The organism is Acidovorax temperans, assembly GCF_028596105.1.
GTDB lineage: Bacteria > Pseudomonadota > Gammaproteobacteria > Burkholderiales > Burkholderiaceae_C > Acidovorax > Acidovorax temperans.
The window spans coordinates 2,937,899-3,385,247 of record NZ_CP117193.1 but is presented as its reverse complement, the minus strand read 5'-3'; the positions used below and the strand labels follow the sequence as shown (position 1 = coordinate 3,385,247).

The window sequence follows — 447,349 nt, the reverse complement described above, 5'->3', positions numbered from 1 at the left end:
GTGCTCAAGGCTGCGGGTGCCAAGCGTGCGTTGCCACTGCCGGTGTCTGCGCCATTCCACTCCAGCCTGATGAAGCCGGCCGCTGAAAAGCTGCGCGTGGCTCTGGAATCTGTTGTGCTGGCTGAGCCGCAAATTCCTGTTGTCAACAACATCGACGTGGCGGTTCGCACAGATGCGGCACAAATTCGCGACGCTCTCTATCGCCAGGCGTTCGGGCCTGTGCGCTGGGTCGAGTGTGTGCAGGCCTTGAAGGCGCGTGGCATCACCCATGTGGTGGAAGCGGGGCCGGGCAAGGTATTGGCAGGGCTGACGAAGCGGATTGACGCTGAACTCACAGGCCTGCCTTTGTTCGACCCTGCCACGTTGGCTGAAGTGATGGAGGCATTGAAATGACGGATTCGACAAAGACATCCCAGGTGGCTCTGGTAACCGGTGCCTCGCGCGGTATCGGTGCCGCCATCGCCCTGGAATTGGCCGTGCGCGGCTACCAGGTGGTAGGCACCGCGACCACTGACGAAGGCGCTGCGCGCATCGGTCAGGCACTGGCCGCTTACCCTGGTTGCCGGGGTGCCAATCTCAATGTGAACGATGCCGCCGCGGTGGAAGCCCTGATCGACGGCATCGTCAAGCAGCAAGGCGGCCTGCATGTGCTCGTGAACAACGCGGGTATCACCCGTGACACGCTGGCCATGCGCATGAAGGATGAGGACTGGGATGCGGTGCTGGATACCAATCTCAAGGCCGTATTCCGAGTAAGCCGTGCTGCCATTCGCCCCATGATGAAACAGCGCTTTGGTCGCATCATCAGCATCACCAGCGTGGTGGGCGCCTCGGGCAACCCAGGGCAAGCCAACTATGCGGCCGCCAAGGCAGGTGTGGCGGGCATGACCCGTGCGCTGGCTCGCGAACTGGGGAGCCGCAACATCACCGTCAACTGCGTGGCGCCCGGTTTTATTGAGACCGATATGACCTCTGTGCTGCCCGAAGACCAGCAAAAAGCCCTCAATGCGCAGATCCCATTGGGCCATATGGGCAAGCCGCAGGACATCGCGCATGCGGTGGCCTACCTGGCTTCCAATGAGGCTGGCTATGTGACGGGGCAGGAATTGCACGTCAATGGCGGCATGTACATGTAATTGAGACAAGTTAACGCCGGTTCATCCGGACGGCGGGCTGCTAAGGGGGAATCTCCTTAGCGGCTAGAATCGCGGATTCATTCACAACCCCCAGAGGGAAACCATGAGCGATATCGAAGCACGCGTCAAAAAAATCATTGCCGAACAACTCGGTGTGGAAGAGTCCCAAGTTACCAACGAGAAGTCCTTCGTGGCTGACCTCGGCGCTGACTCCCTCGACACCGTGGAACTGGTGATGGCACTGGAAGACGAGTTCGGCATCGAGATCCCCGACGAAGACGCGGAAAAGATCACCACGGTGCAAAACGCCATCGACTACGCCAACAATCACCAGAAGGCCTGAGCGGCGCCCTGCGCCTGACTCGAGCGATCAGTAGAAGGTTTTCACGCATGAGCCGTCGTCGCGTTGTCGTGACCGGCCTGGGTTGCGTCAGCCCCGTGGGTAACACGGTGGCTGATGCCTGGGCCAACATCCTCGCCGGAAAATCCGGCATTGACCTCATCACCAAGTTCGATGCGTCGAACTTCGCCTGCAGGATTGCGGGTGAGGTCAAGGGATTTGACCTGGAGTCGTACATCAGCGCAAAAGATGCGCGTGCGATGGACTCCTTCATTCATTTTGGGATCGCTGCGGCAGCGCAGGCTGTGCAGGATGCGGGCTTGCCCACAGGCGAGGCGCTCGACGCTGAGTTGGCCACCCGCATCGCCTGCGTTATCGGTTCTGGAATCGGCGGGCTTCCGCTGATCGAGAACACCCATATCGAGTATGCCGCCCGGGGCCCCCGGCGCATTACCCCATTTTTTGTGCCAGCCTCCATCATCAATATGGTGGCTGGTCATGTTTCCATGCGTTTCGGCTTCAAGGGGCCGAATCTGTCCGTCGTGACTGCGTGCACCACCGGTTTGCACTGCATTGGCGAGGGTGGACGCATGATCGAGTACGGCGATGCCGACATCGTCGTTGCTGGCGGTACTGAATCCACTGTTTCTCCGCTGGGCATTGGCGGCTTTGCGGCCATGCGTGCGCTTTCAACGCGCAATGATGACCCGCAGACGGCCTCTCGCCCCTGGGACAAAGACCGTGACGGTTTTGTGCTCGGCGAAGGCGCTGGTGTCATGGTGCTGGAGGAGTACGAACACGCCAAGGCGCGCGGTGCCAAGATTTACGCTGAACTCGGTGGCTTTGGCATGAGTGCTGACGCAGGGCACATGACCGCTCCCAATATGGATGGTCCTCGCAGAGCCATGATCAGTGCGATGCGCAATGCAGGTGTCAACGCTGATCAGATCGATTACCTCAATGCCCACGGCACTTCAACGCCCCTGGGTGATTTGAACGAAACCAACGCCATCAAAGCTGCGCTGGGCGATCACGCCAAACGTACGGTGGTGAGTTCGACCAAGTCGATGACCGGTCACTTGCTCGGCGGGGCCGGCGGCATCGAAAGCGTCTTCACAGTGCTGGCTTTGCATCACCAGAAGGCGCCCCCAACGATCAACCTCTTCAACCAGGATCCAGAGTGCGATCTGGACTACTGCGCCAACACGGCGCGTGATATGAAGATTGATGTGGCCCTCAAAAACAATTTTGGTTTTGGTGGCACCAATGGCTCTTTGGTATTCAAGCGGATCTGCACGAGCTAGCGCGGCGTTTACATTGCCGTACTGGCTTTGTTAGATTGCTAGTCTTTACGGGCTTCGGTGTGCGCAGGGTAATGCTTGATGACAAAGTGGTCAGCATTCCCGGTGCTCCCCAGCAAGTTCCAAGTCACATAGTGCCCCCGATAGCAGCCTTGATCGCTGAATTTTCTCGGTGCAGGTTAGCTTTGGCTTCCCAAATCCTGCAGCTCTATCCTTTCTGTCGATGACAGGCTTCGTCAGATATACCGCTCCTGCGGTGCGCTATTCATTCGCGCGCAGCGTGGTACTTGCCATCTTGGTTTTGCTGATATCGGCTGCTTCTGGTGCTGGTGTGTTTGCCTTTGCGGTAGCGCAGGGAAGGGCTGGCGCAGGGCTCCAATGGACTGGCGTGTTGGCACTCGCTGCCTGGGTGATAGCTTCTCTCTGTGCACTGCGGTACTGGTGGTGTGCCCCTTCGGGTGAGTTGGTGTGGGATGGTCAGGGTTGGGCAATTCATTTTGTCGCCGACGAAGAGCCTCTCGCTTTGAGGCGCGCGCCTCAGGTCCTGGTGGATATGCAAGCTTGGCTCTGGGTCATGGTGCTGCATGGCGACTTGCGCCGCTCTTGGATCTGGCTTGAGCGTTCTCGTCAAACCGAGCGCTGGGGTGATTTACGGCGTGCGGTATATTCGCCCGCCATGCAGGCAGCCGCCCCGGCTTCCCTATTCCATCCGGCCCAAGGCCGGGAACCCTGAGGCGTGATTCCTGAGTGTCCATGACTGCAACCCCGCCTTCTTCCTCTACTGACAGCGATCTCCAACTGGTGGAGCGCACAGTTGCAGGCGATCAGCGAGCATATGAGCTGTTGGTCATCAAATACCAACGGCGCATTGAGCGCCTGATCGGACGGATGGTGCGTGATGTTGACTTGGTGCAGGACATTGCCCAGGAAACCTTCATTCGCGCCTATCGCGCCCTTCACCAGTTTCGGGGTGATGCCCAGTTCTACACCTGGCTTTATCGGATCGCTGTCAACACGGCCAAAAAGGCGTTGATGGACATGAAGCGCAATCCGGTCGTCTCTGAGAACGCTCTGCGCGGTGGTGACGAAGAAGATGAAACTTCCCGCGTGGATCATGAACTAACCACACAGGAAACCCCGGAAACCGTTTTGGCGGCCCAGGAGATTGCCCATGTGGTGAACGCGGCCATGGAAGCTTTGCCTGAGGATTTGCGACAGGCGGTCACTCTTCGTGAAATCGAAGGCCTCAGTTACGAAGAAATCGCCAGTGCCATGAATTGCCCTATCGGAACCGTACGATCCCGCATCTTTCGGGCGCGAGAGGCAATCTCGGCGAAGGTACGCCCCTTGCTGGAGAATCAATCTGGCAAGCGGTGGTAGTGCTCGTGAGTGAGCAGGCCCTAGAACGTATTTTGTGTGGTTGCTGGTTGTTTGACAGGTGAAATCATGGACAGAGATTTGACGCAGGATGAACAGTTGTCGGCGCTGATGGACGGAGAGCTTGACGATGCTTCGTTGGCGGAGGCGCTGTCTTTCGCTGCAGACAAAGGGCAAGCTACTTGGGAGCTTTACCATTTGGTTGGTGATGTCTTGCGCTCGCCTGAACTGGCTGCCCACGCCACCAGCCCGTTGCTCGGCCGTCTGCGTGAGCAAATAGCGCAAGAACCCCGGTTCCCGGTGCAAAAACCTGAAGAAGCAGTGGTTGTAACGCACAGCGCTGTCGTCAACACGGAGCGTCCCGCAGCCAATTCCTCCGTATTTCGTTGGAAGATGGTCGCCGGTTTCGCGTCATTGGCTGCAGTGGCAGCCATTGGCTGGAACTCTCTCAGCACTCTGCAAGGGCAGGGCAAGCAGCTTGCGGCAGCCCCGGTGCCGCAACCGACGGAGGTGTTGGCAGTGTCCGAGGGGGCAGGTCAGCCTGTGATGTTGCGTGATCCCCGTCTGGATGAGTTGCTGCAGGCTCATAAGCAGTTCGGCAGCACCTCCGCTTTGCAGATGCCTGCAGGCTTCCTGCGCAATGCCACCTTTGAAGAGCCTTCCCGATAAGTTTCTCATGGTATTCGGCCAGCAAAAACGTTTGGTCGCAGACCGCCCATCGGCCAGTTTTTCACCCACCTTAGCCTCTCGCATCCGAGGCTTGGTGCTGGTAGCGGGTGTGGTCATCGGAGCTCATGCCCACGCCTCCAGTGAGGGAGCATCTGCCCCTGCGCAGCCCAACCGCGATGTGTCTCAATGGGTCGAGCACATGCGAGGGGCGGTGTGTCAAAGCCCTTACTCTGGGACTTTCGTGGTGATGTCTGCCTCAGGGGCCATGTCCAGTTCGCGCATCACCCAGGCTTGCGATGGCGGTGTGCAAATTGAGAAGGTAGAGAGTCTGACGGGCGCACCGCGAACGGTGTACCGGCGCAATGGCGAGATGCGAACCTTTTTTGGCTCCACCCGCACCGTGCGTACCGACCGTGCAGATACCCTGGCGGTCTTTCCTCAGCCTTCCGTAGTGCCTGGGGCTCAGCTATCGCAGTATTACTCTGCCAAGCGGCTCGGCTCAGAGCGGGTGGCGGGCCGGATGGCTGATGTACTCTGGTTCAAACCGCAGGATGACTTGCGCCTGGGCTATCGCATCTGGTCTGATCAAGCCACGGGCTTGGTGATGAAGCTGCAAACTCTGGCGGTTGATGGCCGAGTGGTGGAGCAGGCGGCATTTTCTGAGATCGACTGGAATGCACCAGTGCGGGCCGAGGATCTTTCTCGCTCCATGGATGCGATTGCCGGCTTCCAAGTAGTGTCCGTCGATGTGCGAAAAACCTCTGCACAGTCTGAGGGATGGGGGCTACGCCAGCCGGTCGAAGGATTTGTGCCTGTGCAGTGTTATCGCCGCACTTTGGCGACTCAGGCCGATACGCGAAGTGTTTTGCAGTGCTCATACTCTGACGGGCTGGCTTCCGTTTCGCTGTTTCTGGAACCGCTCGATGTGGTTCGGCATGCCGACCTGCAATCGCAGGAAGTGAGCATGGGGGCGACCCAGTTGCTTGGCCGCAAAGTGGGTGAGGATACCTGGCTCACCGTGGTCGGCGAAGTGCCCCGTAAAACGCTGTACAGGTTCTCTCACGCTTGGGTAAGGTTGCGCTGACGAGCGGGGCAGCGGCTGTTCCATACAGGTGCTCACTTTTTGAGCGAGACGGTGGTGCGCCAAACGTCGCCGCCACCTGGGTTTACGCGAAAACTTGCGTACATCAAGGGAACCAATCGCTGCTCATGCCTTTCACAGCATCATTCGTATAACGCCCTGTCACCTTTTTTTGAAAGGCCAATGATGTCCGTTTTGGATTGGAAATTGCTCCGTTCTGTCGCTCTGGCGGGAGTGTTCACCAGCATTGCGGGATGGATCGCTGTCTCTCCCTCGGTGGCCCTGGCGCAAACTGCGGTGGTTAGAAATCTGCCTGACTTCACCGATTTGGTGGAGCAGGTTGGCCCTTCGGTGGTCAATATTCGTACCACTGAGAAGTCACTGGGCCGCGCAGGTGGTGCAGCCATGGACGAAGAGATGGCTGACTTCTTTCGTCGCTTTGGTGTTCCCATCCCGAACATGCCTCGTCAGCAGCGGCCTCAGCAACAACCAGAAGATCAGCCCCGAGGGGTGGGATCCGGGTTCATTCTTACACCCGATGGTTTGGTGATGACCAATGCGCACGTGGTGGAAGGCGCTGATGAGGTGATTGTCACCCTGACCGACAAGCGCGAGTTCAAGGCCAAAATTGTGGGCTCCGATAAGCGAACCGATGTGGCGCTGGTGAAAATCGACGCTACGGGTTTGCCGGCTGTCAAAGTGGGTGATGTCAGCCGCCTCAAGGCAGGTGAGTGGGTGATGGCGATTGGCTCGCCCTTCGGTCTGGAGAACACCGTCACTGCAGGGATCGTCAGTGCCAAACAGCGTGATACGGGGGACTACCTTCCGTTCATCCAGACTGATGTGGCCATCAACCCTGGAAACTCAGGAGGACCACTGATCAACATGCGTGGCGAGGTGGTCGGGATCAATAGCCAGATCTACTCCCGCTCAGGTGGGTTCATGGGAATTTCATTCGCCATTCCGATGGACGAAGCCATGCGCGTGAGCGAACAGCTGAGGACTGCCGGGCGCGTGACACGTGGGCGGATCGGCGTGCAGATCGGCCCGGTGACCAAGGATGTTGCGGAGTCTCTGGGGTTGGGCAAAGCCCAGGGGGCGCTGGTGACTGGGGTGGAGTCTGGCTCGCCCGCTGAAAAGGCAGGGGTGGAGGCCGGTGACATCATCACCAAGTTTGAAGGCAAGCCCATCGAAAAGGTGGCCGATCTGCCTCGGTTGGTAGGGAATGCCAAGCCTGGCAGCAAGAGCAGCTTGACGGTGTTCCGTCGTGGTCAAAGTAAGGATCTGGCTGTCACCATCGCCGAGATTGAGCCTGACAAGGTCGCGACGAAAACGGCTGACAAAGAAGAGCGCGCCAAGTCATCCAATGCGGGGCAACATGTGGGCTTGGCGGTGAGGGATCTGACCGATGCGCAAAAGCGTGAGCTCAAGCTCAAGGGGGGCGTGGTGGTCACGGCTGCGTCGGAAGGTGCTGCGCGCGCGGGTTTGCGCGAGGGAGACATCATTCTGGCTTTGGCGAACTCTGAAGTGCTGAGCGTTAAAGACTTTGAAGCGGTGTTGGGCAAGGTGGATAAAAGCAAAACCCTGAGCGTGCTGTTCCGCCGCGGGGAATGGGCCCAGTACGCCTTGATTCGTCCAGCTCGCTGAAGCTGGGATATCCAAGTCACTGCAAGGTCACGGGGCCTTGTGGTGGCTTGGAAGTTAGTGTGTGCACACCTGTAATTTATGCATCGGCCGATTTCGATAGAATACAGACCGACCACCGGCTACTGCAATCATCGAGTTGGGTAGCCGGTTTTGTGCGCAGCAGCTCCAAGTTCCACCACATCTTGTCCACTCAGGCAGTCTTGCTCTGTGAATAAGTTGTGCATAAGCGATCTGTTGCACTGCGGCAACGACCCCAGAGTGCATTGGTGCGGAGTCTGTAACGAAGGCTTTTTGCCTACAATGCAGATCCAGCCATCGCAGTTGCCAATGATTGTTGGTTCAGGGCGCGTCGCCATTCGACGCGCCCTTTTTTCTTGTCCGGGCCGTTCTCCTTCAATTAATTGACGCTTTTCGTTGATGAATCACATCAGAAATTTCTCCATCATTGCGCACATCGACCACGGTAAGTCGACATTGGCAGACCGACTCATCCAGCGTTGTGGTGGCCTTGCTGACCGCGATATGGAAGCCCAAGTGCTTGACTCGATGGACATCGAGAAAGAGCGGGGTATCACCATCAAGGCACAAACAGCGGCGCTGCAATACAAGGCCAAGGATGGTCAGGTCTACAACCTCAACCTCATCGATACGCCCGGGCATGTGGACTTCTCATATGAAGTGAGTCGCTCGTTGTCTGCGTGCGAAGGTGCATTGCTGGTGGTGGATGCATCCCAGGGTGTGGAAGCCCAGACGGTGGCCAACTGCTACACCGCGCTGGACTTGGGCGTCGAGGTTTTGCCCGTGCTCAACAAGATGGATCTGCCCAATGCTGATCCTGATAACGCCAAGGCAGAGATCGAGGATGTGATCGGCATCGATGCTGCTGATGCGATTCCTTGCTCAGCCAAAACCGGCATGGGTATTGACGACATCCTTGAACTGATCGTGGCCAAGGTGCCGGCGCCCAAGGGCAATCCCGAAGCGCCGCTGCGAGCGATGATCATTGACAGCTGGTTCGACACCTACGTGGGTGTGGTGATGCTGGTGCGTGTCGTGGATGGGCGCCTGGCCAAGGGCGAGCGGTTCAAGATGATGGCAACCAACGCCACTTACAACGCCGATAACCTGGGTGTTTTTACACCGGCCAACCTGCCACGCGAATCGCTGGAAGCGGGCGAGGTGGGTTACATCATTGCAGGCATCAAGGAGTTGCAGGCTGCCAAGGTGGGCGACACCATCACCCTGGAAAAGAAGCTGCCCAACAATCTCGGCCCTGCCAGTGAGCCGTTGCCTGGCTTCAAGGAAATACAACCCCAGGTGTTTGCAGGCCTGTACCCCACAGAGGCAAATCAATACGACTCATTGCGTGATGCACTGGAAAAACTCAAGCTCAACGATGCAGCGCTGCATTACGAGCCGGAGGTGTCTCAAGCGCTGGGCTTTGGCTTCCGCTGCGGCTTCCTGGGTCTGCTGCACATGGAGATCGTGCAGGAGCGCCTGGAGCGGGAGTTTGACCAGGACCTGATCACCACCGCGCCGAGCGTGGTGTATGAAGTGGTCAAGGGCGATGGCGAAGTCATCATGGTGGAGAACCCCTCCAAGATGCCCGATCAGGGCAAGATGCAGGAGATTCGCGAGCCCATCGTCACCGTTCACCTGTACATGCCCCAGGACTATGTGGGCCCAGTGATGACACTGGCCAACCAGAAGCGGGGCGTGCAGATCAATATGGCCTACCACGGTCGCCAGGTGATGCTCACTTACGAGTTGCCCCTGGGCGAAATCGTTCTCGACTTCTTTGACAAGCTCAAATCTGTATCGCGTGGCTATGCCTCCATGGACTATGAGTTCAAGGAATACCGCGCCTCGGACGTGGTGAAGGTGGACATCCTGCTCAACGGCGAAAAGGTGGACGCGCTCTCCATCATCGTTCACCGCACCCAGGCTGCCTACCGCGGGCGTGCCGTGGCGGCGAAGATGCGCGAGATCATCTCTCGCCAGATGTTCGACGTGGCGATTCAGGCTGCGATTGGTGCCAACATCATTGCGCGTGAGACCATCAAGGCGCTGCGCAAAAACGTGCTCGCCAAGTGCTACGGCGGTGACATCACCCGCAAACGCAAGCTGCTCGAAAAGCAGAAGGCCGGCAAGAAGCGGATGAAGCAGATTGGCTCGGTGGAAGTGCCGCAAGAAGCGTTTCTTGCGATTTTGCAGGTGGAAGATTGATGCAGTTCATGCAAGTGATCACGTCGTTGCTGCTGGCGGCGTTTGCCGGGTACATCGGTGCCTGGTACTTTGGTGCTCTGGAGGGCAATTTCGCACTCCTGCTGTTCCTTGCCACCGTGGTGACTGGGGTTTATTGGCTGGGTGAGCGTTTTTACTTCCTGCCGCAGCGGCGCAAAGCTGCCCAGGCACTGGAAGACGCCGCTGTCCAGCGGCGTGCCGAACTGGACCGCATGGGCATCCAAAAAGTGGATGTGGATGCCCAGGAAGCCAAAAGCCGCATACTTATGCAGCCCTGGTGGCTGGATTGGACGGCGGGCCTCTTCCCCGTGATTGCGGCCGTGTTTGTGCTGCGCTCGTTCCTCTTTGAGCCCTTCAAGATTCCTTCGGGTTCGATGGTTCCGACGCTGCGTGTCGGTGACTTGATCCTGGTGAACAAGTTCACCTATGGTGTGCGCCTGCCCGTCATCCACACCAAAATCATCGAAGGCAACAAGCCTGCGCGCGGGGATGTGTTGGTGTTTCGCTACCCACCACAGCCGAGCCTGGACTACATCAAGCGGGTGGTGGGTGTGCCGGGGGATGAAGTGGCGTACCTGAACAAGCGCCTCATCATCAATGGCAAGCCGGTGCCAATCTCTGCGCAGCCCGACTTTCTGGAACAAGAAAGTATGCGGTACTTCAAGCAATTTGAAGAAACCCTGGGTGAGCATTCCCACCGGCTGCTGAACAACGCTGACGCCCCCGCATTTGTCCAGGGCGTGACCAATTTTCCCTACCGGGAAAACTGTCGCTACAGTGTCGAAGGGGTCGTTTGCAAAGTGCCCGAAGGCCACTATTTCATGATGGGCGATAACCGGGACAATTCCCTCGATTCTCGTTACTGGGGCTTTGTGCCCGAAGGGAATATCGTGGGCAAGGCTTTCTTTGTCTGGATGAACTTTGGCGATTTCAAACGCATTGGGCCATTCAACTGAATGGCCAGTAGCAATCTATAAAACAGGAGGGTGCGAACCATGAAGTTGCAACGCACAACATTTCGCTCGCGGCAGCGTGGCCTGTCGTTTATCAGCTTGATTTTTGTTGGTTTTCTGGCGGTGGCTACCTTTGCCATTGGCGGGCAATCGATTCCGATCTTTCTGGAATACCAGGCCATTCGCAAGGCGGCGCTGAAGGCTTCCAAAGATGGCTCTACCGTGGGTGAAATTCAAGCGGCTTTTGATCGCGCAGGTGCTATCGACAACATCAGTTCCATTTCTGGCAAGGACCTGGAGATCACCAAACGCGGAGATAAAACCATTGTGAGTCTGAAGTACTCTCGCGAGATTGAATTGGCAGGGCCAGCCTTCCTTGTTTACCGTTTCCAATACCAGACCAATTAATTAGTGCATCCCAGTCTCTCTTCGCTGCAAACCCGTCTGCAGCATGTCTTTTCGAATCCCGCTCTCTTGCAGCGGGCTGTGACCCACCGCAGTTTTTCAGCCGACCACAACGAGCGGCTGGAATTCCTGGGGGATTCTGTGTTGAACCTGGCGGTGGCCAGTCTGCTGTACGAGCGGCTGGCGCAGTTGCCAGAGGGTGATTTGTCACGCGTGCGGGCCAATCTGGTCAAGCAAGACACCTTGCACCAGCTGGCGCTGCGTTTGAAGGTGTCGGAAGTTTTGCGCTTGGGCGAGGGTGAGTCCAAGTCCGGGGGGCAGCAGCGTCCGTCCATCCTGGCCGATGCCCTGGAAGCCTTGATCGGCGCTGTGTACCTCGATGCCGGTTACGAACAGGCTGAGGCGCTGGTGCACCGGCTGTTCCAGGAAGTGGAGATCAACCCCCACATGCAGGCTGTGGCCAAGGATCCCAAGACGGCTTTGCAGGAATGGTTGCAGGGCCGCAAAATGAAGCTGCCGCAGTACCGCGTGGTGGGCACCGTGGGCGAAGCCCACCGCCAGACTTTTGACGTGGAATGCGACATTGCCGAACTGGGGCTGACCGAGCGTGGCATCGGTGGGTCCCGCAGGGCGGGTGAACAGGCCGCCGCTGCTGCCATGCTGGCCACACTGAAAGCGAAAAAACTATGAATGATGCTACCAAAAATGTAGCTGGTAGCGCTGATTCAGCAAGCGCTCAAGGCCAAAATGATCTGGATGCCATGCTGGCTGCAGCACGCACGGCAGGTGCGGTCAAAGCAGCAGGTGCCAACCCCTCGGTGCCGGTTGACGGCCAGCGCTGCGGCGTGATCGCCATCGTGGGCAAGCCCAACGTGGGCAAGTCCACGCTGATGAATGCACTGGTGGGCCAGAAGATCAGCATCACCTCGCGCAAGGCGCAGACCACGCGCCACCGCATCACCGGCATCCGCACGCTGGGAGCCACGCAGTTTGTGTTTGTGGATACGCCTGGTTTCCAGACCAAGCACAGCACCGCACTGAACAAGTCGCTCAACAAGACCGTGATGGGCGCTATTGGTGATGTGGACCTGATCCTGTTCGTGGTGGAAGCAGGCAGCTTCACCCTGGCCGATGCCAAGGTGCTGTCGCTGTTCAAACCCGGCATTCCCACGCTGCTGGTGGCCAACAAGCTCGACATGGTCAACCGCCGTGCCGAGCTGGCCCCCTGGCTCAAGAGCATGCAGGAGCGCCACCCGTTTGCCGAATTCGTACCCATGTCGGCCAAGAACAAGGGCGATATCGAGCGCCTGTTTGGCATCTGCGAAAAATACCTGCCCGAGCAGCCCTGGTGGTACTCGGAGGACGAGTTGACCGACCGCAGCGAGAAATTCCTGGCCGGTGAAACCGTGCGTGAAAAGCTGTTCCGCTTCACCGGCGACGAATTGCCCTACACCTCCACCGTCGTCATCGACAAGTTTGACGAAGAGCCCAGCAAGACCCACAAGCGCTTTGTGCGCGTGGCCGCCACCATCGTGGTGGAGCGCGATGGCCACAAGGCCATGGTGATTGGCGAAAAGGGCGAGCGCCTCAAGCGCATCAGCACCGATGCGCGGCAAGAGCTGGAAAAGCTGCTGGATGCCAAGGTCTTCCTCGAAGTGTGGGTGAAGGTGCGCTCTGGCTGGGCCGACGACGAAGCCCGTGTGCGCTCCTTCGGCTATGAATAAGGCCCAACCCCCTGAGCGGCTGTGCCGCTTCCCCCTTCTCTCGCAACGCTGCGCGCTGCGGGAAGGGGGACGACGCCTGTGGCCGGGCCCAGCCCGCTCCACGGCGTCTGCTGGCATGGCCTGCTCCGCGGCCTTCTGACGGGCGGGTGTAACGCGCTTCCATGCCCGTACGTCGCATCTCCGACGAACCCGCCTACGTGCTGCACAGCTACGACTGGAGCGAGTCCAGTCTGATCCTGGAGGTGTTTTGCCGCCGCCAGGGCCGTGTAGCGTTGGTGGCCAAGGGGGCAAAAAAACCCAGTTCCAACTTCAGGCCCGTGCTGCTGCCCCTGCAGCCGCTGCTGCTCACCTACACCCTGGCGGGCGATGGGGAGGGCGATATCCACACCCTCAAAGGCGCCGAGTGGGTGGGCGGGCATGTGATGCCCACGGGCGACGCGCTGCTGTCGGGCCTGTACCTCAACGAACTGCTACTGCGCCTGCTGGCCCGCGCCGATGCGCACACGGGCCTGTTTGAAGTGTATGCGGGCGTGGTGCGCGTGCTGGCCAGCGAGCATGGCGATGCCCTGGAGCCCGTGCTGCGCAGCTTTGAACTGCTATTGCTGCGCGACCTGGGCCTGCTGCCCACGCTGGATGCCGAAACCGCCACGCTGGCCAATCTGCGCCCCGAGGGCCGCTACACGCTGGTGGCTGAAGGTGGTTTGCGCATGGCCTCGCAGGCCGACCGTGCCAGCCTGTCGGGCAGCCAATGGCGTGCGCTGCAAAAGGCGCTGGACGAAGCCGCCAGCTACACCGCCACGCTGCGTGCCTGCGCCCCTGTGGCAGCCGAACTCAAACCCCAGTTGCGGGCAGTGCTGCAATACCATTGCGGCAGCCCGGTGCTGCGCACCCGCCAGCTCATGATGGACTTGCAAAGCCTATGACCACCCGACTCCATTCCCGTACCGCCCTGTCCGTCAACGTCAACAAGGTCGCCCTGGTACGCAACACGCGCCACCTGGGCATTCCCAGCGTGACCCGCGCCGCCACCCTGTGCCTGCAGGCCGGTGCGCAGGGCATTACCGTGCACCCCCGGCCTGATGAACGCCACATCCGCGCGCACGATGTGTACGAGCTGGCCGAACTGATGAAGGCTTGGCCCGGCCGTGAATTCAACATCGAGGGCAACCCCTCGCAGAACCTGATGGAGTTCATCCGCACGGTTCGTCCTCACCAGGCGACGTTTGTGCCCGACAGCGAAGACCAGTTCACCAGCGACCATGGCTGGAGCTTTCCGCAAGACACCGAGCGCCTGGCCCCGCTGGTGGCCGAGTGCAAGGCCCTGGGCGTGCGCGTGAGCCTGTTTATGGACCCCGTGCCCGAGCAGATGGCCGCGGCCAAGGCTGTGGGCGCTGACCGCGTGGAGCTGTACACCGAGCCGTACGCCGCTGCCTGGGGCACGCCCCAGCAGGCCGAACAACTGGCCCGCTACGCTGCAGCCGCTCAGGCTGCGCTGGATGCAGGCTTGGGCGTGAACGCTGGGCATGACCTGAACCGCGACAACCTGGCCGCCTTTGTGCGCGAGGTGCCCGGTGTGCTCGAAGTCTCCATCGGCCACGCGCTGATTGCCGACGCGCTGGAACTGGGCTATGCCGCCACGGTGCAGGCCTACCAGGCGTGCATCGATGCAGGCTTTGCAGGCAATCGGTAACTCCTGATTTGATAGCTGCTTGCGCTGATCCATCAAGCGCTAGGGGCATATTTCCCTCATAACCATGATCTACGGCATTGGCACCGACATCTGCGATGTGCGCCGCATCCGCGAAAGCCTGGAGCGACACGGCGACCGCTTTGCCGAAAAGGTGCTGGCCGCGGGTGAGCTGGCCGTGTGGCGCGAGCGCACCGAGCGCTGGCCCGACCGCGGCCTGCGCTACCTGGCCACTCGCTTCTCTGCCAAAGAGGCCTTCAGCAAGGCCGTAGGGCTGGGCATGCGCATGCCCATGACCTGGCGGCACTGTGAGGTAGCCAAGCTGCCCAGTGGCCAGCCCGTCATCGTGCTGCACGGGGCCCTGAAAGCCTGGTTTGAAGAACGCAGCCTGCGCGCCCACCTGAGCGTGACCGACGAAACCGACTACGCCGCCAGCTTCTGCGTGGTGGAGCGTTTGGAGGCAAATCAGCCTCCAGCGCTTACCCCATAAGCGCAAGCAGCTCTTGATTTGATAGCAATTTATCCCCTCCGATCTTCCATGACCGAACACGCCCCCCTCATCATTGACATCGCTGGCACCGAACTCACCGCCACCGACCGCCGCCGCCTGGTCCACCCACTGGTGGGCGGCATCATCCTGTTTGCCCGCAACTGGGTGGACCGCGCCCAGTTGCTGCAGCTCACCAGCAGCATCAAGGCGGTGCGTGACGACCTGCTGATCTGCGTGGACCACGAAGGCGGCCGCGTGCAGCGTTTTCGCACCGATGGCTTCACCCATCTACCGCCCATGCGCGCGCTGGGCGAGATGTGGATGGATGACGGCAAGGGCTCCAAAGCCGTGCCCGGTAGCGGTGCATTGCGCGCCACCAATGCGGCCACCGCAGCAGGCTATGTGCTGGGCAGCGAGCTGCGTGCGTGCGGGGTGGATTTCAGCTTCACCCCTGTGCTTGATTTGGATTGGGGCGAAAGTGGCGTGATTGGCGACCGCGCCTTTCACCGCGACCCGCGCGTGGTGGCCCTGCTGGCCAAGAGCCTGATGCACGGCCTGTTGCAAGCGGGCATGGCCAACTGCGGCAAACACTTTCCAGGCCACGGTTTCGTCAAGGCCGATTCGCACACCGAAGTGCCGGTGGACAAGCGCAGCCTCAAAGCCATCCTGGCCGACGACGCGGCGCCGTACCCCTGGCTCAGCACCACGCTCACCAGCGTGATGCCCGCCCACGTCATCTACCCCAAGGTAGACAGCCGCCCAGCAGGCTTTTCGCAGCGCTGGCTGCAAGACATCCTGCGCTGCCAGATGCGCTTTGATGGCGCGATCTTCAGCGACGACCTGAGCATGGAAGGCGCGCGGCGCATTGACGGCCAGGTGGTGAGCTACACCGACGCGGCGTTGGCCGCGCTGGAGGCAGGCTGCGATCTGGTGCTGCTGTGCAACCAGAGCCTGGGCGAAGGCAAAGCGGTGGACGAGCTGATCGATGGGCTGGCCGCCGCGCTGGCAAAAGGCCGCTGGCACCCGAACGTGGACAGCGAATCGCGCCGCCTGGCGCTGCTGCCCGAAACACTGCCCCAGCCCTGGGATGAATTGATGCTGCAACCTGCCTACATGCAGGCGCTCGACCTTTTGCCCTGATGGGGGAGTCTCGCGCCGTGTAGACCCGAGAGGGTCAAGGCATGGGCGAGACCGTGGCCTTTGTAGCCGCTGATTGGGCTTCTGGCTCCGCCGTGAGGGGCGTTGGGGCAGGGGGCTCTCCGCTCCAGCGCCGCACCACGCGCTGGAAAATCAGTGCGTTCGGGATCTGTATCCACGCACTACCGGGCGGGGTGTTGAACTCTTCCAGTGTGGTGTAGAGCAGGTTCACGTCCACCACGCGGCCTTTGGCGCCCGGCTTTTCGGCTGTGTCCAGAATCTCCACATGGTCACCAATGCGGAATGGTCGCGCGGTGAAGATGAGCAGAGCGCAGAACAGGTTGGACAGCACGCTCCATGCCGCGAAGAACGCCACGGCGCCCACCGTGGCGAACCCGGTGAATGCCGTCCACAGCACAGCGGCAGAAACGCCCAGCCGTTCCAGCGACAACAGCAGTGCGCTGGCCATGATGGTCCAGCGGATGAGCCCGTTGATGGGCACCACCAGTTCCCCTGGCAACTGATAGCGCACGGCCGCCTTGCGCACCAGGCGCCGCAGCAGGCGCTGCAACAGGTACGCGGCCAGCAAGATGCCCAGAATCTGGCTGCCGGGCACGATCACGTCCAGCCAGTCCTGCACCCATTCCGGCAGGCGGTGTTTGGGAATCGCCATGGATTGCGTGGGCGGTCGGTCAGCCTTCGCGGCGCAGCGCCGGGAACAGGATCACGTCGCGGATGCTGGGGCTGTCGGTCAGCAGCATCATGAAGCGGTCGATACCGATGCCGCAGCCGCCGGCGGGGGGCATGCCGTATTCCAGGGCGCGCACGAAGTCGTGGTCGTAGTACATGGCTTCGTCGTCGCCACCGTCCTTGGCCGCCACCTGGGCGTGGAAGCGTGCGGCCTGGTCTTCGGCGTCGTTCAGTTCGCTGAAGCCGTTGCCGAACTCGCGACCGGTGATGTAGAGCTCAAAGCGCTCGGTCACTTCAGGGCGGGCGTCGTTGGCGCGCGCCAGCGGGCTGATTTCGGTGGGATGCTCCATGATGAAGGTGGGCTGCCACAGCTTGTCTTCCACCGTCTCTTCAAAGTACAGCACCTGCAGACCGGCCAGGCTGCGGGTAGAGAGCTTGTTCTTGGCTTCCGACATGCCCAGCTGCTTGAGGGCGCTGATCAGCCACTCGGCATCGTCCACATGGGCACCGGCTTCGGTGTACTGGAAGATGGCTTCGCGAATGGTCAGGCGGGCAAACGGCTGACTCAGGTCCACCTCGCGGCCCTGGTAAGTCAGTTGCAGGGTGCCCACGGCCTTCATCGCAGCGTCGCGGACGAGGGCTTCGGTGAAGGTCATCAGGTCCTGGTAGTTCCAGTACGCTGCATAGAACTCCATCATCGTGAACTCGGGGTTGTGGCGCACCGAGATGCCTTCGTTGCGGAAGTTGCGGTTGATCTCAAACACGCGCTCGAAGCCGCCCACCAGCAGGCGCTTGAGGTACAGCTCGGGCGCGATGCGCAAGAACATTTCCTGCTCCAGCGCGTTGTGGTGGGTGATGAAGGGCCGCGCGTTGGCACCGCCAGGAATGGGGTGCAGCATGGGCGTTTCCACTTCCAGGAAGCCGTGGTGCACCATGAATTCGCGAATGCCGCTCACAGCCTTGCTGCGTGCTGCAAAGCGCTTGCGGGCGGCTTCGTCGGTCATCAAATCCACATAGCGCTGGCGGTACTTCACTTCCTGGTCGTGAATGCCATGGAACTTGTCTGGCATGGGGCGCAGGCTCTTGGTGAGCAGGCGCAGCGCTGTGACCTTGATCGACAGCTCGCCGGTCTTGGTTTTCATGAGCGTGCCTTCAGCGCCCACGATGTCGCCCAGATCCCAGTGCTTGAAGGCAGCGTACAACTCTTCGCCCACTGCGTCGCGCGTGATGTAGAGCTGGATGCGGCCACCCGTTTCACCCAGCGAACCGTCCTGCACGGTCGCAAAGCTGGCCTTGCCCATCACGCGCTTGAGCATCATGCGGCCTGCCACACTCACGCTGACGTGGTGGGTCTCCAGCACGCTGGCTTCTACATGGCTGTGGGTGGTGTGCAGGTCGGCGGCCTTGTGGGCTGGTTTGAAGTTGTTGGGGAACGCCACGCCTCCACCCTGGGCCTGGGCTTCACGCAGAGCGCGGAGTTTTTCCCGGCGTTCGGCGATGAGTTGGTTGTCGTCCTGGGGGGACAAGGGGGCTGCGGCGGCGTTGACTGCGTCAGACATAGAGCGGGACCAGGGTTGGTGGGGAGAAACCTTCTATTTTAGGTTTAACGCAGCCCGGCGCTGATTTCGCGGCCCTTTGGGCGCCGGAAAAGGTGCGTACCCAGCGCATTTAGGCCAAAAATGAGTGGGTTGAGCCCACGAAAGGCGGCTCAGCGCCGTGGCAGTGCCAGCATCCAGGCAGACAGCACCAGCAAGCCGATGGCGGAGGTGCCCGCCAGCCACCAAAGGTGGACTTCAGCGCTCCATCCCTGAGCCGCCCACAACGGGGCCACCAACACCACCAGTTGCAAAGCCTGCAGCGCGATGGCCAGCCACGAGTACTGGCGCTCTCGGGCGTGCTGGAATGGCCGGTGGCTGAGTGCAGCGGAAATACAGGCACTTCCTTGCCACAGCACCAGAGGCAAGAGGTAGGGGCGCATGCCCTGCCACGCGGTGGCAAGCGAAGTAGCGTCCAGAACCAAAAAGCCCACCCATCCTGCCAAAGCTGCGGCAGCGGCGGCGCCCAGGCCCACCGCCAGTGATCGCCACTGTGCGGTTTCCACCCGGGCAAGGAGCACCTGCGCCCAGGCGGTGTGAACGACGGCGGGGATGAACCCCATCAATCGCAGCAGCATGGCCAGGTAACTGGCGTCGGCCAGCCCGTGCAAGCGTTGCCACACCAAAAGCAATGCCGTACCTGCGATGGCGTCTATCGCGGTGTGGGCCAGGCGCAGGCTGGTGCTGCGGCGGTCTGCCTGCGCGGTGGCGGCGGGGGGCTCTGGGGAATGCTGCTGTGGGGGCTGCGTAGTGCGGCCCTCAAGGCGTGCTGACCGCAGCCACAAGGCACCCACCGCGTAGCCGCAGGCGGCAGCCAATAAAAGACCGTGCGCGCTTTCTGCTGGCCAAGCCCGTGCTGCGGTCACGGTCAGCACCAGCGCCACCACGGGTGGGCCTGCGCGAACCAGCGCAGCCGACAGGGGCGATGCCGTCCTCAACGTCCAGGGCTGGGCCAGGTACCAGGCGAGTTGCAACAGAGCCAGCAAGGCGGCCCAGCCCATCACGGTGAATGGGGTCGCCATGGCAGACCACCACACGGCCAGCGCTACCAGCGGCGCAAGCCCCAACCAGCGCCAAAGGCTGGAGCGCAAAACCGCCAGCAGCGCCGCGCGGGGAGGATGGTGGGCGTCTGCCAGGAACTGCAAAGGCCCTTGCGCGAGCGACAGGGACACCCAGAAAAATGCCACCTGCGCCGTGATGGCAAAACCACCGGCGGCCTGGGGGGTAAAAAAATGCAGCATGGCCACGCCCACCAGGGCCTGGGCTGCCAGCGACACCATGCTGCCCAAAGCCATGATGACCGAGGTGGATGCAAAGCGGTATGGCTGCTTCACGGGGCCAGTCCTGCGGCTTTCCAGATGTTCAGTCGCGCCAGGGTGTGTGGCCAGGCCCAGCCTCCCATGTCTAGGGATGGCATGCTCGCCATGTCTCTCGTTTTACGAAAGAAATCTGCATAAGCGCTGACGCTGGCCTGGGCTGGCAAATACGCGATGGCGGCCGGGTTGGACGATGCAAAGTTGCGCACCCAGCGGTAGTCCGTGCTGATCACCGGCAGACCGATGGCGCAGTATTCGAGCAGCTTGGTCGAGGTCTGCTCACTGTAAGGAAGCCGGTCGGGCACCAGGTTGAGCGCACAGCGCGCCCGTCGCAATTGGGCGGGAACCTCATGGTGTGGCACCTTGCCCGTCACGGTGATGTGGTTGAAGGCTTGAAACTGGCGCTGCAATAGGGCGGGCATGTTTCCGATCAGCAAGGTGCGCATGCCCGCCTGCTCCAGCCCTTCAAAGACGGGGAGAAAGTGCTGCAGCCGCACCATGTCGCCCAGGTACACCATGTCAAATTCTGCTGCACCCTGGATGGTGGGCGGTGTCAGAAAAGTGGATGAGACGCCCATCTCTCTGAATTCCCACGGGACATCGTCGGCAAATCCCAGGCGCTGTCGGACCCACTCGTTCTGGAAGAGTCGGTAATCGGGCTTGGGCTGGCTCCAGCGCTTGATCTGGTCCTTGGCCCAGGCGAATGGGGGGACGGAGGCTGAGGCATATTCATGCACCTGAAAGGCCTGGGCAAAGCGCTGGTGGTCCGTTGCGTGCACCCGGCCGCACATCCACCACACGACGCGCGCATCTGCGGGCACCGTGCTGGCATTTTGGTGCGTGCAGACCTCATGCCCCCACGGCCGCAAGTGGGCGGCGTAGGCCTCCAGCTCCGGAAGGTAGGAGTGACCGGGATGGATGAAATGCACTTGCATCAGGCAGTCACCTGTTCAATGAGGTGAGCCCAGGCGCTGGCAAATCGCTGGGGCGTGTATTGCGCAAGCACCTGAGTCATATCCCGCTGGAGAACATCTGTCGGCGTGGACATCACGCGAAGCACTGCCTGGGCCAGTGCGCTACCGCCTTGGTCTTCCGCCAAGGCGTAGGGCATGTGGCTGCCCAGCATTTCGCGCAGCGCAGGGATCGGCACACCAACGCAGGGCACGCCGGCCGCCAGCGATTCCAGTACAGCCATGGGGCAGCCTTCATAGGCAGACGTCAGCAGCGTCACATGGTGGGCCTGGTACAGCGCCGGTGTTGCGGGCTGGAAGTCTTGCCACTGAACCCGTCCCGGTGCTCGGGCTGCGGCGTCAATTTGCAGAGTGCTTTTCAAGGAACCCTCACCAGTGATCTGCAACGCGTAGTGCTGCGGCAACTGGGTCAACGTGTCGATCAGCAGCTCGGGGCGCTTTTCTGGTGACAGGCGGCCCACATAGCCACATCGCACCGTGTGCGGCGCAGCCGGTGGGGGCGCGGGGCGCGCAGTGGGCCAGGCAGGGTGCGGGTTGGGAATGACCTGCAGACACTGGTGTGCTGACGCGTCGCCACCCATGAATTGCATGAAGGAATCGCGCCCATGGTTGGAAACGAACACCAGCCAAGGCAGCCGCCGATACAGCCAGCGTAACCAGCGGCGTTTGGCGGCGGAAGCATGGGCTGTGTCCAGCACCTCCAGCAGCGGGCCATGAAACCAGGTGATCACCGGTTTTCGGTGCCATTGGCCCAGAAGCCAGGCGACATAGGCTGGCAGGAAGTTGTGCGTGGCAATGATCACATCAGCCTGGCTGGCAGCTTTCCACAGGCGGGCGAGGGGTGTGGCGCGAATCACCTGGGTGTCACAGCGGTGTCCTGCCGCTTCCAGCGCGTGCGCGAGCGCATCGGAAACAGTGTGTACTCCTCCCGTTTCGAGATTTTCCTTCAGCAGCAGAATGCGGCGGTGCGTGTGGGGAGGCAGCATCGAAAAGATCACACCATGGGCCACAGGGCGGGATGGAAGGGCGAGTGCGTCACCGTGCACCAAATCCGGTGAACAGGATACGTGCGGTCTTGTAGGCGATCAGCAGATCCAACGCCAGCGAATAGTGGGCCACGTAATACAGGTCGTAGCTCAGTTTCACTGCCGTCTGCTCCTCACCTTCCGCGTAACCCTGCTGCACCTGTGCCCAACCCGTCAAACCGGGGCGCACCAGATGGCGATAAGGGTAGGCGGGAATCCGATGGGCAAACACCCGAACAAACTCGGCCTGTTCCGGTCGGGGGCCGATCAGGCTCATCTCACCCTTGAGCACATTCCAGAGTTGAGGCAGTTCGTCCAGGCGGGTTCTGCGGATGATTTTGCCCACGGAAGTCACCCGGTCATCGTTGGGTTGGGCGAATCGCGCAGTGGTGGCTTCTTCGTGCCGCATGCTGCGCAGTTTCCAGATGCGGAACTCGCGGCCGTTGCGACCGATGCGAATTTGGGAAAACAGCATCGGCCCTGGCGTGTTCAGCTTCACGGCCAGGCCAGCTGCCAAACACAGCGGAAGCCACAGGGGCAACGCAGCCAGCGTCAAGCCAATGTCGGTCAGGCGCTTGACGGTGTCGTATGCCGGATTGCCGTCCAGCGCCCATAAGTCCTGGGCTTGCAGGTTGGACAACATTTTTCGGCCGCTGATCAGTTCTGCCACGGCTTCCACGCTGTAGAGCCTCACATGCTGCAGGCGCAAGTCGCTGATCAAGCGTTCGCGAACCGCGTCGGTGGGCGCTTGCGGGTCGATGACCACGCCAGCCAGGGCAGATGTGTCGTCCGTGACTTGGGGGGCTGCACCCGATGCGGCTGGAATGGCCAAGGGCTGCAGCTTGATGTCTTGCTGGCTGAGTTCCGAGGCATCTCCCAGCAGTTCTTTCAGCCGCATGGGTACAGAGGAATCCAGATAGGCGAGTGACAGCGCATAGCGCCCTCGCTCACGCCAGTGCCCCAAAGTAAACCAGGCGGCAGACAGCAGGTAGACCAGCAGCACAGCGCCGCGCGAATAGGGTTGTTGCAGCAGTGCAAACCCCAGCGGGGCCGCCAGGTACGGTGCCGCTGTGGCCACCAGAAGAAAGCGCCGTTCTTCGAACTGGGGCAGGTACGCTCCGTTGTACAGCCAGTAAGCGGTGATGGTGTAAGGCACGCTGCACCACAAGACCGTCTGAGGGAACTGGTACGTTGCCCACTGGTATTGCTCCAGCACCCATCCGATGGCGTAGCTCAATAGCAGCACCAAGATGCCTTTCAACGCCCAGCGCAGCACGGCACTTTGGCGGTGTGCTGTGGAAGAGTCGAGGGGGCTGTGAGAGGTGCTCTTCATGGATGGCTTGGAGAAGGGGAGAGGGCGCTTTGGTAGGTTGCCATCACCTCCATGCCCATGCGTTGTGCGGTGTAGTGCTGCTCGTAGCGTTGTCTTGCTGCGCGGCCAAGGCTGGTGCGTAGCGCGGGCGACTCTACCAGTTGTCGCAGGGCCAGTGCCAATGCTGTTGCGTCATTGGGAACCAGGCGGGCTTGGGTGGCATCTGGCAACAACTCGCGCATGCCGGGCAGGTCGCTGGCCACGATGGCCAGCCCGCCGCGCATCGCCTCGATCACGGAAATGGGTAAGCCTTCGTGGTCCGAGGTCAGCACAAAAATGCTGTGCTTCATCAGCTGTGCAGAAATATCGTCCACATCTCCGGCGAACACAACGGATTGCAGTCCCAGCTGCCTGGCCATGGCCTGGTGGCTGGCAAGTTGAGGGCCTCCGCCAAAAAACGTGGCTGGCACCTCACACCCCAAATCATCACGCAAATGTGCGAGCGCTTGCAGTAGCAGGTCTGGGCGCTTTGGTGGGGCCATGCGTGCCACCATGGCGATGCGGGGTGGGGCGGCCGCCAGCTCGGTGGTGAGGTGTGTGGATGCGGGCACCTCTTCAATACCGTTGTGAACGACCACCACCCGCCTGGATGGAAGTGGCAGTGCGCGTGCCAGCCTGCGCTCGTGTTCTGACACACACACCATGCGCCGTGCCAGGGGGGCGAGCAGCCATTCGACGGCAAACGCGGCCACGCGCCGCTTCCAGGGGGTTCCTGCCTTGAACGCAAATCCGTGCACGGTGTAAATCACCGGCTTGCGGGTTCGCGCTCCCGCCAGTCGTGCCGCCACACCCGCCATCGCGCTGTGGGCGTGCACAAGGTCTGGAGACTGCTCTCGCACGATGTCTTGAAGGCGCCCTACGGCTTGCGCCAAGCCAGCGACGCCTGCAGTGTTGCCCAGTGAAGGAATGGAATGCACCCGAATGCCCGCAGCGTTCAGCGCGCACGCCAGAGGGGTCTGCAGGCCGTCGTCACCGCCGATGGCCACCTGCACGTCGATGCCTTGTCGGTCACGCAATTCGCGGCACAGCGTCAGTACGTGGCTTTGGGCGCCTCCCACCTCTCCTTTGGTGATGACCTGAAGCACTTTCATGGCGCCGGGGCTGCGGGCAAGGCCGTTGCCCTGCGTGCGGTCACTGTGCAATTCCTGTGCGCTCCAGCACATCGCCCACCAGCTCCAGCCGTACCAGCGGGTTGTCCAGTTCCATCAGCCGCTGCTTCAACTCCATGGGCACGGGCAGCAGTTCACACCAGCGGTTGGCCACCCAGCCACAGTCGTCGAGTTGTTCCGGGGTGGGCAGGGCGGCTGCGGGGTTCAGCGCATCACGCGCATGCAGGGTGTGCAAAACCTGGGTCAGGGCCGTGGCAGTTTTTTTCAGGTCTTCAGGGATGGGGATGGACAAATCCCTGTCCAGTTGCGACACGCTGGCAATCCACAGGCCGTGAACCAGGTGGTTGCGCTGGGTGATCCGAAACCGCTCCGCGCCTTTGCACACCAGGGTGATCAACCCTGGCTGGGGGCTTGCGAGTTGCTCAATGACCGCCAGTGTGCCCACGTCGTGAAATTGCTCATCCGGGGCCCCAGCCCGGCGCACTTCGCTGCCTTGGGTTAAGGACACCACGCCAAATGGGGCGCCCGTCTGGTGGCATTTGCGCACCATGTCGAGGTAACGCACCTCAAACACGCGCAAGGCCAGCACCCCGTCGGGGAACAGCACCGATGCCAGGGGAAACAAGGGCAGGGATGAAAGGGTCAGGGTCTGGGTCATGGGCCGGGGTGGAACGCCTGGTCAAGATCTGCCGGGCCTGGCTGGGTTGCTGGCCCTGGTCTGCCCAGCGGTCAGAATGGGGTGGGGCCGATGGCCCAATCCCCCAGGCGGTCTGGCGCTGAATCTTGGGCCGCTATCATCCCACGGCGCAGCCGGTTTTCCGCCGGGGCACCCCTTCATTTGTGGATTCCCATGTTGTATCAAATCGCTACTTTGCTGCTCGATGTCATTGGTGGGCTGTTGACCGGTGCTTGCCTGTTGCGCCTGTACATGCAGTGGCAGCGTGTGCCCTTTTCCAATCCGGTGGGGGCTCTGGTGTTTGCGTTGACCGACTGGTTCATCATGCCGCTGCGCCGGCTGATTCCGCCCACAGGCCAGTGGGACGTCTCCAGCCTGGTGGGGGGCTTGCTGGTGCAGCAGGTGCAATATGGCCTGCTGTGGCTGATTGCGGGCGGCGCCATCTCTGGCGCAGTGGTGCCTTTGCTGGCAGCCTTCGGTCTGGTGCGGGTCGCGATTTCGGGCTTGATCGGCCTGCTGATCGTTCACGCGATCCTGTCCTGGGTGCAGACGCGCTCTCCCATGTCGGATGTGATTGGACGGCTGTGCGCACCGCTGCTCAGGCCGGTGCAGCGGGTCGTTCCGCTGGTGGGCGGTTTGGACCTGTCACCCCTGGTGTTGCTGGTGCTGCTGCAGATCGCCATGATCGTGCTGGGCCACTTGCAAGCAGCGGTGTTGACGGGGGCTTTGCAGGGCTGAGGCTGGGCAGGGGCCAAGCTGCCCTGCTGCTGCTTCACCCGTGTGTGGCCATCGGTTGCTGGGTCGCAAAGGCGCTTGGTTGACGCTTTGCGACTCCTTCCCCTGAATATCAAAAAAAAATAGCTGCCAGCGCTTACTGGATAAGCGCTAGCAGCTATTAATTTTATAGCGTTTGCGGTAGAGCGATCTCTCACAATCGCCCCGCACCGCAGTAGCGTGGGCTTACACCACCGCGTCGGCTGGCAGACGCTGCAGCATAGCCAAGCTGCTGGCTACGGTGCTGCGCAGTTCACGGCGGTCGCAAATGAAGTCCACGGCACCCTTGGTCTGCAGGAATTCAGCACGCTGGAAGCCCTCGGGCAGGGTCACGCGCACGGTGGATTCGATCACGCGGGGACCCGCAAAGCCGATCAGGGCTTTAGGCTCTGCAATCACGATGTCGCCCACGAAGGCAAAACCTGCGCTCACGCCGCCCATGGTCGGGTCGGTCAGCACGCTGATGTAGGGCAGGCCCTTCTTGGCCAGGCGGGTCAGCGCTGCGTTGGTCTTGGCCATTTGCATGAGCGACAGCAGGCCCTCTTGCATGCGGGCACCGCCGGTGGCGGTAAAGCAGATGAAAGGCACTTTTTGCTCGATGGCGGTTTCGACACCGCGCACAAAGCGCTCGCCCACCACAGAGCCCATGGAGCCGCCCATGAAGTCGAACTCGAAGCACGCAGCGACCACATTGATGCTCTTGACGGCACCACCCATCACGATGAGCGCATCGGTCTCGCCCGTGTTCTCCAGCGCTTCTTTCAGGCGCTCGGGGTACTTGCGGCTGTCCTTGAACTTGAGGGCGTCCACCGGCAGCACTTCCTGGCCGATTTCATAGCGGCCTTCGGCGTCCAGAAAGGCGTCCAGCCGTGCGCGGGCGCCAATGCGGTGATGGTGGCTGCACTTGGGGCAGACATTCTGGTTTTGCTCCAGGTCAGCCTTGTAGAGCACGGTTTCGCAGCTCGGGCACTTGATCCACAGCCCTTCGGGTACCTGGCGGCGCTCGGTGGGGTTGGTTTGCTGGATCTTGGAGGGCAGGAGTTTTTCGAGCCAGGACATGGTTTCCTCTGTATGAATGAGCCTGTGGCGGCGCGGCCTTAACGCTAGCGCTGCCCATCAATCAGGGCTCCCGCGCAAGGGCCGCCCCGCCGCGCTGGGAGCGTCCCCCTTCCTGTGCGCAGCACAAGGAGAAGGGGGAAGCGGCAAAGCCGCTCAGGGGGATGCCCTCTATTATGCGTCGAGCGCCTTGCGCACGCCGCGCAGGAAATCCATGGTCATGGGGACGACCTTGGCGTGTTCCTGGTCTTCAATCAGCTGGATGATGCGGCTGCCGATCACTACGGCATCAGCCACCTTGCCAATCGCCTGGGCAGTGGCTGCGTCGCGGATGCCGAAACCCACGCCCACCGGAATGTGAACGTGCTGGCGAATGCGGGGCAGCATCTGTTCGACAGCCGCTGTGTCCAGCGCGCCCGAACCTGTGACGCCCTTGAGCGACACGTAGTACACGTAGCCGCTGGCCACGCGCGCCACCTGGGCCATGCGTTCGGAGGTAGAAGTGGGAGCCAGCAAAAAGATCAGATCCATGCCGTGGGCGCGCAGGTCGGCGGCAAAGGCTTCGCATTCCTCGGGCGGGTAGTCCACGATGAGCACGCCATCCACACCGGCTGCGGCTGCGTCGCGCACAAAGGCGCTGCCAGTTGTGCCTGGGGTGCCGTGCTTCTGGTCGTAGCGTTCGACGGGGTTGGCGTAGCCCATCAGCACCACAGGGGTGGTGTTGTTGCGCTTGCGGAATTCGCGCACCTGATCCAGCACCTGAACCATGCCAATGCCCAGGCTCAAAGCCTTCTCGCCCGCCTTCTGGATCACCGGGCCATCGGCCATGGGGTCTGAAAAAGGCACACCCAGTTCGATCACGTCAGCGCCCGCTTCCACCATGCCGTGCATGAGGGCGGGCGTGATGTCGGCGAACGGAAAGCCGGCGGTCACATAGGGAATCAGCGCCTTGCGGCCTTGGGCCTTGAGGGCGGAAAAGGTTGCTTCGATACGGCTCATTTGACCACCTTGACGGGTTGCTCGCCGCCCTTGACGGACTGCCCCTGGCAGCTGGGGCGGCAGTAGAAATCGGCACCACTGAGGTCGGCCACGGTGCCAATGTCCTTGTCACCGCGCCCGGAGAGGTTGACCAGGATGGATTGGTCAGGGCGCATGGTCTTGGCCAGCTTCATGGCGTAGGCCACGGCGTGGCTGGATTCGAGCGCGGGAATGATGCCCTCGGTGCGGCACAGGTAGTGGAAGGCGTCCAGCGCCTCTTTGTCGGTGATGCCCACGTATTCGGCACGGCCGATTTCCTGCAGCCACGCATGTTCTGGCCCCACACCGGGGTAATCCAGACCCGCGCTGATGCTGTGGGTTTCGGTGATCTGGCCGTTGTCATCCTGCAGGATGAAGGTGCGGTTGCCGTGCAGCACGCCGGCGCTGCCTTTTTGCAGCGATGCGGAGTGGCGGCCAGAGTCCAGCCCCTCGCCCGCAGCCTCCACACCAATCAGTCGGGTTTTCTCGAACGGAATGTAGGGGTGGAAAATGCCCATGGCATTGCTGCCGCCGCCGACGCAGGCGATCACGGCATCAGGTTGTTCGCCCAGCACTTTCTGTTCGGCCAGCATGGCGGGCATCTGCTCAATGCATTCCTTGCCAATCACGCTCTGGAAATCGCGCACCATCATCGGGTACGGGTGCGGGCCCGCCACGGTGCCGATGATGTAGAAGGTGTTGTCCACATTGGCCACCCAGTCGCGCATGGCGTCGTTCAGGGCATCCTTCAGGGTCTTGCTGCCAGATTCGACGGGCACCACGGTGGCACCCAGCAGCTTCATGCGGTACACGTTGGGGCTCTGGCGCTTCACGTCCTCGGCGCCCATGTACACCACACATTCCAGGCCATAACGTGCGCAGATGGTGGCAGTGGCCACGCCGTGCTGGCCTGCGCCGGTTTCGGCAATCACGCGGGGCTTGCCCATGCGCTTGGCCAGCATGGCTTGGCCAATCACGTTGTTGATCTTGTGCGCGCCGGTGTGGTTCAGGTCTTCGCGCTTGAGGTAAATCTGCGCACCGCCCATTTCACGGCTGGTGCGGGCCGCGTGGTAGATGGGCGAGGGGCGGCCCACGAAATGCTTGAGTTCGTACTGAAATTCTGCCAGGAACTCTGGGTCGTTCTGGTAGCGCGCATATGCCTCGCGCAGTTCCTGGATGGCGTGGGTCAGGGTTTCGCTGACGAAGCTGCCACCGTAGGGGCCAAAGTGCCCGGAGGCGTCAGGTTGCTGATAAGAGCTCATGGGGATTCTTTGCAAGTTGGGCATCGGCCGCACGCACGGCGGCAACGAAGCGTTGGATTTTTTCGGCGTCCTTGATGCCCTTGATGGGTTTGCCATCGGGGCCATCGGCTTCAACGCCGGAACTGACATCAACCGCCAGCGAGAGGCCTCGCGGGCGGACTTGCAAAATGCCATCGGTCACGTTTGCAGGCGTGAGTCCACCAGACAAAACGAGGTGAGAGCTGACGCTTGGTGGAAGGAGTGACCAATTGAATGCCTTGCCGCCGCCGCCATAGCCGTCGACATGTGCGTCGAGCAGGATGGCCTGGGCGTGTGAAAAATCCTGCGCGTATTTTACGAGGTCGAAGCGTTCAGCCCCATCGCCTAGGGGTATGCGTGCAGCCCGCAAAAATGGACGCAACCCGTGGCCTGTGGCTTGCAGACAATCGGCCGGCGTTTCATCACCATGAAATTGCACGATAGCGCCCGCCACCATTGCGCTGGCAGCTGCAATATTAATAGCACTCTCGTTCACGAACAGCAGCACGGGGGTGACGAATGGCGGGAGTCTGCGTGCCAATTGCGCAGCGCGCTCAGGGGTGACTGCGCGGGGGCTGGGCGCATACAGCACGAAACCCACAGCGTCGGCACCCGCCGCCACGGCGGCATCCACATCCTGTTCCCGGGTCAGGCCGCAGATTTTGATTCGCGTGCGCTCGCTGGTCATGGCACGGGGTTTCGTTGCGAAGCCATGCGGGTGGGGTGTGGAGGCGGTTTCAGCAGAGTGGTGGGTGGTCATGGCAGCCAGGCAAAGGGAGGGGTGCTTTGAGGAAGCTTCCACTGCGCATCGTAGACCGGGCCCAGAAAATACAGCCCGTCTGGGGAAAAGGTGGGTGCTGCCGCATCGCGCGACCGCGCATTGAGCACGCTCTGCATCCAGCTTACTGGCTGCTTGCCACTTCCGACGGCGATCAGGCAGCCCATGATGTTGCGGATCATGTGGTGCAAAAAGGCGTTGGCTTCGAACTCGAAACGCCAATAGCAGGGGCTCCAGCCCAGTTCGGGGTGCGGCGCTGCGGCACGGCGGTCAGTGATCTCTATGCGTTTGATCGTTTTGACCGGCGTCTTGGCCTGGCAGGCAGATGCCCTGAACGATGTGAAATCGTGCTCACCGAGCAAGATGCTGGCGGCCTGCCGCATCGCATCCCCATCGAGTGGGTTGTGTACCCAGCCCACGCGACCAGACTCGACACTGGGGCGCACGGGTGACTGCAGCAGCACGTAAGCGTAGCGCCTGGCCGTTGCACTGGCGCGCGCGTGAAAGCTGTCAGGCACCTGCTGCGCCCATTGCACCGCAATGTCGTGTGGCAAAAAGGTGTTGGTGCCCCGAACCCAGGAGGCATTGGGGCGATTCAGGGGCGTGTCGAAGTGCACGACCTGCATCAGCCCATGCACCCCACTGTCGGTGCGGCCCGCACACAGGGTGCTCACTGTATGCGTAGCAAAGCGGCCCAGGGCTGCTTCGAGCTTGTCTTGAACAGTGTTGCCAGATAACTGGCTCTGCCAGCCGTTGTAGCCTTGCCCGTTGTAGCTGACGCCCAACGCCATCCTCACGGTGGCGTTGGAGGAGGAGGCGTTGGTCGGGCTCTCGGGTGTCAGCTCTGGCGGCATCAGCCCAGATCAGCCAGCAAGCGCTGGGCGCGGGTTTTGAGTGCGCCTGTCGCCTCTGCCACCACTTCCTCGATCAGGGTGCGGGCACCATCGGTGTCGCCGATCGCGTTGAACTCTTCCGCCAGCGCCAGTTTGGTCGCCAGAGGATCGTCATGAGCAGCAGCCTCGCCATCATCGTCATCGTCACCCATTGGTGCAGATGCCGTGGTGATTTCTTCGCTGACCGATGGTGTACTCGGCGTGGGCGTGCTGAGGGTGGAAGGCGCTGTCAGGTCGAGCGAGAGATCTCCCAGATCGAATTCCAGCGTGTTGTTGTCTGGGGTGTCAGACGACAAAGGCGCGAGGCCCGAGGGTGCAATGCTCAGATCATCTGCGGCGCCCAGTGGGTCGAGTGTCGGAGCTGCTTCCACCATAGGGGCACGGGCCGTTTCTGGCTCGTCATCCAGCGAAGGCAGTTCCATTTCTGGAGCCAGGCCGGAGGCCGCGGCCGCTGCGGCGAACCCACCGGCGGCGGGGGCATCCGTCAGGGCATCATCTGGCAGGTCGAGATCCAGGTCCAGGTCGAGATCAGAAGGCAGTGCAGCAGCCGCAACGGCACCCATCGCGGCGGGCATCGTGCTCGCAAAGCCGCCTGCGGGGGCGGGCTGAGCGACTTCACCGCCGGGGCGTCCACCGGGTTGGTACAGGGCATTTTCCGGGTCCAGGCCGCGGCCCAGTTCGGTGATGCGGGCCCAGTCGGGGCCCTCACCCTGGGTGAGCTTGAACACGTCGCCTGCCACTGCTTCCAGGGCCTTGCGGTCCTGGCGTTTGGCGTAAATTTCGCCCAGCTTGACGTGGACGGAAACCCGTGCGGGGTTGTGGCGAATCGCCTCTTTCAGAATCTCTTCCGCTTGCAGGTCGCGGCCATAGGCCAGGTAGACGTCGGCTTCTGCAACAGGGTCCACATCGCCGCCAGCATCCAGCTGGCTGGGCGAGTAGGCCATGGAAGAGCCGCCCGTGGTCATTTCGCTGTTGGCGGTGTCGATGCGTTGGCCACCGCTGGCGCCGAAGAACGAGTCAGGCTGAATGCGGCTTTCCATGAAGGAGCTGTCTACGCCGCCAGCGCCACGGCGGCGCTGCACGACACGGTAAGCGCCATAACCGATCAACAGAGCCAGCAGGCCGCCACCGGCCAATGGAATCATGGGGTCTTCCATCAGCCCATCAAGGAAGCTGGGCTCTTCGATGGGTGGTGGAGGAGGCACGACCACCTTGGGTGCGGGCGCTGCAGGTGCAGATGCCTCGGCGGCAGGTGCAGACGCAGTGGTATCAGGAGCGGACGCAGCATCCTCAGGGGTGCTGGCCGCTTCGGCTGGCACCTCGGGTGTCGAAGCAGGTGCTTGCGGGGCTGTCGGGGTGGCGGGAACGCCGGGCACTTCTGCCTTGATCGCCGCAGGCGTACTGGCCGCTGGGGCGGTGGCTGGAGCCGCGCCTGCAGCAGAGGCCGCGCTGACCTTGTTCAGGTCGCTGATGTTCTTGGACAGCTCGGCCATACGGGCATTGGCCTCGCTGGCTTGCTTGTCTTTCGCCAACTGGTCTTCAGCAGCCTTTTGGCCCTTGAGCGAACCCTTCGAGAGGGTCAGCTTGTCTGGGGCAGCTGTTGCGGGCTTGCGGTCTTCCACCTGGGCCTGCACCTTGCCACTGGCCGAGCGCTCGGCCGAGGCCACTGTTGCGCTCGGTGCGGCATCAGCCAACTTGCGGCGGAAGGTGTTGAAGTCGCGGCTTTGGGCTGCCAGGATTTGGCGAGCCTCGGTGTTGGACACCGACTTGGCGGTGGCTTCATCCGGAATCTGCAGCACAGAGCCGGCACGCACACGGTTCACATTACCCTGGATGAATGCATCGGGGTTGGCGCGCATCAGGGCCACCAGCATCTGGTCCAGAGAAACATCTGCAGGGCGGTGGGCATTTGCAATGCGACCGGCCGTGTCGCCAGGCTTGACGGTCACGCCCTCGGCGGGGGCGGGGCGCGATGCTGCAGGTGCACGCACGGCGGGTGCGGCTGGAGTCGCTACACGCGCAGGGGCGGGGCGTTGCTGTGCCACGGCTGGCGCAGTGATCTGGGGCGCTGCTGTGGCTGTAGGTGCGGCGCTGCGCAATGCTGGTGGGTCAAACAGCAGGGTGTAGCTGCGAACAATCTTGCCTGTGCCCCAGGTGGTGTCCAGGACCAGATCGAGAAACGGATCGTTGACTGGGCGGTCGCTGGTGACCCGCAGCACGGCGCTGCCATCCGCACGGCGTTGCAGCTGGATCTGCAAGGCGTTCATCAGCGGATTGAACTCCATGCCTTGGGATCGGAACACCTCGGGTGATGCCGCTGTTGCACGCAGGGTCTCAGCTTCCGCCTGAGTGATTTGAGGTACGTCGATCTCGGCGCGTAAGGGCTCACCCAGCGCTGATTGCACCGTGATTCGCCCCAGGGCCAAAGCAGACGCCTCGCCTGCGTGCAGGCCGACGCAAAGCACGGCAGCAGCCGCCAGAGCTGAAAATTTCCAACGATGCATGTTTGCCATCAACTGATTAGGTGGTGCGGCTCGGTCGAGCGGTGTTGTTTTTCTCATGTGCTGTTCCCGCCCCGGAGCGTGAAAATATGTAAAAAGCACCATAGCAGCAATGTTTTGCAGTGACAAGCTGAGGTGGCGTCGAAGCTTTGGTGGGCAACCATGGGCTCTCATTTGAGGCGTAAACCTGTTGCCATTCGACAACGTGGCGTAACTGGTTGTTTCTGCGCTCGAGAATGAAAAAAGCGCGCAAAACGTCGGTTTTGCGCGCTGGGTGCAGGCCTTTGAAATCAGGCGGACAACAAAATCCGCAGCATGCGGCGCAGGGGTTCCGCAGCGCCCCACAGCAATTGGTCGCCAATAGTGAAGGCACCCACATACTCGGGGCCCATGGCCAGCTTGCGGATGCGGCCTACAGGGATGGTCATGGTGCCGGTCACGGCCACGGGGGTCAGATCCTTGATGGTGGCCTCGCGTGTGTTGGGCACCACTTTCACCCACTCGTTGTCGGCCGCAATCATGGCTTCGATATCGGCCACGGGCACGTCCTTCTTGAGCTTGAAGGTCAGAGCCTGGCTGTGGCAGCGCATGGCGCCCACACGCACGCAAAAACCGTCCACCGGGATGGCGGCCGAGCCAAAGCCCTCGCCCATGCCGAGGATCTTGTTGGTTTCGGCCATGCCCTTCCACTCTTCCTTGGACTGGCCGTTGCCCAGGTCCTTGTCGATCCAGGGGATCAGCGAGCCGCCCAGGGGCACGCCAAAGTTGGCGGTTTCAGCGGCAGACAGGCTGCGCTGCTTGGCGATGACCTTGCGGTCGATTTCCAGGATGGCGCTCTTGGGGTCATCCAGCAGAGACTTCACTTCGGCATTCAACGTGCCGTATTGCGTGAGCAGCTCACGCATGTGCTGCGCGCCACCGCCCGATGCGGCTTGGTAGGTCTGGGTGCTCATCCATTCGACCAGACCCGCCTTGTACAGGGCGCCCACGCCCATCAGCATGCAGCTCACGGTGCAGTTGCCGCCCACCCAGTTCTTGCCACCATTGGCCAGCGCATCTTTGATGACGGGCATGTTGACGGGGTCGAGGATGATGACGGCGTCCTTTTCCATGCGCAGCGTCGATGCAGCGTCGATCCAGTGGCCGTTCCAGCCTGCGGCGCGCAGCTTGGGGAAGACTTGCGTGGTGTAGTCGCCGCCTTGAGCCGTGATGATGATGTCGCAGCGCTTCAAGGCGTCGATGTTGTACGCGTCTTGCAGGGTGGTTTCGTTCTTGGCTTGTGCGGGGGCCTTGCCGCCTGCGTTGGATGTGGAGAAGAACAATGGCTCGATCAAGTCGAAGTCTTTTTCTTCGATCATGCGGTCCATCAACACCGAGCCGACCATGCCGCGCCAGCCGACCAAACCTACCAACTTGCTCATTTCAACGCCCTTTCAGATTAAGAAACAGTGCCAGACCAGACTGTTTGCCCCGGCTCGTCTGGCCAGGGAGGGCGCACGACGGTACCGGAGCTGGATCAGCCCTTAATAATGGTCGTGGTTTTGGTGGTGATTGCGCGCACAGCCACGCCTGCCAGGGCGGCAGTAGCGGTGTTCAGGACGAACGGGCGGGCGGCAAACATGCGCAGATTCTAGCCGATTGCGTGCATGGGCCAATGCGGGAATTGCATACGACGATTGTGCAAAGAAAAAGGGCGGCCACAGCCGCCCTTGAAATGTCATGGCAAACCTGGGATCAGGCGAGCGCCTTCACCACGGCATCGCCCATCTGCGCGGTGCCCACCTTGGTGGTGCCTTCGCTGTAGATATCGGGCGTGCGCAGGCCTTGCGCCAGCACCTTTTGCACAGCGGCTTCGATGCGCTGAGCGGCTTCTTCCTGATTCAGGCTGAAGCGCAGCATCATCGCGGCGCTCAGGATGGTGGCCAGGGGGTTGGCCACGCCTTTGCCGGCGATGTCGGGGGCGCTGCCGTGGCTGGGTTCGTACAGGCCCTGGTTGCTGCTGTTCAGGCTGGCCGAGGGCAGCATGCCGATGGAGCCGGTGAGCATGGAGGCCTCGTCGCTCAGGATGTCGCCAAACATGTTGCCGGTCACCACCACATCAAACGCCTTGGGGGCTTTGACTAACTGCATGGCTGCGTTGTCCACGTACATGTGCTGCAGCTCGATGTCGGGGTATTCCTTGTGCACGTCGGTCACCACGTCCTTCCAGAACTGGAAGGTTTCAAGCACGTTGGCCTTGTCCACGCTGGTGACCTTCTTGTTGCGCTTGCGGGCGGCCTGGAAGGCGACGTGGGCGATGCGCTCGATCTCGGGGCGGCTGTAGCGCATGGTGTCGAAGGCTTCTTCCGCACCGGGGAAGTGCCCGTCCACCGCTGTACGGCGGCCACGGGGTTGGCCGAAGTAGATGTCGCCCGTCAGTTCGCGGATGATGAGGATATCGAGGCCCGCGATCAGTTCGGGCTTGAGGCTCGAGGCGCCGACGAGCTGCTCGTAGCAGATGGCAGGGCGGAAGTTGGCGAAGAGGCCCAGGTTCTTGCGCAGGCCCAGAATGGCTTGCTCCGGGCGCAGGGGGCGGTCGAGCTTGTCGTATTTCCAGTCGCCCACGGCACCAAACAGCACGGCATCCGCCTCTTTGGCCAGCTTGAGGGTGGCTTCGGGCAGGGGGTGGCCATGGGCGTCGAATGCGGCGCCGCCCACCAGAGCGGATTCCATTTCAAACTTCAGGTCAAGTGCCTTCAAGACCTTGACGGCCTCGGCCACGATTTCGGTACCGATGCCGTCACCCGGCAGAACTGCGATTTTCATTGTTTGGTGCTTTACTTTTGATAGCTGCCAGCGCTTATCAGATAAGCGCTGGAGGCCATTTTTGCTTAATGTCTGATCAGGAAACCATCGAGTGCGCGAGCCATGGCTTGGTGGCCAGGCGCTGGGCTTCAAAGGCCTTGATCTTGTCGGACTGGCGCAGGGTCAGGCCGATGTCGTCAAAGCCGTTGAGCAGGCAGTACTTGCGGAAAGCCTGCACCTCGAACGGGATCTCTTCACCCTGTGGGCGCACGATGACCTGGCGCTCCAGATCGATGGTGAGCTGGTAGCCGGGGAAGGCGGCCACTTCGTCAAACAGCTGGGCCACGGTGGCCTCGGGCAGCACGATGGGTAGCAAGCCGTTTTTGAAGCAGTTGTTGAAGAAGATGTCGGCAAAGCTGGGCGCAATGATGGCGCGAAAGCCGTACTGATCCAGCGCCCAGGGCGCGTGCTCGCGGCTGGAGCCGCAGCCGAAGTTCTTGCGGGCCAGCAGGATGCTGGCGCCCTGGTAGCGCGGCTGGTTCAGCACGAAGTCGGGGTTGGGCTTGCGCTGGCTCTCGGGGATGCCGGGCTCACCCTTGTCCAGATAGCGCCACTCGTCAAACAGGTTGGGGCCAAAGCCCGTCTTCTTGATCGACTTGAGGAACTGCTTGGGGATGATGGCGTCGGTGTCGACGTTCTCGCGGTCCATGGGGGCGACGAGGCCCTTGAGCAAGGTGAATTTCTGCATGGATGGCCTTGTGTTACTTGGCGGCGCGCTCAATGGCGTTGCCTGCGCGTTCAATGTCTTTGCCCACACCCTGCACGGTGTTGCAGCCCGCCAGCACAAAGGCCAGCGCGAGGGTGATGAAGGCGACAGTCTTGTTCATGGTGTGCTCCTTGGTTGAGGGTCAGGCAAATTGACGGATGTCCACAAAGTGGCCATGCACGGCGGCGGCGGCTGCCATGGCGGGGCTCACCAGATGGGTGCGGCCACCATTGCCCTGGCGGCCTTCAAAGTTGCGGTTGCTGGTGGATGCGCAGCGCTCGCCGGGCTCCAGGCGGTCAGCGTTCATGGCCAGGCACATGCTGCAGCCGGGCTCGCGCCATTCAAAGCCTGCGGCCTTGAAGATCTGGTCCAGGCCTTCGCGCTCGGCCTGTTCTTTGACCAGGCCCGAGCCGGGCACCACCATGGCAAGCTTCACATTGCTGGCCACCTTGCGGCCCAGGCTTTTCACCACGGCAGCGGCTTCGCGCATGTCTTCGATGCGGCTGTTGGTGCAAGAGCCGATGAACACCTTGTCGATGGTGATGTCGTTGATCGGCCTGCCAGGCTGCAGGCCCATGTACGTCAAGGCACGCTCAATGGCGCCGCGCTTGGTGGCGTCCTTTTCCTTGTCAGGGTCGGGCACGCGGGCGTCCACGCCCAGCACCATCTCGGGGCTGGTGCCCCAGGTGACTTGCGGCACGATTTCAGAGGCGTCGAGCTTGACCACGGCGTCAAACTTCGCGTCGGCGTCCGAGTGCAGCGTTTTCCAGTACGCCACGGCCTGGTCCCATTCCACGCCGGTGGGCGACAGGGGGCGGCCCTTCACGTATTCAATGGTTTTGTCGTCCACGGCCACCAGGCCGGCGCGGGCACCGGCTTCGATGGCCATGTTGCACACCGTCATGCGGCCTTCCATGCTCATGGCGCGGAAGACAGAGCCTGCAAATTCAATGGTGTAGCCGGTGCCGCCAGCGGTGCCGATCTTGCCGATGATGGCCAGCACCACGTCCTTGGGCGTGACACCCTTGGCCAGCGTGCCATCGACCTGCACCAGCATGTTCTTGGCCTTCTTGGCCAGCAGGGTTTGCGTGGCCATGACGTGCTCGACTTCCGAAGTGCCAATGCCGTGGGCCAGTGCGCCAAACGCACCGTGCGTGCTGGTGTGGCTGTCGCCGCACACCACCGTCATGCCGGGCAGGGTGGCGCCGTTTTCAGGGCCAATCACGTGCACGATGCCCTGGCGCTTGTGCATGAAGGGGAAGAACGCGGCGGGCGTGATCTGCGCCATGTTCTTGTCCAGCGTGGTGATCTGCTCTTTGCTGATCGGATCGGTGATGCCGTCGTAGCCCTTTTCCCAGCCGGTGGTGGGCGTGTTGTGGTCGGCGGTGGCCACGATGGAGCTGGTGCGCCAGACCTTGCGGCCGGCTTCGCGCAGGCCTTCAAACGCCTGGGGGCTGGTCACCTCGTGCACCAGGTGCCGGTCGATGTAGAGGATGGACGTGCCATCTTCTTCGGTGTGGACAACGTGCTCGTCCCAGATCTTGTCGTAGAGGGTGCGTCCCATAGCGTGGTCTTCTTTCAGGTGGGTCAATGATTCTAGTGTTGCGGTGCCAATTCCGGGGTGGCTATCGTGGCTTGTGCCGCGGCCTGGCGCGGGGCTGTGAGGTGTTCTACCAGCAGGCGTGATGTGACCGGCAGGGCGTCAAAGTCGCGGGCCACCACGCGCAGTTCGCGGCGGGCCCAGGCATCCGTCAGGGGCACGGCCGTGAGGCGGCCCACGCTGCGCATCAGCGCAAAGGCGCGGTCGGGCAGCAGGCCCACGCCCAGGCCGTTGTCGATCATGCGGCACATGGCATCGAGCCCCGTGACCTGGATGCGCTGGCGCAGCGGGCGACCGGCGGCAGCCGCTGCTGCGCGCATGGCCAGGCTGATGCTGCTGTTGGCATGCAGGCCCACGATGTCCCAGTCCAGAACCGCTTCAAAATCAATAGCATCCAGCGCCGCCAGCTCGTGCCCTGCGGGCACTACAAGCATCAATCGATCAGAGCGGTAAGGGCGGCTGGGCAGCTCTTGCGTGCCGCCACTGCCCATGCCCACGTTGCAAATGCCCAGGTCAGCGGCGCCTTCCTGCACGGCGTGCAGCACGGCGGTGCTCAGGTGTTCCTGCAGGTCGATCTTGATCTGGCTGTGCTGGCGTGCAAACGCGCCCAGGTCTTCGGGCAGAAACTGGAAGATGGCCGAGATGTTGGCGTGCACGCGCACATGGCCGCGCACGCCTTCGGCGTATTCGCTCAATTCGCCCTGCATGCGCTCCAGCCCGAAAAGCACGGTGCGCGCATGGTGCAGCAGGCTTTCGCCCGCGGGGGTGAGGGTGACGCCGCGGCTGTGTCGGTAGAGCAGGGCGGTGTCTACCGCCGCTTCCAGATCGGACAGGCGCTTGCTCACGGCCGATGCGGCGATGAATTCTCGCTCCGCCGCACGGCCAATGCTGCCGAGCTCACACACTGCCACAAACAGTTGCAGCGAGGTGAGGTCAATGCGGCGCGCAAAGTTGCGCTCTGAGCTTTTCATGGCGGGCGTTGAAAGGGCTTGCCTTCTTGTTCGGAGAAGGCTTTCTATTTTCTATCCAATTTTCACTCAAAGCCATCGCCAAACACGATGACTTGCATCGTTATCGGGTTTTGGCAAGGAAGCCAGGGCGAGAGGCAAATTTCTAATGAAATATGCCCCCAAGCCTTGCTGGATAAGCGCCAGGCGCTCTCTTTTTTGAAAATTTAGGCTGTGGGGTGCGATGTTGCCGCACCCAACGCAGGCCAAGCCCCAGCCTACAGCTCGACGGTGCAGCCGTGCTCGGGCACCTGGGCTTGCCAGTGCAGCTCGTGCGAGATGCGTTGTCGCAACTGGTCTGATGCGCTCATTTCGCCATGCACGACAAACACCCGGTCGGGTGCGTGCTCCATGCTGCGCAGCCAGGCGATGAGCTGGTGGCTGTCTGCATGGGCAGAAGCGGAGTTGAGCTTGACTACTTCCGCCCGTACGGCAACGTCTTGCCCGTGAATGCGTATGGATCGCTCGCCGTCGGCAAGGCGTGCGCCACGGGTTCCGGGGGCCTGGTGGCCTGTCAGGATGATCATGTTGCGGTGGTCGCCAGAGTGCAGCGCCAGGTGGTGCAGCACACGGCCGCCCGTGGCCATGCCGCTGGCTGCCAGGATGACCATGGGGCCATGCAAGCGCGCCAAGCCTTTGGATTGTTCTGGGGTTTGAACCATCGTCGCGCCATGCTCCAGCGCGTTCACTTCCCGGGCATTGAGGCGGTGTTCGCCCAGGTGGTGTTGGTACAGCCCCGTGGTGCTGACGGCCATGGGGCTGTCGAGAAACACCTTGAGTGAGGCTGGAATTACGCCTTGCGCTTTAAGTAAGCCGATGGCATGCAGCACCACCTGCGCGCGCCCCACGGCAAACACCGGCACCACGGCCACGCCCCCGCGTGCAGCCAGACGCGCCAGCGCGGGGCCGAGTTCGCTCAACAAGTCTTCGGCCGGGTGTTCCCGGTCGCCGTAGGTGGATTCCACCAGCACCGTGTCGGCCTTGGGTGGCGCGTCGGGCGGGTTCATCAGCATGTCATCGGGCCGCCCGAGGTCGCCCGAGAACAGAATCCGGCGCCCGCCCACTTCCAGCAGAACGCTGGCCGCGCCCAGGATGTGCCCGGCGTTTGAAAACGTGGCGTACCAGCCGGGCAGGGGCTCAAAGCGTTGGTGCAGGCCATGGGGCTTGAATTGCTTGAGGCAGTGCAGGGCATCCAGCCGGGTGTACAGCGGCAGCGCAGGGCTGTGGCTGCTGAGTTTGTGGCGGTTCAGGAAGGCTGCGTCTTCCTCTTGCAGGTGGCCGCTGTCAGGCAGCAGGATGGCGCACAGGTCGCGGGTGCCGCGCGTGGCGTGGATGTCGCGGTGATAGCCGTCGCGGGCGAGCGGGGGCAGGTAGCCGCTGTGGTCCAGGTGGGCGTGGGTGAGAACCACCGAATCGATCTCGTGGGGCGACAAGGGCAGTGGCTGCCAGTTGCGAAGGCGCAGTTGCTTGTAGCCCTGGAACAGCCCGCAATCAATCAGCATGCTTTTGCCGTTGTGGCGCACCAGGTACTTCGACCCGGTCACGGTGCCGGATCCGCCCAGAAAGGTGATGCCCACGCTCATGTGTTTTTCTCCCGTTGCTGCAGGCCTCCATGGTATGCGCTGCGTAGCTGGCGCTCAGCGGGGGCGCTGCTCAGTCCATGGGGAGTCTTGATGGTCATCAACGATGGGACTTGGGATTGGCGGTTCGTTCTTGCGGGCGATGCATGAAAAAAAAGCGACCCGGCGTAAACCGGGTCGCTTTTTTTGTGGAGGCTACAGCGCTGCCGCCTGGCTGTGCGCTGGTGCAGCGCACGAAAACCGGTCAGCTGAAGAAGTTCTTCAGACGGTCTGTCCAGCTCTCGCCGCTGGGCGAATGGCGTGAGCCGCCTTTTTTCAGGGACTCTTCCAGTTCGCGCAACAGCTTGCGCTGGTGCTCGGTGAGCTTGACCGGCGTTTCCACCGCGATGTGGCAGTACAGGTCGCCAGGGTAGCTGGAGCGCACGCCCTTGATGCCCTTGCCGCGCAGGCGGAACTGCTTGCCAGCCTGCGTGCCTTCAGGGATGTCAATAGCCGCTTTGCCGGCCAGCGTGGGCACTTCGATCTCGCCACCCAGTGCTGCCGTGATGAAACTCACGGGCACCTGGCAGTGCAGGTCATCGCCATCGCGCTCGAAGATGTCGTGCTTCTTGATGCGGATTTCGATGTACAGATCGCCGGGTGGCCCGCCGTTGGTGCCTGGCTCGCCGTTGCCGGTGCTGCGGATGCGCATGCCATCGTCGATGCCCGCAGGAATCTTTACTTCCAGCGTCTTCTGCTTCTTGATCTTGCCCTGGCCGCTGCATGCAGTGCAGGGCTCGGGGATGATCTTGCCCGTGCCACGGCAATGCGGGCAGGTTTGCTGCACGCTGAAGAAGCCCTGGCGCATTTGCACCGTGCCAGAGCCCTGGCAGGTGCCGCAGGTCTTGGCGCTGGTGCCTGGCTTGGCACCGCTGCCGTGGCAGGTGTCGCACGAATCCCAGGACGGGATACGGATTTGCGCATCCTTGCCGCGCGCTGCTTCTTCCAGCGTGATCTCCATGGCGTAGCTGAGATCGCTGCCACGGTACACCTGGCGGCCACCTGCGCCCCGGCGCCCGCCCTGCTGGCCGAACATGTCGCCGAAGATGTCGCCAAACGCCTCGGCAAAGCCGCCAAACCCTTCTGCTCCACCCCCGGGGCCGCGCATGTTGGGGTCTACCCCCGCGTGGCCGTATTGGTCGTAGGCGGCCCGCTTTTGCGGGTCGGAGAGCATCTCGTAGGCCTCTTTGGCCTCCTTGAATTTCTCCTCGGCGGGCTTGGCTGCATCACCCTGGTTGCGGTCGGGGTGGTGCTTCATCGCCAGCTTGCGATAAGCCTTCTTGATTTCTTCGTCCGAAGCGTTTTTGGCAACGCCCAGGACTTCGTAAAAGTCTCTTTTCGACATGGTGATCTCTGGCCCGGTTGGAACAGGAACGCCGCGCAAGCCTGAGAGCCTGTGTGTGCAGGCTCTTTCGGCCCCGCGCGGCGGCTGGGGTCAACGCGAGGGGCGATTAGCCCTTCTTGACTTCCTTGACCTCTGCGTCGACCACGTTGTCGTCGTCAGCGGGCTTGGCAGAGGCACCGGCCGAAGCGCCTGCGCCTTCTGCGCCGCCTGCCGCCTGGGCTGCTTGCGCGGCCTGCGACTCGGCGTACATCTTCTCGCCCAGCTTCTGGCTGGCAGCCATCAGTGCCGTGGTCTTCTCGTCGATGGCGGCCTTGTCCTCGCCCTTCAGAGCTTCTTCCAAAGCCTTGACAGCCTCGGTGATTGCGTCCTTTTCGGCGGCTTCCAGCTTGTCGCCATGCTCGGCCAGGCTCTTGTTCACGCTGTGCACGGCAGCTTCACCCTGGTTGCGGGCTTGCACCAGCTCCAGCTTCTTCTTGTCGTCGGCAGCGTTCAGCTCGGCATCCTTCACCATCTTCTGGATTTCTTCCTCCGACAGGCCCGAGTTGGCCTTGATGGTGATCTTGTTTTCCTTGCCGGTGCCCTTGTCTTTGGCGCCCACGTGCAAGATGCCGTTGGCGTCGATGTCGAACGACACTTCGATCTGTGGAACACCACGGGCTGCCGGTGGAATGCCTTCCAGGTTGAACTCGCCCAGCAGCTTGTTGCCCGAAGCCATTTCACGTTCACCTTGGTAAACCTTGATGGTCACGGCAGGCTGGTTGTCATCGGCCGTCGAGAAGGTCTGTGCGAACTTCGTGGGGATGGTCGTGTTCTTGGTGATCATCTTGGTCATGACGCCGCCCAGGGTTTCGATGCCCAGGGACAGGGGAGTCACGTCCAGCAGCAGCACGTCCTTGCGGTCGCCCGACAGCACTTGGCCTTGAATGGCGGCGCCCACGGCCACGGCTTCGTCAGGGTTCACGTCCTTGCGGGGGTCCTTGCCGAAGAATTCCTTGACCTTCTCTTGCACCTTGGGCATGCGGGTCATACCGCCGACCAAGATCACGTCGTTGATGTCCGACACGCTGATACCGGCATCCTTGATGGCCGTGCGGCAAGGGGCGATGGTGCGCTCGATCAGTTCTTCCACCAGCTGCTCCAGCTTGGCGCGGGTCAGCTTGATATTCAGGTGCTTGGGTCCCGAGGCGTCAGCGGTGATGTAAGGCAGGTTGATGTCGGTCGATGCGGAGTTCGACAGCTCGATCTTGGCCTTTTCAGCGGCTTCCTTCAGGCGTTGCAAGGCCAGTACGTCCTTGGACAGGTCAACGCCTTGTTCTTTCTTGAACTCGCCAATGATGTAGTCGATGATGCGCTGGTCGAAGTCTTCGCCGCCCAGGAAGGTGTCGCCGTTGGTCGACAGCACTTCGAACTGCTTTTCGCCATCCACATCGGCGATTTCAATGATGGACACGTCAAATGTGCCGCCGCCCAGGTCATACACGGCAATCTTGCGGTCGCCCTTTTCCTGCTTGTCCAGGCCAAAGGCCAGGGCTGCGGCAGTGGGTTCGTTGATGATGCGCTTGACTTCCAGGCCGGCAATGCGGCCAGCGTCCTTGGTGGCCTGGCGTTGTGCGTCGTTGAAGTACGCAGGCACGGTGATCACGGCCTCGGTCACGGGCTCGCCCAGGTAGTCCTCGGCGGTCTTCTTCATCTTGCGCAGGATGTCGGCCGACACTTGCTGGGGCGACAGCTTCTTGCCGCGCACTTCCACCCAGGCGTCACCGTTATCGGCGGCCACGATGGAGTAAGGCATCAGGTCGATGTCCTTTTGCACTTCTTTTTCGGTGAACTTGCGGCCGATCAGGCGCTTGATGGCGAACAACGTGTTCTTGGGGTTGGTCACGGCCTGGCGCTTGGCCGATGCGCCGACGAGGATCTCGCCGTCTTCCTGGTAGGCGACGATGGAAGGCGTGGTGCGTGCACCTTCGCTGTTTTCGATCACGCGGGTGGTGTTGCCCTCCATGATGGCGACGCAGCTGTTCGTGGTGCCCAGGTCAATACCGATGATTTTTCCCATGATTTTTCTCCGAATGCTTGAATAGTTTGGATGACTAGTAACTTGTGGATAACTTGCGTTGCTTCAAGTCGTCCCTCTCGATTTATCTTGAAAAATTTACTTGGGGGCGCTGACAGTGACCAGTGCAGGGCGCAGCACACGCTCCGCAATCACATACCCCTTTTGCAGCACAGCCACGATGGTGTTGGGCTCTTGCTCAGAAGCCACGACGCTGATCGCCTGATGCTGGTGTGGGTCGAACTTGGAGCCCGCTGCGGGATTGATGGCCAGCACCTTGTTGCGTTCCAGAGCTGAGGTGAGTTGGCGCAGGGTCGCGTCTGCTCCTTCGCGAAGTTGCTGGGGCGTGGCTTCCTTGATGGCCAAGGCTGCATCCAGGCTGTCTGCCACGGGCAGAAGGCTTTCGGCAAAGCTCTCGATCCCGAACTTGCGGGCTTTGGCTACTTCGTCTTCGGCGCGGCGGCGGGCGTTTTCGGCCTCTGCCTTGGCGCGCAGGAACTGGTCTGCCAATTCAGCGCTCTTGGCCTTGAGCTCAGCCAACTCGCCTTGCAGGCGCGCCAGCTCGTCGGAGGCATTGGCGGCCATGGCGGCTTCCACTTCCTCGGGGGACGGGGCGGCTGATGAAGATGTGTTCTGGCTGTTGTCGGACATGTCGTAGTCTTTGTAAATAAAACAGTACGCGCGAGAGCTTGGGGGCTTTCGCTGAATTTCAAGTCGTGGGGGCAAAAGAACCTTGGTTTGGCCCTTGGAGCGGCTGTTTTTCCAGGAGCTTGCCCAGTATGGGAAAGGCAAAAAGCAGCCAGAGTGTACAAGTGTGCTGCCAAAGGCTATAATTTCCGGCTTTGCCTTGCCACACCGCACAATCTCGAAAAGATTGGGACGCAGCGGGCGGCTTCATCCAAAAGGAGTATGCATGCGTCATTACGAAATCATTTTGTTGATCCATCCGGATCAAAGCGAACAAGTTCCAGCCATGCTGGAGCGCTACAAGGGCATGATCACCGCCGGCGGCGGTAAGGTGCACCGCGTGGAAGACTGGGGCCGTCGTCAACTGGCGTACCTGATCAACAAGCTGGCCAAGGCCCACTACCTGTGCGTGAACATCGAAGCCGACCAGGCTGTGATGGCTGAGCTGGAGCATGCCTTCAAGTTCAACGACGCCGTGCTGCGCCACCTGACTGTCCAGAAGAAGAAGGCTGAAACTGGCCCATCTTCCATGATGAAGACTGTTGAGCGCGAAGAGGCCCGCAAGGCCAGCCAGGCCGAGTACGCAGCGGCTGGCGAGCGCTGATCCATCCACTTTGGAGTGGAGAACCGTGTCGTCTTGACAGCATGTATCGCAGAGGCTGAGGCCCTGCGCTACACCCCCGCCGGTTTGCCTGCCATCAACCTGCGGCTCGAACATGAGTCGCAACAGATAGAGGCAGGTCACCCCCGGGCCGTCAAGGCTGCCATCAAGGCCGTTGCCTTTGGTGCAATGGCCGAGCGGCTGGCGAGGCAGAACATCGGAAGTCTCTGGACTTTTTCGGGTTTTCTGGCCACCCCGCGCAACGGCAAGAACGCAGTGCTCCACATCCAGGATATTCAACAAAATTAATTTTTAAGGGGTCCGCAATGGCCACGTTCAAGAAGTTCAACAAAGACAAGCGCCCAAAGCGCAACACCCAGTCCCTGCTGTTCAAGCGCAAGCGTTTCTGCCGCTTTACAGTGACCGGCGTGGAAGAAATCGACTACAAGGATGTCGACACTCTGCGTGATTTCATCGCCGAAAACGGCAAGATCATCCCCGCACGCCTGACCGGCACGCGAGCCATCTACCAGCGTCAGCTGAACACCGCCATCAAGCGCGCCCGCTTCCTGGCCCTGGTGCCTTACAGCGACCAGCACAAGATCTAAGGAGCACAACCCATGCAAATCATTCTGCTCGACAAGGTTGTGAACCTCGGCAACCTCGGCGAAATCGTCAAGGTGAAAGACGGCTACGCCCGTAACTTCCTGATTCCTTCGGGCCGTGCTCGTCGCGCCACCGAAGCTGCCAAGGCGGAGTTCGAAGCCAAGCGCGCTGAACTCGAAAAAGCTGCTGCCGCCAAGCTGGCAGAAGCCCAAGCCCAAGGCGAAAAGCTGGCTGGCACCACCATCAAGCTGACACAAAAAGCTGGTGTGGACGGCCGTCTGTTTGGTTCTGTGACCAACCATGACATCGCTGAAGAGCTGAACAAGCAAGGCTACAAGGTTGCCAAGTCTCAGATCCGCCTGCCCAACGGCCCTATCAAGGTCGTGAGCGAAAGCACTGTGAGCGTTGCTCTGCACACCGACGTGGTGGTGGAAGTGACGGTTTCGGTCTACGGCGAAACTGCCTGATCTTCTTCAGGCAATCCAAGCAAAGCCGCCCTCGGGCGGCTTTTGTCATTGGGTCGGCCTGATTTGTACAGGATTGCCCACCTGCAGTCCACAGATTGCCCACAGGCTTATCCCCGCAGGTAATGTGCCTGTGAGAGGAATAGCATCCAGACATCGTTCGGAGAATTTCCTATGTCCGCAGTCTTTCCTCCCCTAGATGACCAAGGCTTTGCTGTACCCAATGTTCAGGACAGTGAGGTGGCTCGTTTGCGCATTCCGCCCCATTCGGTGGAAGCTGAGTCCAGTGTGCTGGGTGGGTTGCTGCTCGACAACAATGCCTGGGACCGCGTGGGAGATTTGCTGACCGAAAGCAACTTCTATCGCCATGAACATCAACTGATCTTCACCGCGATTGCGAGCCTGGTGAATGCCAGCAAGCCCGCCGATGTGATCACGGTGTTCGAACACCTGCGCAGCCTGGGCAAGGCGGAAGAGGTGGGAGGGCTGGCGTACCTGAATAATCTGGCGCAGTACGTCCCCAGTGCCAGCAACATCCGTCGCTATGCCGAAATCGTGCGGGAGCGATCCATCCTGCGCAAGCTGGTCACCGCCAGCGATGAGATTTCCACGAACGCGTTTGATCCGCAGGGCAAGACCGTCGAGCGCATCCTGGATGAAGCGGAAGCCAAGATCTTCGCCATTGGCGAGGAAGGCTCGCGCAACAAGCAGGGGTTTCAGTCGCTCGATACGCTGGTGATTGACCTGCTCGACAAAGTGCAGGAGATGGCTGACAACCCGGCGGACGTGACGGGGGTGCCCACAGGCTTTGCTGATCTGGACCGGATGACTTCGGGGCTGCAGGCGGGCGACATGATCGTGCTGGCAGCTCGTCCTTCGATGGGGAAGACCTCGTTTGCGGTGAACATTGCCGAGCATGTGGCACTTAACGAAGGCCTGCCTGTCGCCATCTTCTCCATGGAAATGGGCGCTGCTCAGCTGGCCGTGCGTATCGTGGGTTCGATTGGACGTGTGAACCAGGGCAACTTGCGAACCGGCAAGCTCACGGACGACGAGTGGCCGCGCCTGACCGAGGCGATTGAAAAGCTGCGCACGGTGTCGCTGCACATTGACGAAACCCCTGGCCTCACCCCGGGCGAGTTGCGCGCCAACGCCCGGCGCTTGGCACGCCAGTGCGGCAAGCTCGGGCTCATCGTGGTGGACTACCTGCAGCTCATGAGCGGCTCGGGCGCGGGCAGCGCTGACAACCGTGCGACCGAACTGGGGGAAATATCCCGGGGTTTGAAGATGCTGGCCAAGGAACTGCAATGCCCGGTGATTGCACTCTCGCAGCTGAACCGTTCAGTGGAACAGCGCACCGACAAGCGTCCAATGATGTCCGACCTGCGTGAATCGGGCGCCATCGAGCAGGATGCGGACATCATCATGTTCATCTACCGCGACGACTACTACAACAAGGACAGCAAGGAGCCGAACGTGGCCGAGGTCATCATCGGCAAGCAGCGTAACGGCCCTACCGGCACCGTGAAACTGTTCTTCCAGAAGAACCAGACCCGCTTCGAGAATCTGGCCATGGGTTCGGGTGACGACTATTGATAAAAATCGCCGCTCGCGGCTGTTGAATAAGCGCTAGTAGCTATAAAAATTATAGCTAGCGGAATCGAGGTTGGGGGCGTAGCCCGTTCGCCTCTACTGCTTGAGCGCCCACACCAGTAGCCCCGCACAGGCGCATGCCACGATGGTAAGGGCCCAGGTCAAGCGGCGGTTGTGCTGGCGCAAGTCTTCCACCGCCTGGATCACCTGGGCATTTTGCTGAGCGAGGGACTGGATCAGCGCAGCCCCGTCCAGTTGTTCCTGCTCCAGCTGCAGCACGCGTTCACGCAAATGCTGCAGCTGCACATCGGTGGGCAAGGTGGCTTCCGTCCCGGCGTCTGCGATAGAGCCCGCTGCTGTGGCCTCTGCTTTGCCCTTGCGGGTGGCGCCCAGCAGCTTTTTGGCGGCTTGCAGGATCTGGGGTGTGGCCTCAATGACATCGCCCCAGGGCACCAGTTTGAGTGCAGTCACCCAGCCGACCATGGTCAAAGCACCTCGCTGGCGAAGTCTGCCAAGCGCGAACGTTCGCCGCGTGCGAGCGTGATATGCCCGCTGTGAGGCCAGCCTTTGAAGCGGTCCACCGCATAGGTCAGGCCGGACGAGCCTTCGGTAAGGTACGGGGTATCGATTTGCGCCAGGTTGCCCATGCAGATGATCTTGGTGCCAGGGCCTGCGCGGGTGATGAGCGTCTTCATCTGCTTGGGCGTCAGGTTCTGTGCCTCATCGATGATCACGTACTTGTTCAGGAACGTGCGCCCGCGCATGAAGTTCATGCTCTTGATCTTGATGCGGCTGCGGATCAGTTCGTTGGTGGCGGCGCGGCCCCATTCGCCTGCATTGCCGCCGTCTCCCTTGGCCAGGAACTCCAGGTTGTCGTCCAGAGCGCCCATCCAGGGACCCATCTTTTCTTCTTCGGTGCCTGGCAAGAAGCCGATATCCTCTCCCACGCTTACGGTGGCGCGGGTCATGATGATCTCGGTGTAGCGGCGGTCGTCCAGCACCTGGGTCAGGCCTGCGGCCAGGGCCAGCAGGGTTTTGCCGGTGCCGGCCGTGCCGGTCAGCGTCACGAAGTCGATCTCAGGATCCATGAGCAGGTTCATCGCAAAGTTCTGCTCGCGGTTGCGGGTGGTCACGCCCCACACGGCATTCTTGGCTGAGCCGAAGTCTTTGAGGGTCTGTAGTACAGCGGTCTTTTCGCGGATCTCGCTCACCCGGGCGAACAGGCTGGGCGCGCCGGGTGCTTCAAAGTACACAAACTGATTGATCATCAGTTGCGGCACGATCGGGCCACCGATGCGGTAGTACGTGTGTGCACCGCTTTGCCAGCTTTCGACGTTCTTGCCGCTCTTGGACCAGAAGTCCTGCGGCAGTGCGAGCACGCCCGCATACAGCAGGTCGCCATCGTCCAGGGTCTTGTCGTTCTGGTAGTCCTCAGCGTTCAGCCCCAACGCACGCGCCTTAACGCGCATGTTGATGTCTTTGGAAACCAGCACCACTTCGCGCGGTGCGTACTCCTTGGACAAGGCCGCCACAACGCCCAGAATCTGGTTGTCGGCCTTGCCGGCTGGGAGGCTGGTGGGCAGGCTGTAGTCCAGCGGTGCGGTCTGGAAGTACAGGCATCCACCGGCAGCACGCTGCCCTGTGGAATCCAGCTTGAGCCCGCGCCCGATGTCTGCGCCCTCGGCTCCTGCGAGCGCATCCAGTGTCCGGCTGGTTTGGCGGCCGTTGCGCGCCACTTCGGTCATGCCCTTCTTGTGGGCATCCAGCTCTTCCAGCACGATCATCGGCAAGAAGATGTCGTGCTCTTCAAAGCGGAACAGGCTGGTGGGATCGTGCAGAAGGACGTTGGTGTCGAGCACAAACAGCTTGGCTGGGCCTTGCGTTTTTTTGCTGCGTGGCAGGCTCTTGCCCTGGCTGCCGTTGCTTGCGGTCACTGGGGTATTGCTGATGGTTTTCTTCGCAGCAGCCTGGCGCGTAGAAGTCGTAGATTTGGGCGTCGCCACGGCAGGGGCTGCGGCCTTGGTGGCAGCCTCCGCAGTGTTGCGCGTGCGTCGGCGCACCGGTGCAGCAGCAGTGGGCGCCTCCGGTGCAATGGTCTCATTGACTTCTTCAGGCTCTGCAGCGACTGTGCGAGAGCTTGCTCGGGCCGGGTTTACCTTGTTTTCATAGGCTTCGGGCGAGAGACGGGCGGCGCGGCGGCCAGGGGCGGGTGGCAATGGCATGGTGTGCGAAGGCCTCAAGCAAAAGTGTTCAGAAAGCAAAAAGCCGCCTGGAGGCCAAGGCGGCTTTTAAAGAGGGAATGGGTCGTTGCAAGGTGCAAAGGCATCAACCCATTATGCCCATCTCGTGTGACGGAGCGCTGTGCGCGCCAGCACTCCGTAGGGTGTTGCCAATACAAGTGCCGATCAGGCGGCTTTTTTGAGGGCCTTGATGGATTTCACGGCCTTGAGCACTTCGTCCACATGCCCAGGCACTTTCAGGCCGCGCCACTCTTGCAGCAGCAGGCCATCAGGGCCGATGAGGAAGGTGCTGCGCTCAATGCCCTTGACCTTCTTGCCATACATGATCTTGTTCTTGACCACGCCGAACATGTGGCACATTTTTTCTTCGGTGTCTGCGATCAGTTCGAAGGGCAGTTCCAGCTTTTCCTTGAAGTCGTCGTGGGACTTCATGTTGTCGCGAGAAACGCCAAACACTGCGGCGCCAGCCTTGGCAAAATCTTTGTACTTGTCGCGGAACTGCATGGCTTCAGTGGTGCAGCCGGGCGTGTTGTCCTTGGGATAGAAGTACAGAATCAGAATCTGGCCCGTGTGAGACGTGTTGGAGACTTTGATCCCGCCGGTCGCGTTGGCTTCAAATTCAGGGAGGGGTTTGTTGACAACGATCGCCATATCACTTCAATCTCTCAGGATGTAGTCGTTGATAAGCCGGGGGAGCAGGTGTGTTATTGTTTTTGGTGGTGCCCCCGACCGCAACCCGCGATTTTACTCTGAAAATGCTACAAGACCAAATGCAGGGCCTGTATGTATGTACATGCCTGCATATGCATGTCCGCTGGCGAAAGGGCATGCGGCGGTGTTTTTGGGCTGCGCGCCCAGCGCTCAGGCGCCGGTTTCAAGAATAAGTGCCGCCACTACATTGCGGCCCTCGCCAGCCAGGATGTTGTAGGTTCGGCAGGCGGCTGCGGTATCCATCGTCTCCAACCCCAGCCTTCTCGCCATCAGAGGCTGCAGCCATGCGGGGTTGGGAAAGCGGTTGCGGTTGCCACTTCCGAAGATGATCAGTTCGGTGTCGAGTGTGGCCAAGTGTTCGAAGTGAGCGGGTGTCAACTCTTCAAAGCGCGAGCAGTTCCACGGCTGCAGGAGCCCGCTCGAGCCCACGATCAAGCTCTGGGTGTGCTTTTCGCCATCCACGCCAATCCAGTCGGGGCCATATCCGTGGATGGTTTGGGCGTCGGAACGGTCGGGCTGGAATTTCATGGTGTGCCTGAGTGCGAGGTGCGTCGTGTGCCTTGGCTGGCGGGACACCCGGGGAGTGGGTAGGTTCTGAACTGTGGTCAAATTATAGGTTTCGCCAAGGCACGCCGTGCCTGGGTTGGCCTTTGTCCCCGTCATTCCCGCCCGCCATGAAAACCGTTCACAAATCCGCCAAGCTTGCCAATGTTTGTTACGACATCCGGGGTCCCATCATGGACGCGGCCAAGCAGATGGAGGAAGACGGTCACAAGATCATCAAGCTCAATATTGGCAATCTGGCGGTCTTTGGTTTTGATGCCCCCGAGGAAATCCAGCAGGACATGATTCGTAACCTGCCCAACTCGGCGGGCTATTCGGACAGCAAGGGGATTTTTGCCGCGCGCAAAGCCGTGATGCATGAAACCCAGAAGCAGGGCATCAAGGGCGTCACGCTGGATGACATCTACCTGGGCAATGGGGCCAGCGAACTGATCGTGATGGCCACCAACGCCTTGCTGGACAACGGCGACGAATTGCTCCTGCCTTCGCCCGACTATCCGCTGTGGACGGCCGCCGCCAGCCTGTCGGGGGGCACCCCGGTGCACTACTTGTGCGATGAAGCCAATGGCTGGATGCCGGATCTGGACGACATCCGCGCCAAGGTGACGCCCCGCACCAAGGGCATTGTGGTCATCAACCCCAACAACCCCACCGGTGCTTTGTACTCAGAAGAACTGCTGCGAGGCATTCTGGCCATCGCACGTGAGCATGGCCTGGTGGTGTTTGCGGACGAGGTGTACGACAAGGTGCTGTACGACGGTGCCAAGCACACCGCGCTGGGCTCGCTCAGTGAAGACGTGCTCACGCTCACCTTCAACTCGCTGTCGAAAAGCTACCGCTCGTGCGGCTACCGCGCTGGCTGGCTGGTCGTCTCCGGCGACAAGAAACCTGCCAAGGACTACATCGACGGTTTGAACATGCTGTCGAACATGCGCCTGTGCGCCAACGTGCCGGGGCAGTGGGCCATCCAGACCGCGCTGGGCGGTTACCAAAGCATCAACGACCTGGTGTGCGAAGGCGGTCGCCTGCGCAAGCAGCGCGATCTGGCGTATGAGCTGATCACTGCCATCCCGGGCGTTACCTGCGTGAAGCCGCGCGCCGCGCTGTACATGTTCCCCCGCCTCGATCCTGCGGTGTATCCGATCAAGGACGACCAGCAGTTTTTCCTGGAGCTGTTGCAGGAGACCAAGGTCATGCTGGTGCAGGGCACCGGCTTCAACTGGGGCGCGCCAGACCACTTCCGCATCGTGTTTCTGCCCCATGAGGACGATCTGCGTGAGGCCATTGGCCGCGTGGCCAAGTTCCTGGAACAGTACCGCAAGCGCAGCCAATTGGCCGCTGCGTAATGTGAACGGGCCGCAGACGGGCAGACGGGCCCGCTGGAACGCCTGCCCATGGCGCTGATGAAGAGCGCCGAGTGAATTACCGATTAAGAGCAAAAGAGTTATGACCATGAAACCCATCCAAGTAGGCCTGCTGGGCATCGGCACCGTCGGCAGCGGCGTGTTCAACGTATTGCAACGCAACCAGGACGAAATCAGCCGCCGCGCTGGCCGGGGCATTGAGATTGCCATGGTGGCCGATCTGGATGTGGAGCGCGCCAAGAGCGTGGTGGGTTCGAAGGTTCAGGTGGTCAACGACGCCCGTGCTGTCATTGCTAATCCTGACATCGACATCGTGATCGAGCTGATCGGCGGCTATGGCGTGGCCAAGGCGCTGGTGCTGGAGGCAATCGCCGCCGGCAAGCATGTGGTCACTGCCAACAAGGCCTTGCTGGCCGTGCACGGCACTGAGATTTTTGCTGCGGCATCTGCCAAGGGCGTGATGGTGGCGTTTGAAGCTGCCGTGGCTGGTGGCATTCCCATCATCAAGGCGCTGCGCGAAGGTCTTACGGCCAACCGCATCCAGTGGATTGCCGGCATCATCAACGGCACCACCAACTTCATCCTGTCCGAGATGCGCGACAAGGGCCTGGACTTTGACGTGGTGCTCAAGGAAGCCCAGCGCCTGGGCTACGCCGAGGCCGACCCGACCTTCGACATCGAAGGCGTGGACGCCGCGCACAAGGCCACCATCATGTCGGCCATCGCTTTCGGCATTCCGGTGCAGTTCGACAAGGCCTACGTGGAAGGCATCACCAAACTCGGTGCGGCCGACATCAAGTACGCCGAGCAACTGGGTTACCGCATCAAGCTGCTGGGCATCACCAAGCGCGCCGAGAAGGGCATCGAGCTGCGCGTGCACCCCAGCCTGGTGCCTTCCAAGCGCCTGATTGCCAATGTGGAAGGCGCGATGAACGCCGTGGTGGTGCAGGGCGATGCCGTGGGCACCACGCTGTACTACGGCAAGGGTGCGGGCTCTGAGCCCACCGCCAGTGCCGTGATCGCCGACCTGGTGGACATTGCCCGCCTGCACACCGCCGACCCCGAGCACCGCGTGCCGCACCTGGCCTTCCAGCCCCACACGCTGACCGATGCCATGGGCGCCCTGCCCGTGCTGCCCATGAGTGAAGTGGTGACCAGCTACTACCTGCGCCTGCGCGTGGCCGATCAGGCTGGCGTGCTGGCCAAGGTCACTGGTCTGCTGGCTGAAGCCGGTGTCAGTATCGACGCCGTGCTGCAGCGCGAGGCGGACGAAGTGGGCGGCGAAGGCTCCACCCAGACGGACTTGATCATCCTCACGCACGACACCCGCGAAGGCACCATGGATGCCGTCATCGCCCAGATGCAGGCGCTGCCCACCGTGCTGGCCTCCATCACCCGCATCCGTAAGGAAGAGCTGAACTGATTCCACCCCGTGGCAAGGCCGCGCACAGCGGCTGACCCGCGGGCATTGACGGCAATCTCCATGCGCACCCGCCATGCCCACCCTGGTTGCAGTTCTCACCTTGGTCGCTTTGCTCAAGCTGTCCAACGTGGACATGCCGCGCTGGCATCTGGCCTTCTGGTTCGGCGTGCTGGTGGGTGCGGCGCTCATGGGTGCCATGCCCCGGCACCACGCGGTGGGGCATGGCCTGCTGAGCTTTGTGCAGGCCTGGGTGTACTTTGTGTTGCTGGACCGCACCGACAACCGTCTGGACCGCGTGTGGCATTGGCTCATCCTCATCGGGGGCTTCGGTCTCATCATCATGGCGCGCATGCTCATCGACATCCGCGCCTACGGCATCAGTTTTTGAACCCTCACGGGACCCTCTCATGAAATACCTCAGTACGCGCGGCCACGCAGACCGCAAACAGTTCTGCGACATCCTGCTCGAAGGCCTGGCACCCGATGGTGGCCTGTACCTGCCAGAGCACTACCCGCAGGTGGACGACGCCATGCTCACGCGCCTGCGCAAGGCTTACCACGAGCAAGGCTACGCCGAACTGGCCTTCCAGATCCTGTCGCTGTACATCGACGACATCCCGGCTGCAGATCTGAAGGCCCTGTGCGCCAAGACGTACACCGCTGAAGTATTCGGCACGGGCGAGATCGTGCCCCTGCGCCACCTCGAAAACAGCCTGTGGCTCGAAGCCCTGTCCAACGGCCCCACGCTGGCCTTCAAGGACATGGCCATGCAGCTCTTGGGCAACCTGTTCGAATACGAACTGGGCCGCCGTGGTGCCGAATTGAACATTCTGGGCGCCACCAGCGGCGACACCGGCAGCGCGGCCGAATACGCCATGCGCGGCAAGAAGGGCATCCGCGTGTTCATGACCAGCCCGCACGGCCGCATGAGCCCCTTCCAGCAGGCACAGATGTTCAGCCTGCAGGACGAGAACATCCACAACATCGCCATCGAAGGGGTGTTCGATGACTGCCAGGACATCGTCAAGGCGGTGAGCAACGACCTGGAGTTCAAGCGCAAGTACAAGATCGGCACTGTCAACTCCATCAACTGGGCGCGCCTCTTGGCGCAGGTGGTGTACTACTTTGCGGGTTACATCCAGGCCACCGAGACCAACGACCAGAAGGTCAGCTTCACCGTGCCCTCGGGCAACTTTGGCAACGTCTGCGCAGGCCATGTGGCGCGCATGATGGGCTTGCCCATTGCCAAGCTGGTGGTGGCTACGAACGAGAACGACGTGCTCGACGAGTTCTTCCGCACCGGCGTGTATCGCGTGCGCGGCAGTGCGGACACGCACGAAACCTCCAGCCCGTCCATGGACATCAGCAAGGCCAGCAACTTCGAGCGCTTTGTGTTCGACCTGCTCGGCCGCGACGGTGCCAAGACCAAAGCGCTGTTTGGCGATGCGCTGTCGCAATCGGGCCAGTTCGACCTGAGCCAGGACCCCCGCTTTGCCGACGCCGCCGCCAAATACGGCTTTGAAAGCGGCAAGAGCACCCACGCGGATCGCCTCGCCACCATCAAGGACAACTACCAGCGCCACGGCGTCACCATCGACACCCACACCGCCGACGGCGTGAAGGTGGCGCTGGAACACCACAGCGACGCGAGCGTGCCGATGATCGTGCTGGAGACGGCGCTGCCCATCAAGTTCGCGGCCACCATCGAGGAAGCCCTGGGTCATTCGCCCGAGCGGCCCGCGAAGTTTGAAGGCATTGAAGCCCTGCCCAAGCGCGTGCAGGTGATGCCTGCTGATGTCACCCTGATCAAGGCCTACATCGAGCGACACTGCGCCCCGGCCGTGTTGGGCTGAAGGCGGTTTTTCAGAGTGCCCCCGCCTTCAGCCCCAGCAGGGTTGCAGGCGTGTGGGGTTGGGATATGAATCAAAAATGCCCCTGGCGCTTACTGGATAAGCGCTAGCAGCTATAAATAGCATAGCGGTGTCTGTTTGCGTTGCGGTGCCACTGGTTGCCCGTACGGACAGGTACCCACCAAGGAGCATGGGATGAAGGTTGTAGGCTTTGCCGGGTTCTCCGGCAGTGGCAAAACCACGTTGGTAGAGCAATTGATTCCCGAGCTGCGCCTGCGCGGCCTGCGGGTGTCGGTGGTCAAGCATGCCCACCACAGCTTCGATATGGACCACCCCGGCAAGGACACCTACCGCCACCGTGAGGCCGGTGCGTTTGAGGTGGTGGCCGCGTCAGACAAGCGCCTGATGCTGGTGCGCGAGTTTGAACAGCCCGCCGTGCTCAGCGTGCACCACCTGCTGGCAGAGTTGTACCAGGGGGTGGACTGGGTGCTGGTGGAAGGCTTCAAGGAAAGCGACCTGCTCAAGATCGAAGTCTGGCGCGCGCCAGAGCCCGGCAAATCTGAGCGGCCCGTTCGCTACCCGGAAGACGGCTTTGTCGTGGCCATTGCCACCGACGCTCCTGACCAATTGCCCGAGCCCACCTTGCGGCCGGTGCTCGATTTGAACGCTCCCGCTGAAGTGGTGGACTGGATGCTGCAGAACGCCGACCGCTTTGAATACGACTGGGAAATGCACGGAGAAGCCCTGCGATGAACGCCCCCCAGAAACCCCGCTCGCCCCTCAAGCCCCTGGATGATGCGCTGGCTGACCTGCTGGCCCACGCGCAGCCGCTGCCGGGGGTGGAGACTGTAGACACCTTCAACGCCGACGGGCGTGTGCTGGCGCAAGACTGCGTGTCGGCCCTGCACGTGCCGCCGCAAGACAACAGCTCGATGGACGGCTACGCCGTGCGCCTTGCCGATGTGGTCGCTGTTGGCGTGGTGCTGCCCGTGTCGCAACGCATTGCTGCGGGCAGCGCTGGCGAGCCGCTGGCTGCTGGCACGGCCGCCCGCATCTTCACCGGCGCGCCGGTGCCCGAGGGGGCCGACGCCATCCTGATGCAGGAAGACTGCGAAGCCCTGGCTGCCGCTGAAGGCCTGGGCCAGGTGCGCATCAATGCCGTGCCGGCCGCCGGGCAGTGGATTCGCCGCGCGGGCGAAGACATCACCCAGGGCGCGGTGGTGCTGCAGGCCGGCACGCGCCTGTCGCCCGCCGAACTGGGCCTGGCCGCCAGCATTGGCATGCACCAGCTGCAGGTGGCGCGCCGCCCGCGCGTGGCCTTGTTCTCCACCGGCGATGAACTCGTCATGCCCGGTGAAGTGCCGCCCGAGCAAATGCGCCCCGGCGCCATCTACAACAGCAACCGCTTCTTCTTGCGCGCCATGCTGCTGCGCCTGGGTTGCGAAGTGACGGACTTCGGCATCGTGCCCGACCGGCGCGAGGCCACCATCGAAGCCCTGCGCCAGGCAAGTTGCGACCACGACCTGATCCTGACCAGCGGCGGCGTGAGCGTGGGCGAGGAAGACCACATCAAGCCCGCCGTGGAATCGCTGGGCCGCCTGGACTTGTGGCAAATCGCCATGAAGCCCGGTAAACCCTTCGCTTACGGCACTGTGGGCAAGGCGCATTTCATGGGGCTGCCGGGCAACCCGGTGTCCAGCTTCGTGACCTTTGCCGTGCTGGTGCGGCCCTTCGTGCTGCGCCAGCAAGGCGTGCGCGATATTGCTCCTAAAAAAATAGCTGCCACCGCCCGATTTGATTGGCCCAAGGCCGATAAACGCCGTGAATTTCTACGGGTGCGCCAGCACCCCGATGGCGGGCTGGAGCTGTTCCACAACCAAAGCTCGGGCGTGCTCACCTCGGCGGCCTGGGGCGATGGCCTGGTGGACAATCCCGCAGGCCAGACCATCGCGGCGGGCGACACCGTGCAATACCTCGCTTTTTCGGAGCTGCTGCAATGAAGATCACCGTCCGCTACTTCGCCTCCATCCGCGAGGCCATCGGCCACGGCAGTGAGTCGGTGGATACCACAGCTGCCACCCTGGGCGCGCTGCGCGATGAACTCATCGCCCGGGGCGGCGCCCACGCCAGCAGCCTGGCCCGCGGCCGCGCGGTGCGCATGGCCCTGAACCAGAACCTGAGCGACGAAGCCGCCGCGCTGGCCGATGGCGCCGAGGTGGCTTTTTTCCCGCCCGTGACGGGCGGGTGATTCGCCCCCCGGGCAGGGTCAGAAGACTCAAACTCTCTGACCTTGCCCCGGCTCAGCGGGCTTGCAGCCAGCTCTTGAGCGGCTGGCTGGCCCAGGCCTTGGCTTCGTCCCCCACAAACATCTTGGGCGCCGAAGCTGCCAGGCGCTTGCGCTTTTCCTGCGCCTGGATGGACTTCTGGGCTGCGCCCATCCACTGCGTGATCGATAACTGCTCGGCGCCTGCCTGGTTGAACAGCGCGTCGGCAAAGAAGGTGTATTCGCCGGTGTACTGGCATTTGAAAGAGGCCTTGTGCACGTCGGTGGCCGTCAGCACCACGCGGTTGGGCGCGCGCAGGGGCTCCAGAAAGGCGCCGCTGTAGCAGGCAGACAGCACGACCAGCGTGGGCGTCTTGGCCAGCGGGGCCAGCGCATCGCTCAAGCCCCGGGCGGTGATGGGTGCAGCGTTTTTTCCTGCGATGTTGATGTTCAGCGTGCCGGGGTTGGAGTGGGTGGAGATCAGCAGCATCACCCGGTCTTGCGGCCGGGCCACTTCGGCCATCTTGGTCATCACCAGTTCAAAGTTTTCCAGCGTGGCCTGGGGCCAGTCACTGGGCTGGTCGCGCGCGGGGTTGGCCAGCTTCAGGATGAGGGCGTTGGGGTCCATCTGTCTGGCCAGTTTTTCGGCGGCCAGCACATCGTTGCGGAAGGCCTTGGCCTGCGAGTGCAGGGCAAAGCCCGCGAAGATCAGCCGGGGTGGGGGCGCGGGGGCGGGCGCTTCGGCCACAGGCACTGGTGGCGGCGGTGCCACGGGCTCTGGCGCAGGTTCGGGGGCGGTGGCGCAGCCCGCAGCCAGCACGGCGGCCCACAAGGCTCCGGCAGAAAGAAGGCCCCGCCGGGAGGTGCTGTGGCAGTGGAGAACATGGTGGTGGTTTTGCGAAAAATGGTGGATGGAGGCCGGGCCTGCAGGGTTGCCGGTGCGGTGGCATTCGGTTGATCTGGCCCGGCGTCACGCTGAGCCCTGTAGGGCTGGCCGCGGTGGCCGGTGGCAGGCGCTGCTGGCTGTCGGGGCCGTATCGTAAGTGACGGCCATAAGGCTCCCAGGCCCTGTCACAGTACGTTTGCCACATGCCTTTTCGGCCTCTGAGGCAGGCAGGGAAAGCGCAGGAAGCTATCAAAAAAATAGCGAAAAACAAAAAAGCCGGCGCTTGCGCCGGCTTCAAGAATGTGTGGCATTTGTCACAAAAGCCCCCCAGGGAAGGTAAGCGAGGGGGCCCGCTTCTGGCCTTTGTCAGGCCATGGCCGCTGTCGGGGCCAGGGTCGGCCCCGGCTGCGCCAGCCTTTGGGCATGGCGCCAGGCCCGGCGCAACACGGGGGGCGACCACGCCTCTTCGGGAATGAGCAAGAAGCGCTGCGCCCGCATCGACCGGCCCAGAGCGATCTGGCTGGTGATGACGGCCATGGGAATGGCCAGGGCCAGCGGCACCCCCACGGGCGCCAGCCACAGCAGGGCGCCGCTGTCGATGGCGCCAATGCCCGCCGCCAGCAAGGCAATCACGCCGGTCATGGGGGCCAGTTGCGCCATGGCGTGGCGCCATGGAACGGCTTGCGCTTCGCGGGGCGGAGACTTCCAGTCCAGCGCAATGCCCGTCAGCGCCACCAGCACAAACAGCGAATGGGCCAGCATGCGCACGGGGGCCTGCAGCAGGGCCAGCATGCTTTCGAGCAGAGCGCTTTTCAGCAGGCTCCAGCCGCCGCCATACTGCTGCTGCTCACGTCGCATGAAGACGGCCAGCACCCCCAGCACGCGGGGCAGGAACAGCATGCTCAGCGTCCAGGCCCACAGGGCCAGCAGTTCGGTGGGCAGGATGTGCCAGTCGGTCAGCACTGGCGCACCAGACACCCACAGGGCAGTGCCCAGCGTCATGAAGGCCAGCCACAGCGGGGCCGACAGGTAGGCCATGGCACCCGTCACGAACATGGAGCGGTGCACGGGGTGGATGCCGGGCTCGGCCATCAGGCGCGCATTCTGCAGGTTGCCCTGGCACCAGCGGCGGTCGCGCTGCAGTTCGGCCAGCAGGTCGGGCGGTTGCTGCTCGTAGCTGCCCACCAGGTCGGCCACCAGCCACACGTGGTAGCCCGCGCGGCGCATCAGTGCGGCTTCCACGAAGTCGTGGCTCATGATGCCGCCTGCCAAGCCACCCTTGCCAGGGATGGGCGCGAGCGCGCAGTGCTGCATGAAGGGCTCCACGCGGATGATGGCGTTGTGCCCCCAGTAGTGCGATTCACCCAGTTGCCAGAACTGCATGCCCAGCGTGAACAGGCGGCCGGTGACGCGTGAGGCGAACTGCTGCGCACGCGCGTGCAGCGTGACGTGGCCGATGGCTTGCGTAGCCGTCTGGATGATGCCTGCCGTAGGGTTGGCTTCCATGAGCTTGGCCATGGAGACGATGCAGTCGCCGCTCATCACGCTGTCGGCGTCCAGCACCACCATGTACTTGTAATCCTTGCCCCAGCGGCGGCAGAAGTCGGCCACATTGCCGGCCTTGCGGTGAGTGCGGCGCTTGCGCAGGCGGTAGTACACCTGCACCTGCGGCTGCTGCGGGTTGGCGGCCAGTGCCATGCGCAGGTCTTCCCAGGCGGCGCGTTCTGCGCGGGCAATGTCGCTGTCGTAGCTGTCGGACAGCACGAACACGTCAAACGTCTGTCCGTGGCCGGTGGCTGCCACCGATTCGCAGGTGGCGCGCAGCCCGGCAAACACGGTGGCCACGTCTTCGTTGCAGATGGGCATGATGATGGCAGTGCGCGCCTCGGGCGACAGCGTGTGCCCCGCCACGCTGCGGGCCGAGAGCGAATGCCTGTCGCCGCGCAGCATGACCCAAAAGCCCATCATCCCGGTCATGAAGCCAGACACCACCCAGGCAGAGAGCAGGGCAAACAGGGCGATTTGCCCCCAGCCCAGCCACGCACTTTCATACGCGGGCTGCACCTGGGCAAACAGCACGCTGGCCAGCACCGTGCTGCACAGCACCAGCAGGGCAAAGGTCCAGCGGCGGCGCTGGGCGGCGGCCTGCCAGGGCTGGGCCGGGGCGGCGGATTCTGCGCCTTCTACTCGGGGCGCGCGGCCCGTCAGCGCGCGTGCCACGCTTTTCCAGAAACCCTGCCACGGCAGCGCAGGCATCGATCCGCGGTGCACAGGTGGGGCTGTCACGCTGTTGGGATGGCGCACTTCGCGCACGGGGCTGCGCGCAGCGGTGGCCTGCAGGTCAAGGCTGCGGGGAGCTGTGTGGGGGTGATGCATCGGCGGCTCCTGTGTCTGCAAACGGGGTGCGCTCGGGCCTACTCGGGAAGAATGACGTGGGTCCATGTTTCGCTCACAGCGTGTTGGAGGTGTTGAAGAAAGGCTCGCAATTCAATGGGCTGGTCTTTGCGCAGGCGCTCCACGCGCAGCGTCATGCGCCACTGGCCGGTGGCCGGGTTGCGGTACACGCCGCTTTCCAGCACGCGGCCGTTGGCATCGCTGGTCACCACTGCTTTGACGGGTGCGTCGGCCTTCAGGTCGTGCAGTGCCGGGCCGGTGAAATCGATCACGTACTGCACCTGCGTGCGCAGCGCTTCGGCGCTTTGCTGTGTGTAGCCCACGCCTTTGCGCGACTGCGTGGCCCAGGCGCCGGGTGGGCGTTGCTGCCCAGCCCCTTGGTCGCCCTGCCATGCCAGCTCGTAGCTGACTTCCAGCGGTGTGCCGGGGGCGGGCAACTGCTGGGGCACCCAGTAGGCAACCACGTTGTCGTGGGTTTCGTCGGGCGTGGGCAGTTGCACCAGTTCCACACGGCCGGGGCCCCAGGGGTGCAAGGGGCGCACCCAGGCGCTGGGGCGGCGTTCGTAGCGGGCTTCCACGTCTTCGTAGCTGCTCCACTGCCGGTCGCGCTGCATCAGCCCGAAACCCTTGGGGTTGGTGGTGGCGAACGACGTGACCAGCACCTGCCGGGGGTTTTGCAGCGGGCGCCACAGCCATTCGCCTTCGCCCGTGGCCACCATCAGGCCGTCGGAGTCATGCACCTCGGGGCGGAAGTCGTCCTTGCGCGGCTGGTTTTCACCAGACAGGAACATGCTCGTCAGCGGCGCAATGCCCAGCGTCTTGATGGGGCCTGCGCTGCCGCCGCGCACAAAGATGCGCGCGCGCACGGTGGTCACCGTCTGCACGCCCGGCTGAATGTCGAAGCGGTAGGCCCCGGTGGCGCGGGGCGAATCCATGAGCGCATAGACGGTGGCCTGCGTGTCGCCTGGTTGCGGGCGCACCAGCCAGAATTCGGTAAAGCGCGGAAATTCCTCGCCCTTGCCGCCCACGGTGTCAATGGCCAGGCCCCGTGCCGACAGGCCGTACTGCTGGCCCGCGCCCAGTGCCCGAAAGTAGCTGGCGCCCTGGAAGACCACCAGCTCGTCCTTGTACGCGGGCGAATTCAGGTGGTGGTGCAGCCGAAAGCCTGCAAACCCCAGGTCGCCCCAAGCTTGGGGCTGCACCTTGTTTTTGCCATAGTCAAAGTCGGCCGTGCGGTAGGGGATGTGGCGCGTGCCTTGGGGCGACACCTCGTTGATGAGCACCGGCTCGCGCTGGTACAGACCGAGGTGGAAGAACATGGCCTCAAACGGCAACTGCTCGGCACGCCACAAGGCACGTTCGGGGCGCCAGCGAATGTCGCGCACCTGGTCGTAGTTCAGCGCGGCGAGCGCAGGAGGTAGGCGCCCATGGGCAGCGCTGTAGGGTTGCGCTGCGCGCTGCTTGGCCAGCTGGGTGATGTGCTCCAGGTCCACCGTCTGCGCGTGGACACCCGAGGCCATGAGCGCGGCACACAATGCCACGGCACGCAGCCCCACCCGGTGCGGGCGCGAAATAAAGGAGGAAAAAACAGCTTGCATGCCAGTACTAGGGCAAACCCTGTGCCAGCTTGAGAAAATGCTTTTAAATCAACGGTTTGAATGCACTGAAACGTGTAAAAAATTGTGCAGGTACGTGCCAAGGGCCCTGAAGGCGGCTGGATGCCGCGTTTTTGTCGCCTGCAGGCGACGCTTTGCCCCGTGCGGGGCGCAAAATCTTTGCAAATCAGGTACTTACTCTTGTCGCTCATCGGCGACATCGTCGCCAATGGCGCCGTCCGCCTTGAACTGGCCGGGCGTGAGTGCGTGTTTTTGCAGCAGCCGATAAAACTCGGTGCGGTTGCGCTGGGCCAGCCGTGCGGCGTCGGCCACGTTGCCGTCGGTCATCTTGAGCAGGCCCACCAGGTATTCGCGCTCAAACCGTTGCCGGGCTTCGGCAAAGCTCAGCACCTGGGCCGACGGAATGCGCAGGGCCCGCTGCACCAGCGACAGCGGCACCAGCGGCGAGGTGGACAGCGCGCACACCTGCTCGACCACGTTGTAAAGCTGGCGCACATTGCCGGGCCAAGCCGCGGTGGTCAGGGCCTTGAGGGCTTCAGGCGCAAAGCCAGACAGGCGCTTGTCGTATTTGTGGGCCAGCTTGTCCAGAAAGTGGTTGGCCAGCAGCGCGATGTCTTCGCGCCGCTCTGCCAGGGTGGGCAGCAGCAGCGTGACGACGTTGAGCCGGTAGTACAGGTCTTCGCGGAACTGGCCTGCGGCCATGGCGGCTTCCAGATTGCGGTGCGTGGCCGAGATGATGCGCACGTTGATCTGGATGGACTGGCTCGCGCCCACGGGCCGAACGGCCCGCTCCTGCAGCACCCGCAGCAGCTTGACCTGCAGCGCGGGCGGCATGTCGCCAATTTCGTCCAGCAGCAGCGTGCCGCCATCGGCCGCCTGGAACAGGCCCTTGTGGTTGCTCACGGCGTCGGTGAACGCCCCTTTGACGTGGCCGAACAGTTCGGATTCGAGCAGCGCTTCGGGAATCGCGCCGCAGTTCACCGCCACAAAGGGCTTGGAGGCGCGAGGGCTTGCGCGGTGGATGGCCTGGGCCAGCAATTCCTTGCCCGAGCCGCTGTCGCCCAGCAGCAGCACGCTCGCATCGGATTGCGCCACCATGAACGCTTCGGACAGCACATCGGTCATGCGGGCCGAGCGGCTCACGATATCGGCACGCCACGCCTGGTTGTCATGCGCCTGGTGCACTGCAGGGGCGCTCAGGGCCAGGGCCTCGGCCACTTTTTCCAGCAGTTCCTTGCCGTCATAGGGCTTGGTGAGGTAGGTGAACACACCGCGCGCGGTGGCCTGCACTGCATCAGGAATGGTGCCGTGCGCAGTGAGCAGGATGACGGGCAGCGAGGGGTGGCGCGCGTGCACTTCGTCAAACAGCGCCAGGCCATCCTTGCCGGGCAGGCGTACGTCGCTCAGCACCAGCTGCGGCCGGGCAATGTCGAGCTGGGCCAGGGCCGCCTCGGCCGAGCCCACAGCCACCACTTCGTGCCCCGCCGCCTTCAGGCGCAGCGAGAGCAGGCGCAGCATGTCGGCATCGTCGTCCACCACCAGGATGCGGTGCTGGGCCGGGCGTGATGGGGGCGTGGAGGAAGGCATGGCGTGGGGGTCAGGGTTTGGTGCCGTTGCCCGGGCTGCTGGCGCCCGCAGCGGGAGCGGAAGGCGATGCAGTCGCAGGCGCTGGGCGTGTTTGCAGGCTGCGTTCGATGGCGCGCACGGCTTCGAGCCGCTCGCTCAGCTGGTCGTTGCGGCGCTGGGCATCGCGCAGTTGCTGGCCTTGTCGCTCCAGTTGTTCCTCCAGCCGCCGCTGGTGCGTCAGCCGCGCTTCCAGCAGCCTTGCCAGGGGGTGCAGGTCCTGCGCGTTGGCGTCGGCCAAGGTGCGCTGCACCAGGCCCAGCGCGCGGGTCGTGTCTGCGGGCTGTCGGGTCTGGGCCAGCAGCAGTGCCAGCCGCAGGTGGCGGGCGGGCTTGGTGTCGTCGGGCACCGAGAGGCGGGCCATCTCGCGCGCCAGGGTGGTGGCGCTGGCGTCAAGCGCGCGGTCGGCATAGGCCAGCGTGTCGCGCAGCAGGTCTTTGGCGGGGGATGCGGGCTCTTCCAGCTCGGGCAGGGCCGGCTCTGGCGGCGTGGGCGCTGGCGTCCGGTTGGCCTCTGCCGTGGCCGCTGGTGGTGCCACCTCGATCGCTTCGGCCGCTTGCGGCTGCGGAGCTGAGGTGGCGCAGCCGGCCAGCACCGCCACGCACAAGGCCACCCCCCACAGCAGAGGGTGGCGCGGCGTGTGGCGGGGGTGGGTGGCTTCAGGATGCATCAGGGAGTTCGATTCGGAAAAAAGAGTGGGGCGCTTCGCCCAGCAGGTGCACGCGCCCGCCGTGGGCATGGATGTATTCCTGCACGATGGACAGCCCGATCCCGGTGCCGCGCACCGCGTTTTCTGGCTGGCGTTCACCACGGAAGAAGGGCTCGAACACATGGGCCTTGTCTGCCGGGGCCACGCCGGGCCCCTGGTCGGACACGTCAATCAGCACCGCACCGGGCGCGCGCGAAACGGCCAAGCGTACCCTACCCTGTTCAGGCGAAAAGCGAATGGCGTTGGACAGCAGGTTGCCCACGGCCGAGGCGATTTTTTCGGGGTCCAGCTGCAAGGTAGTGCGCTCGCCGCTCACCTCCACCCGCAGCTGGCGGGCCTGCCACTGCAGGCGTTGGCTTTCCACCAGGTCTTCCAGCAGGCCGATGAGTTCGGTTTCGCGCCGCTGCAGCTGGCGGGCTTCAAACGCCGCCGCGTTGAAACGCAGCAGCGCTTCGATCTCGCTTTGCAGCACCAGCGTGTTCTGGTGCAGGATCTGCGCCACTTCCTTCTGGCCCTCGGTCAGCTCCCCGGTCACACCGTCTTGCAGCAGGGCCACGCCTTCGCGCAGCGCGGCCAGCGGGGTTTTGAGTTCGTGCGACACATGGCGCAAAAAGCGCGCCTTGTCGGCATCCAGCTCCAGCAGCCGCAGGCGCAGCCATTCCAGCTGCTGGCCCACGCGGCGCACGTCGGCCGGGCCGGTGATGGCCACGGGCCGCTCCAGCTGGTTCTCGCCCAGGCGGCGAATGGCGCGTTCCAGCCGCTTGAAGGGCCGCGCCAGCCACACGCCCAGAGACAGTGCCAGCACCAGGGCCAGCACGATGGCGCCCAGCAGCTGGTGCGTGACGGCTTCGCGGCTGGCCTGCACCATGGCGTCGAGTTCGCTGCTCTTGCGCGCGTTGAGTTCCTGCACCGCCTGGCTGATGGCCGCGTGCAGGTTGTCCAGCGCCACAAATTCATCGGCCACGCTGCGTTCGTGCTCCAGCGACAAGCCGGGCGGCGCGCGCAGCAGCTCGTGCACGGTGTCCATATGGCAGCGCCACTGCCGGGCGTGCTCGGGCGGCAGCCCCGCGTCTTCCAGCTGCTGCACCAGGCGCCGCGCATCGGCCGCCATGTCGTCAAAGCTCTGGCGCAGTTGTGCATCGCCCAGCACCAGTGACTGGCGCGCTGCACGCTCCAGCGCCTGGCCCCGCTGGTTCAGGGTTTGCGCGGCCACGTTCAGGGCCGCTGCCTGTGCGGCGCTGGCCTGGCTTTCGGTCATCAGCGCTTCCAGCGTGAACAGCGTGCGCAGCGCACTGGTGCCCAGCAAGCCCGCGATCAGCAAGAACGCGAGCAGCAGCAGTTGCTGGAAGGACGGGCCGTAGTGCCGGGCCTTGGCGGGGCTGGTGGCTTCCTGGGCCATGGCCGTGAGGGGCAGGCGGTGAAAGTCAGGCGGTGAGGGCTGCGCCCTCGCGCACCAGCACCTCGCCGCGCAGGGTGTAGGCCTTGGCCTCGGTGATGGTCACATCCACCATCTGCCCCACCAAGCGGGGCTGGCCGGCAAAGTTGACCACGCGGTTGCATTCGGTGCGGCCCATCAGCTCGCCTGCATCGCGCTTGGAAGCGCCTTCCACCAGAATGCGCTGCACCGTGCCCACACGGCTTTCGCTGATGGACTTGATGTTGGCGTTGATGACGCTCTGCAGATGCTGCAGCCGGCGCAGCTTCACGTCGTGCGGCGTGTCGTCGTGCAGGCCTGCGGCGGGCGTGCCAGGGCGGGGGCTGAAGATGAAGCTGAAGCTGTTGTCGAAGTGAATGTCGTCGATCAGCTTCATCATCTTGTTGAAGTCGTCTTCGGTCTCGCCGGGGAAGCCCACGATGAAGTCGCTGCTCATGGCCAGGTCGGGGCGAATGGCGCGCAGCTTGCGCACCGTGCTCTTGTATTCCATGGCGGTGTAGCCGCGCTTCATGGCCATCAAAATGCGGTCGCTGCCGTGCTGCACCGGCAGGTGCAGGTGGCTGGCCAGCTTGGGCAGCTTGGCGTAGGCCTCGATCAGCCGGGGTGTGAACTCGTTGGGGTGGCTGGTGGTGTAGCGGATGCGTTCGATGCCGGGGATTTCCGACACATATTCCAGCAGCAGCGCAAAGTCGGCAATCTCGGCCGTGCCACCCATCTTGCCCAGGTAGGCGTTCACGTTCTGGCCCAGCAGGGTGATTTCTTTCACGCCCTGGTCGGCCAGTCCGGCCACTTCCACCAGCACATCGTCAAACGGGCGGCTTACTTCCTCGCCACGGGTGTAGGGCACCACGCAGTAGCTGCAGTATTTGCTGCAGCCTTCCATGATCGACACAAAGGCCGAGGCACCTTCGACGCGCGCGGGCGGCAGGTGGTCGAATTTTTCGATTTCGGGGAAGCTGATGTCCACCTGGGGTTTGTCGAGTTGCTCGCGCTGGTTCAACATCTCGGGCAGGCGGTGGAGGGTTTGCGGGCCGAACACCACGTCCACATAGGGGGCGCGCTTGATGATTTCGGCGCCTTCCTGGCTGGCCACGCAACCGCCCACGCCAATCTTCACGCCGCGTGCCTTCAGGTGCTTGATGCGGCCCAGGTCGCTGAAGACCTTTTCTTGCGCTTTTTCGCGCACCGAGCAGGTGTTGAAAAGGATGAGGTCGGCCTCGTCCACGTTCTGGGTGGGCTCGTAGCCTTGGGCGGCATTGAGCACGTCGGCCATCTTGTCCGAGTCGTACTCGTTCATCTGGCAGCCGAAGGTTTTGATAAAGACTTTTTTGGCCATGGCAATTTCACAAATAGCAAGCAAACACCGCTGCCCACGGGGCGCGGTGACTGAGGGTGGGGTAGCCCCAAGGATCCTGAGGGGCCGAAACGCTGCCGCAGGTGCGGCGGCCGGACGCGTTACTTCAGAACGTTGTCCGTGGTGATGTTGGTGGGCGCAGGGTTCTTGCCCTTGAGCGGCTTGGCCGCCTCGGCTTCGCTCAGGATCCAGGCCGCGTGCAGCATGCCGGTGCTGGCTTCAAGCACGTAGTTGACCTTGTACGTCTGGCCGATCACGGTGTGGCGTGGCACCAGTGTGTTTTGCGGGCTGAACAGGCGCATGCCGGGGGCCATGCGGATGTCGCGGCTGTTGAGCCGCGCCTCTTGCACCCCCAGGATGGTCAGCGTGCCGCGCTCTGCAGCGTCAGGAAAGTTGCGCACGGCGCCCAGCGGGTTGACCACCTGCGCCTGGGCGGGGGTCAGTGCAGCGATGCTTGCGGCGGCTATCAGCGCTGCGGCCGCCAGCGGGGTACGCCAGCGGCGGCGCAGGGCCCCGCGTGCCGCGGGTTCGGCAACTGCGTGGGAGGGAGGGCAAAAAGGTGTGTTCATGGGGGTCAGCAATTCGTGGTGTACATCCAGGGGCTGGGTGCGCGATTTTACGGCCTGGCCCCGTTCATACCCGCCAGGCGGGCAGCTCCCAGTTGCGCCACAGCGCCAAACCCCGCAGACCGGCCGTGATCAGCACACACGCCAGCAAGGGGCTGACCACGGTGCCCTCCACCTGCCGCAGTGCCACATCGGCCCAGCCGCCGGCAAAGGCGCACAGCGCGTAGGGGCGGTGGTCGCTGAATGCCTGGGGCACCTCGTTGCACAGCACATCGCGCAGCACGCCGCCAAAAACGCCGGTGGTCACGCCCATCATCACGGCAATCAGCGCGGGCATGCCCACAGCGGTGGCAATGTCCACGCCCACGGCAGCGAACAGCCCCAGGCCGATGGCGTCGGGCAGCAGCATGGCGCGCTCGGTGGGTTGAAAGTGCCGCTGGCGCATGAACAGCATGGCGGCCAGGCTGAGCAGCAGGATGCCCCACACAAACTCGGTGTGCCGCACCCAGAAAAAGGGCCGCTGGTCCAGCAGCAAGTCGCGCAGCGTGCCGCCGCCGAAGGCCGACACAAACGCCACCACGCACACACCCACCGCGTCAAACCGCTTGCGCGCCGCCATCATCACGCCTGATAAGGCAAAGGCCACGGTGGCCGCCACTTCCAGGGCGATGCGCAGCAGTTCAATCCAGGGGGCGTCGATCCATTTCATGGGCGCGATTGTGCCGCGCCTGGGCATGAGGGGTGAGGTTGCTATGAAATAAATAGCTGCTTACGCTTGATGGGTAAGCGCTAGAGGCCATTTTGATGGGTATCTTTGTTTGGGTGGGCTTCGGGAGCGTCATCGGGCAAGTCTGCTCCGCCATACCCTGGGTAGACCTGGGCCTTGGCTTCGCGCTCGGTATGTTCCTGGCGTTCCTTGGCCATTTGCTCGGCCAACTGAGCACGGCCTTCGCGGGCCACGGCGATGTATTTGGCCTGGTCTTTGTGGTGCGGGTACATGCGGTCGGCCAGGGCGATGTTGTGTTTGCGGAAGCGGTCGGTGAAGGTGCTGGCCTCGGCGGTTGACAGGCCCATCAGCTCCAGCACGGTGCGGGCGCTGGCCAGGCTGGATTCGAACAGTTCGCGCTGCACCAGCGTCACGCCCAGGTCGCGCAGCTTGTTCCAGTGGGTCAGGTCGCGTGCGCGGGCCACCACCTGCAATTGGGGGAAGTGTTTGCGCGCCAGGGTGACGATCTTGAGGGATTGCTCGGGGTCGTCCACCGCCACCACCAGCACGCGGGCGTGCTCGGCCCCGGCGATGCGCAGCAGGTCCAGCCGGGTGGCGTCGCCATAAAACACGCGGTAGCCAAAGGCGCGGGCGATTTCGAGGATCTCCACGCTGTGGTCCAGCACGGTGGTGGGGATGTCCTGGCTCAGCATGACGCGCGCCACGATCTGCCCGTAGCGGCCGAAGCCGGCGATGATGACCGGAGCCTCTTGTGGTTCCGAGATCTCTTGCGCGGGCGGGGTGGCGGTCTTGAGCTGGGCGTAGCGGCGCAGCAGGGCGCGGTCTATCAGCACCAGCAGCAGCGGGCTGATGAGCATGGAAAGCGCCACCGCGCCGATGAGCAGCGAGGCCGTTTCGGCCGAAAACACCTGCGCCCCTGCGGCGGCCTGGAAGACCACGAAGGCAAACTCGCCCCCTTGCGCCAGCAGCAGGGTGAACACGGGCCGCTCCTGGTAGGGCACGCCTGCCACTTTGGCCAGGGTGTAGATCACCACTGCCTTCAGGGCCAGAAAGCCCAGCAGGATGCCCGCCATGAGCCAGGGAGAGCGCATGAGCACGCCAAAGTCAATGCTCATGCCCACCGCGATGAAGAACAGGCCCAGCAGCAGGCCCTTGAAGGGCTCGATGTCGGCTTCCAGCTCGCTGCGGTATTCGCTGTCGGCCAGCAGCACCCCGGCCAGAAAGGCGCCCAGCGCCATCGACAGGCCCACCATCACCATCAAATACGCAATGCTCACCACCAGCAGCAGCGAGGCGGCGGTGAAGATTTCAGGCGTGCGGCTCTTGGCAATCCAGCGCAGCAGGGGGCGCAGCAGCAGGCGGCCGCCGAGCACGATGGCTCCGATCACGCCGACGATCTTCAGGGCCTCCAGCAGCACCTCGCCTGCCGAATGCTCATCGCCAGCCCCAGCGGCCGCGCCCAGCAGGGGCAGCAGCGCCAGGATGGGGATGGCCGCCACGTCCTGGAACAGCAGGATCGAAAAGCCCGCCCGCCCGCTGCTGGTGCGCATGAGGTTGCGTTCGGCCAGCACCTGCAGCGCAATGGCGGTGGACGACAGCGCCAACCCCAGCGCCGCCACCAGGCTGATGCGCCAGGGCAGCCCGGCAAGCCAGCCTGCCGCAAACAGCACGGCCGCGCAGCCCAGCACCTGCGCGCTGCCGGTGCCGAAGATGGGGCGGCGCATGGCCCAAAGGCGGCTGGGTTGCAGCTCCAGCCCCACCAAGAAGAGCATGAGCACCACGCCAAACTCGGCAAAGTGCAGGATGTCTTGCACATTGCTCACCAGCCCCAGGCCCCACGGCCCAATGGCAATGCCTGCCGCCAGGTAGCCAATGATGGAGCCCAGCCCCAGCGCCTTGGCCAGGGGCACTGCCAGCACGGCGGCGCTCAGGTACATCAGTCCGTAGGTGAGCCAGGTGGGTGCGTGTTCCATGAGGACTAAAAGAGGTGAAGGCTGGAGGGGAGGGGCTGCAGGATTTTGGCACCGCCGCCCAGTGCGGAATTATCGCTATTTTTTTAATAGCATTCTGCGCTTGTCTGGCTTGCCGCAAGGCCACTTTCTTTGCAAAGAAGGCGCTATGATGCTGTCCCCCCCCTCGGCTCCTCATCGCGGTGTTTGCTATGGATTTCCAGACCTGGTTGGCGTTTTTTGCGGCGTCTTGCCTGATTGCGGTGTCACCCGGCTCGGGCGCCGTGCTGTCGATGAGCCACGGGCTCTCGTACGGCGTGCGCAAGGCCAGCGCCACCATTTTGGGCTTGCAACTCGGGCTGCTACTCATCCTGGTGATTGCCGGGGCGGGCGTGGGATCGCTGCTGCTGGCGTCTGAAGTGGCCTTCAGCGTGGTGAAGGTGGCGGGCGCCTGCTACCTGATTTACGTGGGTTTCAGCCAGTGGCGGGCGGGCGACAACTCCCCCCTTCACGGCGACGAAGCGGCACCCGCTGGCCCGTGGACCAAGCGCTGCCTGGCCGGTTTTTTGACCAACGCCACCAACCCCAAGGGCATCATCTTCATGGTGGCGGTGCTGCCCCAGTTCATGACCGACACGCGCCCGCTGTGGACGCAGCTGCTGGTCATGGCCGCGACCACCGTGGCGGTGGACGTGGTGGTGATGCACGGCTACGCTGCCGGTGCCAGCGCCCTGCGCCGCCTCATGCGCAGCGCCCGCGCCATGCGCATGCAAAATCGCGTTTTTGGCGGGTTGCTGATGGCGGTGGGTGCGGGCCTGTTCTTCGTCAAGCGCGGCGGCCAGCACGCCTGAGGTGTTTGCCCAGCCCTGCGCTGCGTGTGTGCAAGGTGGGTGGTTTGCTATGGATTTGGTAGCTGGTAGCGCTTGCTGAATAAGCGCTAGCACCTGTTTTTGTTTGTTATTTTCTTTGCCAGGAGGTCAACATGCCAGTGGTTGTTGTTGCCAATCCCAAGGGGGGTGTGGGCAAGTCCACCCTTTCGACAAACGTGGCGGGTTACTACGCCAGCCAGGGGCATCCGGTCATCCTGGGCGATGTGGACCCCCAAAAATCTGCCCACCTGTGGCTGAGCCTGCGCCCCGCCACCGTGGCCCCCATCGGCCGGTGGGACACCGATGTGGATGCCCTGGCCAAGCCGCCCAAGGGCACCACGCACGCGGTGCTCGACACGCCCGCAGGCCTGCACGGCAGCGCCCTGAAAGACGTGCTCAAGATGGCCGACAAGGTCATCGTGCCGCTGCAGCCCAGCATCTTCGACATCTACGCCACCCAGGCGTTTCTCGACAAGCTGCGCGAACACCGCCACGCCGCTGGCGTGCAAGTGGGCATTGTGGGCATGCGCATTGACGAGCGCACCCGCTCGGCCGAACAGCTGCACCACTTTGTGGAAGGCCTGGGCCTGCCCGTGCTGGGCTATGTGCGCGACACGCAAAACTATGTGCATCTGGCGGCCCAGGGGCTCTCGGTGTTTGACGTGGGAGCCACCACCCGCGTGGCGCGCGACCTGGAGCAGTGGCAAAGCATTTGTCAGTGGCTGGACGCCTGATGGGGTGTCTGACCGCCTGAGCTTCACCCGCGCCCCAAGGGTGGCCCGTCCTGTCACGTGCCGGACAAGCCCGCTCCCCGGCGCGGCGCTACATTGGGGCGATGAAAACCTTCCGCTCTTACACCGAAGTCAGCGCTTGCGTGGGCCAGGAAGTGGCCGTGACCGACTGGATCACCATCACGCAAGAGCAAGTCAACCTGTTTGCCGACGCCACGGGCGACCACCAGTGGATCCACGTGGACCCTGAACGTGCCAAGACCGGGCCCTTCGGAGCGCCTATCGCGCACGGCTTTCTCACGCTGTCGTTGATTCCCAAGTTCTTTGACCAAGGCATCGCCATCGAGGGTGCCCGCATGGGCGTGAACTATGGGCTCAACCGCGTGCGCTTTACAGCCCCCGTGCCGGTGGGCAGCCGTCTGCGCGCCCGGTTGCTGCTGCAGGCTGCCGAGCGCATTGAGCCCGATGGCATGCAAATGACCTGGCTGGTGACGGTGGAGCGCGAAGGCAGCGACAAGCCCGTGTGCGTGGCCGAATCGCTGGCGCGCAACTATGGCGCTGCGGCCTGACTATCTCTTTTCTCTTCACACCAGCAAAAAGGCCTGCCGGGGTTTCTCCCGGCAGGCCTTTTTTGATGGTGGCGCCTGGCTTATTTATTCAGCAGCAGTGCTGCGGCCCGACTGGGAGGCGGCTACCGAATTCTTGCCTGCATCGGTGCCGGCCGTGGCTGTGACGCCTTGGATGTTCAAAGGAGCGGGCACGTTGTACCACTCACCGTCACGGGGCAGGGTGCCTGCGGCGCGTGAGGCCACCAAGTCGGCCACCACGGCTTCACGGGTCAGGGAAGAGTGGGTCTGGCTGGTCAGCGGGTAGCTGTTCCAGTCGCCATCGCGGGGCACGGCGGAGTCAGCCTGGGCGGCGAAGGCGCTGAAAGCGAGGGCGGCAACGGCGAGTGTGCGGTACGAGTTCATGAAAATTCCCTTTCAAAATTGAGCTTTTCTCAAGGCCTGCCCCGGTACACCATGTGCCGGTGGGCCCCTGCCTCGGTGAGTGTCCCTGGCGGCATCGCTCATCGATGGGGTGAACTTTATCTAGGGTTTTCCCTTTGAAAAATAGCATGCACGGCAATTAATCATTCCGAAAAAAGAAACAATCAAAAAGAATGCTGATGAATAATTGCCCAAATGGATAGACTTTTGACCATGCGGGTGTTCCAGACCGTTGTTGATGAGGGTGGTTTTGCAGCGGCCGCCCGTTTGCTGGAACTCTCGCCCCCGGTGGTGACCCGGCTGGTGGCCGACCTGGAGCAGCACCTGGGCACGCGCTTGCTACAGCGCACCACGCGCAAGCTGGCGTTGACCGAAGCGGGAGATGCCTATCTGGCCCGCGTGCGGGCCATCCTGCACGAGATCGAGGACGCTGAAGCCGCCGCTGCCGCCAGTACCCGCGACTTGCGTGGCACCGTTCGTGTGGTGGCGCCGCCCGTGGTCGCCACGAATTTTCTTGCCCCCATGCTGAGCCATTGGCACGCGCAGCAGCCGCTGCTCATGCTGGACATCGACATTGATCCCTACGCTTCAGCGCGCGTGGACGAATTCGATGTGACCTTCATGGTGGCCGCCGAGGGGTTTGATGCCAACATCGTGGCCCGGCCGTTGATGCAGGGTGAGTCGATCGTGGTGGCGTCACCCGCCTACCTGGAGCGAAAAGGCCTGCCCCTGCAACCGCAAGACCTGGAGCACCACGACTACCTGCGCGATTCCAGCGTGGCCCGCGTGCATTCTGTGGGGGGGCGCAAGCTGCGGCTGTTGAGCGACGACGGACAGCGCCCCGCGCAAGATGTGGATGTGCCGTCGGTGGTGTTGCAATCCATCAGCACCGAGGTGCTCATGCGCGCCGCGCTGGATGGCATGGGCGTGGCCGTGGTGCCCCGCTTGCTGGCGCAGGAGCACCTGGCGCGCTCTGAGCTGGTGCATTTGCTGCCAGGGTGGATCTTCGCCCGCTACACGGTGTATGCGGCGCTGCCATCAGGGCGCATGCTGCCCGCCCGGACCAAGATGTTTCTCGACTTTCTGAGCGAACGGGTGCAGGAACTGGTGCAGCAACGCAAGCTGGAGCAGTGCTGCCCTGGCATCGATGCCGTGAGCTGATGCCCGTTAGGCTGGGGTCTTTCCAGAAGAGGGATCGGGCATGGCAAAGTGGTTTTGCCGCCAGGCCTCAAACACCGTGACCGCCACGGCGTTGGAGAGGTTGAGGCTGCGCTGCCCTGGCACCATCGTCAGGCGCAGGCGTTGGCCAGGGGCGAAGCTGTCACGCAGCTCAGGCGCCAGCCCGCGCGTTTCAGAGCCAAACACCAGCCAGTCGCCCGGCTGAAACGCCGTGTCGTGCACGCCGCGCGTGCCGCGCGTGGTCAGGGCAAACATGCGGGTGGGGTCGGGCTGGGCCTCGCTCAAAAACGCAGCCCAGTTGCGGTGTTTGATGACCTGGGCGTACTCGTGGTAGTCCAGCCCCGCGCGGCGCATGAGCCGGTCTTCCATGGAGAAACCCAGTGGCTCCACGAGATGCAGCGTGCAGCCAGTGTTGGCTGCCAGCCGGATCACGTTGCCGGTGTTGGGGGGGATTTCGGGCTCGACAAGAACAATGTGGAACATCCCGCTATTGTCGTTGCCGCAGCGCCGGTTGCCGGCTTTATGCGGTGAACTGCAGCTGCGCCAGGCGCGCGTACACGCCCTGGGCAGCCATCAGGGTGGCGTGGGTGCCTTGCTCGACGATGCGGCCATGCTCCAGCACCACGATGCGGTCGGCGTTTTGCACCGTGGCCAGCCGGTGGGCAATGACCAGGGTGGTGCGCTGCCCGGTGTGGCGCTGCATGGCGGTGTCCAGCGCGGCCTGCACCATGCGTTCGCTCTCGGCGTCCAGCGCGCTGGTGGCTTCGTCCAGCAACAGCAGCGGCGGGTTCTTCAAGATGGCGCGGGCGATGGCAATGCGCTGCTTTTGCCCGCCAGACAACCGCACGCCGCGCTCGCCCAGGAAGGTGTCGTACCCCTGGGGCAGGGCCATGATGAAGTCGTGGGCAAATGCCGCCTGGGCGGCCGCGTGGACTTGTTCTGCCGTCGCGCCAGGGTTGCCATAGCGGATGTTTTCGAGCGCGGAAGTGCCAAAAATCACCGCGTCCTGGGGAACGGTGGCAATGTGGCTGCGCAGCGTGGTGAGGGCGATGTCCCGAATGTCCACCCCATTGAAGAAGATGCCGGAGCGCTGGGCGTGCCCGGCAGGTCGCTCAATGTCATAAAAGCGTTGCAGCAGCTGGAAAACGGTGGTCTTGCCGGCGCCACTGGCACCCACCAAGGCCACGGTCTCTCCGGGGGCCAGGGTGAGTGAGAAATCCTCCAGTGCGGGCCTGTCAGGCCGTGAGGGGTAGCGAAACTGCACCGAAGCAAACTCTACCGCCAGCCCCTGGCCCGTGGCCGGCAGTGGCACGGGGGCGGCGGGTTCTGCCACCGGGGATTCACTGGCCAGCAGTTCCATCAGCCGCTCGGTAGCGCCTGCGGCGCGCAGCAGGTCGCCATACACCTCGCCCAGCACGGCTACCGCGCCAGCCAGCAGCATCACGTACACCACGGTTTGCCCCAGGTGCCCGGCGGTCATCTCGCCTGCCAGCACGGCCTGCGTGCCGCGGTACAGCCCCCAGAGCAGCAAGGCGGCGTTGGCGATGATGATGAAAGCCACCAGCACGGAGCGTGCGCGGGTGCGCTGCACGGCGGTGGAGAACGCACTTTCGGCTGCCGTGGCAAAGCGCGAGGCTTCGCGCTGCTCGGCCGTGTAGCTTTGCACCACCGGAATGGCGTTGAGCACTTCGGCTGCGATGGCGCTGGAGTCGGCCACGCGGTCCTGGCTGTCGCGCGAGAGCCGCCGCACGCGCCGCCCGATCCACATGGCGGGCAGCACCACCAGCAGCACGGCCAGCAACACCACCGACATGACATAGGGGTTGGTCCACACCAGCATGCCCAAGGCGCCGATGCCCATGACGGCATTGCGCAGCCCCATCGACAGCGACGAGCCCACCACGGTCTGCACGAGGGTGGTGTCTGCGGTCAGCCGTGAAAGCACCTCGCCGGTTTGCGTGCTCTCGAAGAACTGGGGGCTTTGGCGCAGCACATGGCTGTAAACCGCCTGGCGCAGATCGGCCGTGACCCGCTCGCCGAGCCAGCTCACGGCATAGAAGCGGGCGGCGGAAAACACGCCCAGCGCCACCGCTACCAGGAACAGTGCACCAAAGTGCTCCCGCAGCGCCACGGCCTGGTCAGCGCGATCTGCCGAGACCAGCCCGGTGTCAATCAGATTGCGCAGTGCCAGCGGAAACGCCAGCGTGGCCAGTGCCGCCATCACCAGGCAGAGCAGAGCCCATGCAATGCGCGCTCTGTAGGGATGAAGGAAGGGCAGGAGCCCGGTCAGTGAGCGGGGTTTGCCACGCGGGCTGGGGGTGTCGGGGCGGGGTGAAGACATGGTGTGAGAGGCTTTTGAAGGCAGGGGTCACAGGCCCGCAATACCCCCATGGTAGGGCTTGGAGCGCCTGGTGTTGGTGGTTGTTTGTCAGTGGACACATTGCGGCTTGGCATGGGCATTACTACATAGGCGTTAGTACATAGGCGTTACTACATAGGCATTAGTACCAGTACCTGCGAAGGTCTGTCCAGACATACGATGCATGCCAATAGACCGGTAGATCGCCTGCGTGAGTGCAGGCGAATTTTCTTCCCGCACCACGGAGTGAACCAGGCCCAATGAGTGACGTGATCCTTAAAACACAAAGCCTGACCAAAGAGTTCAAAGGCTTCACTGCTGTCAGCAACGTGGACCTGGCTGTCCGCCGGGGCTCCATTCACGCGTTGATCGGACCCAACGGAGCGGGCAAGACGACCTGCTTCAATCTGCTCACCAAATTTCTGGTGCCCACATCGGGCTCGATCCAGTTCAACGGGCACGACATCACGGCGGAGGCGCCCGCGCAGATTGCGCGCCGTGGGGTCATCCGATCCTTCCAGATTTCGGCGGTTTTCCCCCACCTCACGTTGATCGAAAACGTGCGGCTGGGCTTGCAGCGCAAGCTGGGCACCTCCTTCCACTTCTGGCGCAGCGAACGCAGCCTGCGCCAGCTGGACGACCGCGCCATGCAGTTGCTCACCGAGGTGGGGCTGGACGACCTGGCGGATGAAGTCACCGTCAACCTGCCTTACGGCCGCAAGCGTGCCCTGGAAATTGCCACCACGCTGGCGATGGAGCCCGAGCTGATGCTGCTGGACGAGCCCACCCAGGGCATGGGCCACGAAGACGTGGACCGCGTCACTCAGCTGATCAAAAAAGTGTCTGCCGGACGCACCATCCTGATGGTGGAGCACAACATGAAAGTTGTCTCCACGATTGCCGACTGCATCACGGTGCTGCAGCGCGGAGCGGTACTGGCCGAAGGGCCTTATGCCGAGGTATCAAGCAACCCCCAAGTGATGGAAGCCTACATGGGTACGACTGACGGTCAACTGCAGGGAGCGCACTGAGATGGTCTCTCCCACATCGAAAACGCCAGCGCTGGAAATTCGTGGCCTGCAGGCTTGGTACGGTGAATCGCATGTGCTGCATGGCGTGGATATCGTCGTGCAGCCCGGTGAAGTGGTGACCTTGCTGGGCCGCAATGGCGCTGGCCGTACCACCACCATGCGCGCTGTCATGGGGTTGACGGGCGCCCGCAAAGGCTCGGTCAAGATCAATGGCGTGGAAACCGTGGGTTTGCCAACCCACCGCATTGCCCACCTGGGCGTGGGCTACTGCCCCGAAGAGCGCGGCATTTTCTCCAGCTTGTCTTGCGAAGAAAACCTGCTGCTGCCGCCTGCGCTCAAGACGGGCACACCGGGTATGTCGGTGCAAGAGATTTATGCCATGTTCCCCAATCTGGCGGAGCGTCGCGACAGCCAGGGCACCCGGCTTTCGGGCGGTGAGCAGCAGATGCTGGCAGTGGCGCGCATTCTGCGCACCGGCGCCAACTTGCTGCTACTCGATGAAATCTCCGAGGGCCTGGCTCCGGTCATCGTCCAGGCGCTGGCCCGAATGATCACGACGTTGCGCCAAAAAGGCTACACCGTGGTGATGGTGGAGCAGAACTTCCGTTTTGCGGCACCGTTGGCCGATCGCTTCTATGTCATGGAGCATGGTCGCATCGTTGAGCAGTTTGGCGCTGCTGAGCTGGAGCAAAAGATGCCTGTGCTCACCGAGCTGCTGGGCGTTTGAGCTCTTAGCAACCCTCCGTTCGTTTTCGTTTCATCACACCCACAGGAGACAGATCCATGAAGAACAAACTCACAGTGCTGGCCCTCATGCTCGGCGCCGCGGGCCTGGCCACCTCGGCCGCGCACGCTCAGGAAAAGGTCAAGATCGGTTTCATCACAGACATGTCCAGTCTGTACTCCGACGTGGAAGGCAAGAACGGCGCTCTGGCCATCCAGATGGCCATCGACGACTTCGGCGGTAAGGTGCTGGGCCAGCCCATCGAGGTGATCTCGGCGGACCACCAGAACAAGGCCGACATTGCTGCCTCGAAGGCGCGTGAGTGGGTGGACACCCAAGGCGTGACGATGCTGTTTGGCGGCACCAACTCTGGCACGGCCCTGGCCATTGCCAAGGTCGCAGAAGAGAAGAAACGCGTTTACTTCAACAATGGCGCTGGCTCGTCGGCCCTGACCAACGAGCAGTGCACCCCCTACACGGTGCACTATGCCTACGACACCGTGGCGCTGGCCAAAGGCACGGGCTCTGCGATTGTGGACGGAGGCGGCAAGAGCTGGTACTTCCTGACGGCTGACTACGCGTTCGGCCAGGCACTGGAAGCCGATACGACAGCAGTGGTTAAGGCCAAGGGTGGTAGCGTGGTCGGTTCGGTGCGCCATCCTCTGAACGCCTCTGACTTCTCGTCCTTCCTGCTGCAAGCGCAAAACTCCAAGGCCCAAATCTTGGGTCTGGCCAATGCGGGTGGTGACACCATCAACGCCATCAAGGCGGCCAAGGAATTTGGCATCACCAAGAACATGAAGCTGGCCGGTTTGCTGATTTTCATCAGCGACATCCACAGTATGGGTCTGCGCAACACCGAAGGTCTGCAGTTCACCACCAGCTGGTATTGGGACCTGAATGACGATACCCGCAAGTTTGCGGCGCGCTACTTCGAAAAGACCAAGCGCATGCCCGGCGAAATTCAAGCGGCTGATTACTCCGCCACCATGACCTACCTGAAGGCCGTGGCTGCCGCGAAGACCACCGATGCGGACAAGGTGATGGCCGAGCTCAAGAAGATGAAGATTGACGACTTCTTCGGCAAGGGCCAGATCCGTGCTGATGGCCGTTACGTGCACGATATGTACCTGATGGAAGTGAAGAAGCCATCTGAGTCGACCAAGCCCTGGGACTACTACAAGATGGTCAAGAAGCTGCCCGGCGAAGCGGTGTTCACCACCAAGGCCGAGAGCAAGTGCCAGCACTGGAAATAACCGCTCGGCTGTAACGCTTTACACGCCCTTGACCTGATCTCTACTTATCACCAGCGCAGCATCCCATGGAAATTTTCGGTGTCTCACTGCCAGGCCTGCTTAGCCAGCTCCTATTGGGGCTGGTCAACGGGTCTTTCTATGCCATCCTAAGCTTGGGCCTCGCGGTCATCTTCGGGCTGCTCAACGTGATCAATTTTGCGCACGGCGCGCTGTTCATGATGGGGGCGCTCATTACCTGGATGGCCATGACCTACCTGGGTATTGGGTACTGGTGGATGCTGCTGCTGGCGCCGCTGGTGGTCGGGATCTTTGGCATCGTGATCGAGCGCACGCTGCTGCGCTGGATCTACAAGCTAGACCATCTCTACGGCCTGCTTCTGACGCTGGGGATCACCTTGCTGATCGAAGGCGTGTTTCGTTCCATCTACGGGGTGTCTGGCCTCGGCTATGACACGCCCGAGCTGCTGGAAGGCGCTACCAATCTCGGCTTCATGATCATGCCCAACTACCGTGCTTGGGTGGTGGTGGCGTCGGTGGTGGTCTGCATTGCGACTTGGTACGTGATCGAGAAGACCAAGCTGGGCGCATACCTGCGTGCTGGTACCGAGAACCCTCGCCTGGTGGAAGCCTTTGGTGTGAATGTGCCAGTGATGGTGACCTTGACCTATGCATTCGGTGCCGCATTGGCTGCGTTTGCAGGTGTGCTGGCCGCTCCGGTTTATCAGGTGTCGCCGCTCATGGGGCAAAACCTCATCATCGTGGTGTTCGCCGTGGTGGTGATTGGCGGCATGGGCTCCATCATGGGTTCGATCCTGACCGGGCTCGGCTTGGGTGTGATGGAGGGCTTTACCAAAGTGTTCTATCCCGAAGCATCGTCCACTGTGGTGTTCGTCATCATGGTGATTGTTCTGCTCATTCGCCCCGCCGGCCTGTTCGGCAAAGAGAAATAAGGGGCCACACCATGAACTCAAAAAGAATCACCAATGTGGGATACGGCCTGCTGTTGCTGGGCCTGGTTGCAGCACCTTTTGTTGGTGCGTATCCCGTGTTCGTCATGAAGCTCATGTGCTTCGCCCTGTTTGCCTGTGCATTCAACCTGCTGCTGGGCTACACCGGGCTTCTCTCCTTCGGCCACGCGGCCTTCTTCGGCGGCGCAGCGTACGTGGCTGGTCACGCGATGAAAGTCTGGGGTCTGACCCCTGAAGTCGGCCTGTTGCTAGGCACCTTCGGTGGTGCCTTGCTGGGGCTGATCTTCGGCTGGCTTGCCATTCGGCGCCAGGGCATTTACTTCTCGATGATCACCCTGGCCCTGGCGCAGATGCTGTTCTTCGTCTGTCTGCAGGCGCCCTTCACTGGTGGTGAAGATGGTCTGCAGGGCGTGCCACGCGGCAAGCTGCTCGGCCTGATTGATCTGCAAAACGATGTGACCATGTATTACGTGGCCCTGGTGATCGTGGTGGCGGCTTTTTGTCTGATCGTGCGTACCATCCATTCACCCTTCGGCCAAGTGCTCAAAGGCATCAAGGAAAACGAACCTCGTGCCATCTCTCTGGGGTACGACACCCATCGCTACAAGCTGCTGGCGTTTGTGTTGTCGGCAGCGATTGCCGGCCTGGCAGGCTCTTTGAAGACGCTGGTCTTGGGCTTTGCCACACTGTCTGATGTGCACTGGACGGCATCCGGGCAGGTGATCTTGATGAACCTGGTGGGCGGCCTGGGCACCCTGTCGGGACCTCTGGTGGGATCGGCCGTGGTCGTCTTGCTGGAGAACAAGATTGGTGAGCTGGGCAACTTGCTGGCCATGATGACCAGCGTGGAATGGTTCAAGACCCTGGGCGAGTCGGTCACCGTGGTCACAGGTCTGATCTTCGTGGTGTGCGTGCTCGCATTCCGCCGAGGCATCATGGGAGAGATCATTGCCCTGCAGGCTCGGTGGCGCAAAGGAGCCTGAGGCAAGTGCGGCTCCCCGCGCTAGAGCGCGGGGCGTGCTCAGTCTCTTTCGGTGCGCGCAATCACCATCGCAGTGATGTGCTCGACACCCGCAGCGCGCAAGGTGGCGGCTATGGCGTTGAGCGTGGCACCCGTAGTCATCACATCGTCCACCACGATCACCCGCTTGCCCTTCAGTTGCGAAGTGATGTTGGGTTCCACCATGAACGCGTTGCGCAGGTTGTTCAAACGCTGCGATCGATTCAAGCCGCTTTGCGCGGCAGTGTCATGCAGGCGCAGCAATGCATGGGAGTTGGCTTTTTCTGGAGCCAGCGCATGCGCGATCAGCGCAGATTGGTTGAACCCCCGTTCGCGAAGCCGTTGCCGAGACAGCGGAACGCAGAGCACTTCATCGGCCTGAGCGATAGCTACTTGCGCCGCTGGGGCTCGGTGCAGCAAAGTCGCCAAGGTGGCAGCCCAACCAGGATCTTCCTGAAACTTCAGAGCCTTGATGGCTTGTGCCCAGGGGTACCCATAAGACACGGCAGCCACACAGGCATCCAGATCCGGGGGGCGAAGCAGGCAATCACCGCACACTTCCATTGGCTCAGGCACCTCCAGTGCGCAGCGTTTGCAGCGATTGGCGGGTTGGGCAAACCGTGCCACACACGAACTGCATACCCTTTGCGCAGGCCACGCATGACACACCGCGCATTGGCTGGGTATGTGCGCAACCCAGCGGGATGCGGCACGAAAGAGACCTGACATGCGCCCGAAATGCATGCAATCAATATACTCGCCTGCCCTTTGATCAGGTCTGCGAAGCCCCATGCCTACCGAGCGTCCACCCACCATCGACCCCACCGCCGCAGCCCGCTGGCACGAGAGCGCCCCCGCCTTGTCCCCATGGCTGCATGAGGAGGTGGCGCGGCGTATGGAGGATCGGCTTCAGTGGATACGCCAGGCGCCAGCAGCGTGGTGCCACTGGGAGGCGGTTAGAGGTGGCCTTGAAGGGCACGCCCTGGTAAGCGCACGCTATCCCAAGGCCCGCTGCTGTGTAGTGGAGACCACCCGCAAGGCGCGCGAAGCTGCCTCCCAAGCCCTCAGCAAACCGTGGTGGTCGCGCTGGACGGGTGAGCAGGTGCGTCTGGAGATGCCAGACGAAGGCGCGGTACAAATGTTGTGGGCCAATATGGTCTTGCATATGGTGGCTGACCCCCAGGCGTTGATGGCGCAGTGGCACCGTGCGCTCGCTGTGGATGGCTACCTCATGTTTTCCTGTCTTGGACCCGACACTGCCAAAGAGTTGCGGGCGGTTTACGCAGACATGGGTTGGCCGCCCGCAGGGCACGCCTTTACCGATATGCACGATTGGGGTGATATGTTGGTTCAGGCGGGTTTCGCTGAGCCCGTGATGGACATGGAGCGCATCACGCTCACGTTTGCCACGCCCCAACGCCTTGTGGAGGAGTTGCGTGAGCTGGGGTGTAACCTGCACCCGGACCGTTTTGCCGCATTGCGCGGGCGGGCGTGGCGCGAACAACTGTACAAGGCCCTTGAGCAGCGCCTGATAGACCGAAGTGGCTCGGGGCAGCTTTCCTTGACCTTTGAAATCATTTACGGCCACGCATTCAAGCCTGCGCCACGGGTACGCGTTAGCTCCAGCAGCGCAGTTTCTTTGAGTGACATGCGCGCCATGTTGCGTAATGGCCCTGCTCGTGGATAACTCCTAGCTTTCGTGTCAATGATATAGCGCAAGGCGCGCTACAATTCTGGGTGCTGTGATGTGGAATTTTGGGCGTTTCTTCGCACACCCCAGAGGCGCAAACTTCGGGTTGGTTACGTAGTAGCGATGCAGTTGGTGGCTTGGTATTGGTCCCGGTGCTTCGCTGGTATGCGGGCTTAAGCGCCTTTGTGTGATGGTCCGGGCAGATGCTGAAACTCTCGAAGGTGATGCAGCTCGACGTGCAAATGATTTCTTCGGCCAGCGAGCTTGAGTGCGACGTTTCGCTAGTCCATCCGCATCTCAGGAAAGTGCTGTTGTCGGAATCGCGTTTGCCATGTACGGTCTTCGTCTGGCTGGCGATATAAAAATTTGCCGCAAGGTTCGTTGTTGCGGTGTAGCTGGAGACGGCGGGTGGTTATCAGCAGGCTGGGTTTATCGGGTGACGGTTCATTCCATCACCTGATTCGGTGCGCAGCCTCTTGTGATCTTTTCGGCGCGAGGTAGTTTAGTGGGTTTGGTTGTTTTTTACTTCCAAGCTCACGCAACGGACGGTCTCGTTGTTCGAAGCCTGCACGGCCTCGCGCGTCGCCTGACCCCATGCAGGCACTGCGGGGATTGGTTAATTTGAGGCTTAGAAGTAAATGAGAACTATGAAGAGCATTTCCAATAAGTTGGCTTCTCTGCTGCTGATGGCCGGTGCATGGCTTGGGAGCGTCGCCCATGCCGTTCAGGACTTGCCCGGAGGCCCTGCGGTCAACCAACTGAACCTGGCCCCGCCAGTCACCAAAATTGCGGAAGAGCAGCACTTTCTGCATTGGATGATGCTGATCATCTGCACGGTGATCTTCATTGCTGTGTTCTCTGTGATGTTCTATTCCATCTGGAAGCATCGCAAATCCAAGGGCGCAAAGTCTGCCAACTTCCATGAGTCTGTGACGGTGGAAGTCGTCTGGACCATCGTCCCCTTCATCATCGTCATCTTGATGGCATTGCCCGCCACCAAGGTGTTGGTAGCCCAAAAAGACACCACCAATGCCGATCTGACCATCAAGGCCACTGGCTACCAGTGGAAGTGGGGCTACGACTATCTCAACGGAGAGGGTGAGGGGTTGGCCTTCATCTCCACCTTGGACAGCAACCATCGCTCCATGTCGGACAGCGGTGATGTGTCCCAAGCCCCTGTCGATTACCTGCTCAAGGTAGACAACCCGATGGTTGTGCCCGTGGGTAAGAAGGTTCGCATCATTACTACCGCTAACGATGTGATCCATGCCTTCATGGTGCCTGCTTTTGGTATCAAGCAAGACGCGATTCCCGGCTTTGTTCGTGACACCTGGTTCCGTGCGGAGAAGGTGGGTGATTACTACGGCCAGTGCGCTGAGCTGTGCGGCAAGGAGCACGCCTATATGCCTATCCATGTGAAGGTGGTTTCGGCGCAAGACTATTCCGCATGGGTTGAAGACCAGAAGAAGAAGGCTGCGGCCAAGCTCGACGATCCTGCGAAGGTCTGGACTCTTGCAGACATGCTCAAGCGCGGGGAAAAGGTGTACGCAGCCAACTGCGCGGCCTGCCATCAAGCCAACGGCAAGGGCGCTGGTCCCATCAAGCCTCTGGACGGTTCCGCCATCGTGTTGGACGCAGACCATGCCAAGCAAATTCAGATTTTGCTCAATGGAGCAGCCAACGGCGCCATGCCAGCATGGAAACAACTGAGCGATACGGACATTGCAGCCGTGACCACTTACACGAAAAACACGTGGTCTAACAAGACGGGTCAACTGGTGCAGCCCGCAGAAGTCGTGGCCCAGCGCAGCAAGTAAACATCGCCCAATCGCATTGAGGAATTCACTATGAGCGCAGTACTCGACAACCACGGGCACGCTGGCGACCACGCACACGACGGCCACGATCACCACCATGCACCTACCGGCTGGCGCCGCTGGGTGTTCGCCACCAACCACAAAGACATCGGCACGCTTTATCTGCTGTTCTCGTTCACCATGCTGATGGTGGGCGGGGTGCTGGCTTTGCTGATTCGTGCAGAACTGTTTCAGCCTGGTTTGCAACTGGTGAACCCTGAGCTGTTCAACCAGCTCACCACCATGCACGGTCTCATCATGGTGTTTGGCGCGATCATGCCGGCCTTTGTGGGCTTCGCGAACTGGATGCTGCCACTGCAAATTGGCGCTTCCGACATGGCCTTCGCTCGCATGAACAACTTCAGTTTCTGGCTGATGATTCCTGCTGCCATCATGCTGGTTGCATCGTTCTTCATGCCTGGTGGCGCCCCCGCTGCCGGCTGGACCTTGTATGCACCGCTGACGCTGCAGATGGGCCCTTCCATGGACGCCGGCATCTTTGCGATGCACATCCTGGGTGCTTCGTCCATCATGGGCTCGATCAACATCATCGTGACCATCCTGAACATGCGCGCTCCCGGCATGACGCTGATGAAGATGCCCATGTTCGCCTGGACCTGGCTCATCACTGCCTATCTGCTGATCGCTGTGATGCCCGTGCTGGCTGGCGCGATCACCATGACGCTGACTGACCGTCACTTCGGCACCAGCTTCTTCAACCCCGCTGGCGGCGGTGACCCCGTCATGTACCAGCACATCTTCTGGTTCTTCGGTCACCCCGAGGTGTACATCATGATCTTGCCGGCCTTCGGCATCATCAGCCAGATCGTTCCCGCCTTCGCTCGCAAGAAGCTGTTTGGTTACGCCTCCATGGTGTACGCCACTTCGTCGATCGCCATCCTTTCGTTCATTGTGTGGGCCCACCACATGTTCACGACTGGCATGCCTGTGACTGGCCAGCTGTTCTTCATGTACGCCACCATGTTGATTTCCGTGCCCACGGCCGTGAAGATCTTCAACTGGATTGCCACCATGTGGCGTGGTTCGATGACGTTTGAAACTCCCATGCTGTTTGCCGTGGGCTTCATCTTCGTGTTCACCATGGGTGGTTTCACGGGCCTGATTTTGGCCATGGCTCCCATCGATATTCAGCTGCAAGATACCTACTACGTAGTGGCCCACTTCCACTACGTGCTGGTGGCCGGTTCGCTGTTCTCGATGTTCGCAGCCTACTATTACTGGGCTCCCAAGTGGACCGGTGTGATGTTCAGTGAAACCCGCGGCCAGATCCATTTCTGGGGCTCGCTCATCACCTTCAACATCACCTTCTTCCCGATGCACTTCTTGGGTCTGGCCGGTATGCCTCGCCGCTACGCCGACTACCCCATGCAGTTTGCTGACTTCAATGCCATCGCATCGGTGGGTGCGCTGGGCTTTGGCCTGATGCAGGTTTACTTCTTCCTGTTTGTGGTGTTGCCCGCCATGCGCGGCAAGGGTGCCAAGGCTCCACAAAAGCCATGGGACGGCGCCGAAGGCCTGGAATGGGAAGTACCTTCGCCTGCTCCATTCCATACGTTTGAGAACCCACCCAAGCTTGACGCGACCGCAACTCGCGTGATCGGTTGAGGAGCCTGCCATGACCCCCGAGCAAAAGAAGAACAACCTGCGCCTGGCGTTGATCCTTGCGTCAGTCGTTGCGGTGTTTTTCATCGGGTTCATGGTCAAGGTGACCTTGCTGTCGCGCTGAGCAACCTGCCATGAGCCTGCGCCGCGAAAACGCCAAGATGGTCGGCAAGCTGGTCGTGATTGCGGCCGGTATGTTCGCCTTCGGCTACGCTTTGATCCCCATCTACAAGCACATCTGCGAAATGACGGGGATCAACATCCTTTCGCTGTCAGAGCGCCAGGTTCCAGGCAACGGCGTAGCCGGCAAGGATGCAAAGCTGCCTGCGAACAGTCAGGTGGACAAGTCCCGCACCATCACGGTGGAGTTCGACGCCAACGCGCGCGGACCTTGGGACTTCAAGCCTGCACAGCGCTCTGTCAAAGTGCATCCCGGCGAGTTGACGACAGTGATGTACGAATTCCAGAACGTGCAAAACCGGCGCATGGCAGCACAGGCCATTCCCAGTTACGCACCGCGTCAGGCCGCTGCACATTTCACCAAGCTGGAATGCTTTTGCTTCAACCAGTACACGCTGGAGCCCGGTGAAAAGAAGGAATGGCCGGTGGCTTTCGTGATTGATCCGAAGCTGTCGAAAGACGTGACCACCATCACGCTGTCGTACACATTTTTCGAGGTGGGTGGGAAAACTCCTGCAGCGCCACAGTCGGTTTCAGTGAACGGTTTCCCTTCGGAAGGCCAAGGCTCATGAGCCGAGACACCACTTCACCGCTGCAACGCAAAGGTTCCCTGTTGCGTACTGTGCGTGCGGTTGCATGGTCCCTGATTGGATTGCGTAAAGGCAGTGAATACGCGCAAGATTTGGAGAAGATCAACCCCATCCACATCATCGTGGTGGGACTGATCGCAATTTTTTCTCTGGTGCTGGCACTCATCGTGCTGGTCAACTGGATTGTGTGACGCAGCGGATTTGCCCCCGGTACAGATAACAACGATTGAGAGAGTCAGGAGCTGAAATGAGTGCATCAACACACGGCACAACACCGTACTACTACGTGCCTGCAGAGTCCCGTCACCCCGTGATGGCTGCTGCTGGGCTGTTCTTCGTGATCCTGGGCGCAGGCCAGTGGATCAACGGACACGAATGGGGCAAGTACTCGCTGGCCCTGGGCTTGGTGTGGTGGCTGTTTGTGCTGTACCAATGGTTCCGTGATGCAGCCCGTGAGAGCGAAGCGGGCTTGTACGGCCGCAAGATTGACCTGTCGTACCGCTGGAGCATGAGCTGGTTCATCTTCTCGGAAGTGATGTTTTTCGGCGCATTCTTCACCGCCTTGTGGTGGGCGCGCGAGCATTCTGTTCCGGCATTGGGCAGCCTCGAAAACTCGCTGCTCTGGCCTGACTTCAAGGCGGTGTGGCCTAGTGTGGCTGCTGGTGCGACGGCCTCTCCTGCAGGCATTGTGGAGCCGTTCCAGACCGTGGGCCCCTTCTGGCTGCCCACGATCAACACCGCATTGCTGCTGACATCGGGCGTGACACTGACGATTGCCCACCACGCATTGCGCGAGAACCAACGCGGCAAGACCATCGCCTTCATGTGGGCTACGGTGTTGCTGGGCATTGTGTTCCTGTTCGTTCAGGGCTACGAGTACTACCACCTTTACACAGACTTGAACCTGAAGTTGTCTTCTGGTGTGTTCGGCTCCACCTTCTTCATGCTGACCGGCTTTCACGGTTTTCACGTGTTCATCGGTATGTTGATGTTGCTATTCATCACGCTGCGTCTGCAAAAAGGCCACTTCACGGCAGACAAGCACTTTGGCTTTGAAGGCGCCGCTTGGTACTGGCACTTTGTGGACGTGGTCTGGCTCGGTTTGTACATCCTCGTGTATTGGATGTAAGCGCAGACAGTCAACAAAAAAGCGCCGCAAGGCGCTTTTTTTGTGGCTTGGCTACTTGGCCTGTCTCGATAAGCGCCAATCCGGGTGGCGTATTCTGATGAGGGTGAGGCGTTCAACGTGTGGTCGGCAGGCCGGTGGGCTGAATGTAGCCCAGCTGCCATGCGGCCAGCAGACACACAAAGAGCAAGATCGACAGCCCCACCCGCACTGCCAATGCCCTGGCCATGCGGTTACCCTTCAGGCCATCGTTGTTGCCATTGCGCATCATGAAAAAGAGCGCAGACCCCAGGCTGACCACAATGCCCACAAATGCCGCAACAACTAGATATTTCATGGAGCTGATTATCCTGTGACGCCCCGTCCTCACGCATCTGGTGTGCTTTTTGTTGTCGTCACCTTGGCCGCACTGGTGGGCGTGGCCATTACTGCGTCACTCGGGCGGTGGCAGTTGGGCCGTGCCGCAGAAAAGCTGGCATACGAGCAAACGTTGACTTCTCGCGCTGCGCTGCCGGCCTTGGATGGGGCGAGCTTGGCAAAGGCTGAAGCGGCGGGCGTTACGGAGGATCTGCGGCATCGCACGGTGGAACTGGAAGGCCTCTGGTTACCCGACCACACCGTGTACCTCGACAACCGGCAAATGCAGGGGCGCCCCGGCTTTTTCGTCATCACCCCCCTGCAACTGCGAGGGACCAGCGCCGTAGTGCTGGTACAGCGCGGCTGGGTGCCACGCAATTTTCAGGACCGAACCCAGGTGCCTGATGTCGTGACGCCGGCTGGGACCGTACAGGTCAAAGGCCGGGTGGCTGCGCCGCCATCGCGGCTCTACGAATTCAGCGCAGGGGACAGTGCACAGGGGTCTTCCCGCATCCGGCAAAATCTCGACCTGGCTGCATTTCGCTCCGCCACGCAACTGCCGCTGCTGGACTTGTCAGTGGTTCAGTTGGGTGAGCCTGGTGAAGGCATGCAGCGCGACTGGCCTGTCGTCTCCTCGGGCGTTGATAAACACTATGGTTACGCATTTCAATGGTTCGGGCTTTGCGGCCTGATTGCACTCCTTTATGTCTGGTTCCAAATCGTCCGACGCTTCATTCGCCCACGCCGCGAGCGTTCCTCCTGAAGTGGCGTCAGAGCACCCCCTGGGTTTGACGGTGCATACCCTGCCCGAGGCCGGAGGGGCGATGGATGCTGCCCAGCGCACCCGACATGGCCGCCTGAAGATGCTGGGGGTGCTGCTGGTCTGTGCTGCACCCGTCATTGCGTCCTACTTCACCTATTACGTGATTCGCCCAGAGGGACGCAGGAACTACGGCGAGTTGATTGAGCCACAACGGCCCATGCCCGCCATGGCTGCCACCACGTTGGAGGGTGGCGACGGTGCGCTGGTGGATCTTAAGGGGCAGTGGCTTCTCGTGAGTGTGGCGGATAGCCAGTGCGATACCGATTGCCAGAAGCATCTGTACCTGCAGCGCCAGCTGCGTGAAAGCGTGGGGCGTGAGAAAGACCGCGTGGACTGGGTGTGGCTGGTGACGGATGACAAAGCCCCTCCGGCAGCCTTGGAGCCTGCCCTCAAACAGGCCCAGGTGCGGCGTGTGGATGAAGCAGCGTTGGCGCAGTGGCTGGCGCCTGCTGCAGGTCAGGCGCTGCGGGATCACATCTATGTGGTGGACCCCATGGGCCACTGGATGATGCGTTTCCCCGCCCGCATGGATGCTGCGGGCGCAGCCAAGGCCAAGAAGGATCTGGAACGCCTGTTGCGCGCCTCTGCATCCTGGGATGAAGCGGGCCGACCCCGGAAGCCCTGACATGGACGCGCAACCTCTGTACGACCTCGCTCCGCTCACCCGGCTCATGCTCCTGGGGCTGCTGATTGCCCTGGGCCCGCTGGCATGGGTGCGCTGGCGCAACCGTGGGGCTTCTCCGCTGCGGCGCCTGCAAGCGCTCACGGTGCTGACTCTGTTCCTTACCTTCGATCTGGTGCTGTTTGGTGCTTTCACGCGCCTGACCGATTCCGGTCTGGGTTGCCCCGACTGGCCTGGCTGCTACGGCAGCGCGAGCCCCGTGGGTGCCCGTGAAGAAATTTCTGCAGCGCAAAGCGCCATGCCCACGGGGCCTGTCACGCACGGCAAAGCCTGGGTGGAGATGATCCACCGCTATCTGGCCACCGGGGTGGGGGTGCTCATCATTGTCATGACGATCTCTGCCTGGGTGCAGTACCGCGCGTGGAAGCGCCAAACTGTGGCGAAAGGGCAGGGCGTTGGGGCTGGACAGCCACCTGCCGGTAGCCCGTGGTGGCCCACGCTGACCTTGGTATGGGTCTGTCTGCAGGGCGCGTTTGGTGCGCTCACGGTCACTATGAAGCTGTTCCCCGCCATTGTGACTCTGCATTTGATCGGCGGGTTGGTGTTACTGGCGCTGCTGTGCGTTCAGGCGGTGCAGCACACCCGGGCGGCCAGTGATCTGCCGCCTGTCGGTTTGAGCCAAGGGATGCGCTGGGCTTTGTGGGGCACGATGGCCTTGCTGGCTGCGCAAGTGATTTTGGGCGGCTGGGTCAGTACCAACTATGCGGTGTTGGCATGCACCACCTTCCCTAAGTGCCAGGGTAGCTGGTGGCCCGCCATGGACTTTGCGCAGGGCTTCCAGATTTGGCGTGAACTGGGCATGTTGCAAGACGGCAGTCACATCAGCTTTGCGGGTTTGACGGCCATTCACTACGTTCATCGCTTGATGGCCTATGTCGTCCTTGCAGCCATGGTGTGGCTCGCGCTTCAACTGCGTCCCTATCTGAAAGCGCAAGCGCATTGGCTGTTGGCGCTGGCTGCGCTGCAGCTGGCCACGGGCTTGTCTAACGTGATTCTGGATTGGCCCCTGCTGGCGGCGGTGCTCCACACCGGGGGTGCTGCCGCATTGGTGGTGGTGTTGACCTGGGCCTTGGCGGCCAGCCGCACCAGCGCCGCCCCAAACGAGATTTCTGCGCCAGCGCGCGCACCGAGAGTGATTGCATGAGTGTTGCCGCCGTTTCCCCTCCGTCGCGATTCGCGCAGTTCTACGCTTTGACCAAGCCGCGCGTCGTCCAGTTGATTGTGTTCTGTGCCTTGATCGGCATGGTGCTGGCTGTGCCGGGCTTGCCCAGTGGGGCGCAAGTGGGCCAGATGGCGCTGGCCAGCCTGGGCATCTGGCTGGTGGCTGGTGCCGCCGCTGCCTTCAACTGCATCGTGGAGCAGGGCATTGATGCCAAGATGAAGCGCACTGCCTGGCGCCCGACCGCCAAGGGTGAGTTGTCTAACCAGGAGACCCTGGTGTTCTCTGCGGTGCTGTGCGCTGCAGGGTCTGCATTGCTATACGTATGGATCAACCCGCTGACCATGTGGCTGACGTTTGCCACCTTTGTGGGCTATGCGGTGATCTACACCGTCATCCTCAAGCCGCTCACGCCCCAGAACATCGTCATTGGCGGTGCCTCGGGGGCCATGCCGCCTGTGCTGGGCTGGTCTTCCATGACGGGGGATGTCGGGCCCGAAGCGCTGATTCTGTTTCTCATCATCTTCCTGTGGACCCCGCCGCACTTCTGGGCGCTGGCGCTGTACCGGGTGGAGGACTACCGCAAGTCAGGCCTGCCCATGCTGCCTGTCACCCACGGCAACGAGTTCACGCGCCTGCAGGTCTTTTTGTACACGCTGATTCTTTTTGCGGGATGCCTCATGCCCTTCGTGTATGGCATGAGTTCGTGGCTCTACCTCGCCTTTGCCGTTGTGCTGAGCCTGGGATTTTGCGGCTATGGATTTGCCTTGTGGCGCAATTACTCCGACGCCCTGGCCCGCAAGACTTTCCGCTTTTCCCTGATTCACCTGAGCGTGCTGTTTGCTGCGCTGTTGGTGGATCACTACGTGATGTGAACATGAACAAACGAAATGCTATTAAATCTGTAGCTGCCTGCGCTTTACTGGCGGGCGCTACAGTGCTTTTTTCTGCTTGCTCTGAGAAGAAGGTGGAATTTCGGGGCGTTGATGTCACTGGCGCCGAATACGCCCGTGATCTGCCATTGACGGACCACAACGGCCAGCAGCGCAGCTTGAAAGACTTCGCGGGCAAGGTGGTGGTGGTGTTTTTCGGGTTCACACAGTGCCCCGACGTATGTCCCACCTCCATGCAGGAACTGGCCGAAGTCAAGCGTTCCCTCGGCGCAGATGGCGATCGCCTGCAAGGCATCTTCGTGACCGTGGACCCTGAGCGGGACACTGCCGAGGTGCTGAAGGCTTATATGGGCAACTTCGACCCCAGCTTCCTGGCTCTGCGCGGCAGCCCCGAGCAACTGGCCGCCGTCGCCAAGGACTTCAAGATCTATTACAAAAAGGTCGAAGGCAAAACAGACACCAGCTACACGATGGACCACTCTGCCGGCAGCTACGTCTACGACCCCGCCGGACGGTTGCGCGTGTACCACCGCTACGGCAGCGGCGCACAGGCCCTGGCCGCTGATGTGGCCACGTTGCTCAAAGAGGCGAAATAAGTTGCAGCGCCCACTGGGGGCGCCCAATCTCAGGGGTTACCTTGGCGTGCAACCCGCAGCGCCCTTATTCCCTTACTCGGCCTTGATGCCCCGCTGCGTAATGATTTGCCCCAGCGCTGCGGTATCTGCCTTGATCCGGTTGGCCAGTCCTTCAGGCGATGTGCCAGCCACTTGCCAGCCTTGCTGGAACATCTTGGCGCGCACCTCTGGCGTGCGGGCAATGTCGGCCAACACCGTGGCCAGCCGCACCTGCAAGGCCTTGGGCATGGTCGCGGGGGCTGCAAAGGCGTTCCAGATCTCCAGTTCAAAATTCTGAATCCCGGCTTCGGCCAAGCTTGGTACATCTGGCGCCAGCGCGCTGCGGCCGGCCGATGTCACGCCAATGGCCCGCAGCTTGCCTGCCTTCACTTGCGCCTGCGCTAGCGCAGGCGGCAGCAGCGCCAGCTGCAACTGGCCGCCCAGCATGGCCGTCGCGACTTGCGGGTAGCCTGCATACGGCACGTGCACGGGGTTGATCCCGCTGCGTGACTTCAGCAGTTCGGTGCCGATATGGCCTACCGTGCCTACCCCAGGGGTGCCATAGCTCCATTGGTCCCCAGCGCTGCGTGCCATTGCCAGAAATTCGCGGGCGCTCGCTGTGGCAGCCACGCCGGGCTGGCTCACTGGTGCAGTCAATACCAGCGGGGATGTGCCCACCAGCGTCAGCGGCGCCAAATCCTTCAGCGGGTCATACGGCACCGCTGGGTTGATCAGCTTGGCAATCGTCATGTTGCCGTTGATCATCAGCCCAATGGTGTGGTCGTCCCGTGCCTTGGCCACGGCATCAGCGCCAATGTTGCCGCCCGCACCCACCTTGTTTTCGACGATGACCGGTTGTCCCAGCGCTTTGGCCAGGGGCTCCGAGAAGGTGCGCGCCGTCAGGTCAGGCGACGAGCCGGGTGGGAAGCCCACGATGATCTTCAGCGGTTTCGTGGGCCAGGGGGCGGCGGCGCTGGGGGCCTTCTGGGCTGCGGCCCATGGTGCCGCCAGAGCCGTCAAGGCCAGAGCAAGGGCAGTGCGACGCGAAAACAGGGATTGCATGGGAGTCTTTCAGCAACAAGAAATACGGTACCCGCCCGGGCCATGGAAAAAGCCCGCCAGTCCGCTGATTTATCTGCTGAAGCAAACCTTTGGGTTCGCCGGGGCAGGATTCAACGGCCTATGAGCGGGCCTAGGGGGCGGCGCAGTGGCAAATGGTAACGTTTGTCCCATCTGCCACCGGGCGAATCAAGCTGCTTCTGTCAGCGCTTTCTTCATCTTCTTCATGGCGGCCACTTCGATCTGGCGAATACGCTCTGCGCTCACGCCATACACGGCAGCCAGCTCATGCAGCGTCATGCCACCCGAACCATCGTCGTTCACCTTAAGCCAACGCTCTTCCACGATGCGGCGGCTGCGCTCGTCCAGGCCTGCCAAGGCATTGGCGATGCCGTCAGAGGCCAGCAGGTCACGCTGGTGCGATTCGATAACGGCCGTGGGCTCGTGCGATACGTCCGACAGGTAAGCGATGGGGCCAAAGGCCTGTTCGCTGTCGTCCGAAGGTGTGGGATCCAGCAGCACATCGCCGCCAGACATGCGCGTTTCCATCTCAATGACTTCTTCGCGCTTCACGTTCAGCTGGGCGGCCACCACATCAATTTCGTGGTCAGACAACGTGTCGCGGTGGGTGGCAGCATCTGCGGCGCTGGCATCCGCCTTGAAACCCTGCTTCATCGAGCGCAGATTGAAGAACAGCTTGCGCTGAGCCTTAGTGGTGGCCACCTTGACCATGCGCCAGTTTTTCAGGATGTATTCGTGGATTTCGGCCTTGATCCAGTGCATGGCGTAGCTCACCAGCCGCACGCCCTGGTCGGGGTCAAAACGCTTGACCGCCTTCATCAGGCCCACGTTGCCCTCCTGGATCAGGTCGCCATGCGGCAGACCGTAGCCGAGGTACTGGCGGGAAATGGAAACCACCAGCCGCAAGTGCGACATCACCAAGCGTCCCGCAGCGTCCACATCGTTGTGTTCCTTGAGCTGGCGAGCGTATTTCTGCTCCTCTTCCTGGGTCAGCAAAGGAAGACGGTTGACGGCGGAGATGTACGCGTCGAGGTTGCCCAACGCAGGCACCAGCGCCCAGGGGTTGGTGGGTGTCAGAGCGGTTGCAGTGGTTCCAGATGAAAGTGTCATGCCGGGAATCCTTTCCTCAAGGGCATTATGTTAGCACTCGATTTGAGAGAGTGCTAAACCCAAAGTTCCCGTCTGGCTTATCTTTTCATCGGTACGTTGTCAGATGGATGCTCGTTTCTGTGCTGCGAATGCCGGAGATGAGGCGGATGCGTTCCAGCACTTGCGACAGCTCACTCATGGAGCGTGCTTCAAGTTCCGCCAGAAGGTCCCAGCGGCCATTGGTGTCGTGCAAGGCCGAGACCCCTGGTTCGCCCAGCAAGCTGGCAATGACCTGTCGCGTCTGGTTGCCTTCAACCAAGACACCCATCCATGCACGGATGCGTTCAGGTTCTGCTTCGGGTTTGAGCCGCACTGTGTAGCCCACGATCACCTGTGTGTCTTCCAGCTTTCGCAGACGGTTGGTCACGGTTCCGCGGGATACGCCGAGCTTGTGGGCCAGGTCGGCGATGTTCATCCGCGCGTTGGCACGCAAGAGGCTGATGAGGGAGTGGTCCAGTTCGTCCATGTATTCAAAATGGTATTGGTTTCTGACATTTTGGCAAAAACGTCTGCAATGCGGTACAAGATTGCCGATTCACTTTGCCATCCGTGCGCGAGACACTTGGCCATCACAACAACGGAGACTGGCCATGACTTTTACCCCTTTGACTTCGCGCACCTCAGAAACGCTGTACCTCAGCGCTCCAGTAGTCGTTGAACTGGTGCGTCGCCAGGGTCTTCGCACCTGTTTGCAGGGTATTGCAGACAACATCCAGGCCGACTTTCTGCGTTGGGCCGACTTTGACAAAACAGCCCGGGTGGCCACCCATTCGCGCCAAGGGGTCATTGAACTGATGCCGATTGCCGATGAGGTGACTTACTCGTTCAAATACGTGAATGGCCACCCGGGCAACACGCGCCTGGGCTTATCTACCGTGATGGCCTTTGGTGTGCTGGCCGATGTGGCCACGGGAATGCCCCTGCTGCTGTCTGAACTCACCCTCACCACCGCATTGCGAACTGCCGCCATGTCTGCCGTGGCAGCGCGCACACTGGCCCGCCCCGGCAGCCGCAGCATGGCGTTGATCGGCAACGGCGCGCAAAGCGAATTCCAGGCCCTGGCTTTCCACCACCTGCTGGGCATCACCGAACTGCGTCTTTTTGATACAGACGATGAGGCCACCCGCAAATTGGTTGCCAATCTGAGCGACCTGGCCGTGGCGGTGCGTGTTTGCACCAGCGTGGCAGAGGCTGTGCGTGGTGCCGATATCGTGACCACTGTCACGGCCGACAAGGCCAAGGCCACCATCATTACGCCCGACATGGTGGAGCCCGGCATGCACATCAACGCGGTGGGTGGTGACTGCCCCGGCAAGACCGAGCTGCACCCAGATGTACTGCGTGGCGCCGCCGTGTTTGTGGAATATGCCCCGCAGACACGTGTGGAGGGCGATATCCAGCAAATGCCTTCCGACTTTGCGGTGACGGAGTTGTGGGAGGTCCTCTCTCAGCGCCAGGCAGGCCGCACCAGCGCCGCCCAGGTCACCGTGTTCGACTCGGTCGGTTTTGCTTTGGAGGATTTTTCTGCGCTGCGCTACATGCGCGACACGGCCCTGGCGTTGGGAATGGGCGAGCGCATGGCGCTGGTTCCGGCGCTGGACGATCCCAAGGACCTGTTTTCACTCCTGCGGCAACCCACACTGGCCGGGCGCTTGCAGCACTTGCCCGAGATGGCTGAGGCCTGAGGAAAGAGCGGGGGCGTGCTGGTGCTGATACCGGCGGCCTAGGGATCCTCTGCACAAATCACCGCGCAGTGTGCGTCTGCGGCCTCGGGCGGTCTGCTGCGTTGCAAATCCTCGCAATAGCTACAGCTATTGCTGCGTTTTGCGCCTGGCAGCCCATCCCGATCCGTAGCGCACACTTTCCGCTCGATTGGTGCAGACGATCCCTAGCGGCTCAGCATGGCCCGCTCGAAATCTGTGTGAGGCACCGGGCGACCAAAAAAATAGCCCTGGAAGGCCCGGCAGCCGTGTTGGAGCAGGAAGTGGTGGTGCTCTTCGGTCTCCACCCCCTCGGCAATCACGTCCAGCCCCAGGCTGTTGGCCAAGGCGATGATGGAACGTGCAATGGCCGCATCGTTAGGGTCCACCAGTGCATCGCGCACGAAGCCTTGGTCGATTTTGATCTGGTCTAGCGGCAGCCGCTTGAGGTAGCTCAGCGATGAGTACCCGGTACCAAAGTCGTCCAGCGAGAAGCCCAGGCCCAGCTCGCGCAGCGCCAGCATGGAGGTGATCACGCCTTCCACATTTTTCAGCAGCAGGCTCTCGGTCAGCTCTAGCTTGATGTGTGTAGGGTCGGCCCCCGTGAGCTGAAGCAGGCGGACCACCTGGCTCACGAAGTCATCCTGGTGAAACTGGCGCGCACTGACGTTGATCGACAGCGTGAGGTGGGCGAGTTGGGGGTGCTGGCGCCACTGTGCTTGCTGCCGCAGGGCGGTTTCCAACACCCAATGCCCCAGCGGTACGATCAGGCCGGTGTCTTCCGCTAAGGCAATGAATTCACTCGGGGACACCATGCCGTGCTCCGGGTGTTGCCAGCGCACAAGGGCTTCTGCCCCTGCGATACGGCCGGTTTCGTCCACCTGGGCCTGGTAGAGCAGCAGAAACTGGTTTTGCCGCAGACCGTTGTGCAGTTCTGCTTCCAGAGTGGCCCGGCGGTTCACGGCCTGCTGCATGTCCGGGTCGAAAAAGCGCAGCGTGTTGCGCCCCGCGTCTTTCGCGCGGTACATCGCCATATCGGCCTGTTTAAGGATTTCGTCCACGCTGGTGCGCTGCCCGTGCAACAGCGTGATGCCGATGCTGGCTGAGCAATGGTGTTCGTGCCCAGCCAAGTCGTAGGGCTGCGCCAGGTGCGCGCGCAGCATTTCGCCCAACATGCGGGCCTGGCCTGCGGCCTCGGTGGGGTCGGTGCCCAGGTTTTGCAGCACCACCACGAACTCGTCCCCACCCAGGCGCGCCACGGTATCGAGTTCGCGCACATGGCTCTTGAGGCGGCGCGCCACTTCCGTCAGCAGCATGTCGCCCACCTCATGCCCGCGTGTGTCGTTCAGGGTCTTGAACTTGTCCAGGTCTACAAACAGTACGGCAGATGCCATTCCCGTGCGGCTGCTGCTGGCCAGCACCTGCTGCAGCCGGTCTACCAGCAGGCGGCGGTTGGGTAACTCGGTCAGGGCATCGTAAAAAGCAAGGTAGCGGGCTTCTTCTTCAGCCGCCTTGCGGCCCGAAATGTCGATGTCGATGCAGAACATCTCTGGCGGCTGGCCCGGTATGTGGATGTAGGCGTGGCTGGAAAACACATCGACCAGGCTGCCGTCCTTGCGCTGCAGTTGCAGTTCGCCTGCCGGAATCACCTCGCCGGTGGCAAACATGTGTTCCACGTTGCTGCGCACGGTGTCGCGCATCACGGGCGGGATGATCAGATCAAACAGGTTGCTGCCCATGGCTTCATCGGCGGTGTAGCCATACAGCGCTTCTGACGCCTTGTTCCAGTAACTGGTGGTGCCGTCTTCCAGATAACCCTGCACCGAGATGGACGGTATGTTCAGCAACAGGGAGCGAAAGCGCAGCTCCGACTCGCGCAGGGCCGCTTCGGCACGCTTGCGGTCGGTGATGTCGCGTGCCAGCAGCACCACGGCTTCCTGGCCCTGCACGGGCACGCCCAGCGGCTGGGTGCGCCCCTCGAATTGACGCACGCCATCCAGGGTGCAGATTTCATATTCAAGGGTTTGGGTGCGGCCGGTGCGCAGGGTTTCGTGGATGAGTTCCAGGAAGCGCTGTGCCTGGTCGGCAGGCAGCACATCGCTCAGGTGCTTGCCCAGCAGGTCGCTGGCGTTGGCGACCAAGGCGGCCTTGTCGCTAGAGAGCACTTCCTGGTAGCGCCCGTTGCGGTCCAGCACCAGCAGCACGTCAGGAATGGCTTGCGTGATGGCGCGCAGCCGGGCTGAGCTGTCGCTCAGCGCCCGGTCGGTTTTCAGCCGCTCCTCCAGGTCTTTCAGCGCGGTGCCCAGCAGCAAGGTGGCCACCGTGAAAATGGCGATGAAAGGCAGGGCCACCATCTCATTGATGCGCTGCACAACCGGCGCAGGCAAAAGCTGAAACGCCCCCACCACCGCCACATGCACCACCAGTCCGAAAAGCAGCAAGGTGCGGGGCCCCACGTCCAGCTTGCCGCGCTGGCGCGCATAGCGGTACAGCAGCCCCAGCGACACGCAAATCACCACCACCAGCAAACCGACCCCCATGCCAGCGCCGCCCAGCCAAAGGCGCCATGCCATGGTCAGGGTGCCGGCAATGATGGCCACCAACGGCCCGCCAAACAGGCCCGCCATGCTGAGCACGACCGAGCGAGCGTCAAAAATCACGCCAGGCATCAAGACCAGGGGCATCAACATGCCCACGACGCAGATGCCGCCGAACAGCACGCCCGAAACGATTTGCCCGACCAGGGGCTTTTGCCGCCAGAGCCGGATGTTGACGCCGTGCAAAAAGCACAGCGCCAGCAACAGTGCAACGCCTTTGATCAGTTCAAGGAACATGGGCTTCGGGCTGGGTGGGATACAAGCCCATCATCCGGGGGAAGCCACATTTTGTAAACGGAATTCGTGCGCGCGCCGTGGCGTTGTGGCGGCGTGCACCCGTGGCGTCAGCCGGGGCGCCACGGTAGCTGCTCAATAGATCAGGACAGCAGGGCCTGCGCGAACTCGCGCGCGTTGAAGGTTTCCAGGTCTTCCAGCTTCTCGCCCACACCGATGAAATACACGGGGATGGGGCGTTCCTGCGCAAGCGCGGCCAGCACGCCCCCCTTGGCGGTGCCGTCCAGCTTGGTGACGACCAGGCCGGTGAGCTGCAGTGCATCGTCAAAAGCGCGCACCTGTGCCAGCGCGTTCTGGCCGGTGTTGCCGTCAATCACCAGCAGCACCTCGTGCGGGGCGGTGGCGTCGGCTTTGGTCACCACGCGGCGGATCTTTTTCAGCTCCTCCATCAGGTGCAGCTGGGTGGGCAGGCGCCCTGCGGTGTCTACCAGCACCACGTCCTTGCCACGGGCCCTGCCGGCGGTCACGGCGTCAAAGCTCACGGCAGCGGGGTCGCCGCCTTCCTGGCTCACGATCTCGACGGTATTGCGGTCGGCCCACACGCCCAGCTGTTCGCGCGCTGCGGCGCGGAAGGTGTCGGCTGCGGCCAGCAGCACGCTGGCCCCTTCATTGGCCAGGTGCTTGGTGAGCTTGCCAATCGACGTGGTTTTGCCTGCACCGTTGACACCAGCCACCATGATGACGGTGGGCGTGTGCTCGCCAATCACCAGGGCTTTTTCCAGGGGACGCAGCAAGTCTGCCAGCGCGTCGGCCAGCAGGCCCTTCACGGCGGCGGGGTCGGTGGTCTTGGTTTCCTTCACGCGGCGCTTGAGGTCTTCCAGCAGGTGCTGGGTGGCCTTCACGCCCGTGTCGGCCATCAGCAGGGCTTCTTCCAGCTCTTCGTACAGCGCATCGTCGATTTGCGTGCCGGTGAACACGGTGGCGATGCTGGAGCCGGTCTTGCGCAAGCCCGCTTTCAGGCGGTCAAGCCAACCTTTGCGTTCCGCTACCACGGGGGCTGGGGCAGCAACGGGTTCTGGTGCCGGTGAGGGCGCTGGCGCAAAGACAGGCGCTGGCACCACAGGAGGGGCGACCGGGGCGGGCGCCGGGGCGGCTTCCTTCGCCACGGTAACCGCCGGCTGCACAGGGGGCGCAACGGGCGGGGCGACCGGGGCTGGCTCCACGGGCGCGGCATCCACGGCAGGCGTGGGTGTGGGCGCAGGGGCGCTGGCGGGGGGCTTGGCGGAAAACGGGTTGCGCAGCCAGCCAAAGCTGCCTGTGGCCGGGGCGGCGGCGGGGGGCGCGGCGGCTTCAATGGGGGCGGGCGTGGCTGGCGGGGGCGTCACGGGCGCGGGCGCGGGTGCCGGGGCATCAGCGACTGCGGGCGGGGGGGCGGGCTTTTTCTTAAAAAAACTGAACATTGGCGGGTTCTTAGAATCACTGCATTCTATGAAACGCGCTTTCACCCTACTCGGCCTGTTGGCCAGCATCAGCGCCGGGGCCGCCACCAATGTGGCTGCACCGGGTTCTTCACCCCTTGTGGCCCAGGCCGCAGCTACCGCGCCAGTGCGTGCGGCAGCGGCCGACAGCCCGCGCACCAACGCGGCAGGCGCCCAGCTTTTCACCCTGGCCAATGGCATGCAGCTCATCGTGCAGCCGGACCACCGCGCACCCACGGCCGTGCACATGGTGTGGCTGCGCGTGGGCTCGATGGACGAGGTGGATGGCACCTCGGGCGTGGCCCATGTGCTGGAGCACATGATGTTCAAGGGCTCCAAAACCGTGGCTCCGGGCGATTTTTCACGCCGTGTGGCGGCCCTGGGCGGGCGAGAAAATGCCTTCACCAGCCGCGACTACACCGGTTATTACCAGCAGATTCCCGCCCAGAAGCTGGAAGACGTGATGCGGCTGGAGTCTGACCGCTTTGCCAACATGCACTGGCCTGACGAAGAGTTCAAGAAAGAGATCGAAGTCGTCAAGGAAGAGCGCCGCCTGCGCACCGAAGACCAGCCCCGTGCCCTGCTGGCCGAGCAGCTCTTTGCCACCACCTTCAACGCGTCGCCCTACCGCCGCCCCGTGGTCGGATGGATGAGCGACCTGGACGCCATGACGCCTGCCGACGTGCGCGCCTTCCACCGCCAGTGGTACACGCCCACCAATGCGGTGGTGGTGGTGGCCGGTGATGTGCAGGTAGACAAGGTGCGCGCCCTGGCGGAGAAATACTACGGCTCCTTGCCCGCACACGCGGTGCCCGAGCGCAAGCCCCGCACCGAGCCCGAGCAGCGCGGCCTGCGCCGCATTGCCGTGAAGGCACCTGCCGAGCAAGCCTATGTGGCCCTGGCGTTCCGCGTGCCATCCCTCACCCGCGTGCAGGATTTGCAGGCCAGCGACCGCGACGCGCTGGCGCTGCTGGTGCTGTCGGCCGTGTTCAGCGGCTACGACGGCGCCCGGCTGGAGCGCGCGCTGACCCAGGGCGAGCAGCCCGTGGCCGACAGCGCAGGCAGCTCCGCCATGATCACCGGGCGTGGGCCCGCGCTGTTTTTGATGACCGGTGTGCCCGCGGGTGGCAAGACCGCCCAGCAGGTGGAAGACGCACTGCGCGCCGAGCTGGCCCGCGTGGCCCGCGAGGGCATCAGCGAGGCCGAGCTGGCCCGCGTCAAGACGCAGTGGATCGCTTCCACCGTGTACGAGCGCGATTCCGTGCAGAACCAGGCGCAGGAATTGGGCAGTAACTGGGTGCAGGGCTTTCCGCTGGATGCCGAAGAGCGCCTGCTGACCCTGCTGCGCACCATCACCGCCGAAGAAGTCCAGGCCGTGGCCGCCAAGTATTTTGGCGACGACCAGCTCACCATTGCCACGCTGCTGCCCCAGCCGCTGGAAGGTGCCCGCAAGCGCCCCGCGCCCGCTGCTGGCGCCCGCCATTGAACCGGACCAGGATTTGTCACATGATTGCTATTAAAAAAGTAGCTGCTAGCGCTTTATGTGCTTGCGCTGGGGCCATTTTTTATGCTCCATCTGCCTGGGCGCTGCTGCCCATCCAGCACTGGACGGAGCCCAACGGCGCCAAGGTGTGGCTGGTCGAAAGCCCCGTCATCCCCATGGTGGATGTGCAGGTGGACTTCGATGGCGGCAGCCGCCGCGACCCCGCCGAAAAATCTGGCCTGGCCAGCGCCGTGGCGCTGATGGCCTCCAAGGGCGTCAAGGGCGGTAAAGAAGGGCAGGGCGCCGAGCCCGCGCTGGACGAGAACGCCCTGGGCGAAGCCTGGGCCGACCTGGGCGCTGGCTTTGAAGCCGGGGCCGACAACGACGCGCTGCGCTATTCGCTGCGCTCATTGACCGACGCGCCCCTGCTGGACCGCGCCGCCCGCCTGGCCGCCCGCCAGATGGCCGAGCCCAGCTGGCCCGCCGACATCTGGGCGCGGGAGCGTGCCCGTTGGTCCGCCAGCCTGCGCGAAGCCGCCACCCGCCCATCTACCGTGGCGGGCGAGGCCTTCGCCGCCGCCGTGTACGGCAATCACCCCTACGGCCAGCGCACCACGCCCGAAACGCTGGCGCGCATTTCCGTGGACGACATGCAGCGCTTTCACGCCCAAACGGTGGCCGCTTGCCGCGCCCGCGTGAGCATCGTGGGGGCGGTGAACCGCACGCAGGCACAAGAGCTGGTAGCCAAGCTGCTGGGCCGTCTGCCCGCTAGCAGCGGCAACTGCGCGCCCCTGCCTGCCGTGCCTGAGGTGGAACCCCTCAAAGCCCCAGCCGAGCAGGCCATTCCCTTTGCCTCGGCCCAGGCCCATGTGCTCATCGGTCAGCCCGGCTTTCCTCGCCGCGACCCGGACTTTCTGGCACTGCTGGTGGGCAACCACATCCTGGGCGGCGGCGGTTTCGTTTCGCGCCTGACGGAAGAGGTTCGCGAAAAGCGCGGCCTGAGCTACAGCGTCTACAGCTACTTTGCGGGCGGCCTGCACGCTGGTGCCTTCACCATCGGCCTGCAAACCCGGCCCGACCAGGCCGCCCAGGCCGTGAAGGTGGCACGCGATGTGGTGCAGCGCTTTGTGGCCGAAGGCCCCACCGAGGCCGAGCTGCGCGCCGCCAAAGACAACCTGATCGGCGGCTTCGCACTGCGCATCGACAGCAACAAGAAGCTGCTGGGCAACGTGGCCAACATCGCCTGGAACGACCTGCCGCTCGACTACCTGGATCACTGGACGCAAAAGGTCGAAGCCCTCACTGTGGCCGATGTGCGCGCCGCCATGGCCCGCAAGCTGCAGCCCGAGCGCATGGTCACCGTGGTGGTGGGGGGCAAGCCATGAGCCGTTCCACCCTCAAAACCAGCGCCATCAACGCCGAAATCCGCAAGGCCCAGGCCGCTGCCGCCGCGCCCGCTGCCCCGGCGGGCAAAAAGGCCACGGGCAAAGACAAGCCCGCTGCCGCAGCACCCAAAGGCGCGGGCGAGATCCGCATCATCGGCGGTGCCTGGAAGCGCACCCGCCTGCCCGTGGCCCAGCGCCCGGGCCTGCGCCCCACGCCCGACCGCGTGCGCGAAACCCTGTTCAACTGGCTAGGCCAGGACCTGAGCGGCTGGCGCTGCCTGGACGCCTTTGCCGGCACCGGCGCGCTGGGGTTTGAAGCCGCCTCGCGCGGCGCCGCCAGCGTGCAACTGGTGGAAAGCGATGCCGCCCTGGTTGCCCAGCTGCACACCCTGCAGCAGCGCCTGCAGGCCACCGCCATGCGCGTGCAGCGCGGCGATGGCGTGGCGGCCCTGAAGCAAGCCGCGCCCGCCAGCCTGGACCTGGTGCTGCTCGACCCGCCTTTTGACAGCAATTTCTTCACCCCCGCCCTGCAGGCTGCTGCCCAGGCGGTGGCCGCCGATGGCTTCGTCTACCTGGAAGCCCCCCGCGCCTGGGCCGACGAAGAGCTGGCAGTCTGGGGCCTGGCGGTGCACCGCCACCTCAAGGCCGGTGCGGTGCATGCCCACCTGCTGCGCCGGGTGGGGTCGCTGTAATTGCTCTTGTTTTGATAGCTGCTTGCGCTTACCCATCAAGCGCTAGCGGCTGTTTTCTTTGCATTGCAGCGCCCATGTTGCAGTGCACTGCATAATGCGCCCCAGCGGCCGGGAATGCCCGGCCAACGCCCCATTTCGCCAGACAGGAGACAACCCGCCATGGCCAACAACGTTCTCGCCGTGTACCCCGGAACCTTCGACCCCATCACCCTGGGCCATGAAGACGTGGTGCGCAGAGCCACCCAATTGTTCGGCCAGGTCATCGTGGCCGTGGCCGCGGGCCACCACAAGAAAACCCTGTTCAGCCTGGAAGAGCGCATCGAGATGGTGCGCGAGGCTACGCGCCAATATCCGCAGGTGCAGGTTGAGAGCTTTTCGGGTTTGCTGCGTGACTTTGTGGTGGCGCGTGGTGGCAAGGCCATGGTGCGCGGCTTGCGTGCCGTGACCGACTTTGACTACGAGTTCCAGCTCGCCGGCATGAACCGCAGCCTGATGCCCGAGGTGGAAACCGTCTTCCTCACCCCCAGCGACAAGTACCAGTTCATCAGCAGCACCTTTGTGCGCGAAATCGCCGTATTGGGCGGCGAGGTGGACAAATTCGTCTCGCCCGCCGTGCAGCAGCGCCTGGCTGCCAAAGTCCAGGGAATGGCCGCAGGGTGAGTGTGCCCCGCGCATCACCGGCGGCCGCTGAGTCGGGTGGTGCACGCCGCGCCGCACGGGCGGGAGGACGGCGTTTTAAAACTTTAGAGAATATTGGCTGGACTTTTTATGTTTACAGCCATATACTCCACCCCATTGCAGTGACGTTGCGCGGGTTCCGCGCAGTTCTTGCAACGCCAGCCCGGTGGTTTCAGCCGCCCGCACTGGCCGCCTTTTGCGACATCCTTGTCGCCCAGTTGGACTGTAGAGCTGCAGCCAGCTGTGATCCCTTGATGCTCACGCAACCCGGCCCGGGCTTGCGTTTCCCCTGAATGCACCCAATTTCCAAGACAGCCATCTCCATGGGCCAGTACGTCGTTTCGCCCGCGACACACCCGACCGATTGCGGCCGCTTCCGCGCCTCGTTCTCCGTCCAGCGCTCCCAAAGCAACGGTGGTTATTGCCGCGTGTTTCGCTTTGACAAGACCTTTGCCTCCCCCGAAATCGCCCGGCTGTTTGCCGTCACCCAGGGTTGGTTGCAGGCGTGCATGTCCCGCCCACCCGTGTGCTGACCAGCCCCTTCGCTGCGTGCCTGCCGGGCCATCGCAGCGCAGTCCCCGATTCGCATCCCATTTCTTCCCTGCGTGCCCTTCGTTGCGCGCTTCTCCATAGAAAGACATTTCCATGAGCACCAAAATTTATGTGGGCAACCTGCCTTACTCTGTGACCGATTCCAGCCTGCAAAGCAACTTCGCCGAATTCGGCGGCGTTTCTTCTGCCAAGGTCATGACAGACCGCGAAACCGGCCGTTCCAAGGGCTTTGGCTTTGTGGAAATGGCTTCCGCAGAGGTCGCCCAGGCCGCCATTGATGCGCTGCACGGCATGTCCGTAGATGGCCGCACGATTGTGGTGAACCTGGCCCGCCCCCGTGAAGCCGGTGGCGGCGCTGGCGGTTACAACGCTGGCGGTTTCACTGCCAGCAAGCGTGCCGATGTGGGCTACGGCAATGGCGGCTACGGCGGCGGCCGGTACTGATCCCTGCGCGGGGTGTCCCGCGCTGCCTGCACACACCGGCCCTGGAGGCCGGTTTTTTTATGTCTGCGAACAGCGTGGATGGGGCATTGGGCCCTGTGCGTCCAGGAATAAGTTTGCTATCAAAATAGTAGCTGCTTGCGCTTTCTCAATAAGCGCTAGAAGCACTTTTTGTTAAAAATTTTCGGCGCGTCAATTCGCAGGCTGGCTCAGCAAACGCTGCAGTGCGGCGGTCACTTCCTGCGCTTGGGCCTCTAGGGACTGCAGCAGCGGCTGCGCTTCGGGCAAGGCTGGGCGGTACAGCGGCAGCAAAGCGTTGATGCTGAACGGCACGGAAAACCCCAGCCTGCGCACCACCAGCCCCGACCCCGCCATGGCCAGCGCCGTGAGCGGGTTGACGATGGCCAGCCCCAGGCCTTGCTGCACCATGGCGCACACGGCCACGGCGCTGTGGGTTTGCAGGTGCAGCTGGCGCGCCACGCCAGCCTCGGCAAAGCGCGCGTCGATCTGGCGGCGGTAGGGGTCGTCGGCAGACAGGCTCACAAACGGCTGGTTTGCAAAGTCCTGCACCTGCAGCACGGCCTGGGCTGCCAGCGCGTGCCCGGCGGGCAGCACGGCCACCTCGTCCAGCGTCAGCAGCGGCACCGCCTGCACACCGGGGGGCGTGGCGGCCTGTTCGCTCAGGCCCAGGTCAAAGCGCTGGGCACTCATCCATTCTTCCAGCAGCGGTGATTCTTGTGGGGTGATGGATACGCGCAACTGGGGCTGCGCCTTCAGCATCCGCGCAATGGCACCGGGCAGCAGGGCGTGGGCGAGGGCGGGAAGGCACAGCACCGAAAGCTGCGCCTCGTGCGACTGGCCCAGGGCCACGGCCCGCTCCACCACGCGCTCCAGCCCCTGCCACGATCGCTGCACCTCGTCCCACAGCGCCAGCGCACGGGCGTTGGGGCGCAGGCGGCCTTGCAGGCGTTCAAACAGCGGGTAGCCCAGCAATTGCTCCAGCCGGGCCAGCTCGCGGCTCACGGTGGGTTGCGAGCTGTGCAGCAAGGCGGCCGCGCTGGTCACGCTGCCCGCCGTCATCACGGCGCGAAACACCTCGATGTGCCGGTGGGATACCAGGGCGGCCTGCGCATCGGTGGCGTTATGGGCTGGCGTGGGTGGGGGGGCGGAGTTCATGCGAAAAGCATATCCGCAATGAATGGGTTCTGGAATTATTGGTATTGGACTGAATGAATAGGGGCAGGCATGATCGCACCCATTCACTGCACACCCAGCGTGGTGCGTTGTCCTTCAGATTTCAGCGTTTTTCGGAGTTTTCGCCATGTCCAACCCCTTCACCCCCGCCCAGTTGTGGTCCCTGGCCGACCAGTTCGGCACGCCCCTTTGGGTGTACGACGCGGCCACCATTCGCCAGCGCATTGCGCAGGTGTCCAACTTCGACACGGTGCGCTTTGCGCAAAAGGCCTGCTCCAACATCCACATCCTCCAACTGATGCGCGAGCAGGGCGTCAAGGTGGATGCCGTCTCGCGCGGCGAAATTCTGCGTGCGCTGGCAGCGGGCTTCAAGGCCGGTGGCGAACCGTCTGAGATTGTGTTCACCGCCGACCTGTTCGACGCGGCCACGCTCGACTGCGTGGTGGAGCACGGCGTTCCTGTCAACGCAGGCTCCATCGACATGCTGCGCCAGTTGGGCCCCCGATCCAAGGGCCATGCGGTGTGGCTGCGCATCAACCCCGGCTTTGGCCACGGCCACAGCAACAAGACCAACACGGGTGGCGAGCACAGCAAACACGGCATCTGGCACACCGATTTGCCGCTGGCACTGCAGACCATCCGCGAGCAGGGCCTGACGCTGGCGGGCCTGCACATGCACATTGGCTCGGGCGTGGACTATGGCCACCTGGCCGAGGTGTGCGGCGCTATGGTGGAGCTGGTACGCACGGCGCACGCGGCGGGGCATGACCTGCATGCCATCTCGGCTGGCGGCGGCCTGTCCATCCCGTACCGCGCGGGCGATCCCGTCATCGACACGCAGCATTACTTTGGACTGTGGAATACCGCACGCCAGCAGGCCGAGGCCATCGTGGGCCACAAGCTGGGGCTGGAGATTGAACCCGGCCGCTTCCTGGTGGCCGAATCGGGCGTGCTGCTGGGCGAGGTGCGTGCCACCAAGAATGCGGGCAACAACCACTTTGTGCTGGTCGATACCGGCTTCAATGAGCTGATGCGCCCCTCGATGTACGGCAGCTTCCACGCCATGAGCGTGCTACGCCGCGATGGCAGCCAGGGCGCGAGCCAGCCCACGGTGGTGGCGGGGCCGCTGTGTGAATCGGGCGACGTGTTCACCCAGGGCGACGGTGGCGTGGTGCTGCCGCGCGACCTGCCTGCGGCGCAGGTGGGGGATCTGCTGGTGATCCACGACACGGGGGCCTACGGCGCTTCGATGTCCTCCAACTACAACACCCGCCCGCTGGTGGCCGAGGTGCTGGTGGATGGCGCGGAGCACCGCCTGATCCGCCGCCGCCAGACGGTGGAGGAGTTGCTGTCGCTGGAGCTGGGGCTGTAACGATCGCGGCGCGGTAGGCACCCGCCTACGCGAAGGCGCTGCCCCGGCGCACAAGGCGGCGCTCGGTGGGCGAATAAGGTGGAGGCACTGATTTCAGTGACCGTTCTTTTTACAGGAGACCCACCATGCCTATCGTTCTTTGGTTGCTTGGCGTACCGCTTTCCGTCGTGCTCTTGCTCATGCTTTTTGGCGTGTTCTGAGCACAGTCCCCGAAGGGGCCCGCCCAATGAAAAAGCCGCACCGTCTGCTCGCGCAGGCCATGCGGCTTTTTTGTGTGTGCGAGGAGCAGGGTGGGGTTCAGCCGCGGTTCGCAAACTCGGTAGCGGGGTCGCGCCCCATCAGCGTGGCCACGGCTTCAGGCGGGCTCAACCGGCCATCCAGCAAAGCCACCACGGCGCGGGTGATGGGCATGTCCACCCCCAGCGCTTGTGCGCGCTGCGCCACGGTGCGCGCGCAGTAGACCCCTTCGGCCACATGGCCCAGAGATTCCACTGCTTGCGCCAGAGTGTGGCCCTGGGCCAGCAGCATGCCCACCCGCCGGTTGCGCGAAAGGTCCCCCGTGGCGGTCAGCACCAGGTCGCCCAGGCCTGACAGCCCCATGAACGTATCGGGCCGCGCGCCCAGGGCCAGGCCCAGGCGGGTCATCTCGGCCAAGCCGCGGGTGATCAGGGCTGCCCGGGCGTTCAGACCCAGCGCCAGCCCATCGCACAGGCCGGTGGCTATCGCCAGCACGTTCTTCACCGCGCCGCCCACTTCCACGCCTACGATGTCTTCGTTGGCGTACACGCGCACGCTGGGGCTGTGGAAGGCGGCGACCAGTGCTTCGCGCACGCTGGCATGTTCGCTTGCGGCGACGAGTGCCGTGGGCTGGTTGCGGGCTACTTCCTGCGCAAAGCTGGGGCCGCTGAGCACGCCCGAGCGCAAGGTGGGTGCCACTTGCGCGCACACTTCGTGGGCCAGCAGGCCTGCGTCAGCGGCCTGTGCGCCGGCGGACGATTCAAAGCCCTTGCACAGCCAGGCCACGGGCATGCTTAGGCCTTGCAGTGCCTTCAACATGCCGCGCAGCGCAGCCATGGGGGTGGCCACGATGGCCAGGTCGGCGGCGTGGCACGCGGCCACCGGGTCGCCGCTGGCCACCTGCAAGGCGGGCGGCAAGGCCATGCCCGGCAGGTAGTGCACGTTTTCGTATTGCGTTTGCATGGCGCTGGCCTGCGCCGGGTTGCGTGCCCACAGCGTGACCTGGTGGCCCGCCGGGTGCTGTGCCGCGCTCATGGCCACGGCCGTGCCCCATGCGCCTGCGCCGAGTACTACGATTTTCATAGCTGCTTACGCTCTTGTATCAAGCAAAAGGGGCCCGAAGGCCCCTCATTCCAATGCAATTGCCAGGATGCGTGCAGCTTACTGGGCCACAGCGGTGTCGGCCGCTGCGGCTTGTTGCTGCTGTTCGTACATGGCCTGGAAGTTGATTTCGGCCAGGTGCACGGGTGGGAAGCCAGCGCGGTTGATCACGTCGGCCACGTTGCCACGCAGGTAGGGGTACACGATCTGGGGGCAAGCGATGCCCATGATGGCGCCCATCTGGTCTTCAGGGATGTTGCGCACTTCAAAAATGCCGGCTTGCTTGGCTTCGACCAGGAAGACGGTCTTTTCCTTGATCTTGGTCTGCACGGTGGCAGTGACGCAGATTTCGTAGATGCCATCGGCCACAGGTGCGGCTTCCACGCCGAGCTGGATGTCCACGCTGGGCTGCTCTTGTTCGAGCAGGATGGCGGGGGAGTTCGGCTGCTCGAGCGACAGATCCTTCAGGTACACGCGCTGGATCTGGAAAACGGGAGTGTTGTCTTGGTCGGCCATGGTCAAAGTCTCTCTACTTACGATTTACGTTTGCTCAAACAAACTTGCTGCAAAACAAAACCCGCCGGGGAGCAGCTCCCGCAGCGGGCACATGGACTGCATTATGCAGCGCTGGCAGGCCGGGTGGCCGGAATCAATCGGCACCCAGCAGTGGCATCAGGCCACCGCGCCCGTCCAGGGCCACCAGGTCGTCGTGGCCACCCACATGGGTGGTGCCGATGAAAATCTGCGGCACCGTGCGGCGGCCGGTGATTTCCATCATGTGGGTGCGGGCCTCAGGGTCGAGGTCTACGCGAATTTCTTCGATCTGCTCCACGCCCTTGGACTTGAGAATCTGCTTGGCGCGAACGCAGTAGGGGCAGACGGCGGTGGTGTACATCTTCACGGGTTGCATGGGGCTCTCCTGCGTTAGGGGTGAAGGTCAGGCTTTTTCAATCGGCAGGCTGGCTTCGCGCCAGGCCTTCAGGCCACCGGCCAGGGCCTCTGCCTTGTCGTAGCCCAGCTTTTTGGCCACGGCCACGGCGCGGTTGGCGCGGGCGCCAGAAGCGCACACCAGCACCACAGGCACGGCCTTGTTCTTCACCAGGGTGGGCAAACGCTCTTCGAGTTGACTCAGGGGCACATTCTTGGCGCCGCCCACGTGGCCAGCGGCGAACTCTTCGGCTTCGCACACGTCAATGACGACCGCCTTCTCACGGTTGATAAGCTGCACCGCCCGGTTGGGGGTGAGCGAGCCAGCACCTGCGCTGCGCAGCGACGGCCACAGCAGCATGCTGCCCGATGCGAGGGCCACGACGAGCAAATACCAGTTGTCGATGATGAATTTCACGAAGATTCCTTGGGTTGGCGAACACAGCAATTTTAGAATGTAAGGTTTTGACCCGCTCTTTCTAGGGAAACCATGCACAAACTCGTTCTGATCCGCCACGGCGAATCCACCTGGAACCTTGAAAACCGCTTTACTGGATGGACCGATGTGGACCTGACGCCCACCGGTGTTTCCCAGGCCATGTCGGCCGGCAAGCTGCTCAAGGCCGAGGGCTACGAGTTCGACTTGGCCTTCACCAGCGTGCTCAAGCGCGCCATCCACACCCTGTGGTACGCCCTGGACGAGATGGATTGCACCTGGCTGCCCGTGGTCAAGGACTGGCGCCTGAACGAGCGCCACTATGGCGCGCTGCAGGGCCTGAACAAAGCCGACATGGCCAAGCAGTATGGCGACGAGCAGGTGCTGGTATGGCGCCGCAGCTACGACACCCCCCCGCCTGCGCTGGAAGCCACCGACCCCCGCAGCGAGCGCGGCGACCGCCGCTACGCCGGTGTGGCGGCCGAGAACGTGCCCCTGACCGAGTGCCTGAAAGACACCGTAGCCCGCGTGCTGCCGTTCTGGAACGAGTCCATGGCGCCCGCCATCCGTTCGGGCAAGCGCGTGGTGGTGGCTGCGCACGGCAACTCCATCCGGGCGCTGGTCAAGTACCTGGACAACATCTCCGACAACGACATCGTGGGCCTGAACATTCCCAACGGGATTCCGCTGGTTTACGAGCTGGACGACAACCTCAAGCCCATCCGCCACTACTATCTGGGCGACGCTGAAGCGGCTGCCAAGGCCGCCGCCGCAGTGGCTTCGCAGGGAACAGCGTAAAGACGGTGTAAATCTGCTGGGAAAACCCTCCAGATTCTGCGAAAGTGAGCGCCCGCGCGGAACTGCAGCGGGCGCGGCCCTTCCAAGGTGTATATTGAATCGGTTAAAGGTGTTGTATGGGCCAGAAACTCAAAATTGCGGGCTGGGTGTCGGTTGGTGTGGTGGCCGGTGCGCTCACCACGGTGTCTTTGCAAACCGTTGCGCGCGGGGCGATGACACCGCTGCCGCTGGAGGAAATCCAGCAGCTGTCAGCAGTGTTCGGTCTGGTCAAGACAGACTACGTGGAGCCGGTGGATGACAAAAAGCTCATCACCGATGCCATCTCTGGCATGGTTTCCAGCCTCGACCCGCATTCCCAGTATTTCGACAAGAAGTCTTTCAAGGAATTCCGCGAAGGCACCACGGGCCGATTTGTGGGCGTGGGCATTGAAATCACCCAGGAAGATGGACTGATCAAGATCGTCTCGCCCATCGAAGGTTCGCCCGCGTTTCGCGCCGGGCTCAAGACCAACGACCTGATCACCAAGATTGACGAGACCGCCGTCAAGGGCCTGTCGCTGAGCGACTCCGTCAAGCGCATGCGCGGTGAGCCCAACACCAAGGTCACCCTCACCATCTTCCGCAAGGACGAAAACCGCTCGTTCCCTGTCACCATCGTCCGCGAGGAAATCAAGACCCAGTCCGTCAAGGGCAAGGTCATGGAGCCCGGATATGCCTGGATTCGCCTATCGCAGTTCCAGGAGCGGACGGTGGAAGACTTCGTGCGCAAGGTGGAAGACGTCTACAAGCAGGAACCCAATCTCAAGGGCTTGGTGCTGGACCTGCGCAACGACCCCGGTGGCTTGCTGGATGCAGCCGTCGCGATTTCGGCAGCCTTCCTGCCCGAGAACGTGACCGTGGTCAGCACCAACGGCCAGCTGGCCGAAAGCAAGGCCACCTACAAGGCATCACCCGAGTTTTACATGCGCCGCAACGGCAGCGACCCGCTGCGCCGGTTGCCTGCGGCCCTCAAAACCGTACCTCTGGTGGTGCTGGTGAACGAAGGCTCTGCATCGGCCAGCGAAATCGTGGCCGGCGCCTTGCAAGACCACAAGCGCGCCACCATCATGGGCAGCCAGACCTTTGGTAAGGGGTCAGTGCAAACCGTACGGCCCTTGGGGCCCGATACAGGCATCAAGCTGACCACCGCCCGCTACTACACCCCCAGCGGCAAGTCCATCCAGGCCAAGGGTATCGTGCCTGATGTGATGATCGACGAGTCTGAAGAGGGCAACGTGTTTGCCGCGCTGCGTATGCGCGAGGCTGATCTGGACAAACACCTGGGCAGCGGCCAGGGCGAAGAGCAAAAAGACGAGGCCCGTGAAAAGGCCCGTGAAGAAGCCCGCAAGCGCCTGGAAGAAGAAGCCAAGAAGCCTGCGGCCGAGCGCAAGTTGCCTGAGTTTGGTACCGACAAGGATTTCCAGCTGACCCAGGCGCTCAACAAGCTCAAGGGTCGGGCGGTGCTGGTGAGCAAGACGCAAACCGAGCGCAAGGAAGAAAAGAAGGAAAACTGAGCCCTGCTTGGTTTTCTGTGCGAACAAGGCCGGGCTCCCGCAAGGAGCCCGGCCTTTTTAACGTGGTGGATGAGAGAACGATGAACGATGAACAGTTGCTGCGCTATTCGCGCCACATCCTGCTCGATGAAGTAGGCATTGAAGGGCAAGAGCGGGTCTTGGCCTCGCATGCACTGGTGATTGGCGCCGGGGGGCTGGGGTCACCCGTGGCGCTGTACCTGGGCTCGGCGGGCGTCGGGCGGATCACGCTGGTGGATCACGATGTGGTGGACCTCACCAACTTGCAGCGGCAAGTGGCACACACCACCGACCGCGTGGGGCAGCCCAAGGTGGAATCTGCCGCGCAGGCGGTGCGTGCCATCAACCCCGGCGTGGAGGTCACCTGCTTGCAGCAGCGCGCAGACACCGCCTTGCTCGATGAGTGGGTGCCCCAGGCGACGGTGGTTCTGGATTGCAGCGACAACTACGCTACGCGCCACGCCGTCAATGCTGCCTGTATTCGCCACGGCAAACCTTTGGTGGCCGGTGCCGTCATCCGCTTTGATGGGCAGGTGATGGTGTTTGATCCGCGTGATCCTGCGTCGCCCTGCTATGCCTGCATGTTCACGCCCGAGGCCGAGTTTGAGGAAGTGCAGTGCTCCACCATGGGTGTCTTCGCCCCGCTGGTCGGTGTCATCGGCGCCATGCAGGCAGCCGAAGCCTTGAAGCTCATCTCTGGCGCCGCGCCAGCCATTACCGGGCGCCTGCTTATGCTCGATGGCCGCACCATGGAGTGGAATACGATGAAAGTGCCACGCGATCCCGCCTGCGTTGTCTGTGGCAAACAGTAGGAGAAGTCCTACGCAACCAGCGAGTGCTGGCTGGCAGAACGATAAAAACATCCGGCTTAAAGTACGTCTTCGGCCATGGCGTATGGGTTCTGGCCGGACTCTTGGATCAGGCTGTGAAACTCCGCACTTACATTGTTGAAGACAACGCAACCATCAGAGAAAACCTGATCGGGACTCTGGAAGAGTTGGCGTCGGTAGAGCCGGTGGGGTTCGCTGAAACAGAAGACGAAGGCAAGGTCTGGCTCAAGGAGCGCGCCGGTCAGTGGGACTTGGCCATCGTTGATCTTTTCCTGCGTCAAGGCAGTGGCCTGGGGGTGCTGGAGGCATGCCGCGAGCGCAGCCCCGGGCAGAAAATGGTCGTCCTCAGCAACTACGCCACCCCCGATATACGCATGCGTTGCGCGCAACTCGGGGTAGACGCCGTCTTTGACAAATCTAATGAAATCGATGCGCTTGTGGACTACTGCGTGGCGCACAGCCGGGGCTGATTAGGCGGCACGGCGCCTGTCTCTCGTTGGGTGAGCCAGCACCATTGCAGTGCTCCCATCGTCTCTCACTCACTCCATACAGATTGAAAATTTTGCAGGGTTGAACGCCTCCTGGCGGCGTTCGCACTGGCCAGGAGGGTGCACACCATATCAGTCGATGAGCTGGTTCTTGAGCGCGTAGTACGTCAGATCGCTGTTGGAAGATAGGCCCATTTTTTCCATGAGACGCGTGCGGTAGGTGCTCACGGTTTTCACGCTCAGTGAAAGGTCCTTGGCGATGTCGCCTGCGGTCTCGCCTTTGGCCAGCTTCAGGAACACCTGGAACTCGCGCTCGGACAACTGCTCGTGTGGGGGTGCATCGTCTTTGCGGTTGAGTTGCTGGGCGAGCAGCTCGGCAACGGTGGGGGTGAGGTAACGCTTGCCCAGCGCGATCACACGGATGGCTTCAACTATTTCGGAGGGCTCGCATTCCTTGTTGAGATAACCACTGGCCCCCTGGCGAATCAGATTGATGGCGTAATGCTCTTCGGGGTAGCCGCTCAAAATCAGAATGCCCATGTCGGGTGCCTTGGCACGCAGCATGGCCAAGGCATCCAGACCACTTTGGCCGGGCATCGAAAGGTCCATCAGCAGTACGTCGATTTCGTGATTGCGCACCAGATCAATCGCCTCGCGGCCATTCGAGGCTTCGCCTTCTACGCGTAAATCGACATGCTCTGACAGAAACTGGCGCAAGCCGGAGCGAACAATAGCGTGGTCATCCACTATGCCGATTTTGATCATTGTGTTTTCCTTCGGGAGGGTGCGCATGCAGCCCTCAATGAGTTGTAGATAAACCGCGTTCGGGTGTTGCTGATGCATTGCATCCAACACCGCAAGCGCCAAACTTTATCCTGATTCCAAACTATGAACCTACAAGCATCTTTGCGGCCGTGGTTACCAAAAGTTCGTCGCATGGCGCTGAGCCTGCCCATGGCTCTGCTGGCCGCCTTGGTTTTGGTGGGCATCAACGAAGTCGGGCACATGCGCTCGCAAGACGCGGTGCGCCAGATGAGCCAGTGGCAGGCCACCCGCGGTACGGTCAACAGCCTGCTGCAGAGCATGCTCGATGCCGAGACCGGCCAGCGCGGTTACCTGCTGACGGGCAACGACATCTACCTGCAGCCCTACGACAAAGCCATGACCGCGCTGCAAAGCCACATGGACACCTTGCGCAACCAGTTTGTGGACTCTAAGGAGGACATGCTGATGGTGGCACTGCTGTCGCGCCAGATCTCGCGCAAGCTCGCAGAGATGGAGTTGAGCCTGCGATTGCGCAGGCAGGGCAATGAAGACGCCTGGAAGTTCATCCTGCACACCGACATGGGGCGGGAGAACATGGATGAAATCCGCAAGCACGCCCATGCGCTCATCGAGCGCGCCACGGCCAAGATCCAGATCGGCCAGGCGCAAATCGTGCAGTCGCTCATGCTCTCGCGCATTGGCATTGCCGTGGTCACGGCGATTGGCCTGCTGGCGTTCTTCATGTACCTGCGCCAGGCCAACGCCCTGCAGGTGGTGAGCCAGCGCGAACAGGCCTTGCTTGAGCACGAGCGCGACCGCCTGGAAGGCCTGGTGCGCGAGCGCACGGCGTCCCTGTCGGAGCTGGCAAGCCACTTGCAGCAAGTGCGGGAAGACGAGCGCGGCCACCTGGCCCGCGAGCTGCACGACGAACTGGGTGCACTGCTCACCGCCGCCAAGCTGGATGTGGCGCGGTTGAAATCCAAGCTGGATGTGAATGCGCCGGATGTGACAGAGCGCCTCAAGCACCTCACCGACACGCTCAACAGCGGCATCGCCCTCAAGCGGCGCATCATCGAGGACTTGCGACCTTCCTCCTTGTCGCACCTGGGGCTTACGGCTGCGCTCGAGATTCTCACCCGCGAGTTTGCACAGCATGCCGGTATCGAGGTGGAGACCAACCTGGAGACGGTTGACTTACCCAGCGCCACGCAGCTCACGGTGTACCGCATGGTGCAAGAGGCACTGACCAACATCGGCAAGTACGCCAACGCGCACAAGGTGCTGGTGTCTGTGCACGCACATCCCAACCACGTGGCGGTACAGGTGCACGATGACGGTGCGGGCTTTGACCCAGCCGGCGTGCAAGTGTCTTCGCACGGCCTGGCGGGCATGCGGCACCGGGTAGAGGCGGCAGGGGGGCGCCTGAGTGTGCACTCCAGCCCCGGCAAGGGCACCTTGCTTTCGGCGGTGTTGCCCCTGCTGCGCTAACACCCTCCAGGCCGTGGCCGCGACAGACCACAGCGCAGAGGCGGGTATCCACTTTGAAGCTGTTTTTGTTCGTTCGCTGCGGTCGTTAGGGGGAGCTTCCTGCCTGGATTGCCCAGCCTGCCGTGCGTAGCGCCAGGTGCAGACAGTCCCCGTATGAGCAGGGGCAGGCGCTGTCCTACAGCGCAGGTGTGCAGGAGCCGACACGCCTGCGCGCCTGCCACCGTCACCGCCGGTTGCCGTGCTTGCTTACAGTGAAGTCCAGCGAGTCGTTTCATAGCTCTCTGCGTATTTCAGGCACCTGGCAACCCGCTCTGTTCCTTGTGCGCAGTGAACTGCAAAACGACCTTTCTGGCACCGATCCAAGGTGTCGCCCACTGCTGGCAATGCGCCGGCGCATTTTTGGGGGATGGTCATGTTGCACTACGCAGTCGTTTTTCTGGTGATCGCTCTGGTCGCCGCAGTCTTCGGTTTTGGTGGCATTGCTGCCGGCGCCGTCGGCATCGCCAAGATCTTGTTCTTCGTCTTTGTGGTTATGGCAGTTGTCACGTTCGTGGTTGGCCTGCTCAAAAGGGGTTGACGTCTTAGTCACCTGAGTGGTCTGCGCCTCTCGCCCTTTGTACCCATCTCAAAACAGGAGTGATCCATGAGTAAAGAAAACATGACAGACACCGCCCCCACCAAGCTTCGCAACCTGTCGGACAACGTGCTGCAAAGCGCGGAAGAGGCTGTGAAAGCAACGCACGACAAGGCCGACCAGTTGTTTGATGCCGCCGAAGGTGGCGTGCGCCAACTGCGCGCCGATGCCAGCCCCGTCATTCAGGACCTGGCCGCACGGGCCCAGGACATCGCCACACGCAGCATTGACCGCTGCGCCCAGGCCAGCGACCGCGCTCGTCGCCAGTTGCACGAGGTGTCTGAAGCCACTACTCGCTACGTGGCCCAGCAGCCTGCCAAGTCGATGGCCATTGCGGTGGCCTCGGGCGCAGCCATCGGTGCCCTGGCACTGTGGCTCTCGCGCCGCCCGTCAGCTCGCTGACACAGGTTCCCCCAGGATTCGGCGGTTTAGCGATCGTTCGGATTCGTCTCAGTCCCGTGGTTGCGGAGGGTGCCATGGTGCCCGGGATTGATTTTTTTGCCAGCACCCGCGTTCGACTCACTTTAAAGAAGGAAATACCATGAAATACGCACGTGCACTTGCTTTTGCCGCGATGGCTGGCGCCACCATCCTGACAGCCACTGGCTGCTCGGTGGCCCGCGAACAGCAAACCGTCGGCGCCTATATGGACGACGCCGGTATCACCACCGCCGTGAAGGCGAAAATGGCTGAAGATAAGACAGTCTCTGCCACCGCCATCAGCGTGGAAACCTTGAACGGCACGGTTCAGTTGTCGGGCTTTGCCAAGTCGCAAGCCGAAAAGAACCAGGCTGAAAACATTGCACGCAACACCAAGCATGTGCGTGAAGTGCGCAACAGCATTGTGGTGCGCCCCTGATGTCTTGACGAGCGGGGTGTGACGGGTGGACAGCCCACCATCACGCCCCAGCTCTCGCAAACCCAAACCTCCGCCTGCCCAGCAGCCGGAGGTTTTGTTTTTGGGGTCCACCCCCGCCTGCGCTCCGCAAGGGGTAAGCTCTGTCTCATGCGCGTCTTCAATTGCGACCACTGCGGTCATCTGGTTTTTTTTGACAGCGTGCAATGCCTGCATTGCGGCAATACGCTGGCTTTTGCGCCTGACCAGCTCACCATGGCCACGCTGGCGCCTGCGCCGCAGGACGGGGCTGGGCTGTGGCGCCGCATGGGCGAGCGGGGTGGCAGTGCTCCCACAGGCAAGCTCTATCGCATGTGCTCCAACCGCGCGGCCTACGGGGCCTGCAACTTTGCAGTGCCTGCGAATGACTATTCGCCGCTGTGCGTGTCCTGCCGCCAGACCAGGGTGTTGCCGGATTTGTCCGAGCCCGCCAACCTGGGGCGCTGGCAACAGGTGGAGTCTGCCAAGCGGCAGTTGTTCTACACCCTGGCCCGGTTGGGGCTGGAGCCCGTGCCGGGCAGAGCAGGGCCGGTGTTTGAGTTCCTGGCCGACTGGCCGGGTGGCCCGCAGGTGCTGACGGGGCACCAGGGCGGCACCATCACCCTGAATGTGGCCGAGGCCGACGACGACGAGCGCGCCCGCCGCCGCATCGCGCTGGGCGAGCCCTACCGCACCCTCATCGGCCATCTGCGGCATGAGTCAGGCCATTTCTATTGGGACCAGCTGGTGCAAGGCGGTGCCCGCCTGGAGGAGTTCCGCCGCGTGTTTGGCGACGAGCGCGCTGACTATGCCGCGGCGCTGCAGGCGCATTACGCCAAGGGGGGGGATGTGGGGCCGTGGGCTGAGCGGCATGTCAGCGCCTATGCCTCTGCCCACCCCTGGGAAGACTGGGCCGAAACCTGGGCCCATTACCTGCATATGGTGGATTTGCTGGAGACGGCTGCCAGCTACCAGCTGGGCGTGACGGTGCCCACGCCGCCATCTGGCGCCCGGCCCGCCATGCGCCACACCGTGTCAGACCCCTTTGGCAGCCCCGCCCCCAGTTTTGATGACATGGTGGGTCAGTGGGTGCCAGTCACCTTGCTGCTCAATAGCCTGAACCGCAGCCTGGGCCAGAGCGATGCCTACCCCTTTGCCCTGTCTGCCGGGGCCATGGTCAAACTGCGGTTTGTGCACGACTTGGTGCAAGCAGTGCGGCAGCCGCCAGTACAGGCTGCCTGAAGATTTTATGCTATTAAAAATATAGCTGCTTGCGCTTACTGAATAAGCGCTAGAAGCCTTTTTTGCTCAAAACCCCTGCATCCACACCCAGTGGTTGTCCACGCGGGCCGCTTGCAGCTTGCCTTCATGCGCTACGCGCAGCGGGGTCGTAGTGGAGGCGTTCACCATCCATGCCCACCAGCCCCCTCAAATCGGTCAGTACTTGGCCGTTGAAAGTGTGATCCGGCTAGCGGTGATCTGCCGCTTGCCAACGCCAGTGTGGTGTGGGCTGGATATCAGTGCACCAACCAATCGCACGGACGAGAGGCTGCGGCCACGGCAGGCCATCGACCCAAGTAGCGCCATGTCCGGCGTGGCTTTGATGAAAGGTTTTGTGCTGATGGGGCTGCCCCAAGTGTGCTCGGGGCGAGGGGTAGCAAGAAGGTACGCGCGGCATACGAGCCAAAGCGGAAGGCGGTGCGGCTGTGGGTGCTGGGTATGGTGATGCCATGTACGCCAGTAAAAAAGCCAGCAGGGCTATGCAGACCGGCTGGCTTTTTGTTGCGCCTTTTGGCGTGCCCCTTGGGTCGGGGCAAGTCCTGAGCTTCAGACCATTTTCATCTGGCTGGGGGTGCCGGTGATGTAGCCTACGGCCGCACCCGACTTGTTCTTGTAGTTGGCGCGGATCATCGGGTCCAGCGTGTCTTTGACGACGTTATGGATGCTGCCCCAGTCACCCGCGTGCTGGAAGTTACTCATGATGTAGGTCCAGCCATTGATTTCGTCCACGGCGTGCAGGCCGGTGGACTCGCTGCCCGAGGGGATCGACATCACGCGCGACAGCTGCTTGGTGTCCACGTTGTAGGCCCACAGGAAGTTGTTGACGTGCTGGCTGCTGTCTTCGCCGATGAACAGGGTGCGCATCTTTTCGGAGAACTTGAGGTTGTCCGGGTTGGCGATGTTGTTGGGGTTGGCGGTGTTGCCCAGGGCGTCGGCGGTGATGTCCTCACCGGCCAGCAGCACCTTGGTGTCCACGGGCATCCATTCGCTGTTGATGGTGCCGCCGGCGGTGTCCTTCTGGCCACCCTTGAGGTTCAGCGCCATCACGGCGCCGGCCACCAGTTGCTTGGGCACCGAGATGCCGTTGCCCGGCACGTTGGCGGCATTGCCTGCCACCATGGACGACTGGACGTTCTGCAGCGCAGAGTAGGCAATCTTGTCCTTGGCGTTGACCGTGGTGCCTTCCATCTTGGTGAAGCCCAGGCTGGCGCCGAGGTAGGCGGCGTAGCGGTGGGTTTCCAGGAAGGCAGCGGCCTTTTCCATGCCAGGGTTCAGCTTGATCCACTCGGTCTTGCCGTTGGCCACGATCTTGGTGTAGCTGGCATCGGCTGGGTCGGTGGTCTTCACGGTCATGATGTCCGTGGGCTTGAGCGTGTTGGCCAGGTTCTCGATCTCGGCGCTGGTGGCCGAGCCCATCTTGATCCAGGTGAGGGGCGCGGCCGTGCCCACCTTGGGGTCGATGGAGAAGCCGCTGCCCACCTTGGCCACGTACAGAGTGCCGGACGACAGGTCTTTTTCCTTGTCGGCCACGAACACGAAGTAGCCGCTGTTGGTGGCGTCGTCGCCCATCAGCGCCGTGCGGTTGTCAGGCATTACCTGCACCAGTTCATGCGAGATGCGGCCCATGCAGAAGTGCTTCTTGATGCTGGCGGTGCCGTCAGGGTTCACCGTCACCTCGGGCATGTGTCCGTAGTGGTAGGGGTTGGCCTTGGTTTCGTCGCCAAGCAGGTTCTTGCTGTAAGCCTTGAACATGGCGTTGCTGGCGATGCTGAACGCATCGGGTTCGTATTCTTCGCTCGACAGGTGGGTGCCCCAGGGCGACAGGCTCGCGCCGCAGGTGATCCACAGGCCGTGCACCTTGGAGGTGTCCACGTTGTGGTACTTCACCAGGCTCAGCTTGCCGGTGGTCTGGTCCTGGTCCAGCGTCAGCACGGCAATGGGCGAGGGCAGCTTGCCGTACATGTCGGTCTTGCCGTCTTGTGCCCAGGTGGTGTATTCAAACTGCACCACGGCAAACACGGCCTTGCCCTTGAGGCCGGTCACGGTGGGGTTGGCCACGGTCAGCAGCGAGGTGCCGTCGGGCGAGTCCGAGAAGTACTGGCGTTCCTTGCCAGCCACCGTGGCGTCGATGATGGGCTTGTTGTTGATGTCGTAGTAGCCACCCGACAGGATGGTGCCGCCCTTGCCGTCGGACACCATGTCGCCCGTCACGAAGAACGGCTGGTAAGCCAGCTGGTACGAGCGTACCGAGTCGTCGCTGAGCTTGATGTTGAGCGTGGAGCCCACGGTGGTGGTGGCCATGGCAGCGGCGTTGGCCAGGGTGGGGGCTGCCATCGAAGTAAAGCTGGCGGAAACGAAGCTGGCAGTGGTGCCGTCGTCACCACCGCCGCAGGCTGTCAAAAAGGAGGTGGCAGCCGTTGCGCCCAGAGGGAGCATGGGAACCCCTGCCAGAAATTGCAGTGCTTTGCGGCGGGTGGTCAGCGAGGATTGGGACATGTCTTGATATTTCCAGTGGGGTATTGCGTTGCTGCAGACCACGCCACATCGGACCCAGTGGGCCAGGCACTGCGGTCGGTGGTCATGATCACCAGCCCGCGTTGCTAGAAATTTGTTGTGACAGTTCGTTGATGCTTTTGTGACGTTTGCGTGAAAGGTATGGGCCGTTCATGGCAGCGCGTATGCACACGCGGTACCCTGGCAAGCCGCCTTGAGGGGGATAACAAATTTCGCCTGATACCAAGGTCGGTGCCTTTCGCCCCTCAAACTACCGCAGATGCACTGGCTGCTGGTGCTGGAGTGCTCCGTAAGAACTGTGGGCAACGTGAGCTGGCGAAACGGGGCACGCCGGTGATATTTCTGTGCAGCTAGGCCTGCGCAGCCAGCCTGCCGCCTGCACTTGCCGAAGGCTGCGATGTCGGTGCCAGCGCAGTTCGTTTTCAGTTCAGCCCAGCCGTTGGTGGCGTGGGCGGGGTGGTGTCAGGGTGCAGCAGGCTCTCGGGCGGCTCAAAGCAATCCCGGAAGATGAATACCGCGCAGCTCAGGATCATCGTCGCCATCATCATGGCAGCGCCCATCAGCAGACTGCCCACGCCTTCACCCCCCAGGCCCAGCAGCAGCGAGATGATGCTGATCACCAGCGCGCCCAGCACGCCAATGCCCAGCCAGCTGAACAAGAACACCAGGCACGCCCCCACGTTGCGCACGCAGGCCATCAGGCTGAAGAACAGGGCCTTCACCGGCGGCACACCATGCCAGTGCACCAGGCCGGGCGCGTGCCAGAACAGCAGCGACAGGGGCAGCGACAGCACGGTGGCGGTCCACATGGCTTTCTGGAAGCTGGGGTCGGACGCCATTTGTGCCGTCACGGGCGTGCCGTCCATGTAGACCTGGGCGAAGCGCCCGCCGTCCACCAGGGCAGAAAGGGCCATGATGCCCAGAAAGCCTGCGGCATACAGCGCACCCAGCAGCAGCATGTGGCGCAGGTGCTGGCGGCCTTTGCGGAATGTGACCAGCAGCAGGGCCGGGGTGGGTGTGTGCCCCTGGATCGACTCGCCCGTGGCCACCATCATTGCCAGCGTGACGGAGGGCAGCAGCACCAGCGAGGCGATATTGCCCAGCACGGGCACGCTGGCCAGCAGCGACATGGCCACAAAAGAGAGAAAGAACAGCGCTGCCAGGGCCAGCGGCTGGCGCCGGAAGGCCTGGATGCCCAGCTTGACCCAGGTGAATCCGGTCTGGGCAGGAACGATGTGGAGTTTCATGGAATGGGTGGTGGTGGGTTCTGGCGGGCCAGGGCGGCTCAGCGCACGCCAGGGCGTGAATTTACCCCAGGGGCGTGCGCCGGGTCAGGGCGAAGGGCTATGGGCGGTACGCCATGCACCCACCCCAGGCCGCCCGACAAACCCCTGGCTTGCAAAGTTGCCTGCCCAGGCAGGTGCAGAGCCTCAGACGTGCAGAGGGTTGGCAATGCGGCCCTGCAGCACCCGCTCGAAATGCGTGGGGTCGTGCGGCTTGAGCATCGACGCCTCGCGCGGCAGGTAAAAGTCCCACAGGCGCGATATCCAAAAGCGCAGGGCGCCCGCGCGCAGCATGGCGGGCAGCAGCTCGCGCTCGGCCGCCGTGAGCGGGCGCACCGACTGGTAGGCGGTGAGCATGGCGGCGGCGCGCTCAGCGTGGTGGGCGCCCGTGGGCAGGTCAATGCACCAGTCGTTCAGGCACACGGCCAAGTCGAACAGCCAGGTGTCCACGCCCGCAAAGTAAAAGTCGAAGAAGCCGGTGAGGGTGTCTTCGGCAAACATCACGTTGTCGCGGAACAGGTCGGCGTGCACCGGGCCACGGGGCAGGGCGGCATAGGTGGACGAGGCCGCCACATGGTTTTGATAAGCCAGTTCCGACTGCAGCAGCGCAGCCTGGGCGGCGTCCAGGTGCGGCAGCACCACAGGCACGGTTTCGTTCCACCAGGGCAGGCCGCGCAGATTGGGCTGGTGGCGGTCAAAGTCGCGCCCCACCAGGTGCATGCGGGCCAGCATGGCGCCCACGGCCGCGCAGTGCACGGGCTCGGGGGCCAACTGGCTCTTGCCGCGCAGCTTGCTCACCACCGCCGCAGGCTTGCCCGCCACGGTGTGCAGGATTTCGCCGTACTTGTCACCACGCGGCTCGGGCACGGGGATGCCGCCGTGCGCCAGGTGCTTCATCAGGTGCAGGTAAAACGGCAGTTGCTCGGCCGTCAGGCGCTCGAACAGTGTGAGCACGAATTCACCCTGCGTGCTGGTGAGGAAGTAGTTGGTGTTTTCAATCCCGCCCTCAATGCCGCGCAGTTCGACCAGCTCGCCAATTTGCAGGCGGCGCAGCACTTCGCGTGCATCTTTTTTGGAGACTTCGGTAAAAACAGCCATGGTTCGGTTCGGCAGGAAAGCGGTCTAAAAGCCCCGTACGGGTGTGAAATTGGTCGGGGCCATTCGGTAAAAAAGCCAGCCACCGGGCCGGTGCCCGATGCTGGCAACTTGTGTATTTGGGATGAGCGTTGGGGCCTTGGCTCAGAACTTCATCACGTTCCACACCCGAGGTGCGGTGTTGGTTTCGGCACCGCTGTTGCTGCCAGCGCGGCTGCGGGCGCCGTCGGGTGATTTGACCTCGTAGGCGGGCATGTCGCTGTTCTTGGGCTGCACGTTGATGCTTTGCGTCTGGCCGCCCACGCGCAGCTCGTCCACACGGCTGCCGCCGTCTTCGACGCGAATGCGCTCGGTGCGCTGGTTGGTGCGGCCTTCCATTTGCTCTGGATTTGATAGCTGCTCGCGCTTATCCACTGTGCCCTGGGTGGCATTTTGGTTAGTATTTTGGGCCAGCAGGGGGCTGGACGCCAAGCCCAGCAGAAGAAAGAGGTGGAGTGCGCGCATGGGGCCGATTGTAGAGCGCGGGCCGCAGGCACCGTGCCCGTGCACAATCCGTTCATGACTGACAAAAAGACCTTGGTGCTGGTGGATGGCTCCAGCTACCTCTACCGCGCCTTCCATGCCATGCCCGACCTGCGGGCCGTGCCGGGCGACCCCACAAGCCCTGCCACAGGCGCCATTCGCGGCATGATCAACATGATGCAGGCCCTGCGCAAAGAGGTGACTGCCGACTACGCCGTGTGCGTGTTCGACGCCAGCGGCCCCACCTTCCGCGATGCGCTGTACACCGAATACAAGGCCACCCGCTCGCCCATGCCTGACGACCTGCGCAGCCAGATCGAGCCCATCCACCAGGTGGTGGACCTTCTGGGCTGGAAGGTGGTGGCCGTGCCCGGCGTGGAGGCCGACGACGTGATTGCCACCCTGGCGAACATGGCCGCTGCGCAGGGCATCGAGGTCATCGTCTCCAGCGGCGACAAAGACTTGAGCCAGCTGGTCAACGAGCACATCACCATCATCGACACCATGAGCGGCAAGCGCCGCGATGTGGCGGGCGTGACGGCCGAGTTTGGCGTGCCCCCCGCGCTGATGGTGGACTACCAGGCCCTGGTGGGCGACACCGTGGACAACGTGCCCGGCGTTGCCAAGGTGGGCCCCAAGACGGCCGCCAAGTGGCTGGAAGAATATGGCTCGCTCGACAACCTGATTGCCAACGCCGACGCCATCAAGGGCGTGGCAGGCAACAACCTGCGCGAGGCCATTGCCAGCGGCCAACTGGCCTTGAGCCGCCAGCTCGTCACCATGAAGACCGACTGCGCGCTGGCCGACTACATCCCCGGCCTGCCCGCGTTTGATGACATCACGCTCGATGCGCCCGACAACGAGGGCTTGCTGCCGTTCTACGAAAAATACGGCTTCAAGGGCCTGGCCGCTGCCATCAAAGGTGCAGCCGCCCCCGCCGCTGCAGCCCCCACCGTCGCCATGCCCGGCCAAAGCGGTGACTTGTTTGCGGATCACTCCGCCAGCACCGTGGCCGAAGAAGCCCAGCACCGCACGGTGGTGTACGACACCATCCTCAACTGGGCCGACTTTGACCAGTGGATGGAGCGCCTGCACAAAGCCCCGCTCACGGCGATCGACACCGAGACCGATTCGCTGGACGAGATGCGCGCCCAAATCGTCGGCATCAGCTTCAGTGTGCAGCCCGGCGAAGCCGCCTACATCCCCCTGCGCCACGAAGGCCCCGACGCGCCCGCGCAACTGCCGCTGGATGAAGTGCTGGCCCGCCTCAAGCCCTGGCTGGAGGACCCCAAGCACCACAAGCTGGGCCAGCACATCAAATACGACCGCCACGTGTTCGCCAACCACGGCATCGAAGTGCAGGGCTACGCGCACGACACCATGCTGCAAAGCTATGTGCTCGAAGTGCACAAGCCCCACAACCTGACCAGCCTGGCCGAGCGCCACACCGGCCGCAAAGGCATCACTTACGAAGACCTGTGCGGCAAAGGCGCGCACCAGATCCCGTTCGCGCAGGTGCCTGTGGATAAGGCCGCCGCCTACTCGTGCGAAGACTCCGACCAGACCCTGGACGTGCACAACGCCCTGTGGCCCCTGCTGCAGGCGGACGACAAACTGCGCTTCATCTACGAGCTGGAGATTGCCAGCAGTGAGGCCCTGTACCGCATCGAACGCAATGGCGTGCTGATTGACGCACCCACGCTGGCCGCCCAAAGCCATGAACTGGGCCAGCGCATCCTGCAGCTGGAAACCGAGGCGTATGAGATTGCAGGCCAGCCCTTCAACCTGAGCAGCCCCAAGCAGTTGGGCGAAATCTTCTTCGACAAGCTGGGCATGCCCGTGATCAAGAAGACCGCCACCGGCGCCCGCAGCACCGACGAAGAGGTGCTGGAAAAGCTGGCCGAAGACTACCCCTTGCCCGCCAAGCTGCTGGAGCACCGCAGCCTCGTCAAGCTCAAGGGCACCTACACCGACAAGCTCGCCCAGCTGGCCCTGCCGCGCACAGGCCGCGTGCACACGCACTACGCGCAGGCCGTGGCCGTCACAGGCCGCTTGTCCAGCAACGACCCCAACCTGCAGAACATCCCCATCCGCACCCCCGAAGGCCGCCGCGTGCGCGAGGCCTTTGTGGCCCCCGCAGGCCGCGTGATTGCCAGCGCCGACTACTCCCAGATCGAGCTGCGCATCATGGCCCACCTGAGCGGCGACCACTCGCTGCTGCACGCCTTCCACGCCGGGCTGGACGTGCACCGCGCCACCGCTGCCGAGGTGTTTGGGGTGGAGGTCGATCAGGTCACCAGCGAACAGCGCCGCTACGCCAAGGTCATCAACTTCGGCCTCATCTACGGCATGAGCAGCTTCGGCCTGGCCAAAAACTTAGGCATCGAAACCAAGGCCGCCGCCGCCTACATCGACAAATACTTCCAGCGCTACCCCGGCGTGAAGCAGTACATGGACGACACCAAGGCCGCCGCCAAATCCATGGGCTATGTCGAAACCGTGTTTGGCCGCCGCCTGTACCTGCCCGAGATCAACTCCCCCAACGGCCCCCGCCGCGCCGGGGCCGAACGCGCCGCCATCAACGCGCCCATGCAGGGCACGGCGGCAGACCTCATCAAGCTGGCCATGGTTGCGGTGCAGAAAGAGCTGGACGCCCACAAGCCAGAAATCAAGATGATCATGCAGGTGCACGACGAACTGGTGTTCGAACTGCCCGAGAGCGAGGTGGACTGGCTCAAGACCCACATCCCGCGCCTGATGGCGGAAGTGGCGGCGCTGAAGGTGCCGTTATTGGCGGAAGTGGGGGTGGGGGCTAATTGGGATAAGGCGCATTGAGCGCGATGGCCGCTGTAAAAGATAGGCATTTAGAGCGTTTTGGCCTCTTGAGCCTGTCTTTTAAGCGCTGGTAGCTATCAAATATGAAGTGATTCGTTGCGGTCTGTCGTCCTTTGTGTGAGAAAAAATGTGGGCAGACCGCGCGGTGCGAGCGGAAATAGATGTCCATATGAGGCATCGATAAAACAAGAGGAGAGAGCTTGTGAAAAAGGGAAGCGCACGTTTTCAAGTCAGTTCGCGGCTTGCCAGTCTTTTGAGTCAGGAGTATTCGTCGACTGAAAAGGCGCTTAAGGAATTGGTAGATAACGCGTGGGATGCTGATGCTGAGAGCGTGAGCATCAAACTACCGTCCCCAATGAGTGATGAGCCCATCGTGATTGAGGACGACGGAACTGGCATGACCGCAGAGGAAGTTAGTCGCCACTATTTGGCAATCGCTGCTGACCGGCGGGTACTGCGGGGCCTGCGCACTGCGGGAAAGAACAGGCGCGTAAAAGGACGCAAAGGTATTGGCAAATTCGCCGGACTTATGGCGGCGGCTGAGATGACCGTAGAGACCCGGACTCGTTCACGACTGAGTACGTTCACTGTCCGCCTATCGGACTTGGCCCAGATTGAGGATATTGAACAGCTTCCTATCGAGCTTCGAAGTACGGACTGTGGTGTATCCGAGCACGGGACCAAAATCACCTTATCCGGCTTACATCAAGGTCTCGCGTTTCCTGATCCTGGGAAGCTCCGCCAAGTTCTTCTGCAGGAATATGGTCGCGAGGAGGGAGTGTCCATTAGCGTCAATGGCAAGAGACTTGGTGTTGATGATGTACAGGGCACATACCGTGATGAAACGCTAGCTGTCGACGGTATGTCGAATGTCCGGTTGAGGATCACAGTTGGCGAAAATAAATCGGTAACCCGTCAGCCGGGAATCCAGATTCGAGTAGATGGCAAAGCTGTGGGGCGGCCTACTTTTTTTGGACTCGATGAGTCAGATGATTTTCCGCCCAAGTTGCTGAAGAGGCTCTACGGAGAGCTTGATGCAGATGATCTGCGGGATCACGTGACTGCCGGATGGGACGCGGTGCTAGAGAACAGCGAGTTGCTGGCAAAAGTCCGTGAAGCAGTGCAACCACTTATTCGTAATGCCTACAGCCTCCAGTACGGCCAAGAAATGCAATTGGCTCAAGCTCGTTTGAGTCGCAAGGTTCACGATCGATTGGCAACACTTCCTGAGTATCGGCGTGAGTACGCAGATCGGGCCATTAAGCGAGTGTTAGATCGGTTCTTCGGGGAGCCGGTGGAGAAAATTGAGCCCTATGTGTTCGTTCTGCTGGAAGCGATTGAGAGAACCGATTACGGCACTTTGTTGGAGCACATCGCCGATTCTTCCCGAAAAGATATAGCTGCAATTGCAGAGGCACTTGACGAGTTTGGCTTGGCTGAAATGGCTTATTTGGTGGAACAAGCTACTGCTCGGCAGGCGTATTTGGACAACTTGGAAACACTTCTTGCGAGCCCGTCAACCCTGGAATCAACGATGCACAAGGCACTAGAAAAGAACTTGTGGGTGCTTGGAAATCAGTTTTCTTTGTTCAGCTCCAACAAGACGCTGCGCAGTATGGTCGAGCAGACTATCGGCAAGAAGTATGTGGGTGAAAAAGCAGATCTTCGACCAGACCTTCTGCTCAGTGAAGATCACGCTGCTGAGTATTTGCTCATTGAATTTAAGAGACCGAGTCATGCGCTTAAGCGCGAAGACTACACGCAGGCTCTTGACTATCGTCATGAGCTTGCAAAGTCCACAACCAAGCGCATCCGTGTCCTCGTAATTGGTGGAAGTCGGTCGGCTGATTACCCCATGAACAATCTAGAGCCAGATGTTGGAGTACTTGTGTTCTCTGAAGTGATAGCGACCGCTCGGAGAATGCTTGAATGGCAACTTAAGCGGGCTGCTGGTGGTGTAGTCGGTTGATTTGTTGAGAAATGCTATGCGTCACTGTTGCAGTGTGACGCTATTTCTATACGGTTATTTAGGAACGCTCAGTTTGTCTCACGCCGCGGCCGAATAAAGCAGCCGCAACGGTTGATTTTCAATTTTGGAAATCATGCATGCGTGTTGAAGGACATTGGTTCTTGCGCCGGAGTTACTAAACCCCATCGCTAAACTCATTCAGCAGCCACTGGCAACCTTCCTCTCTTCCTTCCAATTTTTTGGAGCCCATATGTCCACCTCCTACACCCCTCCCGCCATCTGGCAATGGAACAAAGAAAACGGCGGCCAGTTCGCCAGCATCAACCGGCCCGTTGCCGGGGCTACGCACGATAAAGAGCTGCCCGTGGGCAAGCACCCGCTGCAGCTGTATTCGCTGGGCACGCCCAATGGCGTGAAGGTCACGATCATGCTGGAAGAGCTGCTGGCGCTGGGCCACAGCGGGGCGGAGTACGACGCGTGGTTGATCCGCATCAACGAGGGCGAGCAGTTTGGCAGCGGGTTTGTGTCTGTGAACCCCAATTCCAAGATCCCCGCGCTGCTGGACCGCACTGACCCCGCCAACCCGGTGCGGGTGTTCGAGTCTGGGGCCATCCTGATGTATCTGGCCGAGAAGTTTGGTGCCTTTTTGCCCAAGGACGGCGCGGCGCGGGCCGAGTGCCTGTCGTGGCTGTTCTGGCAGATGGGCAGTGCGCCGTTCGTGGGGGGAGGGTTTGGGCATTTTTATGCCTACGCGCCGGTCAAGATCGAGTACGCGATTGACCGCTATGCCATGGAAACCAAGCGACAGCTCGACGTGCTGAACCAGCGTCTGGCCGTGACGGAATACGTGGCGGGCAACGAGTACACCGTGGCCGACATGGCGATCTGGCCCTGGTATGGGCTGATGGTGAAGGGCGAAGCCTACGACGCGGGCGAGTTTTTGCAGGTGCACGAATACACCCACGTGCTGCGCTGGGCCGAGCAGGTGGGCCAGCGCCGCGCTGTGCAGCGCGGCCGCATGGTGAACCGGGTGCGTGGTGACCTGGCGAGCCAGTTGCACGAGCGGCACGACGCCAGCGACTTTGAGACGAAGACGCAGGACAAGCTGGCGGCCAAACAGGCGGCTTGAAGCGGGCGGCCTGAAGCGGGCGGCCCGCCTGGGCTGGGTGGGTCTGCCGAATTTGCTTTGTGCATGAAAACGGCTGCTGGCGCTTGATAATCAAGCGCCAGCAGCTATTTTTTTGATAGCGGTGGAGTGGGTTGCGATGGCGCCGCTGCCACATGTGGCGTGCCGCAATACCCATCGCGCACCCGCCTTGGGCTGCATTGCGCGGGCTTTGCCACGGAGAAGGGCGGCACACTGTCTGCTAAAAAAGTGTTGAAAAAGTTCTGCGGGGCCTATTGACACGATTGCTAAGATGAAATCAGCCCTCGCCAGCGGCTTTGCTGCAGCCAAGGTTTCCTAGTTTGTGGTGCCCCCAAACGCTGCGCACTTTTTACGCCAACCTCCGCACCTGCCGCTGCAACGGCGCAGCGGAATGCGGCTTACAGTGCGTGCCGGCCTGGTTCAAAACAGATGGCGCAGTTCACGCTTCACCAGTGGTTTGCCAAGGGCTGCCCTGGCGTGGTCAGCGAAGTTGGCTGGGGGTGTGCAGATGTTTGATAAAAAATGCCTCTAGGGCAATACTGATAAGCGCTAATAGCTATGACATTGATAGCAATCTTGATCGCCACGCTGGCTGCGGGCATTGGCAGCGTGTGGGCTGCAGCACTGCTGATGCGTATGGGCCTGGGTGGGCGCCACGATGGCGTGGGCCCGCCGCACCTGCTCAGCCTGGCGGCAGGGGCCTTGCTGGCCACAGCCTTCATGCACTTGCTGCCCGAGGCGTTTGAGAGCCAGGCGGGCGCGCACGACCTGTTCGCCACCTTGCTGGTGGGCGTGGTGTTTTTCTTTCTGCTGGACAAGGCCGAGCTGTGGCACCACGGGCACGAGCACAGCCATGCAGAGCCAGCCGCGCACGACGCCCACCATGACCACCACCACGGCCATCACCATGGGCACAACCATGGGCACAACCATGGGCACAACCATGGCCATGCGCACCATCACGGGCCGCGTGCGGGGGGCTGGGCGCTGCTCACGGGCGACAGCGTGCATTGCTTTGGCGACGGCATTCTGATCGCATCGGCCTTCATGGCCGACATGCGCCTGGGGGTGATTGCCGCCGTGTCGGTGATGGCGCACGAGGTGCCACACCACATGGGCGACCTGGTGGTGCTGCGCCAGACCAGCGCCAACCGGCGCATGGCGCTGCTGAAGGTGTCGCTGGCCGGGGCCGTGACCGCGCTGGGCGGGGCGGTGGGTTACTTCCTGGTGGGGCAGTTGCAAGACTTTTTGCCGTACTTCCTGGCCGTGGCGTCGAGCAGCTTTGTGTATGTGGCGCTGGCCGATTTGATCCCTCAGCTGCAAAAGCGGCTCACGGCGCGCGAAACCATCGCGCAGATTGCCTGGCTGATCGCCGGGATGGTCGTGGTGATGATGGTGAGCGGGTTAGCGCACAACCACTGATCGCAGGCGTGGGGTAACGGCGGGCCCGCTGCAGCAGGGCTGCTGCGATTTTTGACGCAAGCCAATTGGCAGCAGTTTGGAGGCCCCCAGGTGGCGCGGAGTGCGAGACAAATTCACAGGCTTGTGCCATGCTGGTGTGATGAGCGTCGCTGCTGCTTCCTACTCTTCCGCCGCCCTGGGCCTGCTGGCCCAACCCACCCGTTTTCTGTTCTTCACCGGCAAGGGGGGTGTGGGTAAAACCTCCTTGTCGACCGCCACTGCCATCGCGTTGGCAGACGCCGGGCGGCGCGTGCTGCTGGTGAGCACTGACGCAGCCTCCAACCTCGATGAAATGCTGGGTGTGCCGCTGTCCAACCAGCCGGTGCCCGTGCCCGGTGTGCCGGGGCTGAGCATGCTCAACATCGACCCCGATAACGCCGCCGAGGCCTACCGCCAGCGCGTGTTGGCGCAACTGGAGGCCACGGCCACCGAAGACGAGCGCGCCACGGTGCGCGAGCAGCTCTCGGGCGCCTGCACCACCGAAATCGCCGCGTTCGATGAATTTGCCGCCCTGCTGGCCGGAGAGGGGGCGGACGCGGCCCACACCTTCGACCATGTGGTGTTCGACACCGCGCCCACGGGGCACACGCTGCGCCTGCTGAGCTTGCCCAAGGCCTGGACGGGATTTTTGGCGGGCAACGACCGAGGCGCTTCCTGCCTGGGGCCGCACTCGGGGCTGAAGATGCAGGAGGCCCGCTTCAACGCGGCCCTGGCGGCACTGAGCAACCCTGCGCTGACCACCGTGGTGCTCGTCGCCCGCCCCGACCCCCGCCCTATGCAAGAGGCCGCCCGCACCGCCGTGGAACTGCGCGCCCTGGGGCTTGCCAACCAGCGCCTGGCCATCAATGGCGTGTTCCGCGCCAGCCAGCCGGGGCAAGTCCCGGTGGCCGACGCCATCGAGCGCCTGGGCCGCGAGGCCATGGGCCAGATGCCTGATGCCCTGGCGCAACTGCCGCGCGACGAAGTGCCCCTGCGTGCCTTCGACACCGTGGGCCTGCCAGCCCTGCGCGCCTTGCTGGGTGGGGGTGCCGTACCCCCCGCTACGCCAGCGGCGGCGACCGGCGCCGCTTTGCAGGCCGAACCGCTGGCCGCCATGGCCGACGCACTGGCTGCCAAGGGCCACGGGCTCATCATGGTGATGGGCAAGGGCGGCGTTGGCAAAACCACCATTGCCGCTGCCCTGGCCGTGGGCCTGGTGCAGCGGGGCCACAGCGTGCACCTCACCATCACCGACCCGGCGGCCCATGTGCAAAGCCAGCTCGACGGCAGCCTGCCCGGGCTGAAAGTGGGGCGCATCGACCCCCGGGCCGAAACGCAGGCCTACATCGACAAGATCATGGCCACGCGCGGCAAGGCTCTGGATGACGCAGGCCGCGCGCTGCTGCTGGAAGACCTGCAGTCGCCCTGCACTGAAGAGGTGGCCGTGTTCCACGCCTTCAGCCGCGTGGTGAACGAAGCCCGCACGGCCTTTGCGGTGCTGGACACCGCCCCCACCGGCCACAGCCTGCTGCTGATGGACGCCACCGGGGCCTACCACCGGCAGATGACCCAGCAATACCAGGGCAGCGCCGGGGGCGCGATGGCCAAGCACATCACCACTCCGCTGATGCGCCTGCAAGACGCCGACATGACCCATGTGGTCATCGTGACGCTGCCCGAGGTGACGCCCGTCAGCCAGGCCGCAGCGCTGCAGGAAGACTTGCGCCGCGCCCACATCGAGCCCTGGGCATGGGTCATCAACAAAAGCGTGGCTGCCACGGGCACGTCTGATCCGCTGCTGCAAGCCCGCCTGGCGGGTGAGCAAAAGCAGTGCGAGCGCATAGCGCAGGGCCTGGCCCAGCGCACCTTTGTGCTGCCCTGGCTGACCGAGCCGCCCGTGGGGGTGGAAGCCCTGGGTGGGCTGGTTACTTCGGATGGATTGCTATCTCATTGATAGCTGCTAGCGCTTTCCATGTCTGGCTTGGAGACCAAAAATGCTTGAAAAACTAGGCAGGCCTCTGAGCCTGCCAAGGGACGCAGCCGCACATTGCTACGCAGTGCCTGCGCCGGGGCCTGCCGCCGAAAATTGGGCCATAAACAAAAAACCCTGCATGGCGAACCATGCAGGGTTTTTGATTTGGTGGTGGTACCGGGACTTGAACCTGGGACATCAGCATTATGAATGCTGCGCTCTAACCAACTGAGCTATACCACCGAAGCCTCAAATTATAGACCAAAAAAATCACTGGTGCACAAAATTGGCTTTGCGTTTGCCCAGGAAGGCGTCCATGCCTTCTTTTTGGTCTTGCGTGGCAAACAGCGCGTGGAACAGGCGGCGCTCAAACATCACGCCATCGGCCAGCGTGCCTTCAAAGGCGCGGTTCACCGATTCCTTGGCTGCCATCACGGCGATCTGCGAGAAGTCCGCAATGATCAGCGCGGCGCCCAGGGCCTCGTCCATCATCTTGTCGAACGGCACCACACGGCTCACCAGCCCAGCGCGCTCGGCTTCGGTGGCGTCCATCATGCGGCCAGTGAGGGCCATGTCCATCGCCTTGGACTTGCCCACGGCGCGTGGCAGGCGCTGCGTCCCGCCCGCGCCGGGGATCACGCCCAGCTTGATTTCGGGCTGGCCAAACTTGGCGTTGTCGGCGGCGATGATGAAGTCGCACATCATGGCCAGTTCGCAGCCGCCACCCAGCGCAAAGCCGCTCACAGCAGCAATCACGGGCTTGCGGATGCTGCGAATGGCTTCCCAGTTGCGGGTGATGTAGTCGCCCTTGTAAGCATCGGCAAAGCTGTACTTGGCCATGGCGCCAATGTCGGCCCCTGCGGCAAAGGCCTTTTCGCTGCCGGTGATGATCATGCAGCCGATCTTTTCGTCGGCATCAAACGCCTTCAGGGCTTCGCCCAGCTCGTTCATGAGCTGGTCGTTCAGTGCGTTGAGTTGCTTGGGGCGGTTGAGCGTGATGATGCCAACCTTCTCGCCTTCGGTGCGCACTTCAATGGTTTCGTAGGCCATGTTGTCTCCTGGTTTGGGTTTTTGAAATGGGGGCTGGTTCAGTCCAGCAGGGCAGCCGTTGACTATATCCAAGCAGCTTGCACCTTGCTGTCACGCAGCGCCGCCAAGCCAGCGGCTGGCGGCGGCAGTGTCTGTGGCGGTCAGGTTCACGGTATCCGGCTGGGGCTGGCGGCGGGCTTTGCCTTGGGCGGCGCTGCCTGGCGGCACCGCAGCAGGCAGGGTCAGGGGCAGTTCCAGCAAACGGCCGTCGCGCGCCACCACGGCCACCAGTTTGGTTTGGGGGCCGGCGTAAAACGCCACGTCGTCGAGCTTGCTGATGCGCCAGGCCTGGGTTTTCACCCGCAGGCCCAGCCATTCGTCGCCCGCAGCAAAACCGGCCTGTTCCGCAGCGCTGCCGCGCAGCACGGTCTTGATCTGCACACTGTGGTTTTCGGCCACCCGAATGCCCAGGCGCTGCGCGAGCTGGGCAGTGTCGGGCTTGAGGGTCACGCCGTGTGCGGCCAGCAAGGCGGCCAGCGGCAGCTCGTCGGTGCTGTGCACCCACTGCGCAATTTCGGTGGCGTAGCTGCGCCCGGTCAGCTCCTCCAGCACGGTCAGCAAATCTGCTTCGCTCATGGGGCCTGCCTTGCAGCGGCTCCACAGGCCACGCATCACGTCGTCCAGCGTGGCCTTGCCGTGCTGGCGCAGGTGCAGGTCCAGGCACAGCGCCACCAGCGAGCCTTTGGTGTAGTAGCTCACCGTGGCGTTGGGGGTGTTTTCGTCCTGGCGGTAGTACTTCACCCAGGCATCAAAGCTGGCTTGTGCCACCGTTTGCACCTGGCGGCCAGGCGTTTGCAGCACCTGGTTGATGGTCTTGGTGATGAGCTTGAGGTAGGTGGTGTCGTCAATCAGGCCCGCACGGCGCAGCAGCAGGTCGTCGTAATAGCTGGTAAAGCCCTCGAAAAACCACAGCAGCTGCGTGTAGTTTTCCTGGTCGTAGTCGTAGCCGGCAAACTCGGCGGGGCGCAGCCGCTTCACGTTCCAGGTGTGGAAATATTCGTGGCTGATGAGGCCAAGCAGTGTGGTGTAGCCCTCGCTCTGGCGCGCCTCGCCCTGGCGGGGAAGGTCGCGGCGACCGCAGATCAAGGCAGTGGAGTTGCGGTGTTCCAGCCCGCCGTAGCCGTCGTTCACGGCGTTAAGCATGAACAGGTAGCTGGTGAACGGGGCTTTGCCCTGGCCGTGCCAGAAGCGAATGGCGGTTTCGCAAATCTTCTGCGTGTCGGCCAACAGGCGCTGGCCGTCAAACGATGGCGCGGCCCCGGCCACCACGAAGCGGTGGGGCACACCGCATGCGGTGAACTTGCCCACCCAGAAGTCGCCCATTTCTACAGGGCAGTCCACCAGTTCGTCGTAGTGGGCTGCGGCGTACAGGCCAAAGCCTTTCTTATCGACCTTCAGCGCAGCCAGCCCGGTGGCCAGGGTCCAGGTGGGCGCTGCCGGGGCGGACACCTCCAGGGTGTGAGGTTGCTGCTCTTGCCCATGCACCCGCAGGCACAGGCTGGTGCCGTTGAAAAAGCCGCGCGATGCATCGAGCCATGCCGTGCGCACCGAGTTGTCGTAGGCGCACACTTCGTAGGTCAACACCAGGGGCGCCTTGCCGTGGCAATCGGCCACCCAAGTGTGCTTGTCGGTCTGCTGCAGACTGACTTCGCGCTTGCCCTGGCGGGCGCGCAGGTTTTGCAGGTTTTTGGCAAATTCGCGCACCAGGTAGCTGCCGGGAATCCACACAGGCAGCGACACCGTTTGCTGTGCCTGGGGCTGGGCAATGGTCAGGGTCACCTGAAACAGATGCGCTTGCAGGTGGGCAGCAAGCACGTCGTAATGGACGCCCGCGCGGGCGGCGGCTGGGGGCTTGGGCATGAAAGCTCCTTGGTCGGGGCAGGGGCTGAAACGGCGTGCTAGCGGCCATGCGCCAGCGCCCAGCCCTCAGGTTCAGTTGGCGCTGGGGGCTTCGCCGGCCACTTCGGCCAGGCGTTTTTCCACTTCTTGGGCGCTGATGGCGCCGGGCACACGCGAGCCATTGGCAAAAATCAACGTCGGGGTGCCGGTGATCTTGTGCTTGCGGCCAAAGGCCAGGTTGCGCTGGATGGCGGCGGTGTCGCAGCTGGCGGCGGCGGGTACCTTCTCGCGCACCATCATGTCTTGCCAGGCGGCCACGCGGTCTTTGGCACACCAGACGTTGCGGGACTTTTCGGCCGAGTCGGGGCTCAGGATCGGGTACAGGAACAGGTACACCGTGATGTTGTCCACGTTCTGCAGGTCGCGTTCAAAGCGCTTGCAATAGCCGCAGTTGGGGTCTTCAAACACAGCCACCTTGCGCTTGCCGTCGCCGCGCACGATGGTGAAGGCATCCTTCAGGGGCAGCTCCGAAAAGTCCACGGCTGTAAGCTTGTTGATGCGGTCTTCGGTCAGGTTGCGCCGGGCCTTGGTGTCGATAAGCTCGCCCTGAATGACGTAGTTGCCCTTGGCGTCGGTATAGAACACGTCCGTGCCAATGCGCACTTCGTACAGGCCCTGCATGGCGGTGGGCCGCACTTCGTCGATCTTGCCCATTTGCGGGATGCGTTCGCCCAGCGTTTTGCGGATGGTGGATTCTTGTGCCTGGGCCGACAGACCAAAGGCCAAAGTGGCCGCAGCCAGCAGGGTAGGGATGAGTTTCATAACAGATGGAGTCAAAAGTTGGCTGGCTGCCGCCCTGTGCGTTGTGCGATGGCGCGGCGTCGGTTGCTGTCGGAGTGCGCGGGCGTCAATGGGTTCCCATGGCCTGGCGGACGATCCAGTTTTTGAGAAGGCCATTGCGTTCAAAGCCGCGCATGCCCCAGTTGCGCAGGGTTTGCAGCGGGTTCTCAGTGCGAGAAAACAGCTGCTGCAGCCCGTCGGTGGCCAGGCTCATGGGCAGCATGGCGGCCTTGCGCTCGCGTTCGTAGCTGCGCAGCAGGCGCATGTCGGCCACGCTGCGCCAGTAGTCGCGGCCATGCAGCACACGGGCCAGGGTCTGGGCATCGGCCAGCCCCAGGTTCAGGCCCTGGCCTGCCAGGGGGTGGATGTTGTGGGCCGCGTCGCCCGCCAGCACCCAGCTGTGCGGGGTTTTGCCAGGGCTGGGCAGCGGGCCGCACCAGCGGGACGCCTGCGCCTGCTGCAGCGGCCACGAAGAGCGGGCGGAGGTGAGTTCGAGCCGCCCCAGCGCACCCTGGCTGGCGGTTTCGAGCTGCTCGGCAAACGCTTCGGGCTCCAGCGCCAGCAGCGGGGCGACTTGCTCGCGGTCTACCGACCAGACCACGGCCACCGACCGACCCTCTGGGCCATCCAGCGGCAAGAAGGCGAGGATGCCATCGGGCAAAAACCACTGCCGGGCCACCTGGCCGTGCGGGTGTTCACATTCCAGCCGGGTGGCGATGGCGTGTTGGGTGTAAGGGGTGACTTCGAAATCCACGCCGAACTCTGCCCGGGTGCTGCTGGCGCGCCCTTCACACACCACCGTCAGGGCAGCGTTCACGGGGGCTTGCACCACCTCTACCTGGGGCTGGTAGCGCACGGCTTCGGCCAGACGTTGCTCCAGAGCAGGCACGTCCACAATCCAGGCCAGCGCCTCGGCGCCCTGGGCGGCTGCGTCGAAGTGCACCGCGCCATCCTTGTCGCCAAACACGTCCATGCGGGCTACGGCCGTGGCGTGCTGTGGGTCGGGCCAGCTGCGCAACGATTCAAGCAGGGTGCGGGATGCGGTGTTCAGTGCGTACGCGCGCACATCGGGTGCGGCGGCAGCCTGCGGTGTGGGGTTGGCCACCAGTGCCACACGCAAGCGCTCGCGTGCCAGCAACAGGGCCAGGGTGCGGCCGACGATGCCGGCCCCACGGATACAAATGTCAAAGGTGTGCGCCATGCGGGCATTGTAGGAGGGCACTGACGACCACAGGCGCGGTGCAGAATCTCCGACTTTGCCGTGTGCCGCAGGCAACCAGCCTGACCAGATGGCACGAACGAATCAATCAATGGGAGTGTGGGACCGTGTCTATAGAAACAGAATTCGATGTGACGGGAACCATTGCGCGGCTGTTTATCTACCCCGTGAAATCGTGCGCCGGTATCGAGGTGCAGGAGGCTGTGCTGACCGAAACAGGCCTCGGCCTGGACCGCGCCTGGATGGTGGTGGATGCGCAGGGGCATTTTCTGACCCAGCGCACCTTGCCGCGCATGGCCTTGATCCGCCCGCAGCTCAAATCCTCTGAAATGGTGCTGCGGGCACCGGGCACGCTGGCGTTGCATGTGGCGCTGGATGTGGTGGAAGGCCCGGCCACGGTCACTGTGTGGGATGACACGGTGCCCGCGTGGGACATGGGCGCCCTGGCGGCCCAGTGGTTCAGCGATTTTCTGGGGCAGCCGTGCCGCCTGGTGCGTTTTGACCCGGACCACCTGCGCCTGTCCAGCAAAAAGTGGACAGGTGAACTGGATGCGCACACCCAGTTTGCCGACGGGTTTGCGGTGCTGGTGACGAGCGAGGCCTCCATTGACGACCTGAATGAGCGACTTGTGGCCAAAGGGCACGAGGCGGTGGGCGTGGAACGTTTTCGGCCCAATGTGGTGCTGGGCGGTGTGGACGCCCATGACGAGGACCGCATCGACGGTGTGCACATTGCCGTGGGGCAGGGTGACGAAGCCGACACCGCAGAGCTGCGCCACGTCAAGCCCTGTGCCCGCTGCCCGATTCCCAACATCGACCCGGCCACCGCGCAAAGCAGCCCTGCCGTGAGCGATACGCTGAGCACCTACCGCAGCGACAAGCGCCTGGACGGGGCCATTACCTTCGGCATGAATGCCGTGGTGGCCCGTGGGGCAGGCCAGGTGCTGCGGGTGGGCCAGCGTTTTGGCGCCCATTACTGTTTTGACTGAGGGCATGCTGTGCCGCACCCGCTGAGCGAGGGGTGGGCAGGGCGCGGCGGTCCAAGGCCTCTGTGCCCCCTTTCTGCGCCCGGGAAGCCGCTGGCATAAAATCACGCCCCCGAGGCTCACGGGCGCGTGGCGCCCACCCCAGGTTTAGAGCGTGTTATGCATTTTTACGTACCCACGTTGGACCCTGAGGTTAGTGATCGCAAGGCACGGACTGCTGGCAAGGCTCAAGCCTTGGCAAGGTCTGCAACGCCGCGAGCGCTAACCTCAGGGCCCAACCCTCCGGGAAAGCCGGAGACAGGCCCGGCCACTTTGTTGCACGCCGCTGACGGTACACGTACCGCTGCGCGTCTTGCGCCTCGTTGCCGGGCCTTTCTCCGGTTTTCGTGGGCACGTAAAAGTACATAACACGCTCTAACCCATGAATGTTCCGATCGCGTTGGCTGCCTTGCAGACGCAGGCCGCCGAGCCTGCCCGTCTGCGTGAAATTCCGTACAACTACACCTCGTTCTCTGACCGGGAGATCGTGATCCGTTTGCTGGGTTCCTCCGCCTGGGACCTGTTGGACCAGCTGCGCAAAGAGCGTCGCACCGGCCGGTCGGCCCGCATGCTGTATGAAGTGCTGGGCGACATCTGGGTGGTGCAGCGCAACCCCTATTTGCAGGACGACCTGCTGGACAACCCCGACCGCCGCAAGCTGCTGGTCGATGCGCTGAACCACCGCCTGGGCGAAATTGAAAAGCGCCGCACCCCCGCCGACGACGCCGAGCGCGACCGCCTGGTGGGCGAATTGGTGGTGGCTGCACGCCGCGCGGTGGTCGAATTCAACGCCACCTTCGAGCAGGCCGCGCAGCTACGCCGCCAGGTCCGCAAGACGCTGGGGCGCCTGACGGCCAAAGACAACATCAAGTTCGACGGCCTCTCTCGCGTGAGCCACGTGACCGACGCGACCGACTGGCGCGTGGAATACCCCTTTGTCGTGCTGACGCCGGACACCGAGGCCGAGATGGCCGCGCTGGTCAAGGGCTGTATCGAGCTGGACCTGACCATCATCCCGCGTGGGGGCGGCACCGGCTACACCGGCGGCGCGATTCCGCTGACCTGGAAGAGCGTGGTGATCAACACCGAAAAGCTCGAAGCCATGACCGAGGTAGAGATGCGCCGCCTGCCGGGTCTGGACCGGGAGGTGGGCACCATCTGGACGGAAGCCGGTGTGGTCACCCAGCGCGTGGCCGATGCGGCCGAGCGCGCAGGCTTTGTGTTTGCGGTGGACCCGACCAGCGCCGAAGCATCGTGCATTGGCGGCAACATCGCCATGAACGCAGGTGGCAAGAAGGCCGTGCTGTGGGGCACGGCGCTGGACAATCTGGCCAGCTGGCGCATGGTGACGCCGGACGCCCAGTGGTTGGAGGTGACGCGCCTGGACCACAACATGGGCAAGATCCATGATGTGGAAACTGCCACCTTCGAGCTGCAGTATTTCGAGGCCGACGGCAAGACGCCCGTGCGCACCGAGCGCCTGCAGATTCCGGGCCGCACCTTCCGCAAGGAAGGCCTGGGCAAGGACGTGACGGACAAGTTCCTGGCCGGCCTGCCCGGCATTCAGAAGGAAGGCTGCGACGGCCTCATCACCAGCGCCCGCTGGGTGGTGCACCGCATGCCTGAGCACACCCGCACCGTGTGCCTGGAGTTCTTCGGCAACGCCAAGGACGCTGTGCCCAGCATCGTGGACATCAAGGACTACATGTTTTCCCTGCAAAAGCGCAGTGGCGAAGGAGGGAATGAACAGGGCCCCTCCCCCGTTCTTCTGGCGGGTCTGGAGCACCTGGACGACCGGTATCTGAAGGCTGTGGGCTACGCCACCAAGAGCAAGAAAGGCAACGGCGGCCTGCCCAAGATGGTGCTGATTGGCGACATTGCGGGCGACGACGCCGACGAAGTGGCCCGCGTGACCAGCGAAGTGGTGCGCCTGGCCAACACCCGCAGCGGCGAGGGCTTTATTGCCATCAGCGCCGATGCGCGCAAGAAGTTCTGGGCCGACCGCAAGAAGACGGCCGCCATCAGCCGCCACACCAACGCCTTCAAGATCAATGAAGACGTGGTGATCCCGCTGCCGCGCATGGCCGAGTACACCGACGGCATCGAGCGCATCAACATCGAGCTGAGCCTGCGCAACAAGCTCAAGCTGTGCGACACCCTGACTGAGTTTTTTGAGCGTGGCAATCTTCCGCTGGGCAAACAGGATGCGGCCGATGACGTGCCCGCTGCCGAGCTGCTGGAAGAGCGCGTAGCCCAAGCCATTGCCCTGGTGGCCGAAGTGCGTGCGCTGTGGCAAGGCTGGCTCGACAACGTCGAGACCCTGTTCCCCCAGTTGCAGGATCACACCCTGCGCGCCAGCTGGAAGACACAGCTGCGCACGCCGCTGCAAGGCATCTTCACGGGTGCGGCATTCAAGCCCATCCTGGACGAGGCCGTGGCTATCCACAAGCGCGTGCTCAAGGGCCGCGTGTGGGTGGCGCTGCACATGCACGCGGGCGACGGGAATGTGCACACCAACATTCCCGTCAACAGCGACGACTACGAGATGCTGCAGACCGCGCACGAGGCGGTGGCCCGCATCATGGTGCTGGCCCGCAGCCTGGACGGCGTGATCTCGGGCGAACACGGCATCGGCATCACCAAGCTGGAGTTCTTGACCGACGCGGAGCTGCAGCCCTTTGCCGACTACAAGCGCAAGGTGGACCCGGAAGGCCGCTTCAACAAGGGCAAGCTGCTACGAAATCAGGAGCTGCCCGCGCTTGCTGGACAAGCGCCAGAGGCCAAAAACGCTTCAAACGCTGCACTCATGCATGCCGATTTGACCAATGCCTACACGCCCAGCTTCGGGCTGATGGGGCACGAGTCGCTCATCATGCAGCAAAGCGACATTGGCGCCATTGCCGATTCGGTGAAGGACTGCCTGCGTTGCGGCAAGTGCAAGCCCGTGTGTTCCACCCATGTGCCACGCGCCAGTCTGCTGTACAGCCCTCGCAACAAGATTCTGGCTACTTCGCTGCTGGTCGAAGCCTTCCTGTACGAAGAGCAGACGCGCCGCGGTGTGTCCATCAAGCACTGGCAAGAGTTTGAAGACGTGGCAGACCACTGCACGGTGTGCCACAAGTGCTACACGCCTTGCCCGGTCAAGATCGACTTTGGCGATGTGACCATGAACATGCGCAACCTGTTGCGCAAGATGGGCAAGAAGAGCTTCCGCCCCGGCAACAAGATGGCCATGGCCATGCTGAACGCCACCAACCCCGACACCATCAAGCTGCTGCGTTCGGGCATGGTCAACGTGGGCTTCAAGGCCCAGCGCATGGCGGTGGATTTGCTGCGCAAGGTGGGCCGCAAGCAGACGGCCAAGCCTCCAGCCACGGTGGGCACCGCTCCGATCAAGGAGCAGGTGATCCATTTCATCAACAAGAAGCTGCCCGGCGGCCTGCCCAAGAAGACGGCACGCGCGCTGCTCGATATCGAGGACAAGGACTACGTCCCGATCATCCGCGACCCGCAGACCACCACGGCCGAGACCGAGGCGGTGTTCTACTTCCCCGGCTGCGGGTCCGAACGCCTGTTCAGTCAGGTGGGCCTGGCCACGCAGGCCATGCTGTGGCACGCGGGCGTGCAGACCGTGCTGCCTCCGGGCTACCTGTGCTGCGGCTACCCGCAGCGCGGCAGCGGCCAGTTCGACAAGGCCGAGAAGATGATCACGGACAACCGGGTGCTCTTCCACCGCGTGGCGAACACGCTGAACTACCTGGACATCAAGACGGTGGTGGTGAGCTGCGGCACCTGCTACGACCAGCTGCAGGGCTACCAGTTCGACAAGATCTTCCCCGGTTGCCGCATCATCGACATCCACGAGTACCTGCTGGAAAAGGGCATCACCCTGCAAGGCAAGGGCGCCTACCTGTACCACGAGCCCTGCCACAACCCGATGAAGCAGCAGGACTCGATGAAGACGGTGAAGGCGCTGGTGGGCGAGCAGGTGCTCAAGAGCGACCGCTGCTGCGGCGAATCCGGCACCCTGGGCGTGACCCGGCCCGATGTGTCCACCCAGGTGCGCTTCCGCAAGGAAGAAGAAATCCGCAAGGGCGAAGCCCTGCTGCGTGCCAGCGGTGCCGTGGGCGAGAAGGAAAACGTCAAGATCCTGACCAGCTGCCCCAGCTGCCTGCAGGGCCTGAACCGCTACCAGGACGACTTGCAAAACGGCCTGCTCGAAGCCGATTACATCGTGATCGAAATGGCCCGCGAGATCCTGGGCGAGAACTGGATGCCCGAATACGTGCACCGTGCCAACCAGGGCGGTATCGAGCGGGTGCTCGTCTGATGGCTGCGGACCGCGCCCCTGCCTGCCCTTTGTGCGCCGAAGACGGTGGTGCGCTGGTGTGGCGCGGCGCGCGGTTGCGCGTGATCCGTGCCAACGAGGCGGGCTTTCCGGCCTTCTACCGGGTGGTGTGGAATGCGCACGTTGCCGAATTTTCTGACCTCTCGGCCGAGGATCGGGTGCACTGCATGGACGCAGTGACCGTGGTGGAGCAGGCCTTGCGCCAGCACCTGGCCCCCACCAAGGTCAATATTGCAGCCCTGGGTAACATGGTGCCGCACCTGCACTGGCATGTGATTGCCCGGTTTGACTGGGACAGCCACTTCCCCGCGCCCGTGTGGGCAGCCGCCCAGCGGCTCAGCCCTGCGGCACAGGAAGGCGCTGTGCGCGACCGGCTGCCAGCGCTGGAGGCTGATCTGCGCACCCATTTACAGGCGGCATTGGTCGCTGGCTGAATGCGCCACGCACAGTCGGAGTAGGGCAGTCGTTTTAAATTTTTGAACAGGTGAACGCATGGCAGGTTTGAAATCGGGCGCACCCGCGCCCACCGCACTGACGGTGCACGAGGCTTCCCGCGTGCTGGAGGTGGCTTTTTCGGACGGCGCTTCTTTCCGCATTCCGTTCGAGCTGATGCGCGTGTACTCGCCGTCTGCCGAAGTGCAGGGCCACGGCCCGGGGCAGGAAGTGCTGCAAACCGGCAAGCGCGACGTCACGCTGGTCAACCTGGAGCCCGTGGGCAACTACGCGGTCAAGCCGACTTTTTCGGATGGGCACGACAGCGGCATCTTCAGCTGGGATTACCTCTACGAGCTGGGTCAGCAGCAGGATGCGTTGTGGAAGCAATACGCCGAGCGCCTGGCCGCAGCGGGGGTGGACCGTGACGCACCGATGGCCGCCAAGGGTGGGCATGCCTGCGGCAGCCATTGATGGCTGGGCCGCGTGCTGGATGACGATGTGCACAATCGGTTGCTATTGAAAAGATAGCTGCCTGCGCTTGTATATCAAGCGCTAGAACCCATTTTTATATCAATTTTGCGACGGATGCCCCAGATGAGCACGGGGTTGTCGCTGTACGGCAGGTGCGCAGGCGCCTAGCATGACCCTATGAGCACCACCCATTTTGGATTCCAGTCGGTAGACGAAAAAGAAAAAGCACAGCGCGTACGCGGCGTGTTTGACTCGGTCGCGTCCAAGTACGACGTGATGAACGACCTGATGTCCGGCGGCTTGCACCGTGCCTGGAAGGCCTACACCGTGATGGTGGCCAACCTGCGCGAAGGCAGCCAGGTGCTGGACATTGCAGGCGGCACGGGTGACCTCTCTTTGGCATTTGCCAAAAAGGTGGGCACCACCGGGCGCGTGGTGCACACCGACATCAACGAAGCCATGCTGCGCACGGGTCGCAACCGGCTCATTGATGCCGGCGTGATCTTGCCCACCCTGGTGTGTGACGCCGAACAGTTGCCTTTTCCCGACGCGCATTTCGATGTGGTGAGCGTGGCGTTTGGTTTGCGCAACATGACGCACAAGGACCGCGCGCTGACCGAAATGTGCCGTGTGCTCAAACCCGGCGGCAAACTGCTGGTGCTGGAATTCTCCAAAGTGGCCAAGCCGCTGGAGAAGTTTTACGACTGGTATTCCTTCAAAATCCTGCCCCAGCTGGGCAAGCTGGTGGCCGGCGACGACGCTAGCTACCGTTACCTGGCCGAGTCCATCCGGATGCACCCTGGGCAGGAAGAATTGAAAACCCTCATGCAACAAAGCGGCTTTGGGCATGTGGACTATCACAACATGACTGGCGGAGTAGTGGCTTTGCATGTTGGAATCAAGTGCTGAGAGCAATGATTGCGCTCAACGCTGACGAATGACACAACGGAGATGACATGATGAAACTATGGTCTGTGGTTTTGGTCGCGCTGATGGCGGTGGTCCATGTGGACGCTGAAGCCAAGCGCATGGGTGGCGGTAAATCCGTTGGGCAGCAATCGAGCAACGTCACCCAACGCGAATCCGCCGGAGGTGCTCCTTCGCAAGGTGGCGCCGCCACGAACAGCGCAGCCGCTGCCAAACCGGCAACGCCTGCTGCAGCTCCTGCCGCTGCTGCGCCCAAGCGCCCCTGGGGTGCCATGCTGGGTGGCTTGGCCGCTGGCCTGGGCCTGGCCTGGCTGGCCAGCTCGCTGGGCCTGGGCGCCGGGTTCGCTCAGTTCCTGTTGATTGCTCTGGTGGCCTTGGCCGTGGTGGCGGTCATCGGCATGGTGATGCGCGCTCGCCGCTCTGGCGCCGCCAGCCAGTCGGGCGCTTCGCCTTTCGCCTTCCAGGGCGCTGGTGCTTCCACCCCTGCGGCAGCGCAGGTGCCTCACACCTATCGCCCTGAAAACGTCGGCAACGACGCATCGGCCCGTCCTTGGGAGCGCAGCAGCATGGCGTTTGACGCTTCGCGCCAAGCCCAGGGTTCGGGCGTGGTGATTGGCTCTGGCCTGGCAGGCTCGCAAAACTGGGGCATTCCAGCGGGCTTCGACGCAGAGGGCTTTGTGTCTGCCGCCAAGCGCAACTTCGTGACCTTGCAGGCCGCCTGGGATCGCTCGGACATCGCCACCCTGCGTTCCATGATGACCGACGGCATGCTCGAAGAAATCCGCGCACAGCTGGCCGAGCGGGAGTCTCACCGAGGCGCCGAGCCTAACCACACCGATGTGGTGATGATCGAGGCGCAGCTGCTGGGCATTGAAGAGATGGACGATCGCTACATGGCCAGCGTGGAGTTCTCCGGCATGATCCGCGAAGAACTGTCTGCAGGCCCCAGCCCCTTCCGCGAAGTGTGGAACATGACCAAGAGCAAGTCGGGTAACAGCGGCTGGCTGGTGGCAGGCGTGCAAGCCTTGCAGTAAATACCGAAGGGCTTTCCCAGTTCAGGGAATAATCGGGGACTATGGCAACACAGTCCCCTTTTTCATTTCTGGACAGCATTTTTGATCGCGTCACCTCTGGGCCGCAGCCGCCTCAATGGCTTGTCCATGAAGTGCACCAGCGCGCCGTGCTGTTCATCAACCATGTCTTGATGCAAGAGCCCGAGGCCATGGAGCGCATGCGCCGCCAAAAAGGCCGCGTTGCCCTGGTGCAATGGCGCGCCTATTCGATGGCGCTGCTGGTGACTCCTGCGGGCCTGTTCAACGTGGCGCCCGAAGGCGTTTCGCCCGACTTGCGCCTGGAGGTGACCGAGCTGTCGCCCCTGGCCCTGGCGCAGAGTGCCTTGCGTGGTGACAAGCCCGCCATTCGCATCGAGGGCGATGTGCAGTTGGCGGCAGAGATCAACTGGCTGGTAGACCATGTCCGCTGGGATGTGGAAGAAGATCTGGCCCGCTTGATGGGTGACGCACCTGCGCACCAGGTGGCCCAGGTGGCCCGCCGCGCAGCGCAGGCCCTGCGGCAGTTTGTGGGCGCGCGCATGCCCACCGGCAGCGTGGTTCCTGCGCCTGTGACCAGCACGGAGCGGACGGCGGCATGAAGCGCTTTTTGCGCGGCTGCACCATTCTGTGGGTGGTGTTCCGATATGGGCTGGATGCCCTGGTGCTGGACAGCTTTCAAAAGCCCTGGTTGCGCACGTTCTCTCGCATCCTGTCCGTCGGGCGCAATCTGGACGCCCCGCGGGGCCAGCGCTTGCGCGAGGCGCTGGAGCAGTTGGGCCCGATTTTCGTGAAGTTTGGCCAGGTGCTGTCCACGCGTCGCGACCTGTTGCCGCCCGACATCGCCAACGAACTGGCGCTTCTGCAAGACCGGGTGCCACCTTTCGACCCTGGTGTGGCCATTGCCACCATCGAGCGCGCCTTTCAGAAGCCGGTGGATTCGGTATTTCTGTCGTTTGAGCGCACGCCGGTCGCCAGTGCATCCATTGCCCAGGTGCACTTCGCCACCCTGCTCGACAGGGACGGTGTGGAGCGTGAAGTCGCAGTGAAGGTCTTGCGGCCGGGCATGCTGCCCGTGATTGAAAAAGACCTGAGCCTCATGCGCATGATGGCCGGGTGGGTCGAGAGCCTGTCGGCCGACGGCAAGCGCCTCAAGCCCCGTGAGGTGGTGGCCGAGTTTGACAATTACCTGCATGATGAACTGGACCTGATCCGCGAAGCATCGAATGCTGCGCAGCTGCGCCGCAACATGGATGGCCTCGATCTGGTGCTCATTCCCGAGATTTTTTGGGACTTTTGCCGCCCCGAGGTGATGGTCATGCAGCGCATGACTGGCGTGCCGATCAGCCAGGTCGAGCGGCTGAAGGATGCTGGCGTAGACATCCCCAAGCTGGCCCGTGATGGCGTCACCATATTCTTCACCCAGGTGTTCCGCGATGGTTTTTTCCATGCCGATATGCACCCGGGCAACATCCAGGTCAGCCTGGAGCCTGAAACCTTCGGGCGCTATATCTCGCTGGACTTCGGCATTGTGGGCACCCTCACCGAGTCTGACAAAGAGTATCTGGCGCAGAACTTCGTGGCGTTTTTCCGCCGCGATTACAAGCGAGTGGCTGAGCTGCACATCGAAAGCGGCTGGGTGCCGCCTGAAACCCGCGTCAACGACCTGGAGTCGGCAATCCGTGCGGTGTGCGAGCCGTACTTTGATCGTCCGCTCAAGGAGATCTCTCTGGGCATGGTGCTGATGCGCCTATTCCAGACCTCCAGGCGCTTCAATGTCGAGATCCAGCCCCAACTGGTGTTGCTGCAAAAAACCCTGCTCAACATCGAAGGCCTGGGCCGCGAGCTGGACCCGGACCTGGACCTGTGGAGCACAGCCAAGCCCTTCCTCGAAAAATGGATGCTGGAGCAGATGGGCCCGCAGCGCTTTTGGCGTGAGTTGCGCGCCGAGGCGCCACATTACGCCAAGCTGCTGCCAGAGCTGCCACGCCTGCTCTATGACGCTCTGCGTCAGCGGCCTGCGGACCAGCAACATCTGATCAAGGACCTGCTGGAAACCCAGAAGCGCACCAATCGGTTGCTGCAGTCCATCCTCTATGGCGGTGCCGGGTTTGTGCTGGGCCTGCTGGCCATGCAGCTTTTCATACGGATCCGGGTGTTCTGAGGCGCGAAACTTGCCCTCATAATCCGCACCGACTTTTGTCACACATTTGAAAAGGGGGGTGAACCCCTTGGTTTCCCTGGTGCAGTAGCGCGGCTCGCTGCGCGCCCTGTTTTTTCGCAACCCCCTTGGAGCTCCGGAGCGGCCCATGCTGTTGTCATTCATTGTTCTGTATCTGCTGGTCTCGATTGGTGTGGGGCTTTACGCCGCAACCCGCGTGCACAACACGGCGGACTATGCAGTGGCTGGGCGCAGTCTGCCCCTGGCTGTGGTGATTGCCACCACGTTTGCGACCTGGTTCGGCTCAGAGACGGTGCTTGGGGTGTCTGCCCGCTTCATTGATGGAAATCTCGGCGCCGTGGTCGAGGACCCCTTCGGGGCGTCGATGTGCCTGGTGCTGGTGGGCCTTTTCTTTGCCTACAAGCTCTACCAGAAGAACCTGATCACGCTGGGCGATTACTACCGCCAGCGCTATGGGCGGGTGATTGAGGTGTCCTGTTCGGCCATCATCATGTTCAGCTACCTGGGCTGGGTGGCTGCCCAGATCACGGCCCTGGGCTTGGTCTTCAATCTGCTCACCCAAGGGGCTGTATCGGTCACCATGGGCATGGTCATTGGCACGCTGGTGGTGCTGATTTACACCTTGTACGGCGGCATGTGGTCTGTGGCCATGACCGATTTCGTGCAGATGATCGTGATTGGCGTGGGCTTGCTGGCGATTGCCTGGTTTGCTGCAGACCTGGCAGGCGGCGCGGGTAAGGTGGTGGAATTCGCCGCGCGCGAGGGCAAGTTCCAGTTCTTCCCCAGCGGCGGAGTCAAAGAATGGACGTTCTTCATCGCTGCCGCTATCACGATGATGCTGGGATCGATCCCGCAGCAGGATGTGTTTCAGCGAGTGATGTCGTCCAACAGCGCTGCGACGGCCCGCAAGGGCCCCGTCATCGGCGGTGTGCTGTATCTGCTGTTTGCCTTCATTCCCATGTTTGTCGTGACGGCTGCCGTGCTGGTGATGCCTGAAACCGCTCAGACTCTGCTCAAGGAAGACCCGCAGAAAGTGCTCCCGACCTTGGTAATGGAGCGCATGCCGATCATGTTGCAGGTGGCTTTCTTTGGTGCGCTGCTGTCGGCCATCATGTCCACGGCTTCTGCCACCTTGCTGGCACCCTCCACGACGTTTGTCGAGAACATCCTGCACAACCTGCGTCCCGGCATGACAGACCAGCAGACCCTCAAGGCCATGCGGATCTCTGTGCTGGTGTTCACGGCCTGCGTGCTGACCTACGCGATCACCATGCAGGGCACCTCGATCTATGAACTGGTGTCTGGCGCCTACCAGGTGCCGTTGGTGGGAGCGTTCGTGCCTCTGGTGTTTGGCTTGTACTGGAAGCGTGCCACCACCCAGGGCGCGTTGCTCGCGGTGACCATGGGCTTGGGGGTCTGGTTGCTGTTTGTGGCCAGCCCCATGCTCTCGGAGGCCTTCCCGCAGCAACTCGCTGGGGTGCCGGCTGCACTGGTGGGTATGCTGGGCGGCTCGCTGGCGCCGCAGTGGATTGACGATCACAAGGGCCACGTTACCCACTACGAAGGCAGCGCCCGTTAACTACCCCGCCTCTGCGCCCATGGCGCAGGGGTTGATAGGTGGATGGGCCGCCTATAATTGAGGGTTTTGCACTTTCCCTCAACACACTGACATGCCTATTTACGCCTACAAATGCGGCACCTGCGGCCATGCCAAGGATGTGCTGCAAAAAATCTCCGACGCCCCGCTCACCACATGCCCCGCCTGCGGTGCAGAGGCTTTCTCCAAGCAGGTGACTGCAGCGGGCTTCCAGCTCAAGGGTTCCGGCTGGTATGTCACGGATTTCCGTGGCGGCAGCGGGGGTAGCTCCGCTCCAGCCACCGAAGCCAAGTCTGAATCTGCTGCGCCTGCCGCTGCACCGGCTGCGGCCCCCGCGCCAGCAGCCCCCAGCAGCACGCCATCGTCTTCTTCTACCTGACAGGTTGTAATGTCCGCTTTGCGCAAATGGCTGTTCACGGGTTTGCTGGTCATCGTGCCCGGCGTCATCACCGCCTGGGTGTTGAACTGGATTGTCAGCACGCTGGACCAGACCTTGCAAATCCTGCCGGGCGCATGGCACCCCGACAAGTTGCTGGGTATCCATATCCCCGGCTTCGGGGTGCTTCTCACCCTGCTCATCTTGCTGGTGGTGGGCGCCGTGGCCAGCAATTTTGCGGGTCGCAAATTGGTGCAGTGGGGCGACGCCCTGGTGCACCGCATCCCTGTGGTGCGTTCCATCTACTCCAGCGTCAAGCAGGTTTCCGATACCTTGTTTTCTGAAAGCGGCAACGCTTTCCGTACCGCGGTACTGGTGCAGTGGCCGCGTGAAGGGGTCTGGACGGTGGCGTTCGTCACCGGGGCCCCGAACGGCGAAATTGCCGCGTACCTGCGTGACGAGTTTGTGAGCGTGTACGTGCCGACGACGCCCAACCCCACGGGCGGGTATTTTGTGATGGTGCGCAAAAGCGATTGCGTTGAGCTCGACATGAGTGTGGACTCAGCGCTGAAGTACATCGTCTCGATGGGGGTGGTGGCTCCTGCCGCCCCGACCCAGTTACCTCTCAAGTAATTTTCTTTTCATTCATTGCGCCACAGCGGCGCCGGAAGTAATGCCATGGCCATGCGCTCTCACTATTGCGGTCTTGTGACCGAAGCCCTGATGGGCCAAACCGTGACCCTGTCGGGTTGGGTGAATCGTCGCCGTGACCACGGCGGTGTGATCTTCATCGACTTGCGTGACCGCGAAGGCTACGTGCAGGTGGTGTGCGACCCAGATCGCGCCGAGATGTTCAAGACCGCCGAAGGCGTGCGCAATGAGTTCTGCGTGCAGGTCAAGGGCCTGGTGCGTGCCCGCCCTGAGGGCACCACCAACGACAGCCTCAAGAGCGGCAAGATCGAAGTGCTGTGCCACGAGCTGAATGTGCTCAACCCCTCGGTTACGCCTCCCTTCCAGATGGATGACGACAACCTGTCGGAAACCACACGCCTGACCCATCGCGTGATGGACCTGCGCCGCCCGCACATGCAGCGCAACATGATGCTGCGCTACAAAACGGCCATCCAGGTGCGCAACTTCCTGGACAAGGAAGGCTTCATCGACATCGAAACCCCCATGCTGGGCAAGAGCACGCCTGAAGGCGCGCGTGACTACCTGGTGCCCAGCCGCGTGCACGACGGCCAGTTCTTCGCGCTGCCCCAGTCGCCCCAGCTCTACAAGCAGATGCTGATGGTGGCTGGCTACGACCGTTACTACCAGATCACCAAGTGCTTCCGCGACGAAGACCTGCGCGCTGACCGCCAGCCCGAGTTCACGCAGATCGACTGCGAAACCTCGTTCCTGGACGAGGAAGAAATCCGCGCCATCTTCCAGCGCATGATCACCGAGGTGTTCCAGACCCAACTGGGTGTGGACCTGGGTGAGTTCCCGATCATGACGTATCAGGAAGCCGCTCACCGTTTTGGCTCCGACAAGCCTGACCTGCGCGTGAAGCTCGAATTCACCGAGCTGACCGATGTGATGAAGGACGTGGACTTCAAGGTGTTCTCTGGCGCCGCGAACATGAAGGGCGGCCGCGTGGTGGCCCTGCGCGTGCCCGGTGGCTCGGCCGAAAACGGCGGCATCAGCCGTGGCGAGATCGATGCCTACACCGAGTTCGTCAAGATCTACGGTGCCAAGGGTCTGGCTTACATCCGTGTCAATGAACTGGCCAAGGGCCGTGACGGCTTGCAGTCGCCTATCGTGAAGAACATTCACGACGCTGCGCTGGCTGAAGTGCTCAAGCGCTCTGGCGCGCAGGATGGCGATTTGCTGTTCTTCGGTGCCGACAAGGAAAAGATCGTCAACGACGCCATCGGTGCACTGCGCATCAAGATCGGCCACAGCGAATTCGGCAAGAAGAATGGCCTGTTCGAAAACCGTTGGGCTCCCCTGTGGGTGGTGGACTTCCCCATGTTCGAGCACGACGAGGAAGAAGACCGCTGGACGGCTGTGCACCACCCCTTCACCAGCCCCAAGGATGGTCACGAAGACCTCATGGACACCGATCCTGGTAAGTGCCTTGCCAAGGCCTACGACATGGTGCTCAACGGCTGGGAGCTGGGCGGCGGTTCGGTGCGTATCCACCGTGCTGATGTGCAAAGCAAGGTGTTCACAGCACTCAAGATCACGCCTGAAGACGCGCAGGCCAAGTTCGGCTACCTGCTCGACGCCCTGCAGTACGGCGCGCCTCCGCACGGTGGTTTGGCCTTTGGCTTGGACCGCCTCATCACGCTGATGACAGGTGCCGAGTCGATCCGCGACGTGATCGCCTTCCCCAAGACCCAGCGTGCCCAGGACCTGTTGACCCAGGCTCCCTCGCCAGTGGACGAGAAGCAACTGCGCGAGCTGCACATTCGTTTGCGCAACCCAGACGCTGTCAAAGCCAGCTGATCGGGCGCAAAGCACCCCTGTTGCATGACGTAGCAGGAGACAAAGCGGCACAGACTTCAGGTCTGGGCCGCTTTTTTGTTGGAGCGTTCAAAAGAATACAGGGAGTAAAAAAATGAAGAATTCCGTGAATGGCACACCCCAAAGGCTGAGTGCAGTGGCTTTGCTGGTGGCGGCCTTGGTGGTAGCGGGTTGCGGTGAGAAAAAGACCGAGTTGGGTGAGGGCGGCTCGGTCGTCTCAGGTTCTGCCGGCCCCGCGGGCGCGCAAGGTGCCGACAAATCCCTTACCCGATGCGACGCTCCGGTGGCCACGCTGGCGCTGGCAGAGAACCCGAACGGCTACACCGTCTCCAGCGCCTACCACCTGCCGGCGTCTCCTGTGCCGCTGATTCGACTGATAGCCCAGCAAAGCGGTTGTTTTCGGGTGGTAGACCGATCTGCTGGGTTGCGTGCCACCGTCCGAGAGCAAGATCTCAAGGAGGCCGGGGTGCTGCGGCAGAAATCTACGGTGGCCAAGGGGCAGGGCTATGAGGCGCAGTACACCTTGGTGCCCAGCCTCACCTTCAGCGAACAAGATGCCGGGCGCAGCATTGCGGGGGTGATTGCGATGATTCCTGTACTGCGTGACATTGCGGGGCTGATTGGCTTGGCGGAGCAGGTCAAGCTCAAGGAGGCGCAAACCGCGCTGCTGTTGACCGACAACGAAACCACCGAGCAGGTGGCGGCCGCTACTGGCTCGGCACGCACCACCGACCTGGGTGCGGCGGGCGCACTGTTTGGGCGCCTGGGCGGTGGAGCGGGTGCGGGCTGGAGCAATACCAATGAGGGAAAAGTGATTGCGGCGGCATTTCTTGATTCCCACAACAAACTGGTAGCCCAGGTGCGCATGTTGCAGGCGAAGGAGCTTCCACCACCCGTGGCCACTCAAGGTCGGCCCTGAGGCGGGGCCTGCCTCTTTCTTCACGTTGGAACGACGGCGCCGCTACACATGGTTCACAAGCCTTTCAAGATTCCGGAGTCGGTGCTGGTGGTGATCCATACACCAGCGTTAGAGGTGTTGTTGATCCAGCGTGCGGACACGGCGCAGGGGGTGGAGCATTGGCAATCGGTCACGGGTAGCAAAGACCACTGGGATGAGCCGTGGGAGGCGACAGCTGCCCGCGAGGTGCAGGAAGAAACCGGGATTGATGTGCAGGCGCCCGGTTGCAGGCTCACGGATTGGGGGCTGGAGAACCATTACGACATCTGGCCCCAGTGGCGCCACCGCTATGCGCCTGACGTGTCGCGCAACTGCGAGCGGGTGTTTGGCTTGTGCGTCCCTGCTGCGGTGCCTGTGGTGCTCAATCCACGCGAACACGTGCGCTTTCAGTGGCTGCCGTGGCTCGATGCTGCCGACCTGTGTTTTTCTGCCTCCAATGCCGAAGCCTGCCTCTGGTTGCCGCGTTTGTCGGTGGTGGATGGAGGCTAACTGCTCTGGCTACACACCAGCGATTCCTGGGGGGAACCGCTGTGTCAGTTGGGGCGCAGACGAAGTTTGTCGAGGGGATCTGCCGGGTCGGGTGGCGGCTGTTTGCTGTCTGCGCCTGCGGTCTGCACTGTGCCTGCACGCCCGGCGCGCAAACGTTGCTGGGCGGCGATGTCGCTGTCGGCAGAGCGGGCGCGGGTTCGAATGACAACCCCACCAGGGTGCCGTTCACTGTCTTGCCCCAGGACGGCCTTGGTGGGGGCTACGCCGCAGCGTTCACGCAGCGCGTCAATTTCCTGCTGAAGGGCGTCTGATTCTTCAATGCGGTCGCGGTGGCGCAGCAGCACTTGCTGCGACAAGTCCACCAGCTTCGTGTTCAGCGTTTGTGCGCCATGGCGGAGCAAGCTGCGCACGGCGCCGGTTGCGTCGCCCGAGAGGCTGCGCGCCATGGCTTTTTCGGCCGTTTTGTTGATTTCCAGCAGGCATTCCCGGATGGACTCCGAGTACGGCGGGAAGATGTTGCACGCGTTGGCCATCAGCTCACACAGCCCGCGCGTGTTGGCGTAGCGCATGCCCAGCGACCTGATCCATACCGCGCCTTCGCTCAAATCAATCGACGTTGTGGTCAGCACGGCCAGCAGGCTGCCAAGGTTGCAGGCCGCCTCAAAATCAAAGCTGCGGGCATTGATTTCGTTGGCCATGGTTTTGACCGCTTCCACCGCTTGTGAAAACTGGCGCTGCTGGATGAGCTGCAGCGTACGCGATACCTCCACAAAGCGCAGGATGCGGGGGCTGTCGGTGTTCTCGTGTCGTTCCAGCAGCCGCGCAAAGTCGGCCATGCAGCGCTCAATGCCCTTGCGATCGTTGTCGGCAAAGTACGCGAAAGTGAGCAGCACCAGCGACTGGCAGTCAAACAGCTTGGAGTCCAGCCCCAGCATCGCGGCGCGCGACAAGACACGGGTGGCGGTGGCCCGCTCTCCCATGTAATACGACATCATCCCCAGCTTTTGCAGGCGCACCACTGAGTCGGGCGTGAGTTCGCTGGCGGTGCGGTAGGTCTCGATGGCTTCCGCAAACTGCCCCAGTTCCACCTGTGCGCGGCCCAGCACATCGTAGGCGTCGGCAAACGAGGCGTCTTCACCCAGCAGGCCCTGCAGGGTGGAGATGGCGCGCGCCGCCTGGCCGGATTCGATTTGTGCGCGGGCGACGCCCAGCTTGGCCCAGGGCAGGGCGCGTGCGGCAATCACGGCTTCAAACAGCGTGCGAGCTTGCGCGTGGCGGCCCAGCCGCAGCAGCAGTTCGGTGCCAATGCGCGCGGCATACAGCCAATACGGCTGGCGTGCTTCAAAGCGCTCAGTGCACAGGGCGGCGGCCGTTTCAAAGTCTTCCTGCTCAATGGCATCGAAGATCGGCTTGAGGTGGACTTTGCGCAGCCTGGCCAGGCTCAGCCGCTCGAACAGCGTGCTGGGGGTGAAGGGCTTGAGTAAATAGCCGTCCAGCGCCGACTCGGCGGCTTCCGCCACTGCGGCATACGATGCTTCGGCGGTGACCATGAAAAACACGGTGGAAAAGGGCAGCAACTGCGCGCGGCGCAGGTCGTCCAGCAGGGTTTGGCCAGAGTGGTTGGACTCGGTGAAATACTGCTCGCACAGCACGTAGTCGAACACCGTGTGCTCCAGCCGGCTTCGGGCGTCGCGCACCCTGCTGCACTGAACCACCTTGGTCACCCCGTATTCACGCAGTTGGGCCACCAAAATGCTGCGTGAAGTGGCGTTGCTGTCAATGACCAACGCCTGGACTTCTTGGGGTTCCGAATCTTTGCCTGTGGCCATTGACGGCTGCGGTGTCCTGTAGGCACACGAATGTGGGGTGAATTCGCGCTAGTGTAGGCCCATTGGAGCCCTGCGGCGGATGCGGGAAAGCCCGTTGTCCCGGGTTGCGACACAATCGGTGGCATGGAGCACACCGATATTTTGCGCGTCGCCACATACAACATCCACAAGGGTGTGCAGGGCCTGGGCCCTGCGCGCAGGCTGGAGATCCATAACCTGGGCCTCGCCGTGGAGCAGCTGGACGCTGACCTGGTCTGCCTGCAAGAGGTGCGCAAGCTGCACCGGCGCGAACAGCGCTACTTTCACCATTGGCCAGAGCTGCCCCAGGCCGACTTTCTGGCCCCGGAGGGCTACGAAGCCGTCTACCGCACCAATGCCATCACCAAGCATGGTGAACATGGCAATGCGCTGCTGACCCGCTGGCCGGTGGTGGGGCACCAGCACGAAGACATCTCGGACCACCGTTTCGAGCAGCGCGGCCTGCTGCATGTGCAGGTGCAGATACAAAGCCGCCTGGTGCACGCCATCGTGGTGCATCTGGGCTTGATCCCGGGCAGCCGGGTGCGGCAGGTGCAGCGCCTGCAGCAATTCATCGAGCGCGAGGTGCCCCCGGGCGAGCCCGTGGTGGTGGCCGGAGATTTCAACGACTGGGGCCCCCAGCTCAAGCGCATTCTGGGGGGGTATGGGCTGGTGGAATTTGAGGCGCCCAGGGCCTACACCTACCCGGCCCGGTTGCCGCTGGCGCAGCTGGACCATGTGTACGCGCGGGGCCTCACGCCTGTGAGCCTGCATGTGCCGCGCGGGCGCATCTGGTGGCGCATGTCCGACCATTTGCCGCTGATTGCCGAATTCCGGCTCTGATGTGTGCGCGTTGATCCCCTGGGGCGATTTGCACGGCCATGAGTCCCACGCCTGAGTTTGCGCACGACCACGATGTGCGCCTGTACCAGGGCGCGCAGGAGCTGTTCCCGGCGCTGGTCGAGGCCATGGATGCAGCCCTGTCTGACATTCAATTTGAAACCTACATCTTCGACTTCACCGGCGCGGGCAGTAGCGTGGGTGAAGCGCTGGCCCGTGCGGCGCAGCGCGGCGTGCGCACGCATCTGGTGGTGGACGGCGTAGGCACCGGCCGCCTGCCTGCCCTCTGGGCTGCCCGCCTCACTGCGGCCGGTGTGCAGTGGCGGGTGTACTCCCCGCTGGGCCGGTTGGGCCTGTTGCTGCCCAGCCGCTGGCGGCGCCTGCACCGCAAGCTGTGCGTGGTGGACGGGCGGGTGCTGTTTTGCGGCGGCATCAACGTGCTCGATGATTTTTACGACCCCAACCACGGTGCGCTGGACGCCCCCCGCTTTGACTTTGCGGTGCGCGCCACCGGCAGCCTGGTGGTGCAGGCCAGCGATGCCATGGAGCAACTGTGGTGGCGCATGCAAGCCGTGCGCGATGTGCGCAAGCGCCGCCTGCCCGAAGCCCTGCAGGCGCTGCGCACTGCCAGCGCCCAGCGCCATGCCGAGCAGCAAATCGGACAGCTGCGCGGCAGCGGTGCCAAAGTGCGCGCCGCCCTGGTGCTGCGCGACAACGTTCGCAACCGCGCTCGCATTGAAAAAACCTACCTGCGTGCCATTGGCTCCGCGCGGCAGGAGGTCATCATCGCCAACGCCTACTTCGTGCCGGGCCGCAAGCTGCGCAAGGCCTTGCTGATGGCGGCCCGCCGGGGCGTGCGGGTGCGCCTGCTGCTGCAGGGGCGTTATGAGTACTTCATGCAGTACCACGCGGCGCGCCCGGTGTATGGGGCGCTGCTGGAGGCGGGGGTGGAGATCCACGAATACGCGCCGAGCTTTTTGCACGCCAAGGTGGCGGTGGTGGATGCGATGGGCGATCGGCCCTGGGCCACGGTGGGCTCGTCCAACCTGGACCCCTTGAGCCTGCTGCTGGCCCGCGAAGCCAACGTGGTGGTGGAAGACACGGCCTTTGCCCGCGACCTGCGCCAGCGCCTGGTGCACGCCATGCAGCACGCCGGCCACCGCATGGACCCCGCCCGCTACGCCGGTCGCCCGCTGCGCCAGCGCGTGCTCGACCGGCTGGCCTTTGGCCTGATGCGGCTGGCCCTGTGGCTCACCGGCCACCGGTACTGATCGGTCCAAAAATCCGGTTGCTATTGATTTGATAGCTGCTGGCGCTTGTTGGTAAAGCGCTAGAGGCCTAAAACCCTTGCAACGTCTGCCCATCCGTTCGCTGTTACGATCTGCCCATGTCCAGTCAACCCGCCGCCGTTATGACGACCACCTTGCCGGATGAAGAAGGCACCCCCGTTTCCGTGAAGATCCGTGAGCGGATCAACGCCGCACGCAAACGCTTCAACGCCAACGACAACATCGCTGAATTCATCGAGCCCGGCGAGCTGGAAAAGCTGCTGGACGAGGTGGAAGAAAAGATGCAGGGCGTGCTCGACAGCATGGTGATCGACACCGCTGGCGACCACAACACCAACAACACCGCGCGCCGCGTGGCCAAGATGTACCTCAATGAGGTGTTCCGCGGCCGTTATGTGGCGCAGCCGCCCATCACCGAATTCCCGAACGCCGAGCACCTCAACGAGCTGATGATCGTGGGCCCGCTCACCGTGCGCAGCGCCTGCAGCCACCACTTCTGCCCCGTGATCGGCAAGATCTGGATCGGCGTGATGCCCAACGAGCACACGAACGTGATCGGCCTGTCCAAGTACGCCCGCCTGGTGGACTGGATCATGGGCCGCCCGCAGATCCAGGAAGAAGCCGTGGTGCAACTGGCCGACCTCATCATGGAAAAGACCCAGCCCGATGGCCTGGCCATCGTGATGGAGGCTAGCCACTTCTGCATGTCCTGGCGCGGCGTGCGCGACATGGACAGCAAGATGATCAACTCTGTCATGCGTGGCGTGTTCCTCAAGGACAGCGCCTTGCGCCGCGAATTCCTCTCCCTCATCCCTGGAAAGAACTGAACATGTTGGTACGCCTGCTTTACGCCAGCCGCGCGGTGGACACCTCGGCCCAGGCCATCGAAGCCATCCTCACGCAGTCTCGCCAGCACAACCCCGGCTCGGGCATCACCGGCGTGCTCTGCTACGGCGGCGGCGTGTTCCTGCAAGCCATTGAAGGCGGCCGCTCTGCGGTGAGCGAGCTGTACGGCCACATTCAGCGCGATCCACGCCACAAGAATGTGGAACTGCTGCATTACGAAGAAATTGCCGAGCGCCGCTTTGGTGGCTGGACCATGGGGCAGGTCAACCTCTCCAAGATCAACCACTCCATCTTGCTCAAATACTCTGAAAAGCCCGAGCTGGACCCGTACACCGTGTCGGGCAAGGTGTCGTTTGCGTTGCTCGAAGAGTTGATGGCCACGGCCTCCATCATCGGAAGAGCCTGAAAAGCGGGGTGCTTTGCTACTGCGCGGTCTGATCCCGGGCCTGCGGTACTCGCCGCACGGGAGTGCGGCTGCGTTCCTCAACCCAGGCTGAGGCCGCTCGTGACGCAAATCGCCCCACTTTTCGCCACTGCTTCAAAGACATAGCTCCAGCCGCAGCCCACAGGCGCTGCGGCTTTTTGCATTCAAGCTGCGCTTTTTTCACCCGTGAGTCTCAACGCCTTCGCCCTCATCATCCTCGCCGGGCTCATCCATGCCTGCTGGAACATTGCTGCCAAAAAGGCGGGGGGTGACTCGCGGTTTGCGTTTTTCACCTCGGTGCTCATGATGTTCTTCTGGGCACCGCTGGGCTGGTGGCTGGGGCGCGATGCCGTGCCGATGTGGGGTGCGGTGGAGTGGGGCTTTGTGGTGGCCAGCGGCGTGCTGCATGTGGTGTATTACGTCATCTTGCTGCGTGGCTACCGCAAGGCAGACCTCACGGTGGTGTACCCGCTGGCGCGGGGCTCGGGGCCGCTGCTGTCGTCGCTGGTAGCCATCACGCTGCTGGGTGAGCAGATTTCAGCGCTGGGGGCTTTGGGCATTGCCGGCGTGGTGGGCGGGGTGTTTCTGATTGCCGGGGGCCCTGGGCTGCTGCGCGCGGCGCACGACCCTGCCGCGCGCCAGCGGGTGCACAAGGGCATCGCCTACGGGCTGCTCACCGGGGCTTTCATCGCCAGCTACACGGTGGTGGACGGCTATGCCGTCAAGGTGCTGCTGATGTCGCCCATCCTCATCGACTACATGGGCAACTTCGTGCGCGTGGGCCTGCTGGCCCCCGTGGTGCTGCGCGACCTGCCCACGGCCCGCACGCTGTGGCTGGCGCAGTGGCGGTTTGCCTTGCTGGTGGCTGTGGTCAGCCCGGTGGCCTACGTACTGGTGCTGTATGCCATGCAGCAGGCACCCATGTCGCACGTGGCCCCGGCACGTGAGGTGTCCATGCTGTTTGCCGCGCTGATTGGCGGGCATTTGCTGGGCGAGGGCGACCGGCTGGCGCGCGTGTGCGGGGCGGTGTGCATTGCCGCAGGCGTCACGGCGCTGGCCTTAGGATGAGCGCTGCCATGTCTTCCGCCGTTGTTTTTGATTTGATCGGCTGCGATTTCTCCAGCAGCCCCAGCCGCCGCAAACCCATCGTGCTGGCACTGGGCCGCCGCGATGGTGCGCGCGTGCAATTGCTGGGGCTGGAGCGTATCGAGACCTTGCCAGCTTTCACCGCCTGGTTGTGCCAGCCACGCCCCTGGGTGGGCGGGTTTGACTTGCCCTTTGGCCTGCCGCGCGAACTGGTCACCACGCTGGGCTGGCCCACCGGTTGGCGTGCATGCATCCAGCACTACCGCAGCCTCACGCGCGAGCAGATCCGCGAGGCCTTTGCAGGGTTTTGCGATGCCCGCCCCGTGGGCGGCAAGTTTGCCCACCGCGCCACGGATGGCCCCGCGGGTTCCAGCCCCTCGATGAAATGGGTGAACCCGCCCGTGGCCTACATGCTGCACGCCGGCCTGCCCTTGTTGCTGGATGCCGGGGTGTACCTGCCGGGCCTGATGCCGCCCGGCACAGGCGATGCACAGCGCGTGGCGCTGGAAGCCTACCCCGGCCTGCTGGCGCGCGAGGTGCTGCAGCGGCGCAGCTACAAAAGCGATGAACGCGCCAAGCAGACCCCTGATCGCTTCATTGCCCGCAAGGACCTGGTGAACGCGCTGGAGCTGGGCCAGACCCGGCTTGGCCTGCGCCTCAAACTCAGCCATGCCCAGCGTGATGCGCTGGTTCAGGACGCCAGCGGCGACAGCCTGGACGCCGTGCTGTGCCTGCTGCAAGCCGCCTGGGCCCAGCAGCAGCACGATCAAGGCGACGCCTTGTACGGCCTGCCCCCGGGGCTGGATACGCTGGAAGGCTGGATCGTGACCGCGCCCTGGGGCGCATCCGGCGCATGAACTCCGCCAAACGTCTTGGCTGCCATGCGGCCCGTTCTGGAGGCAAGGCCAGCCACTCGCCCGCAGCCCTGCTGGTGTTGGCCGCGTGGTTGCTGTGGCTGGCGCTGCCTTTGCACGCCGGCCCAGCGCCTTGGTATTACTGGCGCAGCAAGGTCGATGGGGCACGCGTGTGCGCCCAAACCTCGCCCGGCCCCGGCTGGGAGCGCGACAGCCCGCCTTACGAGGGGCCTGGCTGCCAGCCGCGCACCAAGGTCATCGTGGTTCCCATGCGCTAAGTGCCTGTTGACGATCTCGCTGGAGATCGCAAACACGCTCTCAACCCCTCCGCAGCCTCCCGCGTTTGCCCGTTGCCGCATGGCACCGCACACCCGGCACAATGGGTGTCTGTTTGTGTCACCTGCTTTTGCCAACCTTCGCCATGCCTTCTGCCGATACCCTGATTGCCTTTTTGGGCGTGTCTATCCTGCTGGGCCTCACCCCCGGGCCCGATAACATTTTTGTGCTGCTGCAGTCTGCCCAGCGCGGTTGGCGCGCCGGCATGGCCGTGGTGGTGGGGCTGTGCTGCGGGCTGGTGGTGCACACGGGGGCGGTGGCGCTGGGCCTGGCAGCGGTGTTTGCGGCGTCGGCCGCGGCGTTCACTGTGCTCAAGCTGCTGGGGGCGGCCTACCTGGCGTACCTGGCGTGGCAGGCCTTGCGGGCACCGTTGTCGTCTGCCGGGCCTGATGCTGGCGCGCAGGGCGCTGCGCCCACGGCTGCGCCCAGCCTGTGGCGCATGGTGGGCCGCGGCATGGTGATGAACCTGAGCAACCCCAAGGTGCTGGTGTTCTTCCTGGCCTTCCTGCCCCAGTTTGCTGACCCCGCGCGCGGTGCCATGGGCGGCCAGCTCATGGTGCTGGGCTTGGTGTTCATCGTGGCCACCTTGCTGGTGTTTGGGGCCATCGCCTGTTTTTCGGGCGTGTTCGGGTCTTTGCTGCTGCGCTCGCCGCGCGCGCAGCAGTGGCTCAACCGGGTGGCGGGGGTGGTGTTCCTGGGGCTGGCTGTGCGTCTGGCCACATCGCAACGCTGAGGGTCTCTTTTGCTATGAAAAGCATAGCTTCTGGCGCTTTTTCCAATTGCGCTAGAGCCGTTTTTTTCTTGTACTAAGCGCACAGCATCATTCCACCATGACCGAACTCATCCTCATCCGCCACGGCGAGACCGACTGGAACCGCGAGCTGCGCTTTCAAGGCCAGGTGGATGTGCCGCTGAACGCCACGGGCCTGGAGCAAGCCCGCCGCGTGGCGCAGCGGTTGCTGGCTGAGCGGTTTGGAGTTGAGCACCTGGTGTGCAGCGACCTGCTGCGCACGCGGCAGACGGCCGAGCCTGCGGCGCAGGCGCTGCTGCCCCACCTGTCGCTGGACGCCGTGGCAGACCCCGGGCTGCGCGAGCAAAACTTTGGCGTTGTGGACGGGCTGCGTGTGCAAGACGTGAAAACCGATTACGCCGAGGCCTGGGAGCGCTGGGTGCGCTTTGAAGCCGACTACGGCATGCCCGGTGGCGAAACCACCCGCCAGTTCCACACCCGCGTGATGGACGCAGTGCAGCGCATTGCGCAGCAGTACGCGGGCAAGACGGTGCTGGTGGTCACGCACGGCGGCGTGCTCGATATGGTGTGGCGCACCGCCCAGGGCCTGGGGCTGGACGGGCCCCGCCAAAGCGATATTCCCAACGCGGGCCTGAACCGCGTGCGCGTGCAGGGCGGTGCCATCGAAGTGCTGCACTGGGCCGACACACGCCACCTGCAGGATTTACCTGCGCAGCCGGTGTACGACCAGACCAAGCTGGTGGTGCGTTAGCCGTGCCTACCCCCGCAGGCGTGCAGACCAATCTTCAGCCTGCCCCTGATCGCGTCGCCGGGTGAACAGCTTGTGCCAGGAGGGTGGCAGCGGCAGCGCCAGCACATCGTTGAGCACGGCAGGGTGGCATTCACGGTCGCGGATCAGGGCCAGCAGGCGCTGTACCGTCCAGCCGGGGTGGGGCCGCTCCAGCAGTTCCAGCGCATCGCCCGCCTGCACCACGCCCGCTTGCAGGGTGCGGCAGTACCAGCCCGCGCGCAGCGTGTTTTGCACGCGGGCCGACATGTCGGGCACGCCAAAGCGCAGGTTCAGCTTCCAGCAGGGCTGGCGGCCCTGGGTGACTTCCAGCACCGCGCTCCCTGCGCGCCAGTGGTCGCCAATGCAAACGCCCGCTTCGTCCAGCCCTGTCACCGCCAGGTTCTCGCCAAACGCGCCCGGCGCTTGCAGCACCGGGGCAGCGCCCAGTTCTGCGCGCCATGCTGCGTAATGTGCCCAGGCGTACAGGTGCACCGCCTTGTCGGGCCCGCCGTGCACGCGCAGGTCGGCCTGTGCATCGCCCCGCAGCCCCAGCGGGCCGATCGCTACCGGGCCAGCCACTGGCTGCTTGGCAATGGCACAGGACTTGCCAGCGGCGCCCAGCGGGGCCACGGTGCCGGTGAGTACTTGCAGGATGTGGGGGGAGGCGGGGGTCATGCAGCGTCCAATGTCATCAGGGTTCTGCGGCAAGTATCGGCGGTGCCAGCGTCGCGCTCGGGCCCGGCACCACCATGGCTGGTGAGTCGGGGTTGGGTCAGTGAACGCCTGAGGTGATTTTGCTATTGAATCAATAGCTGGTGGCGCTTATCCCGTAAGCGCCAGGTGCCAAAATCATTCAAAGTCTTGGTGCGCTGGATCAGGCAAGCCCAGCGCCTGGTTCACCCGCCGCGCCTGCCTTGCCAGGCGTGCGGATTGTGGTTGCGCGTTGCACAGCGGCTGCAGCAGGTTCTGCACCGCCGCCCACTGGCCGTTGCGCTGCAGCGCATCCAGCCAGATCTGGTGGAACAGGTCGCGCTGCGCATGGCTGCCGCCAATCTCTACCAGCCGGGGCAGGGCGGTGCCCAGTTGCTCCACCGCTGTCGCACAGTCGCCCTGCGCATGGGCCATCAGGCCGTGGGCGGTCGGTACGCACACCTGCCGCCACACGGTGCATTCGTGCGCCTCGGTGCGGGTGGCGGCGTGCGTGGTGATGTTGTGAAGCAGCGCGCGTGCTGCCTCTGTGCGCCCGGCGCGGGCCAGGCCGTAGAGGTATTGCAGGTCTAAAAAGGGCAGCACATGGTCTGCCAGGCGCAGGGCCAGGTGGTCGGCCACGTCGGCCCAGCGTGGACCCACATCCGCGCCCGCCAGCTCCAGCCGGGCCAGGAGCGAGATGGCATTGATCTGGTCTTGCGTGTATTCCTTGACCACGCCCCAGACCTGCTGGTCGTACAGCGCCAGCACCTCGGCGTGGCGGTCCTGCTCCAGCAAAAACAGCGCCTGGTGCCACCAGTTGTGCGTGACCATGAAGGAGTTCAGGCCCGTCCAGGTGTCGCTCACGCTGGCCATGAAGTCGATGCCTTCCGCAATGCGGCCCTGGGTCAGCATGACGTGGGCCAGTGCGTGGTGGGCCCACGGCTCTTTGCGGCACCGGTGGATGGCGTGGCGGGCGGCGGCTTCTGCTTCTTTGAGCCGGTGGCATTGCTCCCAGCCAAAGGCCAGCATGCCGTGCAGGTAGGGTACATCGGCGGCGGCGTGCTGCGCTTGCAGGGCCAGCCGCAGCATGGCGGGCGAGTCGCCGCGGTTGAAGCAGTGGTATTGCCCGAGCTTGAGCGAGGCCAGGTCGCGCGGGTGCAGGCGGGCCTGTTCTTCGTGCAGGGCGATGGCGCGGGGCAGGTCGCCATCGACCCACGCGGCCACAGCAGCCACCCAGCGCTGCTCGCGTTCGCTGGCCTGGTGCGCGTGGGCCCGGGCTTGTTGGATGAAGGGACGGGCGTTGCGGGGTGCGTCGGCCGATTCGGCAAACATGTGCAGCGCCGCACAATAGGCATGCACCAGCGGGCTGGCATCGGCCTGTGCTTGCAGCACATTCACGGCCCGGGCTTCGCAGGCGATGAAGCCCTCCACAAAGTCGTTGATGGCCGCGAGGCTGCTTTCATCCCGCAGCGTGACGGGGTTGCCCAGGCTGTCGGTGAGGGGTGCGGTCATGTTGCAACCGGTGGGGCTTTGGCGCCTTAGTGGCCCTGGATGAGCGCCAAGTAGGCCTTGCGCGTGGGCTCGGACACCGAGTTGACCAGTTGTTCGTGCGGCGTCTGGTGGCGGGCCATCATGCGGGCCGAGGCGATGGTCTTGGACTTGCAGTACCAGTGGCAGGTGTGCTGCATCAGGAACAGTTCGGCCGTCATCATGTAGGCCCGGTCTTTGGCGCTGAGGTGGCCGGTGTTCTGCATCACGTGGGTGATGCCTTTGGCATGGATGGCCAGCGCCTTGCGCATGTCAAACGTGGCGGCAGGAAACAGCTTGTCGGCAAAGGGCAGGGCGATGGGCAGGCGGCTCACGCGTGCATCTTCGTCGCTTACTTTGGCAAAGTCGGCGGCAAAGCGGTTGAATTGCTCGCTGAGCTGCTGCTCGGTGGTGCTCAGCAGGGCCCATACCTGCTCGCGCCGCTCCGGGGTGTTTTCGCCCAGCGCGCGCAGGTAGCCCTCGGTCAGCGCCTCCATGAGCTTTTCGATTTGGTATTGGCTCAGGTGCATCCCCAGAATGGCGATGCGCTTGCGTTGCTCTTTGGCATTGAGCATGTAGGTGCCAGAGGCGATGAGGATCGCCATGAGAAGAAGGTCCATGGGGTGGCTGGATGGGTGCGTGAAAGGGGGAGACGAGTCGCCCGGTTATGCCGGGCTGCTGGCCCAAAGATAGCGGATATTGCCACCGAGTCAACGCAAGCCGTTTCAAAGAAGCCCCAGCGCGTTAAGTGGGGCTCTGCCCATGGGGCTGCGCTGCGCGGCCGGATTTTGGCAGCGGAATGCCTACAAATGCACATCTGCTTGCACAAGTTTGCAGGGGCAGAGGTGTGGGAATGGGAGGCGCTGGTATTCTCCCGCGCACCATCCGAGGGGGGTGGGGTTAACTACATCAAGCAATCCAATGAATAAGAAAACAGCTTTGGGCGCCGCTGTGGCGCTGGCAGTGGTGGCCTATGGGGGAGCCACCTGGTACCTGGGACAACGGGCACAGGCCAGTTACCAGGAAGCCCTGGAGGAAGTGCGCAAGGTGCTGGGCGCCGAGACCGTGGTGTCTCAGGACTATCAAAAGGGATTTTTCACATCGCAGGCCAAGGTGGTTTTGCAGTGGACGCCGCCTGCCTCGGCCGATGCCGGCGAGCCCGCACCCCAGCCTTTGCGCGTGGTGGTGAACAGCGCGGTGCGCCACGGCCCCCTGGCGGGTGGCACGTTGGCGGCCGCCGTGGTGGAGTCGCGCTTTGCGCTGGAAGGCCTGGACGCCAAGGCGGGCACCCTGCTGGCCAAGGCGCAGGCCCCCACGCTGACCACCGTGCACGGCCTCACGGGCAGCCACCACATGAAGCTGATCGTGCCTGCGGGCGAACTGGGTGACGAAGAAGTGACGATGCGCTGGCAGGAGATGAAGACCGAGTTCTCCGTCAGCGGTGACCGCACGCAGGTCAAAGGCAACTTTCAGTGGCCTGAGCTGGCCTTCTCGGGCGTGAAGAAGGCGTCGGACGAGGAAGATGCACAGGGCGAAGCGCCCAGCCGCTTCGCCATGTCGTTCAAGGGCATGAACGGCGATTTCGAGAGCCAGATCATCGACGACCTGTGGATGATGGCGCCCGGCAAGGGGACTATCCGTTTTGCGCAGATTGATGCCAGCAACACCCCTCAGGGCGGCACGGCCAGCACCCTGCTGGCCCTCAAGGATTTGCTGGGCACCACCACCATCGAGCGCAGCGGCAAGTTGTTGAGCATGGCCTCCTCGCTCAAGGGCAAGGGCCTGGTGGGGCCGGTGGATTTTGAGTCGATCGGCTTTGAAGAAAAGTTCCAGCGCATTGATGCCGACGTGGTCAAGACCCTGCAGGTGGCGATGGTGGAGAGCTACCGCAAAGACGGCCTCAAGGCCATGGCGAGCGAAGAAGACAGCGGCAAGTTGTTCGGCCTGCTGGCGGACAACGCCCAGCGCCTGGCGGCTGCGCTGCCCGCGTATTCCATGAAGTTTGTGGCCACGCTGGGCGGGCAGCAGGGCGAGGTGTCCTACGGCGGCGAAATCACCCGTGCTCCTTCCGCAGAAGAAGTGACCCAGGCCGGCTGGGGACCGGTGCTGCTCAAGAACGCGACCTTCCATGCCGACGTGCGCCTGCCCAAGGCCTGGCTGCCCCAGTTGGCCAAGGCCGCAGGCCAGGAGGAGTTCAAGAGCGAAGACGTGGACGGCATGATCGGCATGGCCCAGGCGGCAGGCTATGTGCGCCAGGAGGGCGACAACCTGACCAGCTCACTGAAGATGGAAGGCGGCCAGGCCAAGCTCAACGGCCGGGTGATGGACTTGCCCAACTTCATGCGTTGATCTGATGCGATGAACCTGCGCGAGGGGCGCTGAATACGCCCCTTGCCCCACAAAAAAGCCCCGGTGGTCATGCAGGCCACCGGGGCTTTTTGCTGCCTTGCGCAAAGAGGTTTTCAGCCCTGGGGCGGCTGCGGCCAGGGGCGTTGCGGGCCGCGGATCTGCTCGAAGGCGTGCGCCACCTGCAGCACGCCCAGGTCGTCAAAGCGCGCGCCGGCAATCTGCAGCCCGATGGGCAGGCCGCTGGCGGTGTAGCCGCAGTTGACCGAAGCGGCAGGTTGCTCAGACATGTTGAACGGGACCGTGAAGCCAATGTGCTCCAGCGGGCGCAGCGGGTCGTTGGTGGGGGAGGGCAGCTCGGCCGCGAATGCGGGCATGGGGGCCACGGGCGAGAGCACGTAATCAAACCCGCTGCACGCTTTGACGGTGGCCACGCGCGTGGTGTGGAACTGCTGGCTGGCCTGGAAGACCTGGGGGCCGGTCATGCCCGCAGCACTCTCGGCCCAGGCGCGGATGTAGGGCAGCACCTTGGCGCGCTGCGCTTCGGGCAAGGCCTGCAGGTCGGTGTACGAGCGCATGCGCCAGAAATGGTCCATGCCGTCGAGCATGGCCTGGGTCATGAAGGGCTGCATCAACGTCACGCGTGCCCCTGCCTGCTCGAACAAGCGGGCGGCGTGTTCTACCGCTGCGCGCACTTCGGCTTCGACCGGCAGGCCGCAGCCGGCGTCCAACAGCAGGCCCAGGTGCAGGCCCCGCAGGCGTTGCACGCCCTGGTCGCATTCGCCCCAGGCAATGGGCTGGTAGGGCAGGCTCATGCTGTCGCGCGCGTCGGGCTGGCTCAGCACCTGCATCATCAGCGCGGCGTCTTGCACGGTGCGGGTCATGGGGCCTGCCGCACGGCCGGTGTAGGGTGGGTCGATAGGAATGCGGCCCAGGCTGGGCTTCAGGCTGAAGATGCCGCACCAGCTGGCGGGCAGGCGGAGTGATCCGCCAATGTCGGTGCCAATGTGCAGCGGGCCGTAGCCCGCAGCGGCGGCGGCGCCACCGCCAGCGCTGGAGCCACCGGGGCCTTTGCTCACATCCCACGGGTTGCGCGACAGGGGGTGAAAGCTCGACAAACCCGAAGACAGCATGCCGTAGTCGGGCATGGTGGTCTTGGCCACCATCACTGCACCGGCCTCGCGCAGGCGGGCGGCGGGGGGCGCATCGGCCAGCGCAGGCACCAGCGGCACGGCGGCGGTGCCCAGCGGCGTGGGGTCGCCCTGGGTGGCGATGTTTTCTTTGATGGTGACGGGCACGCCGTCCAGCAGGCCTTGGGGTTCGCCACGCTGCCACCGGGCTTCGCTCTGGCGGGCCTGCGCCAGAGCGTGCTCAGGCCGCAGCAGGTAGGTGGCGCGGATGTGGGGCTCCCAGCGCTCCATGTGCGCCAGCACGGCCTGCGTGACCTCCACGGGGGACAGCGTGCGCTGGCGGTAGGCGGCCAGCAGGTCTGGGGCGGGCAGGTCGTGCAGTGCGGTCATGGCGGGGTCTTACAAGTAAAAATGGCTGTTAGCGCTTATCCAGAAAGCGCTAGTAGCTATCTATTTGGGAGCTAATGGCTCCGTGCATTTCAGGTATCCAACGCGCTGGCACTGCTCGTAGCCTTGGATACTGGCGCGGCCCAGTCGCAGGCAGCCGAGCAAGGGCCGCCCCGCAGCGATGGCTGCGTCCCCCTGCCCGCATGGCGCAGCCATGCGAGAGCGGGGGGAAGGCGCGAAGCGACTCAGGGGGGTGCCCGATCTCAACTCCAGGAGAGGGCCGAGAGGTCGTTCACGAACACGGGCATGTCCTTCCACAAGCCCTTGAGGTTCTTGTTCGCCACGGTGATCCATTGCGGCTGGTACAAGAAGGCGTGCACGGCGTCGTCGGCCAACAGTTTCTGCGCATCGCCCAGCAGGCGGGCGCGGTCTTGCGGGCGCGCTGCGTTCTTGATCTGGTTGAACAGGTCGTTGAACTTGGCCGACTGGTAGCCCCAGTAATAGTCGGGCTTGGCAAAGTTGGCCAGGTCAAACGGCTCGACGTGCGAGATGAGCGTGAGGTCGTAGTTCTTGTTGCCATACGTGCCGCTGAGCCACTGCGCCCATTCCACGTTCTGCGTCTTGGCCACGATGCCCACCTTGGCCAGTTGCGCCACGATGACTTCGCCACCCTGGCGCGCGTACGGTGTGGGCGGCAGGGTCAGCGTCAGCTCCAGCGGGGTTTTGATGCCTGCTTCGGCCAGCAGCTTCTTGGACTTTTCAATGTCGAACGGATTGACGCTGGTGGTGTCCACATAGCCAAACGCACCTGGCACGTAGTGGCTGCCGATGGGGGCGCCGTAGCCGTCGCCCGCTCCCTCGATCACGGCCTTGCGGTCAATGGCGGCGGCAATGGCGCGGCGCACGCGCACGTCGTCTAGTGGCTTGCGAGCGTTGTTGATGGCCAGGATGGTCTTGGCGCGCGAGCCGCTGACCAGCACCTGAAAGCGCGGGTTGGTCTTGAACTGCGGCACGCTGCGGGGCGTGACGCGGGGGAACAGGTCCACATCTCCCGCCAGCAGGGCGGCGACTTGCGCAGCCGGGTCGGAGATGAAGCGGAAGGTGGCGCGGCGCAGCTTGATGGCGCTTGCTGCCCGGAAACCATCCCAGGCTGTCAGCACCACCGAGGAGCCTTTGTTCCACGCGCCCAGCTGGTAAGGGCCGGTGCCCACGGGCTTGGTGGCGTTGGTATCGGCGCTCTTGGGCTCCACGATGATGGCCGTGGCCTGGCCCAGGGCGAACAGCAGGTCGGGGTCGATGTCTTTGTTCAGCACCACCAGGGTGTGTTCGTCCACCACCTGCGTGGTCAGGTTGGCAAAGGTGCGCTTGTCTTTGTTGGTGCTTTTCTCGCCGCCAGCGCGGTCGTAGGAAAACTTGACCGCAGCGGCGTTGAAGGGCTCGCCGTTCTGGAACTTGACGCCCTTGCGCAGCTTGAAGGTGTAGGTCTTGAGGTCGGGCGAGACCTCCCAGCTCTCGGCCAGCAGGGGCGAGACCGAGCCGTCGGGGTTGATCTTGGTGAGCGTTTCAAAAATGTTGTACTGCACGATCTCGGCAATGGACGAGGCCGCACCTGCCGTGGGGTCCAGGCCTGGGGGTTCCAGGGTCATGGCCAGCACCACCGCATCCTTGCGGTTTTGCGCCAGGGCACCGACGGGCGCAGCCAGAGGAATGGCAGCCAGCGCGCCAGTGGCAAGAACGGATCGGCGATTCAGCATGTTCAACGACTCCTGACAAAGAGCAGACTTGGAATTCAGTCAACACCTGCGCGCATCTGGGCAGAAGGCTGCAGGCAATGTGCGAAAGCGCTTTGTACACCATTGGTTGCGCACAGCGCGCGGTATCGCATGGCGTACTGACTGCTATGCGACTTCAGCGGCCGCCTTGGCAAGCCCTACGGGTTGCCCGATGCCATCGCTGCTGCAGCCATGCGCCGCGCACGGGCCCGCCCTGGCTGCACATGGGGCACCGCAGCCACCAGGGCCTGGGTGTAGGGGTGCTGCGCGTGGTGGAACAGATCGGACGGTGCCCCTCGCTCCACGATTTGCCCTTGGTACAGCACCACGACCTCGTCGCACAGGTGGTTCACCACGGCCAAATCGTGGCTGATGAGCAGGAAGCTCACGCCAAATTTCTGCTGCAGGTCTTGCAGCAGGTTGAGCACCTGGGCCTGGACCGACACGTCCAGCGCGCTCACGGGCTCGTCGGCCACGATGAGCCGGGGCCGGGTGATCAGGGCGCGGGCAATGGCAATGCGCTGGCGCTGGCCGCCGGAGAATTCGTGTGGGTATTTGTCCAGGTCTTGGGGTCGCAGGCCCACCTGGGCGAGCAGTTCAGCGGCTTGCTCACGCTGCTGTGCCCGCGTGGTGTGGCCCTGGGCTTGCAGCGGTTCGCTCACGATCCGCGCCACGGTCTGGCGTGGGTCCAGCGAGCCGTACGGGTCCTGGAACACCATCTGAAAGTCGCGCCGGGCCTCGCGCAGCGCGGCCGCAGGCAACTGGTGCAAATCACGCCCCAGCAGCCGCACGCTGCCGGAGGTGGGCGTGTCCAGCGCCATCACGGTGCGTGCCAGGGTGGATTTGCCCGAGCCCGATTCACCCACCACGCCCAGGCTGCGTCCGCTGTGCAGCGTGAAGCTCACGCCCTTGAGTGCCTGCACTTTGGCGGGCGGGCGCAGCAGGTGCTCGCGCGGCAACGTGTATTCGCGAACCAGGTCGGTCACTTCCAGCAGCGGGGCTGTGGGCGCTTGCGAGGCTGGGGTGTGCGGGAGCGAAGTCATGAACGGGAATGCACGGGCAGTGCGCTCTCTACAACGTGGGCAGGGTTTGCGGCGGGCAACATGGCCTCGGGGCGCAGGCAGCGCACCAGGTGGTCGCCATCGGCGTCCTGGGCGACCAGCGTGGCCTCAGGCCGGGTGTGGTGGCAGGCCTGTGCGGTGAAGGCGCACCGCCCGGCAAACGGGCAGCCAGCGGGCAGGTCCACCAGCTCGGGCACCGTGCCTGCAATGGTCGATAGCCGCACGGGCTGCGCCGTTCGGGGTGCCAGCTGCGGCCGCGCCGCCAGCAGGCCCCGGGTGTAAGGGTGGGCCATGGCGGCAAAGACCGATGCGGTGGGCCCGCTTTCGACCACGCTGCCGCCGTACATCACCAGCATGCGGTCCACGTTTTGAGAGATCACCCCCAGGTCGTGCGAGATGAGGATGAGCGCCATGTTGCGCTCGGCTACCAGGTCGCTGATGAGGTCGAGGATCTGCTGCTGGATGGTCACATCCAGCGCCGTGGTGGGTTCGTCGGCAATCAACAGATCGGGCCCGCAGGCCAGTGCCATGGCAATGGTGATGCGCTGGCGTTGCCCGCCGGAGAACTGGTGGGGGTAGGCATCAAAGCGCTGCGCGGCCTGGGGAATGCCCACGCGGTCCAGCAGTGCAATGGCGCGCTGCCGCGCGGTGGCCTTGTCCAGGCCCAGGTGCAGCCGCAGGGGCTCTGCCACCTGGCGGCCAATGGTGTGCACGGGGTTGAGGGCCGTCATGGGCTCCTGGAACACCATGCCGATGCGGTGGCCGCGCAGCCGGCACATCTCGGTGTCGCTGGTGCCCACCAGTTCCTGCCCGTCAAAGCGAATGCTGCCGGAGACTTCTGCGCTTTCAGGCAGCAAGCCCATGAGCGCCATGGCGGTGAGTGACTTGCCGCAGCCCGATTCGCCAATCAGGCCCAGGGTTTCGCCGCATTCCAGCGCAAAGCTCACGCCGCGCACCGCATCGGCCGGGCCGCGGTGGGTCTGCAGGCGCACGCGCAGGTTGGATACGTCTAACAGGGGCATGGGTTTTTGGTGGTCTTCTGGGCTGGTTCAACGCTTGCGAGCAAGGCGAGGGTCGAGCAGATCGCGCAGGCCGTCCCCCAACAGGTTCAGCCCCAGCACGGCCAGCGCAATCGCCACGCCGGGCCATACCGCCAGCAGGGGGGCCTGGAACATGAGGGTCTGCGCCTCGCTCAGCATGCGGCCCCACGAGGGCTCTGGCGGCTGCGTGCCCAGCCCCAGGTACGACAGCGCTGCTTCGGCCAGGATGGCCAGCGCAAACTGGATGGTGGCCTGCACGATCAGCACCGAGAGGATGTTGGGCAGCACATGCTCCAGCGTGATGCGCCAGGGTCCTTTGCCGCAGGCACGGGCGGCCAGGATGTATTCGCGCGCCCACACGGCGTTGGCCGACGCCCGCGTGACCCGCGCAAACGTCGGGATGTAGAAGATGCCAATGGCGATGATGGAGTTGACGATGCCCGCCCCAAACACCGCAGTGAGCATGATCGCCAGCAGCAGGGCAGGGAAGGCAAAAGTGAAGTCGGCCAGGCGCATGATGGCTTCTTCCACCCAGCCCTTGCGTGCCGCCGCCAGCAGCCCCAGCGCCGTGCCCACGCCCATGCCGATGCCCACGGCGATCACACCCACCAGAATGGAATTGCGCGCACCGACCATGAGGAGCGAGAGGATGTCGCGCCCAAACGCATCGGTGCCCAGCCAGTGGGCGGCCAAAGGGGGCTGCAATTTGGCGGCCAAGTCCACCTCGTAGGGCGACCAGGGCGTCCATACTAAGGAGATGGCGGCCATGCCCAGCATGAGCATCGTGAGCACGGCACCCAGCACAAAGCTGCGGTGGCGCAGGGCCCGATGCCAGCCTTGCTGCCCACGTGGACCCGCACCCGCCGAAGGCACCTGCCCCCCTGCGGAGGCGGTGGAGGCAGAGGCGGGTGCTATCGGAGAGGAGTCTTTCAACAGGCTCATGGCTCAGATATCGCTGGCTTTGACGCGTGGATCGATCACCGCGTACAGCACGTCCACCACAAAATTCACCACGATCACCATGGCGGCCAGCAGCATGACGCAGTTGCGCACCACGATGAGATCGCGATTGGAGATGGACTGGAAGATCAACCGGCCCAGGCCCGGCAGGTAGAACACGTTTTCCACCACGATGGTGCCTGCCAGCAGCGATGCAAACTGCAGCCCCATCACCGTGACCACCGGGATCATGGCATTGCGCAGCACATGCCCCCACAGTGCCGCGCGCTGCGACAGACCTTTGGCACGCGCAGTGCGCACAAAGTCTTCACGCAGCACTTCCAGCACGGCAGAGCGTGTGATGCGCGCCAAGATAGCTGCCTGCACGACCGCCAGGGCAATGGCCGGCAGCAGCAGGGCCTTGAGCGCTTCGAGCGGGCTGCCGCCACTGGCTTGCGTCCAGCCCGGAAAACCACCGGCGGAAAACCATTGCAGCTTCACCGAAAACAGCAGGATCAGCAAAATGGCAAACCAGAAGTTGGGGATGGCAATGCCGATCTGCGCCAGGGCCATCACGCCCACATCCCCCCAGCGGTTGTGGCGCGATGCGGCATACACGCCCGCGAGCAGGGCCAGCACTGCGGTGATGACCATGGCCAGCAGCGCCAGCGGGATGGTGAGCGCTAACCGCTCCAGCACCAGGTCCAGCACCGGGGTGCTGTAGGCGTAGCTCTCACCCATATTGCCCACCAGCAGCCCGCCAATCCAGTCACCGTAGCGCTGCAGTGCCGGTTGGTCCAGGCCCAGTTTGGTGGCCAGGGCCGCCACGGCCTCGGGCGATGCATCGGGGCCCATCAGCATCTGCGCCGCATTGCCCGGAAGAATTTCCAGCACCAGGAACACCACCGCCGAGGCTCCCAGCAAGGTGGCCATGAGGGTCAACAGGCGTTTGAGGAGAAACAGGCCCATAGAGAAGTGAAGTGGTCGTTGGCGGGGGAGGCGCTAGTTCGTGTGCATGCGCAGCATACCGGCAAAGCACCCCTGCTGCGGTCACTGGGTTGCAGGGGCGGTTTGGCTGTGGGCGCGGGTGCGCGGGATAATCGGGGGCATGAAGTCCGTACTGACCCTGCTGGAGACCTGCGCATGGCGTTGATGATCACCGATGAATGCATCAACTGCGATGTCTGCGAGCCCGAGTGCCCCAACGATGCGATTTATCTGGGGCAGGAGATCTATGAGATCGACCCCAGCAAGTGCACCGAATGCGTAGGGCACTTTGACGAGCCGCAGTGCGTGCAGATTTGCCCTGTGGCCTGCATACCGGTGAACCCCCAGCATGTCGAAAGCCGGGAAACCCTTTGGCAGAAGTTTCAGCGACTGCAAGCAGCGAAGTCGTGAATGGCCGGGTGCCAGTAGTTCACAGTGTTTTAGGGCTCTAGCGCTTATACAGAAAGCGCTAGCAGCTATCAAAAAAATAGCAAATCAATCGTCAAGCTGCCGCAGCGGGGCGCGGTGGCTTCGGCCGCGGCGGCTTGGTGGTGTGCACCAGCAAGGTGGCCTTGTCCATTTCACCTGCGAGCATGGCCGTCTGTGCCTTGAGCGAATGGGCAATGCTGTCTTCAATCAGCGTGCGCTGGTCGGGCGCGGGTTTTTTGAGCACCCAGTTGGCAACTTCCGACTTTTCGCCGGGGTGGCCAATGCCAATGCGCAGGCGCCAGTAATCGGGCGAACCCAGTTGGGCGTGGATATCACGCAGCCCGTTGTGCCCCGCATGGCTGCCGCCACGCTTGAGCTTCACCTGCCCTGGGGGCAAGTCCAACTCGTCGTGCACCACCAGAATCTCTTCCGGCTGGATCTTGAAGAAGCGTGCCAGCGAGGCCACCGACTTGCCCGACAGGTTCATGAAGGTCTGCGGCTGGAGCAGCCACACGCTTTGGCCATTCACGCTGGTGCGGCCCGCCAGCCCGTAATAGCTGCGCTCGGGTACCAGGCTCACCTTCAACTCGCGTGCCAGCGCATCAATCCACCAGAACCCGGCGTTGTGGCGCGTGGCCTCGTAATCTGACCCAGGATTGCCCAGGCCCACAAACAGCTTGATCATGCGAACAATTATCGGTGGTGGTGCTCAAAAAAAACGGCCCACCGAGGTGGACCGTTTTGGTGGCCAACCCCGCGAAGAGGTTGGCATAGGAGGATTCAAGCAGAAGCCGAGGCTTACTTCTTGCCCTTGCCCTTGCCCTTGGCATCGGCTGCAGGAGCGGCGTCAGCAGGGGTTTCCACCACAACCACTGGAGCCACCACGGACACCAGCACAGGGTTTTGCTTGTTGCCGCGGATCACAGCGCTCACGCCCTTGGGCAGCTTGATGTCCTTCAGGTGCAGGGAAGTGCCCTTTTCCAGCTTGGACAGGTCCACAGCGATGAACTCTGGCAGGTCGGAAGGCATGCAGGTCACGTCGAGTTCGTTCACGACGGGGTTGACCATGCACTTGTCCACCTTCACGGCTGGGGACTCTTCAGCGCCGCTGAAGTGCAGTGGCACCTTCATGTGCAGCTTGGTCTTTTCGTCCACGCGCTGGAAGTCGATGTGCAGCACCAGTTGCTTGAAGGGGTGGTATTGCACGTCGCGCAGCAGAACCTTGGAGGTCTTGCCGTTCACTTCCATGTCCAGCACGCTGGAGTGGAACGCTTCCTTCTTGAGGGCGTGCCACAGAGCGTTGTGGTCCACTTCGATCAGTTGGGGTTCGGCGGAACCACCGTAGACGATACCAGGCGTGCGGCCCGAAATACGCAGACGGCGGCTCGCACCCGTACCCTGCTTGGCGCGCTCAAAAGCGACGAAGTTCATAGTTAGCTCCTGAAAAGGGTCGACCGCGACCAGTCGTTCCCTGTTTAAAAAAGGCTTGTTGGCGTATGGACGCTGTACAAGCCAGGGGTTGTTCCCGAACAGACAAGCCTCCCGAAGGAGGCTTGGTGCAACACCGATGCTGCGTGCCGCCCGCCATGGGGAAGCACCACAGTGTCAACTGTCGTCTTGCTCGGAGAACAGGCTCATCACCGACTCGCCCTTGGCGATGCGCTGGATTGTTTCTGCAATCAGCGGTGCCACAGACAATTGGCGAATTTTGGTACATCCCTTGGCAGACTCGCTCAGGGGAATGGTGTTGGTCACCACGATTTCATCCAGGGCAGAACCCTTGGAGATGCGTTCGATGGCAGGACCCGAGAAAATGGGGTGCGTGCAGTAGGCGTACACCTTCTTAGCGCCACGCTCCTTGAGCACTTCAGCGGCTTTGACCAGTGTGCCCGCCGTGTCAATCATGTCGTCCATGATGACGCAGTTGCGACCTTCAATCTCACCGATCACATGCATCACTTCGGAGACGTTGGCCTTGGGGCGACGCTTGTCGATGATGGCCAGATCGCAACCCAGTTGCTTGGCCAAAGCGCGTGCGCGTACCACGCCGCCAACGTCAGGCGACACAACGATCAGGTCTTCGTAATTCTTTTGGCGCAGATCGCCCAGCAAGACGGGCGAAGCGTAGATGTTGTCGACCGGAATGTCGAAAAAGCCTTGAATCTGGTCAGCGTGCAGATCCATGGTCAACACACGCGCCACACCCACAGCTTGCAGCATGTTGGCCACCACCTTGGCGGTGATTGGCACACGTGTAGAGCGAGGGCGACGGTCTTGGCGAGCGTAGCCAAAGTAGGGGATCACGGCGCTGATGCGCTCGGCCGATGCACGCTTGAGCGCATCAACCATGATCAGCAGTTCCATGAGATTGTCGTTCGTAGGAGCGCAAGTGGATTGCACTACGAAGACATCGCGAGCACGGACGTTTTGTTTGATTTCGACGGTGACTTCACCGTCAGAGAAGCGACCCACATCGGCTGCGCCCAGTTGGGTGCCTAGGTGTTTGGCGATTTCAGCTGCCATGCCAGGATTGGCATTGCCGGTGAAAACCATGAAGTCGGGTTGGTTGGCTTGCATGAGCGTCCCAGCAGTCTGAAAAAAAAGCCCGTACGCGGAAGAAATTTGGCAGGGGAAGAAGGATTCGAACCTTCGCATGCCGGAATCAAAATCCGGTGCCTTAACCAGCTTGGCGACTCCCCTACACAGGTCAACTGTCGATGACAGTCAGCCTTAATTCGACTCTGCAACCCACCCTGCCAGAGGATGAATCATCAGATTGCCGCACGTTTTAATTTTCCATGCGCTTGGCGCATCTTGAAAATTAACTTTGTTTGGCATTTGTACAAACACTGCACTACCCGAGCCCGTCATTCTAGCATGTAATCCTTTGGATTTAAGCCAGTTGATGACTTTTTTTACCTCAGGACACAGACTTTCTGCGACTGGCTGCAAGTCGTTACGACCGAAATCGTAGTGTGCTGCAGCAAAGCCTAAGATTGTAGCATGTTCAGAATCACGTTTTAGAAGCTTGGAAGAAAAAATTGCTTTTGTCTCCAATCCCGCTTCTGGCTTGATCACCACAAACTGGCTGCTGGGCGGCTGTTCACGCTTTTCAAGCGGGCGTATTGTCTCACCAATTCCTTCCACCCAGGCGTTCTGGCCTCGCAGAAAGAACGGTACGTCGGCGCCCAGCGTGAGGCCAATACGTTCAAGCTCCGACCCCGTTAGTTTCAACTTCCACAAACGATTCAGTGCGATCAGGGTAGACGCCGCATCGGACGAGCCGCCACCCATGCCTGCTTGGGCGGGGATGCTTTTGTAGACTCCGATGTGCGCGCCAGCCCGGCAGCCTGTGGCTTCCTTGAGCGCGTGGGCGGCACGCAGCACGAGATCAAGGGGCGGCAGTGGCGTATTGATGTCTTCCCGGCTGAGTTGCCCGTCGGCGCGGATCTCAAAGTGCAGCGTGTCGCACCAATCAATCAGCATGAAGACAGATTGCAGCAGATGGTACCCATCGTCTCTGCGGCCCGTGATGTGCAGGAACAAATTCAGTTTGGCGGGGGCTGGTACGTCGTAAAGCGCAAGCATGAGAAAAGACTAATGGGAAAAGGCGATGCGCAAGATAGCCTTGGGCTTGGGGTCTGAACGTTGCGCGGTGATGCGCCCTTGCGAGAGTGCGCTCAGATCGGCTACCCAACCAGCTGCATTTGTCTCGATACCGCGTAGCCAATCAAAAATCGCCTTGATTGGGATGGCTTCTCCCGTGACCTGGGCGAGCAGTGCATCGAGTGAGTGCGAGGTCTGTTGCTGTTGGCCTGTCTGTAGCGTTGCGCCTTCGGAGCTCCACTTCAATTTGCCAAGGGTGTTGCCGAGGGGACTCAGCAAGATCAATTCGCCTTGATCTTCGGAGCCCTCAAGCTCAAACAAGGCGGAAAAAGACTGCGCGCTTTCCTCCTCCATCTGCAGTGCTAGGCGCCCAGACCAATAGGGCCGCTCGGGCTTCGCGACCAAGCTCGCAGAGGTGCAGCCGAATAGACTGAGCCCCAGCAGACCGGCCGTGCCTGCTGCGAGGAGCGTACGCCGTTGCTGGGCTGAAGACCGCTTGCCGTGTTCGGTGGCGTGAGAGGGGGTCAAAGCGACACTCCGAGGCGCTTGAGCGTGTCCTTCAGTGTTGAATTGTTTGGGTTGAGTCGTAAACCTTCTTGCCAGATGGCTTTTGCTTCGCTCGTGTTTCCTTGGCTCCAGAGAACTTCGCCCAGGTGTGCAGCGATCTCTGAATCAGGTTTTTTCGCAAAAGCGAAGCGCAAAAGGCGTACTGCCTCGCCCTTGTTTCCCAGTCTGAACTCGACCCAGGCCAGACTGTCGGTGATGAAGGGGTCCTCCGGCGCAAATTCCAATGCTTTTTGAATCAGTCTCTTGGCCTCTTCCAGTCTTACTCCTCGGTCGGCAAAGGAATATCCCAGGGCGTTGTATGCATGATGGTAGTCAGGCTGGCGCGCGATCACTTGCCGTAAGAGCGTCTCCATCTCGTCCAGCCGGCCAGTCTTTTCCGCAAGCATGGCTTGGTCGTAGACCAAATCGTTGTCCTCAGGGGTGAGGGCAATCGCTTCGCTTTGCAGTCTGTAGGCTTGCTCATTCTCCCCGCTGTCCTTGAGCAGTTGCACTTCCGCCAAAAGTTTCAGGCGACGTTCGTCTGCCGTACTGCCAGGTAGATTGCGCAAAAGCGTCCGTGCTTCAGCGAGTTGGCCCTGTTTGGCAAGCAGGGAAGCGCGCTGCCGTTGCACGCTGAAAATCTCTCCAGCGTTTTCAATCCGATCCAGCCAGCTGCGGGCGGCCTCCAAATCGCCTTGCTTTTCAGAAATTTGCGCTGCAAGCACATAGGCTTGTGTCATCAGCCGTTGGTTGCGTTGGGCCTCTCCAGCGGCATCTGTTAGCTCAAAAAAATGTCGCAATGATCCTTGTGCACGTTGGATTTCCTGGTTCTGGGTCTGCAGGCTTGCGAGCAGGAGCCAGGCTTCCGGCATATCGGGCTTTTCCTGCGTCACCCTGGTGAGCTGGTCGGATGCTGCAGAGAAGTTTGAACGGCTCAGTAGTACCCTCGCATACAGCATGCGAACCTCTGTATTGGAGTGTTTCTCCAAATAATCTTGTACGAAAGGCTCGGACGCGCTGATTCCTTCGTCCATGAGTTCCAGCGCGAGTCTTGCCTGACCCTCATAAGTCGGATCCATGGCTTTTGCTTTGGCAAGACTCTGCAGGGATGCGGCTTTGTCATCGGCGGCAAGTTGCAGGCGTCCTAGTGAGATCCATGCTGCGGCTCCTGTAGAACGGTTTTCCAGTTCACCTTTCAACGCTTCTTTCACAGCGCTCACTGCGGCAGCCTTGTCGGCAATACGTCCGTACATTTGCGGTACGGCACTCAGAATGCCCACTCTGTTCGGAAGCGGTGCTTGTTCAATGAACTGGCGCAGAGGGCCTGCTGTTTCTCCCACCTTGTTGAGTGCAATCAGTATCTGTAGTACGTAGCGGTTGGCCTCTCGCGACTGAGGATGGTCCTCCTGCCATGCTTTTGCTGCTGCCAGGGCGTATTCGCCAGAGCGTGACTGCAGAGCAATGTCCGCAGCTCTTTGGTAGAGTTGTTCGCTTCTAGAGCGCCGTGCCGCGTCCAGAATCAGAGCATAGCCAGCCCCCGGGTCTCCGGTTCGTGTGGTTACTTCACCCAGCAAAATTTCGTAGAAAAGATTGCCATCCAGTTTGGCGTTAGGTGGTGGCGGATTGGATCCGTTTGAAGTAGGTGAGGCGGGCGGTTTTGCCTGTGCTCCGCCGAAGGCTGTCGCGAAGGATAGGGCAATAACCACGGGGATCATTCGAAAGCGATGAATATGCTCCATCGAACCATAATAATCCACATGCTTGTCTCTTTGCTCGTTGGGGGGCACCTATGCCTGAGCTGCCCGAGGTAGAGGTGACGCGCCGCAGTTTCGCCGAGGCGATTGCGGGTGCACGTATCCTGGCTGTTCGTTTGGGGAAGCCGCTTCGTTGGCCCTTGGGCTGCGCGGCAGAGTCATTGGTGGGCTTGCATGTCGTGGGGGTTCGCCGCCGCGGTAAGTATCTGTTGATTGATCTTGATCGGGGGCTTTTGCTCGTTCACTTGGGGATGTCTGGGAGCTTGCGATTTTCCGGTAGTCAGCCAGAGCCGGGTAAACACGATCACTGGGATCTACAGACCTCGGCGGGCACGCTTCGCTTGCACGACCCGCGCCGTTTCGGAGCTGTTGTTTATGCCCAGGGAGAAGAAGCCCCTGTGGCTAAAAAGCTTTTGGGTGGGCTGGGTATGGAGCCTCTTGGGCCTTCGTTCTCCCCGCTGGCTTTTCATCAAGGCGTCAAAGCCAGTCGCCTACCCGTCAAGCAATTATTGTTGGCGGGGAAGTTGGTGGTAGGCGTTGGCAATATTTATGCATCCGAGGCGCTTTATCTTGCGGGAATACGTCCCACGGTTCGGGCATCCTCTCTGGGCCCTGTGCGCATCCATCGGTTGTATCAAGCCATAGGGCAGGTCTTGGGCAAGGCGATAGAACTGGGGGGAAGCAGTTTGAAAGATTTTTCAAGTGCCGACGGCTCTTCGGGGCATTTCCAGAACGCTGTTCAGGTGTACGGCCGGGCGGGATTACCGTGTTACGTTTGCGGCACCCCCGTGAAAATGATCAGGCAAGGGCAGCGCAGCAGTTTTTATTGCCCGAGTTGCCAACGTTAGTTGCGCCTCTGTCCTAGGTTGCCAGTCCAAGAGTGAGCTTGTGGACGGTCGGTGCTATATTTTGTTCATGTCTGCTTGCAGACCGACCATTGCATTCCGGGAGCAAAGTGGGACCCTCATTCAACGAACAGTTCGACCAGCATGGCGCTTGGCGTCGCGCATTTGCACAGCAGCTCAAGCAACTTGCAGAGTGGATGTCGAACCATGACCTTATGGACGCAGCAGTCCAAGAGCGACTGCAGCGCCTTGAAGGACAGGTGCGCACAGACAAAGTCATGGTTGCGTTTGTCGCTGAGTTTTCTCGAGGTAAGTCGGAGCTCATCAACGCGATTTTCTTCGCCGATTATGGGCGGCGCATCATGCCTGCCAGTGCTGGACGCACGACGATGTGTCCAACCGAGCTGGGTTACGACTCAGCACTGCCTCCGAGCCTTCGGCTGCTTCCCATTGAAACGCGCCTTCAAATGCAAGGTTTGGCAGATTGGCGTCTGAAGCCTGAGCGTTGGGTGGAGATCGCATTGGACGTGAACAACGCGGACCAAATTGCGAAAGCCTTAGAAAAGGTATCTGAAATTCGGCGGGTTTCCATTGAGGATGCCCGTGCTTTGGGTTTCTGGCATGACGATCTGACGGACGAGAACCCAGTTCCAGATGTTGACGGTTTGGTTGAAGTGCCCATGTGGCGCCATGCGCTGATCAATATTCCACATCCCCTGCTCAAGCAGGGTTTGGTGATACTGGATACGCCTGGATTGAACGCCGTGGGTGCAGAGCCAGAACTTACGGTGAACCTCATTCCGCAGGCCCATGCGGTAGTGTTTATTTTGAGTGCAGATACGGGCGTCACTCGCTCGGATCTCTCAATATGGCGAGAACACCTGGCGACCTCCACGGACAGCATGGATGCGCGGTTGGTGGTTCTCAACAAGATTGATACGCTCTGGGACTCGCTGAACTCGCCTGAGCAGGTTCAAGCCCAATTGGGCAGGCAGTGCCGGACCTCTGCAGAGATGTTGGGCATCCCTTTGGAGCAGGTGGTACCTGTTTCGGCTCAGAAGGGCTTGGTCGCAAAAATTGCCTGTGACGATGTGTTGCTGGAGTCCAGTGGCCTGCCAGCGTTTGAGGAAGTCCTGGCACAGGGTGTGATGGGACGCCGCCAAGCGATCTTGCGGGCCGCCGTTGCTACCGGTGTTGCCAATCTGCGAGCCGAAACATCCCGTGTCATCAACATCCGGCGTCGCGATCTCGATGACCAGATGGCTGAGTTGCGGAGTCTGCGTGGGAAGAATGCTTCTGTCATCGAGAGCATGCGCCATCGGATTGAGCAAGAGCAGGAGGAGTTTGACCGCAGTGCCGCGAAGATTCAGGCAGTTCGTGCGGTTCACCTCAAACTGTTGCGCGAAGTCTTTCAGCAGCTGGGCTCCAAAGCGCTCAAGACTGAACTTACGGAACTGTCCAAATTGCTGCAGCAAAAGGGCTTGAAGCTCGGAGTGCGAAAAATCTACCTGGAGACCTTTGACAAGCTCAAAGGCACTGTCGATAAGGCTCAAGCTTCTGGCGTGGAGATCCAGGCCATGCTCGCTGGCACCTTTCGTCAGTTGAACGCAGAGTTTGGATTTTCTCTACAGGTTCCACCAGCGCCACAGTTGGAGCATTTTTTGCAGGATTTGGCTCATATTGAGCAGAGCCACCTGCAATATCTGGGCGTCAGCAATGCACTGAAACTCGCTCAGCCAGAGTTCTCTGAGCGCCTGGTGCGTGCTTTGGGAACCCGCCTGCGTACCGTCTACGAGTCTGCTGCCAATGATCTGGAGCTGTGGAGTAAGTCTGCAACGGCGCAGCTGGATGCGCAATTGAGGGAGCGTCGTCGTAGTTTTTCGCGACGCATTGAGGCGGTAGACCGCATTCAACAGGCTGCAAGCGGCCTGGTCGAGCGTATTGCCGAAATTGAGGCGGGTGAAGATGAACTGATTCAACTGGAGCAGCGGTTGCAAGAGCTGACTTCGCAGTTGATCGAGCTACCAGAACAAGAGTCTTCCCAAAAAGATACGCCCGTGGACTTTCTGTTGGCATGAGCGAGTCTTTGGAGTCCGTAGCCACTCGGGTTGTGCGGTGGCAGGCGAGTCATGGACGCAGTCATCTCCCCTGGCAGCAGACCCGCGACCCCTACAGGGTTTGGCTGTCGGAAATCATGCTGCAGCAAACCCAGGTGAGCACCGTGTTGGGTTACTACGCACGTTTTCTGGAACGATTCCCGGATGTGCACGCACTTGCCAGCGCTTCACAGGATGAGGTGCTGGGTCTGTGGAGCGGCCTGGGTTATTACAGTCGTGCCCGAAATTTGCATCGGTGCGCGCAGCTGGTTGTTGCTGAGCACGGCGGGGTTTTCCCTTCGTCCGCTGAACTCTTGGCGAAGTTGCCGGGAATCGGTCGCTCCACCGCAGGAGCGATTGCCGCATTTTGTTTCTCCCAGCGAGTACCGATTCTCGATGCCAATGTACGTCGTGTATTGACCCGAGTGGTCGGATTCGATGGTGATGTGGCGGTAGCCAAGAATGAACGAGCGCTTTGGGAGCATGCAGAGGCCTTGCTTCCCGTCTCTGACCTTGCTGCAGCAATGCCACGCTACACCCAGGGGATGATGGACTTGGGTGCGGGGGTGTGCACCCCTAAAACTCCACAATGTCTGATTTGCCCTTTGATGGGCGTGTGCGTGGCACAGAAGGAAGGCGCTCCAGAGCGGTACCCCGTCAAAACACGAAAGCTAGTCCGCAGGTCGGAGTCTTGGTGGTTGCTCTTGCTCATACGGTTGGATGGAGCCGTTTGGCTTGAAACTCGCCCATCCACTGGCATATGGGCGGGCTTGCAATGCGCGCCGATTTTTCCTGATCGTGAGACCGCAGCCAATGCAGCTGCCGCAATCGCACCTTTGGCTTCGCTGCGTGAGCACGCTGCTTTTTTACATGTGTTAACCCATCGCGACTTGCATCTTCATCCTCTGGCAATAGCGGTGGATCATGAGTGCCGGCCTAGCGAAACTGGGCGGTGGTTCCAGACAACTGAATGGCCACAAGCCGGGCTACCCGCGCCTATGCGCAAGATCCTTGAGGACTGGGCATAAGGCTGCTGCAGCATTTAACGGCGCCTGAGACGGGAGCCTAGGGTACGGTAGTGCCTGTCTATCGACCATACATCTCTCTATGGCGCCTGAGGACTTTCCAGCGTTGCTCGAAACGACGTGCCAATTGTTCTACCAAGTAGACGGATCGGTGTTGTCCACCAGTGCAACCGATGGCCACAGTGACGTAGCTTCGGTGGTTTTGCTCAAGCACATCCAGCCAATAGGCCATGAATTGCTCAATGTGCTGTTCCATGGTGACTACCTCTGGCTGTTGTGCCAAAAACTCTGCCACAGGCGCATCCAAGCCCGTCAAATCTCTCAGAGAACTCTCGTAGTGTGGGTTGGGTAGCATCCGCACGTCGAACACGTAATCGGCATCCACGGGAATTCCCCGCTTGAACGCAAAAGACTGGAACACCAGCGTCATTCCCCCTGCGGCTACCGACAGCAGTCCTTTCACATAGCTTTGAAGTTGTGACGATCTGATGTGGCTGGTGTCGATCACGTGAGACTGCTCGCGAAGGTCTGCAAGAAGTTCTCGTTCGAGTTCAATGATTTGAACCAAGGCTTGGCGTCCTTGTAGTAATTCGTCGTTGGATAGCGGATGACGCCGTCTCGTTTCCGAAAATCGACGAATCAATGTGCCTGTAGTGGCATCCAGAAAAAGTGACTGGACGACGATGCCTTGCGACTTGAGCCGGTCGAGTTCTTTGGGGACCTGGGGTAATGAGGTAGCACTGCGCACATCCATGGCAATCGCTACGCGGTTGCCATGGTGCTTGTGTTCAAGAGCCACGAACGCCGTAAGTAACTCTGGTGGGAGGTTGTCCACACAGTAGTAACCAGCATCTTCCATTGCATGCAGGGCGACCGACTTGCCTGAGCCTGACATACCCGTGATCAATACGATTTCAAGTGCCATTGCTGTCCCCGCGTTCAGACCCGGCAACCTCCAGCATTTCCTTTGCATGGGCCAGGCTCGTTTGTGTTGGGCGTTCTCCGCCTAGCATTCTTGCAATCTCAGCGACCCGAGCGCTGCCGGTCATGCTTTGCACGGTGCTGGTCGTACCTGCTTTGGACCGAAGTTTGGACACTTGCAAGTGGTGGTGTGCACAGGATGCAACTTGAGGTAGGTGGGTGACGGCTAGAACCTGCCGATCTGCACCAAGCTGTTGCATTAACCGCCCGACCGTTTCTGCAACGGCGCCGCCCACCCCGGAGTCCACTTCATCAAATATCAGGGTAGGGGCACGTCCCAGCTCGCTCGTTGTGACTGCAATCGCCAGGGATATGCGAGACAACTCCCCCCCCGAAGCCACCTTGCCTATTGGCTTAGGCGTTGCACCGGGATGCCCTGAGACCAAGAAGGAGATTTCATCCAGCCCATGCGATGCAGGTTCAGTCAATTTTTTGATCTCAACCTCAAACTTTCCTCCTTGCATTCCAAGGCCGTGCATGGCTTTGGTGATGGATGAGGACAATCGTGGTGCTGCTTTTGACCGTTGCACCGACAAGGCTCTTGCTGCAGCGTGGTAAGCGCGTTCGCTCGAATCGGCCTTTGCAGTCAATGCTTCAATATCCCTTGAAGCATCGAGTTGCTGCAGTGACTGTTTCCACTCCTGCAGCAGCAGCGGCAAGTCGGCAGGTGGACGCTTGTATTTACGCGCCAAGTTCAGCCACAGGGAAATTCGAGTGTCCAACTCTGCTAGTCGTTCTGGGTCTACTTCTGTTCTGCGTAAATAGCTGTGCAGGGAGTGAGCGACGTCACCGGCTTGCGCCAGGCAAGACGACAGTACATCCGACATCGCGCTGAAATCCGCTTCAACATGTTCCTGGTTCTGTAGCGCCGTATGGGCTTGAGACAACTGGTCCAAGGCGCCGTTGTCTTCGTCTTCCAATATTCGAAGGACACGTTGTGCCGCCTCAATCAGTGCATTGGCGTTGGATAACCGCCTATGGGCCGAGTCCAGCTCCTCCCACTCATCTCTTTGTGGTGCCAGCTTTTCCAGTTCGGCAATTTGCCACTGAAGTCGGTCACGTTCTTGCTGCAGAGTCGCCTGTGCCTCGCGAGCTTGCTGTAGAGCCTTTTGCGCTTGTCGCCATTGGGTCCAACGTGCCATGGTGTCGGTTGGATTGGTTCCTGCGTATGCATCCAGCAGGTTGCGTACTGATTCTGGGCGAGTCAAGCTCTGCCAAGCATGCTGACCATGGATGTCCAACAACTGCTCGCCCAGAGATCTCAACTGAGTTGCTGTCACTGGCACTCCGTTGATCCAGGCACGGCTTTTACCTTGGTTGTCTACGGTACGCCGCAAAAGTATCGCAGCTTCCGCATCAATGCCTGCTTCTTCCAACCATGGTGTAACGTGGTCAGGAACATCGAACTCCGCGCAGATATCGGCTTTGGCTGCGCCCTCCCGTACAACGCTGGTGTCAGCCCGTGCGCCCAGCACGATCTGAAGTGCATCGATCAAAATGGATTTACCTGCCCCTGTTTCTCCTGTCAGAACGGTAAAGCCAGGTTGTAATTCGAGGTCTAGTGACTCCACGATCACGAAATCGCGTAGCACCATGCGCTTGAGCGCCATGCTCAGGACCCCCCCTCATTCCAGCGGAGCTTTCGCCGCAAGGTCGCAAAGTAATTCCAACCAGCAGGGTGGAGGAAGCGCACACAGTGCTCTGAGCGTCGCACCAAGATTCGGTCGCCATGCTGAAGTGACGCTAAAGATTGCATGTCAAAGTTGGCACTGACGTCCCGCCCACTGACCACCTCCACGGCGACTTCTGTCGCGTCCGAAAGAACGATCGGGCGGTTGGATAGTGTGTGCGGTGCGATGGGAACCAAAACCCAACCTGGAATAGCGGGGTGCAGCATGGGTCCCCCTGCGGACAGTGAATATGCAGTGGACCCTGTCGGCGAGGCGATGATCAATCCGTCCGCTCTCTGGTTCGAGACAAATCTGCCCCCCACTTCAACACGCAACTCCACCATCCCCGATGTTCCGCCGCGATTGACCACCACATCATTCATGGCGAACGCTTCGAATACCACCTCTTCGCCTCTCATCACGCGTGCATGCATGAGGGGTCTTGAGTCTTCCTCATATTCGCCACGCAACATGGGGCCCAAGGTAGTCTGGTACGCTTCAAAAGGGATGTCGGTGATGAAGCCCAATCTGCCTTGATTGATGCCAATGAGCGGTACCCCATGGCGTGCCAGCCTACGTGCGATGCCCAGCATCGTGCCGTCCCCGCCGACCACCAGCCCCACGTCGCAAGTGGCCATTTCCTCCACTTGAATTGATGGAAATTCTGTAAGCCCAGTGTTCTGCGCTGTCTCTGCTTCCAGCATTACCTCGCAGCCCAAGTTCGTCATGAAGTCAGCAATCTTCTCAAGGGCCAGCAAGCTGCTCTCGGACATGCCTGGAGCCGCAGAGGGTTGGTATTTGCCGATGAGCGCGACACGACGGAATTTCAGAGTCATTTGGAAATTACATCATTAAAATCAAACCATGCTCGATGACCGTGCCAAGTTGTTGCTCAAAGCGCTGGTCGAGCGCTACATCGCAGACGGCCAGCCCGTAGGCTCACGCACGCTTTCTCGGGCCTCCGGGCTGGATTTGTCTCCTGCCACCATCCGCAATGTGATGGCGGACTTGGAAGAGTTGGGGCTTATTGCAAGTCCCCACACCTCGGCAGGGCGTGTACCTACAGCCCGAGGCTACCGCTTGTTCGTGGACACCATGTTGACGGTGCAGCGGGACGGGCTGGAGGCTCCGCAATTGATGCCCGAGCAGCCGCAAAAAGTGATCGCGAATGCGGCTCATCTTCTGTCCAGTCTGTCTCAGTTTGTCGGTGTGGTCATGGCACCCCGCCGCAGTTCGGTATTTCGTCACATAGAGTTCTTGAGACTGTCAGAACGCCGGTTTTTGGTGATCATCGTTTCGCCTGAGGGCGATGTTCAAAATCGGGTCATCTTCACTGATTCCGACTATTCGCAATCCCAGCTTGTCGAAGCTGCCAACTTTCTCAACGCGCACTATGCAGGTTTGGAAATGGAGCAGGTCAGGGAGCGCTTGAAGTCGGAGGTGGATTTGTTGAGAGGCGAGATCGCCTCTTTGATGCAGGCTGCGGTCAACGTGAGTTCTGAGGCGTTATCGCAAGCCCAGGATGAGGTCGTGATTTCAGGGGAGCGGAATCTGTTGTCAGTGAGCGATTTTTCCAGTGACATGGGGAACCTTCGCCGGGCGTTTGATCTCTTTGAGCAAAAGACGCAAATCCTGCGCTTGCTCGATATCTCGAGCCAGGCCGAAGGCGTGCGCATCTACATTGGGGGCGAGAGTCAGGTGGTTCCTTTCGAGGAGCTGTCAGTGGTCAGCGCTCCTTATGAGGTCGATGGCAAAGTTGTCGGAACGTTGGGGGTGATCGGCCCGACGCGCATGCCGTACGACAAGATGATCCAGATCGTGGACATCACTTCCAAGCTGGTTTCCAACGCGCTCAGTTACCGCAAATAAACGCCTTACAATCCGTCGTCCTGAGAAGCAGGCTGGTTTGGGGCGTTAGCTCAGTTGGTTAGAGCAGAGGACTCATAATCCTTTGGTCGCGGGTTCAAGTCCCTCACGCCCTACCAAAAGGCCTGCTGCGAATGCAGCCCACTTTTTCATAAAAAGTGGCATTTTTCAAAAAATGCAGTCTGGCGTGTATTACAATCTCAGTCATGCGATGAAGCTGATGTCTTCGCTAAGAAGACAAAAGCAAGTTGCATAAATTTTTAAAGTTCTAAAAATTTATGCTATAATTCAAAGCTTAGCGGCTGTAGCTCAGCTGGATAGAGTACTTGGCTACGAACCAAGGGGTCGTGGGTTCGATTCCTGCCAGCCGCACCAATGTTTAAAGCCTGCAACTGAAAAGTTGCAGGCTTTTTCATTTGTCCAATCGCTTTATTCTTTTCGGAGATGAATGCGCCATGAGCAAAGCCTTCACCAAAGAGACGGATGGTGATGAAGATGACGAGGTGTCGTTGCCTCCCTTGGCCAAAGGTGCCAAGAACTACATCACTCCTGCAGGATACGCACGCCTTCGTGCGGAGTTGCTGGACCTGATTGACAACGAGCGTCCTAAAGTCGTCGAGGCAGTGCACTGGGCTGCCAGCAACGGAGATCGTTCCGAGAATGGCGATTACCTTTACGGCAAAAAGCGGCTGCGGGAGATTGATCGTCGCATCCGCTTTTTGACAAAGCGTCTAGAGATCGCTGAGGTGGTTGACCCTAGCCTTCACGCGGGTAGCGATCAGGTGTTTTTTGGCGCCACCGTGACCTATTGTGATGATGAGGGAGTGGATCGAACCATCACCATCATGGGCATTGATGAGGCGGACAGTCACGCGGGGCAGGTGAGTTGGATTGCGCCCGTAGCCCGGGCATTGCTCAAAGCCAGGGTGGGGGATGAGGTGGCGCTTCCGACTCCAGCAGGCACCCGCATGCTGGAGGTGAGATCCGTCTGCTATCCCGACCCTGTAAAGTCTTGAGTTGTGGCTCTCCTGCCATCGCTGCTCTGGATGGCAGGGCAGAGTCACGTCGCTTGCGGCGTGATTCTGTTGGCACGAATCACCGCCTGGGTGCGGCGCAAATTCCGCAGAGCCGCCTCCAGATGTGCCTGGTCACGTACCGCAACAACGAACCTAAGGTCAGTGGTGTCCAGGGCGGCCTCGTCATCCATGTCCACATGGGTGATGTCCGCTTCGGAGTTGGCCAACTCCTGGGCGATCCGTGCGAGTACGCCCTTGCCGTTGATGACGGTCACAACCACCCCGGTTTCGAACAGGCGTGTCGGTTCGTCTGCCCAGTCCACGGCAATGAAGCGTTCGCTGTCTTTGTGCTGCAAGCGCTTGGCCACACTGCAATCCGCGTTGTGTACGACCAGCCCCTCGCCGCGGCCCAGGTAGCCGACGATGCGATCACCCGGCACCGGGCGGCAGCAAGGTGCATATTGTACGGAAGCGTTTTCACTACCATCCAGAGTGACTGCGCCCTGGGAGAGGGTCTCGTGTGAGGTGTACCGCTCGCGCGTGAGCAGCAGTGCATCGGGACGATGGCCGTGCTCGCCCAGCAGTACCACCAGCCGTTTTGCCACGATGCTGGCGATACGTTTGCCCAGTCCCAAATCCGTCAGCAATTCACTGCGGTTGCGGTTGCCTGTGAAGCGCAACAGCTTTTCCCAAAGAGCATGCGTTTCGCCTTCGTCGGGCGGGAGCTGTTCCAGGCCTTCCGCGCGAATTGCCTGGATGAGCAGTTTTTCGCCCAGGCTTTCGGACTCGGTGTGGGCCAGCGTTTTGAGGTAGTGCCGTATCTTGGAACGAGCACGTCCGGTGCGCACGAACCCCAGCCAGGCGGGGTTCGGTGTGGAAACAGGCGTGGTAATGATCTCGACCACATCCCCATTTTTCAGCTCGGTGCGCAAGGGCACTTGCTCGTTGTTGATTTTGGCTGCCGTGGTTCGATCGCCCACATTGCTGTGGATGGCGTACGCGAAATCCACCACTGTGGCTCCGCGCGGCAATGCCATGATCTGGCTCTTGGGTGTGAAAACATAGACCGCGTCCGGGAAAAGATCCACCTTGACATGGTCCCAGAACTCCGCGGCATCCCGGGTTTCGTTCTGGATGTCCAAAAGCGACTGCAGCCATTTGGTACCCAGTCGCTCTGCTGATGAGCCGTCAGAGTCTTGCGCCTTGTAGAGCCAGTGCGCTGCTACGCCGGCTTCCGCAATCACATGCATCTCGTCCGTGCGTATCTGGAATTCGATGTTGATTCCAGATGGCCCCACCAGCGTGGTGTGCAGAGACTGGTAGCCATTGAGTTTGGCAATGGCGATGTGATCCTTGAACTTGCCTGGGACAGGCTTGTACATCTGGTGCAAAACACCGAGTGCGGTATAACAGTCCGTGATGGTGGGTACGATGACGCGAAAGCCGTAGATGTCCGTCACCTGGGCAAAGCTCAGGTGCTTGAGGTGCATTTTTTGATAAATCGCGTACAGCGTTTTCTCGCGCCCCGCCAGGCGGACTTTCATGCCTATGCGATTGAAGGCTGCGTCTACCTCGGCTTGTACCTTTTGCACCAGATCCCGCCGCCGGTTGCGCGACTTGTTGACCGCCTTTGAGAGGGTGGCGTAGCGCCAGGGGTGCAGATGCCGAAACGCAAGGTCTTGCAATTCGCGGTAGGTCTGGTTCAGCCCAAGGCGGTGAGCAATAGGGGCGTAAATCTCAAGCGTTTCGGAGGAAATGCGCCCCCACTTGCTGCGGGGCATGTCCGACAGTGTGCGCATGTTGTGCGTACGGTCGGCCAGCTTGATGAGGATGACCCGCACATCCCGCGCCATCGCCAGCAGCATCTTGCGAAAAGACTCTGCCTGGTTTTCTTCGCGGGTGTTGAACTGGAGCTTGTCCAGCTTGGTCAGTCCGTCCACCAGCTCTGCCACCGGGGCGCCGAACCGGTCAATCAGATCGGCCTTGGTCACGCCGCAGTCTTCCATGGCGTCGTGGAGCAGGGCGGCCATCAGGGCCTGTGCATCTAGCTTCCAGGCGGCGCATTGCGCCGCCACGGCAATGGGGTGGGTGATGTAAGGCTCACCGCTGTTGCGCAGTTGCCCCAGGTGCGCTTCGTCAGCGAAGCGATAGGCCTGCCTTACCTGTTCAATGCTGGCGGCGTCCAGGTAGCTGAGGTTTTCCGTCAGCGCAGCAAAGCTGGCCGCTGCGGCGTTGGCTGCGGCGGCGGTCGGGCTGGCTGTAGGCTGGGCATCGCCAGGTCGGGTCTGCGTTGCAGAATGTAAGTTGAGCACCGCGGTCATGCCTTAAATGTAGCGCGGGAGTTGGAGGGGTGGCGGAGAAGCAAAAAAAAGCACCGCATAGCGGTGCTCATTTGGGGGCATTGCCCGACAAAAATCAACCTGGAACTTTTTTCAGCATTTCCAGACCGACCTTGCCTTCGGCGATTTCGCGCAAGGCAGTCACGGCGGGCTTGTTGCGGCTTTCGATGCGGGGGGCGTGGCCCTGGCTCAGCATGCGAGCGCGGTACGTGGCGGCCAACACGAGCTGGAAGCGGTTGGGGATCTTTTCCAGACAGTCTTCTACGGTGATGCGTGCCATCGTTTTACTCCGGGATTCAGGTGATATTGAGCGACTTGAAGGTGTCTGCACGGGCGCGGCGTTGCGCGGCGTACTTGAGTCGCTGGGCGTGAACGACCGCTTTCAGATCAAAAAGGGCGCTCTCGAACAACTCGTTGATTATAACGAAGTCAAATTTATCGACCTGTGCCATCTCGATCGCGGCGTTCTTGAGGCGCAGCTCGATGGTTTCGGCCGAATCCTCGCCCCGGCGTTCCAGGCGCGAGCGGAGTTCCTCCCAGCTGGGGGGGAGGATAAAAACCAGCACTGCGTTGCTGAAGGCCTGCTTCACCTGCAATGCGCCCTGGAAGTCGATCTCCAGAATCACATCGGCGCCTTGGGCAATGCGTTCTTCAATCGCCTTCTTGGAAGTGCCGTAACGGTTGCCATGCACATGCGCCCATTCCACGAAGGCATTGGCCTGCACCATGGCGTCGAATTCGGACTGAGATGCGAAGTAGTAATTGCGACCGTGCTTTTCCTGTCCGCGGGGCGCGCGGGTGGTGTGGGAGATCGACAGGTGGACGTGAGAGTCCAGCTCCAGCAGGGCCTTGACGAGGCTGGATTTGCCAGCACCGCTGGGGGCCGCAACTACAAAGAGATTTCCGGGGTAGTCCATAGCAGATAAGCGCAAGGCGCTATCAAAAAATGAGTGTTATTCGATATTTTGCACTTGCTCGCGCATTTGCTCGATCAGGACCTTCATGTCCACGCTGATGCGGGTGAGGTCCAGGGCGGCAGATTTGGAGCCCAGGGTGTTGGCTTCCCGGTGCAACTCCTGGATGAGGAAGTCCAGGCGTTTGCCGACTTCGCCGCCCTTTTTCAGCAGGCGTTCGATTTCATCCAGATGCGACTCCAGGCGCGTGATTTCTTCCGCCACGTCGATGCGAATGGCAAAAGCGGTGGCTTCGGTCAGTGCGCGGTCGCGGGCGGCCTCGGGCAGGATGGCGCCATCGGTGAGGGCCATGGCTTCCTTCCAGCGCTCCATGAAGCGCTGGCGTTGCTGCTCGACCAGTTGCGGCACCAGCGGCACCGCTTGCTGGGCCAGCGCGCGCAGTTGCTTGGCGCGGTCCAGCACCATGGCGGCCAGGCGCTTGCCTTCGCGTTCGCGGGCGGACAGCAGCGCTGTGAGGGCTTCTTCGGCCAGCGCAGGCACGGCTTCGCTCCAGTCGTGCGAGCTGGTATTGGCGTTGGCGCACAGGCGCAGCGCATCGGCCACGCTCAGCGGTGCAGCGCCGGGCAGCCAAGCCTTGACGGAGTCTTGCAAGGTGTTGAGGCGTTGCAGCAAGCGCGCTGGTGGGTCTTGCAGGGTGTTGCTGTCTTCGTTTTCGATGGCGGCACGCACCTCCACCTTGCCACGCTTGAGGCGGGCTGTGAGCAGGCTGCGCAGCGTGGGTTCCAGCGCTCGCAGGTCGTCAGGAAGGCGGAAGGACAGGTCCAGAAAGCGGCTGTTGACCGAACGGATTTCCAGGCCCAGCCTGCGATTTTGGGGGGCGCGGCCCTCGGCTTCAGCGCCAGTGGCAGACGCGCCTTGCTGCGCGCTGGCGTATCCGGTCATGCTGTAAACTGGCATTGGACTTTTTGATGGTTGCTTGCGATCCGGCGATTATCCGGGTTCCGCCTAACCCCCGAGTCATCTTCGCAAAATATGTCAAAAATCAAGCCCGCACCATTGCCACCAGATACGTTGCTCGGTGGCTATCGCGTGGTGCGCAGGGTCTCTTCCGGCGGCTTCGGCGTGGTGTACCTCGCTGTGGATTCCGAGGGCCAGCAGGTTGCCATCAAGGAATACCTCCCTTCATCATTGGCCACGCGCGCGCCAGGCGAGTTGCTGCCCAAGGTGCCGCCTGAAAAACTCTCGCTGTACCGCCTGGGCCTCAAGAGCTTTTTTGAAGAAGGGCGTTCGCTCGCGCAGATTTCGCACGCCTCGGTGGTCAGCGTGCTCAACTTCTTCCGCGAGAACGAAACCGTCTACATGGTGATGAACTACCTGGAGGGCGCGACCCTGCAGGATTTCATCATCACCGCGCGCGACCTGAAGACGCAGAAGGTCTTCCGCGAATCCACCATCCGCTCATTGTTCGATGAAGTGCTGCGCGGCCTGCGCATCGTGCACCAGCACAAGATGCTGCACTTGGACATCAAGCCCGCCAACATCTTCATCACCGATGACAACAAGGCTGTGCTGATTGACTTTGGCGCGGCGCGCGAGGTGCTGAGCAAGGAAGGCAACTTCATCCGCCCCATGTACACCCCCGGTTTTGCTGCGCCCGAGATGTACCGGCGTGATTCACAGATGGGGCCGTGGACCGACATCTACGCCATAGGTGCCTGCATCTATGCCTGCATGCAAGGCTTTCCGCCCAATGAAGCGCCTCAGCGCATCGAAAAAGACCGCCTTTCGCTGGCATTGACCAAGCTGCGCGGTGTGTACTCGGACAACCTGATCGAAGTGGTGGAATGGTGCATGGCGCTGGACCCGCTCTCGCGCCCGCAATCGGTGTTTGCTTTGCAAAAGGAACTGAGCCGGGAAGGTGAGCGCCGCTACACCAAGCTCTCGGTGGCTGAAAAAATGCGGCTGCAGCTGGACACCCTGGTGTCTGACACCAAGAAGAACGTGCAAAAGGTGGGTGAAGCCACCGGCATCGGAGCCAAGCCCAAATGAACGCGATCTACGCCAAGCGGGTCAGCGGGGCAAACGGCCTATTCATTGACGATGCCTGTGCGCATCCCTGTTTGCGTGAACCACTATGAAATTCTCGGTTTTCCAGATCAGCCGCCGCGGCGGCCGCGAAAAGAACGAAGACCGCATGGGGTACTGCTACACCCGCGAGTCGGGGCTCTTTGTGCTGGCCGACGGCATGGGCGGGCACCCTGAGGGCGAGGTGGCCGCGCAAATCGCGCTGCAAACCGTCTCGGCACTGTTCCAGCGCCAGGCCAAGCCCCAGATCCAGGATGTGCAGGAATTCCTTTCGGGCGCACTGCTGGCAGCCCACCACCAGATTCTGCGATACGCGTCTGAGAAGGGAATGATCGACACACCGCGCACCACGCTGGTGGCGGCAGTGTTGCAGGGCGGAGCCGCCTCGTGGGTGCACTGCGGTGATTCGCGGCTGTACATGGTGCGCGACGGAGATTTGCTGACCCGCACGCGCGACCACTCGTACCTGGAACTGCGCAACGCGCCCCCACTGGGCATGGACCGGGTGAACCGCAACGTGTTGTTTACCTGCCTGGGCTCGCCCACCAAGCCCATCTACGACATCACCGGGCCTGTGTACCTGGAGCAGGGAGACCGCCTGTTGCTGTGCTCAGACGGCCTGTGGGGCACCTTGAGCGATGAAGAAATCACCAAGCAGCTGGCCCGTCAGCCCGTTTCTCATGCAGTGCCTGAACTGGTAGAAGAAGCCTTGCGCAAGGCGGGCGACAGCAGCGACAACGTGACCGTGGTGGCCCTGGAGTGGGAGACGCCCGATGCATTCGAGTCCACCCAGGGCGTGTCCACCGACAGCATCAGCGACGATGTGTTTGCCTCCACCATCCAGGCCGGCCCGCTCGATGGCCTGGCCGACGATCTGGACGATGCGGCCATTGAGCGCTCGATCGCCGAAATCAACGAAGCCATTCGCCGGTCGGCCGCCCGCCGCGGCTGAGGCGCTGGCCCCGAACCCTGTGAGCACGGGCCCTTCAGGGGCCCGTCTGTTTTGTAACTCTTTTAGCGATGTGATCGCTGCTGACATGACCACCTTCCAACGCTCTGGCCAACGCGCCGCTGACCAGTTACGCCCTGTGCGCATCACGCGCCACTACACCATGCACGCCGAGGGCTCGGTGCTGATCGAGTTTGGCAACACCAAGGTGCTGTGCACCGCCTCGGTAGAAGAGCGCGTGCCGCCCCACAAGCGCGGCAGTGGCGAAGGCTGGGTGACGGCCGAATACGGCATGCTGCCCCGCGCCACCCACACCCGCAGCGACCGCGAAGCTGCACGCGGCAAGCAAAACGGCCGCACACAAGAGATCCAGCGCCTCATCGGCCGCTCACTGCGTGCGGTGTTTGATTTGAAGCTGCTGGGCGAGCGCACCATCCAGCTTGACTGCGACGTGATCCAGGCCGATGGCGGCACCCGCACTGCCGCCATCACCGGCGCGTGGGTGGCCGCGCAAGACGCGGTGAACACACTCATCGCCGCAGGCAAGATCACCCAGTCGCCCCTGCGCGAGCCCGTGGCCGCCATCTCGGTGGGCATCGTGCAAGGCACGCCGCTGCTCGACCTGGAATACGTGGAAGACGTGGACTGCGACACCGACATGAACGTGGTGATGACCGGTGCGGGCCACTACGTGGAAGTGCAGGGCACGGCCGAAGGCGTGGCCTTTACCCGCAAAGAAATGGACCAATTGCTGGCGCTGGCCGAAAAAGGCATTGCCGAGCTGATCCTGTTGCAGCAGCAGGCCCTGACAGCCTGATTTTTTACTATTGATTTGATAGCTGCTGGCGCTTGATCAATAAGCGCTGGAGCCTGATTTGAGGCTCTTCTAGCGAATAGTAGTGATGGAAATCGCCGCACGTCTGTAAACGACGATTTCGACGTACGACATTTATCGAGTGCATCACTAGCATTCGCTAGAAGAGCATGATTTGACTATGAAACTCGTATTGGCATCCAACAACCAGGGCAAGCTCGCCGAGCTGCAGGCCATGTTTGCCCCGCTGGGCGTGGAACTGGTGCGCCAGGGCGACCTGGGCGTGGGTGAGGCCGAAGAGCCCTTCCGTACCTTTGTCGAGAACGCGCTGACCAAGGCCCGCTTTGCGTCGCAACACACCGGCCTGCCCGCGCTGGCCGACGATGCGGGTATGTGCGTGGACGCGTTTGGCGGCCTGCCGGGCGTGGACACGGCCTACTACTGCACCCAGTTCGGCTACGAAAAAAGCGACGCGAACAACGTGCGTGCGCTGCTGGAACAGATGCAGTGCGTGACCAACCGCCGCGCCGCCATGGTCAGCACCCTGGTGGCCGTGCGCAGCCCGCAGGACCCCGAGCCGCTGATTGCCGTAGGCCGCGTGGTGGGCGAGATCACCACCGAGCCGCGCGGCAGCAACGGTTTTGGTTTCGACCCGGTCATGTTCATTCCCGAATTTGGCAAGACCTTTGCCGAGCTGCCCGAGGAGGTGAAGAACGCGCACAGCCACCGGGGCCGCTCCGCCGCACAAATGCTGGCCCTGATGCGTGAGCGCTGGTTTGGATGAAGTCCCCCCTGAGTCGCTTCGCGCCTTCCCCCCAAGGGGGGACACCGCCAGCGCACGCAAGTGAAACGCAGCTGCGCTGCCGCGGCGGCCCTTGCGCGGCGGTCGCTCGCATGGCAGTGCCTCTTGCTAGCCACCGCTGCGATGGAAGCGCTCCTATTTTTTTGAGCTTTGAATGGCTATTCCCATAATTCCTGCTAGTGCCGATGACGCGCCCGCCGTGGTGCGCGACATCCAGCACTACATGCGCCCCGGTCTGCTGCAGCTGGCCAGCCTGCCGCCTCTGTCGCTGTACGTGCATCTGCCCTGGTGCCTGAAGAAGTGCCCCTACTGCGACTTCAACTCGCACGAAGCGCGCGGCGGCAGCGCGGCGGGTGAGGTGCCCGAGCAGCGTTACATAGACGCGCTCATGGCCGACCTGGAAGCCGCGCTGCCGCTGATCTGGGGCCGTTCGGTGCACAGCATCTTCATTGGTGGCGGCACGCCCAGCCTGTTTGCACCACAGGCCATAGACCGCCTGCTCAGCGACATCCGCGCCCGCCTGCGGCTGGAGGCTGACTGCGAAATCACCATGGAGGCCAACCCCGGCACCTTTGAGAAGGACCGGTTTCGCGCCTACCGCAGCGCGGGCGTCACGCGCCTGTCCATTGGGGTGCAGAGCTTCAACGATGCGCACCTCAAGGCCCTGGGCCGCGTGCACGACCGCGCCCAAGCCCTGGCGGCGGTGGCGGAGGCTGCCAGCGCGTTCGACACCTTCAACCTCGACATCATGTACGCCCTGCCAGGCCAGACCCTGGCGCAGATGGAGCAGGACATGCAGCAGGCGCTGCAACTGGCGCCGCCCCACATCTCCATCTACCACCTCACCATCGAGCCCAACACCTACTTCGCCAAGTACCCGCCCGCCATTCCTGAGGACGACCTGGCCTATGCCATGCTTGACCGCATCACCGAGATGACGGGCGCGGCCGGGTTGGCGCGGTACGAGATTTCCGCCTACGCCCGCGCGGGCCACCAGTGCTTTCACAACACCAACTACTGGCAGTTTGGCGATTACCTGGGCATTGGTGCGGGCGCGCACAGCAAGCTGAGCTTTGCGCACCGCGTGGTGCGGCAGGTACGCTTTCGCGACCCGGCCCGCTACATGGACAACGCCCTGGCAGGCCATGCCGTGGCGCAGGACGACGATGTGCGCCGGGCTGATTTGCCGTTTGAATACATGCTCAACGCGCTGCGCTTGCGCGGCGGCTTTGCGTTGACCGACTTCACCGAACGCACGGGCTTGCCGATCAGCGCCATTGCCAAAGCGCTGGATGCCGCGCAAAGCAAAGGCCTGATCGTGCGCGAGGGCGGGCATGTGCGCCCCACTGAGCGGGGCTTTGACTTCTTGAGCGATCTGCAAGAGCTGTTTCTGGCCGACTAAGCCCAGCCCCTGCAGGGCCGCGCGTCAGCCGCAGCGCACGGCCGTGATGCGGCCGTTGTCGTCCACCACCAGGTTCAGGCGCTGTGCGTTGTATTCCTTCGTGATCATCTGGCCGGGGCGCAACACCCGCGCCATGTGGGCACCCGACTGCACCCGCGCCGCCTCGATCACGCTGGCGGTGCTGTCTTTGCCCACAAACGACTGCGCTGGCGCAGCATTGCATTGGCCACCCACGGGGGGCTGGCCTGCTGGGGTGTTTGACGCGCCAGCACCTGGGTTGGGCGCAGCGCAGCCCGCCAGGATTCCTGCAGCTACGGAAGTGCCTGCCAGGGTCCAGAGAGAGTTTTTCATGCAAAGGCTCCTTGAGTGATTCAGTGGATGGAAAGGCTGCGTACAGAGCCCATGCCTGCACGATAACCCAGCCCGTGGCGGCTGACCGTGTCCGTGCGTAACGCGCGGGCGGTGGCCCCGCAAAGATCTTGAAAAGGCTCTCAAGCCTCTGTCGCATGCACGACGCCGGGCAGCGTGTGCCACACACCCGTCACACCGCTGTCAAACGCGGTTCCCACACTCGCGGTTTTGTTTTTCTTGGGTTGCCCATGTTGATCAAGACCTCTGTTTTCCGCTCCGCAGGCTCCGGCATGCTGGGGCATGTGTCGCGCCGCACTGCCACGCTGGGCGTGGTGGTGCTGGCTGCATCCCTGGCCGCTTGCGGCGGCAGCGATGGCGACAGCAATACCAATGCGGGGGCCACAGCCACGCTGGCGGTGCTGGAGACGACCGATCTGCACTTCAACGTGCGCAGCTACGACTACTTCAAGCTCGCTGAAGACAAGACCTACGGCTTTGAGCGCACCGCCACGCTGGTGCGCGCGGCGCGCAAAGAATTTGCCAACACCCTGCTGGTGGACAACGGCGACACCATCCAGGGCACCGCGCTGGCCGACTACGAAGCCACCATCAGCCCCATCCCCTGCACGCAGCAGTTGTCCATGTACAAGGCCATGGGCGCTCTGGGTTTTGACGCGGGCACGCTGGGCAACCACGAGTTCAACTACGGCCTGCCCTTCCTGAACCAGGTGCTGGGCGGTGGGCTGGACGTGGACGGTGTGGACCCCACCAAGAAATGCGCGGGCGCAGGTTACCCCGCCGTACTGGCCAACGTGTACAGCAGCAAGACCAAGAAGCCGCTGGTGCAGCCCTACACGCTGCTGGAGCGCACGGTGGTGGCCAAGGGCACCGATGGCAAGGAAGTGAAGCTGCCCATCAAGATCGGCGTGATCGGCTTCACCACCCCCGGCATCATGAACTGGGACAAGCGCTACCTCGAAGGCAAGGTCTACACCGAAGGCGCGGTCGAGTCGGCCACCAAGTACGTGCCCGAGCTGCGCGCCAAGGGCGCCGACATTGTGGTGGCGCTGCTGCACGGCGGGCTCGATAGCGCGGCGTACTCGCCCACCATGGAAAACCCCGGCCTGCACCTGTCGAAGGTGGCGGGCATCGACGCGATGGTGATGGGCCACCAGCACGGCGTGTTCCCAGACACTGCCGCCACCCCCAGCTTCAACCTGCCCGGCGTGGACCACAAGGCGGGCACCATCAACGGTGTGCCCGCCGTGATGGCCAGTTCGTGGGGCAAGGCCCTGGGCGTGGTGCAGCTGGCGCTGCAGTGGGACGGCAGCAAGTGGGTGGTCAACAAGACTGCCAGCAAGAGCGAACTGCGCAACATCCAGAGCAAGAACGCAGCGGGTGCGAACGTGTACGTGGAACCCGACGCCACCATCGCTGCGATGATCGAGACGCAGCACCAGGCCGCGATCAAGTACGTGAAGACGCCCATCGGCCAGACCGACTTCCGCATGAGCACGCTGTTTGCCGATGTGGGCGACCCCGGCGCGATCCAGATCGTGAACCAGGCCCAGCAAGCCTATGTGGCGGCCTACATCAAGGCCAACCTGCCGCAATACGCAGCGCTGCCGGTGCTGTCGGTGAGCGCGCCGTTCAAGAGCGGCTTCCAGGGTGGTGCCGACTACACCGACGTGGCCGTGGGCCCGCTGGCCATCAACAACGCGGCCGACCTGTACCTGTACCCCAACACCGTGTACGCGGTGAAGGTGAACGGTGCGGACATCAAGAACTGGCTCGAAGCCGCTGCCAAGCGTTTCAACCAGATCGACCCCGCCAAGACCACGGAGCAGCAGCTCATCAGCACCTTCCCTGGGTACAACTTCGACATGTTCACCACGGCAGACGTGCAGTACGAAATTGACGTGACCCAGCCCGTGGGCAGCCGCATCAAGAACCTGACGTACCTGGGCAAGCCCATCGATGTGGCGCAGGAGTTCGTGATCGCCACCAACAACTACCGCGCCACCAGTGGCAAGAGCTTCATCGACAAGCTCGACGGCTCGGGCACCATCTGGGCCTCGCCCGATGCCAACCGCGATGTGGTGATCGACTACATCCGCAAGAACCCCGCCGTGAGCCGCACCGCCAACGGCGCTGCCAAGAGCTGGCGCTTTGCCAAGGCCACCGTGGCCGGGCCTGTGGTGTTCACCTCGGGTGCCAACGCGCTCAGCGTGGCGCAGGCTGCGGGCCTGGCCAATGTGAGCCTGGTAGCTGCTGACGACGGATCGGGCAAGGGCACGTCGAAGTACAGCGTCGATTTGTCGAAGTAATTTCGCCACGCGCACCGGCAGCCCACGGCAGGTGGGCGCGGCCGGGGCCATGAAAAAAAGCGCGCCTGGGGTGAAGCAGGCGGGCTTTGCTATTTAAAAGATAGCTGGTGGCGCTTATTGGATAAGCGCTAGAGGCACTTTTTGCTTAAAAGGTGCAGTGCCGGGTTGAAAGGCTCAACGCTCCAGCTTCTCGCGCACCACCTTGCCGGTGCTGGGCTCGATGCGCAGCTCAACGTATTGGTTGGCGCTGTTCAGGGCTTCGGCTTCCCAGTAGCCATCGTCAAACTCCAGGTCGCGCACACGGGTGTAGCCCGCTTGCTGCAGCGTCAGCAAAATCTGGTCGGCCGACAGCACGGGCTGGCCGTTGATGGTGCCGCCATTGCGGCCCACCTGGCTCAGCACTTCCAGGGTGGTGGGGTGCAGCACCAGTTCCACCTTGTCGCGGCTGGTCAGCGAGGTGCGCACTTCAGCCTCCCAAAAGCCGTCGCCCAGCTCCACGTCCGACACATAGGCAAAGCCACTGGCCTTGAGGTGTTGCACCACGCGCTCCACGCTGGGCAGCGTGGTGCCCACGTCACCCTTGCGGATGGCCGTGAGGCCGCCGGTGGCATCGTTGACCAGCACGGTGGCGCGGCTGCCTTCGGCCGTGCTGCGCGTGGGGCAGCTGGAGTACGACGTGGTGCATGGCCGCTTCAACCTGCAAGGCCAGGGTCTGCAGCTCACGGCGCAGGAGCACAAGATACTGGCCTTTTTCATGCACCACGCCGGCAAGCTGCTCACCCGCTCGGAAATCAGCGAAAACGTCTACGCCCGTGACCTGGACCCTGACTCGAACACGCTGGATGTACTGATTGGCCGCATCCGCCGCACGCTGGGCGGCGCAGCGCAGTTGGTGACCGAGCGAGGGCAGGGCTTTCGCTTGCTGACGAGCGATGAGGCCAGCAGTGATGCCGCCGTGCCTGCAGCCGATGTGCAGTGGCAGGTGCAGGCCATGGCGCAGGTGATTGACCGCTACCAGGCGCGCACTTTCAGCGACGCCCTGCACATGCAGGCGGCCATGCACCCCGCAACGGCTGCCCAGCCCGTGGACGTTGCCCAGTGCGTGGCCGAGGTGGTGCGCATGATGGAGCGGCTGCACGCTGATCAGGCGCTGGAGTGGACGCTGCAGGTGCAGGACGGCGCCCCCCCGCTGTGGCGCGGTGAGCGCACGGATCTGGAAGAGGTGCTGGGCAATCTGCTGGACAACGCGGGCAAATGGGCCGCCTCGGCCGTGCACATTGGTCTGGCGATGGAAGAGGGCGATGCAGCCCAGCCGCCGCAAGTGGTGCTGCAGATTGAAGATGATGGGCCGGGCATGGCGCCCCACCAGTTGCGGGCCGCAGGCCAGCGCGGTTTGCGGTTTGATGATTCGGTGCAGGGCTCGGGGCTGGGGCTGCACATTGCCACGCAGATGGTGCAGGCCTACGGCGGTGAGTTGTCGCTGGGCAAGAGCGCCTTGCTCAAAGGGCTTTCGGTGCGCGTTGTGCTGCCCGGGTTGCAGGCCGCGCAGCGCCCGCGCAAGGCCTAGCGAGCCGCAGTCCGCGCCCCGTTGGAGGCTGGGTCAGGCGCTGCGGGCAGGCTGCAGCAGCACCAGCAATGCCCCCGCGCCGCCGTCGATGGGGCGGGCTTGCACAAAAGCCAGCACCTCCTTTTTTTGCACCAGCCAGCTCTGCACACGGCCTTTGAGCACCGGGCTTTTGCCGGGCGAACCCAGGCCCTTGCCGTGCACCACGCGCACGCAGCGCACGCCCAGCTTGTGCGCGTGGCGGATGAATTCGCCCAGCGCCTCGCGCGCCTCATCCACGCGCAGGCCGTGCAGGTCCAGCTGGCGCTGAATGCTCCAGTGGCCAGATCGCAGGCGGCGGGTGATCTCCACCCCGATGCCGGGGCGGCGAAAGCTCAGCTGGTCGTCGGTGTCGAGCAGGCTGCTCACGTCAAAGTCGTCGCTGATGGATTCCATCAACACCCGTTCTTCGTCCAGCCAGTGCTGTAGCGGCAGGGGCTCGGGTGGGGTGGTGGGCAGTTCTGCCAAATTGCGGTCGGTCAGCGGATGTACCTGCCCCACGGCGCGGCTGAACAACTGGCGCTCTGCCTCCAGCCGTGCAGCGGCTTCGCGCCGGGCTTTTTCTTCGGCTTCGGCGCGCTCGCGCTGCTCACGCAACTGGCGGGTGATGGTGGCCAGGTCTTGCAGGCCGTCCACACGTATGCTGGGGCGGCGCGGTTTGGGCGCTTTGCGTAGCCTGGGGGGCGGTGCGGGCGTGCCTTCTGCCCGGGGCGTGGGTGCAGTGCGGGGTTTGGGGGCTTGCCACGCAATGGCAGGCACGCGGCGTGCGGCGCGGGGAGGCGGTGGTGCCGCGGGTGCTGGGGGCTGGGGGGGGCGCAAGGTGCGAGCCAAGGCCGCTGCCAGCGCGCCGGTCAGCTCTTGCCTCGGTTTGTCTGATGGCTGGCCGCTTGGTGTGTCGCCGGGCAGCGGCGCCCCTGCGGATGGATGGCGGCGGTTCATTCGGGGGCTCCAGGGGGCGGCGTAGCACAGGTGGGGCTGTCCTGTGGTGGAGCGCTCTCAGCGGGCGGATAGGCCAGCGCCAGCCACTGCGTGCTTTGCGCGGCATTGAAGTTGTCGTCAGACACCAGCACCAGCACCCGTTCGCCACTGGGCAGCGGCGCCGCCCACGTCATGCCTTCGAGGTTGTCCACGGTGGCGAGGCCCAGCGTTGCAGAGTCGAGCAGCAAGGTCTTTTGCAGCGGGGTGTGGTTGCCTGGCTGCAGGGCTGGCAATCCCAAAGTGTTGCTGCCGCTGCGCAGGTCGGCGCGGTACAGGCGGGCACCAAAGCCTGCGCCCGCGCTGTAGTCGCGTTCCAGCACCAGCAGGTGGTGTGGGCCATCGGCCAGAATTTCGCTCACTCCGTTGACCTCAGGGCCCCACGGCAGTCGGCGGGCGCGGGGAACGGCGTCCGGGGTGTAGGCCCGCTGCTGCTGTGCCTGGCCCGTGGCCACGTCCAGTGCGGTGATGCGCAAGGGGCCGCCAGCGGTCTGCACGGTGGGGCGGGGGCCATCTTGTACCCACGCCATTTCCATTGCCAGCCAGGCGGTGCAGCCGTCGTCAGAAAAGGCCAGTCCTTCCAGGCTGGCGTTGGGGCGCGGGCCGGTGCGCTGGGGCTGCAACGTGGGGGTGAAGGCCGCTGGCAGCGGAATATCGCTGGCCCATTGCCCGGTGGCCAAGGATTCGCGCAGGCGGGGGATGCCGCCGCGTGCCCAGTCGCCCTCGCTCGTCCACCACAGGCGCTGGTGGCCTGCGTGCCAGCGAATGGCTTCTGCGTCGGGCACCTCGGCTTTTGAAATGGTGCGTTGCGGGGACGATGGAAACGGCTGGCCTTGCGCGGTGAGCAGCGTGAAGACGCCCGTGATGTGGGGCGGCTGCGTGGGCTGCTGCGCGGGCGACCAGCGCGCGGTGTAGATGCGCGCAGGTGCTTGGGCAGAGCGGTCGTCGCTGATGAGCCAGAACTGGCCGGATTGCGCGTCATAGTCAATGCCAGAGATGCCACCCCATGGGGTGCCCAGTACCTCGGTGCCTGCGGCGATGTGGGCCTGCGCCAGCAGCCGGACAGGTGCATCCGCATTCCCTGCAGAGGGTTGCCTGGGCGCTGCGCAGCCCCCCAGCACCAGGGCGGCTGTCAGTGTGGCAACCAGCGCCCGTGAATGGCGCAGCAGGCGCATCACAGCAACCCCTCTTCTGCCATTGACAGCGCCTGGCCGGGCGCGACGATGACATGGTCGAGCACGCGCACATCGACCAGCGCCAGGGTGGTTTTCAGGGTCTGCGTGAGGGCTTCGTCTGCCCGGCTGGGTTGCACGCTGCCGCTGGGGTGGTTGTGCGCCAGCACCACACCGGCGGCCTGGTGGTGCAGGGCGCGCAGCACCACCTCGCGCGGGTAAACGCTGGTCTGCGTGAGCGTGCCGCGAAACAGCTCTTCCATGCCCAGCAGGCGGTTTTGCGCATCGAGAAACAGCACGGCAAACACCTCGTGCCTCTTGGCGGCCAGGTGCAGCTGCAGGTAGTGCTTGACGGCATTGGGCGAGTCAAACACCTCGCGTTCACGCAGCTGCTGGGCCAAGGCGCGGCGCGCCAGTTCCAGCACGGCCACCAGTTCCGCGCGCTTGGCGGGGCCCAGGCCTTTGATGCGTTCCAGGTCGCTGGTGCTGGCATGCAGCAGCCCGGCGATGCCGCCAAATCCGCCGCTGACCTTGCCGCTGGCAGGGTCCAGCACGGGCGGGTCCAGCAGCTCTTGCGCCATCTGCAACACGCCTTTGCCCACGATGCCAGTGCGCAGCAAGATGGCCAGCAGCTCTGCATCGGCCAGGGCTGCGGGGCCACGGGCCAGCAGTTTTTCGCGGGGCTGGGCTTCGGTGGGCAGGTTCTTGATGGCCATGGGGCAGGGGCTTTGCAGTCAGGTGGGCTGCCGGGTCGGCACGGGGCAGCCAGGGTGGCGGGGCGTACACCCCAGTAGGGGTTTGCCCGGTTTTCTACAATCGCGGCAGTTTATCGGGACTTACATGACCACTACCGCTGCCCCACTTCCCACCGTCCAGCCCGGCTCTTTCCTCACTTTGCACTACCGCCTGGCCGGGCCTGCAGGTGACGTGATCAACACCTTCAATGACAAGCCCGCCACGCTGTCGCTGGGCACGGGCGAGTTGTCGCCCGCCATGGAGCAGCGCCTGCTGGGCCTGGCCGAAGGCACGCGCACCAGCTTTGAGCTGGCGGCGGGCGAGGCGTTTGGCGAGCGCAATGCCGACATGCAGCAATGGGTGGCCCGCAAGCTGCTCAACGAACTGGGCGACCCTGACGAAAAGTACAACGTGGGCGATGTGGTGCAGTTCCCCACACCCGACGGCCTGGGCAGTTACGCGGGCGCTGTGCAGCAGGTGCGTGATGACGGAGCCGTGCTGTTCGACTTCAACCACCCGCTGGCGGGCCAGCCGGTCACGTTTGAAGTGCACGTTATCGGTATTCTGTGATGAACGCACCCCAGGAAATCCTGCTGGCTGAACCCCGGGGCTTTTGCGCAGGGGTGGACCGCGCGATCGAGATCGTCGAGCGCGCCATTCAGAAATTTGGCGCGCCCATCTATGTGCGCCATGAAATCGTGCACAACACCTACGTGGTCAACGACCTCAAGGCCAAGGGCGCGGTATTCATTGAAGAACTCTCGGATGTGCCCCCTGGCGCCACTTTGGTGTTCAGCGCCCACGGCGTGAGCCGCGCCGTGCAGCAAGAGGCCGCGCAACGCGGTTTCAGCATCTTTGACGCCACTTGCCCCCTGGTCACCAAGGTGCATGTGGAAGTGGCCAAGCTCGCCAAAGAGGGCTACGAGTTCATCATGATCGGCCACAAGGGCCACCCCGAGGTGGAAGGCACCATGGGGCAGCTGGACCACGGCATTCACCTGGTGGAAGACGTTGCCGATGTGGCCCGCGTGCAGCCCAGCCAGACCGAAAAGCTGGCCGTGGTGACCCAGACCACGCTGAGCGTGGACGATGCCGCCGAGATCACGGCCGCCGTGCGGGCGCGCTTTCCATCGGTGCGTGAGCCCAAGCAGCAAGACATCTGCTACGCCACGCAAAACCGCCAGGACGCCGTGAAGGTGCTCAGCCCGCAGGTGGATGTGCTGGTGGTGGTGGGCAGCCCCACCAGCTCCAACAGCAACCGCCTGCGCGAACTGGCAGCGCGCCTGGGCACCGCCGCCTACATGGTGGACAGTGCCGACGAGTTGCGCACCGAATGGTTTGACGGCGCCGTGCGGGTGGGGTTGACGGCGGGAGCCTCTGCGCCAGAAATTCTGGTGCAACAGGTCATTGATCGCATCAAGGCGCTGGGCGCTGTGTCGGTGCGCACCATGTCGGGCATTGAGGAGACCATCAAGTTCCCGCTGCCCAAGGGCCTCAAGATCGACGCGGCCACGGGGCTGGAGATCACCCAGCGCACCCCGGAAACGGGCCCTGGCGCCCACTGATTCGGTATCTGCTATCGAATGGATAGCTGCTTGCGCTTATGTGTAGGGCGCTGGAGCCCTATTTGGTGTTAAATTTTGCAGTGACGCGATGTTCATGCCTGCGGTGCAGGCCCGCTCCACAAGTCCAGCGGCGGGTCGGCCGCCACGGCGCGCAGGATGTCGGTGCGGGAGATGAACCCGATCAGCACCCCCGCCTCATCCGTCACCGGCAGGCCTGGCAGGCCCGTGTCCAGCAGCACCCCGGCCACGCGGCGCAGGGCCGTGTCGGGGGCTACGGCAGCCACGGGGCTGTACATCACTTCTGACACCGGCCTGCGGGCCAGCTCAATCGCTTCTTTCACGGCTCCCGGCTCGGGCAGCAAGTCCAGCGGTGCCATGTCGGCGCGCAGCAGCAACCCGATGACGCGGCCCCGCTCATCCACCACAGGGGCCTGGGCCACCCGGCTCTCGGCCAGGGTTTGCCACGCATCGTTGACCCGCATGTCGGGGGGCACGCTCAGCGCGTCGTTGCTCATCACATCCCGCACCAGGGTCAGGGGCTCACGTCGCTTCTGGGGGCCTTGCCCGGTCTGGAGGTAGGCGGCCACGGCATCCTGCAGCCGCAGGTTGACCACCGGAGCACGTTCGCGAGACAGAGGCGCTGGGGTGGTGGCAGTGTCCTGGTCTAGATCAAGAGTGCGCGTGCGCAGCGCCTGTGGGCGGTCCACGCGACGCACGGCAGCGATCTGGCTCAGGTTCTCCGGCCCGCCTCGGTACATCTGGCCTGAAGGGCCGAACACAAAAAACATCACCACCTCCTGTGGGCTGCGCACAGGCGCCACCCCTGTTTCCATGGTATCGGCATGCGGGCGTGGGGCTGAAGCCAGCGAGGCCGGCGCAAGCCCTTTGCACGGGATGACACGCTCTACACTGCAAGGCCATTTTGCAACGGAGCCTTTTGCATGATCGACCGCGCCGCCATCTCTGCTGCCCGCCAGCGCCTGGCCTCTCAGCCCCATTTTTTGCGCAGCACGCCGCTGCTGCATTTGCCCGGCGCCGCCCTGGGGGTGGACTGTGCAGAGGTCTGGCTGAAGCTGGAGCATTTGCAGGTGGGCGGCAGCTTCAAGGCGCGCGGCATGCTGTACCGCTTGCTGGCCAACCCGGTGCCCGACAGCGGCGTGATCATCGCCTCGGGCGGCAACGCCGGTATTGCCGTGGCGGCTGCGGCCCAGGCTCTGGGCGTGCGCTGCGAGGTGTTTGTGCCCGAGGTGTCGCCCGAAGCCAAGCGCGCCCGCCTGCGCGCATTGGGGGCCGAGGTGGTCGTGACCGGCGCGGCCTACGCCCAGGCTTATGAGGCGTGCGTGGCCCGCCAGCAAGCCACTGGCGCCTTGCAGGCCCACGCCTATGACCAGCCCGAGGTGTTGGCAGGGGCGGGCACCCTGGCATTGGAGCTGGAAGAGCAAGCGGGCCGCTTGCCCGACACCTTGCTGGTCAGCGTGGGCGGCGGTGGCCTGATCGGCGGCGTGGCAGCCTGGGTGGAAAGCCGCGCCCATGTGGTGTCGCTGGAGCCGGAGCGCGCGCCCACGCTGCACGCCGCGCGTGCGGCGGGCCAGCCGGTGGATGTGGATGTCAGTGGCATCGCGGCCGATTCCCTGGGGGCCAAGCGCATCGGCGCCATCGCCTGGCAGGTGAGCCAGCGCCACGTGCACGATGCCCTGCTGCTGCCCGATGACGCCATCCGCGCCGCCCAGCTATGGCTATGGCGCGAGCTGAAACTGGCGGTGGAACCGGCCGCAGCGCTGGGCTTGGCGGCCCTGCAAACGGGGGTGTACCGCCCCCAGCCGCAGGAAACCGTGGGCCTGGTGCTGTGCGGTGCCAACTTCGACCCGGCCAGCCTGGGCTGAGCAGGCGGTGGTCGTCCCTCTAAAATCACGCCATGCTTGACATTCTTCTTCTCCGCAAAGACCTCGACACCGCGATCGCGCGTCTGGAAACCCGCAAAAAGCCCCAGGCCTTCCTGAACGTGGAAGCGTTTCAGACCCTGGAATCCGAGCGCAAGACGCTGCAAACCCGCACGGAGGAGTTGCAAGCCCAGCGCAACCAGCTGTCCAAGCAAATTGGCATGCTGATGGGCAAGGGCGACAAGGAAGGCGCCGAAGCCGCCAAAGCCCAGGTGGCCGCATCCAAGGTCGAGCTGGAGCAATCCGCCGCCCGCCTGGAGCAGATTCAGGCCGAACTGCAGGCCATGCTGGTCGCTGTGCCCAACCTGCCGCACGAATCGGTGCCTGTGGGCAGCGACGAATCGGGCAACGTGGAAGTGCGCCGCTGGGGCACGCCCGCCAGCTTCGCCTTCGAGGTGAAAGACCATGTGGACGTGGGCACGCCGCTGGGGCTGGACTTCGACATGGGTGTGAAGCTCTCGGGCTCACGCTTCACGGTGATGAAGGGCCAGATCGCCCGCCTGCACCGTGCGCTCAGCCAGTTCATGCTGGATGTGCAGACGCAGGAGCACGGCTACACCGAGTGCTATGTGCCCTACGCCGTGAACGCCGATTCGCTCAAGGGCACTGGCCAGCTCCCCAAGTTTGAAGGCGACCTGTTTGCCGCGAAGAAGGGTGGCCAGGACGGCGAGCCCGTGCCAGACAACGCGGCGCTGTACCTCATCCCCACCAGCGAAGTGCCGCTGACCAACTTTGTGCGCGATGTGGTGGTGGCTGAGGCGGATCTGCCCATCAAGCTGACCGCGCACACCCCCTGCTTCCGTTCCGAAGCCGGTAGCTACGGCCGCGACACGCGCGGCATGATCCGCCAGCACCAGTTCGACAAGGTCGAAATGGTGCAGATCGTGCACCCCGACAAGAGCTACGAAGCACTGGAAGAAATGACGCGCCACGCCGAAGCCGTGCTGCAAAAGCTGGGCTTGCCTTACCGCGTGATGAGCCTGTGCACCGGCGACATGGGTTTTGGCGCCGCCAAAACGTATGACCTGGAAGTGTGGCTGCCCGCCCAGAACACCTACCGCGAAATCAGTTCAGTGAGCAACTGCGAAGCCTTCCAGGCCCGCCGTCTGCAAGCCCGTTTCAAGAATGCCCAGGGCAAGAACGAGCTGCTGCACACCTTGAATGGTTCCGGCCTGGCCGTGGGCCGCACGCTGGTGGCGGTGCTGGAAAACTACCAGCAGGCCGACGGCAGCGTGGTGGTGCCCGAAGTGCTGCGCCCCTACTTGGGTGGTGTGTCCGTACTGGCACCTGCGGCCTGATCGTCACCGCTGTACCCTGCGCCCCACCAGGGGCGCTCCGCCAGGGCCTGCACATGATCGAAAGAATCGTGTGCAGGCCCTGGTGTTTTGTGCATCTGCTATGGCAGCAACCTGCCAAACCGGGACAATGCAGCCATGACCTCTCCCAACTCCACCCCTGAATCCTCCGCAGGCGTGCCTATTCGCCTCACCCAGTACAGCCATGGCGCAGGCTGCGGCTGCAAGATCAGCCCCAAGGTGCTGGATGTGATCCTGGCGGGCAGTGGGGCACAGCACCTGGATCCACGTCTGTGGGTCAGCACTACTACGACCCCATGTACGCCTACCAGCGGCAAAGCCGTGCCCCGCGCATTGTCTTTGAAGGCGCGCGCAGCGAAGTCATGGCCTATTGGCGCGAGTGTGGTTCCTGCACTGCCGCGAAGTAAGTCAAGTGCGAATGCGCTGTTGAAATCTGGTTATAATCTTAGGCTTCGACACACAGGAGAGGTGGCAGAGTGGTCGAATGTACCTGACTCGAAATCAGGCGTGGTAGCAATATCACCGTGGGTTCGAATCCCACCCTCTCCGCCAAAATGGAAAAAGCCTTGTAAATCAACGATTTACGAGGCTTTTTGCTTTGGGGGTGGTAGCAGAACTGGTAGCAATCCATGTCTTTGCCCCTCCCCATCTACAAGCTCGGTTCCAGCTACTACCTACACACGCGAATCAACGGCAAGCAGGTCAAGCGTTCGCTCAGAACCAGCTACCAACGGGTAGCTATCATCAGAGCCATAACTCTGCTGGATAGCTTGATGCGCAAAGACCTCCCTCAAAAGTATGAGCTAGACCTCTCCCGAGGCATCCTCAAAGCCGATGGCGACGAAGACCACGCCCGGCTAATGCAAGCCCTGCAAGCCATGCAGCAGATGCAACAGGCCCAGCCCCAAGCACTCGCGCCAATTGCTGCACAAGCCCCAACAGACGACCCCACCGCCCTAAAACTGGCGGAATTGCTAGAAAAATTCTTGTCGCTTAAACAGGTGAAGCAGGCCACGGCAATCGCGTACAAAAATTGCATCGACGAATTAGCCAAATTTTTAAAAAATCCCCCAATTACTCGCATCACCGCTAGCGACATAACGCGGTATCAAGAATTTCTAGCGAAAAAGGAAAATGGAGCAAAAAAAGGCAACAGCATCCGCACAATTGACAATAAAATTTCAATTATTCGAGCCCTTTTTAATTTCGCAATGAAACAAAGCTATACCCGAAATGGCAACCCAGCCGAAAACCGCGCACTACTGACAAAAAAACAACGCCTTAGCGGAGGCTATGCTATTTTTGAAAAAGAAGAAATAGAACAGTTTTTCAATAGTGAATTCTTCAAAGAGCAAGAAGAAAAAGACCCCGACTATACAACCGCTGTTCTCTTCGGGTTATTTACGGGTTGTCGGATTGGTGAAATTACAAGTCTCAAAAAGGATAATTTCAAAAAAAGCTCAGCCGGGGTAAGTTATCTTGCTATCCGTGATAGCAAAACACAGGCCGGAATTCGTGAGATTCCATTGCACCCTTGCCTAATTGAGAAGGTGTCCGATTTTTTAGAGAAAAAGACGGACAAAATTTTCAAATATGTGGAAAAAGAAGGCAAGGGCACTGGCAACGCAGTAGGTAAGAAATTCGCCCGAAATTTAGAAAGTGCAAAAATTGAGCGAGAGAAGCTAGTTTTTCACAGCCTAAGAAAATTCGTGAATAACGAATTGATGAAAAGTGGAGTTAGTTTAGAAAATCGCTGTCAATTTATAGGGCATGAAATAGAGAATGTGAATGTCTCGATATACACAAATAAAATTAACATTGACGCACTCGCCGCCGCAATTTTTCCGACCTTGGAAAAATTCCGCGACCTGATAGAAACAAAAAAAGCCCCGTGGGAGGGTTTGGTTACGGATTTTTCGGAGCTTGTTGACCCGATGTAATCTCTTTAAATAGCACTTTATCGCGCTCTCCGAGCGTGTTCAAAAGGCCTACAACGTAATTTTGTAGGCCTTTATTTTTTTCTAATTCTTTTAGAATGAGTGCGCCTAGGATAATTTTTCTTCTGGTATCCTCATTCTTTTTCTTCTTGTTCATGAGTGCTTCAAGATTCCGTTGACGTTTGTCTAGCTGATTTTTCTCAACTTTTAGCTTTTCTATCCTGTTTTTTATATCGTCTGCCTTCATTTTAATTGCCCCTAATAAAATTAGGGTAGCATAAAATTAATTCAAATTCTAATTAAATTCGCATATCGTGATTTTTTCTGCTATTCTGAAATTAGCAGCGAAGATATATGTTAGCGGATAAATTAAATAGTCATCATCTATTAGCCCCCTGCAAGGGCTCACTTATGCAAACTCCCCAAGGGGAGATTTGCGTTCGCCCTGCCGGGGGCGTTGCTTCGCAACCTATGAAGGATTTAGCCCATGTCTAAATCCCTCGCTACGTGGTTCACTCCGTCTCTACAAACGATATCGCGTAGCGCTGGGCGCAGTGCTGTGGCTGCTGCGGCTTATCGTGCTTGTGTAAAGCTAATTGACCAAACCACAGGGTTAATTCATGACTACACCCGCAAGGGCGGGCACGTTGAAACTATCCTAATTGGTGCTGACGACATTTCGGAGCTTTGGAACAAAGCCGAATTAGCAGAGACTCGAAAAAATTCTACGGTGGCCCGTGAATTGATGCTCCCATTGCCTGACCAATGGACGGACAACGAGCGGCGCGAATGCGTCCGCGACATCGCGCAACATTTGCGCGATACATACGGCGTAGCCGTATCTGGTTCAATTCACGCCCCAAATCGCCACGATAGAAACAATCATGTTCATATGATGTTTACAACCCGTACCGTAGACATTGATGGCACTTTTGGGAAAAAAACCCGAATTCTTGATGATATGAAAACGGGCGAAGTCTCAAAACTTCGGGAAGCTATTTGCAAAATTGTCAATGCCCACGCCGAAAAATTAGATTCTGATTTTTATGTCTACGCCGGGAAATTTTCCGATATAGATAAAAATCATATCCCGACAAAGCACATTCCAATTAATGCAGGTGGCGGATACCGGAACGCCATCACCGCACAAAACGCGCAAATAACAATACATCGCGCCAATTTGGCTACCCATGAAAAAAAAGCGGAGCTGTTGAAAGCGGAGCTTTCTAACGCTTCAATTTTGACAACCCCAGAAAGCACGCCCGCGCCAGATGCCCCTAGAAGCGTCGATGTTGAAAAGGTTGAGGCTACCCCACCAGCCGAATTAGAAAGCCCGTTTAAACGTAAAAAAATACCTCATGCCTGCGAAATCGCCTATCAGAAGCATCAAGAAACACTTAAAAAACGTGAGCAGTTAGAGCAACTATCCAAACAATGGCATAAAAAATATGATGAGCTTTTAGCCCATGAGCCGACCCGAACTCAAAGAATTTTTGCAAAAATTGGCTTAGGTACAGAAAAGATTGAGCGCTACGACTTGGAGCTAGTACGAGCTAAAAAAGCTTTATCCGACATAGAGCACAATAAAACCGTCTATCAAAAAATCCTAGGCGACAAAAATTCATTGGCGCTTATTGAGCAGTACAACGCCATTGTTAGCCACAATGCCAAACTTTGGGAAGCCGAAGCGCAAGCACTATTAGCGCACTCTCAAAAATTAGAACGTGAACGCGAATTAAAAGAAGAACAGGAGCGTGAACAAGCCACGCCCGCCGTAGATTGGACGGTCGGTTTAGACCCGACTGAGGATAGAAAATCCTACCCCAAAGATATTGAATTGGGTCGTTAATTCAGTAACATAAGCATTAAGAAACACATTTTTAAAGGCTTATGTTATGACTACCAACACACTACCAACTCGAATTTTCGTTTTATGCAATGCAGGTTATGACGATGATTTTATATTTTCAAAGTCTCGGGCGGCACGTTTCAGAATACCTCTGCAATCTGAACCAATTGGTTATATAAATAATCATTACAACAGTAGGAGCTATTACGTTTATTTACCTATTCCAAACAGTCCACAACTTTTGAATTACGTTAGAAAAATTAACGAACCCCGCGTTAAAGGCATTTATCCGAGCTGGAAAATGATGGGTTTTAGTGACGGCCCAGAGGGTGGACCAATTCCACCAGAAAAATTAGAGTGTATTAAAAAATATGCAGAACACCGACTAGAAGAGGTTAAAAAAGGAATAATTAACCCCATGTACCCTTTTCCCGATGAATAAAGTTTGCGAAGCAATAAAAAAGCGGCTCTTAGGCCGCTTTTCTGCTTTGTGGGGTAATGCTCCCCCATGCTGGGGCATGGGGGCGGGGGGCATCCAGCCTAACAACCCCATACATAAAAACGTATAAAACCTAGCGGGGGGCCACGGCCCGGAGGGCTGGGGGGGCGCCGCCCCTAGGGAATAATTGTATTAGCCATACACAAATCCAATCAATTCCAATAAACATGAGGAATTCAGAAGATTTTTTTGTGCAAAGTTTAATTTACTTTTGATATCACAATACTAGCCAAGAATTGAGGGCTTACACAGCCAGAAAAGAAAAAACCGGATGTATTTCTACACCCGGCCTATTCTTGATTTTAAGATTGAAAAATGATAACTTAAATGGAGCAAATCAAGTTGGCGCTTGATTTGCCCAAGACTGACGGTAAACGCACTACGCATCAATCTCTTTATATATATTTTAACCTAGCAAGGTTAAATGTCAAGTGTAAGTGAGGAGTAATTCATAGGGTTTTATTTCAGTTTTGAAAAATTAACTGAAATGGACGCACCTATGAAATTTAATGCCACAGCAATTAGACAGCATCAAGCATCGCGCTTACTAACCCGCGAATTTTTAGAAACGGGCAAGAATATTTTGGGCGACGGTTTAAAACTTTGCCAACGTGCAAAAGCACACAATAGCCACAATCCAGACACCGCAATAATTGCAGTTGAGAAAAAAGCCGTAAAGGAAAAAATTAACGGCAAATGGCAAACAAACATTTATACAGTTGCCCGTATGCACGACGCCGCACAATGCGGTAACGCGCATTTGTGCCCCCATTGTGCAGGCTATAAAGCCGCACACATGCGCAATTGGATTGACCTAGCACTTTTGCCCGCCGCAAAGGCTCATGATTTGCATGTTGGCTTGATGACGCTAACAGCACAACACCGCCGCGCCGATGACTGGGCCGCACATGTAAAAAAATACTATTTAGCCCTTTCTGATTTTAATATCGCAATGCGCCGCGATTTCCTTAAAATTGGCAGTCTAGGCAAGCTGCGGGCGATGGAATCCCCCGTAGGCTCTAATGGGCTACATTTACATATCCATGATTTATTTACCTACAAGCCAGGCACAAAAATTAAATCATTTCAAAAAATTGTTTTTAAATATTGGAAGGCGGCATTGAAGAAACATGGGCTTAGCTGCAACTCTCACGGAGTTGACATTAAGGCACAAGGAAAATTTGACCCGCTATATGTCGCAAAAGAACTGGCCGCTTATGACACGAAAGACAAAAGCAAAAGCGATTTAAAAAACCTGTTCCAATTGCTGGACGCAAGCGCCAAAGGCGACAAACAAGCCTCAGCCGATTGGGTACGCGCAGCCCGAGCAATTCAGGGCCGCGACCGCTGGAATGTTGGGCAACTAGCGCAAAAACTCGGAATTCCATGTCCCTCAGACTGGAAAAAACCGGAAGGCATCGCAAAGATAGACCCTCAACGGCTGGTTATTTCGTACCCACAACCACAACACATGATTGCAACCAGCCCCGCAAATCCTCGGGCGGGCCTTGCTTTCATCCTTCGCGCCGCACGCAACGAAGCAGCCCGACCCGGTACAACGCAAAGAATGGTTTTGCGCATGTGCGATGAAACCATCAAAGCCGATGTTGAGCAAATTAAATTCAGGCACGCTAAAACACTTGGAAAGCTAATTAAATCAAGCTTTACCACCGATGAAAAAGAAAAACTCTGCGCAAAAATTCACAGTCATTGCACATTTGCAATTGCAGAGTACCGCACAACGACTTATAGCTACATGTACCCAGCGCCTAAGCCTGCGCCACAAGTAAAAGAAGACTATTCCGACCTAATTCCGGGACAAGAATTGGACTTTTCCTAATTGCAATTGTGTGCTACATTGATTGCCTCAATTTGGAGGCATCATGGCGGACACTAGCACGGCACAACTGGAAAAATTGGAAGCGGAACACGCTAAGCGCATTGCAGCGCTACAAGACATTGAAGCGCAATTGTCCGCATTGCGTGTCGCAAATCGCGACGCAAAGCGCGCAGAGCTCAAAAAACAAATTGCTGACTACGGCTTTACCGCCGCTGACTTGTTCGAGCAGACAAAGCCCAAGCGCAAGCCACGCACAGCCAACAAAGCCAAAGAGGGTGAAGCAGCAAAGCCCACGGCAGAAGCCAAATACCGCAATCCCACGACCGGGGAGACCTGGGCAGGTGGTAGAGGGCGTAAGCCCTTGTGGGTCATCGCTGCGGGCGCTGACATTGAGAAGTTTCGAATCCCTGCCGCTCCTTCGAATGTAGCCGCCGAAACACCCCCAAAAGGTCTAAAAACCGTGGTATAAGAGCCTATCCGCGCTACTGGTAGCAATGCTAGTAGCAAAATTTTAGACCTCGCTATCATCTAAACCGTTGATTTATAAGGGTTTTGGCGGTTGGGCACATTTGTCCCACCCTCTCCGCCATGTATCAAGGCCCGGTAGCTATTCAAACCATAGCACCGGGCCTTTTTCTTTGTGCGCGGGTGGGTAAATTTTCGGCTGCAACCCAGTTGGCTCAGCGCGTAGGCCAAGGGGCGATTGCAGGCCTCGCGGGGGTGCGCTGAAAAAAGGTCTGTGAGTGATTGGGTGTGCCGTTCGGTGTGGCCTCAAAATATACGGACGGGTAGGCCTGCTGCTCAGCGCACTCTCACAGCCCTTGAACCCCCTGCCATCCCATGAGTCTCATTCAATCGCTTCCCGAAGGACCGCTGGATATCGTCGGTGATATCCATGGCGAGTTCGATGCGCTGCTCGCGCTGTTGAGCCATTTGGGCTACGACCCGCGAGGGCACCATCCACAGGGCCGTAGGCTGGTGTTTGTGGGCGATTTTTGCGACCGTGGGCCCGACAGCCCGGCGGTCTTGGCGTTGGTGCAAAAGCTGGTGCAGTCGGGCCGCGCAGCTGCGGTTCTGGGCAACCACGAAATCAATCTTTTGCGTGAGGATGCCAAGGACGGCTCTGGTTGGTTTTTTGATGCGCGTGTGGTGCGTGACCATGAAAAATACGCGCCGTTTCAGCGGCCCACCCCGCAAGAGCGCCAAGACATCATCCAGTTTTTATCGGTTCTGCCCATCGGTCTGGAACGCGCCGACTTGCGCGTGATTCACGCAGCGTGGCAGGACGAACAGATCGAAGCCGCCAGGCGCCTGCCACTGGGCTCGGTGCGAGCAGAGTACGACCAGTGGGAGCACATTGCCCAGCAGCAGGCGCGTGAGACCGCGCTGGCCGAGCGCATGGCCCGCGAATTGGAGCAATGGGAGCACGGGCTGGAAAACAGCCAGCGCCAGCCGCCGTTTTTGCACGCCCATGCTGAGTACGAATCCAGCAAGCAGATGCTGAACCCGCTGAAGGTGCTGACCTCGGGTGTGGAGCAAAAGGGCTCGGTGCCGTTTTTCTCGGGCGGCAAGTGGCGCTTTGCACAGCGCATGCCGTGGTGGGATGCCTACACAGAAGCAACGCCGGTGGTCGTTGGCCACTACTGGCGGCGGGTCCACAAGATCGACCGGGGGGCGGTGGGTAAGGGCGACTCGGACCTGTTTGCCAGCACCCATCCGTTCGCTTGGCACGGCCAGCGGGGCAATGTGTTCTGCGTGGATTTTTCAGCGGGCGGGCGCTGGTTGGAGCGCAAGTCGGGAACTGTGGTGGGCCACGATTTCAAGCTGGCTGCACTGCGCTGGCCTGAGCGGGTGTTGCAGTTTGACGATGGGCACGTTCAGACCACGACGGGCTTTGGCGTATAGCCGCGCCTTGTGCTCAATCGCTGGCAGAGGCAGGCAGCACCAGTCTGAATTCAGCGCCCTGGCCCACTGCACTTTCCACCTCCAGTGAGCCGCCGTGGCGTTTGACCACGGTGTGTACCAACGCGAGGCCCAGGCCCACTCCAGAAATGTTGGGGTGGGTCAGGTCATGAAGGCGAGAGAAGGGTTTGAACAGTCGGTCTTGCTGAGCGGGGTCGATACCTGGGCCTTCGTCGCGAACGCTGATGATCCAGTTGGGGCCTCTCGCGCACAGGCTGCACTGCACCGTACTTTGGGCGGGACTGTATTTGATGGCGTTGTTGAGCACGTTGGCCAGGGCCCGCGCCACCAAGGGGCGGTCGCCCAGACAGGGTGCTGAGCCAGGAGTTTGGAAGATAGTGACGCTCAGCCCCTGATTGCGGGCCTGTGTACATGCGTCGCCCACGGCATCCTGCAGCACGGATGCCGGGTCCAGCGGCCCCACGCGGTATTCGTGGCTTTGGGCGCTGGCCAGCCGCACAAAGCTCTCGGCCATACTGAGCGATGCTTGTGCATATTTTTCGATGCGCTTGAGGAGCTCGTCACCCTGCGGAGGCTCGATGCTGTTGCGTTGCATCTGCAGCAGCGTGAGGATCGAGGTCACGAACAGAATGGGCATTTCCGGCCCCACATGTTGTCGCACCCAGCACCACCTCCGGCCCTGTGGTGTCCTGCAGGTGCCAGTCCACGATGAGCAGGTCGAAGCACTCGCTCTGCAAGCTGTACAGCAACTGCGCTCCGGTCAGGTAGGTGTGGCAGCTGTGGCCCATGGCGTGCAGGGCCTGTTTGAAAAGATCGAGCTGAAGCGCATCGTCGTCTAACGCGGCTATGCGCATGCTTCACCCTACGGCTTTGTCCATGAACCAATATTTCCAAGGGATGCCCGGTTTGGGTGTGAGCCTGAGCCCGTTGGCAGGTCTAGTTGATGTTTTGATGCTGGGGTTGGCTTGGTGAAGCGTGAACCCAACCGGGCGCAATTCAGGGCTCAGTCTGGCGTTGCTGCTGCTGGGCTCCACTCGCGCAGCAGGCGCATGCCCACCAGCGTGTAGCGGGTTTGGGGGCTGTTCCAGTTGCGGTAGCTGCAGCGTGCATAAAAGGCCCAGGTGTGCCACGAGCCGCCACGGCGCACGCGCACGGAGCCTGTTTCGGGCCCTTGCGGATCGGTAGTGGGGGATTGGGCGTAATAGCCCTCGTCGTGCCAGTCGGACACCCATTCCCACACATTGCCCTGCATGTCGTGCAGGCCCCAAGTATTGGGCGGGTAGCTGCCCACGGGTGCGGTGAACACGTAGCCGTCGTTGCCAGGCAGGGCATGTTGCTTCCACTTGGGCCACAGCGGCGCTGTGGATTGGTCGAACACATTGGCGTACTGCGCGAGTGCGGCGGGGTCGTCCCCGTGGGGGTAGCGGGTTCGTGTTTGGGCCCGGCAGGCGTATTCCCATTCGGCCTCGGTGGGCAGGCGGTAGCGCACGCCTTCGCGCTGGCTCAGCCACTGCGCCAGGGCCTGGGCGTCGTTCCAGGTGACGTTGACCACGGGGTGGTCGTCAGCCTGTGCAAAGCCTGGGTTGCGCCATGAATAGCGAGGGTCGCGCCCTTCAAAGGCATCGCCTCGCTGGGTGGTGGCCGGGTCGTATTGCGGGCTGTAGCCATAGCCGCCAGTGCCATCAGACACCGATTCCGGCTGGTAGCCCGACTGGGCAAGAAACATTCGGAACTGCCCCACGGTGACTTCGTGTTGGCCCAGGTAAAACGGGCGGCTGATATGCACCTCATGCACGGGTGCTTCATCGCTGAGGGCGGCAAAGCGCTCAGCCTCCAGCAGGGGGTACGCTTTGGCCAGTTCTTGCGCGGACTCGGCGCTGCCCATCCAGAAACGGCCAGCGGGGATTGGCACAAACCGCATGCCCAGTGAGTTGACCACAACCTGAGATGGGTTGTCGGGCGGGGCGGGGCGTGAGGGGGGCGAGGTGATGGTGCTGCAACCGGCCAACAGGGTGGTTACAGCCAACAAAACAGCAGCGGAGCGGGGTGCTTGCATGGGCGCCTCAGAGCAGTGGGCCCAGTGTACGGCAAGGTTACAAAGGCTTGCCTTGGCGCAGAGGCATGCTCAGCAAACCTGCATGTCAGTGATGAGTGATTTCTAATGAAAATAGGCTCTTCTAGGACGTGTTGAGAATCAGCGAGAGTTGATAACCCCAGCTGCGAGATAGATCATCGCTGCGAAGCTGCTATCCGTCTTGTCGCTGCGCATTGCGATACGTTTGAACTCCTTGAGCTTGCAAAAGAAGTTCTCGATCAAGTGGCGCCATTTGTAGACCTCCAGGTCAATCTCCAGTGGCGCTCTCCTGCGGGGCATCTGTGAGATCACCACCTGCGCCCCGCGCTTGTCCAACTCCTGGATCAGCCAATTCACATCGAAGGCCTTGTCGGCAAGCAAGGCATCAAAGCGCACATCAGCGATCAGCTCTTTGACCCCTTTGGTGTCATGGCGCTGCCCTGGCATCAAGACGAACTTCACCAGATTGCCCAATGCATCCGTCAGCGCCAGTATCTTCGTGGTCATGCCGCCCCTCGAGTGGCCTATGGCCTGGCCCGAAGTCCCCCTTTTGCCCCCTGGCCGTGCCGATGCACTTTCACAATCGTGGCATCCACCATCGCATATTCCATGTCCGGCTGCTCGCTCACTGCATCGAACAGACGTTGGAACACATCGGCCTTAACCCAGTCTCTAAAGCGCTTGAACACCGTGTTCCACTTGCCGAACTCTGGCGGCAGGTCTCGCCAGGGGCTGCCTGTGCGGGCAATCCACAGCACTGCCTCAACGAAGCGGCGGTTGTCTGTGCCGCTGCGCCCCGGATCACTTGGCTTGCCAAGGCAGTGCGGCTCCATCTTGGCCCATTGTGCGTCTGTCAGTACCCATCGAATGCTCATGCGCCTATTGCATCACAGCCCTCCGAGCCGTTGTGCTTGATTCTCAACAGCCCCTAGCGAATGCTAGTGATGCACTCGATAAATGTCGCACGACGAAATCACCGTCTACAGACGTACGGCGATTACCATCACTACTATTCGCTAGAAGAGCCTGAAAATAGCTGCTAGCGCTTTATGGATAAGCGCTAGCAGCTATGTTTTTGATAGTGAAATAGAGCGGGCCTCAACCGTTGTTGGCAGCTGCCAGTGCTTGCAGGGCCGCTTGCACATCGGCAGTGTCAACGTCTTCCACAGGCGCCAGATGCTGCGCCAGTTGGGCGAGGGCGTCTGCCTGGGTTTGCAGTTGGGCAATGGCCTGGCCAGCCTCTTTGGGCGCCGCGAAGCCCGTGCTTTGCAGCAGCAGGCGGCCATCGGCGGCCAGCAGCTTGAAATAGAACTTGCCATCGGCCTCGCGGTATTGCTTGAACGAGGGCAGGGCCACCTTGGCGGCTTTGGCGTTTTTGGCGGCGCTGGTTTGCGCCAGGCTGCGCAGGCCCACGGCCGAGCGCAGCTCTTTGATGAACGGCGTGGCCAGGGCGCGCGCCCGTTCGGCGCCAGCCAGCAGGGATTGCTCGATGCGTGCGGGGTTATTGATCAGCGTGTCGTACTGCTCGCGCATGGGGGCAATGACCTGGTCCACCCGCTCCAGCAGCAGTTGCTTAGCGTCGCCCCAGGCAATGCCCTCGGCATAGGCGCGGCGCAGGGCTTCGGTTTCTTCAGGGGTGGCAAAGGCCTGGTAAATCTGGAACAGCGCAGAGCCTTCGGTGTCCTTGGGTTCGCCAGGGGCGCGCGAATCGGTGAGCAGGCTGCCGATGAGCTTCTTGAGCTGGTCACGCGAAGAGAACAGCGGGATGGTGTTGTTGTAGCTCTTGCTCATCTTGCGGCCGTCCAGCCCGGGCAGGGTGGCCACGTTGTCATCAATCACCGCTTCTGGCAGCACAAAGTGCTCGCCATACAGGTGGTTGAAGCTGCTGGCCATGTCGCGTGCCATTTCAATGTGCTGCACCTGGTCGCGCCCCACGGGCACCTTGTGGGCCTTGAACATCAAAATGTCGGCGCCCATGAGCACGGGGTACATGAACAGGCCAGCGGTCACGCCATCATCGGCATCGCGCCCGGCTTCCAGGTTCTTGTCCTGGGATGCCTTGTAGGCATGGGCGCGGTTGAGCAGCCCTTTGCCCGTGACGCAGCTCAGCATCCAGTTCAGCTCGGGAATCTCGGGGATGTCGGACTGGCGGTAAAAGGTCACCTTCTCCGGGTCGAGCCCCGAGGCCAGCCAGCTGGCAGCAATCTCCAGCGTGGAACGCTGGATGCGCACCGGGTCTTCGCACTTGATGAGTGCGTGGTAGTCGGCCAGGAAATAAAAGCTTTGCACACCAGGGCGCAGGCTGGCGGCCACCGAAGGCCGGATGGAGCCCACAAAGTTGCCCAGGTGCGGGGTTCCGGTGGTGGTGATGCCGGTGAGAAAGCGCGTGGTGCTCATGGAACGAGGTCTGCAGGAAGAAGAGGAAAAGCGGAATTCAGCGCAGCAAGGCGGTGAGCGGCGTGAGCAGCAGGTTGATGGTGCTGTAGCCCAGGCTCATCAGCGGACGCAGCCACAAACTGCCGACCACGCCCGCGATGACCAACGCCATCACGATGAAAAAGCCCCAGGGCTCGATGCGCGACACCATGTGCGCCTGCTTCCAGGGCAACAGGCCCACCAGAATGCGCCCGCCGTCCAGCGGCGGCAGCGGGAACAGGTTGAACGCCCACATGACCAGATTGACCTGCACACCGGCACGCGCCATTTCGATGAAGAAGCGCTCATCGACACCCATGCCCACCATGGTGATCAGCACCACGCCCCAGGCCACCGCCTGCACAAAGTTGGACGCAGGCCCGGCCAGCGCTACCCACACCATCTGCTGTTTGGGTTTGCGCAGATTGCCAAAGTTGACCGGCACAGGCTTGGCATAGCCGAACAGGAAGGCGCCCGACGTGGCGAAGTACAGCAACAGCGGCATCAGGATGGTGCCGACGGGGTCGATGTGCTTGGCGGGATTGAGCGTGATACGCCCCATCATGTACGCCGTGTTGTCACCGAAGTGGCGGGCCGCATAGCCGTGGGCCGCCTCGTGTACGGTGATGGCGAACAGCACGGGCAGTGCGTAGATGAGGATGGTCTGGATGAGATTGGAGGTGTCCACCCGCGTATTGTCTCAGACAGCGGCGGGCTCCCAGGAGCCATGGCGCAGATGGCCGGACAGCGAGCGGGGTGGGGCGGAGCGATTCAGACCGGTGGTGGTCAGGGCCGCCTCAAAGCCCCAGGGCCTGCAGGCTACCGCGCCCCTCGCGCACAACCTCCGGGTCGCCGCCGGTGCCCATGGGGGTGAGGTCCACCACGGTGGTGGGCTCTTGCGGGCAGCCGCCTGCGTCCACGATCGCGTCCAGCACTTTCTCATAGCGCGCGCGGATCTCTTCGGGGTCGTTCAGTGGCTCGCTTTCGCCCGCGGGGATGAACGTGGTGGCCAGCAGCGGCGCACCGTGCAACTCCAGCAGCAGTTGCAGGCCCTTGCGGTCAGGCACCCGCAGGCCAATGGTTTTGCGAGACGGGTGGCTCACCCGGCGCGGCACTTCCTTGGTGGCTTCGAGGATGAAGGTGTAGGGGCCGGGCGTGCCCAGCTTCAGCAGCCGGTACTGGCGGTTGTCCACGCGGGCGTAGTTGGCCAGTTCCGACAGGTCGCGGCACAGCAGCGTCAGGTGGTGTTTTTCGTCCACCTGGCGAATGCGGCGCAGCCGGTCGGCTGCGTCCTTGTCGTCCAGGTGGCAGACCAGGGCATAGCTCGAATCGGTGGGCACGGCCACGATGCCGCCCTTTTGCAACAGCGCAGCGGCCTGCTTGAGCAGCCGGGGCTGCGGGTTGTCGGGGTGGACTTCGAAATACTGTGCCATGGCAAGGCCTGCTGCGTTGAAGGGTTCAGGTGGCGGGCCGCACGCGGTCGGCCAGCGTTTCCCAGATGGGGGTGAGGTGGCCCGGCAGGTAGGGCAGGGTGCCCAGGTCGGTGTGGGACTCGTCCGGGCTGTGGAAGTCGCTGCCGCGCGACGCTGCCAGCCCAAACTCTTCGGCCATGGCGGCGTAGGTCACGTACTCTGCAGCGGTGTGGCTGCCCGTCACCACCTCCACACCCGCCCCGCCGTGGGCCTTGAATTCGGAGAACAGGGCGTATTCCTCGTTGGCGGTGAACTTGTAGCGCGCCGGGTGGGCAATCACAGCCAGGCCACCGGCCTCGGTGATCCAGCGCACGGCATCACCCAGCGTGGCCCAGCGGTGGGGCACGTAGCCGGGCTTGCCTTCGGTGAGGTATTTGCGAAAGACCTCGTTCGTGTCGCGGCACACCTGCGTCTCTACCAAAAACCGCGCAAAGTGCGTGCGCGAGATCAGCTCGGGGTTGCCCACAAACTTGAGCGCGCCTTCGTAGGCGCCGTGGATGCCCACTTGCGCAAGCTGGGCCGCCATCTCCTGCGCCCGCTCGCCACGCCCGCCGCGCGTGGCGGCCAGCCCCTGGGCCAAAGCCGTGTTGTCGGGGTCGAAACCCAGGCCCACGATGTGCACCGTGTTGCCTGCAAAGGTGACGGAAATTTCGGTGCCCGTGAGGTAGGCCATGCCCTGGCTGCGTGCCGCAGCGGAGGCGCGGTGCTGGCCGCCAATTTCGTCGTGGTCGGTCAGGGACCACAGCTCCACACCATTGGCCTTGGCGCGGGCGGCAAGTTCTTCGGGCGTGAGGGTTCCGTCCGAGACGACAGAGTGGCAGTGCAGGTCAGCGTTGAGGTAGGAGGTCACGAATTCATTCTACGGGTTCGACCCGGCTGTGCTGGCGCCAGGGCTTTTGCGGTGCGTGCCTCCCGCGCGGCCTACAGCTGCGCCCCTTCCACCAGAAACTGCACCTTGCGCTCGCCCTTCCATTCGTTCACATCCAGGCGGAAGGCCAGCAGCACCCGGGCGGGCAGGGGTTCGGTGCGGCCAAACCAGATGGCGTCTACCGGGTTGCCCTGGTGAATGAGCTTGATGGAGAGGTGGTTCTTGGCCTCGCCCACCAGGCGCTGGCTCAGCACCTCCACCTCTTCGCTGAAGGTGGGCGGCAAAAAGCCCTGGCCCCACACTTCGCGGTGCAGGGTGTCCACGATGTCGGCGCGGCAGTATTCGGGGGCCAGGGGGCCGTCGGTTTCGATCTTGCGGGTGAGGGTGGCGGCGTCCAGCCATTCCTGAGCGACCTGGGCAAAGGCCTGCTCAAACACGTCGAACGATTCCTCTGCCACCGTGCAGCCCGCCGCCATGGCGTGCCCGCCGAACTTGAGGATGACGCCGGGGTGGCGTTTGGCCACCAGGTCCAGCGCATCGCGCAGGTGAAAGCCGGGGATGGAGCGGCCCGAGCCCTTGAGTTCGTGCTCCTTGCCCGGCGCGCTGCTGGCGGCAAACACAAAGGTGGGGCGGTGCAGCTTGTCCTTGATGCGGCTGGCCACGATACCCACCACGCCTTCGTGAAAGTCCGGGTCGAACACGCTGATGGCGGGTGGGGGCTCCTCGCTCTCGTCAAACAGGCTCTCGGCCATCAGCATGGCCTGCTCGCGCATGCCGCCTTCGATCTCGCGGCGCTCGCGGTTGATGCCGTCCAGCATGGCGGCCAGTTCGGCAGCGCGGCCTGCGTCGTCCGTCAGCAGGCATTCGATGCCCAGCGTCATGTCGGCCAGGCGGCCTGCGGCGTTGATGCGCGGGCCCAGGGCAAAGCCAAAGTCGAACGTGGTGGCCGCAGCCGCCTTGCGGCCTGCTGCGTGGAACAGAGCGGCCACGCCAGCGGGCATTTGGCCTGCGCGGATGCGCTTGAGGCCCTGGGCCACAAGGCGGCGGTTGTTGGCGTCGAGCTTCACGACGTCGGCCACGGTGCCCAGTGCGACCAGGGTGAGCAGCGGGTCAAGCTTCGGTTGGGTGGCGGCATCAAAAACGCCGCGTGCACGCAGCTCGGCCCGCAGTGCCAGCAGCACGTAGAACATCACGCCCACCCCGGCCATGGACTTGCTCTCGAACGTGCAGCCGGGCTGGTTGGGGTTGACGATGGCATCTGCCGCAGGCAGCGCGGGGCCGGGCAGGTGGTGGTCGGTAACGAGCACTTGCAGGCCCAGGGCCTTGGCCTCGGCCACGCCTTCCACGCTGGCAATGCCGTTGTCCACGGTGATGAGCACGTCGGCACCGCGTTCCTTTACGCGGCGGGCGATGGAGGCGGTGAGGCCGTAGCCGTCGGCCACGCGGTCGGGCACCAGGTAGTCCACGTTCTGCGCGCCCAGCAGGCGCAGGCCGCGCACGCCCACGGCGCAGGCGGTGGCACCGTCGCAGTCGTAATCGGCCACGATGATGAGGCGCTGGTTTTTCGCCATGGCGTCGGCCAGCAGGCGGGCGGCGGTGTCAATGCCTTTCATGCCTTTTTCACCGCTGGGGGGCAGCAGGCGGGCCAGGCCGTCGTCCAGCTCGTCTTTGCTTTGCACGCCGCGTGCGGCATACAGGCGCGCCAGCAGGGGGTGTACGCCTGCTTGCTCCAGCGCCCAGGCGGTGCGGGGGGGAATGTTTCTTGCTACTATTTTCATAGCTGCTCGCGCACGTCCATAAAGCGCTGGGGCCTTAAAAAGCGTTGAATGCGTTGCACCAGCCCCAGGGGCGCGGTGTGGAAGGATTGCGCGCTGTGCTCGCCACTCAGCGTCAGCCGCACGGGCTGGCCCTGTTCGGCTTGCCGCAGCAGCTCGGCCACGGGGCCTGCGTCCAGCGCGGTCCAGGCGCTGGCCCAGGCGCGCCAGTCTTCGCGCAGGGCGGGGGCACGCAGGGCATCTGCCACCTGCGGCGGCTGCGCGGGCGTTGTCAGATCCGCGGGCAATGCCCCGGTGCCGTGTACCCAGAACGAGTTGACTGCTGGCAGGCCCTGGGCCCCGCGCGCGTCGTTGAAGGGGTGGGTGTAGAGCAGCATCTGCATTTCGCTTTGCAGGCGGTGCAGGGTGCGGGCCTCGCGCGCGTTTGGCATCCAGGCGCGCACGTCGCGGCCCTGCACGCGTTCGAGCGAGGCGGTGGCCAGCGTGGCAAACAGGGGGCTGCTGGCCAGCCAGCGGGTGGGCTGGTCGTAGTGCAGGGTGATGCCGTCCTCGGCAAACCACGGGGCCACGATGGCGAGCAGCTCACGCGAGGCAGCTTCGTTCAGGCCCAGGTGGGCCGGGTCGTGCAGGGTGATGTGGTCGGTGGTGACTTGCCACTGGCAGGGCGTGATGAAGGCCCAGGCGGAAGCGTCCGGTGTCTGACCTGTGGGTTGCCCTTGCTGCAGGCGGTGCCACGCGGCCCAGGGGATGAGCCCGTCTTGGGTGCCCATGCCCAGCGCTTGCGCCAGCGCGCGTTCGTGCGGGGGGGTGAGGCTGGTTTCCTCGCCAGGGCTGGCGTCTGCCGTGCTCAGGCGGGCCAGCAGGCGGTCCAGATGGGGCAGGGCCAGGCCTTTCAGGGCCTCTTGCGCGCCAGGGGCGCGGCTGGCGGCGTACGGGATCAGCAAATGGTGCGGTGCGGGCATGGGCCGTATTTTCGTGGGTGCGGCAGCGGGCGGGCTGCATGGCCGCCGCAGGGGCGGTGGTTCGGCAGCGGCTTGGGCGGCGGGGGCTGGGCCCCGCCATCGCTCAGGGCGCCAGATCCGTCCACCGCTCCAGCGCGGCCAGCAGTTCTTCTTCGATCACGCCTTCGCGGGCGTGCAGGGCCGTGGCGCGCTGCGGGTCGCGGGTGTAAAGCGTGCCATCGGCCAGCTCTTGCTGGATGGACTGCTGCTCGGCCTCCAGCGCGGCGATGCGGTCGGGCAGTTGCTCCAGCTCGCGCTGCTCCTTGTAGCTCAGCTTCTTCTTGGGGGCGGCGGCTTGTTCGTCTTTGGCCGCCGCGTTGCCGCCCTTGCCCTCTGCGGCAGGCGCTGCCGTGGCTGCGGGCGGGGTGTTGCGCTGATCGCGCAGGGCCTGGCTGCGCTGGGATTGCTGCAGCCAGTCTTCCACACCGCCTTCAAATTCGCGCCACACACCGTCGCCTTCGTAGGCAATGGTGCTGGTGACCACGTTGTCCAGAAAGGTGCGGTCGTGGCTGACGAGGAACACGGTGCCAGGGTAGTCCAGCAGCAGTTCTTCCAGCAGGTCGATGGTTTCGATGTCCAGGTCGTTGGTGGGCTCGTCCAGCACCAGCACGGTGGCGGGGCGGGCGAACAGGCGGGCCAGCAGCAGGCGGTTGCGCTCACCGCCCGACAGCGACCGCACGGGCGAATGCGCGCGGGCGGGCGAGAACAGAAAGTCGCCCAGGTAGCTGCGCACATGCTTGCGCTGCCCGTTGATCTCGATCCACTCGCTGCCGGGACTGATGAAGTCTTCCAGCGTGGCGTCCAGGTCAATCGCGTCGCGCAGCTGGTCGAAGTAGGCCACCTGCAGGTTGGCGCCGCGGCGGATGGTGCCGCTGTCGGGTTCTAGCTCGCCCAGAATCATCTTGAGCAGCGTGGTCTTGCCTGCGCCGTTGGGGCCCAGCAGGCCAATCTTGTCGCCGCGCAGCAGCGTGGCGCTGAAGTCGCGGGCAATCACCTTGTCGCCAAAGGCTTTGCTCACGTGCTGCAGCTCGGCCACGATCTTGCCCTGGTAGTTGCTGTCGCCCCCGGTGCCCACTTCCATCTTCACCTTGCCCACCACGTCGCGGCGGGCGGCGCGGGTTTCGCGCAGCTTTTCCAGTCGGCCAATGCGGCTTTGGCTACGGGTGCGGCGCGCTTCCACGCCCTTGCGCACCCACACTTCTTCCTGCGCCAGCAGCTTGTCGGCCTTGGCGTTGATGACGGCTTCCTGCGCCAGCTGCTCTTCCTTTTGCAGGCGGTAGGCGGCAAAGTTGCCAGGGTACGAGCGCAGCTGGCCCCGGTCCAGCTCAACGATGCGGGTGGCAATGCGGTCCAGAAACGCCCGGTCGTGGGTGATGGTGACCACGCTGCCCTTGAAGTCGATGAGCAAGTCCTCCAGCCAGCGGATGGAGTCCAGGTCCAGGTGGTTGGTGGGTTCATCGAGCAGCAGCACATCGGGCCGGGCCACCAGCGCCTGGGCCAGGGCCACGCGCTTTTTGGTGCCGCCAGAGAGGTCGCCCACGCGGGCGTCGGGGTTCAGGTGCAGACGCTGCAGGGTTTCTTCCACGCGCTGCTCCCAGTTCCAGGCGTCAGCCGCCTCGATCTGGGTTTGCAGGGCGTCCAGGTCCACGCCCTCGGCGTGGGCCAGGTATTGGTCGCGCAAGGCAATCACCCCGGCCAGCCCGGCAGAGGCCGCCTGGAAGATGGTGGCGTCGGGGTCCAGTGCGGGTTCTTGCTCCACAAAGGCGATGCGGGTGCCTTGCTGCACTTGCAGCGTGCCGTCGTCGGGCTTGGCCAGCCCGCCCAGAATTTTGAGCAGCGAAGACTTGCCCGCGCCGTTGCGGCCAATCAGGCCGACGCGTTCATTGGTTTCAAGGGAAAAGCCGGTGTGGTCCAGCAAAGCGACATGCCCGAAAGCCAGCTGGGCATTGAGTAGGGTGATAAGAGCCATGGGGGGGATTATCCGGGGGGCGCCCTGGCGGTTTGTTCAGAAGGGCTTCCACCCAATGCCACAATCGCGCTTCCATGCAAATTCCTTACGAACTGGCTTTGGGCTGGCGCTACACCCGCGCCGGCCGCGCTACGCGGCGCAACGGCTTCATCTCGTTCATCTCGGGCGTGTCCATGCTGGGCATTGCGCTGGGGGTGGCGGCGCTCATCATCGTGCTGAGCGTGATGAACGGCTTTCAAAAAGAGGTGCGCGACCGCATGCTCAGTGTGGTGTCGCACATCGAGATCTTCGCGCCCCACGGGGCCGCGATGCCCGACCCCGCCCGGACGCTGGCCGAGGCCCAGCGCAACCCCAATGTGGTGGGCGCTGCGCCCTTTGTGTCGGCCCAGGCGCTGCTGGCGCGTGGCGAAGACATGAAGGGCACACTGGTGCGCGGTATTGACCCCGACAAAGAAGGCGCGGTGACCGACCTGGCCGCTACCAACGCCGAGGTGCTCAAGCAACTGGTGCCCGGCGAGTTCCGCGTGGTGCTGGGACGCGAGCTGGCCCGTTCGCTGGGGGCGCGTGTGGGTGATGCCATCACGCTGATTGCTCCGGCCGGGCAGGTCACGCCCGCGGGTGTGGTGCCACGCCTCAAGCAGATGACGGTGGCGGGTACGTTTGATTCGGGCCACTACGAGTACGACTCGGCCCTGGTGATGCTGCACCACGAAGACGCCCAGCGCATCTTCCGCCTGGAAGGCCCCACGGGCGTGCGCCTGAAGCTCAAGGACCTGCACGAGGCCCGCACCGTGGCACAGCAACTGGCAGGCAGCCTGAGCGGCGACTTGCTGATCCGTGACTGGACGCAGCAAAACCGCACCTGGTTTGCCGCCGTGCAGCTTGAAAAACGCATGATGTTCATCATCCTCACGCTCATCGTGGCGGTGGCGGCGTTCAACCTGGTGAGCACGCTGGTGATGACGGTGACCGACAAGCGCGCCGACATCGCCATCCTGCGCACCCTGGGCGCCAGCCCCAAAAGCATCATGGGCATCTTTGTGGTGCAGGGCGCCATGGTGGGGGTGATTGGCACCTGCGTGGGCCTGCTGCTGGGTTTGGGCATTGCCGCCAACATCGACGTGATCGTCCCGGCCATCGAGCGGGCGCTGAACGCCAGCTTCTTGCCCAAGGACATTTACCTCATCAGCAAGATGCCGAGCGAGCCGCAGGCCAGCGACATCGTGCCCATTGGCGTCATTTCTTTGGTGCTGGCTTTTGTGGCCACGCTGTACCCCAGCTGGCGTGCCAGCCGTGTCAATCCTGCAGAGGCACTCCGCTATGAATAATGTAGCTGCTCGCGCTTATTCAGAGGGCGCTGCAGGCCAAAATGGCCAAAATTCTCTGGGCGGTGAAGTGGTGCTGGAAGCCAAGGGCCTGACCAAGCGCTTCACCGAAGGCCGCCTGGATGTGACCGTGCTGCACGGCGTGGACCTGCAAATCCGCGCAGGCGAAACGTTGGCCATCGTCGGCGCTTCGGGCTCGGGCAAGAGCACGCTGCTGCACCTGCTGGGCGGGCTGGATGCGCCCACGGCGGGCACGGTGCGGCTCAAGGGCTCGGAGCTGTCCACCCTCTCGCCCGAGCGGCAGGGCCAGCTGCGCAACCAGCACCTGGGCTTCATCTACCAGTTCCACCACCTGCTGCCGGAGTTCAGCGCGCTGGACAACGTAGCCATGCCCCTGCGCATCCGCCGCCTGCCGTTGGCCCAGTGCCATGCCGAGGCCGAGCGCGTGCTGGCCTCTGTGGGCCTGGCTGGGCGCTTGCAGCATCGCCCGGCCGAGCTGTCGGGTGGCGAGCGCCAGCGCGTGGCCATTGCCCGCGCCCTGGTCACCCGCCCGGCCTGCGTGCTGGCCGACGAGCCCACCGGCAACCTCGACCGCAACACCGCCGATGGCGTGTTTGACCTGATGCTGCAACTGGCCCGCGACCAGGGCACCGCGTTTGTGATGGTGACGCACGATGAATCACTGGCCGCGCGCTGCCACCGGGTGGTTCGTTTGACCTCTGGCGTGCTGCGCTGATTGGCATACACGCGGCCCATGGCCTGGATTGACACCCACGCCCACCTGGATGCGCCTGAACTGGCGCACGATGTGGATGCGGTGCGCGAGCAGGCCCGGGCCCAGGGCGTGGTGCATTGCGTGCTGCCCGCGGTAGAGCGCAGCAACTGGGACAGCGTGCGCCTGCTGGCCCACCGCCATGGCGACAGCTACGCCCTGGGCATTCACCCCCTGTACACCGGCCGCGCTCAAGACGAAGACCTGGAGCTGCTGGCCCACACCCTGCAGCAGCACCGCGCTGACCCGCGCCTGGTGGCGGTGGGCGAAATCGGGCTCGACTACTTTGTGCCGGGGCTGGACGCCGAACGCCAGCAGCGCTTTTACCGCGCGCAGCTCGCGCTGGCGCGGCGGTTTGATTTGCCCGTCATCCTGCATGTGCGCCGCTCGGCTGACAAACTGCTCAAGGGCCTGCGCGACATCGCCGTGCCCGGCGGCATCGCCCACGCCTTCAACGGCAGCAGCCAGCAGGCACAGGCTTTCATGGCGCTGGGCTTCAAGCTCGGTTTTGGCGGCGCCGTGACGTATGACCGCGCGCTGCAACTGCGCCGGCTGGCGGCCGAGCTGCCCGAATCAGCCATCGTTCTGGAAACCGACGCGCCCGACATCCCCCCGCACTGGCTCTACACCCCCGCCGCGCAGCGGGCCGCAGGCCAGCCGCAGGGGCGCAACACACCCGTCCAATTGCCCCGCATTGCCCAAGTGTTGGCCGATGTGCGCGGTGTGCCGCTCGCGGCACTGGCCCGCGCCACCACGGCCAACGCCTGTGCCGCGCTGCCGCGTCTGGCCGGGTTGTTGCGTGGGTGAAAAGTGGCGCTGCCGCTTATCTGGCAAGCGGGAGGCGCTATCAAAAAAAATGTCGCCGACCAGGTTGGTGGGATTGGGGTAATTGGAATTTGACCCCGATTCATCCACTGCAATTCTGGAAAACGAGGCTGTCCCATGGACCGACGATCAGCGATTCAAGCGATGAGAATCGAAACGGAAGTGTTCTAGGATAGAAACCCATAGTAGTTGCCTATTGATCGGGCCCCATAAAGATTGAACTTTCTGCTGATTTTCGCGTTCGAAGCAGCATGGACAAAGAAGACGCGAGATACCAAACCCTGGAGCAGCTTCACGAGCGGCGCAAGCAAGTCATCCGACTGCACAAACGGGGCATCAAAGTCATGGAACTGGTGCAGATGTCGGGCTTGAGCTACCCGGCTGTGCGCAAGGTGCTTGATCTGTTCGAGCAAGGCGGCTGGCCAGCCATCAAACCAGCCGGTCGTGGTCGCACGAAAGGCGATGCCCGATTGCTCACGCCCGAGCAAGAAGTCCACATCCAAAAGACCATCTGCGACAAACGTCCCGAGCAATTGAAGATGGACTTCTTCCTGTGGAGTCGCGCCGCCGTGATGCAGCTTATCGAACAGGAATGTGGCTTGAAATTGGGTGTGCGCACCGTGGGCAAATACCTGGCACGCTGGGGTTTCACCCCACAAAAGCCCATCAAGAAGGCATACGAACAACGCCCCGAAGCCGTCAAGGCCTGGCTAGATGAACACTACCCGGCCATCGAGGCCAAGGCCAAGGCTGAGGGCGGCGAAATCCACTGGGGCGATGAGACCGCACTGGTCAACACCGATGTACGCGGCAGGAGCTATGCACCAGCAGGTGAGACACCCGTGGCGTTCACGGTGGGCAGCACACGCCAGAAGCTGTCGATGATCGCCACGGTGACCAACCGGGGCAAGGCACGCTGGATGATCATTGACGAGGCCTTCAACAGCGACAAGTTGATTGAGTTCCTGGAGGCCTTGATCAAGGACGCGGGCAAGAAGGTGTTCCTGATCCTTGACAACCTGCGTGTACATCACAGCAAACCGGTCAAGGCGTGGCTGGCAGAGAGAAAGGAACAGATCGAGGTGTTCTACCTGCCCAGCTACAGCCCGGAACTCAACCCAGAAGAGCGTTTGAACGCCGACCTCAAGCAGGCCATGGGCAAGCGGGTCCCGGTCAGAACAAAAGCAAAACTGCGCGATGCGGCCAACGAACACATGGCCATGCTGGAGAAGTCACCCGAGCGGGTGATGAGCTACTTTCAGGATCCCCGCGTCAAATATGCCGCCGCTTGAGACTTCATGGGGCCGGAGCAATAAGAGGATCTTATGCGGACCGCCCAGTCAGCCCACACGTACCTGATCGCTATCAAATTTTTTATAACGGTATTTTTGCTATGGCAAACCAACGCTGCGATGCCCGAAGTGTTCAGCTGCGGCGGTGTAGAGGCGGGCCAACTTGTGCAGCAAAAAGACCTCTATGGCCTGTGCCGACGCGACAGCAACAGAAAAGTTCACCAAGTTGTGGCACCCAAGTTCGCCTACATACGTACTTCGACCAATGACTACGATCGAATGCCAGCAAAAGACGCACAAAGCGGCCTATCAGGCTGCTGAAATACTCCCCGCCGCAGCCCAGCCCACCTCCCCGCTTTTGACGGAACCGCCTGATTTTTCAGCAGTCTGGGCCTGTTTTGCTCGTTTTTGAGCCCTTTTCTTCGCCCTTTACACCCCGCTGGCACCCTGCAGACGCACCTGTCCCAAGGTGCGCATGCGCGTGAGGTTGTACGCAGCCATGTTCAGCACAAACAACTGGTCGACCTTTTGCAGTCCGCGCACCATCACTTGCCGGATGCTGCCGATCATCTTGGCCCAGCCAAAGCCTTGTTCGATCAGCTTTCTCTTTTGCTGGGAGATGGCGTAGCCTTCGCTGTTTGCAATCGCGTCAGGAACTGCCGACTGGCGCCCCGATTTGTTCTGCGCCACATGGGGCAGCACGTTCATCTCTTGCAGCGCGTCGATGAACTCCCTGGCGTCGTAACCCTTGTCCGCGCCCAGCGTGATAGTGATGGGCTCATCGCCCGGTAGTGCCTGCCGCGCATCGTTGATCATGGCCTTGGCCGCTTCACGTTCGGCATGCCCGTCAGCCTGGGTGACCACAGCACTGACCACCAACCCATGGCGGTTGTCGGTGAGTGTGTGGCCCATGAAGCGCAACTCACTGGCCGTCTTGCCCTTGCGGTACAGCCTTGCATCCGCGTCCGTTGTGGACTCGTGGGTGTCGTTGCTGCGCTTTTGGCCTTTGAAGTTCCCCGCGTCGGTATCGTCGTCGCCCTGGCGGTCTTTGCGCACAAAACTCTTGTGGCCCGCCCAGGCCTGGATCAGGGTGCCATCCACGCTGAAGTGCTCGCCCGAGAGCAGTTCCCGCTCCTGGGCTTGTTGCACGATCTGATTGAAGAACTCGATGACCGCATCGTGCTCGATCAGGCGTTCGCGGTTCTTGCTGAAGACGGTGGGCACCCAAACGGCATCGTCCATGGCCAGGCCAATGAACCAGCGAAACAGAAGGTTGTACTGGGTCTGCTCCATGAGTTGGCGCTCCGAGCGCACGCTGTAGAGCACCTGGATGAGCATGGCGCGCAGCAGCTTCTCGGGGGCAATGCTGGGGCGCCCGCCCTTGATGTCGGCCGCATACATCTGGGCAAACAGCCCATCCATGTTTGCCAGGGCCTTGTTGACCATGATGCGGATCACCCGCAGGGGGTGGTCGGCGGGCACGAAGTCATCGAGATGGCGCATCGTGAACAGGCTCTCGGTGAAGGTGTCGGCTCCGCGCATGGATGGCTCGTCTGTCTGGTCAGTAGGGGGCTTGATTGTCGCGGCTGGGCGGCTGTCGCGGACTGTCGGTGGGGAGTATTTCAGCAGCCTGCTATGGGGGTTCATCGATACCGCTGGACAGTGGCAAATCCAGCCCACATTTACTTACGTCCATGATTTCGACGGCACTATTGCCAGCGTACAGAAGGACAAGAACTATCTGCTGATAGACCGCAGCGGGAATGTTGTCCGGGATCTAGGAAAAAACTATATTGGTCAGTTCGAAAACGGATACGCAGTTTTTTTTACAGGCCCTGCTGATACGAAGACCAGTGAGGCGTGTGAAAAAATTCTTTCCTCGATTCATGATGTTTTTGAAAGAAATGCTTACCAGTATTGGACGCCCGATTGTGCTCGTATCGACGCAAAAATGACTATTGTGGACCAAAATATGAAGCAAATTATTCCGCCGATATGCGATGCCACGACCCAAATTTTTGCTTATGGAGCTCGATTGGCCATGCGACATCGGATGTTTGCCTGTCGAATCAACGATAAGTGGGGTGTCATGACGCTTGAGCAAAAGATGATCGTGCCTCCAGATTATGAAATGCTCGGCTTCAATCTAGATCTCAGCAAGGACAGCAAAGGGCGCGAAAACAAACTTATTGGCCATGCTCGAAAAGAAGTTGAATCAGGCTACTTTACTAAAAAAATTCAGTTGTACGAAATGTTGTTTGATGACGGGAGCCTTGTATTTGAGCCGCTCGAAACAGAAACGGTCCCTCAATATGAAAACTGGCTTGCTCGTAAGATGTTTCAGTTGTGGGATTACGTGCGAAAAAATGCTGGTATTGAGAAACCTTTTACCTCTGAAAACTATCCGTTTCATTTTATTGGTCTCATAGCTACCGTCACACTCACACTTGGCAGTGCCGTGTTTTTGAAGTCGAAAGGCTGGCGGACATGGCAGATTGCCGGCGCAGCCCCCGCCGTTGGTGTTGTGGGAGGTCTAGGTGCTGGATTTTTGGCTTACCTGTTGTATGTGGTGTTTCTGGCTGCTTTTATTGTTATAGCTGGTGCTGCTTTGATTTTGGTTTTCTTTCGGCGATAAAGAGTTCGATGTGGAATTGCATTATTTAATTTCAAAAGAATTGAAAATTTTTTCACTGAATGCGGTAAATATTAATTTTTTATGATGTAGGGGTTGGGTTTTAATTGATGCGACCCCGATTAATTTGTTTTTAAAATTTAATTTGCTAACTTTAATTTACTATTTTCATAATTAACAATCATGAAATCATCAGACAAAACATTGTACGTCACGATTTTCAGTTTTGGGGTTTTTCTTTATCTTTTGCTTGGTTTAATGGCTGGGCGGGCGGGGTATGGTCCGCTGACTTTTATGTTTGGCATCTTGACCATATACGGGTTTTTTAATACTAGAAAGCTGTGGTCAATAGCGAAGGCAATCAACTCCCATCCTGAAATGCAGAATGCCAAATACAAGCATGAATGGGATGGTAGTGCGATTGCTGTTAATGATGCTAACCGCACAGTTTTTCTTGCCAACGGATTTAAAATCAAAACCTATTCATTTTCTGATGTTAGATCATGGCGATATAACCTTGAAACAGGTGGAAAATGGATCGGGGGGGCGCTGTTTGAAAGGTGGTTCAGAAATGCGGAAGTTAGTGCTAAAAACGTTGCAAGGTCGGGATTTTTTGTGACTGTTCGCGATGTTGAAAATCCAGAATGAAGGATCGGTTTCAGAATGAATGATCAAACTGAAAGTCAATTAAAAAAATGGATGGAGATTATGCAACAGGAAATCAATGAGGGTTAATTTCACTTGTGGATGATTAACCGTTCGACGGTGCCCTCTCCGCCTCGCGTAGACTTGATGAAAATAATTAGTCTGCCCTGAACAACCTGCAGAAAAATTGGGGTCAGATTCCAATTTCCTGTGTCAGCAATACCTTCAAGGCCTCGAAAACCGGCCCTGACGCGCACCCAGCAAGCGGGAGGTGATATCAAAATATTTTCAGCTGGGTTCGCTACGGTGCAGGCTTGCGCCCAACCCTGGAAAATGGGCTGAAAGCGGGTTTTTTTGGCATCAAAATCCGACTCTAAAGCTTATGCAGCAAGCGGTAGCAGCTATGAAAAAAAGAGTAAAAATGGCCCAGCCGCAACCCGTCGGGTTTCGCGCCAGAATCAGGCCATGACAGAAAACGCCAGTCCCACATCGGCTCCACAGCCCGCCGCCCAGCGCCTGACCGGGCTGCCGCCCGTGGTGTCGGAGCGCACGGTGGTGCTGGTGCTGGGCAGCTTTCCCGGTGCGGCCTCATTGCGGGCGGGGCAGTACTATGCGCACCCGCAAAACCATTTCTGGCGCATTTTGCAGACGCTGTGGCCGCAGCACCCGCTGCCTGAGCATTATGGCCAGCGCTGCGAGTGGCTGCTGGCGCGGGGCCTGGGGTTGTGGGATGTGTATGCCAGCTGTGAGCGCGTGGGCAGCCTGGACACCCATATTCGCAACGCGCAGGTCAACGATTTTGCGAGCCTGCGCGCGCGCTGCCCCCGGCTGGCGGCAATCGCCCACAATGGGGGCGAGAGCTTTCGCCATGAGCGCAGCACGGCGCTGCTCGGGGTGCCGGTGCATCGGCTACCCTCCACCAGCCCGGCCAATGCCTCGTGGAGTTTTGAACGTAAATTGACTGCCTGGGCACAGTTGCTGGCCCGGCATGGATTGGTGTGAATGGCCCGCAATAAAAAAACCGAGATTGAGCTGCCGGAAGTCAGCGTTTCTGACGATGGCGAAGTGCGCCACCTGCACCTGGGCACCCCCTGGATTCAGGGCTCCATGCGTGTGGACGACCCCTTTGCGCTGGAGCTGGAATACGTGCAGCGCATGATGGCCTGGCTGCTGTTTGTGGAGCCCACCTCCGTCACCAAGCGGCACGCCATGCAGCTGGGCCTGGGGGCTGGGGCCATCACCAAGTTCTGCCACAAAAAACTGCGCCTGTGTGCCACCGCCATCGAGCTGAACCCGCAGGTGCTGGCCGTGTGCCGCCAGTGGTTCAAGCTGCCGCCCGATGGGGCCAAACTGCGCGTCATCCTGGGCGATGCCGCCAAGGAAATCCGCGACCCGATGTGGCTGGGTACGGTGGATGCCCTGGCGGTGGACCTGTACGATCACGAAGCCGCCGCGCCCGTGCTCGACAGCCCTGACTTCTACGCCGACTGCCGCGCGCTGCTGTCGGAGGATGGCTGCATGACAGTGAACCTGTTTGGCCGATCTTCCAGCTTTGAGCGCAGCCTGCAAAGCATGGCCACAGCCTTTGGTGAAGAGGCGCTGTGGGCCTTCAAGCCCACGCGCGAAGGCAACACCGTGGTGCTGGCCCAGCGCACCCCCTCGCGCCCCAAGCGCGCCGAGCTGATGGCCCGCGCCGAGGTGGTGCAGGAGCGCTGGGGCCTGCCCGCCACCAAGTGGCTGCGCGTGTTCAAGCCCGTGTTGGCTTGACGAAGGCCAGGGCGGCACTGGTGTGCGGCCCAGGTTGTTGATGTTGTCGATTCCAGCAGGTTTGTCCCATGTCCACCGTTCCTCCCGCCGTTCCCCGCGCTTCTTCTGCTGCTGCATTCACAGGCCCCCTGGTCTGGCGCAAGGTGGTGGACTGGCTCAGCGCCGATGGCGTGATCTCGGCCGATGAGGCGCAGCGCACCATTGCGCGTTGTTCGCAGGCTGAAAGCGCCCAGAACCCGCTGGTGCGCCTGTCCAACGTAGCCATGGCGCGTGCGAGTGATGGCCGCCCGCTGGACATCGAGGCACTGACCGAATACCTGGCCCAGCGCGCCGGCCTGCCATACCTGCGCATCGATCCGCTGCGGGTGGATGTGGGCCGCGTGGCCGACACCATGAGCGCCACCTACGCTGAGCGCCACAAGGTGCTGCCTGTGCAGGTCACGCCCACCGAAGTGGTGGTGGCCACGGCCGAGCCGTTCATGACCGACTGGGTGGCCGAGGTGGAGCGCCAGTCGCGCCGCACCGTGCGCCGCGTGGTGGCCAACCCCCAAGACATCCACCGCTTCACGGCCGAATTTTTTGCGCTGGCCAAATCCGTGCGTTCGGCCCAGAAGGCCGGTGGCGCCAGCGCCGGCAGCAGCTTTGAGCAGCTGGTGGAGCTGGGCAAGACCAACAAGCAGCTCGACGCCAACGACCAGGGCGTGGTCAAGGTGGTGGACTGGCTGTGGCAATACGCCTTCGACCAGCGCGCCAGCGACATCCACCTGGAGCCACGGCGCGAGCAGGGCGTGATCCGTTTTCGCATCGACGGGGTGCTGCACCCGGTGTACCAGATGCCCATGGGCGTGCACAACGCCATCATTTCGCGCATCAAGCTGCTCGGTCGCATCGACGTGGTGGAAAAGCGCCGCCCGCAGGACGGTCGCATCAAGACCCGCAACCCGCGCGGCGAAGAAGTGGAAATGCGCTTGTCCACGCTGCCCACGGCGTTTGGCGAAAAGATGGTGATGCGGATTTTTGACCCCGACAACGCCGTGAAAGATTTGGACGCGCTGGGCTTTTCGCAGCACGACGCACAGCGCTGGGAGTCTCTGGTCAAGCGCCCGCACGGCATCATCCTGGTGACGGGGCCCACGGGCTCGGGCAAGACCACCACGCTGTACTCCACGCTCAAGCGCGTGGCCACCGAAGAGGTCAACGTCAGCACGGTGGAAGACCCCATCGAAATGATCGAGCCCAGCTTCAACCAGACCCAGGTGCAGCCGCAGCTCGACTTCAACTTTGCCGAGGGCCTGCGCGCCCTGATGCGGCAGGACCCCGACATCATCATGGTGGGTGAAATCCGCGATCTGGAAACGGCCGAGATGGCCATTCAGGCGGCGCTGACAGGGCACCTGGTGTTCTCCACCCTGCACACCAACGATGCCCCCAGCGCCATCACCCGCATGATGGAACTGGGTGTGCCGTCGTACCTCATCAACGCCACGCTGCTGGGTGTGCTGGCGCAGCGGCTGGTGCGCACCTTCTGCAAACAGTGCAAGCAGCCAGACCCCAGCGCTCAGCGCGAGGCCTTGGCCGAGGTCGTCAAGCCCTGGAAGCTCAACGGTGCCTACCAGCCTTACAAGGCCGTGGGCTGCGTGGACTGCCGCATGACCGGGTTCCAGGGGCGCATGGGGCTGTATGAACTGCTCACGGTGACCGAGCCGCTCAAGGACAAGATCAACCAGGCTCCGTCCATCGAGGCGCTGCGCCGCCAGGCGGTGCAGGACGGCATGCGTCCGCTGCGTCTGGCAGGCGCGCTGCGGGTGGCGGAAGGGGTAACTTCACTCGAAGAGGTCATTGCGGCTACGCCACCGCTGGAGGCGTGAGTGTTCTCCACAACGGGGTTTTCCCTGGAATTTCGGTGCCTATCACAGGAGCGTTACGGAATGTAGGTGGAATCCACATCGAGTGCCCCGAACCTTGGAACCACAATCGGCCGATCCGGATTTCCGTAAAGGGGACAAACTCGTGAAAATCAAGAGTCAGAAAGACTTTTTTGCCGGCCTCATGTTCATGGGCGTAGGCACTGCGTTTGCGTGGGGTGCCACCACGTACAACATTGGCACTGGCGCCCGCATGGGCCCTGGCTACTTTCCATTGATCCTGGGGATCTTGCTGGCCATCATCGGCTTGGTGATCACCTTCCAGGCCACCACGGCCGAAACCCCCGATGGGGACAAGATCGGCAAGTGGGCCTGGAAGCCGCTGTTCTTCATCCTGGCGGCCAACTTCACCTTCGGCATCTTGCTGGGCGGTCTGCCTAGCATCGGCGTTCCGGCCATGGGCCTGATCGTTGGCATCTACGCCTTGACCTTCATTGCCAGCCTGGCCGGCAACGAGTTCAGGGCCAAGTCGGTGTTTGTGCTTGCCACCATTCTGGCGGCAGGCAGCTACGTGGCTTTCGTGTGGGCGCTGAAGTTGCAGTTCCCGGTGTGGCCTAGTTTCATTTCGGGTTAAGGCAGGAGCACCACCATGGAATTGTTCGATAACCTGGCGCTCGGCTTTGGCGTCGCCTTCACGTTTCAAAATCTCGTTTACTGCTTTGTCGGCTGTCTGCTGGGCACGCTGATTGGCGTGTTGCCTGGCATTGGCCCTGTGGCCACCATCGCCATGCTGCTGCCAGCCACGTACGCGCTGCCCCCCGTGGCGGCGCTGATCATGCTGGCCGGTATCTACTACGGCGCGCAGTACGGTGGTTCGACCACCGCCATCTTGGTGAACCTGCCGGGCGAATCGTCGTCGGTGGTGACCGTGATCGACGGCTACCAGATGGCCCGCAAGGGCCGTGCAGGCCCTGCGCTGGCCGCTGCGGGTCTGGGCTCGTTCTTCGCCGGCTGCGTGGGTACGCTGATTCTGGCGGCCTTTGCGCCTCCGCTGACTGAAGTCGCCTTCAAGTTCGGCCCTGCGGAATACTTCTCGCTGATGGTGCTGGGCCTGATTGGCGCTGTGGTGCTGGCTTCTGGCTCGCTGCTCAAAGCGGTGGCCATGATTGTTCTGGGCCTGTTGATGGGTTTGGTGGGTACCGACGTGAATTCGGGCGTGGCACGTTTCAGCTTCGACATTCCTGAACTGACCGACGGCATTGGCTTCGTGACCATCGCCATGGGCGTGTTCGGCTACGGTGAAATCATCGCCAACCTTTCGCGTCCCGAAGAAGACCGCGAAGTGTTTACAGCCAAGGTGCAAGGTCTGTTCCCCACGGCGCAGGATTTCAAGCGCATGTTCCCCGCCGTGCTGCGCGGTACTGCTCTGGGCTCTGCCCTGGGTATCCTGCCTGGCGGTGGTGCGCTGTTGTCGGGTTTCGCGGCCTACACTATCGAGAAGAAGACCAAGCTGCACCCTGGTGAAGTGCCCTTCGGCCAAGGCAATATCCGCGGTGTGGCGGCTCCTGAGTCTGCCAACAACGCTGGTTCGCAAACCTCGTTCATTCCTCTGCTGACCCTGGGCATTCCTCCCAACGCCGTGATGGCGCTGATGGTGGGTGCCATGACTATCCACAACATCCAGCCTGGCCCCCAGGTGATGACCAGCAACCCAGAACTGTTCTGGGGCCTGATCGCTTCGATGTGGATCGGCAATGCCATGCTGGTGATCCTGAACCTGCCGCTGATCGGTGTGTGGATCAAGCTGCTGACGGTGCCTTACCGCTGGCTGTTCCCATCCATCGTGCTGTTCTGTGCGGTGGGCGTGTACTCCACCAACAACAACACCTGGGATATCTGGATGGTGGGTGGCTTCGGTCTGGTGGGCTACATCTTCCACAAGCTGGGCACCGAGCCTGCGCCATTGCTGCTGGGCTTCATCCTTGGCCCGATGATGGAAGAGAACCTGCGCCGTGCACTGCTGCTGTCGCGTGGCGACTGGAGCGTGTTTGTCACGCGTCCTCTGTCGGCCGGCCTGCTGGCTGCGGCGGCTCTGTTGCTCATCATCGTGCTGCTGCCAGCCGTGAAGAACAAGCGCGAAGAAGCCTTCGTGGAAGACTGATAACGGCAAGGGAGAGGCTTTCTCTCCCGTCTTTGCGCACCTCCAACAACGGCACCTTCAGATGCCGTTGTTTTTTGCCGTGTGGCGGCGCAGCGGAATAGGGCAGCCGGTACACAATGGGGCTGCTTTGCTTTCCGGGATTTGCATGTCTGCCACGATCAGCCCCACGCAGCACCCGCACCGGGTGTTGCTGCACAACGAAATCCACGCCCGCCCGCCAGAGGCCATGTCGGCGCCGCTGGCCATTGCCCACATCGTCATGCTGGCCGATGCTGCCGAGCGCGAGGCCAGCCGTGCCCATGTGGCCGCGCTGCTGCGCGACCACCACCTGGCGCTGCCCGATGCGGCCACCACCCATCTGCGTATGGATCTGGGAGCCTTTCGCCTACGCTGGGAACTGCATACCGAATTCGTTTCCTGGACCTTCATGGTGCCTGCGGCGGTGGAATCGTTCGGTGAGCGGGAGCCCGTCAGCGCCATCGCCTCGGTGCCGCGCGAGTGGCTGGCGGCACTGCCCGGCCAATGCCTGTGCAGCCTGAACTTGTGGGTGTTGCCCACCCACACCTTCGGCTCGGGCTCGCTGATCAAGCATGTGCTGCATGAGGACACGCTGCTGGCCTCCACCGTGGCCGACGGGCACGGCGAGGTCTACACCGACTTTGCCATCCACGCCGACGGCTTCTCGCGCATGGTGTTGCTGGCTGGCGGCATGACGCAGCGCCGCCTGGGCCGCCTGGTGCAGCGCCTGCTGGAGATCGAAACCTACCGCATGGCCGCCCTGCTGGGCTTGCCTGCCGCGCGCGAGGCTTCGTCCGTACTGGCCTTTGCCGAGCGTGAACTGGCCGAGCTGGCCAACGCCATCCGCACCGCCAACCGCGATGATGAACCTGCGCTGCTGGATCGACTGACCCGGCTGGCCGGGCAGGTGGAGAGCCAGTACGCCGCCACACATTCGCGGTTTTCGGCAAGCAGTGCCTATTTCGAGCTGGTGGATCGGCGCATCAAGGACATTGCCGAGTCGCGCCTGGCAGGCATGCAGACCATTGGGGAGTTCATGGACAGGCGCCTCACGCCGGCCCGTAGCACCTGCGAATGGGCCGCGCGCAGGCAGGATGCCCTGTCCCAACGCGTTTCGCGCATGAGCAACCTGCTGCGCACGCGGGTGGAAATCGAGCAGCAGCAAAGCAGCCAGGCCCTGCTGGCCACCATGAACCAGCGGCAGGACCTGCAACTGAAGCTGCAGTCCACGGTGGAAGGCTTGTCGGTGGCGGCCATCACTTACTACATCGTGGGGCTGGTCACCTACCTGGCCAAGGGTGGCAAGGCCCTGGGCTGGCCGCTGTCGCCAGAGTCCACCGCGGCCATTGCCATTCCGCTGGTGGCCGTGAGCGTGTGGCTGTCTTTGCGCCGTTTGCACCACCGGTTGTTTCGCAAGCATTGAGCGGGGCGGTTGCTGCGCGCGCCTGCCATCGCCAGTGGAGCAGGCTGGCACCCAAATGCTCGACGCCGCCGCCTGGCCTGCCGTGCCACACTGGGGTGCTGTTGCCCCCACTCTTCAAAGAACCTTCCCGTGTCGCATCCTGCTACATCCGCCGACAAGCACTCTGGCCTGGCTGGGGGCATGGCGCTGGCGCTGCTGGGCTCCATTGCGTTCAGCGGCAAGGCCATCATCGTCAAGCTGGCCTACCGCTATGGTGTAGACGCGGTCACCCTCATCATGTACCGCATGCTGTTTGCGCTGCCCATCTTTGCCACGATGGCATGGTGGGCCAGCCGGGGCAAGCCGCCCCTGTCGCGCAAAGACTGGCTGGGGGTGCTGGGCCTGGGCGTCACCGGGTATTACCTCGCCAGCTTTCTGGACTTTGCGGGGCTGATGTACGTGACGGCCAGCCTGGAGCGCCTCATCCTGTACCTGAACCCCACGCTGGTAGTGGTGCTGGGCTGGGCGCTGTATGGCAAGCGCATCCGGGCCGGGCAGGCGCTGGGCATGGGCATCAGCTACTGCGGCGTGGTGCTGGTGTTTGGTCTGGAGGCCCGGGAGCAAGGCGCGCACGCCGCCTGGGGTGCGTTGCTGATTTTCTTGAGCGCCGTGAGCTATGCGGTGTACCTGGTCTACAGCGGCGAGATGGTGCAACGCATCGGGGCGCTGCGTCTGGTGGGCTTGGCCACCACCGTGGCCTGCCTGTGTTGCCTGGCACAGTTCGTGGCGCTGCGGCCGCTGGGGGCAGCCATCGTGGCGCCTGAAGTGTTGTGGCTGTCGGTGCTGAACGCCATTCTTTGCACGGCCGCGCCAGTGCTCATGGTCATGATGGCCATTGAGCGCATTGGTGCGGGCATGGCCGCGCAAGCAGGCATGGTGGGCCCGTTGTCCACCATCCTCATGGGAATCTGGATTCTGGGCGAGCCCTTCACCCTGTGGCTGGCGGCGGGCACGGCCCTGGTCATGCTCGGTATCTTCGTGTTCACCCGCTCCGCAAGGCGGGCGAACTCTTAACGCCTGGGGCAGGGCGCTAGCCCGCGCCTAGCGGTTGCCCGCGCCCCAACTGTTGGCGCCACCGCCTGCAGCGCCGCCACCCCAGGCGTTGCCGTTGTTGCCCGAAGAGTAGGTGGACAGGCCCGGTGGAGCGGGCGGCTGTTGGGTGTTGGAGGGCATGCGCTGGTAGGGCGATGCCTGACCCCCCGCCGTGCGCGTGTTGGGTGCAGCACGCTTGGCAGGCGCTTGCGGTGCATCGTCGGTGCTGCTGTCTTCCTCATCTCCATCTTCGGAGTGGTCGGCCCCTGCGGGGGCCTGGGCTGCTTTTCCATTCCCCCAGCCCCGTGTGCCGGCCGTCGTGGTTGGTGTGGTGGTGCTGGTGCCGCCGCGCCCGAGCACACCGCCCAGGGTGCGCATGCTGCCGGTGCTGGCATTGTTGTTGCCCGAGGGAGCTGCCGAGTTGGCCGAGCCCATGTCGAAGTTGTGCACCCAGCCAGTGGCGCCTTGGGGCGTCTGCACCTTGACCCAGGGGCCGTTGCGTTCCGAAGTCCGGGTCACCTGCGTGTTGGCCGGAATCTGCCCCAGGCTCGGTGCGTTGTCTGCGGGCGATTCGCGCAGTTCGGTCGAGCGCTTGACCACTGCCGTTTGGGCATGTGCAGCGCTCAACGGGACCGCTGCCGCGAAAGCCAGGCCGCTGGCAAGGGCTAGGTGATGGAGCCAGTTCATGGTGAAAGCCTCAATTTATGATGCGCTGGACTGGGCATCCAACGTAAACCGGAGATTGTTATGGATTTGGGAATTGCGGGCAAATGGGCATTGGTGTGTGGCGCCAGCAAGGGGCTTGGCTTTGGCTGTGCCCAGGCTTTGGTGCGTGAGGGCGTGAATGTCGTCATCAATGCACGCAACGCCGATGTGTTGGCTCAGGCTGCTGCTAAATTGATAGCTGCCAGCGCTGAATACGCAAGCGCTAGAGGCCAAAAAGACTCACAACCTGCCGTCGTGGCCGTGGCTGCTGACATCACCACCCCCGAAGGCCGTGCCGCGGTGTTTGCCGCTGCGGGTGGCCCAGGCCGCGACTTCGATATCGTCGTGACCAACGCCGGTGGCCCCCCTCCAGGCGACTTCCGCGATTGGGATCGCGACGCGTGGATCAAGGCGGTAGACGCCAACATGCTCACACCCATCGAGCTGATCAAGGCCACGGTGGATGGCATGGCCGCACGGGGCTTTGGGCGCGTGATCAACATCACCTCCAGCGCTGTGAAGGCGCCGATTGATGTGTTGGGTTTGTCCAACGGCGCGCGCAGTGGCCTGACGGGCTTTGTGGCGGGCGTGGCGCGCAGCAAGATCGCGTCGCAGGGCGTGACCATCAACAACCTGCTGCCTGGCAAGTTCGACACCGATCGCCTGGCCACCACGATGCAAGCCGTTGCCACCAAGACTGGCAAAAGCTCGCAAGAGGTCCGCGTGGCGCAGCAAGCCCAGATTCCGGCTGGCCGCTTCGGAACGCCCGAAGAGTTTGGCGCCATTTGCGCTTTCCTGTGCAGCGTGCATGGCGCCTACATCACCGGCCAGAACGTGCTGGCTGACGGTGGTGCGTTTGCGGGCGTGTAACTGAAACGGTGAAACGGGTTGGGGGCGGTGCGGCCTGCGCATCTTGTTGGCCCGCCCCTCGTCCGGCCAAAACCCACGCTGGCGGCGCTGCCCATGCATGCAGTCTCGATCGACGTCAATTAACAGTTTCCATGCATTAGATTTTTCGGTGAAAACGGGCGTAGCGTAGGCACAATGGCGCATTCCTGCCTGTGGCCCGCAGGGTGGTGCTCTTCGGCTTTTCCAGTGGGGAAGAGCAAAGAGAAACGGGGCTTGTCTGGCGGCCATGCTGATTGTTTCTCGTTTACCTAAGCTGTTTCGCCGCTGCGCTGCTGCGCTGTGCTGCGGCGTGCTCGGGTGGGCGGCAACCTTGGCCTGGTCGCAGGCGCCTGCCCCCAAGGTTCCGGCCACGGTATCCCACCTGCGTGTGGTGGGCGGTTTGGCCGAACTCAACCAGTATGTGCGCCGCGAAGAGCCCTTTTGGACCCGCGAACTGGCGCGCCTGAGCGGCGGGCGTTACACCGCAGAAATCGTTCCCTTCGACAGGGCCGGGGTGCCCGGCACCGAAATGCTGCGACTGCTGCAGTTGGGGGTGGTGCCGTTGGGTACGGCGCTGATGAGCTCTTTTTCTGCCCAGCATCCCGAATACACGGCCCCCGATCTGGCGGGGTTGAACCCCGACATGGCCACCTTGCGCACCACGCTGGCCGCCTTTCGCCCGTATCTGGAGAAAGCGCTGCGCGACCAGCATGGGGTGGAGCCCCTGGCCATCTATGTGTATCCGGCGCAGGTGATCTTTTGCGGCAAGCCACTGCGCAGCCTGGCCGATTTGGCGGGGCGGCGGGTGCGGGTGTCATCGTCCACCCAGGCGGATTTTGTGAGCGCCCTGGGCGCAGAGCCCCTGCTCACCGGCTTTGCCCAGATCGTGCCCAATGTGACGGCGGGCAGCATCGAGTGTGCGGTCACCGGAACCATGTCGGGCAATACGCTGGGGCTGCACAATTTGATGAGCCATGTGCATGCCTTGCCCGTGACCTGGGGGTTGGCGGTGTTCGGCGCCAACCGTACCGTCTGGGCAGCACTGCCGCCGGATTTGCGCGAATTGCTCAAGCGCGAGCTGCCCAAGCTGGAAGCCGATATCTGGGCAGAATCCGAACGCGAAACCGCCGATGGCATGGCCTGCAACCGTGGCGCGCCCGAGTGCCAGGCGGGCCGCAAAGGGCGCATGGTGGTCGTGCCGGTTTCGGCGCAGGATGAACAGCGTCGCAAAGAGATTCTCACCTCCACCGTCCTGCCCCGCTGGCTCCAGCGCTGTGGCGCAAGGTGCGCCCAGGTGTGGAACAGCACCATCGGACCGGCGCGGGGCATCCCTGTGCCCAAGTCACCATGAACGTGGCAGTACCTCGGCGTATCAAGTTCTTCGTGGGGGGCGGGGTTGCGGCATTTGTGCTGGCCGTGGTCGCGGTGGCGGCGGTGCTCATCTTCAATGCTCGAAAGCTCGCCCTGGCTGATGGCGCCAGCGGCGCGGTGCGCTTTGTCTCCAGTGCCGAAGCTGCGCTCAACCGTTCCCTGTTGGGCGTTGACGTCTTGCTGGCCAGCATGGACGAGATATTGGATCTGTCGGCGGTGCGGGCGGAATGGCTGGACCCGGAAGTGACCAGCCAGCGCCTGCGCAGCTCGGCCCGCCAAAGCCTGATGGTGCGCTATGTGGCGCTGGTAGACAGGCAGGGGCGCGTTTTGGGTTCGTCAGACGCCGCAGGTGCAGCGGTGGCCTTGTCGTTGCCTTTGGGGTTTGCCGAGTCGGTGTTTGAGCAGCCGCTGCCGATGTTGATGGTGAGCGCGCCAGCCGTGAGCTTTGTGAGCGCGGAGCGTGTGCTCTATCTGGCCCGGCAGCTTCGGCTGGCCGACGGAACGCCATTGCTGGCAGTGGCCGAAATGCCCGTGGCTGCGCTGGCCGGTGTTCTGGTTCAGGGCATGGACATTCCCGGATTGCAGGTCACGCTGGAGCGTGCCTCAGGCCAGCTTCTGCTGACCATGCCGCGGCAGGAAGAGGAATTGGCCAGGGTGCTCGCCCCGCCGCTGGCCGAGCTGGATGTGACCGGGCCCCAGTGGAATGCCCGTGCGCGCCTGGGCGGCGAGCAGGCCCTGGTGGTGTACCGCCCGTTGATGTACCAGGACTTGCGCATTGCCGCCAGCGTGCCGCTGCACGCCGCGCTGGCCAATTGGCGCGCGGCGCGTGATGGCATTGCGCTGACGGCGCTGGGCTTCGTGGTGATGATCGTGCTGGTGGGCGCTGTTTCACTGCGCTACGTTGACCGCATGACCCAGGCCCGTTTGGCGATTGCGCAGTCGAAGGCCACGCTGGACGAGGCGCTGGAATCCATGGTCAGCGGCTTTGTGGTGCTCGACAGCCAGCTTCGCCTGGTGCAGTGGAACCGGCGCTTTGAAGAGATTTATCCGTGGCTCAAGGGGCAACTGGCGCCCCAGGTTCCGTTCAAGGAATTGCTGAAAGAGAAAGCCCGGCACCACCTGGAAAACGCCAGCGACGAAGAGCAGCAGCGCTGGGTGGAGCAGCGCGTGGCAGTGCAGCGCAACCCTCAGGGGCCGCACGAGCAGGGCCTGCCCGATGGGCGTGTCATCCAGGTCACCGAGCGGGCCACGCCCGATGGCGGCCTGGTGATCACGTACCACGACGTGACAGAGCTGCGCCAGGCCAGCGCAGAGATCGAAAACCTGGCTTTCTACGACCCGCTGACCGGGCTGCCCAACCGGCGCCTGTTGATGGACCGTATCCAGCAGTCGGTGGCGGCCAACGCCCGCAGTGGTTTGCATGGGGCCCTGCTGTTTCTGGACCTGGACCACTTCAAGACCCTCAACGACACCCTGGGGCATGAGGTGGGAGACTTGCTGCTGCGGCAGGTGGCGCAGCGCCTGAGGGCCTGTGTGCGCACCGAAGACACGGTGGCGCGGCTTGGGGGCGATGAGTTTGTGATCATGCTCAAGAACCTGGCCACCAACAGCGAAGAGGCAGCATCGCTGGCCCGCCGGGTGGGCGAGAAGATCCTGCGCCGCCTGAACATGCCCTATTTGCTGGATGCCCACAAGTACCACAGCACCCCCAGCATTGGCGCCACCCTCATCGGGCAAGACATGCAGCCGCCGGTGGACTTGCTCAAGCAGGCCGACATTGCCATGTACCAGGTGAAGTCACAGGGGCGCAACTCCCTGTGCTTTTTTGATCCGCAGATGCAGATCTCCATCAACCAGCGCGTGCAACTGGAGCACGACCTGCAGATGGCCATCACCGGCAACCAGTTTGAACTGCACTACCAGCCACAGCAGCGCCTGGACGGGCGAATTGTGGGCGTGGAGGGCCTGATCCGCTGGCGCCATCCCGAGCGGGGGCTGGTGGCGCCAGGGGCATTCATCAGCGTGGCCGAGGAGAGCGAAATCATCGTGCCGATCGGGCACTGGGTCTTGCGCACCGCGTGCGAGCAACTGGCGGCATGGAAGGGTGACCCGCGCTGCCAGCATGTGCAGGTGTCGGTCAACGTCAGTGCGCGGCAGTTCCGCCAGCACGACTTTGTGGCCCGGGTGGTGGAAGTGCTGCGCGAGACGGGCGCACCAGCGCACTTGCTCAAGCTGGAGCTGACGGAGTCGCTGGTGCTGGACGATGTGGACGACACCATTGCCAAGATGGTCCAGCTCAAGACCAAGGGCGTGCGCTTCTCGGTGGACGACTTTGGTACCGGCTATTCATCGCTGGCTTACCTCACGCGCCTGCCGCTCGACCAGCTCAAGATCGACCAGTCGTTCGTGCACAACCTGGGCGTGAAACAGACCGACGATGTGATCGTGCAGACCATCATCGGCATGGCCCGCAACCTGGAACTGGATGTGATTGCCGAAGGGGTGGAAACCGCCGAGCAGCGCGACACGCTGGCGCGGTATGGCTGCCACTACTTCCAGGGCTATCTGCTAGGGCGGCCCATGCCACTGAGCGAGATCGAAGCCCTGCTGGGCAATGACCTGGCTTTGCTGGGCTGATACGGATTTGCCGGCAACCGTATCGCGTCGCCGGTTCGCTTTGCCGTGCCAGACCGCGCCAGCGCTCAATACATCGCGCCAGCGCTGAGTACATCGCGCCAGCGCTCAGCGCCGGGATGACACCACGATCCCGCCCACGATGAAGGCGAATGCCACGCCGTGAAACAGGTGCGGTGTTTCGCCAAGAAAAGCCGCTGACAGCACGGCCGCGAACAGCGGCGTGAGGTTGACGAAGAAGCCCGCCACCGCAGGCCCTGCCCGCTGCACGCCCACACCCCAGCAGCGGTAGGCCAGCACCGCAGGCCCCACGGCGATGAAGGCCAGTGCGGCCAGCAAGGGCGCGCCCCAGGCGATCTGCGTGTGGCCCAAACTCCATTCCACGCCCGTGAAGGCGCCTGACCAACCCAGGCCAAACACCATCTGCGCCATCAGGAAGGCCGCCCAATCGCCGCGCAGGCTGGCGGGCTCACTGGTCCTCACCAAAAGCCAGCTGTAAAACGACCACGATGCCGTGGCCATCAGCATGAATAAATCACCGGGCACCAGCCGCAAGGCCAGCAGCTGGTTCCACTCACCACGGCTGAGCACGATCAGCACCCCGGTGATGGAGAGCACCGCGCCTACCAGTTGCTGGCGCGTGACTGAGGCACCAAAAAACAGCGCCCCCACCGCCAGCATCCACACCGGCATGCTGGAGCCCACCAGCGTCACGTTGATGGGGGTGGAGGTTTGCAGCGCCATGTACTGCAGTGCGTTGTAAAGCCCGATGCCCAGCAGGCCCAGCACTGCATAGCGCCGCCAGTGCGGCCACAGGGGGCTGTCTTTGCGCAACACCCCGTGGGCCAGGGGCAGCAAGATGGCAAAGGCCAGCACCCAGCGGAAGAAGTTCAGGGTGATGGGCGGGATCATGGCGTGCACCAGCCGGCCCACCACGGCATTGCCCGCCCACAACAGGGGCGCGGTCACCAGCAGCGCAGCCGTGCCGGGCGTGAGTCTTTGAGTCATGCCCCGGAATGTAACGGGCTCGCTCCGGCAAGGCTTGCAGATTCATGGCAGGATGGCGGCCGTTTGTCCCTCTTGTTACAGGAGCGTTGTTGCCATGAGCCTTGCCGTCCAGATCCGCCAGCATGGTGGTCCCGAAGAACTCCAGATTGTTGACGTACCCGTGGGGGAGCCGGGCCCCGGCGAGATCCGTATTCGCCACCATGCCGTCGGCCTGAACTTCATCGATGTGTACCACCGCACGGGCTTGTATCCGCTGAACATGCCTGCGTCCATCGGCATGGAAGCCGCTGGCGTGGTGGAAGCTGTGGGTGAAGGCGTGACCCACCTGGCCCCTGGCGACCGCGCGGCGTACGCCAGCAACCCACCAGGCAGTTATTGTGAAGCGCGCGTCATGCCTGCCAAGACGGTGTGCAAGCTGCCCGACGCCATCAGCTTTGAAACTGGCGCTGCGATGATGCTCAAGGGCTTGACGGCGCAATACCTGCTCAAGAAAACACTGCCCGTGGAAGGTCTGCAGCCCGGTGATTTCGTGCTGTTCCACGCCGCCGCGGGCGGAGTGGGGCTCATCGCCTGCCAGTGGGCCAAGGCCCTGGGCTTGCAGCTCATCGGCACTGCCGGCTCAGACGCCAAATGCCAGCTGGCGTTGGCCAATGGTGCGGCGCACGCCATCAACTACAGCCGTGAAGACTTTGCCGCGCGCGTGAAGGACATCACCGGCGGCAAGGGCGTGAAGGTGGTGTACGACTCGGTGGGCAAGGACACCTGGGACAAGTCGCTGGACTGCCTGCGCCCCTTCGGCCTGATGGCCAGCTTTGGCAACGCCTCGGGGCCCGTGCCTGCATTTGCTCCAGGCCAGCTCGGGCCCAAGGGCTCGCTGTACCTCACCCGCCAGACGCTGTTCACGCATATCTCTACGCGTGAAAGCACCCAGGCCATGGCCGATGACCTGTTTGCCGTGGTGGCCAGCGGCCAGGTCAAGATCCATATCGACCAGCGCTACCCCTTGGCCGACGTGCAGCAGGCGCACCGCGACCTGGAAGCGCGCAAGACCACCGGGTGCACCATCCTGACGCTGTGAGCCCGGCCGTTCAGACGCCCGCGTTCGCGCAATGGCTGGTGGGGGCGCGGCTGGCGGCGCAGCAGCCACCGGCCCAGCCACGCATACCACTGGTGGTGGCTGGCCACGAAGTGGGGTCGGTGGCTGCAGGGGTTTTGGATGATATTGGCCTGCAGCGCTTGCTGAATAAGCGCGAGCAGCTATCTTTTCAGGAGCGAAATGGGGCTTTCGCCTGGCATTTGCCTGTGCCAGATGCAGAGGTCACCTCCGCCCTAAATGCGCTGGCTGCAGCGCTGCGCCAGACGGGGCGCTGTGGCCCCTGGCGCGATGAACAGCTGGCGGTAACCAATGCACAAGGCGCAGTGGTGGGCACGGTGGAACGTGGGGCTGTGCGGGTGCTGGGCATTGCCACGCGCGCTGTGCACTTGGTGGGTTTGGCGCCGGACGGGCGCATGTGGGTGCAGCGGCGCTCGCTCACCAAACCCAATCACCCCGGCAAGTGGGACACCCTGATGGGTGGCATGGTGTCAGCGCAGGATTCACTGCACCAAGCGCTGGCGCGTGAAACCTGGGAAGAGGCGGGTCTGGAAGTGGCTGCACTCACGCAGGTGGTGCACGGCGGTCACGTGGATTTCTCCCGCCCCAGCCGCGAGGGTGGGGGCGTGGGCTTCATGCGAGAGCGCATCGACTGGTTCAGTGCCCAGGTGCCCGAGGGGCAAGTGCCCCACAACCAGGATGGCGAGGTGGATGAGTTCGCGTTGCTATCCATTCCGCTGCTGTGCGAACGTGTGGCTCAGGGCCATTTCACGCCCGAGGCGGGGCTGGTGATTGGTGGTTTTCTGGGCCTGTAGCGGGCTGGCTCGGCACCGCTGCCCAGCCAGCCGCATGGCCAAGGTCAGGCGGGTTCTGACGGCAGTTTGAGGCGGCTGGGTGCCAGGGCTCCTGCCGATTCCAGAATAGGGTAGGCAATGGAGCACAACAGCGAGTTGATGCGCTTGAGCTCGCTGATCAAGTCGATGTGCAGCGAGCTGGTTTCAATGCTCTGCACCGTGTTGTCTGACAGGCGCGCCAGGTGCGTGGCCGAGTAGGCGCGCTCCAGGTCGCGGAAGCGGGCTTTTTCTTCGAGCAGTTTTTGTGCGTCACGCACGTTTCCGTTCAGGAACACGCTCATCGCCAGGCGCAGGTTGGCCACCAGGCGGGTGTGCAGTTCGTTGATCTCTTCCATGCCAGCTTCGGAGAACTGGCGGCCTTTCTTGATCTTCTTGTCCTCAATGTCGATGAGCACGCGTTCGATGATGTCGCCAATCTGCTCCATGTTGATGGTGAAGCTGATGATGTCCGCCCACCGGCGGCCTTCGCGCTCGTCCAGAGCCTCGCGCGAAATCTTCGTCATGTAGTACTTGATGGCGGAGTACAGCTCATCCACCTGATCATCGAGTTTGCGCAAGTCTTCGGCCAGCTTCTGGTCGTCGGTGCGGATGACCTGGTGCAACCCCAGCAGCATGGACTCCACCACGTCGGCCTGGTGCAGCGCTTCGCGCGCAGCGCAGGAAATGGCCAGCGAGGGCGTGGCCAGCGCCGATGGATCCAGATGCCGGGGGCGGCTGCCTGCTGCGGCCTGCGTGTCTGCCACCGGGAGCAGGCGTTGCACGGCACGCGCCACCGTGCCTGTGAGCCCGATGCACACCAGCCCCACCACCGCGTTGAATGCCAGGTGGAACAGCACCACCAGCGAGGCGTTGTCGGGAACATAGGGGCGCACATGCTTGAGCCACAGCCCGATCAGCGGGGTCATGATGATGACGCCCATGATCTTGAAGAACAGATTGCCCAACGGCACCTGCCGCGTCTGCACATTGGAGCGCATGGTCGTGGCCACCGCCAGCAAGCCGCTGCCCAGGTTGGCGCCTACCACCAGCCCCAGTGCCACATCCACCGGAATACCGCCCGAGCCCGCCAGCGTGGCCGTGAGCAGCACGGTGGCCAGGCTGGAATAAGCCAGCACGGCCAGCACAGCGCCCGTGAAGATCTCCAGCAGCAAATCGCTGGTCAGCGCACCCAGCAGGGTCCGCACGGTGGGCGACTGGGTGAGCACCGTGGTGGACTCGGTGATGAGCCGCAGGGCCAGCAGCATCAAGCCCAGGCCAATCAGTACCCGGCCCACGCGGCCCACGGCGGTGTCCTTGCGCGAAATGAAAAGCACCACGCCCACAAAGATGAACAACGGCGACAGCCACGACAAATCGAGCGAGAACACCACGGCCATCACGCTGGTGCCTACATCCGCGCCCAGCATCACGGCCAGGGCGGCAGGCAGCCCCACCAGCCCCTGGCCCACAAATGACGACACGATGAGTGCGGTAGCGGTGCTGGACTGCACCACAGCCGTGACGCCCATGCCCGAGAGAACGGCGGTGAACCGGTTGCTCACGCTGCGCGAGATGAGTTGCCGCAGGTTGGCGCCGAATACCCGCAGGATGCCGGTACGCACCAGGTGCGTGCCCCAGATGAGCAGGGCCACGGCAGCTAACAAGTTCAACAAATGCTTCATGGAATGCAGGCGTTCTTTTTATTCTTGGGGGTGTGCGTGGGCTTGGGCTTGTACCGCAGGGCGTCCGTCAGCAGCGCAAAACCACTTGGGTTCGTAGTGCTCTTTGGACCCGCGTGTATCCACGGATAAGCAAACAACGTGCACAACGCGAATTGTCATAAAACTGTCATGAAGCATACCCCTGATTTCACCTCGCAAGGCGCAAGCCCCCAAGTGAATCGGTGCATTCGGAATGCGTTGCTGGTAAAAGCCGTGCACTGGGGCATTCGTCAGGCAGATTCACAGAGGCTGGTGCTCTCGCTGTGAGCCAGGTGCGTTGCCTTCAATCTGCCGGGGTATCGCCGTTCATGAGGCTGCTGAAAACAAAACGGCCCGCACGAGGCGGGCCGTATCGAGGGCAGGTCGCTCTCAGGCTTCCCGGCGGGCTCTCAGCAGCTCGTCCACGATCAGGCAGACCGCGCCGACCGTGATGGCCGAGTCGGCCACGTTGAACGCCGGGAAGTGCCAGCCCATGGCGTGGAAGTCCAGAAAATCGACCACGTAGCCGTGCATCAAGCGGTCCACCACGTTGCCAATGGCTCCGCCCATCACGCTGGCCAGCGCAAAGCAGAACAGCTTTTGCGTGGGGTGTTTGTACAGTTGCCAGATGATAAAAAGGCTGGCAACGGTGCCGATGCCCGTGAACAACCAGCGCTGCCATCCCCCTGCGTTCGAGAGGAAGGAGAAGGCTGCACCGGTGTTGTGGGCCCGCACGATGTTGAAGAAGTTCGTGATGGTCGTGGCTTCGCCCCACTGGTAGTTGCGCAGGATCAGCTCTTTCGTCCACTGGTCTGCCGCCACAATAATGACAGCCCATATCAGCCACAACGCCATGCTGCGGGTGGTGGACTGGTTGCCCACGGATGGAATCGCGGCCATTCAGGCACACACCCGGTTTTCACCGGTGCCGTGAAGGTTGCTGGTGCAGCGGCCGCAAATGGTGGGGTGGGCCGCGTCCTGGCCCACGTCCTCACGGTAGTGCCAGCAGCGTTCGCACTTGGCGTGGCTGCTCGGTGTCACGCTGGCGGCCAGGGCTTCGCCTTCGGCCAGCGTGGCTGCGGAAGTGATGAACACGAACTTGAGGTCTTCACCCAGGCTGCGCAGGGCTTCCAGCAGTTCGCCGCTGGCGGTCACCGTGACTTCGGCCTGCAGCGATGCGCCCACCTTACCGTCGGCGCGCAGGGCTTCGATCTCCTTGTTCACCACTTCACGGGCGGCACGGATGCGGTCCCACTTGTCCAGCAGCGCAGCATCGGTGGCACCAAAGTCCCAGAACTTCTCGACGAAGATGGTCTCGGATTTGCCGAACACCTTCCATGCTTCTTCTGCAGTGAACGACAGGAACGGCGCCATCCAGCGCAGCATGGCGTGGGTGATCTGGTACAGCGCGGTCTGGGCGCTGCGGCGTGCCAGGCTCTTGGGCGCGGTGGTGTAAAGGCGGTCCTTGAGCACGTCGAGGTAGAACGCACCCAGGTCTTCCGAGCAGTAGACCTGCAGTTTGGCTACCACGGGGTGGAATTCATACACCTCGTAATGGCCCAGGATGTCGGCCTGCAGCTGACTGGCGCGGGCCAGGGCGTAGCGGTCGATTTCCAGCAACTGGTCGGCGGGCACGGTATCGGTGGCGGGGTCAAAGTCGCTCACGTTGGCCAGCAGGAAGCGCAGCGTATTGCGGATGCGGCGGTACGCATCGACCACGCGGGCCAGGATCTTGTCGTCAATGGCCAAGTCGCCCGAGTAGTCGGTCGATGCGCACCACAGGCGGATGATTTCGGCGCCCAGCTTGCCGCTCACCTCTTGTGGCGAAACGGTGTTGCCCAGCGACTTGCTCATCTTCTTGCCCTGGCCGTCCACGGTGAAGCCGTGGGTCAGCAGGCCGCGGTAGGGAGCGCGACCGAAGATGGCACTGGCCAGCAGCAGCGAGCTGTGGAACCAGCCGCGGTGCTGGTCGTGGCCTTCCAGGTACAGATCGGCCTCGGGGCCAGTCTCGTGGTGCATGGTGCCGTGCGTGCCGCGCATCACGTGCCAGAAGGTGGAGCCCGAGTCGAACCACACTTCGAGAATGTCGGTGCTCTTGGTGTAGTGCGGCGCGTCTTCTGCGCCCAGGATTTCTTCGGTTGTCACACGGCTCCAGGCCTCGATGCCACCCTTTTCCACGATGGCAGCAGCCTGGTCGATGATCTCCATGGTGCGCGGGTGCAGTTCGCCCGAGTCCTTGTGCAGGAAGAAGGGCAGAGGCACCCCCCAGCTGCGCTGGCGCGAGATACACCAGTCGGGCCGGCCCGCGATCATGTCGCGCAGGCGGCTCTTGCCGTTTTCAGGATAAAAACTGGTCTGCTCGATGGCTGCCAAGGCCGTCTGGCGCAGCGTGCCGGGGGCCTTGTCAGTGGTGAATACACCTTCGCCCTCGTCCATGCGCACGAACCACTGGGCGGCGGCGCGGTAGATCACGGGCGTCTTGTGGCGCCAGCAGTGCGGGTAGCTGTGGGTGATGTCCTTGGTGGCCATCAGGCGGCCCGCGTTGCGCAGCGCCTCGATGATGACGGGGATGGCCTTCCAGATGTGCTGGCCGCCGAACAGCGGGAAGTCGGCCGCATAAGTGCCGTTGCCCTGCACCGGGTTCAGGATTTCGTCGTACTTCATGCCGTGCGCCACGCACGAGTTGAAGTCGTCCACGCCGTAGGCAGGCGACGAGTGCACGATACCCGTGCCGTCTGTAGCGGTGGCGTAGTCGGCCAGGTACACGGGCGACAGGCGGCGGTAGCCATGGCTGCCGTCTTCACTGGCCACGTCGTACAGCGGGTGCTCAAACTCGAAGCCGCCCAGCTTTTCGCCCGGAACGGTGGCCAGCACCTTGCCTTGCAGGCCCCAGCGCTCCATGCAGGCATCGACCAGGGTCTCGGCCATCACGTACAGGCCGCGTTCGGTTTCCACCAGCGAATAAGGCAGCTCCGGGTTCAGGTTCAGCGCCTGGTTGGCGGGGATGGTCCAGGCGGTGGTTGTCCAGATCACGGCAAACGCGTCTTGCGTGAATGCTGGCACGCCAAAGGCCGCTGCCAGTGCGGCAGGGTTGTGCGCCTTGAAGGCCACATCCAGCGTGGTGCTCTTCTTGTCCTGGTATTCGATCTCGAACTCGGCCAGTGAGGAGCCGCAGTCAAAACACCAGTACACGGGCTTGAGGCCGCGGTACACATAGCCGCGTTCCATCACGCGCTTCAAGGCCCGCAGTTCGCCAGCCTCGTTGGCGTAGTTCATGGTCTTGTAGGGGTTGTCCCAGTCGCCCAGCACGCCCAGGCGCTTGAAGTCGGCCATCTGTTGTGCGATTTGCTCGGTGGCAAAGGCACGGCCCTTGGCTTGCATTTCGTCACGCGGCAGGTTGCGGCCGTGCAGCTTTTCAATGGCGTTTTCGATGGGCAGACCGTGGCAGTCCCAGCCGGGCACGTATAGCGCGTCAAAGCCTTCGAGCTGGCGCGCCTTGGTGATCATGTCCTTGAGGATCTTGTTGACCGCGTGGCCAATGTGCAGTTGGCCGTTGGCATAGGGGGGGCCGTCGTGCAGGATGAACTTGGGTGCACCACAACGGGCATCGCGCAGCTTTTTGTAGATGCCTTTGTCTTCCCACTCCTTCACCCAGCCGGGCTCACGCTTGGGCAGGTCGCCGCGCATGGGGAAGGATGTATCTGGCAGGTTCAGCGTGGCGCGGTAGTCCACGGCAGGCGTGCTGTTCGTGGGGGTGGAGCTGGCGTTATCGGACATGAAAGGACCTTAGGGCGGTGCAATCCGGGGCGTACCCGGCGCTAAAAACGGGAGTGACTGGGACGAGAGAAGCTGGCCCGCAAGCACGGGCGCTGCGCAAAGGCAGCCCTCTAAATTCGGTCGCGGGTGGTCTGGCGCCGGGTCTCGGTGTACGAGCGGGCGTGGCCAGAGGCAAAGTAGGCGCGCGCATCGGCGCAGTCCTTGGCGATACCGGCAGTGAGGGCATCGAGACCGTCGTACTTGAGCTCGTCGTGCAGTTTGTGCAGAAGTTCCACGCGAATGATTTTACCGTACGCCCCCTCGGCGCCCAGGCTGTCCGGCCATTGCAGGCAATGGGTTTCCAGCAGCACGCGGCCGCCATTCACATCGTTCGGGTCGAGCGACGGTCGCACGCCCAGGTTGGCCACGCCGGGCAGGGGGGTGTCGCCCAGGCCGTGTACCAGCACGGCAAAAATGCCGCTGGCGGCAGGCTTCCAATGGGCAAAGCGCAGGTTCAGTGTGCGGAAACCGTCTTGCGCGCCGTCGGCGCTGGCGCCCAGGGCGCGCCCCAGCTTGCGGCCATGCACCACATGACCTGAGATGGTGTACGGCCGCCCCAGCAGGGCGGCAGCAGCTTCCATGTCACCTGCGCCCAAGGCCTGGCGAACGGCTGAACTGGACACCCGCAGGCCGCGCACCTCGTAGCTGTTCATGCGGGCCACGTCAAAGCCCTGGGCTTGCCCAGCCGCGTCGAGCATGGCGTAGTCACCCGCTCGCTTCGCCCCAAAGCGGAAATCGTCGCCCACCAGCACGTAGCGCGCTCCCAGGCCTTGCACCAGCACTTCGTTGATGAAAGCCTCGGGTGTCTGCGCGGCCAGCCGCGCGCTAAAGGGCAGCACCACCACCTGCTGCACGCCGCAGCGCTCCAGCTCGGTCAGCTTGTCGCGCAGCGTGCCAATGCGTGCGGGGGCCAGTTCGGGCTTGCGCGCCGCGCCAGCGAAATAGTCGCGCGGGTGGGGCTCGAACGTGAGGACGCAACTCTCCACCCCCCGGTGGGCGGCTTCGTTGTTCAGCAGCGCCAGCATGGCCTGGTGCCCCCGGTGCACGCCGTCGAAATTACCGATGGTCAGCGCGCAGGCGCTGGCGATGCCAGGGTGGTGGAATCCGCGAAAGATCTTCATCGGCTTGTTATCTTTTTGATAGCAGCCTGCGCAAGTGGATCAAGCGCAAGACGCCAATTTGTCATGGAAAAAGAGTATATTGTGACCGACGCTTGCCCAGCAGGCGCCTGTCGCTTGGCACCCGAAGGTTGCAGGCCGACTGGAAGCGCACCAGCGCAGTGCCTTCCGCCGAGACATCCGAGTTCCGAATCCTTGTGTAGCGTAAGTTTCCAGGAGGCGTGTTTTGAAGGTCTTGAAGCTGTCAGCCCAGGGGCTGCCCCAATCGTGGATCACGTTGGAGCAAGCGGTCATCCACTACGCTGCAGGTGAGGTGCGCTGGGAGTCCGGCGCGCAGATCGCCCGCTTCCGCGGTGGTCACAACGCCATCACGGGCGAGCAATCGGTGATTGCCGTCAACAGCATCATCGGCACCAAGGGCGTCCCACGCATCAACCCGTTTGAACTGAAGCCGGGCCTGACCAACAGCAAGCTGTTCGCGCGCGACCGCAACATCTGCGCGTACTGTGGCGGGCATTTTCACGAGGACGAGTTGACGCGCGAACACATCGTGCCTTTCGCCCACCAGGGGCAGGACCATTGGATGAACGTCGTCACGGCCTGCCGTGCCTGCAACCACCGAAAAGGGCCGCGCACGCCCGAGCAGGCTCACATGCCTTTGCTGTATGCCCCTTATGTGCCCAGCCTGTGGGAAGATTTCATCCTGCGCAACCGCCGCATCCTTGCCGACCAGATGGAGTTTTTGCTGGCGCATGTGCCCAAATCGTCGCGGCTGGCGGCCTAGCATCCCTCTGCACCGCATCGCTGCGGCGCTGCAAACCCTGTGGGAGAATCAGGGTTTTCCCTGAAATCCTCCCATGATCGTTCGCGATCGGCCCTCCGGCCTGCGTCTGTTTCTGTTGCTGCGTGGGTCCATCCTGCAGCGCATCCGCTGGACACTGCTGTTCAACACCCTGCTGGCCACGGCCGTGACGCTGGCGCACGGCAACCTGTTCACTTTCAAGATCACGCTCACTCCCATCCCCTTTACCTTGATGGGTCTGCCGCTTGCGATTTTTCTCGGCTTTCGCAACACCACGGCCTATGACCGCTACTGGGAAGGGCGCAAGCTATGGGGTGAGTTGGTATTGCGGACACGCAACCTGTCGCGCCAATGCCTGAGCCTGATTGAGCTGGACCAGCCCGTGGACCCCACTAACCGCGCCGGCGACGTGCGGGTGCGCATGGTGCACCGAGCGATTGCATTCGTCCACGCCCTGCGCCTGCACTTGCGCTCGCAAAGCGATGATGCCTTGCTGCAGAGTTGGCTCCCGGTGCAGGACTGGCCTCGCGTGGCTCAGTCCAGCGTACGGCACGAGGCGATCATGCAGGGGCTGGGCCAAGACTTGCGCCAGTGCCTGCGCGAGGGGCGCATCGATCCCTGCCTAGCGGCGGGAATCGACACAACCTTGTCGGCCATGACGGCTTCCGCTGCCTCGTGCGAGCGGATTCGGAACACACCAGTGCCGTTCTCGTACACCCTGCTGCTGCACCGCACGGCTTACCTCTATTGCTTTTTGCTGCCCTTTGGTCTGGTGGATACCACCGGCTTCATGACGCCCTTTGTCGTCGCCATCGTGGCCTACACCTTCTTTGGGCTGGATGCGCTGGGCGATGAAATTGAAGAGCCTTTTGGTTTGGAGAGCAACGATTTGCCACTGGACACTCTGTGCCGGGCGATGGAGATCAATCTGCGTGAGTCTCTGGGCGAAACCGACTTGCCGGCCCCCTTGCTGCCGGTGGATTACTTGCTGATGTAAGGCAGGGTATGGCTTATGAGCCACGTCTGATTCGTGGCCGAGTGACTACCAGCCAGCGGATCGGCCTATGGGTTTGATCACCCATAGGCCGCTTGCGCGAATGCCGTGCTCAGGCAAACACCCCCGCCGTGTCTTGCATCCGCGCAGAAACCTCGCCCAGGTGGTGCAGCGTGTCGCCAAACGCCACTTCCAGCTGCGTGAGCTTCTTGAAGTAGTGGCTCACGATGTATTCGTCCGTCACGCCAATGCCACCGTGCAGTTGCACGGCCTGCTGGCCCACAAAACGCATCGACTGGCCCAGTTGCACCTTGGCGCGGGCCATGGCGGCGCGGCGTTCTTCTGCGGGGGAGCCGAGCTTGAGGCTGGCGTAGTAGCTCATCGAGCGGGCCAGCTCCAGCTGCATCTTCATGTCGGCCACGCGGTGGCGCAGGGCCTGGAAGCTGGCAATGAACACGCCGAATTGCTTGCGCTGGTTCATGTATTCGACGGTGATCGCCAGCGTTTTGTCCATCACGCCCACGGCTTCGGCGCAGGTGGCGGCAATGCCGGTGTCCACGGCCAGTTCCAGCGCGGCCAGGCCGTCGGTGGTGATGAGCGTGGCGGGGACGTTGACCAGGTGCACTTCGGCCGCGCGGCTGCCGTCTTGCGTGACGTAGCCCTGGGTGGTCACGCCACTCGCAGTACGCTCGACCAAGAAGAGGGCGATCTTGCCGTCGAGCTGCGCAGGCACGATGAAGGCATCGGCCTTGTCGCCTGCGGCTACTACGCTTTTGATAGCTGTTACCGCATAGCCTGATTGCGCTGGAGCCGCTTTTGCCTGACAAACGTCCAGGCGGTAGCGCGCCTTGCGCTCTTGGTGCGCCAGCACCACCACCGCTTCGCCGCTGGCCACGCGGGGCAACCAGGCCGACTGCACTTCGGCGGGGGCGTAGTGGGACAGCACAGCGCTGGCAATGAAAGACTGCGCGATGGGCTCCAGCACGATGCCGCGGCCCAGTTCTTCGGCCACCACCATCGCGTCGATGGCGCCCTGGCCCATGCCGCCTTGCGCTTCGGGCACGGTGAGGGCCGTGAGGCCCAGTTCGGCCAGTTCATTCCAGGCGGCGCGGTCAAAACCCCCGGCTGCAACCGCGGCGCGGCGCCGCTCAAAGGTGTAGCCCTTGTCCACCCACTTGCGCACGGCGTCGCGCAGTTGTTCCTGGTCGTCAGAAAAATCGAAATCCATGTGCTTGTCTCCTGGAACTTGGGATCAGCCGAGCACGGTCTGAGCCACGATGTTGCGCTGCACTTCGTTGGAGCCACCATAGATGGTGGTCTTGCGCAGGTTGAAGTAGGTGGATGCCAGTGGCGCGTTGGCGGTGACACCGCCGGGGAAATTGCCTTGCCAGCCGGCTTCCATAGCCTCTTCGATGAAGGGCATGGCAAAGGGGCCAGCGGCCAGCATCATCAGCTCGGCGTAGCGTTGCTGGATCTCGCTACCCTTGATCTTCAAGAGGCCCGCAATGTCGAGCGAGTTCTTGCCCGACTTCTCGGCCGACAGCACGCGCAGCACCAGCATTTCGAGCGCGACGATGTCCACTTCGAGCAGGGCGATCTGGTCGCGGAAGCGCACCGCATCAGCGCCCCCTTCGGTAGGGTCCCACATGCCTTCGGTCTTGGCGATGCGCTTCAAGCGCTCCAGCTCGCGCTTGCTGCGGTTCACGTCGGCGATGTTGGTGCGCTCGTGGCTCAGCAGGTGCTTGGCGTAAGTCCAGCCCTTGTTCTCTTCACCGATCAGGTTTTCGGCGGGCACTTCGACGTTGTCGAAGAACACTTCGTTCACTTCGCACTCGCCATCGAGCAGCTTGATGGGGCGCACGGTCACGCCCTTGGACTTCATGTCCACCAGCAGGAAGGAGATGCCCGTCTGCGGTTTGCCCTCGGTGCTGGTGCGCACCAGGTTGAACATCCAGTCGCCGTGCTGGCCGAGGGTCGTCCAGGTCTTCTGGCCGTTGACGATGTACTTGTCGCCCACGCGCTCGGCGCGGGTCTTGACGCTGGCCAGGTCGGAGCCCGAGCCCGGTTCGCTGTAACCCTGGCTCCACCACACTTCGCCGCTGGCGATGCCGGGCAAGAAGCGCTTTTGCTGCTCGGCATTGCCAAAGGCCATGATCACCGGGGCCACCATGACGGGGCCGAAGGGGATGATGCGCGGCGCGCCTGCCAGCGCGCACTCTTCTTCAAACAGGTGCTTTTGTACGGCCGTCCAGCCGGGGCCGCCAAACTCCTTGGGCCAGCCAAAGGCCAGCCAGCCTTTTTTGCCCAGAATCTTGGCCCAGCCCTGCATATCGTCGCGGGTCAGGCGCAGGGCGTTGTGCACCTTGTGGGAGATTTCTTTGGGCAGATTGGCTTGAACCCAGGTGCGGACTTCCTCGCGGAAGGCCTGCTCTTCGGGGGTGAATGCGAGATCCATGCAGCTTGTCTCCTATTGATTTTGTGTTTGTAGCACGGTCGTTCGTTTCAGTCCTGTCCGGGTGGTGACATGCTCGTCAACCCAGGCACCAGGCCCAGCTCGTCGCACAGGCGGCGCACCGTGGCTTGCAGGCTGGCCACTTCGGCCTCCAGCGCTTGTACGCGGGCTTGCAGGGCGGGGGCAGGGGTGTCCAGCGAGGGGGCCGGGTGGCCGCCGTAGGCGTGCTGGCTGGTGTCTACCGGCCCGCACAGCAGGTGGGCCCAGCGCGGCTCGCGGGCGCCGGGCGCGCGGGGCAGCAGCACGACCAGCGGGCCGCCTTTTTCTGGGCTGCGGTTTTGCAATTCGTCCAAAAATGCTTCCACCGACGAGATGTCGGCAAACCGGTGCCAGCGCTCGGCATTGATGCGCAGCTCACCCGCCGTTTGCGGCCCGCGCAGCATCAGCAGGCCCAGCAGCGCGGCGGACTGGTCGGGCACACCCACGCCGCGCTGAAAGTTGTGCTCCCACCGTGTGGTGCGGTTGCCGCTGCTCTCAAACACCAGAGTCAGCAGCTTCAGCGAATCCAGCGCCTCTTGCGCTTCGGCATCGGTCAGTTGCATCACCGGGTCGCGGCTGGTTTTCTGGTTGCAACCGGTGACCAGCCCATTGAGCGACATGGGGTAGCTGTCGGGCACCGTGCGAGCTTTTTCCATCAACGTCGCCAGCACGCGGGCTTCGTTGGGGGTGAGGGGGCGGGTGGCGGGGCTGAAGGGGGTGGACATGGCTGGGATAATCACGGGCAAATGAAGAACATTGTGATTTTGATCTCTGGCGGCGGCTCCAACATGGCAGCCATTGTGAAAACCGCGCAGCAGGAGCAGTGGGAGCGCGCGTACGGTGTGCGCATTGCTGCCGTGGTGAGCAACAAGGCCGATGCCAAAGGCCTTGTGTTTGCCCGCGAGCACGGCATTGCCACCGCCGTGCTCGACCACAAGGCGTTTGAGAGCCGCGAGGCTTTTGATGCAGCACTGGCCCAGGCGATTGACCGGCACCAGCCAGCCCTGGTGGTGCTCGCCGGGTTCATGCGCATCCTGACGCCCGGCTTTGTCGAGCACTACGCCGGGCGGCTCATCAACATCCACCCTTCGTTGCTGCCCGCCTTCACCGGTCTTCATACGCACCAGCGCGCCATCGACGCTGGCTGCAAGTTTGCAGGCGTGACGGTGCACCAGGTGACGGCCGAGCTGGACGTGGGCCCTATCCTGGACCAAGCCGTGGTTCCCGTGTTGCCGGATGACACCGCCCATACCCTGGCCGCGCGCGTGCTGACCCAGGAGCACATCATTTACCCCCGTGCGGTGCGCAACCTGGTGCGGGCGCTTTAGCCAAACCCTGCGCCAAGAGCGGCTAGAACAACCCCCGGCGTCGTTCCCCCGTCTTGTCGTACAGCTTGTACTGCCTGCGACGGAACGCCTGGCCAGGGCCGCTTCGCTGGGGCGTGTCAGCTCTCAGTGTGGAGGACGTGGGATGCCTGTAGAACGTGCCAAGTCGTCCGTGTAGGCGAGCCCGGTGTCGTCGACGGCAAGATTCATGAAAAATGGGCTCCGGCGCCTTTGGAAAAAGCGCCAGCAGCTATTAAAAGAGTAGCAAATCAAGCGCTTGCTTGGTTGACGGAGGTAGAGTCCGGACATTTGTCGAAGCGCGGGCGCAGCACCCCGTCGATGGTGACCTGCTCGGCAAACATGGCGGCCGGGCGCACCCACAAGCCGTGTTCACCGTACAGGGCGCGGTACACGGTCATGGGCTCCAGCGTTTCGCTATGCCGGGCGGTGCCCACCACCTCGTACAGGTTGCCTTTGTAGTGCCGGTACAAGCCCAGGGGTGTGGGGGACAAGGGAGGAAGCGTTTCGTTCATGGTTAGGATCGAAGGTTGTGCTGCGGCCGCCGACTACGGCGGTACCGCTAAAAAATAAAAAAAGGGAGGGGTTAGGCCATGGAATGGGCAGATTTTGTGCATCTGGTGCGCACCAGCGAGCAAGACAGCGCCGAAAACAGCAGTGCGTACCGGCGCAGCGTAGCCGCTTTTGCCGCCCTGGGCTACGCCTGGGTGGTGGGTTGTGCTGTCGTCGCACTGGCGTTGGTGGCCTGGGCGTTGCCGCAGTTGCTGCAAGGGCGTTTTCGTTTCGGCTTGGTGTTGCTGCTGCTGGCAGCGGGTAGCCTGCTATGGGTCAGCCTGCGGGCGTTGTGGGTGCGCATTGCGCCGCCTGAGGGCGAAGAGATCACCGCAGAAGACGCGCCGGAACTGTTCCAGGCGCTGGAGCGCATCCGCCGCAAGGTGAAAGGCCCCGCGATTCACCATGTGCTGCTCAGCGATGAGTTCAACGCCAGCATCCAGCAGATTCCGCGCTATGGACTGTTCGGTGGTGGCACCAATTACCTGGTGATTGGCCTGCCACTGCTGATGGCGCTGGACCGTGGCCGGTTTCTGTCGGTGCTGGCCCATGAATACGGCCACCTGCGCGGCGACCATGGCCGCTTTGGCGCCTGGATTTATCGCACCCGCTGGTCCTGGATGCAGCTGAACAAGAACCTGGGCGACGATACCGGCGTGGCTGGGGTTGCCACGCAGGCGTTTCTGCGCTGGTACTTTCCCCGCTTTGCGGCCAAAACCTTTGCGATGGCGCGGCAGGATGAATACGAGGCCGACCACATTGCCGGTCGCCTCGCGGGCCGCGAAGTCATGGCGGCGGCATTGATCGAGGTGGAGATCCGCGGGCGCTGGCTGCAAACGGAGTTCTGGCGCGACCATTGGTGCATGGTAGCCAGCCAGGCATTGCCCGTGGGGCCTTTCCGTGGTTTGCGGCGCCTGCTGGCCCGCGCCCCCGAAGCCGCATTTGCCAACGATGCCTTGCGCCAGGCGCTCAAACGCATCAGCAACCTGGACGACACCCACCCTGGCCTGCGAGACCGGCTGGAAGCGCTGGACGCCGCTGGCACGCTTCCGGAATGGTCGCGCGGCAGCGCCCTGGCCCTGCTGGGGCCTGAATACAAAGCCTGGATCGCCCGCTTTGACCGGCAATGGTGTGCCGACAACGCCACCGAATGGAAGCTGCACCACGCCTGGCTGCAGCGCGTGCGTGCCCGTGCCGAGGCCCTGCAGGCTGGCATGGCCCAGGCCAGCGCTGCCGAACTGGTGGAGCTGGCCCGGTTGCGCAAACACCTGGACCCGCGCGCCGACGTGCGCCCGCTGTACGAACTGGCGCTGGAGCGCAGTTCCGAACACCCGGGTGCCCTGCGCGGCCTGGTGCAGGCGCTGCCCGAGGGAGACCGCGAAGCCAGGCTGGCCTGCCTGCACCGTTTGTGGGACGTGGGCAGCAACGACCGCTGGTGGGCCGCCCGCACGGCGCTGGCCGAACTGGAAACCCCCCGGATGGGCTATGACCACGACGCGGCCGCCTTCAAGCAATGGCGCAAGCGGCTGGAGCGCGCCCAGGAATCGGAGGAGCGCGCCTGGGAAGAGTTGAGCCACCCGGCCTACTTCAGCCACATCGCACGCCACGATCTGAGCGAGTTCGAGCTGGGGGAGTTTCAGGCCGAGCTGGCCCACTGCACCCCCATTGCGCGGGCCTGGCTGGTGCGCAAGAACCTGCGTGAGCACCCTCAGCGCCGTGCCTACCTGTTGTTTGTGGAGCTACCCAGCATGGACGATGAAGACCGTTATGAGCTGTGCCGCTCGCTGGAGCGCACGCTCGGGCTGCCTGGCCCGGTGCTGGTGCTGTGGGCGGGTGAATCGCCCACGCTGCAGGAGATTCGGCGCTCGGCGTTCGAGCCGGTGTTTTCGCGCTGAAGGGCCCCTGCTTGTGGCAAAGGCCAGGGGCTCTGGCGGGGTAGGGTGGGCCCGGCGCAGGTCGGCCTGGGGCCATAGTGGGACAATCGGGGGATGCATCCCAAAGTTCTTCTTGACGCCTGTGCCGAGCTGGTGCGGCTGACCCTCACGTTTGAACACCCGGCCGACGCCGTGGTGTCCCGCTTTTTTCGCGACAACCGCGGCCTGGGCCCGCGCGAGCGCGCCACCCTGGCAGAAACGGTGTACACCGTGCTGCGCAAAAAGCTCTTGTTCGACCACCTCGCGCCCTCGGGTTCTGGCCCCAAGGAGCGGCGCCTGGCCATCCTGGGCTTTCATGGCCCACGTGACTTTTTGAAGAGTGCGCTGACCGAGCAGGAAAAGAACTGGCTCGACCAGTGCGACGCCATCAACCCCGCCGACCTGATGGAGCGCCACCGCCACAACCTGCCCGAGTGGCTGGTACAGCCCCTCAAGGACCAGCTGGGCGATGAGTTCTGGCCGCTGGCTGAAAGCATGGCGCAGAACGCGCCGCTGGACCTGCGCGTCAACGTTTTGAAGGAAAAACGGGCTGATGTGCAGAAGGAGCTTGCGCAGGCAGCTATCAAATCAGTAGCGACGCCATATTCCCCGTGGGGCCTTCGCATTGAGGGCAAGCCCGCACTGACCAAGCTCGACGCCTTCACCCGTGGCGCCATCGAGGTGCAGGACGAAGGCTCGCAACTGCTGGCATTGCTGCTGGACGCCAAGCGCGGCGAAATGGTGGTGGACTTTTGTGCCGGTGCTGGTGGCAAGACCCTGGCGATTGGCGCCACCATGCGCAGCACGGGCCGCCTTTACGCGTTTGATGTGTCGGCCCACCGGCTCGATGCCCTCAAGCCCCGCATGGCCCGCAGCGGCCTGTCGAACATCCACCCCGCCGCCATTGCCCACGAGCGCGACGAGCGCATCAAGCGCCTGGCCGGCAAGATCGACCGCGTGCTGGTGGACGCCCCTTGCTCGGGCCTGGGCACGCTGCGCCGCAACCCTGACCTCAAATGGCGCCAGTCTGCCAAGGCGGTGCAAGAGCTGGTGGTCAAACAGGCCGCCATTCTGGACAGCGCCGCCCGCTTGCTCAAACCGGGCGGGCGTCTGGTCTATGCCACCTGCAGCATCTTGCCGCAGGAGAACGAGGCCATTGCCGAAGCATTTACCGCAGCCCACCCGGATTTCGTGCCGCTGGATGCGGGTGAAGTTCTGGGCCAGCTGAAAGTGGAGCAGGCCGCCAGCCTGTGCAGCGGTGGCGAGACTGGCACAGCCTATTTGCGCATGTGGCCCCACCGCCACCAGACGGACGGCTTCTTCGCCGCCGTGTGGACGCGCAAGGGTTGATCCCCGGGCAACTGTGTTGCCCCTGGCGGCGTCCATTCGCGGGGAACCCCGATCCCCAAAAATGGAATGCCGTCCTAGAATTTGTGTCGAGTGCCCCGCGTGGGCTGTTTTGTGTGTGGAAGAGGCAGTGTGAATATGTTGTTACCTGATTGGGCGGTGTTGGACGCCATCATTGATTGGCTGGGCCATGGCCTGTGGAACCTGACCTGGTGGCAGATCGTGCTGTACACGCTGGTTACGACGCACATCACCATCGCGGCGGTGACGATCTTCTTGCACCGCGCACAGGCCCACCGGGCGCTGGAGTTGCACGCCATCCCCTCGCATTTCTTCCGTTTCTGGCTGTGGGTGGGCACGGGCATGCAGACCAAGGAATGGGTGGCCATTCACCGCAAGCACCACGCCAAGTGCGAAACGCCGGACGACCCACACAGCCCGCAAACGCGTGGGCTGGATACCGTAATGTGGCGCGGCGCCGAGCTGTACCGCGCTGAGGCCAAAAACCCCGAAACCCTCCAGAAATTTGGCCATGGCACCCCCAATGACTGGGTGGAGCGCAACGTGTACAGCCGCTTTGGCTGGCAGGGCGTGGGCCTGATGCTGATTTTGAATCTGGCCTTGTTCGGCGCTGCAGGCGCTGCCGTGTGGGCGGTGCAGATGGCCTGGATTCCGTTCTGGGCGGCCGGGGTGGTCAACGGCGTGGGCCACTACTGGGGCTACCGCAACTTCGAGGCGCAAGACGCCAGCACCAATCTCTCGCCCTGGGGCATCCTGATTGGCGGGGAAGAGTTGCACAACAACCACCACACCTACCCCACGGCGGCCAAGTTCTCGGTCAAGCCGTTTGAATTCGACATCGGCTGGCTGTACATCAGCCTGATGCAAAAGGTGGGCTGGGCCACGGTGAAGAAGGTGCCGCCCAAGCTGCAGTTGGGTGCCCCCAAGCCTGTGGCTGATGAGAAAACGCTGGAAGCCTTGATCGCCAACCGCTACGAGGTGATGGCGGGCTATGCCCGGGGTGTGCGCCAGGCGTGCAAGGATGAAATCGCTGCCTTGAAGGCGCGCCATGGCGATGTGTCCGTGCTCAAGGCCGCCAAGCGCTGGCTGCACCGCGACGCCGAGAAAGTGCCTGCGCAGGCCTTGCCCCAACTGGCCCAGGTGCGTGCCGCGTACCCTGCGCTGGACACCATGGTCACCATGCGCGAAGAACTGCGCCAGTTGTGGCTTAACACCTCTCACTCGCGCGAGCAGCTCACTGTAGATTTGCAGGCCTGGTGTCGCCGCGCTGAAGAAAGCGGCATTGCCGCGCTGCGCGAGTTCTCTTTGCGCTTGCGCTCCGTGCAGGCCTGATCTAGCCGGCGCTCCGTAAAGGCTCGGTTGCCTAGGGGCCTCTGCTGGCGCTAAAGACTGCTGCGGTGAAGTACATGGGCTGCCGTATTGGCATGGCAGTCCGGTACTCAGGATTTCCAGAAGCGTTGTCTTGAGGTAATTGCCCTCATTGGCCGCCAGCAAGTCAGATGCAAATAGCGCAGACATAAAAAAACCGCCGGGCATTGCTGCCGGGCGGTTTTTGGGGAAGAGGGCTGAATTACTTCAGCTTCATTTCCTTGTATTCCACATGCTTGCGAGCTTTTGGATCAAATTTCATGATCAGCATCTTCTCGGGCATGGTCTTCTTGTTCTTGGTCGTGGTGTAGAAGTGGCCGGTACCCGCAGTGGATTCCAGCTTGATCTTGTCGCGTCCGCCTTTGCTTGCCATGGTGCTACTCCTTAAGCCTGGCCACGGGCACGCAGGTCTGCGAGCACCGAGTCGATACCGTTCTTGTCGATCAAACGCAGGGCAGCGCTCGAAACACGCAGGCGCACCCAGCGGTTTTCGCTCTCAACCCAGAAACGGCGGTATTGCAGGTTCGGCAGGAACCGGCGCTTGGTTTTGTTGTTGGCGTGGGAAACGTTGTTCCCAGTCATGGGCTTCTTGCCCGTTACGTCGCAGACGCGTGCCATCAGGACACTCCGATACTTTTATAACGACCATTTGCGGGCGCCCTGGCAAAGTGCGCAGGGCTCGCTAGCGGTCTCACCTCGCCAGAAAGGGTGGCGGTAACCCGATTGTTGAACCTGAAGTTCCGCCAGGACGGCGGGCAGGAATCAGCAAAGCCGCAGATTATAGCCTGCGGCCTGCTTTTCGATCAAGCCTCTTGTTCCAGGAAGCGCTGCGCATCGAGTGCGGCCATGCAGCCCGTGCCCGCGCTGGTGATGGCTTGGCGGTACACGTGGTCTTGCACGTCGCCTGCGGCAAACACACCGGGCACGCTGGTCTGGGTGGCAAAGCCCTTGAGCCCGCCCTGCGTGACGATGTAGCCGTTGTCCATCTCCAGCTGGCCCTGGAAGATTTCAGTATTGGGCGCATGGCCAATGGCAATGAAGCAGCCCTTGAGCTCGATGTCCTGGGTGCTGCCGTCTTGCGTGCTCTTGATGCGAATGCCCGTCACGCCGGTGTCGTCGCCCAGCACTTCGTCCAGGGTGTGGAACACCTTCAGCTCGATCTTGCCGGCAGCCACTTTTTCGTTAAGCTTGTCCACCAGAATGGGCTCGGCCTTGAACTTGTCGCGGCGGTGCACCAGCGTGACCTTGCGGGCGATGTTCGAGAGGTAGAGCGCCTCTTCCACGGCCGTGTTGCCGCCACCCACCACGCACACGTCCTGGTCGCGGTAGAAGAAACCATCGCAGGTGGCGCAGCCCGACACGCCGCGACCCATGAAAGCTTCTTCCGAGGGCAGGCCCAGATACTTGGCCGATGCGCCGGTGGCGATGATGAGGGAGTCGCAGGTGTAGGTACCGCTGTCGCCTGTGAGGGTGAAGGGGCGCTTGCTGAAATCGACCTTGTTGATGTGGTCGAAGATGATCTGGGTCTTGAAGCGCTCGGCGTGCTCCAGAAAGCGCTGCATCAGGTCCGGGCCTTGCACGCCGTGCACGTCAGCGGGCCAGTTATCCACTTCTGTGGTGGTCATCAGCTGCCCGCCCTGCGCCATGCCGGTGATCAGCACGGGGTTCAGGTTGGCACGCGCAGCGTAAACGGCTGCGGTGTAGCCGGCAGGGCCAGAGCCGAGGATCAGAACTTTCGCGTGTTGGGTGATGGACATGGTACAAGCCTGTGTTGTGCGCGCCTGCCAGGGAGGCTGGGCGCTGTTGGAAAATAAAAAGAGAGCCCACCAAGTATCCGCCGAGGGGCGGCACACAGGAACAGGCCGTTTTCAATCGTGGTGATTGTAAGAACCCATCAAAACCGTGGTGGTTGGGATGGGTTCGTTTTGCTGTTGAGGAGAAGTCTTTTCCATGTCAACCATGTTGTCCAACCTGGACCTGCTGCGCAGGGTGCCATTGTTCTCGTTGCTCACGGTGACGCAGGCGGAAGTGATCAGCGGCGCGGTGACCAAGCAACGCTACAAGCGCGGTGAGGTGCTGGTCGAGCAAGGGCAAAAGTCCAACGCCCTGGCCATTTTGCTGACGGGCAGGGCGCGCGTGGTGTCGGCCGACAGCCGGGGCCGTGAGGTGATTCTGGCCACTCTGGGGCCGGGCGACTACATCGGCGAGATGAGCATCATCGACAACGAGCCGCATTCGGCCACGGTGCGGGCCGAGGTGCAGACCGATGTGCTGCTGCTCGGCCGGGCGGACTTTGCCCGCTGCCTCGCGGAAAACGCCTCCATGTCGCTGGTGGTGATGCGCGGTCTGGTCAAGCGCCTGCGCCATGCCGACCGCAAAATTGAGTCACTGGCGTTACTGGATGTGTATGGCCGCGTGGCCCATGCCCTGCTGGAGTTTGCGGTGCAAGATGCTCATGGCCAGTGGATCATTCGCGAGAAAATCTCGCGCCAGGATCTGGCCAAGATGGTGGGTGCCTCGCGCGAGATGGTCAGCCGCGTGATGAAAGACCTGGAAGAGCGTGCCTTTATCCAGACCTTGCCCAGTGGCGTGACCCTGCTCAAAGAGCGCCTGAACTCCCTGAATTGAAGGCCATGTCCGCACCGCTGCGGGCGCGGTCTGCCCTTGCCCATGGGGTAAGCTTGCCCGGCACGTTATGACTTATTCCCTCAATACCTTGAATGCTTCTGCGGCGGCCAAGTCGCCCCCCCGCACCGGCGCGGCCCGGTTCGGTCATGAGGTCAGTTTGCTGGTGGGGCTGCTGGCCCTGATTTTCTGGTTGCTGGCCTTGGTCAGCTATTCGGCTCAAGACCCGTCCTGGTCCTCATCGGGCGTGGGTTCGTCGCGCATGGTGGCCAACTGGGCGGGGCGCCTGGGGGCGTGGCTGGCTGATGGCAGCTACTTCGCGCTGGGTTTTTCGGTGTGGTGGTGCGTGGCAGCGGCCGTGTGCGCCTGGTTTGCGTCGTTGGCGCGGTGGATGCGCGGTGGTGAAGTGCCCGAAGGCGCTCCATCGCCCGCCATGCGCCGTCTGGTGTTCTGGGTGGGGCTGATTTTGCTCGTCTGCGCCAGTGCCGCACTGGAATGGTCGCGCCTGTACCGGTTCGAGTCGTACCTGCCGGGCGGCCACGGTGGTGGGGTGCTGGGCTACACGGTGGGCTTGAGTGCCATGAAGTGGCTGGGCTTTACCGGCTCGGGCCTGGTGAGCATCGTGCTGCTGGTGGTGGGCGCTTCCATGGTGTTTCGCTTTTCGTGGGGGCATGTGGCCGAGTGGCTGGGTGGGCGCATTGATGCGCTGGTGCAGTCGCGCCTGGCGCAGCGCGAAGTGGCCAAGGACGTGGCCGTGGGCCGCAAGGCCGCGCGCGAACGTGCGGTGGTGGTGCGCGAGGAGCGCACCGAGAGCGAAGAGCACCACCCCGAGCCCGTGCAGATCATCGAGCCTGTGCTGGTGGATACCCCCCAGAGCGCACGGGTGGTGAAAGAGCGGCAAAAGCCCTTGTTCACCGACATGCCTGACAGCAAGCTGCCCATGGTGGATCTGCTGGACGGGCCGCAACAGAAGCAGGAAACCGTTTCTTCCGACACGCTGGAGATGACCAGCCGCCTCATCGAGAAAAAGCTCAAGGACTTTGGCGTGGAAGTGCGCGTGGTGGCAGCCATGCCCGGCCCGGTGATCACACGCTATGAAATCGAGCCCGCCACGGGCGTGAAAGGCTCACAGATCGTGGGCCTCGCCAAAGACCTGGCGCGCTCGCTCAGCCTGGTGTCCATCCGCGTGGTGGAGACCATTCCGGGCAAGAACTACATGGCGCTGGAGCTGCCTAACGCCAAGCGCCAGTCGATTCGCCTGTCCGAAATCCTGGGCTCACAGATTTACCACGACGCCAAGAGCATGCTCACCATGGGCCTGGGCAAGGACATCGTGGGCAACCCGGTGGTGGCAGACTTGGCCAAGATGCCGCACGTGCTGGTGGCCGGTACCACGGGCTCGGGCAAGTCGGTGGGGATCAACGCCATGATTCTCTCGCTGCTCTACAAGGCGGAGGCGCGCGATGTGCGCCTGTTGATGATCGACCCCAAGATGCTGGAAATGTCGGTCTACGAAGGCATTCCGCACCTGCTGGCTCCGGTCGTGACGGACATGAAACAGGCCGCCCACGGCCTGAACTGGTGCGTGGCCGAGATGGAGCGGCGCTACAAGCTCATGTCCAAACTGGGCGTGCGCAACCTGGCAGGCTACAACGCCAAGATCGACGAAGCCAAGGCCAAGGAAGAGTTCATCTACAACCCCTTCAGCCTGACGCCTGAAGAGCCCGAGCCGCTACAGCGCCTGCCGCATATTGTGGTGGTCATCGACGAGCTGGCCGACCTGATGATGGTGGTGGGCAAGAAGATCGAAGAGCTGATTGCGCGCTTGGCGCAAAAGGCCCGTGCGGCTGGCATTCACCTGATTCTGGCCACCCAGCGCCCCAGCGTGGACGTGATCACTGGTCTGATCAAGGCCAACATTCCCACCCGCATCGCCTTCCAGGTGAGCAGCAAGATCGACAGCCGCACCATTCTTGACCAGATGGGCGCTGAAGCCCTGCTGGGCATGGGCGACATGCTCTACATGGCCAGCGGCACGGGCCTGCCCATTCGGGTGCATGGCGCCTTCGTGTCAGACGAGGAAGTACACCGTGTCGTCAGTTACCTCAAGGAACAAGGGGAGCCGGACTACATCGAAGGGGTGCTGGAAGGTGGCACTGTAGAGGGCGACGGCGATTTGTCGGCAGAGGGGGGTGAAGGCGGTGAGAAAGACCCCATGTACGACCAAGCCGTCGAGGTGGTGCTGAAAGACCGCAAGGCCAGCATCTCTTATGTGCAGCGCAAGCTGCGCATTGGCTACAACCGCTCGGCCCGCCTGCTGGAAGACATGGAAAAAGCCGGCTTGGTCAGCGCCCTCACGGCCAGCGGCCAGCGCGAAGTGCTGGTGCCGGCGCGCGAGGGCTGATCTGCACGCAGCCCATGGCAGCCCGGCCCGCGAGGGGCTGTGGGCCAGTCAGGGGACGAGCATCGCGTTCTAGGAGTTTTTGTTGAAAAAGATTTTCACTGCAATTTTGATAGCTGCCAGCGCAAGCCTGGCAAGCGCTGATGGGCTAAAAAGCCTTGAAAACTTCATGAAAGGCACGCAGACCGGGCGGGCCGATTTCACGCAGGTGGTGACCTCTCCGCCCAAAGACGGGCAGGCCGCACGCAGCAAGACATCCAGCGGTACCTTTGAATTTCAGCGCCCAGGGCGCTTCAAGTTCGTCTACCAAAAGCCGTTCGAGCAAACCATCGTGGCCGATGGGCAAACCCTGTGGCTGCTGGATGTGGACCTGAACCAGGTCACCCAGCGTTCGCAGGCGCAGGCACTGGGCTCCACGCCTGCTTCGCTGATTGCCTCGGCGGCAGACCTGTCGGCCCTGCGGGCTGATTTCACACTGGCCGCCGCGCCTGACCAGGATGGCTTGCAGTGGGTGCAAGCCACCCCCAAGGCCAAGGACGGCCAGTTGCAGAGCGTGCGCGTGGGGTTTGCGGGCGAACAACTGGCGGCGCTGGACATTGTGGACAGCTTCGGCCAGCGCTCGGCGATTCGTTTCAAGGGCATGCAGGTCAACCCGGCGCTGCCCGCCAGCACCTTCCAGTTCAAGCCACCGGCCGGTGCAGACATCGTCAAGCAATAAGGCCGGTGGACTGGCAGCCCCGGACATAGGCCAGATGAATGGAATGGTGATTGCTATTATTTCAATAGCTGCCTGCGCTTGCAGATAAAGCGCTACCCGATGTTTTTGGCTCTTCTAGCGAATGCTAGTGTAGCGTCTCAAAAATAGATAGAACTATTTTGACCGGTGTTGGTCGAATCAGCTTCCTTATAGGAGACTACGCTGATGGCCCACCCTGGACGCCCCGCCACGAAGCTGCAGATCACCGATGCCGAGCGCGCAGAGCTGCATGCGCGACTGCGCGTACGCAAAGCGCCCGAGGACGAGAAGCTGCGCATGCGAATCGTGCTGGGCTGCGCAGATGGGGAGTCGGGCACCATGATTGCCCAACGCTTGGGCACGACGGTGCAAACTGTCTCCAAGTGGCGGCGGCGCTACCGGGCGTATCGTCTGGCGGGTTTGACCGATGCCCCGCGCGCTGGCCGCCCGCGCAGTGTGGGCGACGAGCAGGTTCAGCTCATTGTGGACAAGGTTCGCCAGAGCAAGCCTGACAACGCCACGCACTGGAGCGTGCGCCAGATGAGTCGGCACGCTGGCGTATCGCCCGCGACGGTGCAGCGCATCTGGCATGCCTTTGGGCTGAAGCCGCACCTGCAAGAAACCTTCAAGCTATCGACGGATCCCCATTTCGTGGACAAGGTACGGGATGTGGTGGGGCTGTATATGGCACCACCCGATCGCGCCTTGGTGCTGTGCGTGGACGAGAAGAGCCAGATCCAGGCTCTGGATCGCACCCAACCAGGGTTACCACTGACGTTTGGCAAACCCAGCACGCGCACGCACGATTACAAGCGCCATGGCACAACGTCGCTGTTTGCAGCGCTGGATGTGGCCACTGGCAAAGTCATAGGACAGCTCAAGCGCCGTCACCGCAGTGTGGAATTCCTGCAGTTCCTCAAAGCCATCGATGCAGCGGTGCCTGGCGAACAAGACATCCACCTAATCATGGACAACTACGGCACGCACAAGACGCAGGCAGTGCGGGCCTGGCTAGCAGCCCATCCTCGCTACCACGTTCACTTCACGCCCACCTCAGCGTCCTGGCTCAATCTGGTCGAGCGTTTCTTTAGCCAGATCAGCGAGCAGTGGATCAAGCGCAGCGCCCACACCAGCGTTGCTCAGCTGGAGCAATCCATACGGGAATACATTGATCGTCACAACGAGGATCCCAAGCCGTTCGTGTGGCATAAAAGTGCGGACACCATCTTGGCATCTGTGGCGCGGGCAGCGAGTACCATTATTTGATGATTACTTTTGAGACACCACACTAGTGATGCACTCGATAAATGTCGCACGACGAAATCACCGTCTACAGACGTACGGCGATTGCCATCACTACTATTCGCTAGAAGAGCCATGTTTTTGCTTCAAGTGAGCATGGCCTTTGGTGCAATAGCTGCCCCGCCCCGTGTGCACTTCACTTTATGACCCGAAAACCCGCTGACCCCGTCGCTTCCCCCTTGGGCTTGCACCAGCCCCTGGCCGAAGTCCTGCGCCCGCGCACGCTGGCCGAGGTGGTGGGCCAGCAGCATGTGCTGGGGCCGGGCATGCCGCTGCGGCTGGCGTTCGAGTCGGGCCGCCCGCACAGCTGCATCCTGTGGGGCCCGCCGGGTGTCGGCAAAACCACCATCGCCCGGCTGATGGCCGACGCATTTGACGCGCAGTTCATCAGCATCAGCGCGGTGCTGGGCGGTGTAAAAGACATCCGCGATGCGGTGGAACGTGCCCAGGCGGCGCGTGATGGGCTTATGCAGCAGCGCACCCTGGTGTTTGTGGACGAGGTGCACCGCTTCAACAAGAGCCAGCAAGATGCCTTTTTGCCGCACGTCGAAAGCGGGCTGTTCACCTTCATTGGGGCCACCACCGAGAACCCATCGTTCGAGGTGAACTCGGCCCTGCTGTCGCGTGCGGCCGTGTATGTGCTGCAACCGCTGTCCGCCGACGATTTGAAGCAAATTGTGGCCCTGGCGCAATCCCATCAAGCGGTACCAGCTATGGAAAGCATAGCAATTGATCGCCTGGTGGCCTATGCCGATGGCGACGCCCGCAAGCTGCTCAACACGCTCGAAACCCTGGCCATGGCGGCCACCCAGGAAAAGCTGGAAGAGATCACCGACGCCTGGCTGCTGAAGGTGCTGGGCGAGCGTATGCGCCGCTACGACAAGGGTGGTGAGCAGTTCTACGACACCATCAGCGCGCTGCACAAGTCGGTGCGCGGCTCTGACCCGGATGCGGCGCTTTACTGGCTGGTGCGCATGCTCGATGGTGGTGCAGACCCGCGCTACATGGCACGCCGCCTGGTGCGCATGGCGGCCGAAGACATTGGCCTGGCCGACCCGCGCGCCTTGCGCCTGGCGCTGGACGCCGCCGAGGTGTACGAGCGCCTGGGCTCGCCCGAGGGCGAGCTGGCCCTTGCCGAATGTGTGGTGTATTTGGCGGTGGCCCCAAAGTCCAACGCGGTTTACAAGGCCTACAACGCTGCCAAGGCCTGGGTGAAGCAGGACGGTACCCGCCCTGTGCCCATGCATTTGCGCAACGCCCCCACGCAGCTGATGAAGCAGCTCGACTACGGCAAGGGCTACCGCTACGCGCACGACGAGGAGGGCGGTTTTGCGGCGGGCGAGCGCTACCTGCCCGACGGCATGGCCGACCCCGGCTTTTATGAGCCGGTGGAGCGTGGTCTGGAAATCAAGATCGCCCAGAAGCTGCGCGACCTGCGCGAGCGCAACGCCGCCGCAGACCTTTCGCGCCCACCAACCGCTGAATAACCCTTTTTCGTGGGCCTGCGCGGCCCCTTATGCCGATTGTGCATGGGCTGGGTAATAAGTTCACACATCGGTTGCGGGTGGTGCATCAAAATTCCTTATGGATTGCTTTTGTAGCTGATGAAGCGCAAATCCGCGGGAAAACCCCGCAACTGCTGGCGAGGAGTCGAAACGAGTACTCGCTACAATCGCGACCACAAACCCGCACAGCTGTATTTCTGGCGGGTTTTTTGCTAGATGGCAGTCGGGCCCAAAAGGCTGCACCGATTCCGGTGTCTGCACGATGGGCACGTCACAAACGAAGGACTTTTCTTATGGACATTTTGCTGCAGCAGATCATCAACGGTCTGGTATTGGGCAGCATGTACGCCTTGATAGCCTTGGGCTACACGATGGTGTACGGCATTATTCAACTGATCAATTTCGCCCACGGCGAAGTGCTCATGATCGGTGCACTCACAAGCTGGAGCTGTATTGGCTTGATGCAAGGGGCCATGCCCGGCGCGCCGGGCTGGGTCATCCTGCTTCTGGCCACGCTCATCGCCTGTATCGTGGCCGCCAGCCTGAACTTTGTCATTGAAAAAGTGGCATACCGGCCCCTGCGCAACAGCCCGCGCCTGGCTCCCCTGATCACCGCCATCGGCATGTCGATCTTGCTGCAGACGCTGGCCATGATCATCTGGAAGCCCAACTACAAGCCCTATCCCACGATGTTGCCCAGCACGCCTTTCCAGGTGGGCGGCGCCTTCATCACCCCCACGCAGATCCTGATTCTGGGTGTGACGGCCATCGCACTGGCTTCGCTGGTCTATCTGGTGAACCACACCAACCTGGGCCGCGCCATGCGCGCCACGGCGGAAAACCCCCGCGTGGCCTCGCTCATGGGCGTCAAGCCCGACATGGTGATCTCTGCCACCTTCATCATCGGCGCCATCCTGGCCGCCATCGCCGGCATGATGTACGCATCCAACTACGGCACGGCGCAGCACACCATGGGCTTCCTGCCCGGTCTCAAGGCCTTCACGGCAGCCGTGTTTGGCGGCATCGGCAATCTGGCCGGTGCGGTGGTGGGCGGCATCTTGCTGGGCCTCATCGAAGCCATCGGCTCGGGCTACATCGGCACGCTTACGGGCGGTTTGCTGGGCAGCCACTACACCGACATCTTTGCGTTCATCGTGCTCATCATCATCCTGACGCTGCGCCCCTCGGGCCTGCTGGGTGAGCGTGTGGCCGATCGCGCCTGAGGAGCCTCACACCATGAAGAACACCAAAATCAACTGGGTCCTGGGCGGCATTGCGCTCCTGATCCTCCCGCTGGTCCTGCAGTACTTTGGCAACGCCTGGGTGCGCATCGCCGACCTGGCCTTGCTGTACGTGATGCTGGCCCTGGGCCTGAACATCGTGGTGGGCTACGCTGGCCTGCTCGACTTGGGCTACGTAGCGTTCTACGCCGTGGGCGCCTACCTGTTTGGCCTGATGGCTTCGCCGCACCTGGCTGACAACTTTGCGGCCTTTGCCGCCATGTTCCCCAACGGCCTGCACACCTCGCTGTGGCTGGTGATCCCGCTGGCGGCGGTGTTGGCGGCCTTTTGCGGGGCCTTGCTGGGCGCGCCAACCCTCAAGCTGCGTGGTGACTACCTGGCCATCGTGACCCTGGGCTTTGGCGAAATCATCCGCATCTTCCTGAACAACCTGGACCACCCCGTCAACCTGACCAACGGCCCCAAGGGCATCGGCCAGATCGACTCGGTCAAGATCTTCGGTCTGGACCTGGGCAAGCGCCTGGAACTGTTCGGCTACGACATCAACTCCGTCACGCTGTACTACTACCTGTTCCTGATCCTGGTGATCTTCACCGTGGTGATCTGCTACCGCCTGCAGGACTCGCGCATCGGCCGCGCCTGGATGGCCATCCGCGAAGACGAAATCGCCGCCAAGGCCATGGGTATCAACACCCGCAACATGAAGTTGCTGGCTTTCGGCATGGGCGCCTCGTTCGGCGGCGTGTCGGGCGCCATGTTCGGTGCCTTCCAGGGCTTCGTCTCGCCCGAGTCGTTCAGCCTGATGGAGTCCGTGATGATCATCGCGATGGTGGTGCTCGGCGGTATTGGCCACATCCCCGGCGTGATCCTGGGTGCCGTTTTGCTGGCCGCGCTGCCTGAAGTGCTGCGCTATGTGGCTGGCCCGTTGCAGGCCATGACCGACGGTCGTCTGGACTCGGCCATCCTGCGCCAGCTGCTGATCGCCCTGGCCATGATCGTCATCATGCTGCTGCGTCCCCGTGGCCTGTGGCCTGCGCCAGAGCACGGCAAGAGCCTGACCCAAAAGACTTGAACCCATCGCAGAAAGTTAGAACATGGCAGAAAAAACCAACGATGTGGTGCTCAAGGTTGCAGGTATCTCCAAGCGCTTCGGCGGCCTGCAAGCCCTCTCTGATGTTGGCATCACCATTCAACGCGGTCAGGTCTATGGCCTGATTGGCCCCAACGGCGCTGGCAAGACCACGTTTTTCAACGTGATCACCGGCTTGTACACCCCTGACAGCGGCACATTTGAGCTGGCAGGCAAGCCCTACGAGCCCACTGCGGTGCACGAAGTGGCCAAGGCGGGCATTGCCCGCACCTTCCAGAACATTCGCCTGTTTGCCGAAATGACGGCGCTGGAGAACGTGATGGTGGGCCGCCACATTCGCACCAAGTCGGGCCTGCTGGGCGCCGTGCTGCGCACCAAGAGCTTCAAGGACGAAGAGGCTGCGATCGCTAAGCGTGCGCAAGAGTTGCTGGACTACGTGGGCATTGGCAAATTTGCCGACTACAAGGCCCGCACCCTGAGCTACGGTGACCAGCGCCGCCTGGAAATTGCCCGGGCCCTGGCCACCGACCCGCAGCTCATCGCGCTGGACGAACCCGCCGCCGGCATGAACGCCACCGAGAAGGTGCAGCTGCGCGAGCTGATCGACCGCATCCGCAATGACAACCGCACCATCTTGCTCATCGAGCACGACGTGAAGCTGGTGATGGGCCTGTGCGACCGCGTGACGGTGCTGGACTACGGCAAGCAGATTGCCGAAGGCACCCCTGCCACCGTGCAGAAGAACGAAAAAGTGATTGAGGCCTATCTGGGCACCGGAGGACATTGAGAATGGCCGAGAAATCCAACAAGGTACTGCTGCAGGTCAAGGGCCTGAAGGTGGCCTACGGCGGTATCCAGGCCGTCAAGGGCGTGGACTTTGAAGTACGCGAAGGCGAGCTGGTGTCGCTGATCGGCTCCAACGGTGCGGGCAAGACCACCACCATGAAGGCCATCACCGGCACCCTGCCCATCAACGATGGCGACATCGAATACCTGGGCGAGAGCATCAAAGGCAAAGGCGCCTGGGATCTGGTGAAGAAGGGCCTGGTCATGGTGCCGGAAGGCCGCGGCGTGTTCGCCCGCATGACCATCACCGAGAACCTGCAGATGGGCGCCTACATCCGCAAGGATAAGGCGGGCATCCTGGCCGACATCGAAAAGATGTTCACCATCTTCCCGCGCCTGCGCGAGCGCAAGGACCAGCTGGCCGGCACCATGTCGGGCGGCGAACAGCAGATGCTGGCCATGGGCCGTGCGCTGATGAGCCAGCCCAAGGTGCTGCTGCTGGACGAGCCCTCCATGGGCCTGTCGCCCATCATGGTGGACAAGATCTTTGAAGTGGTGCGCGACGTGTACGCCCTGGGCGTGACCATTGTGCTGGTGGAGCAAAACGCCAGCCGTGCGCTGGCCATTGCCGACCGTGGCTACGTGATGGAATCGGGCCTGATCACCATGACCGGCCCCGGCCAGCAACTGCTGAACGACCCCAAGGTGCGCGCAGCCTACCTGGGCGAATAAGCCGGTTCAGCGGTTACAAAAGGGACGCGGTGGTTTGCACCGCGTCCCTTTTTTCTTGGCTGAGTCGCCTGTGATGCTCGCTCAGGCTTGATGTGGTCAGAAACGGTATTGCAAACCCACCGTGGTCATCTTCACGTCTTGCTTGCTGTCAGAAAACTTGAGTTTGTGGTTTTCCCACTCGATCACGGCGGCCCACTGCGGGGTGAATGCCCAGCGCGCACCCACGCCGTACGACATGCCAAAGCCATCTTCCTTGCCCGTCTGCACGCCCAGGCCGCTGGCGCCGGAGGTGCGGGTGCGGCCATAGGTCGTACCCACTTTGCCGAACAGGTCGAATTGCTCGTTCAGCGGTGCACGGCCCACCAGGCTCAGGTTGAAGCCATGGGCCTCGGTATCACCGCCCAGCCGCCGGGCCTTGCCTGCATTGAGGTAACCCAGCTCTACGCCCCAGTTGGGGTGGAAGAACCCCCCGGTGTAGATCTTGAAAGCCGTGTCGGAGTTGTCATACGCCATGCCTGCAGGGCCGGTGGAAAGATCGTACTTCGAGCGACCGGCGCTGATGCCGGTGTAGCCGTTATGGGTGTAGGGCAGCATCGATGCGCGTTCACCGGACTGGCTGGGGTAAGAGTTAGTGCTCTGTGCCTGGGCGCCAGCCACGGCGAATGTGGCAACCAGCGCCACGGGGAGAAGGCGAAATGCGGACTTCATGGATCAGTTCCTTGGTGGTCTTTGCGGGGGGCGATGGCGCGGATTGCGAGCAATGCATCCCAGCGCCGAGCGAAGCACCACTGTATGAAGCGTTCCGACTGCCGGACGTGGGAGGCCGGGAGATGCGGTTGTCAGCGCCGTCCTATCCGGCGGCAGGGCAGGGCGTGTTCTTCTATGGCAAAGCTCAGTCAGCGCTGAATGCTACTTTTTATATAGCTGTAAGCGCTTGTTGCATAAGCGCTAGAGGCCATTTTTACTAAAATCAATCGCATCCACGCTTGCCCCTGGCCACCTTATGCAAACGCTCCAGTCCTTGCCCATTTCTTTGCAAACCGTGTTGCTGCTGATGGCCAGCAACGTGTTCATGACGTTCGCCTGGTACGGACATCTCAAGAACCTTGCGTCTTCGCCCTGGTACGTGGCGGCGCTGGTCAGCTGGGGTATTGCGCTGTTTGAATACCTCTTGCAGGTGCCGGCCAACCGCATCGGCCACACGCAGTTCAATGTGGGGCAGCTCAAGATCATGCAGGAAGTGATCACGTTGAGCGTGTTTGTGCCGTTTGCAGTGTTTTATATGGACCAGCCGCTCAAGCTGGACTACCTGTGGGCAGGACTGTGCCTGGTGGGCGCCGTGTATTTCATCTTCCGCAGCGCTTGAGCGGGCGGGCTTGCGCCGGGTGGGTTGTGCGCCGCCGGGCATGGCCGTCACCCCTCGTGTCCGCAGGCTTGCATCGGGGCTCGGGGCCTTGCTGGCGGGGCTTCTTGCACCTGCCTGGGTGTTGACCAGGCTCTAAGTGAGTGGTTGCCCCCGCCAGCGGACAAACGCGCACGGTTAAACTCGAGATGTCACAAAACCGTCACGATACCCTGTGGCGTTCGTTCTTTTGTATCTTTAAATTCCCACCAGGAGCCCGCATGCTGTTTGCCAAGCTGTTGCCACGCGAAGGCAATTTTTTCGAAATGTTCAACCAGCATGCGGAGCGCATCGTCGAAGCCGCGCGTGCTTTTTCGCAACTGGTGGCCAACTACGGTGATCCGCACCTGCGGGACAAATACAACCAGGACGTGGACAACGCCGAACGCGCTGCCGACCGTGTCACGCACGACGTGAACAAGGCCATCCACAAGACCTTCATCACGCCCATCGACCGGGAGCAGATCCACGCGCTCATCAACACCATGGACGATGTGGCTGACCTGATCCAGGACTCGGCCGAGACCATGGCGCTGTACGACGTGCGCCACATGACCGAAGAAATCACCCGCCTCACGGACCTGAGCCTCAAGTGCTGCGAGCGCCTGCGCGATGCCGTCAAGCTGCTCGACAAGATTGCCGACCCCGCCGTGGCCGAGGCCGCGCTCAAGACCTGCGAAGAAATCGACCGCCTGGAATCGGATGCCGACCGCGTGATGCGCAGCGCCATGAGCAAGCTGTTCCGCGAAGAGCCCGATGTGCGTGAAGTCATCAAGCTCAAGGCCATTTACGAGCTGCTGGAAACCATCACCGACAAGTGTGAAGACGTGGCCAACTGCATCGAGGGCATCGTCCTCGAAAACTCCTGATCCACCGGACTGACTGACATGGAAACCGTACAGACAGCCCTGTGGGTTGTGGTTCTGCTCGTCGCGTTGGCGCTCCTGTTCGACTTCATGAACGGGTTCCACGATGCGGCCAACTCGATTGCCACGGTGGTCTCCACTGGTGTGCTCAAGCCTGCCCAGGCGGTGCTTTTTGCGGCATTTTTCAACTTTGTGGCGATCTTTGTCTTTCACCTCAGCGTGGCTGCCACGGTGGGCAAGGGCATCGTGCAGCCGGGCGTGGTGGATACGCACGTGGTGTTTGGCGCCCTCGTAGGTGCCATCACCTGGAACGTCATCACCTGGTACTACGGCATTCCCAGCAGCTCTTCGCACGCTCTCATCGGCGGCATCGTGGGTGCGGTGATTGCCAAGGCCGGTGCGGGTGCTTTGGTGTCCACCGGCATTTTGAAGACGGTGGCGTTCATCTTCGTGTCTCCCCTGCTGGGCTTTCTGCTTGGCTCGCTCATGATGGTGGGGGTGGCCTGGGTTTTCCGGCGAACCCGCCCCAACAAGGTGGACAAGTGGTTCCGCCGCCTGCAGCTGGTTTCTGCCGGCGCTTACAGCCTGGGCCACGGTGGCAATGACGCGCAAAAGACCATCGGCATCATCTGGCTGCTGCTGATTGCCACCGGCTATGCGACCACGGCAGACACATCGCCGCCCACCTGGACGATTGTCAGCTGCTATGTGGCCATTGGCCTGGGCACGATGTTCGGCGGCTGGCGTATCGTGAAGACGATGGGTCAGAAGATCACCAAGCTCAAGCCTGTGGGCGGCTTCTGTGCCGAAACCGGTGGCGCGTTGACCCTGTTTCTGGCCACCACGCTGGGCATTCCAGTCTCCACCACGCACACCATCACCGGTGCCATCGTGGGCGTGGGTTCTACGCAGCGCGCCAGCGCGGTGCGTTGGGGGGTGGCTGGCAACATCGTCTGGGCCTGGATCTTGACCATTCCAGCCAGCGCCTTTGTTGCGGCCATTGCTTACTGGGTGAGCCTGCAGTTGTATTGATTGCTACTGAAATGATAGCTGCCTGCGCTTGTCCATAAAGCGTCAACGCCCTGTTTGGTTGTCAAGCCAAACAGGGCGTTGTGTTTTTTACTGCGAGATTTTGCGGGCTTCTTCGATCTGGTATTCAAAGTAGCGCTGAAAGCTGAAGGCAATGCTCGCCATCAGCACCGTGGTGCCCATCAGCAGCGACACCACCATCGCCCCAATGGTCAGCCACCGCGTTTGGCCCGCAGCCGCCAGTTCGGGAGCGCTGGGGTTGTAGCGCGCGTTCCAACGCTCCGGGGTTTGCAGGCCGTACAAAATCCCCCGCAGTGCGCAGCCCGCAATGGTGAAGCCCAGCAGCGGTATCAAGAACCAGCTGTACTGGTCATCTTGCCCAAACTGCTGCACCCGCTGAATGCCATACAGACCGAGTGCGGTAGGGATGGGTAGCAACCAGCCCAGCATGTCGGTCAGGCCGTGCAGATAAAAGCGGTGCAGGCCCAAGGGCCCCCCCACGAAGGCGAGCCAGGCGGCCAGGGTTTTGTTCTTCATGGGGGCGCATTATTCCGGTGAAGTGGTGTCCCCCGCGCCCAGGGTCTTTTCCATGAGCACGATGTCGCGCCAGGCGCCAAATTTCCAGCCCACCGAGCGCATCACGCCCACATCGGTGAACCCCAGTGCGCGGTGCAGCCCGATGGAGCCAGCGTTGGCAGAGTCTCCAATCACCGCGAGCAACTTGCGCACGCCCACCGCTTCCGCTTGCACGGCCAACTCGGCCAGCAGCTTGCGGCCCACGCCCATGCCCCGGGCAGCGTCGGCCACATAAATCGAATCTTCCGCCGAGAAGCGGTACGCCGGGCGGGGCTTGAACCAGTTGGCATAGGCAAAGCCCAGCACCTCGCCGTCCTTCTCGGCCACCAGCCAGGGCAGGTTGCGGCCCAGCACGTCTGCGCGGCGTGCAGCCATATCAGCTTCGGAAGGCGGGTCTATCTCAAAAGTGCCTGTGCCGTGAAGAACGTGGTGGCGATAAATGGCAGTAATGGCGGGCAGGTCTGCGTCGGTGCTCGGGCGGATGATGGGCATACAAGAGGGTTGTGGATATAATTGCAGGCTTTGCAACGTGTCGCTGGCCGGGTGGTCATGTCGCGTGTCTCAAACGTTGCGAAATTTCCGTGGCCCGCGCATTTTGACGTTGGCTCACCACCCGAAGGATAAATCATGGTCGTTATTCGACTCTCTCGCGGCGGCTCCAAGGGCCGTCCTTTCTTCAACATCGTTGTTGCTGACAAGCGCGTGCGCCGCGATGGCCGTTTCATCGAACGTATCGGCTTCTACAACCCCACCGCCAAGGAAACCGAAGAAGGTCTGCGCATCGTGCAAGACCGCCTGACGTACTGGCAGAGCGTGGGCGCCCAGTCCTCGCCTACCGTGGACCGCCTGATCAAGCAAGCTGCCAAGAAGGCTGCTTAAAGTCCCCCGAGAAGGGCGGGTTCCGTGGGTTTTCCCGGCGGATCCCGCCCTTTTCTTTTTGTCTGAACGAAAAATGGCCACATCCCTCCACCTCGAAGCCGCAAACCTGCCCGAAGATGCCATTGAAGTGGCGCGCATTGCCGACGCCTGGGGGGTGAAGGGCTGGTTCAAGGTCGTGCCGCACAGTGCCGACCCTGAAGCCTTGTTTTCTGCCAAGCGCTGGTTTTTGCAACCGTCTGAGCGCGGCGCCAAGGCGTTCACGGGTACCGTGCTGCTCAACATCCGCCAGGCCAAGGACCACTCGGACACTGTGGTTGCCTGGGCCGAAGGTGTGGATGACCGCGATGCCGCAGAAGCACTGCGGGGCGCCCGCGTGTTCGTGCCGCGCTCCAGCTTTCCATCGACCGGTACGGACGAGTACTACTGGGTGGATCTGATCGGCCTGCAGGTGGTCAACCGAGAGGGGGTTGCGCTGGGCCAGGTGCGTGAATTGATGTCTACCGGGCCGCAAACCGTGCTGGTGCTGGCCTATGAGCAGGACGGAAAAGCACAGGAACGGATGATTCCTTTTGTGTCTGCCTTTGTGGACAAGGTGGAGCTGGCGGAAAAGCGCATCACCGTGGACTGGCAGCCTGATTATTGAAGCCGCAGAGGTCGCGCCCCGCCATGCGTTTCGATGTCATCACGCTGTTTCCCGAGCTGTTTGCCCCGTTTTTGACGGCAGGCATCACGCGGCGTGCTTACGCCAGTGGCCAGGTCGATGTGCACTTGTGGAACCCGCGCGACCATGCCGAGGGCAATTACCGGCGCGTGGATGACCGGCCCTTCGGTGGCGGGCCAGGCATGGTCATGATGGCCGAGCCCCTGGAGCGGTGTCTGAACCACATCCGTGATCAACGTGGCGAAGCACTGGATACGCAAGCGCCGCTGGTGCTTTTTTCTCCCATCGGGCGCAAGCTCAACCATGCGGAGGTAGAGAGGTGGTCTGCCAGCGCTGGTGCCATCTTGCTGTGTGGTCGCTACGAAGGGGTGGACCAGCGATTCATCGATGCGCATGTCACCGTGCAGTTGAGCTTGGGCGATTTTGTGCTGTCGGGTGGCGAAATTGCGGCGCTGGCGTTGCTGGATGCCGTGGCCCGCTTGCAGCCAGGGGTGTTGAGCGATGAAGGCAGCCACCAGTTCGACAGTTTCAACCCGGCGCTGGATGGCTTGCTGGATTGCCCCCACTACACGCGGCCCGAAGAGTGGGCGGGCAGGGCGGTTCCGGCGCCTTTGATGTCGGGCCACCATGCGCAGATTGAGCGCTGGCGGCGGGACCAGCGGCTGCTGATCACGGCCCGCCACCGGCCCGACCTGATCGATGCAGCGCGCGCTGCGGGTGCGTTGCAGCCAGCCGACGAAGCGGTACTCGCCAAATCGCGCTAACGGGTTATAATGGCAGGCTTTTCGATCCTCTGGCCGGCCGTTTTGTGAGAGGTTTCACCTCGGCAAAACCTGAACGTCAATCCCGACGCAGCCATTTGTGGCGCGGACAAGATCGTTGGATATCAACATGAACCTGATCCAGACCCTGGAAGCGGAAGAAATCGCCCGCTTGAACAAGACCATCCCCGAATTCGCCCCTGGTGACACCGTCATCGTGAGCGTGAACGTGGTGGAAGGTAACCGCAAGCGCGTGCAGGCTTACGAAGGCGTGGTGATTGCCAAGCGCAATCGCGGCCTGAACAGCGGCTTCACCGTGCGCAAGATCTCGAGCGGCGAAGGCGTGGAACGTACGTTCCAGACCTACAGCCCGCTGATCGCTGGCATCGAAGTCAAGCGTCGTGGTGACGTGCGCCGTGCCAAGCTGTACTACCTGCGTGACCGCAGCGGCAAGTCGGCACGTATCAAGGAAAAGCTGCCTTCGCGCGTCAAGGCTGCTGCCACCGCCGCTTAAGGCGCAGGCATCCCCTGATACGCAAACCGCTACAGTGCTCAGGCCTGTAGCGGTTTTTTCGTTTCTGATGCCTGGATGGTTACCAGCGCCAATCTTTTGGCGAACCACCAGGAAGTTTGAGCAGGCCCTCGTGCCCGCTTCAGGCCAGCCAACCCGCCCACACCCGTGAGTACCACCAGCCCTTCAGATCGTCCTGTGGCAGCGTCGCCCACGACCTTGCCGGATTTTGATCCGCGCCAAGTGCCCATTGCAGCGGTCGACATCCATTTGCCTGCCGTTCCTCGGGCAGCCCTCACGCCTGAAGCGCTGCGCCAGCGCTTTGTAGCCCCGCCACAGTGGGAGCCAGAGGTGGTACTCGAAAAGTCGTACGCCAGCCGTTCACCGGCACGGGCTGCGGTGTTGCTCGGTATCGTGCTGCGCGATGAGCCCATGGTGCTGCTGACCGAGCGCACCGCCCACCTCTCCACGCATTCGGGGCAGGTGGCGTTTCCTGGCGGTCGTACCGATCCAGAAGATGCCAGCCCGGCGCACACTGCGCTCAGAGAGGCCGAAGAGGAAGTGGGCCTGGCCGCGCGGCACGCGGAAGTGTTGGGGGTGCTGCCCACCTACGTTACTGGATCCTCGTTCATCATCTCGCCGGTGGTGGCCTTGGTTGCTCCCGACTGTGAGCTGAATCCCAACCCCTACGAGGTGGCCGATCTGTTCGAGGTGCCTCTGGCGTTTTTGATGGATCCGGCAAACCATCGCAGGCATGTGTTTGAGAGCGGGGGCGTTGAGCGGCAGTGGTTTTCCATGCCGTATCAAGATGGCTCCAAGTCTCGTTTCATTTGGGGCGCCACGGCAGGCATGTTGCGCAATTTCTATCGATTCCTGAGCGCTTGAGTAGCCATAGCGACTGGATGCGGGTGGCGCAGGGCTTGGTGGCTCGTCAGGCCCCGCTATCATTGGCCGCATGAATTTCTTTGCCATCCTGTTCGCTCTGCTGATCGAGCAGGCACGCCCTCTGGCCCGAACCAATCCCATCCATGCCGGCTTGCGCGCGTGGGCGCTGTCTGTGAGCCGCAATTTCGACGCTGGTAAAACCCACCATGGCTGGGTGGCCTGGAGCTTGGCGGTGGTGGTGCCCGCGTTGGTGACTTTGGCCATCCATGGGGCTTTGATGTGGGGGCTGGGCTGGCCTTTTGCGGTGCTCTGGAGTGTGGCGGTGCTTTACGTTACGCTGGGTTTTCGCCAGTTCAGCCACCATTTCACGGGCATCCGCGATGCACTGGAAGACGGCCAGGAAGACGCCGCGCGTGAGCGACTGGCGCACTGGCAGCAGGTGGATGCAGGAATGCTGCCGCGCAGCGAAATTGTTCGCCACGTCATCGAGTACTCAGTCATTTCGGCGCACCGACATGTCTTTGGCGTGCTGGCCTGGTTTTCCATTCTGGCGGCCCTGGGGCTTGGCCCCACCGGTGCGGTGTTCTATCGCATGGCAGAGTTTGTGTCGCGCTACTGGCACCACCGGCAGCAGCCGGCCGCACCACAGGCCAGTGAAGCGCTGCAAGTCGCCTCAGCCAAGGCTTGGTGGGTCATTGACTGGCTGCCTGCGCGCCTGACGGCGCTGAGCTTCGCGGTCGTTGGTAGTTTTGAAGAGGCCATCGAAGGCTGGCGTTTTCATGCCCAGCGTTTTCCCAACGATAACGATGGGGTGGTGTTGGCGGCCACGGCGGGAGCCATCAACGTGCGCCTGGGTGGAGAGGCCCTGAAGGCGCGCTCAGAACCCACCGCGGTGCAGCAAGGTCTGGAGATTGATGCCGAGTTGGGCGACAGCGATTCCACGCCAGGCGTAGCCCCCGAGGTGGGGCATTTGCGCAGCGTGGTGGGCTTGGTGTGGCGGTCTGTGGTGGTCTGGATGCTGCTGCTGGCCTTGCTGACCTTGGCGCGCCTCCTGGGGTAGCAGAAGGCGCCCGGCAAAGCCGCGACACGCTCGCTGCCGCCGCTGCCCGTTCCTGTTTGTCAGTACCGAGGCTGGCTCAGTTCGGCGAATAAATCACTATAAATTTTATAGCGCGTTGCGCTTATTCCGCCTGCGCTAGGTGGCATTTTCAGTGCATCCAGCACACCGCAGCCCGGCTCATGCAAATGCGTGCAGTTGTAGAAACGGCAGTCATTGGCATGGGCTGCAATATCGGGCATGCAACTGGCCAGCTGCATAGGGGCGATATGGTGCAGGCCAAATTCTTGAAAGCCGGGGGAGTCGATCAGTGCGGTGGTGCGCTCGGCGTCCACCCAGTACCAATGGGTGCTGGTGGTGGTGTGCTTGCCGGAGTTCAGGGCCTGCGAGATTTCTCCCGTCAGCACGGTAGCGCCTGGCACCAGCAGGTTGATGAGGGTGCTTTTGCCTGAACCAGAAGGCCCCAGCACCAGCGTGACTTTGCCGCGCAGGTGCTGCAAAAGCACTTCCCGATCCACCTCATTCGATTGCGTCAGGCACAGGGGCAGCACGCCGTAATGCTGTCCTTCTTTGCCCATGTGGCGATAGGGCTGCAGGCGTTCCCAGGCGCGGGCAAACGGTTCCACCAAGTCGCTTTTGTTCAGCGCGATCAGCGGTGTGATGTGCGTAGCCTCTGCCGTGATCAGGGCACGGGCCAACTGGCTCTCAGAAAAAACCGGCTCCGCCGCAATCAGGATGAGCACCTGGTCGATGTTGGCTGCGAATGATTTGGTGCGGATCTCATCCTGCCGGTAGAACAGGTTGCGCCGTTCAAGCACCTTCTCAATCGTGCCTTCGTCCCCCTGGCCCTGGGGGGCGGCTTGCCACATCACATGGTCGCCCACCACGGCATGGCTTTTTTTGCCCCGGGGGTGGCAGATGCGGCGCTGGCCGTCGGGTGTCTCCACCACGCAGTGCCGGCCGTGGCTGGCAACCACGGTTCCTTGCATGAGGGCGCTGCGCTCAGCCATGGGTGGGGGCTGCGAAGGTCATGCCAGCACCAGCAGTTGGTCAAACTGCGCCGCGCACTCGATGTCGGTGATCGAGATGCCTTGCACATCATGGGTGTTCAAACGCACCACGCAGCGGTTGTAGTGCACGGACAAGTCCGGGTGGTGGTCTTGTGCATTCGCGATGAAGGCCACCGCATTCACGAACGAGATCGTCTCGTAGTAGTTGGCGAAGTGGTAGGTCTTCTCGATGGCGACGTTCTCGCCATCGCCACTCAGGCTCCAGCCTTCCAGTTGAGCCAGTTTTGCTACAACTTCAGGAGCTTTCAGCGCACGGCGGGTCTGGGTGGACCAGTCTTTTTTCTTCAACATGGAGGTCATGATTCAGGGGGTGTAGGAAAGGCGTGCCAGCCGCTCGGAGGCCGGTGGGTGTGAGTAGTAGAACTTCACGTAGACCGGGTCAGGGGTCAGGGTGGAGGCGTTGTCTTCGTACAGCTTGAGCAGCGCGGAAGACAGGTCTGCTGCCTGCGTTTGTGCCGCTGCGTAGGCGTCGGCCTGGAACTCATGCTTGCGCGAGAGTTGCGAGAACAGCGGCGAGATGAACTGGGTGAAAACGGGCGTTGCCAGCATGAACAGCAGCAGCGCCAGGGCATCGTTGGGCGCGCTGCCCCAGTCTGCAGACAAGCCCATGGCAGGGTACACCCCCAGTCCCGTGTAGAACCAGCTTTGGGTGGACAGCCAGCCCAGCAGTGCAAAGCCCAGCAGGCTGAACGCGAACATGCTCACGATGCGCTGGATGATGTGCCGGTGCTTGAAATGCCCCAGCTCATGCGCCAGCACGGCCTCTACCTCGCCCACGGTGAGCTGGCGCAGCAGCGTGTCATAAAACACCACACGCTTCGCAGCGCCAAAACCTGTGAAGTAGGCATTGGCATGGGCGCTGCGGCGGCTGCCGTCCATCACAAAAAGCCCCTTGGCTGCGAAGCCGCAGCGTTCCATCAGATGCGACACGCGTTGCTTGAGGGCTTCGTCTTCCAGTGGCTTGAATTGGTTGAACAGCGGGGCGATGAAGGTGGGAAAAATCACCATCAGCAGCAGGTTGAATCCCATCCAGACGGCCCAGGCCCAGGCCCACCAGTAGGGGCCCGCCTGGCCCATCAGCCACAGGATGGCTGCTGCAATCGGCAGACCAATGGCAGCCCCCAGCAATATCGACTTGCACAGGTCTGCAAGCCACAGGGCCGGGGTCATTTTGTTGAAGCCGAAGCGCTTCTCCTGCACAAATGTTTTGTACAGCGACACCGGCAAATCGATCAGCCCGCTGATCAGCACAAAAGCTGCCAGCAGCGCCAATTGTTGCCACATGCCGCCACCCAGCCAGTGCAGCAGCGCCTGGTTCAGCAGATTCAGCCCGCCAAGCAAGGTCCAGCCCAGCAGCACGGCAGTGCCCAGGGCCAGCTCCAGCAGCTCCAGCCTGGCTTTGGCTACCGTGTAATCTGCCGCCTTTTGGTGAGCGGCCAGGGTGATGCGCTCGGCAAAGGGCGCAGGAACGGCGTTGCGGTGCCGTGCCACGTGGCGTATTTGCCGCGAAGCGAGCCACAGTTTGAGCAGCATGCCCGCACTCAGCGCAAAGGCAAACAGAAGTGTGAACAGCAGGGAAGGGGAAATTGCGTCGGAAGAGGCCATGTGCGGCGAGTTTAGGTCATCGGCGACAATGCGCCCCATGTCAGAAGCTAACACCCCAACCCTCGCCGTGCTATCAAAATCAGATCAAAACCTTGTGTGGCTGGACTGTGAAATGACGGGCCTGAGCCCCGAGAACGACCGCCTGCTGGAAATCGCTGTGGTGGTGACAGGCCCTTCGCTGGAGCCTCGCGTTGAAGGCCCCGTGCTGGTCATCCACCAGTCTGATGAGCAATTGGCAAAGATGGATGCATGGAACCGTGGAACCCATGGCCGCAGCGGGCTCACGGACAAAGTGAAAGCATCCACCCTGACGGAAGAGCAGGCCGAGGCAGAAATTCTGGCATTCCTGCGCCAGTACGTTCCCAAGGGTGTTGCTCCCATGTGCGGCAACAGCATTGGTCAGGATCGACGGTTTCTCGTGCGCTACATGCCCAAGTTGGAGGCGTTCTTTCACTACCGCAATGTCGATGTGAGCACCCTGAAGGAGCTGGCCAAGCGCTGGAAGCCGGAAGCCTATTCGAGCTTCAAGAAAGCGCAGAAGCACACGGCTCTGGCAGACGTTCATGAATCTATCGACGAGCTGGCACATTACCGAACCCACTTCCTGGCTGTCTGACCAGATGGCCTGGGCATCACGGGCGTCAGTCTTGTCGCGCAGCACAAAGGCACGAACATGCATGGCGGGCAGCAACTTGATCTCATGTCCCAGCGTCTGCAGCGTTCTGGCCCAGTGGTGCGCACCGCCACAAGCCTCCATCGCGACGAGCGACTTCTGACGATTGGCAAAGAATGCGGTTACTCGATCACGCCTGAGCTTGTGCCGGGTGACCTCGCCTGTCTCGGCATCCACGACGTGCAGCTGGAACACGTGCTTGGCAATATCCATTCCGATGACTGGCAGCGTTGCAGTAAATTGCATGGTGGGGCCTCCGGTTCAAAGGTGGTTGCGACGAACTTCCACTTTGGCACTTTGATGCCGTTACCGCCAGGCCCCACCTTGTATCGGGTAACAGGCCAACGGCGGTGTAGGTGGAGACGTCCATGCCATCTGAACAACTCGAATGTGTGAGTGCTACAAGGCCGACGTTTACAGATCGCGCGATGGATGCCGTCTAGGCAGCCCTTGGGCCTTGTTTTCCCAGCCCTGTTCTGCTCTCTTGCACCGCTTTGGCGGCCATTTGCCTGATTTCAGGCGCACTCATCCCTGCACCCCCAGCAATTGGTGGCGCACCATCCAAAGATTGGACAGCGCAAACAGCGTCTTGGGCTGCAGCGTGTTCTTCTTCAGCCGCCGGTAGCGCACCTTCGTGTATCCAAACTGCCGCTTGATCACCCTGAAGGGATGCTCCACGTTGGCCCGGATGCGAAAGAGACTGCTGGAATCCACAGGGCATATATTGATCCGGCGGGGATTATTCATGAGGCCGCATAGGCGACATGCTTGTCACTAAAGTACTTCTTGACCCGCTCTGGTGTGTTCTCCAACATCGTCATGTGTTCAGTCGCCGCTGCACGCAGCTTGGCCTTGGTTCGCACCGGAACCTTGCTGCCAATCGCATGCTTCAAATCTGCGTTCAGCCGCTCCTCTGGGTTGAGCTCAGGGCTGTAGCTGGGCAGGTAGAACAATTCAATGTCCTGTTTGTGCTGTGTCGCCCACTCCTTGACTGGCTTGCTGTGGTGCACCCTCAGGTTGTCCAGAATCAGGAATATCTTCTTGCCCTGCGACTCCTTGATCAAGGCCTGCATGAACTCGATCAGCCTGTCTGAATTGAACGCCTCGTCAATGATCATCCAGCGCGTTTTGCCCTGGTTGGTGACGGTGGCAATCATGGAGAGCTTTTGCCGCGTTCCGCCGACTGCGCGCGTCACTGGTGTTTGGCCCGCAGGTGCGTAACTTCTGCCACGCACATCCGTGTTGACCAGCGCTGTTTCGTCACCCCAATGAATTTCTGCGCCTTCACGCTTGGCTCTGGCCTCAATGGTGGGGTATTCATCTTCGAGCCAGGCCTGGACGGCCTCGGGCCGCTGCTCGTAGGCTTTCTTGATCGGCTTTTGCGGTGTAAAACCCCAGCGTGCCAGATAGTCGCCCACCGCCCGCACAGACAGCTTGATCCCCAGGTCGCGTTCAATGAGTTCGCGCACTGCGGGCCGACTCCAAAGCGCGAACTCCATCTTGATCTGCTCTGGGCGTTTGTCGATGATGGTCATTCGAATCACGCGCTCTTGCTCAGTGCTCAGGCTGCGTCCACTACCTGGTTTCTTTCCCCTGGCGTGGGGCTTGAGTGCGGCCGCACCGCCTTGCTCGAACAGGCGCAGTGCAGTGTTAACCCCAGACCAACTGAGCCCGGTTTGCTCAACGATCTGCATCACGCCAACACCTTTTCGATGCAAGCGAATGACCTGCTTGCGCCGTTCATGCAGCACTTCCCGCGACTGCTTGCGTGCATCTTCTTTTTCCATGAACGTTCGACTCACGCAATCTACAAAAGTTCATGAATAAATCATGCCGAGTTTATAGTCAAGGAGTGGGCGACACAGCACAAACAGGACATTGAATTGTTCTACCTGCCCAGCTACAGCCCTGAGCTCAACCCAGAGGAGCGGCTGAACGCAGATTTGAAGCATGCGATTGGCAGCAAGGTTCCGGTGCGAACCAAGGCCAAGCTGCGCGCAGCGGCGACTGAACACATGACGATGTTGGAGAACACACCAGAGCGGGTCAAGAAGTACTTTATTGCTCCGGCCCCATGAAGTCTCAAGCGGCGGCATATTTGACGCGGGGATCCTGAAAGTAGCTCATCACCCGCTCGGGTGACTTCTCCAGCATGGCCATGTGTTCGTTGGCCGCATCGCGCAGTTTTGCCTTTGTTCTGACCGGGACCCGCTTGCCCATGGCCTGCTTGAGGTCGGCGTTCAAACGCTCTTCTGGGTTGAGTTCCGGGCTGTAGCTGGGCAGGTAGAACACCTCGATCTGTTCCTTTCTCTCTGCCAGCCACGCCTTGACCGGTTTGCTGTGATGTACACGCAGGTTGTCAAGGATCAGGAACACCTTCTTGCCCGCGTCCTTGATCAAGGCCTCCAGGAACTCAATCAACTTGTCGCTGTTGAAGGCCTCGTCAATGATCATCCAGCGTGCCTTGCCCCGGTTGGTCACCGTGGCGATCATCGACAGCTTCTGGCGTGTGCTGCCCACCGTGAACGCCACGGGTGTCTCACCTGCTGGTGCATAGCTCCTGCCGCGTACATCGGTGTTGACCAGTGCGGTCTCATCGCCCCAGTGGATTTCGCCGCCCTCAGCCTTGGCCTTGGCCTCGATGGCCGGGTAGTGTTCATCTAGCCAGGCCTTGACGGCTTCGGGGCGTTGTTCGTATGCCTTCTTGATGGGCTTTTGTGGGGTGAAACCCCAGCGTGCCAGGTATTTGCCCACGGTGCGCACACCCAATTTCAAGCCACATTCCTGTTCGATAAGCTGCATCACGGCGGCGCGACTCCACAGGAAGAAGTCCATCTTCAATTGCTCGGGACGTTTGTCGCAGATGGTCTTTTGGATGTGGACTTCTTGCTCGGGCGTGAGCAATCGGGCATCGCCTTTCGTGCGACCACGACCGGCTGGTTTGATGGCTGGCCAGCCGCCTTGCTCGAACAGATCAAGCACCTTGCGCACAGCCGGGTAGCTCAAGCCCGACATCTGCACCAGTTCCATGACTTTGATGCCCCGTTTGTGCAGTCGGATGACTTGCTTGCGCCGCTCGTGAAGCTGCTCCAGGGTTTGGTATCTCGCGTCTTCTTTGTCCATGCTGCTTCGAACGCGAAAATCAGCAGAAAGTTCAATCTTTATGGGGCCCGATCAATAGTGACAAGCATGTCGCCTATGCGGCCTCATGAATAATCCCCGCCGGATCAATAACGCTAGCGTAAGCTGAGGCAAACTACTGGCCGCAAGTTGCCGATACCGTGCAGGCTAACGCCTGCACTTCAATAAACTAGGGGCTGTTGAGAATCAAACACAACGGCTCGGAGGGCTGTGATGCAATAGGCGCATGAGCATTCGATGGGTACTGACAGACGAGCAATGGGCCAAGATGGAGCCGCACTGCCTTGGCAAGCCAAGTGATCCGGGGCGCAGCGGCACAGACAACCGCCGCTTCGTTGAGGCAGTGCTGTGGATTGCCCGCACAGGCAGCCCCTGGCGAGACCTGCCGCCAGAGTTCGGCAAGTGGAACACGGTGTTCAAGCGCTTTAGAGACTGGGTCAAGGCCGACGTATTCCAACGCCTGTTCGATGCAGTGAGCGAGCAGCCAGACATGGAATATGCGATGGTGGATGCCACGATTGTGAAAGTGCACCGGCACGGCCAGGGGGCAAAAGGGGGACTTCGGGCCAAGCCATAGGCCATTCGCGCGGAGGCATGAGCACGAAGATCCTGGCGCTGACGGATGCGTTGGGCAATCTGGTGAAGTTCGTCTTGATGCCAGGGCAGCGCCACGACACCAAAGGGGTCAGAGAGCTGATTGCCGATGTGCGCTTTGATGCCTTGCTTGCCGACAAGGCCTTCGATGTGAATTGGCTGATCCAGGAGTTGGACAAGCGCGGGGCGCAGGTGGTGATCTCACAGATGCCCCGCAGGAGAGCGCCACTGGAGATTGACCTGGAGGTCTACAAATGGCGCCACTTGATCGAGAACTTCTTTTGCAAGCTCAAGGAGTTCAAACGTATCGCAATGCGCAGCGACAAGACGGATAGCAGCTTCGCAGCGATGATCTATCTCGCAGCTGGGGTTATCAACTCTCGCTGATTCTCAACACGTCCTAGCCTCCACCAATCCCGGCGCGGTTCAGCGTGCCATTGTCCGTTTGAGTGCGGTTTTCAAGTGCCGTTGCATTGCCGCTTGAGCCTGAATGGGATCGCGAGCTTCGATCGCTTCGAGAATCTCTCGGTGCTCATTGAGTGCGACAAACCATGTGTCCACTGGGTCGTACAGACCAAGCAGCTTTGATGGCATAGGGCTTTGTCGTTCGTCGTACAGTGTCCCAACGGTTCGAGCGAGCACTTCGTTGTTCGACATCTGGGCGATTCGCACGTGGAATGCACGATCTGCTGCAATCGGAAGCTGCCCTGCTTGGCATTCGCGCTCCATCGTCTGATAGATGGCCCGTAGCGCTTTCACATCCTTTGGTTTAGCCAGCGGTGCCACGGACGCGGCAATCGCACCTTCGAGGATCGCGCGGGCACCCATGATGTCGATCAGGCTGTCTCCCATCTCCACATTGTCTTGTGCGGCATCCTCGGAGCTGGAGGGCACGCCGCAAAGATAGACACCCGAACCCATCCGGATCTCGACTCTGCCCTCAAGTTGGAGCGCAACGAGCGCTTCCCGAATCGAAGGCCGTGAAACGCCAAGCTGCTCTGCGAGTGTTCGCTCGGGCGGTAGACGGCCATTGACAGCGAAATCCGGCTCGTAAATCAGCGCCCGCAATTGATCCGCGATCTGCAGATAGAGCCGGCGGGAAGGGGTCGATCTTGTGTTCACTTTGGTCCTCCGAGCTAGTGTGTCTGGCCTATTTGTTGAATTGGAAGGCGCGTGCGGTGTAGGGCCGGCACTCACCTGAGCCCCAGTGAGAGCAAACCTCTCAATCTTCTTACATCCAACCTTGAGCATCGATCCAGTCTGGGGATTTCCCTAGTATTGATTGGCCAAAATTGGATTGACCAGTTTTACATATTTTCATAAAGTTGCAACTGGCATGACCAATTTTGAAGAGTGCGAACGGTCGCATCTTGTGGATGTGCAGAAGCTTTTGGGGGTTGAGACTTGAAGCGTCGTTTGTATACCGGGCGGGATGTAAGTCGCGCTCAGAGCATCGAGGAGCTGCGTGGGATGGCCCGCAGGCGGGTGCCTAATTTTTGTTTTGAGTACGTCGAAGGTGGCTCGGAAGACGAGGCTACTTTGCGTAGGAATCGTGAAGTCTTCTCGAACATCGCGTTTCAACCGCGGACTCTGGTGGACGTCACTGTGCGCAATCAACGTAGGCGACTGCTTGGTGAGGAGATTGCATCGCCGTTCCTGATTGGGCCGACGGGGTTCAGTGGACTGCTGTCGAGCGAAGGCGACGTGTCAATGGCACGTGCCGCGGCTTTGGCAGGCATTCCTTTCGTGCTCAGCAATGTTTCGACGACATCCCTGGAGGAAGTGGTGCGGCGAGCGGGAGCGGATGCCCGGGTATGGATGCAGGTTTACATGTACCGGACCCGCGAGTTTGTAGAGAAGATTGCACGCCGGGCCCAGGATGCAGGGATTGGCACGCTGGTACTCACTACCGATAGCGCGATCTACGGCAAGCGCGAGTGGGATGTGCGGAACTTCTCTGGGCCGCTAAGCCTTAACTGGCGAAACAAGATCGACGTCATTCGGCATCCGCGCTGGATCTTCGACATCTTGTTTCCGCACGGTTTTCCTCATTTCGCAAACGTTGGCGACCTGCTGCCGCCAGGGCAGACCAGCGTCCGTGGTGCTGCGTCCTCAATGATTGGTCAGTCGCTTGACCCATCGCTATGTTGGCGAGATGTCGAGTGGCTGCGGGACATCTGGCCAGGGAAGCTCGTAATCAAGGGGGTCATGAATGCGCAGGACGCGGTTCGGGCGATTTCAGTTGGTGCGGATGGCATCGTGTTGTCGAACCATGGCGGGCGGCAATTGGATGGCGCGCTGTCAACGATGGATGTGCTCCCTGAGGTCGTAGCCGAGGTTCAGGGGCGATTGGCCGTGATGCTGGATGGCGGATTCCGTCGCGGCTCCGACATTGTGAAGGCGGTGGCTCTGGGCGCTGATGCGGTGCTGGTTGGTAGAGCCACGACCTATGGCCTGGCGGCTGGGGGGCAGGCTGGGGCCGGGCGGGCGATTGAAATCCTGCGTAGCGAAATCGATCGCGTACTTGGACTGATGGGTTGTCCTGATATTTCGCAAGTAGACCAGAGTTATTTACGAGCAATTTGATGAGCTCGAATTACAACAATGGAGTCATCGCAATGAAGCGTGTAGCAGGTAAGACGGCTCTGGTCACAGCCGCAGGCAAGGGGGTTGGTCGAGCTAGTGCCTTAGCGTTGGTGCGTGAAGGCGCCACGGTATGGGCTACGGATGTAGATGATTCGGCGCTGGCGGAACTGGCTGCCGAGGCTGTGAAGGCTGGATTGAGCGACTTGAAGACGGGCCGCTTGGACGTCCTGGACACGGCAGCGGTGCAGGCCTTTGCTGCACGCACCGGCAAGGTGGACGTGCTGTTCAACTGCGCCGGCTTTGTGCACCACGGCAGCATCCTTGATTGCGAGGAGGCCGACTGGGATTTCAGCTTCGATCTGAATGCCAAGGCGATGTACCGCACCATCCGCGCCTATCTGCCGTCCATGCTGGCAGGCGGCGGTGGTTCCATTATCAACATGGCGTCTGCCGCTTCGAGTGTAAAGCGGCGTGCCTAACCGCTTCGTCTACGGTGCTTCGAAAGCAGCGGTAATTGGCCTGTCCAAAGCCGTGGCGGCCGACTATGTGCAGCAGGGCATACGCTGCAACGCCATTTGCCCGGGCACGGTGGAATCGCCCTCGCTGCAGGATCGCATCCGCGCGCAGGCTGAACAGGCCGGTGTCAACGAAGCTGCGGTCCGGGCGGCATTCGTGGCGCGTCAGCCGATCGGCCGCGTGGGGCGTGCCGAAGAGATTGCCGCGCTGGTGGTCTATCTGGCCAGCGACGAGTCATCGTTCACCACCGGAACCATCCATCTGATTGATGGTGGCTGGCTGAACTAATCATCAAGGAGACAAGACATGAAATTGGTACGTTACGGGCAGTCTGGCCAGGAAAAACCGGGTCTGATCGACGCCCAGGGCCAACTGCGCGACCTGTCGGCCCACGTGGCGGATATCGACGGCGCCGCGCTGTCGCCCGCGTCGCTGCACAAGCTCGCCGCCATTGATGTCGCCAGCCTGCCTGCGGTCAGCGGCCCGGTGCGCCATGGTTCGCCGGTCGCGCGCGTAGGCAAGATTATCTGCGTGGGCCTGAACTATGCCGACCACGCGGCCGAGACCGGCGCGCCGATACCGGCCGAGCCCATCCTATTCCTTAAGCCTAGCTCGTCCATCATCGGGCCCGACGATACGGTGGTGATCCCGCGCGGCTCGGTCAAGACCGACTGGGAGGTGGAACTGGGCGTGGTGATCGGCAAGAAGGCTTCGTATGTCACCGAAGCCGAGGCGCTGGACCATGTCGCCGGCTACACCATCGTCAACGATGTGTCCGAGCGCGAATACCAACTTGAGCGCGGTGGCCAGTGGGACAAAGGCAAGGGCTGCGACACCTTCTCGCCCATCGGCCCGTGGATGGTCACCAAGGACGAGGTGGCCGATCCGCAGAACCTCGGTCTGTGGCTCGATGTCAACGGCAAGCGCTTCCAGGACGGCAGCACCCGCACCATGATCTTCCCGGTGGCGAAGCTGGTGAGCTACATCAGCGAGTTCATGTCGCTGCTGCCAGGCGACATCATCAGCACCGGCACCCCGCCCGGCGTGGGCCTGGGTCAGAAGCCGCCTCTGTACCTAAAGGCCGGCGACGCCATGCGCCTGGGCATCCAGGGCCTGGGTGAGCAGCGGCAAACCACGCGCGCCTGGTCGCGCGAGCTGGCTTGATTCCCCAAAGCTATTTGCAGTTTGCAACTACCAGTCGGGTAACCGAAGCCCAGCGGGCTTGATGGTGGTTGCGCTGAGGAGCCAATATGAAATACGAGTTTGACTTCGCCAGCGTACTGGCGCAGTGGCCACTTTTCCTGGAGGGGGCATGGACGACCGTGCAACTGTCCTTCCTGGCCACGGTATTGGGCTTTGTGCTGGGCGCGTTGTGCGCCGTGGGGCGCGGCAGCCGGTATGGCTGGCTGCGCCGGCTGGTGGGGGCCTATGTGGAGGCCATCCGCAATACGCCGCTGCTGGTGCAGAGCTACTTTCTGGTCTTCGGGCTGTCGTCGGTGGGCGCCACCATGCCCATCATGGTCGGCGCGGTGCTGGCGCTGGTGATCAATATCGGCGCCTACACCTGCGAAATCCTGCGCGCGGGCATCGAGTCCATCCACGGCGGCCAGATCGAGGCAGCCGAATGCCTGGGACTGTCGCATGTGCAAATCCTCTGGCATGTGGTACTGCGCCCGGCCGTGGAACGCGTGTGGCCGGCGTTGACCAGCCAGTTTGTGCTCATGATGCTGGCCACCAGCATCATGTCCTCGGTGGGGGCGGAGGAGTTGCTGGGTGTGGCAACCCGCATCCAGTCCGACACCTTCCGCAATTTCGAGGTCTTTCTCGTGCTGTGGGGGCTGTACCTCGCGCTCTCATACCTGATGCGCACGGGCTTCTGGCTGCTGGGCTTGATGGTGTTCACGCGCCGGCGCAAGCTGGGCACGCCGCTGTGAAGGAGGTTTGATTATGACGAGCGAACAATTCTTCTCTTTGCTGCAAGGCGCCTGGGGCACGCTGGTGCTGTCGTTGCTGACCTTTGCGATCGGCGGGCTTGCGGGACTGGCCCTGGCCATGGCGCGCATCTCGCCGGCCCGCCCGGTGCGGGTGGCCGCGGCCGCGTGGATACAGCTCATTCAGGGCACACCGCTGCTGGTGCTGATGGGGCTGTGCTTCTATGGTCCCAACATTGCCGGCATCGGTTCGGTGCCCGCGCTGCTGGCGGCGACATTGGCCATGTCTATCTATGCCAGCGCCTTTCTCGGCGAAATCTGGCGCGGCTGTATCCAGGCCGTGCACAAGAGCCAGTGGGAGGCCGCCGAATGCCTGGGCCTGACGCGCTGGCAGCGCATGCGCCAAGTGGTGCTGCCCCAGGCGCTGCGCCTGGCCACGCCGCCCACGGTGGGCTTTGCGGTGCAGATCATCAAGAACACCTCGGTGGCATCGCTTGTGATCGGCTTTGCCGAGCTCTCCTATAACGCCAAGGTGCTCAACAACTCCACCTTCCAGCCCTTTGTCTATTTCGGCGCTGCCGCGCTGCTGTACTTCGCCATGAGCTATCCGCTGTCGCGCTGGAGCCTGGCACTTGAAAGGAAACTCAATGCAAGTCGCCGCTGAAACTGTCGTCCATCTGCAATCGGTGCACAAGCGCTTCGGTGCGCTGCATGTGTTGCGCGGGGTGTCGTTCTCCGTCACCAAGGGCCAGGTGGTGGCCATCATTGGCAAGAGCGGCTCGGGCAAGAGCACGGCGCTGCGCTGCATCAACCGGCTCGAAAGCGTGGACGAGGGTCAGATCCGCGTCTGCGGCCACCAGGTGCACGATGCCGGGCTCGACAAGCGTGCGCTGCGGCGCGACGTGGGCATCGTGTTCCAGAGCTACAACCTGTTCCCGCATCTGACGGTGCTGCAGAACATCACACTGGGGCCGACCTCGGTCAAGCGCATGCCGACAGTCCAGGCGCGTGAATTGGCGCTGGACGTGCTGGCCCGCGTGGGCCTGGCCGACAAGGCCGAAAGCTACCCCGAGCAGCTTTCGGGCGGGCAGCAGCAGCGCGTGGCGATTGCGCGCTCACTGGCCATGCAGCCGCAGGTGATGCTGTTCGACGAGGTGACCTCGGCGCTCGATCCGGAGCTGACCGGCGAAGTGCTCAAGGTCATGGAAAAACTAGCCGCCGAGGGCATGACCATGATTTTGGTCACGCACGAAATGGCCTTTGCGCGCAACGTGGCCGACAAGGTCATCTTCATGCACCAGGGCCAGGTCTGGGAGCAGGGCGGCCCCGAAATCCTGGCCAATCCCGCCACGCCCGAGCTGCGCCAGTTCGTCGGCAACGGACTTTGATTACCCCACCCCAACCACATTCAACCCTGAAACCTGGAGAGAGACATGTCTACATCTTTGATTCGCCGCCAACTTTGCCTGCTGCTGGGCGCTGCCGCCGCACTCGGCACGGGAATGGCCCACGCAGACCAACTGGACACCATCATGGCGGCCAAGAAGATCCGCGTGGCCATCGACATGGCCGTGCCGCCCTACAGCATGAAGGACGACAAGCTGAAGCTGATCGGCTCCGACGTGGAAGTCGCCGAGCTGCTGGCCAAGGACCTGGGGCTGGAGCTGGAGTTCGTGCCGACGGTGCTGTCCAACCGCGTTCCCTTCCTGCAGACCGGCAAGGCCGACATCGTGGTGTCGGTGTTCGCCATCACGCCGGAACGAGCAAAGGTGATTGATTTTTCCGTACCCTATTGATCGGGCCCCATAAAGATTGAACTTTCTGCTGATTTTCGCGTTCGAAGCAGCATGGACAAAGAAGACGCGAGATACCAAACCCTGGAGCAGCTTCACGAGCGGCGCAAGCAAGTCATCCGACTGCACAAACGGGGCATCAAAGTCATGGAACTGGTGCAGATGTCGGGCTTGAGCTACCCGGCTGTGCGCAAGGTGCTTGATCTGTTCGAGCAAGGCGGCTGGCCAGCCATCAAACCAGCCGGTCGTGGTCGCACGAAAGGCGATGCCCGATTGCTCACGCCCGAGCAAGAAGTCCACATCCAAAAGACCATCTGCGACAAACGTCCCGAGCAATTGAAGATGGACTTCTTCCTGTGGAGTCGCGCCGCCGTGATGCAGCTTATCGAACAGGAATGTGGCTTGAAATTGGGTGTGCGCACCGTGGGCAAATACCTGGCACGCTGGGGTTTCACCCCACAAAAGCCCATCAAGAAGGCATACGAACAACGCCCCGAAGCCGTCAAGGCCTGGCTAGATGAACACTACCCGGCCATCGAGGCCAAGGCCAAGGCTGAGGGCGGCGAAATCCACTGGGGCGATGAGACCGCACTGGTCAACACCGATGTACGCGGCAGGAGCTATGCACCAGCAGGTGAGACACCCGTGGCGTTCACGGTGGGCAGCACACGCCAGAAGCTGTCGATGATCGCCACGGTGACCAACCGGGGCAAGGCACGCTGGATGATCATTGACGAGGCCTTCAACAGCGACAAGTTGATTGAGTTCCTGGAGGCCTTGATCAAGGACGCGGGCAAGAAGGTGTTCCTGATCCTTGACAACCTGCGTGTACATCACAGCAAACCGGTCAAGGCGTGGCTGGCAGAGAGAAAGGAACAGATCGAGGTGTTCTACCTGCCCAGCTACAGCCCGGAACTCAACCCAGAAGAGCGTTTGAACGCCGACCTCAAGCAGGCCATGGGCAAGCGGGTCCCGGTCAGAACAAAGGCAAAACTGCGCGATGCGGCCAACGAACACATGGCCATGCTGGAGAAGTCACCCGAGCGGGTGATGAGCTACTTTCAGGATCCCCGCGTCAAATATGCCGCCGCTTGAGACTTCATGGGGCCGGAGCAATATGCGCCGGTCTTGGTGATCGTTGCCGCGCCCAAAAACATCAAGATCACGGACCCGGCTGATCTGGCGGGCAAGAAAGTCATCTCCACGCGGGGCACGACCAACGACCAGGAACTGACCAGGATCGCGCCGCCCGGCACGCAGATCACTCGCTTCGATGACGATGCCACATCGCTCACCGCCATGGTGAGCGGCCAGGCGGATATCTGGGTGACGACTCCGATGCTGATGAGGACCGTCAACGAAAAAAACCCATCCCGGCAGCTCGAGGTGAAGTTCACGATCAAGGCAAACATGGCGGCCGTAGGCATGCGCAAGGGAGAGCCTCGCCTCAAGGAAAAAATCGATACCTGGGTGCGCACCAACCTGAAGAACGGGCAGCTCAATGCCATCTACAAGAAGTACCACCACATGGATCTTCCCGCAGAAGTGTTGAATGCCGGTTCTTGAAGGCTCTTTTTATGAGAGCTGTTATTGATCCGGCAGGCTTTATTCGTAAACCTTGCTCGGGCTGAGGTGTCGAAGCCCCTCGACGGGCTCAAGTTGAACGGCATCGGGACTCTGCAATAAACCGTGCCGGATCAATAGCGCCCTGCCAGCCGGGCGCTAGTGCCTCATTTGCTCATAAATCACATGATCCCCTTCATCCGACTCCACCCCGCCGACGACGTGGTCATCGCCCGCACTCAGCTCGTCGGCGGCACGCCTATCGAATCAGTCACCAGCCGGGGCCTGATTCCGCCGGGCCACAAGATTGCCGTGCGCGCCATTGGCCGGGGCGAGCCGGTGCGGCGCTACAACCAGATCATCGGCTTTGCTAGCCAGCCGATCGCGCCCGGCGAGCACGTGCATGTGCACAACCTGGACATGGGGCCTGACAAGGGCGACTTTGCACGCGACTACGCCTTCGGCGCGGATGTGAAGCCTGCGCCCGCCCGGCGCGAGGCCACGTTCATGGGCATACGCCGCGCCGACGGCCGCGTGGCCACGCGTAACTACATCGGCATCCTGACCAGCGTGAATTGCTCAGCCACGGCGGCGCGGGCCATTGCCGAGCATTTCTCGCGCCGCACCAACCCGGCCGCGCTGGCGGCATATCCGAATGTCGACGGCGTGGTGGCGCTCACGCATGGCACGGGCTGCGGCATGGCCTCCGAAGGGCTGGGCATGGACATCCTGTCGCGCACGCTCACCGGCTATGCCACGCATGCCAACTTCGCCGGCGTGCTGGTGGTGGGCCTGGGCTGCGAGGCCAACCAGATCAACGCCTGGCTCGCCACCGGCCGCCTGGCCGAGGGCGAGAACCTGCGCGTCTTCAACATCCAGGACGTGGGCGGCACGCAGAAGACCGTGGACAAGGGCATTGCCCTGATCCAGGAGATGCTGCCGCGCGCCAACGCCGTGCAGCGCGAACCCTGCAGCGCAGCGCACCTGAGCATCGGCCTGCAGTGCGGCGGCTCGGACGGCTACAGCGGCGTCAGCGCCAATCCGGCACTGGGCGCGGCGGTCGACCTACTGGTGGCGCACGGCGGCACGGCCATCCTGAGCGAGACCTCCGAGGTTTATGGCGCGGAGCACCTGCTGACGCGCCGCGCCGTCTCGCGCGAAGTGGGTCAGAAACTGGTGGACCGCATCCACTGGTGGGAGCACTACACGGCGATCAACGACGGCGAGATGAACAACAACCCCTCGCCCGGCAACAAGGCCGGCGGCTTGACCACCATCCTCGAAAAATCGCTGGGCGCGGTGGCCAAGGGCGGCACCACCAACCTAGAGGCGGTCTACGAGTACGCCGAGTTGGTGGCCGCGCATGGCTTCGTCTTCATGGACACGCCGGGCTACGATCCGGTCAGCGCCACCGGCCAGGTAGCGGGCGGCGCCAACCTGATCTGCTTCACCACCGGGCGCGGCAGCGCCTACGGCTGCGCGCCTTCACCTTCGCTCAAGCTGGCCACTAACAGCGCGCTGTGGCAGCGGCAAGAGGAGGACATGGACATCAACTGCGGCGAGATCGTTGACGGCACGGCCTCGATCGAGGACATGGGTCGGCGCATCTTCGAGCTGATCCTGGCCACGGCCTCGGGGCAGCAGAGCAAGAGCGAGCGCCACGGTTATGGCCAAAGCGAATTCGTGCCGTGGCAGATCGGCGCGGTGATGTGACTGCGCCGCCAACTTTCAACGCAACTGGAATTCTGAAAATGCACCCAACCCTTTCCCTCAGCTTGCCCCAAGACCTGGATCGAGCCCTGCTGATCGGGCGCGTATGGCGGCCGGCACCGATCAACGGCCCATCGGTCGTCGTCGTGCGCGGTGGCCAGGTGTTCGACATCACGCGCTTTGCGCCCACCACGGCCGATCTGTTCGAACGCGGCGACGCCGTGGACGTGGTTCGTACGGCGCCGGGCGAGCTCCTGGGCACGATCCACGCGCTGCTTGCCGGGGAGTTGGGATTGCAGTTGCTGGCGCCCTGCGACGTTCAGGCCATCAAGGCCTGTGGCGTCACGTTCGCCGTGAGCCTGCTGGAGCGGGTGATCGAGGAGCAAGCCGGCGGCGATGCCTCGAAGGCCGCCGAGGTGCGCGGCATGATCAACGAACTGATCGGCACCGATCTGGCGGAAATCCAGCCTGGTTCCGAGGGGGCGATGAAACTCAAGGCCGAGCTGCAGCGCCGCAACGCTTGGTCCCAATACATGGAAGTGGGAATAGGGCCGGACGCCGAGGTGTTCTCGAAATCCCAGCCTATGTCCGCTGTGGGTTTCGGTGCGGACATCGGACTGCACCCGGCTTCAGTCTGGAATAACCCTGAGCCGGAAATGGTGCTGGCCGTCAACAGCGCGGGCCGGGTCGTAGGCGCCACGCTCGGCAACGATGTTAATCTGCGCGACATCGAAGGCCGCTCGGCGCTGCTGCTGGGCAAGGCCAAGGACAACAACGGCTCCTGCGCCATCGGTCCCTTCATCCGCTTGTTCGATGACGGTTTTTCCATTGACGATGTGCGCAGCGCGAGCGTGTCGCTGCGCATCGATGGCGATGACGGCTTCGTGCTTGAAGGTGTCAGCCACATGCGCGAGATCAGCCGCGATCCGCTCGATCTGGTCGGCCAGACCTATGGCGCCCACCACCAGTATCCCGACGGCTTCATGCTTTTTCTCGGCACCATGTTCTCGCCGATCAAGGATAGGGACACCGAGGGCGGAGGCTTCACCCACCACTTGGGCGATGTCGTCTCAATCTCCACACCGGCACTCGGCACCCTCGTGAACACCGTACGTCTTGCCACAGACATTGAACCTTGGACGTTCGGCACGCGCGCGCTATACCGCAACTTGGCCGAACGCGGTTTGCTAAGTGCGCCGCACTGAGCGGCTGGACATTTTTTCTATGAACCACTTGAATCGTATAGCCACCGTTTGCAGCGTTTATTGCGGGGAAACCCTGAACGTGTAATAATCTAAGGCTGCGCAGTTTTCTGCTGCAGATTGTGCATCTCCCCTCACACACTGGGCTCGCAAGCTCGCTGCCATGGCAGCACAGTTTTTGCATTCTTCGCCCACCCGCCACGACCAAGTTCATGGCAGGTTTCGTTTGATGGTTGATGTTTTTTAACCATTGACGAAACCACCGCAGGCGCACGCTTGCGGCAGGTCTCGTGTGAGAAAAATATGACCGACACTTTGCAAGTGCAGGGCGAATTCGCGCCTGCTGAATCTTCTTTTGCCGCTGAAACCCTGGCTGCTGCCGTGGTGGCTGATGCGGCTGCTGACGCAGTCACCGCCGAGCCTAACGGCTTTATCGAACTGGGCCTGGCTCCAGAACTCGTGCAAGCGGTGGCTGACCTGGGTTACACCCAGCCCACCAGCGTGCAGCGCAAGGCCATTCCATTGGCGATGGGCACTGGCAATGATTCCACCAGCTTCATCGATCTGATGGTGTCCAGCCAGACAGGCAGTGGCAAGACCGCCGCCTTCTTGCTGCCTGTGTTGCATACGCTGATTCAGCAGCAAGCTGCTGCTGAAGCTGAAGAACGCGCAGCGTTTGAGCGTGCCGTCGCCGAGGCGGCAGCCCGTGGCGAGCCAGCTCCCAAGCGCGCCAAGCGCAAGGATCCCACCAATTCACGCAACTTCAAGGCTGCTACGCCTGGCGCACTGATTTTGTGCCCTACCCGTGAGCTGGCCCAGCAAGTGGCGCACGATGCGATCGACTTGGTCAAGCACTGCCGCGGCCTGCGCGTAGCCAATGTGGTGGGCGGTATGCCTTACCAATTGCAGATCGCCAAGCTGCAGAATGCAAACCTCGTGGTGGCTACGCCTGGCCGCCTGTTGGATCTGCAGCGCTCGATGCAGATCAAGCTCGACAAGGTGCAATTTCTGGTAGTGGACGAAGCCGACCGTATGCTGGATCTGGGCTTCTCTGACGATCTGGCTGAGTTGAACCAGCTCACGGCCCAGCGCAAGCAGACCATGATGTTCAGCGCAACGTTTGCCCCGCGCATCCAGCAACTGGCCATGCGTGTGATGCACGATGGCGGCGCATCGGTGCAAAAGGTGACGATTGACTCTCCGCAAGAGAAGCACGCCAACATCAAGCAGATGCTGTACTGGGCAGACAACGCTCAGCACAAGCGCAAGCTGCTGGACCACTGGCTGCGTGACACCTCCATCAACCAGGCCATCGTGTTTGCAAGCACACAGGTGGAGTGCGATGGCTTGGCCAACGACCTGCAGCAAGAAGGCTTTTCTGCTGTGGCGCTGCATGGCGCATTGAGCCAAGGTTTGCGCAACCGCCGACTGATGGCTCTGCGTAGCGGCCAGGTGCAAATCCTGGTGGCAACCGATGTGGCTGCACGCGGTATCGACGTGCCCACCATCACCCACGTGTTCAACTTCGGCCTGCCTATGAAGGCTGAGGATTACACCCACCGCATCGGCCGTACCGGTCGTGCAGGTCGCGATGGCTTGGCTGTGACGTTCGCCGAATTCCGCGACCGCCGCAAAATTTTCGACATTGAGGGCTACAGCCGTCAGCAATTCAAGTCGGAAGTGATTCCAGGTCTGGAGCCTGCACAGCGCGCTCCCCAAACGCCTCGTGGCGATTTTGGTGGCCGTGGCCGCTCTGGCGGTTTTGAAGGTCGTGACTACGCCTCGCGTGATCGCCGTTTTGGTGGTCCAGCACGTGGTGGCAATGACCGTGGCGGCAACGACCGCGGTGGTTTCGGTGGTGGTTTTGCCGGCCGCGGCGGTCCTACTCCCCGTGGCGGTGAGGGTTTTGCACCTCGGGAAGATCGTGGCTTTGCTCCACGCCGTGACAACGAAGGCTATGGCCGCAAGCCCGGCTTTGGCGACAACGCCCCGCGTGGCTTTGCCCCGCGTGGTGACATGGGCGCCCCCCGTGGTGCAGACCGTGGCGATTTTGCTCCCCGCAAGCCTGCGTTTGCCAAGCCAGCTGGCGGCAAGCCGTTTGCACCCCACGATGCGCGCAAGCGTCCTGCACGCCCAGCTCGCTGATAATCTGCCAAGTGCCTGCGCATTTGGTGGGCACACTGCATGAAAGCCGCCTCTGATGAGGCGGTTTTTTTTATGGTGCGCCCAGCATGGGCGCACACCTGCGGGTGCAAGTCCTGCTGCGAGCTGGTCACAGTGAGCAAAGTGAAGCGCAACTGCATGAGGGTGACCGAATGTGGGGAGGAAGCGTGGAGCGTAAATCGTGAGCCGATGAACAAGAACCGCATAGAAGGCGCTGCCGAGCAGGGTGAGTGGGCCATTTACCACGAAGCTCTTGTGACCAAGGCTTGGGCGGCGTAGATGCGGCGGTTGTGCGATGAAGGTGTGCGACCCTTACCTGGGGAGATCTCGCCTTGTGCCTGAAAGGGTGACGGTTATGCCGTAGCGAGAAGTCAGCAAAGGTCGTAGTAGTGCAAGTCCGAAACCCGAAGGGGAGGTGTGGCGAGCACGAAGGGCCGAACGAGAGTGAGTGAACGAGGACACGTGTGATGTCAAAGGCCATGCGTCAGATGCCAGGGCGACCTGGGCGGGTGAGCGCAGCGCACGGTGAAGCCGTGCGTGATCTCATCAGCGACGAAGCCAGCGGCCCGCCGCGTGAACACCCGGACACAGGGTCGGCAAGGCAGCCTGCAGGCACAGGTGGCTTGCTGGAAGCGGCGCTGACGAGACAGAACCTGCAACTGGCGTGGAAACGGATCAAGGCCAACAAGGGCGCAGCCGGGGTGGACGGGCTCGACATCGAGCAAACCGCCCAGGTGATACGCCAGAGATGGCCCGACATACGCCAAGCGCTGTTGCAAGGGCGCTACCGGCCCAGCCCGGTACGCAAGGTGATGATTCCCAAACCTGACGGCAGCCAGCGCGAGCTGGGCATCCCGACGGTGCTGGATCGGCTGATCCAGCAGGCACTGCTACAAGTGCTGCAGCCGCTGATAGACCCCACCTTCAGCGAACACAGCTACGGGTTTCGTCCCGGTAGGCGTGCACATGACGCAGTCAAGGCTGCGCAGACGTACGTCCAATCGGGCAGACGCGTGGTGGTGGACGTGGACTTGGTCAAGTTCTTTGACCGGGTCAACCATGACATCCTGATCGACAGGCTCAAGAGGCGCATAGACGACGCTGGCGTCATCCGGCTGGTGCGAGCGTACCTGAAAGCCGGGATCATGGATGACGGGGTGGTGGTCGAGCGCCATCTGGGCACGCCGCAAGGCGGGCCGCTATCCCCATTGCTGGCCAACGTGCTGCTTGACGAAGTAGACAAGGCGCTAGAGGCGCGGGGCTGCAGCTTTGCGCGCTACGCTGACGACTGCAATGTCTACGTGGGCAGCACCAAGGCCGGCGAGCGGGTGATGGCCTACCTCAGGAAGCTATACGGCGGCCTGAAGCTTGAGGTCAACGAAGCCAAAAGCGCGGTGGCCTCAGCCTTCGGGCGCAAATTCCTGGGTTATGCGCTGTGGGTGGCCAAGGGCAAAGAAGTCAAATGTAAGGTGGCCGCCAAGCCGCTGCAAAACTTCAAGGCCCGCATCCGGCAACTCACACGCCGCTCGGGCGGGCGCAGCATGGAGGAGGTCGTTGACAAACTGCGGCCCTACCTGCACGGATGGAAGGCGTACTTTGGGTTGGCGCAGACACCCGGGGTCTGGCGGGAGCTGGACGAATGGCTGCGCCACCGACTGCGAGCCATCCAGCTGCGGCACTGGAAGCGATCCAGGACGATCTACCGGGAACTCAAGGCACTGGGGGCGTGCGACGATGTGGCCAACCAAGTGGCGGGCAACTGCCACCGTTGGTGGCGCAACAGCAATGGAGTCATCAGGCGCGTGCTGACGATTGCGTACTTCGACTGGCTGGGAGTGCCCAGGCTGTCCTGACCTCAAACTCTCGAACCGCCCGGTGCGGACCCGCATGCCGGGTGGTGTGGCAGGGGCGCCTCCTATCAGGGAGGCCCCCTATGCCGATCCTGATCGCTTGGCGAGAGAGTCACCGACATTGGATGGAGGCGTAGCCCAGGCTCGCATAATGGGCGACGAAAGGATTCAACCTGCAACCCTATGTTTCTTCTGGTGCAGATTTTGAGCACATGTTCAACCTGGCGCCCGTATCGCTATGGCTGGAGGACTGCAGTGCCTTGAAGGCTTTGTACCAGCGCTGGCGAGAAGAGGGGGGCGATGACCTGGAAGCCTATCTGCGTGCCGATCCCTCGTTGTTGGCGCAGTGCAGTGCGGCTTTGCGGGTGCTTCAGGTCAATCAGCGCACCCTGGATTTGTTTGCTGCGCCTGATCAGCTCACTTTGGTCGCACAGCTGGGGCAGATTTTTCGTGATGACATGCACCACTCCCTGGTACGCGAATTGGTAGAGCTTTGGGAGGGGCGGCTGGAATATTCCAATGAGACCGTGAACTACGCCTTGGACGGGCGGCGCCTGGATGTAAGGGTGAATGTGTGGGTGTTGCCCGGCCACGAGGAGGATTGGAGCCGGGTGCTTGTATCGTTAGAAGACATCACGCGGCAAATGCAGGATGCCCTCCAGGTGCGGCGTAGCGAGCAATATGCCCGGGGCTTGTTTGAATACTCTCCCGTGTCTTTGTGGGTAGAGGACTTCAGCACCATCAAGACGCTGCTCGATGGTGTGCGTGCGCAGGGAATCGCTGATTTCAAAACCTTCCTCAAGATGCATCCAGAATTCGTTTCACGCTGCATGCAAGAAATACGCGTGATCGACGTGAATCAGCAGACGCTGGAAATGTTCGGCGCCCGGTCCAAAGATCACTTGCTCAACAACCTGAGTCAGGTGTTTCGGGGTGAAATGGCAGAGTCGTTCGCTGAGCAGTTGCAGGACCTGTGGGAAGGCAAGACCGCGCAGCAGCGTGAGGTCACCAATTACTCGCTGTCGGGGGACGCGGTGCACATCCACATGCAGTTTTCTGTGCTGGGTGGTCATCAGGACGACTGGAGCCTGGTGCTGCTCTCGCTGGTAGACATCACGGCTCGCAAGAAGGCTGAGGCCTATCTGGAGTACCTGGGCAAGCACGATGTGCTGACCCAGCTTCGCAACCGCGCGTTTTATGCAGAAGAACTCAATCGCCTCACGCGCAAGGGGCCGTGGCCGTTTGCGGTGATTGCCATCGATCTCAACGGCCTCAAGGCCATCAATGATGAGCAGGGTCACGCGGCAGGTGACGCCATTCTGCGCCGCGCTGGCGAAGTACTTGCCAAGGCGGTTGATGCGCCAGCTTGCGCGGCCCGGGTGGGAGGCGATGAATTTGCGGTGTTGCTGCCGGGGGGGGGGCGGATGAGCGAGGCGCTGCTGCCATGCGTGACCGGATTCAGTCGCTGGTGGAGTTGAACAACCAGTTCTACTCAGGGCAGCCGCTGGGATTGGCCATGGGGGTCGCGTGCTGTCAATCCGGCGAGGCAGTGGAGTCTGCCCTGCACAAGGCCGACCAGGCCATGTACGAGGAAAAGAAGCGTTACTACCATCAGCAGGGCCTGGAGCGCAGACGCTGACCGCTTCTGCTCACTTCTTCATGAAGCGGTAAAGGTGGAGCTCAGCCGCCGGGTGTTACGCCCGCGTGGCCGCCAATTTCAGGCCAGCGGTGGTGCACGTACATCCATGATGTCAGCCCAATGCACATCATCAGCAAAGACGCTGTGGCCAGCCCAAGTGCAGAGTGCATGACCAGGGGGGAAATCACGCCGGCCACCACCCCGTTCGCGGTAGAGCCTACGAAAGCCTGCAGCGACGATGCCATCCCTCGGCGCTCGGGCACCAGGTCCAGCACCAGCAACGTGACCACGGGCACCATGAGTGCCCAGCCGAAGGAAAAAATGGCGATGGGCAGTAGCGCCCAGGCTGGATGAGGCGCAAGGACGGTGTTAAGCGCCACATTGGCGATGCCCACCACGAACATGATGACGAATCCATGGCGGATTTGCCGCTTGGGTGCGATGCGCCCTGCCAGGCGTCCGCTCAGCCATGCTCCCCCCATGATTCCGGAAATTGTCAGAACGAAGAACCAGAAAAATTGCGTGGGCTCGAGTTTCAAATGTTCGCCCAAGAAAGCAGGGGCAGACAGCACGTACAAGAACATGCCGTTGAACGGTACGCCACTGGCCAGTGCCAGCAAGAGGAACTTGGGGCTGGAGCCCAGCGCCCAATACCCACGCATCAAATGCCGCACGTTGAAGGGCTGGCGGTGGCGTGGGTGCAGGGTTTCGGGTAGCAGCCGGAAATTGGTGATCCACAGAATGGCCCCCACCAGTGCCAGGAACCAGAAAATACTGTGCCAGCCGGTGTGCACAAACAGCCACCCACCTACGATAGGTGCCACGGCAGGTGCCACCCCGAAGTAGATGGTGACCTGGCTCATTACCTGCTGGGCTTGCGCTGGCGGGAACATGTCGCGGATCACGGCGCGTGACACCACAATGCCTGCCCCGGTGGACAGCCCTTGTACCGCACGGAAGAACACCAACTGCCCGATGCTCTGCGAGAGCGCGCAGCCTGCAGAAGCGATGGTGAATAGCGCAATGCCCCACAACACCACGGGCCGACGGCCAAAGCTGTCTGCCAGGGCTCCGTGAAACAGGTTCATGAAGGCGAACCCGAAAAGGTAGGCCGACAGTGTTTGCTGCATCTCCACGGGCGTGGCGCCCAGGGCCGTGGCAATGCCGGCAAAGGCTGGCAGATAGGTGTCAATTGAAAAAGGCCCCAGCATGCCCAAAACGGCGAGCAGAACCGCCAAGGCCCATTTGGGGCCGGTCCAGAGCATGCTGGCTTGTGGATTCATTGCCGTGACCAGATCAGGAAGAGAAACGCCGCGCGTTAGAAATTGATACAGAGGCGCTGAAATGCAAAAAGCCGAAACTACGATGTAGCTTCGGCTTTTTTTGTTTGGTGGGTCCTGAGTGACTCGAACACTCGACCTACGGATTAAGAGTCCGCTGCTCTACCAACTGAGCTAAGAACCCAAACTTTTTAAATTTGTCTGCATCGCTGCAGAGACTCGTATTATGCACGATTTTTTGCGTTGTCCGCAAGTCGTGCAAAAAATTTATTGCATTGCGTTGCGACTGGCCAGTTCCACAAACAGCCCGCTGTGGTCTAGTTCGCCCAGGCCGTGTTCCACGCCTTCGGCGTACAGGGCTTCAAACAAGGTCGTGACCGGTGCGTCAAAACCTATTTCTTTGGCCGTGCCCAGCGCATTGCGCATGTCCTTGAGTTGAACGCCCATGCGTGCCTTGGGCGCAAAGTCGCGGTCCACCATGCGTTGGCCGTGCAATTGCAGGATGCGGCTGTCGGCAAACCCGCCTTGGATGGCCTCGCGTACTTTCGCCATGTCGGCGCCGCCTTTGGCGGCAAACAGCAGGGCTTCTGCCACGGCACCGATGGTGATGCCCACAATCATCTGGTTGGCCAGTTTGGCGAGCTGCCCGCTGCCGTGCGGCCCCACATGCGTGGCGCGACCCAGTGCGGCGAACACCGGATGCGCGCGGGCGAAATCTTCTGCCCGGCCCCCGGCCATGATGGCGAGGGTGCCGTTCTCGGCTCCTACCGTGCCGCCAGACACTGGAGCATCCAGGTGCGCCAGGCCCATTTCACCAAGCCGTGCGGCATGGTCGCGCGCCTCGCGCGGCTGGATCGAGGCCATGTCGATGAACAAGGTGCCAGAGCGCATGGCTTGCGCGGCACCCGCATGGAACAGCACATGCTCTACCGCTGGACCGTTTTCCAGCAGGCTCACCACGATGTCAGCTGGCCTTACCGCCTCTGCGACGGTGGCATGCACAGCAATGCCCAACGCTGCCAGCGGATCGGCTTTGGATTGGGTGCGGTTCCAGGCGTGCACGGTATGCCCGGCCTGTTGCAGGCGGCGTGCCATGGGACTTCCCATCATGCCGATACCGAGAACGGCGATACGAAGCGAAGGATTGGTCATGCTTGGTTTGGATGCGTGAGGTAGGGGAACTGTGTCCTGAATGATGGGCCGATTTGGAACGAGCAGCCTGTCACGCAGCTTGCAGCATGGAGTGGTTTGGCGGGATGATGTGGCGCTTCTGAGGAGATAAGAACGATGTCCATTTCCTTGCACAACCCAGCCTGGCTGGAGCGCATGTACAACAACCGCGCGCTGGTTCCTGATTACATGGATTACCTGCAGCGCTGGGCCCAGGACTCCGCGCAGGTGCGCGCCAACTGCCCTTGTGCGCTGGACCTGGCCTACGGCCCCGAGGCTGGCGAGACCCTGGATGTCTTCCCCGCGACACGCCCCGGCGCAGCGCTGGCGCCCGTGCTGGTTTTCATCCACGGCGGTTACTGGCGCTCGCTCGACAAGTCCGACCATTCCTTTGTGGCGCCTCCTTTCACTGTGGCGGGGTACTGCGTGGTGGTCGTCAACTATGCGCTGTGCCCAGGCACCCCTGAACACCCGGTCACCGTTCCCCACATTGGCCGCCAAATGGAGGCAGCCCTGGCCTGGGTGTGGCGCCACATCGGGCAGCATGGTGGAGACCGCCGCCGCATCACCGTGGCTGGTCATTCCGCTGGTGGGCAACTGGCCGCCTGGCTGCTGACCAGCGTGTGGCCGCTGGTGGCTTCTGATTTGCCTGACGGGCTAGTGCGCAGTGCGCTGTCCATTTCGGGGCTGCATGATCTGGAGCCCGTCATGCACGCTCCATTCCTGCAGCAATCCTTGCACCTGACCGAGCAGCATGTGCAGGACGCCAGTCCGGCACGCCTGCAGGCTCCCGCCCAGGGGCTGCTGTACAGCGTGGCAGGGGCCGATGAGAGTGAGGAGTTTGCGCGCCAGGCGCGGCTGATTCAGGATGCCTGGGGCACCCACGTCGTGCCGCGTTGCCAGATCCTGCCCGGCTTGAACCATTTCAGCATTCTGGATGCCCTGACCAAACCGGGCCATGACCTGCACCACATGGCGCTGAATTTGCTGCGCGCCTGAAAAGAGCCCGCAGCCTTGGCAGCAGTGCGGTGCTGGGTAGGGATCCTCTGCACAAATCACCGCGCCGTGTGCATCTGCTGCCTCGGGCGGTCTGCTGCGTTGCAAATCCTCGCAATAGCAACAGCTATTGCTGCGTTTTGCGCCTTGCAGCCCATCCCGATCCGCAGTGCACACTTGCCGCCCGATTCGTGCAGAGGATCCCTAGCACCGCACGCCGGGCTTACATCAGCAGGTGTTCGCCTGCGTTGTCTCCGCCCAGAATGACGTAGTTCACCTTGCGGATGTCCATCAGCTTGGTGCCCCCCGCGTAGCTGATGGAGCTTTGCACGTCCTGCTCCATTTCAATCAGCGTGTTGGCCAGCTTGCCCTTGATGGGTTCCAGGATGCGCTTGCCTTCCACGTGTTTGTACTCGCCCTTGTTGAAGTCACTGGCCGAGCCGTAGTACTCCTTGAACAGCTCCCCGTCCACTTCCACCGTCTTGCCGGGCGATTCCTCGTGCCCCGCGAACAGGGAGCCGATCATCACCATGGTGGCGCCAAAGCGCACGCTCTTGGCAATGTCGCCATGGCTGCGGATACCGCCGTCGGCAATGATGGGCTTGGTGGCCACGCGGGCGCACCACTTGAGCGCGCTGAGCTGCCAGCCGCCGGTGCCGAAACCGGTCTTCAGCTTGGTGATGCACACCTTGCCGGGGCCCACGCCCACCTTGGTCGCATCGGCGCCCCAGTTTTCCAGGTCAATCACTGCCTCAGGCGTGGCCACATTGCCGGCAATCACGAAGGATTGCGGCAGCTTTTGCTTGAGGTAGCCGATCATGTTCTTCACGCTGTCGGCATGGCCGTGGGCGATGTCGATGGTGATGTATTCGGGCACCAGGCCTTGGGCCACGAGCTGGTCCACCGTGTCGTAGTCGGGTTGTTTCACCCCCAGGGAGATCGACGCGTAGCAGCCTTTGGCGTGCATGTCTTTCACAAACTGCAGGTTGTCCAGATCAAAACGGTGCATCACGTAGAAGTAGCCGTTTTTCGCCATCCACTCGCAGATCCGCTCATCCACCACCGTCTTCATGTTGGCGGGCACCACCGGCAGACGAAAGCGCCGTCCGCCCAGCTCCACGCCGGCGTCGCATTCCGATCGGCTTTCCACACGGCACTTGCGTGGCAGCAGCAGGATGTTGTCGTAGTCGAAGATTTCCATGAGATTCCAAGCTCCTTTGAAAAGGCACTGCCGAACCATTTCGGCAGCGTGGGGCGCTTGGCTTGGGACCGGCTTTGTGGGGATGGGCGTAGGAGCCAATACCGAACCCTGGTTGCACAGGCACAAAAAAACCGGGCGTCAAGAAACTTGGGCCCGGTGATTGATTCTAGGCGCATGGCGCGGCGCTGTCATAACGCCATCCGTATGACCTGTATTACCGGCATGCTGACCGGGCGGCGGCCACCACGTCGCCCTGGGCGTTCTGCACCCAGCCCACCATGTGCAACTGCTCTGCCTTGGCCCCTTCAGGAATGCGCATGGGGCGGTTTTCCATCCAGGCAAAGCGGGTTCTTGATCGCTCTGTTTTTGATAGCTGGTGGCGCTTTTCCCATGTGCCTTGGAGCACGTTTCTGACCAAATTCCGTTCCACAGGGGAGCCTTCCGTACCTGCAGGCACGGACTCCACCAGCAGCAAGTGGTATTGCCAGGTGTCGGCTGGGTTGGCTCGGTGCGGCTTGAAGGCGATGCCGGTACCCAGGTAGTCATTGAGTGGCAGGCCGTGGGCTACGCGCGCGCGGTGGGCGGAAGTGCCTTCCACCGCAAGCACCGCGACATCGGTGGTGCCAGGCGCAGCACGGCCCAGTGCCTGCAGCCGCAGCAGCGCGTCGTTGGTGGCGGCTGCGGCCAAGGGGGCTTCATCCCCCAGGGCTGTGGGCACGATCCAGTCCAGCACCACCGCCGATGGCCCTGGCGCGGGCGTGGCCGGGTCGGCCCAGCAGGCTTCGCAATCGGCACTGATGAAGCGCTCGAACACCGCCGTGGGGCGGGGCACGCCATCGCTGCTGCAACTGGCCTGCGCCGCCACAGGGGGCACATAACAGGTTGCCAGGGCGACGGCAGCAAGGGCAAGGGGTTGAATGCGGACCATGGTGGGGGTGGCCTTTCTACAATGGCTGCATGTTCCCACACGATCTGTTTTCAGGGGCGCCCGATGAGTCGGTGCCCCCATCCGCTGCTGCACCATTGGGCGTGCCTGCTTCGTCGCCCTTGCTGGCCGGCCTCAACCCCGAACAACTCGCCGCCGTCACCCTGCCCAACGGGCACGCCTTGATTCTGGCGGGGGCGGGCTCGGGCAAGACGCGCGTGCTCACCACCCGCATTGCCTGGCTGCTGCAGCATGGCCACGTCACACCCGGCGGTATCCTGGCCGTGACCTTCACGAACAAGGCCGCCAAGGAGATGGTGGCGCGCCTTACCACCATGCTGCCGGTGAACGTGCGCGGCATGTGGATTGGCACCTTCCATGGCCTGTGCAACCGCCTTTTGCGCGCACACCACAAGGCTGCGGGCCTGCCGCAGGCGTTCCAGATTCTGGATACGCAAGACCAGCTCTCCGCCATCAAGCGGCTGTGCAAGCAGTTCAATGTGGATGAGGAGCGCTTTCCGCCCAAGCAGCTCGCCTACTTCATTGCGGGCTGCAAGGAAGAGGGCATGCGCCCCGGCGATGTGCCCGCGCACGATGCCGATGGCCGCAAGAAGATCGAGCTGTACCAGCTCTACGAAGAACAGTGCCAGCGCGAAGGCGTGGTGGATTTTGGCGAGCTGATGCTGCGCTCTTACGAGCTGCTGCGCGACAACGATCCCATCCGCGAGCATTACCAGCGGCGCTTCCGCCACATCCTGGTCGATGAGTTTCAGGACACCAACCGCCTGCAGTACCTGTGGCTCAAGCAGATTGCGGGCGACGAAGTGGCGGGCCGCCTGCAAAGCCACGCCAGCGTGATGGCCGTGGGCGACGACGACCAGAGCATCTACGCCTTTCGCGGCGCGCGCGTGGGCAACATGGCCGACTTTGTTCGCGAGTTTGACGTGCAGCACCAGATCAAGCTGGAGCAGAACTACCGCAGCTACAGCAACATCCTCGACTCCGCCAACCACCTCATCAGCCACAACAGCCGCCGCCTGGGCAAGAACCTGCGCACCACGCAGGGCGCGGGCGAGCCCGTGCGCGTGTACGAGGCCAGCTCTGACCTGGCCGAGGCGCAGTGGATGGTGGACGAGATCAAGCAACTGGTGCGCAGCGACGGCTTTGAGCGCAAGGAAATCGCTGTGCTCTACCGCAGCAACGCGCAAAGCCGGGTGATCGAATCGGCCCTGTTCAATGCCAGCGTGCCCTACCGCGTGTACGGCGGCCTGCGCTTTTTTGAACGCGCAGAAATCAAGCACGCGCTGGCCTACCTGCGCCTGCTGGAGAACCCGAACGACGACACCAGCTTTTTGCGCGTCGTCAATTTCCCGCCGCGCGGCATTGGCGCGCGCAGCATTGAAGTGCTGCAAGACGCAGCCCGCGCCGCAGGCTGCTCGTTGCACGATGCCGTGAGCGCCGTGCCGGGCAAGGCCGGAACCAACTTCAAGGCCTTCGTCGCCATGATCGACGTGCTGCGCGAGCAGACCGAAGGCCAGTCGCTGCGCGGCATCATCGAGCAGATGCTGGAATCTAGCGGGCTGGTGGAGCACTTCCGTACCGAAAAAGAAGGCGCAGACCGCATCGAGAACTTGCAGGAACTGGTCAACGCCGCCGAAAGCTTCGTCACGCAAGAAGGCTTTGGCCGCGATGCCGTGGCCCTGCCGCTGGATGAGCACGGCCAGCCGCTCACGCAGAGCGTGCCCACCCAAAGCCCGGTATGCCAAGGCCTGGACCCGAACGCCCCGGTGCTGGACGAGCCGCTCAAGCCCACGAACCCCGCCACCCCCGCAGGCATCATCGACGCCGACACGGGCGAAACCCTCTCGCCGCTGGTCGCCTTCCTCACCCATGCCGCGCTGGAGGCGGGCGACAACCAGGCCCAGGCCGGGCAAGACGCCGTGCAGCTCATGACCGTGCACGCCAGCAAGGGGCTGGAGTTTGACGGCGTGTTCATCGGCGGCCTGGAAGAGGGCCTGTTCCCGCACGACAACTCCTCCAGCGACCGCGACGGGCTGGAAGAAGAGCGCCGCCTGATGTACGTGGCCATCACCCGCGCCCGAAAGCGCCTGTACCTCAGCCATTCGCAAACGCGCATGCTGCACGGCCAGACGCGCTACAACGTCAAGAGCCGCTTTTTTGACGAACTGCCCGAGGAGTGCCTGAAGTGGATCACGCCCAAGCAGCAAGGCTTTGGCTCGTATGCTCCTAATTCAGGAGCTGGTAGCGCTTACCAGTCGGGCGCTAGAAGCCAATTTGGCTTCAAGTCTGAAACCTTTGCCAGCCCGCCGGTGCCCCCACAAAAAGCGGCACCTTCGCACGGCCTGCGCGCAGGTCTGGCCGTGTTCCACACCAAGTTTGGCGAAGGCAAGGTGCTGGCCATTGAAGGCACGGGTGACGACGCGCGCGCCCAGGTCAATTTCCCCCGCCACGGCACCAAGTGGCTGGCGTTGAGCGTGGCGAAGCTGACGGTGGTGGATTGAGCCACGGCAATCGGCGTTGTTGCACAAATGCCGGTCGCAGCTGATGTCGGCTCGGGAGATGAGAGAGACGAGCTGGGGTCGGGTTAAGTACCGCACAACGAACTGGAAGGCTTACAACGCAGCGTTGAAGGCGCGAGGTGAGCTGACCATTTGGCTCGATAGGGATTGAGGTTGCCCCTGAATTTCGGAGCGCTTAGCCCGGGTTTCATGCGGCGTTCTTGCGCTGAGCCGCCAGCCAGCGTTGCTCGTATTGCATGGGGCTGAGATAGCCCAGCGCCGAATGCAGACGAGAGTGATTGTAGAAGGCCATCCAGTTCAGAATGGCTGTCCTGGCCTGCTCTCGGGTGGCAAACCTTTGCCCCAGCACGCAAGCCACCTTCAGATGGCCCCAGAAGCTCTCCGTGGGCGCGTTGTCCCAGCAGTTGCCCTTGCGGCTCATGGATGAACTGATACCCCAGGCCTTCATCGTGGTCTGGAACTCATGGCTGCAGTACTGGCTGCCGCGGTCGCTGTGGAAGATCAGCCCCTTGGCTGGCCTGCGGCGCCAGCAGGCCATCAGCAGCGCGTCTTTGACCAGGCTGGTCTGCATGTGCGGCTGCATGCTCCAGCCCACCACCTGGCGGCTGTGCAGGTCAAGCACCGCAGCCAGGTACAGCCACCCCTCATCGGTGGGGATGTAAGTGATGTCGCCGCTCCACAGCAGATTGGGCGCCTCGGGGTTGAAGCGCCGCTGCACGAGATCCGGCGCCACCGGCAGGTGGTGCTTGCTGTCGGTGGTAACGACGAACTTCTTCTTGGTGCGCGCCTTGATCCCGTGGCGCTGCATCAGCACGCGCACACGCTCTTTGCCCACGCGGATGCCCCTGGCCAACAGCTCCTTGTGCATGCGGGGCCAACCGTACTCGCCTTTGATCTCCGCGTGAATGGCACGTATGTGCGCCAGCAAGGCTTCGTCGCTCTGAAACCGGCTGGGGCAATGATCAGGTTCACCCTGACCTCGCTTCCAGTTGAAGTACCCGCTGGTGCTGATCTCCAGCACCTCGCACATCAGGCTCACAGGCCATGCCTTGCCGCTCATTTGCCGGACCCAAGCGTACTTTGCAGCACATCCTGCGCAAAGTACGCTGCGGCTTTTTTTGCGATGTCGCGCTCCATCTTCAGGCGAGCCACCTCGGCCCTCAAACGCGCAAGCTCCATCTGTTCGGCTGTGACCACCGGGGCCTTCTGGCTCGGCACAACACCGCCCAATTGCCCCTTGGCATCCAGGCGAACCCAGTTGGACACATTTGATGACGGGATGCCCAGCACCTTGGCCACCACCGCCCCAGACTGCCCGGCCTTGACCTGCCTGACAGCCTCCAGTTTGTACTCCAGGGTGTACTTGCCACGTACCTGCTTGTCGACCATTTCTTCGCTCCTTTCCAGCATTGTGGTCATGAGCTAAGAACTCCACTTTTCGGGGGCAACCTCACCCGTCAGGGGGGCGGCAACCATCAATACATAAAGACTTCCGTGTGTAAAGTGCGCAACCCATTGCTGAAAAGACGAAATAGAAGCGAGAGGTGGCGGAGCCCGGTTAAAGGCCCGGACGACGATTCGCACGAGGACCAAAGCAAATACCGTTACGCCCACCCAGCGATGCCAGTCAAATAAATCTTTGCGGTTAGATGCCTCTTCGGGCGTGTTGCCGAGCGTCAAGCCTAATACGACGGCGACGATCAGAGTCAGAGCCACCACCCAGTGCAGTGCGACGGTCGGATGTCCATAACGCCCAATCCCATTGGCATCCTGATCAGACACAAAATCCACCCGTCAATCTTGTTGCTAGAAAATCAAGCGCAAGCCGGCGCGAACCGTGGTGGCTGGTCTCTGCCCGCCCGATTGCGCGCGCGGATAGAAGGTTCGTGAAACATCGACATATGGCGCGAACTGGCGGTTGAACTCGTATCGCGCCTGAAGGCCGACATCGGTCTGGTAGGGTCCCCTGCGCACGGTTGCATCAAGGTTCGAGGCCGACCACTCCACATTGATGTACGGACGCGCGATGAAACGATTCGTCAGCAAAAAGTCGTTCTCGAACCGGGTGCGCGCAGACACCTTGCCATCGTCGCGAACAAACAGTTTCAGGTCCACGTCAAAGGCATAGGGCGCGAGGCCGCGCACGCCAACGGCGAGGTAAGTGCGCTGACCGGGCCGCTCGTCACGACGCAGGCCCACCTGCGCGTCCCAAAACGGGGCGATGTAGCGGCCGTAGAGCAGTTGCAGTTCCGCAGCTTCGGTTCGACCCCCCGCGCGTTCTCCGTCAAACTGATACCACAGGCGGTTGAAGTCGCCACCGATCCAGCCGTCCACATTGAATGACTGGCTTGAGCCCGCCTGGCCGCGTATCTTACCGGTTCCGGCTTCGACCCTGGTGTAGGAGTAAATCGACTCGTCTTCCATGGCCTGAGCAGACAGGGCGGACAAGCCGAGGGCCGCAGCGACGAGCCAGCGCAGCGATGCTATTTGTTGGGGATAGTTGTTGGTCATGGCAAGGTTCAGGCTACTTCGACGAGACGCATCATGCCGGTCGCTGCGTGGTAAAAAAGATGACAGTGGAAGGCCCAGGTACCTTCATCTTCGTAGGTGACATCAAGCTCCACCGTTTGCGCCGGTGGCACGATGATGGTGTGCTTGCGCGGACCGAAGGCGCCATTGCCATTGACCAGTTCCATAAATACACCATGCAGGTGCATGGGGTGCTCCATCATGGTTTCGTTGACCATCTTGATGCGTACACGCTCCCCAAGGCCTATCTTGAAGGGCTTGGCGTTGGAAAGTTTTTTGTCGTTCATCGACCAGAAATAACGCGTCATGTCGCCGGTCAACCGTACCAAAAGTTCTCTTTCTGGTGCACGGTTGTCGGCGTTGCGGGTGGCAGCGCGCAGCAGCGCGTATTTCAGGCGGCGCAGTCCGTCCTCATCCATCGGGGCAGTGATCGGGGCGGCGGCCGTCTGGTCCGACATGCCGGGCATGCCTGCCATCGAATCCGCCGGCTTCGCTGCTGGCGCCGGCTTGCCCGACGCTGACATGCCAGGCATGTCGGCCATGGCCTTGTCGGCAGGCTTCGACGGCATGGCCATAGACGCGCCTGGCGTATTGGCGGCTGGTTTGCCCATATCCATACCCGCCATGCCCGCCATGGCAGCATTTGCAGCGGGTTTGGTATCCATGCCGGGCATTCCGGCCATGCCTGAAGCATCTGCCGCACCCGAGGTACTGGCTGCGCCGCTCATGTCCATACCCGCCATACCCATGTCGGCCATCGTACGTACCGGCTTCGGGCCCATTGCGGGTACTGGGGCGCTCATGCCCAACTCTGGGGCCAATGTTCCCAGTGCGTAGCCAATGCGTGCGATGGTAGGCACAAAAATGCTGTAAGCCTTGGCTTCCTTCGGTTGCACGATCACATCGTAGGTTTCACCATTGCCGATGCGGAACTCATCGACTTCGACCGGGCTCACGTTCTGACCGTCGGCCTGCACCACAGTCATGGGCAGGCCCGGAATCCGGACATCGAACATATTCATCGGCGAGGCGTTGATGAAGCGCAGTCGCACACGTTCGCCGGGCTTGAAAAGCGCGGTCCAGTTTTCGGCAGGCTTTTTGCCCGCCATCAGGAAAGTCCACTCGTCGCCGCCATCGCTGAAGTCGGTCGGGTCCATGCGCATCTTGGCCCATTCCATGCGATCATTCCAGATGGCTTCACGCGCCTTCTTGTCGGGTGCGTTGCGCAACTGGGCAAGGAATTGCGGCGTCGTGATTCGCCGGTAGTTGTAGAAACCATCAACCTTCTTCAGGTTCGCCAGCACCTGCTGCGGTGGTGTGTCGTTCCAGTCCGAAAGCATCACAATGTATTCACGGTCGTACTTGAACGGGTCGGGCGTGATCGGGTCGATGACGATGGGGGCGAAATACCCGGCCGCCTCTTGCAGCGCCGCATGGCTGTGGTACCAGTACGTCCCCGACTGGCGCAGCTTGAAGCGGTAGGTAAAGGTTTCTCCCGGCTGAATGCCCGGAAAGGTAACGCCGGGCACGCCGTCCTCGCTGTTGGGCACCAGTAAGCCATGCCAGTGAACGCCGGTGATTTCGCGAAGTTGATTGGTCACGCGAATAACGACTTCGTCGCCCTCGCGGAAACGCAACACAGGCCCCGGCATGGTGCCGTTGATGGTGATGCCCATGGCCGGCTTGCCAGTGATATTGAGCGCCGTTTCGGCAATCGTCAGGTCGTAGGTGCGATCAACGGGTACCGCGCCAATCTCAACAGCGCGCAGCTGTGCCCATGCGGGTGGAAGCGCCCCCAGGGCGCCCAAGCTAAGCAGCGACTGCAGCGATCTGCGTTTCAGTTCATCCATGGTGATCTTTTTTTGAATAAGTGACGGGATAGAAGTTGCGCCGACCGCGTCGGCGTTCCTTCTGTCCTCTGCTTACTGAGCAACTTCCATGCTGGTCACGACTATCGCGCCGTCCGATTTTTCAGCCTTGAATTTGACTTTGCTACCCACCTGGACCTTGTCCAGCAAGGCCGCGTCTTTGACCTTGAAAACCATGGTCATGCCGGGCATATCGAGGTTTTTGATATCGCCGTGCTTCAAGGTAATTTTCTGGTTTTCCTTGTCGATCTTGCGAACCTCACCTTCTGTCGCGGTAGCTGTTGCCGACGTGCCCATGGCCATGCCCGGCATGTTCATGCCCGCCATGCCGCCCTTGTCTGTGGGCGCCATCTTCATGCCCGACATGTCCATGCCCGGCATGCTGTCCTTGTTCATCGTGGTTTGGGCATAAACATTGGTTGCGAAAGCCGCTGCCAGTGCGAGGCTGCCAAGAACAGCGAAAGAATTAGAGATTTTCATAATGTGCTCGATTTCAATAAAGTTGAGAGATGATAGATTTACATCGAAAATGGGGTCAATCGGGGTGCAAAAACCCCGCAAAACGCTGTAGGTTTATGTGCTGTCATTAATGCTTGTGGCCTGCGGCCGCACCGGCTTTGGGCGCGGCTCCAGTGGCGCCAGCAGTTTCGGCGACGGTCACCAGGCCCTTCATGCCGGCGTCGTAGTGGCCAGGCTGCAGGCAGGCGAAGTCAACTTTGCCCGCCTTGGTGAATTGCCAGACGACTTCACCGGTTTTGCCCGGAGCGACCGTGACCATATTCGCATCGGCATGCTCCATTTCGGGCATTTTCATCATCATGGCGTAGTGTTCCTTGAGTTCTTTTGGTGTACCCAGCACCATTTCATGCTTGATTTTGCCGGAGTTTTTGACCACGAACCTTATCGTCTCCCCCTGTTTGACGGCAATGTCCGCCGAAGAAAATCGCATGTTGTCGGTCATGTCGATGTTGATAGTTCGGCTGACGTTGGCCGTCTTTCCAGGCTGACCGATGGCGACCTCGTCGTGACCGCCCCCGTGTGAACCAGCGGCAAAGGTTAGCGCTGATACAGCGGAAAGGGCAAAGGCAAGCGTGGCGGTACGAAGATGGTTTGTCATGAAAAGTCCTAAATGATGTGAATGAAAACTGTAAATATATGCCATATGGCGATCACCCGACCCGTGTGGCTACGCCACTCAATTGGCGTATTCCTTGCGAAAAGCGTGACGCTCCTCATGGGACAGGGCGTTGTTGCACAAATGCCGGTCGCAGCTGATGTCGGCTCGGGAGATGAGAGAGACGAGCTGGGGTCGGGTTAAGTACCGCACAACGAACTGGAAGGCTTACAACGCAGCGTTGAAGGCGCGAGGTGAGCTGACCATTTGGCTCGATAGGGATATGCAGTGGCTAGCTCAGCCCACGGGCAAGCGTGGTCGTTGCCAAAAATTCTCAGATGCGGCCATTCAGTTTTGCCTGACCATCAAGTGCTTGTTTGGCCAGCCCTTGCGCCAGACACTGGGCCTGGTTGAGTCGCTATTGGGTATGGCAGGCCTGGATTGGCCAGTGCCCGACTACAGCACGGTGTGTCGCAGGCAAAAGAGCTTGGATGTGCAGGTGCGCTACCGTGCAAGTGACAAAGGCTTGCACATGCTGGCCGACTCCACGGGCATCAAGTTCTTGGGCGAAGGTGAGTGGAAAACCAAAAAGCACGGCGCACAGCGGCGCCGCCAGTGGCGCAAGGTGCATCTGGGTATTGATGCCCAGACACTGCAGATTCGGGCCATCGCAGTAACAACCAATGAAGTGGGCGACTCGCCCATGGCAGCAGACCTGCTAGGTCAAATTCCAAGCAATGAAGAGATAGCTAGCTTTACCGGTGATGGGGCGTACGACACGCAGGATGTACATAAGGCGTGCTACCTGCGGGGAGCCATTCCAATCATCCCGCCGCGCAAAGGAGCGAAGCTGCGCAAAGGGCTGGCATTTGCTCACCGCAATGAAGCGGTCAAGGCGTGTAGGCAGTTGGGGCGGGCTATCTGGAAACGCTGGAGCGGCTACCACCGAAGGTCATTGGTGGAGACCAAGATGAATTGCTTCAAGCGCCTGGGCGAGAAGGTCATGGCCAGGACGTTTGAGCGCCAGGTGACCGAGCTGCACATCCGAGCTTCAATCCTCAATCAATTTACCGCTCTGGGCACGCCCCAGACGGTCGCTGCTGCGTAAATCTATTTGGGATTGGGGATGCCTTGGCCTATGGCCGATTTATGCAACAAAGCCTAGTGGGTGCGCCGGGTTCGCTCGATCGCCTTGCTTACCGCGTCAAGGGCTATTGCGCGGGGCTCGGTAGATCAAAACTCCAGGTTGTCAATCAGCCGCGTGCTGCCCAGCCGGGCTGCGCCCAGGGCTACCAGGGTGCCGGGGCCGTCGTGGGCGGTGGCGGGTTGCAGGTCGGCGCGGCGGCGCACGGTGAGGTAGTCGGGCTGCCAGCCACGGGCGCGCAGCACGTCCATGGCCTGCGCCTCCAGCGCGTGGGGTGGGGCGGTGAGGTCGCTGTGTTGCAGGGCCTGCAGCCAGCGTTCACTCAGGTGTTGCAGGGCTTGCGACAGGGCCACGGCTTCCTGGCGCTCTTGCAGGCTTAGATACCCGTTGCGAGAGCTCAGGGCCAGGCCATCGGGTGCGCGTGCGGTGTCGCCCGCCACGATGGTGATGGGCAGCGCAAACTGCTGCACCATCTGGCGGATGACCATGAGCTGCTGGTAGTCCTTCTTGCCAAACACGGCCACGCCGCCGGTTTGGCCCAGCACGCAGGCAAACAGCTTCATCACCACGGTGGCCACGCCGGTGAAAAAGCCGGGGCGAAACTGGCCTTCCAGCAGGTCGGCCAGTGCGGCGTCGGGGTGCACCTTGAAGGTTTGGGGCTGGGGGTACAGGTCGGCCTCGCGCGGGGCAAACAGCACGTCGCAGCCTGCGGCTTGCAGGGCGGCGCAGTCGGCTTCCCAGGTGCGGGGGTAGCTGTCAAAGTCTTCGTGCGGCAAGAACTGCAGGCGGTTTACGAAGATGCTGGCCACCGTCACATCGCCCAGGGGCTTGGCCTGGCGCACCAGGCTGATGTGGCCTTCGTGCAGGTTGCCCATGGTGGGCACAAAGGCGGGGCGGCGGTAGGGGGCCAGGGCCTGGCGCAGTTCGTCGATGGTGTGGGTGATGAGCATGGGGCGGGGCTTTGTATTTGTATTCAAAAGGGCTTACCAGGCGACTTACCAGGCGTGCAATGCGTTGTCGGGAAAGCGGCCTTGTTTGACGGCTTGCACATAGGCTTCCATGGCCCCGCGCACGCTGCCAGCGTCTTGCATGAAGTTGTGGACGAATTTTGGCATCTTGCCCAGGTTCATGCCCAGCATGTCGTGCAACACCAGCACCTGGCCTGCGGTGCCGTTGCCTGCGCCAATGCCTATGGTGTGGCAGTGGGGCAGCTCGGTGGTCAGCTCTGCGGCCAGGGGGGCGGGCACCATCTCCAGCACCAGCATGGTGGCACCGGCGTTTTGCAGGTCGTGGGCGTCTTTGCGCAGGGTGCGGGCGGCTTCGTCGGTTTTGCCTTGCACGCGGTAGCCGCCCAGGGCGTGCACGGTTTGGGGCGTCAGCCCCAGGTGGGCGCACACGGGCACGCCGCGCTGCACCAAAAATTCCACCGTCGGCGCCGTCCAGCCACCGCCTTCGAGCTTGACCATGTGCGCGCCCGCCTGCATCAGCGTGCAGGCGCTGCGCAGGGCTTGTTCGCGGCTTTCTGCGTAGGTGCCGTAGGGCAGGTCGGCCACCAGCCAGGCGGTGCCTTGCACGCGCTGCAGGCCACGGGCCACGCTGGCGGTGTGGTAGGCCATGGTGTCGAGCGTGACGCCCACGGTGCTGGGCAGGCCCTGGCACACCATGCCGAGCGAGTCGCCCACCAGGATGCAGTCCACGCCCGCCGCGTCGGCCACGGCGGCAAAGGTGGCGTCGTAGGCGGTGAGCATGGTGATTTTTTCACCGGCCTCGCGCATCTGCGCCAGGCGCGGCAGGCTTACGGGGCGGCGCTGGGGCAGGGGCGATGCGGGCGGCAGCGTGCCGTAGGGCGTGGCGCTGGGCGGCTGGGGGGCAGTGGTGGCGGTCATGCGGGGTCACCCTTAGGGTGTTGTCTCTGAAAAAAATTGCCGCGAGTCTATGACAGTGCGGGCTGCGCAGTGGTTGGCCCGGGGTGTGGTGGGGCCATAGCGCAAGGCGCAGCCGCTTGCGTGCTGCGGATTGTGACCAGGGTGTTGGCGCATGATTGGCTGCAAAATGGCCGCCGAACATGAATGAAAACCGCGCTGACGCGGTGGGTGGGCGGGGCAGTCAAACGCAGAAGTGGGGGGTGTAACGTTGGGTGTGAACACAGGGCAGACGATGGCGATTCTTCAGAACACGGATTTGAGAATTTTGGTGGTGGATGACCAGGATTCAGTACGCAGCCATTTGTCCCAAGAGTTGTTGCGCATGGGCGTGAAGCAGGTGTTGGAGGCCGCTTCAGCCGAAGAGGCGTTGGCCGTTTTTGAACAGCACCAACCCGACCTGGTGCTGCTGGACATCCTGATGCCGGGCAACAACGGATACTGGATTGCTGAGCGCATTCGCGACCTGGAAGATGGCCGCTGGACCCCCATCATTTTTCTGACCGGTATGGACCGCGATGAAGACCTGTGGGAGGGCATTCGGGCCGGGGGCGACGACTACCTGGTCAAGCCCGTGCGGGCCACGGTGCTGGCCGCCAAGATCCGCGCCATGCAGCGCCTGTTGACCATGCAGCGAAGGCTGGTGACGGTAACGGAGGAGCTGTACGAAGCCAACCGCCAGTTGAATTCGCTGATCGAGCGCGATGCGCTGACGGGGCTCGTCAACCGCCGGGGCTTTGACCGGGTGCTGCACGAGCAGATTCGCCTGGCCCGGCGTGAGAGCAAGCCGCTCACGCTGATGATGTGCGACATCGACTTCTTCAAGCAATACAACGACAACCTGGGCCACCCTGAGGGTGACAAGTGCCTGAAGGCCGTGGCCAATATGCTGGCGCGGACTTGCCAGCGCCCTGGCGATTTGGCCTGCCGAGTGGGGGGCGAGGAGTTTGCGCTGATCCTGCCGAACACGCCCCGTTCAGGCGCCATGATGTTTGCCCGAGCGCTCACCGAGCTGCTGGCCAGCGGCAAGCTGCCGCACCCGGCGTCGCCGGTGTCGCCGTATGTGACGGTGTCTGGCGGCATCACGACCTGTGTGCCCGACGAAAGCACCACGTCCATGGGCATGGCGACCCGGGCCGATGAGGCGCTGTACGCCGCGAAGGCGCTGGGGCGCAACCACTTCTTCAGCTACGAGCTGCAGGTCACGGCCAAAGATCACTTGGCGCACAGCGCTGATCGCGCGCGGCTGCACACACCGCCCATCGTCTGATGCCGTGGTGCGGGCTGCGCTGCAGGAGCTGTGACCCTCTTAGAACCCGTTCAAAGTTTTAACCCCAGGAGCTTTCCATGCTGGTTCAAAAAATTCACCATGTTGCCTACCGCTGCAAAGACGCCAAAGAAACCGTGGACTGGTACGTCAAGCACCTGGACATGAAGTTCGTGCTGGCCATTGCCGAAAACGAAGTGCCTTCCACCAAGGCGCCCGACCCCTACATGCACGTCTTTCTGGATGCAGGTGATGGCAATGTGCTGGCCTTCTTTGAGTTGCCCAGCCAGCCGTCCATGGACCGCGACCGCAACACGCCCGCGTGGGTGCAGCATCTGGCGCTGAAGGTGGATTCGATGGACACGCTGCTGGCCACCAAGGCGCGGCTGGAAGCTGCGGGTATTGAAGTGGTGGGCCCCACGGACCACACCATCTTCAAGAGCATCTACTTCTTCGACCCCAACGGCCACCGCCTGGAGCTGGCCGCCGACGTGGGCACGCCCGAGATGTACGCCAAGCTGGACGAGGTGAAGTGGGACATGCTGCAGGAGTGGAGCGAAACCCGCCGCGCGCCCCGCCACGCCGCGTGGATGCACGACGGCAGCATGGCGCAGTAAGGCAACCGCCCGAAAGAACCCCATGAACCTGTTGAACGAAACCCATGACCCCAGCCTGCGGAGTTGGGTGGCCAGCGCGAATGCTGCTGGCAACGACTTTCCGCTGCAAAACCTGCCGTTTGCGGTGTTCCGCCGCAAGGGCAGCGGTGAAGCTTTTAGGGGCGGCGTAGCCATTGGCGACCAGATTCTGGATTTGGCCGCCGCAGCAGCCAGCGGCGCCTTCACGGGCGTGGCGGCCACGGCTGCGCAAGCGGGCGCGCAAGACAAGCTCAACGCCCTGATGGCTTTGGGCGAAGCCGCCTGGCGCGCCCTGCGCCTGGCCTTGTCGTGCGCGCTGCGCGAGGGCAGTGCCCAGCAGGCGGCGTTGCAAGGCTGCCTGGTGCCCCAGGCCGAGGCCGAGTACGACGTGCCCGCCCGCATTGGCGACTACACCGATTTCTACACCTCGGTGTACCACGCCACCAACATCGGCAAGCAGTTCCGCCCCGACAACCCGCTGCTGCCCAACTACAAATGGGTGCCGATTGGCTACCACGGCCGCGCATCCAGTATTGGTGTGTCGGGCCAGGCGTTTCATCGCCCCAAGGGGCAGACCATGCCCCCCGGCGCCGAAATGCCCGTGGTGGGCCCCTGCAAGCGGCTCGACATTGAGCTGGAGCTGGGCATCTTCGTGGGCGAAGGCAATGCGCTGGGCCATGCTGTGCCCATCACGCAGGCCGAGCAGCATGTGTTTGGCATCTGCCTGCTCAACGACTGGTCTGCGCGCGACATCCAGGGCTGGGAATACCAGCCGCTCGGCCCGTTCCTGTCCAAAAACTTCGCCACCACCATTTCCCCCTGGGTGGTGACTTTGGAAGCGCTGGCCCCGTACCGCGTGGCGTTCACCCGGCCCGAGGGCGACCCGGCCCCACTGCCTTACCTCGACTCACCCGCCAACCAGGCCCAGGGCGCGTTCGACATTCAGCTGCAGGTGGGCGTGCGCACGCCGCGCATGGCGCAGGCCGGGCAGGGCGATGCCACCATCTGCCGCACCAGCTACCGCCATGCGTACTGGACCATTGCCCAGATGCTGGCGCACCACACGGTCAACGGCTGCAACCTGCAGCCGGGCGACTTGCTGGGCAGCGGCACCTTGTCGGGCCCTACGCTCGATCAAGCCGGGGCATTGATTGAGCTGACCACTGGCGGCAAGAACCCCGTGCAGCTGCCCGGCGGCGAGCAGCGCGTGTTTCTGGAAGACGGTGACGCCGTGGTGATTCGCGGCTGGTGCGAAAAGCCGGGCGCTGCGCGCGTGGGCTTTGGTGAGTGCTGGGGCACGGTGCTGCCCGCACTTTGAAGCAAGCGGCCCAGCACCAGGGCGGTGCGGGGTAGACCGCGCCATGGGTTTTGCAATGCGGCTATGCTCCCGGGCCATGACAGCAGTGTTACAACCCGCGACCACCCCCATGAACGACAACGACGTAACGGCCCTGGCCCAGGCCGACGTAGCCCGCGCCCTGGCCGAAGACGTAGGCGCTGGCGACCTGACGGCTGGCCTGATTGACCCCGCCCGCCGTGCCCGCGCTCGCATCCTGGCGCGTGAAGAGGCCGTGATTTGCGGCGCCCCCTGGGCCGAAGCCGCCCTGCGGGCGCTGGACCCCACCGTGCAGATCACCTGGCATGTGCAGGAGGGCCAGCGTTGCGCCCCCGACCAGGTGGTGCTGGAGCTGGAAGGCAATGCCCGCGCCTTGCTGAGCGCCGAGCGCACTGCGTTGAATTTTTTGCAACTGCTGTCGGCCGTGGCCACCAAAACGCGCATTTATGTAGATGTGGTGGCGGGCACCCGCGCCCACATCGTGGACACGCGCAAGACCATACCCGGCCTGCGCCTGGCGCAAAAGTACGCTGTGCGCGTGGGCGGTGGCACCAATCACCGCATCGGCTTGCACGATGCGGTGCTCATCAAAGAGAACCACATCGCCGCTGCAGGTGGCGTGACGGCGGTGCTGAAAGCTGCGCAGGCAGTGGCCGCCCAGGCCAGCTTCATCGAGATTGAAGTGGAAACGCTGGAGCAACTGGCCGAGGCGTTGGATGCTGGCGCGAAGATGGTGCTGCTCGACAACATGCCGCTGCCCATGCTGCGTGAGGCGGTGCGCATCAACGCAGGTCGCGCGATTCTCGAAATCTCTGGCGGCGTGACGTTGGAAGGTCTGCGCGAACTGGCCGAAACCGGCGTGGACCGTATCTCCATCGGCACGCTGACCAAGGATGTGAAGGCGACCGACTTCTCGATGCGCCTGCAGGAGCTGGCATGAGTACCACCACCATGAACCGTATTGACGTCGAGTACGAGCAGCCCGACGAAGCAGCTGCGGGCTCTGTCTGCTCCACCAAACACGCCTGGGCGCGTGTGCCGCCCGAGCCTTCGCAGGCCGAGCGCGTGGCTTTGAAAGACAAGATTCGCCGCTTGCTGAAAGAGAAAAACGCTGTCATGGTGTCGCACTACTACGTGCACCCCGACCTGCAGGATTTGGCCGAGGAAACCGGCGGCATCGTCAGCGATTCGCTGGAGATGGCCCGCTTTGGCCGTGACCACGCGGCGCAGACGCTGGTGGTGAGCGGTGTGCGTTTCATGGGCGAGACGGCGAAGATTCTGAGCCCGGAAAAGACCGTGCTCATGCCTGATCTGGACGCCACCTGCAGCCTAGACCTGGGCTGCCCCATTGACGAGTTCAGCGCGTTTTGTGACCAGCACCCGGACCGCACCGTGGTGGTCTACGCCAATACCAGCGCGGCAGTGAAGGCGCGGGCTGACTGGCTTGTGACATCGAGCTGCGCGCTGGAGATCGTGAGTGCCCTCAAAGCCGCAGGCCAGAAAATTCTGTGGGCCCCTGACCGCCACCTGGGCGCCTACATTCAGCGCGAAACGGGCGCGGACATGGTGTTTTGGAACGGCGCCTGCATCGTGCATGACGAGTTCAAGGCGCTGGAGCTGGAGCTGCTCAAAAAAGAGCACCCGAATGCCAAGGTGCTGGTCCACCCCGAAAGCCCCGCCGACGTGGTGGCCCTGGCCGATGCCGTGGGCTCCACCAGCGCCATCCTCAAGGCCGCGCGCGAGATGGATGCCACCGAGTTCATCGTCGCCACCGACAACGGCATGATGCACAAGCTGCGCACGCTCAACCCCGGCAAGACGTTTTACGAAGCCCCCACCGCAGGCAACAGCGCCACCTGCAAGAGCTGCGCGCACTGCCCCTGGATGGCCATGAACGGCCTGGCCGACGTGGCCCGTGTGCTGGAAACAGGTGCCAATGCCGTGCAGGTAGACCCTGCACTGATTCCGCGCGCACGCCAGCCCATTGACCGGATGCTGGCGTTCACGGAGGCTCTCAAGAACGGTCAGCCCACCGGGAGCCTGGTACCCCACTTGGGCGCAGCTTGATTATTTTGCTATTTATTTGATAGCTGATTGTGCTTTCTGGATAAGCGCTAGAGGCCTCTGGAGCTTTCAATGACCCTGGTTGCAACGCCCGGCACCTGGATCGACTTCACCCAGCCGCGCGCGGCGGGCAACCTGCGCCTGCGTGGGCGGTGGGGGGCTCCAGCCCGCGTGCTGGTCGCCCATCACATCGACGAAGTCAAGCCCGTGCTGGAGGCCGTGCACGCCGCCGCCGAAGCAGGTCACTGGTGCGTAGGCCATGTGCGCTATGAAGCAGCACCGGCCTTCGACGCGGCACTGCAGGTGCACGCGGCAGACGGCCCGCTGGTGTGGTTTGAGGTGCATGACGGTGCACCGTCTGCATGGCCGTCGGCCCAAGCCGCTGGCCACGCAGAGGCCCGCGCCACCTGGCTGCCCACATTGGCCCGGCCAGACTTTGATGCCGCAATCGCGCGCATCCACCAGGCCATTGGTGACGGCGAGCTGTACCAGGTCAACTACACCGCACCCTGGATGGGCACGGTCACCGGTGAGGGCACCGCCTTGTTCGACGCCTTGCTGCGCGCCCAGCCCGGCGGCTATGCCGCGTGCTTCACCGCGGGCGACGAGCAGGTGCTGAGCGTATCGCCCGAGCTGTTTTTTGACTGGCAGGCCAGCGCGGCTGGCGGCAGCATTCTGGCCCGCCCCATGAAGGGCACGGCCGCGCGCGGTGCCACGCCGGCGCTGGACGCGGCTGCCGCCGAGCGCCTGCGCGCATCGCCCAAAGAGCGGGCCGAAAACGTGATGATCGTGGACCTGCTGCGCAACGACCTCTCACGCATTGCCGAGCCGCACACGGTGCGGGTGCCCGAGTTGTTCCACACCCAGGCGCTGCCCACCGTGTGGCAGATGACGTCTGACGTGCAGGCCCGCACCCGCAGTGGCCTGCGGCTGCCAGATGTGTTTGCTGCCTTGTTCCCGTGCGGATCGGTCACCGGTGCGCCCAAGGTGCGGGCGATGCAGCTCATCCGTGAGCTGGAACGCCAGCCCCGGGGCATCTACTGCGGCGCCATCGGCGTGGTGCGGCCAGATGGCCACGGCGGCATTGCCGCGACCTTCAATGTGCCCATTCGAACCGTGGTGATGCGCGGCACCCAGGCCCGATGCAGCATCGGCAGCGGTATCACCGCAAGCGCAGAGGCGGGTGCCGAGTGGCAAGAATGGCTGCACAAGCAGGCTTTTCTGGCGCGGGCGAGCAAACCGTTCGAGGTGCTGGAAACCCTGGCGCTGGTCGATGGTGTCTATCGCCATCAGGCAGAGCACCTGGCCCGTATGGCTGAGGCGGCGCAGCACTTTGGCTACCCCTGGCAGCCCGCTGCCGTTCACGCGTGCCTTCAGGCACCGGCAGCGCAGCATGGCAGCGGCCCGTGGCGCGTGCGCCTGTTGCTGGACCGCTTTGGCCAGCCACGCGCAGAAGCCTTTGCCTTGCAACCCACGGCAAGCCCGGTGCGATTGCAGCTGGCCCCCCGGCCCCTGGCCGAGGCGCATGGCGAATGGGTGCGCTTCAAAACCACCCGGCGTGCGCACTATGCAGCCTTTGCGCCAGCGCCGGGCAGCGGCATCTTTGACACCGTGCTCTTCAACGCAGAAGGCGAAATCACGGAGTCAACCTTCGGTAACCTGGCGATGCAGATGGACGACGGCCGCTGGCTCACGCCACCGCTGGGCTGTGGCCTGCTGCCGGGCGTGGGGCGTGCAGTGGCCTTGCGGGAAGGCCGGGTGCAGGAAGGCGTGGTGCGCGTGCACGACCTGCACCGCGTGCGCCGCTGGGCCTTCATCAACAGCCTGCGTGGCTGGCTGGATGCGGAACTGGTCTAGTGCCTGTTCACACCAGCGACGGTTTGAGGTGCTGCCGCGCCATGGCCAGAAACGCCATGGCGGCGGGGCTGAGCGGTTGCTTGGCCAAGCGGATCGCCACGATAGGAAACTCCAGCACCGGCCGCACGATGGGCACGGCGTGCAGGTCGGGTGGCATCAGGCGTGCCACATAGCGCGGCAGCAGCGCCACTCCGGCGCCCGCCTGGATCATGCCGAACGCGGTGGTCAACATCGACACATGGTGCACCACCTGCGGGTACACATTGGCCGCGGCGCTCAGCTCACGGCTGATGGCGCGCCACACCACGGCGTCAGGGTTCACGTGCACCAGGGGCAGGCCGTCCAGGTCCCGCCCTTGCACGCTGGCGCGTTGGGCCAGCGGGTGGTCGTGCCGCAGGAACAGCGCCATGCGTTCGCTGAACAGCCGCTCGGTGGCTAGCTCGGAATGCGTCTGGCCAATGTCGGAGCCCAGCGCCAAATCGGCTTCGCGCGAGAGCACCTGCGCCACCATCTGCGCGGCATTGCTGTCGTGCAGCGTGGCCACCAGCTGCGGGTGCGCTGCTGAAAAGCGGGTGAGCAACGCAGGCAGCAAGGCACCGGCCGTGAGGTGACCCACGGCCACCACCACGCGGCCTTCCTGCAGCTGCGCCTGCGAGCGGCAGGCGTGCACCGATTCGTCAATCATGCGCAGAGCGCGCTGCGCGGTGTCGGCCATCATCTGTCCCGCATCGGTGAGCCGAATGCGCCGCCCGCGCACCACCAGCGGCTGGCCCAGTTGCTGCTCCATGCGCTTGATGAGGTGGCTCACGGCGGGCTGCGTCAGCTGCAGCGCATCGGCCGCCAGCGTGAAGCTGCCCGTCTGCGCAATCGCCGCCAGGGCGCGGAACTGCTGCAGCGAGACTTCATCAGGCGTCGCAAAAGTGGGTTTCATGACGTGGCGTCATAGTGAAATAACTTTGATTATCTGTTTTGATGGATCAACAGCGCCTACATTGGGGCTTGAAAGATCCTGAACCAATGGGATGGACGCCCCCACCCTAAACGGCATCGAAAGTGCCACAGTGGAGATGTCAGTTTTTCCACCTCAACGAGCAGGAGCGTCCACCATGAAGATTACAACCATTGGCATCGATTTGGCCAAGAATGTGTTCCAGGTCCACGGCGTGGATGAGCACGGCAAAGCCGTGTTCAACAAGCCGCTCAAGCGCGAACAGATGGCTGCCTTCTTCGTGAACCTGCCGCCCTGCCTGATTGGCATGGAAGCCTGCGGCAGCGCCCACCACTGGGCGCGCAAGCTTCAGGGCATGGGCCACACCGTGCGCCTGATGGCACCCCAGTTCGTCAAGCCCTACGTCAAGACCAACAAGAACGATGCAGCCGATGCGGCTGCCATCTGCGAAGCCGTCACCCGCCCGAGCATGCGCTTCGTACCGATCAAGAACGTGGAGCAGCAAGGCGTGCTGGCCCTGCACCGGGTGCGCCAGGGCTTTGTCAAGGCCCGCACTGCACAGGCCAACCAGATCCGGGGCCTGCTGGCCGAGTTTGGGGTGATCGTTCCCCAAGGCATAGGCCACATTACCCAACGGGTGCCAATGCTCATTGAGGATGCAGCCAACGAGTTGCCCGGCGTGTTTAGACTGTTGATACAACGTCTGCTCGAGCACCTCAAGGAGCTTGACTGCCAGGTGCAGGAGCTGGAGGCACAAATCGTGGCCTGGCACCGCCAAAGCGACTTGAGTCGCAAACTCGGGCAGATCCCCGGCATTGGCCCCATCACGGCCTGCGCATTGGTGGCATCTCTGGGGGATGCAAAGAACTTCAAGGATGGCAGGCAGGTGGCAGCCTGGCTAGGGCTGGTGCCACGCCAACACTCCAGCGGGGGCAAACAAAACCTGCTGGGTATCAGCAAACGGGGCGACACGTATTTGCGCACCTTGCTGATTCACGGAGCGCGCTCGGTGATCTATCACGCCCAGAAAAAAGACCAGCACCAAGGCCAGGGCAGCGCGCAGTGTGGCTGGCTCAATGGTGTGCTGCAGCGGCGCAACAAGAACGTAGCGGCGGTGGCGCTGGCCAACAAGAATGCCCGCATCGTGTGGGCGTTGCTCGCGCATGACAGGAGCTACGAGCCGGGCTACGTACGAGAGTCGGTCTGAGCAACTAGCGCCGGCACGACAAGAACGAGGAGCGGGAGAAAACCAACCGATTGCTCAAGCAATCATGAAGTGATGGCAAGACAGGTCAGACCGTGGTGGATGAAATCCGATAAGAACGTGGCACTTGGAGTGCGTTGAACCGATAGGACCTCCACCAGCGATTCCCATCAGGGACCGTGGCTCGCGCCACAACAAGTCCGGATATACGGGTGCAATCTTTACCTTCTTGGCAGCAGTGAGTGAGGGCTTGGCTTATTCGGGGCGTCCATATAGGGTTCTACAGGCCCTGAGTTGTTGTTGTCCCCCTTGTGAGGAATCGATCCATGATCCGTCGCCACCACTTTCTGCGCGGCCTGGCCGCAGCCCTGGCGCTGGGCGCCGCCATGCCAGCCGCCCTGGCCCAGTCCAGCAAACCCATCCGCTTGGTCGTTCCATTCCCGGCAGGCGGTGCCACCGACCTGTTTGCGCGAACCCTGTCGCAAAAAATGGGCGAGCGCTTGGGTACTTCCATCGTGATCGACAACAAGCCTGGCGCAGGTGGCAGCCTGGGTTCAGACATGGCGGCCAAGGCGGCTGCGGACGGCCAGACCTTGCTGTTCACCACCACCAGCACCCATTCCATCGGCCCCGCCATTGGCGCCAAGCTGCCGTATGACACGGTGCGCGACTTCACGCCCATCGCCCATGTGGGCAATGCGCCCAGCATCATGTTGGTGCCCAACAGCTCGCCTGCGAAGACGGTGAAAGAGTGGATCGAGTACGCCAAGAAGAACCCCGGCAAGCTCAATTACGCCTCCAGTGGCAACGGCACCATCGTGCAGCTGACGGCTGAGCTGTTCAAGGCCCAGGCGGGCGTATTCGTCACGCACATCCCCTACAAGGGCACGGGCTTGGCGATTCCTGATCTGGTGGCTGGGCAGCTGGATGTGTTGTTTGACTCGCTGCCCACCGGCATGCCCCATGTGCGCGATGGGCGTTTGCGTGCCCTGGCTGTCACCACGCTCAAGCGAACCCCGCTGGCCCCTGATTTGCCCCCTGTGGCCGACACGCTGCCCGGTTTCGAGTCCAGCACCTGGTTTGGCCTGTATGGCCCCAAGGGCTTGCCTGCCGAGGTGGTCAACCGGGTGAACACCGCTGCCAACCAGGCACTGAGCGACCCTGAGGTGCGCGCCAAGCTCACCACCCTGGGCATTGAACCCGTGACCAGCACGCCTGCGCAGTTCGCCAAGATGGTGGCTGACGACCAAGCCAAGTGGAGACGCATCATTGCCGAGCGCAAGATCGTCAATGAATAAACCACTGCTTCACCGCTGCTTCATACCCAGCCACACCCGTTTCCCGGAGACCGCATGCTGATCAACCACCCAAACCCCTACCTGTCCACCCGCATTCCCGTTTTTGCGCGCAATGTGGTGTCCACCTCGCACCCCCTGGCCGCGCAGGCGGGCCTGCTCATCCTGCACCAGGGCGGGAATGCGGTGGATGCGGCCGTGGCCGCAGCCGCTGTGATGACGCTGGTGGAGCCGGTGAGCAACGGCCTGGGCAGCGATGCGTTCTGCATCTTGTGGGATGGGCAGCAACTGCACGGCCTCAATGCCTCGGGGCCCGCGCCGCAGGCCTGGACGCCTGAATATTTCAAGGCCAAATACGGCGATGGCGCACCCACGCCGCCCATGCGCGGCATGGACTCCGTCACCATCCCTGGCGCAGTGCGTGGCTGGGTGGCACTGAGCAAGCGCTTTGGCAAGCTGCCTTTTGCTGACCTGATGGCCCCAGCCATCGAGGTGGCCGAACGCGGTTACCTGGTGCCCCCCGTGGTGCAGCAGAAGTGGGCGGCGGCCACGCCCGTGCTGCAGGGCATTGCCGGTTTTGCCGACACCTTCTTGCCCTGGGGCCGTGCCCCTGAGGTGGGTGAACTGTTCCGCTTCCCTGCGGCCGCGCGCGCGCTCAAGGCCATTGCCGCCAGCAACGGTGATGCGATGTACGAAGGCGAGATCGCCGAAGCCCTCGCCGCGTTTGCCAAGGAGCAGGGCGGTGCGCTGACGGTGAAGGACCTGGCCAGCTACCAGCCCGAGTGGGTCATGCCGATTTCGCGCGACTACCGGGGCTACACGTTGCACGAAATTCCGCCCAACGGCCAGGGCATTGCCGCGCTGATCGCGCTGGGCATTCTCGAAAAGTTCGATCTGGCCAGCCTGCCGGTGGATTCCACGGCGTCGCAGCACCTGCAGATCGAGGCAATGAAGCTGGCGTTTGCCGATGTGTACCGTTACGTGTCGGAACGCTCCACCATGGAAGTGACGACCGAGCAGATGCTGGACGACGCCTACCTGGCCTCGCGCGCGCGCCTCATCGACATGCGCCGGGCACAGGACTTCCAGGCGGGCAACCCGGTCAAGGGCGGCACCATTTACCTCACGGCGGCCGATGAGAACGGCATGATGGTCAGCTTCATTCAGAGCAACTACATGGGCTTTGGCTCGGGCTGTGTGGAACCCCACTACGGCATCAGCCTGCAAAACCGGGGCTACGGTTTCAGCCTGGACGCCGCCAGCCCGAACGTGGTGGCACCGGGCAAGCGGCCCTTCCACACCATCATTCCGGCCTTTCTGACCAAAGACGGTCAGCCGGTGATGAGCTACGGTGTGATGGGCGGCAACATGCAGCCGCAGGGGCACATGCAGACGTTGGTGCGCATGTTGGACTATCGCCAGGGCCTGCAGGCCGCGTGCGATGCGCCACGCTGGCGCTTCAACAAGGGCCTGAACATCAACGTGGAAGCTGCCATGAATGCGGCCACGGTGCAGGGCCTGAAAGACCTGGGCCATGAGATCGATGTCATCAACGATTCGTACCAGGACTTTGGCGCGGGCCAGTTCATCTGGCGTGCGGGCAACCCGGCGGTGGAAGGCTACGTGGCGGCAAGCGACCCGCGCCGCGACGGGCTGGCGGCGGGGTATTGAGGGACCGGGCGGGCGCTTTGCCCACTCCGTCCCTTTCGCTCGCTCGGCTGCTGGCGTGGGGCACGGCAGCCCCCGCAGCGGTTTTTATTCGAGCCGCGCCTTGGCGTAGGTGGCGCGGTCCATGTCGCGCACTTCCACGCTCAACTGCACCGACATGCCCGCAGGGCGGGGTGTCAGGCGCTGCAGCACCTCCAGCACGCGTCCGGCCAGTTCGGTCTTGGCTTCGGGTGTGCGACCAGTCATCAGGCGCAGCTCGGCGTGCACAAAACCGCGCAGTTCAGGGGCAGTGCCCATCTCAAAGTCGGTCACGTCCACAAAGCGGATCTTGAGATCGGCCTCGACCGGAATCTGTGGGTGTGCGGTGAGGGACGTGGCCAGTTCCTTGAGAACCTGGGCCTTGGGATAAGTGCCTAGGTTGGCGGTGGTTTCAATGACCAGATGGGGCATGGCTGTCTCGCTTTCGTGTGTTTAAGAGGGGTGGATAAGAAGGGTGTCAGCGTGCTCGGCCAAGGCCTGCACCAGCCGGTCCACGTCAAACGGCGTGTGCGCCGCCGACAGCGCAATGCGCAGGCGGGCGGTGCCCTCGGGCACGGTGGGTGGGCGAATGGCAGGTACCCACAGGCCGCGCGAGCGCAGCGCTTCCATGGCGGCCAGGGCGGCTGCATTGCTGCCAATGACCAGTGGCTGGATGGGCGTGTGCGACGGCATGAGCTGCCACTGCGTGCGCGCCAGCAAGGGGGCCAGCCCCGTGCGCAGGCGGGCGATGAGCTGCTGCAGGTGCGTGTAGCGCCAGGTTTCGGTATGCATCAGCTGCACGCTGGCCTGCAGTGCTTTGGCCAGCAGGGCGGGGGCGGCGGTGGCAAAGATGTAGCTGCGGGTTTTTTGCAGCAGCCATTCCACCAGCACCTCGCTGCCCGCGACAAACGCACCGGCCACGCCTGCGGCCTTGCCCAGTGTGGCCATGTACAGGATGCGGGGCGAGGCGTTCTCGCCCGTTAGCCCGTAGTGCGCCAGCGTGCCGCGTCCTTCCTGGCCGGGCGCACCCAGCACGCCAAAGCCGTGGGCATCGTCGATGAGCAGCAGCGCGTCGTAGCGCTCGCACAGCGCCAGCAGGGCCGGGATATCGGCCACGTCGCCGTCCATGCTGAAGACGGCATCTGTCACCACCAGCTTGCGCTGCGCGGGGCTGCTGGCCAGGGCGGCTTCCAGTGCGGTCAGGTCGGCATGTGGGTAGCGGTGGATGGTGGCCCGCGACAGGCGTGCGCCGTCGATCAGGCAGGCGTGGTTGAGCGCGTCCGAGAACAAAGCGTCGCCTGCACCCACCAGCGCGGGGACGATGCCCACGTTGGTGGCATAGCCCGCGTAAAAGTACAGCGCACGCGGCAGGCCCACAAAGCGGGCCAGGTCATGCTCGAGCAGCGCATTGGCCGTGCTGTGCCCGCTGACCAGGGGCGAGCCGCCCGAGCCCAGGCCGTAGGCGTGGGCGGCCTCGCACGCGGCGGTGGCCAGCGCGGGGTGGCTGGCCAGGCCCAGGTAATCGTTGCTGCAAAAGGCCAGCATGGGCTGGCCGTCGATTTGCAGCATGGCGCCGCCCGCCGGGGCCACGGTGCGGCGCACGCGCAGCAGGTGCCCGTCCTTCAGGTCCGCTATGCGGCCGGGCAGCTCGTCCAGCCAGGATGCCGTCGGTGAAGTGGCCGGGAGGGCAGGGGTGGTGGCAGAGGTGTTCATCGGGTCCAATCTGCGGGCAGTTGAAAGTGGGCTGCCAGGTTGTGGGCGGTGTGTTCGCCCCAGGGGATGTCGGCCAACGGCGGGGCGCCCAGGCGCTGCTGCAGCCAGGCAATGTTCTCCTCGGGCGCTAGCATGTCTGGGTCCACCCGGTTGGCCACCCAGCCTGCCAGCGTCAGCCCGCGTGCGGCAATGGCCTCTGCCGTCAGCAGGGCGTGGTTGAGGCAGCCCAGTCGCAGGCCTACGACAAGCACCACGGGCAAATTCAGCGCTAGGGCCAGGTCGGCCCCGGTCTCGGTTGGCGACAGCGGCACATGAAAGCCACCGGCCCCTTCGACCACCACGGCATCGGCTTGCGCGGCCAGTGCCTGGTAGGCCTGCACGATGGCCGCGATGTCGATCTGCACCCCCGCGCGTGTGGCGGCAATGTGGGGTGACAGAGGATCGGGCAGCAGCACCGGTGTGTCCAGCTCAGGGGGCACGGCGATGGTGGACGCCGCCCGCAGGGCAATGCTGTCCTCGCTGGCCCAGCCTTCGCCCCAGGGCACCACGCCTGCAGCCACGGGCTTCATGCCCACCACGCGGCGGTGGTGCTGCGCCAGGGCCTGCAGCAGCGCGCAGGAGACGTGGGTTTTGCCCACGCCCGTGTCGGTGCCCACCACAAAGCAGGCGGTCATGCGGGCTCCTCTGCCAGGGTGGCGTGCAGGGCATGCAATGCGCCCTGGGCCAGGCACTGCACGGCCTCGTCGTCCAGCACATAGGGTGGCATGGCGTACACCGTGTGGCGGCCAGCGTCGCCAGAGATAGGCCGCAGCAGCAATTCCTGCGCCAGCGCGTGCTGGTGGTAGCGGCGTGCAAAGTCGGGCAGCGTGGTGTCCACGTCCCACGCCCAGATCATGCCCAGGCGCCGGGCGTGGCGCACACGGGGGTGGAGGGTGAGGGGGGCGCAGGCCGCGTCGATGCGCTGGGCCAGGGCGGTGTTGGCGTTCAACGCGTCCAGCTGTTCAAACAACTCCAGCGTGGCCACCGCAGCGCGGCAGGCCAGCGGGTTGCCGGTGTACGAATGCGAATGCAAAAAGCCCCGGGCCACGCTGTCGTCGTAAAACGCCGCGTACACGGTGTCGGTCGTCAGCACGGCCGACAGCGGCAGCGTGCCGCCCGTGATGCCCTTGGACAGGCAAATGAAGTCGGGCTGGATGCCCGCCTGCTGGTGGGCGAACATGCTGCCGGTGCGGCCAAAGCCCACGGCGATTTCGTCCACCACCAGGTGCACCTCGTAGCGGCTGCACAGTGCGCGGGCCAGGCGCAGGTATTCGGGGTCGTGCATCGCCATGCCAGCCGCGCATTGCACCAGGGGCTCGACGATCAGCGCGGCGGTGGTGGCGTGGTGCTCCTGCAACCACGCCTCCAGCGCGGCAGCTGCGCGTCGTGCCACGTCCTGTGCGGTCTCCCCCGGTGCCGCACCGCGTGCGTCAGGGCTGGGCACGGTGTCGGCCAGGCGCACCAGCGGGGCATAGGCTTCGCGAAAGATCGCAATGTCGGTCACGGCCAGCGCGCCCACGGTTTCGCCGTGGTAGCCACCGGCCAGGCCCACAAAGCGGCTCTTGGCAGGGCGGCCGGTGTTGCGCCAGTAGTGCGCGCTCATCTTCAGGGCGATCTCGGTGGCGGCGGCACCATCGCTGCCGTAGAACGCGTGGCCCAGGCTGGTGAGCGCGGCCAGTCGCTCGGACAGCTCCACCACGGGCGCATGGGTGAAGCCCGCCAGCATCACGTGGTCCAGATGTCCCAGCTGGTCCACCAGCGCGGCCTGGATGTGTGGGTGGCTGTGGCCGAACAGGTTGACCCACCAGGAGCTGATGCCGTCCAGGTAGCGCTTCCCATCGGTGCCGTAGAGCCACGGGCCCTGCGCGCGGGCAATCGCCACGGGAGGCTGGGCCTCGTGCCGCTTCATCTGGGTGCACGGGTGCCAGACGGCAGCCAGGCTGCGGGCCACCAGAGCGTCATGGGTCGGCGCCATCGTTACAGGGCCTGCGTGGGCACTGCGTGGCGCAGTTCCGTCTGGCGGTTGTGGTCGTCCACAAACACCAGCTGCGGCTGGTGCGCGGCCACCTGGTCTTCGTGCACCTGGGCGAAGGCCGCAATGATGATGAGATCGCCCACTGCAGCACGGCGTGCGGCCGAGCCGTTCACCGAGATCATGCCGCTGCCGCGCTGGCCCTTGATGGCATAGGTGACAAAGCGCTCGCCGTTGTTGATGTTCCAGATGTGGATCTGCTCGTTCTCTGCGATGTTGGCGGCATCCAGCAGGTCTTCGTCGATGGCGCACGAGCCTTCGTAGTGCAGCTCGCACTGGGTCACGGCCACGCGGTGGATCTTGGATTTGAGCAGGGTGCGGAACATTGGGCTTCCTTGGGTGAAGTCTGTGAACTTTTGGGGGGTAGCCTGCCGGTGGCAGGGCCGTGGCCGGTCAGGGCTGTGGAAAGTCCAGCGCGCAGCTGTCGCCCAGCGCCTCGCGCCACACGCGCACGCGGCTCAGGCTGGCGCGCAGGTCGGCGGGCAGTGCCTGGGCGATGAACAGGCACAGGTTCTCCAGCGTGGGTGTGCCCAGGCCGGGCACTTCGTCGAGCATGTGGTGGTCCAGCTGCTCGCGCACCACGGCCAGGCCCTGGCGCAGCAGGCCCAGGTCCAGCACCATGCCTGTGGCGGGGTCGCGCGGGCCGGTCAGGAACACTTCGGCGTGGTAGGTGTGGCCGTGCACACGGCGGCTGCCTTCGGCTTCGATCTCGCGGCGCAAGGTGTGGGCGGCGTCGAAGAAGAAGCGCTGGGAGATGGTGAACAACATACGGAAACTAGAAGATAAAACCGCGTCACCTGATGCCGGTGAGCTTGTGGGTTTGAAGGCTTAATCGCCATGCGGGGTGGGCCAGGCAGGCGTCAATGCAGGCGGCAGTGTTCTGGCGCTGCAGAAGTCCGTCCATGGGCTGAAGAAAGCGGTGGGTGAACTGGGTGTCCTGCTCCAGCGCCTGCAGGTCAAAGCCGGGCTGGGGCCAGACCAGTTTCAGTTCCTGCCCGCTGCGCTGCACCCACGGTGCACTCGCCTTGGGGCTGATGCACAGCCAGTCGATGCCTTCGGGCGCGGCGACGGTGCCGTTGCTTTCGACGGCGATGCGGAATTGCTGCGCGTGCAGCGCGTCTATCAGCGCCGCATCGACCTGCAGAAGGGGCTCGCCGCCCGTCAGCACTACCAGGCGGTGGCCCGCGCCCGCAGGCCATTGGGCGGCGATCAACTCCGCCAGCGCCGTGGCTGTTTCAAACTTGCCGCCCAGCGTGCCGTCGGTGCCGACAAAGTCGGTGTCGCAGAACTGGCAGATGGCTTGCGCACGGTCCTGCTCGCGGCCCGTCCAGAGGTTGCAGCCTGCAAAGCGGCAGAACACGGCGGGTGTGCCCGCCTGGCCGCCTTCGCCTTGCAGGGTGTAGAAAATTTCTTTGACGCTGTAAGTCATCGCGGCACCGGAGGAACGAGGATGGTGGGGGCCGCTGGGGCGGCGACTTCGGGGTAGTCACGGCTGAAATGCAGGCCCCGGCTTTCGCGCCGCAGCTGGGCGCTTTTCACGATCAGGTCGGCCACCTGCACCAGGTTGCGCAGCTCCAGCAAATCGCGCGTGACGTGAAAGTGCGCGTAAAACTCCTGGATCTCACCCTGCAGCATGGCAATGCGGTGGGCGGCGCGCTCCAGGCGCTTGTTGGTGCGCACGATGCCCACGTAGTCCCACATGAAGCGGCGCAGCTCGTCCCAGTTGTGGGAGATGACGACGGATTCATCCGCATCGGTCACGCGGCTGTCGTCCCAGGCGGGCACGGTGGGCAGTTCTGTGGTCGGCGCTGCGGCGATGGCCTGCGCGGCGGCGCGGGCGAACACCATGCATTCGAGCAGCGAGTTGCTGGCCAGGCGGTTGGCGCCATGCAGGCCGGTGCAGGCCACCTCGCCCACGGCGTACAGGCCGGGCAGGTCGGTGCGGCCCGCCAGGTCGGTCAGCACGCCGCCACAGGTGAAGTGGGCGGTGGGCACCACGGGGATGGGCTCCTTGGTGATGTCGATGCCAAGCGACGCGCAGTGCGCGAGGATGTTGGGGAAGTGCTCCTGCAAAAACGCGGGGCTCTGGTGCGAAATGTCGAGGTGCACGCAATCGAGGCCGTGCTTCTTCATCTCGAAGTCGATGGCGCGCGCCACCACATCGCGCGGGGCCAGTTCGGCGCGTGGGTCGTGGTCGAGCATGAAGCGCTTGCCACCGGCCGATGGCGGCAGCAACAGCTTGCCGCCCTCGCCGCGCACCGCTTCGCTGATGAGGAAAGACTTTTCGTGCGGGTGGTACAGCCCCGTGGGGTGGAACTGGATGAACTCCATGTTCGCCACACGGCAGCCTGCACGCCAGGCGGCGGCAATGCCGTCGCCCGTGGCGGTGTCTGGGTTGGTGGTGTACAGGTACACCTTGCCCGCGCCACCCGTGGCCAGAATAGTTTCCGGGGCACGGAAGGTGACGACCTCGTCGGTGTCGCTGTCCAGCGCATACAGGCCCAGGCAGCGGTTGCCCGGCAGGCCGAGCTTGCGCGTGGTGATCAGGTCTACCAGCGTGTGCTGCTCGAACAGCGTGATGCCGGGGGTGCTGCGCACCACGTCGATCAGCGTGCGCTGCACCGCTGCGCCGGTGGCGTCGGTCACATGCGCAATGCGGCGCGCGCTGTGGCCGCCTTCGCGCGTCAGGTGCAGCTGGTCGCCTTCCAGCGTGAAGGGCACGCCGAGCGCGCGCAGCCAGGCAATGGACTCGGGCGCGTTCTCCACCACAAAGCGCGTGGTGGCCAGGTCGCACAGGCCTGCGCCCGCGACCAGCGTGTCTTCTATGTGCGCGGCAAAGCTGTCGTCGTCGGCCAACACGGCGGCAATGCCGCCCTGGGCCCAGCCGCTTGATCCATCTTGCAGCGTGCGCTTGGTGATGACGGCCACGCGGTGCGTGGGCGCCAGGTGCAGCGCGGCCGAGAGGCCTGCGAGGCCGCTGCCTACGATGAGTACGTCGAAGTCGTGGGATGCCATGGCTTGCGGGTAAGGGGGTAATGCCACGGCCACCGGCCAGGGCGGTGAACAGTGGGAGGCGGCCCTAGGCCGGCGTGTAGGCCAGGCGTACGTAGATGGGCGCAAACGCCTCGGCCTGGGTGATCTCGATCAGCGTCTCTTTGGCCAACTCCAGCAGCGCGATGAACGTCACCACCAGCACGGTGCTGCCCTTCTCGGGCTCGAAGAGTTCTTCAAACTCCACAAAGCGGCGGCCCTGAAGCGTCTTGAGCACCATGCTCATGTACTCGCGCACGCTCAGCTCTTCGCGGGTGATCTTGTGGTGCTGCACGAGTTTGGCGCGCTTCAAAATGTCGCGCCAGGCCTCCTGCAGCTCTACCACATGCACATCGGGGAAGCGCGGCTGCAGGCTTTGTTCGATGTAGACCTGGGCCTTCAAAAAGTCGCGGCCGTACTGCGGCAGCTGTCCCAGGCGCGCGGCAGCCATCTTCATCTGCTCGTATTCCAGCAGGCGGCGCACCAGCTCGGCGCGCGGGTCTTCAGGCTCCTCGCCTTCGGCCTGCTTCTTGGGCGGCAGCAGCATGCGCGACTTGATCTCGATGAGCATTGCTGCCATCAGCAAATACTCGGCCGCCAACTCCAGGTTGCGGCTGCGGATCTCGTCCACATACGCCAGGTACTGCTTGGTCACCCCCACCATGGGGATGTCCAGGATGTTGAAGTTCTGCTTGCGGATCAGGTACAGCAGCAAATCCAGCGGGCCTTCAAAGGCTTCGAGGAAGACTTCAAGCGCGTCGGGCGGGATGTACAGGTCTTGCGGCAGCGCAAACAGCGGCTCGCCATACAGGCGCGCCAGGGCCACCTGATCCACCACGTCGGGCATGGAGCTGCCGTTGGAATCTGGCCGTTCATCGGCGGCGGGTGCGCTGGTGGGCGCTGTGTTGCTCATGTTTGCTATGAAATAAATAGCTGCTGGCGCTTGTCAGTCAAGCGCCAGAGGCCAATTTGATTGCAAATGCTGGCGGCAGCAAGGCTCAGTCCGCGTTGGTTTGGTAGACGTAAGGCTTTTGGGCCACGCGCGCCTGGCGGTAATCGTTCCATAGCTGGCGGTCTACCTGCTTGTCCCACAGCAGGGCACGGCCGGCTTGCTGCTGCTTGTCCAGTTCAGGCTTGGTGGCCTTGAGCTGGTTGATGAACTGGGTGGCGTCGGATTGGTAGTCAGGGCGGCGGAAAATAGACATGTGCAGTGGACCTCTTTTGCTGGATTTTACCGGGACGATGCCATGCCACTTTCTGATCGTATTCACCGTGCCGCCGCCACCGTGCTGGCGGCCCTCGCCCTGCTTGCCGCAGCGGGGTGCGACCCCCAGCGGCTGAGCGAGCTGCAGCCGGGCGTTTCCACCGAAGCCGATGTGCGCGACCGCTTCGGCGCCCCTGAGATGATCTGGGAGGAGCCAGGCGGTGCCCGCACCTTTGAGTACAACCGCCAGCCCGCCGGCCAGGTCAATTACATGATCACGTTGGGGCCCGACGGCAAGCTGGCCGGGGTGCGCCAGGTGCTGACGCCCGAGAACTTCGCGCGCATTCAGCCGGGCATGCCCATGAGCGAAGTGCGCCGCATGCTGGGCAAGCCCGCCAAAACCATGCACTTCGCCCTCAAGGGCGAAACCGAAGTGGACTGGCGCTTTGCCTTGCCTGCCACAACGCCCAAGCTGTTCACCGTGGTGCATGGGCCAGACCAGCGCGTGCTGCGAACCTACACGGGTGACGACATGGATGCCCACGAGAACAAGGGCGGTGGTCGATAGGGCCAGGTGTGCTGTTGGATTTTGAATATGGAAGAAAATGAGGCCCAGCGCTTGATTCGTAAGCGCTGAATGCTATTTATTCGATAGCAATTGCAGTGTTGATTGCCACTGGCAGCAGAGCCACATTCCGTTTGGCGCACTGTTTGCTTGTGTTCTTGTGCCCCCGTGACAGGGGCCATGGTGTTGGGGCTCACAAGGCTCTGACCCCTTTTCATTTTCAAAACCAAGAGTTTTCTCCATGTCTCCTGCTGAATCCAGCATCCCGCCCGCCCCGGGCCCCGTGGCGTCTTTGCGTCACGGCACTTATGAAGATGCGCAAGCCCTGTTCTCGGGCACCCTGTTTGTGGCCATGGCGCTCATGCTGTTCAACCAGGCCGGGTTGCTTATTGGCAGCACGGCGGGCATGGCGTTTTTGCTGCACTACGTCACCGATATCTCGTTCGGCAAGCTGTTCTTTGTGGTGAACCTGCCGTTTTACTGGTTCGCCTGGACGCGCATGGGCCGCGAGTTCACGCTCAAAACCTTTATTTGCGTGGCGCTGCTGTCGCTGTTGACCGAGCTGTTCCCGCACGTGATGCAGGTCAGCTACATCAACCCGCTGTTTGCCTCGCTGCTCGGTGGGCTGCTGCTGGGCACGGGCTGCTTGTTCCTGGCTCGGCACCGCTCCAGTCTGGGTGGCGCCACCATCGTGTCGCTGTACATGCAAAACCGCTACGGCGTGCGGGCGGGCAAGGTGCAACTGGCGATCGACTGTGTAGTGCTGCTGCTGGCCCTGTTCGTGGTGCCGCTGGAGCGGGTGTTTTATTCGGTGCTGGCGGCCGTGGTGATGGGCGTGTTTTTGTGGATCAGCCACCGGCCGGGGCGCTACGTGGGCGGTTGACGCTTCTGCCCTGAGGCTGGTTGCCTGGCGCTGCTATCAGCGTGTGTTGCCAAAAAGTAAAGGCCCTCTGAGCGAGGGCCTCGTCATTGGATCCAATCGCAGGCGATCAGCGCACCCGCATGCCGGGTGTGGCGCCGGGCCAGGGGTTGAGGACGTAGATGCCGGGGTTGGCCTTCTCGTCGCCGTGGCTTGCGGCCAGCACCATGCCTTCGCTCACGCCAAACTTCATCTTGCGTGGGGCCAGGTTGGCCACCATCACGGTGTGCTTGCCGATCAGGTCTTCGGGCTTGTAGGCGCTGGCAATGCCGCTGAAGACGTTGCGGTGGCGGCCTTCGCCCACATCCAGCGTCAGGCGCAGCAGCTTGGTCGATCCTTCTACCGGCTCGCAGTTCACGATCAGCGCGATGCGCAGGTCGATCTTGGTGAAGTCGTCGATGGTGATGGTGGGGGCCAATTCCTCGCCACCGGGGGCTGCTACGGTTTCTGTAGCTGCTGGCGCTTGTGCCGCTTGGGCTGGAGGCTCAAACAATGCCTCAAGCTGCTCGGGCGTCACGCGCTGCATCAGATGCTGGTAGGGCTGGATAGCTGCTACGTCGATGTTGTTAGCGTCCCAGTTCTGAAGGTTACTGCCGGTGAACTGTTCCACGGCGCTTGCCAGCGATGGAAGCACGGGAGCCAAATAGCGAGACAGGGTGGCAAAGCAGTTGATCAGCACTGAGCAAACTTGGTGCAGCGCCTCATTGTTGGCGGCGTCCTTGGCCAGATCCCAGGGCTTGTTCTGGTCTACGTAGGCGTTGACCTTGTCCGCCAGCAGCATGATTTCGCGGGTAGCTTTGCTGTACTCGCGATCTTCGTACAGTCGAGCGATGGAGTCAGAGGCTTCACGCAGTTCCTTCAACAGTGCGAAGCCGGAAGTGCCAAAGTTGTGCGTCAGCTTGCCTTCAAACCGCTTGGTCAAAAAGCCCGCAGCACGGCTGGCAATGTTCACGTACTTGCCGATCAAATCGCTGTTCACGCGCAGCATGAAGTCTTCGGCGTTGAAGTCGATGTCTTCGTTGCGGGCGCTGAGCTTGGCGGCCAGGTAGTAGCGCAGCCATTCTGCGTTCATGCCCAGGCTCAGGTACTTGAGCGGGTCCAGGCCCGTGCCGCGGCTCTTGCTCATCTTCTCGCCGTTGTTCACGGTGAGGAAGCCGTGCACGAACACGCTGTTGGGCGTCTTGCGGCCGCTGAAGTGCAGCATGGCGGGCCAGAACAGGGTGTGGAAGGTGACGATGTCCTTGCCGATGAAGTGGTACTGCTCAAGCAGCGGGTCGGCCATGTAGGCGTCGTAGCTTTCGCCGCGCTTTTCCAGCAGGTTCTTGAGCGACGCGAGGTAGCCCACGGGCGCGTCGAGCCACACGTAGAAGTACTTGCCCGGTGCGTCAGGGATCTCGATGCCGAAGTAGGGCGCGTCACGGCTGATGTCCCAGTCGCCCAGGCCTTCGCTGGTGGTGCCATCGGGGTTGGTGCGGACGCTGAACCATTCCTTGATCTTGTTGGCCACCTCGGGCTGGAGCTTGCCGTCCTGCGTCCAGTTCTGCAGAAACTCCACGCAGCGGGGGTCTGAGAGCTTGAAGAAGAAGTGCTCGGAGTGCTTGAGCTCTGGCTTGGCGCCGCTCAGGGCCGAGTAGGGGTTGATCAAATCGGTGGGGGCGTACACCGTGCCGCACACCTCGCAGTTGTCGCCGTACTGGTCCTTGGCGTGGCACTTGGGGCATTCGCCCTTGATGTAGCGGTCAGGCAGGAACATGTTCTTCTCGGGGTCGAAGAACTGTTCGATGGTGCGCACCTCGATCAGGCTGCCATCGGCGCGGTCGCGCAGGTCGCGGTAGATCTGGCGGGCCAGTTCGTGGTTTTCGGGCGCGTCGGTGCTGTGCCAGTTGTCAAAGCTGATGTGAAAGCCGTCCAGATACTGCTTGCGGCCTGCGGCAATGTTGGCCACAAACTGCTGGGGCGTGACGCCTGCCTTTTCGGCGGCAATCATGATGGGCGCGCCGTGCGTGTCGTCCGCGCCCACAAAGTTCACGGCATTGCCCTGCATTCGCTGGAACCGCACCCAGATGTCGGCCTGGATGTATTCCATGATGTGGCCGATGTGGAAGTTGCCGTTGGCATACGGCAGGGCGGTGGTGACGAAGAGTTTGCGTGCAGGTGACGACATGGGGAGACACTTTCTCAGGCGGAACCCGCGATTTTAGGCCACGGCCCGTGCGGTTGCCACGCAACCCGGTCTTGCCCCGCAGGGCTACTGGTGCAGCTGGGTGCGCACTTCGGCGCCGGTGTCCGTCCAGCCAAAAAACTGGCACACCTGCGCGCGCATGGCCAGGGTGTCGGCGCGGCCCAGGGCCATCAGCTCCTGGGTGTAACCGGCCTCAAACAGCAGGTAACTGGCCAGCGCCGCGCCGCGCACGTCGGCCATGTTCGACGTGACGCCCAGCGCTCCCAGCATGGTGCGCACGGGCGTGGGCAGGTTGCCCACATGGCGGGCGGCCACGGCATCCAGCCGCTGCGAGGGGGCGATGACCAGCAGCTCAATCGGCCGCAGGGCGCTGTGGGCGCGCTTTTCTTCGGGGATGAGTGAGAGCGTCTGGTTGATGCGCTGCACACGTTCCACATCCACCGCCAGCGCATCCAGAAAGATGTTGGAAAGCGCGTGCCCCGCAATTTGCGCAAGCGACGGGTAGTTGGGCGTGGGGTTGGCGGCGGCGTCGTTCTTGGGTTCGTGCATGCGGCCTGCGCCGATCACCAGAATGCGCTCGGCCCCCAGGTGGATGGCCGGGGCGATGGGCGCGGACTGGCGCATGGAGCCGTCGCCAAAGTATTCGATGTGGTCGTCCACCTCGATGCCCTTGGCCGGAAAGATGAACGGAATGGCTGAGGACGCCAGCAGGTGCTCGTGCGTGATGCGGTCGCGTGCGGCCTTGCGCTGCGAGCGCTCCCAGGGTTTCACAGGCTCGGCCGATTCAAAGAAGGTGACGTGCTCGCCCGAGCTGTAGCTGGACGCCGTGACGGCCAGCGCCTTCAAATGCCCCTTGCGGATGAGGCGGGGCAGACGCACCAGCGGCACCATCTTGACGAGTAGTTTTTCGAGCGGCTTGTTGTCCAGCAGCGACTGCGGGCGCATGCGCCGCCAGCGGGCCAGCGCCCAGCCAATCGACACCAGCGTGAGCCAGCGCGCGCCGCTGCGCATCACGCTCAGTGAATCGGCCCCGTACACCTGGTTGGCATGGAATTGCCGCCACACCCGGGCAATGCGCCGCACGGCGCGGTCAAAGTTGTCGGCCCCGCAGGCCAGCGCGGCGGCGTTGATGGCGCCCGCCGAGGTGCCGGTGATGATGGGAAACGGGTTGGGCTCGCCACCTGCGCCGCAGGCCTGGCGCAGGTCGGCAATCGCCTCCAGCACCCCCACCTGGTAGGCCGCGCGGGCGCCGCCACCGGTCAGCAGCAAGCCGGTGGGCGGGGCTGATGTGGGCGCTTTGAGGGCTGCTTGGGGCATGGTCTGGTGAGGGTGATCAGAAAGAGCCACCGTGGCAGATGCGCTGCGGCGGCTTTGAAGGCTGAAAGTGTGCGGCTCGGCCGCAGCCCGCAGGCTTTGGGAAAACCCGCAACCCTGGCCACAGGGCGCCGCAGTGTGTCAGCCGAGCAACAGCACGGCCAGTGCGGGCCCCTGCAGGATGGTGATGCCATGGTCGCGCGCAAACAGTGCAGCGCTTTCGCTCACGGTGCCTTGCCCCGCCACGTAGATGCCGCCCTGGGCGTTTTCAGCCTGCATGGCGCTGTACAGCTCGCGCAGTGGTTCCACGCCGTGGGTGGCGGCTTTCCAGCGTTTGGCGCTGACCAGAGTGGTCTGGCCGTTTCGGGTCAACCGCAGGTCTACGGCCCCTTTTGATGGGGCGTTCACCCCATAACCCTGGCCCGCCCAGGCGCGGGTGAGGGCCTGCGAGAACTTGGCCCACTGCATCGCCTGCGCTTGGACGAGCATGGTTTGCACCTTGGCAGCGCTGGGCGCGCGCAGCTGGCGCCAGGCCGCAATGCAGCCCACCACAAAGATAGGAAAGCCGCCCAGCGCGCCATAAATGAAGTACTCCGATGGCAGCAGCGCCTTGGAGATGAGCGCGACGCAGGCGACCAGCACAAAGCTGATCCACCACGGCGAGCGCAGCAGCAAGGCGAACAGGGAGTTTTCGGACATCTTGAATTTCACGGTGGCTTCTCGCTTGGGCGTTGGGGCAATGGCTGCGCATTGTCGTGCAGTTGCAGGGCGGTTATGGGCACGCGGGAGCACTGCCAAAGTGGGGCCTTCACGGCTTGCCCACAAGAAAAATCGGTGAAAGCCCCTTGGATAGACTACGGCCCCCCACAGGAGTTATTTGAATGTCAGTCACCGAACAAGGCCTTTTGGCCGCACTTTCCAGCGTGCTCGACCCCCACACGGGCAAGGATTTTGTCAGCACCCGCGCCCTGCGCAATGTGCAGATCAGCGGTGGTGACGTGGCGTTTGACGTGGAGCTGGGCTACCCCGCCAAGAGCCTGGTGCCAGAGCTGCGCCGCAGCCTGGTAGCTGCCGCCAAGGGCGTTGCCGGGGTGAGCAACGTGTCGGTCAACATCACCACCAAGGTCATTGCCCATGCCGTGCAGCGTGGCGTGCAGCTCTTGCCCCAGGTGAAGAACATCATTGCCGTGGCATCGGGCAAGGGCGGTGTGGGCAAGAGCACCACCGCCGCCAACCTGGCGCTGGCCCTGGCGGCCGAGGGTGCCAGCGTGGGTGTGCTCGATGCCGACATCTACGGCCCCAGCCAGCCCATGATGCTGGGCATCAACCGCCGCCCTGAAAGCGACGACGGCAAGACCATGGAGCCGCTCGAAAACTACGGCGTGCAGGTCATGTCCATCGGCTTCCTGGTGGACCAGGACGAAGCCATGATCTGGCGCGGCCCCATGGCCACCCAGGCGCTGGAGCAGTTGCTGCGCCAGACCAATTGGAAAGACCTGGACTACCTCATCATCGACATGCCCCCGGGCACCGGCGACATCCAGCTCACGCTGAGCCAGCGCGTGCCCATGACCGGCGCGGTGATCGTGACCACGCCGCAGGATATTGCGCTGCTGGACGCCAAAAAGGGCATCAAGATGTTCGAAAAGGTGGGTGTACCCATCCTCGGCATCGTCGAGAACATGGCCGCCCACGTGTGCAGCAACTGCGGCCATGTGGAGCACATCTTTGGCGCCGATGGCGGCAAGAAGATGGCCGCCGACTACGGCATGGACTACCTGGGCGCGCTGCCGCTGAACATGAGTATCCGCCTGCAGGCCGACAGCGGAAAGCCCACCGTGGTGGCCGACCCCGATGGCGAAGTCGCGCAGATCTACAAGAAGGTGGCGCGCGATGTGGCGGTGAAGATTGCGCAGAAGGCCAAGGATTTTTCCAGCAAGTTCCCCACCATCTCGATCAGCAAGAACACCTGATCCTCCCGAGCCGCCTGAGCCGCCCCCACTCGCCATGAACCTGCTCGCGTCCCTGCGCTACCTGGTGGCGCTGCACGAGCACCGGCACTTTGGCCGCGCCGCGCAGGCCTGCCACATCACGCAGCCGGCCCTGTCCAACGCGCTGCGTGCGCTGGAAAAAGAATTTGGCGTGGTGGTGGTGCGCCGGGGCCGCAGCTTTGAAGGCTTTACGCCCGAAGGCGAGCGCGTGCTGGCCACCGCCCAGCGCATGCTGCACGAGCACCAGGTGCTGCAGCAGGACCTGAGCAGCGACGCCGCCCACCCGCGCGGCACGCTGCGCCTGGGCGCCGTGCCCACGGCCATGCCCATCCTCGCGCGGTTTGCGGCGCAATTGCAGGCACGGCACCCGGGCATCGTGCCGGTGGCGCTGTCGATGAGCTCGCAGGCGCTGGAGGCGGGGCTGGAAAACATTTCGCTGGACCTGGCGCTGGGCTACACCGAACGCATGCCCGGACGCGGCGGCCCGCTGCGGGCCTGGCCGCAGTATGTGGAGCACTACTTTCTGCTGCGCCGTGCCTCCCAGCCGCCCAAGGGCGCAGCGCGCGGGCTGCAGATTGGCCCGCCCATGGCCTGGGCCGATGCGGCGGCGCTGCCGCTGTGCCTGCTTACTCCCGAGATGCACAACCGCAGTCTGGTGGACGGAGCCTTTCGCGCGGCAGGTGCCATGGTGCGGCCTGCGATGGAAACCGATTCGGTGCTGACCCTGGCGCTGAGTGTGGTGGCTGGCCAGGTGTGCAGTGTGTTGCCTGGGGCGCTGGTGGATGCCGTGCGCGGCCATAAGGGGCTGGAGGCGCTGCCTCTGACCGCTCCAATGCTTACCACGCCCATCGGATTCATGTCGCACCGACAGGTGCAGCCCACGCGCGCCCTCGATGCCGCGCTGGCCCTAGCGCAGGACCCCGACTGGCTGCAGCACGCAGCAGCGCACAGTGGGCTTCTGGTCGCCGATTGAGCGCTGACCCCACGGGTTGCGGTGGTTGATTCACGGGCCGTTGCAAAAACGGCCGTTTCATTTGTTTTTGTGATCGCCCCATGTGCATCGGCAATTTGACGCCGCACGAGTCCCTGGCTGACACTGCGGCGGCGCGCCTGGCCTATGCAGGCGCCTTCATACAAAACAACGCGCTCCACGCCCCCGGCCCATGCACCTTGCCCCCGAAGCCCCCAACGCAACCGTTGTCGCCACCGTGTCGGTCAGCGACATGCGCGAGCGTATCCGCCGCAAAAGCCGCCTCAAAGGCCGCCAGCCTGAAGAGGCTGCCATGGCAGACGTGGCGCAGTTGCTGGGCCCGCGCCCGGCCAATGGTTTTCGGCGCGACCTGCTTATTGAATACCTGCACCGCCTGAACGACCACTTTGGCGTGCTGCACGACCGGCACCTGGTGGCGCTCGCCAAGCAGATGAACCTGCCGATGGCCGAGGTGTACGAGGTGGCGAGCTTCTACCACCACTTCGAGATCGTGCGCGGCGACGATGCAGTGGCCCCGCGACTGGTGCTGCGCGTGTGCGACAGCCTGAGCTGCAGCATGGCGGGCGCCCGCGAACTGCTGGCTGCGCTGCCCGAACGCCTGCGTGCGGCCGGGCAGGGTGACGTGCAGGTGTTGGCCGTGCCCTGCGTGGGACGCTGCGAGCAGGCGCCCGTGGCCGTGGTGCACCAGTGCCCTGTGCCGCAAGCCACCTTGGACTCTGTGCTGGAAACCGTCACTTTGAAGCCAAATCGGGCTCTGGCGCTTCACCCATCAGCGCCAGCAGCTATCAATTTTGATATTGCAGCGCTGGCAGAGCACAGCGTACCTGTTCAGCCGGAAGGCATCAGCCCTGCCTACGCCGACCTCGCCGCGTACCGCGAGCAAGGCGGCTACCAGACCGCCGCCGCGCTGGTCAACGGCGAAATGGATGCCGAGGCCGTGCTCGCGGCCATGGAGGACTCCGGCCTGCGCGGTTTGGGCGGCGCGGGCTTCCCGGCGGGGCGCAAGTGGCGCATTGTGCGGGACCAGCCTGCACCACGCCTGATGGCCGTGAACATTGACGAGGGCGAGCCCGGCACCTTCAAGGACCGCACCTACCTGGAGCGCGACCCGCACCGCTTTCTGGAGGGCGTGCTCATCGCCGCCCAGGTGGTGGGCACCGAGGCCGTCTATATCTACCTGCGCGACGAGTACCACGGCTGCCGTGCGCTGCTGCAAAAGGCGCTGGACGATCTGCGCGCCGAGCCGCCATGCCCGCTGCCGCACATTGAACTGCGGCGCGGCGCGGGTGCCTACATCTGCGGCGAAGAGTCCGCGATGATCGAGAGCATCGAGGGCAAGCGGGGCGAGCCGCGCATGCGCCCGCCTTACATCGCCCAGGTGGGCCTGTTCGGCCGGCCCACGCTGGAGCACAACTTCGAGACGCTGTACTGGGTGCGCGACATTGTGGAGCGCGGGCCCGCGTGGTTCGCCAGCTTTGGCCGCCACGGCCGCAAGGGGCTACGGTCTTTCAGCGTGAGCGGCCGCGTGAAGCACCCGGGCGTCAAGCTCGCGCCCGCGGGCATCACGGTGCAGGAGCTCATCGACGAATACTGCGGCGGCATGCAGGACGGCCACGAGCTGTATGCCTACCTGCCCGGCGGTGCCTCGGGCGGCATCCTGCCCGCCAGCCTCAACCAGATACCGCTGGACTTCGACACCCTGCAGCCCTACGGCTGTTTCATCGGCTCGGCCGCTGTCATCGTGCTCAGCCAGCACGACCGCGCGCGCGATGCCGCGCTGAATGTGATGCGCTTTTTTGAACATGAAAGCTGCGGCCAGTGCACGCCCTGCCGCGTTGGCACGGCCAAGGCAGCCACGCTGATGCAAGCGCCGCAGTGGGATGAAGAGCTGCTGGACGACCTGGCGCAGGTGATGGCCGATGCCTCCATCTGCGGCCTGGGGCAGGCCGCGCCCAACCCCATTCGCTGCATTCACAAGTATTTTCCGCATGAGGTGGGCGAAGGGCCCTGGCCGGGTGACCTGCCCAAGCCGCGCAACAGCCCGCTGACGGAGCAGTTGCCCCAAGGAGGCCAGCCATGAGCGCATTGCACAGCACCTGTGGTGTGGCCTTTGAGCTGGACGGCCAGCCCATCACCGCACGCCCTGGCGAAACCATTTTGACAGCCGCGCAGCGCCATGGGGTGGACATCCCGCACCTGTGCTACAGCGACGGCCTGCGACCCGACGGCAACTGCCGCGCCTGCGTGGTCGAGATCGCGGGCGAGCGCACGCTGGCCCCCAGCTGCTGCCGCGCACCGACCGAGGGCATGAAGGTGCAGGCCGCCAGCCCTCGCGCGCGCAAGAGCCAAGAGATGGTGGTGGAGATGCTGCTGTCGGACATGCCCGATGTGGGTTACCAATGGAACGATGACAGCGCAAAGACTCCTGAATTAATAGCTGCCAGCGCTTGCGTAGTAAGCGCTGGAGGCCAATTTGATCAAAATACTTCTGTCGTGAGCCAGCATGGCGAGTTGAGCGCATGGGCTGATCGCCTGGGCGTGGCGGTGCGCCCGGCGCTCCAAGTTCTGCGCCGCGAACAACCTGCGCCGGACCTGAGCCACCCGGCCATGGCCGTCAACCTCGACGCCTGCATCCAGTGCAACCGCTGTGTGCGCGCCTGCCGCGAAGAGCAGGTCAACGATGTGATCGGCTACGCGCTGCGCGGTGCCGACAGCAAGATCGTCTTCGACCTCGACGACCCCATGGCTGAGAGCACCTGCGTGGCCTGCGGCGAATGTGTGCAGGCCTGCCCCACGGGCGCGCTCAGCCCCAAGACGCACATCGGCTCGCAAAAGGTGGACCGTAAGGTCGACTCGGTCTGCCCGTTCTGCGGCGTGGGCTGTCTCATCACCTACAACGTGCGCGACGAAAAGATCATCAGTGTGGAAGGCCGCGACGGCCCCGCCAACCACGGCCGCCTGTGCGTGAAGGGGCGCTTTGGTTTTGACTACGCCCACCACCCCGACCGGCTGACCGTGCCGCTGATCCGCAAGCCCGGCGTGCCCAAGGAGGTGCGGCCCTACGGCGCCGACTGGCGCGACACCTTCCGCGAAGCCACCTGGGAAGAAGCGCTGGATCTGGCCGCTGGCACGCTCAAAAACCTGCGCGACACGCACGGCCCCAAGGCGCTGGCAGGCTTTGGCTCGGCCAAGGGCAGCAACGAAGAGGCCTACCTGTTCCAAAAGCTCGTGCGCACCGGTTTCGGCAGCAACAACGTGGACCACTGCACCCGGCTGTGCCACGCATCCAGCGTGGCCGCGCTGCTCGAAGGCGTGGGCTCGGGCGCGGTGAGCAACCCGGTCAACGATGTGGAGCACGCCGAGCTGATCTTCGTGATCGGCTCCAACCCCACGGCCAACCACCCGGTGGCTGCGACCTGGATGAAGAACGCGGCCAAGCGCGGGGCAAGAATAGTGCTGGCCGACCCGCGCGTGACCGACATTGGCCGCCACGCCTGGCGCACGCTGCAGTTCAAGGCCGATGCCGATGTGGCCATGCTCAATGCATTGATCCACACGGTGATCGATGAGGGGCTGGTGGATGAGGCGTTCATCCGTGACCGCGCCAACAACTACGAGGCGCTCAAGGCCAACGTGATGGGCTGCAGCCCCGAGGCCATGGCGCCCGTCTGCGGCATTCCGGCCGAGACGCTGCGCGAGGTGGCGCGGGCTTTTGCCACCGCGAAGGCATCGATGATCCTCTGGGGCATGGGCGTGAGCCAGCATGTGCATGGCACCGACAACGCGCGCTGCCTCATCGCGCTCTGCGCCGTCACGGGCCAGATCGGCAAGCCCGGCTCGGGCCTGCACCCGCTGCGCGGCCAGAACAATGTGCAGGGTGCGAGCGACGCAGGGCTCATCCCGATGATGTTCCCCAACTACCAGCGCGTGGACAACGCCGGGGCGCATGCGTGGTTTGAAGACTTCTGGGGGACGAAGCTGGACGAGGCGCCCGGCTACACCGTGGTCGAGATCATGCACAAGGCTCTGGCGCCGGACAGTGACCCGCACAAGGTGCGCGGCATGTACATCATGGGCGAGAACCCCGCCATGAGCGACCCCGACCTGAACCACGCGCGCCACGCGTTGGGGAGCCTCTCGCACCTGGTGGTGCAGGACATCTTCCTCACGGAGACGGCCTGGCTGGCCGATGTGGTGCTGCCCGCCAGCGCCTGGCCGGAAAAGACCGGCACCGCCAGCAACACCGACCGCATGGTGCAGATGGGCCGCCGCGCCCTGAACCCGCCGGGCGATGCGCGGCCGGACCTGTGGATCATTCAGCAGATCGCACAAAGAGTGGGCCCCCACGCTCCGCACTTCGTGTCGTCGCTGCCCCCCGAGGGGGCCGGCCCCGCCTTGGGGCGGCCCGGCGGCGGGGCGGGCCTGAACTGGAACTACGAAGGCGAAGAATCTGGCGTGGCCGCCGTGTACGAGGAAATGCGCCAGGCCATGCACGCCAGCATCGAGGGCATCACCTGGGACCGGCTGGAGCGCGATTCCAGCGTGACCTACCCGTGCCTTGCACCTGACGACCCCGGCCAGCCCATCGTCTTCACTGATCAATTCCCCACGCCCACGGGTCGCCTGCAACTGGTGCCTGCCAGCGTGATCCCGGCGGCAGAAAAGCCGAGCGCTGAGTTCCCGTTCGTGCTCATCACCGGCCGCCAGCTGGAGCACTGGCACACGGGCAGCATGACGCGGCGCAGCACCGTGCTGGACGCCATCGAGCCTATGGCCACCGCATCGCTGCACGGTGACGAGCTGGCGCGGCTGGGTGTGCAGCCCGGCGCGCTGGTGGGCATCCGCTCGCGGCGCGGCATGGTGCAGGTGCGCGTGCGGCGGGACGACGGCACGCCGCGTGGCACGGTGTTCATGCCGTTTGCGTATGTGGAAGCCGCAGCCAACCTGCTCACCAATGCGGCGCTGGACCCGTTTGGCAAGATTCCGGAGTTCAAGTACTGCGCCGTAGCCGTGCAAGCGCTGCCATCCACCCAGGGCGATTGAAGAGCAGGGCGCAGGGGTTTGGCGGCGCGCCTGTATGGCGGGGGCTGCTACAGAGTACAGTCGCAGCCCATGACTGAGCGCCCCTACACCGATGTTGCTGTGATCATGCGCTGCGAGCGCATTGACAACCGCTGGCAGCCCTGGCGGTGGTCGCTGGCCGAAGTCGTCATGCACGACCCGGCCTTCGGCATCGAACCGCGCCAACTGTTGAGCGACGAGCGCGAACAGCGCTGGATGTTTCCCGGCTTTCGTGTGGAGCTGTTCCGCGACGATGCCGAGGGTTACCACCTGAATGTCGAATCGCCCGCCCCGTGCTGGTTTGTGCTGTGGCGCATGGACGAAGACGATGGTGGCGATGCCCCCCGCCTGGCCCGCCCGGTGGAAGTCAGCCTGAGCTACCACGAGGCTGGCCGCTGGCTGGATGCACAAGAAACGGTGGAGCAAGTGCCTGTGCCGCCTGAGGTGCTGGAGGTGCTGCAGGCCTTTGTGGCCGAGAACTACCAGCCTGAGCCCAAGCGCCGTAAGCGTCCTGACAGCTTTCAGCCGTTGCAAGACCGGTTCGGCAACCCCGCGTCGGTGAGTACCGAGAAACACCGCGGGGGAGGTGGCCGTGGCTGACGGATTCCTGGGCCGCTGGTCGCGCCGCAAGCAGGAGGTGCGCGAGGGCAAGCCCGTACAAGACCCTGCGCCACCTTTGCCACAGGCACCTGCGCCAGCCGGGGTGAATGCGCCTGCGCCCCTGGCCGCGCAGCCGGCTGCGGCACCCGTGCCGCCCGAGCCCGCAGCCGCGCCGTTGCCCACCTTGCAAGACGCGCAGTCGCTGTCCATCGATTCCGATTTCAAGCCCTTCGCCAGCCGTGCGGTGGCGCCCGAGGTGCGCAACGCTGCGATGAAGAAGCTCTTCACCGACCCCCACTTCAATGTGATGGACGGCCTGGACATCTACATCGATGACTACACCCAGCCAGACCCGCTGCCCGCTGCCATGCTCAAGGAAATGGCAAGCGCGCAGTTCATGGGGCTGGTGGAAGAAGAGCCGGAAAAGCCATCAGCCGCAGGGCAAGCCGCTGCCCCTGCGGGGCGGAATGACCCGAAAGACCCCGCATCTGTGAAACCCCCTCTGCCATCGGCAGCGCAACCGGGGCAAGACGTGGCACAGTCGGGGGTATGCACAGCTATTCCTAGCACGCACGGGCAAGCGTCGGCTGGTTCCACAGGGGAGCCTGCGCCGCTTGCCCCAGCCAGCCACACAGAACATGACCACGCTCATCTGCGATTGCAACCAGACGATGCCGCTGAACGCCCAGGCCCTGGGCACAGCACTTCGTGAAGACCTGACCCTCCATTCCACCCTGTGCCGCCGCGAGGCGGGCGCCTTCACCCAGGCCATCCGCTCGGGCGAGGACGTGGTGGTGGCATGCACCCAGGAAGAGCGCCTGTTCGCTGACCTGGGCCGCCAGACGGAAGGCGCCATCTCGCCCATCCGCTTTGTGAATATCCGCGAAACCGGCGGCTGGAGCCGCGATGCGGGCAAGGCCGGCCCCAAGATCGCCGCGCTGCTGGCGGCGGCGCACCTGCCCGAGCCGCCGCCCGTGCCGGTGGTGACATATAAGAGCGCCGGGCGCCTGCTGATCATCGGGCCGCTCGATGCGGCAGAGCAGGTGGCCGGGTTGGTGTCTGATGTGCTGGACGTTACCGTGTTCGCCCAAGGCCCCGGCCAGGCCGGTGGCGCCCAGGCTCGTCGCTACCCCGTGCTGGGCGGGCGCATCGAAGCATTGACGGGCTGGCTGGGTGCGTTTGAATTGCGCTGGCGCGAAGACAACCCCATCAACCTTGACCTGTGCACCCGCTGCAATGCCTGCGTGGCCGCCTGCCCGGAAAACGCCATCGGGCTGGATTACCAGATTGACATGTCTGCCTGCCAGCGCCACCGCGCTTGCGTGAAGGCGTGCCAGGTGGCAGGGGCGATTGATTTCCAGCGTGCGGGCGAGAGCGAGTCGGCCCAGTTCGATCTGGTGCTGGACATGCGCCGCGCCGACGCCACGCCCACCTTCTTGCAACACGCGCTGCCGCAAGGTTACTTGCGCAGCGATGGGCGCGACCTGCCCACCGTGCTCAAGTTGCGCGAACTGGTAGGCGAGTTTGAGAAGCCCAAGTTTTTTGAATACAAGCAAAAGCTCTGCGCCCACAGCCGCAACGCCACCGTGGGTTGCAGCGCCTGCGTGGACATTTGCTCGGCCGAGGCCATCAGCAGCGACAAGGCCCGCCAGCGCGTGGTGATCAACCCCAACCTGTGTGTGGGCTGCGGCGCCTGCACCACGGTGTGCCCCACGGGCGCGATGACCTATGCCTATCCGCCTGCGGCAGAGCAGGGGCAGCGTTTCAAAACCCTGCTGTCCACCTATGCCGCAGCTGGCGGCAAAGATGCCGTGCTGCTGTTGCACAGCCAGGAGCGTGGTCAAGCCTTGGTCAATGAGCTGGGCCGCGCAGCGCAGCTGAAGGTGGCCCGTGGCGTGCCTGCGAATGTGATTCCGGTGGCCTTGTGGCACACCGCCAGCACGGGGGTGGACCTGTGGCTGAGCGCAGTGGCCTACGGGGCTTCGCAAATCGTCTTGCTGGTGACCAACGAAGAGGCGCCCCAATACCTCGAAGGGCTGCGGGCGCAGATGGACGTGGCCCAGCGCATCCTCAATGGGCTCGGCTACACGGGCACCCACCTGCGCATCATCGAGGCCAAGCACCCGACTGAGTTGGATGCGGCGCTGCAAACCCTGGGCCAAACGCGCCAGCGCACCCCGAGCGTTGCCGCACGCTTTGCCATCGCGCAGGAAAAGCGCAGCACCCTGGACATGGCGCTGGACCATCTCGTTGAACAGTCGCCCTTGGGTGCGGCCACCTTGCCTGCCGCGATTGCGCTGCCTGCCAAGGGCTCACCCCTGGGTACCATTACGGTCGATAAAGACCGCTGCACCCTGTGCCTCAGTTGCGTGAGCGCCTGCCCGGCAAGCGCTCTGCAAGACAACCCGCAAACGCCGCAGCTGCGCTTTCTCGAGAAGAACTGCGTGCAGTGCGGCTTGTGCCAGACCACCTGTCCGGAAAACGCGATCAGTCTGCAGCCCCGCCTGTCGCTCACGCCCGAGCGCGCGCAGCTGCGCGTGCTCAACGAAGCGCAGCCCTGGGCCTGTGTGCGCTGCAGCAAGCCGTTTGGCACCGTGAAGGCCATCGAGGCCATGCTGGGCAAGCTGGCTGGGCATGCCATGTTCCAGGACGAAGCGCTGGAGCGGCTCAAGATGTGCAGTGACTGCCGCGTGATTGATCTGTACTCCGCACAAAACGAATCGAAAGTGACTGACCTGTGAGTGCCTCTGTTTCATTGACCCAGCCCGGCAGCTCTGCGCTGGACGAAGAAACCGCACGCGCCGAGTTGTATGGCGTGTTGTCTCAGCTGTATTACGCACCGCCCAGCCCCGAGCTGCTGTCGGCCCTGCGCGTGGCCGTGACCGAAGCGCCCATGGAAGGTGGCTTTCTGCAAGAGCCCTGGCAGCAGCTGGTGGCAGCGGCCCGCGCGCAGGACGATGTCGCCATTGCAGCCGAATACGACCGCCTGTTTGGTGGCGTGGGCAAGCCCGAGGTGTTTGTGTACGCATCGCACTACCTGGCGGGCTTCTTGAATGAAAAGCCACTGGCACGTTTGCGCACCAGCCTGGACCGCCTGGGGCTTGCGCGGGGCGACACCATGCCCGAGACCGAGGACCATGTCGCGTATCTGTGCGAAGTCATGCGCTACCTGATTGCGGGCGACGACATGGCTGTCTGCAACCTGACGGCTCAGCGTGATTTTTTTGCCGAGCACATCCAGCCGTGGCTGCCAGCCATGTGCAACGCGCTGGAACAGCACCCGGCCGCGAGCTTCTATGCAGCCGTGGCGCGCCTTACGCGGGCCTTTGCTGCTGTTGAGGCGCAGGGTTTTGACATGCTCGATTGAAGAGTGGTTTCGATGTGCCGCGTTTTGACGCGCGGCAATGCTCAAGTGCATTGGTGGGATTAGGGCTGGCCTCGTTGTGAAGGTTACCTGGCTGCCTTAGACTCGCCTATGCAATCTTTTACATAACTGCCAGCCTCCTGGAGACAAGCATGCAGGACCGCCAGCCTTCCGCTTCTACCCCCCCATCCCGTCGCCGCTTCTTTGCGGGCGCCGCCGCCGTGAGCGCCGGTGCTGCCGCCGTGACGGTGCTGCCGCGTGTAATCCCCGCCGAGGTCGTGGCCGCCGAGCCCGCCCGCGTGGCGCCTGAAAAGGGTGGTGGCTACCACCTCTCGGCGCACGTGAAGCAGTACTACAAAACCACCCAACTTTGATTTCGGGGCGCGCCATGTTGCTCACCAAAAAGTCTGCGCATGCACCGCACAGTGCATCGACATCCTCTCCCTTTGTTCACAGCCTGCGTCGGGGCCTGTCCCAGGCGCTGCCCACCATGGACCGCCGCGCTTTCCTGCGCCGCTCGGGCCTGGGCGTAGGCGTTGGCATTGCGGCCTCGCAGCTCACTCTGGTCAAGAAGTCGCAAGCGGCTGAAGGCGCCAAGGTGGGCCTGGGCGACAGCAAGATCGAAGTGCGCCGCACGGTCTGCACCCACTGCTCGGTGGGTTGCGCCGTGGATGCCGTGGTGGAAAACGGCGTGTGGGTGCGCCAGGAGCCCGTGTTCGATTCGCCCATCAACCTGGGCGCCCACTGCGCCAAGGGTGCAGCCCTGCGCGAGCACGGCCACGGCGAATACCGCCTGCGCTACCCCATGAAGCTGGTGAACGGCAAGTACGAGCGCATCAGCTGGGATACGGCCCTGACTGAGATCTCCGCCAAGATGCTGGAACTGCGCAAGGCCAGCGGCCCTGACAGCGTGTACTTCATCGGCTCTTCCAAGCACAACAACGAACAGGCCTACCTGCTGCGCAAGTTCGTGAGCTTCTGGGGCAGTAACAACTGCGACCACCAGGCGCGTATTTGCCACTCCACCACCGTGGCGGGTGTGGCGAACACCTGGGGCTACGGCGCCATGACCAATTCGTACAACGACATGCAAAACAGCAAGGTCGCTCTGTACATCGGCTCCAACGCGGCTGAAGCCCACCCCGTGAGCATGTTGCACATGCTGCACGCCAAGGAAACCGGCTGCAAGATGATCGTGGTAGACCCACGCTTCACCCGCACGGCCGCCAAGGCCGACGAGTACGTGCGCATCCGCTCGGGCACCGACATTCCCTTCCTGTTCGGCCTGGTCTATCACATCTTCAAGAACGGCTGGGAAGACAAGAAGTACATCCACGACCGTGTCTACGGCATGGAAAAGGTGCGCGACGAGGTCATGGCCAAGTGGACACCCGACAAGGTGGAAGAGGCCTGCGGCGTCAAAGAAGAACAGATGTTCAAGGTTGCCAAGATGCTGGCCGACAGCCGCCCTGGCACCATCGTATGGTGCATGGGCCAGACGCAGCACTCCATCGGCAACGCCATGGTGCGTGCCTCCTGCATCTTGCAGCTGGCCCTGGGCAACGTGGGCAAGAGCGGTGGCGGCACCAACATCTTCCGCGGTCACGACAACGTGCAAGGTGCGACGGATGTGGGCCCCAACCCTGACTCGCTGCCCGGCTACTACGGCCTGGCCGAAGGCGCGTGGAAGCACTTTGCCAACGTGTGGGGTGTGGACTTCGAATGGATCAAGAAGCAGTACGCCACGCCCGCGATGATGACCAAGAACGGCATCACCGTGTCGCGCTGGATCGACGGCGTGCTGGAGAAGAACGAGCTGATCGACCAGGACAGCAACCTGCGCGGCGTGTTCTATTGGGGCCATGCCCCCAACTCGCAGACCCGTGGCCTCGAAATGAAGCGCGCCATGGATAAGCTGGACCTGCTGGTGGTGGTGGACCCCTACCCATCGGCTACCGCTGCCATGGCCGCCATGCCCGGCAAGCCCGAAGACCTGAACCCCAACCGCGCGGTGTACCTGCTGCCTGCAGCCACGCAGTTTGAAACCAGCGGTTCCTGCACGGCGTCCAACCGCTCGCTGCAGTGGCGCGAGAAGGTCATCGAGCCCCTGTGGGAGAGCCGTTCCGACCACATGATCATGTACCAGCTGGCGCAAAAGCTGGGCTTCGACAAGGAACTGGTCAAGAACTACAAGATGCAGAAGGTCAAGGGCATGGATGAACCCATGGTTGAAGACATCCTGCGCGAAATCAACCGCTCCGTCTGGACCATTGGCTACACCGGCCAGAGCCCAGAGCGCCTGAAGGCCCACATGAAGAACATGCATGTGTTCGACGTGAAGACCCTCAAGGCCAAGGGCGGCAAGGACAAGGAAACCGGCTACGACTTTGGTGGCGACTACTTCGGCCTGCCCTGGCCTTGCTACGGCACGCCCGAACTCAAGCACCCCGGCTCGCCCAACCTGTACGACACCTCCAAGCATGTGATGGAGGGTGGCGGCAACTTCCGCGCCAATTTCGGTGTGGAAAAAGACGGCGTCAACCTGCTGGCCGAGGATGGCTCGCACTCCGTGGGCTGCGAGATCACCACGGGCTACCCCGAGTTCGACCATGTGCTGCTGAAAAAGCTGGGCTGGTGGGACGACCTGAGTGACGCCGAGAAGGCCAAGGCCGAAGGCAAGAACTGGAAGACCGACCCCACGGGCGCGATCATCCGCGTGGCCCTCAAGCATGGCTGCCACCCCTTCGGCAATGCCAAGGCGCGTGCGGTGGTGTGGAACTTCCCTGATCCGATTCCGCAGCACCGCGAACCGCTGTACGGCACCCGCCCCGACATGGTTGCAAAGTACCCCACGCACGAGGACAAGAAGGCCTTCTGGCGCTTGCCCACGCTGTACAAGACGGTGCAGGACAAGAACATGGCGGACAAGGTGTACGAGAAGTTCCCGCTCATCCTCACCTCGGGCCGCTTGGTCGAGTACGAAGGTGGCGGCGAGGAAACACGCTCCAACCCCTGGCTGGCCGAGCTGCAGCAGGAAGCGTTCGTGGAAATCAACCCCAAGACCGCTGCCGACCGTGGCATTCGCAACGGCAGCCGCGTGTGGCTGAGCTCGCCCACCGGCGCACGCCTGAATGTGCAGGCCCTGGTCACCGAGCGCGTAGCGCCGGACACCGTGTGGATGCCGTTCCACTTCTCCGGCCGCTGGCAAGGCGCCGACATGCTGGCGTATTACCCCAAGGGGGCAGCGCCTGTGGTGCGTGGCGAGGCCGTGAACACCGCGACAACGTATGGCTACGACAGCGTGACCATGATGCAAGAAACCAAGACCACGATCTGCAACGTGGAAGCTGCGTGAGGAGACCGCGATGGCCCGCATGAAATTTATCTGTGATGCAGAGCGCTGCATCGAGTGCAACAGCTGCGTGACAGCGTGCAAGAACGAGCATGAAGTGCCCTGGGGTGTGAACCGCCGCCGCGTGGTGACCCTGAACGACGGCGTGCCCGGTGAAAAGTCCATCTCGGTGGCCTGCATGCACTGCAGCGATGCGCCTTGCATGGCGGTGTGCCCCGTGAACTGCTTCTACCGCACCGAAGAAGGTGTGGTGCTGCACGACAAGGATGTCTGCATTGGCTGCGGCTACTGCAGCTATGCATGCCCGTTCGGTGCGCCGCAGTTCCCCTCTTCCGGCACCTTCGGTGTGCGCGGCAAGATGGACAAGTGCACCTTCTGCGCTGGCGGCCCTGAAACCCATGGCAGCCAGGCCGAATTCGAAAAGTACGGCCGCAACCGACTGGCCGAAGGCAAGCTGCCTGCCTGCGCAGAAATGTGCTCGACCAAGGCCTTGCTCGCCGGCGACGGCGACGTGGTGGCAGACATCTTCCGCAACCGCGTGGTGCAGCGCGGCAAGGGTGCCGAGGTGTGGGGCTGGGGCACTGCCTACGGTTCCAAGCAGGCAGGCCAGCCTCCAGCAGGCGCAACCGGAGCCAAGTCATGACACGCATTGCTTCGACACTTTTGACGGCCGCCACCCTGTGCGTGGCACTGGCAGCCTGCGGTGAAAAGCCCCAGACAGGCGGTGCAGTCAAGCACGATGCGGCGCCTTACGCCGGTACGGGCAGTAACTTCACCCAGCCAGGCTGGACGGCGGGCGACAAGACCAGCTGGGAGCAGCAACTGCGCACGCGCCAGCAGTACGGTCAAAACGAGTATTCCCGCAACCAGAAGCCCTGAGCGAGGTCTGCCATGAAACACAGTATCTGTGCCGTGCTGCTGGCCTTGGGTGCGCTGGCTGCGCAGGCCCAGGCGCCAGCGGGGCCCACGGCCTCGGGCGTTGTGGGCCAGGCGCCTGCCGCTCTGGGGGTGCAAGGGCAAAACATTTTTGATGTGAAGCCCGACGCGAGCGCCGAGCCCGGCTATGCCGAGCAGACCAACGGCGAACGCATGAAGGTACAGCCCGGCAACAATGCACCCATGTGGCGGCAGGTGGGGCAGGGCGTGACTGGCTACAGCAGCCTGCCCAAAACGCAGGCGCCTGAAGCAGGCAACCTGATCCAGCCCTTTGTGCAGTACCCCGGCTCCCGCGTGAGCAGCGCGGGCGAGGCTTGGCGCCAGGTGCGCAACCAATGGATCATTCCCTACGGCGCAGCGCTGTTCGCGATTGTTCTGCTGGCCCTGGGCATTTTTTACTTCACCAAGGGGCCGCTGGGGCACGACCACCCGGAAGGCCCTGGCACGCGCCGCATTGAACGCTTCACGCCGTTCGAGCGCGCAGCCCACTGGGCGAATGCCTTTGCCTTCATTGCCCTGGCCATTTCGGGCATCGTGATGGCGTTTGGCAAGTTCTTCCTGCTGCCCATCATGGGTTCCACGCTGTTTGGCTGGCTGACCTACGCGCTCAAGAACGTGCACAACTTCGTAGGGCCGCTGTTTGCCGTCTCGCTCCTGGTGATCATCCTCACGTTCGTGAAGGACAACATTGCCAACCGCGCCGACTTCGTGTGGCTGTCCAAGGGCGGTGGCATGCTGGGCGGCGACCACCAGGTGCCATCACATCGCTTCAACGCGGGGGAGAAGGGGTTGTTCTGGTGGGGCATCACCATCCCTGGTATTTTTGTGGTGGCCACGGGGCTGGTGCTCGACAAACTCATCCCCGGCTTTGGTGATGTGCGCAGCGACATGCAAATCGCCCACATGATCCATGCCACCCTGGCGATCTGGATGATGGCGCTGATCTGCGGTCACATCTACATGGGCACCGTGGGCATGAAGGGCGCCTACAAGGCCATGAAGACCGGTTACGTGACCGATGAATGGGCCAAGGAGCACCACGAGCTGTGGCACGACGACGTGCAGGCAGGCAAGATTCCACGGCAGCGCAGCGCCGCCCATCAGGGCGATGCTGCAGCCACCACTGCGGGCCAGCCCGCGCAGGTATGAGGCAACGCACCATGAAGCAAATCTTCCGATCGTCCCTGCTGGCGCTGTGCGCCGGTGGTCTGTGTTCTGTGGCGCTGGCCAAGCTGCCTGCCCCCACGCCTGAAGCAGCCGCTAAGGCCGCCGAAGCGGCTGCCAAGGCTGCCTGGTCGGGCAAGGTAGACAACTACAAGCTCTGCCAAGCGCAAGACCGTGTGGCGGCGCACTACCGCAAGACGGCCAAGGACGCCAAGCCCGCCGCAGCATCCACACCTTGCGCCGACCCCGGCCCATTCGCCTACACGCCACCAGAGGCGAAGCCGATTGAGGCGGCAGGCGCCCATTCGCCACCAGGCACGGCCAGCAGCCCGCCCAGCACCACCATGCCAGCGGCGTCTGCGCCCAAGTCCTGACAGCGGACCCGGCGGCCATCGGCACGGTAGCGTGCCTGCGTGGTTTGCCCCGTCGCTGATCCGGCCGCAAGTTCCAAAGAGCTTGCGGCTTTTTTGCGTGTACCCTGCGCCCATGAACGATTCGACCCTGGCCCCCCCCCACCCGCCACAGCCATTGGACTTGCCCCGCCTGACCCAGGCGCAAGCCCCCCTCACCCAGGCGGTGGATGTGATCAACGAGCGGGGAGAGACTGAGCAGGTGCACATTCCTGCAGAGCGCGCCTTGACGGTGTATGTGGACCGCCGAGAGCTTGTCACGCTGATGACGCTGGGCGCGCACCCCGAGCTGCTGGTGCTGGGCTACTTGCGCAACCAGCGGCTGGTGGATTCGGTGTTCGACATTGAATCCATCACCGTGGACTGGGAGGTGAACGCCGCCGCCGTGCGCACGCGCCGCGGCATTGCCCGCATTGAAGAGCGCACCGCGAGCAAGGTGGTGACCACCGGTTGCGGGCAGGGCAGTGTGTTTGGTGGCCTGATGGACGAGGTGGACCGCATTGAGCTGCCGCAGGCGCAGCTCACCCAGGCACAGTTGTATGGCCTGGTGAATGCCATCCGCCTCAAGGAAACCACGTACAAATCCGCTGGCTCGGTGCACGGCTGCGCGCTGTTCCGTGGCGAAGACATGCTGGTGTTTGTGGAAGACGTGGGCCGCCACAATGCCATCGACACCATTGCAGGCTGGATGTGGATGAACCCGGAAGCCCCTTCTGCAGCGCGCTCAATCCAGGCAGGGCAGACCGATACCGCGTCGTTCCAACCCATGGGCGGTGCCGATAAGGTGTTCTACACCACCGGGCGGCTGACCAGCGAGATGGTCATCAAGTCCGCGCAGATGGGCGTGCCCATTGTGGTGTCGCGCAGCGGCATGACGCAGATGGGCCATGCCGTGGCCCAGCAACTGGGCCTGTGTGCCATTGGCCGCGCCACCAACCGACGCTTTGTCTGCTACGCGGGCGCGCACCGGCTGGTGCTGCAGCCCGAGCTGGCCTGAGCCCGCGTCCTGCGGCAAGCCGCCCGCCTTGTACTGCCTTGAATGCTATTGAAAAGATAGCTGCTGGCGATTGTTGGATAAGCGCCAGGTGCCAATTTTGTCTCATGGCATGATGGCGCCATGATTGCCGAGTCGCCGTCCCCCGAAACCCCCGCTACTGCTTCGCTGCCCAGTGCGGCACCTCCGCCCACGCCCCTGCCTGCGCCCCAACGTTTACCCGCCTACCGCTGGGTGCTGGAGGGCCTGCGCGCGGCGGCCTTCCTGGCCCCCCGCACCGGCATGGCTGCGCCCACGCCATTGCAATTGCTGGTGCTGCTGGCCGCCGACTGGGGGCTGGTGTTGTGGGGCGAATGGTGGGCCACTGCTGGCCCCGTGGAGTTCAATGCACGTGCGTGGCTGGGGCAGCAGTGGCTGTCGCTGGCTTTGATGGGCGCGGCGTGGTGGGCCATGGCGCCTGCCCAAGACCGCAGCGGTGTGTTCTCCAACCCGCAGCGGGCGCCCGGTGGTGGGCTTCCCGCCTGGCTGCTGCTCAGCAACTGGGCCATGCTGCCCTGGCTACTGCCCACCTTTGCCTTGCCTGCCAGTGTCGATGCCAGCCTGGGCGCTGACGCATTGGCGGGCGCAGGCGATTGGGCTTGGCAGGATGGGATGCTGGATGGCTTGGCGCTGCTGGCGTTGCTGTTGTCTCTGGCTGTGCTGCTGCGCCTCACGGCGCGCTTCATCCAGTCGCGCTGGCGCACGGCGGTGTTTGCCCTATGTTTGTTGGGAGGCATGGCCGCGCAGTTCTATCTGGGCGTGGAGCCTTCGTGGCAGCCCGTGGTCACGGCACCAGCTGCGGGCGCTGATCCGGGCCTCGGCGAGCCATCCGCTGGCGTGCCTTTGTCCCAGTCGGTGTTTGAGGGCCAGCAACTCATGCTGGAGGCCTACACCCAGGACCTGACCCCCGAGCGCCCCGGCGTGGTGGATGTGTACGGACTGGTGTTTGCCCCTTATGCGGGCGAGAAGGTGTTTCGCCGTGAAAGCACCATGGTGAGCGACCTGCTGCAAGACCGCTTCGACGCCGAAGGCCGCGTGCTGCACCTGCTCAACCACCCTGATACCGCAGACACCCACCTGTGGGCCACGCCCGAGAACCTGCGCAGTGCCATCGATGCCCTGGCGGCCACCATGGACCGCGAGGAAGACGTGTTGGTGCTCTACATGACTTCGCACGGCGCGCGCGACCACCAGCTGGCCGCTGCCCACCCGCCCCTGCAGGTGGACCCCATGACCCCAGAGCTGCTGCGCCACATGCTGGACGACGCGGGCATTCGCCACCGGGTGATCGCCATTTCTGCCTGCTATTCCGGCGGCTGGCTCGATGCGCTGACCACCCCATCCACCCTCATCATGACGGCGGCAGACGCCACCCACACGTCCTACGGCTGCGGCACCCGTTCAGAGCTGACCTTCTTCGGCCGGGCGGTGTTCCATGAGCAACTGCGCTCCACCTATTCCTTCACCGAGGCGTTTACCAAGGCCGTGCCGATCATTGCGCAGCGTGAAATTCAGGCTGGCAAGGACGATGGCTTCTCCAACCCCCAGATGCGCGTGGGGGCAGAGATCGACCCCGTGCTCAACGCTCTGGCCCGGCGGCTGGCGGCGGAAGAGGGCCCGGTGCTGCGGCCCGGCGGCAAAGGTCTGGTCGCGCAAATCCCTATGGCATGGCGCTCAGCGCAATTGCGCTAAGGTTTGCCCCCTATGAAACTGTCTTTCCTGCGCCTTGGGTGGCGCACCTTGCTGCGCGACCTGCGCGCGGGTGAGCTGCGTTTGTTGGTGGTGGCCGTCACGCTGGCCGTGGCCGCGCTCACATCGGTGGGTTTTTTTGCGGACCGGCTCCAGGGCGGGCTGCAGCGCGACGCCCTGCAACTGCTGGGCGGCGATGTCGTGGTGGCCAGCGACAACCCCACGCCCCAGGCCTTTGTGGACAAGGCCCAGGCGCTGGGTTTGCAAACCGCGGGCACCATGGGCTTTCCTACCATGGGGCGGGCCAGTGATGCGCAGGGGGGCGCCAGCAAGCTGGTGGCCCTCAAGAGCGTTGCGGCGGGCTACCCGCTGCGCGGCACGCTCAAGGTGGCCGATGCCCCCGGCGCTGCTGAGCAGGCCACGCGTGACATTCCCGCCCCCGGCGAGGTGTGGGTTGATGCCCCCCTGCTCGACGCCCTGGGCTTGGCCATGGGCGACCAGCTCCTCTTGGGCGATGCCCAGTTGCGCATTGCCCGCATCATCGTCATCGAACCCGATCGTGGCGCTGGCTTCATGAGCTTTGCGCCGCGCGTCATGCTCAACGCGGCCGATGTGCCCGCCACTGGCCTGGTGCAGCCTGCCAGCCGCATCACCTACCGCTTTGCTGTGGCGGGGCAGCCCGCCGCCGTGAAGGCGTTTTCAGAATGGGCGGCTGAAGAGGTCAAAAAGCCTGACGTGCGCGCCGTGCGGGTGGAATCGCTGGAAAGCGGCCGCCCCGAAATGCGCCAGACGCTGGACCGCGCACAGAAGTTCTTGAGCCTAGTGGCCCTGCTGGCCGCATTGCTCTCGGCCGTGGCCGTGGCGCTGGCCGCGCGTGGCTTTGCGGCCGACCACCTGGACGCCTCGGCCATGCTGCGCGTGCTGGGCCAAAGCCAGCGCACCATTGCGGGCGCCTACACCACTGAATTTGCGCTCATTGGCATATTTGCCAGCGCGCTGGGCGTGGCCGTGGGCTATCTGGTGCACAACGTGTTTGTGCTGCTGCTGTCGGGTCTGGTCGAATCGGCCCTGCCCGCGCCCAGCCTGTGGCCCGTGGCCTTTGGCCTGGGCATGGGGCTTACGCTGCTATTTGCCTTTGGCCTGCCGCCCGTGCTGCAACTGGCGCAGGTGCCACCGCTGCGCGTCATCCGCCGCGATGTGGGCGGGCTCAAGCCGGCATCGCTGGCCGTGCTGTGCGTGGGCGTGGCGGGCTTTGCTGCACTGCTGCTGGCGGTGAGCAGTGATCTCAAGCTAGGCCTCATCGCCGTGGGCGGCTTTGCCGGGGCCGTGGCCCTGTTTGCGGGCCTGAGCTGGGTGGCCGTGAAGCTGCTGCGCAAAAGCGTGAATGAAACCACCGCGCCGCGCTGGCTGGTGCTGGCCACGCGGCAAATCTCGGCCCGCCCGGCCTATGCCGTGGTGCAGGTCAGCAGCCTGGCCGTGGGCCTGCTGGCGCTGGTGCTGCTGGTGCTGCTGCGCACCGACCTCATCAGCAGCTGGCGCCAAGCCACACCGCCGGATGCGCCCAACCGCTTTGTCATCAACGTGATGCCCGAGCAGGCCGACGACTTTCAGAAAACCCTGCAAACCAACGGCGTGTCCAGGTACGACTGGTACCCCATGATTCGCGGCCGCCTGCTGGCCGTGAACGGTCAACCCGTGGGGCCGGACAACTACACCGAAGACCGTGCCAAGCGGCTGGTCGACCGCGAGTTCAACCTCTCCACCGCCGTGCAGCAGCCCCCCCACAACCAGATCGTGGCTGGCCGCTGGACCGAGAACGAGGCCGGTGCCGTGAGCGTGGAAGAGGGCATTGCCGAGACCCTGGGCCTGAAGCTGGGCGACCGCCTGCTGTTCGACATTGGCGGCGTGCAAAACGAAGCCCGCATCACCAGCCTGCGCAAGGTGGACTGGGGATCGATGCGCGCCAACTTCTTCGTGATGTACCCGGTGCAGCAGCTCGAAGGCGTGGCCATCACCTACCTGGCGGCCTATCGCGCGCCAGAAGTGCAGGGCTTTGACAACGCGCTGGTGCGCCAATTCCCCAACATCACCAACGTGGACATGGCCAGCACCATCAACCAGGTGCAGCGCGTGCTCGACCAGGTGATCCGAGCAGTGGAGTTTTTGTTTGCCTTCACCCTGGCGGCCGGGCTGGTGGTGCTGTTTGCGGCCGTCACCGCCACGCGCGAGGAACGCGCGCGGGAGTTCGCCATCATGCGCGCCGTGGGCGCCCGCGCCAGCCTGCTGCGGCAGGTGCAGCGGGCCGAGCTCATGGGCGTGGGCCTGCTGGCTGGCTTCCTGGCCAGCGCCGTGGCCGTGGGTGTGGGCTGGGGGCTGGCGCGCTATGTGTTCGACTTTGCCTGGACGGCTTCCCCCTGGGTGCCGCTGGGGGGCGCACTGGCCGGTGCCGTGCTGGCGCTGATGGCCGGGTGGTGGGGCTTGCGTGAAGTGCTGCGCCGCCCCGTGGTCGAGACGCTGCGCCGCGCCGCCGAATAAAATGCTATGAAAAACAGAGCTGCTGGCGCTTGCCCATCAAGCGCTGGCGGCCAATTTGACTATGAACGACGAAACCCAAGGCTCCAACGCCGTGACCCCGTTTGAATGGATTGGGGGTGAGGCCCGCGTGCACGCCCTGACCGACCGCTTCTACGACCTGATGGACCTGGAGCCCGCCTACACCGAACTGCGCGCCGCCCACGGCCCCGAGCTGGACAGCGCCCGGCAAAAACTCTTCTGGTTCCTGTGCGGCTGGCTGGGCGGCCCGTCGTATTACACCGACCAGTTCGGCCACCCGCGCCTGCGTGCGCGGCACATGCCGTTTTCCATCGGCATCAAAGAACGTGACCAGTGGGTGGCCTGCATGGATCAGGCCATGGGCGAGACCGGCGTGCCCGACGACCTGCGCGCACGCCTGCGCGAGAGCTTCATGGGCACCGCTGACTGGATGCGCAACAAGGGCGTTTGAGCCCGCCCGGCAGGGCAGGGTGCCGCGCAGCGAACCCGCTGCGATGGGCTTGCGGGCGACACCCCCTTGCCGGCCTGTTTGCAGGGCGCGCGCCATATACCCACTACCCATGGGCCCATCGCCGGTTTTGCGGGGGTGACTTTGCACAATGGCCCGGTCATTGTTGACAGAGATCGCGCATTACCCATGAAGACTTCGACCCGTTCTATCGCTGCTGTGGCAGCCCTGGCCATGGCCGCATTGCTGGCCCCAACCCTTGCACAAGCCAAGCGCCTGGGCGGCGGCAAATCGGTGCAGCCTGCCCGCACCACCACGGCGGCGCCCGCAGCCACCCCTGCCGCGACCCCCGCAGCGACCAAAGCCACTGCACCTGCCGCAGCGCCCGCTGCAACCTCGGCAGCACCGACTGCGGCAACGCCTGCCGCCGCAGGGACTGCAGCACCTGCCGCTGCACCAGCAGCGGGCAGCGGCATGATGGGCACCATGGGTGCCGCTGCTGTCGGCGTTGTGGCAGGTGGCATGGCGGGCAGCGCCCTTGCCAACGCCACTGCGCCGTCTGAAAAAGAAAAGAAGGCCAAGGAAGCCGAGGCCGCTGAAAAAGAAGCGGCAGAGCTGCAGCGCAAGGCTGACGAAGCCAAGGCACGCGCCGAAGCCGCACGCAAAGCCAACAAGACCAAAGACGCCGAAGCAGCCGACAAGGAAGCTGCCGAGCTGCAACGCAAGGCAGCTGAAGCCAAAACCAAGGCCGAAGCGGCCAAGGTGGCTGTCAAGTAACAGGCCACAGGCCGCGCAGGGCGGGCCCGTTCATTGGCGAAGGAGCCCGCGGCCGGTGATGCGACGGGTTTGTACCAAGTCGCTCGCCGAGCCCTTTTTCCGTTCTCGCCAGTAATGACCAGGGCTTATTCCCCGCTCTCTGCCTTCAAGTTGCCCTCAAGTTGCTTTCAGGCGTGCTTTGACGCAGCTTTGGCGATGGTTCTGCGCCGGTCTCGCCTCCGGGCATTCTCGCGGCTCAGGCGGTGTGGGAGCCTTTGGCTCCGGTCGCAGCCTTTGTGCTGGCCGGGCACTGCCGCGCCTTCGCATCGCGGTAGGCCTGCAGAAATTCGTCCGACGCCACCTGATCGGCCAGCGCCCGCAGCATGGCTGCAGACTCGGGACCCAGCACCTGCTCCACACGGTGGTTCACCGCCGACCAGGCCAGCAGCGCCTGCTTGAGGCGCGTCTTTCCCTCGTCCGTCAACGTTGCGCGTTTGGTGCGCTTGTCCTGCGCATCGGGCTGCAGCGCAACCAGCCCATCGCGCACCAGGGGCCGCAGGGCGTGCGTCAGCGCCGAAATCTGAATCGCCTGCGCGCCAGCCAGCTCCAGCAGCGTGGGCCCCTGTGCGGTGTGCATGTTGGTGAGCTGGTCGATGGTGCCTGCCAGCGTGACCTGCGTGGCCTTGAGGTCCACGCACTCCGCCGCTTCGTCATACAGGTACGTCAGCCGCCGGGCGGCCCTGCGGATCGCAATGTTGGTGCACGGCAAATCGCCCGGCGCCTCACGTTCGTAGGCGCAAGGGTGTGCCGCCGGGCCTAGGTCGTTCATTGCGGGCGTCTTCATCCTGTCGATTGTCTAACACCCGCGCACGCCCATCCAAGCACACTTTGGTATTCACTTGAGTGCTCAATGGTTTTCGTGAATGCCTATAGTTGTGCACTCAACTCTGTTGCAACCTCCCGCCAGTGATGGACGCAGGCGGCCCTGCGCAACTTCGTTTCCCCAGTCCTTCCTCACCCGTTTACTGCAATGCACTCCTCACTCTTCAATCCCTTGCAATTGATCCGGCAGGCTTTATTCGTAAACCTTGCTCGGGCTGAGGTGTCGAAGCCCCTCGACGGGCTCAAGTTGAACGGCATCGGGACTCTGCAATAAACCGTGCCGGATCAAAAGTTGGCGCTCTCACGGTTCCTAACCGCATCCTGCTCGCGCCTTTGACCCGCGCACGCGCAGATGCGGGCCACATGCCCAACGCCCTCATGGCCGAGTACTACGCCCAGCGCGCCAGCGGTGGCCTGCTGATCACTGAGTGCACCATGGTGGCCCCCAACACCTCGGCCTTCATCGCCGAGCCGGGTATTTACTCGCCAGAGCAGGTGGCCGCCTGGAAGCAGGTCACCTCCGCCGTGCATGCCAAGGGCGGGCGCATCTACATGCAAATCTGGCACGCGGGCCGCGCTGCGCACCCGGCCATCAACGGCGGCACGCCCACCGTGTCGTCCACCGCAACCCCCATCGAGGGCGACATCCACACCCCAACTGGCAAAGTTCCGCATGTGCCCGCGCATGTGCTTACCGAGTCTGAAATCCCCGGCATCGTCGAAACCTTCGTGCAGGGCGCCAAAAACGCCATCGCCGCCGGCTTTGATGGCGTGGAAGTGCACGCAGCCAACGGCTACCTCATCGACCAGTTCCTGCGCGACGGCGTGAACGACCGCACCGACCGCTACGGCGGCCCGTTGGAGAACCGCGCGCGCTTCCTGTTTGAAGTGCTGACTGCCGTGACCGCCGCCATCGGCAGCGACCGCGTGGGCGTGCGCTTGTCGCCGCTGAACAGCTTCAACAGCATGAAAGACAGCGATCCCATCGCGTTAATCGGCTTCCTGGCCGAAAAGCTCAACGCCTTCAAGCTGGCCTATCTGCATGTGATGCGGGCCGATTTTCTGCAGGCGCAACATGGCGACGTGCTCTCGGTGGCGCGCGCCAAGTACCACGGCGTGCTGGTTGGCAACATGGGCTACACCGCAGAAGAAGCCGATCAGGCGATTGCCGGCGGCAAGCTCGATGCCGTGGCCTTTGGCACCAGCTTTTTGGCCAACCCCGATCTGCCAGAACGCATCCAGGCCGGTGCCGCGCTGAACGCGCCCAACCCCAACACGTTCTACTCGCCCGGCCCCGTGGGCTACACCGACTACCCCACGATGGCCGGTTGAGGAGGGCGTTGCCCTGCATTGCGCGCCTGCGGCTTGCGGGCGGCGGTGCCAATGCATTGCTTTGCAGGGCGGGCTTCAGGGCCCCCGCCTGGGGGGCGTAAACACCGCTCGGCTTGTCGTGCACCACGATGCCTGCAGGCCGTGCTCGCCAGCGTCAAGGCCAAAGCGCAGAGGGCTCAGGCTGCCTTAGCCGCGCCCCACAAAAGGCATCTTGGTCGCCATCACAGTGTGGAAAAGCACATTCGCCTCCAGCGGTAGGCTGGCCATGTAGCGCACCGATTCACCCACAATCGCCACGTCGATCAGCGGCTCCACCGCGATCTCGCCATTGGCCTGCGGCACGCCCTTGCCCATGCGCGAGGCCAGGTCCGTCAAAGCGTTGCCAATATCAATCTGCCCCACGGCAATGTTGTACTGCGGCCATCCAGGGCGCCGGTTTTGGTCAGCCCCATCACGGCATGCTTGTTGGCGGTATAAGCGATGGAATTGGGGTGCGGCGCGTGCGCCGAGATCGATCCGTTATTGATGATGCGCCCGCCCTGCGGCGACTGCGCACGCATCACGCGAAACGCTTGCTGCATGCAGAAAAACATGCCGTTGAGGTTGAAGTCCACCACCTCCCGCCACTGCTCGGCCGTCCACTCGGTGAACTCGCCAGGCGGGTTGCCCCGGCCCGCGTTGTTGAACAGCACATCGACGCGCCCCAACTGCTCAACCGTCTGGGCAAACAGCGCCTCCACCGCAGCCGCGTCGCATGGATGGGGCTCTGAGCGTGGACGATTCGGGCCGGGGCGACTGGCGCGACGTTTCCAGCCTGGAGGCCGCAGGGTTACGGGTGGCTGGGTACGTAGAGCAGGTTTACCGGGCGATGTGATCGCCAGAAACAACAAAGCCCCATTTCTGGGGCATTTTTGCGCTTGCCTCTACCTGTTTTGGTTTTGGCGGGTTTCATGGGGGGTAGCGATGGTGAATCACCTTGTAACCCGCATGAATGCTGGGCCTATGGCGGAGACTGTGAGATTCGAACTCACGGACGGTTGCCCGTCGGCAGTTTTCAAGACTGCTGGTTTAAACCACTCACCCAAGTCTCCGGATAGCCGCGTATTCTAGCCGCTCGCTGGCCTGTTTTTTGCAGAGTATGCCGTTAGCCGCATGGCCTTGGGTTGGAGCGCCGCTTTGGCGGAGTCTTGCGAGCGGGTCACCGCACGTTAGCCCAGTCGCAGACTCAACAACCCACCGCAGGGAGCGCCCGCCGGTGGTGGCGCCCATTACATTGGTGGTAGGCACAGCGTCTGGCTCTTGCGGGGCTGTGCGTTTTCTTATTTGTTGTTTGTTGAAGGAACCCGTTGCATGCGCCCAGTCATCGCCCAGCTCGAAGCATCCAAGATCCGCGAGATCGCCAACGCCGGCATGGGGCGCAAAGATGTGTTGGCCTTCTGGTTTGGTGAGAGTGATGAGGTCACGCCCAATGTGATTCGCAACGCGGCCATCGAGTCGCTGCAAAGTGGCGAAACCTTTTACGCGCAGAACTGTGGCCTGCCCGAGCTGCGCGAGGCGCTGGCGCAGTACACCCGGGAATCGCGCCCTTCGGCGGAGGTGGACGCCAACCGCATCGTCGTTACCTCGGGCGGGGTCAGCGCACTCATGCTGGCCGTGCAGGCGCTGGTGGATGCCGGGGATGAAGCCGTGATCATTACCCCCGTATGGCCCAACCTGGTGGCGCAACCCACCATCATGGGAGCGCAGGTGCGTTGCGTGCCACTGCGGCCGCAGGGCGGTGCCTGGGGGCTGGACTTGCCTGGGCTGCTCCAGACCATCACCGAGCGCACGCGGCTGCTGATCGTGAATGCGCCCAACAACCCCACGGGCTGGACGCTGACCCGCGAAGAGCAGCAGCAAATCCTGGCGCATTGCCGTCGCACGGGCACGTGGATTTTGGCGGACGAAGTGTACGAAAAGCTTTATTACGAGCCCACCCCCCACGGCTGCGCCCCCAGCTTTCTGGACATTGCCGAGCCTGAAGACCGCCTGCTGGTAGCGCACAGCTTTTCCAAGAGCTTTTTGATGACCGGCTGGCGCATGGGCTGGCTGGTGCTGCCGGCATCGCTGGCCGATGCTATGGGTAAGCTCATTGAGTTCAACACCTCGTGTGCCAGCGTGTTTACCCAGCGCGCGGCCCTGGCGGCGCTGGCCCACCGCAAAGAGATCACGCCTCGCATCGTGGCGCATTTCAAGCAGTGCCGCGACACGCTGGTGCCTTTGCTCGCGCAAGTGCCGGGCGTGCAGGTGGCCTCGGCGCGAGGCGGCATGTACGCCTTCTTCCGCATCGAGGGGTTCGATGATTCCATGGCGGTGGCCAAGCGGCTGGTGGCCGAGGCGGGAATTGGCCTGGCCCCCGGCGATGCGTTTGGCCCGGAAGGGCGGGGTTGGCTGCGCTGGTGCTTTGCCTCCAAGGACCCCACGCGGCTGGTGGAGGGTGTGCGGCGATTGAAGGAGTGGCTTGAAAAGCAGTGACTGGCGCTGATTTGTTGGCCCGCCCCTCCGGCGGCGCAAGGCCTTGCACATCGGCAGAGCATCGGGTGCGGCCCGCAGGGCTTGAATGACCACTGCGGGCGGCCGGCAGGTCGGCCGCGAAGGCGTGCGTTTCCGCCCTAGCCAACGCCCCAGCATTCACGCCGCCGCGCCGCCCGCCATGCCTGCCATGCACAGCGCGTGCAGGGTGGGCAGCGGTATCCACGCATAAAGGCCATTGGCGTCCGTCCACGGCGCCCAGGGTGTGATGTCGGCGTGCATCACGCTGTCGAGCAACACATGCGACCAGGTCCCGGCCAGCGCGCTGAGCAGCACGGTGCGGGGCTTCCACCGTTCGTCTTCAGCCAGCCATGGCGCGCGGTAGTGGGTGACCTCCTGATTCCATCGCTTTAACAGTGGGCGGCACGGCCAGGGCGCCAGCACTGCCGTGGCCAGCGCGATGGGCACCGCGCCCAAGTAGGTGTGCGTGGGCCCATGCAGCACGGCGGCGCCGCGCAGCATGCCCACCAGGGGCTCAATGTCCATCGCCACCTGGGCAATGCCGAAGGTGAGCACACTGAAGTGGCGCCCGGCCACGGCCTTGAGGGCCAGGCCAGCGCCCATGTGGAAAGGGGTGAAGGGCATGGGGTTGCAGGCTTTCAGTAGGGAGTACGGTGGTTCCGCAGCAGTGTGCCATTGCAGACCAAGGGTCGGCCGTCGGCGGATGGGGACGGGCCATTACCGCAGGCTGTCAACACTTGAGGTGTGTGGCGGTCGGCTCGCTATGTGCTGGCACGGGGGCATTCCTGCAGCGTATGCTCAGCCAACCGCCTGTGCAAATGGCACAGGATCTCGGGAGATGCTTTAAATTTCGCCGCTTGCTACCTGCCATGACCCACCACGTATTGCTTACAGGCTTTGAACCGTTCGACCAAGACCCGCTCAACCCCTCGTGGGAAGTGGCCCGCGCGCTGGACAGGTGGCAGCCTGCAGTTATGGGCCGTGCAGGTGATGCCTTCGAGGTGCGAGCGGCGCAGTTGCCCTGTGTCTTTGGCGATGCTGTGGTGCGTCTGCAGGCGGCCATCGCGCAGTGGCAGCCCGTGCTGGTGATTTGCCTGGGCCTGGCGGGCGGGCGCAGCGAGATCACACCCGAGCGGGTGGCCATCAATGTGGACGATGCGCGCATCCCAGACAACGCGGGCCGCCAGCCTGTGGACACGGCGGTGCAGTTGCAAGGGCCTACGGCCTACTTTTCAACGCTGCCCATCAAAGCCATGGTGCGCAATCTGCGTACCGAGGGCATTCCGGCGTCTGTGTCCAACACGGCGGGCACCTTTGTGTGCAACCACGTTTTTTATGCGCTGATGCACCATTTGGCACAGGCCACCACGAAGGATGGCCGCCCGCAGGCCCGCGAGGCGCGTGGAGGATTCATCCATGTGCCTGCGCTGCCCGAGCTGGCTGCGCGCCACCCGGGTATGCCAAGCATGGCTTTGGCCACGCAGGTGCGCGGGTTGCAGGTGGCCATAGAAACAGCATTGTCCGTGGCAGACGATGTGCGCGAAGTGGGCGGCGCTTTGCACTGAAAGCCTGCCCGCGCCCCGCGCCTTTGAACAGGTTCTGAGCCAAAAGCAGCGCGCTGGTGGCGTGTGGCTACTTGGGCTGACCGCCGTCTGAAATGCGCCGTGCATACACGGCCAGCACGATGCGTTCGGAGTGCACCAAGTAGTCGTTGAGTGCGGCGGCGGCTTCGGCCAATTTGCCCGCTTCAAACAGCTCCAGGATCTTGACGTTCATCTCCACATACGGGGCGTGGAGGAACTCGGGGTCGTTGAGCAGGCCAAATGCCAGGCGCAATTCGGCCAGCAGATGGGCGAACATGGTGTTCAGCCGCTCGCTGTCGGCCAGCTCCACGATGGCCATGTGGAACTCCATGTTGGCGGTGCCCACGCCTTGCCAGTCGGCGTTGTCGCGGCATGTTTGCCCGGCCTCTACGGCGCGGCGCATGTGCTGGATGGCGGGGTTGCGGGGGTAGGCCTGGGCCATCGCCTGACACTCTATGAGTCGGCGCACCCGGTAGATGTCAATGATGGAGGCGATGCTGGGCACGGCGACCGACACGCCCCGGTTGGGCTCATGGCGCAGCAAACCCTCTTTGGTCAGCAGCCTGAATACTTCGCGCAGCGTGTTGCGCGAGATCTGCAAGTGCTCGCTGAGTGCGGCCTCCGACAGCCGCTGGCCGGGCGCGAATTCCCCATGCACGATTTTTTGGCGCATCTGCTCGGCAATGCGGTCAGAGAGATTGAGCAGGGTGTCAGACGGGCTGGGCATGGGGCGATCGAAGGGGCGTGCGGTCATCCGAGTGTATCTGCGGCGCCTGCTGCAAACGCGCGCCGCGCGGCTCGCTCTCTGGCGGGGCGGGTGGTGGGTGTGGCAAGGGCTGGCACATCTGTGCACGACATGGGTGCAACAGTGCACCTTGCAGGCGCTTAGATAGGGTAACTACTGATCACAGGTGGTGCATATATTGTTCAACAATATAAGATCAATGCAATGACAAATGATTTGGTGCCAAAGAACGTTGGTATGCATTTTGCATTGCCAAGTTGTCTTTATTCATCCATTATTTGATGCATTGGCTTGAACGTATGGCCCTTTCTGCGCTGGCGCGTAAGGGTTGCACGGACGGACCCACCATCGGTTTCTGTGAGTTTTTTAAGGAGTCATTTCATGAAACGCAGCCTTTTGTCGCTCGCCCTGGTTGTGGCCGGAGCCGCTCATGCCCAGGTGAAGTGGGATTTGCCCACCGGTTATGCCGCCAACACCTTCCAGACCCAGAACAACCAGCAGTTCGCCAAAGAGGTCGATGAGCTGACGGGCGGCAAGCTCAAGATCACCTTGCACCCCGGTGGCTCGCTCTACAAGGCCAACGAAATCAAGCGTGCGGTGCAGACGGGCCAAGTGCCTTCGGCCGAGTTCATCCTGTCGGGCGCTGCCAACGAAAACGCGTTGTACGGCGTGGACTCTGTCCCGTTCCTGGCCACTTCGTACGCTGAAGCGTGGCGTCTGTACCAGGCCGCCAGGCCAGCGCAAGAAAAGCTGCTCGCTTCGCAAGGCATGAAGCTTCTGTTCAGCGTGCCGTGGCCCGGCCAGTCGCTGTACTCCAACAAGCCCATCCAGGCACCGTCGGACTTTGCCGGAACCAAGATGCGCGCCTACAACCCCGCATCGACGCGCATTGCGCAGTTGCTCAAGGCGCAGCCTGTGACGATTCAGTTGTCCGAGCTGGGACAGGCCTTGGCGACCAACACGGTCAACAACTTCCTCACCTCGTCGGCCAGCGGCGTGGAAAGCAAGCTGTACGAACAGGTCAAGTACTTCTACACCGTGAACGCCTGGCTGCCGCGCAATGCCACGGTGGTGAACCAAAAAGCCTTTGACGCGCTCGACAAGCCCACGCAGGAGGCCGTGATGAAGGCTGCCGCTGCCGCTGAAAAGCGTGGCTGGGAAACCAGCGAACGCCTGGACAAGGAGTACCTGAAGGAACTCGCCGCCAAGGGCATGGTGATTGCCGAGCCGTCTGCGGCGCTGAAGGCCGAATTCGCCAAGATCGGCGACACCATGACCGAAGAATGGATCAAGAACGCGGGCGCCGATGGCAAAGCCATCGTGGACGCTTACCGCAAGCGCTGATCGGCTTGACCGAACCGGGGCGCCACAGGCCCCCGGCGAGACCCGCGTCGGTGCGTTGTCCGCGATGCAGGGCCGGGTTCCTCTTTCTTTTCACCTCATTCACGCACTGCGTACGCCTGGAGTCCGCCATGGGTCAGCTCGTCCGTCATTTGTATCGCCTGCTCATCGGACTCGCTTGCGTGTCCATGGTGGCCGCCTTTGTCATTGTGTTGCTGGGCATCTTGGCCCGGCAGGTGACGTTCATTGATATCCAGGGGCTGGATGCCTACGCAGGCTATGCCATCGCTGCCACCCTGTTTTTTGCATTGCCCACGGCGCTGCTGCATGGAGATCACATCCGCGTGACTCTGGTCCTGGATCGCCTGGGTGCCAAAGCGCGGGCCGTCTTTGAATGGGGCGCGCTGATTGCCGCCCTGCTGCTGTCGGGCTATCTGGCCTGGTATGCCGTGCGTGCCGTGTGGCTGTCATACATCACGCACGACGTCTCTCCATCGGCCGACGCCACGCCGCTGTGGATTCCGCAGCTGTGCATGGCCATTGGTTGTGTGGCGTTTGCGCTGGCGTTTCTGGATGCGATCGTGGCGCGGCTGCGGGGTCGTGAGTGGTTCATTGCGGGCCCCGGCTCGGTGGCTGAGTAAACAAGGAGAACATCATGGACATGATGGCTGCCGTGGTATTGATCGTGGCCCTGTTTGCCGTGCTCGGCGCAGGCATGTGGATTGGCCTGGGCCTGCTGGCCGTGGGCCTGATAGGAATGGAGCTGTTCACCAGCCGGCCGGTGGGCGACAGCATGATGCTGACCATCTGGGGTGCCAGCTCTGCGTGGACGCTGACAGCCTTGCCGCTGTTTTTGTGGATGGGCGAAATCCTGTTTCGAAGCAAGCTGTCGGACAGCATGTTCCGGGGCCTGGCGCCGTGGATGGACAAGCTGCCTGGGCGGCTGCTGCACACCAACGTGGTGGGTTGCACCATTTTTGCCGCCATCTCCGGCTCGTCGGCGGCCACCTGCGCCACGATCGGCAAGATGACCTTGCCTGAGCTGCAAAAGCGCGGTTATCCCGACGCGATGGCCGTGGGCACATTGGCTGGTGCGGCCACGCTGGGGCTGCTCATTCCTCCGTCGATCATCATGATCGTGTACGGCGTGGCGGCCAACGTTTCGATTGCCAAGCTGTTTCTGGCGGGCGTGTTTCCTGGGCTGATGCTGGCGGGGCTCTTCATGGGTTACATCGCCATCTGGGCACTGTTCCATCGCGACCAGGTGCCTGCGTCGGACATGTCCATGACCTTCATGCAGAAGATCTATGAGTCCCGCCACCTGATCCCTGCCGTGATCCTGATCGGTCTGGTCCTGGGCGGTATCTACAGCGGCATTGCTACGGCCACCGAGGCAGCCGCTCTGGGCGTGGCCGGTGCACTGGGGCTGGCTGCGTGGGAAGGATCGCTGAGCTGGCAAAAGTTCAAGGAAGGCCTGATCAGCGCTTGCCGCGTGTACTGCATGATCGGTCTGATCCTTGCCGGGGCGGCCTTCCTCACGCTGGCCATGGGCTTCATCGGCCTGCCGCGCCACCTTGCCGAGTGGATTGGCTCGCTGCACCTCTCGCCGTTTGCGCTGCTGATGATGCTGACAGTCTTCTTCATCGTGCTGGGCTGCTTCCTGGACGGCATCTCGATGGTGGTGCTCACGATCGCCGTGCTGCTGCCCACCGTGGAAGCCGCAGGGTATGACCTGATCTGGTTTGGCATTTTCATCGTGCTGGTGGTGGAGATGGCGCAGATCACGCCGCCCGTGGGATTGAACCTCTTTGTGATCCAGGGGCTGACCAAGCGCGATATTGGATGGATTGCGCGCGCCGCAGCGCCGATGTTCTTTGTGCTGATGGCTGCGGTATTGATGCTGTACGCAGTGCCTGAAATTGTGCTGTGGCTGCCATCGCGCATGTGAACCTGCCTGAATTGCCACAGTGAACGAGGAGTGCCTGCTCTGTGTCGGCACGTCATCGGTTTGACCCAACCCCGAGATGTTCCATGGACCGTCTTCCGTCTTTGGAATCGTCGGCCTGCGCCGGCCTGCGTCGGTGGCCATGCCTAACACCCTGGCGCGCAATGCGACGGTAGAGGCCGCGCGTGCAGGCGAACAAGGCGGGGGGTTGCCGTGGTGGCCGGGGAGGTGCGCAGCCTGGCCGGCCGCGCGGGCGCCACGACGTCTGAGGCGGTGGACAGCGTGGCGCAGATCCTCTCGGGCCTGAGCCTTGCCAGCCTTGGGCAGAGCGATGACATCGCCCGGGCCAGCCGCGCGGTGACGGCGCTGGATGAAGTCACCCGGCAAAATGCGGCTTGGGCGGAGAAGGGCACTGCCGCGGCCCAAAGCTTGCAAGACCAGGCCATGCCGCTGAACATGGCCATGGGGGGCTCCCGCTGGGGGGCTGGGGTTGGTGAAATTTTGTGGGGTGATTTAACTTATATTGTTGAACAATAAATGTTTTATTGATTGACAATGATGGCTTTGCTGGGATGATTCATCCCCACGCTCCACCGGCATGTAGGCCGGGGCGTCAAGACAACAGGCCTGAGACAGAAGGCCTGAGACAGAAGGCTTGAGACAAGCAGAAGGAAAACAGCCAATGACGACGATGGACTTGAACAGCGACCTGGGCGAGAGTTTTGGCGCCTGGCGCATGGGCGATGACGAGGCGATCCTGCGCGTGGTCACCAGCGCCAACGTGGCCTGTGGCTTTCATGCGGGCGACCCTGCGGGCATTCTGGCCACATTGCGTGGCGCAGTGGCGCAGGGCGTGACGGTAGGGGCCCACGTGTCTTACCCCGACCTGGTTGGCTTTGGCCGCCGCAACATGGATGTGACCAGCGCCGAGCTGCAGGCCGACGTGATGTACCAGATTGGCGCGCTGCAAGGGCTGGCCACGGCCGCTGGCACGCGGGTGCGCTACGTCAAGCCGCACGGCGCGCTCTACAACACCATCGCCCACGACGAGCGCCAGGCCAAAGCCGTCATCGCCGCCGTGCGGGCGGTGGATCCCACGCTGGTGCTGGTCGCCTTGGCCGGTGCCCCGGTGGTGCAGTGGGCCCGCGACGCTGGCCTGACAGTGGTGGGAGAGGCCTTCGCCGACCGTGCGTACACGCCCGAAGGCACGCTGGTGTCGCGCCGTGAAAAAGGGGCCGTGTTGCACGATGCCACGCTGGTAGCCCAGCGCATGCTGCGCCTGGTGCGTGAGGGCGTGGTCGAAGCCATCGACGGCAGCCTGGCGCGTGTCGATGCCCAGTCCATCTGTGTGCACGGCGACAGCGCCAGTGCGGTGGAGATGGCGCAAGCCGTGCGCGCCGCCCTGGAGCAAGACGGCGTGGTGCTGCGCTCCTTTGTAGACCCTGCATGAAACCCTTGGCCTGATCACTCACAGGATTTCCAATGCCAACCACCTACCAAAACCCATCCCTGCAAGCCGCCCTGCGCCAGGCCCGCGCTGCCCGGCAGGCCTACCGTGAAGGCAAGGTTGAGCCCACAGCCGGCATTGCCCCCGGCATGACGCAGGCCAACATGATTGCGCTGCCGCGCGAATGGGCCTGGGACTTTCTGCTCTATGCCCAGCGCAACCCCAAGCCCTGCCCGGTGCTTGACGTGATCGAAGCGGGCGACCACCGCACGCTGCTGGCCGAAGGTGCCGACGTGCGCACGGACATTCCGCTGTACCGCGTCTGGCGCGACGGCCAGCTGGTGGAGGAGGTGAGTGACGCCCGGCCGCTGTGGCAAGAGCACCCCGATCTGGTCACCTTCCTCATCGGTTGCAGCTTCACCTTCGAGACGCCCTTGCAAGAATCTGGCATCGAGGTGCGCCATATCGAGCAGGGGTGCAACGTGCCGATGTACCGCACCAACCGCGCCTGCCGCCCGGCCGGGCGGCTGCATGGCGACATGGTGGTGTCGATGCGGCCCATTCCGGCACACCGCGTGGCAGACGCGGTGTCGATCTCCGGGCGCTTCCCGTCGGTGCATGGTGCGCCAGTGCATGTGGGCGACCCCGCAGCGCTGGGCATTGCAGACCTGCAGCGCCCCGACTTTGGCGACCCGGTGCGCATCGAGCCCGGCGAGGTGCCCGTGTTCTGGGCCTGTGGCGTCACACCCCAGGCCGCCGTGATGGCATCGCGCGTGCCTTTTGCGGTGACCCACGCGCCAGGGCACATGTTTGTCTCGGACGTGCCCGACAGCGCCTACCACGTGTAAGCGCCAACGCTCAACGTCCAACGCCCCTCTGCAATCTGGAGACACTGTTTTGCGCTTCTTGCCTGTGACCCACAACGCGCTGCTGGTAGAGCTGGCCGATCTGGACCAGACCCTGGCTTTGCTCGCGTCGCTACAGCGGCATCCTCCCCACGGCGTGGAGGAGCTGGTCCCCGCTGCGCGGACCATTCTGGTGGAGTACCGCGCCTCGGCCACCCGGGCCGAAACCTTGGTGCAGGACATAGCTGCGCGCAGCCTGACGCAGGGCGCCGAGCGCAGCGACACGCTGATCGAAATCCCCGTGCATTACAACGGCGAAGACCTGGCCGAGGTGGCGCAGATTCTGGGCATCACCGCCGATGAAGTGGTGCAGCGCCACACGGGCAGCGAGTACACCGTGGCTTTCACCGGCTTTGCGCCCGGCTTTGCGTACCTGAGCGGCGGCCACCCCAGCCTGAACGTGCCACGCCGCAGCACCCCGCGCACGCGCCTGCCCGCAGGCTCTGTGGGGTTGGCGGGCACCTTCAGCGGCGTGTACCCGCAGGCCAGCCCCGGTGGCTGGCAAATCATCGGCACCACCCCCGTGGCCATGTGGGACATCACTCGCGCGCAACCTGCCTTGCTACAGCCCGGCTACCGCGTGCGCTTTGTGGATATTGCTACTAAAAACATAGCTGCTAGCGCTGATGCAGAAAGCGCTGTAGGCCAAAAAGACCCCAAACCCTCTGGCCGCACGCAGCACCACTTGGCCGCCGGGCAAACCGCGCTGCAGGTGCGCGCCACGGGCCTGCTCACGGTCTTCCAGGATCTGGGCCGCCATGGCCAGGCCGGGCAGGGCGTTTCGGCGTCGGGGGCCATGGACCAGGCGGCCCTCAAGGCCGCCAACCGCCTCGTGGGCAATGCCAGCCACCTGGCCGCGCTGGAGACCGTGGGCGGCGGCCTGCAACTGCGCAGCGTGGGCGATAACGTGGTGGCCGTCACCGGGGCCGATGCCGTGCTGACACTGACCACGGCCGACGGCCAGCGCTGGCCTGTGCCGCGTTACGAACCTGTGGCCCTGGCTGATGGCGACACGCTGGCCGTGGGCCAACCCACCGCAGGCGCCCGCTGCTACCTGGCCGTGCGCGGCGGCTTTGCCGAAGCGCCCGTGATGGGCAGCTGCGCCACCGACACCCTGGCCCATGTCGGCCCCGCGCCCGTGGCCGTGGGCGACTGGCTGGCCGTGCGGCCCGCGCCTGCCACCAGCGTGGTAGCCGCCCCCGAGCTGCCGCCTGCTGATTTGCCCACTCTCGAACACGAAGTGGTGCTGGACGTGGTGATGGGCCCGCGCACCGACTGGTTCACGCCCGAGGCCATCGCCCGCTTTGCCGCGCAGCGCTGGCAGGTCACGCCCCAGTCCAACCGCGTGGGCCTGCGCCTGGCGGGCGAGATGCCCCTGGACCGTGCCATCACCGGCGAACTGCCCAGCGAAGGCACGGCCCTGGGTGCCCTGCAGGTGCCGCCCAGCGGCCAGCCCGTGCTGTTTCTGGCCGACCACCCGCTCACGGGCGGCTACCCGGTCATCGGCTGCGTGGCGCCGTACCACCTTGACCGTGCGGGGCAGATCCCCGTGGGGGCGTGGTTGCGGTTCAACCCGATTCAGCCGTTTGCGGAGTTGGTGCCGGAAAGCGGCGCGTCCACTTCCTGACAAATCTTTGGAAAGTTTCTGATGAAAAAAGTCTTGATTGCCAACCGGGGCGAGATCGCCGTCCGCATCGCCCGCGCCTGTGCCGACTACGGCGTGAAGTCCGTCGCGGTGTACGCCAATGCCGATATCGACGCGCTGCACGCCCGCATGGCCGATGAAGCCTATGGGCTGGATGGTGACCGCCCTGCGGATACCTACCTCAACGTCGAAAAGCTCCTGGTCATCGCCCAAAAGAGCGGAGCGGACGCGGTGCACCCCGGCTACGGATTCCTCTCGGAAAATGCCGCTTTTGCCCAGGCTGTGATCGATGCAGGCCTGGCCTGGATTGGCCCACGCCCCGCCACCATCGCCCAACTGGGCGACAAGGTGTCTGCACGCAAGATTGCACTGCAAGTGGGCGCACCGCTGGTGGTGGGCACGCCCGACCCGGTGAAAGACGCGAACGAGGTGCTGGCCTTTGCCGAGCAAAACGGCCTGCCCATCATCATCAAGGCCGCGTTTGGCGGCGGCGGGCGCGGCATGAAGATCGCCTGGCGCATGGACGAAGTGGCCGAGCTGTATGAATCTGCCGTGCGTGAAGCCGTCACGGCCTTTGGCCGGGGCGAGTGCTTTGTGGAGCAGTTCCTCGACAAGCCCCGCCACATCGAGGTCCAGGTGCTGGCCGACACGCACGGTAACGTGGTGGTGCTGGGCACGCGCGACTGCTCGCTGCAGCGGCGCAACCAGAAGCTGGTGGAAGAGGCCCCTGCGCCATTTTTGAGCGACGCACAGCGTGAACGCATCCACACCGCCGCACGCGACATCTGCGCCGCTGCAGGATATGTGAGTGCGGGCACGGTGGAATTTTTGCTGAGCCAAAGCGGCGCCATCTCGTTCCTGGAGGTCAACACCCGCCTGCAGGTGGAGCACCCCGTGACCGAGCAGACCACGGGCGTGGACCTGGTGGTGGAGCAACTGCGCGTGGCCGATGGGCTGCCGCTGTCCATCACGCAAACGCCCGCGCCGCTGGGTCACTCGTTCGAGTTTCGCATCAATGCCGAAGACGTGGGCCGGGGCTTCTTGCCAACACCTGGCCCGGTGCAGCGCTTTGATGCCCCCTCAGGCCCCGGCGTGCGGCTGGATACGGGCGTGCAGACGGGCTCCGTAGTGCCCGGCACGTTTGATTCGCTCATGGCCAAGCTCATCGTCACCGGCGCCACGCGCGAACAGGCCCTGGCCCGCGCGCGCCGTGCGCTGCGCGAGTTCCAGATCGAAGGCGTGGCTTCGGTGCTGCCCTTTCACCGTGCCGTCATTGACCACCCCGACTTTGTGGGGGCAGAGGGCTTCAAGGTGCACACCCGCTGGATCGAATCCGACTTTGCCACCCCACTGGCCGCCGCCGTACGGGCCGTGCCTGCGGCAGACACCAGCTTGCTGCGCACCGCCATCGAGATCGACGGCCGCCGCGTGCAACTGGGCCTGCCAGCGGTGCTGCTACAAGGCTTGGCGGCAGCAGGCGGGCAGGGCGCTAGTGCCGCAGCACCGGCAGAGGCCGCGGTGGATGCCGCCGCCGTCACCTCGCCCATCGCCGGCAATCTGCACGCCTGGAAGGTGGCCGACGGCGACATGGTGCAAGAGGGCGATGTCATCGCCGTGATGGAAGCCATGAAGATGGAGATGCAGGTGACGGCTCACCGCGCTGGGCGAGTGGCCTTGGCGGCAGCGGCGGGCACCGCACAAGCGCTGGGTGCGGTGATTGCCCGAATCGCCTGAGGCGCGCCGTCTTACTGCCGCGCCAGGGCGGCGGGCGCGCCCCGCCAGCGCGCCATGCTGTCCATGATGAGCACGGTGCACACCATCCAGGTGCCGCCCAGCACCCAGCCCGCGAGCACATCGCTCACGTAGCGCACATGCAGCACCACGCGGCTCCAGCCGGTGGTGAAGATCAGCGCGCCCGCACAGCAAACGGCGGGTATGTGCCATGCCCGTGGCAGCAGCCGCACGGCCAAGTAGGCCAGCATGGCATAGGCGACGAGTGACGCGCTGCTGTGGCCGCTGGGAAAGCTGAACCCATCGGCCTGCGCTGCCCCATGCACATGCTCGGGCCGCACGCGGGCAAACACGTCTTTAAAAATTTTGGTCAGCAGCCCATTGCCCGCCATGGCCACAAGCCAGCCCACGGCCAGCAAGCGGTGCCTGCGCCACCACAGGGCGCCCGTCACCGCCAGGGTCAGCGTGGTCAGCACGGCAGTGTCTCCCATGTGGGTGAGTGCGCCAAACCACCGCAGGGCCGCCATGTCTGCATGCAGGCGCAGTTGCTGCGCAATGCCTTCGTCCACCCGGCTCCAGGTGCCCGTGCGCTGCCAGCCCTCGGCCAGCTCTGCCATCAGCGCACCCCCGGCCAGCAGGGCGCAAGCGGCTGCGGCCATGCTCAGCAGCATCACGGTGGTGGCGCTGGCGGCGTGAAGCAAATGCCGTACGGGCGAGGGGCGGTGGCGCACAGGCGAGGGGCGGTGGCGCAGGGTTTTCAAGGCCCACAAGGCGCCACTGCCCAGCAAGGCGCCCGCAGTCATTCCCAGCAGCCAAAGGGCATTGGGGTGGCGGGCAACAGTGGTGGCGAGGGTGTCCAGGTCCATGGATTCAAAGGTCTTTTGGGGGGAAGAGAGCCGGTGCCGGGACGGGTTGTTACTGCGTACCCAGCGGATGCACTGGAATCGTCTTCAGCCAAGCGAATGGCCAGCCCGTGCAGCTTTCGGCAGCGTGGTGTTTTACCCCAGTAAGGGGTGGCCCGTTGCGATCACAGGGTTTAGTGCTGCGAGGCGGAATGCTGTCTGTAGGCGCACGCCGACGCACCAAGGCGCCGCCTGCTGGCTGCGCTGTAGCCACTGCGCTGTGATCATTGAATATCGGCCCTCTGTCGGGTCTTTGGCCACACAGGCATCGTTACGCCCACCACGCTTTTCATCCCCATGACCGATTTGCACAGTCCCATGATCCTTCATCACCACAGTCCCATCCATGTGGTGGTTCCACTGCGGCCAGGGGCCGATCTGGATCTGGTGCGCGCAAAGCTGAGTGGTGCCTTTGCCCAGCACGACCATCCCGTGGTGTGGCACATACCTCGTGAGCGGGGAGATATCGTTCAATTGGCGGATCACGCAGCAGAGGCTGCACGCGATAACGCTGGTTTGCTGGTGGCGGCGGGTGGAGATGGCACCATCAACGCGGTGGCCGCAGCCGCCTTGCGTGCCGGTGTGCCTATGGGCGTGGTGCCCATGGGCACTTTCAACTATTTCAGCCGCGAGCAAGGCTTGGAGCTGGACGCCGAAGCCGCCGTGCTGCAACTGCTGGAGGCCCTGCGCGCGGGCGAGTTGCGGCCGGTGCAGGTCGGCTTTGTGAATGATCGGGTATTTTTGGTGAACGCCAGCGTGGGGCTGTACCCCCGTTTGTTGGCAGAGCGCGAGCAGGCCACGCGCAAGCTGGGCCGCTCTCGCGCGGTGGCCATGGCCGCTGTGGTGTGGAGCATGCTGCGCCCTTCTGCCCGGAGGCGCTGGCGCGTGGTGGTGCGCACCCGCCAGGGAAATCAGATGCAAGAGCAGGAACACGAAGTCACCACGCTGTTTGTGGGCAATAACCCCTTGCAACTGGAACAGGTGGGTTTGGCGCAGGCCGAATCGGTGGCGCAGGGCGGACTGCTGGCCGTGGTGTTGCTCAAACCCCAAAGCCGTTGGGCCATGGCTCGCACGGTATGGCGCGCCGCCACCGGCCAGCTGGAGGGCGACCCGGCCGTGCAAAGCCTGGCCTGTGCCGAGCTGAGTGTGGCGCCCGCTGGGTGGCGCAAGGCCAGCGTGAAGGTGGCTTTTGATGGCGAGCGCGAGCGCATGAAAGCGCCTCTGTGCTTTTCGCTACACACGCGGCCGCTGTGGCTGGTGGCGCCAACGCAGCTGGAACATTTGCCGCAACGCGACTCTGCCAATACACCACCCGCCGCCGCGCAACCCTTGCCCGAACCTGCGCTGGCGCCTGCCTGAACACCATGCGCCAGGAACTGCCCGCAGTCGCGGAGAACACCGGTGCCATGCTTCGCCACGAAGGTCATGGGGCAGCGACGGTTCCCCCGTCGTTGAAGGTGGAAGCTGACAAGGAGCTGGGGCTTGGCAAGAACGAAGCGAAAGTTTTGCATCCAGCACCAGCGTCGGTAATCGCCACCACGCACAAATTGATGCATCTTTCCGATCTGCATTTTGGAGCGCACGACCCGCTGGTGTGCGCGGCGGTGCAGCGACTGGCGCATCGGCTGCGTGTGGATGTGGTGGTGGTTTCGGGCGATCTGACCCAGCGTGCCACACGCCAGCAGTTCGCCTTGGCGCACGATTTTGTTTGCGGCCTGGGGGTGGATGAGCGCGTGGTGCTGGCCGGCAACCACGACTTGCCCCTGTTCGCCTGGTGGCTGCGTTGGGGCCGGGCCTACCAACGATTTGCATCGCAGTTTGGAGCCCAGCTCGAACCTCAGCGGCAGGTGGGGCCGTTCTGGATTGTGGGTGTGAACACGACCAGACCTTGGCGACACGAGCGCGGCACGCTATCGGCCGCGCAGGTGGCGCGGGTGGCGGAAGACTTGCGGTCTGCACCCGCGCAGGCATGGCGCATCGTAGTCAGTCACCACCCGTTGGTGGCTCGCAGTACAGAGGATCGATCCCACCGGCCCCACGGCGCCAACGCTGCCGTGCAACGCTGGCGCGATGCGGGTGCCCACATGTTGCTCTCAGGCCATGTGCACCATCCGGCCTTGTTGCAGCCCCAGCCAGGTTTGTGGTCCATGCAGGCCGGCACGGCCGTGTCGCGCCGCCTGCGCAGTGGGCAACCCAATAGTCTGGTGGTGTTGCAGATGCAGTCAGAGCCCACGGGTTCGCTGGGGCGGCAATACCCTAATCGTTTTGCTCAGCGCTGGGATTTTGATGCCCGCTTGGGTGACTTCGTGTGCGTTGAATCGCTGCCCGTGGCGGGTTGAAATACGCCCGTTCCCTCACAGCCAGGGCTTGAGCCAGCCCAGCCCGTCGCTGGTGGCGTGGGCTGCCGTGCCGCGCGCGGGGCGGTATTCGCAGCCAATCCAGCCGTCGTAGCCCAGCTGGTCGAGCAGTTGGAACAGGTAGGTGTAGTTGATCTCGCCCACATCGGGTTCGTGGCGCTCGGGCACACCGGCGATCTGGAGGTGGCCGACGTTGCCCGCGGGCAGGTACTGGCGCACTTTCATGGCCAGGTCGCCTTCCACGATCTGGCAGTGGTACAGGTCCATCTGCACCTTCACGTTGGTGGCGCCGATCTCGGCGATCAGCGCATGGGCCTGGTTCTGGCGGCTCAGGAAGAAGCCGGGCATGTCGCGGCCGTTGATGGGCTCCAGCAGGATCTGGATGCCGTGCGGCGCAGCTTGTTCGGCGGCGTAGCGCACGTTGGCGATGTAGGTGGCGCGCACGGTGGCTGCGTCCGCCCCCTGGGGCACCAGCCCGGCCATTACGTGGATGCGGGGGCATTGCAAGGCCTGGGCATAGTCGATGGCTTTGGCGATGCCTTCGCGGAATTCGGCCTCACGCCCCGGCAGGCAGGCCAGCCCGCGCTCGCCCGCGTCCCAGTTACCGGGTGGTGCATTGAACAGCACCTGCTGCAGGCCATTGGCTTGCAGGCGCGCGGCCAGTTCTTGCGCAGGGTAGGCATAGGGGAAGAGGTACTCCACCGCCTTGAAGCCATCGCGCGCAGCGGCGGCGAAGCGGTCGAGAAAGTCCACGTCGTTGTAGAGCATGGACAGGTTGGCGGCAAAACGGGGCATGGGTGTCTTTCTGTGTAATGGTGAAGGCGTTGCCTTACCACTGCGCGCCAAAGGTCTGGCGCAGTTGTTCAATCTGGGGCTCGGTCAGCGGCGTGGGGCGGGGCTGGCACAGCATCCACAGGCGGGCGGTTTCTTCCAGCTCTTCCAGCACCGCCATGGCGGCTGCTGGCGTGTCGTGCCACACATTGGGGCCCAGGCGTGCCAGCATGACGGCGCGCACCGGGCTGCCCTGGGAGGCATAGCGGGTGATGGTCTGCGCCACCAGTGTTGCCGCTGCGGCATCGCCGGGGCGGTGGTACGGGATGTGCGGCACGCGGCCTACCTTCATCACAAAGTAGGGCGTGATGGGCGGCAGCAATTGCGCATCCGCTGCCAATTCCCCGTCTGCAGCGGTGTCGGCTTGCAGCGAGCAGCCCACCAAGTGCGTGCTGTGGGTGTGGATCACGCAGCGCGCTGGGGCTGCTGTCGATGCAGAGGCCTCGTAAATCTGCCGGTGCAGCGCAATGGTTTTGCTGGCCCGGTCGCCCGCCACCTGCTGGCCCTGTGCGTCCAGGCGCGCCAGCCGCTCGGGCTGTAGCGCGCCCAGGCAGGCATCGGTGGGGGTGATGAGGTAGCCGTCGGCCAGGCGCACGCTGATGTTGCCTGCGGTGGCGTGCACATAGCCCCGCTCAAACAGGCTACGGCCCACGCGGCAGATCTCGTCGCGGGCCTGGCTCTCGTCCATGAAGGCGGGGGGTGAGGTCATGCCTGCAATTGTGCAAAAGCCTTGGTGAAAAAGTCGGTGCTACCAAAATTGCCCGACTTCAGCGTGATGTGCAGCCCGTCCTTCGCGTCGTGTGCCACGGCATGGCACCACGGCACGCCGGGGTCAATCTGCGCGCCAATGCGCATTTGCGTGATGCCCAGGGCCTGCACGCAGGCACCCGAGGTTTCGCCACCCGCCACGATGAGCTGGCGCACACCGCGCTGCACCAGGCCGCGTGCAATGGCGGCAATGGTGCCTTCCACCATGGCACCGGCTTTTTCGGAGCCCAGTTTGCCCTGAATGGCGCGCACGGCCGATGGCTCGGCGGTGGAGTAAACCAGCACCGGGCCGTTGCCAATGTGGCCTTCGGCCCAGGCCAGCGCTTCGGCGGCCACGTCCACGCCCGCAGCGATGCGCAGCGGGTCGATGGCGAGAGCAGGCTTGCCTGCCTTGATGAAATCCATGACCTGCTGGTTGGTGGCCACCGAGCAGCTGCCCGACACGATGGCCTGCAGCCCTTGTGCAGCGGGCAGGCGTGCTGCCTCGTTGCTGGGCGCCACGCCAAAGTTGCCCGGCAGACCAATGGCCACGCCCGAGCCTGCGGTGACCAGCGGCATGCCCTTGAGGGCAGGGCCCAGGCGCAGCAGATCGGCGTTGGACACCGCATCGACCACGGCCATGCGCACGCCATCGGCCTTGAGTTGGGCTATGCGTGCGCGGATGGCCGTCTCGCCCTGGGCGACCACGCTGTGGTCGATCAGGCCCACACGGCTGGGTGTTTGTGCCTGCAGCACGCGCACCAGGTTGGGGTCGGTCATGGGCGTGAGCGGGTGGTTCTGCATGCCGCTCTCGCTGAGCAGCACATCGCCCACAAACAGGTAGCCCTTGAACACGGTGCGCTTGTTGTCGGGGAAGGCGGGCGTGGCGATGGTGAAGTCGGTGCCCAGGGCCTGCATCAGCGCATCGGTCACGGGGCCGATGTTGCCTTCGGCCGTGCTGTCAAAGGTGGAGCAGTATTTGAAATAGATCTGCTCGGCACCTTGCGCCTGCAGCCACTGCAGCGCAGCCAGCGACTGGGCAATGGCTTCTTCTTTGGGAATGGTGCGCGACTTGAGCGCGACCACGATGGCATCGGCCTCGGTATCGAGCGGCGCCGTGGGAACGCCCATGGCTTGCACCACGCGCATGCCTGCGCGCACCAGGTTGTTGGCCAGGTCGGTGGCGCCAGTGAAGTCGTCGGCAATGCAGCCCAGCAGGGCACGTGCGCGTGTCATGGCTTGTCCTTCGCTTCGGGCAGGGTGATGCCAGGGAAGATCTTGATCACGGCGCTGTCATCTTCCTTGGCAAAGCCTGCGGTGGACGCTTGCATGAACATCTGGTGCGCGGTGGCCGCCAGCGGCAGGGGGAATTTGCTGGCGCGTGCGGTGTCCAGCACCAGGCCGAGGTCCTTCACGAAGATATCGACGGCCGACAGCGGCGTGTAGTCGCCTGCCAGCACATGGGCCATGCGGTTTTCAAACATCCAGCTGTTGCCCGCGCTGTTCGTGATGACTTCATACAAGGCGCTGGCTTCCACGCCTTCGCGCAGGCCCAGGGCCATGGCTTCGGCGGCCACGGCAATGTGCACACCGGCCAGCAGCTGGTTGATGATCTTGACCTTGCTGCCCGCGCCCGCCTTGTCGCCCAGGCGGTACACCTTGCCAGCCATGCCTTCGAGCACCGCGCCCGCTGCGGCATAGGCCTCAGGCTTGGCCGAGGTCATCATCGTCATCTGGCCCGACGCGGCCTTGGCGGCACCGCCGGAGATGGGGGCATCCACATAGTGCAGGCCCAGGGCGTTCAGGCGCGCTTCCAGCGCCACAGACCAGTTGGGGTCCACGGTGGAGCACATCACAAAAGTGCTGCCGGGGCGCATGGTGCTGGCTGCGCCGCCTTTACCGCCATCGCCAAACAGCACGCTCTCGGTTTGCGCCGCGTTGACCACCACCGACACCACCACATCGCTCACCGCCGCCAATGCCGCCGTCGTGGCGTGTGCCGTGCCACCGTCTGCCACAAAGGCATCGGCCACGCCGGGACGCACGTCGCACACGTGGATGGTGAAACCGTTGTTGCGCAGGGTCTTGGCAATGCCAGCGCCCATGGCGCCCAGGCCGATGATGCCGACGGTGGGTTTGGTCATGTTGTCAGTCCTTCAATGAAATTCAAAAGAGGGCGCTCAGGCCACCAGCATCCACAGCAAGGCAGTGAGGGCAAAACCCGCCAAGCCCAGCACCGTGGTCAGCACCGTCCAGGTGCGCAGGCCATCGCTCAGGCCCAGGTAGCGGGTCACGATCCAGAAGCCCGAATCGTTGACGTGCGACAGGCCCAGGCTGCCAAAGCCAATGGCAACCGTGAGCAGCGCCACTTGCAAGGGGGAATACCCGCCACCCGCCATCGCATCGGCCAGCAGGCCGCAGGTGGTGATGATGGCCACGGTGGCCGAGCCTTGGGCAGCGCGCAGGGCCAGCGCAATGATGAACGCCAGCAGGATGAGCGGCAGATGCGTGGCGGTGAGGCTTTGCGACAGCGCCGCGCCAATGCCGCTGGCCGTGAGCACCTTGGCAAACACGCCGCCTGCACCTGTCACCAAAATCACGGTAGCGGCCGGGGGCAGGGCAGATTCCATGATGGCGTTGGTGCGCTCGCGGTTCCAGCCCTGGTTGCGGCCCAGCAAATACATCGCCAGACCCACGGCCACCATCAGCGCAAAGATGGGCGAGCCGATGAAGCCCAGCACATTACGCAGGCTGTCGCCCTTGGGCAGCAGCGTGGCACCGGTGGTGCCCGCCATGATCAGAGCGAGCGGGATCAGGATCAGCGCCATGATGGTACCTACGCCGGGAGCGATGCGTGCCTTGGAGTCCGTGCTTTCTTGGCTGGTACCAAAGGCCGCAAACTGCTCTGCCGTGGTGGGCAGCATGGGGTAGCCCTTGCGGTTGAGCCAGCCCGCCACGACCTGCGCCAGCGCCGCCAGCGGGATGCAGATGGCCAGGCCAATGATGGTGATCCAGCCAATGTCGCCCTTGACGATGGCCGCCCCGCCCACGATGCCGGGGTGCGGTGGCACCACCACGTGCGCGGCCAGCATGATGCCCGCCACGGGCAGGCCGAACTTGATGGGGTTGACCCCCGCCGCCTTGCAAAAGCCGTAGACGATCGGCACCAGGATGATGAAGCCCACATCAAAAAACACCGGGATGGCCAGCACCAGCGCAGCGGCCGTCAGGGCCATGGGCACCCGTGTGGGCCCCAGCAACTGCGTGAAGCGGTTGGCCAGGCTGGCCGCACCGCCCGAGACCTCGATCATCCGCCCCAGCATGGAGCCCAGCGCCACCAGGATGGCCACCGAGCCCAGTGTGCCGCCCATGCCTGCAATCAGCGTGCTGATGATGTCGCTAATCGGCATGCCCGTGGCAAATGCGACGAGGAAGCTCACCAGCATCATCGCCACGAAAGCGTGGACCTGCCAGCGGATGATGAGCAACAGGAGCAGGGCAATGCTGCCGGCGCCGATGCCGAGAAGTGCGAGGGTGGACATGAACGAGATATCTCCGGGATGGAAGGGCGCAGGCCCAGATGGAGGCCGTTGAAAACGGCCTCGTGAGGAAGGCTGGGTGCACCTGGTTTGATGTGTTTATATGGTTATCATACAAATTTTTGCGATCGGTATTCCTACGGGTTAACCCGCGTGTGCCCGTGCGTGCAGAGGGCGGGTGACGCGGTTTTGAGGCGTATTGGTGCTCAAGCGTTAGGGTCTGTTGAGAATTACCGAGAGTTGATAACCCCAGCTGCGAGATAGATCATCGCTGCGAAGCTGGTATCCGTTTTGTCGCTACGCATGGCGATGCGCTTGAACTCCTTGAGCTTGCCAAAGAAGTTCTCGATCAAGTGGCGCCATTTGTAGATCTCCAGGTCAATCTCCAGTGGCGCTCTCCTGCGGGGCATCTGTGAGATCACCACCTGCGCCCCGCGCTTACCCAACTCCTGGATCAGCCAATTCACATCGAAGGCCTTGTCGGCAAGCAAGGCATCAAAGCGCACATCGGCAATCAGCTCTCTGACCCCTTTGGTGTCGTGGCGCTGCCCTGGCATCAAGACGAACTTCACCAGATTGCCCAATGCATCCGTCAGCGCCAGTATCTTCGTGGTCATGCCGCCCCTCGAGTGGCCTATGGCCTGGCCCGAAGTCCCCCTTTTGCCCCCTGGCCGTGCCGGTGCACTTTCACAATCGTGGCATCCACCATCGCATATTCCATGTCTGGCTGCTCGCTCACTGCATCGAACAGACGTTGGAACACATCGGCCTTAACCCAGTCTCTAAAGCGTTTGAACACCGTGTTCCACTTGCCGAACTCTGGCGGCAGGTCTCGCCAGGGGCTGCCTGTGCGGGCAATCCACAGCACTGCCTCAACGAAGCGGCGGTTGTCGGTGCCGCTGCGTCCAGGATCACTTGGCTTGCCAAGGCAGTGCGGCTCCATCTTGGCCCATTGCTCGTCTGTCAGTACCCATCGAATGCTCATGCTCCTATTGCATCACATCCATTCACGCCTCTCAGATTGATTCTCAACAGACCCTAGTGCAATATGCCTGAGAAGCTACTAAATATGTAGCAAATCAACAATCCGCAGGGGGCAAGTCCAGCCGCCGCCACACCTCAAGCTTCGCTCGGATGCGCGCTACGCCACCAGCGTCAAAGCGTTTAAGCCCGTCGCGCAGGCATCACCGATGCAGCTCAGAACACCAGCGGTGCGGACGCCGCCACCAGCGGCTGGGCCAGTCGCGCGCCGTCCTGGGCCCAGAACGACAGGTCGGCCTGCTCAATGCGGGCCAGTGCGTTCTTCATGTGCTGCGCCGCAGCGACGCGTGCAGCCACCGGGTCGCCCGCCTCGATGGCGCGCACGATGTGGGTGTGCTCGTGGGTCACCGCATCGGCAAAGTCGGTGCGCCGCGCCTCGTTGGCGCGGGTCACACGCGTGGCGCCTTTGAGGAACTGGGCCAGGTAGTCCAGCGTGCTGATCATGAACGGGTTGCCCGCCGCCTGGGCGATGGCGCGGTGGAACAGCACGTCTTCTTCCACCCCGTCGCGGCCTGCGCGCACGGCGTCGGCAATGTGCTGCATGGCGGCGCGGATGGCGGCAATGTCTTCATCGGTGCGACGCAGGGCTGCCAGTTCAGCCACTTCGGCCTCCAGCGCACGGCGCACCTCCACGATCTGCATCACCGCCTCGCGCGATGCGGCAAGGGGCACATCAAACTGCAAAGGCTCGATGCCCGGCGCCAGCACATACACGCCGCTGCCCTGCCGCGAGTCCACCAGCCCCAGCGACTTGAGGCGCGAGATGGCCTCGCGCACCACCGTGCGGCTGACCTGGAACTGCTGCGCCAACACGGCCTCGGTGGGTAGCTTTTGCGCAGCCTGGATGCGGCCCGCGCGAATCTCGGCCTCCAGCGCGCTGGCCACCTGGTCGGAGAGCTTGGCGCTGGGTTTGACGGCGGAGAAGGGAGAAGGCATGGAATGGGTGGGGCGGGCAGTGTGGGGCGTGAACGTGGCGCCGGCTGTTGTGGGCAGGCGTTGGGCGCAATAGACTTTACCCGAAGGGCGCTGTGCCGGAAGGGTTTGTTGGCTGCGCTACTTGGGCGCTGGGCAGGAGTCGTCCAGCTTGGCCAGGCCCGCCAGCTTTTGTAGCCGGCTGCGGTTGTCCAGGCAGGCCTGGTAATGCGACTCGGCCGCCTTCTGCTGGGCCTGCGCCGCCGCCTTGGCGCGTTCGGCTTGCAGCTGGGCCACACGCTCGCGGATCTGCGGCATCACGGCCAGTGCGGCCTTTTCGCCTTCCACGATGGCATTGGCGCGCTGGCTGAAGTCGGCGGCACCAATGTCCAGCACCTGCGGGCGGACGATCACATCGGCCCGCGCCAGCTCGGCCTGGCCCAGCTTCTGGCCCATGATGGCAATCGACTGGTTGAGCGCGCCCAGCATGTTGCCGGGCGTCTGGCCCCGGGCCTTGTTGGAGATGTCTACCGCAATCACGATGTCGGCGCCCAGCTGGCGCGCGGCATCCACCGGCACGGGGCTGACGATGCCGCCGTCCACAAAGTGGTACTTGCCGATGGTGACGGGCTGGAACACGCCGGGCACGCTGCTCGATGCGCGCACGGCCTGGCCGGTGTTGCCGCGTGCAAACACGGTGCGCTCGCCATCTTCCAGCCGCGTGGCCACGACCACAAAAGGCTTGGCCATCTGCTCCAGTGGCTTGCGGCGTACCTGCTCGTTCACATAGTCTTCGAGCTTCTGGCCCAGCACCAGGCCGCCGGACGAGAGCTGCAGGTCGCGGATCTTGGCCTCGTCCAGCGCCACGGCTTTTTCCTGCATCTCGAAGGCGTTCATGCCGCTGGCGTAGAGCGCGCCCACCACGCTGCCTGCACTGGTGCCCGATACCACCGCGGGCGCAAAGCCGTTGGCCTCCAGCATCTTGATGACACCAATGTGCGCGAACCCTTTGGCTGCGCCACCGCCCAGGGCGATGCCGATGCGGACAGGGGGAGCGGAGGAGGAAAGAGCAGGCTGCGTCCCCGCGTCGGGCCGGGCGGGGGTGGTGCCGCCACATCCAGCCAAGGTCAGGGCTGCCAGCATGGTTACGCTGGCAAGGGTGGCCAGCGGGTGGAAAAAAGCGGTCAAGCGCATGCCAGGCGGTCCTGCGGAGCAACGGGGCGCGAAGTATAGCGGCGGCGTTGATCCCACACCGTGGGTGGCGCTGTTTGCTCCTAAAAATGTAGCTGCTAGCGCTTTATGGATAAGCGCTGGGTGGCATTTTCGCTGAGTTTTTGACAACCGCCCGTGCAACCTCACTCGCCTTGCGAGCCCCGGTGCGCCCAGCCCGTGGTGCGTTTTTCGATCCAGCTGAACAGCTCGTACATGACCATGGCCATCGCACCCACCACCATCAGGCCCGCAAACGCCAGGCCCATCTGCATGGACGAGCCTGCGCTGATCAGCAGGTAGCCGATGCCCTCGTTGGCCGCGGTCATTTCCGACACGGTGGTGCCGACAAAGGCCAGCGTGATGGCCACCTTGAGCGAGCCGTAGAAGTACGGCATGGAGCGGGGCAGCCCCACCTTGGTCAGCACGTCCCAGCGCTTGGCGCCGAGCACGCGCAGCACGTCTTCCAGCTCGGGCTCCAGCGTGGCGAGGCCCGTGGCGATGTTGACCATGATGGGGAAGAAGCTGATGAGGAACGCGGTGAGGATGGCCGGGCCCACGCCGATGCCGAACCACACCACGAGGATGGGCACAAAGGCGGCCTTGGGCAGCGCGTTGAAGGCCGTCATCAGCGGGTACACGGCGGCGTAGGCGATGCGCGAGCTGCCGATCACAAAGCCCAGCAGCACACCCACGACGATGGCGATGCCGAAGCCCGCCATGGTGACCCAGAAGGTGCGCCAGGCATGGCCTGCGATGACGCCGCTGAACTCCACCAGCTGCACGCCGATGGCCCAGGGGCTGGGGAACAGGTATTCAGGGATGCTGAAGGCCGAGCAGATGATTTGCCACAGCAGGATGGTGGCGACGAGCAGGATCCAGGGGGACCAGCGCTCCACGGTTTTCTTGTGCATGGGGATGAGGCGCTTTCTTTGTTCTTATTGCTGGATGGGCGCGCCTGCTTTTCGCAGGGCACCGATGTGGCCGCGCAGCTCGTGCACGATGTCGGTGAACTCCTTGGTGTAGGTCACCTCCAGGTCGCGCGGGCGGGGCAGTTCGATCTCTTTCTTCACCACAAACCGGCCAGGGCTCTTGCTCATCACATACACCGTGTCGGCTAGGAAGACCGACTCGCGCAGGTCGTGCGTGACCAGAATCACGTTGAACTGCTGCTCGGTCCACAGGTCGCGCAGGATGCACCACAGCTCTTCGCGCGTGAAGGCGTCGAGCGCGCCGAAGGGCTCGTCCAGCAGCAGCATCTTGGGTTCGTGGATCAGCGCGCGGCAGATGCTGGCGCGCTGCTGCATGCCGCCCGACAGCTGCCAGGGGAACTTGTCCTCATAGCCCGCCAGCCCCACCTTTTGCAGCAGCTTGCGGGCGCGCTCTTCGTACTCCTTGCGCTTTTGCTTGAAGTGGCTGCGGTAGGGCTCGACGATTTCGAGCGGCAGCAGCACGTTGTCCACCGTGGTGCGCCAGGGCAGCAGCGAAGGCGCCTGGAAGGCCATGCCCGACACCTTGAGCGGCCCCGTCACTGGCTGGCCGTCGATGAGGATCTTGCCCATGGAGGGCATCTTCAGCCCCGTGGCCAGCTTCATGAAGGTGGACTTGCCACAGCCCGAGGGGCCGACGATGGCGATGAACTCGCCGCGCCGCACCTGCAGGTCGATGGCTTCGACCGCAAACTGGTTCTTGGCGCGCAGCTCGTCGTTGTAGGCGAGCCAGACATTGCGAAAGTCCACAAAATAGGAATCGGCAGCCTGCATGGAAGGTCGTTCTTGTTTTTGAATGAAAATGGCTGCTGGCGCTTGTCTATCAAGCGCTAGCAGCTATCAAATTGATAGTTTTACTTCTTCGGCAGGATGTTGAGTTCCGCCGTGCTGGGCAGGAAGCTGGGGTTCCACACGTCGTCGGCGTTGACGCGCGTCTTGGTGTTGAACGCGTCGGACACCTGCGAAGCCATCAGCGACAGGCGGCCGGGCACGGCCTTGCCAAACCCTTCTGCCCGCGCGTCGGGGCCGTTGATCACGGTGTCGATAGCCAGTTGCAGGCGGCGGGTTTCGAGCGGCACGTTCACGATGCCATCGCGCGCCTTTACATGCTCGATGGCGGCAGCGGGGTTGGCGATGACTTCCTTGGCACCCTTGGTGAAGGCCGACAGGAACGCCTTGATGGCGGCAGGGTTCTCCTTGATGAGCTTGGGGCTGGCAATGATCACGTTGCCGTATAGCTTCACGCCAAAGTCGGCATAGGGCAGCACCACCACGTCGGCGGCCTTGGCGCCCCGGGCTTCCAGGTTGAGCAGCGAGGTGAAGGTGAAGCCGGTGATGGCGTCCACGTCGCCGCGCACCAGCATGGTTTCGCGCAGTGGCGGGTCCATGGCGGTCCAGGTCACGGCGCCAATGCCGTTGGCCTTCTGGAAGATGGGGAACGCGCGGCGGCCTGCGTCAAACACGGGGGCGCCCAGCTTCTTGCCGGCCAGGTCGGCGGGCTTGGTGATGCCGCTCTTTTTCAGCGCCATGACCGAGGCGGGCGTGTTGTTGTAGACCACCATCACCGCCACGGGCTTGTTCTGCGCGTCGGGGTTGTTGGCGTGGAATTCCATCACTGCGGCCAAGTCGGCAAAGCCCATGTCGTAGGTGCCCGATGCCACACGCTGCACCGCGCCGCCGGAGCCGTTGCCCGCATCCACCGTCACATCCAGGCCCGCGGCCTTGAAGTAGCCCTTGGCCACAGGCTGCAGGAACAGCGCCGCAGGGCCTTCAAAACGCCAGTCGAGCTGGAACTTGATGGGCGTGCTTTGCGCATACGCCATGGGCAATGCGCTGGCCAGCGCCAGTGCCGCTGCGGTGTGCATGAAGGTTCTTTTTTTCATGGGATAGCTCCTGGCGGTTGCCAAATAAAAAAACAGAAGGAAAAGGCAGTCATGCCTTGGCTGTACAAGCCATGCAGCAAAAAAGATGCCCGCTTTCAAGCGCGCTGTCGGGTTTTTGCAAGGGCGGCGCGGCACGGCAAACCATTCCTCACCGAAGTGGTGCACCCAGGCATGAAGTGTTTCCCGCAATGGTGCGTGTGCGGTGGCAACGGATGGGGACAAATACGCAGATGGGTGCACGGCCGCAGTGGTGCAACGAAGCCGCAGCATCCAAAAAACAGGGCATGCCCTCGCAGACCAAAGGCGCTACTGGTCAGTGCGTTTAGGGATGGGTGCGCAGCCCGTTGCACTGCAGCACAAAGGCTTGCGTCTTCGGGTTTTCAAAGACCCACGAGAGGGCTCACCCATGCCACACCTGACCGAGTTCTGTGACAACGTGCAGTTGCCCTCCATGCCCGACGTGGCGCGGGATCTGGTGGCCACGATGCAGGGCGACGACATCCCGTTTGAAAAGGTGCTGCTGGCCGAGATTGGGCTGGAGGAGCCCAAGTCCCCCGCCGACACCATTGCCAGCCTGCCTGAGGAAATCAAGCGGGCGCTGCAACTGGACTCGGACTGGCTGGCCGAACATCTGCCGCCGGTGGCGGACTTTGTGGATGTGTCTGTGCGCTGACGCAGGCCGGGCAAAGACCCGCGTATCGATACACCCAAAAAGAAAGGCCCCGAAGGGCCTTTCTTTTTTTTCAGAGCCTGATCGAATCAGGCGGCGCGCGCCGCAGCGCTGGCCACGGCCAAGGCTGTCATGTTGAACACGCGGCGCACGGTGGCGGCAGGCGTCAGGATGTAGGCCGCAGCCGCCGCACCCATCAGGATCGGGCCCACCGTCACACCGCCGCTGGTGGTGGTCTTGAGCACGTTGTAGAGGATGTTGGCTGCGTCAATGTTCGGGCAGATCAGCAGGTTGGCCGAGCCGCTGAGCGTGGAATCTGCCATGTACGCGTTGCGGATGCCTGGCTCCAGCGCGGCGTCACCGTGCAGTTCGCCGTCGCATTCGATCTCGGGGTGGGCCGCCACGAACAGGTCGCGCGCTTCACGCATCTTGCGGGCCGAGGCGCGCTTGGACGAACCGTAGCTCGAATGCGACAGGAATGCCACCTTGGGTGGCAGGCCAAAGCGCTGCACTTCCTGCACCGACATCCAGGCAATGTCGGCCAGCTCCTGCGCCGTGGGGTCTTCGTTCACATAGGTGTCGGCAATGAACAGGGTGCCGTTGCGGTCCGTCATCAACGCGTTCAGCGCGGCGTAGTTGGTGGCGCCGGGGGCATGGCCCAGGATGTTGCGGATGCGCTCCAGGTGGGTTTCATAGGTGCCCACCAGGCCGCAGATCATGGCGTCGGCATCGCCCAGCTTCACCATCAGCGAGGCGATGATGGTGTTGGAGCGGCGCACGGCCGCCTTGGCCACCTCGGGTGTGGCGCCTTCGCGCTTCATGAGCTGGTGGTAGGTCTCCCAATACTGGCGAAAGCGTGGATCGTCTTCGGGGTTGCACACTTCCACATCCTTGCCGATCTGCATGCGCAGGCCAGCCTTTTCAATGCGGGCTGCAATGACGGCCGGGCGGCCGATGAGGATGGGGTGGGCAATCTTGTCGTCGATGGCCAGCTGCGCTGCACGCAGGGCGCGCTCGTCTTCGCCGTCGGCATAGGCAACACGCTTCTTCGCATCGGGCAGGGCCTTTGCGGCCGTGATCACGGGGCGCATGAGCATGCCGGTTTGGTAAACGAAGCGCGACAGGCTTTCCTTGTAGGCCTCCATGTCTTCGATGGGGCGCGTGGCCACACCGGATTCGGCCGCAGCCTTGGCCACGGCAGGCGCGATCTTGAGGATCAGGCGCGAGTCAAACGGTGTGGGGATCAGGTAGTCGGGGCCAAAGGTCAGCTCCTTGCCTGCATACGCGTTGGCCACCTCTTCGCTGATGTCGGCCTTGGCCAGGTCGGCAATTTGGCGCACGCAGGCCAGCTTCATGGCTTCGGTGATCTTGGTGGCGCCGCAGTCCAGTGCGCCACGGAAGATGTACGGGAAGCACAGCACGTTGTTGACCTGGTTGGGGTAGTCCGAGCGGCCCGTGGCAATGATGCAATCGGGCCGCACGGCCTTGGCCAGCTCGGGGCGGATTTCTGGCTCTGGGTTGGCCAGCGCCAGGATGATGGGCTTTGGGGCCATCGTCTTGACCATCTCGGCCGTGAGCACGCCAGGGGCCGAGCAGCCCAGGAACACATCGGCGCCGTTCACGGCGTCAGCCAGCGTACGGGCTTCGGTCTTTTGCGCGTATTGCGCTTTGGACTCGTCCAGACCACCGGGGCGGCCTTCGTAGATCACGCCCTTGGAGTCGCACACGAAAATGTTTTCGCGTTTCACGCCCAGGCCCACCATCACATTCAGGCAGGCAATGGCTGCAGCGCCAGCGCCAGAGACAGCCACCTTCACGTCGCCAATTTGCTTGCCTACCAGCTCCAGGCCGTTGAGCAGCGCGGCGCTGCTGATGATGGCCGTGCCGTGCTGGTCGTCATGGAACACCGGGATGTTCATGCGCTTGCTCAACTCGCGCTCGATGTAGAAGCACTCGGGGGCCTTGATGTCTTCGAGGTTGATGCCGCCGAGCGTGGGCTCCAGGCTGGCGATGATCTCGATGAGCTTGTCGGGGTCGCGCTCGGCCAGTTCGATGTCGAACACATCGACACCGGCAAACTTCTTGAACAGGCAGCCCTTGCCTTCCATCACCGGCTTGCCGGCCAGCGGGCCGATGTCGCCCAGGCCCAGCACGGCAGTGCCGTTGGTGATCACGCCCACGAGGTTGCCGCGCGAGGTGTAGTCAAACGCCTTGGAAGGGTCGGCCTGGATGTCCAGGCAGGGGTAGGCCACGCCAGGCGAATAAGCCAGGGACAGGTCGCGCTGGTTGGACAGCGGCTTGGTGGGCGTGACGGAAATCTTGCCCCGGCTGGGGTTGCGGTGGTATTCACGCGCGGCTTCGCGCAGGGCTTGTTCGGCGGCGGACAGATTCTGGGTCATACGAAAAAGTGGGAGGCTTTCACGAAATTCAGCGGCAGGCGCAAGGGCGCCAGGCCTCGAAGCGGTATCGGTTCATTCAAAGGCAGCGTCGGCCCCTCGGATGGTGTGCAAGGCCTGCACCCAGGGAGAGCGCCGCAGCGGTCACATCAGTCTGCCTCGGTCAGGCGGGTCCGCAGGTGTGCGGCAGGCCTGGCGAGGTCCCCGCAACGCGCAGGTCAAGCGGCGGGCAGGTTCCCTGCGGTGGACTACAGGGCAGGGTTTTGGACTGCGATGGCCCACAGGATAACCCGATTGCCGGGCAACCTGAATGAATTCTGACTAACCCATTGGTATCAGAGGGGCTGGGTGTGGAGGGCCATCGCGAGGCGCGCGAACCCTCACACCCGCTGGTTTGTCAGACCAGCAGGTCGCGCAGCGCCCTTGCGATGACCTTGGTGGCTCGGCGCAGGTCTTCCAGTTGCAGCCGCTCGTCGGCGCGTTTGGCGTGCGATTCCAGCACCGTGCGTGGCCCCGCGCCGTAGATCACGCCGGGAATGCCGCGCTCCACATACAGGCGCACATCGGTGTACAGCGGTGTGCCCACGGCGGGCACGGGCTCGCCGATCACGGCCTGGGCGTGCTTCCGGATCGCATCGACCAGCGGCTGGTTGCCCGCCAGCGGCGTCATGGCATTGGCCAGCAGCAGGCGTTTGATCTCGACACTGAGGCCAGCGCGCTCGGCTGTTGCCTGCGTGATGGTGTGGCGGATGGCGGCTTCCACCTCCACCGGGTTCTCCTCAGGGATCATGCGGCGGTCGAGTTTGAAGCTGACCTTGCCGGGCACGACGTTGGTGTTGGTGCCGCCTTCGATGCGGCCCACATTCAGGTACGGGTGCTTGATGCCCGCGACGTTGGACGTGATCTTCTTGTATTCATCGTTTTGTGCATACAGCGCGTTCAGGATGTGCACCGCGCCCTGCAGCGCGTCCACGCCGGTGTGCGGCACGGCGGCATGGGCCATCTTGCCGTGTACGGTCACTTCCATCTGCAGGCAGCCGTTGTGGGCGGTGACCACTTCGTAGCTGAAGCCTGCCGCAATCATCAGGTCCGGCTGGGTCAGGCCCTTTTTCAGCAGCCAGCCCGGGCCCAGCTCGCCACCAAATTCTTCGTCGTAGGTGAAGTGCAGCTCTACCGCGCCTTGCGCGGGTCGCGCCACGGCTTCCAGCGCGCGCACCGCGAAAGTGAAGCTCGCGAAGTCGCTCTTGCTCACGGCGGTGGCGCGGCCATACATGACACCGTTGACGATCTCGGCGCCGTAGGGGTCGTGCGTCCAGCCTTCGCCGGGCGGCACCACGTCGCCGTGGGCGTTCAGGGCAATGGTCTTGCCGCCTGTGCCGTAGGGCCTGCGCACGATCAGGTTGGTGATGGATTCCATGCCGTAGGCCTGCACGTCGGCAGCGGGCACGGCGTGCTTTTCGGCGTCAAAGCCAAAGTCTTTCAGCAGCTCGGCCGTGCGTTCGGCGTGGGGCGCGTTGTTGCCGGGCGGTGTGTCGGTGGGCACGCGCACCAGGGCCTGCAAAAAGCGCACTTCCTCGTCAAAGTGCTTGTCAATCCACGCGTCGAGCGCGTCGTAGGAGGCCTGTGGGGTCATGGTTGGGTTTCCTCGGCAAGCTGGTGCAGCACCTGGGTGAAGGCGTCCACCGTGAGCTGAATGTCGTTGTTGGTGGTGGATTCGAGCGGGTTGTGGCTGATGCCGGAGTTCTGCCCGCGCGTGAACAGCATGGCCTGCGGCATGATTTCGTGCAGCTTCATCGCGTCGTGCCCCGCGCCGCTGGGCATGCGGAACACGGGCACGCCCAGGGCGTCCACGGCGCGCTCCCAGTGGTGCTGCAGGGCCGGGGCGCTGGGCGCGGCAGCGGCGCGCATCGATTCTTCAATCGTGTAGCGCAAGCCGCGCCGCTGGGCGATTTTGGCCAGTTCGTCCAGCACGTCGGTCACCATCGCATCGCGCTGGGCGTCGGTGGGGGCGCGCAGGTCCAATGAAAACAGGCAGCGGCCGGGCACCACGTTGATGGAGCCACTGGGCACATTCAAGAGGCCGATGGTGCCCACCGAATCGCCGTCTTTCGCAGCGCGCTGCTCCACATACAGCGCCAACTCGGCCACGGCCACGGCGGCATCACGGCGTCGGTCCATGGGCGTGGTACCCGCGTGGCTGGCAGTGCCAATCATTTCGCAGAGGTAGCGCACGCCGCCGTTGATGGACGTGACCACGCCCAGGGGCAGATCCAGTTCATTGAGCACCGGGCCCTGTTCAATGTGCACTTCGATGAAGCCCAGGTACTGCGCGGGGTCGCGCTGCAGCTTGGCAATGTCGTCCAGGCGCAGGCCCGCGTGCTGCATGGCCTCACGCATGGTCACGCCGTTGGCGTCTTTCTGCTCCAGCCATGCAGGGTTGAAGTGGCCGATGAGCGCGCCCGAGCCGAGGAAGGTGGCCTTGTAGCGCTGGCCTTCTTCTTCCGCGAACGCCACCACCTCGATGCCGAAAGGCAGGCGCTTGCCAGCGCGGTGCAGCTCGCGTACGCAGGCCAGGGGCACGAAAATGCCCAGCCGCCCGTCGTACTTGCCGCCGTTGCGCACCGTGTCGTAGTGGCTGCCGGTCATCAGGTAGCGTGCGCCTGGCGCGGCCGGGTAGTAGCGCCCCACCACGTTGCCCACGGCGTCTATCTCCACCCTGTCAAAGCCACATTCGCGCATGCGCTGTGCAATGTCACGGCCGCAGGCGCGGTGCGCGTCGGTGAGGTACGTCACCGTGAGCTGGCCCTTTTCCGCAAAGCCGGGGTCAGAGTGGCGGGCCAGCGCTTCGTGCCAGTCCCACACATCGTTGCCCAGCACTGGCTCGGCAGCGAACTTGTCGTTCAGGCGAATCTCGGCAATGCGGTGGATGTTGCGCAGGGCCTCAGCCAGCTCAAATTCGGGGTGGTTGTCCAGCCGCCGTGCAAAGGTGTCGATGATTTCCTGCTTGGAGAGACCCGTGCCGCGCGGCCCGCGCACCGCCAGGATGAACGGGAAGCCAAAGCGTTCGTTGTACGCCGCGTTGAGCTGCTGAATGCGCTCGAACTCCTCGGGCGTGCATTCGGTGAGGCCTGCCTTGCTCTGCTCGTTGGTGGATTCGGCCGTGAGGCTTTTCGCCACCATGGCCTTGCCCGCCAGTTCGGGGTGTGCGCGAATCAGGGCCAATTGCGCGTCCAGCCTGGCCGTGCGTACCACCTGCGCCAGCGCGTGCTTCAGGTGCGCCAGGCTGCGAAAGGGCCGCTGCGCCAGGGCCTCCTCGGCAATCCAGGGCGAGTGTTCGTACAGCCCGTCCAGCAGCGCCAGCGCTTCGGCGGGGCTGGCGGCGTTGAGTTGTTCCAGAGTCAGTGGCATGGTGGTTGCTTCAAAAAAGTGAGCGGCCAGCGCTTATTGCACGGGCGCTGGAGGCCGATTTGGTTCATAAAACCGGGGCGGGGTGGTGCTGTGCCCAATGGCGGGCAATGTCGATGCGCCGGGCCACCCACACCTGGTCGTGCTGGGCAATGTGGTCCAGAAAACGCTGCAGCGCCGTGATGCGGCCGGGCCGGCCCAGCAGGCGGCAGTGCATGCCGATGCTCATCATCTTGGGCGCGTTGTCGCCAGCCGGGTCACCCTCGGCATACAGCGCGTCAAACGTGTCTTTCAGGTACTGAAAGAACGGGTCGGCGTGCGAATAGCCCTGCGGCAGGGCAAAGCGCATGTCGTTGCAGTCCAGCGTGTAGGGCACGATGAGCTGGGGCACCACGCTGCCGTCGGTCTTCTTCACCTTCATCCAGAAGGGCAGGTCGTCGCCGTAGTAGTCGCTGTCGTAAGCAAAGCCGCCGTAGTCGGCCACCAGGCGGTGGGTGTTGGGGCTGTCGCGGCCGGTGTACCAGCCCAGCGCCCTTTGCCCGGTCATGCGCTGGATGATGTCCATGGCCTCGTGCATGTGGGCGCGCTCCACATCCTCGGGCACGTTCTGGTAGTGAATCCACTTGAGGCCGTGGCAGGCGATCTCGTGGCCCAGTTCCACGAAGGCAGCCGTCAGCTCGGGGTGGCGCTGCAGCGCCGTGGAGACGCCAAACACCGTCAGCGGTAGCTGGCGCTTTTCAAACTCGCGCAGGATGCGCCACACGCCTGCCCGCGAGCCGTATTCGTAGATGCCCTCCATGCTCATGTGCCGATCAGGGTAGCTGGCCGGGTTGAACATTTCCGACAGAAACTGTTCGCTGCCCGCATCGCCGTGCAGCACGGCGTTCTCGCCGCCTTCCTCGTAGTTCAGCACAAACTGCACCGCAATGCGGGCGCCGCCGGGCCACTGGGCATGGGGCGGGTTTTTGCCGTAGCCAATCAGGTCGCGGGGGTAGGGGGCGGTGGCGTCGTAGATCATGGCGTCAGGGGCATGGAATGGGGTCAAGACAGGGCCAGCGAGAGATCGTTGACCGGTGGCTGGCGGTCAAACGTCAGACTTTCTTCCACATGCAGCAAATGTGCCTGCATGAGCTGCACGGCCCGCTCTTCGTCTTTGGCCCCCAGGGCCTTGACGATCTGGGCGTGCTCTTCGTGCGAGTGCGCGGCGGCGCTGGCGCTTTGGTACATCAGCGTGATGAGCGAACAGCGCGAGATCAGATCGCCCAGCATCTGCGCCAGCACCTGGTTGCCCATCAGCTCGGCCATGCGCACATGAAAGTCGCCCAGCAGCTCGGTGCGCTCTGGCGCGTCGCCCTGGGCCACGGCTTGCTTCTCGCGGGCCACATGCTCGCGCAGCGCGCGCAGTTTGGCGGGGGTGACCTGGCGCATGAAGGCGCGGACCATTTCGGACTCGAGCATGCGGCGCACGGCAAACACCTGGCGGGCTTCGTCGGCCGAGGGGGCCGCTACAAAAGCGCCCCGCGCGGGCTCCAGCCGCACCAGCCGGTTTTGCGACAGCTGAAACAGCGCCTGGCGCACCAGCGTGCGCGACACGCCAAAGTGGTCAGCCAACTTTTGCTCGGCCAGCTTGGTGCCCGGTTGCAGGCGGTGCTCGACGATGGCGCGGGTCAGGCGCGCAGCGATGAGGCTGGTGGTCGAGTTGTCCATGCGCCGAATGATAGCGGCAAGCGGTGTTTTGTATACAGTTTTGGTGGACGATTTGCGCGATCAGTACCCTGGCGAGCTGGTGGCAAAGCGTTCTGCCAGAAAGTCTACAAACGCGCGCACCCGCGCTGCTGTCTGGTGGCGTTGGGGGTAAATGGCGTAGATGTCCGCCGGGGGTGTCTGGTGGTCTGCCAGCACCTGTACCAGGCGGCCACTGCGCAGGTAGCGGGCCACGTCCCATTCGGCCCGCATCACGATGCCGTGGCCGTCCAGCGCCCAGTTGACGGCGATCTCTCCGTCGTTGGTGCTCAGTGCGCCCCGCACCTTCACCACTTCGGTCTTGCGCCCGGCCGTCAGCCGCCACTGGCCATAGGCATCGTCGCCCTGGCGGATGCCGATGCAGTCGTGCCGCGCCAGGTCGCTGGGCAACTTGGGGGTGCCCCGGCGCTCCAGGTAGGCGGGTGCTGCGCACAGCAGGCGCCGGTTGGGTGCAATGCGGCGTGCAATCACGCGGGCGTCGGGCGGCTCGCCAAAGCGGATGCACACGTCAAACGCATCGGCGGCTAGCGGTGGTGGGTCTACCGAAAGTTGCAGTTGCACCTGCACCAGTGGGTGCTGGCGCACAAAGTCTGAAATCAGCGGCGCAATCTGGCTGCGCCCAAAGCCCAGCGTGGCGTTCACGCGCAGCAGGCCTTGCGGCGTGGCCAGGGTACGCGAAACCAGCTGCTCCATGTCGTCAATCTCGGCCAGGATGCGCCGCGCATGCTGCAGGTAGGTCTCGCCCTCGGGTGTCAGGCTCACGCGGCGGGTTGTGCGGTTGACCAGTTGCACACCCAGGCGCGTTTCCATCTGTGCCAGCCTTTTGCTGACGGCGGGCGTGGTCACATTCAGCTCGCGTGCTGTGGCCGAGAAGCTGCCGCAACGCGCCAGGAGGCTGAAAAAGCCCATCTCTGAGGGGGCCGACAAAGGTGTGTTCATTGTTTCTTTGAAGTTAACAATAGGATAACTTGAAGAATGGTTTTGTGAATACGAAGCCGGTAGATTTGTCTTCGTCCGGCGCACCCGTTGCGCGCCACCCAACTACAGGAGACAGGTTTCATGACGAGCAAGACGTACCGCATTGCGTGCATTCCCGGTGACGGTATTGGCAAAGAGGTGATTCCCGCAGGGCAAGAAGTGCTGCAGGCCCTGGCTGCGTCACAGCCCGACCTGGCGTTTGAATTCACCAGCTATGGCTGGGGCGGCGACTGGTATCGTGCCCACGGCGAGATGATGCCCGCTGATGGGCTGGCGCAATTGCGGGACAAGGACGCCATCCTGTTCGGCTCGGCGGGCGACCCACACATCCCCGACCACATCACGCTATGGGGCCTGCGCCTGAAGATTTGCCAGGGGTTTGACCAGTACGCCAACGTGCGGCCCACCCGCATCCTGCCCGGCATTGACGCCCCCCTCAAGCGCTGCGCGCCGCAAGACCTGGACTGGGTCATCGTGCGCGAAAACTCCGAGGGCGAGTACGCCGGTGTGGGCGGCCGCGCCCACCAGGGCCATCCCATCGAGGTGGCCACCGACCTGAGCGTGATGACCCGCGCCGGGGTGGAGCGCATCATGCGTTTTGCCTTCCGCCTGGCCCAGTCGCGCCCCCGCAAGCTGCTCACCGTCATCACCAAAAGCAATGCCCAGCGCCACGCCATGGTGATGTGGGACGAGATTGCGCTACAGATCAGCCAGGAGTTTCCTGATGTGAAGTGGGACAAGGAGCTGGTGGACGCTGCCACCGCTCGCATGGTCAACCGCCCGGCCACGCTCGACACCATCGTCGCTACCAACCTGCACGCCGACATCCTCTCGGACCTGGCCGCCGCGCTGGCGGGCAGCCTGGGCATTGCGCCCACCGGCAACATCGACCCCGAGCGCCGCTACCCCAGCATGTTCGAGCCCATCCATGGCTCGGCCTTCGACATCATGGGCAAGGGCCTGGCCAACCCCGTGGGCACGTTCTGGAGCTGCGTGATGCTGCTCGAACACCTGAGTGAGTACGCCGCCGCAAAGCGCCTGATGGCCGCTATCGAGCAAGTCACCGCGGACACCAGCCTGCACACCGGCGACCTGGGCGGCAAGGCCACCACAGGGCAGGTGACCCGTGCTGTGTGCGAGCGACTGGCCACCGCTGCCTGATTCCTCCTGCATCCATTTTCCCCGCCAATACGCTCCCGACAAGAGGTGCGAGGGTGGGGCACCCCTTCACAGAACGATATTGGAGACAAGCCATGACGACGACCCTGCAATCCCCCAAGCGCCATACTTTGCGCCACTTGGCAGGCGCTGCCCTGCTGTGTGCTTTGGCTACCACGGCCGCAGCCCAGGCCTGGCCCACCAAAGCCGTCAGTCTGGTCGTGCCCTTCCCCGCCGGGGGCACGACGGATGTGCTGGCCCGCGCGCTGGGGCAAGAGCTGGCCAAAAGCCTGGGCCAGCCCGTCATCGTGGAGAACAAACCCGGTGCAGGCGCCACGCTGGGCGCCGACTTTGTGGCGAAAGCCAAGCCCGATGGCTACACCCTGCTGATGGGCGCTGTGCACCACACCATTGCCACCAGCGTGTACCGCAAGCTGGCGTACGACTTTCAAAAAGACCTCGCCCCCATCACCACCGTGGCCATGGTGCCCAACGTGCTGGTGGTGCAGGCCGACAGCTCCAGCCGCACGGTGCCCGAGCTGATCGCCCAGGCCAAGCGCGCCCCGGGCAAGCTCTCGTTCGGCTCCAACGGCAACGGCACGGGCCAGCACCTGATTGGCGCGCAGTTTGAATCCATGGCCGGGGTGCAACTGCTGCACGTGCCCTACAAGGGTAGCGGCCCCATGACCACTGACTTGCTGGGCGGGCAGATCAGCATGTCGTTTGACACCATCACGCCCGTGCTGCCCCACATCAAGGCGGGCAAGCTGCGCGCACTGGCTGTGACCACGGCCAAGCGCTCGGCTGCGCTGCCCGATGTGCCCACGCTGGACGAAGCCGGGCTCAAAGGCTTTGACCTGGGCACCTGGTTTGGCGTGCTGGCCCCCGCAGGCACGCCCAAAGACGTGGTCACGCGGCTGAACACGGAGATGGTCAAGATCATCCAGTCGGCCGACTTTCGCAAGAAGATGGACGACATTGGCGCCGACCCCATCGGCAACACGCCCGAGCAAATGGCCCGCCAGATCAAGGACGACACCGAGCGCTTTGCGCGCCTGGTGAAAGAGGCCAAGGTGGTGCTGGAGTAACGCAACTGTGCGCTGAACGTCCAGCGCAGAGGATTCCCAAGAGCGGCTCACAAAACTCAGCGTAGCGGTGCTGGCTAGGCGCTGCGCCGCAGGCAGTACGAGTGGTACGACAAGACGCAGCAACGACGCCAGAAGAGTTTTGTGAGCCGCTCTACGCCACAATGGCCCACCATGACTTTGCCTGATCCCCACCAGAACCCCACCGCCTTCCTGCGCCACCTGTACGACGTGGCGGTGCAAAGCGCCCAGCCCCTGCAGGGGCTCCAAGCCCATCTGCCCGCTGTGCCTAAAGGCCGCACCCTGGTGCTGGGCGCGGGCAAGGCCGGGGGCTCCATGGCGCAGGCGCTGGAGGCGCTGTGGCCTGCCGATGCACCGCTCAGCGGCCTGGTCGTCACCCGCTACGACCACATCCCGCCCCGACCGGCGGGCCTGAAGCAGCGCATTGAAGTGGTCGAGGCCGCTCACCCCGTGCCCGATGCCGCAGGCCTGCAGGCGGCCGAGCGCATGCTGGCGCTCACCCAGGGGCTCACGGCCGATGACTTGGTGATCTGCCTCATCTCTGGCGGCGGCTCGGCCTTGCTCACGTTGCCTGCCGACGGCCTCACGCTGGCCGAGAAACAGCGCATCAACAAAGAACTGCTGGCCAGCGGTGCCGCCATTGGCGAGATGAACTGCGTGCGCAAGCACCTCTCGCGCATCAAAGGCGGGCGGCTGGCTGCGGCCTGCGCCCCGGCACGCTTGGTCACCCTCACCATCAGCGACGTGCCGGGCGACGACCCCTCCATCATCGCCAGCGGCCCCTCCGTGCCCGATGCCAGCACCTGTGCCGATGCGCTGGCGATTCTGGACCGCTACCGCATCACCGTGCCTCCCGCCGTGCGCGCGGCGCTGGAAGCGGGCCTGCTCGAAACTCCCAAGCCCGGCGACGCCGTGTTTGCAGGCCACGCCGTGCACCTCATCGCCACCCCCCAGCAGTCGCTGGAAGCGGCTGCCCGGGCCGCCCGTGCCGCAGGCTGGGCTGCACACATCCTGTCGGATGAAATAGAAGGCGAATCGCGCGAAGTGGGCAAGGTGCACGCCGCCCTGGCCCGCGCCGTGGCTCAGCGCGGTGCGCCGTTTGAACGACCCTGCGTGCTGTTGTCAGGGGGCGAAACCACCGTCACGGTGCGCCCCCGCCCCGAGGGCTCTTCCAAAGGCCGGGGCGGCCGTGCGGGTGAGTTCTGCATGGGCCTGGCCCAGGCTCTGCAAGGCCAAAGCGGCGTGTGGGCCCTGGCGGCTGACACCGATGGCATCGATGGCGTGGAAGACAACGCGGGCGCCATCGTCACGCCGGACACCTTGGCCCGTGGCCGCGCCCTGGGTTTGCGGCTCGACGACCACCTGGACCGTAACGACGCCTATGGCTACTTCAGCGCTTTAGGTGATCTGGTGGTGACAGGGCCTACGCACACCAATGTGAATGACTTCAGAGTGCTATTGATTTTGTAGCTGCTTGCGCTTGTGTATCAAGCGCCAGGTGCCAAAAAGGCTTGAAGCCCGGGCCGACTCAGGTGGCCAAAGCCTGTTCCACCGCAGCCTTGGCGTCTTCCAGGCTGCTGAAAAAGCTCATGGGCTGCGGCGTGGCCCTGGGCAAGTGGGCTGGTGGCTGCCACAGGCGGTCACCCATCCAGGTCGCCGTCCATCCGCCAATGTCTTTGCCCTTGAGAATGCAGACTGGCTGCCCGTTGAGGTTCGCCACCCAGCTGGTGGGGGGCTGTGGTGTCCAGGTAACTGTCATGGTAAGTCCGTGGGGTGGCTATGCCCCAGTGCAGGGGCCGTGGCAGCCGCGTCGGCATTCTGGACAACCCTGAGGAACGGGGCTTGCGCGCGGGTGGGCGGTGGTGTGGGGGCGGCACTGATCCGGCACATCCACCGAGCAGCGCACAGGCGGGGCAGGGCCGCCCCCGGGGTCATGCCGCTATGGGCGCTGCGACCGTGCTTCCTCGTCAATCACCTGCTGCACTTCACGGTAGAAGTTCTCGCGCGCCTCTGTGGCCTGGGGGTCGCGCGCCCCGTGGGCCCAGTTGGCGTTCGACACGATCACCAGCTTGCGTTGGGGGTCGATGAAGATGCCTTGGCCGAAGATGCCGCGGGCCGCATAGCTGCCGTCGTCATAGGTCCACCACTGGTAGCCATAGCCGCGCCCGGGGCGGCCAATGTCGGCGCGCTTGGTGGTGGCCTCGGCCCACCAGCTCTCGGGCACGATGCTCTGGCCGTTGACTTGTGCGCCATTCAGGATGAACACGCCCAGGCGGGCATAGTCGCGTGGCGATGCCTGCACGCAGCAGCCGCCAATCTCCTTGCCGGTTTTGCTCAAAAGCCAGGTGGCCTGCTGCTCCATGCCTGCCGGGCCCCACACTTTTTCTGCCAGGTAGGTGGCCAGGGGCTTCTTGGTGGCCTGCTGCACCAGGGTGCCCACCAGGTTGGTCTCGCCCGTGCTGTACAGCCAGCGGGTGCCTGCCGGTACATCGCGCGGTAGCTTGCGCATGTAGCTCACCAGCGCTTCCACGCCGGGTTCGGGCTGGTGGTTGTTGAACTTGGCCACGTCTGAATTCGGGTCGGCGTAGTCTTCATTCCACTTCACGCCAGATGTCATGGTCAGCAGTTGCCGAACGCTCACATCGTCGTAGGCAGAGCCTTTCAGCTCGGGGATGTAGACGCTGACCTTGTCGTCCAGGCTCTGGATGAAGCCATCTTTGACCGCAGCGCCCACCAGGGTGGAGGTGAGCGACTTGGCCACAGAAAAGCTGGTCCAGCGGCCAGCGCCATCAAAGTCCAGGCCATAGCGTTCCAGCCGCAGCTTGCCGTCGTGCACCACCAGCAGCGCAGCGCTGCGCTGGCCTGCCATGTAGGCATCCACATCGCTCTTGAGCTTCAGGGGCGGTCCTGGGGGCAGGGGCGATGGCGTGCTGCTGGCGGGCACCACGTTGGCCTTGGCCAGCAGCGGGATGCGGTCCAGCGCGCGGAAGGCGGCGTCGCGTTGCGGCTGCGTCCAGAACAGCAAATCGCGGTTGGTGGGCACGGTGGCCAAAAGCCCGCGCGTTTCCTTGTCCAGGCTGAACCAGCCGCCCACGGCGGCGGCCGCCACAACGACCAGTGTGCCCAGCACTACTTTTTTCAATGCCACGTTTGTCTCCTTAGGGTGCCCAAAGCCTGTAACCCGCAGTACACATTTCGCCGCATGTGTGGTGTCTTGCGCTGCGGGCGCGGCCCGTTTTGTTGATGTTGCCGAGTGTGCATCATCGCGTGCGGACAGAGTGTCGGGAGGTGCACACAAGCCCGACATCCGCGCAGTGGATTGACCGCCGTGCGGCGACCTGCAAGCTGTGAGGCACCCCTCTGCACAAGGCCCAGTCCATAAAAAAAGGGGCCGCAGAATGTGCGGCCCCTTTTCTGCGTTGGCACCAGCCGCCTGTCAGCGCTGGTGCTTTGGCAGTTTTCAGTACCCCAGCGTCTGCCCATCGGGGTTGCGTGGATCAGAGTAGCCATACAGCATCCCGTTGCGGATCTGGATGGTCTGCGTGCGGCCCATCGATGGCTTCACTGCGATGTTGTGGCCGCGTTGCTTGAGCAGGGCCAGCGTGTCGGGCGAGAGGCCCTTTTCCACGCGCAGTTCGTCGGGCGTCCACTGGTGGTGCACGCGGGGGGCTGCGGCGGCTTCGGCGGGGTTGTTGCCAAAGTCAATCGTGTTCACCACGGTTTGCAGCACTGTGGTGATGATGCGGGCGCCGCCGGGGCTGCCGGTCACCAGGGTGGGCTTGCCGTCCTTGAGCACCAGGGTGGGCGTCATGGAAGACAAGGGGCGCTTCTTGGCGGCCACGGCGTTGGCGTCGCCGCCGACCAGGCCGTAGGCGTTGGCCACGCCGGGCTTGGCGGCAAAGTCGTCCATCTCGTTGTTCAGCAAGATGCCGGTGCCTTTGGCGACGATGCCGCTGCCAAAGTTGGTGTTCAGCGTGTAGGTCACGGCCACGGCGTTGCCCGCCTTGTCCACCACCGAGTAGTGGGTGGTCTGGTCGCTTTCATACGGCTGGGGTTGGCCGGGCTTGATCTCTTTGGCAGGACGAGCGCGGTTGGGGTCGATGGTCTTGGCCAGCGATTCGGCGTAGCGCTTGGAGGTCAGGCCCTTGAGTGGGATCTTCACAAAGTCGGGGTCACCCAGGTATTCAGAGCGGTCGGCATAGGCCAGCTTGCTGCTTTCAGCCATGTGGTGCAGCGTTTGCGCACTGTTCTGGCCCCACTGTGCCAGGGGCCACTGCTCCAGCATGTTCAAAATCTGCACCAGGTTCGTGCCGCCGGAAGAGGGTGGGGGCATGGTCACCACCTCATGGCCACGGTAGGTGCCGCGCACAGGTTCGCGCTCGGCCACCTTGTATTCGCGCAGGTCTTGCAGTGTCACGGCGCCGGCGTGCGGGGCCATTTCGGCGGCAATCTTCTGGGCGATGGCGCCTTCATAGAAGGCCTTGGCACCTTGCTGCGCGATCAGGCGCATGGATTGGCCCAGGTCTTTTTGCACCAGCAGGTCGCCGCGCTTGAGGGGCTCGCCGTTCTTCCAGAAGATCTCGGTGGTGGCGGGCCACTTGCCCATGTTCTTTTGCTCTTGGCGCAGGATCTTGGCCAGGGTTTCGCTCACAGGGAAGCCCTTTTCTGCCAGCGCGATGGAGGGGGCAATCACCTTGTCCAGCGGCATGGTGCCCCATTTCTTCAGGGCATGCTCCATGCCGGCCACGGTGCCCGGCACGCCCACGGCGTAGTGGGTGTAGAGCGACTTGCCGTTGATGACATTGCCCTTGTCGTCCAGGTACATGTTGCGTGTGGCCTTGATCGGGGCCACTTCGCGGAAGTCCAGCGCCACGGATTTGCCCGTCTTGGCGTCGTGCACCATCATGAAGCCGCCACCGCCAAGGTTGCCTGCGTTGGGCAGGGCCACGGCCAGCGCAAAGCCAATGCCCACGGCGGCGTCCACCGCGTTGCCACCGGCTTTCAGAATATCGAGCCCGATGCGCGAGGCCAGCTCTTGCTCAGTGGCCACCATGCCGTTGTTGGCCACCACGGGGTGGAACACGTCCATGTCGAAGTCATACGCTGCGCTGGCGGCTGCGGCTGCGGCAGCGGATGTCTGTTGCACTGCAGCAGGCGCGGTGGACGCTTGCGGCGGGGTCGCACTGCAGGCCGCAAGGCTGGCCAGGGCCAGCGCAAGGCTGGCGGACAGCAGGGTTTGCCGGATGTTCATGGGTTTGCCGCCTTAAAGAATGGGTGGCACAAGTGTAGGTTGTCTGCGGGGCTTTGGCGGGGTGTGGGCCGCCAGGGGCCGTGGCACGAAACTGGCTTCAGCACCGGCTGCGGATGTACAGAAACTGTATACACTTTGCCGTCAGCGCACGGCGGCCGCTGCACCACTTTGGATGCCTGCCAACCACCTCGCGGAGATACGGAGATACCTATGGGCCTGAGCACCCACGTTTTAGACATCATGCACGGCTGCCCCGCTGCGGGCATGGCGGTGCGCCTGTACGCCACCCAGAGTGAGCAGGCCACGCTCGTCAAGTCACTGGTGCTGAACCACGACGGCCGCACCGATGCGCCCCTGTTTGACAACGCCAGCCTGCGCGCGGGTACGTACCGGCTGACGTTTGATGTGGCAGGCTACTTCAAAGCCCGGGGCGTTGCGCTGCCCGAGCCGAATTTCTTGAACCAGGTGAGCCTGGACTTTGGCATTGCCCATGCCGACCAGCACTACCACGTGCCGCTGCTGGTCAGCCCCTGGAGCTATTCGACCTACCGGGGGTCTTGAGCCCGGGGGCAATGCAAGCAAGCGCTATTTATTCGATAGCTGCTTGCGCTTTTTGAGTGCGCCTTTCAGTATCTTTTGACCTTGCAAGGCAGGCGATGAAAGCGCTGGCAGCTCCTGCTTTCATAGCGGCAGATGGGTCAGAGCTGGCCTTCGGTCAGGGTGTCGAGCTGGAAATTGCCGCTCTTGTCCCACAGCCAGGTGTCGGTATACGTCACCTTGCCCAGGCGGCTGGGCGTGGGGTAGGGGGCGGCAGCGCGCACGGTGCGTTCAATCTCGGCCACCACCTCGGGCGCGTGGCGGGGGGCGCGGGTCCAGTGCAGGCGGGTTACGCGGCCCTGGCGGTCAATGTCCACTTCCAGCACGCCAATGGCGTACAGCATGGGCGGCAGCTTGCCCTTGTAAATGCGCTGCTGGTTGTGGCTGTACAGATGGCTGGCAGCGTCCTTGCGGTAGTCGCGCGGGGTGGCTGCGGCAGATGCCTTGGGTGCAGGCATCGCGGCAGGGCCGGCCGCGGTGTCCCGGCTGGGCATTTTGCTGTCTTGTGCCGTAGGGGCCTGGGGCGGAGGCGACTTACAGGCTGCCAGGGCGGCCATGGCGCTGGCCAGCAGCCAGCGCAACCAACTGGTACGGTTGCCTTGGGCGCGCGTGGCGCGCTGGGGTGGAATGGATGGCATGCTGGTGGGAGAGTCAGGCAACTCGAAACGCAATGGCTGCGTGCGGTAACGCCGCGCGCAGCCTTCAAGGTGAAAGGGCCGATGTGACGGATGTAGGTTTGCTGGTGGCCGCGCTGAACAAGGGCGCAACCGCGTGGCTGGTGAGCGTGAAGTCTACCGAAGGCTCGGCCCCAAGGGAACCCGGGGCCTGGATGGCGGTGCTGGCCGACCGCGTGATCGGCACCATTGGCGGTGGCCACCTGGAGCACCAGGCCATGGCCGATGCGCGCCGCCGCCTGGCGGGCGAGCCTGGCGAGCCGCAGGTGCGCTATGCCCTGGGCCCCGCCCTGGGCCAGTGCTGCGGCGGCGTGGTGCACCTGCAGTTTGAGCCGCTGGGCCCGGCCGATGCCGCCAGCCTGCCCACCCGCCTGCAAGGCCCGCGCACGCCCGTGGCCCTGTTTGGCGGCGGCCATGTGGGCCACGCCCTGGCGCGAGTGCTGGCGCCGCTGCCTTTTGCGCTGACGTGGATCGACAGCCGCGACGGCATCTTCCCGTCCCATCCGCCCGAGGGCGTGGTCTGCGAGCATTCCGAGCCCGTGCACCTGGCCGTGCCCACGCTGCCAGCGGGCTCGCGCGTGCTCATCATGAGCTTCAGCCACGCTGAAGACCTGGACGTGGTGGCCGCGTGCCTGCGTCGCCAGCGGCAGCAGCAGGATTTGCCCTTCATCGGCCTGATTGGCAGCAAGACCAAGTGGGCCACTTTCTCGCACCGGCTGGCCGAGCGTGGCTTTAGCCCGGCCGAGCTGGCACAAGTGACTTGCCCGATTGGCGTTCCCGGCATCCACGGCAAGCAGCCCGAAGTGATTGCCGTGGCGGTGGCTGCGCAATTGCTGCAGACCCTGACGCCGTAAGAACCTGCGCCAGTGATTTGAAACGCACGGAATCTGGAACAATTCGTGCATGCACCTTCGGGTGTTGTCAGTAAGTTTTGGTCGCAGCGGTGCCCCGGCCCGCTGGCCCTTCTTGTATGGAGAGGTCAGCCAGCCAAGGTGCGCGACCTGTGTGTTCTGCTCAGAGCGCCCGCAGTGGTGAGCAGGTTTGCAGCGCCGCGCGCTGCCGAGGTTGAGATATGGAAAGCTATGTTCTCGACTGGGCCAACCTGCTGTTGCGCTGGGTCCACGTCATTACCGCCATTGCCTGGATTGGCTCGTCGTTCTACTTCGTCTTTTTGGACAGCAGCCTCACGCCACCCGAAGACGAAGACCTCAAAAAGCAGGGCGTGAGCGGTGAGCTGTGGGCCGTGCACGGCGGCGGGTTCTACCACCCGGTCAAGTTCGCCGTGTCGCCACCCAAGCTTCCGGGGCATCTGCACTGGTTCTTTTGGGAAAGCTACAGCACCTGGCTCAGTGGCTTTGCGCTGTTCACGGTGTCGTACCTCTACAGCGCCAGCACCTACCTCATTGATAAATCGAAGATGGACTGGGCGCCCGCCACCGCCATCATCGTGGCGCTCGCCTTCTTCGTGGTGTTCTGGCTGCTGTACGACGCCATCTGCCGCATCTTTGGCCAGCGCAAGAACGGCGACGCCATCGTGGGTGCACTCGTCTTCGTGCTGGTGTGCGTGGCCTCGTGGCTGGCCTGCCATTGGTTTGCAGGGCGCGCGGCCTTCCTGCTGGTGGGCGCGATGATTGCCACGGCCATGAGCGCCAATGTGTTCTTCTGGATCATCCCCGGCCAACGAACGGTGGTGGCGCAAATCAAGGCGGGGCAGCCAGTGGACCCCATCCACGGCAAGCGCGGCAAGCAGCGCAGCGTGCACAACACGTACTTCACGCTGCCGGTGCTGTTTGCCATGCTCAGCAACCACTACAGCTTTACCTGGAACCACCCGCAAAACTGGCTGGTGCTCATCCTGATGATGTTTGCGGGTGCCGCCATTCGCCAGTTTTTCGTGATGCGCCACGGCTACAAGCTGGGCCGCAATGGCAACCCGCTGCCCTACGCGCTGGTGGGCGTGGCCGTCATCGTGGGGGCCATGGTGTGGATGCGGCCTGCTCCTGTTTCAGTAGCTGGCAGCGCAAGCGCTACAAGCGCTGCAGGCCAAAATGATGCAAAGGCTGATTTTGCTATGGTGCGGGGTGTGCTGGAGCAGCGCTGCTACACCTGCCACGGCGCGCAGGTGCAGATGAAGAACCTGCGGCTGGACGAGCCGGCCCTGGTTCGGCAAAACGCCCAGGCCATCTACCAGCAGGTGGTGGTGCAAAAGCTGATGCCCATGAACAATGCCACGCAGATTACCGATGCTGAACGCGCGCTGATTGGCCGCTGGTTTGAGGCCGGGGCGCTGGTGCCTTGACGGGTGTTTTTCAGATGCTGGCCGCGCTCACGCCACCAGCATGTTCAGGTCTGCGGCGGGCATTCCGGTGTGCAGCACCAGGCCGGTGGCGGTTTGCTTGGCTTCGTGCTTGGCGGTGGCGGCCACGTTGGCCACTTCTTCCGCGTGGCGAAAGCGCCCTGGCGTGACGTGAACCGCACCCACCGCCAGGGTGGTGCACGGGAAGAACCTGCGCACGCCGTGCCGGTCTTCAGAGTGGATGCCGCCAGACCGCCGGGCTGATTCGTCAAACAGGGCCAGCGCTTCGCGTCCAAAGTCCTGGATGATGTTCTTGCAGCGCTGGCGCCAGTTGCTGCTCTGGAAGATGAGCATGAAATCGTCCCCACCCACATGGCCCACAAAGTCGCGCCGCGCATCGCAGTGCATGGTGGCCAGGCGCGCCACCAGCCGGATCATCTGGTCGCCGCGCCAGTAGCCGTAGTGGTCGTTGAAGGGCTTGAAGTGGTTCAGGTCGGCGTAGCAGGCCACGAACTCGGTGCCGTTGTCCAGCAGCCGCTGCATGTGCAGGCTGATGGGGATGTTGCCCGGCAAGAACGTGAGCGGGTTGGCGTGGCGGGCCGCTTCGATGCGCGTTTCGGTCACGGCGCGCACCAGTTGGTCGCCCGTGCCCAGGCCGATGTAGCGGCCGTTGTCCGTCACGATGTAGCCGTCGCTCAGGTAGCGCTGGTCTTGCGATGTGAGGATGCCCATGAGCTGCTCCACATCGCAGTCTTGCTCCACCACGCGCGGCGCAGTGTTGGCAAACGCCAGACAGGGCTTGCGCCCGTGCACCTCGCGGAAGTACAGCGTGGCGTAGTGGTTCATGAACTGCTGGCGGTTGATGAGGGCCACGGGCTGCGTGCCGTCCACCACAGCCAGGGCGTGCAGTTCGGTGCGTTCGTGGAACATCGCGGCCACCGCGTCATTGGTCGTGGTGGGGGTGACGGGCGGGGCCTGCACCACGCGCAGGCTGCGCAAGATGCTGGGGCGTGCGGTTTGCCCCAGGTGCGGCAGCACGGCCACCCGGCGGTCGTGCAGCACATCCAGGGCCGGACCCTCGATGGTTTCACGCGCCATGGCTGCGGGCCGCCCCAGCAGCCAGCCCTGGCCGTAGGGTATGTCCAGGTCCCGCAGGGCGCGCAGGTCGTCCTGGGTTTCGATGCCTTCGGCGACCAGCGTGGTGCCAAACACATCGGCAATGCCTTTGATGGCTTGCAGCATCTGCAGGTTTTCGGGGCGGTCGCTGATCTCGCGGATGAAGTACTTGTCGATCTTCACGAAGTCGGGCTTCACCTCGGACCACAGGCGCAGGCTGGACCGGCCATCGCCAAAGTCGTCCAGCGCCATGCGGGCGCCGCAGGCGTGCACCGCGTCAATGGCTTCGCGCAGCAGGGGCATGTTGGTCACGCGCTCGTGCTCGGTAATTTCCAGCACCAGCATCCGCGCATTGAGGCCGCAGCTGCGCACCGCTTCGCCCAGCTTGGCCATGCCCACCATGCCCACGCCGTGGACCAGAGCGTCAGCGCTGATGTTCACGAACAGGCGCCCTGGCGTGGCCTGGGCGCTCCATTGTTCCAGCGCGGTGAAAACGCAGAACAGTTCGAAATCCTGCAGCACGCCCTCGGTGCGGGCCTGCGCCAGCAGGGCGTCGGGTGCGTGCCAGGGGCCGCCCTGGGGGCCTCGGATCAGTGCCTCATGGGCATAGACGCTGCCCTCGCGCAGATCGGCAAGGGGCTGAAAAACGCAATGCAGCGCGCCATCGCGCATCAAGCCCGCCAGCGGGCCTGTGCCATGGCGTGCAGCGGGCGACAGTTGCGCCACCATCGCTTCCCGTCGGCTGCACTGTGTGTTTTGCATCGCTTGTGTTGAATCCCTGAGCAGGGGCTGACGATAGCGGCGGCTTGTGACACGGTAGTTACAAGTGGCAAAAGAGGGGTGAGGAGCCTTCTCCAGGCTGCGGTGGGCGCTGTAGTTCTTGGTTTGCTATTAAATGTATAGCTGATTGCGCTTTGTTATTAAGCGCAAGATGCCAATTTGTCTTGTGTGTTTACAGACTGCCTCGGCGCACAACCGCCCAAGAAAAAGGGGCCTGAAACAGGCCCCCTGGCAAATCGTGATGGAGCAGACGAGCAGCCGCAGCGCGCTGCCCGCCCACCGCAAGCTGCTTTAGAAACGGTGGCGAATGCCCACGCCAAAGCTGGTGCCAGAGGTTTGGTTGGTGATCTTGTCGCCCATGAACATGGCGTACACGTCGGTGCGCTTGGACAGGAAGTGGTCGTAACCCACGGTGTAGGTCTTGCGGTTCACATTGGTTTGCGACAGGTCGGTCTTCACCCATTCGACCAGCACCTTGCCCGCGGGGCCCACGGGCACCGAGGCGCCCAGTTGCACGGTCTTGGCCTTGTTCGGGTTGTTGTCGGCCTTGGCCTGGCCATAGCTCACAAAGGGCTTCACCACGCCGAAGTCGTAGGCGCCCAACAGCATCCAGTCCTTCTTGGTGGTGCCAAGGTAGCTGCCTGCGCCGGGGTTGCTGATCTGGTCGCGTTCATAGAAACCGGTCAGCGTCAGCGGGCCGCCAAAGTAGAAGAAATTGGCACCCACGTTCTTCTTGCCGTTGTTGCCGGCCTGCTCGCCAAACTGGTACTGCAAGTTGGCCTTGAAGCCGCCGATGTTGGGTGTGCTGTACACCAGCTGGTTGCTCCAGCCCGTGTCAGACGGCGTGGTGGCGCCCCAGCCTGTGCCGTTGAACAAAGGCACGTTCATGTGCAGGATCAGGGGCGAAAAGGTGAACGAGTCGCCCAGCGGGTTGCCCACCACGGAAGGCAGGAAGTTGGGGGCCATCCAGCGGCCCAGCATCACCGAGCCAAAGCTGCCCGAGAGGCTGACGTTGGCGTCGCGCGAGAAGAAGGTGTCGTTGGCGAAGCGGCCCTGGCTGCCAGTGTCCACCTTGATGAACGAGGTCAGCTGGAAGTTGGCCTTGAGGCCGCCGCCCAGGTCTTCGGTGCCCTTGAAGCCAAACCAGGATGTGGTGAGGCCCCCGCTGTCGACCACCGACTTGCGGCCTGCATCGCCGGAGTTTTTGATGGAGCCGGCAAACACATCGACCAGACCGGACACTTCAACCGAGCTTTGGGCATGGGCGCCGCCAGCGCACAGCAGCACACCGCCCACCGAAAGGGACAGTGCCAACAGGTTTTTTTTCATAGGTTCTCCTGGGTTGGGAAGGGTTGTAAACAAGGAAAAAAACAAAGAATGCCGCGGGAGTTGCTCCATTGCGCTATCGGCCGCTGTGGCGCTGCCGATGGCCGCTTGGTGGCGCACTTCGCCTGCATACCAGAAGGCTCAGCAAGTTTTGTGCCCTGGCTTTGCATCCCGGCGGTTGCATATTGTCACTTTTGGCCGCAGGGGTCGGCACCGTAAGAGGGCGTAATGCGCTGAATGCACCGAATTGAGCACGGGCTGTGCGTCCACCCAAGGGGCATGGCTGCTGGCTTTGAGCTAATCGGGGTGGGTTCCGCGCGGCTTTTGATCTTGCTCAAAGCCTTCTGCGGCCTGCGGCGGCACATTCAATCGCATGCTGCCATCCAACTTATTTTCCTTGCCCATCCAGACGGAAGTGTTTGCCGCCGGCGAAGTGCTGCGCAGGCGCAATGAGGTGCTCACCTCTGTGCTGCACCTGGAAAGCGGGAGGGTGCTGCGCGGCTTTTATGAAGAAGGCTACCTGCGGCACCAGTTGGGTGCGGTGGAAGGCCCGTTCTGGCTCGACGCTGCATCGGCGCTGCTTGGCCTGCCCTTGCCGGTAGACATGGTGGCTGAAACGCGTGTGCAGTTGCGCCGGGTGCCGATTGCGGAGTTTCGCCAAAGCTTGGCCGCCATGCCCGAAGGGGCACGTGGCCTGCTGCTCGACATGGCGTCGGGCTATCGCCAGCAGTCTGAACTGGCGGTGAGCCGTCTGGCCCACGACGCGGAAACACGCTGTGCCCAGTGGTTGCTGAACCATGCCCAGCAGGATGCGTCCGGCACCATGCGCGTCACGCTGCACCAGCGCAAGCGCCTGATTGCGGCGCAGCTGGGCATCGCCCCGGAAACCTTCTCGCGCGTCCTTCGCCATCTGCGCGAGATGGGGCTCATCCACGGTACAGGCAATGTGCTGAACCTGCCGCAGCCCCTGGCGCTGCAAACCATGGCAGGTAGCTGACGACAGCGCAGCCCCTGAATCGCTGAATCTTGAGGATTGAACGCGCTGGTTTTCAGCGCGTTTGCCATTGGCTGGCGGCTGTGTGTGCGCTACGGCCAGCCTCTGTGTGTGCCCTGCGTTGGGGCCCTGCAAAGCCTGGTTGCCCTAAGGGTTTCTCCGTGTGATTTGATGAGGGTTCCACCCAAGCGTGGCCCTGGATGCACTGCGTATATTTGCTGGAAGCCTTGCTGCTATCACCAGCCTTTATGCCCAGCCTGCCACCTCACTTCTCAACCCATGTCATGCGCGCCACGCCTTGTGCAAGTGGGGTGGCTGGCGCGTCGGCGCGCGGTTGCGGCAGAGTGCTGTTGCTTATCTCTGCGGGCGCACCATGACCCCACGCCTCGCCCCTGCACAGCCTTCCGAAGCTCCGTCCTGGCACATGCCCGGGCCTTGGGTGCTGCGCATGATTTTGGTGGCAGTGTGCGCCATGGTGCTGGCGGGGGTTGGCGCCGCGTGGCATGTGTCCCAGGTGTCGGGCCAAGAGGCGATGCGCCGTGTGGTGGCACAGCAGACCGACGAGGTCGAAGTGATTGCGCGCCTGCTGGCCAGCAAGATGGAGCAGAGCCAGAAGGTGTTGCGCACCATGGCTGCGGGCGTCACGCCGCGCATGCAGGATTCCAGTTTTTTTGACGACCAGCGGCAGTACCTTGCGCTGCCCGCCCTGGGTTTTTTTGATGCGGTGCAGGTGGTGGGCAGCGACGGTGCCATGCTGCTGAACCTGCGCGGGGGCCGGCCTGTGGCCGCAGCCTCACTGGAGCCAGCCGAACGCGATGTGCTGCGGCGCACCCTGGCCGATGGAAAGCCCCAGGTATCGGAGCTGGTGGCCGGCGGAACAGGCGACGCCCGGGTGACTTTCACCATGCCCATGCACCGGGAAGATGGCTCCGTGCTGGGGGCTGTGGGCGGTGCCCTCAAGCTGCAATCGCAAAGCCTGCTGCCGCCTTCCATGGCATTACCTGAAAGAGACGATTCGCGGCTGGTGGTGTTCTCGCGGGACGGAACCATCCTGTCGCATTCCGACCCCACCCGGGTGCTGGGCAATGTGCGGGACGAGGCGGGGTTGTCAGCGGTGTACGCACAGTGGCTGCAGCAAGCCCAGCCGCTGGTGGGCCGGGGCATCACGCAGGTAATGCCCGACCACATCGTCAGCATGGCGGGCATGCCGCTGCCCCAGTGGGTGGTTGCCCGGGTCAGTTACTCGCGCGCTTTGCTGGCGCCACTGGCGGGTGCGCAACGCGATGCATGGTGGACCGTGGCAGGTGCACTGGGCGCAGGCGCCGTGCTGCTGGTGCTGCTGCTGGTGCTGCTGCTGGGGTGGATGGCCCAACCCCTGGCCCGGCTGCGGCTGGCTGCACAGCAACTGCTGCAGGTCGACACCCAGGGACCCGTGCAGTGGCCCCGGGTGCGGGGCGAAGTGGGTGACCTGGTCCAGGCGCTGGAGCGGCTGGCGCGCCAGGGCAGCCAGCATGCGGAGCAACAGTCCACGCTGGGTAGCCAGTTTCAGGCGATTCTGGACCACGCCTCGGTCGGGATCGTCATTACGCGCCACGGCGTGCTGGAGGTGGTGGGACGGCAAACCTGCCTGATGCTGGGCTATACCCCTGCCGAACTGCAAGGCAAGCCCGCGCGCACCATCTACGCCTCTTCAGAGGAATATGCCCGCGCTGGCGCCAGGGTGCAGGCCGAGTTTGCGGTGCACGGCGCGTTTGATGGCGACGTGTGCTTCATGCGCAAGGACGGCAGCCACGTGTGGGCGCGCGTACAGGGGCGGGGCGTGGGGGCTGGGTCCATCGACGGCGGCACGGTGTGGATTCTGGAAGACATCACCGCGGCCCGGGAGGCGCAGCAGCAAAAGGCTTGGGAGACCGAGCACGATGCGCTGACCCAGCTGTTCAACCGTGCGGCGTTTGACGAGCGTCTGGGAGCCCTGCTGGCGGAGCGCGCTACCCGTTTGCGCGATAACGGTGCGGCGCCGCATGCTGCGGCTGCAGGCGATGGCGTGGTGTTGTTCATGGACCTGGACCATTTCACCGTGGTGAATGACCTGGCGGGGCATGACGCGGGCGACGATGCGCTGCGCCACGTGGCGCGGCTGCTGGAATCCCAAGTGCGACAGCTGGGCTGGGCTGCCCGCGTGGGTGGCGACGAATTTGCCGTGGTGCTGCCAGGTTGCGCTTTGGCGCGAGGCCAGGCGGTGGCAGAGCAACTGCGCCAGGCGGTGCAGGCCTGGGCCCCGTCGTACCAAGGCAGCAGTTTCACCCTCAGCATGAGTATTGGTCTGGTGGCTCTGGAAGCGTCCATGCAAGACGTGGCTTCCGTCTTGTACGCGGCCGACATGGCGTGCTACGACGCCAAGCGGGCGGGGCGCAACCGGGTACAGACTGGTCGCGCCCGCGAAGCGTCTGCGTCAGGGCGCGTGGCGCTGGGCCCGGCCTGACTCGCCATCAGAGAACTGCGTCAACTCAAGCGCCCCAGTGCCCTCAGTACGTTCTCGGCCGTGGCAGGGGCCGTCAACACCACCGGCTTTGCTGACAGTTCGCCACTGCGCCCCGCGGCGATGGCATTGCGCAGCGCCTCATACACGCTGATGGCCAGCATGAAGGGCGGCTCGCCCACCGCCTTGCTGCCGCCCACGTTGTCCTCGCGGTTGGCCTCGGGCCACAGATCCACCTTGAAGTGCTCGGGAATGTCGCCCGTGGCTGGAATTTTGTAGGTGCTGGGGGCGTGGGTCGATAGGTAGCCCTTGTCGTTCCACACCAGTTGCTCGGTGGTGAGCCAGCCCATGCCCTGCACAAAGCCGCCTTCGATCTGCCCCACGTCGATGGCCGGGTTGATGCTATGGCCCACGTCGTGCAGGATGTCCACCTTCAGCACGCGGCTCTCGCCCGTCAGCGTGTCGATCACTACCTCAGAACAGGCTGCGCCGTAGCTGAAGTAGTAGAAAGGCCGGCCGGTAAGGGTGGCCTTGTCGTAGTGGATTTTGGGCGTGCGATAAAAACCGTCGCTCCACAGCTGGATGCGGTTGGCGTACGCCTCTTTCACCACGGCGTCAAAGCTGCGCACGGTTTTTGGCGAGATGACCTGCCCGCCCACAAAACGGATGGCCCCG

The 447,349-nt window shown here is 62.8% G+C and carries 411 protein-coding genes, 7 tRNA genes and 10 pseudogenes (2 of these 428 cut by a window edge); 242 read left to right on the top strand and 186 right to left on the bottom strand.

Going from position 1 to position 447,349, the window contains the following annotated elements:
* The 17 genes from fabD to nagZ all read left to right on the top strand — a co-directional run.
* Positions 1-393 carry the 3' end of an ACP S-malonyltransferase gene (gene fabD, locus PQV96_RS15920; protein WP_273623530.1) on the top strand. It extends 552 nt beyond the left edge of the window, so 393 of the gene's 945 nt are visible here — the last part of the coding sequence; the start codon falls outside the window, past its left edge; the stop codon is at positions 391-393.
* Entirely contained in the window at positions 390-1,136 is a 747-nt protein-coding gene (gene fabG / locus PQV96_RS15915; RefSeq protein ID WP_066696424.1) for a 3-oxoacyl-ACP reductase FabG, read from the top strand. Before fabD ends, fabG begins: the two co-directional genes overlap by 4 nt.
* A gap of 103 nt (positions 1,137-1,239) precedes the next feature.
* Positions 1,240-1,479: an acyl carrier protein gene (gene acpP, locus PQV96_RS15910; protein WP_044397886.1), complete on the top strand. Its 240-nt coding sequence runs from the start codon at positions 1,240-1,242 to the stop codon at positions 1,477-1,479.
* A 47-nt stretch (positions 1,480-1,526) separates the two neighbouring features.
* Positions 1,527-2,780, top strand: coding sequence for a beta-ketoacyl-ACP synthase II (gene fabF / locus PQV96_RS15905; RefSeq protein ID WP_273623529.1), 1,254 nt, complete (start codon positions 1,527-1,529; stop codon positions 2,778-2,780).
* A gap of 750 nt (positions 2,781-3,530) precedes the next feature.
* A complete protein-coding gene (gene rpoE / locus PQV96_RS15900; RefSeq protein WP_044397888.1) occupies positions 3,531-4,157 on the top strand; it encodes an RNA polymerase sigma factor RpoE in 627 nt (208 codons plus the stop codon).
* A 66-nt stretch (positions 4,158-4,223) separates the two neighbouring features.
* Positions 4,224-4,823, top strand: coding sequence for a sigma-E factor negative regulatory protein (locus PQV96_RS15895; RefSeq protein ID WP_273623528.1), 600 nt, complete (start codon positions 4,224-4,226; stop codon positions 4,821-4,823).
* A gap of 94 nt (positions 4,824-4,917) precedes the next feature.
* Positions 4,918-5,907 carry a MucB/RseB C-terminal domain-containing protein gene (locus PQV96_RS15890; protein WP_337931943.1) on the top strand — a complete coding sequence of 330 codons (990 nt, stop codon included), beginning with the start codon at positions 4,918-4,920 and terminating at the stop codon, positions 5,905-5,907.
* 183 nt (positions 5,908-6,090) lie between these two features.
* Positions 6,091-7,551, top strand: a complete 1,461-nt coding sequence (locus tag PQV96_RS15885) for a DegQ family serine endoprotease (protein WP_273623527.1) — start codon at positions 6,091-6,093, stop codon at positions 7,549-7,551.
* 417 nt (positions 7,552-7,968) lie between these two features.
* Positions 7,969-9,777 carry a translation elongation factor 4 gene (gene lepA, locus PQV96_RS15880; RefSeq protein ID WP_273623526.1) on the top strand — a complete coding sequence of 603 codons (1,809 nt, stop codon included), beginning with the start codon at positions 7,969-7,971 and terminating at the stop codon, positions 9,775-9,777.
* Positions 9,777-10,751 (top strand): signal peptidase I, encoded by a 975-nt coding sequence (gene lepB / locus PQV96_RS15875; RefSeq protein WP_198846617.1) that lies wholly within the window; start codon positions 9,777-9,779, stop codon positions 10,749-10,751. Before lepA ends, lepB begins: the two co-directional genes overlap by 1 nt.
* Positions 10,752-10,790: 39 nt before the next feature.
* Complete coding sequence (locus PQV96_RS15870; RefSeq protein ID WP_207373467.1) at positions 10,791-11,156, top strand: DUF4845 domain-containing protein; 366 nt, start codon at positions 10,791-10,793, stop codon at positions 11,154-11,156.
* 3 nt (positions 11,157-11,159) lie between these two features.
* Positions 11,160-11,843, top strand: a complete 684-nt coding sequence (gene rnc, locus PQV96_RS15865; protein ID WP_044397894.1) for a ribonuclease III — start codon at positions 11,160-11,162, stop codon at positions 11,841-11,843.
* Positions 11,840-12,877, top strand: a complete 1,038-nt coding sequence (gene era, locus PQV96_RS15860) for a GTPase Era (protein WP_273623525.1) — start codon at positions 11,840-11,842, stop codon at positions 12,875-12,877. Before rnc ends, era begins: the two co-directional genes overlap by 4 nt.
* Positions 12,878-13,038: 161 nt before the next feature.
* Positions 13,039-13,800: a DNA repair protein RecO gene (recO, locus tag PQV96_RS15855; RefSeq protein ID WP_273623524.1), complete on the top strand. Its 762-nt coding sequence runs from the start codon at positions 13,039-13,041 to the stop codon at positions 13,798-13,800.
* The gene (locus tag PQV96_RS15850) at positions 13,797-14,567 is read left to right on the top strand and encodes a pyridoxine 5'-phosphate synthase (protein WP_273623523.1); all 771 of its coding nucleotides are present in this window, start codon (positions 13,797-13,799) and stop codon (positions 14,565-14,567) included. Before recO ends, PQV96_RS15850 begins: the two co-directional genes overlap by 4 nt.
* A gap of 64 nt (positions 14,568-14,631) precedes the next feature.
* Positions 14,632-15,054: a holo-ACP synthase gene (gene acpS / locus PQV96_RS15845; protein ID WP_142083602.1), complete on the top strand. Its 423-nt coding sequence runs from the start codon at positions 14,632-14,634 to the stop codon at positions 15,052-15,054.
* 48 nt (positions 15,055-15,102) lie between these two features.
* Positions 15,103-16,194, top strand: a complete 1,092-nt coding sequence (gene nagZ, locus PQV96_RS15840; protein WP_273623521.1) for a beta-N-acetylhexosaminidase — start codon at positions 15,103-15,105, stop codon at positions 16,192-16,194.
* A 34-nt stretch (positions 16,195-16,228) separates the two neighbouring features.
* Here nagZ and PQV96_RS15835 read toward each other — a convergent pair whose 3' ends face one another.
* The 8 genes from PQV96_RS15835 to PQV96_RS15800 all read right to left on the bottom strand — a co-directional run bounded on the left by PQV96_RS15835 (position 16,229) and on the right by PQV96_RS15800 (position 24,927).
* Positions 16,229-16,864 carry a mechanosensitive ion channel family protein gene (locus PQV96_RS15835; RefSeq protein ID WP_273623520.1) on the bottom strand — a complete coding sequence of 212 codons (636 nt, stop codon included), beginning with the start codon at positions 16,862-16,864 and terminating at the stop codon, positions 16,229-16,231.
* A gap of 19 nt (positions 16,865-16,883) precedes the next feature.
* Positions 16,884-18,440, bottom strand: coding sequence for a lysine--tRNA ligase (gene lysS, locus PQV96_RS15830; RefSeq protein ID WP_273623519.1), 1,557 nt, complete (start codon positions 18,438-18,440; stop codon positions 16,884-16,886).
* Between the two features lie 149 nt (positions 18,441-18,589).
* A complete protein-coding gene (locus PQV96_RS15825) occupies positions 18,590-19,810 on the bottom strand; it encodes a hypothetical protein (RefSeq protein ID WP_273623518.1) in 1,221 nt (406 codons plus the stop codon).
* Positions 19,807-20,727 (bottom strand): glycosyltransferase, encoded by a 921-nt coding sequence (locus tag PQV96_RS15820; protein WP_273623517.1) that lies wholly within the window; start codon positions 20,725-20,727, stop codon positions 19,807-19,809. The genes PQV96_RS15825 and PQV96_RS15820 overlap by 4 nt, the downstream gene beginning before the upstream one ends.
* Positions 20,727-21,749, bottom strand: coding sequence for a glycosyltransferase family 4 protein (locus PQV96_RS15815; protein ID WP_273623516.1), 1,023 nt, complete (start codon positions 21,747-21,749; stop codon positions 20,727-20,729). The genes PQV96_RS15820 and PQV96_RS15815 overlap by 1 nt, the downstream gene beginning before the upstream one ends.
* A 49-nt stretch (positions 21,750-21,798) precedes the next feature.
* Complete coding sequence (locus tag PQV96_RS15810) at positions 21,799-23,121, bottom strand: exopolysaccharide biosynthesis polyprenyl glycosylphosphotransferase (RefSeq protein WP_207373476.1); 1,323 nt, start codon at positions 23,119-23,121, stop codon at positions 21,799-21,801.
* A complete protein-coding gene (locus PQV96_RS15805) occupies positions 23,118-24,251 on the bottom strand; it encodes a glycosyltransferase (RefSeq protein WP_066694919.1) in 1,134 nt (377 codons plus the stop codon). Before PQV96_RS15805 ends, PQV96_RS15810 begins: the two co-directional genes overlap by 4 nt.
* Before the next feature lie 40 nt (positions 24,252-24,291).
* Positions 24,292-24,927, bottom strand: coding sequence for an LON peptidase substrate-binding domain-containing protein (locus tag PQV96_RS15800; RefSeq protein ID WP_066694910.1), 636 nt, complete (start codon positions 24,925-24,927; stop codon positions 24,292-24,294).
* Positions 24,928-25,119: 192 nt separating this feature from the next.
* Between PQV96_RS15800 and PQV96_RS15795 the strand changes: the two genes are divergently transcribed.
* A complete protein-coding gene (locus tag PQV96_RS15795; protein WP_207373478.1) occupies positions 25,120-25,683 on the top strand; it encodes a YggT family protein in 564 nt (187 codons plus the stop codon).
* Positions 25,684-25,905: 222 nt separating this feature from the next.
* On the opposite strand, the gene accD is transcribed toward PQV96_RS15795, so the two are convergent.
* The 16 genes from accD to grpE form a co-directional block, all read right to left on the bottom strand.
* The gene (gene accD / locus PQV96_RS15790) at positions 25,906-26,778 is read right to left on the bottom strand and encodes an acetyl-CoA carboxylase, carboxyltransferase subunit beta (RefSeq protein WP_066784768.1); all 873 of its coding nucleotides are present in this window, start codon (positions 26,776-26,778) and stop codon (positions 25,906-25,908) included.
* Between the two features lie 171 nt (positions 26,779-26,949).
* Positions 26,950-27,774, bottom strand: a complete 825-nt coding sequence (gene trpA, locus PQV96_RS15785; protein ID WP_273623515.1) for a tryptophan synthase subunit alpha — start codon at positions 27,772-27,774, stop codon at positions 26,950-26,952.
* On the bottom strand, positions 27,771-29,054 hold the full coding sequence (trpB, locus tag PQV96_RS15780) for a tryptophan synthase subunit beta (RefSeq protein WP_066694905.1): 1,284 nt from the start codon (positions 29,052-29,054) through the stop codon (positions 27,771-27,773). Before trpB ends, trpA begins: the two co-directional genes overlap by 4 nt.
* On the bottom strand, positions 29,032-29,760 hold the full coding sequence (locus PQV96_RS15775) for a phosphoribosylanthranilate isomerase (RefSeq protein WP_273625268.1): 729 nt from the start codon (positions 29,758-29,760) through the stop codon (positions 29,032-29,034). The genes trpB and PQV96_RS15775 overlap by 23 nt, the downstream gene beginning before the upstream one ends.
* Before the next feature lie 68 nt (positions 29,761-29,828).
* Positions 29,829-30,647 (bottom strand): tRNA pseudouridine(38-40) synthase TruA, encoded by an 819-nt coding sequence (gene truA, locus PQV96_RS15770; protein ID WP_207373520.1) that lies wholly within the window; start codon positions 30,645-30,647, stop codon positions 29,829-29,831.
* Between the two features lie 56 nt (positions 30,648-30,703).
* Positions 30,704-33,247 (bottom strand): motility hub landmark protein FimV, encoded by a 2,544-nt coding sequence (locus tag PQV96_RS15765; protein WP_273623514.1) that lies wholly within the window; start codon positions 33,245-33,247, stop codon positions 30,704-30,706.
* Between the two features lie 287 nt (positions 33,248-33,534).
* The gene (gene asd / locus PQV96_RS15760; RefSeq protein ID WP_273623512.1) at positions 33,535-34,665 is read right to left on the bottom strand and encodes an aspartate-semialdehyde dehydrogenase; all 1,131 of its coding nucleotides are present in this window, start codon (positions 34,663-34,665) and stop codon (positions 33,535-33,537) included.
* Between the two features lie 313 nt (positions 34,666-34,978).
* Positions 34,979-36,049: a 3-isopropylmalate dehydrogenase gene (leuB, locus tag PQV96_RS15755; RefSeq protein ID WP_273623511.1), complete on the bottom strand. Its 1,071-nt coding sequence runs from the start codon at positions 36,047-36,049 to the stop codon at positions 34,979-34,981.
* 76 nt (positions 36,050-36,125) lie between these two features.
* Positions 36,126-36,776, bottom strand: coding sequence for a 3-isopropylmalate dehydratase small subunit (leuD, locus tag PQV96_RS15750; protein ID WP_273623510.1), 651 nt, complete (start codon positions 36,774-36,776; stop codon positions 36,126-36,128).
* Positions 36,777-36,789: 13 nt separating this feature from the next.
* Positions 36,790-36,915: an entericidin A/B family lipoprotein gene (locus tag PQV96_RS15745; protein WP_273623509.1), complete on the bottom strand. Its 126-nt coding sequence runs from the start codon at positions 36,913-36,915 to the stop codon at positions 36,790-36,792.
* A 21-nt stretch (positions 36,916-36,936) separates the two neighbouring features.
* Positions 36,937-38,358, bottom strand: coding sequence for a 3-isopropylmalate dehydratase large subunit (leuC, locus tag PQV96_RS15740; protein ID WP_142083634.1), 1,422 nt, complete (start codon positions 38,356-38,358; stop codon positions 36,937-36,939).
* A gap of 32 nt (positions 38,359-38,390) precedes the next feature.
* Complete coding sequence (locus PQV96_RS15735; protein WP_273623508.1) at positions 38,391-39,365, bottom strand: LysR family transcriptional regulator; 975 nt, start codon at positions 39,363-39,365, stop codon at positions 38,391-38,393.
* 254 nt (positions 39,366-39,619) lie between these two features.
* Positions 39,620-40,984 (bottom strand): MBL fold metallo-hydrolase RNA specificity domain-containing protein, encoded by a 1,365-nt coding sequence (locus tag PQV96_RS15730; RefSeq protein WP_273623505.1) that lies wholly within the window; start codon positions 40,982-40,984, stop codon positions 39,620-39,622.
* A 241-nt stretch (positions 40,985-41,225) separates the two neighbouring features.
* Positions 41,226-42,365, bottom strand: a complete 1,140-nt coding sequence (gene dnaJ / locus PQV96_RS15725) for a molecular chaperone DnaJ (protein ID WP_273623504.1) — start codon at positions 42,363-42,365, stop codon at positions 41,226-41,228.
* Between the two features lie 106 nt (positions 42,366-42,471).
* Positions 42,472-44,421, bottom strand: a complete 1,950-nt coding sequence (dnaK, locus tag PQV96_RS15720) for a molecular chaperone DnaK (protein WP_273623503.1) — start codon at positions 44,419-44,421, stop codon at positions 42,472-42,474.
* A 96-nt stretch (positions 44,422-44,517) separates the two neighbouring features.
* Positions 44,518-45,069, bottom strand: coding sequence for a nucleotide exchange factor GrpE (gene grpE, locus PQV96_RS15715; protein WP_273623502.1), 552 nt, complete (start codon positions 45,067-45,069; stop codon positions 44,518-44,520).
* Positions 45,070-45,331: 262 nt separating this feature from the next.
* Here grpE and rpsF point away from each other — a divergent pair, with 262 nt between their 5' ends.
* The 5 genes from rpsF (at position 45,332) to dnaB (ending at position 48,372) form a co-directional block, all read left to right on the top strand.
* Complete coding sequence (rpsF, locus tag PQV96_RS15710; RefSeq protein WP_015013245.1) at positions 45,332-45,709, top strand: 30S ribosomal protein S6; 378 nt, start codon at positions 45,332-45,334, stop codon at positions 45,707-45,709.
* Positions 45,710-45,724: 15 nt separating this feature from the next.
* The gene (priB, locus tag PQV96_RS15705) at positions 45,725-46,015 is read left to right on the top strand and encodes a primosomal replication protein N (RefSeq protein WP_207373487.1); all 291 of its coding nucleotides are present in this window, start codon (positions 45,725-45,727) and stop codon (positions 46,013-46,015) included.
* A 17-nt stretch (positions 46,016-46,032) separates the two neighbouring features.
* The gene (gene rpsR / locus PQV96_RS15700; RefSeq protein WP_044397946.1) at positions 46,033-46,314 is read left to right on the top strand and encodes a 30S ribosomal protein S18; all 282 of its coding nucleotides are present in this window, start codon (positions 46,033-46,035) and stop codon (positions 46,312-46,314) included.
* A 12-nt stretch (positions 46,315-46,326) separates the two neighbouring features.
* A complete protein-coding gene (gene rplI, locus PQV96_RS15695; protein WP_198846689.1) occupies positions 46,327-46,779 on the top strand; it encodes a 50S ribosomal protein L9 in 453 nt (150 codons plus the stop codon).
* Positions 46,780-46,950: 171 nt separating this feature from the next.
* Complete coding sequence (gene dnaB / locus PQV96_RS15690; RefSeq protein WP_198846690.1) at positions 46,951-48,372, top strand: replicative DNA helicase; 1,422 nt, start codon at positions 46,951-46,953, stop codon at positions 48,370-48,372.
* A 93-nt stretch (positions 48,373-48,465) separates the two neighbouring features.
* On the opposite strand, the gene PQV96_RS15685 is transcribed toward dnaB, so the two are convergent.
* The 4 genes from PQV96_RS15685 to PQV96_RS15670 all read right to left on the bottom strand — a co-directional run bounded on the left by PQV96_RS15685 (position 48,466) and on the right by PQV96_RS15670 (position 51,848).
* Positions 48,466-48,840 (bottom strand): hypothetical protein, encoded by a 375-nt coding sequence (locus PQV96_RS15685; RefSeq protein ID WP_337930736.1) that lies wholly within the window; start codon positions 48,838-48,840, stop codon positions 48,466-48,468.
* A 14-nt stretch (positions 48,841-48,854) separates the two neighbouring features.
* The gene (locus PQV96_RS15680; protein ID WP_273623501.1) at positions 48,855-50,591 is read right to left on the bottom strand and encodes a PhoH family protein; all 1,737 of its coding nucleotides are present in this window, start codon (positions 50,589-50,591) and stop codon (positions 48,855-48,857) included.
* 183 nt (positions 50,592-50,774) lie between these two features.
* The gene (locus tag PQV96_RS15675; RefSeq protein ID WP_044397955.1) at positions 50,775-51,260 is read right to left on the bottom strand and encodes a peroxiredoxin; all 486 of its coding nucleotides are present in this window, start codon (positions 51,258-51,260) and stop codon (positions 50,775-50,777) included.
* A gap of 210 nt (positions 51,261-51,470) precedes the next feature.
* Positions 51,471-51,848 (bottom strand): Mth938-like domain-containing protein, encoded by a 378-nt coding sequence (locus PQV96_RS15670; protein ID WP_066691971.1) that lies wholly within the window; start codon positions 51,846-51,848, stop codon positions 51,471-51,473.
* Between the two features lie 146 nt (positions 51,849-51,994).
* Between PQV96_RS15670 and PQV96_RS15665 the strand changes: the two genes are divergently transcribed.
* The 7 genes from PQV96_RS15665 (at position 51,995) to moaD (ending at position 58,769) form a co-directional block, all read left to right on the top strand.
* Positions 51,995-53,230, top strand: coding sequence for a pyridoxal phosphate-dependent aminotransferase (locus tag PQV96_RS15665; RefSeq protein WP_044397957.1), 1,236 nt, complete (start codon positions 51,995-51,997; stop codon positions 53,228-53,230).
* Positions 53,231-53,336: 106 nt separating this feature from the next.
* Positions 53,337-54,671: a homoserine dehydrogenase gene (locus tag PQV96_RS15660; protein ID WP_273623499.1), complete on the top strand. Its 1,335-nt coding sequence runs from the start codon at positions 53,337-53,339 to the stop codon at positions 54,669-54,671.
* Positions 54,672-54,744: 73 nt separating this feature from the next.
* A complete protein-coding gene (locus PQV96_RS15655) occupies positions 54,745-55,059 on the top strand; it encodes a response regulator (protein WP_273623498.1) in 315 nt (104 codons plus the stop codon).
* 19 nt (positions 55,060-55,078) lie between these two features.
* A complete protein-coding gene (gene thrC, locus PQV96_RS15650; RefSeq protein WP_044397961.1) occupies positions 55,079-56,524 on the top strand; it encodes a threonine synthase in 1,446 nt (481 codons plus the stop codon).
* A gap of 192 nt (positions 56,525-56,716) precedes the next feature.
* Positions 56,717-57,274: a molybdopterin-guanine dinucleotide biosynthesis protein B gene (gene mobB, locus PQV96_RS15645; RefSeq protein ID WP_273623497.1), complete on the top strand. Its 558-nt coding sequence runs from the start codon at positions 56,717-56,719 to the stop codon at positions 57,272-57,274.
* Positions 57,271-58,521 (top strand): molybdopterin molybdotransferase MoeA, encoded by a 1,251-nt coding sequence (locus PQV96_RS15640; RefSeq protein WP_273623496.1) that lies wholly within the window; start codon positions 57,271-57,273, stop codon positions 58,519-58,521. Before mobB ends, PQV96_RS15640 begins: the two co-directional genes overlap by 4 nt.
* Positions 58,518-58,769: a molybdopterin converting factor subunit 1 gene (gene moaD, locus PQV96_RS15635; protein WP_044397965.1), complete on the top strand. Its 252-nt coding sequence runs from the start codon at positions 58,518-58,520 to the stop codon at positions 58,767-58,769. The genes PQV96_RS15640 and moaD overlap by 4 nt, the downstream gene beginning before the upstream one ends.
* A 52-nt stretch (positions 58,770-58,821) precedes the next feature.
* Here moaD and PQV96_RS15630 read toward each other — a convergent pair whose 3' ends face one another.
* The 10 genes from PQV96_RS15630 to kefC all read right to left on the bottom strand — a co-directional run bounded on the left by PQV96_RS15630 (position 58,822) and on the right by kefC (position 72,067).
* Complete coding sequence (locus tag PQV96_RS15630; RefSeq protein WP_273623495.1) at positions 58,822-59,616, bottom strand: C13 family peptidase; 795 nt, start codon at positions 59,614-59,616, stop codon at positions 58,822-58,824.
* A gap of 420 nt (positions 59,617-60,036) precedes the next feature.
* On the bottom strand, positions 60,037-62,046 hold the full coding sequence (gene mdoH / locus PQV96_RS15625; RefSeq protein ID WP_242638060.1) for a glucans biosynthesis glucosyltransferase MdoH: 2,010 nt from the start codon (positions 62,044-62,046) through the stop codon (positions 60,037-60,039).
* A gap of 38 nt (positions 62,047-62,084) precedes the next feature.
* On the bottom strand, positions 62,085-63,662 hold the full coding sequence (locus PQV96_RS15620) for a glucan biosynthesis protein G (protein WP_207373495.1): 1,578 nt from the start codon (positions 63,660-63,662) through the stop codon (positions 62,085-62,087).
* A 192-nt stretch (positions 63,663-63,854) separates the two neighbouring features.
* Positions 63,855-65,267: a sigma 54-interacting transcriptional regulator gene (locus PQV96_RS15615; protein WP_207373496.1), complete on the bottom strand. Its 1,413-nt coding sequence runs from the start codon at positions 65,265-65,267 to the stop codon at positions 63,855-63,857.
* Between the two features lie 10 nt (positions 65,268-65,277).
* Positions 65,278-65,973 carry a hypothetical protein gene (locus tag PQV96_RS15610; RefSeq protein ID WP_242638061.1) on the bottom strand — a complete coding sequence of 232 codons (696 nt, stop codon included), beginning with the start codon at positions 65,971-65,973 and terminating at the stop codon, positions 65,278-65,280.
* Positions 65,963-67,411 carry a sensor histidine kinase gene (locus PQV96_RS15605; RefSeq protein ID WP_198846703.1) on the bottom strand — a complete coding sequence of 483 codons (1,449 nt, stop codon included), beginning with the start codon at positions 67,409-67,411 and terminating at the stop codon, positions 65,963-65,965. Before PQV96_RS15605 ends, PQV96_RS15610 begins: the two co-directional genes overlap by 11 nt.
* Before the next feature lie 25 nt (positions 67,412-67,436).
* The gene (gene miaB, locus PQV96_RS15600) at positions 67,437-68,783 is read right to left on the bottom strand and encodes a tRNA (N6-isopentenyl adenosine(37)-C2)-methylthiotransferase MiaB (RefSeq protein ID WP_198846704.1); all 1,347 of its coding nucleotides are present in this window, start codon (positions 68,781-68,783) and stop codon (positions 67,437-67,439) included.
* 119 nt (positions 68,784-68,902) lie between these two features.
* Complete coding sequence (locus tag PQV96_RS15595) at positions 68,903-69,370, bottom strand: hypothetical protein (RefSeq protein WP_337930735.1); 468 nt, start codon at positions 69,368-69,370, stop codon at positions 68,903-68,905.
* Positions 69,371-69,434: 64 nt separating this feature from the next.
* A complete protein-coding gene (locus tag PQV96_RS15590; protein WP_044398089.1) occupies positions 69,435-70,076 on the bottom strand; it encodes a trimeric intracellular cation channel family protein in 642 nt (213 codons plus the stop codon).
* 80 nt (positions 70,077-70,156) lie between these two features.
* A complete protein-coding gene (gene kefC / locus PQV96_RS15585; protein ID WP_207373497.1) occupies positions 70,157-72,067 on the bottom strand; it encodes a glutathione-regulated potassium-efflux system protein KefC in 1,911 nt (636 codons plus the stop codon).
* Positions 72,068-72,255: 188 nt separating this feature from the next.
* On the opposite strand from kefC, the gene PQV96_RS15580 reads away from it, so the two are divergent.
* From PQV96_RS15580 to PQV96_RS15570, 3 genes are all read left to right on the top strand, one after another.
* Positions 72,256-72,894 carry a LysE family transporter gene (locus PQV96_RS15580; RefSeq protein ID WP_066694987.1) on the top strand — a complete coding sequence of 213 codons (639 nt, stop codon included), beginning with the start codon at positions 72,256-72,258 and terminating at the stop codon, positions 72,892-72,894.
* Between the two features lie 131 nt (positions 72,895-73,025).
* Positions 73,026-73,646, top strand: coding sequence for a ParA family protein (locus PQV96_RS15575; RefSeq protein ID WP_066694989.1), 621 nt, complete (start codon positions 73,026-73,028; stop codon positions 73,644-73,646).
* A 101-nt stretch (positions 73,647-73,747) separates the two neighbouring features.
* Complete coding sequence (locus PQV96_RS15570) at positions 73,748-74,212, top strand: MaoC family dehydratase (protein ID WP_207373498.1); 465 nt, start codon at positions 73,748-73,750, stop codon at positions 74,210-74,212.
* Positions 74,213-74,296: 84 nt separating this feature from the next.
* Here the strand turns inward: PQV96_RS15570 and PQV96_RS15565 are convergent, their stop codons facing one another.
* The gene (locus PQV96_RS15565) at positions 74,297-74,614 is read right to left on the bottom strand and encodes a DUF4148 domain-containing protein (RefSeq protein ID WP_066785528.1); all 318 of its coding nucleotides are present in this window, start codon (positions 74,612-74,614) and stop codon (positions 74,297-74,299) included.
* A gap of 213 nt (positions 74,615-74,827) precedes the next feature.
* On the opposite strand from PQV96_RS15565, the gene PQV96_RS15560 reads away from it, so the two are divergent.
* The gene (locus PQV96_RS15560; RefSeq protein ID WP_207373499.1) at positions 74,828-75,793 is read left to right on the top strand and encodes a LysR family transcriptional regulator; all 966 of its coding nucleotides are present in this window, start codon (positions 74,828-74,830) and stop codon (positions 75,791-75,793) included.
* 6 nt (positions 75,794-75,799) lie between these two features.
* On the opposite strand, the gene PQV96_RS15555 is transcribed toward PQV96_RS15560, so the two are convergent.
* On the bottom strand, positions 75,800-76,294 hold the full coding sequence (locus PQV96_RS15555) for a tRNA (cytidine(34)-2'-O)-methyltransferase (protein WP_066785534.1): 495 nt from the start codon (positions 76,292-76,294) through the stop codon (positions 75,800-75,802).
* 37 nt (positions 76,295-76,331) lie between these two features.
* Positions 76,332-78,152, bottom strand: coding sequence for an ABC transporter transmembrane domain-containing protein (locus PQV96_RS15550; protein ID WP_273623493.1), 1,821 nt, complete (start codon positions 78,150-78,152; stop codon positions 76,332-76,334).
* 278 nt (positions 78,153-78,430) lie between these two features.
* Between PQV96_RS15550 and PQV96_RS15545 the strand changes: the two genes are divergently transcribed.
* The 5 genes from PQV96_RS15545 to PQV96_RS15525 all read left to right on the top strand — a co-directional run bounded on the left by PQV96_RS15545 (position 78,431) and on the right by PQV96_RS15525 (position 83,132).
* Positions 78,431-79,201, top strand: coding sequence for an ABC transporter ATP-binding protein (locus tag PQV96_RS15545; RefSeq protein WP_066693352.1), 771 nt, complete (start codon positions 78,431-78,433; stop codon positions 79,199-79,201).
* Position 79,202: 1 nt separating this feature from the next.
* Positions 79,203-79,928: an ABC transporter ATP-binding protein gene (locus tag PQV96_RS15540; RefSeq protein ID WP_207373501.1), complete on the top strand. Its 726-nt coding sequence runs from the start codon at positions 79,203-79,205 to the stop codon at positions 79,926-79,928.
* A 56-nt stretch (positions 79,929-79,984) separates the two neighbouring features.
* A complete protein-coding gene (locus PQV96_RS15535; protein ID WP_198846711.1) occupies positions 79,985-81,181 on the top strand; it encodes an ABC transporter substrate-binding protein in 1,197 nt (398 codons plus the stop codon).
* A gap of 65 nt (positions 81,182-81,246) precedes the next feature.
* Positions 81,247-82,131: a branched-chain amino acid ABC transporter permease gene (locus PQV96_RS15530; RefSeq protein WP_207373502.1), complete on the top strand. Its 885-nt coding sequence runs from the start codon at positions 81,247-81,249 to the stop codon at positions 82,129-82,131.
* An 11-nt stretch (positions 82,132-82,142) separates the two neighbouring features.
* Positions 82,143-83,132, top strand: a complete 990-nt coding sequence (locus PQV96_RS15525) for a branched-chain amino acid ABC transporter permease (RefSeq protein ID WP_066693358.1) — start codon at positions 82,143-82,145, stop codon at positions 83,130-83,132.
* Positions 83,133-83,170: 38 nt separating this feature from the next.
* On the opposite strand, the gene PQV96_RS15520 is transcribed toward PQV96_RS15525, so the two are convergent.
* On the bottom strand, positions 83,171-83,662 hold the full coding sequence (locus PQV96_RS15520; RefSeq protein WP_337930734.1) for a ComF family protein: 492 nt from the start codon (positions 83,660-83,662) through the stop codon (positions 83,171-83,173).
* 277 nt (positions 83,663-83,939) lie between these two features.
* Between PQV96_RS15520 and PQV96_RS15515 the strand changes: the two genes are divergently transcribed.
* From PQV96_RS15515 to PQV96_RS15485, 7 genes are all read left to right on the top strand, one after another.
* The gene (locus tag PQV96_RS15515; RefSeq protein WP_273623489.1) at positions 83,940-84,836 is read left to right on the top strand and encodes a class I SAM-dependent methyltransferase; all 897 of its coding nucleotides are present in this window, start codon (positions 83,940-83,942) and stop codon (positions 84,834-84,836) included.
* Positions 84,837-85,486: 650 nt separating this feature from the next.
* The gene (gene coxB, locus PQV96_RS15510) at positions 85,487-86,656 is read left to right on the top strand and encodes a cytochrome c oxidase subunit II (protein ID WP_273623488.1); all 1,170 of its coding nucleotides are present in this window, start codon (positions 85,487-85,489) and stop codon (positions 86,654-86,656) included.
* Between the two features lie 30 nt (positions 86,657-86,686).
* Positions 86,687-88,321, top strand: coding sequence for a cytochrome c oxidase subunit I (gene ctaD / locus PQV96_RS15505; RefSeq protein ID WP_044398020.1), 1,635 nt, complete (start codon positions 86,687-86,689; stop codon positions 88,319-88,321).
* A 10-nt stretch (positions 88,322-88,331) separates the two neighbouring features.
* Positions 88,332-88,442, top strand: a complete 111-nt coding sequence (locus PQV96_RS15500; RefSeq protein WP_211360764.1) for a cytochrome oxidase small assembly protein — start codon at positions 88,332-88,334, stop codon at positions 88,440-88,442.
* Between the two features lie 10 nt (positions 88,443-88,452).
* Complete coding sequence (locus PQV96_RS15495; RefSeq protein ID WP_207373506.1) at positions 88,453-89,070, top strand: cytochrome c oxidase assembly protein; 618 nt, start codon at positions 88,453-88,455, stop codon at positions 89,068-89,070.
* The gene (locus PQV96_RS15490; protein WP_273623485.1) at positions 89,067-89,279 is read left to right on the top strand and encodes a DUF2970 domain-containing protein; all 213 of its coding nucleotides are present in this window, start codon (positions 89,067-89,069) and stop codon (positions 89,277-89,279) included. Before PQV96_RS15495 ends, PQV96_RS15490 begins: the two co-directional genes overlap by 4 nt.
* A gap of 56 nt (positions 89,280-89,335) precedes the next feature.
* Complete coding sequence (locus tag PQV96_RS15485; RefSeq protein WP_044398025.1) at positions 89,336-90,217, top strand: cytochrome c oxidase subunit 3; 882 nt, start codon at positions 89,336-89,338, stop codon at positions 90,215-90,217.
* Positions 90,218-90,329: 112 nt separating this feature from the next.
* Here the strand turns inward: PQV96_RS15485 and PQV96_RS15480 are convergent, their stop codons facing one another.
* On the bottom strand, positions 90,330-90,551 hold the full coding sequence (locus PQV96_RS15480) for a twin transmembrane helix small protein (RefSeq protein WP_273623483.1): 222 nt from the start codon (positions 90,549-90,551) through the stop codon (positions 90,330-90,332).
* Positions 90,552-90,566: 15 nt separating this feature from the next.
* Here PQV96_RS15480 and PQV96_RS15475 point away from each other — a divergent pair, with 15 nt between their 5' ends.
* From PQV96_RS15475 to PQV96_RS15455, 5 genes are read left to right on the top strand one after another with little or no spacing between them, the layout of a single operon-like run.
* Positions 90,567-91,334, top strand: a complete 768-nt coding sequence (locus PQV96_RS15475; RefSeq protein ID WP_420482155.1) for an SURF1 family protein — start codon at positions 90,567-90,569, stop codon at positions 91,332-91,334.
* A complete protein-coding gene (locus PQV96_RS15470) occupies positions 91,276-92,019 on the top strand; it encodes a hypothetical protein (RefSeq protein WP_207373509.1) in 744 nt (247 codons plus the stop codon). Before PQV96_RS15475 ends, PQV96_RS15470 begins: the two co-directional genes overlap by 59 nt.
* A gap of 1 nt (position 92,020) precedes the next feature.
* The gene (locus PQV96_RS15465) at positions 92,021-93,220 is read left to right on the top strand and encodes a COX15/CtaA family protein (protein ID WP_207373510.1); all 1,200 of its coding nucleotides are present in this window, start codon (positions 92,021-92,023) and stop codon (positions 93,218-93,220) included.
* Positions 93,217-94,110, top strand: a complete 894-nt coding sequence (gene cyoE / locus PQV96_RS15460; protein ID WP_207373511.1) for a heme o synthase — start codon at positions 93,217-93,219, stop codon at positions 94,108-94,110. The genes PQV96_RS15465 and cyoE overlap by 4 nt, the downstream gene beginning before the upstream one ends.
* Positions 94,111-94,112: 2 nt before the next feature.
* Positions 94,113-94,724, top strand: a complete 612-nt coding sequence (locus PQV96_RS15455) for an SCO family protein (RefSeq protein WP_207373512.1) — start codon at positions 94,113-94,115, stop codon at positions 94,722-94,724.
* Between the two features lie 72 nt (positions 94,725-94,796).
* Here PQV96_RS15455 and PQV96_RS15450 read toward each other — a convergent pair whose 3' ends face one another.
* The 3 genes from PQV96_RS15450 to PQV96_RS15440 form a co-directional block, all read right to left on the bottom strand.
* Complete coding sequence (locus tag PQV96_RS15450; RefSeq protein WP_207373513.1) at positions 94,797-95,804, bottom strand: Bug family tripartite tricarboxylate transporter substrate binding protein; 1,008 nt, start codon at positions 95,802-95,804, stop codon at positions 94,797-94,799.
* A gap of 186 nt (positions 95,805-95,990) precedes the next feature.
* Positions 95,991-96,932: an RNA polymerase sigma factor RpoH gene (gene rpoH, locus PQV96_RS15445; RefSeq protein ID WP_207373514.1), complete on the bottom strand. Its 942-nt coding sequence runs from the start codon at positions 96,930-96,932 to the stop codon at positions 95,991-95,993.
* Between the two features lie 85 nt (positions 96,933-97,017).
* Entirely contained in the window at positions 97,018-97,437 is a 420-nt protein-coding gene (locus tag PQV96_RS15440) for an Lrp/AsnC family transcriptional regulator (protein ID WP_066785559.1), read from the bottom strand.
* A 124-nt stretch (positions 97,438-97,561) separates the two neighbouring features.
* Between PQV96_RS15440 and PQV96_RS15435 the strand changes: the two genes are divergently transcribed.
* On the top strand, positions 97,562-98,656 hold the full coding sequence (locus PQV96_RS15435) for an ornithine cyclodeaminase (RefSeq protein WP_207373515.1): 1,095 nt from the start codon (positions 97,562-97,564) through the stop codon (positions 98,654-98,656).
* A gap of 203 nt (positions 98,657-98,859) precedes the next feature.
* On the opposite strand, the gene PQV96_RS15430 is transcribed toward PQV96_RS15435, so the two are convergent.
* Both PQV96_RS15430 and ftsY read right to left on the bottom strand, forming a co-directional pair.
* Entirely contained in the window at positions 98,860-101,505 is a 2,646-nt protein-coding gene (locus tag PQV96_RS15430) for an EAL domain-containing protein (RefSeq protein WP_273623472.1), read from the bottom strand.
* A 140-nt stretch (positions 101,506-101,645) separates the two neighbouring features.
* On the bottom strand, positions 101,646-102,962 hold the full coding sequence (ftsY, locus tag PQV96_RS15425) for a signal recognition particle-docking protein FtsY (protein ID WP_273623470.1): 1,317 nt from the start codon (positions 102,960-102,962) through the stop codon (positions 101,646-101,648).
* A gap of 28 nt (positions 102,963-102,990) precedes the next feature.
* Between ftsY and PQV96_RS15420 the strand changes: the two genes are divergently transcribed.
* The 6 genes from PQV96_RS15420 (at position 102,991) to PQV96_RS15395 (ending at position 108,214) form a co-directional block, all read left to right on the top strand.
* Positions 102,991-104,466: a M16 family metallopeptidase gene (locus PQV96_RS15420; RefSeq protein WP_273623468.1), complete on the top strand. Its 1,476-nt coding sequence runs from the start codon at positions 102,991-102,993 to the stop codon at positions 104,464-104,466.
* Positions 104,467-104,486: 20 nt separating this feature from the next.
* Positions 104,487-105,848 (top strand): M16 family metallopeptidase, encoded by a 1,362-nt coding sequence (locus tag PQV96_RS15415; protein WP_273623466.1) that lies wholly within the window; start codon positions 104,487-104,489, stop codon positions 105,846-105,848.
* On the top strand, positions 105,845-106,540 hold the full coding sequence (gene rsmD / locus PQV96_RS15410; protein WP_273623463.1) for a 16S rRNA (guanine(966)-N(2))-methyltransferase RsmD: 696 nt from the start codon (positions 105,845-105,847) through the stop codon (positions 106,538-106,540). Before PQV96_RS15415 ends, rsmD begins: the two co-directional genes overlap by 4 nt.
* Positions 106,541-106,699: 159 nt before the next feature.
* Positions 106,700-107,200, top strand: coding sequence for a pantetheine-phosphate adenylyltransferase (gene coaD / locus PQV96_RS15405; protein WP_044398053.1), 501 nt, complete (start codon positions 106,700-106,702; stop codon positions 107,198-107,200).
* A gap of 311 nt (positions 107,201-107,511) precedes the next feature.
* Positions 107,512-107,751: a hypothetical protein gene (locus PQV96_RS15400; RefSeq protein ID WP_370541244.1), complete on the top strand. Its 240-nt coding sequence runs from the start codon at positions 107,512-107,514 to the stop codon at positions 107,749-107,751.
* Positions 107,752-107,863: 112 nt separating this feature from the next.
* The gene (locus PQV96_RS15395) at positions 107,864-108,214 is read left to right on the top strand and encodes an RNA recognition motif domain-containing protein (RefSeq protein WP_142083682.1); all 351 of its coding nucleotides are present in this window, start codon (positions 107,864-107,866) and stop codon (positions 108,212-108,214) included.
* Between the two features lie 189 nt (positions 108,215-108,403).
* Here the strand turns inward: PQV96_RS15395 and PQV96_RS15390 are convergent, their stop codons facing one another.
* The gene (locus PQV96_RS15390) at positions 108,404-109,387 is read right to left on the bottom strand and encodes a LysR family transcriptional regulator (protein ID WP_273623461.1); all 984 of its coding nucleotides are present in this window, start codon (positions 109,385-109,387) and stop codon (positions 108,404-108,406) included.
* A gap of 145 nt (positions 109,388-109,532) precedes the next feature.
* Here PQV96_RS15390 and lysA point away from each other — a divergent pair, with 145 nt between their 5' ends.
* On the top strand, positions 109,533-110,777 hold the full coding sequence (gene lysA, locus PQV96_RS15385; RefSeq protein ID WP_273623459.1) for a diaminopimelate decarboxylase: 1,245 nt from the start codon (positions 109,533-109,535) through the stop codon (positions 110,775-110,777).
* Between the two features lie 297 nt (positions 110,778-111,074).
* On the opposite strand, the gene PQV96_RS15380 is transcribed toward lysA, so the two are convergent.
* The 4 genes from PQV96_RS15380 to PQV96_RS15365 form a co-directional block, all read right to left on the bottom strand.
* Positions 111,075-112,097, bottom strand: coding sequence for an NAD(P)H-dependent glycerol-3-phosphate dehydrogenase (locus PQV96_RS15380; RefSeq protein WP_273623457.1), 1,023 nt, complete (start codon positions 112,095-112,097; stop codon positions 111,075-111,077).
* Between the two features lie 78 nt (positions 112,098-112,175).
* Positions 112,176-112,631, bottom strand: a complete 456-nt coding sequence (secB, locus tag PQV96_RS15375) for a protein-export chaperone SecB (RefSeq protein WP_066699565.1) — start codon at positions 112,629-112,631, stop codon at positions 112,176-112,178.
* Positions 112,632-112,764: 133 nt separating this feature from the next.
* Positions 112,765-113,025: a glutaredoxin 3 gene (gene grxC, locus PQV96_RS15370; protein ID WP_066782898.1), complete on the bottom strand. Its 261-nt coding sequence runs from the start codon at positions 113,023-113,025 to the stop codon at positions 112,765-112,767.
* Positions 113,026-113,052: 27 nt separating this feature from the next.
* Positions 113,053-113,460, bottom strand: coding sequence for a rhodanese-like domain-containing protein (locus tag PQV96_RS15365; RefSeq protein WP_044399447.1), 408 nt, complete (start codon positions 113,458-113,460; stop codon positions 113,053-113,055).
* A gap of 72 nt (positions 113,461-113,532) precedes the next feature.
* Here PQV96_RS15365 and gpmA point away from each other — a divergent pair, with 72 nt between their 5' ends.
* The 4 genes from gpmA to PQV96_RS15345 all read left to right on the top strand — a co-directional run bounded on the left by gpmA (position 113,533) and on the right by PQV96_RS15345 (position 117,147).
* Complete coding sequence (gene gpmA / locus PQV96_RS15360) at positions 113,533-114,276, top strand: 2,3-diphosphoglycerate-dependent phosphoglycerate mutase (protein WP_198846922.1); 744 nt, start codon at positions 113,533-113,535, stop codon at positions 114,274-114,276.
* A gap of 116 nt (positions 114,277-114,392) precedes the next feature.
* The gene (locus PQV96_RS15355) at positions 114,393-115,829 is read left to right on the top strand and encodes a S41 family peptidase (RefSeq protein WP_044399445.1); all 1,437 of its coding nucleotides are present in this window, start codon (positions 114,393-114,395) and stop codon (positions 115,827-115,829) included.
* 80 nt (positions 115,830-115,909) lie between these two features.
* The gene (locus PQV96_RS15350) at positions 115,910-116,659 is read left to right on the top strand and encodes a HesA/MoeB/ThiF family protein (RefSeq protein ID WP_273623452.1); all 750 of its coding nucleotides are present in this window, start codon (positions 115,910-115,912) and stop codon (positions 116,657-116,659) included.
* 113 nt (positions 116,660-116,772) lie between these two features.
* Positions 116,773-117,147: a response regulator gene (locus PQV96_RS15345; protein ID WP_066699579.1), complete on the top strand. Its 375-nt coding sequence runs from the start codon at positions 116,773-116,775 to the stop codon at positions 117,145-117,147.
* Between the two features lie 150 nt (positions 117,148-117,297).
* On the opposite strand, the gene PQV96_RS15340 is transcribed toward PQV96_RS15345, so the two are convergent.
* Entirely contained in the window at positions 117,298-117,930 is a 633-nt protein-coding gene (locus PQV96_RS15340) for a response regulator (protein WP_044399437.1), read from the bottom strand.
* Positions 117,931-118,101: 171 nt separating this feature from the next.
* Here PQV96_RS15340 and PQV96_RS15335 point away from each other — a divergent pair, with 171 nt between their 5' ends.
* The 5 genes from PQV96_RS15335 (at position 118,102) to PQV96_RS15315 (ending at position 122,168) form a co-directional block, all read left to right on the top strand.
* Complete coding sequence (locus tag PQV96_RS15335; RefSeq protein WP_420482154.1) at positions 118,102-119,418, top strand: CHASE3 domain-containing protein; 1,317 nt, start codon at positions 118,102-118,104, stop codon at positions 119,416-119,418.
* A 412-nt stretch (positions 119,419-119,830) separates the two neighbouring features.
* Positions 119,831-119,995, top strand: coding sequence for a DUF1328 domain-containing protein (locus PQV96_RS15330; protein WP_044399472.1), 165 nt, complete (start codon positions 119,831-119,833; stop codon positions 119,993-119,995).
* 66 nt (positions 119,996-120,061) lie between these two features.
* Complete coding sequence (locus PQV96_RS15325) at positions 120,062-120,454, top strand: DUF883 family protein (protein WP_066782889.1); 393 nt, start codon at positions 120,062-120,064, stop codon at positions 120,452-120,454.
* A gap of 139 nt (positions 120,455-120,593) precedes the next feature.
* The gene (locus tag PQV96_RS15320; protein WP_044399434.1) at positions 120,594-120,911 is read left to right on the top strand and encodes a BON domain-containing protein; all 318 of its coding nucleotides are present in this window, start codon (positions 120,594-120,596) and stop codon (positions 120,909-120,911) included.
* Positions 120,912-121,058: 147 nt separating this feature from the next.
* Positions 121,059-122,168 carry a zinc-binding metallopeptidase family protein gene (locus PQV96_RS15315; RefSeq protein ID WP_273623444.1) on the top strand — a complete coding sequence of 370 codons (1,110 nt, stop codon included), beginning with the start codon at positions 121,059-121,061 and terminating at the stop codon, positions 122,166-122,168.
* A gap of 585 nt (positions 122,169-122,753) precedes the next feature.
* Here the strand turns inward: PQV96_RS15315 and PQV96_RS15310 are convergent.
* The 4 genes from PQV96_RS15310 to PQV96_RS15295 all read right to left on the bottom strand — a co-directional run bounded on the left by PQV96_RS15310 (position 122,754) and on the right by PQV96_RS15295 (position 127,603).
* Positions 122,754-124,703 carry a PhoX family protein gene (locus PQV96_RS15310; protein WP_142083707.1) on the bottom strand — a complete coding sequence of 650 codons (1,950 nt, stop codon included), beginning with the start codon at positions 124,701-124,703 and terminating at the stop codon, positions 122,754-122,756.
* 440 nt (positions 124,704-125,143) lie between these two features.
* On the bottom strand, positions 125,144-125,968 hold the full coding sequence (locus PQV96_RS15305) for a BPSS1780 family membrane protein (RefSeq protein WP_273623439.1): 825 nt from the start codon (positions 125,966-125,968) through the stop codon (positions 125,144-125,146).
* Between the two features lie 183 nt (positions 125,969-126,151).
* Entirely contained in the window at positions 126,152-127,102 is a 951-nt protein-coding gene (locus tag PQV96_RS15300) for a homoserine kinase (protein ID WP_273623438.1), read from the bottom strand.
* Positions 127,103-127,243: 141 nt separating this feature from the next.
* Positions 127,244-127,603 carry a hypothetical protein gene (locus PQV96_RS15295; protein WP_207375109.1) on the bottom strand — a complete coding sequence of 120 codons (360 nt, stop codon included), beginning with the start codon at positions 127,601-127,603 and terminating at the stop codon, positions 127,244-127,246.
* A gap of 54 nt (positions 127,604-127,657) precedes the next feature.
* Here PQV96_RS15295 and polA point away from each other — a divergent pair, with 54 nt between their 5' ends.
* The 5 genes from polA to arsA all read left to right on the top strand — a co-directional run bounded on the left by polA (position 127,658) and on the right by arsA (position 136,966).
* On the top strand, positions 127,658-130,456 hold the full coding sequence (gene polA / locus PQV96_RS15290) for a DNA polymerase I (RefSeq protein WP_273623437.1): 2,799 nt from the start codon (positions 127,658-127,660) through the stop codon (positions 130,454-130,456).
* Positions 130,457-130,658: 202 nt separating this feature from the next.
* On the top strand, positions 130,659-132,425 hold the full coding sequence (locus tag PQV96_RS15285) for an ATP-binding protein (RefSeq protein ID WP_273623436.1): 1,767 nt from the start codon (positions 130,659-130,661) through the stop codon (positions 132,423-132,425).
* A gap of 250 nt (positions 132,426-132,675) precedes the next feature.
* Complete coding sequence (yghU, locus tag PQV96_RS15280) at positions 132,676-133,554, top strand: glutathione-dependent disulfide-bond oxidoreductase (RefSeq protein ID WP_273623434.1); 879 nt, start codon at positions 132,676-132,678, stop codon at positions 133,552-133,554.
* 576 nt (positions 133,555-134,130) lie between these two features.
* Complete coding sequence (locus tag PQV96_RS15275) at positions 134,131-134,994, top strand: ZIP family metal transporter (protein ID WP_273623432.1); 864 nt, start codon at positions 134,131-134,133, stop codon at positions 134,992-134,994.
* Positions 134,995-135,133: 139 nt separating this feature from the next.
* On the top strand, positions 135,134-136,966 hold the full coding sequence (arsA, locus tag PQV96_RS15270; protein ID WP_273623431.1) for an arsenical pump-driving ATPase: 1,833 nt from the start codon (positions 135,134-135,136) through the stop codon (positions 136,964-136,966).
* A 184-nt stretch (positions 136,967-137,150) separates the two neighbouring features.
* Here arsA and PQV96_RS15265 read toward each other — a convergent pair.
* The 5 genes from PQV96_RS15265 to PQV96_RS15245 all read right to left on the bottom strand — a co-directional run bounded on the left by PQV96_RS15265 (position 137,151) and on the right by PQV96_RS15245 (position 141,953).
* A tRNA-Met gene (locus tag PQV96_RS15265) sits at positions 137,151-137,227 on the bottom strand.
* 27 nt (positions 137,228-137,254) lie between these two features.
* A complete protein-coding gene (locus PQV96_RS15260; protein ID WP_207373712.1) occupies positions 137,255-138,034 on the bottom strand; it encodes an enoyl-CoA hydratase in 780 nt (259 codons plus the stop codon).
* 90 nt (positions 138,035-138,124) lie between these two features.
* Positions 138,125-139,933 (bottom strand): M61 family metallopeptidase, encoded by a 1,809-nt coding sequence (locus tag PQV96_RS15255; protein WP_207373713.1) that lies wholly within the window; start codon positions 139,931-139,933, stop codon positions 138,125-138,127.
* Positions 139,934-140,005: 72 nt separating this feature from the next.
* Positions 140,006-140,734, bottom strand: coding sequence for a DsbC family protein (locus PQV96_RS15250; RefSeq protein WP_066788611.1), 729 nt, complete (start codon positions 140,732-140,734; stop codon positions 140,006-140,008).
* Between the two features lie 85 nt (positions 140,735-140,819).
* A complete protein-coding gene (locus PQV96_RS15245) occupies positions 140,820-141,953 on the bottom strand; it encodes an FAD-dependent monooxygenase (protein WP_044399459.1) in 1,134 nt (377 codons plus the stop codon).
* 125 nt (positions 141,954-142,078) lie between these two features.
* On the opposite strand from PQV96_RS15245, the gene PQV96_RS15240 reads away from it, so the two are divergent.
* The 14 genes from PQV96_RS15240 to nudB all read left to right on the top strand — a co-directional run bounded on the left by PQV96_RS15240 (position 142,079) and on the right by nudB (position 158,339).
* Positions 142,079-142,960, top strand: coding sequence for an MOSC domain-containing protein (locus tag PQV96_RS15240; RefSeq protein WP_273623428.1), 882 nt, complete (start codon positions 142,079-142,081; stop codon positions 142,958-142,960).
* Between the two features lie 418 nt (positions 142,961-143,378).
* Positions 143,379-147,326 carry an FAD/FMN-binding oxidoreductase gene (locus PQV96_RS15235; protein ID WP_273623427.1) on the top strand — a complete coding sequence of 1,316 codons (3,948 nt, stop codon included), beginning with the start codon at positions 143,379-143,381 and terminating at the stop codon, positions 147,324-147,326.
* A complete protein-coding gene (locus PQV96_RS15230; protein ID WP_044399372.1) occupies positions 147,326-147,778 on the top strand; it encodes an HIT family protein in 453 nt (150 codons plus the stop codon). The genes PQV96_RS15235 and PQV96_RS15230 overlap by 1 nt, the downstream gene beginning before the upstream one ends.
* Before the next feature lie 58 nt (positions 147,779-147,836).
* Positions 147,837-148,250 (top strand): gamma-butyrobetaine hydroxylase family protein, encoded by a 414-nt coding sequence (locus tag PQV96_RS15225; RefSeq protein ID WP_066692671.1) that lies wholly within the window; start codon positions 147,837-147,839, stop codon positions 148,248-148,250.
* Positions 148,251-148,427: 177 nt separating this feature from the next.
* Positions 148,428-149,159, top strand: coding sequence for a bifunctional demethylmenaquinone methyltransferase/2-methoxy-6-polyprenyl-1,4-benzoquinol methylase UbiE (ubiE, locus tag PQV96_RS15220; protein ID WP_273623422.1), 732 nt, complete (start codon positions 148,428-148,430; stop codon positions 149,157-149,159).
* 47 nt (positions 149,160-149,206) lie between these two features.
* On the top strand, positions 149,207-150,211 hold the full coding sequence (locus PQV96_RS15215) for a Tim44 domain-containing protein (protein WP_273623421.1): 1,005 nt from the start codon (positions 149,207-149,209) through the stop codon (positions 150,209-150,211).
* A gap of 41 nt (positions 150,212-150,252) precedes the next feature.
* The gene (locus PQV96_RS15210; RefSeq protein ID WP_066699164.1) at positions 150,253-150,828 is read left to right on the top strand and encodes a hypothetical protein; all 576 of its coding nucleotides are present in this window, start codon (positions 150,253-150,255) and stop codon (positions 150,826-150,828) included.
* Entirely contained in the window at positions 150,825-152,390 is a 1,566-nt protein-coding gene (gene ubiB / locus PQV96_RS15205; protein ID WP_066699153.1) for a ubiquinone biosynthesis regulatory protein kinase UbiB, read from the top strand. Before PQV96_RS15210 ends, ubiB begins: the two co-directional genes overlap by 4 nt.
* A 145-nt stretch (positions 152,391-152,535) precedes the next feature.
* Positions 152,536-153,987, top strand: a complete 1,452-nt coding sequence (locus PQV96_RS15200) for a high affinity choline transporter 1 (protein WP_273623419.1) — start codon at positions 152,536-152,538, stop codon at positions 153,985-153,987.
* Positions 153,988-154,078: 91 nt separating this feature from the next.
* Entirely contained in the window at positions 154,079-154,384 is a 306-nt protein-coding gene (locus PQV96_RS15195; RefSeq protein WP_044399352.1) for an FmdB family zinc ribbon protein, read from the top strand.
* Between the two features lie 9 nt (positions 154,385-154,393).
* Positions 154,394-155,014, top strand: a complete 621-nt coding sequence (locus PQV96_RS15190; RefSeq protein ID WP_066692174.1) for a DUF502 domain-containing protein — start codon at positions 154,394-154,396, stop codon at positions 155,012-155,014.
* Positions 155,015-155,059: 45 nt separating this feature from the next.
* Positions 155,060-156,874 carry an aspartate--tRNA ligase gene (aspS, locus tag PQV96_RS15185; protein WP_066692176.1) on the top strand — a complete coding sequence of 605 codons (1,815 nt, stop codon included), beginning with the start codon at positions 155,060-155,062 and terminating at the stop codon, positions 156,872-156,874.
* 112 nt (positions 156,875-156,986) lie between these two features.
* Entirely contained in the window at positions 156,987-157,811 is an 825-nt protein-coding gene (locus PQV96_RS15180; protein WP_156451274.1) for a CsgG/HfaB family protein, read from the top strand.
* A gap of 48 nt (positions 157,812-157,859) precedes the next feature.
* Positions 157,860-158,339: a dihydroneopterin triphosphate diphosphatase gene (gene nudB, locus PQV96_RS15175; RefSeq protein WP_207373719.1), complete on the top strand. Its 480-nt coding sequence runs from the start codon at positions 157,860-157,862 to the stop codon at positions 158,337-158,339.
* Positions 158,340-158,383: 44 nt separating this feature from the next.
* Here nudB and PQV96_RS15170 read toward each other — a convergent pair whose 3' ends face one another.
* A complete protein-coding gene (locus tag PQV96_RS15170; protein WP_273623417.1) occupies positions 158,384-160,168 on the bottom strand; it encodes a tetratricopeptide repeat protein in 1,785 nt (594 codons plus the stop codon).
* Positions 160,169-160,291: 123 nt separating this feature from the next.
* Here PQV96_RS15170 and PQV96_RS15165 point away from each other — a divergent pair, with 123 nt between their 5' ends.
* The 9 genes from PQV96_RS15165 (at position 160,292) to PQV96_RS15125 (ending at position 167,363) form a co-directional block, all read left to right on the top strand.
* Positions 160,292-161,029 carry an endonuclease/exonuclease/phosphatase family protein gene (locus tag PQV96_RS15165; RefSeq protein WP_044399339.1) on the top strand — a complete coding sequence of 246 codons (738 nt, stop codon included), beginning with the start codon at positions 160,292-160,294 and terminating at the stop codon, positions 161,027-161,029.
* 38 nt (positions 161,030-161,067) lie between these two features.
* Positions 161,068-162,297, top strand: a complete 1,230-nt coding sequence (clsB, locus tag PQV96_RS15160) for a cardiolipin synthase ClsB (RefSeq protein WP_273623416.1) — start codon at positions 161,068-161,070, stop codon at positions 162,295-162,297.
* Positions 162,298-162,413: 116 nt separating this feature from the next.
* Positions 162,414-163,142, top strand: a complete 729-nt coding sequence (folE, locus tag PQV96_RS15155) for a GTP cyclohydrolase I (protein WP_044399334.1) — start codon at positions 162,414-162,416, stop codon at positions 163,140-163,142.
* Between the two features lie 2 nt (positions 163,143-163,144).
* On the top strand, positions 163,145-163,567 hold the full coding sequence (locus tag PQV96_RS15150) for a BLUF domain-containing protein (RefSeq protein WP_066692185.1): 423 nt from the start codon (positions 163,145-163,147) through the stop codon (positions 163,565-163,567).
* Positions 163,568-163,771: 204 nt separating this feature from the next.
* A complete protein-coding gene (locus PQV96_RS15145) occupies positions 163,772-164,653 on the top strand; it encodes a DMT family transporter (RefSeq protein ID WP_273623413.1) in 882 nt (293 codons plus the stop codon).
* An 8-nt stretch (positions 164,654-164,661) separates the two neighbouring features.
* Positions 164,662-165,528, top strand: coding sequence for a DUF429 domain-containing protein (locus PQV96_RS15140; RefSeq protein ID WP_420482153.1), 867 nt, complete (start codon positions 164,662-164,664; stop codon positions 165,526-165,528).
* Positions 165,525-165,803, top strand: a complete 279-nt coding sequence (locus tag PQV96_RS15135) for a hypothetical protein (protein WP_337930733.1) — start codon at positions 165,525-165,527, stop codon at positions 165,801-165,803. Before PQV96_RS15140 ends, PQV96_RS15135 begins: the two co-directional genes overlap by 4 nt.
* A gap of 143 nt (positions 165,804-165,946) precedes the next feature.
* Complete coding sequence (locus tag PQV96_RS15130) at positions 165,947-166,594, top strand: LysE family translocator (protein ID WP_207373726.1); 648 nt, start codon at positions 165,947-165,949, stop codon at positions 166,592-166,594.
* Positions 166,595-166,691: 97 nt separating this feature from the next.
* Positions 166,692-167,363, top strand: coding sequence for a histidine phosphatase family protein (locus tag PQV96_RS15125; RefSeq protein ID WP_207373727.1), 672 nt, complete (start codon positions 166,692-166,694; stop codon positions 167,361-167,363).
* 6 nt (positions 167,364-167,369) lie between these two features.
* Here PQV96_RS15125 and PQV96_RS15120 read toward each other — a convergent pair whose 3' ends face one another.
* From PQV96_RS15120 to PQV96_RS15110, 3 genes are all read right to left on the bottom strand, one after another.
* On the bottom strand, positions 167,370-168,056 hold the full coding sequence (locus PQV96_RS15120; RefSeq protein WP_207373728.1) for an MOSC domain-containing protein: 687 nt from the start codon (positions 168,054-168,056) through the stop codon (positions 167,370-167,372).
* Between the two features lie 174 nt (positions 168,057-168,230).
* Positions 168,231-169,583: a tetratricopeptide repeat protein gene (locus tag PQV96_RS15115; protein WP_273623409.1), complete on the bottom strand. Its 1,353-nt coding sequence runs from the start codon at positions 169,581-169,583 to the stop codon at positions 168,231-168,233.
* Between the two features lie 26 nt (positions 169,584-169,609).
* Positions 169,610-170,218 carry a hypothetical protein gene (locus PQV96_RS15110; RefSeq protein WP_066696340.1) on the bottom strand — a complete coding sequence of 203 codons (609 nt, stop codon included), beginning with the start codon at positions 170,216-170,218 and terminating at the stop codon, positions 169,610-169,612.
* Between the two features lie 301 nt (positions 170,219-170,519).
* On the opposite strand from PQV96_RS15110, the gene PQV96_RS15105 reads away from it, so the two are divergent.
* The gene (locus PQV96_RS15105; protein WP_273623405.1) at positions 170,520-171,947 is read left to right on the top strand and encodes a YdgA family protein; all 1,428 of its coding nucleotides are present in this window, start codon (positions 170,520-170,522) and stop codon (positions 171,945-171,947) included.
* A gap of 113 nt (positions 171,948-172,060) precedes the next feature.
* Here the strand turns inward: PQV96_RS15105 and PQV96_RS15100 are convergent, their stop codons facing one another.
* The 6 genes from PQV96_RS15100 to PQV96_RS15075 all read right to left on the bottom strand — a co-directional run bounded on the left by PQV96_RS15100 (position 172,061) and on the right by PQV96_RS15075 (position 179,242).
* Positions 172,061-173,464 carry an amidase gene (locus tag PQV96_RS15100; protein ID WP_273623404.1) on the bottom strand — a complete coding sequence of 468 codons (1,404 nt, stop codon included), beginning with the start codon at positions 173,462-173,464 and terminating at the stop codon, positions 172,061-172,063.
* A 260-nt stretch (positions 173,465-173,724) separates the two neighbouring features.
* Complete coding sequence (locus PQV96_RS15095) at positions 173,725-175,215, bottom strand: ABC transporter substrate-binding protein (RefSeq protein ID WP_273623403.1); 1,491 nt, start codon at positions 175,213-175,215, stop codon at positions 173,725-173,727.
* A gap of 176 nt (positions 175,216-175,391) precedes the next feature.
* Complete coding sequence (locus tag PQV96_RS15090) at positions 175,392-176,276, bottom strand: ATP-binding cassette domain-containing protein (RefSeq protein ID WP_273623401.1); 885 nt, start codon at positions 176,274-176,276, stop codon at positions 175,392-175,394.
* Positions 176,273-177,316, bottom strand: coding sequence for an ABC transporter ATP-binding protein (locus PQV96_RS15085; protein WP_273623399.1), 1,044 nt, complete (start codon positions 177,314-177,316; stop codon positions 176,273-176,275). The genes PQV96_RS15090 and PQV96_RS15085 overlap by 4 nt, the downstream gene beginning before the upstream one ends.
* 27 nt (positions 177,317-177,343) lie before the next feature.
* Positions 177,344-178,276 carry an ABC transporter permease gene (locus PQV96_RS15080; protein ID WP_273623398.1) on the bottom strand — a complete coding sequence of 311 codons (933 nt, stop codon included), beginning with the start codon at positions 178,274-178,276 and terminating at the stop codon, positions 177,344-177,346.
* Positions 178,277-178,279: 3 nt separating this feature from the next.
* The gene (locus tag PQV96_RS15075; RefSeq protein WP_066788129.1) at positions 178,280-179,242 is read right to left on the bottom strand and encodes an ABC transporter permease; all 963 of its coding nucleotides are present in this window, start codon (positions 179,240-179,242) and stop codon (positions 178,280-178,282) included.
* Between the two features lie 174 nt (positions 179,243-179,416).
* Here PQV96_RS15075 and PQV96_RS15070 point away from each other — a divergent pair, with 174 nt between their 5' ends.
* The gene (locus PQV96_RS15070; RefSeq protein WP_044399600.1) at positions 179,417-179,671 is read left to right on the top strand and encodes a YfhL family 4Fe-4S dicluster ferredoxin; all 255 of its coding nucleotides are present in this window, start codon (positions 179,417-179,419) and stop codon (positions 179,669-179,671) included.
* A gap of 91 nt (positions 179,672-179,762) precedes the next feature.
* Here PQV96_RS15070 and pth read toward each other — a convergent pair whose 3' ends face one another.
* The 7 genes from pth to PQV96_RS15035 form a co-directional block, all read right to left on the bottom strand.
* Positions 179,763-180,374 carry an aminoacyl-tRNA hydrolase gene (gene pth, locus PQV96_RS15065; protein WP_273623396.1) on the bottom strand — a complete coding sequence of 204 codons (612 nt, stop codon included), beginning with the start codon at positions 180,372-180,374 and terminating at the stop codon, positions 179,763-179,765.
* A gap of 113 nt (positions 180,375-180,487) precedes the next feature.
* Positions 180,488-181,120 carry a 50S ribosomal protein L25/general stress protein Ctc gene (locus PQV96_RS15060; RefSeq protein ID WP_273623395.1) on the bottom strand — a complete coding sequence of 211 codons (633 nt, stop codon included), beginning with the start codon at positions 181,118-181,120 and terminating at the stop codon, positions 180,488-180,490.
* 174 nt (positions 181,121-181,294) lie between these two features.
* Positions 181,295-182,266, bottom strand: a complete 972-nt coding sequence (locus tag PQV96_RS15055) for a ribose-phosphate pyrophosphokinase (RefSeq protein WP_044399591.1) — start codon at positions 182,264-182,266, stop codon at positions 181,295-181,297.
* A gap of 46 nt (positions 182,267-182,312) precedes the next feature.
* Positions 182,313-182,389: transfer RNA gene (locus tag PQV96_RS15050), tRNA-Gln, on the bottom strand.
* Positions 182,390-182,419: 30 nt separating this feature from the next.
* Complete coding sequence (gene ispE, locus PQV96_RS15045) at positions 182,420-183,277, bottom strand: 4-(cytidine 5'-diphospho)-2-C-methyl-D-erythritol kinase (protein WP_273623394.1); 858 nt, start codon at positions 183,275-183,277, stop codon at positions 182,420-182,422.
* Between the two features lie 9 nt (positions 183,278-183,286).
* Positions 183,287-183,823 carry an outer membrane lipoprotein LolB gene (locus tag PQV96_RS15040; RefSeq protein WP_242638098.1) on the bottom strand — a complete coding sequence of 179 codons (537 nt, stop codon included), beginning with the start codon at positions 183,821-183,823 and terminating at the stop codon, positions 183,287-183,289.
* Positions 183,820-185,598, bottom strand: coding sequence for a tetratricopeptide repeat protein (locus PQV96_RS15035; protein ID WP_207373760.1), 1,779 nt, complete (start codon positions 185,596-185,598; stop codon positions 183,820-183,822). Before PQV96_RS15035 ends, PQV96_RS15040 begins: the two co-directional genes overlap by 4 nt.
* 32 nt (positions 185,599-185,630) lie before the next feature.
* On the opposite strand from PQV96_RS15035, the gene mutM reads away from it, so the two are divergent.
* The 3 genes from mutM to mutY all read left to right on the top strand — a co-directional run bounded on the left by mutM (position 185,631) and on the right by mutY (position 189,564).
* Entirely contained in the window at positions 185,631-186,443 is an 813-nt protein-coding gene (gene mutM, locus PQV96_RS15030; RefSeq protein WP_207373740.1) for a bifunctional DNA-formamidopyrimidine glycosylase/DNA-(apurinic or apyrimidinic site) lyase, read from the top strand.
* A 107-nt stretch (positions 186,444-186,550) separates the two neighbouring features.
* Positions 186,551-188,518, top strand: coding sequence for a dynamin family protein (locus PQV96_RS15025; protein ID WP_066698865.1), 1,968 nt, complete (start codon positions 186,551-186,553; stop codon positions 188,516-188,518).
* Positions 188,515-189,564, top strand: a complete 1,050-nt coding sequence (mutY, locus tag PQV96_RS15020; RefSeq protein WP_082759211.1) for an A/G-specific adenine glycosylase — start codon at positions 188,515-188,517, stop codon at positions 189,562-189,564. The genes PQV96_RS15025 and mutY overlap by 4 nt, the downstream gene beginning before the upstream one ends.
* Positions 189,565-189,622: 58 nt before the next feature.
* On the opposite strand, the gene rapZ is transcribed toward mutY, so the two are convergent.
* From rapZ to PQV96_RS15005, 3 genes are read right to left on the bottom strand one after another with little or no spacing between them, the layout of a single operon-like run.
* The gene (gene rapZ / locus PQV96_RS15015; protein ID WP_273623390.1) at positions 189,623-190,486 is read right to left on the bottom strand and encodes an RNase adapter RapZ; all 864 of its coding nucleotides are present in this window, start codon (positions 190,484-190,486) and stop codon (positions 189,623-189,625) included.
* Entirely contained in the window at positions 190,476-192,152 is a 1,677-nt protein-coding gene (recN, locus tag PQV96_RS15010; RefSeq protein WP_142083773.1) for a DNA repair protein RecN, read from the bottom strand. The genes rapZ and recN overlap by 11 nt, the downstream gene beginning before the upstream one ends.
* 2 nt (positions 192,153-192,154) lie before the next feature.
* A complete protein-coding gene (locus tag PQV96_RS15005; RefSeq protein WP_273623387.1) occupies positions 192,155-193,048 on the bottom strand; it encodes an NAD kinase in 894 nt (297 codons plus the stop codon).
* A gap of 28 nt (positions 193,049-193,076) precedes the next feature.
* Here PQV96_RS15005 and hrcA point away from each other — a divergent pair, with 28 nt between their 5' ends.
* From hrcA to greB, 4 genes are all read left to right on the top strand, one after another.
* Positions 193,077-194,081 carry a heat-inducible transcriptional repressor HrcA gene (hrcA, locus tag PQV96_RS15000; RefSeq protein ID WP_044399571.1) on the top strand — a complete coding sequence of 335 codons (1,005 nt, stop codon included), beginning with the start codon at positions 193,077-193,079 and terminating at the stop codon, positions 194,079-194,081.
* Positions 194,082-194,120: 39 nt separating this feature from the next.
* A tRNA-Ile gene (locus PQV96_RS14995) sits at positions 194,121-194,197 on the top strand.
* 179 nt (positions 194,198-194,376) lie between these two features.
* A tRNA-Arg gene (locus tag PQV96_RS14990) sits at positions 194,377-194,453 on the top strand.
* An 80-nt stretch (positions 194,454-194,533) separates the two neighbouring features.
* Positions 194,534-195,094 carry a transcription elongation factor GreB gene (gene greB, locus PQV96_RS14985; RefSeq protein WP_044401871.1) on the top strand — a complete coding sequence of 187 codons (561 nt, stop codon included), beginning with the start codon at positions 194,534-194,536 and terminating at the stop codon, positions 195,092-195,094.
* A 44-nt stretch (positions 195,095-195,138) separates the two neighbouring features.
* Here the strand turns inward: greB and PQV96_RS14980 are convergent, their stop codons facing one another.
* The 4 genes from PQV96_RS14980 to PQV96_RS14965 form a co-directional block, all read right to left on the bottom strand.
* Complete coding sequence (locus PQV96_RS14980) at positions 195,139-197,415, bottom strand: RelA/SpoT family protein (RefSeq protein ID WP_273623386.1); 2,277 nt, start codon at positions 197,413-197,415, stop codon at positions 195,139-195,141.
* Positions 197,416-197,509: 94 nt separating this feature from the next.
* Complete coding sequence (rpoZ, locus tag PQV96_RS14975; protein WP_005794722.1) at positions 197,510-197,713, bottom strand: DNA-directed RNA polymerase subunit omega; 204 nt, start codon at positions 197,711-197,713, stop codon at positions 197,510-197,512.
* A 16-nt stretch (positions 197,714-197,729) separates the two neighbouring features.
* Positions 197,730-198,350, bottom strand: coding sequence for a guanylate kinase (gene gmk / locus PQV96_RS14970; protein WP_273623377.1), 621 nt, complete (start codon positions 198,348-198,350; stop codon positions 197,730-197,732).
* 36 nt (positions 198,351-198,386) lie between these two features.
* Positions 198,387-199,304 carry a YicC/YloC family endoribonuclease gene (locus PQV96_RS14965; RefSeq protein ID WP_084601541.1) on the bottom strand — a complete coding sequence of 306 codons (918 nt, stop codon included), beginning with the start codon at positions 199,302-199,304 and terminating at the stop codon, positions 198,387-198,389.
* 75 nt (positions 199,305-199,379) lie between these two features.
* Here PQV96_RS14965 and PQV96_RS14960 point away from each other — a divergent pair, with 75 nt between their 5' ends.
* The 5 genes from PQV96_RS14960 to hemW all read left to right on the top strand — a co-directional run bounded on the left by PQV96_RS14960 (position 199,380) and on the right by hemW (position 204,399).
* A complete protein-coding gene (locus PQV96_RS14960) occupies positions 199,380-200,396 on the top strand; it encodes a serine/threonine protein kinase (protein WP_066698848.1) in 1,017 nt (338 codons plus the stop codon).
* 85 nt (positions 200,397-200,481) lie between these two features.
* On the top strand, positions 200,482-201,384 hold the full coding sequence (locus tag PQV96_RS14955) for a PP2C family protein-serine/threonine phosphatase (protein WP_066698850.1): 903 nt from the start codon (positions 200,482-200,484) through the stop codon (positions 201,382-201,384).
* An 85-nt stretch (positions 201,385-201,469) separates the two neighbouring features.
* Positions 201,470-202,198, top strand: a complete 729-nt coding sequence (rph, locus tag PQV96_RS14950; protein WP_066783328.1) for a ribonuclease PH — start codon at positions 201,470-201,472, stop codon at positions 202,196-202,198.
* A 178-nt stretch (positions 202,199-202,376) separates the two neighbouring features.
* Entirely contained in the window at positions 202,377-202,979 is a 603-nt protein-coding gene (gene rdgB / locus PQV96_RS14945; protein ID WP_273623375.1) for an RdgB/HAM1 family non-canonical purine NTP pyrophosphatase, read from the top strand.
* Between the two features lie 172 nt (positions 202,980-203,151).
* Positions 203,152-204,399 (top strand): radical SAM family heme chaperone HemW, encoded by a 1,248-nt coding sequence (hemW, locus tag PQV96_RS14940; RefSeq protein WP_273623374.1) that lies wholly within the window; start codon positions 203,152-203,154, stop codon positions 204,397-204,399.
* A 24-nt stretch (positions 204,400-204,423) separates the two neighbouring features.
* Here hemW and PQV96_RS14935 read toward each other — a convergent pair whose 3' ends face one another.
* Entirely contained in the window at positions 204,424-204,750 is a 327-nt protein-coding gene (locus PQV96_RS14935) for an I78 family peptidase inhibitor (RefSeq protein WP_066698856.1), read from the bottom strand.
* Positions 204,751-205,040: 290 nt separating this feature from the next.
* Here PQV96_RS14935 and PQV96_RS14930 point away from each other — a divergent pair, with 290 nt between their 5' ends.
* Positions 205,041-207,077: a bifunctional 2',3'-cyclic-nucleotide 2'-phosphodiesterase/3'-nucleotidase gene (locus PQV96_RS14930; protein ID WP_273625265.1), complete on the top strand. Its 2,037-nt coding sequence runs from the start codon at positions 205,041-205,043 to the stop codon at positions 207,075-207,077.
* Positions 207,078-207,251: 174 nt separating this feature from the next.
* Here the strand turns inward: PQV96_RS14930 and PQV96_RS14925 are convergent, their stop codons facing one another.
* Complete coding sequence (locus PQV96_RS14925) at positions 207,252-207,701, bottom strand: PepSY domain-containing protein (protein ID WP_273623373.1); 450 nt, start codon at positions 207,699-207,701, stop codon at positions 207,252-207,254.
* Between PQV96_RS14925 and PQV96_RS14920 the strand changes: the two genes are divergently transcribed.
* Entirely contained in the window at positions 207,682-208,644 is a 963-nt protein-coding gene (locus tag PQV96_RS14920) for a winged helix-turn-helix domain-containing protein (protein ID WP_273623372.1), read from the top strand. The genes PQV96_RS14925 and PQV96_RS14920 overlap by 20 nt on opposite strands.
* Before the next feature lie 33 nt (positions 208,645-208,677).
* Here PQV96_RS14920 and PQV96_RS14915 read toward each other — a convergent pair whose 3' ends face one another.
* The 3 genes from PQV96_RS14915 to radC form a co-directional block, all read right to left on the bottom strand.
* Complete coding sequence (locus PQV96_RS14915) at positions 208,678-209,298, bottom strand: Smr/MutS family protein (protein WP_242638105.1); 621 nt, start codon at positions 209,296-209,298, stop codon at positions 208,678-208,680.
* A 317-nt stretch (positions 209,299-209,615) separates the two neighbouring features.
* Positions 209,616-210,830: an esterase-like activity of phytase family protein gene (locus tag PQV96_RS14910; protein ID WP_273623371.1), complete on the bottom strand. Its 1,215-nt coding sequence runs from the start codon at positions 210,828-210,830 to the stop codon at positions 209,616-209,618.
* Positions 210,830-211,543 (bottom strand): RadC family protein, encoded by a 714-nt coding sequence (gene radC, locus PQV96_RS14905; RefSeq protein ID WP_273623370.1) that lies wholly within the window; start codon positions 211,541-211,543, stop codon positions 210,830-210,832. The genes PQV96_RS14910 and radC overlap by 1 nt, the downstream gene beginning before the upstream one ends.
* A 124-nt stretch (positions 211,544-211,667) precedes the next feature.
* On the opposite strand from radC, the gene PQV96_RS14900 reads away from it, so the two are divergent.
* Both PQV96_RS14900 and ispH read left to right on the top strand, forming a co-directional pair.
* Entirely contained in the window at positions 211,668-212,132 is a 465-nt protein-coding gene (locus PQV96_RS14900; RefSeq protein WP_198845441.1) for an FKBP-type peptidyl-prolyl cis-trans isomerase, read from the top strand.
* Positions 212,132-213,127 carry a 4-hydroxy-3-methylbut-2-enyl diphosphate reductase gene (ispH, locus tag PQV96_RS14895; RefSeq protein ID WP_273623369.1) on the top strand — a complete coding sequence of 332 codons (996 nt, stop codon included), beginning with the start codon at positions 212,132-212,134 and terminating at the stop codon, positions 213,125-213,127. Before PQV96_RS14900 ends, ispH begins: the two co-directional genes overlap by 1 nt.
* A 92-nt stretch (positions 213,128-213,219) precedes the next feature.
* On the opposite strand, the gene PQV96_RS14890 is transcribed toward ispH, so the two are convergent.
* Positions 213,220-213,915, bottom strand: a complete 696-nt coding sequence (locus PQV96_RS14890; protein WP_066698360.1) for a CBS domain-containing protein — start codon at positions 213,913-213,915, stop codon at positions 213,220-213,222.
* A 153-nt stretch (positions 213,916-214,068) separates the two neighbouring features.
* Here PQV96_RS14890 and PQV96_RS14885 point away from each other — a divergent pair, with 153 nt between their 5' ends.
* The 5 genes from PQV96_RS14885 to PQV96_RS14870 all read left to right on the top strand — a co-directional run bounded on the left by PQV96_RS14885 (position 214,069) and on the right by PQV96_RS14870 (position 218,323).
* Positions 214,069-215,010: a threonine/serine dehydratase gene (locus tag PQV96_RS14885; RefSeq protein ID WP_273623368.1), complete on the top strand. Its 942-nt coding sequence runs from the start codon at positions 214,069-214,071 to the stop codon at positions 215,008-215,010.
* A 32-nt stretch (positions 215,011-215,042) separates the two neighbouring features.
* Positions 215,043-216,365, top strand: coding sequence for a serine--tRNA ligase (gene serS, locus PQV96_RS14880; RefSeq protein WP_273623367.1), 1,323 nt, complete (start codon positions 215,043-215,045; stop codon positions 216,363-216,365).
* Between the two features lie 314 nt (positions 216,366-216,679).
* Positions 216,680-216,790: a hypothetical protein gene (locus PQV96_RS22400; protein WP_475557864.1), complete on the top strand. Its 111-nt coding sequence runs from the start codon at positions 216,680-216,682 to the stop codon at positions 216,788-216,790.
* 55 nt (positions 216,791-216,845) lie between these two features.
* Positions 216,846-216,935 (top strand) — tRNA-Ser (locus PQV96_RS14875).
* Positions 216,936-217,012: 77 nt separating this feature from the next.
* Positions 217,013-218,323, top strand: a complete 1,311-nt coding sequence (locus tag PQV96_RS14870; RefSeq protein ID WP_273623366.1) for a phage integrase SAM-like domain-containing protein — start codon at positions 217,013-217,015, stop codon at positions 218,321-218,323.
* On the opposite strand, the gene PQV96_RS14865 is transcribed toward PQV96_RS14870, so the two are convergent.
* Complete coding sequence (locus tag PQV96_RS14865; RefSeq protein ID WP_273623365.1) at positions 218,289-218,567, bottom strand: hypothetical protein; 279 nt, start codon at positions 218,565-218,567, stop codon at positions 218,289-218,291. The genes PQV96_RS14870 and PQV96_RS14865 overlap by 35 nt on opposite strands.
* 240 nt (positions 218,568-218,807) lie before the next feature.
* Here PQV96_RS14865 and PQV96_RS14860 point away from each other — a divergent pair, with 240 nt between their 5' ends.
* From PQV96_RS14860 to PQV96_RS14840, 5 genes are all read left to right on the top strand, one after another.
* Positions 218,808-220,169, top strand: coding sequence for a MobA/MobL family protein (locus tag PQV96_RS14860; RefSeq protein WP_273623364.1), 1,362 nt, complete (start codon positions 218,808-218,810; stop codon positions 220,167-220,169).
* A 46-nt stretch (positions 220,170-220,215) separates the two neighbouring features.
* A complete protein-coding gene (locus PQV96_RS14855; protein ID WP_273623362.1) occupies positions 220,216-220,611 on the top strand; it encodes a hypothetical protein in 396 nt (131 codons plus the stop codon).
* A gap of 556 nt (positions 220,612-221,167) precedes the next feature.
* The gene (locus PQV96_RS14850; protein ID WP_273623360.1) at positions 221,168-222,508 is read left to right on the top strand and encodes a hypothetical protein; all 1,341 of its coding nucleotides are present in this window, start codon (positions 221,168-221,170) and stop codon (positions 222,506-222,508) included.
* Between the two features lie 43 nt (positions 222,509-222,551).
* Positions 222,552-222,977, top strand: coding sequence for an H-NS histone family protein (locus PQV96_RS14845; RefSeq protein ID WP_273623359.1), 426 nt, complete (start codon positions 222,552-222,554; stop codon positions 222,975-222,977).
* Positions 222,978-223,348: 371 nt separating this feature from the next.
* Positions 223,349-224,413: a metallophosphoesterase gene (locus tag PQV96_RS14840; RefSeq protein WP_207375488.1), complete on the top strand. Its 1,065-nt coding sequence runs from the start codon at positions 223,349-223,351 to the stop codon at positions 224,411-224,413.
* A gap of 13 nt (positions 224,414-224,426) precedes the next feature.
* On the opposite strand, the gene PQV96_RS14835 is transcribed toward PQV96_RS14840, so the two are convergent.
* A complete protein-coding gene (locus tag PQV96_RS14835; RefSeq protein WP_207375495.1) occupies positions 224,427-225,068 on the bottom strand; it encodes a sensor histidine kinase in 642 nt (213 codons plus the stop codon).
* A 58-nt stretch (positions 225,069-225,126) separates the two neighbouring features.
* Here PQV96_RS14835 and PQV96_RS22355 point away from each other — a divergent pair, with 58 nt between their 5' ends.
* A complete protein-coding gene (locus PQV96_RS22355) occupies positions 225,127-225,270 on the top strand; it encodes a hypothetical protein (RefSeq protein WP_420482152.1) in 144 nt (47 codons plus the stop codon).
* Between the two features lie 164 nt (positions 225,271-225,434).
* On the opposite strand, the gene PQV96_RS14825 is transcribed toward PQV96_RS22355, so the two are convergent.
* The 9 genes and pseudogenes from PQV96_RS14825 to abc-f form a co-directional block, all read right to left on the bottom strand.
* Positions 225,435-226,352 carry a formylglycine-generating enzyme family protein gene (locus tag PQV96_RS14825; protein ID WP_242638126.1) on the bottom strand — a complete coding sequence of 306 codons (918 nt, stop codon included), beginning with the start codon at positions 226,350-226,352 and terminating at the stop codon, positions 225,435-225,437.
* A gap of 273 nt (positions 226,353-226,625) precedes the next feature.
* A pseudogene (locus PQV96_RS14820) lies at positions 226,626-227,338 on the bottom strand (IS5 family transposase).
* A gap of 265 nt (positions 227,339-227,603) precedes the next feature.
* Positions 227,604-228,902 carry a tryptophan--tRNA ligase gene (locus PQV96_RS14815; protein WP_207373887.1) on the bottom strand — a complete coding sequence of 433 codons (1,299 nt, stop codon included), beginning with the start codon at positions 228,900-228,902 and terminating at the stop codon, positions 227,604-227,606.
* Between the two features lie 37 nt (positions 228,903-228,939).
* Entirely contained in the window at positions 228,940-229,608 is a 669-nt protein-coding gene (locus PQV96_RS14810) for a site-2 protease family protein (RefSeq protein ID WP_066694242.1), read from the bottom strand.
* Between the two features lie 109 nt (positions 229,609-229,717).
* Positions 229,718-230,353, bottom strand: a complete 636-nt coding sequence (locus PQV96_RS14805) for an L-threonylcarbamoyladenylate synthase (protein WP_207373888.1) — start codon at positions 230,351-230,353, stop codon at positions 229,718-229,720.
* Between the two features lie 25 nt (positions 230,354-230,378).
* Entirely contained in the window at positions 230,379-231,242 is an 864-nt protein-coding gene (locus PQV96_RS14800) for a 3',5'-nucleoside bisphosphate phosphatase (RefSeq protein ID WP_273623356.1), read from the bottom strand.
* Positions 231,243-231,313: 71 nt separating this feature from the next.
* Positions 231,314-233,038 (bottom strand): single-stranded-DNA-specific exonuclease RecJ, encoded by a 1,725-nt coding sequence (recJ, locus tag PQV96_RS14795; protein WP_273623355.1) that lies wholly within the window; start codon positions 233,036-233,038, stop codon positions 231,314-231,316.
* Positions 233,035-233,997, bottom strand: a complete 963-nt coding sequence (locus PQV96_RS14790; protein WP_207373890.1) for a phosphoglycerate mutase — start codon at positions 233,995-233,997, stop codon at positions 233,035-233,037. The genes recJ and PQV96_RS14790 overlap by 4 nt, the downstream gene beginning before the upstream one ends.
* Before the next feature lie 103 nt (positions 233,998-234,100).
* Positions 234,101-236,005, bottom strand: coding sequence for a ribosomal protection-like ABC-F family protein (gene abc-f / locus PQV96_RS14785; protein ID WP_207373891.1), 1,905 nt, complete (start codon positions 236,003-236,005; stop codon positions 234,101-234,103).
* Between the two features lie 74 nt (positions 236,006-236,079).
* Here abc-f and PQV96_RS14780 point away from each other — a divergent pair, with 74 nt between their 5' ends.
* The 5 genes from PQV96_RS14780 (at position 236,080) to PQV96_RS14760 (ending at position 240,540) form a co-directional block, all read left to right on the top strand.
* A complete protein-coding gene (locus PQV96_RS14780; protein WP_207373892.1) occupies positions 236,080-237,333 on the top strand; it encodes a lipoprotein-releasing ABC transporter permease subunit in 1,254 nt (417 codons plus the stop codon).
* Positions 237,326-238,066 carry a lipoprotein-releasing ABC transporter ATP-binding protein LolD gene (lolD, locus tag PQV96_RS14775; RefSeq protein WP_273623354.1) on the top strand — a complete coding sequence of 247 codons (741 nt, stop codon included), beginning with the start codon at positions 237,326-237,328 and terminating at the stop codon, positions 238,064-238,066. The genes PQV96_RS14780 and lolD overlap by 8 nt, the downstream gene beginning before the upstream one ends.
* A gap of 18 nt (positions 238,067-238,084) precedes the next feature.
* Positions 238,085-238,909 (top strand): TatD family hydrolase, encoded by an 825-nt coding sequence (locus PQV96_RS14770; protein WP_273623353.1) that lies wholly within the window; start codon positions 238,085-238,087, stop codon positions 238,907-238,909.
* A gap of 269 nt (positions 238,910-239,178) precedes the next feature.
* Positions 239,179-240,219 (top strand): IS630 family transposase, encoded by a 1,041-nt coding sequence (locus PQV96_RS14765; protein WP_044395424.1) that lies wholly within the window; start codon positions 239,179-239,181, stop codon positions 240,217-240,219.
* 33 nt (positions 240,220-240,252) lie between these two features.
* On the top strand, positions 240,253-240,540 hold the full coding sequence (locus PQV96_RS14760) for a hypothetical protein (RefSeq protein ID WP_273623352.1): 288 nt from the start codon (positions 240,253-240,255) through the stop codon (positions 240,538-240,540).
* A gap of 108 nt (positions 240,541-240,648) precedes the next feature.
* Here the strand turns inward: PQV96_RS14760 and PQV96_RS14755 are convergent, their stop codons facing one another.
* Positions 240,649-241,761 (bottom strand): IS5 family transposase, encoded by a 1,113-nt coding sequence (locus PQV96_RS14755; protein ID WP_273623351.1) that lies wholly within the window; start codon positions 241,759-241,761, stop codon positions 240,649-240,651.
* On the opposite strand from PQV96_RS14755, the gene PQV96_RS14750 reads away from it, so the two are divergent.
* The 9 genes from PQV96_RS14750 (at position 241,760) to PQV96_RS14710 (ending at position 251,783) form a co-directional block, all read left to right on the top strand.
* Positions 241,760-242,854, top strand: coding sequence for a WG repeat-containing protein (locus tag PQV96_RS14750; RefSeq protein ID WP_273623350.1), 1,095 nt, complete (start codon positions 241,760-241,762; stop codon positions 242,852-242,854). The genes PQV96_RS14755 and PQV96_RS14750 overlap by 2 nt on opposite strands.
* 180 nt (positions 242,855-243,034) lie before the next feature.
* Positions 243,035-243,499, top strand: a complete 465-nt coding sequence (locus PQV96_RS14745) for a DUF4755 domain-containing protein (RefSeq protein ID WP_273623349.1) — start codon at positions 243,035-243,037, stop codon at positions 243,497-243,499.
* Between the two features lie 462 nt (positions 243,500-243,961).
* Entirely contained in the window at positions 243,962-244,498 is a 537-nt protein-coding gene (locus PQV96_RS14740; RefSeq protein ID WP_273623348.1) for a DNA-deoxyinosine glycosylase, read from the top strand.
* Positions 244,499-245,263, top strand: a complete 765-nt coding sequence (locus tag PQV96_RS14735; RefSeq protein WP_273623346.1) for a class I SAM-dependent methyltransferase — start codon at positions 244,499-244,501, stop codon at positions 245,261-245,263.
* A 68-nt stretch (positions 245,264-245,331) separates the two neighbouring features.
* Positions 245,332-247,131 carry a type IV pilus assembly ATPase TfpB gene (tfpB, locus tag PQV96_RS14730; RefSeq protein ID WP_273623345.1) on the top strand — a complete coding sequence of 600 codons (1,800 nt, stop codon included), beginning with the start codon at positions 245,332-245,334 and terminating at the stop codon, positions 247,129-247,131.
* Positions 247,132-247,273: 142 nt separating this feature from the next.
* Positions 247,274-247,762, top strand: coding sequence for a tripartite tricarboxylate transporter TctB family protein (locus PQV96_RS14725; RefSeq protein ID WP_207373897.1), 489 nt, complete (start codon positions 247,274-247,276; stop codon positions 247,760-247,762).
* 15 nt (positions 247,763-247,777) lie between these two features.
* On the top strand, positions 247,778-249,289 hold the full coding sequence (locus PQV96_RS14720; RefSeq protein ID WP_273623344.1) for a tripartite tricarboxylate transporter permease: 1,512 nt from the start codon (positions 247,778-247,780) through the stop codon (positions 249,287-249,289).
* A 145-nt stretch (positions 249,290-249,434) separates the two neighbouring features.
* Entirely contained in the window at positions 249,435-250,730 is a 1,296-nt protein-coding gene (locus tag PQV96_RS14715; protein ID WP_044395906.1) for a DUF3422 family protein, read from the top strand.
* A 180-nt stretch (positions 250,731-250,910) separates the two neighbouring features.
* Positions 250,911-251,783, top strand: a complete 873-nt coding sequence (locus PQV96_RS14710) for a DMT family transporter (RefSeq protein ID WP_273625264.1) — start codon at positions 250,911-250,913, stop codon at positions 251,781-251,783.
* A 27-nt stretch (positions 251,784-251,810) separates the two neighbouring features.
* Here the strand turns inward: PQV96_RS14710 and PQV96_RS14705 are convergent, their stop codons facing one another.
* On the bottom strand, positions 251,811-252,488 hold the full coding sequence (locus PQV96_RS14705) for an SH3 domain-containing protein (RefSeq protein WP_273623340.1): 678 nt from the start codon (positions 252,486-252,488) through the stop codon (positions 251,811-251,813).
* Between the two features lie 60 nt (positions 252,489-252,548).
* Between PQV96_RS14705 and PQV96_RS14700 the strand changes: the two genes are divergently transcribed.
* The 3 genes from PQV96_RS14700 (at position 252,549) to PQV96_RS14690 (ending at position 257,402) form a co-directional block, all read left to right on the top strand.
* The gene (locus PQV96_RS14700) at positions 252,549-253,376 is read left to right on the top strand and encodes an SDR family oxidoreductase (RefSeq protein WP_142083833.1); all 828 of its coding nucleotides are present in this window, start codon (positions 252,549-252,551) and stop codon (positions 253,374-253,376) included.
* Positions 253,377-253,641: 265 nt separating this feature from the next.
* Positions 253,642-254,745, top strand: a complete 1,104-nt coding sequence (locus PQV96_RS14695) for a TRAP transporter substrate-binding protein (RefSeq protein ID WP_273623336.1) — start codon at positions 253,642-253,644, stop codon at positions 254,743-254,745.
* Positions 254,742-257,402, top strand: a complete 2,661-nt coding sequence (locus PQV96_RS14690; protein ID WP_273623335.1) for a bifunctional diguanylate cyclase/phosphodiesterase — start codon at positions 254,742-254,744, stop codon at positions 257,400-257,402. Before PQV96_RS14695 ends, PQV96_RS14690 begins: the two co-directional genes overlap by 4 nt.
* A gap of 105 nt (positions 257,403-257,507) precedes the next feature.
* Here PQV96_RS14690 and PQV96_RS14685 read toward each other — a convergent pair whose 3' ends face one another.
* Entirely contained in the window at positions 257,508-258,407 is a 900-nt protein-coding gene (locus PQV96_RS14685) for a DMT family transporter (RefSeq protein ID WP_066690956.1), read from the bottom strand.
* A 94-nt stretch (positions 258,408-258,501) separates the two neighbouring features.
* On the opposite strand from PQV96_RS14685, the gene PQV96_RS14680 reads away from it, so the two are divergent.
* A complete protein-coding gene (locus tag PQV96_RS14680) occupies positions 258,502-259,485 on the top strand; it encodes a quinone oxidoreductase family protein (RefSeq protein WP_044395915.1) in 984 nt (327 codons plus the stop codon).
* Positions 259,482-260,315, top strand: coding sequence for an NUDIX hydrolase (locus PQV96_RS14675; RefSeq protein ID WP_273623334.1), 834 nt, complete (start codon positions 259,482-259,484; stop codon positions 260,313-260,315). The genes PQV96_RS14680 and PQV96_RS14675 overlap by 4 nt, the downstream gene beginning before the upstream one ends.
* 44 nt (positions 260,316-260,359) lie before the next feature.
* On the opposite strand, the gene PQV96_RS14670 is transcribed toward PQV96_RS14675, so the two are convergent.
* The 4 genes from PQV96_RS14670 to PQV96_RS14655 all read right to left on the bottom strand — a co-directional run bounded on the left by PQV96_RS14670 (position 260,360) and on the right by PQV96_RS14655 (position 266,970).
* Positions 260,360-262,015 (bottom strand): Na/Pi cotransporter family protein, encoded by a 1,656-nt coding sequence (locus PQV96_RS14670; protein WP_273623332.1) that lies wholly within the window; start codon positions 262,013-262,015, stop codon positions 260,360-260,362.
* Positions 262,016-262,423: 408 nt separating this feature from the next.
* Positions 262,424-262,933 carry a signal peptidase II gene (gene lspA, locus PQV96_RS14665; protein WP_273623331.1) on the bottom strand — a complete coding sequence of 170 codons (510 nt, stop codon included), beginning with the start codon at positions 262,931-262,933 and terminating at the stop codon, positions 262,424-262,426.
* Entirely contained in the window at positions 262,934-265,810 is a 2,877-nt protein-coding gene (gene ileS, locus PQV96_RS14660) for an isoleucine--tRNA ligase (protein WP_273623330.1), read from the bottom strand.
* Between the two features lie 110 nt (positions 265,811-265,920).
* The gene (locus tag PQV96_RS14655; protein WP_044395925.1) at positions 265,921-266,970 is read right to left on the bottom strand and encodes a bifunctional riboflavin kinase/FAD synthetase; all 1,050 of its coding nucleotides are present in this window, start codon (positions 266,968-266,970) and stop codon (positions 265,921-265,923) included.
* A gap of 223 nt (positions 266,971-267,193) precedes the next feature.
* On the opposite strand from PQV96_RS14655, the gene PQV96_RS14650 reads away from it, so the two are divergent.
* Positions 267,194-267,751, top strand: coding sequence for an HNH endonuclease (locus tag PQV96_RS14650; RefSeq protein WP_044395926.1), 558 nt, complete (start codon positions 267,194-267,196; stop codon positions 267,749-267,751).
* Between the two features lie 73 nt (positions 267,752-267,824).
* Positions 267,825-268,766, top strand: a complete 942-nt coding sequence (locus tag PQV96_RS14645; protein ID WP_207373907.1) for a bestrophin family protein — start codon at positions 267,825-267,827, stop codon at positions 268,764-268,766.
* Between the two features lie 109 nt (positions 268,767-268,875).
* On the opposite strand, the gene PQV96_RS14640 is transcribed toward PQV96_RS14645, so the two are convergent.
* The 3 genes from PQV96_RS14640 to PQV96_RS14630 are packed head-to-tail and all read right to left on the bottom strand — an operon-like array spanning position 268,876 to position 271,979.
* Positions 268,876-269,991 (bottom strand): acyl-CoA dehydrogenase family protein, encoded by a 1,116-nt coding sequence (locus PQV96_RS14640; RefSeq protein ID WP_273623329.1) that lies wholly within the window; start codon positions 269,989-269,991, stop codon positions 268,876-268,878.
* Between the two features lie 24 nt (positions 269,992-270,015).
* Positions 270,016-271,218: an acyl-CoA dehydrogenase family protein gene (locus tag PQV96_RS14635; protein ID WP_273623328.1), complete on the bottom strand. Its 1,203-nt coding sequence runs from the start codon at positions 271,216-271,218 to the stop codon at positions 270,016-270,018.
* Positions 271,219-271,265: 47 nt separating this feature from the next.
* Positions 271,266-271,979 (bottom strand): YceH family protein, encoded by a 714-nt coding sequence (locus PQV96_RS14630; protein WP_207373910.1) that lies wholly within the window; start codon positions 271,977-271,979, stop codon positions 271,266-271,268.
* A gap of 21 nt (positions 271,980-272,000) precedes the next feature.
* Here PQV96_RS14630 and purN point away from each other — a divergent pair, with 21 nt between their 5' ends.
* The gene (gene purN, locus PQV96_RS14625) at positions 272,001-272,582 is read left to right on the top strand and encodes a phosphoribosylglycinamide formyltransferase (RefSeq protein ID WP_273623326.1); all 582 of its coding nucleotides are present in this window, start codon (positions 272,001-272,003) and stop codon (positions 272,580-272,582) included.
* A gap of 266 nt (positions 272,583-272,848) precedes the next feature.
* Here purN and PQV96_RS14620 read toward each other — a convergent pair whose 3' ends face one another.
* Positions 272,849-273,112, bottom strand: a complete 264-nt coding sequence (locus tag PQV96_RS14620; RefSeq protein WP_207373912.1) for a DUF1653 domain-containing protein — start codon at positions 273,110-273,112, stop codon at positions 272,849-272,851.
* Positions 273,113-273,190: 78 nt separating this feature from the next.
* Here PQV96_RS14620 and PQV96_RS14615 point away from each other — a divergent pair, with 78 nt between their 5' ends.
* The 3 genes from PQV96_RS14615 to PQV96_RS14605 all read left to right on the top strand — a co-directional run bounded on the left by PQV96_RS14615 (position 273,191) and on the right by PQV96_RS14605 (position 277,762).
* Positions 273,191-275,044, top strand: coding sequence for a M48 family metallopeptidase (locus tag PQV96_RS14615; protein ID WP_273623325.1), 1,854 nt, complete (start codon positions 273,191-273,193; stop codon positions 275,042-275,044).
* Between the two features lie 93 nt (positions 275,045-275,137).
* The gene (locus PQV96_RS14610; protein WP_207373914.1) at positions 275,138-276,412 is read left to right on the top strand and encodes an RsmB/NOP family class I SAM-dependent RNA methyltransferase; all 1,275 of its coding nucleotides are present in this window, start codon (positions 275,138-275,140) and stop codon (positions 276,410-276,412) included.
* Positions 276,413-276,547: 135 nt separating this feature from the next.
* On the top strand, positions 276,548-277,762 hold the full coding sequence (locus PQV96_RS14605) for a DesA family fatty acid desaturase (protein WP_207373915.1): 1,215 nt from the start codon (positions 276,548-276,550) through the stop codon (positions 277,760-277,762).
* A gap of 238 nt (positions 277,763-278,000) precedes the next feature.
* On the opposite strand, the gene rpmG is transcribed toward PQV96_RS14605, so the two are convergent.
* The 3 genes from rpmG to trxB all read right to left on the bottom strand — a co-directional run bounded on the left by rpmG (position 278,001) and on the right by trxB (position 279,555).
* Positions 278,001-278,171 (bottom strand): 50S ribosomal protein L33, encoded by a 171-nt coding sequence (gene rpmG, locus PQV96_RS14600; protein WP_008904999.1) that lies wholly within the window; start codon positions 278,169-278,171, stop codon positions 278,001-278,003.
* Positions 278,172-278,182: 11 nt separating this feature from the next.
* Positions 278,183-278,416 carry a 50S ribosomal protein L28 gene (gene rpmB / locus PQV96_RS14595; RefSeq protein WP_015013086.1) on the bottom strand — a complete coding sequence of 78 codons (234 nt, stop codon included), beginning with the start codon at positions 278,414-278,416 and terminating at the stop codon, positions 278,183-278,185.
* 185 nt (positions 278,417-278,601) lie between these two features.
* Positions 278,602-279,555 (bottom strand): thioredoxin-disulfide reductase, encoded by a 954-nt coding sequence (gene trxB, locus PQV96_RS14590; RefSeq protein WP_044395953.1) that lies wholly within the window; start codon positions 279,553-279,555, stop codon positions 278,602-278,604.
* A gap of 193 nt (positions 279,556-279,748) precedes the next feature.
* On the opposite strand from trxB, the gene PQV96_RS14585 reads away from it, so the two are divergent.
* The 9 genes from PQV96_RS14585 to PQV96_RS14545 all read left to right on the top strand — a co-directional run bounded on the left by PQV96_RS14585 (position 279,749) and on the right by PQV96_RS14545 (position 290,216).
* Positions 279,749-280,426: a Crp/Fnr family transcriptional regulator gene (locus PQV96_RS14585; RefSeq protein ID WP_207373916.1), complete on the top strand. Its 678-nt coding sequence runs from the start codon at positions 279,749-279,751 to the stop codon at positions 280,424-280,426.
* Between the two features lie 67 nt (positions 280,427-280,493).
* A complete protein-coding gene (locus PQV96_RS14580; protein WP_066690904.1) occupies positions 280,494-282,827 on the top strand; it encodes a DNA translocase FtsK in 2,334 nt (777 codons plus the stop codon).
* 82 nt (positions 282,828-282,909) lie between these two features.
* Positions 282,910-283,542 (top strand): outer membrane lipoprotein periplasmic chaperone LolA, encoded by a 633-nt coding sequence (gene lolA / locus PQV96_RS14575; protein ID WP_066690902.1) that lies wholly within the window; start codon positions 282,910-282,912, stop codon positions 283,540-283,542.
* A gap of 204 nt (positions 283,543-283,746) precedes the next feature.
* Positions 283,747-284,826 (top strand): IS630 family transposase, encoded by a 1,080-nt coding sequence (locus PQV96_RS14570; protein ID WP_005801445.1) that lies wholly within the window; start codon positions 283,747-283,749, stop codon positions 284,824-284,826.
* A gap of 179 nt (positions 284,827-285,005) precedes the next feature.
* On the top strand, positions 285,006-286,349 hold the full coding sequence (locus PQV96_RS14565) for a replication-associated recombination protein A (protein WP_273623311.1): 1,344 nt from the start codon (positions 285,006-285,008) through the stop codon (positions 286,347-286,349).
* A gap of 311 nt (positions 286,350-286,660) precedes the next feature.
* Positions 286,661-287,590 (top strand): branched-chain amino acid ABC transporter permease, encoded by a 930-nt coding sequence (locus PQV96_RS14560; RefSeq protein ID WP_044395959.1) that lies wholly within the window; start codon positions 286,661-286,663, stop codon positions 287,588-287,590.
* A gap of 13 nt (positions 287,591-287,603) precedes the next feature.
* On the top strand, positions 287,604-288,680 hold the full coding sequence (locus PQV96_RS14555; RefSeq protein ID WP_044396106.1) for an ABC transporter permease subunit: 1,077 nt from the start codon (positions 287,604-287,606) through the stop codon (positions 288,678-288,680).
* 22 nt (positions 288,681-288,702) lie between these two features.
* Positions 288,703-289,485, top strand: coding sequence for an ABC transporter ATP-binding protein (locus PQV96_RS14550; protein WP_207373919.1), 783 nt, complete (start codon positions 288,703-288,705; stop codon positions 289,483-289,485).
* A 2-nt stretch (positions 289,486-289,487) separates the two neighbouring features.
* Positions 289,488-290,216, top strand: coding sequence for an ABC transporter ATP-binding protein (locus tag PQV96_RS14545; RefSeq protein ID WP_044395961.1), 729 nt, complete (start codon positions 289,488-289,490; stop codon positions 290,214-290,216).
* Between the two features lie 96 nt (positions 290,217-290,312).
* Here the strand turns inward: PQV96_RS14545 and PQV96_RS14540 are convergent, their stop codons facing one another.
* Complete coding sequence (locus tag PQV96_RS14540; protein WP_207373920.1) at positions 290,313-290,924, bottom strand: outer membrane beta-barrel protein; 612 nt, start codon at positions 290,922-290,924, stop codon at positions 290,313-290,315.
* A gap of 295 nt (positions 290,925-291,219) precedes the next feature.
* Here PQV96_RS14540 and PQV96_RS14535 point away from each other — a divergent pair, with 295 nt between their 5' ends.
* From PQV96_RS14535 to PQV96_RS14525, 3 genes are all read left to right on the top strand, one after another.
* Positions 291,220-291,582, top strand: a complete 363-nt coding sequence (locus PQV96_RS14535; protein ID WP_198845396.1) for a DMT family protein — start codon at positions 291,220-291,222, stop codon at positions 291,580-291,582.
* Between the two features lie 257 nt (positions 291,583-291,839).
* Positions 291,840-292,487, top strand: a complete 648-nt coding sequence (locus PQV96_RS14530; RefSeq protein WP_044395966.1) for a DUF47 domain-containing protein — start codon at positions 291,840-291,842, stop codon at positions 292,485-292,487.
* An 18-nt stretch (positions 292,488-292,505) separates the two neighbouring features.
* A complete protein-coding gene (locus PQV96_RS14525) occupies positions 292,506-293,516 on the top strand; it encodes an inorganic phosphate transporter (RefSeq protein ID WP_198845395.1) in 1,011 nt (336 codons plus the stop codon).
* Positions 293,517-293,603: 87 nt separating this feature from the next.
* Here PQV96_RS14525 and PQV96_RS14520 read toward each other — a convergent pair whose 3' ends face one another.
* Positions 293,604-294,050, bottom strand: a complete 447-nt coding sequence (locus tag PQV96_RS14520) for a TM2 domain-containing protein (RefSeq protein WP_198845394.1) — start codon at positions 294,048-294,050, stop codon at positions 293,604-293,606.
* A 9-nt stretch (positions 294,051-294,059) separates the two neighbouring features.
* A complete protein-coding gene (locus tag PQV96_RS14515) occupies positions 294,060-294,581 on the bottom strand; it encodes a GNAT family N-acetyltransferase (protein WP_142083875.1) in 522 nt (173 codons plus the stop codon).
* A 135-nt stretch (positions 294,582-294,716) separates the two neighbouring features.
* On the opposite strand from PQV96_RS14515, the gene rpsP reads away from it, so the two are divergent.
* The 6 genes from rpsP to PQV96_RS14485 all read left to right on the top strand — a co-directional run bounded on the left by rpsP (position 294,717) and on the right by PQV96_RS14485 (position 298,846).
* Positions 294,717-294,968 (top strand): 30S ribosomal protein S16, encoded by a 252-nt coding sequence (gene rpsP, locus PQV96_RS14510; RefSeq protein WP_010463504.1) that lies wholly within the window; start codon positions 294,717-294,719, stop codon positions 294,966-294,968.
* A gap of 73 nt (positions 294,969-295,041) precedes the next feature.
* The gene (gene rimM / locus PQV96_RS14505) at positions 295,042-295,611 is read left to right on the top strand and encodes a ribosome maturation factor RimM (RefSeq protein WP_044395973.1); all 570 of its coding nucleotides are present in this window, start codon (positions 295,042-295,044) and stop codon (positions 295,609-295,611) included.
* 23 nt (positions 295,612-295,634) lie between these two features.
* Entirely contained in the window at positions 295,635-296,393 is a 759-nt protein-coding gene (trmD, locus tag PQV96_RS14500; RefSeq protein WP_273623309.1) for a tRNA (guanosine(37)-N1)-methyltransferase TrmD, read from the top strand.
* Positions 296,394-296,520: 127 nt separating this feature from the next.
* On the top strand, positions 296,521-296,904 hold the full coding sequence (rplS, locus tag PQV96_RS14495) for a 50S ribosomal protein L19 (RefSeq protein ID WP_044395977.1): 384 nt from the start codon (positions 296,521-296,523) through the stop codon (positions 296,902-296,904).
* A gap of 165 nt (positions 296,905-297,069) precedes the next feature.
* Complete coding sequence (locus PQV96_RS14490) at positions 297,070-297,786, top strand: CoA pyrophosphatase (protein ID WP_273623308.1); 717 nt, start codon at positions 297,070-297,072, stop codon at positions 297,784-297,786.
* Between the two features lie 70 nt (positions 297,787-297,856).
* Complete coding sequence (locus PQV96_RS14485; protein ID WP_273623307.1) at positions 297,857-298,846, top strand: CobD/CbiB family protein; 990 nt, start codon at positions 297,857-297,859, stop codon at positions 298,844-298,846.
* A 59-nt stretch (positions 298,847-298,905) separates the two neighbouring features.
* Here PQV96_RS14485 and rsgA read toward each other — a convergent pair whose 3' ends face one another.
* Genes rsgA through PQV96_RS14470 form a run of 3 tightly spaced genes read right to left on the bottom strand, consistent with a single transcriptional unit; the run spans position 298,906 to position 301,518 of the window.
* Positions 298,906-299,853, bottom strand: coding sequence for a ribosome small subunit-dependent GTPase A (rsgA, locus tag PQV96_RS14480; protein ID WP_044395983.1), 948 nt, complete (start codon positions 299,851-299,853; stop codon positions 298,906-298,908).
* Positions 299,854-299,871: 18 nt separating this feature from the next.
* Positions 299,872-300,213 carry a 4a-hydroxytetrahydrobiopterin dehydratase gene (locus PQV96_RS14475; RefSeq protein ID WP_044395984.1) on the bottom strand — a complete coding sequence of 114 codons (342 nt, stop codon included), beginning with the start codon at positions 300,211-300,213 and terminating at the stop codon, positions 299,872-299,874.
* A 3-nt stretch (positions 300,214-300,216) separates the two neighbouring features.
* Entirely contained in the window at positions 300,217-301,518 is a 1,302-nt protein-coding gene (locus PQV96_RS14470; protein ID WP_207373924.1) for a M48 family metallopeptidase, read from the bottom strand.
* A gap of 37 nt (positions 301,519-301,555) precedes the next feature.
* On the opposite strand from PQV96_RS14470, the gene orn reads away from it, so the two are divergent.
* Positions 301,556-302,134, top strand: a complete 579-nt coding sequence (orn, locus tag PQV96_RS14465) for an oligoribonuclease (protein WP_207373925.1) — start codon at positions 301,556-301,558, stop codon at positions 302,132-302,134.
* Here orn and PQV96_RS14460 read toward each other — a convergent pair.
* From PQV96_RS14460 to PQV96_RS14450, 3 genes and pseudogenes are all read right to left on the bottom strand, one after another.
* Positions 302,120-302,437, bottom strand: a pseudogene (locus PQV96_RS14460) (IS110 family transposase); the annotation flags it as partial. The gene orn and the pseudogene PQV96_RS14460 sit on opposite strands and share 15 nt — an antisense overlap.
* A gap of 279 nt (positions 302,438-302,716) precedes the next feature.
* Positions 302,717-302,881, bottom strand: a pseudogene (locus PQV96_RS14455) (transposase); the annotation flags it as partial.
* Positions 302,882-302,934: 53 nt separating this feature from the next.
* Positions 302,935-303,978 (bottom strand): IS630-like element ISStma10 family transposase, encoded by a 1,044-nt coding sequence (locus PQV96_RS14450; RefSeq protein ID WP_273623305.1) that lies wholly within the window; start codon positions 303,976-303,978, stop codon positions 302,935-302,937.
* Positions 303,979-304,020: 42 nt separating this feature from the next.
* On the opposite strand from PQV96_RS14450, the pseudogene PQV96_RS14445 reads away from it, so the two are divergent.
* Positions 304,021-304,269, top strand: a pseudogene (locus PQV96_RS14445) (transposase); the annotation flags it as partial.
* A gap of 4 nt (positions 304,270-304,273) precedes the next feature.
* Here PQV96_RS14445 and PQV96_RS14440 read toward each other — a convergent pair.
* Positions 304,274-305,314 (bottom strand): IS630 family transposase, encoded by a 1,041-nt coding sequence (locus PQV96_RS14440; protein WP_044395424.1) that lies wholly within the window; start codon positions 305,312-305,314, stop codon positions 304,274-304,276.
* A 244-nt stretch (positions 305,315-305,558) separates the two neighbouring features.
* Here PQV96_RS14440 and PQV96_RS14435 point away from each other — a divergent pair.
* Positions 305,559-306,313, top strand: a protein-coding gene (locus tag PQV96_RS14435) for an IS5 family transposase (protein WP_207375565.1) whose coding sequence is annotated in 2 segments (ribosomal slippage) — positions 305,559-305,892 and positions 305,892-306,313 — 756 coding nt in all. Because the reading frame shifts where the segments join, the coding sequence is not laid out codon by codon here.
* 39 nt (positions 306,314-306,352) lie between these two features.
* On the opposite strand, the gene PQV96_RS14430 is transcribed toward PQV96_RS14435, so the two are convergent.
* Positions 306,353-307,048, bottom strand: coding sequence for a FadR/GntR family transcriptional regulator (locus PQV96_RS14430; RefSeq protein ID WP_207375564.1), 696 nt, complete (start codon positions 307,046-307,048; stop codon positions 306,353-306,355).
* Between the two features lie 282 nt (positions 307,049-307,330).
* On the opposite strand from PQV96_RS14430, the gene PQV96_RS14425 reads away from it, so the two are divergent.
* The 15 genes and pseudogenes from PQV96_RS14425 to PQV96_RS14355 all read left to right on the top strand — a co-directional run bounded on the left by PQV96_RS14425 (position 307,331) and on the right by PQV96_RS14355 (position 322,879).
* A complete protein-coding gene (locus PQV96_RS14425; RefSeq protein WP_273623303.1) occupies positions 307,331-308,512 on the top strand; it encodes an alpha-hydroxy acid oxidase in 1,182 nt (393 codons plus the stop codon).
* A gap of 32 nt (positions 308,513-308,544) precedes the next feature.
* Positions 308,545-309,316, top strand: a pseudogene (locus tag PQV96_RS14420) (SDR family oxidoreductase).
* A gap of 18 nt (positions 309,317-309,334) precedes the next feature.
* Positions 309,335-310,192 (top strand): fumarylacetoacetate hydrolase family protein, encoded by an 858-nt coding sequence (locus PQV96_RS14415; RefSeq protein WP_207375562.1) that lies wholly within the window; start codon positions 309,335-309,337, stop codon positions 310,190-310,192.
* An 86-nt stretch (positions 310,193-310,278) separates the two neighbouring features.
* Positions 310,279-310,962, top strand: coding sequence for an amino acid ABC transporter permease (locus PQV96_RS14410; RefSeq protein WP_019042771.1), 684 nt, complete (start codon positions 310,279-310,281; stop codon positions 310,960-310,962).
* A gap of 13 nt (positions 310,963-310,975) precedes the next feature.
* Positions 310,976-311,623 (top strand): amino acid ABC transporter permease, encoded by a 648-nt coding sequence (locus PQV96_RS14405; protein WP_019042770.1) that lies wholly within the window; start codon positions 310,976-310,978, stop codon positions 311,621-311,623.
* Positions 311,607-312,347, top strand: a complete 741-nt coding sequence (locus PQV96_RS14400) for an amino acid ABC transporter ATP-binding protein (RefSeq protein WP_207375693.1) — start codon at positions 311,607-311,609, stop codon at positions 312,345-312,347. The genes PQV96_RS14405 and PQV96_RS14400 overlap by 17 nt, the downstream gene beginning before the upstream one ends.
* A 45-nt stretch (positions 312,348-312,392) precedes the next feature.
* Positions 312,393-312,752 (top strand): annotated as a pseudogene (locus PQV96_RS14395) (transporter substrate-binding domain-containing protein); the annotation flags it as partial.
* A gap of 54 nt (positions 312,753-312,806) precedes the next feature.
* Positions 312,807-313,847, top strand: coding sequence for an IS630 family transposase (locus tag PQV96_RS14390; protein ID WP_044395424.1), 1,041 nt, complete (start codon positions 312,807-312,809; stop codon positions 313,845-313,847).
* Positions 313,848-313,853: 6 nt separating this feature from the next.
* Complete coding sequence (locus PQV96_RS14385; protein WP_242638131.1) at positions 313,854-314,318, top strand: type 2 periplasmic-binding domain-containing protein; 465 nt, start codon at positions 313,854-313,856, stop codon at positions 314,316-314,318.
* Between the two features lie 183 nt (positions 314,319-314,501).
* Positions 314,502-316,028: a UxaA family hydrolase gene (locus PQV96_RS14380; RefSeq protein WP_207373930.1), complete on the top strand. Its 1,527-nt coding sequence runs from the start codon at positions 314,502-314,504 to the stop codon at positions 316,026-316,028.
* Positions 316,029-316,066: 38 nt separating this feature from the next.
* Positions 316,067-317,230, top strand: coding sequence for a fumarylacetoacetate hydrolase family protein (locus PQV96_RS14375; RefSeq protein ID WP_273623296.1), 1,164 nt, complete (start codon positions 316,067-316,069; stop codon positions 317,228-317,230).
* Between the two features lie 300 nt (positions 317,231-317,530).
* On the top strand, positions 317,531-319,372 hold the full coding sequence (locus tag PQV96_RS14370) for a DEAD/DEAH box helicase (RefSeq protein WP_207373932.1): 1,842 nt from the start codon (positions 317,531-317,533) through the stop codon (positions 319,370-319,372).
* A gap of 39 nt (positions 319,373-319,411) precedes the next feature.
* On the top strand, positions 319,412-319,669 hold the full coding sequence (locus PQV96_RS14365; RefSeq protein ID WP_273623294.1) for a hypothetical protein: 258 nt from the start codon (positions 319,412-319,414) through the stop codon (positions 319,667-319,669).
* Between the two features lie 188 nt (positions 319,670-319,857).
* Positions 319,858-321,243, top strand: a complete 1,386-nt coding sequence (gene ltrA, locus PQV96_RS14360; RefSeq protein WP_066691875.1) for a group II intron reverse transcriptase/maturase — start codon at positions 319,858-319,860, stop codon at positions 321,241-321,243.
* A 170-nt stretch (positions 321,244-321,413) separates the two neighbouring features.
* Positions 321,414-322,879, top strand: a pseudogene (locus tag PQV96_RS14355) (sensor domain-containing diguanylate cyclase).
* Between the two features lie 41 nt (positions 322,880-322,920).
* On the opposite strand, the gene PQV96_RS14350 reads toward PQV96_RS14355, so the two are convergent.
* The 3 genes from PQV96_RS14350 to PQV96_RS14340 form a co-directional block, all read right to left on the bottom strand.
* Positions 322,921-324,162 (bottom strand): multidrug effflux MFS transporter, encoded by a 1,242-nt coding sequence (locus tag PQV96_RS14350; protein ID WP_207373933.1) that lies wholly within the window; start codon positions 324,160-324,162, stop codon positions 322,921-322,923.
* 105 nt (positions 324,163-324,267) lie between these two features.
* Positions 324,268-324,343, bottom strand: a tRNA-Lys gene (locus tag PQV96_RS14345).
* An 83-nt stretch (positions 324,344-324,426) separates the two neighbouring features.
* A complete protein-coding gene (locus PQV96_RS14340) occupies positions 324,427-325,311 on the bottom strand; it encodes an NAD(P)-dependent oxidoreductase (protein WP_207373934.1) in 885 nt (294 codons plus the stop codon).
* A 135-nt stretch (positions 325,312-325,446) separates the two neighbouring features.
* On the opposite strand from PQV96_RS14340, the gene PQV96_RS14335 reads away from it, so the two are divergent.
* On the top strand, positions 325,447-326,328 hold the full coding sequence (locus PQV96_RS14335) for an alpha/beta hydrolase (RefSeq protein ID WP_207373935.1): 882 nt from the start codon (positions 325,447-325,449) through the stop codon (positions 326,326-326,328).
* A 220-nt stretch (positions 326,329-326,548) separates the two neighbouring features.
* Here PQV96_RS14335 and PQV96_RS14330 read toward each other — a convergent pair whose 3' ends face one another.
* Both PQV96_RS14330 and PQV96_RS14325 read right to left on the bottom strand, forming a co-directional pair.
* Positions 326,549-327,526, bottom strand: a complete 978-nt coding sequence (locus PQV96_RS14330) for a GMP reductase (protein ID WP_044395995.1) — start codon at positions 327,524-327,526, stop codon at positions 326,549-326,551.
* A gap of 214 nt (positions 327,527-327,740) precedes the next feature.
* Positions 327,741-328,454: a hypothetical protein gene (locus PQV96_RS14325; protein ID WP_207373936.1), complete on the bottom strand. Its 714-nt coding sequence runs from the start codon at positions 328,452-328,454 to the stop codon at positions 327,741-327,743.
* A gap of 29 nt (positions 328,455-328,483) precedes the next feature.
* On the opposite strand from PQV96_RS14325, the gene PQV96_RS14320 reads away from it, so the two are divergent.
* Positions 328,484-330,973 carry a UvrD-helicase domain-containing protein gene (locus PQV96_RS14320; protein ID WP_207373937.1) on the top strand — a complete coding sequence of 830 codons (2,490 nt, stop codon included), beginning with the start codon at positions 328,484-328,486 and terminating at the stop codon, positions 330,971-330,973.
* Between the two features lie 58 nt (positions 330,974-331,031).
* Positions 331,032-331,139: pseudogene (locus PQV96_RS14315) on the top strand (IS5/IS1182 family transposase); the annotation flags it as partial.
* Positions 331,140-331,178: 39 nt separating this feature from the next.
* Here PQV96_RS14315 and PQV96_RS14310 read toward each other — a convergent pair.
* The 6 genes from PQV96_RS14310 to PQV96_RS14285 form a co-directional block, all read right to left on the bottom strand.
* A protein-coding gene (locus tag PQV96_RS14310; RefSeq protein ID WP_142082499.1) for an IS3 family transposase occupies positions 331,179-332,380 on the bottom strand; the annotation gives its coding sequence in 2 pieces (ribosomal slippage) (positions 331,179-332,113 and positions 332,113-332,380; 1,203 coding nt in all).
* Positions 332,381-332,413: 33 nt separating this feature from the next.
* A complete protein-coding gene (locus PQV96_RS14305; protein ID WP_142083900.1) occupies positions 332,414-332,782 on the bottom strand; it encodes a cytochrome b in 369 nt (122 codons plus the stop codon).
* Positions 332,783-332,797: 15 nt separating this feature from the next.
* On the bottom strand, positions 332,798-333,502 hold the full coding sequence (locus PQV96_RS14300; protein WP_055398267.1) for a copper resistance protein B: 705 nt from the start codon (positions 333,500-333,502) through the stop codon (positions 332,798-332,800).
* Between the two features lie 8 nt (positions 333,503-333,510).
* Complete coding sequence (locus PQV96_RS14295; protein WP_207373938.1) at positions 333,511-335,370, bottom strand: copper resistance system multicopper oxidase; 1,860 nt, start codon at positions 335,368-335,370, stop codon at positions 333,511-333,513.
* Between the two features lie 72 nt (positions 335,371-335,442).
* Positions 335,443-335,868 carry a copper-binding protein gene (locus tag PQV96_RS14290; RefSeq protein WP_238385599.1) on the bottom strand — a complete coding sequence of 142 codons (426 nt, stop codon included), beginning with the start codon at positions 335,866-335,868 and terminating at the stop codon, positions 335,443-335,445.
* A 106-nt stretch (positions 335,869-335,974) separates the two neighbouring features.
* A complete protein-coding gene (locus PQV96_RS14285) occupies positions 335,975-336,505 on the bottom strand; it encodes a cupredoxin domain-containing protein (RefSeq protein ID WP_055398265.1) in 531 nt (176 codons plus the stop codon).
* A gap of 172 nt (positions 336,506-336,677) precedes the next feature.
* Between PQV96_RS14285 and PQV96_RS14280 the strand changes: the two genes are divergently transcribed.
* Positions 336,678-337,610 carry an IS5-like element ISAav2 family transposase gene (locus tag PQV96_RS14280; protein WP_142083902.1) on the top strand — a complete coding sequence of 311 codons (933 nt, stop codon included), beginning with the start codon at positions 336,678-336,680 and terminating at the stop codon, positions 337,608-337,610.
* A gap of 125 nt (positions 337,611-337,735) precedes the next feature.
* Here PQV96_RS14280 and panC read toward each other — a convergent pair whose 3' ends face one another.
* Together panC and panB are read right to left on the bottom strand one after the other, a co-directional pair.
* Positions 337,736-338,596, bottom strand: coding sequence for a pantoate--beta-alanine ligase (panC, locus tag PQV96_RS14275; RefSeq protein ID WP_207373939.1), 861 nt, complete (start codon positions 338,594-338,596; stop codon positions 337,736-337,738).
* Positions 338,597-338,641: 45 nt separating this feature from the next.
* Positions 338,642-339,532, bottom strand: coding sequence for a 3-methyl-2-oxobutanoate hydroxymethyltransferase (gene panB, locus PQV96_RS14270; protein WP_207373940.1), 891 nt, complete (start codon positions 339,530-339,532; stop codon positions 338,642-338,644).
* A 271-nt stretch (positions 339,533-339,803) separates the two neighbouring features.
* On the opposite strand from panB, the gene PQV96_RS14265 reads away from it, so the two are divergent.
* The 6 genes from PQV96_RS14265 (at position 339,804) to pabB (ending at position 346,727) form a co-directional block, all read left to right on the top strand.
* Entirely contained in the window at positions 339,804-340,838 is a 1,035-nt protein-coding gene (locus PQV96_RS14265; protein ID WP_273623288.1) for a diguanylate cyclase domain-containing protein, read from the top strand.
* Positions 340,839-340,915: 77 nt separating this feature from the next.
* The gene (locus PQV96_RS14260) at positions 340,916-341,452 is read left to right on the top strand and encodes a VOC family protein (protein ID WP_207373942.1); all 537 of its coding nucleotides are present in this window, start codon (positions 340,916-340,918) and stop codon (positions 341,450-341,452) included.
* A 22-nt stretch (positions 341,453-341,474) separates the two neighbouring features.
* Positions 341,475-342,788, top strand: a complete 1,314-nt coding sequence (gene fahA / locus PQV96_RS14255; RefSeq protein WP_207373943.1) for a fumarylacetoacetase — start codon at positions 341,475-341,477, stop codon at positions 342,786-342,788.
* Between the two features lie 109 nt (positions 342,789-342,897).
* Positions 342,898-343,746 (top strand): carboxylating nicotinate-nucleotide diphosphorylase, encoded by an 849-nt coding sequence (gene nadC, locus PQV96_RS14250; RefSeq protein ID WP_207373944.1) that lies wholly within the window; start codon positions 342,898-342,900, stop codon positions 343,744-343,746.
* Positions 343,743-344,873, top strand: coding sequence for a quinolinate synthase NadA (gene nadA / locus PQV96_RS14245; protein WP_273623278.1), 1,131 nt, complete (start codon positions 343,743-343,745; stop codon positions 344,871-344,873). Before nadC ends, nadA begins: the two co-directional genes overlap by 4 nt.
* 69 nt (positions 344,874-344,942) lie before the next feature.
* Positions 344,943-346,727 carry an aminodeoxychorismate synthase component I gene (gene pabB, locus PQV96_RS14240; protein ID WP_273623276.1) on the top strand — a complete coding sequence of 595 codons (1,785 nt, stop codon included), beginning with the start codon at positions 344,943-344,945 and terminating at the stop codon, positions 346,725-346,727.
* A gap of 7 nt (positions 346,728-346,734) precedes the next feature.
* On the opposite strand, the gene PQV96_RS14235 is transcribed toward pabB, so the two are convergent.
* On the bottom strand, positions 346,735-347,658 hold the full coding sequence (locus tag PQV96_RS14235; RefSeq protein WP_273623274.1) for a LysR family transcriptional regulator: 924 nt from the start codon (positions 347,656-347,658) through the stop codon (positions 346,735-346,737).
* Between the two features lie 175 nt (positions 347,659-347,833).
* On the opposite strand from PQV96_RS14235, the gene PQV96_RS14230 reads away from it, so the two are divergent.
* The 3 genes from PQV96_RS14230 to PQV96_RS14220 all read left to right on the top strand — a co-directional run bounded on the left by PQV96_RS14230 (position 347,834) and on the right by PQV96_RS14220 (position 351,846).
* Positions 347,834-348,883, top strand: coding sequence for an IS110 family RNA-guided transposase (locus PQV96_RS14230; RefSeq protein WP_027814485.1), 1,050 nt, complete (start codon positions 347,834-347,836; stop codon positions 348,881-348,883).
* Between the two features lie 323 nt (positions 348,884-349,206).
* A complete protein-coding gene (locus PQV96_RS14225) occupies positions 349,207-350,178 on the top strand; it encodes a tripartite tricarboxylate transporter substrate binding protein (protein ID WP_420482151.1) in 972 nt (323 codons plus the stop codon).
* 54 nt (positions 350,179-350,232) lie between these two features.
* Positions 350,233-351,846 (top strand): gamma-glutamyltransferase family protein, encoded by a 1,614-nt coding sequence (locus PQV96_RS14220; protein WP_273623272.1) that lies wholly within the window; start codon positions 350,233-350,235, stop codon positions 351,844-351,846.
* Between the two features lie 84 nt (positions 351,847-351,930).
* Here the strand turns inward: PQV96_RS14220 and PQV96_RS14215 are convergent, their stop codons facing one another.
* The 10 genes from PQV96_RS14215 to PQV96_RS14170 form a co-directional block, all read right to left on the bottom strand.
* Positions 351,931-352,293 carry a 5-carboxymethyl-2-hydroxymuconate Delta-isomerase gene (locus tag PQV96_RS14215; protein ID WP_066695650.1) on the bottom strand — a complete coding sequence of 121 codons (363 nt, stop codon included), beginning with the start codon at positions 352,291-352,293 and terminating at the stop codon, positions 351,931-351,933.
* A 21-nt stretch (positions 352,294-352,314) separates the two neighbouring features.
* A complete protein-coding gene (gene bioF, locus PQV96_RS14210) occupies positions 352,315-353,574 on the bottom strand; it encodes an 8-amino-7-oxononanoate synthase (RefSeq protein ID WP_273623270.1) in 1,260 nt (419 codons plus the stop codon).
* Entirely contained in the window at positions 353,571-354,248 is a 678-nt protein-coding gene (gene bioD, locus PQV96_RS14205; protein ID WP_066786168.1) for a dethiobiotin synthase, read from the bottom strand. The genes bioF and bioD overlap by 4 nt, the downstream gene beginning before the upstream one ends.
* The gene (bioA, locus tag PQV96_RS14200; RefSeq protein ID WP_273623268.1) at positions 354,245-355,588 is read right to left on the bottom strand and encodes an adenosylmethionine--8-amino-7-oxononanoate transaminase; all 1,344 of its coding nucleotides are present in this window, start codon (positions 355,586-355,588) and stop codon (positions 354,245-354,247) included. The genes bioD and bioA overlap by 4 nt, the downstream gene beginning before the upstream one ends.
* 2 nt (positions 355,589-355,590) lie before the next feature.
* Entirely contained in the window at positions 355,591-355,971 is a 381-nt protein-coding gene (panD, locus tag PQV96_RS14195; protein WP_056058565.1) for an aspartate 1-decarboxylase, read from the bottom strand.
* A gap of 67 nt (positions 355,972-356,038) precedes the next feature.
* Positions 356,039-356,413: a 6-pyruvoyl trahydropterin synthase family protein gene (locus tag PQV96_RS14190; protein ID WP_056058569.1), complete on the bottom strand. Its 375-nt coding sequence runs from the start codon at positions 356,411-356,413 to the stop codon at positions 356,039-356,041.
* 25 nt (positions 356,414-356,438) lie between these two features.
* Positions 356,439-357,074 carry a 7-carboxy-7-deazaguanine synthase gene (gene queE / locus PQV96_RS14185; protein WP_066698936.1) on the bottom strand — a complete coding sequence of 212 codons (636 nt, stop codon included), beginning with the start codon at positions 357,072-357,074 and terminating at the stop codon, positions 356,439-356,441.
* Positions 357,071-358,660: an L-aspartate oxidase gene (gene nadB, locus PQV96_RS14180; protein WP_273623264.1), complete on the bottom strand. Its 1,590-nt coding sequence runs from the start codon at positions 358,658-358,660 to the stop codon at positions 357,071-357,073. The genes queE and nadB overlap by 4 nt, the downstream gene beginning before the upstream one ends.
* A 64-nt stretch (positions 358,661-358,724) precedes the next feature.
* Positions 358,725-359,588: a segregation and condensation protein A gene (locus PQV96_RS14175; RefSeq protein WP_420482150.1), complete on the bottom strand. Its 864-nt coding sequence runs from the start codon at positions 359,586-359,588 to the stop codon at positions 358,725-358,727.
* Positions 359,589-359,673: 85 nt separating this feature from the next.
* Positions 359,674-359,880 (bottom strand): DUF3460 family protein, encoded by a 207-nt coding sequence (locus tag PQV96_RS14170; protein ID WP_044396037.1) that lies wholly within the window; start codon positions 359,878-359,880, stop codon positions 359,674-359,676.
* 42 nt (positions 359,881-359,922) lie between these two features.
* On the opposite strand from PQV96_RS14170, the gene PQV96_RS14165 reads away from it, so the two are divergent.
* Together PQV96_RS14165 and PQV96_RS14160 are read left to right on the top strand one after the other, a co-directional pair.
* On the top strand, positions 359,923-360,447 hold the full coding sequence (locus PQV96_RS14165; protein ID WP_273623261.1) for an outer membrane protein assembly factor BamE: 525 nt from the start codon (positions 359,923-359,925) through the stop codon (positions 360,445-360,447).
* A gap of 238 nt (positions 360,448-360,685) precedes the next feature.
* On the top strand, positions 360,686-361,327 hold the full coding sequence (locus tag PQV96_RS14160; protein ID WP_273623260.1) for a DUF6198 family protein: 642 nt from the start codon (positions 360,686-360,688) through the stop codon (positions 361,325-361,327).
* A gap of 106 nt (positions 361,328-361,433) precedes the next feature.
* On the opposite strand, the gene metG is transcribed toward PQV96_RS14160, so the two are convergent.
* The 3 genes from metG to PQV96_RS14145 form a co-directional block, all read right to left on the bottom strand.
* Positions 361,434-363,527, bottom strand: coding sequence for a methionine--tRNA ligase (gene metG / locus PQV96_RS14155; RefSeq protein WP_207373954.1), 2,094 nt, complete (start codon positions 363,525-363,527; stop codon positions 361,434-361,436).
* A gap of 84 nt (positions 363,528-363,611) precedes the next feature.
* On the bottom strand, positions 363,612-364,862 hold the full coding sequence (locus PQV96_RS14150) for a patatin-like phospholipase family protein (protein ID WP_273623259.1): 1,251 nt from the start codon (positions 364,860-364,862) through the stop codon (positions 363,612-363,614).
* A 138-nt stretch (positions 364,863-365,000) separates the two neighbouring features.
* A complete protein-coding gene (locus PQV96_RS14145; RefSeq protein WP_420482149.1) occupies positions 365,001-365,570 on the bottom strand; it encodes a restriction endonuclease in 570 nt (189 codons plus the stop codon).
* A gap of 170 nt (positions 365,571-365,740) precedes the next feature.
* Here PQV96_RS14145 and apbC point away from each other — a divergent pair, with 170 nt between their 5' ends.
* The 19 genes from apbC to PQV96_RS14050 all read left to right on the top strand — a co-directional run bounded on the left by apbC (position 365,741) and on the right by PQV96_RS14050 (position 389,228).
* The gene (gene apbC, locus PQV96_RS14140; RefSeq protein ID WP_273623258.1) at positions 365,741-366,832 is read left to right on the top strand and encodes an iron-sulfur cluster carrier protein ApbC; all 1,092 of its coding nucleotides are present in this window, start codon (positions 365,741-365,743) and stop codon (positions 366,830-366,832) included.
* A 34-nt stretch (positions 366,833-366,866) separates the two neighbouring features.
* A complete protein-coding gene (locus PQV96_RS14135; RefSeq protein WP_273623257.1) occupies positions 366,867-367,823 on the top strand; it encodes a LysR substrate-binding domain-containing protein in 957 nt (318 codons plus the stop codon).
* Between the two features lie 190 nt (positions 367,824-368,013).
* Positions 368,014-369,921 carry an NADH-ubiquinone oxidoreductase-F iron-sulfur binding region domain-containing protein gene (locus tag PQV96_RS14130; protein ID WP_273623256.1) on the top strand — a complete coding sequence of 636 codons (1,908 nt, stop codon included), beginning with the start codon at positions 368,014-368,016 and terminating at the stop codon, positions 369,919-369,921.
* Complete coding sequence (locus PQV96_RS14125) at positions 369,918-372,884, top strand: molybdopterin-dependent oxidoreductase (protein WP_273623255.1); 2,967 nt, start codon at positions 369,918-369,920, stop codon at positions 372,882-372,884. Before PQV96_RS14130 ends, PQV96_RS14125 begins: the two co-directional genes overlap by 4 nt.
* 69 nt (positions 372,885-372,953) lie before the next feature.
* Positions 372,954-373,502, top strand: coding sequence for a DUF3305 domain-containing protein (locus PQV96_RS14120; RefSeq protein ID WP_273623254.1), 549 nt, complete (start codon positions 372,954-372,956; stop codon positions 373,500-373,502).
* A complete protein-coding gene (locus tag PQV96_RS14115) occupies positions 373,495-374,214 on the top strand; it encodes a DUF3306 domain-containing protein (RefSeq protein WP_273623253.1) in 720 nt (239 codons plus the stop codon). Before PQV96_RS14120 ends, PQV96_RS14115 begins: the two co-directional genes overlap by 8 nt.
* Positions 374,174-376,243 (top strand): 4Fe-4S binding protein, encoded by a 2,070-nt coding sequence (locus tag PQV96_RS14110; protein ID WP_273625262.1) that lies wholly within the window; start codon positions 374,174-374,176, stop codon positions 376,241-376,243. The genes PQV96_RS14115 and PQV96_RS14110 overlap by 41 nt, the downstream gene beginning before the upstream one ends.
* A complete protein-coding gene (locus PQV96_RS14105) occupies positions 376,240-376,869 on the top strand; it encodes a TorD/DmsD family molecular chaperone (RefSeq protein ID WP_066698993.1) in 630 nt (209 codons plus the stop codon). The genes PQV96_RS14110 and PQV96_RS14105 overlap by 4 nt, the downstream gene beginning before the upstream one ends.
* A 149-nt stretch (positions 376,870-377,018) precedes the next feature.
* On the top strand, positions 377,019-377,240 hold the full coding sequence (locus PQV96_RS14100; protein WP_066698995.1) for a formate dehydrogenase: 222 nt from the start codon (positions 377,019-377,021) through the stop codon (positions 377,238-377,240).
* Between the two features lie 14 nt (positions 377,241-377,254).
* On the top strand, positions 377,255-380,221 hold the full coding sequence (locus tag PQV96_RS14095) for a formate dehydrogenase subunit alpha (protein WP_273623252.1): 2,967 nt from the start codon (positions 377,255-377,257) through the stop codon (positions 380,219-380,221).
* A 10-nt stretch (positions 380,222-380,231) separates the two neighbouring features.
* Positions 380,232-380,861 (top strand): formate dehydrogenase FDH3 subunit beta, encoded by a 630-nt coding sequence (gene fdh3B / locus PQV96_RS14090; protein ID WP_207373962.1) that lies wholly within the window; start codon positions 380,232-380,234, stop codon positions 380,859-380,861.
* The gene (locus PQV96_RS14085) at positions 380,858-381,097 is read left to right on the top strand and encodes a hypothetical protein (protein ID WP_142083955.1); all 240 of its coding nucleotides are present in this window, start codon (positions 380,858-380,860) and stop codon (positions 381,095-381,097) included. The genes fdh3B and PQV96_RS14085 overlap by 4 nt, the downstream gene beginning before the upstream one ends.
* A 12-nt stretch (positions 381,098-381,109) precedes the next feature.
* Positions 381,110-382,303 (top strand): formate dehydrogenase subunit gamma, encoded by a 1,194-nt coding sequence (locus tag PQV96_RS14080; RefSeq protein ID WP_207373963.1) that lies wholly within the window; start codon positions 381,110-381,112, stop codon positions 382,301-382,303.
* A gap of 11 nt (positions 382,304-382,314) precedes the next feature.
* Positions 382,315-382,692: a hypothetical protein gene (locus PQV96_RS14075; RefSeq protein ID WP_273623251.1), complete on the top strand. Its 378-nt coding sequence runs from the start codon at positions 382,315-382,317 to the stop codon at positions 382,690-382,692.
* Between the two features lie 112 nt (positions 382,693-382,804).
* Positions 382,805-383,725 (top strand): formate dehydrogenase accessory sulfurtransferase FdhD, encoded by a 921-nt coding sequence (locus PQV96_RS14070; protein ID WP_273623250.1) that lies wholly within the window; start codon positions 382,805-382,807, stop codon positions 383,723-383,725.
* 120 nt (positions 383,726-383,845) lie between these two features.
* Positions 383,846-385,453, top strand: coding sequence for a C13 family peptidase (locus PQV96_RS14065; protein ID WP_273623249.1), 1,608 nt, complete (start codon positions 383,846-383,848; stop codon positions 385,451-385,453).
* A gap of 12 nt (positions 385,454-385,465) precedes the next feature.
* Positions 385,466-387,985, top strand: coding sequence for an ABC transporter permease (locus PQV96_RS14060; RefSeq protein WP_273623248.1), 2,520 nt, complete (start codon positions 385,466-385,468; stop codon positions 387,983-387,985).
* 61 nt (positions 387,986-388,046) lie between these two features.
* Positions 388,047-388,454: a group II truncated hemoglobin gene (locus PQV96_RS14055; protein WP_207373967.1), complete on the top strand. Its 408-nt coding sequence runs from the start codon at positions 388,047-388,049 to the stop codon at positions 388,452-388,454.
* A 186-nt stretch (positions 388,455-388,640) separates the two neighbouring features.
* Positions 388,641-389,228 (top strand): ABC transporter substrate-binding protein, encoded by a 588-nt coding sequence (locus PQV96_RS14050; protein ID WP_337930731.1) that lies wholly within the window; start codon positions 388,641-388,643, stop codon positions 389,226-389,228.
* Positions 389,229-389,463: 235 nt separating this feature from the next.
* On the opposite strand, the gene PQV96_RS14045 is transcribed toward PQV96_RS14050, so the two are convergent.
* A complete protein-coding gene (locus PQV96_RS14045) occupies positions 389,464-390,051 on the bottom strand; it encodes a MarR family winged helix-turn-helix transcriptional regulator (protein WP_207373968.1) in 588 nt (195 codons plus the stop codon).
* 308 nt (positions 390,052-390,359) lie between these two features.
* On the opposite strand from PQV96_RS14045, the gene PQV96_RS14040 reads away from it, so the two are divergent.
* Entirely contained in the window at positions 390,360-391,421 is a 1,062-nt protein-coding gene (locus PQV96_RS14040) for an alkene reductase (protein WP_207375630.1), read from the top strand.
* A gap of 186 nt (positions 391,422-391,607) precedes the next feature.
* Here the strand turns inward: PQV96_RS14040 and PQV96_RS14035 are convergent.
* Positions 391,608-392,173: pseudogene (locus tag PQV96_RS14035) on the bottom strand (SDR family oxidoreductase); the annotation flags it as partial.
* Between the two features lie 251 nt (positions 392,174-392,424).
* A tRNA-Ser gene (locus PQV96_RS14030) sits at positions 392,425-392,512 on the bottom strand.
* 259 nt (positions 392,513-392,771) lie between these two features.
* Between PQV96_RS14030 and PQV96_RS14025 the strand changes: the two genes are divergently transcribed.
* The gene (locus PQV96_RS14025; RefSeq protein WP_273623247.1) at positions 392,772-393,935 is read left to right on the top strand and encodes a pyridoxal phosphate-dependent aminotransferase; all 1,164 of its coding nucleotides are present in this window, start codon (positions 392,772-392,774) and stop codon (positions 393,933-393,935) included.
* Positions 393,936-394,091: 156 nt separating this feature from the next.
* On the opposite strand, the gene PQV96_RS14020 is transcribed toward PQV96_RS14025, so the two are convergent.
* Positions 394,092-394,577 (bottom strand): DUF4184 family protein, encoded by a 486-nt coding sequence (locus PQV96_RS14020; RefSeq protein WP_207374961.1) that lies wholly within the window; start codon positions 394,575-394,577, stop codon positions 394,092-394,094.
* Positions 394,578-394,822: 245 nt separating this feature from the next.
* Between PQV96_RS14020 and pcp the strand changes: the two genes are divergently transcribed.
* Positions 394,823-395,518 (top strand): pyroglutamyl-peptidase I, encoded by a 696-nt coding sequence (gene pcp / locus PQV96_RS14015; protein WP_066697479.1) that lies wholly within the window; start codon positions 394,823-394,825, stop codon positions 395,516-395,518.
* 67 nt (positions 395,519-395,585) lie between these two features.
* On the opposite strand, the gene PQV96_RS14010 is transcribed toward pcp, so the two are convergent.
* On the bottom strand, positions 395,586-396,290 hold the full coding sequence (locus PQV96_RS14010) for a GntR family transcriptional regulator (RefSeq protein WP_409859334.1): 705 nt from the start codon (positions 396,288-396,290) through the stop codon (positions 395,586-395,588).
* A gap of 372 nt (positions 396,291-396,662) precedes the next feature.
* On the opposite strand from PQV96_RS14010, the gene PQV96_RS14005 reads away from it, so the two are divergent.
* The 8 genes from PQV96_RS14005 (at position 396,663) to PQV96_RS13970 (ending at position 405,298) form a co-directional block, all read left to right on the top strand.
* Entirely contained in the window at positions 396,663-397,625 is a 963-nt protein-coding gene (locus PQV96_RS14005; protein ID WP_066782942.1) for a TRAP transporter substrate-binding protein, read from the top strand.
* Between the two features lie 128 nt (positions 397,626-397,753).
* Entirely contained in the window at positions 397,754-398,263 is a 510-nt protein-coding gene (locus PQV96_RS14000; RefSeq protein ID WP_207374962.1) for a TRAP transporter small permease, read from the top strand.
* Between the two features lie 14 nt (positions 398,264-398,277).
* Positions 398,278-399,570, top strand: a complete 1,293-nt coding sequence (locus PQV96_RS13995; RefSeq protein WP_207374963.1) for a TRAP transporter large permease — start codon at positions 398,278-398,280, stop codon at positions 399,568-399,570.
* A gap of 279 nt (positions 399,571-399,849) precedes the next feature.
* Complete coding sequence (locus PQV96_RS13990) at positions 399,850-400,104, top strand: hypothetical protein (protein ID WP_207374964.1); 255 nt, start codon at positions 399,850-399,852, stop codon at positions 400,102-400,104.
* 145 nt (positions 400,105-400,249) lie between these two features.
* Positions 400,250-401,017: a LamB/YcsF family protein gene (locus PQV96_RS13985; RefSeq protein ID WP_207374965.1), complete on the top strand. Its 768-nt coding sequence runs from the start codon at positions 400,250-400,252 to the stop codon at positions 401,015-401,017.
* A gap of 32 nt (positions 401,018-401,049) precedes the next feature.
* Positions 401,050-401,862 (top strand): putative hydro-lyase, encoded by an 813-nt coding sequence (locus PQV96_RS13980; RefSeq protein ID WP_273623244.1) that lies wholly within the window; start codon positions 401,050-401,052, stop codon positions 401,860-401,862.
* A 49-nt stretch (positions 401,863-401,911) separates the two neighbouring features.
* Positions 401,912-403,546 (top strand): 5-oxoprolinase subunit PxpB, encoded by a 1,635-nt coding sequence (gene pxpB / locus PQV96_RS13975; protein WP_207374966.1) that lies wholly within the window; start codon positions 401,912-401,914, stop codon positions 403,544-403,546.
* Between the two features lie 21 nt (positions 403,547-403,567).
* Complete coding sequence (locus PQV96_RS13970) at positions 403,568-405,298, top strand: acetyl/propionyl/methylcrotonyl-CoA carboxylase subunit alpha (protein WP_273623242.1); 1,731 nt, start codon at positions 403,568-403,570, stop codon at positions 405,296-405,298.
* A gap of 11 nt (positions 405,299-405,309) precedes the next feature.
* Here PQV96_RS13970 and PQV96_RS13965 read toward each other — a convergent pair whose 3' ends face one another.
* Positions 405,310-406,161, bottom strand: coding sequence for a phosphatase PAP2 family protein (locus tag PQV96_RS13965; RefSeq protein ID WP_273623240.1), 852 nt, complete (start codon positions 406,159-406,161; stop codon positions 405,310-405,312).
* Positions 406,162-406,494: 333 nt separating this feature from the next.
* On the opposite strand from PQV96_RS13965, the gene PQV96_RS13960 reads away from it, so the two are divergent.
* Both PQV96_RS13960 and PQV96_RS13955 read left to right on the top strand, forming a co-directional pair.
* Complete coding sequence (locus PQV96_RS13960) at positions 406,495-407,556, top strand: diacylglycerol/lipid kinase family protein (RefSeq protein WP_273623238.1); 1,062 nt, start codon at positions 406,495-406,497, stop codon at positions 407,554-407,556.
* Positions 407,557-407,561: 5 nt separating this feature from the next.
* Entirely contained in the window at positions 407,562-408,536 is a 975-nt protein-coding gene (locus PQV96_RS13955) for a metallophosphoesterase family protein (RefSeq protein WP_337930730.1), read from the top strand.
* A 15-nt stretch (positions 408,537-408,551) separates the two neighbouring features.
* Here the strand turns inward: PQV96_RS13955 and otnI are convergent, their stop codons facing one another.
* From otnI to PQV96_RS13900, 11 genes and pseudogenes are all read right to left on the bottom strand, one after another.
* Positions 408,552-409,349 carry a 2-oxo-tetronate isomerase gene (otnI, locus tag PQV96_RS13950; RefSeq protein ID WP_066786240.1) on the bottom strand — a complete coding sequence of 266 codons (798 nt, stop codon included), beginning with the start codon at positions 409,347-409,349 and terminating at the stop codon, positions 408,552-408,554.
* Between the two features lie 34 nt (positions 409,350-409,383).
* On the bottom strand, positions 409,384-410,073 hold the full coding sequence (locus tag PQV96_RS13945; RefSeq protein ID WP_066786258.1) for a class II aldolase/adducin family protein: 690 nt from the start codon (positions 410,071-410,073) through the stop codon (positions 409,384-409,386).
* Positions 410,074-410,090: 17 nt separating this feature from the next.
* Complete coding sequence (gene otnK, locus PQV96_RS13940) at positions 410,091-411,368, bottom strand: 3-oxo-tetronate kinase (RefSeq protein ID WP_066786246.1); 1,278 nt, start codon at positions 411,366-411,368, stop codon at positions 410,091-410,093.
* On the bottom strand, positions 411,365-412,276 hold the full coding sequence (gene ltnD, locus PQV96_RS13935) for an L-threonate dehydrogenase (protein ID WP_066786249.1): 912 nt from the start codon (positions 412,274-412,276) through the stop codon (positions 411,365-411,367). The genes otnK and ltnD overlap by 4 nt, the downstream gene beginning before the upstream one ends.
* A 36-nt stretch (positions 412,277-412,312) precedes the next feature.
* On the bottom strand, positions 412,313-413,674 hold the full coding sequence (locus PQV96_RS13930; protein ID WP_207374973.1) for a GntP family transporter: 1,362 nt from the start codon (positions 413,672-413,674) through the stop codon (positions 412,313-412,315).
* Between the two features lie 227 nt (positions 413,675-413,901).
* Positions 413,902-414,614 (bottom strand): annotated as a pseudogene (locus PQV96_RS13925) (IS5 family transposase).
* 254 nt (positions 414,615-414,868) lie between these two features.
* A complete protein-coding gene (locus PQV96_RS13920; RefSeq protein ID WP_207374568.1) occupies positions 414,869-415,648 on the bottom strand; it encodes a FadR/GntR family transcriptional regulator in 780 nt (259 codons plus the stop codon).
* Positions 415,649-415,765: 117 nt separating this feature from the next.
* Positions 415,766-416,818 (bottom strand): patatin-like phospholipase family protein, encoded by a 1,053-nt coding sequence (locus PQV96_RS13915; RefSeq protein WP_273623232.1) that lies wholly within the window; start codon positions 416,816-416,818, stop codon positions 415,766-415,768.
* 161 nt (positions 416,819-416,979) lie between these two features.
* Positions 416,980-417,747 (bottom strand): ABC transporter permease, encoded by a 768-nt coding sequence (locus PQV96_RS13910; protein ID WP_060986854.1) that lies wholly within the window; start codon positions 417,745-417,747, stop codon positions 416,980-416,982.
* A 24-nt stretch (positions 417,748-417,771) separates the two neighbouring features.
* Positions 417,772-418,596: an ABC transporter ATP-binding protein gene (locus PQV96_RS13905; RefSeq protein WP_273623226.1), complete on the bottom strand. Its 825-nt coding sequence runs from the start codon at positions 418,594-418,596 to the stop codon at positions 417,772-417,774.
* 80 nt (positions 418,597-418,676) lie between these two features.
* Positions 418,677-419,705: an ABC transporter substrate-binding protein gene (locus tag PQV96_RS13900; RefSeq protein WP_273623224.1), complete on the bottom strand. Its 1,029-nt coding sequence runs from the start codon at positions 419,703-419,705 to the stop codon at positions 418,677-418,679.
* A 406-nt stretch (positions 419,706-420,111) separates the two neighbouring features.
* Here PQV96_RS13900 and PQV96_RS13895 point away from each other — a divergent pair, with 406 nt between their 5' ends.
* On the top strand, positions 420,112-420,378 hold the full coding sequence (locus PQV96_RS13895; RefSeq protein ID WP_273623222.1) for a hypothetical protein: 267 nt from the start codon (positions 420,112-420,114) through the stop codon (positions 420,376-420,378).
* Positions 420,379-420,464: 86 nt separating this feature from the next.
* Here PQV96_RS13895 and PQV96_RS13890 read toward each other — a convergent pair whose 3' ends face one another.
* From PQV96_RS13890 to PQV96_RS13865, 6 genes are all read right to left on the bottom strand, one after another.
* Positions 420,465-422,774 carry an NADP-dependent malic enzyme gene (locus PQV96_RS13890; protein ID WP_273623220.1) on the bottom strand — a complete coding sequence of 770 codons (2,310 nt, stop codon included), beginning with the start codon at positions 422,772-422,774 and terminating at the stop codon, positions 420,465-420,467.
* Positions 422,775-423,168: 394 nt separating this feature from the next.
* Entirely contained in the window at positions 423,169-424,404 is a 1,236-nt protein-coding gene (locus PQV96_RS13885; protein ID WP_273623219.1) for a M20 family metallopeptidase, read from the bottom strand.
* Positions 424,401-426,179 (bottom strand): 2-oxo-4-hydroxy-4-carboxy-5-ureidoimidazoline decarboxylase, encoded by a 1,779-nt coding sequence (uraD, locus tag PQV96_RS13880; RefSeq protein ID WP_273623218.1) that lies wholly within the window; start codon positions 426,177-426,179, stop codon positions 424,401-424,403. The genes PQV96_RS13885 and uraD overlap by 4 nt, the downstream gene beginning before the upstream one ends.
* A gap of 64 nt (positions 426,180-426,243) precedes the next feature.
* Complete coding sequence (gene puuE / locus PQV96_RS13875; RefSeq protein WP_273625261.1) at positions 426,244-427,194, bottom strand: allantoinase PuuE; 951 nt, start codon at positions 427,192-427,194, stop codon at positions 426,244-426,246.
* A gap of 23 nt (positions 427,195-427,217) precedes the next feature.
* On the bottom strand, positions 427,218-427,883 hold the full coding sequence (locus PQV96_RS13870) for a GntR family transcriptional regulator (RefSeq protein ID WP_156451580.1): 666 nt from the start codon (positions 427,881-427,883) through the stop codon (positions 427,218-427,220).
* A gap of 60 nt (positions 427,884-427,943) precedes the next feature.
* Positions 427,944-428,858, bottom strand: coding sequence for a LysR family transcriptional regulator (locus PQV96_RS13865; protein ID WP_273623217.1), 915 nt, complete (start codon positions 428,856-428,858; stop codon positions 427,944-427,946).
* Between the two features lie 120 nt (positions 428,859-428,978).
* Between PQV96_RS13865 and PQV96_RS13860 the strand changes: the two genes are divergently transcribed.
* The 3 genes from PQV96_RS13860 to PQV96_RS13850 all read left to right on the top strand — a co-directional run bounded on the left by PQV96_RS13860 (position 428,979) and on the right by PQV96_RS13850 (position 432,631).
* Complete coding sequence (locus PQV96_RS13860; protein WP_273623216.1) at positions 428,979-430,058, top strand: tartrate dehydrogenase; 1,080 nt, start codon at positions 428,979-428,981, stop codon at positions 430,056-430,058.
* A gap of 92 nt (positions 430,059-430,150) precedes the next feature.
* Positions 430,151-431,143 carry a tripartite tricarboxylate transporter substrate binding protein gene (locus PQV96_RS13855; protein ID WP_273623215.1) on the top strand — a complete coding sequence of 331 codons (993 nt, stop codon included), beginning with the start codon at positions 430,151-430,153 and terminating at the stop codon, positions 431,141-431,143.
* Between the two features lie 171 nt (positions 431,144-431,314).
* Positions 431,315-432,631 carry a glycerate kinase type-2 family protein gene (locus tag PQV96_RS13850; RefSeq protein WP_207374560.1) on the top strand — a complete coding sequence of 439 codons (1,317 nt, stop codon included), beginning with the start codon at positions 431,315-431,317 and terminating at the stop codon, positions 432,629-432,631.
* Positions 432,632-432,689: 58 nt separating this feature from the next.
* On the opposite strand, the gene PQV96_RS13845 is transcribed toward PQV96_RS13850, so the two are convergent.
* From PQV96_RS13845 to ggt, 3 genes are all read right to left on the bottom strand, one after another.
* A complete protein-coding gene (locus PQV96_RS13845; protein WP_207374559.1) occupies positions 432,690-432,920 on the bottom strand; it encodes a hypothetical protein in 231 nt (76 codons plus the stop codon).
* Between the two features lie 180 nt (positions 432,921-433,100).
* Entirely contained in the window at positions 433,101-434,309 is a 1,209-nt protein-coding gene (locus PQV96_RS13840) for a serine hydrolase domain-containing protein (protein WP_273623214.1), read from the bottom strand.
* Positions 434,310-434,621: 312 nt separating this feature from the next.
* The gene (ggt, locus tag PQV96_RS13835) at positions 434,622-436,412 is read right to left on the bottom strand and encodes a gamma-glutamyltransferase (protein ID WP_273623213.1); all 1,791 of its coding nucleotides are present in this window, start codon (positions 436,410-436,412) and stop codon (positions 434,622-434,624) included.
* Positions 436,413-436,622: 210 nt separating this feature from the next.
* On the opposite strand from ggt, the gene uraH reads away from it, so the two are divergent.
* On the top strand, positions 436,623-436,973 hold the full coding sequence (uraH, locus tag PQV96_RS13830; protein ID WP_273623212.1) for a hydroxyisourate hydrolase: 351 nt from the start codon (positions 436,623-436,625) through the stop codon (positions 436,971-436,973).
* 137 nt (positions 436,974-437,110) lie between these two features.
* Here the strand turns inward: uraH and PQV96_RS13825 are convergent, their stop codons facing one another.
* Complete coding sequence (locus tag PQV96_RS13825; protein ID WP_207374573.1) at positions 437,111-437,578, bottom strand: hypothetical protein; 468 nt, start codon at positions 437,576-437,578, stop codon at positions 437,111-437,113.
* A 152-nt stretch (positions 437,579-437,730) separates the two neighbouring features.
* Between PQV96_RS13825 and xdhC the strand changes: the two genes are divergently transcribed.
* Together xdhC and PQV96_RS13815 are read left to right on the top strand one after the other, a co-directional pair.
* The gene (xdhC, locus tag PQV96_RS13820) at positions 437,731-438,537 is read left to right on the top strand and encodes a xanthine dehydrogenase accessory protein XdhC (RefSeq protein ID WP_273623211.1); all 807 of its coding nucleotides are present in this window, start codon (positions 437,731-437,733) and stop codon (positions 438,535-438,537) included.
* Between the two features lie 218 nt (positions 438,538-438,755).
* Positions 438,756-439,982 carry a urate hydroxylase PuuD gene (locus PQV96_RS13815; RefSeq protein WP_273623210.1) on the top strand — a complete coding sequence of 409 codons (1,227 nt, stop codon included), beginning with the start codon at positions 438,756-438,758 and terminating at the stop codon, positions 439,980-439,982.
* Between the two features lie 27 nt (positions 439,983-440,009).
* Here the strand turns inward: PQV96_RS13815 and PQV96_RS13810 are convergent, their stop codons facing one another.
* Together PQV96_RS13810 and PQV96_RS13805 are read right to left on the bottom strand one after the other, a co-directional pair.
* Positions 440,010-441,857: a phosphodiesterase gene (locus PQV96_RS13810; RefSeq protein ID WP_273623209.1), complete on the bottom strand. Its 1,848-nt coding sequence runs from the start codon at positions 441,855-441,857 to the stop codon at positions 440,010-440,012.
* 309 nt (positions 441,858-442,166) lie between these two features.
* A complete protein-coding gene (locus tag PQV96_RS13805; RefSeq protein WP_273623208.1) occupies positions 442,167-443,204 on the bottom strand; it encodes a porin in 1,038 nt (345 codons plus the stop codon).
* A 370-nt stretch (positions 443,205-443,574) separates the two neighbouring features.
* On the opposite strand from PQV96_RS13805, the gene PQV96_RS13800 reads away from it, so the two are divergent.
* Together PQV96_RS13800 and PQV96_RS13795 are read left to right on the top strand one after the other, a co-directional pair.
* On the top strand, positions 443,575-444,198 hold the full coding sequence (locus tag PQV96_RS13800; RefSeq protein ID WP_273623207.1) for a Crp/Fnr family transcriptional regulator: 624 nt from the start codon (positions 443,575-443,577) through the stop codon (positions 444,196-444,198).
* 370 nt (positions 444,199-444,568) lie between these two features.
* Entirely contained in the window at positions 444,569-446,677 is a 2,109-nt protein-coding gene (locus PQV96_RS13795) for a sensor domain-containing diguanylate cyclase (protein ID WP_273623206.1), read from the top strand.
* A 20-nt stretch (positions 446,678-446,697) separates the two neighbouring features.
* On the opposite strand, the gene xdhB is transcribed toward PQV96_RS13795, so the two are convergent.
* Positions 446,698-447,349, bottom strand: partial view of a xanthine dehydrogenase molybdopterin binding subunit gene (xdhB, locus tag PQV96_RS13790; protein ID WP_273625260.1) — the final stretch only. It continues 1,637 nt past the right edge of the window; the window shows 652 of its 2,289 coding nt (coding positions 1,638-2,289); its start codon lies beyond the right edge, outside the window — the gene reads right to left on this strand; the stop codon is at positions 446,698-446,700.

What these genes read in the sequence shown, in the direction of transcription:
- fabG (WP_066696424.1), top strand. Translation starts at nt 390, where the DNA reads ATGACGGATTCGACAAAGACATCCCAGGTGGCTCTGGTAACCGGTGCC.
- acpP (WP_044397886.1), top strand. Translation starts at nt 1,240, where the DNA reads ATGAGCGATATCGAAGCACGCGTCAAAAAAATCATTGCCGAACAACTC.
- fabF (WP_273623529.1), top strand. Translation starts at nt 1,527, where the DNA reads ATGAGCCGTCGTCGCGTTGTCGTGACCGGCCTGGGTTGCGTCAGCCCC.
- rpoE (WP_044397888.1), top strand. Translation starts at nt 3,531, where the DNA reads ATGACTGCAACCCCGCCTTCTTCCTCTACTGACAGCGATCTCCAACTG.
- PQV96_RS15895 (WP_273623528.1), top strand. Translation starts at nt 4,224, where the DNA reads ATGGACAGAGATTTGACGCAGGATGAACAGTTGTCGGCGCTGATGGAC.
- PQV96_RS15885 (WP_273623527.1), top strand. Translation starts at nt 6,091, where the DNA reads ATGTCCGTTTTGGATTGGAAATTGCTCCGTTCTGTCGCTCTGGCGGGA.
- lepA (WP_273623526.1), top strand. Translation starts at nt 7,969, where the DNA reads ATGAATCACATCAGAAATTTCTCCATCATTGCGCACATCGACCACGGT.
- lepB (WP_198846617.1), top strand. Translation starts at nt 9,777, where the DNA reads ATGCAGTTCATGCAAGTGATCACGTCGTTGCTGCTGGCGGCGTTTGCC.
- PQV96_RS15870 (WP_207373467.1), top strand. Translation starts at nt 10,791, where the DNA reads ATGAAGTTGCAACGCACAACATTTCGCTCGCGGCAGCGTGGCCTGTCG.
- era (WP_273623525.1), top strand. Translation starts at nt 11,840, where the DNA reads ATGAATGATGCTACCAAAAATGTAGCTGGTAGCGCTGATTCAGCAAGC.
- recO (WP_273623524.1), top strand. Translation starts at nt 13,039, where the DNA reads ATGCCCGTACGTCGCATCTCCGACGAACCCGCCTACGTGCTGCACAGC.
- PQV96_RS15850 (WP_273623523.1), top strand. Translation starts at nt 13,797, where the DNA reads ATGACCACCCGACTCCATTCCCGTACCGCCCTGTCCGTCAACGTCAAC.
- acpS (WP_142083602.1), top strand. Translation starts at nt 14,632, where the DNA reads ATGATCTACGGCATTGGCACCGACATCTGCGATGTGCGCCGCATCCGC.
- nagZ (WP_273623521.1), top strand. Translation starts at nt 15,103, where the DNA reads ATGACCGAACACGCCCCCCTCATCATTGACATCGCTGGCACCGAACTC.
- PQV96_RS15835 (WP_273623520.1), bottom strand. Translation starts at nt 16,864, where the DNA reads ATGGCGATTCCCAAACACCGCCTGCCGGAATGGGTGCAGGACTGGCTG.
- lysS (WP_273623519.1), bottom strand. Translation starts at nt 18,440, where the DNA reads ATGTCTGACGCAGTCAACGCCGCCGCAGCCCCCTTGTCCCCCCAGGAC.
- PQV96_RS15820 (WP_273623517.1), bottom strand. Translation starts at nt 20,727, where the DNA reads ATGCAAGTGCATTTCATCCATCCCGGTCACTCCTACCTTCCGGAGCTG.
- PQV96_RS15815 (WP_273623516.1), bottom strand. Translation starts at nt 21,749, where the DNA reads ATGCTGCCTCCCCACACGCACCGCCGCATTCTGCTGCTGAAGGAAAAT.
- PQV96_RS15810 (WP_207373476.1), bottom strand. Translation starts at nt 23,121, where the DNA reads ATGAAGAGCACCTCTCACAGCCCCCTCGACTCTTCCACAGCACACCGC.
- PQV96_RS15805 (WP_066694919.1), bottom strand. Translation starts at nt 24,251, where the DNA reads ATGAAAGTGCTTCAGGTCATCACCAAAGGAGAGGTGGGAGGCGCCCAA.
- PQV96_RS15800 (WP_066694910.1), bottom strand. Translation starts at nt 24,927, where the DNA reads ATGACCCAGACCCTGACCCTTTCATCCCTGCCCTTGTTTCCCCTGGCA.
- PQV96_RS15795 (WP_207373478.1), top strand. Translation starts at nt 25,120, where the DNA reads ATGTTGTATCAAATCGCTACTTTGCTGCTCGATGTCATTGGTGGGCTG.
- accD (WP_066784768.1), bottom strand. Translation starts at nt 26,778, where the DNA reads ATGTCCTGGCTCGAAAAACTCCTGCCCTCCAAGATCCAGCAAACCAAC.
- trpA (WP_273623515.1), bottom strand. Translation starts at nt 27,774, where the DNA reads ATGAGCCGTATCGAAGCAACCTTTTCCGCCCTCAAGGCCCAAGGCCGC.
- trpB (WP_066694905.1), bottom strand. Translation starts at nt 29,054, where the DNA reads ATGAGCTCTTATCAGCAACCTGACGCCTCCGGGCACTTTGGCCCCTAC.
- PQV96_RS15775 (WP_273625268.1), bottom strand. Translation starts at nt 29,760, where the DNA reads ATGACCAGCGAGCGCACGCGAATCAAAATCTGCGGCCTGACCCGGGAA.
- PQV96_RS15765 (WP_273623514.1), bottom strand. Translation starts at nt 33,247, where the DNA reads ATGCATCGTTGGAAATTTTCAGCTCTGGCGGCTGCTGCCGTGCTTTGC.
- asd (WP_273623512.1), bottom strand. Translation starts at nt 34,665, where the DNA reads ATGAGCAAGTTGGTAGGTTTGGTCGGCTGGCGCGGCATGGTCGGCTCG.
- leuB (WP_273623511.1), bottom strand. Translation starts at nt 36,049, where the DNA reads ATGAAAATCGCAGTTCTGCCGGGTGACGGCATCGGTACCGAAATCGTG.
- leuD (WP_273623510.1), bottom strand. Translation starts at nt 36,776, where the DNA reads ATGCAGAAATTCACCTTGCTCAAGGGCCTCGTCGCCCCCATGGACCGC.
- PQV96_RS15745 (WP_273623509.1), bottom strand. Translation starts at nt 36,915, where the DNA reads ATGAACAAGACTGTCGCCTTCATCACCCTCGCGCTGGCCTTTGTGCTG.
- leuC (WP_142083634.1), bottom strand. Translation starts at nt 38,358, where the DNA reads ATGGGACGCACCCTCTACGACAAGATCTGGGACGAGCACGTTGTCCAC.
- PQV96_RS15735 (WP_273623508.1), bottom strand. Translation starts at nt 39,365, where the DNA reads ATGAAAAGCTCAGAGCGCAACTTTGCGCGCCGCATTGACCTCACCTCG.
- PQV96_RS15730 (WP_273623505.1), bottom strand. Translation starts at nt 40,984, where the DNA reads ATGAGCGTGGGCATCACCTTTCTGGGCGGATCCGGCACCGTGACCGGG.
- dnaJ (WP_273623504.1), bottom strand. Translation starts at nt 42,365, where the DNA reads ATGTCGAAAAGAGACTTTTACGAAGTCCTGGGCGTTGCCAAAAACGCT.
- dnaK (WP_273623503.1), bottom strand. Translation starts at nt 44,421, where the DNA reads ATGGGAAAAATCATCGGTATTGACCTGGGCACCACGAACAGCTGCGTC.
- grpE (WP_273623502.1), bottom strand. Translation starts at nt 45,069, where the DNA reads ATGTCCGACAACAGCCAGAACACATCTTCATCAGCCGCCCCGTCCCCC.
- rpsF (WP_015013245.1), top strand. Translation starts at nt 45,332, where the DNA reads ATGCGTCATTACGAAATCATTTTGTTGATCCATCCGGATCAAAGCGAA.
- rpsR (WP_044397946.1), top strand. Translation starts at nt 46,033, where the DNA reads ATGGCCACGTTCAAGAAGTTCAACAAAGACAAGCGCCCAAAGCGCAAC.
- rplI (WP_198846689.1), top strand. Translation starts at nt 46,327, where the DNA reads ATGCAAATCATTCTGCTCGACAAGGTTGTGAACCTCGGCAACCTCGGC.
- dnaB (WP_198846690.1), top strand. Translation starts at nt 46,951, where the DNA reads ATGTCCGCAGTCTTTCCTCCCCTAGATGACCAAGGCTTTGCTGTACCC.
- PQV96_RS15680 (WP_273623501.1), bottom strand. Translation starts at nt 50,591, where the DNA reads ATGCCATTGCCACCCGCCCCTGGCCGCCGCGCCGCCCGTCTCTCGCCC.
- PQV96_RS15675 (WP_044397955.1), bottom strand. Translation starts at nt 51,260, where the DNA reads ATGGCGATCGTTGTCAACAAACCCCTCCCTGAATTTGAAGCCAACGCG.
- PQV96_RS15670 (WP_066691971.1), bottom strand. Translation starts at nt 51,848, where the DNA reads ATGAAATTCCAGCCCGACCGTTCCGACGCCCAAACCATCCACGGATAT.
- PQV96_RS15665 (WP_044397957.1), top strand. Translation starts at nt 51,995, where the DNA reads ATGAAAACCGTTCACAAATCCGCCAAGCTTGCCAATGTTTGTTACGAC.
- PQV96_RS15660 (WP_273623499.1), top strand. Translation starts at nt 53,337, where the DNA reads ATGAAACCCATCCAAGTAGGCCTGCTGGGCATCGGCACCGTCGGCAGC.
- PQV96_RS15655 (WP_273623498.1), top strand. Translation starts at nt 54,745, where the DNA reads ATGCCCACCCTGGTTGCAGTTCTCACCTTGGTCGCTTTGCTCAAGCTG.
- thrC (WP_044397961.1), top strand. Translation starts at nt 55,079, where the DNA reads ATGAAATACCTCAGTACGCGCGGCCACGCAGACCGCAAACAGTTCTGC.
- mobB (WP_273623497.1), top strand. Translation starts at nt 56,717, where the DNA reads ATGAAGGTTGTAGGCTTTGCCGGGTTCTCCGGCAGTGGCAAAACCACG.
- PQV96_RS15640 (WP_273623496.1), top strand. Translation starts at nt 57,271, where the DNA reads ATGAACGCCCCCCAGAAACCCCGCTCGCCCCTCAAGCCCCTGGATGAT.
- moaD (WP_044397965.1), top strand. Translation starts at nt 58,518, where the DNA reads ATGAAGATCACCGTCCGCTACTTCGCCTCCATCCGCGAGGCCATCGGC.
- mdoH (WP_242638060.1), bottom strand. Translation starts at nt 62,046, where the DNA reads ATGCATCACCCCCACACAGCTCCCCGCAGCCTTGACCTGCAGGCCACC.
- PQV96_RS15620 (WP_207373495.1), bottom strand. Translation starts at nt 63,662, where the DNA reads ATGCAAGCTGTTTTTTCCTCCTTTATTTCGCGCCCGCACCGGGTGGGG.
- PQV96_RS15615 (WP_207373496.1), bottom strand. Translation starts at nt 65,267, where the DNA reads ATGCCTTCCTCCACGCCCCCATCACGCCCGGCCCAGCACCGCATCCTG.
- PQV96_RS15610 (WP_242638061.1), bottom strand. Translation starts at nt 65,973, where the DNA reads ATGCATCCTGAAGCCACCCACCCCCGCCACACGCCGCGCCACCCTCTG.
- PQV96_RS15605 (WP_198846703.1), bottom strand. Translation starts at nt 67,411, where the DNA reads ATGGCCCAGGAAGCCACCAGCCCCGCCAAGGCCCGGCACTACGGCCCG.
- miaB (WP_198846704.1), bottom strand. Translation starts at nt 68,783, where the DNA reads ATGGCCAAAAAAGTCTTTATCAAAACCTTCGGCTGCCAGATGAACGAG.
- PQV96_RS15595 (WP_337930735.1), bottom strand. Translation starts at nt 69,370, where the DNA reads ATGAACACACCTTTTTGCCCTCCCTCCCACGCAGTTGCCGAACCCGCG.
- PQV96_RS15590 (WP_044398089.1), bottom strand. Translation starts at nt 70,076, where the DNA reads ATGAAATGGATCGACGCCCCCTGGATTGAACTGCTGCGCATCGCCCTG.
- kefC (WP_207373497.1), bottom strand. Translation starts at nt 72,067, where the DNA reads ATGGAACACGCACCCACCTGGCTCACCTACGGACTGATGTACCTGAGC.
- PQV96_RS15580 (WP_066694987.1), top strand. Translation starts at nt 72,256, where the DNA reads ATGGATTTCCAGACCTGGTTGGCGTTTTTTGCGGCGTCTTGCCTGATT.
- PQV96_RS15575 (WP_066694989.1), top strand. Translation starts at nt 73,026, where the DNA reads ATGCCAGTGGTTGTTGTTGCCAATCCCAAGGGGGGTGTGGGCAAGTCC.
- PQV96_RS15570 (WP_207373498.1), top strand. Translation starts at nt 73,748, where the DNA reads ATGAAAACCTTCCGCTCTTACACCGAAGTCAGCGCTTGCGTGGGCCAG.
- PQV96_RS15565 (WP_066785528.1), bottom strand. Translation starts at nt 74,614, where the DNA reads ATGAACTCGTACCGCACACTCGCCGTTGCCGCCCTCGCTTTCAGCGCC.
- PQV96_RS15560 (WP_207373499.1), top strand. Translation starts at nt 74,828, where the DNA reads ATGGATAGACTTTTGACCATGCGGGTGTTCCAGACCGTTGTTGATGAG.
- PQV96_RS15555 (WP_066785534.1), bottom strand. Translation starts at nt 76,294, where the DNA reads ATGTTCCACATTGTTCTTGTCGAGCCCGAAATCCCCCCCAACACCGGC.
- PQV96_RS15550 (WP_273623493.1), bottom strand. Translation starts at nt 78,152, where the DNA reads ATGTCTTCACCCCGCCCCGACACCCCCAGCCCGCGTGGCAAACCCCGC.
- PQV96_RS15545 (WP_066693352.1), top strand. Translation starts at nt 78,431, where the DNA reads ATGAGTGACGTGATCCTTAAAACACAAAGCCTGACCAAAGAGTTCAAA.
- PQV96_RS15540 (WP_207373501.1), top strand. Translation starts at nt 79,203, where the DNA reads ATGGTCTCTCCCACATCGAAAACGCCAGCGCTGGAAATTCGTGGCCTG.
- PQV96_RS15535 (WP_198846711.1), top strand. Translation starts at nt 79,985, where the DNA reads ATGAAGAACAAACTCACAGTGCTGGCCCTCATGCTCGGCGCCGCGGGC.
- PQV96_RS15530 (WP_207373502.1), top strand. Translation starts at nt 81,247, where the DNA reads ATGGAAATTTTCGGTGTCTCACTGCCAGGCCTGCTTAGCCAGCTCCTA.
- PQV96_RS15525 (WP_066693358.1), top strand. Translation starts at nt 82,143, where the DNA reads ATGAACTCAAAAAGAATCACCAATGTGGGATACGGCCTGCTGTTGCTG.
- PQV96_RS15515 (WP_273623489.1), top strand. Translation starts at nt 83,940, where the DNA reads ATGCCTACCGAGCGTCCACCCACCATCGACCCCACCGCCGCAGCCCGC.
- coxB (WP_273623488.1), top strand. Translation starts at nt 85,487, where the DNA reads ATGAAGAGCATTTCCAATAAGTTGGCTTCTCTGCTGCTGATGGCCGGT.
- ctaD (WP_044398020.1), top strand. Translation starts at nt 86,687, where the DNA reads ATGAGCGCAGTACTCGACAACCACGGGCACGCTGGCGACCACGCACAC.
- PQV96_RS15500 (WP_211360764.1), top strand. Translation starts at nt 88,332, where the DNA reads ATGACCCCCGAGCAAAAGAAGAACAACCTGCGCCTGGCGTTGATCCTT.
- PQV96_RS15495 (WP_207373506.1), top strand. Translation starts at nt 88,453, where the DNA reads ATGAGCCTGCGCCGCGAAAACGCCAAGATGGTCGGCAAGCTGGTCGTG.
- PQV96_RS15490 (WP_273623485.1), top strand. Translation starts at nt 89,067, where the DNA reads ATGAGCCGAGACACCACTTCACCGCTGCAACGCAAAGGTTCCCTGTTG.
- PQV96_RS15485 (WP_044398025.1), top strand. Translation starts at nt 89,336, where the DNA reads ATGAGTGCATCAACACACGGCACAACACCGTACTACTACGTGCCTGCA.
- PQV96_RS15480 (WP_273623483.1), bottom strand. Translation starts at nt 90,551, where the DNA reads ATGAAATATCTAGTTGTTGCGGCATTTGTGGGCATTGTGGTCAGCCTG.
- PQV96_RS15470 (WP_207373509.1), top strand. Translation starts at nt 91,276, where the DNA reads ATGTCTGGTTCCAAATCGTCCGACGCTTCATTCGCCCACGCCGCGAGC.
- PQV96_RS15465 (WP_207373510.1), top strand. Translation starts at nt 92,021, where the DNA reads ATGGACGCGCAACCTCTGTACGACCTCGCTCCGCTCACCCGGCTCATG.
- cyoE (WP_207373511.1), top strand. Translation starts at nt 93,217, where the DNA reads ATGAGTGTTGCCGCCGTTTCCCCTCCGTCGCGATTCGCGCAGTTCTAC.
- PQV96_RS15455 (WP_207373512.1), top strand. Translation starts at nt 94,113, where the DNA reads ATGAACAAACGAAATGCTATTAAATCTGTAGCTGCCTGCGCTTTACTG.
- PQV96_RS15450 (WP_207373513.1), bottom strand. Translation starts at nt 95,804, where the DNA reads ATGCAATCCCTGTTTTCGCGTCGCACTGCCCTTGCTCTGGCCTTGACG.
- rpoH (WP_207373514.1), bottom strand. Translation starts at nt 96,932, where the DNA reads ATGACACTTTCATCTGGAACCACTGCAACCGCTCTGACACCCACCAAC.
- PQV96_RS15440 (WP_066785559.1), bottom strand. Translation starts at nt 97,437, where the DNA reads ATGGACGAACTGGACCACTCCCTCATCAGCCTCTTGCGTGCCAACGCG.
- PQV96_RS15435 (WP_207373515.1), top strand. Translation starts at nt 97,562, where the DNA reads ATGACTTTTACCCCTTTGACTTCGCGCACCTCAGAAACGCTGTACCTC.
- PQV96_RS15430 (WP_273623472.1), bottom strand. Translation starts at nt 101,505, where the DNA reads ATGTTCCTTGAACTGATCAAAGGCGTTGCACTGTTGCTGGCGCTGTGC.
- ftsY (WP_273623470.1), bottom strand. Translation starts at nt 102,962, where the DNA reads ATGTTCAGTTTTTTTAAGAAAAAGCCCGCCCCCCCGCCCGCAGTCGCT.
- PQV96_RS15420 (WP_273623468.1), top strand. Translation starts at nt 102,991, where the DNA reads ATGAAACGCGCTTTCACCCTACTCGGCCTGTTGGCCAGCATCAGCGCC.
- PQV96_RS15415 (WP_273623466.1), top strand. Translation starts at nt 104,487, where the DNA reads ATGATTGCTATTAAAAAAGTAGCTGCTAGCGCTTTATGTGCTTGCGCT.
- rsmD (WP_273623463.1), top strand. Translation starts at nt 105,845, where the DNA reads ATGAGCCGTTCCACCCTCAAAACCAGCGCCATCAACGCCGAAATCCGC.
- coaD (WP_044398053.1), top strand. Translation starts at nt 106,700, where the DNA reads ATGGCCAACAACGTTCTCGCCGTGTACCCCGGAACCTTCGACCCCATC.
- PQV96_RS15400 (WP_370541244.1), top strand. Translation starts at nt 107,512, where the DNA reads ATGCACCCAATTTCCAAGACAGCCATCTCCATGGGCCAGTACGTCGTT.
- PQV96_RS15395 (WP_142083682.1), top strand. Translation starts at nt 107,864, where the DNA reads ATGAGCACCAAAATTTATGTGGGCAACCTGCCTTACTCTGTGACCGAT.
- PQV96_RS15390 (WP_273623461.1), bottom strand. Translation starts at nt 109,387, where the DNA reads ATGAACTCCGCCCCCCCACCCACGCCAGCCCATAACGCCACCGATGCG.
- lysA (WP_273623459.1), top strand. Translation starts at nt 109,533, where the DNA reads ATGTCCAACCCCTTCACCCCCGCCCAGTTGTGGTCCCTGGCCGACCAG.
- PQV96_RS15380 (WP_273623457.1), bottom strand. Translation starts at nt 112,097, where the DNA reads ATGAAAATCGTAGTACTCGGCGCAGGCGCATGGGGCACGGCCGTGGCC.
- secB (WP_066699565.1), bottom strand. Translation starts at nt 112,631, where the DNA reads ATGGCCGACCAAGACAACACTCCCGTTTTCCAGATCCAGCGCGTGTAC.
- grxC (WP_066782898.1), bottom strand. Translation starts at nt 113,025, where the DNA reads ATGCAACCCGTGAAGATGTACACCACCGCCGTCTGCCCCTACTGCGTT.
- gpmA (WP_198846922.1), top strand. Translation starts at nt 113,533, where the DNA reads ATGCACAAACTCGTTCTGATCCGCCACGGCGAATCCACCTGGAACCTT.
- PQV96_RS15355 (WP_044399445.1), top strand. Translation starts at nt 114,393, where the DNA reads ATGGGCCAGAAACTCAAAATTGCGGGCTGGGTGTCGGTTGGTGTGGTG.
- PQV96_RS15350 (WP_273623452.1), top strand. Translation starts at nt 115,910, where the DNA reads ATGAACGATGAACAGTTGCTGCGCTATTCGCGCCACATCCTGCTCGAT.
- PQV96_RS15340 (WP_044399437.1), bottom strand. Translation starts at nt 117,930, where the DNA reads ATGATCAAAATCGGCATAGTGGATGACCACGCTATTGTTCGCTCCGGC.
- PQV96_RS15335 (WP_420482154.1), top strand. Translation starts at nt 118,102, where the DNA reads ATGGCGCTGAGCCTGCCCATGGCTCTGCTGGCCGCCTTGGTTTTGGTG.
- PQV96_RS15330 (WP_044399472.1), top strand. Translation starts at nt 119,831, where the DNA reads ATGTTGCACTACGCAGTCGTTTTTCTGGTGATCGCTCTGGTCGCCGCA.
- PQV96_RS15325 (WP_066782889.1), top strand. Translation starts at nt 120,062, where the DNA reads ATGAGTAAAGAAAACATGACAGACACCGCCCCCACCAAGCTTCGCAAC.
- PQV96_RS15320 (WP_044399434.1), top strand. Translation starts at nt 120,594, where the DNA reads ATGAAATACGCACGTGCACTTGCTTTTGCCGCGATGGCTGGCGCCACC.
- PQV96_RS15315 (WP_273623444.1), top strand. Translation starts at nt 121,059, where the DNA reads ATGCGCGTCTTCAATTGCGACCACTGCGGTCATCTGGTTTTTTTTGAC.
- PQV96_RS15310 (WP_142083707.1), bottom strand. Translation starts at nt 124,703, where the DNA reads ATGTCCCAATCCTCGCTGACCACCCGCCGCAAAGCACTGCAATTTCTG.
- PQV96_RS15305 (WP_273623439.1), bottom strand. Translation starts at nt 125,968, where the DNA reads ATGAAACTCCACATCGTTCCTGCCCAGACCGGATTCACCTGGGTCAAG.
- PQV96_RS15300 (WP_273623438.1), bottom strand. Translation starts at nt 127,102, where the DNA reads ATGGCTGTTTTTACCGAAGTCTCCAAAAAAGATGCACGCGAAGTGCTG.
- PQV96_RS15295 (WP_207375109.1), bottom strand. Translation starts at nt 127,603, where the DNA reads ATGCGCGCACTCCACCTCTTTCTTCTGCTGGGCTTGGCGTCCAGCCCC.
- polA (WP_273623437.1), top strand. Translation starts at nt 127,658, where the DNA reads ATGACTGACAAAAAGACCTTGGTGCTGGTGGATGGCTCCAGCTACCTC.
- yghU (WP_273623434.1), top strand. Translation starts at nt 132,676, where the DNA reads ATGTCCACCTCCTACACCCCTCCCGCCATCTGGCAATGGAACAAAGAA.
- PQV96_RS15275 (WP_273623432.1), top strand. Translation starts at nt 134,131, where the DNA reads ATGACATTGATAGCAATCTTGATCGCCACGCTGGCTGCGGGCATTGGC.
- arsA (WP_273623431.1), top strand. Translation starts at nt 135,134, where the DNA reads ATGAGCGTCGCTGCTGCTTCCTACTCTTCCGCCGCCCTGGGCCTGCTG.
- PQV96_RS15260 (WP_207373712.1), bottom strand. Translation starts at nt 138,034, where the DNA reads ATGGCCTACGAAACCATTGAAGTGCGCACCGAAGGCGAGAAGGTTGGC.
- PQV96_RS15255 (WP_207373713.1), bottom strand. Translation starts at nt 139,933, where the DNA reads ATGCCCAAGCCCCCAGCCGCCGCCCGCGCGGGCGTCCATTACGACGTG.
- PQV96_RS15250 (WP_066788611.1), bottom strand. Translation starts at nt 140,734, where the DNA reads ATGAAACTCATCCCTACCCTGCTGGCTGCGGCCACTTTGGCCTTTGGT.
- PQV96_RS15245 (WP_044399459.1), bottom strand. Translation starts at nt 141,953, where the DNA reads ATGGCGCACACCTTTGACATTTGTATCCGTGGGGCCGGCATCGTCGGC.
- PQV96_RS15235 (WP_273623427.1), top strand. Translation starts at nt 143,379, where the DNA reads ATGAATGTTCCGATCGCGTTGGCTGCCTTGCAGACGCAGGCCGCCGAG.
- PQV96_RS15230 (WP_044399372.1), top strand. Translation starts at nt 147,326, where the DNA reads ATGGCTGCGGACCGCGCCCCTGCCTGCCCTTTGTGCGCCGAAGACGGT.
- PQV96_RS15225 (WP_066692671.1), top strand. Translation starts at nt 147,837, where the DNA reads ATGGCAGGTTTGAAATCGGGCGCACCCGCGCCCACCGCACTGACGGTG.
- ubiE (WP_273623422.1), top strand. Translation starts at nt 148,428, where the DNA reads ATGAGCACCACCCATTTTGGATTCCAGTCGGTAGACGAAAAAGAAAAA.
- PQV96_RS15215 (WP_273623421.1), top strand. Translation starts at nt 149,207, where the DNA reads ATGATGAAACTATGGTCTGTGGTTTTGGTCGCGCTGATGGCGGTGGTC.
- PQV96_RS15210 (WP_066699164.1), top strand. Translation starts at nt 150,253, where the DNA reads ATGGCAACACAGTCCCCTTTTTCATTTCTGGACAGCATTTTTGATCGC.
- ubiB (WP_066699153.1), top strand. Translation starts at nt 150,825, where the DNA reads ATGAAGCGCTTTTTGCGCGGCTGCACCATTCTGTGGGTGGTGTTCCGA.
- PQV96_RS15200 (WP_273623419.1), top strand. Translation starts at nt 152,536, where the DNA reads ATGCTGTTGTCATTCATTGTTCTGTATCTGCTGGTCTCGATTGGTGTG.
- PQV96_RS15195 (WP_044399352.1), top strand. Translation starts at nt 154,079, where the DNA reads ATGCCTATTTACGCCTACAAATGCGGCACCTGCGGCCATGCCAAGGAT.
- PQV96_RS15190 (WP_066692174.1), top strand. Translation starts at nt 154,394, where the DNA reads ATGTCCGCTTTGCGCAAATGGCTGTTCACGGGTTTGCTGGTCATCGTG.
- aspS (WP_066692176.1), top strand. Translation starts at nt 155,060, where the DNA reads ATGGCCATGCGCTCTCACTATTGCGGTCTTGTGACCGAAGCCCTGATG.
- PQV96_RS15180 (WP_156451274.1), top strand. Translation starts at nt 156,987, where the DNA reads ATGAAGAATTCCGTGAATGGCACACCCCAAAGGCTGAGTGCAGTGGCT.
- nudB (WP_207373719.1), top strand. Translation starts at nt 157,860, where the DNA reads ATGGTTCACAAGCCTTTCAAGATTCCGGAGTCGGTGCTGGTGGTGATC.
- PQV96_RS15170 (WP_273623417.1), bottom strand. Translation starts at nt 160,168, where the DNA reads ATGGCCACAGGCAAAGATTCGGAACCCCAAGAAGTCCAGGCGTTGGTC.
- PQV96_RS15165 (WP_044399339.1), top strand. Translation starts at nt 160,292, where the DNA reads ATGGAGCACACCGATATTTTGCGCGTCGCCACATACAACATCCACAAG.
- clsB (WP_273623416.1), top strand. Translation starts at nt 161,068, where the DNA reads ATGAGTCCCACGCCTGAGTTTGCGCACGACCACGATGTGCGCCTGTAC.
- folE (WP_044399334.1), top strand. Translation starts at nt 162,414, where the DNA reads ATGTCCAGTCAACCCGCCGCCGTTATGACGACCACCTTGCCGGATGAA.
- PQV96_RS15150 (WP_066692185.1), top strand. Translation starts at nt 163,145, where the DNA reads ATGTTGGTACGCCTGCTTTACGCCAGCCGCGCGGTGGACACCTCGGCC.
- PQV96_RS15140 (WP_420482153.1), top strand. Translation starts at nt 164,662, where the DNA reads ATGTCTTCCGCCGTTGTTTTTGATTTGATCGGCTGCGATTTCTCCAGC.
- PQV96_RS15135 (WP_337930733.1), top strand. Translation starts at nt 165,525, where the DNA reads ATGAACTCCGCCAAACGTCTTGGCTGCCATGCGGCCCGTTCTGGAGGC.
- PQV96_RS15130 (WP_207373726.1), top strand. Translation starts at nt 165,947, where the DNA reads ATGCCTTCTGCCGATACCCTGATTGCCTTTTTGGGCGTGTCTATCCTG.
- PQV96_RS15125 (WP_207373727.1), top strand. Translation starts at nt 166,692, where the DNA reads ATGACCGAACTCATCCTCATCCGCCACGGCGAGACCGACTGGAACCGC.
- PQV96_RS15120 (WP_207373728.1), bottom strand. Translation starts at nt 168,056, where the DNA reads ATGACCCCCGCCTCCCCCCACATCCTGCAAGTACTCACCGGCACCGTG.
- PQV96_RS15115 (WP_273623409.1), bottom strand. Translation starts at nt 169,583, where the DNA reads ATGACCGCACCCCTCACCGACAGCCTGGGCAACCCCGTCACGCTGCGG.
- PQV96_RS15110 (WP_066696340.1), bottom strand. Translation starts at nt 170,218, where the DNA reads ATGGACCTTCTTCTCATGGCGATCCTCATCGCCTCTGGCACCTACATG.
- PQV96_RS15105 (WP_273623405.1), top strand. Translation starts at nt 170,520, where the DNA reads ATGAATAAGAAAACAGCTTTGGGCGCCGCTGTGGCGCTGGCAGTGGTG.
- PQV96_RS15100 (WP_273623404.1), bottom strand. Translation starts at nt 173,464, where the DNA reads ATGACCGCACTGCACGACCTGCCCGCCCCAGACCTGCTGGCCGCCTAC.
- PQV96_RS15095 (WP_273623403.1), bottom strand. Translation starts at nt 175,215, where the DNA reads ATGCTGAATCGCCGATCCGTTCTTGCCACTGGCGCGCTGGCTGCCATT.
- PQV96_RS15090 (WP_273623401.1), bottom strand. Translation starts at nt 176,276, where the DNA reads ATGACTTCGCTCCCGCACACCCCAGCCTCGCAAGCGCCCACAGCCCCG.
- PQV96_RS15085 (WP_273623399.1), bottom strand. Translation starts at nt 177,316, where the DNA reads ATGCCCCTGTTAGACGTATCCAACCTGCGCGTGCGCCTGCAGACCCAC.
- PQV96_RS15080 (WP_273623398.1), bottom strand. Translation starts at nt 178,276, where the DNA reads ATGAGCCTGTTGAAAGACTCCTCTCCGATAGCACCCGCCTCTGCCTCC.
- PQV96_RS15075 (WP_066788129.1), bottom strand. Translation starts at nt 179,242, where the DNA reads ATGGGCCTGTTTCTCCTCAAACGCCTGTTGACCCTCATGGCCACCTTG.
- PQV96_RS15070 (WP_044399600.1), top strand. Translation starts at nt 179,417, where the DNA reads ATGGCGTTGATGATCACCGATGAATGCATCAACTGCGATGTCTGCGAG.
- pth (WP_273623396.1), bottom strand. Translation starts at nt 180,374, where the DNA reads ATGATCAAGCTGTTTGTGGGCCTGGGCAATCCTGGGTCAGATTACGAG.
- PQV96_RS15060 (WP_273623395.1), bottom strand. Translation starts at nt 181,120, where the DNA reads ATGAACTTCGTCGCTTTTGAGCGCGCCAAGCAGGGTACGGGTGCGAGC.
- PQV96_RS15055 (WP_044399591.1), bottom strand. Translation starts at nt 182,266, where the DNA reads ATGCAAGCCAACCAACCCGACTTCATGGTTTTCACCGGCAATGCCAAT.
- ispE (WP_273623394.1), bottom strand. Translation starts at nt 183,277, where the DNA reads ATGCTTGCGCTTTACGACGTACCAGCCCCCGCCAAACTGAATTTGTTC.
- mutM (WP_207373740.1), top strand. Translation starts at nt 185,631, where the DNA reads ATGCCTGAGCTGCCCGAGGTAGAGGTGACGCGCCGCAGTTTCGCCGAG.
- mutY (WP_082759211.1), top strand. Translation starts at nt 188,515, where the DNA reads ATGAGCGAGTCTTTGGAGTCCGTAGCCACTCGGGTTGTGCGGTGGCAG.
- rapZ (WP_273623390.1), bottom strand. Translation starts at nt 190,486, where the DNA reads ATGGCACTTGAAATCGTATTGATCACGGGTATGTCAGGCTCAGGCAAG.
- recN (WP_142083773.1), bottom strand. Translation starts at nt 192,152, where the DNA reads ATGGCGCTCAAGCGCATGGTGCTACGCGATTTCGTGATCGTGGAGTCA.
- PQV96_RS15005 (WP_273623387.1), bottom strand. Translation starts at nt 193,048, where the DNA reads ATGACTCTGAAATTCCGTCGTGTCGCGCTCATCGGCAAATACCAACCC.
- hrcA (WP_044399571.1), top strand. Translation starts at nt 193,077, where the DNA reads ATGCTCGATGACCGTGCCAAGTTGTTGCTCAAAGCGCTGGTCGAGCGC.
- greB (WP_044401871.1), top strand. Translation starts at nt 194,534, where the DNA reads ATGAGCAAAGCCTTCACCAAAGAGACGGATGGTGATGAAGATGACGAG.
- PQV96_RS14980 (WP_273623386.1), bottom strand. Translation starts at nt 197,415, where the DNA reads ATGACCGCGGTGCTCAACTTACATTCTGCAACGCAGACCCGACCTGGC.
- rpoZ (WP_005794722.1), bottom strand. Translation starts at nt 197,713, where the DNA reads ATGGCACGCATCACCGTAGAAGACTGTCTGGAAAAGATCCCCAACCGC.
- gmk (WP_273623377.1), bottom strand. Translation starts at nt 198,350, where the DNA reads ATGGACTACCCCGGAAATCTCTTTGTAGTTGCGGCCCCCAGCGGTGCT.
- PQV96_RS14965 (WP_084601541.1), bottom strand. Translation starts at nt 199,304, where the DNA reads ATGCCAGTTTACAGCATGACCGGATACGCCAGCGCGCAGCAAGGCGCG.
- PQV96_RS14960 (WP_066698848.1), top strand. Translation starts at nt 199,380, where the DNA reads ATGTCAAAAATCAAGCCCGCACCATTGCCACCAGATACGTTGCTCGGT.
- PQV96_RS14955 (WP_066698850.1), top strand. Translation starts at nt 200,482, where the DNA reads ATGAAATTCTCGGTTTTCCAGATCAGCCGCCGCGGCGGCCGCGAAAAG.
- rph (WP_066783328.1), top strand. Translation starts at nt 201,470, where the DNA reads ATGACCACCTTCCAACGCTCTGGCCAACGCGCCGCTGACCAGTTACGC.
- rdgB (WP_273623375.1), top strand. Translation starts at nt 202,377, where the DNA reads ATGAAACTCGTATTGGCATCCAACAACCAGGGCAAGCTCGCCGAGCTG.
- hemW (WP_273623374.1), top strand. Translation starts at nt 203,152, where the DNA reads ATGGCTATTCCCATAATTCCTGCTAGTGCCGATGACGCGCCCGCCGTG.
- PQV96_RS14935 (WP_066698856.1), bottom strand. Translation starts at nt 204,750, where the DNA reads ATGAAAAACTCTCTCTGGACCCTGGCAGGCACTTCCGTAGCTGCAGGA.
- PQV96_RS14930 (WP_273625265.1), top strand. Translation starts at nt 205,041, where the DNA reads ATGCTGGGGCATGTGTCGCGCCGCACTGCCACGCTGGGCGTGGTGGTG.
- PQV96_RS14910 (WP_273623371.1), bottom strand. Translation starts at nt 210,830, where the DNA reads ATGCGCCTGCTGCGCCATTCACGGGCGCTGGTTGCCACACTGACAGCC.
- radC (WP_273623370.1), bottom strand. Translation starts at nt 211,543, where the DNA reads ATGGCCATCAAGAACCTGCCCACCGAAGCCCAGCCCCGCGAAAAACTG.
- PQV96_RS14900 (WP_198845441.1), top strand. Translation starts at nt 211,668, where the DNA reads ATGACCACTACCGCTGCCCCACTTCCCACCGTCCAGCCCGGCTCTTTC.
- ispH (WP_273623369.1), top strand. Translation starts at nt 212,132, where the DNA reads ATGAACGCACCCCAGGAAATCCTGCTGGCTGAACCCCGGGGCTTTTGC.
- PQV96_RS14890 (WP_066698360.1), bottom strand. Translation starts at nt 213,915, where the DNA reads ATGTTTTTTGTGTTCGGCCCTTCAGGCCAGATGTACCGAGGCGGGCCG.
- PQV96_RS14885 (WP_273623368.1), top strand. Translation starts at nt 214,069, where the DNA reads ATGATCGACCGCGCCGCCATCTCTGCTGCCCGCCAGCGCCTGGCCTCT.
- serS (WP_273623367.1), top strand. Translation starts at nt 215,043, where the DNA reads ATGCTTGACATTCTTCTTCTCCGCAAAGACCTCGACACCGCGATCGCG.
- PQV96_RS22400 (WP_475557864.1), top strand. Translation starts at nt 216,680, where the DNA reads ATGTACGCCTACCAGCGGCAAAGCCGTGCCCCGCGCATTGTCTTTGAA.
- PQV96_RS14870 (WP_273623366.1), top strand. Translation starts at nt 217,013, where the DNA reads ATGTCTTTGCCCCTCCCCATCTACAAGCTCGGTTCCAGCTACTACCTA.
- PQV96_RS14865 (WP_273623365.1), bottom strand. Translation starts at nt 218,567, where the DNA reads ATGAAGGCAGACGATATAAAAAACAGGATAGAAAAGCTAAAAGTTGAG.
- PQV96_RS14860 (WP_273623364.1), top strand. Translation starts at nt 218,808, where the DNA reads ATGTCTAAATCCCTCGCTACGTGGTTCACTCCGTCTCTACAAACGATA.
- PQV96_RS14855 (WP_273623362.1), top strand. Translation starts at nt 220,216, where the DNA reads ATGACTACCAACACACTACCAACTCGAATTTTCGTTTTATGCAATGCA.
- PQV96_RS14850 (WP_273623360.1), top strand. Translation starts at nt 221,168, where the DNA reads ATGAAATTTAATGCCACAGCAATTAGACAGCATCAAGCATCGCGCTTA.
- PQV96_RS14845 (WP_273623359.1), top strand. Translation starts at nt 222,552, where the DNA reads ATGGCGGACACTAGCACGGCACAACTGGAAAAATTGGAAGCGGAACAC.
- PQV96_RS14840 (WP_207375488.1), top strand. Translation starts at nt 223,349, where the DNA reads ATGAGTCTCATTCAATCGCTTCCCGAAGGACCGCTGGATATCGTCGGT.
- PQV96_RS14835 (WP_207375495.1), bottom strand. Translation starts at nt 225,068, where the DNA reads ATGCCCATTCTGTTCGTGACCTCGATCCTCACGCTGCTGCAGATGCAA.
- PQV96_RS14825 (WP_242638126.1), bottom strand. Translation starts at nt 226,352, where the DNA reads ATGCGGTTTGTGCCAATCCCCGCTGGCCGTTTCTGGATGGGCAGCGCC.
- PQV96_RS14815 (WP_207373887.1), bottom strand. Translation starts at nt 228,902, where the DNA reads ATGAGCACCACGCGCTTTCTCACCGGCATCACCACCACCGGAACCCCG.
- PQV96_RS14805 (WP_207373888.1), bottom strand. Translation starts at nt 230,353, where the DNA reads ATGGCACAGTATTTCGAAGTCCACCCCGACAACCCGCAGCCCCGGCTG.
- recJ (WP_273623355.1), bottom strand. Translation starts at nt 233,038, where the DNA reads ATGAAAATAGTAGCAAGAAACATTCCCCCCCGCACCGCCTGGGCGCTG.
- PQV96_RS14790 (WP_207373890.1), bottom strand. Translation starts at nt 233,997, where the DNA reads ATGCCCGCACCGCACCATTTGCTGATCCCGTACGCCGCCAGCCGCGCC.
- abc-f (WP_207373891.1), bottom strand. Translation starts at nt 236,005, where the DNA reads ATGGCTCTTATCACCCTACTCAATGCCCAGCTGGCTTTCGGGCATGTC.
- PQV96_RS14780 (WP_207373892.1), top strand. Translation starts at nt 236,080, where the DNA reads ATGCAAATTCCTTACGAACTGGCTTTGGGCTGGCGCTACACCCGCGCC.
- lolD (WP_273623354.1), top strand. Translation starts at nt 237,326, where the DNA reads ATGAATAATGTAGCTGCTCGCGCTTATTCAGAGGGCGCTGCAGGCCAA.
- PQV96_RS14770 (WP_273623353.1), top strand. Translation starts at nt 238,085, where the DNA reads ATGGCCTGGATTGACACCCACGCCCACCTGGATGCGCCTGAACTGGCG.
- PQV96_RS14765 (WP_044395424.1), top strand. Translation starts at nt 239,179, where the DNA reads ATGGACAAAGAAGACGCGAGATACCAAACCCTGGAGCAGCTTCACGAG.
- PQV96_RS14760 (WP_273623352.1), top strand. Translation starts at nt 240,253, where the DNA reads ATGCGGACCGCCCAGTCAGCCCACACGTACCTGATCGCTATCAAATTT.
- PQV96_RS14750 (WP_273623350.1), top strand. Translation starts at nt 241,760, where the DNA reads ATGGATGGCTCGTCTGTCTGGTCAGTAGGGGGCTTGATTGTCGCGGCT.
- PQV96_RS14755 (WP_273623351.1), bottom strand. Translation starts at nt 241,761, where the DNA reads ATGCGCGGAGCCGACACCTTCACCGAGAGCCTGTTCACGATGCGCCAT.
- PQV96_RS14745 (WP_273623349.1), top strand. Translation starts at nt 243,035, where the DNA reads ATGAAATCATCAGACAAAACATTGTACGTCACGATTTTCAGTTTTGGG.
- PQV96_RS14740 (WP_273623348.1), top strand. Translation starts at nt 243,962, where the DNA reads ATGACAGAAAACGCCAGTCCCACATCGGCTCCACAGCCCGCCGCCCAG.
- PQV96_RS14735 (WP_273623346.1), top strand. Translation starts at nt 244,499, where the DNA reads ATGGCCCGCAATAAAAAAACCGAGATTGAGCTGCCGGAAGTCAGCGTT.
- tfpB (WP_273623345.1), top strand. Translation starts at nt 245,332, where the DNA reads ATGTCCACCGTTCCTCCCGCCGTTCCCCGCGCTTCTTCTGCTGCTGCA.
- PQV96_RS14720 (WP_273623344.1), top strand. Translation starts at nt 247,778, where the DNA reads ATGGAATTGTTCGATAACCTGGCGCTCGGCTTTGGCGTCGCCTTCACG.
- PQV96_RS14715 (WP_044395906.1), top strand. Translation starts at nt 249,435, where the DNA reads ATGTCTGCCACGATCAGCCCCACGCAGCACCCGCACCGGGTGTTGCTG.
- PQV96_RS14710 (WP_273625264.1), top strand. Translation starts at nt 250,911, where the DNA reads ATGGCGCTGGCGCTGCTGGGCTCCATTGCGTTCAGCGGCAAGGCCATC.
- PQV96_RS14705 (WP_273623340.1), bottom strand. Translation starts at nt 252,488, where the DNA reads ATGAACTGGCTCCATCACCTAGCCCTTGCCAGCGGCCTGGCTTTCGCG.
- PQV96_RS14700 (WP_142083833.1), top strand. Translation starts at nt 252,549, where the DNA reads ATGGATTTGGGAATTGCGGGCAAATGGGCATTGGTGTGTGGCGCCAGC.
- PQV96_RS14695 (WP_273623336.1), top strand. Translation starts at nt 253,642, where the DNA reads ATGCTGATTGTTTCTCGTTTACCTAAGCTGTTTCGCCGCTGCGCTGCT.
- PQV96_RS14690 (WP_273623335.1), top strand. Translation starts at nt 254,742, where the DNA reads ATGAACGTGGCAGTACCTCGGCGTATCAAGTTCTTCGTGGGGGGCGGG.
- PQV96_RS14685 (WP_066690956.1), bottom strand. Translation starts at nt 258,407, where the DNA reads ATGACTCAAAGACTCACGCCCGGCACGGCTGCGCTGCTGGTGACCGCG.
- PQV96_RS14680 (WP_044395915.1), top strand. Translation starts at nt 258,502, where the DNA reads ATGAGCCTTGCCGTCCAGATCCGCCAGCATGGTGGTCCCGAAGAACTC.
- PQV96_RS14670 (WP_273623332.1), bottom strand. Translation starts at nt 262,015, where the DNA reads ATGAAGCATTTGTTGAACTTGTTAGCTGCCGTGGCCCTGCTCATCTGG.
- lspA (WP_273623331.1), bottom strand. Translation starts at nt 262,933, where the DNA reads ATGGCCGCGATTCCATCCGTGGGCAACCAGTCCACCACCCGCAGCATG.
- ileS (WP_273623330.1), bottom strand. Translation starts at nt 265,810, where the DNA reads ATGTCCGATAACGCCAGCTCCACCCCCACGAACAGCACGCCTGCCGTG.
- PQV96_RS14655 (WP_044395925.1), bottom strand. Translation starts at nt 266,970, where the DNA reads ATGAAGATCTTTCGCGGATTCCACCACCCTGGCATCGCCAGCGCCTGC.
- PQV96_RS14645 (WP_207373907.1), top strand. Translation starts at nt 267,825, where the DNA reads ATGATCGTTCGCGATCGGCCCTCCGGCCTGCGTCTGTTTCTGTTGCTG.
- PQV96_RS14640 (WP_273623329.1), bottom strand. Translation starts at nt 269,991, where the DNA reads ATGGATTTCGATTTTTCTGACGACCAGGAACAACTGCGCGACGCCGTG.
- PQV96_RS14635 (WP_273623328.1), bottom strand. Translation starts at nt 271,218, where the DNA reads ATGGATCTCGCATTCACCCCCGAAGAGCAGGCCTTCCGCGAGGAAGTC.
- PQV96_RS14630 (WP_207373910.1), bottom strand. Translation starts at nt 271,979, where the DNA reads ATGTCCACCCCCTTCAGCCCCGCCACCCGCCCCCTCACCCCCAACGAA.
- purN (WP_273623326.1), top strand. Translation starts at nt 272,001, where the DNA reads ATGAAGAACATTGTGATTTTGATCTCTGGCGGCGGCTCCAACATGGCA.
- PQV96_RS14620 (WP_207373912.1), bottom strand. Translation starts at nt 273,112, where the DNA reads ATGAACGAAACGCTTCCTCCCTTGTCCCCCACACCCCTGGGCTTGTAC.
- PQV96_RS14615 (WP_273623325.1), top strand. Translation starts at nt 273,191, where the DNA reads ATGGAATGGGCAGATTTTGTGCATCTGGTGCGCACCAGCGAGCAAGAC.
- PQV96_RS14610 (WP_207373914.1), top strand. Translation starts at nt 275,138, where the DNA reads ATGCATCCCAAAGTTCTTCTTGACGCCTGTGCCGAGCTGGTGCGGCTG.
- PQV96_RS14605 (WP_207373915.1), top strand. Translation starts at nt 276,548, where the DNA reads ATGTTGTTACCTGATTGGGCGGTGTTGGACGCCATCATTGATTGGCTG.
- rpmG (WP_008904999.1), bottom strand. Translation starts at nt 278,171, where the DNA reads ATGGCAAGCAAAGGCGGACGCGACAAGATCAAGCTGGAATCCACTGCG.
- rpmB (WP_015013086.1), bottom strand. Translation starts at nt 278,416, where the DNA reads ATGGCACGCGTCTGCGACGTAACGGGCAAGAAGCCCATGACTGGGAAC.
- trxB (WP_044395953.1), bottom strand. Translation starts at nt 279,555, where the DNA reads ATGTCCATCACCCAACACGCGAAAGTTCTGATCCTCGGCTCTGGCCCT.
- PQV96_RS14585 (WP_207373916.1), top strand. Translation starts at nt 279,749, where the DNA reads ATGTCAACCATGTTGTCCAACCTGGACCTGCTGCGCAGGGTGCCATTG.
- PQV96_RS14580 (WP_066690904.1), top strand. Translation starts at nt 280,494, where the DNA reads ATGACTTATTCCCTCAATACCTTGAATGCTTCTGCGGCGGCCAAGTCG.
- PQV96_RS14570 (WP_005801445.1), top strand. Translation starts at nt 283,747, where the DNA reads ATGGCCCACCCTGGACGCCCCGCCACGAAGCTGCAGATCACCGATGCC.
- PQV96_RS14565 (WP_273623311.1), top strand. Translation starts at nt 285,006, where the DNA reads ATGACCCGAAAACCCGCTGACCCCGTCGCTTCCCCCTTGGGCTTGCAC.
- PQV96_RS14560 (WP_044395959.1), top strand. Translation starts at nt 286,661, where the DNA reads ATGGACATTTTGCTGCAGCAGATCATCAACGGTCTGGTATTGGGCAGC.
- PQV96_RS14555 (WP_044396106.1), top strand. Translation starts at nt 287,604, where the DNA reads ATGAAGAACACCAAAATCAACTGGGTCCTGGGCGGCATTGCGCTCCTG.
- PQV96_RS14550 (WP_207373919.1), top strand. Translation starts at nt 288,703, where the DNA reads ATGGCAGAAAAAACCAACGATGTGGTGCTCAAGGTTGCAGGTATCTCC.
- PQV96_RS14545 (WP_044395961.1), top strand. Translation starts at nt 289,488, where the DNA reads ATGGCCGAGAAATCCAACAAGGTACTGCTGCAGGTCAAGGGCCTGAAG.
- PQV96_RS14540 (WP_207373920.1), bottom strand. Translation starts at nt 290,924, where the DNA reads ATGAAGTCCGCATTTCGCCTTCTCCCCGTGGCGCTGGTTGCCACATTC.
- PQV96_RS14535 (WP_198845396.1), top strand. Translation starts at nt 291,220, where the DNA reads ATGCAAACGCTCCAGTCCTTGCCCATTTCTTTGCAAACCGTGTTGCTG.
- PQV96_RS14530 (WP_044395966.1), top strand. Translation starts at nt 291,840, where the DNA reads ATGCTGTTTGCCAAGCTGTTGCCACGCGAAGGCAATTTTTTCGAAATG.
- PQV96_RS14525 (WP_198845395.1), top strand. Translation starts at nt 292,506, where the DNA reads ATGGAAACCGTACAGACAGCCCTGTGGGTTGTGGTTCTGCTCGTCGCG.
- PQV96_RS14520 (WP_198845394.1), bottom strand. Translation starts at nt 294,050, where the DNA reads ATGAAGAACAAAACCCTGGCCGCCTGGCTCGCCTTCGTGGGGGGGCCC.
- PQV96_RS14515 (WP_142083875.1), bottom strand. Translation starts at nt 294,581, where the DNA reads ATGCCCATCATCCGCCCGAGCACCGACGCAGACCTGCCCGCCATTACT.
- rpsP (WP_010463504.1), top strand. Translation starts at nt 294,717, where the DNA reads ATGGTCGTTATTCGACTCTCTCGCGGCGGCTCCAAGGGCCGTCCTTTC.
- rimM (WP_044395973.1), top strand. Translation starts at nt 295,042, where the DNA reads ATGGCCACATCCCTCCACCTCGAAGCCGCAAACCTGCCCGAAGATGCC.
- trmD (WP_273623309.1), top strand. Translation starts at nt 295,635, where the DNA reads ATGCGTTTCGATGTCATCACGCTGTTTCCCGAGCTGTTTGCCCCGTTT.
- rplS (WP_044395977.1), top strand. Translation starts at nt 296,521, where the DNA reads ATGAACCTGATCCAGACCCTGGAAGCGGAAGAAATCGCCCGCTTGAAC.
- PQV96_RS14485 (WP_273623307.1), top strand. Translation starts at nt 297,857, where the DNA reads ATGAATTTCTTTGCCATCCTGTTCGCTCTGCTGATCGAGCAGGCACGC.
- rsgA (WP_044395983.1), bottom strand. Translation starts at nt 299,853, where the DNA reads ATGGCTGAGCGCAGCGCCCTCATGCAAGGAACCGTGGTTGCCAGCCAC.
- PQV96_RS14475 (WP_044395984.1), bottom strand. Translation starts at nt 300,213, where the DNA reads ATGACCTCCATGTTGAAGAAAAAAGACTGGTCCACCCAGACCCGCCGT.
- PQV96_RS14470 (WP_207373924.1), bottom strand. Translation starts at nt 301,518, where the DNA reads ATGGCCTCTTCCGACGCAATTTCCCCTTCCCTGCTGTTCACACTTCTG.
- orn (WP_207373925.1), top strand. Translation starts at nt 301,556, where the DNA reads ATGTCAGAAGCTAACACCCCAACCCTCGCCGTGCTATCAAAATCAGAT.
- PQV96_RS14450 (WP_273623305.1), bottom strand. Translation starts at nt 303,978, where the DNA reads ATGGAAAAAGAAGATGCACGCAAGCAGTCGCGGGAAGTGCTGCATGAA.
- PQV96_RS14440 (WP_044395424.1), bottom strand. Translation starts at nt 305,314, where the DNA reads ATGGACAAAGAAGACGCGAGATACCAAACCCTGGAGCAGCTTCACGAG.
- PQV96_RS14415 (WP_207375562.1), top strand. Translation starts at nt 309,335, where the DNA reads ATGAAATTGGTACGTTACGGGCAGTCTGGCCAGGAAAAACCGGGTCTG.
- PQV96_RS14410 (WP_019042771.1), top strand. Translation starts at nt 310,279, where the DNA reads ATGAAATACGAGTTTGACTTCGCCAGCGTACTGGCGCAGTGGCCACTT.
- PQV96_RS14405 (WP_019042770.1), top strand. Translation starts at nt 310,976, where the DNA reads ATGACGAGCGAACAATTCTTCTCTTTGCTGCAAGGCGCCTGGGGCACG.
- PQV96_RS14400 (WP_207375693.1), top strand. Translation starts at nt 311,607, where the DNA reads ATGCAAGTCGCCGCTGAAACTGTCGTCCATCTGCAATCGGTGCACAAG.
- PQV96_RS14390 (WP_044395424.1), top strand. Translation starts at nt 312,807, where the DNA reads ATGGACAAAGAAGACGCGAGATACCAAACCCTGGAGCAGCTTCACGAG.
- PQV96_RS14385 (WP_242638131.1), top strand. Translation starts at nt 313,854, where the DNA reads ATGGGGCCGGAGCAATATGCGCCGGTCTTGGTGATCGTTGCCGCGCCC.
- PQV96_RS14380 (WP_207373930.1), top strand. Translation starts at nt 314,502, where the DNA reads ATGATCCCCTTCATCCGACTCCACCCCGCCGACGACGTGGTCATCGCC.
- PQV96_RS14375 (WP_273623296.1), top strand. Translation starts at nt 316,067, where the DNA reads ATGCACCCAACCCTTTCCCTCAGCTTGCCCCAAGACCTGGATCGAGCC.
- PQV96_RS14370 (WP_207373932.1), top strand. Translation starts at nt 317,531, where the DNA reads ATGACCGACACTTTGCAAGTGCAGGGCGAATTCGCGCCTGCTGAATCT.
- PQV96_RS14365 (WP_273623294.1), top strand. Translation starts at nt 319,412, where the DNA reads ATGAAAGCCGCCTCTGATGAGGCGGTTTTTTTTATGGTGCGCCCAGCA.
- ltrA (WP_066691875.1), top strand. Translation starts at nt 319,858, where the DNA reads ATGTCAAAGGCCATGCGTCAGATGCCAGGGCGACCTGGGCGGGTGAGC.
- PQV96_RS14350 (WP_207373933.1), bottom strand. Translation starts at nt 324,162, where the DNA reads ATGAATCCACAAGCCAGCATGCTCTGGACCGGCCCCAAATGGGCCTTG.
- PQV96_RS14340 (WP_207373934.1), bottom strand. Translation starts at nt 325,311, where the DNA reads ATGACCAATCCTTCGCTTCGTATCGCCGTTCTCGGTATCGGCATGATG.
- PQV96_RS14335 (WP_207373935.1), top strand. Translation starts at nt 325,447, where the DNA reads ATGTCCATTTCCTTGCACAACCCAGCCTGGCTGGAGCGCATGTACAAC.
- PQV96_RS14330 (WP_044395995.1), bottom strand. Translation starts at nt 327,526, where the DNA reads ATGGAAATCTTCGACTACGACAACATCCTGCTGCTGCCACGCAAGTGC.
- PQV96_RS14325 (WP_207373936.1), bottom strand. Translation starts at nt 328,454, where the DNA reads ATGGTCCGCATTCAACCCCTTGCCCTTGCTGCCGTCGCCCTGGCAACC.
- PQV96_RS14320 (WP_207373937.1), top strand. Translation starts at nt 328,484, where the DNA reads ATGTTCCCACACGATCTGTTTTCAGGGGCGCCCGATGAGTCGGTGCCC.
- PQV96_RS14300 (WP_055398267.1), bottom strand. Translation starts at nt 333,502, where the DNA reads ATGACCAACAACTATCCCCAACAAATAGCATCGCTGCGCTGGCTCGTC.
- PQV96_RS14295 (WP_207373938.1), bottom strand. Translation starts at nt 335,370, where the DNA reads ATGGATGAACTGAAACGCAGATCGCTGCAGTCGCTGCTTAGCTTGGGC.
- PQV96_RS14290 (WP_238385599.1), bottom strand. Translation starts at nt 335,868, where the DNA reads ATGAAAATCTCTAATTCTTTCGCTGTTCTTGGCAGCCTCGCACTGGCA.
- PQV96_RS14285 (WP_055398265.1), bottom strand. Translation starts at nt 336,505, where the DNA reads ATGACAAACCATCTTCGTACCGCCACGCTTGCCTTTGCCCTTTCCGCT.
- PQV96_RS14280 (WP_142083902.1), top strand. Translation starts at nt 336,678, where the DNA reads ATGAGAGAGACGAGCTGGGGTCGGGTTAAGTACCGCACAACGAACTGG.
- panC (WP_207373939.1), bottom strand. Translation starts at nt 338,596, where the DNA reads ATGCTCATCACCCACACCATCGACGAACTGCGCCAGGCCCTGGCCCCC.
- panB (WP_207373940.1), bottom strand. Translation starts at nt 339,532, where the DNA reads ATGACCGCCACCACTGCCCCCCAGCCGCCCAGCGCCACGCCCTACGGC.
- PQV96_RS14265 (WP_273623288.1), top strand. Translation starts at nt 339,804, where the DNA reads ATGGCGATTCTTCAGAACACGGATTTGAGAATTTTGGTGGTGGATGAC.
- PQV96_RS14260 (WP_207373942.1), top strand. Translation starts at nt 340,916, where the DNA reads ATGCTGGTTCAAAAAATTCACCATGTTGCCTACCGCTGCAAAGACGCC.
- fahA (WP_207373943.1), top strand. Translation starts at nt 341,475, where the DNA reads ATGAACCTGTTGAACGAAACCCATGACCCCAGCCTGCGGAGTTGGGTG.
- nadC (WP_207373944.1), top strand. Translation starts at nt 342,898, where the DNA reads ATGAACGACAACGACGTAACGGCCCTGGCCCAGGCCGACGTAGCCCGC.
- nadA (WP_273623278.1), top strand. Translation starts at nt 343,743, where the DNA reads ATGAGTACCACCACCATGAACCGTATTGACGTCGAGTACGAGCAGCCC.
- pabB (WP_273623276.1), top strand. Translation starts at nt 344,943, where the DNA reads ATGACCCTGGTTGCAACGCCCGGCACCTGGATCGACTTCACCCAGCCG.
- PQV96_RS14235 (WP_273623274.1), bottom strand. Translation starts at nt 347,658, where the DNA reads ATGAAACCCACTTTTGCGACGCCTGATGAAGTCTCGCTGCAGCAGTTC.
- PQV96_RS14230 (WP_027814485.1), top strand. Translation starts at nt 347,834, where the DNA reads ATGAAGATTACAACCATTGGCATCGATTTGGCCAAGAATGTGTTCCAG.
- PQV96_RS14225 (WP_420482151.1), top strand. Translation starts at nt 349,207, where the DNA reads ATGATCCGTCGCCACCACTTTCTGCGCGGCCTGGCCGCAGCCCTGGCG.
- PQV96_RS14220 (WP_273623272.1), top strand. Translation starts at nt 350,233, where the DNA reads ATGCTGATCAACCACCCAAACCCCTACCTGTCCACCCGCATTCCCGTT.
- PQV96_RS14215 (WP_066695650.1), bottom strand. Translation starts at nt 352,293, where the DNA reads ATGCCCCATCTGGTCATTGAAACCACCGCCAACCTAGGCACTTATCCC.
- bioF (WP_273623270.1), bottom strand. Translation starts at nt 353,574, where the DNA reads ATGAACACCTCTGCCACCACCCCTGCCCTCCCGGCCACTTCACCGACG.
- bioD (WP_066786168.1), bottom strand. Translation starts at nt 354,248, where the DNA reads ATGACCGCCTGCTTTGTGGTGGGCACCGACACGGGCGTGGGCAAAACC.
- bioA (WP_273623268.1), bottom strand. Translation starts at nt 355,588, where the DNA reads ATGGCGCCGACCCATGACGCTCTGGTGGCCCGCAGCCTGGCTGCCGTC.
- panD (WP_056058565.1), bottom strand. Translation starts at nt 355,971, where the DNA reads ATGTTCCGCACCCTGCTCAAATCCAAGATCCACCGCGTGGCCGTGACC.
- PQV96_RS14190 (WP_056058569.1), bottom strand. Translation starts at nt 356,413, where the DNA reads ATGTTGTTCACCATCTCCCAGCGCTTCTTCTTCGACGCCGCCCACACC.
- queE (WP_066698936.1), bottom strand. Translation starts at nt 357,074, where the DNA reads ATGACTTACAGCGTCAAAGAAATTTTCTACACCCTGCAAGGCGAAGGC.
- nadB (WP_273623264.1), bottom strand. Translation starts at nt 358,660, where the DNA reads ATGGCATCCCACGACTTCGACGTACTCATCGTAGGCAGCGGCCTCGCA.
- PQV96_RS14175 (WP_420482150.1), bottom strand. Translation starts at nt 359,588, where the DNA reads ATGAGCAACACAGCGCCCACCAGCGCACCCGCCGCCGATGAACGGCCA.
- PQV96_RS14170 (WP_044396037.1), bottom strand. Translation starts at nt 359,880, where the DNA reads ATGTCTATTTTCCGCCGCCCTGACTACCAATCCGACGCCACCCAGTTC.
- PQV96_RS14165 (WP_273623261.1), top strand. Translation starts at nt 359,923, where the DNA reads ATGCCACTTTCTGATCGTATTCACCGTGCCGCCGCCACCGTGCTGGCG.
- PQV96_RS14160 (WP_273623260.1), top strand. Translation starts at nt 360,686, where the DNA reads ATGTCTCCTGCTGAATCCAGCATCCCGCCCGCCCCGGGCCCCGTGGCG.
- metG (WP_207373954.1), bottom strand. Translation starts at nt 363,527, where the DNA reads ATGTCGTCACCTGCACGCAAACTCTTCGTCACCACCGCCCTGCCGTAT.
- PQV96_RS14150 (WP_273623259.1), bottom strand. Translation starts at nt 364,862, where the DNA reads ATGCCCCAAGCAGCCCTCAAAGCGCCCACATCAGCCCCGCCCACCGGC.
- apbC (WP_273623258.1), top strand. Translation starts at nt 365,741, where the DNA reads ATGTCAGTCACCGAACAAGGCCTTTTGGCCGCACTTTCCAGCGTGCTC.
- PQV96_RS14135 (WP_273623257.1), top strand. Translation starts at nt 366,867, where the DNA reads ATGAACCTGCTCGCGTCCCTGCGCTACCTGGTGGCGCTGCACGAGCAC.
- PQV96_RS14130 (WP_273623256.1), top strand. Translation starts at nt 368,014, where the DNA reads ATGCACCTTGCCCCCGAAGCCCCCAACGCAACCGTTGTCGCCACCGTG.
- PQV96_RS14125 (WP_273623255.1), top strand. Translation starts at nt 369,918, where the DNA reads ATGAGCGCATTGCACAGCACCTGTGGTGTGGCCTTTGAGCTGGACGGC.
- PQV96_RS14120 (WP_273623254.1), top strand. Translation starts at nt 372,954, where the DNA reads ATGACTGAGCGCCCCTACACCGATGTTGCTGTGATCATGCGCTGCGAG.
- PQV96_RS14110 (WP_273625262.1), top strand. Translation starts at nt 374,174, where the DNA reads ATGCCGCTGAACGCCCAGGCCCTGGGCACAGCACTTCGTGAAGACCTG.
- PQV96_RS14100 (WP_066698995.1), top strand. Translation starts at nt 377,019, where the DNA reads ATGCAGGACCGCCAGCCTTCCGCTTCTACCCCCCCATCCCGTCGCCGC.
- PQV96_RS14095 (WP_273623252.1), top strand. Translation starts at nt 377,255, where the DNA reads ATGTTGCTCACCAAAAAGTCTGCGCATGCACCGCACAGTGCATCGACA.
- fdh3B (WP_207373962.1), top strand. Translation starts at nt 380,232, where the DNA reads ATGGCCCGCATGAAATTTATCTGTGATGCAGAGCGCTGCATCGAGTGC.
- PQV96_RS14085 (WP_142083955.1), top strand. Translation starts at nt 380,858, where the DNA reads ATGACACGCATTGCTTCGACACTTTTGACGGCCGCCACCCTGTGCGTG.
- PQV96_RS14080 (WP_207373963.1), top strand. Translation starts at nt 381,110, where the DNA reads ATGAAACACAGTATCTGTGCCGTGCTGCTGGCCTTGGGTGCGCTGGCT.
- PQV96_RS14075 (WP_273623251.1), top strand. Translation starts at nt 382,315, where the DNA reads ATGAAGCAAATCTTCCGATCGTCCCTGCTGGCGCTGTGCGCCGGTGGT.
- PQV96_RS14070 (WP_273623250.1), top strand. Translation starts at nt 382,805, where the DNA reads ATGAACGATTCGACCCTGGCCCCCCCCCACCCGCCACAGCCATTGGAC.
- PQV96_RS14065 (WP_273623249.1), top strand. Translation starts at nt 383,846, where the DNA reads ATGATTGCCGAGTCGCCGTCCCCCGAAACCCCCGCTACTGCTTCGCTG.
- PQV96_RS14060 (WP_273623248.1), top strand. Translation starts at nt 385,466, where the DNA reads ATGAAACTGTCTTTCCTGCGCCTTGGGTGGCGCACCTTGCTGCGCGAC.
- PQV96_RS14055 (WP_207373967.1), top strand. Translation starts at nt 388,047, where the DNA reads ATGAACGACGAAACCCAAGGCTCCAACGCCGTGACCCCGTTTGAATGG.
- PQV96_RS14050 (WP_337930731.1), top strand. Translation starts at nt 388,641, where the DNA reads ATGAAGACTTCGACCCGTTCTATCGCTGCTGTGGCAGCCCTGGCCATG.
- PQV96_RS14045 (WP_207373968.1), bottom strand. Translation starts at nt 390,051, where the DNA reads ATGAAGACGCCCGCAATGAACGACCTAGGCCCGGCGGCACACCCTTGC.
- PQV96_RS14025 (WP_273623247.1), top strand. Translation starts at nt 392,772, where the DNA reads ATGCGCCCAGTCATCGCCCAGCTCGAAGCATCCAAGATCCGCGAGATC.
- PQV96_RS14020 (WP_207374961.1), bottom strand. Translation starts at nt 394,577, where the DNA reads ATGCCCTTCACCCCTTTCCACATGGGCGCTGGCCTGGCCCTCAAGGCC.
- pcp (WP_066697479.1), top strand. Translation starts at nt 394,823, where the DNA reads ATGACCCACCACGTATTGCTTACAGGCTTTGAACCGTTCGACCAAGAC.
- PQV96_RS14010 (WP_409859334.1), bottom strand. Translation starts at nt 396,290, where the DNA reads ATGACCGCACGCCCCTTCGATCGCCCCATGCCCAGCCCGTCTGACACC.
- PQV96_RS14005 (WP_066782942.1), top strand. Translation starts at nt 396,663, where the DNA reads ATGAAACGCAGCCTTTTGTCGCTCGCCCTGGTTGTGGCCGGAGCCGCT.
- PQV96_RS14000 (WP_207374962.1), top strand. Translation starts at nt 397,754, where the DNA reads ATGGGTCAGCTCGTCCGTCATTTGTATCGCCTGCTCATCGGACTCGCT.
- PQV96_RS13995 (WP_207374963.1), top strand. Translation starts at nt 398,278, where the DNA reads ATGGACATGATGGCTGCCGTGGTATTGATCGTGGCCCTGTTTGCCGTG.
- PQV96_RS13985 (WP_207374965.1), top strand. Translation starts at nt 400,250, where the DNA reads ATGACGACGATGGACTTGAACAGCGACCTGGGCGAGAGTTTTGGCGCC.
- PQV96_RS13980 (WP_273623244.1), top strand. Translation starts at nt 401,050, where the DNA reads ATGCCAACCACCTACCAAAACCCATCCCTGCAAGCCGCCCTGCGCCAG.
- PQV96_RS13970 (WP_273623242.1), top strand. Translation starts at nt 403,568, where the DNA reads ATGAAAAAAGTCTTGATTGCCAACCGGGGCGAGATCGCCGTCCGCATC.
- PQV96_RS13965 (WP_273623240.1), bottom strand. Translation starts at nt 406,161, where the DNA reads ATGGACCTGGACACCCTCGCCACCACTGTTGCCCGCCACCCCAATGCC.
- PQV96_RS13960 (WP_273623238.1), top strand. Translation starts at nt 406,495, where the DNA reads ATGACCGATTTGCACAGTCCCATGATCCTTCATCACCACAGTCCCATC.
- PQV96_RS13955 (WP_337930730.1), top strand. Translation starts at nt 407,562, where the DNA reads ATGCGCCAGGAACTGCCCGCAGTCGCGGAGAACACCGGTGCCATGCTT.
- otnI (WP_066786240.1), bottom strand. Translation starts at nt 409,349, where the DNA reads ATGCCCCGTTTTGCCGCCAACCTGTCCATGCTCTACAACGACGTGGAC.
- PQV96_RS13945 (WP_066786258.1), bottom strand. Translation starts at nt 410,073, where the DNA reads ATGGACGAGAGCCAGGCCCGCGACGAGATCTGCCGCGTGGGCCGTAGC.
- otnK (WP_066786246.1), bottom strand. Translation starts at nt 411,368, where the DNA reads ATGACACGCGCACGTGCCCTGCTGGGCTGCATTGCCGACGACTTCACT.
- ltnD (WP_066786249.1), bottom strand. Translation starts at nt 412,276, where the DNA reads ATGACCAAACCCACCGTCGGCATCATCGGCCTGGGCGCCATGGGCGCT.
- PQV96_RS13930 (WP_207374973.1), bottom strand. Translation starts at nt 413,674, where the DNA reads ATGTCCACCCTCGCACTTCTCGGCATCGGCGCCGGCAGCATTGCCCTG.
- PQV96_RS13920 (WP_207374568.1), bottom strand. Translation starts at nt 415,648, where the DNA reads ATGCCTTCTCCCTTCTCCGCCGTCAAACCCAGCGCCAAGCTCTCCGAC.
- PQV96_RS13915 (WP_273623232.1), bottom strand. Translation starts at nt 416,818, where the DNA reads ATGCGCTTGACCGCTTTTTTCCACCCGCTGGCCACCCTTGCCAGCGTA.
- PQV96_RS13910 (WP_060986854.1), bottom strand. Translation starts at nt 417,747, where the DNA reads ATGCACAAGAAAACCGTGGAGCGCTGGTCCCCCTGGATCCTGCTCGTC.
- PQV96_RS13905 (WP_273623226.1), bottom strand. Translation starts at nt 418,596, where the DNA reads ATGCAGGCTGCCGATTCCTATTTTGTGGACTTTCGCAATGTCTGGCTC.
- PQV96_RS13900 (WP_273623224.1), bottom strand. Translation starts at nt 419,705, where the DNA reads ATGAAAAAAAGAACCTTCATGCACACCGCAGCGGCACTGGCGCTGGCC.
- PQV96_RS13895 (WP_273623222.1), top strand. Translation starts at nt 420,112, where the DNA reads ATGCCACACCTGACCGAGTTCTGTGACAACGTGCAGTTGCCCTCCATG.
- PQV96_RS13890 (WP_273623220.1), bottom strand. Translation starts at nt 422,774, where the DNA reads ATGACCCAGAATCTGTCCGCCGCCGAACAAGCCCTGCGCGAAGCCGCG.
- PQV96_RS13885 (WP_273623219.1), bottom strand. Translation starts at nt 424,404, where the DNA reads ATGACCCCACAGGCCTCCTACGACGCGCTCGACGCGTGGATTGACAAG.
- uraD (WP_273623218.1), bottom strand. Translation starts at nt 426,179, where the DNA reads ATGCCACTGACTCTGGAACAACTCAACGCCGCCAGCCCCGCCGAAGCG.
- puuE (WP_273625261.1), bottom strand. Translation starts at nt 427,194, where the DNA reads ATGATCTACGACGCCACCGCCCCCTACCCCCGCGACCTGATTGGCTAC.
- PQV96_RS13870 (WP_156451580.1), bottom strand. Translation starts at nt 427,883, where the DNA reads ATGGACAACTCGACCACCAGCCTCATCGCTGCGCGCCTGACCCGCGCC.
- PQV96_RS13865 (WP_273623217.1), bottom strand. Translation starts at nt 428,858, where the DNA reads ATGAACACACCTTTGTCGGCCCCCTCAGAGATGGGCTTTTTCAGCCTC.
- PQV96_RS13860 (WP_273623216.1), top strand. Translation starts at nt 428,979, where the DNA reads ATGACGAGCAAGACGTACCGCATTGCGTGCATTCCCGGTGACGGTATT.
- PQV96_RS13855 (WP_273623215.1), top strand. Translation starts at nt 430,151, where the DNA reads ATGACGACGACCCTGCAATCCCCCAAGCGCCATACTTTGCGCCACTTG.
- PQV96_RS13850 (WP_207374560.1), top strand. Translation starts at nt 431,315, where the DNA reads ATGACTTTGCCTGATCCCCACCAGAACCCCACCGCCTTCCTGCGCCAC.
- PQV96_RS13845 (WP_207374559.1), bottom strand. Translation starts at nt 432,920, where the DNA reads ATGACAGTTACCTGGACACCACAGCCCCCCACCAGCTGGGTGGCGAAC.
- ggt (WP_273623213.1), bottom strand. Translation starts at nt 436,412, where the DNA reads ATGAACATCCGGCAAACCCTGCTGTCCGCCAGCCTTGCGCTGGCCCTG.
- uraH (WP_273623212.1), top strand. Translation starts at nt 436,623, where the DNA reads ATGGGCCTGAGCACCCACGTTTTAGACATCATGCACGGCTGCCCCGCT.
- PQV96_RS13815 (WP_273623210.1), top strand. Translation starts at nt 438,756, where the DNA reads ATGGAAAGCTATGTTCTCGACTGGGCCAACCTGCTGTTGCGCTGGGTC.
- PQV96_RS13810 (WP_273623209.1), bottom strand. Translation starts at nt 441,857, where the DNA reads ATGCAAAACACACAGTGCAGCCGACGGGAAGCGATGGTGGCGCAACTG.
- PQV96_RS13805 (WP_273623208.1), bottom strand. Translation starts at nt 443,204, where the DNA reads ATGAAAAAAAACCTGTTGGCACTGTCCCTTTCGGTGGGCGGTGTGCTG.
- PQV96_RS13800 (WP_273623207.1), top strand. Translation starts at nt 443,575, where the DNA reads ATGCTGCCATCCAACTTATTTTCCTTGCCCATCCAGACGGAAGTGTTT.
- PQV96_RS13795 (WP_273623206.1), top strand. Translation starts at nt 444,569, where the DNA reads ATGACCCCACGCCTCGCCCCTGCACAGCCTTCCGAAGCTCCGTCCTGG.